Origin of the sequence: Archangium sp. Cb G35 (assembly GCF_001896145.1) — a bacterium.
In the GTDB taxonomy this organism is placed as follows: domain Bacteria; phylum Myxococcota; class Myxococcia; order Myxococcales; family Myxococcaceae; genus Archangium; species Archangium violaceum.
Window position 1 is genome coordinate 288,358 of the sequence record NZ_MPOI01000006.1, and the last position, 347,201, is coordinate 635,558.

Genomic DNA, 347,201 nt, shown 5'->3' on the forward strand with positions numbered 1-347,201 from the left:
GCGCGGCGCTGAAGCCGGGCGAGCCGGTGGTGGTGATGGGCCCCACGGGTGCGCCGACGGAGATTGGCCACAACGAGACGGTGCTGCTGGTGGGCGGAGGCCTGGGCAACGCGGTGTTGTTCTCCATCGCTCGCTCGCTGAAGGCGGCCGGGTGCAAGGTGGCCTACTTCGCGGGCTTCCGTCAGCGCGCGGACGTCTTCAAGCGCGAGGAGATCGAGGCAGCCACGGACCAGGTGGTGTGGTCGGTGGACGCTGGGGATCTCATCGAGGCGAAGCGGCCGCAGGACACGTCGTTCCGGGGCAACGTGGTGCAGGCGATGCTGGCCTACGCCAAGGGTGAGCTGGGCGTGGCGCCGGTGGCGTCCTTCAAGGACGTGAACCGGATCATCGCGATCGGCTCGGACCGGATGATGAGGGCGGTGCAGGAGGCGCGGCACGGGGTGTTGCAGCCGTACCTGAACCCCGAGCACGAGGCGATCGGCTCCATCAACTCGCCCATGCAGTGCATGATGAAGGAGATCTGCGCGCAGTGCTTGCAGCGGCACGTGGATCCGCAGACGGGCAAGGAGACGTGGGTGTTCTCCTGCTTCAACCAGGATCAGCGGCTGGACCAGGTGGACTTCGTGAACCTGAACCAGCGCCTGCGGGGCAACACGGTGTTGGAGAAGGTAGCGGACCTGTACCTGGCGCAGCTGCTCAAGAAGGCGCCGAATCTCCGCCGCGTCTGAAGCACTCCCCCACTGCCCTCAACAACCCCTCTCCCCCCGGGAGAGGGACGGGGTGAGGGTATCCGGGCCCCGAGTCGAGCCCGTAAGCGGTGCCTACTGCGCCTTTCCGCCGAAGGACTTGAGCATGTCCTGGTAGTTCCGCATCAGGTCCTGCTCGCGGGTCAGTACGAGGTCCACATTGGCATCCCCGTGGACCTTCCGGACGGACACGAGCTTCTCGGTCTCCTCCACGCGCTGGCGCATGACCTCGATCTGGGGTTCCAGCTCCTTCTGCTGCTCGGGCTTGAGGCGGGCCTGCATCTCCTCGAGCCGCTTGAGCTCGCCGGCGAGGTCCAGCATGGCGGCCATGTGACGCTGGGTGATGACGTCCGTGATGAGGGAGCCGATGCGGTTGACGTCCTCCTCGGAGAGGCCGGCCTCGCGGCGGGCCTTGGCCTCGGACTCGGCCTTGCTCTCGATGGCCTTCATGGACTCGGTCATACCCACGGGCCTGCCCTGCGCGTCCAGCGTGCCGGCGGTGAGCCGGGCCTTGGCGGCCTGGAGCTCCCGGGCCATGGCGGCGTAGGCGTCCAGCACCTGGCGCTGGTAGCCAACGTAGGCGTCCAGCTTCGCCTGGGTGAGGGCATAGGGCTTGCTGTCATCGAGCACCTCGGGGGCCTCGGTGGGGGCCTCCCGCGAGCCCTCTCCGGCCTCCGTCCCGGCGGCCTGCCGGGCAGGCGCGGGAGCCTCCTCCTTCTTGCAGCCGGACAGCATTCCCGCGGCGAACAGCACCCACAGCAGCTTGCGCATCCACACTCCTCCAGGGGTCCTCCCCGGTCATACGAGGGGCGGAGTATACGTCCGCACACAGTCGGCCACGGACGGGATTGCATCCGCTCCGGGCGGAACGGCCCCAGGCTGCCTGCCCACCGGCGGGAGGGGCCGTCACCAACCAACAATCGCCGTATTACCTTTGACCAACCCTGGCGCGGTCGTGTACGAACCGCGGTCCGTTCAGAGCGGTGGAGGCACCTTGAGGATCTTCCTGGTAAGGCACGGCGAGGCGGACGCGGAGGCCCCCGAGGGACTCGGTGACGAGGCACGCGCGCTCACTGCCAAGGCCCGAGCCAGCACGGCCGCGCATTTCGCGTCGCTGGCAGAGCGTATCGGACCGGTTTCGCTCGTGCTCACGAGCCCGCTGGTGCGCACGGTTCAGACGGCGCAGTTGCTCTCCACCATCCTCAAGCACGAGGGCACCCTGCGCGCCCATCGCTGCCTGCTGCCGGACATGCCAGTGGGCGCCGTGACCCCCGTGATCGACGATTACACGGGTGAGAACATCGTGCTCGTGGGCCACCAGCCGTCCATGGGGGCGTTGGCCACCCACCTGCTGGGCATGCAGTCCTTCCCCAAGCAGGTCAACCCGGGCACCATCATCGCCATCGAGCGCCCGGACTCCACCGAGCCCGGCGCCGCGCCCGCCCCGGCGAAGCTGCTGTTCTTCGCCGCCCCCGGCCAGCCGGTGCTCGACGTCATCCAGTAGCCGCTCCGTTTCCTGGAGGCTTCACCGATGATGGACGAAGCGAGCTACAACCAGCTCGTCTCCGCGGCGTTCAAGCGCATCATGGCCGCCGCGGATGCGCTCGACCCGGATGACCTCGAGGCCGAGAGCACGGGTGACATGGTCACCCTCACCACGCCCTCTCGCGAGAAGTGCATCGTCAACACCCAGCGCGCCGTGCGGCAGATCTGGGTCGCGGGCCGCTCCCAGGGCATCCACTTCTCCTATGACGCCGCCAGCGGCTCCTGGCTGGACGACAAGGGGAAGGGGCTTGAGCTGTTCCGCTTCGTGGCCGACGTGGTGCGGGACATCTCCGGCCAGGAGCTGGTGTACCCGGGGTAATCCCGGCTCGACCCGGGATGCCCGATACCCTCACCCCGACCCTCTCCCGGAGGGAGAGGGAGGAGTGGGCATCCTGGGCTGAGACAGTTACTCGGAAACGGGCTCCGCGGGCGTCTGACGGCCGCCCTCGACGCGATCTCCGCCCGCGGCCTGAGCCCGGCGCAGCGCGTCTCCTGCTTCCTTCATGAGGCTGCCGAAGCTCACCTGCGCCTGGCCCTTCTGCGCCGATGGCTCGAACACCGCCAGGCCCATGGACGCCGTCAGCCCCGGCACCGACTCCACTTCCTTCACCCGCTGCCGCAGCCGCTCCGCCACCACCATCGCTCCCTCGTGCGGCGTGTACGGCAGGAAGACGATGAAGCGGCCCTCGGCGAACGGCACCGCCACGTCGATGTCTCGCAGCGCCTCGGAGAGCCGCCGGAGCACCTCCGCCAGCGCGGACGTACGCTGGGCCGCCGGCAGCGTGGCGAGCCGTTCCGCGTACCGGTCCGGCTCCAGCAACAGGTAGGAAATGGGGTAGCGGTACCGGCGGCTGCGCTTCACTTCCATGAAGAGCAGCCTCTTGAGGAACTCCAGGTCCGCGCCCGAGGAGCTCGGCTCACGGCGAGGCCCCTGATGCTGCATCAGCTGCATCTCGGTGCGCACCACCGACACCGTCTCGCGGGCCTGCGCCAGCTGCATCATCAGGCTCACGCAGGACACCACGGTGGCCCGCTTCAACGGACCCACCAGACACGCCTCCGCCCCCGCGGCGGCCGAGCGCGCCTCCGGCTGCTCCTCTTCCGGCAGGTACAGCAGGAGCACCGGAATCGTCGATGCCTCCTCCTTCACCTGCCGGCAGAGCGTCTCGCCGTCGAAGCTCTCCGTGACAGAAGCCAGCACCAACGCGGGCGCCAGCTCGCGCACCCGCTCCAGCGCATCCCGGACCTCGGACGCTACCGTCACCTCATGGCCGGCGTTCTCCAGGAACTTGCGCAGCGCCCCGGCCACCGAGGCGGATGGCTCCGCGACGAGAATGAAGGCCATCTCAGACCTCCATCACTTCCTTCTCCTTCTTGGAGATGATCTCGTCCACCTTCTTCACGCCGTCGTCCGTCTCCTTCTGCACCTTTTCCGTCAGGCGCTTGGAGTCGTCCTCGGTGATCTTCTTGTCCTTGAGCTGTGCCTTGATGGCTTCGTTCGAGTCGCGGCGGATGTTGCGGATGGCGACCTTGTGCTCCTCGCCCTTGGTCTTCACCTGCTTGGCGATCTCCTTGCGCCGCTCCTCGGTGAGGGGCGGGAAGGGCAGGCGGATGACCTCACCGTCGTTCATCGGGTTGATGCCGAGGTTGGCCTCGCGGATGGCCTTCTCGATCTCCTTGAGGACGCTCTTCTCCCACGGCTTGATGATGATGAGCCGGGGCTCGGGCGAGGTGATGTTGGCCACGCCGCTCAGCGGGGTGGGCGTGCCGTAGTAGTCCACCCGGATGCCGTCGAGCAGGTTCGGACTGGCGCGGCCCGTGCGCACCTTCGTCAATTCCCGACGGAGATCCTCGAGCGTCTTGTCGATACGGCCCTTCAGTTCGGTCACGGCATCTGCCATGTGCAGGTCTCCTTATGAAGTGAAGCGCGTCCGTGCTTCTCTCAGGCCCAGGCCGTCTCGCCCACGCCCACCACGGTTCCGATCTCGCCCGCGTCGCCCAGGATGGCCTTGCCGATGTTACCGCGCTGGGTCAGGTCGAACACGATGATCGGCAGCTTGTTGTCCATGCAGAGCGAGATGGCCGTGGAATCCATCACGTTCAGATTCTGCTTGAGGACGTCCATGTACGTCAGCGTCCGGTAGCGCCGCGCCGTGGGGTCCTTCTTCGGATCCGCGCTGTAGATGCCATCCACCTTGGTCGCCTTGAGGATGACCTCGGCGTTGATCTCCATGGCGCGCAAGGAAGCGGCGGTGTCCGTGGTGAAGTACGGGTTGCCGGTGCCCGCGGCGAAGATGACGATGCGGCCCTTCTCCAGGTGACGCACCGCGCGCCGGCGGATGTAGGGCTCGGCGATCTGCTCCATCTTGATGGCCGAGAGCACCCGGGTGTGGCAGCCCTGCTTCTCCAGCGCGTCCTGCATGGCCATGGAGTTGATGCAGGTGGCGAGCATGCCCATGTAGTCGGCGCTCGCGCGATCCATGCCCTCGGTGGAGCCCGCCACGCCGCGGAAGATGTTGCCTCCGCCGATGACCACGGCCAGTTCCACACCCGCCTCCGCCACCTCTTTGAGCTCCGAGGCGATGCGCGACAGCGTGGGAGGATGGATGCCGTACTTCCCCTCCCCCATCAGGGCTTCGCCCGACAGCTTGAGGAGGATGCGCTTGTAACGACGGGCCGTGGCTGGAGCGGACATTGGCCCCGCTTGTATCCCTCGCCCCGGCGGCGATCAACGCCCGAGTGCCTCGGCCGTCCGCCAGTGGCCCCTCCCCTGGCTCCCGGCCCCAGGAACGGCAAGGGCCGCGACGCCCCGGGGAATACCGGAACGCGCGGCCCTCGGCACGGCGGGCGGCGGACGGCTAGGCCTGGCCCAGCGTCTTGGCCACCTCGGCGGCCAGGTCTTCCTTCTTCTTCTCGATGCCCTCACCGACCTCGTAGCGCACGAAGCGGCGCACGGAGACCTTCTCGCCGATCTTCGCCGAGCGCTCGGTGATCATCTCGCCGACCTTCTTCTTGTCGTCCTTCACCCAGAGCTGGTCCACGAGGCACACGCCCTCGTAGTACTTCTCCACCTTGCCCACGAGGATCTTGTCCCACATGGCCTCGGGCTTGTTCGCCTGCTTGAGCAGCGCGCGCTGGATCTCCTTCTCCTTCTCCAGCAGCTCGGTGGGGACCTCTTCGCGGCGCACGTACTTGGGGTTGGCCGCGGCGACCTGCATGGCCACGTCCTTGACCAGGTCCTGGAAGTCCGTGTTGCGGGCCACGAAGTCCGTCTCGCAGTTGACCTCCACGATGACGCCGATGCGGCCACCATGGATGTAGGTGCCGATCACGCCCTCGGCGGCCACGCGGCCGGCCTTGCCCTCGGCGCGGGAGATGCCCTTCTTGCGCAGCCACTCCTCGGCCTTGGCGAAGTCGCCACCGGACTCGGCGAGGGCCTTCTTGCAATCCATCATGCCCGCGCCGGTCTTCTCGCGGAGCTCCTTCACCATCGTGGCGCTGACCTCGGCCATGTTCGTCTCCAGGGACCCACCCCGTGACTGGGGGGGGAATTGAGTTTGAAGGTACTGCTGGGGTTGAAAAGGAAAAGCCGGGCAGCGACCAAGCGCCGCCCGGCTGGACTCCAAGCGCTCCTCGGAGGGAGCGCGGCGGCACTACTCGGCGGTGGTCTCCCCGCCGCCCTCGCCACCCTCGGAGGCCTCACCCGCAGCGGCGGGAGCGGCACCCTTCATCTCCACGAGGGGCCCACGGCGCTCGCCACCCCGGTCGCCACCGCGGCGGTCACCACCCCGGTCATTGCGGCGCGGCCCGCGGCGGTCGCCACGGTCGTCGCGGTCGCGGCGATCACCACGCTCCTCGCGGCCCTCATCCTCGTCACGGTCGGCCGCCCCGCTGGCGCGGTAGCGGGCGCCGCCCTCGATGCACGACTCGGCGATCTTCGAGGTGAAGAGCTTGATGGAGCGGATGGCGTCGTCGTTGCCCGGGATGACGAAGTCGATGCCGTCCGGGTCGCAGTTGGTGTCCACCACGCCGATGACCGGGATGCCGAGGCGGTTGGCCTCGTGCACGGCGATATGCTCCTTCTTCGGGTCGATCACGAAGATGCACTTGGGCAGCTTGGACATCTCCTTCACGCCGCCCAGGTTCTTCTCCAGCTTCTCGCGCTCACGCTCGAGGGACGCGACTTCCTTCTTCGGGAGGCGCTCGAAGGTGCCATCCTCGGCCATCTTCTCGAGCGTCTTCAGGCGGTCGATGCCCTGCTTGATCGTCTTGAAGTTGGTCAGCGTGCCACCCAGCCAACGGCTGGTGACGAAGAACTGACCGGCGCGGCGCGCCTCCTCCTGGATGACGTCCTGCGCCTGCTTCTTGGTGCCCACGAAGAGCACCGCGCCACCGCGGCCGGTGATGTCCGCCACGAAGCGGAAGGCCGCGCGGGCCATGTTGACCGTCTTCTGGAGGTCGATGATGTAGATGCCGTTGCGGGCGCCGAAGATGTAGGGCTTCATCTTCGGGTTCCAGCGCTTCGTCTGGTGGCCGAAGTGAACACCGGCCTCCAGGAGCTGCCGCATCGTGATGCCGCTGGCGGCGGCCATGGCCTGCTGCTGAGTCGTATTGTCTTGCGTTTCCATCTCGGTTCTTCCTCCACGTTCCGTAAGGAGTCCGGCCGTTTGCTCCCGAACAGGAGCACCGAGGGCCGGCAAGAACGTGTGTGTAGTGGGTTGACTGAAACAACGAGCCCACCACCAGCCTGGGCTGGCGGCGGGCGGGCTTCTCTAACAAAACCCATGCCGCCGGTGCAAGCTTCGCGACGCGGGGTGGGAACTGGTGGACGGGAGCCGGGCACCCAGGGGAACTGGGGCCCGGCCCGCCGGGGGGTGCCTAGACGCTGGCCTCGGACGCCCCGTGGCACTTCTTGTACTTCTTGCCGCTGCCGCAGTGGCACGGATCATTGCGGCCCAGCTTGGGGCCTCCGGCCGGAGCGCCCTGGCGGGTGGCGGCGGCCGGACGGGGAGCGGCGGTCTCGGCCAGCTTGCCCTCGGCGTCCGCACGGCCTTCCTGCATCTGACGCTGGCGCTGGGCCATCTGCCGGGCCAGCCGGGCGGCCTCCTCGGCCGCGTCGGAGGCACCCTTGGCCTGCACCCGCATCATCTGCATGGCGAACTGGGTGCTGATGGCGCCCAGCATCTGCATGAAGCCGTTGTAGCCCTCCTTCTTGTACTCCTGCTTCGGGTCCTTCTGGCCGTAGCCGCGCAGGCCAATGCCCTGGCGCAGGTGGTCCATCGCCAGCAGGTGGTCCTTCCACAGCGTGTCGATGGTGACCAGGTAGCGCACCTGGAGGAAGCGCAGGAACTCCTCGCCGAACTCCTGCTCACGCGTCTGGATGACCTTCTCCGCTGCCTTGTAGATGTCCTCCTGCAGTTGCTCGCGCGAACTCACGTTGTCGAAGGACAGCTCCAGGTTGAGCGACTCCTTCACCCCGCGGGTGAGCGCCTCCAGGTCCCACGACGCCGGGTTCCTGGACGGGCAGTAGGTGTCGGTCTGCGAGACGATGACGTCCTCGACCGCGTCCAGGAGCAGCTCCCGGTAATCCGCCCAGGAAACGAGCTGCTCGGAGCGGATCTTCGCGCGGGTCTTCTTGTCCTCCTCGTACTCGACCAGCGGGATGCCGGCACCGGCGGCCAGCACCTTGCGGCGCAGCTTGTAGATGGTGCGCCGCTGCTGGTTCATCACGTCGTCGTACTCGAGCAGGTTCTTGCGGATGTCGAAGTTGTGCCCTTCGACGCGCCGCTGGGCGCTCTCGATGGCGCGGCTGAGCCACACGTGCTCGATGACCTCGCCCTCCTCCATGCCCAGGCGCTCCATCAGGCCCGAGATGCGCTCGGACCCGAAGATGCGCATCAGGTCGTCCTCGAGCGACAGGTAGAAGCGGCTGCCACCCGGGTCACCCTGGCGGCCGGCGCGGCCACGCAGCTGATTGTCGATGCGGCGCGACTCGTGACGCTCGGTGCCGATGATGTAGAGGCCGCCAGCGGCCACCACTTCCTCGCGCTCCTTCTGCGTCTGCTCCTTGTACTTGGCCAGCGAGGCCTCGAAGCGCTGCTTGTAGTCGGCGAGCGCCTGCTGGTAGCCGGTCATGTCCACCGGCTGGCCGTCCGGCGTCGTCGTCACGGCGGGAGGCTGGGGCTCGGCGCCCACCTCGGACTTCGCCATCACCTCGGGGTTGCCACCCAGGAGGATGTCCGTGCCTCGGCCGGCCATGTTGGTGGCGATGGTGACCGCGCCCTTACGGCCCGCCTGCGCGACGATCTCCGCCTCGCGCTCGTGCTGCTTCGCATTGAGCACGTTGTGGGGGATGCCCTGAGACTTGAGGAAGTTGGCCACCACCTCGCTCTTGGCGATGGACACGGTGCCCACCAGCACCGGCTGCCCCTTCTTGTGCAGCTCGACGATGTCCTTGGCCACCGCCTCGAACTTCTCGCGCTCCGTCTTGTAGACGACGTCGTCCTGATCCTTGCGGATCATCGCCCGGTTGGTGGGCACCACCCGGACCTCGAGGTTGTAGATCTTCGCGAACTCCTCGGCCTCGGTGTCGGCGGTGCCGGTCATGCCCGAGAGCTTGGAGTACATGCGGAAGTAGTTCTGGAACGAGATGGTCGCCAGCGTCTGGTTCTCGTTCTCGATGTTCACGCCTTCCTTGGCCTCGACGGCCTGGTGCAGGCCGTCCGACCAGCGGCGGCCCGCCATGAGGCGGCCGGTGAACTCATCGACGATCATGACCTCGCCGTCGCGCACCACGTAGTCGCGGTCACGCTTGTAGAGCGTGTGGGCCCGCAGGGCCTGCTCCACGTGGTGGAGCGTCTCGATCTCTCCCGGATCGTAGAGGTTGTTGATCTTCAGCCGCTGCTGGAGCTTCTCGATGCCCGCGTCGGTGAGGGACACCGACTTGTGCTTCTCGTCCAGGATGTAGTCCTGGTCCGGCACCAGGCCCGGAATCACCTTGTCGACGTTGTAGTACTTGTCGGTGGTGTCGTCGGTGGGGCCGGAGATGATGAGCGGGGTGCGGGCTTCGTCGATGAGGATGGAGTCCACCTCGTCCACGATGGCGAAGTTCAGCTCGCGCTGGACGTAGTCCTGCAGGCGGAACTTCATGTTGTCGCGCAGGTAGTCGAAGCCGAACTCGTTGTTCTGCCCGTAGGTGATGTCCGCCCGGTAGGACTCCTGGCGCTGACGATCGTTCAGCTCGTGGAGGATGCAGCCGGTGGTCATGCCCAGGAAGCGGTGCACGCGGCCCATCCACTCGGCGTCGCGCCGGGCGAGGTAGTCGTTCACCGTCACCACGTGGACGCCGCGGCCGGACAGGGCGTTGAGGTACGAGGGCAGCGTGGCGGTGAGCGTCTTGCCCTCACCGGTGCGCATCTCCGAGATGCACCCCTGGTGGAGGAACATGCCGCCGATCATCTGCACGTCGTAGTGCCGCTGGCCGATCACCCGGCGGGCGGCCTCGCGCGTGATGGCGAAGGCGTCGTACAGCAGCTCGTCCAGCGGGCGGCCGTTCTGCACCTCCTGCTTCATCCGTGCGGTGGCGGCGGGGAAGTCCTCATCCTTGAGCGCCCGCATCTTGCTCTCAAGCTCGTTGATGCGGGCTACCTTCGGGTACGTTTTCTTGAGCTCGCGCTCATTCTTCGTCCCGATGATCTTCTTCAGCGTCCATTCGATCATGCGATTCTGACTCTCTCGCCGGAGAATCCTCGAAGGGACGCGGCGAGTGAAGGGAAATCCCTGGATTGTAGGTGGGATGCAGGAAGGAAACCATGCGTTTCTCCCGCGTCATTCCACCTGATTGGCCGCCGCGCGAGCGGCAGGACAGAGTAAAGCGGAACCGAGGCCACGCAATGCCCTCCCGTCGAAAAGAGACCCATCGTCCCGCAAGGCGCCCTGCTCCCCGCCCTCAAAAGGGTCCCCCCTCTGCTCGGGGGGCGAAGCCGGCGCCCGTGCCACTTCCCGTGGTTCCACCCCGGGTGAAGTCACCGCCTCTGCCGGCGGCCACTCTCCCTTCACAACCCGGGCGGTGGCTCTGGACCTGCCGAGCCGGTTTCGAGCCCCACCTGTTCGAGGAGCTGGCGTGGGCGGGAGCGTCCCCCCGGCTGCTTGGCGAGGTGCTCGTGGAGAGCGAGAAGCGCCCGGCCGAGCCCCCCGTCTTCGCCCGCACGGGAATCCGCGTGCAGGCCTCCCTGCCGGCCGATCAACCCCCCGAGCAGATCGCCGAGTCCATCTCCGCCCGGGTGCTCGAGGCGGTGCCTGCTGGCTCGCTGGTGCTCCAAGCGTTCACGCCGGACAGCCCGGCCGGCAACCGGATGGCCGACGAGGCGGATGCCTTGCTGGAGGCGGTGCGGGCACGGCTGCCCCCGGAGCGGCTGCTGGAGGAGACGTGGCGGGCTCGTGAGGCCGGGGCCACGCTCGCCGAGCTGTGTGTGGCGCCCGGAGTGGTGCTGGTGGGCACGGTGCCCGCGCGCGAGGCCCTGTCGCTCTCGCCGGGTGGACGTCAGCGCATGCGGCGCTCGGCCGACTCCCCCTCTCGCGCGGCGATGAAGCTGGAGGAGGCACTCGTCAACCTCCCCTTCGAGCCGGGCCGGGGTGAGGTGTGTGTGGACCTTGGCGCGGCGCCCGGTGGGTGGACACAGCGGCTGGTGGCTCGCGGCGCGCGGGTGATTGCCGTGGACCCGGCGAAGCTCATGCCCGAGCTGGCCCGGCAGCCCCGCGTGGAGCACATCCAGGAGAGCGCCTTCGCCTACGCCCCCGAGGAGCCCGCCGACTGGCTCTTCTGCGACATGGCCTGGCGGCCCATCGAGGTGGCGCAGCTCCTGGCCAAGTGGGGCCGGCGCGGCTGGGCCTCGCACCTGGTGGCCAACATCAAGCTGCCCATGAAGGACAAGAACCCCATCCTCGTGCGGGTGCGGCACATCCTCACCCAGGAGGGCGGCTGGCAGGGCCTGACGATGCGCCAGCTCTACCACGACCGCGACGAGGTCACCGTCACCGCGCACAAGGTGACCTAGAGCACCCCTCGCGGTTAAAGAACGGCCATGCCCTACGCCATCGACGAAGCCATGGCCACCGCGCTGGTGACCCTCTTCCCCCGGCTCGTGCAGCGCTCGCCCGAGCCCGTGAAGGTCGCGCTCCAACGCCTGCTCGACGAGGAGCACGCCCGCCGCGGCGTGCCGGACGCGACGGGCGCGCTCAATCCCCTCGCCCTCACGCAGGGGACCCTCCTCAAGGAGGAGTTCGACCTCTCCACCCACGCCCACCACGCGGGTTGGACGCTGGGCGCGCTCATCGCCGACGTGAAGGGGATGATCCACGTCAACGCGCGCCACGGCTTCCCCGCCGGCGATGCGATGCTGCGGGCCGTGGTGGAGTCCCTGCGCTCCCAGTTTCCCGGAGCGAAGCTCGTGCGGCTGCAGGGGGACAACTTCGCCGTGCTGCTGGTGCCCACCTCGGGCCTCACGGTGACGGAGGCGCTGCGCGAGCCCACCCGCTCCCGGCTCTCCGCGGACGCTCGTGCGGTGCTGCCAGCGGGCGCCGAGGCTCCGGACTTCACGCTCGCCCTGCTGGAGCTCACCATCGAGCAGCCCACCCACTGGCAGGTGCTGGGGCCTCTCGTGTGGGGCGAGCTCGAGCGCGCCTATACCCTGGAGCGCATGGGGAACGCTGGAGGGCTACAGAAGCGGCGGATTCAGCTCGGGGGGTTCGTTCCCGGACGCTCGGAGTCTTGAAACGCAAAAGGGGCGAGGGCCTCATGACCCTCACCCCAACCCTCTCCCAGAGGGAGAGGGGGCATGCGCGGATTCAACCCGGGGGACGAGATACCCTCACCCCGTCCCTCTCCCGAGGGGAGAGGGGTGATTACTCCTCGAGGATGAACTTGCGCGGATTCTGCGGGATGCCGTTCACGCGCACTTCGTAGTGCAGGTGCGGACCCGTCGAGCGGCCCGTGTTGCCCACCGCCGCGATCAGCCCACCACGCTTCACCCGGTCACCCGCCTTCACCAGGATCTTCGCCAGGTGGCCGTAGCGCGTCTTGATGCCGTAGCCGTGGTCGATGACGATCACGTTGCCGTAACCGCCCTCCAGGCCCGCGAACACCACCGTGCCATCCGACGGCGCGAAGACGTCCTTGCCGTGCGGCGCCGCGATGTCCATGCCCGCGTGCATCACCCGGTCCGCCGTGTACGGATCCAACCGCGAGCCGAAATCACTCGTCACCCAGCCGCGCGTCGGCCACAGCGACGGCGTGGAGGCCAGCAGCGACTTCTGGTCCTGGAAGTAGGCCTGCAGCTCGTGCAGGCTCTGCTCCTGCCGGGTCGCCTCCGCGCTCAGCCGGTCCAGCTTCCCCGTCAGCGCCTTGGGCGACTCCATGCTCGCCAGCTCGGTGAACGCCGTCTCCGCCGCCGGAGAACCCACCCCCGGCTCCTGCTCCACCGGACCCATGGCCAGGTTGCGTTGCGGATCCGACAACAGCGTGATGGCCCGCAGCTTCTGGTCGAACCGCTCCACCCGGTCCAGCGTGGAGCCAATGTGCTCGATGCGCTCCCGAACCGACTTCAACTGCCCGCGCAGCGTCAGGTTCTCCTCACGAAGAATCCGATTCTCCGCTGCGTCCCGAGCCACCTGGAAGTAGTGGAAGGTGGCCCCCAGGGCCAATCCCGCCAGCAGCAGAGCCCCGCCCCCCACCTGGAGGAACAGCGACTTCTGCACGCGGTAGCGCTTGACCGGAGATTCGTGGTCCGGGACCACGATCAGGGTGTAGGACTTTTTCGCCAATGCCAGCTCCCTTGTGCGCCTCAGCGCTTCGGCGTGCGCATCCGGGGCCAGAATCTAGGTCATGCCCCAGTGCGCTTCATCTCCCCCACGCCCCGACACCCGCCCATCCGTCATCCATCGTGCCTCTCAGGACACGGGAATCGTTTGGGCAGCTACCACCCGACTTCTCAGGGTGTCAAGTGAGGACACACGACACCCGACGCTCCACGTCCAGTCGCGTGGAACAATTCCAGGCGCTCACTCGGAGCGCCCTGATTTCAGGCTGAAACCTGAACGACGATGACGGTGATGTTGTCGTCGCCACCACGCTCGTTCGCCAGGTCGATGAGCCGCTTGGGAACGTCGGCGAGGCTGGCCGAGGACTGCACCGCCTCGTGCAGTTCCCGGTCCTCGACCATGTTGGCGAGACCGTCCGAGCACAGCAGGAAGACGTCTCCTGGCTCCGCCACCACCCCCATCACGTCCACCTGGACTTCTTCCTCGAAGCCCACCGAACGCGTGATGATGTTCTTGTAGCGGGAGTGCTTGGCCTCCTCGGGGGTGATCATCCCGGCCTTGATCTGCTCGTTGACCAGCGAGTGGTCCTCGGAGATCTGCTGGATGAGGGGACCCCGGACGAGGTAGGCGCGGCTGTCGCCCACGTGCGCGAAGAACGCCTGGTTGTCTCGCACGACGAGCGAGATGACCGTGGTCCCCATGCCCGACAGGCGCGGATCCTCCTGCGCGGTGGTGAAGATGGCCAGACAGGCCCTCTCCACCGCCGTACGCAAGGCATCCGGCAGGAGCGCGTCCTGCAGGTTGGAAGTGGTGACGAACGGGTTGTCCCGACCTTCACGGGCCCGTCGGAGCTCCTTGTCGATGGTCTCGACGGCGATGCGGGAGGCGGTACCGCCCCCGGCATGGCCGCCCATGCCATCCGCGACGACATAGAGCTGTAGCTCGTCGTCGATCAGGAAGCTGTCTTCATTATGGTTGCGCTTACGCCCCACATCCGTGAGGCCGGCCGAGACGACCTTCATGCGGGGAGCCGCGGTCTGCCCTGCGGTTCTGGACACGGGCTGGATGCTATGTGAGGGACCTTATCGGAGCAAGGAGGCGTTGCACGTACCTGGCTACGCACTGCGGCGCAGCCTGTTCCGGGAGCCACCATCCGGGGCCGGCTCCCTCCTGGACCGGGGGGGTCCCGACGCCCGGTGGGCCGAGCGGACCAGGGCCTCGGCCGCTCCCAGGGCCTCTCGCGTCACCTCGACACCGGACATCATCCGCGCCAGTTCCTGGGTGCGCGCGGCCCCCGCCTCCAGAGGCACCACCTCCGAGACGGTCCGCTCTCCCTTGAGCCCCTTGCGGATGAGCAGGTGGGCGTCCGCGTAGGCCGCCACCTGCGGCAGGTGGGTGATGCACAGCACCTGACGGTGCCCGCTGACGTCCCGAATCATCCGGCCCACCACGTCCGCGATGGCGCCGCTCACCCCCGAGTCCGCCTCGTCCAGGATGTAGCAGCCGCAGCCATCACTGTCCGCCAGTGCACGCTTGAGGGCCAGCAGGAGGCGAGAGGCCTCACCACCGGAAGCCACCTTGGCCAGCTGCCGGGGAGGCTCACCCGGGTTGGCGCTGAAGAAGAACTCCACGTCGTCCAGGCCCTCGGCCTTGAGCTGGGTGCCGGGCGTCACCCGCACCTCGAAGGCGGCCTTGCCCAGCGCGAGCATCCCCAGGCCTTCCCGCACCTGCGTTCCAAAGGAGACGGCGCACGCGGCGCGCGCCCGCGACAGGGCCTCGCCACTGCGGCGCGCCCGCTCCTCCGCGGCCTTGCGCTCCCGGGCGAGCTGCTCCAGCACCTCCTGCCGGTTGTCCAGGGTGGACAGCTCCGTCTCCAGCGCGTCGCGCTTCTGCAGCACACCGTCCAGCGTGGTGGCGTGCTTGCGGCACAGCCGCTTGAGGGCGTCCAGGCGATCCTCCACCTCGCTCAACCGGGCCGGGTCGGACTCCAGACCCTCCACGTACCGGCCGAGCCGGCGCTGCGCCTCCTCCAGCTCCGCGAGGGCCGACCCCAGCGACTCCGCCACCGGCGCCAGCGTGGCGTCGCACTTCGCCGCCTCGGTCACCAGCCCCAGCGCGCGGCCCACCGTCTCCACCGCGCTCGATTCCTCACCGGAGAGCAGCTGCTCCGCCTCGGCGCCCTGCCGCTTCAGCTTCTCCGAGCCCGCCAGCCGGCGCCGCTCGGCGTCCAGCCGCACGTCCTCGCCCGACTCCGGCTCCAGGCGGGAGATCTCATCCAATTGGAAGCGCAGGAACTCGGCGCGCTCGCGCAGCCGGGACTCGTCCCCGCCCAGCGCCTCCATGCGCGACACCACCTCCGCCACCGCCGCGTAGTCACGGCCATAGGCGGCGAGCTGCTCCTCCAACCGCCCGTAGCGGTCCAGCAGCACCCGGTGCAGTCCGGCGTCGAAGAGACTCACGTGCTCGTGCTGGCCGGCGATGTCCACCGTGCCGCGCATGAAGCGCGCCAGCACGCCCACCGTCACCAGCGAACCATTGATGTAGGCCTTGGCGCGGCCGTTGCGGCCCACCACGCGGCGCACCAGCACCTCGTCCCCGAGATCCGGCACGCCCAACTCCTCCATGCGCGTGGCCAGCACCGGGGTGCGCTCGAAGACGCCCTCCACCGAGGCCTCCTCGCAGCCCGCGCGAATGGCGTCCGCATCCGCCCGCCCGCCCAGCAGCAGCCCGAGGGCGTCCACCAGAATGGACTTGCCCGCGCCCGTTTCGCCCGTGAGCACGGTCAGGCCGGCCCCGAACGTCACCTCCACCTCCTCAATCACCGCCACATTCGAAATGCGCAAGCCCAGCAGCACGGTGCCCTCCTTCGCCATTCGGACCGTACCTGAACAACCTAGCAGTGGGCTCTGACACTGCACAAGCGTTCCGTCCCGAGGCTCGTGCGGCAGCTTGCATGCACGGAGGGTGATGTGAGGAGTCAGACTCTTTTGTAGCCCTCCCGGGTCACTCGCCCTGGAAGAGGTCGACGATGTCCGACTCGGTCAGCAGCTTGCCGAAGTCTCCATCCGCGCTGAGCACGCCCGCGGCCAGGTCCTTCTTGCGCTTCTGGAGGCTGAGAATCTTCTCCTCCACAGTGCCGCGGGTAATGAGCTTGTAGCTGATGACGGCGCGCGTCTGGCCGATGCGGTGGGTACGGTCGGTCGCCTGGTCCTCCACGGCCGGGTTCCACCACGGATCGTAGTGGATGACGTAGTCGGCCGCGGTGAGGTTGAGGCCGGTGCCACCCGCCTTGAGGCTGATGAAGAAGAGCGGCGGCCCGTCCGGACGGTTGAACTCGTCCACCTTGCCCATGCGGTCCTTCGTGCGGCCGTCCAGGTAGAGATAGCGCAGGCCCCGGCGGTCCGCCTCGCCCTTGAGCAGCTCCAGCATCTCGGTGAACTGGCTGAAGACGAGCGCGCGGTGGCCCTCGGCGACGAGGTCGTCCACCAGCTGGCCGAAGCGCTCCAGCTTCGCGCTGCTGGGCAAGAGCGTGCCGGGCGGCATCTTGAGCAGGCGCGGATCGCAGCACACCTGACGCAGGCGCATGAGCGCCGCGAGGATGGAGACGCGGCTGCGCTTGAAGCCCATCTTCTCGATGGACTCGTTCACCTTGCGGCGGCTCTCCTCGAGCACCTCGCGGTAGAGCGCCGCCTGTCCGGGCTCCATCTCGCACCACGCCACGCTCTCCGTCTTGGGCGGCAGATCCTTGGCCACCTCCGTCTTCAGACGGCGCAGGATGAAGGGCTGGATGCGGCGGCGCAGGCGGTCGCGCACGTTGCTGTCGTTGGCCACCTGGATGGGCTGCTCGAAGCGGTCGCTGAAGCCCTCCGCGCTGCCGAGGAAGCCCGGCATCAGGAAGTCGAAGAGGCTCCACAGCTCGCTGAGCCGGTTCTCCAGCGGCGTACCCGTGAGCGCCAGCCGCGTGTCGCTCGGCAGCGACTTGCACGCCTGCGCCGTGGCGCTGTCCGCGTTCTTGATGTTCTGCGCCTCGTCGAGGATGACGTAGCGGAAGCCCACCTCGCTGAGCGCCTCCAGATCCCTGCGCACCAGCGCGTAGGACGTGAGCACGAGGTCCGCGCCCTTGAGATCCTCCACGCGCTCCTTGCGGTCCTGGCCGTGCCACACCACCGTCTTGAGGCCCGGGGTGAAGCGCTCGGCCTCGCGCTCCCAGTTGGCGAGCACGCTGGTGGGCGCCACCACGAGCGACGGCTTGCGGCCCTCATCGTTGGCCACCTTCTGCAGGAGGCTCAAGGACTGGATCGTCTTTCCGAGACCCATGTCGTCCGCGAGGATGCCGGACAGCCCGTGCCGGTGGAGGAACCACAGCCAGGACAGGCCCGCCTCCTGGTAGTGGCGCAACGTGGCCTGGAGACCCTCGGGCAGCGCCACCTTGGGCACGCCGTTGGTGTCGCGCAGCTCGGTCATCGCCTTGCGCGCCTTGGCCTCCACCTCGGTGAACTCGCCGAGCTCGATGAGCAGATCCAACGCGACGGCCTGGTGCAGCGGCAGGCGCGTGCGGGTACGGCCGGGCATGGCGCCAGCCTCTTCCAACAGGTCCGCGGCGCGCTTGAGCTCCGCGAGGTCCGCCTCGGCGTAGGTGCCATCCTTCAGCGGCACGAAGCGCCGGCCCGAGTCGAGCCACATGCGCACCGCGCCCAGGTCCACCGCCTGGTCATCGGTGACGAACTCGGCATCCAGCTCGAACCAGCTCACCCCGCTCATGCCCACACGGATGCGCGGACGCAGCTTGGGCCGCAGGCGCACCTTGGGCGCCTGCACACCGTAGCGCTCCCAGTCCTCGGGCAGCGAGGCGAGCCCGCGCGCCCAGAACTCGATGGCCCCATCTCCACTCGTCTCGTAGGCGTGGGTGTGGCCGTCGTAGCGCATGCCCAGCTCCTGCAGGCGCTTGCCCGCTGCGCGCTCCAGCTCCTCGCGGCGCCGGTACAGCTTGCGGCCATCCGTGCCCACGCCACTGGCGTAGCCCAGATGCGAGGCCGTGGGAGACACGGGCACGGTGGTCTGCCCGTAGCGCGCCGCCAGCTGCACCTTCACGCGCTCGGGCGTCCCCTCGAGCGTGAGCAGGAAGCGGGGCTCCACGGACTCGTCCACGTCGATGTCGTCCGCCTTGAGCGCCATCTGGAAGCGCGGCAGGTGCGCGGCGAAGAACGTGAGCACCCGGTCCAACTGCCCCACTGGGAAGGACATGGTGGGCTCCAGCAGCCACTTGCGCACCAGCCGAGGCGGCAGATCCGGCTCCACCGGCGAGAGCGTCTGCGCGGTGATGATGTACGTGCGCATGCCCGCCAGCAGGATGGCGTCCTTGAGGGACAGGCTCGCCCCATCCGGCATGAGCAGCTCGATACGGGCCGTGGCTCCGTCCGGGCGGGACTCGAGGTGGATCTGCGGCCGCACTGGCTCGTCCGAGAAGAGCAGCGCGGTGCCGCGGTAGATGACGCGGCGCTGGCGCAGGAACTCGAACATCTCGCACAGGTCCTCGTCGGAGAGGACGATGCGCGAGTCGTACCGCTGCTCGTGCTTGGCGAGCAGGATGAAGACGCGCTCGTCCGCCGGGGCGATGCGGGTGCCGGCCTGGAGCATGCGCTTGATGTGCACGGGCCCCTTCATCTGCGCGTCCTGGCGGCGCACGTCCATCAACCAGTGACGGCCACCGGGACCCGTGTTGGAGGGCGTGAGCCGGTAGAGGAACTCGTAGTCCGGCAGGGCGGAGAGGCCCAGCCAGCTCTCCACCTTGGCGAGCGCGGGGAGGCTCACCGCGTCCATCAGGGGCGAGTCCACCGAGGGGACGGGAACCTCGGAATCAGCGTCCACCTCGCCGTCCACCGGGGCCTCCTCGGAAGCGGCGTCGGCCACGGGAACGGCGGGCTTGGGGGCAGAGGCGGCCGAGGCAGCGGATGCGGCGGCCGCCGAGGAGGCGATCATCGAAGCGCGCAGCCGCGCGGCGTAGACGAGCGCCGCGGCCACCACGTGCTTGCAATGCGGCCCGTAGGCGTTCCACGACTGGCAGGTGCACTTGGAGGTGGGCTTGCCGTTGCCCACCTCGAGCGACACCTCGTAGCGCTCCTGCGGCGAGGAAGAGCTGGCCACCTGGGCACGGATGACATCTCCCTCCCGTTGAAGGCCGAAGACGCGGCGCGTTTCCGCGACTTCGCGGCCCTTCTTGAAGGTGGTGGGCTGAACTTCCGCCTTGAGGGCGCGCAGCCACTGGCCATCAGGCGGGAAAGAGGCTTCTCGGTTGTCGGCGGTGGAGGGCACGTTCTCGCAAGTCCCTTCCCCCCCGGTGGCGAGGGGAATCCATTCGATTACCACAGACGGGGCAGCCTCCGTCGTGGGAAAAATGCAGGTCGATGACCGGGCGATGGTTGCTCGGTCATCCACCGCACGGCTCGCGGCTGTGCGAGCATCGGCGGTCGACATGGAACGCCCCACACGCCCCCGAGTTTTCGTCACGCGACAACTTCCCGGAGACGCGCTGGCCCGGCTGGCCGCTCAGGTCTCACTCCGGGTGTGGGAAGAGCAGTTGCCTCCCCCACGCGACGTCCTGCTCTCGGAGGCCCGGGAGGTGGACGGGCTCATCACCCTGCTGACCGACCGGGTGGACGAGCCCCTGCTCGACAGCGCCCACCGCCTCCGGGCCGTCAGCAACGTGGCCGTCGGGTACGACAACATCGACGTGGCGGCGTGCACCGCGCGGCGCATCCCCGTGGGCAATACGCCGGGGGTGCTCACGGAAACGACGGCGGACTTCGCCTTCGCCCTGCTGATGGGGCTGACGCGGCGGGTGGCCGAGGCGGACGCGTACGTCCGGGCGGGCCGGTGGAGGACGTGGGAGCCCGGCCTGTTGCTGGGCAGGGACGTGTACGGGGCGACCCTCGGCATCGTGGGGATGGGAGCCATCGGCGCGGCGATGGCCCGGCGGGCGCGCGGCTTCGGGATGCGGCTGCTCTACGTCAACCGCCGGGCCCGGCCGGACCTGGAGGCGGAGCTGGGCCTCACCCGCGTGGACAAGGCCACACTGCTGGCCGAGTCGGACTTCATCTCGCTGCACGTGCCGCTGAACGCGGAGACCCGGCACTGGCTGGGCCGGGCGGAATTCGCGGCCATGAAGCCGGGAGCCATGCTGGTGAACACGGCCCGGGGGCCGGTGGTGGACCAGGCCGCCCTGGTGGAGGCGCTGTCGGGCGGACACCTGGGCGGCGCCGCGCTGGATGTGACGGACCCGGAGCCCCTGCCCTCCGACAGTCCGTTGATGACCCTTCCCAACGTCCTGCTCGCCCCCCACATCGCGAGCGCCAGCCACGCAACCCGTGGACGCATGGCCTCCATGGCGGTGGATAATCTCCTCGCCGCGCTGGAAGGGCGGAAGCCCCCTCACTGCGTCAACCCGGAGCTCTTCACATGAGCAACACCCCTCCCCTCTTCGTCCCCGGCCATGACTCCAACCTCGTCGAGGACTTGAAGGCCCGCGTCCGCGACGTGCCGGACTTCCCCAAGCCGGGGATCCTCTTCAAGGACGTGACGCCGGTGCTGGCGGATCCGCACCTCTTCGGGCGGGTGGTGAACGCGATGGCCGCGCCCTTCCGGGGCCGCCACATCCACAAGGTGGTGGGTGTGGAGGCGCGCGGCTTCCTCCTCGGCGCCCCCATCGCCCTGGCGCTGCACACGGGCTTCGCTCCGGCGCGCAAGCCGGGAAAGCTGCCCTACAAGACAGTGACGGAGCGCTACTCACTGGAGTACGGCGACGACGGGCTGCAGCTCCACGAGGACGCGGTGGGCCGCGGGGACCGGGTGCTCATCGTGGACGATCTGCTGGCCACCGGAGGCACAGCGGCGGCGACGGCGCGCCTGGTGACGAAGCTCGGCGGTGAAGTGGTGGGTTTCAGCTTCCTCGTCTCGCTGGACTTCCTGCCCGGGCGCGAGCGGCTGGGCGCCGAGAAGGTCTGCGCGTTGCTGTCCTACTGAGCGCCCAGCTCATGGCGGTGAGGGCCATTCCCCGGGAACAACCATGCCGAAACAGAACACAATAGAGCTGGTATCGGGCCGGACCATCCACTTGCGGTTCCTCGAGCAGTCGCTGGTGTACGAGGAGCCGATTCCGGGAGTTCCGAAATGGGAGGACAGCCAGCGTATCGTCGAACGCTTCCTGGAGAGGGCACGCAAACACTCCAATGGGTACGCGCCCTACTTGATCCCTCCTCCCGAGCGGCCCATCGGGGAGCCACGCCCCCCGTTCGCCGAAAGCAGTCAGCCGATGCTCCTCCCCCCGGTGGTCTGCGTCGCCCGCTTCTATTCGCACTACGAGGCCAGTGACCCCTCCAAGGACTACTCAGGGCTGGCCGTGCTCTGGTTCCAGGACGAGTTCGCCTTCCCCATCGACCCCGTGGTGATGAAGCACCTGAGGGAGCTCGACTGGGAACGCCACGCCATCGACTACGACTATTGAGGCGCCTGGGCGCGAGCGGCCAGGCCACGAGAAGGTCCGAGCGCGGCTCTCGCACGGAAGGGGCTCACCTGGAAGCAGCAGGAACTTTTCGCTACAACGGGCCGTCATGCACTTCCCCCGCCTGCTGACGCCCGTCCTGCTCTCCCTCGCCGTGCTCACCTCCGCTTGCGGAGAGCCGGAAGCCGCCTGCCTCGTCGGTGCACAGCAGGCGCGCACGGAGTTGCTGTTCGGCCTGGACCGCGACGGCGCGCCGCCTATCAGCGACACCGAGTGGCAGGGCTTCGTCGACACCTCCGTCACGCCTCTTTTCAAGGAGGGGCTGACCATCGTCGACGCCGGCGGGCAGTACCTCATGGCGACGGGCGAGCTGGTCAAGGAGAACAGCAAGCTCATGATCCTCCTGCACGACGGCAGCAGTGGGCGCTCGAAGGACATCGACGCCATCCGCGACGCGTTCAAGCAGCAATTCAACCAGGAGGCAGTCCTGCGCATCGACACCACCGCCTGCGTGGCCTTCTGAGCTCCAACGCGCGCCCCCTCCCCTCTCCCCTCGGGAGAGGGACGGGGTGAGGGTAGCTCGCACCCCAGGTTGAACCCCGCAGTCCCAGTTGACGCCCTGGGTCCACGGAATTATAAGTTGGTTGACCAACCTAGAAACGGAGCCGCGGATGGCCCGCCCATCGAACACGGAGGAGCGCCGGCAGCAGATCGTCGAGGGTCTGCTGCGCGTCATGGCCGAGCGCGGCTACGAGCGCGCGTCCATCGCGGAAATCGCGAAGGCGGCGGGACTCAGCCCGGGACTGGTGCACTACCACTTCACGGAGAAGCAGGAGATCCTCCTGACGCTGGTGGAGCAACTCGCGGGGCGCGTGCGCGAGCGGGTGAAGACGCGGCTGGAGCGGGTGAAGGGCGGAGCGCGGGCGCAGGTGGACGCGTTCCTCGACGCATTCCTGGCCACGGGAGAGGACGCGGACCCCGCCTCGGTGGCCGCGTGGGTGACCATCAGCGCGGAGGCCGTGCGGCAGCCCGAGGTGCGCGCGGCCTACGAAAAGGTGGTGCGCGCGGACCTCGAGCTCCTGGAGGAGCTGGTGGGCGCGGTCATCGGCCGCCGGCGGGCGCGAGCGGTGGCGGCGGGCCTCTTCGCGGCGGTGCAGGGCTACTTCGTCCTCTCGACGGCGGCACCGGGCCTCACGCCTGCGGGCTCCGCCGCGGGCACGGTGAAACGCATGGCCGCGGGGCTGCTCGACGCGGCCGAGTCTCCGGAGGGCACATGAAGACCTCGCTGAACACTCCCATGAAGCTCGGGCTGCTCACGAGCCTCTACCTCTCGCAGGGCCTGCCCTTCGGCTTCTTCACCCAGACGCTGCCCGTGCTGCTGCGCAAACAGGGCATGTCGCTGCCGGACATCGGCCTGGCGAACCTGCTCGCGCTGCCCTGGGCGCTCAAGTTCCTCTGGGCCCCGCTCATGGACCGGTACGGCTCGGAGCGCCTGGGCCGGCGGCGCGGCTACATCCTCCCGCTTCAGTTCCTCTCGGCGGTGCTGCTCCTGGGGCTCGCCCTTCCCGAGGGCACGGTGAGCATCCCCGCGCTCCTCGGAGCCGTGCTGCTCGTCAACGTGCTGGCGGCCACGCAGGACGTGGCCACCGACGGGCTCGCGGTGGAGCTGCTCGAGCGCCACGAGCGCGGCTGGGGCAACGGCATCCAGGTGGCCGGCTACCGCGTGGGGATGATCCTCGGCGGCGGGCTGATGCTCATCCTCATCGACACCCTGGGCTGGCGCTCCACCCTGCTGAGCATGGGCGTGATGCTGCTCGTGGCCACGGTGCCGGTGGCCCTGTTCCGCGAGCCCCCCTCCCCCGCGTCCGGACACGAGGCCGCGGGCCTCGGGCCCTGGCTCCGCGAATCCCTGCTGTCCTGGACGCGGCGTCCCGGCGCGGGCACGTGGCTCACCCTGCTCGTCCTCTTCAAGGCGGGCGAGCACCTGGCCACGGGCATGCTGCGCACCTTCCTCGTCGACGTGGGGCTGGAACTGGCCCAGGTGGGGTGGATGCTCGGCATCGTGGGCTTCACCACGGGGCTGCTGGGCGCGCTCATCGGCGGGGCGCTCGTCAACCGGCTGGGCCAACGGCGCGCGCTGCTCGTCTTCGGCACGCTGCAGGCGGCGGCGGTGCTCCTCTACGCCCTGGCCGCGCTCGGTGCCTCCGTGCCCGTGCTCGCCCTCGTCTGCGGCGTGGAGCACCTGGCGAGCGGCATGGCCACCGCCACCCTCTTCACGGTGATGATGGACCAGTGCCGCCCGGAGCACGCCGCGTCCGACTACACGCTGCAGGCCTCGCTCGTGGTGTTCGCCACCGGCGCCGCCGCGGCCGTGAGTGGCTTCAGCGCACAGGCCTTCGGCTACGCGTGGCACTTCACGCTCTCGGCGGCCGTCTGCGCCCTGGCCGTCGTCTGGGTGGCCCTCACCTTCCATCCTCCCCGGACGCTCGCGCCCGGGGCTCACCCGGAGGTGTCGTGATGACCATCGCCGTCTACGCCGGCAGCTTCGACCCGGTGACCGCTGGCCACCTCTCCGTCATCCGTCAGGCCGCGCGCCTCTTCGGCCATGTCGTGGTGGTGGTGGCCATCAACCCCGAGAAGCGCACCCTCCTCTCCGTGGCCGAGCGCGTGGAATTGCTGCGCGAGGTGGTGGCGCTCCACCCCAACGTCACCGTGGCCAGCACCGAGGGCCTCATCGTGGACTACGCGCGGGCCATCGGCGCCAGCGTGCTGCTGCGCGGGGTGCGTGGCGCCACGGATGCCCAGTTCGAAACGACGCTGGCCCAGGCCAACCGCGCGCTCGCCCCGGACCTGGCCACCCTCTTCCTTCCCGCCGAGTCCCACCTCGCCGAGGTGAGCAGCAGCAGCCTCAAGGAGAAGCTGGCGCGCGGCGAGGACGTTTCCGGCTTCTGCCCGCCCGCCGTCGCGGCGAAACTGCGGTCTCGGTTGAGTCCCCCTTCCCTCCGGAGCCCGTGATGAGCCTGTCCTTCGTCACCCTCGGCGTTGGCGATGCCTTCTCCGCGCTGCACTACTCCTCGTGTCTGGCGCTCGAAGCCGAGGGCCAGGTGCTGCTCATCGACTGCCCCCACCCCATCCGCAAGATGATGCGCGAGGCCAGCCTCTCCTCGGGTGTGGAGCTGGACGCGGACCGCGTGTCGGGCCTCGTCCTCACCCACCTGCACGCGGACCACAGCTCCGGCGTGGAGGGGCTCGGATACTTCTCCTTCTTCGTGCTCAAACGGAAGCTGAAGCTGCTCGCCCACCCGGACGTGACGCGCCGGTTGTGGGAAGGCCACCTCGCCGCGGGCATGGAGGACCTCATCCGCAAGCCCGGCGGCGAGCCGCAGCGCCATGGCTTCGAGGACTACTTCGAGCCCCACCCGCTCTCCACCGAGGCCGCCGTGCGCTTTGGCCCCTTCTCCATCGAGAGCCGCCTCACCTACCACCACGTGCCCACCACGGCCCTGCGCATCCGCGCCGGCGGGCGCTGCCTGGGTTACAGCGCCGACACCGCCTACGACGAGGACCTCATCTCCTGGCTCGCCGAAGCGGACCTCGTGGTGCACGAGACGAACTACGGCGTGCACACGCCCTACGAGAAGCTGGCCGCGCTGCCCGCCACCCTTCGCGCGAAGATGCGGCTCATCCACTACCCGGATGACTTCGACCTCGGGGCAAGCAACATCGAGCCGCTCGCGCAGGGGCGCCGCTACACCGTCTGAGCTCCGCTTCCCGAGCGAGCGGGCGTGCTCCATCTCCGTCCCCGTCTCCCACTCGTAGTGAAGCGTCTCCGGAGCCGTGAAGCCTCCCGGGCGAGGAAGGAGACGGGCATCGCCACACCGCGTTACGGGAAGGTCACGCGAAAGGATGCACAAGCGAGCCGGAAATGGGACATTGGCCCCACTGACGAACACCCATGTCCTTCCCGTCCCGCACGCCGAGCCCCCTGGCCACCCTCCTGGCCGCCCTGCTTCTCGCCGCTGGTTGCGCCTCGTTGCCCGGGAGCGCCCCCGCGTCCTCCACGGCCGCGGAGCCCAAACCCGCCGACAACGCGGCCACCGAGGCGGCGCAGGACGAGGAGCCCACCGTCACGCTCACGCTGCTGCACGTCAACGACGTGTACCAGTTCACCCCGGTGGACTTCGGGGCCCGGGGCGGACTGGGGCGGCTCTCCACGCTGCGCAAGCAGGTGCTCGCCGAGTCGCCGAACACGCTGTTCCTCATGGCCGGTGACACGCTGGGGCCCTCCGTGGAGTCCACCTTCCACAAGGGCAAGCAGATGATCGACGCGTGGAACGCGCTGGGCCTGGACTTCGCGGTGCTGGGCAACCACGAGTTCGACTTCGGTCCCGACGTGATGCGCGAGCGCATCCAGGAGTCCCGCTTCACCTGGCTGGGCGCCAACGTCATGGACAAGAAGACGGGCCGCACCTTCGCGGACACCCCGCCCTTCGTCATCCGCGACGTGGGCGGCGTGAAGGTGGGCATCTTCGGGGTGCTGCTGGGCAAGACGAAGTACAGCTCCAAGCCGGGGCCGGACGTGTTCTTCACGGACACGTGCGCCAAGGCGCGCGAGCTGGTGCCGCAGATGCGCAAGCAGGGCGCGCAGATCGTCATCGGGCTCACGCACCTGTTCGTCGCCGAGGACAAGGTGCTCGCCCGCTGCGCCCCCATCGATCTCATCATCGGTGGCCACGAGCACGTGATGATGCAGGCGGTGTCCAACGGCACGCCCATCGTCAAGATGTCCTCCGAGGCGCGGGAGCTGGGGCGCGTCACCCTGCATGTGGGCACCCAGAGCGGCAAGCTCAAGAGCATGGACTTCGACGCGCTGCCGGTGACGCCCGAGGTGCCGGAGGACCCCGCCTTCGCCAGCGCCATGCGCGAGTACGACGCGATGATGGCCGATCTGTCCCAGCCCGTGGGCCGCACGCAGGTGCCTCTGGATGCCCTCGAGGGCTCCAACCGCAGCCACGAGACGAACCTGGCCTCCTTCGTCGCGGACGCCTACCGCAAGGCCGCCGGCGCGGAGGTGGCGCTCATCAATGGGGGCTCCATCCGCTCGGACTCGGTGCTGAGGCCGGGCCCGCTCACCCGGCGCGACGTGCTGGCCATCCACCCCTACCCGGGCTCGGTGGTGAGCATCGAGGTGTCGGGCGCGGTGCTGCGCCAGGCGCTCGAGCACGGTGTCAGCCGCAGCGCCGAGGAGACGGATCCCGGCCGTTTCCCCCAGGTCTCCGGCATCCAGTACGCCTTCGACGTGTGCCGCCCCGCGGGCGATCGGATCGTCCGAGTCACCGTGAATGGCGAGCCGCTGGACGTGAAGCGCACGTACACGCTGGCCACCAACTCGTACATGTCCGGCGGCGGTGACGGGTACTCCATGTTCAAGGGCGCGAAGTACCGCGTCGCTCCGGACGAGGGCCGCACCACGCAGGACGTTCTGCGCGATGCCTTCGCCTCCGCCGAGGCCATTGCCCCCACCACCACCGGCCGCATCGAGCGGCTGCGCGGGGGCGCTCGTGAGGTCGCGAGCAAGGTCGACACGGAGCACGAGGAGGACAAGAAGGTCGTGTCCTGCCCGGGCACGGCGCGCGCGCAGCAGCAGTAGGACGCAGGGCCTGGAGCTCACACGAGCTCACACAAAAGGGGGGGCCATGACGGGCATGCCGGAGAGGTCCAGGTTGGGACCGGGACTCATGAGGTCCGCCGTGCTGGCACTGGCCCTGGGGAGTGCCGGGTGCATTGTCGGTGAGCCTCCCGGCAACACCGGAGACGTGGCTGACAGCGGAACCTCGGGCCTCCCCGACAGTGGAACCTCGGGCCTCCCCGACAGTGGGACACCGGATGTCCCCGACAGCGGAACCTCGGGCGTCCCCGACAGCGGAACACCGCCCCCGGGAACGTTCTCCTGCCCCACCGCCCGCAGCACCGTCGACCGTGCCGACAGCACCACGGACTACAAGGTGAAGTTCCTTTATGTGCTGCCCTCGGACGAGGTGGATCGGTCTCTCGATATCAACGGGGCCATCTGCCGGTCCGTCCAGGCCCAGAACACCTGGTTCACCTCGCAGACGACGAACGGGGCGGGGTTTCGCTACGACCTGTCCTCGTCCGTGCTGGACATCCAGTTCGTGCGCCTGTCGAAGACCGATGCCCAGATGAAGGGCACGGACACCACCGGTGACATCAACACCGGCCATGCCTATGTGCGCGACCGCATCGAGCGGGAGCTGACGGCCATGGGCGTCATCAACGACACCCGGAAGCTGTACGCGGTCTACTACGGAGGCACCAGCGAGTGGGCGTGTGGCGGAGCCACGTGGCCCCCGGTGATCATCGGCAAGGTGGTCGCCCTCTATCTCAACGGACTGCCCAGCAGTCCGGTCCCGTGCGCCTCCAACCCGGTGGGAAATTCGAGCACGGTGCCCGGGTACATCGAATACGCCATGCTGCACGAGATGGTGCACGGGCTGGGCTTCGTTCCCGATGCCGCCCCCAACGAGCACTCGAGTGGCCACGTCTACGCTCTGGCGAGGGACTTGATGTACTCGCCCCGCCCGGGAACGTCGGATCCGTATTGGGACATCTACTCCCCCCTTGGGGTGGTGCTCGACTCCGGGCGTGACCAGTACTACGGCCATGGAGGCAGTCAGCTCGACCTGGCCGACAGCGCGTTCCTCCAGCCGCTCCCCGCCGGGGCGGCGGCTCCGCCTGGGTGGTGAGGGGGCTCAGGCCCAGCCGCGCAGCCGGTAGACGAAGCGCCCGAAGAGCTCGCGCAGGGCATCCGTCCCCGCCGACAGGTTGGAGGCCCGCGGCTGCCACCACGACCCGCGCAGGTGCCAGTCGTGCGCGCGCACGTCCACCACCAGCGTGTCCGGCTTCAGCCCCACCGCCTCGAAGGTGCCCAGTGCCCGCGGCATGTGCGCCGCGCTCGTCACCAGCACCAGCTTCCGCCAGCCCTTCTCCCGGATGAGGCGCTCGGCCTCCACCGCGTTCTCCCGCGTGTTGCGGCTGCGCCTCTCCAGCACCATCCGCTCCGGCTCGATTCCCCACAGCCGCAACTGCCGCGCCAGGATGTCCGCCTCCACCAGCGCTCCGGGCCGCGTGTCCAGCGTTCCTCCCACAATCAGCACCTGGCGCGCCCTCCCCTGCAGCAGCAGCTCGTAGCCGCGGAGGATCCGCTCCACCGGGTGGGTGTACTCGGGCAGGCCCGAGCGCTCGGTGGCGTCCGCGTCCACCGCTCCACCCAGCACGATGACGGCGTCGTAGACCGTGTCCGGCCGGTACGTGGACACCGCATCCGCCTCCACCCACCGCTGCAGACCCGTGGCCGTGGGCTCGAGCGAGAAGACGTACACCACCAGCAGCCCCAGCACCTGCAGTCCCGCCGCCAGCCGCGCCCGCCTCCGGCGCAGCAGCAGCCCCATCAGCCCCAGCAGCAGGCCCCAGGAGAGCGGCGCGAGCAGCAGATCCAACACCTTGGACAGGAAGACGAACACGCCCGCGCTACCGCTCGCCCCAGTGGAGCTTCTGCCGGAGGATGGTGAAGTAGCCCACGCGGGTGTTGCGCACCAGGTTCACCCGGTTGGGCGAGCGCACCACCTCGATGCTGTCGCCGCACTGCAGGCCGTGGCCCGTCTGACCATCCAGCGTGAGGAAGGTGTCCGCCGTATCGCTGGCCAGGGTGATGCGGATGGTCCGGTCCGCCGGCACGATGATGGGGCGGTGCGTGAGCGCGTGCGAGCAGATGGGCGTGAGTACCGTGCAATCCACCGAGGGGTGCACGATGGGCCCTCCCGCGGACAGGGAGTACGCGGTGGAGCCGGTGGGCGTGGACAGGATGACGCCGTCCGCCTTGTACGTGGCGATGGGCACGCCCTCGACGGACACCTCGTGGTCCGCGATGCGCGCCAGCGCGCCCTTGTTGATGACCACGTCGTTGAGGACCTCGTCCTGCACCAGCACCTTGCCGTCGCGCACCAGCCGGGAGCAGAGCTTCATCCGCGAGTCCGTCTTGAAGCGGCCGGCGAGCACCTCGTCCAGGGAGAGGAACAGCTCCTCGACGGGGATTTCCGTCATGAAGCCCAGGCTGCCCAGGTTGACGCCGAGAATCGGCGTGGGGCGTCCGTCCAGCAGCCGGGCCGCGTGGATGAGGGTTCCATCTCCACCCAGCACCACCACCAGGTCCGCCCGGGCGGCCAGCTCGCGGTCCTCCACCCGGGGCCAGCCGAGCGTATGGGCCAGGAGCCGGTCTCCCAGCACCTCATGGGTGGGGTAGCGCTCCCGGATGCGAGCGGCCAGCTCCGCCGCCTCGGGCTTGTCCTTCTTCGCGACGAGCAACAGGGTCTGCACGATGGGTCCAGGTTCTAGTCCAGGCGGCCAGGGGGGCGCTGGACGAAATGGCCGCTTCGATGACCCTGTGACACGTGGGACCCGGACGCCAGGATTGCTCCATGGACCTTTTCGAGCACGCGAGCCAGAGGGACCAGGCCACCCTGGCCCCCCTCGCCGAGCGGATGCGCCCCACCCGCCTGGAGGATTTCGTGGGGCAGGAGCACCTGACGGGCGAGGGCCGCTTCCTCCGCCGGGCCATCCAGCAGGACCAGGTGCCCTCGCTCATCCTCTGGGGCCCCCCGGGGACGGGGAAGACGACGCTCGCCCACGTCATCGCCCATTCCACCGGCGCCGCCTTCGAGTCCCTCTCCGCCGTGCTCTCCGGCGTGAAGGACATCCGCGAGACAGTGGCCCGCGCCCAGGAGCGCTGGAGGATGCACCGCCAGCGCACCCTGCTCTTCGTGGATGAGATCCACCGCTTCAACAAGGCGCAACAGGACGCGCTGCTGCCCCACGTGGAGAAGGGGACCGTCACCCTCATCGGGGCCACCACGGAGAACCCCTCCTTCGAGGTGAACGCCGCGCTCCTGTCCCGCGCCCGGGTCGTCACCCTGCGCGGGCTGGAGGAGGAGGAACTGGTGGCGCTGCTGCGCCGGGCGGTGGGGGACCCCAGGGGCCTCGGGGGCCGGGTCGAGGTGGACGAAGAGGCCCTCACCTTCATCGTCCAGGCCTCGGGAGGCGACGCGCGCCGGGCGCTCACCGCGCTGGAGGCTGCGGCCGCGCACGGGGGCTCCCGGGTGGACAAGGCCAGCGCCGAGGAGGCCCTGCAGCACAAGGCACTCCTGTACGACAAGGCGGGCGAGGAGCACTACAACGTCATCAGCGCCTTCATCAAATCCATGCGGGGCTCGGACGTGGACGCCGCGCTCTACTGGATGACGCGCATGCTGGAGGCGGGAGAGGACCCCGTCTTCATCCTCCGGCGCATGGTCATCTTCGCCTCGGAGGACATCGGCAACGCGGACCCCCGGGCCCTCAGCGTGGCGGTGGACGCGCTCCGGGCCTTCGAGCTGGTGGGTCTGCCCGAGGGCACCCTGCCCCTCACCCAGGCGGTGACGTACCTGGCGCTGGCGCCCAAGTCGAACGCCGTGCTTACCGCGTACGCAGCGGCGCGCACCGCCGTCACCGAGGGCGGGCCACTGCCCGTGCCCCTGCACCTGCGCAACGCGCCCACGAAGCTGATGAAGTCGCTGGGGTACGGCGCCGGCTACAAGTACCCCCACAACTTCGAGGGCAACTACGTCCCCGAGGACTACCTCCCGGAGGCCCTGCGGGGCCGGCACTTCTACCAGCCCACGCACAATGGCCTCGAGCGGGAGCTGGCCGAGCGCTACGAGGACATCCAACGCCAGCTCGCGGAGCGCTCCCGCGAGCCGGGGGAGGAAGGCTGAGCGGCCTCAGCCCTCGACACTCAGGAGGCGGCCTCCAGGGCGTCGTCGTCGTCGCCGTCCTTGCCGCGCTTCATGGAGCGCCCGGCCACCTCGTACTGCTTGAGCAGGCGGCGGAAGTTGGAGCGGTCCACGCCCGCGGCGCGCGCGGCGCTGGAGACGTTGTGGTTGTGCTTCTCGAGCAGCGCCGTGAGGTAGCGCCGCTCGAAAGCGCGCATGGCCAGCCGCTTCGCCTGGGCGTATGGCAGGTGCGCCAGGCTGAACACCTCCACCTGGGCCCCGGCCTGCGGCGCGTCCTGGAAGCCCGGTGGCAGGTCGTCGACCTCCAGCACTTCCTTGGAGGTGAGCACCACCGCGCGCTCGATGACGTTCTCCAGCTCGCGCACGTTGCCCGTCCACCGGTTGCAGGTGAGGGCCTCCATGGCGCGCGGCGAGAAGCCCGTCACCCGCTTGCCCACCTTCACCGCGTACAGCTTGAGGAAGTGGTGCGCGAGCAGCGGCACGTCCTCGGGCCTGTCCCGCAGCGGCGGCAGATCAATGGTGATGACGTTGAGCCGGTAGAACAGGTCCTCGCGGAACTTGCCCTGCTCCTTGGCCCGGTTCAGGTCCACGTGCGTGGCGGCGATGACGCGCACGTCCACCTTCACCGGCTCGTTGGCGCCCACGCGCTTGACCTCGCCCTCCTGGAGCACGCGCAACAGGCGCACCTGGGTGGCGGGAGGCACGTCGCCAATCTCGTCCAGGAAGATGGTGCCGCCGTCGGCCGCCTCGAAGAGGCCCTTCTTGTTGGACGTGGCCCCGGTGAAGCTGCCCTTCACGTGGCCGAACAGCTCGCTCTCCAGCAGCGTGTCCGACAGCGCCGAGCAGTTGACGGCCACGAAGGGCTTGTCCTTGCGCGCGCTGCGGTAGTGGATGGCCCGGGCCACCAGCTCCTTGCCCGTGCCGCTCTCGCCCTGCACGAGCACCGTGGCCGTCGAGTGGCTCACCGTCTCCACCAGCTTGAAGACGCCGCGCATCTGCGACGACTGGCCGATGAGCTCCTCGAACTGGTTGCGCGCGGTGAGCGCCTCCTCCAGCGCCCGCGCCCTGTCTCGCAGCGCCTTGCGCTCGGCGGCCTTGGCCACCGTCATGCTCACTTCGTCGATGTTCTCGAAGGGCTTGGTGAGGTAGTCGTACGCGCCCGCCTTCACCGCCTCCACCGCCGTCTCCACGGTGGCGAAGGCCGTCATCATGATGACCTCCACGTCCGGCCGTGCCGCCTTGATTCCGCGCAGCAGGTCCATGCCGGACAGGTTGGGCATCTTGATGTCCAGGACGGCCACGTCGATGGACGGATCCTTCGCCGCCGTCAGGCCTTCCACGGCATCGTCGATGGAGACGACCTGGTAGTCCTCCCGCTTGAGGATGGACGTGACCGCCTTGAGGACGATCGGATCATCATCCACGACCAGGATCTTGGCGCGCCTGGCGCCGGGGGCAGCAACTGGCTGTGGCGTCATGGCAACCTCTCCAACTGCAGGGGAATGGGGATGTAGACGGTGAAACGCGAGCCCTCACCCATCTGGGTGTCCACCTTGATGATGCCGCCGTGGTCCTCGACGATGCGGTAGGCGATCGACAGGCCCAGGCCGGTGCCCTGGCCGGGCGGCTTGGTGGTGAACGACGGCTCGAAGATGTGGCCCAGGTAGCGCTCCTCGATACCCGTGCCCGTGTCGGCGACGCGGAAGTAGCACCGGTCGCCATCCTTCCCCGTCTCCAGGGACAGCACGCCCCCCGCGGAGGGCAGCGCGTGCAGCCCGTTCTGCAGCAGGTTGAGCATCACCTGCGACAGCTGGCTCGGGTCTCCGAACAGCTCCGGAAGATCCGGCGCCAGGCGCAGCTCCAGCTTCACCTTGGAGTACGCCTTGAGCTGGGCCCCGAAGAGCACCGCCGAGTCCTCCGCGCACTTGTTGAGCTGGAAGGCCCGGCGATCCTCCGTCCGGCTGTGGCGGCTGAACTTCAGGAGGCTCTCGACGATGCGCTTGCAGCGCAGCGCGCTCTCCTCGATGAGATCCAACGACTCCAGGTCCGAGGCGTTGCGGCCCTCGTCGCGCTTCATCAACTGCGCGAAGGCGAGGATGCCGCCCAGCGGGTTGTTGATTTCATGCGCCACGCCGCCGGCGAGCTGGCCCACCGCCGCCATCTTCTCCGTGTCGATGAGCCGGCGCGTCATCTCGCGCTCGTCGCTGATGTCCCGGTAGGAGCACACGGCGCGCCCCTCGGTCGTCAGCGGGTAGGCCGCCATGGCGTAGGTGCGCCCCCGCTGGCTGATCTCCGCGCGCGCGCCCTTGCCGCCCTCCAGCGCCTCGGGCAGCGGACAGCCCGGACACGGCGTGTCCCGGTCGAACATCAGCTTGTGGCACAGCGGCTCCGCACCCTCCTCGGACAGCTCGGACAGCGGCTCCTTGAGCCTGTCCCCGGCCAGGTCCGAGTACGCCCGGTTGGCGCGGCGCACCCCGAAGTCCCGGCGCACCACCGCCAGCGGCGTCTCGATGGAGTCGAACGACAGCTCCCACTCGCGCTTGGCCTGGCTCAGCAGGTGCGTGCGCAACGCCACGCGCGTCTCCAGCTCCGCGTTGAGCCGCCGCAACTCCTCATTCTGCTGCTGCGTCACCCGCAACAGCCGCTCGTTCTCCGCCTGGAGCGCGTACTGCTCGAAGGCGCTCTTGACCGTCAGCACCAGATGGCTGTCGTTCCAAGGCTTGGAGATGAACCGGAAGATCTCCGACCGGTTGATGGCCTCCTCGATGGCCTGCTGATCGGCCTGGCCGGTGAGCATGATGCGCTGGGCCCGCGGCACCTGCGCCTTCACCCGGCTGAGGAACTCCACGCCGTTCATCCCCGGCATCCTGAAGTCGGAGATCACCACCTCGGGCGTGAAGCGTTCGAGGGCCTTGAGGCCCTCCTCCGCGTCAGAGGCCGTCTCGATCTGCCAATCGCCGCGACGGAGCACCCGCCGGATGGACTTCAGGATGTATTCCTCGTCGTCCACCAGCAGCAGCCGACCGCGTGGCACCGCTCCCTGTGTCTGCGCCAGTTCCAGTGGCAACCTCGTCCTGGGTCCGAGACCCGAGCATTTGCAATGACGCTGCCAACGTCCGCCACCTCGCAAACCCCATTGATACCGGGTGCTTCCGCACCCGGGGCTTGCGACCACCCTGGGTCCCTCCATACCCCGACCCATGAATCGGGTCAATGTTGACCCACTCCGAGTACGGGGAACGGGCTAGCGAGGGGCGAGTCTGTCGAAGGGGGAGGAGGCGACGTAGAGGCAGATGCGATTCCGGCCCTCGTCCTTGGCACGGTAGAGGGCCTGGTCAGCGGCACGCACCAGCAACTCCGCGCTGCTGACGGCGTGGTGGGGAAAGGTGGAGACACCCAGTGAAGCGGTGACACGCAGGGTGCGCTGGGGGCCGGTGTGAAGCTGGCCCAGCTCGCGCCAGACACGCTCGGCCACGGTGAGGGCGCCGGCCAACGGGGTGCGCGGCAGGAGGATGGCGAACTCCTCGCCGCCATAGCGGGCGAGCAGATCCGTCTCACGCACGCTGCGCTGCAGGGAGCCCGCCACGTCGCACAGCACGATGTCACCCACCTGGTGGCCGTGGGTGTCGTTGAAGGCCTTGAAGTGGTCCAGGTCGATGAGGATGAGCGACAGCGTGTCGTCGTAGCGCTGGGCGCGGCGGAACTCCTCGCGCAGCCGCTCCTGGAAGTAGCGGTGGTTGTGGACGCCGGTGAGGCCGTCGGTGACGGACAGGCGCTCCAGGGAGGTCACCCGGGTGAGCAGCTCGTTGACGCGCTGGCGCTCCCGGAGGCAGCGCTCCATGCGGGCCATCAACTCCTCGGGCTCCACCGGGGTGCATACCACCTCGGCCCCCAGGCGCAGCACGGCCACGACGGCGGCACGCTCCTCCGCGGGCACCAACGCGATGATGCCGGGACCGGAACCATTGTCGTCCCGGGCCATCAAATGCTGCAGCAACGCGCGCGAGGGCGCGCCGGCGGGACCCAGGGCGAGGAGCACGAGATCCGTCTCGGCGAGGCGCCGCTGCGCCTCGGGCCCGGCCGATACCAATCGGACGGAGAACCCCCCTTGCTCCAGAGTGCTTGCCAGCTCGGCCTGCCGCTCGGGCACTTCGTCCACCAACAGAATGAGGCGCCTGTCTCCCACATCTATCCCCGAAACCAACCCAAGCCCTCACGCTACCACGGCCGAGCGCGGAGTCGCGACCGTTGGATTGCGCTTGCCCCGCGATGTTTGATAGCCACCCGCCCTGATTCCGCCACGCCTGTCACAGGGGCACACCGCCGAGGTCACATCGTGGGTAAATCTCCCAGCATCAGCCTCTTCTTTCCCGCCTGGAACGAGGAGGACTATGTGGAGCGCTCGGTCTCGCGCGCCATGGAGGTGCTCCCCCGGCTGACGGATGACTTCGAAATCATCGTCGTCAACGACGCCTCCACGGACCGCACCCAGGAGATTTGCGAGGAGATGGCCTCGCGCATCCCCCAGCTCCGGGTCATCACGCACCCGGTCAACCTGAAGCTGGGCGGGGCCATGCGCACGGGCCTGTCCGCGTCCACCAAGGACATCGTGGTGTACTCGGACATCGATCTGCCCTTCGACTTGAAGGAGCTGGAGCGGGCGCTGCACCTGATGAAGTACCTGGAGGCGGACATGATCTGCGCCTTCCGGTTCGACCGCACGAGCGAGGGGCCCAAGCGCATCGTGTACTCCTTCGCCTACAACCTGCTCATCCGGACGCTGTTCGGTGTGCACGTGAAGGACATCAACTTCAGCTTCAAGGTGATGCACCGGCGGGTGCTGGAGGCGGTGGAGCTCAACAGCCAGGGCTCCTTCATCGACGCGGAGCTGGTGGTGAAGGCCATCCACCAGGGATTCAAGGTGTTCCAGATGGGGGTGGACTACTTCCCGCGCACGCGCGGCATCTCCACGCTGTCCTCGCCCGCCGTCATCGCGAAGATGGTGCGGGAGCTGGCGAAGCTGTACCCGGAGACGCGCCATCCGCAGGCGGCGAAGCGCCCGGTGCGGCTGCCGCCGTCGGTGGCCCCGCTGCATGGCTCGGCGCGCGAGAAGGCGCGCGGCCACGGGTAGCGCGGTGGGACTGGCACGCACACGCCTCGTCGTCAACGCGGATGACCTGGGGCTGCACCCGGCCCTGGACGCGGGCATCTTCCGGGCGCACCGCGAGGGCATCGTCACCAGCGCGACCGTGCTGGTGAGCGGCCCGAGCGCCCGGGAGTCGGTGCCCGAGGCCCGGAAACGCGGCCTCGCCCTGGGCGTCCACCTGGCATTCTGTACCCGGTTGCCCCCGGCGGCGCCCGCCTCGCACGTGCCCACGATGGCCCCGGAGGGGCGCCTGCGCGGGAGCTGGGCGGACTTCGCGCGGGCCTGGCTCACCGGACAGGTGCGCCGCGAGGAGCTGGAGCTGGAGCTGGCCGCGCAGGTGCGGCGCGCGCGGGAGCTGGGCGCGGAGGTGGACCACCTGGACGGCCACCAACACCTGCACCTGCTGCCCGGAGTGCGCCCGCTGGTGGAGGCCCTGGCACTCCGGGAGGGGCTGCCCCTGCGCTGGCCGGACCGGCTGCCGCGGATGTCGTGGCTGCGGGCTCCCGGGCCGGCGGTGAAGACGTCCCTGCTGTCGCTGCTGGCCCGGAGCGCGCCGGGGCCGCTGCCGGGAGTCCGGCGGGTGAGCGCGGGTGGCATCTTCGAGGCGGGCCAGCTCACCGAATCCGCCCTGCTCTCGCTGCTGGAGTCGCTGCCCCCGGGAGACTTCGAGCTGGGCTGCCACCCCGGTGAGGGCCGCCCGCACGTGCCGGAGGATCCGGCGTGGACGTACGGCTGGCAGTCCGAGCTGGACGCGCTCACCAGCCCCCGGGTGCGGGCCCGGCTCGAGCAGCTCGGGGTGGAGCTGACCACCTACGGCGCGCTGGAAGCCGCTCCGTCTCCGGCGGTGGCCTCCGCCACATAGAGGATGTGGGGCGTGGAGTAGCCCTCCCCCAGCTCCACCGTCTCGCGCGGGGTGAAGCCGGACTGACGCAACAGGGCTTCCATCGCCTCACGCGGCTGGAGCACCAGCGCGCCCCCGGCCTTCGTCCGGCCGAGCAGCTTCACCATCACCACCTCCTGGGCGAGGCACTTGTAGTGCTTCCAGGAGCGGTCCCCCTCGGCCTCCTTCAGGAGGAGCCGCCCCCCGGGACGCAGCAGCCGCCGGGCCTCGCGCAGGAAGCCGGACCAGCGCTCCATGGGGAGCAGGTAGAGGACGTCGCTCACCACCACGGCGTCGAACTGGCCGGGGAGCCGCTCGGCGAGCGACTCCACGGTGCCCACATCGGCCTTCACGTTGGGCAGACGGCCGGGGCCGCTCCGGGCCCACTCGATTTTGCGTGGGTCGGGATCGACCCCATGCACGATGCGCCGGGAGTCGCCCAGGGCCAGGAGGGCGGAGAGCAGGCCGTGACCACAACCTACATCGGCCACCGTGCCGCCGGAGGGCACGCGGGAGGCAACGGCCTCGAGCGGCGCGGAGAAGGCCCGGGCGTGCACGTGGAAGCGCTCGCTCAACGGGAGGTGGGAGAACAGCGCCAGGGCGGGGGCGAGAGGAGCGTTCACGAGATGTAGTGGTCCAGGCCGAAGGCGGCCGACAGGAGGACGAGCGACACGGCTCCCACGGCGAGGAGGCCCTGGCGCACGCGCGGGTGCTCGCGCAGCAGCAGCGCGAGGGTGAGGAAGAGGGGGAAGGCGGAGATGAGGTAGCGCCCCATGCCCATGAAGTCCTTGGTGGTCACCGTGGGGATGACCACCAGCACGGCGCAGTACACGCCATAGCCCCACCCGAGCTTCCGGAAGGTGGGCCGCACCAGCGCGAGCGCTCCCAGCGTCAACAGCGCGTGGAGACACAACCGCAGGCGGGTCTCCGCGTTGGCGCCGGGAAGGAACACGGTCTTGAACCAGGACAGCTTCAGCAGGGAGCGCCAGCCGGGCTCCTGTCCCCACCCGGCCTGGGCCTCGGCGAAGGCGAAGGGCGCGCCGAACTGCTTGTCGAGGTAGAGCATGTAGAGGAGGAAGCCGAGGGCGGACAGCACGGGCAGGAAGTCGAGCGCGGTCCAGCGCTCTCCCCTTTCACGCTTCCACTCGAGCCGGCGGGCCAACAGGCCGAGCACCACCGCGGGCGCCACGGGCCGCGCCGCCGTCGCCACCGCGGCGAGCAGCACGGCCAGCCCCAGGTGTCCCTTCTCCAGCAGCAGGAAGGCGCCCACCACCAGCAGGAGGAAGAGCGCGTCGGAGTACATCACCCCGTAGAGGAAGAAGGTGAAGGGGTAGAGGGCGAGCAGCAGCGAGGCCTGGAGCGCGATGGGCTCCTCCGCCCGGAAACGCGCCCAGCGCAGGAAGAGGAGGATGGCGAGCGGTCCACACAACAGGGTGACGAGCACCCCGGCCTGGTACACGTCCGGCCCGAGCGCCTGGAGGGCGCGGATGGCCAGCGGGTAGAGCGGGAAGAAGGCCACGGAGCTCTGCTCACCGGGTGTGAAGCTGTAGCCCTCCTGCGCGATGCGCATGTACCAACTGGAATCCCAACCCACCCAGCCCATGACGACGTACTCGTCGAGCCCCACCACCGGAGCCTGGGGATTCTTGTGGTGGAAGCGCCAGGCGGCGAGCCCTCCGGACACGGCACAGGCCAGGACGGCGGCCAGGATGACGAGGGCCAGGGTACGTGACGCGGAGCGAGGCATGCGGCGCAGGCATCGTCCAGAAAGGCGCCGGGGTCAAGGACGGACCCTGGACATGGAGTGCGGGGGCACTCCTGCCCCACGAGCATGAGACGGCGCTTTCCGCATCGCCCCCCTTCACCGACAATGCCCGCCTTCCCCAACAGGAGAGTGCATGCACCTCATGTTCCGTAGCCTCACGGTGCTCGTGCTTGTCGCGCTCGCCGGTCCCGCGAGGGCCCAGGCCGCGAAGCCCCAGCAGCCCAACGCCGCATCCGAGCGCGCCGACTACATCCGCTCGCGCTACACCAAGTTCGAGTACCGCGTCCCCACGCGAGACGGGACGAGGCTCTTCACGTCCGTCTACATCCCCAACGACGCGAGCCCCAACAAGCGCTACCCCATCCTGCTCACGCGCACGCCCTACTCGGTGGCGCCGTACGGGCAGGACCGGTATGCGCGCGGGCTCGGGCCCACCGCCGAGTACGAGAAGCAGGGCTTCATCTTCGCCTTGCAGGACGTGCGCGGCCGCAACATGTCCGAGGGCGAGTTCATCAACGTGCGCCCGCACCTGGCGAAGAAGAGCGGGCCCAAGGACATCGACGAGAGCACCGACACGTACGACACCATCGAGTGGCTGCTGAAGAACGTGCCGGTCCACAACGGCCGCGTGGGCCAGTGGGGCATCTCGTATCCGGGCTTCTACGCGTCGGCGGGCGCCATCGACTCGCACCCGGCGCTCAAGGCGGTGTCGCCGCAGGCCCCCATCGCCGACTGGTTCTGGGACGACATGCACCGGCATGGCGCCTTCAACCTGGCGCTCTCGTTCAACTTCTTCTCCGGGTTCGGCAAGCCCCGGCCACAGCCCATCGTCAAGGAGAGCTGGGACCGCTTCGACCACGGCACGCCGGACGGCTACCAGTTCTTCCTCGACCTGGGCCCGCTGTCCAACGCGGACACGCGCCACTTCAAGGGCGACATCGCCTTCTGGAAGGACATCATCGCGCACCCCAACTACGACGCCTTCTGGCAGGCGCGAAACCTCCTGCCGCACCTGAAGAACATCAAGGCCGCGGTGATGGTGGTGGGCGGCTGGTACGACACCGAGGACCTGTACGGCCCGCTGCGCACCTACGCCGCCATCGAGAAGCAGAACCCGGGCATCGCCAACACGCTCATCATGGGCCCGTGGCCGCACGGGGGTTGGACGCGCGGGGACGGCTCCGGGCTCGGCGACGTCGACTTCGGCTTCCGCACGAGCGCGCTCTACCAGGAGCTGGAGCTCGCCTTCTTCAAGCACCACCTCAAGGGAGGCGACAAGCCGGAGCTGCCCGAGGCCCTGGTGTTCGAGACGGGCGCCAACCGCTGGAGGCGCTTCGACACGTGGCCGCCCAAGGGCGTGCGCGAGGCGCGGCTCTACTTCCAGCCGAAGGGCGGCCTCACCTACTCCGCGCCCAAGGCCGTCGAGGAGTCCTTCGACGAGTACGTGAGTGACCCCAGCAAGCCGGTGCCCTACACCACGGAGCTGACGACGGGCTGGGCCAAGAACTACATGACGGAGGATCAGCGCTTCGCCTCGCGCCGGCCGGACGTGCTCGTCTACCAGACGGAGCCGCTGGAGAAGGACCTGACGTTCGCGGGCCCGCTGGAGGCCGAGCTGTGGGTGTCCACCACGGGTACCGACGCGGACTGGGTGGTGAAGCTGGTGGACGTCAACCCGGGCAAGATGCCCGGCCCGATGTGGGGCGAGCCGGACGAAGACAGGCGCAACCGCGGGGGCCAGCAGACGCTGGTGCGCGGCGAGCCGTTCCGCGGCCGCTTCCGCGACAGCTACAGCGAGCCCAAGCCCTTCAAGCCGGGCGAGGTGACGAAGGTGCGCTTCGTCATCAACGACGTCTTCCACACCTTCGAGCGCGGACACCGGGTGATGATCCAGGTGCAGTCGAGCTGGTTCCCCTTCATCGACCGGAACCCGCAGACCTTCGTGCCCAACATCTTCGAGGCGAAGGAAGAGGACTTCGTGCGCGCCTTCCACCGCGTGTACCGCTCGGCGGCGCACCCCAGCTCGCTCAAGGTGGGCGTGCTGCCCGCCGTGGACGACTGACGCGGACGGGAGGGCGGGGAGCACACGAGCCCCCTGCCCTCCCCTGCCTGGTGACTAGCGCGGGTAGAACGTCTTGCCCGCCTTCACCATCTCCACGAGGGACGGCGCGGGGGTGAAGCGCTCGCCGAACTTGTCCTGGAAGTGCTCCAGGCGCCGCAGCAGCTCGGCGGGGCCGAGGCTATCCGCGTAGCGGAAGGGGCCACCGAGGAACGGCGGGAAACCGAGCCCGAAAATGGCGCCCACGTCACCGTCCCGCGCGCTGCGGAGAATCCCCTCACCCAGGCAGCGCACGGCCTCGTTCACCATCTGGAGGGCACACCGCTCGGCCATCTCGCGCGCGTCGAGGCTCTTGCGGTTCTTCCCGTGCGGCAGGAGCTCGTAGACGGTGGGGTCCACCTCCTTCTTCTTGCCGTCGTAGGTGTAGAAGCCCTTCTTGTTCTTGCGGCCGAGCCGTCCGTCGGCCACCACCTTCTCCAGGGCGCGAGGCGCGGCCATGCGCTTGCCGAAGGCGGACTCCATGATGGGGCCCACCTTCTGCGCCACGTCGATGCCCACCTCGTCCAGCAGGGTGATGGGGCCCACGGGGAAGCCGAACTCCACGAGCGCCTTGTCCAGCTCGGCGATGTCGGCACCATCGGCCAGCAGGTGCGCGGCCTCGTTCATGTACGGCGCGAGGATGCGCGAGGTGTAGAAGCCCGGCCCGTCGTTGACGACGATGACCGTCTTGCCCTGCTTCTTGCCCACCTCCACGCAGGTGGCCGTCACCCAGTCGGCGGTGCCCTTGTGGGTGATGATCTCCAGCAGCGGCATCTTGTTCACCGGGCTGAAGTAATGCATGCCGATGACCTGCGCGGGCCGCTTGGAGCCCTTGGCCAGGTCGGTGATGGGGATGCTGGAGGTGTTGGAGGCGAAGATGCAGTCCTCGCGGGTGACGGCCTCCACCTCGCCGATGATGCGGTGCTTGAGGGCCAGGTCCTCGAAGACGGCCTCGATGACCACGTCCACGCTCTTGAAGCCCTCGTAGCCGGTACCGCCGGTGACGAGCGCCATCTTCGCGGCCGCCTCGCGCCACGTGAGCGAGCGCTTCTTCACCCGCTCATCGTAGAGACCCTGCACCTGCTTGAGGGCCCGGCCCACGCCCGCGTCATCCTTGTCCTTCACGCGCACCGGCACGCCCTGCAGCGCCGAGCTGACGTAGGCGATGCCACCGCCCATCAGCCCGCCGCCGAGCACGCCCACCTTCTTCACCTCGCGGGGCTTCACGTCCGCGCTGGCCGTGCCGTTCTCCTTCTTGAGCGCGGTGGTGGCGAAGAAGATCTCCACCAGCCGCTTGGAGACGTCGGACACCACCAGCTCGCCGAAGAACTTCGCCTCGGCCTCCAGGCCCGCCGCGCGGCCGGACTCCACGCCGATGCGGATGGCCTCGAGCGCCTTCTCCGGCGCCGGGTACTTGCCGCGCGTCTTCTTGCGCAACTGCTTGCGCGCCTGGTCGAAGAGGATCTTCCGGCCCACCGGATTGTCCTCGAGCGCGACCTCGGTCCACATCTCCTTGTTGGTCAGCCCCAGCAGCAGCCCGCCCAGGCCCTTCTTGCCCTGCTGCGCCACCGCCTTGAGGCCCTGGCCCCGGGGACGCTCCACCTTGAGCATGCCCTCGGCCAGCTCGCGGGCGCGGCGCACGGCCAGGGAGCGGAGGATGGGCGCGGGCACCACCTCGTCCACCAGGCCCAGCTTCTTCGCCTTGGACGGCTTCACGTTCTTGCCGGCGAGGATGAGGTCCAACGCGGCCTGCACACCGATGAGGGCCGGCAGCCGCTGGGTGCCACCCGCGCCGGGGATGAGGCCCAACTGAACCTCGGGCAGCCCGAGCGTCGTCTTCGGGCTGTCGGTGGCGATGCGGTAGTCACAGGCGAGCGCCCACTCCAGGCCGCCGCCCAGACACGCGCCGTGGATGGCCGCCACCACCGGCTTGGAGAACGCCTCCAGCCGATCGAAACCCTGCTGCCCCTGACGCGAGGCGGCGGTGGCCTCGGCGGCGGACTTGAGCGTCTGGAGGAAGTCGATCTTCGCTCCGGCCACGAAGCTGTCCTTCTTGCCGGAGGTGAAGACGACCGCCTTCACTGCGGGATCCTTCTCCGCGCGGGTGAGCAGGTTGGCGAACACCTCGCCCGTGTCCGGGGAGAGCGTGTTCACCGGCTCGCCCGGCAAGTCCAACACGAGGAGCGCGACACCGTCCTCGACCTGGTAGGTGAAGCCCTGCTTCGCCTCGAGCTCCTGAGCAACCATGGCAGCCATCACGCACGCTCCAGGACCACCGCGGCTCCGAGGCCACCGGCGGCGCAGACGGTGCACAGCACCGTGTTCTTGTTCTGACGCTTCAGCTCATGCAGGGCCTGGGTGACGATGCGCGCCCCCGTGGCCCCGAAGGGATGACCGATGGAGATGGAGCCGCCCGACAGATTGAGACGCGTCCGGTCCACCTCGCCCACCGGCGCGCTCCATCCGGCCTTCCGGGCGAACTCCTTGGAGGCCAGCGCCTGGATGTTGCTCGCCACCTGGGCGGCGAAGGCCTCGTGCATCTCCACGAGGTCGATGTCCGACAGCTTCATGCCCGCGCGCTGCAGCGCGATGGGGGCCGCGTACGCAGGGCCCTGGAGCAACTGGTCCCCGGGGTCGGTGGCGGCATAGGCATGGGCTCGCAGGTAGCCGAGCGGCTCCAGGCCGAGCGCCTTCGCCTTCTCCTCGCTCATGAGCAGCAGCGCGGCGGCGCCATCGGTGAGCGGCGAGGCATTGCCGGCGGTGACGGAGCCGTACTTGCGATCGAACACGGGCCGGAGCTGGGAGAGGGCCTCCAGGCTGGTGTCCTCGCGGACGATGTTGTCCTTCTGCGACACCTTCTCGTACTTCGGCGGCACCACCACGTGCATCACCTGGGGGTCGAAGAAACCCTCCTTCCAGGCGCGCGCGGCGTTCTGGTGCGAGGTGAAGGCGATGGAGTCCTGCTCCTGGCGGGAGATGCCGTTCTCCTTGGCCATCTTCTCGGCGCTCTCGCCCATGGTGAGGCCGGTGGAGTACTCGGCGATGGCCGGGGGCACGGGCACCAGGTCGCGCGGCTTGAGCGTCTGGAAGGCCTTGAGCTTCTCCGGGAGGCTGCGGGCCTTGGAGGCGGCCACCAGCGCCTGGGCCAGGGGACGGCTGGTGAAGATGGGCGCGTCCGACATGGACTCGGTGCCACCCACGAGCGCCACGTCCGCCTCGCCCACCGAGATGGCATTGGCCGCCGTCGTCATGGCCTGGATGGAGGTGGCGCAGGCGCGAGCCACGGTGAACGCTTCAATCTTGCGCGGCAGCCCGGCGGCCAGCACCACCTCGCGCGCGATGGACGGCGCGGTGAGTGTGGGGATGACCTGGCCGAACACCACCTGGTCGATCTCCTGGGGATCGATGTCCGCGCGCTGCACCAGTTCCTGGACCACCATGCGGCCCAGGTCCAGCGCGGTGAGCTTCGCGAAGTCGGTTCCCGCCTTCACGAAGGGCGTCCGCAATCCGCGGACGATGGCCACCCTGCGGTGACCGTTACGCTGCTTCTCGCGAGCCATGTGTGCCTCACCTTCCCGACGTAGGTGAGGCGCATCTAATGGGCCGTGTCGCATCGCGTCAACGGAAGATTGATTCCAGAGTCAACACTGTGGACAGAAGGTCGTTTGCCCCCTCGGTGGGTGGCTCAGGGAGCGGTGTTTGGCTGTTGAGCAGCCAACTTCTGGAGGAGGAACTCCTCCAGGGGGCGGAGTTCCGGAGAGAGCGCCCACAGCGAGGACAGGTCCGCCTGTTCCATCCGGCTCACCAGGGCCTCGGGGAAGGGCTGCTCGCCGGCCTGCGCGAAGAGCTCCGCGAGCACCTTGTTGGGCTCGTAGCGGCCCCGGATGAGCTGCTCGAACGAGGGACTCACCGGCAGCAGGGGGCGCAGCAGGTGCTCGTCCCGGAAGAGGAGCACGGCGATCTCGGGCGCGATCGGCAGGATGAGCCATTCGCTGGGAGGCGCTGCCTGCTCCAGGAACAGATGCACCCAACCGCACTGCTCCGCGATCAGTTCCGGAGAAAACGTCTGGGCATCGCGAATCGCGGCCACGGGCACTCGCTCCTTGAAGAGGATCTCCCGCGCCACTCTCGAGGTTCCGATATTGCCATCGGTCGAACTGATCCGGATGCCCCGCCCCTTCAGATGGGGATGACCCTCCACCAGACGCCGCATGAGCTTCCCAGATACGCGTCCCGGGGTCACGATGGCCACACTCATCACTCATCCCTCTCTTCCGACGGTTTCACTTCCGCGAATCCCATTTCCACCGCATGCCGCAGCTTCCTCCTCATCCCCTCGAGGAGCCGATGTTCCCGGAGGGCCTGCCCGAGATCTTGCCCGTGCACAGCAGCGCCCCGATGGTGGTTCGCGGCCGGCGCAGGATCTGGGACTTCAGCTTGACGATGGCCAAGGCATCTACCGGTGCGGTCATGTCCTTGCACTCTACCAGACAGGACACCCCATCGAAATAGACCACCCCGTCGATCTGCTCCAGGAGGACACCGTTCCGGTAGACCCGGTACGGCCAGGTCACCTCGGCGCCCTCCAACTGGAACGCTCGCAAGAGGAGGTACTCCAACAGCACCCCGGCGGGCCACTCGGGGGGCGAGACTCCCGCCCGAAGGCCCTGCCACAGCGCCAACACTCCTGAATGATCGAGCGCGAGCACCCTGCGCTGGTACTCGCCGCCCCTGCCCTCGTCTGTCACGGCACCCGTCCCCTTCCCCGACCCACCACGCCACCCTACCGGGTGCCCCTGACATCCCCGGATGACTCACGGGGTCACGTCATCAGGTGCCCTGGCGGAGCGCGATGCCGTGCTTGTGCACGGCGTCCACCATGAACTTCGCGGCGTCCGGATCCGTGGGCGGGAGGATGCCGTGGCCCAGGTTGAAGATGTGCCCCACGGGCCCGGCGCGGCGGAGGATGTCCACCACGCGCTGCTCCAGCTCCTCGCGCGGCAGGAAGAGGTGGAGCGGATCCAGGTTGCCCTGCACCGCCACATCGGGCCCGAGCACACGCCGGGCCTCGTCGATGGGCGTGCGCCAGTCCTGCCCGACGACGTCCGCGCCGGTGCGCTTGAGCAGCGGCAGGTGGTTGGACATGCCGGTGCCGAAGACGATGACGGGCACGCCCTTGGCCTGCACCTCCTTCACCATGCGCGTGAGGTACGGCAGGCAGAAGCGCTCGTAGTCCCAGGGCGACAGCTCCCCGCCCCACGAGTCGAAGATCTGCACGATGCTCGCGCCGGCCTCCACCTGCATCAGCAGGTAGGGAATGAGCGTGCTCGTCAGCTTCTCGAAGAGGGTGTGGACGAGCTTGGGCTGCTCGAAGAGGAGCCGCTTGATGAGGATGTAGCTCTTGGAGCCGCCGCCCTCGACCATGTACGCGGCGAGGGTGAAGGGCGCGCCGCAGAAGCCGATGACGGGCACCGAGTCATTGAGCGCGCGGCGGGTGCGGCGGATGGCCTCGGCGACAAAGCCGGTGCCCTGCACGGGGTCGGGCACGCCCAGCCGCTCGATGTCCGCGGCGGTGCGCACGGGGTTGGGGAAGTGCGGCCCCTTGTCCCCGAGCTCCAGCTCGATTCCCATGGCCTCCACGGGGATGAGGATGTCCGAGAAGATGATGGCGGCGTCCACGCCCAGCCGGGTGATGGGCTGAACGGTCACCTCGGCGGCGAGGTCCGGGTTCTTGCACAGGTCGAGAAAGCCGATATTGCCGCGGATGGCTCGGTACTCGGGGAGGTAGCGGCCGGCCTGGCGCATGAGCCACACGGGGGTGGTGTCGGTGGGCTGGCGTCGGGCGGCTCGCAGGAGGCGGTCGTTCAAGGGGTGGGCTCCGTGTCTGCCCCGGCTCCCTCGGGGAGTGGGCACGGGGGAGAGGGTTGTCAGGAGCTATCGCCAGGGTCAACGCTCGTGTCAGGGCGGCCCGGAATGATTCGTCCGTCCAAAACGTATGCTTGACAGTGACGGTTGTGGCCGATACAAGCCCGCCCCGTCGCAACGCGGTGACGCAAGCGAGGGGCGGATAGCTCAGCGGTAGAGCGTCGCCCTTACAAGGCGAGGGTCACAGGTTCAATCCCTGTTCCGCCCAAGCAGTAGTCGTGGTAGCGAAGTAGCGGTGTCGTGGGGAGTTAGTTCAGTTGGTTAGAACGCCGGCCTGTCACGCCGGAGGCCACGGGTTCAAGTCCCGTACTCCTCGCCAATAGAAGGGCCCGGAATCGCAAGGTTCCGGGCCCTTCGCCTTTTCTCACCCACCTGTCTTTCCCTGCGTCGCGGAGCCCGTCTCCAGCATGTCTCCAGGAGACTGACCCGCAGCGCACAGCAGGCTGATGGCCGTGCCCTTCGCCTCCGGGGACAAGCGCATTGGGCATGACCCGATTCTGGATGCGAGTCACTCCACCCAATTAGATAGGAGGGCTCCCCAAGTGTATGCTCGACCAGAGGGATTAGATGACACCTGCCAAGTTCGTCGAAACGTACCCTCCGCAGCCATCACGGCTCCAACCCGCCAATGCGGATGAGATGCGGCTGCTTGCCTCCTCGGATGGCGTCCGACAAATGGCGCCGCCGCCCGCTCCCAATGCTACCGGACACTCCCCAAAGTGTTCGGGTGGCGAGGGGTGCCACCTCTGGATCATCGACCCTAACGGACTTCCCTACATCCTTGAGACGACCGCTGTTTCTCCCCCGCTTGCGAGCGGGCGTGTCAAGCACACCAACCTGACAGGAGGGCAACCAGCTTCCTGTGGAGGCGAACTTTGGTTCGATACTCCTCAGGCCCAGCGACTCTATGTCAACGGTTGCTCGGGCCGGTATGGCCCGCAGACCCCCCAGCAACTCGAAGACGCACTATCCGTCTTCCGCGACTTCGGCTACGAGGTCGTCAGTTTCGGTTGGGACCATGAGACAAATCGCCCGGCAAGGGTACTGCGATGATGTCCATCCATTCAGAAGCCTTAGACTTCGTATTTGGACCCGACTCCACGGGAGCCACACCCGAGGAGAGAGCCAGGACGTCCCGACGTCTTTACGTACGCAGCCTCGATCAACTCGCGTTTGATAGCCCACATGCAACGGGGCGCCGTCTGACGGCAGAGGAGGCTCTGAGTGCCTACGGCTACGAGGTGTTGCAAGAGGTTGCCGAGGAAGGATCGGCCCTATTGTGCGCCGGACCTCACGCTGCGGCCCAAGCTATCCGTACACAGCGGGATTTTCTCAACCTCGATGTGAAGATCGTTGCCTCCCGCGCAGGCCTTACTCCTCAGGATGTCGAGAGAGCAGAGCAGGGAGGCCGTTGGCCTCTGGCCTATTACGAGAGAATTGCTCAGGCACTGGGCATGGACGAGCGATACATTTCCGTCCGTTCAAGTCCCGAGGGCAATGAAGGCATCACCGTTCGCCTGCGCGCTTTAGGAGACGAGCGTCCACGATTGACCTCATCTGCGGTTTCGGCCATCGCCGAAGCGGCCTGGGTGGCCATGACGCAAATCCGCCTAGAGCGGGGCCTCGGATTCCAAAGCCGTCTCAGCCAGTTTGTGCGTTCGTCCAACTACGGTGGCCCCGGCTACCCCGCCTACCGGCATGGCTATTTCCTAGCCAATCAAGCCCGCGAGAAGCTCGCTCTAGGAGAGGGCCCTCTCTGCCCCTCACTGCGCGAACTGTGCGAGGATGTTCTTGGCATTCCTGTCATCCAGACATCGTTGGGGGAATGGATTGCGGGCCTAACGGTGGAGGCTGGGGACTCCCGTGCCATTGTCCTAAACATAGCCGGCCAAAACAGCAGTGTTTTCGTCCGACGCTCTACCCTCGCTCACGAACTGGGCCATCTGCTCTATGACCCGCCCGAACGGCTCGATTATCTTCGAGTCGATGAGTATGACGAACTGGATCGTGATGCTCGTGAGATCAGGGATCCGGTTGAGCAGCGCGCCAACGCCTTTTCAGTGGAGTTCATCGCTCCTCAGAATGCAGTTCTCGATACCTTCCGTACGAATGGAGGGGCTACGAGTAACGGCCTACGTGCCGTCGTGGATTCCTTTGGTATCGGCCCCACTGCGGCCCGCTACCAGATCTGGAATGCTCTAGAACGGCGGATATCTCTGATGGACATCAAGATGCAAGGCAGGGGGGAGATTTGGGAGTGGGAGGCCAAGGAAGGCTATGCTGTGGCCTATCACCCTTTGAAGGGCACTCCCAGCTCCCGTGCTGGGAGGTTTAGCGCCGTAGTCATCCGAGCTGCTCAGGAGTCGCTGATCTCTTGGGATACTGCGACGAACCACTTGCGATGCACTCGTACCGAACTGAATTCCGCCATTGAATCCATCCAAGAGATGTATCCGAAGGTATTCGGTCACACCGCCTGAAATTAGAAACTCAAATCAAGTAACTTTGAGTACTGTCTCCAAAATGTCTCCAGGGCTGAAGGGGACTCGGGGAAACAGGTGAGACACCAGGGGACTGGCCCGTGGACTCGAAGTGCCCAGATTTGCTCGCGATTCCTCGAAAGGCGTGTGCCGTCGCGGATTTAGGGAACTCCTCGTCCACGGGTTCAAGTCCCGTACTCCTCGCCAATAGAAGGGCCCAGAATCGCAAGGTTCCGGGCCCTTCGCCTTTTCTCGGAGCTGGGCGCCCGCCGCGTCCAGCAGGCCGATGGCCGCGTCCTTCGCCGCCGGGGACGGTGCATGGGTGGTGAGGCGCTCGAGGTCCACCCGCTCCAGTTGGCTCCTGGCACGTGATGAAGGTGCCCTCTGGGAGTCTCAGTAGCCGCTGGCGTACTGGAAGTGCATCGGGTCGACGTTGCGCTTGAAGTCGCCGCCCCAGGTGAAGCGCCACCGCTTGAAGTGCTTCACCAGGCCCGGGTGTACCCTGACCGGCCGCGGGTTGGCGTTGATGTCGAAGGCAATGCCCCACGAGTGCACCGTAAATCCTCGCCCGAGCCCGTCGTGACGCGAGAGCAGAGGCGTGAGCATGTCCGTCGCCCCCGTGAAGGAGGAGGAAGCGATGGAAATGAAGGAGCAGGCGGAGAAGTTCCGGCGGCAGGTACTCGAGCGGGGCGAAGTGGGCCCGCGTACGCGCTACACGCAGGAGCAGAGACAGGAAGCGGTGGCGTACATGCGAGCGCGCCAGCAACAGGGGGCGAGCAGGGAGGAAGCGGCGAAGGAGTTGGGCGTGAGCAGTTGGACGCTCAGCCGCTGGGGCAGCGCAGCTCGCCGTGCCACTCATGAGGAGCCCGCGAGGGCAGCGCTGGTCCCCGTGGAGGTGAAGGACGCGCGCCCCGAGGCCAGAAGAGGAGGGCTGGTGGCGCACGGGCCCGGAGGAGTACGGGTAGAGGGCCTGTGCGTTGAGGACGCGGTGAGGTTGCTGCGAGGGCTGCTGTGATTGGCTCCACGCGCAGGCTCGCGGTGTACGCCTACGGGCAGCCGTGCGACATGCGCAAGAGCTACGACGCGCTGAGCGGGCTGGTGACGCAGGCACTGGGCCGCGACTTCCTCTCGGGCGACGTCTTCCTCTTCGTGGGACGGGACAGGAAGAGGGCCAAGGCGCTCTTCTGGGACGGCACCGGGCTGTGCCTGTACGCCAAGCGGCTGGAGAAAGGACGCTTCGCGCCGCTGTGGCAGCCAGAGAGCGACAAGCCGCCGCTGGTGCTGACGGTGTCGGAGTTGGCCCTGTTTCTGGAGGGCAGCGAGCTGGTGGGACGAGCGCCGCTGTCGCCCGCGCCGTACACGCTGGCGCCGCTCTTCCAGCCGGAGGACGCTGGGGCGGTGACTTCGTGAGTCATGCCGCGCGCACTACTTGCGCGGGCGGGTGCTGGCATGGCACTACCCGCGCATGAGCTTCCAGCTTACGACGGAGAAGGACGTGGAGAGGCTGCGCCAGGCGGCCCTCCTGTTGGAGGCGGAAAACAGACGCCTGGTGGCGCGCGTGGTGGAGCTCACGCGCAAGCTGATGAGCGCCCAGGGCAAGGACGCCGAGGAGTTGCAGCTGCGTTTGCAGGAGTTGGAGCGGCAGCTCGCGCAGCGCACCGGCGAGCTGTTTGGCCGCTCCAGCGAGAAGCGCCCCCAGCGCGAGCAGGACGAGGGGAACAAACCCGAGCCGCCCACGCACGGCCACGGCCCGCGCGCCCAGCCCACGCTGCCGACGCTGGAGGTGGAACACACGCTGGAGGAGCCCGACAAGCAGTGTCCCAAGTGCGGCGGGGCGCTGGCGCAGATGAAGGGCTGCTACGAGGAGGCCGAGGAGGTGGACGTGGTGGAGCGGCGCTTCGTGCTGCGCCGCCACAAGCGCCAGAAGTATCGCTGCGGCTGCGGCGGGTGCGTGGAGACGGCCCTGGGCCCGCCCAAGCTCCAGGCCGGTGGGCGCTACTCCGTGGACTTCGCCGTGGAGGTGGCCGTGGCCAAGTACCTCGACCACATGCCCCTGGAGCGGCAGGTGGGAAGCATGGAGCGCGAGGGGCTGGTGGTGGACAGCCAGACACTCTGGGACCAGATTGACGCGCTGGCGCGGTTGCTGTCGCCCGCGCACGAGGCGCTGCACGCGGCGCTGCTGACGCGCGAGATTCTGGGGGGAGACGAGACGCGCTGGCCGCTGCTGGGCAGCAAGAGCCAGACGCGCTGGCACGCCTGGGCGCTGTGCGCCCCCGACGCAGTGGTGTACCGGATACAGGAGGGCCGGGACACCGAGGCCGCGCGCAACATGCTCCAGGATTATGGCGGAATCCTCATGGTGGATGGGCTGAGCACCTACGAGAGCGCCGCCGCGGGCTCCGGGGGGAAGCTGACCCTGGTGAACTGCTGGATGCACGCGCGGCGCAAGTACGTGGAGTGCGTGGAGGCCTTCCCCCAGGCCGAAGAGGCTCTGGAGATGATTGCCGGGCTGTACGCAGTGGAGCGCGAGTACAAGGAGGGACCCGAGAGCCTGGAGCGCCTGCTGGAGCTGCGACAGCACAAGAGTCGTACCATCATCGAGCGGCTGCACCAGTGGGCGTGCGAGCAGCGCGCATTGCCCCAGTCGGCGCTGGGCCAGGCAATCAAATACATGAGCAACCGGTGGACGGGGCTGACGCGGTTTCTGACGGACCCGCGGGTGCCGCTGGACAATGGGGCCACCGAGCGCGCCATGCGCGGGCTGGCGCTGGGGCGCAAGAACCACTACGGCAGCCGGAGCCGGCGTGGCACCGAGGTGGCGGCCCTCTACTACAGCCTGATGGAGACGGCGAAGCTGGGCGGGGTGGACCCCAAGCGCTACCTGCGAGAGGCCGCGCTGGCGGCCCTGCGCGGGGAAGCGATTCCCCTGCCCAACCAGCTCGCGCAGTCCGCTGCGGGCTGACTCGCCACGGCACTCATTCCCACCTGTCTTGAGCTGACCGGGCGCCGCGCTGGCTGTCGCACCGCGGTGAGCGCTCCCTCATGCCCCGCGCTCGTCGTCAAGCTCCTCGACCACGGGGCTCGGCGAGCATTTACATTTCACCGACCCGGACTCGAGAATCATGCCTCGGGCAGGTGCCTTCCAGCAGTCCTACAACGCACAGGTAGCGGCGGACGCGGACACGCAATTGATAGTGGCGCAGCAGGTGGGGCAGAGCGCCAGCGATGCACGCCAGCTGACGCCCATGGTGGAGCAGGTGGAGGCCAACACGGGATTGGTGCCCGAGGAGCTGAGCGCGGATACGGGCTACCTGTGCAAGGAGGACATTGAGAAGGTAGAGGACAAGGGTGTGGAGTGCTTCATCGCCACCGGGCGCAGCAAGCATGGGGAGCAGGCACCGCCTGCCCCGCGAGGGCGCCCGCCGGCTGGCCTGAGCTTCAAGGAGCGCATGAAGCGCAAGGTTTTGACGAAGCGGGGGCGCAAGGCATACGCGCGGCGCAAGGTGACAGCCGAGCCGGTGATTGGGCAGGTGAAGAACGGAATCCTGCCGCGCTTCTCGCTGCGGGGCCTCACCAAGGTGCAAGGGGAATTCTCGCTGGCGTGTGCCGTCCACAACCTGAAGAAGTTGTGGAAGCTGGGGTGGGAACTGCCCAGCCTGGCCGCGCAGGCGGCGTAGCGGAGCAGGTCGCCGCACGGCGGTCGCGGCTCCACGGCCTCTGCACCTGGGGCGCCATATGGCGCCCGCTACGCGTTACCGTACCTCTGGCCGATTCGCCGACAAGCTCCTAGAAGCTGACGCTCTTGCCCATGAGTCGGCCCAGGTCGAGCGGCTGGCTGGTCTCGAAGATGGGAGACCATGCGGCCGAAGGGCTTGATGACGTCGCACATGGTGTTCCAGTAGCCTGTTGTGTCGACGGTGTTGAAGACGTAGTCAACCTCGGGGCAGTCCACGCCCTTGAGCTGCTGGGGGATGTCCTCGCGGTGGTTGATGATGTGGTGGGAGCCCAGGTCGCGGCACCACCGCTGGGACTCAGGGGGATTCAAGGCAGCGGGTCGTGGTTGCCGAGTTCCCGCCCGGCTCATTTGCGGCCACCTCACTTGGCGAGCGGGGTGCCCGTTGCAAGTGAGGAAGGGCTCTAGATTCTCGCGGTGCTCCCTCTGCACGCTGTCGATACCCACCTTCAGCGCTTGGGAGTATCGTCATATGCACGTCGTAGATGCCGAAGTTGGCGTAGAATTCGGAGGTGCAGTGGTACTGGTGGCCGTTCCTCTGGATGCTTATGGCACCGCCGTTGGCGAGTAACTTCCAGGAGGTCCAATTTGGGAACTGCTGTCCCGTCAGATAGATAGAAGGCACTATCCGAGCGGGCGAGCACCCTGAACAAGCGCGCCTACTAGTGTTGTTCCATCCTCACTCGGTTGCCGGGGCTCTGGCTCGGGGTGGCTTCACGGTGAGGCTCGTCGGAGCCTCCGCAGTGTCATCGTCCGCGTGCCCGAATCGTAGCAGGCTTTATTCTTGTACGCAGGTGCTGGTGCTGGAGGTAGAATGGGGTCGATTTTTACAAGGATAGCGGCAAAGGGACATGATCTTGGATTCGCTGATCTCATCGTTGCTCGAGTTTGGAGCACCTGAGAATGGGGTGATCCCGCTTGGTGCGGAGTTCAATGCTCGGCACATGCGGTACCTCGACCTATTGAAGGACGCTGCGCTTGCTAGGCGGTTTCCGATGGCGGTTGTTGAGGTTCAGGGGCGGCCAGTTCTTTATGCTGTTGATGCCCACACAGATAAAGTGCTTTTGCCAAGCCTGCGCCGCTCCCTTACCTTTCGTGGTGACGCCGATTACCTCGTTGTCATCGAGCATGGTCGCCTGACGGTTTACGGACTTGACTTGTCCGCAAACGAGGAACCACTGGAGCGGTTTGACCGGAGCAGCAGATCGGCACGCATGGCTATCCCTGAGTTAGCGCTTACTCCTCCCGGAGAGGGACCCGGTGCAAGTAGTGCAGTTCACTCATTTTTGCTGAAACTGCTGAATGATACGACCGATGCCTTAATGGGCTTTGGTCTTACCTCTGATGTTGCGCTATCTTTAATGGGGAGAGCTCTTTTTCTCCGGTTTCTAGCCGATCGCAAGGTGCTTCGTAATGAGGATTTGGTTGAGGTGTGTCCCTCAGCCAAAAAGTTTGAGGAATGTCTCGCCAATCCGAAAAATGCTGCTCGCACCTGCAAGTGGCTGGACGAAACGTTCAATGGCGATCTACTTCCGTTGCCACAAGCAGGATCTCTAGCTTGGTTTCGCTCCATTGGCGACGCCGACAACAGTGCTGTATTCCATAAACTAACGAACATTCTCTACCGTGCGGAGAGTTCTGGCCAACTCAAGCTTAATTGGGGAGAGGTGGAGTTTGATCACGTTCCGGTGGGTTTGCTTAGCCAAGTTTATGAGGACCACTTTCACAAATTTCATCGACGGCATGCGAAGGCAACCAGCGTGCACTATACCCCTCATTACATTGCTGAATATGTAGTGCAGGAGGCATTCGCGGGTTTAAGCAATCCACATCAAGTACGGGTGCTTGATCCCGCCGCTGGAGCAGGGGTGTTCCTTGTTGCAGCTTTTCGCAGGCTGGTCGAGGAGCGTTGGCGCCATGATGGCGAGCGGCCAAACACCAAGACCATTCGGCAAATATTAAACAAGCAAGTTTCTGGGTTTGAGATAAATGAGTCTGCTCTGCGCTTGGCTGCGCTGAGTCTCTACCTGACTGCGCTTGAGGTCGACCCAAACCCGCAGCCATTTAAGAAGTTGAAGTTCGATAATCTGCGCGATTCTGTTTTGTTTGATGTGCGCCTGTCCAATGAGCGGGCGACTGAATTCGATGACAAACAGGTGGCAGGCAGTCTTGGTCCAGCTGTGGGAGACGAGCACAAGGAGCGGTATGACCTTGTAATTGGCAACCCTCCATGGACTGCTTGGTCCAAGAGCGATACACGCTTGGCCAATGAGTGTGCGAATCGTTTGAGGCCAATTGTGAAAGCGCGCTTAGGTGCGGAGCGCGCCAAGAACTTCCAACTTCCAGATCTCGTGCCAGATTTGCCTTTTGTCTGGCGTGCCATGGAATGGGCAAGAACTGGCGGGAGGATTGCTTTTGCGCTGCATGCGCGACTTTTGTTCAAGCAGACCGATGTGGGCCGCCAAGCTCGTAATGACCTCTTCGAGGCGGTTCATGTCACTGGCGTACTCAACGCGACGGCACTGCGGTTGGAGCGGGTGTGGCCGACAGTCTCTGCACCGTTCTGTTTGCTCTTCGCTGACAATGTAAAACCGTCACTGACCTCGACTTTTGCTTTCGTCAGCCCAGAGTTAGATCATTCGATCAATCGGCGTGGCCGGATTCGCATAGATGCGAAAGCGGCTGAACCAGTAGAATTGAAGATGCTTCTGCGGCGGCCAGCGTTACTCAAAACTCTCTTTCGCGGCATGCCTCTCGATGTAGACCTCATTGAGAAAATCGGTGGGGCAGGAACAGAGAGCATTTCGGATTACTGGAAAAGATTAGGGCTCTATTTCGGCCAAGGCTATCAAATTGGGGGAGAGGCGGGAACGCAACAGGATGCGTCACGGCTTCATGGTCTCGGAGACTTGTCGAAGAAACCAAAAGGCCAATTCTTTATCGATTCACGTCAGCTTAAGCCTTTTAAGCGTGCGACCCTTTTGCGCCCACGTGAGCGAGAGATTTACCGTGGGCCAGTGGTGATTGTCGATGAATCCCCAAGTAGGGATCGTACTACAGGGCGAGCTCGATTGATCTTGGGTGACGTGGCCTACAATAGATCGTTCATCGGATTCAGTTGCTTTGGGCACTCGGACGCAAAGCGGCTCGCTCGATATTTGTTGTTGATACTAAATAGTAATATTGTGCTCTACGATGCGCTCCTTAGAAGCAGTAAGTTTGCTATCGAGCGCGAAATCCTGAATGTAGAAGATCTAGAACGTTTTCCAATTCATCCGTACGAGAAGTTACTGCCATCTCTAAAAGAAAGGATTGAGCCGCTCTCTGATGCGCTTCTTTATGGAGATGAAAAGCCGTGGGACGAAATCGATGAATGGGTAGCTGAGGTGTACGGACTTAATAAGTGGGATCAAGAGGTGATTCGCGATACATTGGCTGTGTCTCTGCCATTCAGCGACTCGAAGAGGTGTGCGCAGAAGCCCCCGACAGAAAAGGAAGTGAAATTCTTTTCGAGGCGTGTTGCTGCGGAGTTGCAGCCATTCCTGAATTCATTTCAGCGGCGGGTTGTGGTTGATGTTGCGCGGAATGTGTCTGGTGAGCCTTGGTTTTTCCTGCAGGTATCGAGCGTGCCTGCCAATCATGCTAGCGCAGTGGTTGTGATATCAGATCCTGCAGTGGTAACTCAGGACGCTGACGACATTGGTGCAAGTCTAATTATCTCGCGAAGCAAACCGCAAGCTCCAATTCACATCGGTCTGCTTGCGCAGTATCGCTATTGGACGCTCTCTCAGGCACGTCTCTTGGCTCTCACTCTTTTACGAGAGCATGGGGACGTTCTTCTTGGAGGGGTGCTCTAATGGCAAGTGCTGGTCTTATGACGCGTGGTGGAACTCCACGGAGGACTCTGCCTCATCCCTTGCTTGGAATCATCGTGCGCAGGACGATCGAAGATGCTATCCGCATTGCTTGGCAGCGCCTGCTTACAGAGAAATTGCCGAAGCGCATCAACCTGTCCACGGCTAGTGAGGTTGAATTTACTGCTCGTCTTGTTCAATTGCTGAATGACCTGCGCGACCTGCCTGATGATAATCTACGGAGCTTTTCATCGAGCATGTTTCAAGTCGTTGTTCGAGGAGGTGAAGTTGAGAGTTTCGACGGAAAACACTTGGAAAAACGCCCCGATATGGTTTTCAGGCTTATTCAACCGCGTCCCGGCATTGCAAGCTCCGAGTACGATGGCTTGTTTGTCGAGTGCAAGATCGTGGATGTGAAGCATCCTTTGTCTCTTTACTGTAAGGATGGATTGCGCCGTTTTCTTGATGGTGAGTACGCGTGGGCCATGAAAGAAGCTCTGATGGTGGCCTACTCACGCCAAGGGTGGACGGTACCCAAGTATCTGGTACCTTACCTCAAAAAGCACAGCTCTGCTTGCGCAATCGTGGAGACTTTGGCACCACGTGCTGGTGAGAGGCCAGCGAAACCGCAAGTGCTAGTATCCTCACATGCGCGAACATGGTCGTATCCAGGTGGTGGCACACCCGGCAAGATCGAAGTTGCGCATTTGTGGCTTGATGCTGAAATAAAGCCTATTAAGGCTCGTGCTAAGAAGAAAGCATAGGTAAACGAGGTGGCTGGCTACCTTTGAATATGGCTGCTAGTATGCCAAGATAACTAGGATGCCGTCGTGGAACTCGATCATCACCACGATCTTCCGCGACGTGTATGCCTGGACGATGCGGTCGATCTTGTCGAAGTTGGGTTTGGACAGGTCGCCCGAGACGAGCCCCTTCGTGTTCCACTCCGGATGTGCGAGCTGTGCCCCGTTGATGCGGATGATGTTCCAGCCCCAGTTGGCGGCCGCCGCGGCGTGGTTCTCCGTGTCGCGCTGGAAGAAATCCCAGCCGTCGAGGTTCGCGCCCACGGGATAGAACTTGTTCCCGCTCGGATCCACGATGTCCTTGCCCGCGATGTAGAAGCGGCCCGTGAGATTGGCCACCGTGGCGCTCGTGCCATCCTCGCTCCCGGCGGCCTCGGGCTCCAACTGCTCCAGGACCTCGTTTCCGGCTCCACCGCACGCGCCGAGCACCCACGGCAGGAGGCACATCATTCTCATTTTCTTGAATATGGATTGCTCGTTTTGTTTGTTTTCCTGGAATGCTTATGCGTCAGGTTCCGGGCGAGTTCAAGTCGTTCCATTCTCATTACATTCAAGTCGTTCCATTCTCATTGCAAACGTGAACCCATGACAGGTGGAGCATGGAAGGAATTGCTTTCCCGGGCTATGCTTCGGTCATGCCGCCTCCTGAAGATTCCGGCCCCGGGGAGACCGCTGACTTGTCCGGCCAGCTCCGGCGAAGACTGCTCGAGCTGAAGAAGACCCACCCGCTTCCTCCCGAGCTCGCGGGACCGGTGCCCCGGAAGGATGTGTGGGGAGAGACGGGCTACCTCAACCAGCCCCGCTATCACTCCGTCATCAAACCCATGCTCCTGCGTGGCTACGCCACGGTGGGCTTCGTCTACAACCATCACCAGTCAGGCGACAGTGAAGGCCGCTCCGTGACCGCCGAGTACGCGTGGCTGGACGAGCGGGGAAACCTGCGCACCGACGTCATCCACGAGGAGTTCGACGCGCTCCACGCCGCCCTGGCTTCGGGCCGGGGTGACATCGTGTTCAGCATCGACGCCGATCTGGGCCCCGGCAAGGTCATCACGCTCCTGTTCCACCCGGACATGGAGATGCACATGATCTACGAGGCGGTGCGCGCGGATCCGGAGTGGGAGCAGAAGAGGGACCGGAGCTACCGGGTCTTCCACCTGCGGTGGGAATCCGGCACGGAGGCCCCCAGAGCGCTCGGGAGCCGGGAGCCCGAGGATCCGCCTCTGTTCACCCTGGAGAAGCGCTGGGCGCCCGACGAGGGCTGGTGGCTGCTCCACGGGGAGGAGGTGGTCCTCCGGACGGTGAGGGATCGCCCACTCGCGGAGGGGGGGACGCTGCGTCTGCTCGACACGCGGGAAGAAGAAGCGGGAAGGGTGGAGGTGGAGGGCACCCGCCTGCGCGTCACCCTCCGCTCGCAGGAGGCTCCCTTCTTCATCACCGAGGAGTCCGGGAACATGTGGATGGTGCGCGACTCCCAGCATCACTCGCGCGTCATGACCCTCCTGCCGGACGCACCGGGCCCGCACCTGTGGCAGTGCGTGCCGAGAGAGCCCATGGAGCGGCTCTTGGCGGAGTCGTTCACGCTCGCCTTCGTCTCCGCCTACGACGGGCCCGCTCCGTTTCCCTTCGCCCGCCGTCCCAGGCTCGGCTAGTGAACGGAGGGGGGGCGCATCTCGGCGTTCGTCTCCCGCTCCTGGCCTCGTAGGGGCAGCTGGACGATGAAGGTCGCGCCCTCTCCGAGGCGGCTCTTGAGGGAGATGCTGCCCCCGTGCGCCTCCACCACGCGCCGGACGATCCACAGCCCCACGCCGTACCCGGTGACGCCCCGGTCGAGCCTCACGCGCTCGAAGCGCTCGAAGAGCCGTGCCTGATCCTCGGGGGCCACGCCCACGCCCTGGTCACGGACCTCGAGCGTCGCCGTGGCGCCATCCATGGACACCGTCATGTCCACGGGCTTGCCCTTCCCGTACTTCACGGCGTTGGAGAGCAGGTTGTCGATGACCTGTTCGAGCCGCAGGCTGTCCCACAGGCCCTCGACCGGGCCTTCCGTGTGGATGTGCACCTGCACTCCGGACTGGTTCAGCTCCTCCTCGAGCGTGGCCACGGCGGCGCGCACCAGCTCCACGAGGTCCAGCTTCTGGCGCTTGAGCTCGAGCCGGCCCGCCGTCATCTGGGTGATGTCCAGCAGGGCATCCATCATGTGGAGCATCCGGTCCGTCTGCCGCTCCATGGATTCCACCCGGGTGCTCAGTTTCTCCAGGGCGCGAGGTCCATCGCTCCCCGGTTGCAGGTTCCTGCGCACGGCCTGCAGTTGCAGGCGCAGTGACGTCAGGGGGGAGCGCAGATCGTGCGACGCCATGGAGAGGAACTCGTCGCGGGCCTTGAGGGCCTCCTGGGCCTCGCGGAACAGCCGCGCGTTGTCCACCGCGAGTCCCGCCCGGCGCGCGAGCTCCTCGGCCAGCCCGAGGTCCACGGGACCGTAGCTCCTGCCTCGCGTCACCGACACGAAGGTGATGGCGCCGAACGTGTCCCCGCGGGCCTTGAGCGGCACGCACATGTACGAGCGCGCTCCCAGCTTCATGAAGCGCTCGGGGGTGTCCACCCCGAGCGCGCTCCGCACCCAGGCGCTCTCGAGGGTGTCCGGGCAGAGATCCGACTGTCCCGTGCGCACCACGTGCTGGATTCCCCGCGTCATCCGCGTCTCGCCCGGGGGCAGCGTACGGAGGAGTTGCCGGGTCTTGGGCTCCTGCTCCGGCTCCGCGTGCGCGGCGGACACCACCGCCAGCCCGTGGGTGCCCTGCACGGTCACGGTGCACCAGTCCGCCATCCCCAGGACAGCCAGGCGGGCGACCTCTTGCAGCGTCCGCTCGTACTCGAGCGAGCCGGTGAGAACCTCACCCACCTCGGCGAGGAAGGACTGCGTCTTCTCCACCCGCTTGCGCTCGGTGAGGTCGCGGGCGACGTTGGAGAAGCCGTGCAGCCGCCCCTCCTGGTCTCGCATGGCGCTGAGCATGACGGTGCCCCAGAATTGGGATTTGTCCTTGCGGAGGAGCCACCCCTCGTATTCGGCACGTCCCTCCGAGGCCGCCCGGGCGAGGATCCGCTCCGGCACGAGCTCCGCGTTCTCCTCCTCGGGAAAGAAGACGGAGATGTGCAGGCCGAGGGCCTCCTCCGTCGTGTACCCCTTGAGGTGCTCGGCGCCGAGGTTCCAGTTGCTCACCCGTCCCTCCACCGACAGCGGGAAGACGGAGTAGTCCTGCAGGCTGTCGATGAGAAGGCGGAAGCGCTCCTCGTTCTCGCTCAGCGCGACCCTGGTCTGTGGTTCGTCCTTCGGCTCGCCCTCCTCGGACATGTGCGCTCCCGTGGCTCGCGGTGTTTCATCCTCAAGGTAGGCCCACCGCTGGGATGGGCTCACCTGCCCGGCTGCTGGGGGGCTGGGAGGGGAGGCGAGTGCCTCTCGGCGGTGCGAAGCCGGCCCTGGACTTTCCCGAGGGGCCGCGGGCGTTGGCAGTGCGCAATTTGCTACCGGAGGATGTACGGAGTGCCCAAGGCAATCGTCTTCGAGGTGGATGGGACGCTGGTGGACACCAACGTGCTTCGCGCGCGCGCCTGGCAGGAAGCGTTGGCGCGCTACGGCCGTCAGGTGCGTCTGCCCCGGGTGCTCGCGCACATGGCGCGGATGGGGGACCAGTTCCTCTCCGTATTCCTCCCCGAGGACGAGTACCTGCGCTACGCCGATGAGCTGGCGAGCTTCTACCGGGCCCTCTTCCACGAGGAGTACCTGCACAAGGTGAGGCCCTTCCGGGGGGCTCCCGAGCTGCTGCGGCACCTCCGGGAGGATGGCTGGCGCATCGCCCTGGCCTCCACCGCGGACCCCGACGAGCTGGAGCACTACATCGAGCTGCTCGGGGTGGAGGACCTCATCGACGCGCGCACCACGGACGCGGAGGTGGACCGCAACCGGTTGCACGAGGAGATTCCCGCGGAGGCCGTCCGGCTGCTGGGGCTCGATGGAACCGATGACGTGTTGGCCATCGCGGGCCTGCCCTACGACATCGAGGGCGCCGTGCGCCTGGGAATGCGCTGTGTCGGCCTGGTGTGCGGCGGCTTCACGGACGAGGAACTCCAGTCCGCCGGGGCGCTCGCCGTCTTCGGCACGCCGCTGGATCTGCTCACGCGCTACGCCGACTCGCCCCTCGCCGCGGTGGGTTGAGCCGGGCCCCGCGCGGGCACCCGGCTCCCGTTCCGATCAGGCGGCCTTGGCGGAGTCCTCGGCCCGCACGGTGCCGTCTCCCGAGCCACCCGTGCGCGTCATGCGGCTGTAGAGCGACAGGGACGGATCGAAGAGGAACTTGAGCCACAGCGCCGTCCAGGACGTGTGGTAGTGCAGCGTGTCGTAGAACTCGGGGGCGAGCTGGCGCACCTTCGGCAGCCGCGTCCAGGGCACGCGCATCACGTCGTGGTGCTCGTTGTGGTAGCCCACGTTGAAGGCCACCCAGTTGAGCGGCCCGTAGTACGAGTACGTCTCCTGGGGCGCCTTGACGAGGAAGTGCTCCTGGATCCACCGCGCGCCCAGCGGATGCAGGCCGATGGCGAAGATGGACGCCAGGAACATGTAGACGAGCGCGCGAGGCCCCAGCACCGCCCAGACGCCCGCGATGAAGGCGATCTGGATGGCGAAGTTGGCGATGTACCAGCCATCGACGAGCGGGATGCGCTTGAGCCGCGACACGCGCATGGCCTGGAAGGCCCAGAAATTGAGCTCCCAGAAGGCCTTGCCCCAGAACGAGTTGCCGATCAGCTTCGCCTCGAACGGCGTGGCCAGGTCCGCGTCCAGCTCCGGGTCCCCCTGAAAGCGGTGGTGGATGAGGTGGTACTTGCGGAACGAGGCCGCCGCTGGGAACAGGATGGGCAGGTTGGTGAAGAGCTGCAGCACGGCGTTGAGGCGCGGGCTGCGGAACACGAGGTTGTGGGTGCACTCGTGGATGAGCACCCACAGGCCGTGGTCGATGAAGGCGCCCACCAGCCACGCCGTGGCCAGCAGCGCCCACCAGGGCGAGTCACGCAGGGCCCAGGCGATGGCCACCTGTCCCCCCACCAGCAGCAGCACGAAGAGGGCCGTGATGGGCGTGGGGCCACACAGGTCCTTGATCTCGGGATGGGCACGCAGGATGGCGCGGGCCCGCTCCAGGTGGGGCTCCTTCTCCGTGCTACGGGCAAACTCCAGGGGGCGCGACGGACTCAAGACGCTTCCTTTCGGTCGTACGAGGTGGGGGGCGGCGCAGCTTGGCACAGCCCTCCCGCTCGACGCCATGCGTCATATCACCCGGCGTCACTCCAGTATGAAGCTCTGGGCCTTGGCCTGGGTCTGGACGGAGTCGAGGATGGCCTTGTCGAGTGTGTTCTTGCCCTCGGCGGCCAGCTCCTTCTGCTTGCCGGCCAGGTACTGCTGCCGCTCCTGGCTCAGCTTCTGGATGCGGGCCTGCAGCTCCGCGCGCTCCTTCTCCTTGCCCGCGAGCACGGCCTTGCGCTCCTCGGCGCTCTTGCCGCGCAGCTCCTCGGGAAGCTCCTCGTCCTTGAGCGCCTCCAGCTTCACCTTGCCCTGCTTGGTGCCATCCACCAGGTCCCAGCTCGAGTTGTCGTAGAGCCGCGAGGCCTTGGACACGGCGCGCGTGGTGGCGCTCACCGCGTTGCCGCTGGCGTTGACGTCCTGGGCCTCCTGGCGCTTCTTGGCCTCCACGCCCGAGCGCCCGTAGCCCAGGTACGTCTTGTTCAGCTCCACGCCCAGCTTCGCGATCTCCTCGTCCTGGGGGGAGGCGATCATCGCCACCGCCTGGTTCTGGTCGATGTTGAAGGGCTGGCCCCCCGCGAAGCGCGCCGCCTCCGCCCAGCCGCTGTGCGCGCCCACCTCCGGCGCGCCACAGTGGATGGTGTTCACCATGATGCCGTGCTCCTTCGCCGAGGCGATGGCCGTGCGGAACGCCACCGGCCCCTGGGTGAAGGGCTCGTTGCCCGCGATGTAGATGAGCTTCAGGTCCTTCTTGGACTTGCTCCACTCGAGCTGCTTCGTGGCCTTCTGGATGGCCTGGCCGCAGAACTCGCTGCCGCCGTTCGTCTTCAGGGAGAAGAGGTGCTCGGACACCCGGTCCAGGTCCGTGGTGAGCGGCACCACCTGGCGGATGTAGCCGCTCTCGGCGGAGAGGGTGTCGTTGCCGTACTCGTAGAGGGCGATCTCCAGCCTGGCCTGCTGGCCGTCACGCTGGGCCTTCTGGAAGGCATTCACCACCGTCCACAGCTGGCGCTTGGTCTGCTCGATGAGGCCATCCATGCTGCTGCTGGTGTCCAGGAGCAGGGCGATCTGCACCTTGGGGGCGGAGATGGCCGCCTCGAGCGCTCCGGGCGTCACGGCGGGACGGCTCTGCTGGGGAGCGGGTTTTTTGGTGGGGGGGGACTCCGCGAAAGCGGAACCGGGCAGTGCCATCAGGCCGAGACACAGGAGCGAGCGCTTGAGCATGCACGCTTCCACGTACGGCTCCGGAAAAGGTTTTATACACGGGCATGACCTCGAGCCTCACCCTCCTGGCCGGCCCCGACGCACTGCGCCTCATTCGCGAGCGTGGCCTTCGCCCGGATGACATCGATGTCCTTCCCGGCGCCTCCGGTGGTCCGAAGTGGCTGGTGCTGGCCGGGTTGGACCGGGTGCTGTTCGGGGAGTTCCTGAAGGAGCGCACCCGGCCGCTCCACCTCATTGGCTCCTCTATTGGGAGCTGGCGGCTGGCGTGCCTCGCCCAGAAGGACCCGGTGGCCGCCCTGGAGCGGTTCGCCGAGGTCTATGTCGAGCAGCGCTACCCGCCCAAGCCCTCGCCGGAGCTGGTGAGCGCCACCAGCCGGGGCATCCTGGACGCCCTCCTGGGGCCGGATGGCGAGGCGCAGCTCCTGAACCACCCCTGGGCGCGGCTGCACGTCCTCACCACGCGGTGCCGGGGCCTCACCGCCAGCGAGCAGCGCCATTCCCAGTTGCTGGGGCTCACCCTCGGCGCCCTGGGCAACCTGGTGAGCCGCCGCACCCTGGGGCTCCACATGGAGCGGGTCATCTTCCACACCGCCGGAGACACCAGCCCGTTCTCCGGGCTCGCGGACCTTCCTTCCGTCCACCTGCCGCTCACCCGGGAGAACCTGCGCCCGGCCCTCATGGCCTCGGGCTCCATTCCCCTCGTGCTCGCCGGGGTCCGCATCCCCGGAACGGGGGAGGGCGTCTACCGGGACGGCGGGGTGCTCGACTACCACCTGGACCTGGAGTTCGGCCCCGGGCAGGGGCTGGTGCTCTATCCGCACTTCTACCCGTACGTGGTGCCCGGCTGGTTCGACAAGTCGCTGCCGTGGCGGCGGGCCGGGCCGCTCAACTTCCGCCGGGCCCTGCTGATCTCCCCCTCTCCCGAGCACGTCGCGCGGCTGCCGGGCGGCAGGATTCCGGACCGGGATGACTTCGTCCGGCTGCCAGAGGCCGAGCGGCTGCGCGCCTGGCGCCAGGTGCTGGCCGAGGGACAGCGGATGGGAGACGAGCTTCGCGAGCTGCTCGCCACCGGGAAGCTGGCCGAGCGCGTGCGGCCGCTGTGAGCCCGTGGATGGCCTGACGCACTCTCGCGCGCACTGGTGGGTCGCCCCGGCCACACGGTGAGTCCGCGCGGCCACGTACCGGCGTGGGCCCTCCGGAGCGCGCCCCTCTGGCCCTGGCTGCTCGCCTGCCCGGCACTGCTCCTGCAATGCCCTCCTCGCGGAGAGGGCACGCATGAGCAACGAAACGCAGAACGAGCAGAAGCAAGACACGAAGCACCCCGCGCCGAAGCGGGGTGAGGTGCTGAAGAAGATGGTGTCGCTGGCCGGCGAGGCGGCGCGCGGGATGGTCAGCCGGGGCCGGTGGCTCATCTACGCCCAGCGGGGCCGCCGGGTGATGGCCGGGCTGGCGGTGACGGGCGTGGTGGCCGGCACCGTGGCCGCCCGGCCCATCTGCATGATCGAGCCGGGCGAGGTGGGCATCCGGGTCAACCGGCTCACCGGCAACGTCTCGGAGCTGAACGAGGGCTGGTCCCTGCTGCTCCCCGAGGTGCACCGGCTCAGCCGCTACAGCCTCAAGGACCAGACGTACCAGCCGTCCCGGAGCGCCCGCGCCTCGGACCCGGCGCCCTTCCAGTCCGTGGAGGGCCTGTCCATCGGCGTCGAGGTCAACATCCGCTACCTGCTCGACGCGGAGAAGATCCGCACCCTGGCCGCCCGCCTCCCGGAGAACGTGGGCCAGGAGATCATCGAGCCCGTCATCGACGGCGTGCTCCGCCGCCACTTCGCCCAGCACACCGTCCGGGAGATCTTCTCCACCCAGCGGGTCCAGATTCAGAAGGACCTCACCGCGGAGCTCACGCCCTTGCTGGCCGCCGATGGCGTCATCCTCCGCTCGGTCACGCTGGGCAACGTGGACCTGCCCCATCAGTACCGCACCGGCATGGAGGCGCTGCTCGCCGAGGAGCTGAACGCGGAGAAGATGCGCTACACGCTCGACCTCAAGGACAAACAGGTCAAGCAGTCCGCCCTGGAGGCCGAGGCCGACAAGGTCCGCCGCGAGAAGGCCGCCGAGGCCGCCGGCAACGAGGAGATCATCGCCGCCAGGGCCAGGGCCGAGGCCATGCGCCACGTCCTCCCCTTCAAGGAGAAGGAGATCGAACAGCGCCGGCTGGAGGCCGAGGCCGCCAAGGTTTCCCGTCTGACCCAGGCCACCGCCGAGGCCGAGGCGCACCGCATCGAGGCCGCCGGTGAGGCGGATGCCCGGCGCAAGCTCGCCGAGTCGGATGCCTACCGCGTGGAGGTCACCGGCAAGGCCGCCTCCGAGCAGCTCGCCCGCGACGCCGAGCTCATCAGCCGCAACCCGCTCCTCATCCAGAAGACGCTCGCCGACAAGCTGTCCGACAAGATCCAGGTCATCATCGCGCCGCCGCAGGCGGGTGGTTTCATCGCCGGCAACCTGCTGGGCCAGCCGCAGACGGCCGGGTACGCGGGCGCGCCGAAGCCTTCGTCCGAGGCCGTGGCCAGCACCGGGGAGATGTCCTCGCAGGAGGAGTAACACCATGCTCGCCACGCTCATCGTCATCGCCCTCGTGGTGCAGGACCAGGCGCCCCTGCGCGCCGCGCCCCAGGACTCCGCCGCCCGCCAGGCCACGCTCTGGCAGGGCGAGTGGCTCGAGGTCCGCGGAGAACGGCAGGGGTTCATCCAGGTGTACGACCATCGCCGCGAGCGCCCCGGCTACGTGCGCTCGCACCAGGTGCGCGTCTACCGCCTGGATGAGACGAGCGTGTCCCGCCTCCAGGCCGTGGTGGAGTTCCTGAAGGACACCTCGGGCTCGGAGGCGCTGGGCATCGGCTACGCGGCGGCGCTGCTGCGCGCGGCGCCCGCCTCGCAGGTGGGGCCGGAGCTCTTCGATGCGCTGGGGACGATGGCGGACCGGCTCGCCCGGCGCGCCACGTCGAGCAAGACCAATGACGCGGCCCTGGCGGCACACCTGGATGTGGCCGCCAGCTATGGGGTGAAGCTCGTCAGCTTCGAGCGCGAGGGCCGCACCCGTGTCTGCTACGACGGCGAGGCCTTCCGCCGCGTCCTGGCGCTCGGTGGCAGTCCCGATGCTCGGGTCCGGGCGGCGCTCGCGCTGACGCGGCCGGAGTGCATCGACCCGGCGACGGGCCCGGTGGAGTCACAGTCCCTCAACGAGTGGCGGAGCTCGGTGCTGGAGCAGGTGGACGCGGCGAAGCTGCCGGCGTACCTGGCCAACCGGCTCCACCTGCGGCGGGCCGAGGTGTACGCGGCGCTGGCGTACCAGTTCTCCCGCCGGGGTGAGGCGCAGCGAGGTGCGAAGGCCAGCGACCGCTCGGTGGAGGAGCTGGCGCGGGTGCTGAAGGCGGAACTGGCCGAGGAGGACAAGCCAGCCTACGCGGCCGCCGCGGTGCGGGTGGGGGCTTCGCGGCATGCGGTGGAGCCCGCCGTGGAGAGGCCGGGCTCGGGCCCCGTGCTCGAGCTGTCCCTGGGACAGCCGGGAGAGACCTGTATGCGCCTGGTGGACGCGAAGGACGCCAAGGCGGTGTTGTCCGAGCGCTGCACCTACGGGCTGGTGTGGCCGGGCTCGGTGCGGCGCTCGGCGCAGAGCACGGCGGTGACGGTGGCGGTGCAGATGCTCGAGAGCTGGACGGAGCTGTGGGTCTTCCACCAGGAGGGTGGGGCATGGGTGCTGGACACGGTGGCGCCAGCGGCCACGGAGCCCGTGCTTGGGTATGTGGAGTGGGCGGGCTTCTCTCCGGATGGCTCGCGGGTGCTGGTGGCCCGCGAGGCCCTGGTGGAGGGGAGGGTGAAGTCCTCCTTCCAGCTGCTCAAGCGCGAGACGCTGATGCCGGAGAAGAGCGCCGAGCGTGTCGAGGACTTCGGCTCCTTCCAACGGTGGAGTTCGGCTGACTGGCGCGGCCGCACCGTGGCCGTGCGCTGACGGAGTCCCCGGGTTCGATTCCCGCCGCCTTCAATCGAGGTTGCCCGCCGCTCTGAGCCGAGCCGCCTCCCAAGGAGGAGGCTCGGCTCGCCTTGGGGGACCAAATCGGTTCTTGTCGGACCAAATTGGACCCAATTATCTCGTTGTCCGTCATCATCTCATCTGGACAACTTCAATCCGGAATCCTGTGGCCAAAGAAGTACCGGACGCCTGACTGGTACCTGTCAGCATCTTCCCGCTCGAGGAACTCCTCGACAATCGCTGCCGCAGTGAGGTTTTGCAGCCGGCCGGAACCGTCGAAGAACGCACGGCAATCCATCCCGGTGGTGGCCTCGAGGAGCATCCTTCCTGCCTCGATGCGGTCAGGGTGCAGGCCAGTTCGCACCCGCGTCAGCAGACGCTGGGCAACGGCCCGGATGTTCAGCCGCTCCCCTTCGACGATTGCCTCCTGCTCGTGGAGCTTCTGGCTAGAAACCAGTTCCTGAAACGTCCCCTCGAGCTGGGTGAGATACTCCTCTGTCAGGAAAATGGGCGTGGACTCCTCAAAGGGTGGGGGTAATCCGTTGGATTCCCACAGAACTCGCGGTCCGCGCGAGATGGGGCCCGGGTCGCCTTCAAGCACCTGTGAGATGTAGTATTCGACTTCAGCCTCAACCTTCCGGTCCTTCAGTTCCCGGTAATGGGATATCAGGTGCGGTACTCCCCATACGCCCGCTGACGACGCGAGGATCTCGCAGAAGTATCGCCGTGTATAAGGGCTGTGCTCAACGGGCGCGAGCAACTTTTCGGCAGAGGCCTCGAGTTTGCGAATGACGGAGTAGGGGGCCGCGTAGGACAGCAGTGTCGCGCAGGCATTCCAGACATCTGCATCCCGCGCCTCGTGCATCAGCCCGAGGAGCCTCCCCGAAACCTCGAACATGCCTTGCTGGAGGTTGGCCAGGGCACAAGCAAGAACACGCCAGGGCTCCTGATCGCCGAGGTGCCGCAGGTCCGCGACGTCCGCAGGAGGAGGCGTCGCGAAGTGAAGGCCGTAGCCCGACTCGAGGAAACTGTGGCGAAGATAGGAAGGACGCATCGGCTCACCACAACACTTTCGCGCGTTCGGCCTTGTCCGCGGGGAGCATGTTCTGGATCCGGGTCTGAGCGTTCTCGATCTCCAGGCAGTCGCCTTGAAGTACGGCGGTGGGGACGAGGTTCTGCATGGAAGATGGGCATCCACCGGCATCTGTAGGAGTCATGTGGTTCACCTTGTCGTTATCGGGAATCTTGATGCCCAGCTTTCTCTCCCACTCTTCAATTGAGCGCTTTCGCGTGCTCTTCCAACCAGTGCCTTCCTTGGCTTCACCTGCCAATCCTCCGGACGGTACCTTGAGCAAGAATCGGCCATTGCTCCCGGCGCTCTTGGTTTTGTTGTCATGGGTGCTGAGAAGGAGCCGGGGCAGCTCGGTTGTCCCTGCACCCTCAAAATGTGGGAAACACCAGGGGGCGCACCGTCTCCATTGAGAACGTCACCTTCCCGGTTGTGCAGCATCGCCCGGCGCGCGAGTAGTGCCGCTGTTACTGGAGACTGGCGAACTGATATGTATACAGTGCTCTTGTTTCGAACTCTCGTTAAATCCTGAGCCGGGTGCGGGCGACGTTTTCAAAATGCTCAATCTCCTTCGACAACGCACCTGCGGCATCGTTCATGGCGCGGATGCTTTTTATCGTGGTTTCAGATATTCCTTGCCGTCGATCCATTTCAGTACGAGGTGTGCTGATATCCGCGTTGCGGTCGTCGGCATAGGTGCGCTCATTTACTATCCCAACAAAGCGCGAGATCGCGGTCATTAGTCGCTCGAACGCGCCCTGTACTTGCACGTCGTGAAAGCGATGCGCTGCCCCGACCCAGTTCTCGGCCATTTCGTGCAAAGGCGAAAGGATTTTGTGACGAAATGGAGTTCCGAAATTGTGAAGAACAAGAAAAGTTTGGAGGCCCGGCGACAGCAATGCTCGCACCTTTGTCAACAGCCTGACGTCGTGGGGGTGTGGATCGGCTGGCAGTGTCGTTGGCGCTGGTGTCGCTGGCGCTGGTATCGTTGGTGCAGTCTCATCTTGAGTTTCAGGTCGAGGCTCGTTGAGATGGAGATTCTCCCATTCGTTAATCAAGAAGCGGTAGCAAAACTCGGCGGCCGTGTATGCTGCGTATTTTTGCCATGCGTCCGACTTGTTTTGGGCGAAATCGCAAATTGATTTAAAGCAAGCGAACATTGGCGGGGGAGACATTGTGTCGAGGCATGCGCGATGGACGCCATATGCCTCCATCTCAATCCCAATGAGTTTGCGCCAGTGCGTGAGTACGCTGCGGACTGACTGACGAGAATCGACGACCGCCGCTCCTGAGCCGAGGGGGCCTACATGTAATTCAAGTGCGGTGTTGGGTTTTTCTCCTGGCCAAGACCTGTAAATTGTATCGAGTTCTCTTCTTTCGGTTGTCCAGGTAAGCAGCAGGGACTTGAGACGGGTGTCAATCGGTATCGGCTCAGGGTCCGGCTGAAACCCTATCTCCCCTTTCTTTTCGACAATCTTGCCAGCGCCATAGTCGAACGTGGTAGATGCTGCGAGAATGTTGCCGTAACCTTGCTTTTTCTTGCTTGCTCCAGCGGCGATGCCAACCATTACAACAAGTTTCGGTCGAAAATGCAGAATCATCTTGGTGGCCAGCACTGCGACGGCTGAAAGACCCATTTGGTTTGGGGCGCCGGCAATGATCTTGATGTTGTTTCCTTTTTTTGTTTTGTATGTTGCTTTGTGGTATGTGTGTGGATCTTTGCTGCTGTGCGGCTGCCTTTCCCACTTCGCTTTGCCGGCCTGTAGCAATGTTTCCAATTCGGGAGTTTGTAGTGCGCAAACGATTACAACATCCGCAGTGTTGTTGTTTGTTTGGGATTTTGTCGCTGCGGTCGTTTGGGGCTTCGAGGTAGAAGAGGTAGAGGATGTCTTTTTCGGGTGAGAAATCTTGTTCTTTTGGGGCATGGAAGAGTTGGCCGAGGTTGAAAAAGATGTTTGTTTTGTTTGATTCGTGATGCGTTCTAGGTGTTCTTTTAAGGACTCAAACTGCCCTATGCGGGAAGACTAGGTCAAAGACCCTTCAATTGGAAGTTCCTCGGCAACAAGTTCCTCGGCAACGCAACCATCAGGCGAAATGACAAAGCCCCGGATTGTTCCGGTTGCCACCGATACTTGAACCTGTGTGGAGTGAGGTTGGCTACCAGCCAGATGAAACAATAGCATCCCAGTGGTGACGCCCGATGCACGTGAGTACAGGTCTCGGAGCACTTCGACTCGATTGAGAACATGCTCATTCTCGCCTGCATACGGCAGTGAAGTGAAGATCATGACTCGGTGTTCAGCCTGTACTATCAAAAGCTTTAGGTAGTCCTCGACAACGTTCTTCATGACTCCATAGGCAGACGAGGCGCTCTTACCTCCGATTTCGGACTCAACTGCGAGGTGGACACCAGCGCTCGTAGGCAACACGCGAAGGGGGCCTAACTCAACGACATTCTTCGGGTCGAATGACGTGACCAGAACGTCTATCATGTACTCGCTGCCAGCCTCATGTCGGCAAAGCGCCATGTGTGGAGGCTGGTAGTGATTCCTAAAGAACGCCTTTATTGCATTGGTGACTTCCCGTGTTGTCCTAGGAGCTGCGCTCACCAAGCGTTGGCGGAATGCCTGGAACAAATCTCTGTAAAAGCTAGTGTGGTTTTGTTGAGGAGCGGCGTCGGCCCGAGCGGTCGGAGACCTGTGAGGGCATTCCGAACGGACGCGCCTGGACTCGCCCGGACAGATGAGGACCCCATTTTCAGAGGGAAAACGGGGGTGTGCCTCTGCTCCCGAGTGGGGGCGGATCCGCCGTTAGCGGCTTCGATTCCCGCCGCCTCCACGGGGTGAGCCACCGCGGATTTGCGTCAAGGCAGCAACCCGCGCTCCAGGGCCAGGCACAGGGCGCGGGCGTTCTCCGGCACCTGGCGCAGGAAGCGCTCGCGCTGGGGAGCCTCGGGAATGTCCGCGGCGCGCGCCTGCACGTGCCGCACGGCCTCGCGCAGGGCGGCCTCGCCCGCCCCGGGGTCTCCGTCCGAGAAGCAGGCCTCCGCCAGGGCCAGGGCCAGGGCCACGGAGGTCGCTCCCGCATCCCCCATCGCCTCCAGTTCCTCGACTCCGAGCGTGGCCTCCCGACGGGCCTCGGTGGCACGCCCCTGGGCCAGCAGGGCGGTACTCAGCAGCGTGCGCGCTGGCAGCACATGGTACGGGCTGCGCGGCACACACGCCTGGCGGGCGTGGGCCTCGGCCTCCTCGAGCTCCCCGCACGTCAGCGCCACCCTCGCGAGGGCGAGCCGGGCCATGGCCATGAAGGGAGCCCCGAGGGGCTGCTGTCCCTCCACCCACTCCCTCGCCAGGGCGCGCGCCTCCTCGCGCTCGGCCTCGTTGGGACTGCAGGACAGCACGAGCAGAAGGTGGCTCCGGGCGAAGGTGAGGGAGATGAACTCCCCGAGCCGCTCGCCAGCCGCCTGGGCCTCCCGCAACGCCCTCAGCGCGGCGGGCAACTCTCCCAGGGCCGCCAGCGTCATCCCCTCCATCACCTGTGGGCCGATCCACTCCGGCCAGCCCATCTCCCGGAAGCACCGCATGGACTGGCGGGTCCGCAGCAGGGCCTGCCACGGACGCGGCTCCAGGTGGTGCAGGGCGAATCCGCCCGCATAGCCCGCCCACGCCTGGATGGAGAGGGCGTGCGCGGAGCCCTCGCCGCCGAGCCCGGCCAGGCGCTCGAGCCAGGCCAGGGCGTCCCGGCGCGCGCCGAGCCAGGTCATCCTCATCGTCATGAAACAGACCGTCTCGGCATAGGCCGCCCGGGCCCCCTCCTCGGGGGTGGCACGCCACAGCACGCCGGCCAGCTCGCCCACTCCCTCCACCTGGGGCCCGAGGATGCCGTTGATGAGGAGGAACTCCATCAGCTTGCACCACGGGTAGCTGCCGGCCCTCAGCTCCGGCAGCAGCGCCGGGAGGGAGCCAGCCTCGCTCACGTCTCCTCCCCACAGGGCCGCCATGGCTCGCAGCGCGCGCAGGTGGGCCCGGGCCTCGGCGCTGGGGCCGCAGCGCAAAGCGGCTTCCAGGCTTCGCAGGGCGCCATGGACGTCGTGACGGTTGAGGAGCTGCTCGGCCATCCGCCCGTGGAAGTGGATGGCGCGCTCGGGCTGCTGGCCCAGCCATGCATGCTCGGCGAGCACTCCGGGATCATGCTCACCGGCCCGCTCCAGCCACGCGCCGGCCAGCCGGTGGCCCACGGGCTTGGAGCCGTCGGGCATCAGCCCGTAGGCCGCATCCCTCACCAGCTCGTGCCGGAAGCGGTACTCCGGCTCGGCGGCGAAGCGGCGCGTGGGCTGCTCCTCGATGAGCTCCAGCTCCTCCAGGCGCCGCAGCCGGCCCTCCAACGCTCGCGGCTCCTCCAACCCCAGCACGGCCCCCACCCCGCCGGCCCAGAAGGTGCGGCCGAAGAGGCTGGCGGCCAGCAGCACCTGGCGCTCACCGGGCTCCAGCCGCGACAGGCGCGCCTGCAGCATGGCCAGCACCGTCGCGGGCGCCGCCTCTCCTCTTCCCTCGGCCACTCCACGGATGAGCTCCTCGAGCAGGAGCGTGTTGTCCGCGCTCTGCTCCACCAGGCGCTCGATGACGGACGCGGCCACCTCTGGCCCGAGCACCTCGTGCACCAGCCGGGCGCACGCCTCGCGGCCGAGCCCTTTCAGGGAGACTTCCCGCACGGCCCCGGGCCAGGGGTGGGGAAACCGCTCGTGCACCTCGGGCCGCGCCAGGGCCAGCACCAGCAGGGGATGCCCGGCCAGCGCTCGCAGCAGCTCGCCCACCCACCGGACGGAGGGCTCGTCCCCCCAGTGCAGATCCTCCAGCACCAGCAGCACCGGGCCCTGCTGGCACTCGGCCTGGAAGAAGGCCACCAGCGCCCGGTCCACCTGGGCCTTCAGGAGCGGAGGCGCGCCGCGCATCGCGTGCAACCGGGGGCTGTGCTCGTCGGGGAAGGGGATGCCGCACAGCTCGCCGAGGAACCCGATGACCTCGCGCGCCTCGCCCGCGGGCAGGTGGCGCGCCAGCCGCAGCTCCAGCTTGCGCCGCCGCACCTCGAGCGGCTCGCCCTCGGCGGCGCCGCACAGCTCCCGGAGTGCCTGGCCCATCAGCCCACCGGCCGGACCCGTCCCCAGGGGCTCTCCGCGGCCCATCAGCACCCGCACCTCCCGTCCCTGGTGCTCGAGGCGGCGGAGGAACTCATGCCGCAGCCGGGACTTGCCCGTGCCGGCTGGGGCCGTCACCAGCACGGCCTGGGCGAGGGGCTGCTCCACGCAGGAGACGAGGGCCCGCTCCAGCAGGGCCAGCTCCTGCTCGCGGCCCACGCACGGGGTGGGCCTGCCCAGCAGCGGGCGCGAGGCGTCCGCGCTCGAGTGCTCTCCCTGGAGCAGGAACAGGTCCGGCGGAACCCGCGTGAGCTGGAAGCCAGGCCCCAGCAGGCCGGCGGAGAGCTCATCCAGCAGCACGTGGGCCGTGGCGCTGGCGGGCAGCGCGCCCCACCGCAGCAGGAGCTGGCCGGCGCGATCCACGGCCTCGCCCACGGGCAGGCGCCCGCTGGGCAGACCCCGGCCGGTGGCGAGCCCCACGGAGGCCTCGGGCCAGCGCTCCTTGAGGGACAGGGCGCAGCGGGCGGCCAGCGTCACCTGATCCGTCGCGGTCCCACGGCCCGGCGGAAACGCGATGCCCAACGAGCCATCCGCCAGCACCTCCACGACGGCGTCCTGGGGCACCAGCAATGCGCGCAGCGAGTCGCGCAAGGAGCCCAGGGCCGCCAGGTCCACCGTGTCCCCGTCGAGCGCCGGGCCCGGGAGCGCCGCCAGGAGGATGCTGACGAGCTGCTGCTCGGTGCGGGCCAGGCTCTCGCGGGGAGGCTCCTGGACCCGTCCGGGGCCCCCGCCGGCGAACGCGTCGAGTGCCTCCAGCGCGGCGTGCAGGCGGCCCGCGTCTGGCGGCCGCTTCCGTGGCTCCTTGGCCAGCATGTGCTCCACCAGCTCCAGCAGGGCCTGGGGCAGCTCGGGCCGCAGGGTACGAAGCGCCTCCGGCTCGGTGAGGAGGATCTTCGCCAGCATCGCGCCGGAATGGGGCGCGGAGAAGGCACGCCGGCCGCTGAGGCATTCGTAGAGGACACAGCCCAGGGAGAAGATGTCCGCGCTGGGGGTGGGCTCGCCCTGCCAGGAGGCCTGCTCGGGGGCCATGTAGCCCGGGGTCCCGAGCACCAGCCCCTGGTCCGTCAGGGCCCGCGAGGGCGCCAGGGGACGGGCCAGGCCGAAGTCCAGCAGCACCACGTCCTCGGGGCGCCCCGCGCGCAGGAAGAGGTTGGAGGGCTTGAGGTCGCGGTGGACGATCCCCTGCCGGTGGGCCACCTCGAGCGCCTCGGACGCATGGCGCAGCAGGGCCAGGGTCTCCGGCAGGCTCAGGGGTTGGTGCGCGAGGCGTTGAGCGAGATCCTCGCCCTCCAGCCACTCCATGGCGAGGAAGGGCTGGCGCTGCTCGGTGAGGCCGTGGGTGACATAGGAGACGATGCGAGGGTGGTTCAGGGTGGCGAGCACCTGAGCCTCGCGGGTGAAGCGCTCGGCCGCGCCGGAAGTGGAGGAGCGCAGCAGCTTGAGGGCCACGGGCCGGCCGGTGAGCGCGTCCCTGGCGCGGTAGACGGTTCCCATTCCGCCACGGCCCGCCACGGCCTCGAGGACGAAGCGGCCCGCCACCTTCCACCCCAGGGGCGGAGAGCCGGAGTCCACCCGTTCCTGGGAGACAGCGGGCGGTGGCGGAAGGGGCGGGTTCTTCATCATTGCTTCCTCGTTCCACGCACATGCGTATCACGAACCCTCGGGCCCCCCCGGGACCGCCGCGTTCGAGCGCTTGCGGCACGACAGAGCGGGTCTCCATCTACTGATCGTCCTCGCCGCCGAGCACGCCTCCGGTCTACGCTACCGTCATCCCGAGGCGGGGAGGGGGCCGGGTACTGTCCGCCATGTTCGAGGAAGAGACATGTACCTGAGGAGCCGGCTGTCCGGAGGACTCTGGGGCCTTGCCCTGTTCGCGCTCGTGATGGTGGGTTGCCTGCCGTGGGAGAAGGAGCCCGGCAAGAACCCCCCGGGAGCTCCCACGATGGTGAGCGCCACCTTTCAGCCCACCCGTCCATGGGAGGCGCTCGTGAAGTGGAATGCACCGGAGGACACGGGCGGCAGCCCCATCCTCCGCTATACCGTGGTCGCCACTCCGGGGGGCGAGCTCGTCACGACCGGGGAGACGTCCGCCCTGTTCTCGGCCCCCCTTCCCGGCACCTACACCTTCACGGTGTACGCCACCAACGCCGGCGGAGATGGGCCCCCCTCGGCCCCCTCGGAGCCTCGCTCCCTGTCCGGTGTGCCCGTGGTCTCCGAGGCTCCCACGGGCGTGATGGCCACACCGGGTGAGGACTACGTCCTGGTCACCTGGGCGCATGTGGACAGCGGTTTCCACTGTGGCCACTTCACGAATGAGACGTGCATCACGTCCTATCAGGTGACGGCGAACCCCGGAGGAATCCAGCTCACCGTCGAGCAGCCGGGGCGCACCCTGGCCGACTACCGCCCCTGGCTCGGGAAGAACTACGCGGTGGTGACCGGGCTCGAGCCTGACACGGCCTATACGTTCACCGTCCACGCCACCAACAGCGTGGGAGCCAGTCCTGCCTCCAGCCCCACGCAACCCGTCACCCAGCAATGCACCACCTTCACCCCGCCCGTTTCCCTGACCACGGGACTGAGCACGAGCGTTCCGTTCTCCCCCGCCATCGCCACCGGTGACCTCACCGGGGATGGGAGGCCGGACGTCGTGGTGGCGGGTCCGGGGCTGAGCGTGCTCGTGAATCAGGGAGGCACCGCGTTCGCCGAGCCCGTGATCGTGGTCTCCCAGGGCCGCTTCAATTCGGTGGCCCTGGTGGAGCTGAATGGGGATGGGCGGATGGACATCGCGGCGCTCGAGACGTCGGGCCTGAAGGTCTTCCTCAACGCGGGAGATGGCACCTTCTCCGCGCCTGTTTCCTACGATGCGGGGAGCTCGCTCTGGCACCTCACGGCCGCGGACGTGACGGGCGATACCAGGACGGACCTGTTGCTGCTGGACTCCACCTTGGGGGATGACACGCTCCTGGTGTTCTCCAACAACGGAGACGGCACCTTGTCGGCTTCCGTGCCGGCACTGACGGGCGATGTCTCGAGATTCGCGCCGGGGGACGTGAACCGGGATGGGAAGGTGGACCTGGTGGTGGCCGGGAGCCTCTCGCCGGTGCTGACGGTCCTTCTCAATGCGGGCGATGGCACGTTCACCCGGCTTCCGCTGGGCTCCTTCCCGGAACTCGAAAAAATCGACGCACGACTCGCCCTCGCCGACATGAATGGAGATGGAAACCTGGACCTCGTGTCCCTCTGGGCCGTGTTCCTGGGGCGGGGCGATGGGACCTTCCAGGAGCCGCGTCCTCACCGGCTGCCGGGCTGGGGCTGGGGACTGGCCGCGTTCGCCATCGGTGACGTGGACGCGGATGGGGCCCTGGACATGCTCACCTCCGTTCGTGGCTCAGAGCGTGATTCCGTGCAGTCGGTCCTGGTAGGGCTGTTGCGCAACGACGGTCAGGGAGGACTCGCCGCCTCCTCCGCTCACCTGTCCCGTCCCGAGCCCAGGAATGTCCTGCTCGACGACCTGGATGGCGACAGGCGGTTGGACGGCGTTGTGGCGGATACGGCGGGACAGGTCAGCCTCCTTCGCGACTGCCCTGTCCTGACCGCTGGCCCCTGAGCCCCGTCCCACGGACGCTTCGTCAAGGCGTGGAGCTGTCGGAATCCGGAGCCGGGCCCATGAGTGCCACGAGGATGGAGCGCAACTCGGCCGCGCTGTTCGAGCGGTAGAACATGCCCCGTCCCGCCATCGCCATGCTCCGGAGCATGGGGCTGCTGTCGCCGTAGCCAAAGACATGCGTGCGCAGCGTCTGGTTGCCGGGCAGGTCGTCGCGTAGATCCATGCGTGAGAGGAAGAACGCCACGTCATCCATGAAGTTCTTGTTGCCCACGCCCAGGCCGTGCGGCCAGTTGTAGGCCGTGTAATCGCAGTCCGCCTTGGTGAAGGGCACACCTGGATTGGGGTAGTTCCCATCCCGGAGGAACTGGTCGCAGTAGTTGACGCCCCCCACGTTCGGGTTGTGCTGGGGATCGCTCGGGTCGAACTCGAGCAGGTCTCCGTCCGGGTGCCGGGCCCAACTGGCCTCGAGCAGCTCCATCATCCGGGTGATGGGCACCGAGTTCTCCTGCGAGGGCGTTCCTCCCGTCACCAGGATGATCGCGTTGACCTGGGAATAGGAGCAGATGGACTTCTGGTTCGGCTCCTGGCCCTCCCAGGGCTGACCCGGGAGCCACCACCCCGTATACGGGTTGACCGAGGGTGGCTGGAGCCACTCGTCGGACCGCGCGGCCCACGGGGCGCCCGGCTTGCCCGTGTACGGGTCATCGTAGGTGCCGCCGTTGCAGCAACCCGGCCAGCCGAAGTAGCCCGGGTTGATGGGCTGTTGGAACCAGTTGGACCACTTGTCGTCCACCCGCTGCGAGGAGAAATAGCCGCCCAGGCCAAACAGGGCCTCACCCGTGGAGCGCTCGGGGTTGCGGAACTGCGTCCGGTTGACGGCCTGCTTCAGCGCGGGCCGATTGAGCGCCGCCTCGTTGACGGTGGGACGGGACAGGTCGCAGGCCGGGCGCATCGGCTCGAGGATCTCGGGCGGATCGAACCACTCGTAATTCCCCGAGCCCAGGGTGGCCACGCCCATGCGGGCGTTGCTGACGACGTCAATGACATCCTTGATGGCCTTGCGCGCCCCCACGAATCTGGGTGGACGCACGTTGAGGACGCGGCCGCTGACCACCCACTTGCGATAGGCCTCGGGGGGAAGCGGCGGCTGGTCCATCCGCTGGATGGGACCCGCGAGCCAGTACAGCGTCGTGGGGGTCACCACCGGGCCTCGCCACCACCCCTTGGTCGCCAGACACGTCTGGCAGTCCTCGGCCAGGGGCTTCTGGTAATACTCGTACTGCCACCCCAACTGGGCGTAGCAGGCGCTGAACGCGTCCGCGTAGCTCAGCGTGAGGTCGAAGTTGCTGCTGACCGTGCTCGGATAGGTGCCATCCGCGGCCGACGAGAGACGATTGCCACGTGAGGCATAGAACCGGTTCGGGTCGAAGAACTGGGGCGTCTGGTTCTGGTCGTAGAAGGCTGGGTCGCTGTCGATGGGGATGGACCCGTTGAGCTGGGGCTCGGGGCTGTTCTTGTCGAACCAGCCCATCGCGGAGACGAGCGCCGGGTCCGAGCAACCCGTGTTGGTGGCGAGCCCGGCCGGGCCCTCCCCCCCGAGGTCTCCGAGGCCAGGATTGGCGGGGGCGGGGTAGTAGCCCGGCGTGAAGGCCTCGGGCAGGTACTGGGGAAAGTCCTGCATGGACTCATGATTGTCCAAGAGGAACATGATGTTGACCGGTGCATGCTGCGCGCGGCTCGCCAGGGGCAGCAGGGCCGAAGCCGCGGCCGCCACCACCCCCAGGGTCAGTCCCAGTCTCTGGCCGGAAGTCCGTCCCGGGAAGCGTCCCCCTCTTTTGAAACCATTCTGCATGTCGTGTGCTCCTGCTGGACTGGCGTCTCTCCATGACGCGTAGCATCCGCCCCTGACACGGAGGCAGCGCGAGTGGCTGCGCCCGTCATGGCGGGAACTCCATGGTGCACACGAGCCAAGGCCGGAAGAGGAATACATATATCATAATGTTTTACCAATCCGGATTGGGGAGGAGCCGTGGCTATTACCGTGCAGGCCGGTCCGCTCCAACATACGATGGGGCGTCGCGCATCGCGGCGAACGACCACCCCAAGAGGCCCCAGAATGTGCACGAACCTGTTGATCAGCGTTCCCTCCAATCCCAATCAGAGCCCTCCAGACCTGACGATGATGTTCGTGAGCGCGAGAGCGCTGGAGATGCCGGGAGTGATCGAGCAGAGCGTCTACGTCATGCCGAGCAACCAGTCCTGGCCGCTGCAAGCGGTCAATCCCAACGGGGCTGTACAAGGGTGGACGACGCTCCAGTGGACCAATCGTTATGGCTTCGTGGGAATCGCCCCCTCGGGAAGCAGTTGGACATCCCTGCCGACCTTCAACGACGGCATCAACAGCGAGGGTCTGTCCGTCGGAGCGCTGTGGCTGGCCCCCGGTACCGATTACCCCGCCGTTGGGCAGCAGAAGAACCAGGTGTCCTTCCTGGATTTTCCCGCGTGGATCCTCGGCAACTTCGCGTCGGTCGAGGACTTCCAGGCAGCCCTGCAGACGATCACCGTCGTGGGGCCGCCGAAGGAAAGCAAGCTCTACGTCCCGCTGCACTACATCGTGACGGACAGCACCGGTCAGAGCGTCGTCATCGAGTTCATCGAGGGCCAGACCCGGGTCCACAAAAGCACCAACGGCGTTTTGACCAACTGGCCGACCTACGACTGGCATCAGAAGAACGTCAAGAACTACTACAATCTGACGCTCTTCGGCAGCGGCACCTCCACCTCGGGTGAGGGCAATCCCGTCGGAGGCGGGATGGTCGGACTGCCCGGGGACTCGCTGTCCACCTCGCGATTCGTCAAGGCAACGCTCCTCTCCCAGGGCATCGGCCAGCTGCCGGTGGACGGTAAGGGTTGGCTGCCGGCGCCAGGCGCCTTTCCGACGACGCCGCCGAAGAACCCGCCCGGCTTCGCCGGTTCAGAGCAGACCGCGGTCACGGTCGCGCTGCAGCTCACGCAGATCTGCATGGGGACGCCGTATGGGATGCTGCTGCAGAAGGTGCAGAACTCACCGGCCACGACGGGCACACCCGACACGATGCCGTCCTCGTACACGACCACGTACGGCGACTACACGATGTGGACGAGCGTGCGCGACCACACCAATCGCAAGTACTACTTCATGTCCGCGTTCAGCGGGATCCTCACGATGATCGATCTGAACTCGCTGAACTTCGCCACCACACCGGCGTACCCGAACGCCGCGAGCATCGCGATCATGCCCCAGGGGAATGTGCCGTGGTGTGCGGATGCGACGAAGCTGCTCACGCCGGCAACGGGTCAGGCGCCGCTCCAGAACGTTGGATGAGCTGACAGACCCAGGAATGGGTTCGACTCGAGGCGGCGGGAATCGAACCTGCCGATCGGCGCCTGGCGCCTCGCGGTCGATGCGGTGGCTTACGCCTCTCTGGAATGTCAGGCCGCGACGTCAATCCAGAGCGCGCCGCAATCCCGCGAGGCCCGCAGCGTCAGGCCTCCCTGGTTCAGCTGCGCCCCCTCGCCTCTGGCAAGGACTCACCCTTCCCCCAGCTGCAGGGGGGCATCCAAGGACAGCAGATAGCCGGCACGTCCCGCGGCCACCGCGATTGCGGTCTCCTGTCCCGCTGCCAGGTCCAGCCACCACACACGCGCGTCGCTCCATGGGAGCCGCCGCGTACCAGCGCACGACGGCCGAGCTTCACGGTTCGGCCCCTGCCTGCTTCGCCGCCCGAACGAGCGCCTCGACCAGGCGCGTTCCGGTCGCGAAGCCACTCGCGAGCACCGCGAGGCCGGCGCTGCCACGGAAGAGCACGGTGGGGAACGCGCTCACGCCCAGGGCCCTGACCTCCTGGAACTCGTTCGCCGCCGCCCGCTTCGCATCTGCCTGGCTGAACCGCTCCAGGAACACGCCGAAGCCGAGACCCCGCGCGGCACAGATACTCTCGTAGAAGGACGCCACGGTCGGGTCCTGCCCCTCGGCGTAGAACTTCTGCTGGATGGCGGCGAACACCTCGTACGCGCGCGTCGCCGGTCCGGGCGTCTCCGCGAGCATCCCGCGCATGACGAGGAACGCGCGACACGCGGGCTCGGTGTCGTAGTTGAACGCCGCCCGGTCGAGGAACCGGGTGGAGAACGGCTGCCCGGTGCGCGCGGCGATCTCCTCCCAGTGGTGGCGCAGGAAGCCTCTGAACCGCTCGGTCCAGGCGTCCCCGCCTCCGGGACGGAGCCCGCCCACGAGGATGCGGAAGGGGATGCCTCGACGATTCGCCTCCGCTTCCAGCTGGCGGAGGCCGGGCGAGGCGCCCCAGCACCAGGAGCACATCGGGTCCCCTACGTAGAGCACCTCTCCCAAGGGCCCCCCGGCACCCGGCCCGGCGGTCTTCGGCGCGGCGCCGGGGAGCGCGCACGTCCCAGTCCCGGGGTCACACAGCGCCTGCACCTCGGGGGGCGTCTCGTTGCCGTTGCTGGGGGTCTTCATGGGGAGCTCCGATTCGTTCTCATTGCCAGCTCCCGAGAGATAGCCCCGTGGGCCCGCGTTGACGACTCACCGCGGACGCGCACAGCATGTGCGTTCATGCACATTGACTGGGACGACCTGCAGACCGTGGAGGCGCTGGTACGCACGGGGAGCGTCGTGGGCGCGGCGCGTGAGCTTTCGCTGCGCCACTCGTCCATCTCGCGGAGGGTGGACGCCCTCGAGCGTACGCTGGGAGCGCCGCTCTTCCTGCGTGGGGCGAGACTGCTCCCGACACCGCTCGGCCTCGCCATCGCCGAGCGCGCGGGCCGGATGCGTCCCCACGCCCTGGACGTGGGTGCACTTCTCGAGGAGCAGCGCCGGGCACGCGCAGGCCGGCTCGTCATCACCACCAACGAGGTGCTGGCGTCACTGCTGTTCGGCGCGCTGCGCACGTGCGGCTTCACGCAGCGGGTTCAAGTGCGCATCTCCGAGAGCGAGCTGGCGCTGGAGCCCGGTGTGACGGACCTGGCGCTGCGGCCAGGCCATACGCCGGGGGGCGCACTGCGGGGGCAGCAGCTCGGAAAGCTGCGGCTCGGCGTGTTCCGGGCACGGGCAGCCAGGCAGGACCCGGCGGCCTGGGTCCTGCCTTCAGGGAGCCTGCGCACCCGTTCCTCCATGCGCTGGTGGAAGGCCGTCCCCGAAGACGCCGAGGCCCTCGTGGAGTGCGACACGCTGCTCGGCATCAGGGATGCCTGCGTCGCGGGCCTGGGGCGGAGCGTGCTCCCGGCGCTGCTCGCCGAGGGAGACCCGCGCCTGCTGCTGGAGGAGGAGCTCCCGGGCGGCCCACCGGTGTGGCTGCTCTCCGCCGCCACCCGGCGCGCGGACGCGGCCCTCCGGCGGGCGCGGGAGTCACTCTCCGAAGCCCTCCGGCGCGCCCCGGGCGTGTGGGAGGCCTGAGGCCTTCAGAGAAGCATGGGCTAGGATGGGCTCGTCACTCGGCTCGTGGAGACCTCTTGGTGATCCTGCGCAACGTAACGGATGAAGACCTCCCGATCTTCTTCGAGCACCAGCGGGACGCGGTCGCGCTGCACATGGCCGCATTCCCGTCGCGGGAACGCGATGTCTTCCTGACCCACTGGCGCACGAAGGTTCTCCGCCCAGAGAACGTGATGCGGACCATCGTCGTTGGCGGCCTGGCCGCTGGGTACATCGGCAGTTGGGAACAGGACGGAAAGCGCCTCATCGCCTATTGGCTGGGCCGCGAGCACTGGGGCAAGGGCATCGCGACACGGGCGCTCTCGGAGTTCCTCGTGCTCGAGCCGATTCGTCCGCTCCATGCGTGGGTCGCTGTCCACAACGCCGGGTCGATCCGCGTCCTCGAGAAGTGTGGCTTCCGCACGGTGGCCCAGGAGAACCCGCAGCACGCGGACGGAGTTGCCGAGGTCCTCATGACGCTTGGTCCGAAGTAGGAGAGTGGGCCACTTGGGCGGGCGTGTGAAGGACCGGTCCCTCGGGGGAACCAGTTTTACTGGGATTGCCAGCTTGTCTCACTGATAGACATTGTCTAGCATGTGCCAGGACACATGGGAGGTCGGAATGGCGGTCCAGGTACTCACCCATCCTTCGAGATCGTTCGATCGCAATGGGCCATTCACCACGGTGGCTTCGGTGGCGAGCGCGGCCGCCCAGTTCCCGGCGGCGAATGATCCCATCTATGGCGCGGCGCGCACCTACTACAACGCGAACACTCAGGCGGTGAATACCATCCTCAATGGGTGGATCGGCGGCGGCTACCTGGAGCTCGTTCCCAAGGTGGGCTCGATGGCGAAGAAGCTCCACACCCGCCAGTACGCCAACTACGGAGATCTGCTCAAGGCGGCGGTGTTCGAGCACCGCTCCCGCCCGAGCATCGCCATCGAGAACCGCCTGGCCTCCGAGGCCAACAACAGCGCGGAGATCGAGCAGGGCCTCGCGGGTGCACTCCTGGCCGTCTACAACCGGGTGATGGGGCTGGGCACCTACCGGCGAACCCGCATCCTCAACGAGCTGCGCACCTTCTCCGGCGCGTACTGGCTCTACTACCGGAGGACCCGCTTCGGCATCGGCATCGCCAGCTACATCCAGAATCCCAATCCCGCCTGGGTCACCACCAACATCGCCATCTATCACGACCTGATGGAGTTCTTCCTCAGCAAGTACGAGCGCGATGGGACGCCCCGCAAGCACTTCCCCAAGAAGACGGCGGGCCAGGGGTTGATCCGCGAGGAGGAGCAGTACGAGTTCGGCTCCTTCCAGTACACGGACCTGCGCGGCCAGACCGTCACGGTGAACATCAAGCTGGGCGACGACTACCGCAACACCCTGTCCACTCCCAACGAGAGCGTCGAGGTCACCCAGAGCGCGCGCGACAAGGACATGCTGATGTGGGCCTCGCACTCGTGGACGACGCTGCGCCTGATGCAGCTCGTGAAGTGGGCCTCGGGCAACAACCTGGATCACTACGAGGCGGTGGCCTGGGCCCTCTTCGCCTTCTGGAACCGGACGATGCTGCAGGGGATCCACCCCATCCACCGGTTCCACGAGGTGATGGATATCGCGAAGAACTTCGGCGTCTATTACCGGGAGTTCACCTACCCGGATCACGCCCCCGGCCACGATCCCAACCGCCCATACTCCAACTGGTACAGCCGCTTCATGTGAGCAAGGAAAGGCCCCCCCATGTCACGGGTATTCACCATCTTCAATCATGGAACGGACTTCCACCGTGACATGGACAGGGATGAGGTCGTCACCGAGCTCCACGATGCGGCGGCGGGGAGCGAGGCGCGCATCGTGCAGGCGCAGCAGACGAACCACAACCCCTCCGGTTTCCGGCTGGAAGCCAAGGCTCCCACGTTCATGATCTGCGAGGGACCCGGCTCCGATACCGTCCCCGCCCAGGGGCCTCGGAAAGGGGTGCGCGGCATGGCCCATGCCCACCCGGGTGTCGAGAACCCCATCCTCAACACCTCCAAGGACTGGCGGCAGAATCCCTTCGCCCAGAAGCACGAGCTGTCGATGACTCCGCCCTCCATCACCCATCCTCGTACGGAGCTGGTGTTGACGCGGTCGGAGATTCCCATGTCCTCCTTCCGCAAGGGCTTCGTGGGACATACCCCGAAGAACATCCAGACCACCGGGCGGGCCCTGGGCACGGGCTGGGACGACAACGTCTACCGCGCGTCCTGGATGCTCACGCACCTCCTGTTCGAGCGGAAGATGAAGATCGACACGGTCAACCTGATGGGTTGGAGCCGTGGCGCTGTCACCTGCATCAAGCAGGCGAACAAGCTCTACGAGATCTTCGGCATGAGCCTGAAGCTCAACATCTTCGCCATCGATCCCGTGCCAGGTGGATACACCACCATCACCGACGACATCCGTTTCATCCCCCCCAACGTGCAGGACATGCTGGTCATCCTCGCCGTGGATGACGACCGCTCCACCTTCCAGGCGCTCGACGCGCAGGACCTGCGCGTGCTCAGCCCGCCCACGGGGATTGCCCCCGCTCCCCAGGTGCACTTCCTGCCGCTGCCGGGCAATCACTCGGACGTGGTCTTCACGACCAAGGGCAATGCGCCGCAGAGCGCGAGGTTGTGCGCGCACCTGGCGTACAAGTTCCTCCTGGCGCACGGGACGAAGTTCAGCCACCCGCCCAGGCATGGGAACCTGACGGTGCCGCAGATCCTCGATGCCTATGATGTGCTCAGGGCGAACCGCGCGACGATCAAGACGCAAGCGGCGGCCAAGGGCAACCCGCTCGTCAACGGCTTCCGCCGGCAGGAACGGCGCGTCCGCAAGAATCCCGGGGAGTACGTCTCCAATCCCCAGCGCTGGGTGAATGAACATCACCGGCAATGCGCCCTGTCACCGAACCTCCAGGCCGTCGATCGAGCGGCGATCCAGGTCTCCCCGGGCGAGTCCTACAGCCCCTGGCAGGCCATGCTGCCCCAGATGGGCATCAGCTACGGCGATACGCACCCCCTGGCGCGAACGCTGGTCCGCCTCTGACGCCAGGCACTCGGAGCGGATTCCGCTCCGGGACAACGGGGTGACTTGCTGACGCCGATGGTCTGGGCGCCGATCCCCTCAGCGGTCACGCACCTTCGCCGGGCTCTTGCCCGTTCGTGGCGCTGGTGCGTCCGCTGCCGTGAGCCGTTGCGCGCGCAGGCGGCGCACGCGGTGGGTGCTGATCGTCAGCCCATCCACCTGGCCCGATGCCTTTCGCGTGAAGGTCACCGTCCCCAGCGCATCGCTGAGGAAGCGGTCGCCGCCGATGGCGTCGAGCGTGGATTCCTTCTGGCGCGGCCAGCGCACCTTCAGCTTGCCGTCCGTCACGAGCACCGTGTAGGTCATGTCGACCTCGTCGCTCCGATACTGCCCGGCGAATCGCGTCAGCGCCGGGGCGGCCGGCACCGGCCCGGTCACGCGTGTGAACACCCTGGGGGGTAGCGAATCCTCTGTGTCCCGGATGTGCAGCTCACGCGGAGCACCGGCCTGCGAACCCTCGGCGGGGGTAGGGAAGTGCCATTCCTCCGTCGATTCGCCCGCGCGGAAGACCCCCTTGCCGAGCGGCACCAGCGGCGTCCGCGGAGCGACACGGCGCAGCGTGCCGTCCTCGAGCGCCAACCGCAGCACCTGGTCCGACACCGGGCTCCAATACACGCCGGCCAGTGCCGACAGCTCCGCCTCCGGTACCTTCACCGTGGGCGGCACCACGGCGGCCAGGCGATCTCCGAGATACACGTCGGCGACCCTCCGCGTGAGCTCGGTGGGCGTGATCGTGGAGCCATTGCACAGCGCCGCGATCGCCAGCCGCTGGTCCGGGAAGGCGATGACACTCGCACGATAGCCCGCGTCCGCGCCGGGGTGCCCCATGAGCCGCAGGCCGCGATAGGTACCAACGCCCAGGCCGTCGCCGTAACCGGTTGCCTCGCCGCTGCTCAGCGTGGCCGATTTCCGCATCGACTCCACCAGCGCGCGCCCACCGACGCGCCCCTGGACGAGGTTCTCCTCCCATTTCAGCAGGTCGCCGGCCGTGGTGAAGAGGCTGGTCGAACCGTAGTGATCGAACACCGGGATGCTGATGCGCCACCCGCCTTCCTCGCGCGGACGGTAGGCCGACGTGCGCCGCCGCACGATCTCCGTGTGGTCGTCATGGAAATGCGTGTCCGTCATGCCGAGCGGCTGGAAGATCCGCTCGCTGGCGAACGCCCGCAGCGGTTTGCCGGACACGCGTTTGACGATCACCGCCAGCAGCGTGTAGCCGGTGTTGTTGTAGAGGAACTCCGCTCCCGGCTCGAAGTTCAGGCCTCGTTGCTTCGACACGATCCAGAGCGCGTCCTCTTCGGTCATCAGGTCATCGCCCCGCCAGCCGGCCAGATTCAGCAGATGAAACTGTTCCCGAAGGCCGCTGGTGTGGTGGAGCAGGTGCGCGATGGTGATCTTCCCGCCATGGTCCGGCATCTCCGGCAGGTACTTCCTGATGTCATCCTCCAGCGACAGCTTGCCTTCCTGCGCCAACAGCCTGATCGAGAAGGCGGTGAACTGCTTGGCGATCGAGGCGACGTGGAAGATCGAGTCCGGCGTGATGGGGACGTCGTACTCGAGGTTCGACATGCCGTAGCCGCGTGCGTAGTCCAGCGCGCCCTCGAGGGAGATCGCCACGGCGCATCCCGGCGTCGTGGTCCCGGTCCACGGGGCGAACACCGCGTCAACCTGCTTGTGGCGATCGGCTGGCCAGGAACCCGCCGCCTGGGCGCGGGCCACGGGAGTGTACGAGGCCCACGTCGCGACGATGGCCGCCATCAGGCCGAGGGATTGAGTCACACGCACGAGAAACTCCTTGGGCCCGGCACCAACACTCCGGAGATGCCTGAACACCCTACATGACACCTCGCGGCCTGGGATGGCACTCGCGCTGGGCCACGCGCTGCTCCGCACTTCGCGTCCAGTCAGGGAGGACACGGCTGTTGTGACTGAAGCGCCCACTTCGGCATGCGCGGGCCCGAGGCCTTTCAGGGGTGAAGTGTGCTACTCCTGTCAGCTGCCTATGGAACTGCCGAAGCTACGCAAGCCCGTTCTCGAGCGGCTCGAGCGCCTGCGCACCCAGTGGCGTACCTTCACCGCGCTGCCCGAGTCGCGCCTCCTGCACTGGGTATTCGCCAGCGATGAGTGGTCCATGCTGGAGACGCTCCTGAGCGTCGAGGAGCATGGGAGCGGCACGGGACCTGATCTGTTCCTGCGCCTCACCTCGCCGCTGCGGTCCCCGGAGCACTACGACCACGCACTTGCCCAGGAGCTGCTCACCCGGCATGCGGCACTGCGCGAGCGCCTCGCGGCGGCCGGAGTGGAGTCCTCCTGGCAACCGCCTCGTGTGGCCCCGGAGGCCTCCCCCCTCTCCGTCATGGCACTCGCCGCCTCGATCCATCAGCACTACTCGCCACGCTTCCGTCACGTGGCGCTCGTGCTCATGCCCGAGTCGATGGCCTCCGAGAAAGCCTGGGCCCAGTGGGTGGAGCGTACCGTCCGCGGGCCCTTCGCCTCTCCCGTGCGATGGATCTGCCCGGAGTCGAGCGAGCGGAACGCGCTCGAGCAGGTCGCGCGTGGCACCCCCCGGCTCATCCACACCTGCGTGGCGGGGCTGGACATGTCCACCGCGCTCGAGGAGATCTCCGAGGCCGCCGGGGACCTGGACACGCCCGAGGGCCGCTTCCGCCACCTCTTCGTGCAGATGAGCCGCGCTCTGGGCGCTGGAGATCTGCGGCGGGCCGAGCAGTGCAGGACCGAGGCGGTGGAGATGGCGGGGGCGCGGGGGTGGAGGCACCTCCAGGTGGTCGCGCGGATCGCGCTCGGCTCGGGGCTGCTGTCCGCGGAGGGGCCCCAGGCGGCCCTCGCGGAGTACCGCCAGGCCGAGGCCGTTGCGCTCCAGGCCCAGGAGGAGGGGAATCCGAGCGGAGCCCGGCTCCTCTTGCAGTCACGCCTGGCGGTGGGTTCCGCCCTGGTCGCCTCCGCGGACTGGAAGAACGCGGCCTCTGTCTATGAGCAGGTGGCCGCGCTGGCCGCCCAGATTGGCGATCCCCTCATGGAGTTGGAGGGTTGGCGGATGGCCGCCTGGTGTCACGAGCAGGCCCAGTCCTGGGAGGAGTCCTGGCACTGCGGCACGCGGGCGCTCGAGGCCGCCCAGCTCATGGACGCGCCCGCACGCCAGAACTCCACCCTTGGTTACGCGGGAGCCGGCCTGTTGCGGCTCACCGAGCAGGCCCACTTCAAGGACAAGCGTACGGAGCTCGAGCAACAGATGGAGCATCTGCTCGGCCCCGAGTGGCAACCCACTTCCCCTGGAGGACCCCAGGCATGATGCCCGCGGCGAAGCACCTGGATCCGTTGCTGGGGATCGACATCCACCTCATCATCACCCCGCCCGGCGCGGTGGTCCCCATCCCGCACCCCTTCGTGGGCATCGTCTTCGATCCCATGGACTATGTGCCCATCCTGGGCACCACCGTCTTCGTCGGTGGATTGCCGCGGGCCCAGGCCGGAACGGGCGGTATCGCCCTGCCTCCGCATTTCCCCATTGGAGGAGTGTTCGCCAAGCCCCCCGCCAACGAGGCGGAGATCTTCATGGGCAGCTCCACGGTGCTGGTGGAGGACGAGCCCTTCAGCCACCTGGCCCTGCCGGTGCTCAGCTGCCAGGACATTGGCGTGCCTCCCTTCCCGAGGCGCCGGAAGAAGAAGTCGATGGCCAGCCTGGTGCTGCCCACGACCCTGGTGCTCTCCATTCCCGTTCCCGTGGTGATTGGCGGCCCGCCCACGGTGTCGCTGATGGCGCTGGGAATGAGGGCGGGCATGGCCGTCCTGGGGGCGCTCGTCTCCAAGGTGCGCAAGGCCCGCGGCTCCCGCAAGGCGCAGAACGGTGTGCACTGCAATGGTGGCCACCCGGTGGATGTCATCACCGGGGCCAACTTCGATGACTTCCTGGACGCGCGCTCACCCCCCCCGGGACTCTTCTGCTGGCGGCGCTACTACTCCACGGCGCGGGCGGACCTCTACGGCCCGCTCGGCTGGGGCTTCCGCCATGAGTACCAGCACACCCTGCACCTCTCGTCCCAGGTGTGGCGCTATGAGGACCCCACCGGGCGCATCGTGGACTTCGAGCCGCTGGACGCCGAAACCCATGAGGCCTCGCTCCATGGCGTGGTGCTCCGGCGGACGAGCTCCCGGCAGTTCACCCTCCGCGAGGGCAATGGCCCGGTGCTCCACCTCGAAGCCGCGCCCGGCAGCCACGTCGCCACACTGCGCGCCGTGCAGTCCGGCCCGCAACGGCTCGAGTTGAGCTGGGATGAGGAGCGGCTGGTCCAGCTCGAGGAAGTGTCGCCCGCGGGCCGCGTCCGCTACCGGCTCAAATATGACGCCGCCGGCCTGCTCCTGGAACTGCTCCGGATGGGCGGCCGCGAGCCCCAATGCCTCGCCCGCTACACCTACGACCGCCAGGGCCACCTCGTCACCTCCTGTGACGCGGAGGGCGGCAGCTACCAGTACGAGTATGACGGCGCGCACCGGTGGACCCGCATGCGCGACCCGAATGGCTACAGCTTCTGGTGGAAGTATGACCAGGAGGGCCGCTGCATCGAGACGGCCGGGCAGGATGGGCTGTGGTGGACGCGTCTGGAATATGACCGGGAGCGCTGGGAAACGCGCGTCACCGAGCGCTCCGGCGGGGTTCACATCTTCCGCTACAACGAGGACCACACCCTGCTCGAGCTCGTCGATCCCTACGGGGGCGTGCTCAAGCGTGAGGTCGCCGAGGATGGACGGGTCCTGCGGGAGATCGACTCCGGGGGGCGCGTCACGCGGATGCTCTATGACGCGCAGGGAGCGATTCTGGGGCAGTTGGATCCCTACCAGCGGGTGCTGCCCCCGGCGGAGGTCCTGCCCCAGCCCGAGCCTCTCGGGCGCACGCCCCTCCCCGAGACACCGCTCGGTTTGCTGCTGGGCAGCGACCGGGACGTGCCTCCCCAGATCGCACGGGGAGGGCAACCCCCGCTCCTCTCGCGGGTTCCAGGAGAGTTGAAGTCCCTGCTGTCCACGCTGCTCCAGTTGTACCCGGTGGGCAGGAGCGCGGAGCCGGTGCGCACGTACGATGGTCTGGGCCGGGTGGTGTCCGAGGTGGACTCCGAAGGGCGCAACCACCGCTGGGTCCATGACCGGGCCGGGAACGAAGTGGGCTACCGGGACCCGGATGGCCGCATCTGGCAGCAACGCATTGGCCGCTGGAATCTCGTCACCGCGGTGGAGGATCCGCTGGGCGCCGTCACCCGGTATGGCTACTCCTCCACCGAACAGGTGGTGCGTGTCGTGGACCCGGCGGGCACGCAGAGCGATTACGAGTATGACGAGAAGGATCGCCTGGTGAAGATCGCCCGCAACGGGCGGCTGCACGAGCAGTACACCTGGGACACGGGCGATCGGCTGCTCCAGAAGCAGGACGCGCTGGGGCGTGTGCTGCTCCGCATGGAGTACGAGGACGGAGAGCGGGTGGAGACCCGCCACCTCGGCTCCGGCGGGGTCCACCTGCTCGAGCATGATGAGCAGGGCCGCGTCATCCGTGCCTCCACCGGGGACCACGAGGTGGAGCTGAATCATGATCTCTTCGGGCAGATCCGCGGTGATCTGCGGGACGGCCGGGGCATCCAACGCCGGTGGGTGGGCTCGCGCTGCGTCACCACCGTACTCGGACGTTTCGCGTGGTCGCTGGAGGGAACGGCGGGAGACCCCTTGCGGCGGCTGGGTGATCCCACCGGCGGGGAGCACATGGTCTGGTGGGACGAGCGCGGCATGCTGCTGCGGGAGCATGCGCAGGGGCTGCGAGAGCTCACCCAGTACGATGGCGAGGGGCGGCTCCTGAGCCACCTCTCCTGGAGGCAGGACTTCCAGGGGGTTCATCCTCCCCGGTGGACCCGCTACGCGTATACGCCCGATGGAGATCTGACCACCGTCTGGGAGGAGGATGGCCGGCAGACGCGCTACACCACGGATGCGGCCCACCGGCTCACGCGCGAGGAGGGACCCCACGGCCGCTTCGACTACGTGTTGGATCCGGCGGGCAACCTGCTGGGCAAACCCGGGCTCGAGAACACCGTGCTCGCCGAGGCCAACCGGCTGGCCCAGGCCAATGACGAGACGTTCGCCTATGACGTCCGCGCCCACCTGAGCGAGCGCAAGCGGCCCGATGGCTCCCGCACGCGCTACACCTACGACAGCGCGGACATGCTGGTGCGGGTGGAGGATGGGAAGGGCGAGCCCTGGACGGCCGGGTATGACGCCCTGGGGCGCCGCATCCGCTGCGGGCGGGGCACCTGGCAGCGGGAGTTCTTCTGGGATGGAGACCGCCTCGCGGCCGAGCTGTCACCCCAGGGAAGGCTCCGGCTCTATGTGTACGCGGGCCATGACGCGCTCGTGCCCGTGCTGTTCGTCGACTACCCCTCGGTGGATGCGGCCCCCGAGAGCGGCCAGATCTTCGTCCTCATCGTGAACCAGGCCGGAGCCCCCTTCCGCGTCGAGGATGCCTCCGGGCGCACCGTCTGGCGCGCCTCCCGGATCGAGCCCTACGGCCACATCACCGTCGCACCGGACAGCCAGCTCGAGCTCAACCTCCGCCTGCCGGGCCAGTATTACGACGCGGACACGGGACTGTTCTACAACCGCTACCGCTATTACGACCCGGTCCTCGGGCGCTACCTCCAGAGCGATCCGCTCGACCTGGAGGGTGGCACCCACCTGTATGCCTATGCGCCCAACCCGTTGGTGCAGTTCGACGCGCTGGGCCTCGTCCACTCCAAGAAGGGCAAGGCCAACAAGGTCAAGACCACGGCCATCACCAAGCTGGGGGTCTTTTCCTACTCCAAGGCCCGGAACATGGTCCGCAAGAAGAAGTACAAGGGGATCGACTGCGACCACATTCCCTCTTCCAAGGCCTGCAAGAAAGCGATCGAAGACCACCTGGGCAACCCGCTCACCAAGGCGGAGTACCGCAAGCTCCACAACCACATCACGGCCATGCACGAGTCGCGGAACATCCACCGCAGCTCCAGCCGCACGTATGGCGGAAGGAATAATCAGAAGCAGATCGCCAAGGATGCCCAGGATCTGGAAGCGGCCTCAAAGAAAGACATGAAGGCCCTCAAGGAATCACTCAAGAACGATGGGTGGACCGACAAACAGATCAAGGATGCCTTCGACAACATCCACCAGCGCAACAAAGACATCGGCCTGTATGATGATCTCGACAAGCTGTGCAAGACGCTGGGGTTCATCTAGCCTGAAGCTGCGGATGTGGCCGCGAACCGATTCACAGGAGGAGAGGCAAGTGGGAGAGCAGATGCTGGGAGGACTCGTCGGCAAGACCTATGACGCGCCCGAGGTGCAGGCCTTCGTGGCTCCGCTTGGCAAGGTCGACGTCGACGAGGAGATCGGGGCTCCGGAATCCGTGTACTACACCTTCGAGAAGTCCGGGGTGACGGTGCTCACGGATGTCCGCTCGAAGCGGGTCACGCACATCATCCTGGAGGCGCCTCAGGGCAAGCGTGGGTACCGGGGCCCGATTCCCTTCGGATTGAGCTTCGATTCGAGCAAGGAGCAGATCCGGCAGGCACTCAAGCGTGAGCCGGATCGGACCAAGCCGTTCTTCGATGCCTGGGAGATGGGCGAGTACGTCTTTCACGTGGCCTATAAGGCCGGTGCCATCAAGTCGATCACGTTCAAGGTGGATTGAGCCATGGCCCGGATCGAGAGCCTCTGGATCGAACTGATCCTCCCCCGCACACCCTGGGAGTGGAAGGGTGCGCTGCTCGATGCCTTCGAGCGGAACCCCACCTTCGCGCCGACCCACTGGGGCCAGAGCGCTCGGGTCCGGGAGCCGTACCAGCGCGATGCGCTGGAGCGTTTCTGCGACGAGGAGGGGAAGCAGGAGGATCCGTCCATGCCCACCCTGCGGCGGACGCAGCGCCCGCTCTACACGGCGGACTGGAGCCTGGGAGACGGCCCGGGGTGGCTGGAGCTGCAAGCCCAGATGATGCTGGAGCCGGAGGAGGCCGCTCCCTACTTCGACTTCGCCAACCAGCTCGCCAGCGTGCTGCCGCTGGAGTTCGGCCTGGTCGACATCGCCTTCGAGGGAGCCCCGCGAGCGCTGGCGATGAACCCCAGCGGCCGGCAGCACGTGGACGCCTATGTGGAGTGCGGGCCCACCACGCTCTTCACCCGGACGTACTTCGGCCCGCGGTTGATCAAGCTGGTGGGGGGCCTGCCCGTCCTGGAGGGCAGCGGAGGCGTGGTCCAGCGGCTCGCCAACGGCGTGGTGGCGTTGGATCTCGTGGCCAACCCCTGGCAGGTGGTGGAGGCGAAGGAGCTCAAGCAACACCAGCAGCAGGTGCTCGGAAAGCTGTTGCCGACGGACATCTTCATGCGCCGGGATGAGCTGTTCTCCGAGCCTGGCCCACGCTGGGTTCCTCCCCCGGCGCCCTGAAGACGGTCCTCCGTGTGCTGAGCGGGTCCGCTAGAACCGCCAGCCCGCGCCGAGCAGCAGTCCCAGCGCCTCGAACCTCTGGGGCGCGTTGGGACTGGTGGTGGTGGGCACATACAACGGCGAGCTCGCACGGCCTCCGTCCAGATAGAGCCTCGGACGCAGGCTGATCTCCAGGTGCTCGGCGGCCACCAGCATCACCGAGCCCTCCAGTGCGAAACGCACCGCCACCCATTTGCTCGTGTCTGGAATGTACGAGGCCTCGGTGAGCAGGCCCAGGCCGGCCTCGAACCGGATGGGCGGGGGGCCGAAGCCGAACGCACCGCTGACGTACGCCGCCGTGTCGAAGTCCGGAGGACTCTCGCCGCCGGAGAAGCGCACCGACTCTCCGTAGGACACCCGCATGCCCGTGCGCAGCCGCAGCTCCTTCTCCTTCCAGTGCATCAGCGACGGAGAGACCGCGAGCTCCAGGCCACCCGAGGTGATGCCCACCAGCGAGTAGAACGGAACCGGCTGGTAGGCGATGGCGCTGTCCAGGGCGAGCTTGGTGGCCACCTGGAAGCCCAGTTGCTGCGAGCCCGGCTGCAGGTGCGTCAGCTCGGTCACCGCGTTCCCGAAAACCTGACGGAACTTGCCCTGGAGCGCCGAGGCCGTCTGCCCCTTCAGCAACCCCGAGCGGAACACATAGCCCCGCGTCGCGAGCGCCTCCGTGAAGCGCTCGAAGTTGTTGCCCAGGGACAGCGTCGGGTCCTTCCGCATCTTCCGCGAGACGGCCATGAGCGACAGGACATTCTGGCTCTCCTCCGACTGGAGCTGGCCGCACGCGGGCAGCGTGGCCGGCTCGTCGGCGGCGGACTGCTCGAAGGCGAGGAAACACGCGAAGAGGGGAGAGTCCACCCCCACCGTCGTGGGCGGTGCCTCGGGGTTCGCGTGGGCCAGCTCCTCGAAGAGGATGCGGGTGTCCGACTCCTTCGACACGAAGTGCCACGCGTCCACCATGCCCCGGTGGAAGTCGAAGGTGCGGAAGTCCTCGTCCAGGAAGGCGCTCATGGCCAGCAGGTACTCACCCGCCAGCGGCGCATGGCGGACCGGCACGTCGATGCGCTCGCGCACCTCCGGCTCCGTCTCCAACGTGTCCATGAGCTGGGCGCTCATCGCCGTGCCGGCGAAGCCCGCCAGCAGTTTCTCGTAGGTGGCCAGCAGCCCGGGGCCCTCGAAGGGCTGGGTCTGCTCGGGCGCCCACTTCCAATCCACGGCGTTGGGATCGAAATAGAGGAAGCGATGGCTGCCACGCAGCGGAGCCGCCTCCCACTGGGACATCCGCAGCGCCAGGTCCAGCGGGTTGTTGTTGTAGATGCCGCCATCGGCGAACCGGGCCGTGCTGTCCTCCACCCACTGGCCCGTCCGGGTGTCGAAGTAGCGGTGGGCGATGACACGCGGCTCGAAGGCCGTGGGGAATGCTCCCGAGGCGGCCACCATGTTGAAGACGTTGTCCAGGGGAATGGGCCCACCCTCGGGCTGGGCCAGCCGGGGATAGAAGGTGGGGCCGGGCGGCGGCTGCCCATCACACCCCGGGAAGGGGCAGAACTCGGGCGCACGCCGAGCGTCCCCCTGGGCGGTGAGCAGGAACTTCTCCGTGAATCGCGCCAGACGGAGTTGCTCTCCCGAGCGGCTGCGGATGTTGCCGGCCTGGGCCAGGTCGATCTCCCGGCTCTGGAGGCGGGTGGTCGTCGCGCCCAGGGAGAACCGGCACTGCTGCCAGCCGCTGGGGTCCAGGCTCTTGAGCCGTTCGATGGCCTCCATGACGGGCTTGGACGAGAAGGTATGGTCCGTGCCCACGCTGCCCGGCTGCAGCAGCGTCTCCAGGGCGAGCGTGTTCCACGTCTGGAAGAAGAGGCTCTTGCTGGGAGTCCGCTCCGGCGCGCGGCAGCCCGCGTACGCCGAGAGCAGGGCATTCACCGAGCCCGCCGACGCGCCGGTGACGATGGTGAAGCCGCTGGGAACCTCATCCGGCAGATCAATGCCGAGCGAGCGCAGCGAGTCCCGGTTCGCGGGGGGAATCGCGCGCAGCACGCTGGCCCGGTCGTGGAGGAACAGGGTGTAGTAGTAGAGGAAGCCGGCCTGGTACGAGCCCAGGCTCACGCCGCCGGAGACGACGAGCGCGGGAGGTGCACCGACCCGCTGGCCGAACCGGTGGAGCCCCTGGCGCAGCTGCTCATTCAGGAGCCGGACCATTCCGGGCCCCGGCTTCGGGAGCGCCTCCGGCGAGGGCTGCTCGAGCGTCTGGAGCGTTCCGAGGAGCTCCTCGAAGAGGTGCGGGTTCTCGCGGATGAAGTCCGGGAGCTTGGAGCGCAGCGCCCGGGCCTCCGTGGCGAGCGCGTCCCCTCGGAGCGAGGGGGCCAGGAGTCCCTCCATCCGGGCCCCGTGGTTCTCGATGGCCTGGTGGGCTGTCTTCAACTCCGCTTCCAGATGGGTGGCGATCCGCGAAGGATCGAGAGGCGCCTGCGGGGCGGGTGGCGCCGCGAGCACTGGGAAGACGGCGAGCAGCGCCACGGCGCAGCCCACGCGAGAGAGGATGGAATTCATGTGCCCCCTGAGTGTGGGGTGGACCTCGGCCCACCCCGGGCCCAGCCTAGCAGCGAGTGCCCACCGGAGGCCGCCCGGCCGGGGAGCATGCAGGCGCCAGCTCCTGACGCGATGCGGCTCACCGCCCGCTCCACCGCGGAGGAGCCGGTTCAGTGGTAGTTTCGCGGGCGCAGCCGCTTCTTCTCAGGGTCATCCATGCGCCGTTCGCAGTTCCCCCCGCAGCGCCGGGGCTTCTCTCTCATCGAGCTGATGATCGTCGTGGCCATCATCGGAATCCTCGCCGCCGTGGCCATTCCGAACTTCCTCAAGTTCCAGGCGCGCGCGAAGCAGGCGGAGGCCAAGTCCAACCTGCGCACCTGGTTCACCACCCAGCGCGCCTACCTGCAGGAGAAGGGCGTCTACGCGGAGGCCCACGGCACCATCGGCTTCTCGCCGGAGCGGGGAAATCGCTACGCCTACTACTTCGCTCCCACCCGGGAGTGTGAGGAGCGGAAGGCGGATGGCTCCATCGCCCGGCCCGAGCTCGCCAACTGCATCACCGTGGACGAGGGGAAGTTCAAGGTCTCCACGCCCACGCCGGACCCCATGCCGGTCAGCTTCGGCTGGACCACGGGCGGCGGCGAGGCGCCGAAGTCCCCGGGCCTCTCCGGGCCGTGCCCCGGCTGCAACATCGATGCGTTCGCGGTGGGCAACCTCGACAACGAGGTGGGCGGCCTGGACACCTGGCACATCGCCACCAAGGACGCGAAGCTGAGCACGCCTCCGTGTGGCAACAGCGAGGTTTTCATCGTCGCGGGCGTGCCCTTCAACACCTATAACGACGTCGATTGCGATCTGTGACGTGGCAGTGAACGGGGCCGCGCCCGTCCGGCGGCCAGGGGGAGGGTATGACACAGCAGCCGCCACCATCCGGAAACCTGCCCACGGCTCGTGAGCTGGAGCTGTACGCCGCGGGGACGCCCTCCGGGCCGAGGCTGTTGCTGCCGGCCGGAAGCGAGGCCCTGGCCATGCTCGTGCGCCGGGGCTTCCAGCCCACCGTGGCCCCGTTGGACCTGCCCTTTCCGGCGGACCTCGAGGGCGAGGCGGCCGAGAAGCTGGCGGAACAGCTCGGCCACTACTCCTTCCGCCTCTTCCTCCGGGGCGCCATCCTGCGGCACGGCAGCTTCTCGCCCACCGAGGCCACGCGCTACGTCGAGGCCACGCAGGCGGCGAAGACGGCCGAGACGCTGGTGGAGCTCGGGCTCGCCGAGCGCGAGGACGGCGGGCGCTACCGCCTGCGCTACCCGGCCCACAACTTCGGCGGCACGCTGGAGTGGTACGTGGCGCGCGAGCTGCGCGGGCGGCTCGGCTTCGACGTGGCCGTGGGGGTGAAGTTCCACGCGCCCGAGGTGGGCGGGGACCTGGACGTGGTGGCCGCGGCGGAGGGCCGGCTCCTCTACCTGGAGATGAAGTCCTCGCCGCCCAAGCACCTGGCGTCCGACGAGGTGGGCGCCTTCTTCCGGCGCGTGCGCGCGCTACGCCCCCACCTGGCCATCTTCGTCATGGACACCGCGCTACGCCTGTCCGACAAGGTGCTGCCGTTGCTCCAGGCCGAGCTGAGCACCCAGCCGCCTCCACCGCCCCGGCGCGTGGTGCGCGAGGTGTGGGCCCTCACCCCGCACCTCTATGTGGTCAACGCACGGCAGGACCTGATGGGCAACATCGCCACCGCCATCGCCGAGGGGCTGCGGGCGCTTTCGCCACCCGCCCCCTGACCCCCACCCCGCCAGGGGGAGAGGGAGTCTCACCGCTCCGCCGCGGCCTGCTGCTGGTGGCTCACCACACGCTCGGCCTGCTTGCCCACCAGCTCCGAGTAGTGGTCATGCTTCGTGACGAAGCTGCCCAGGCCGGAGGAGGCCGAGCGCAGCTCCACGATGAAGCCCTGCATCTCCGCCTGCGGCACATAGGCGGTGAGCACCTCCCAGCCCGGTATCGCCGGGTGCGTGTCGAAGCCGAGAATCTGTCCCCGGCGGCTGGTGACGAGCCGCTGGGCCCGGGGAATGGCTTCGTTGGGCACGTGGATGTCCACCTGGAGGATGGGCTCGAGCAGCACCGGCTCCAGCTTGGGGAGGACCTCCACCAGGGCCAGTCGCCCGGTGGTGCGGAAGGCCTGATCCGAGCTGTCCACCGAGTGGTAGGTGCCGCCGGTGAGGGTGACCTCCACGTCCACCACGGGGAAGCCGAGCGGCCCGCGTTTCAGGCCGTCCTTCACGCCTTCCTCCACCGCGGGGATGTACTGCTTGGGGACCGCGCCACCCACCACCGCCGAGACGAAGCGGAAGCCCTCTCCGTGCGGCAGCGGCTTCACGTCCACCACGACGTCGCCGAATTGCCCGTGCCCGCCGGATTGCCGCTTGAATCGCGCATGGTGCGAGCCCGTCTTGCGGATCGTCTCCCGGTAGGGGATGGGCAGCGGCCGCGTCACCACGGGGACTCGCATGCGCGTGCGCAGGTGCTCGAGCGCCTGGCGCAGGTGCAGCTCGCCCTGTCCGCCGAGCAGGAGCATTTGCGTGTCCGCCTCCTGGTCCACCGACAGGGAGGGGTCCTCCTCCACCAGCCGCGCCAGGGCGCTCGTCAGTTTCACGTCATCCGTGCGTTTCTCCGCGACGATGGCGAGCTGGTGCACCGGCGGCGGCGCCAGGGGCCAGTCCTTCGGCGGGAGTGTGCCCTGGGCGTCGGCGATGTCTCCGGTGCGCAACCCGTCCACGCGGGACACGGTCACCACCTCGCCCTCGCGGGCCGTGCCGGCGGACGTCTGTTTCGTCCCATGCACCCGCTGCACGCCGCCCACCCGGCTGTTGGCCAGCGTGTCTCCTTCTTGCAGCCCGCCGCGCCAGACACGTACCATGGACAGCTTGCCCACGTGCGGCTGGTGCTGCGTCTTGAAGGACTGCACCAGCACGGGCATCTCTCTGGGAATGCCCAGGCGCTCGCGCGTCTCGTCCACCGTGGGGGCCTCGTGCCGCAGGCCCTTGAGCAGCCGCTCCAGGCCCAGGCCCTGCTCCGCCGAGCCCAGGAAGACGGGCACCAGCCGGTCCTCGCGCAGCGCCCGCTCCAGCTGCTCGTAGAGGGCCTGGGGTGGGGGAATCACGTCCTCGAGGAGCTGGGCGAGCAGCGTGTCATCCAGGTCCGCCAGCCGCTCGATGAGCTCGCGCCGCGCCGTCTCCTCTCGCGGCTTGTCCGAGTCCGGAAGGGAGATGAGCGCGGGCCTCCCCTCCTTGCCCTGGCCCCAGGCGCGTTCGCTCACCAGGTCCACCACGCCCACCAGGTGCCCGCCCTGGCGCAGCGGTATCTCCCGCATCACCAGCGGACGGGAAGAGACGGCCTGGAGCGCTTCGAGCACCTCGCGCACCGGCGAGCCGCCATCCTCGAGCACGTTGAGGAAGAGCAGGTGGGGGATGCGCCGCGCATCCAGGAAGGTGAAGAGGGGGGCGAGGGCCGCGGCGCGCTCGGGCGAGGCGTCGCACACCACCACGGCCGCGTCGCTCACCATGAGGGCCTGGCGTGCCTCCTGGGTGAACTCGGGAGCGCCCGGGGTGTCGAGGAAGGTCCACTCCTCCCCGAGGAAGCGCGTGTGGGCCACGGACAGCTCGAGCGTCATGCCCCGTCCGGTGGCCGCACCGCCGCCTCCCGCCGTGCGTAACTCTTCCGCTCCCGTGGACCGCAACAGCGACTCGAACAGGGTCGTCTTTCCCACGCCCTGGGGTCCTACGAGGGTGACGACTCTCGGCGACGCGGGATGTTTCATCACCTGGCCCTCCTGCAGGCTCGTCTGCTCTGCGGGACAAGGTGGGTTCCGTCCCCACGCACGGGAAGCGCCGTCCTCAGCGTGGGCGAGGGCCTTCCTCCATGCTCGCCCGTGACGTCCGCTGCGCGACGCCGGTCTCGTCCTCGCGGGAGTGACGGGCGGGCGGGGACGTCCGGGTCTGGGCTAACGCGTGAGGCGTGGGTCCACGCGGGTGCCTTCATCCGTGCTCATCGGAATCCACCAGCGCTCGCCACCGGACAGCCCCTCGCGCGAGCTGTAGAGCACCGCCACCACGCGGCCCAGCAGGTTCTCGCGCGGCAACAGTCCCCAGACGCGGCTGTCCGCCGAGTTGCCTCGATGATCCCCCAGCACCAGGTAGTGCCGCGGCGGAATCACCACCTCGTCCATCTCCGGCCCCTGGTATGGCTCGGGGTGCAGCGCGTGCTTCGCTCCCGGTAGCCACTCGAGCCGCGCGCCGTCCTCCGTCTGCTCGTGCGCCACAGGCTGGCCGTTGAGCACGAGCGCCTCGCCGTCGAAGGCGATGCGGTCCCCCGGCAACCCCACCAGCCGCTTCACCATCACCTTGCCGTCAATGGGCGAGTCGAAGACGACGACGTCTCCCCGCTGGGGCTCCGACTCGGTGAGCCAGGTGTGCGTGAGGGGGATGCGCAGCCCGTAGGCCCGCTTGTCCACCGCCAGATGGTCCTTGATGGCGAGCGTCGGCTCCATGGAGCCGGAGGGCACGTGGTAGTGGTCCGCGAAGCTGGCTCGGCCCACGAACAGCACGCCCAGCGCGATGACGTCCAACAGGTACAGCTTCCACCTGGGGCGTTGGTGCTTCGTGTCGGCAGTGGAACCCATGGCGTTCTCCTCGGCGGGCCTTCCATTGTACGCCCGATGGGTCCGGCCATTGCATCCACCCCCACTGCTGCGCGGATCCGGGGCCTGTGGCATACAGAGGGGGCCATGTCCGACCCCCTCCACGTCCGGCTCGAACAGCTCAAGGCCCTCGGCCGTACTCCCGAGGCCCTCGCCACCGCCGAGGCTCTGGCCACCGAGCTGGCCATGCAGGGCCAGCCGCTGCGCGCCATCGCCGTGTGCCGGGTCCTCCTCCAACTCGAGCCGGCCCATACGCGCACCCCGGAGCTGCTCGCGGACCTCTACGCGAAGCCCGGCGCCTCGCGCGCCTCCGCCCCCACCCCGGGCGCCAGTGCCCTGCCGCGCGTGCCCCTCTTCTCGGAGCTCGCCCGCGAGCCCTTCATGGCCCTCGTCGGCGTGGTGGAGCCGCGCTCCTTCGCGCCCGGACAGCCCCTCATCACCGAGGGCGAGACGGGCCGCTCCTCCTTCGTCCTCGTCGAGGGCAAGGTGGACGTGGTGCGCAAGATGGACGGGGGCGAGCCGCGCACCCTGTCCTCGCTGAAAGAGGGGGAGTTCTTCGGGGAGATCGCCCTCGTCTCCGAGAGCCCCCGGCTCGCCAGCGTGGTGGCCGCCCAGCAGCATGTCCTGGCGCTCGAGCTGCACCGCACGCGCGTGGATCGCATCGCCTTCAAGTACGCCTCCGTCGGCGACACCGTGCAGGCCTTCTACCGCGAGCGGCTGCTGGCCAACGTCCTGCGCAGCCACCCCGTCTTCTCCGCGCTCGCCCCCGCGCAGCGCGAGTCGCTGGCCCACATCTTCGAGCTGCGCACGGTGGAGGCCGGGCGCGTCCTCATCGAGCAGGGGCAGCGGGGTGACGCCCTGTACCTGCTGCTCAGCGGCCAGTGCACGCCGCTGTTCCGCCGCCCCGACGGCCAGGAGACCGCATTCCCCCCGCTGCGCGAGGGCGACGTCTTCGGCGAAATCTCCCTGCTGCTCGGCCAGCCCGCCACCGCCACGGTTCGCGCGCAGACGCCCTGCCACGTGCTCCGGCTGGGCCGCGAGCCCTTCGAGCAGTACCTCTCCGGCCAGCCCGGCATCCGCGCCGCCCTCATGCGCCTGGGCACGGAGCGGCTCCTGCACATCTCCAAGCTGCTCGCGGGCGGCCGGGCCGTGCACGAGGGCGACTCGCGCGTCTGACTCAGCTCCCGCCGCGCGCCTCCAGCCACTGCCGCACCAGCGCGGGCACGCCCTCGCGGATGGTGGGGTAGTGGAACTGGAAGCCCGTGCCGTGCAGGCGCGCGTTGGACAGCCGCGCCTCGCTCGTCAGCGAGTCCGTCAGCACCGGCCCCAGCAACAACCGGCACAGCCACCGGGGCACCAGCACCTTCCGGTACGAGACGCCCAGCGCCTCGGCGGCCACCCGCGTCAGGTCCCCGAAGGTCGCCGGCTGATCATCCACCACGAAGTAGCGCCGCCCCACCTCGCCGTGCTCCAGCAGGTGCAGCAGCGCCCGCGCGCAGTCGTCCACGTGGATGGGGGACATCTGAAGCGTGAGCGTCTCCTTCATGCCGAAGAGGCGCCGGCCCGCCTTCAGCGGCACCAGCGCGTACTCCACGAACCAGGAGCCCAGCCCGTACACCGAGCCGGGATAGGCCTCCACCAGCGGCAGCCCACGCTCCAGGTGCCGCGGCAGGGACTCGATGGCGGGCGCGATGTACGGGCCCCACCCCGTGGGCCTCGGCGTGGCGTCCTCCGTCACCACCCGGGAGCCCTGGTCCCCGTAGTAGCTGGTTCCCCCGACGTAGAGCACCCGCTTCACCGTGCCCGGCTTCAACGAGTCCAGCAGCAGTGAGTCCATGCGCAGCCGCTGCTCCCGGTAGGCCAGGGCCCGCTGGTGCGTCACCCGGGCCCCGAAGGTGAGCGGCTGCGCGAGGTGCACCACCTCGTCGCTCGCCGCCGCCTCCTGCTGCCAGGGCCCCGGCGTGAGCAGATCTCCCTCCACCACCGAGACACCCTCGTGCTTCCACCGCTCGGCGGCCCGCGCATTCCGGGTGAGCACCCGCACCCGGTAGCCCGCCTCCAGCGCCAGCGAGACGAACCTCGTGCCGATGAACCCCGTGCCACCCGTGACGAACAGACGCTTCACCGTGAGTCCTCCACTCCCTGTCCCCCTCGGGTGAACGCTTAGCGCACCCGGGCACATGGCGGAAGGCTCACCCGGTGCGTCCTCAGTGGGCGACGGTGCAGACACCCCCTCCGTTGAGGTGCGCCTGATCCACGACGCTCTGGGTGACGAATTCCTGGAGCGTCCGCACCGTGTAGGCGCCCGGCTCGTAGACGACCGGCTTGCCCTCGCCATCCTTCAGCTCGCCCCCGTCCGGGCCCCGCAGATCCAACAGCCGCTGCCCCGCCAGCCCCTCCGGGGTGATGACCCGCTCCGCGTCCGCCGCGGCGGCGAAGGCGTCGAAGCGCAACTCCACCCCCCGGTGCGTCCCGAGCCGGTCATAGAACATGTGCTCGGCGTGGATGGTGACCTCGGCCTCCGCCACCGAGCTCTCCGGAACGACGATTCCCAGCGTCCCGTCCACCCCGTTCACGCAGTCCACCATCCGCGCCTCCACCGGGAAGCCCATGCGGAACGTGTAGACGCCCACGCCCCCCTTCACCGCCACCCCCTCCACCCAGTAGCTGTAGCCGCGCTCGCGCATCATCCGCAGATCCTCCGCCGAGGCGCTGCCGTCCGGGAGCGTCGTGTCCTCCCTCGGCGGGCTCACCCGGAAGCCCACGCTCCAGCGCCCCGCGGTCAGTCCCTTCAGCTCCGTGAGCGGAATGTCTCCCTTCTGCACGTCCACCAGCACGTGCCCTCCCGCGCTCCGCGTCTCCCCCGTGGCCGAGGTGAGCGTGAAGTCCCCCAGCGATACCAGGTACTTCGAGAACTGCACCGACCAGCCGTCCTGGAAGAGGTGGCTCGGATAGCCCCGTTGGGTTCCATCTCCTCCGCTCATCGTCACGCGGACGTCGCCTTCGGCCACTGGCTCGCACGACGCACCCATCAGCGCCAGCCCCGCCAGCACCGCGCGCCACGGCATCCTGGATTTCAATTCCTGGAAACTCATGTATCAAGGAAGTAGTTGTAACCATGTTGCAAGTCAAGCGGGGGGTGGTGTATCCCTCCCGCCATCCCCGAGCGAGGTCTTCACCCTTGATGTGGATTTCCAGTCTGGTGCTCCTCCTGCTGAGCGCCACGGCCGAAGCCCCCGTGTCGCCCCCCGTCCCCGTGGAGGCCGCCCCTCCCGTCATGCCCGCGGACGCGCCCACCCTGGAGGCCCCCGTCTCGGTGCTGCTGCGCCTCACCATCGACGAGGCCGGCGAGGTGTCCCGCGTGGATGTGCGCGAGTCGGCCGGGGCTGTGTTCGACCGGGCCGCCATGGATGCCGCACTGCGCTGGAGATTTCAGCCCGCACGGCGTGGGGAGTCGCCCATCGAGGTCCAGGCCGATGTTCCGGTGACCTTTACTCCCGAGGCAGACCCTCACCCCAGCCCTCTCCCAGAGGGAGAGGGAGCGACGACGGGCACAACCCAAGGGGCGGATACCCTCACCCCGACCCTCTCCCGTGGGGAGAGGGAGGGGTCCTCGGGTGGGGAGACATCGGGTGGGGAGACATCGGGTGAACAGGCTTCGGGTGAACAGGCTCCGGAAGAGGGGAGTGGCGCTTCCCGGCAGGCTCCTTCGTTCGCCACGACCGTTCGCGGTCAGTCAGCGCCGCCTCCTCCCGCCGCCGTTGGGGATTTTCACATCCCCATCGGCCAGCTCGCCGATGTGCCTCGCAATTCCGCTTCGGACCTCATGTTGCTGGCCCCGGGCGTCATGCTCGCCAACCACGGCGGCGAGGGCCACGCCGAAACCATCTTCATCCGCGGCTTCGATGCCGGTGAGGGCAAGGACGTCGAGTTCCGCCTCAATGGTGTCCCCCTCAACGAGGTCTCCCATGCCCACGGCCATGGTTACGCCGACACCTACTTCATCATCCCCGAGCTCGTGGACTCGCTGCGCATCACCGAGGGCCCCTATGACCCCGCCCAGGGGGACTTCGGCGTGGCCGGCTCCGTGGAGTACCAGCTCGGCCTGAAGCGCCGCGGCCTCACCGCTTCCGCCAGCTACGGCAGCTTCGCCTCGCGCCGGCTGTCCCTCGTGTGGGGCCCTCCCGAGTCCAGTGAGGCCAATTTCGTGGGCCTCCTGCTGCGCCAGGGCAATGGTTTCGGCCCCAACCGCGCCTACGCCAACGCCGGTGCCATGGCCCAGGTGGAATTCCGCGTCGGCGAGGAGACGCGTTTGCGCCTCTTCGGCACCAGCTACGCGGCCCGCTTCTCCTCGGCGGGCGTCGTCCGCGAGACGGATGTGGTGGACGCGCGCATGCCCTGTGCTCCCGGCTCGGACTCCCAGTTCTTCTGCTTCCATGATCCCAACCAGGGCGGAGCAGGGCAGCGTCACATCCTCTCCGCCGAGCTCCAGTCCCGGTTGCGCCGCGGCGGGCGCTTCGTCCAGCAGGGCTTCGTCGTGCTGCGGCAGATGCGCATCCGCGACAACTTCACCGGCTTCCTCAACGACGTGCCCCCCGTGGGCGAGCTCCCGCGCGGCGACAACACCGAGCAGTACTACCGCGGTACCACCGTGGGCCTGCGCGGGCGCTACTCGCCCGGCCTCACCTTCTTCGGGCAACCCCAGCCCCTGGAGCTGGGCTACCTCGCGCGCTTCGATGACGTGCTCACCCGTGCCCGCCGCCTGCGCGACCGCGGGGGCGCGCCCTACACCACCCTCTTCGACAACCAGGTGCGCACCACCAACCTGGGCGCCTATGCCACCCTGCGTCTGGCCCCGCTCTCTTGGCTCACCCTGCGCGGCGGCCTGCGCGTGGACACCTTCCTCTTCGGTGTCGAGGACCAGAACCGCCCCGCCTCCGATCGTCAGGGCGAGCGCATCCCCGAGGAGTCCATCGAGGCCTATGGCTTCTTCGCCAGCCCCCGCCTCACCGCCGAGGTGCGGCTGACACCCCGGCTCACCTGGCTCACCAGCGCGGGCCTGGGCGCGCGTTCCAGTGACGCGGCCGCCCTGTCCGACGCCGAACTCGCCCCCTACGCCCGCGTCACGGCGGCCGAGACGGGCCTGGGCTGGCGTCTCGCGGGCGACGGGCACGCATATGACCTGGAGGTACGCGGAGCCTTCTTCGCCACCCGCGTCTCCCAGGACCTCGTCTTCGACGAGACGACGGGCCGCAACCAGCCCGTGGGACCCTCGCAGCGCCTGGGCGCCTTCGCCACCGCGCGCTTCACCCTGGAGCAGCGGGTGGACGTCCAGGCCAGCGCCGCCTGGGCCCACGCCACGCTCCCCATTCCCGGTGCCCCGCAGTGGAAGGTGTGGGAGGGCACCGTCATGCCGTACATCCCCCACCTCCTCGGCCGGTTGGACGCCTCCGTGCGTGGCGATCTCACCGTGTCCGGCCAGCCGGTGGGGTGGAACCTCGCCCTGGGGCACAGCGCCATCGGCCCCAAGCCCCTTCCGCTCGACCGCTACAGCGAGCCCATCTTCCTCTTCGACGCCGCGGCCCGCGCCCGGTGGAAGTGGATGGAGCTGGGCCTGTCCGTGGAGAACCTGCTCGACGCTCGCTGGCGCGAGGCCGAGTTCAACTACGTGTCCAACTTCCGCGGCCCGGACGCGCCCGCCTCTCTGATGGCCACGCGCCACTTCGCCGCGGGCGCCCCCCGTACCTTCCGCGCCACCTTCACCCTCTACCTGGACCTCCAGGACGAGGAGCTCCCATGACGACTCCCTTCCGCACCACGCGCCGTGCCTTCACCACCCTGCTCGGCACCGCGCTGCTCGGCGGCGGCTCCGCCTGCGGGCTGTCCGGCACGGGGGGCCGCGCCATCGTCTTCCGCATGGGTCTGCGTACCGCCCTCGCTCCCGGCGAGACACAGCCGGGCCACTTCACCACCGACACCGGCTGGCGCGTGGCCCTCACCTCCGCGCGCATGGTGCTCGGCCCCATCTACCTCTTCGAGAACGCCTCGCCCCTTCAATCCGGCTCCTCGGCACGGTGGTGGCGCCGCGTGCGCGACGTCCTCGCTCCCACCGCGCACGCGCATGACTCCTTCTTCGCGGGCGGCCGGGTGCTGGGCGAGTGGGACCGCGAAGTGGTGTACGACCTGCTGGCCGATGGCGGCGAGACGCGGGTGCTCGGACGCTCACCGGGCATCGCCGGCATGGCGCGCTCCTTCTCGCTGCTGCTCCAGCCTCCGTCCCGCGCGCTGGGCGCCGAGGCGGCACCGCTCGAGGGGCGCTCGGTGTTGATGGAGGGCACGGCCTCGCGAGACGGCCGCACGCTGGCCTTCCGCGCCGCCCTGGACTTCCCGCCTCCGGTGGAACTGCAGCGCGTGGAGTTCGTCCCCACCGAGGTGGAGCTGGACGACGAGGGCCTCTTCATCGTGGAGCTCCAGCCCCACCGCTGGTTCGAGGGCACCCTCTTCGAGCGGCTGGAGGTGCCCCCGGGCGGCACAGCGGTGGCGGTGCCCCCGGAGAGCCAGGTGCACCGCGCGCTGCTCGTCAACGTGCGGCGGCACACCGCCTTCAGTGCCGCCTGGGAGTGAGCGCTACTTCGTGTACCGCTCGAGGATGAACTCGAGCTCCGCGCTGGGGGTGGCGCCGAAGCGCAGGTAGTAGAAGCGGTCTCCCTGCGTGACGGTGAAGCGGGCCTGGTGGGTGATGCCGGGGCACACGGGGAGGGTGGGGCTCACCTCCACGGGCACGTCCACCGCGTCCAGTTCGTCCCAGACGCCCACCGGGAGGTTCTGGTTCAGGTACAGCACGATGAACTCGTCCTGGTCCGGCTTGGAGACGAGCTCCGTGTGGCCCACGTGGGAGCCCGCGCCGGCCTCGGGGAGCGTCAACCGGTAACGCGTGTGGCCCTCGTCCGTCGACGGCGGGAAGCCGAACGGGGGCATGTTGGGCGCGGCCGTGACGGGCTCCACGGTGCTCACGAGCGAGTGGGTGCAGGCGTGCTCGAGATCTCCGTTGCGCTTGCCCGTGGTGAAGTCCAGCCTGCCGTCACCCAGGAAGGTGCTGGCATCCAGCCGGTTGCCGGCGGCGGCGCTCCGCAACGCGCTCAGGTCCAGTGCGTACGCGGACTCCTCCTCCAGTGGCGGCCCTCCCTCCTCGGGCGTCGCGACGGTGACGGTGAGCGAGAGGCCGTCGGGCGACCACTGGCCCGTCAGCGGGCGCGGCGCGAACGTGGTGTCGGTAAGGTTCACCAGCGTCACCCGCGCGAGGGCTGGGTCCATGGCCTCGGTGAATGTCACGGTGAGCACCTTGCGGAAGTACGTGCCCGGGCGGCTCGCCTCGGCGTCGTAGTACACCTCCACCGGATAGACGCCCTGGGCTCCCTCCTCCACGCTGGCGGAGGCGACGGCCGCGCGGGGCCGGTCCGAGCCGGTGCGGAAGTCCAGCTTGCCGTCGCCCAGCAGCACCGTGCCGTCCAGCGCGTTGCCGGCCACGTCCTGGAAGCCCTTCAGCTCCAGCGAGTGCCCATCGTCATGGCCGAGCCCGGTGACGGGCACCTTCAGCGTGTTGCCGCTCCACGCGGGGGCGCCGAGCTTCAGCCCGCTCGAGGGCACCAGCGTCCCCGTGTCCGGCTTCATGGGCTCGCTGAAGGTGATGGACACCTCGGTGGTGGCGCCGGGGAGCACGGCCTCCGCGTGCTCGGCGGGCGAGGTGGCCGTCACCGTGGGCGGCTGCGTGTCCGCTCTCGGCGGCGTGGGCGGGGTGGGGCCGTCTTCGCAGGCCGTCAGGGCCAGGGCACAGGCGGTGAGCAGGGCGGTGCCAGGGAAGGGTCGCATCGTTCGGGGTTCCTCTCGCGGAGTTGGAAATGGCACCGGGGCGGCCTCGGGAGAGACCGCCCCGGCGTTGTGGGCGTGGGCCCACGTGGGTCAGCGGGGGACTAGTTCGTCAGCGAGCCGTTGCAGTTCTCGTCCACGCTGTTGCCGGTGATCTCCGTGGCCGAGGGATTGATGCTGGCGTTGGCGTCGTTGCAGTCGTAACGCTGGGTGATGTAGCCGGCGGGCGGCACGCACGCGGTGAGTACGGAGACGGAGCTGTTGCCCCAGGCGTCGTTGTCCGCGTCCTGGTAGTAGCGGACCCGGTAGTCCTCCACGCGCTCGGCCACCACGCCCACGAGGTTGCCCGAGGCCGTGCCCAGGTCCACCTGGTAGTCCGTGGTGGTGCTGGTCAGGTCATACACGGTCACCGTCACCAGCCCGCAGCCCGAGACGGACACGCTGTGGGTGAGCGCCGGGCTCAGCGTGGTGGCGCCATTCTTCACGGTGATGGTGTTGCCCTGCGTCCGGAAGAAGGCCCAGGAGCCCGCGGTGGCCGGACGGAACTTCACGGTGCCCGTGGCTCCGGCCGGCAGCGTCACGTCGTACTGCATGTGGGAGGTGTTGATGCTGGGGGTCGAGCCGGTGAGGCCACTCGTCGAGGTCACCGGCAGATGATCCGCCGGGTTGTTCGAGTGCAGGCACGAGTGCGAGCTGATGCTGGAGCTGAGCGCCGTGCAGCCGGCCTCCAGCGAGGCCTCCTGCTGCGAGGTGCCCTGCTCCTCCTCCAGCGCGGGGCCACAGGCGGCCAGCGACAGGCCCAAGAGCGCACCGCAGACGTTCCGCATCGTCATCTTCATGGTGGTTTCCTTTCGATGTGAACCGGGAGCGGCGCGGCGCCATGCGCCAGCACCACGTGCTCCTCGGCACCCGCACTGATGACGTAAACGCAACTTGGTTGCAACTGGCGCGATGCGTTTTCGGTGTCTGGCTACTGGAGGTGCTCGATGACGAGGCCCAGCTCGGGCAGGGGCGTGGGGCCGAACGTGACGGTGTATTGGACCTTGTCCGTCAGCTCGTAGCCCACCATGTGCACGAGGCCTCCCTGGCACACGCCGTCGCGCAGCGCCTCGGGGATGGGGGAGGTGGCGGCCACCTCGAGCACCGTCGAGCCCTCCCGGAAGGCCATGGGGACGCTCGCGTCGCTCAGGTAGGCGATGAAGTCACCCGTGGCATAGGCCTTGAAGTTGAAGGTGCCCACGTACTGGCCGCCCTCCGGACGCAGCTTCACCGTGTAGTACGTGTGGAAGGAGTCCACGCGGGGCTGCCGGTCCACGGCCGCCGTCGCCGTGGCGAAGGGGCCATTGGTGACGTGCCAGCACGCGTGCTCCCCGTTGTCGCCGAAGTCGAAATCGTCCCTCGGCACGTAGTCGGGGTCCGGCACGCATGACAGGCCCTGCTCGGACGCCATGTGGCCCCGGTCGCAGTGGCACCAGTCACCCGCCGGCTCCCGGTGGATGTGGCCGTTGGGCGCGCACGGGTCCGTCTGCTCCTGGGGCTGCTCGTCGGGAGTCTTGGGCTCGGGCTCGGGGGTAGGGCCGCAGGCGGCGAACACCGCCGCACTGGCGGCCAGGGCGAGGAATCGGCGGAGAGGAGGCATGCCGATTCCTTGCCGTATCCTGGTGGAAAATGCAACTACGATACAGAAGCTGCGAGGCCGGCGGCGCTACTCCTCGTGGTGGTGGCCCGCCTCCTCGACGAGGAGGGTGAACTGGGCGTTCTGCGGGAAGATCGCCTTGAACTCCAGGCGGTACTCCACGTTGGCCTCGAGGTCCGCCACGATGGTGGTGCGCAGGCTGTCGCACGTCTCCGCGGGCACCTGGAGGCGGCACTCACGCGCCACCTCGGTGTTGCCGTTGAAGATGCGCAGGCCGCGATGACGCGACAGGAGGAAGGCGTACTCGCCGGACTCCTCCGGGATGAAGTTCACCGCGCCGCCGTAGCCGAAGCTGCGGGCCGGCAGGGTGATGTTGTAGGCGGTGTGCGGCGTGCTGACGTCCACGAACGGGGTGGTGCCCAGCGCCGCGGCCGTCACGGTCTCGAAGGGACCGTACTCCGCGTGGTAGCACGCGTGCTCGGCCACCTCGAGCAGCTCCGTGGCCTCGGGCTCGCCGCAGGCCGAGAGCAGCTCGTCCTCCCGCGTCTCCAGCGAGGACGGCTGGGGCTCGGCCTCGGTGGTGCTGCCGCAGCCGGTGAGCAGCAGCGCGACGCCGGAGGCCAGCAGGCTCTTCTTGAATACGCTCTTCATGATGTGACTCCTGGTTGGGGGGACTGCGGGGTTGACACTTCGGGAACGACGAATGACGGCTCAGGTGCGCTTCGGGGGAAGCACCGCCCAGGACACGACGACCTGGCCGGACGGGAGGTGCTCGGGAGGCAGTTGCATGTGGGGCCCCACGTCCCCGAGCTTCAGGGCGGGGACCCGCTGCCGTGCTTCCTCATAGGAGGCCGCGTCCGGGAAGGTGACACGCGCCACGCAGCCGGCGGCGTAGCAGCGCGGCGGCTCGGACTGCACGGGCAGCACGTCCGCTTCAATGGTGGTGCGCCAGGCATCCAGCGCCGAGCGTGCCCCCTGCGTCCACGGCTCCTGGCTCTCTCCGGACGCGTGGAACTCGGCGAGCACCGCGTCCCGGCGCGCGAGGGGTGTGGCGTGATCGGCGCGCAATGCACGCACGATGCGCAGGTACTGCTCCGGCAGCGTGCGGCGGGCGCGCGGGGCCTCGGGCCAGGGCCTCGGAGCCGTGCCGGGCACCACCGGGGCGGATGCCGTGGGCGGGCGGGGGGACACCACCGCGGGAGGCGCGAGGGGCTTGGAGGTGGCCGCTGGGACGGCCTCGGGCGCCGCCGGTGCGGGGGACGGGGCTCGTGCGCCAGGCTCCTCGGACCCGGCCAGCGGAGGCCCGGCCTGGGGCAGCTCCACCGGGCGGCTCAGCCAGGCCGCCGCCAGCAGCGCCAGCGCCAGCCCTCCCACTCCCACGCTCCAGACCATTCGAGCCACCGCGAGTCTCCCGCATGCGCCATTCGTGGGGCGCAAGTGCTTCCGGGCTTTCCCGTCAAAGCGGCATCAATGTGCCATCGGCAGGCATCTGTAATCAAGTTGCATTTGTATTCGAGGCGCACGTTTCCCGTGCGGGGCTTCGTCCGGGGGGTGCACGGAGGTGGGGAGTGAGAGGCCGGCCCGGCTCAGTGCTCGTCGAGCACCGGCGTGCCTAGCGGCCCTGCACGTTCCAGGACTCGCGCAGCTTGCTGGGGATGCGGAAGGGGGGCCGCCCAGCGCCGCGGTTCATCCACACCATTCCTTCCACCAGCTTGCGGCCGAACACCTCCGCGAGCCGTGCCACCATCTTGGAGTTGTCTCCCAGCTCATCCGAGGCCCTGCCCAGCATGGCCAGGGGGCCGATCAGGTACCGGGTCCAGTCCGCGGCGGGGACCTTCAGCATGTCGGCGATCTCCTCGCCGAGGATGTGGCGGATGAGCGAGGCCGCCATTCCATCGAAGAGGTTGCCCGGCGTGACGTGCTCGGCCATCTGGATGAGCGCGCGCGTCATCTCCTGCCCCTCGGGGCTGGCGCGGAAGTGGCGCCGCTGGACGACCTCGGCGAGCGCCGCGCAGTCCTCGATGTCCTCCGGCAGCACGGCCGTCTCCAACCCCATCAGGTGCCCCACCACCTTCCAGCAGTGCAGGTAGGCGTTCTGCTCCTCCCTGGACAGCGTGCAGCCCAGCTTCTCGAGACCCATGATGACGGCGTACGAGAAGTCGACCAGGGTTCCCGCCAGGTCCTCCTGGTTGATGGGGTAGCCCCACTCGGGGTTCCACTGCCCGCTCTCCAGGATGAGGTGGCGCACCGCCGCGTGCATCAGGCGCACCTTCTGGGCGCTGCGGATGCCGCTGCCGCCCGGGGCCAGCCCGTCCGGCGCCAGCACGTCGATCAGCATCTGCGCCGTTTCCATGATGCGGCGGAAGGGGTCCGTGGCCAGCCGGGCGGTGAGGTGGATGACCTGGACGCCGTGGGCCGCCGCGTAGCTGGCCGGCAGGGCCCCACAGAAGAGGGAAACGACGGCCTGCGGCCCGTACCGGCCGAACAGCGCCTCGCCGTGGCGCACGGTGTCCGGGTCCGCCCAGGCGGGGAGTTGCTCCGTGCGCAGCAGGTACTCGCGCAACATCTCCGGGAGCTCGCCGGGGACGAGCTGATCGTTGCGGATGAGTTGCTTCAGCAGGTCGTTCGCGGTCTCCACCTGTCCCCGCTGGAACAGGGTCTTCACGGTCTCGTCGGCGAGCGGGTCCCCCCGCTGGCGGAAGCCGTCGAGGAAGTCATCGGTCCATCGATTGGCACGCATGGGCTGCCGCATTCTATCCGGCTGCTCTCGTTTGGCTCGAAATGCGCCGGGGAGCCGGGCGGACAGGCGGATGGCCTCCTTGACGGAGGGGGCGTTGCCGCTGCGGCCAGTGGAGCCCCAGCTTTCCTGGAGGCTTTGGCCTTCAGGGAGGGTTGAGCGTGGAACCAGAGAGGCCCATTCGTTCGCCACTCGAACCCGTGAACGACCGGGAGCCGGTGGTGGTGCCTCGCTCCCAGGTGACGGTGAAGACGGTGCTCACCGTCTGCGCCACCGTGGTGGGGGTGCTGGCCGCCCTCTACCTGCTCATCCACGGCATCATCACCCTCACTCTCAGTGTCACGGCCATCCTCCTGGCGGTCGCCTTCAACCATGGGGTGGAATGGCTGCAACGGTGGGGCCTGAAGCGGCCCCTGGCCATCGCCACGGTGATACTCCTCGTCCTCGGGACGCTCGTGGGGGTGGGCTTCCTCATCATCCCCGCCACCGTGGCCCAGGTCCGGGAGTTGATCGAGCGGCTGCCGGAGCTCAACGAGCGCATGCACCAGACCTGGCTCTTCCAGTGGCTCGACGCGCGGCTGGGCCTGGAGCGGCGGCTGGGGTCGTTCGGCGGGGACGGCTCCGGGCTCCTCCAGCGGACCGTGGATCCGGCCCTGCGCGTGCTGCGAGGGCTGGTGGCGGGCGTGGGCGCCTTCGTCACCGTGCTCTTCCTCGTCGTCTTCATGCTCGTCTATGGCGGCCGGGTGGTGCGGGGCGTGCTCGCCGAGTCCCTGCCGGCCCACCGCCAGCGCTACGAGCGGGTGTTGAACAAGGTGTACCAGGCCGTGGGGGGCTACCTGAGCGGGCTGGCCCTCATTGGCGTGGTGAACGCGGTCTGCGCCACCATCTTCCTGGCCATCCTCGGCGTGCCCTTCTTCCTGCCGCTCGGAATCCTCTCCGGTCTGGGCAGCCTCATCCCCTTGCTGGGCGCTACCGCGGCCGGCTTGCTGCTCGCCGTGGTGGCGTACGCCTCGGGCGGTGTCTGGGACTTCCTGGCGGTGGGCATCTACGCCACCCTCTACCAGCAGTTCGAGAACCACGTGCTGGCGCCCGTCATCTACAAGCGCACCGTGGAGCTCAACCCGCTGGTGACGCTGCTCGGCATCATCCTCTTCGCCGAGCTGGCCGGGGTGCTCGGCACCTTCCTGGCGGTGCCCATCGTGGGCGCCTGTCAGATCGTCATCCGGGAGCTGCTCCTCCTGCGGCGCGAGCGCCTCGGGCTGCCCTTGAAGGGAGACGTGGCGGAGCAACTCGAGAAGCGCGCCCCCCGGCGCCCGCCCTTCTGGCGCCGGCCCCGCCACGTGTGAGGCGGAGGCCGTTCAGCGCTCGGGCCGGTACATGGCGGCGGTGCGCTGGGCGAGGAAGCCGCGCGGGAGCAGCCTCGCGGCCAGCGTCAGCGTCTGGTTGAGCAGTCCGGGGACGTAGAGCTCCTTGCGGTGCATGAAGGCCCGCACCGCGTGCGCGGCGCAGTCCGTGGCGCTCATCATCCCCAGGTCGCCCGACTTGAAGCGGTTGGACAGCCCCGTCCGGTCGAGCATCTCCGTGGAGATGCCGCCCGGAGCGAAGACGGTGACGGACACGCCCTGGGGCCGCAGCTCCTGCGTCAGCGCCTGTCCATAGCTGGTGACGAAGGCCTTGGTGCCGCTGTAGGCCGCCTGGTACGGCACCGGGATGAAGCCCGCCACGCTGGAGACGAACATCAGCCCGCCCTGGGTCCCGCGCTCGACGAGGTGGCGCGCGAAGAGGGTGGAGAGACGCACCAGGCTGGTGACGTTGGTGTTCAGCATGGACTGGAACTCATTCCACTCCAGCTTCAGCGCATCCCCCCAGTACGCCACGCCGGCGTTGAGGATGACGCCGTGGACGTCCCGCTCGCGCGTGGCCTCGGTGAAGACGCGCTCCACGTCCTCGGGCCGTGACAGGTCGGCCACGATGAAGGCGGCCTGCACGCCGTAGCGCGAGCGCAGCTCCTCGCACAGCGCCTCCAGCCGCTCCCGCCGCCGCGCCACCACCAACACGTTGCCACCCTGGTCCCTCGCGATGGAACGGGCCATCTCCTCACCCAGTCCAGACGAGGCACCGGTGACGAGGGTCCAACGCGCCCGAAGCTCCAACATCCGATTCATGCCGCGCACCCTAACCCGTCACCGCCGGGAGCGCATGGTCCACGCGCGGGGGCAGGGGAGGCGGGGCCTCGACCCGGCCCCCTCCCAACGGGGAGAGGGCGGGGAGGCCAGGCGGGGAGGTGACTCCCCGCCCGGGAACTTCCGGGGGATTACGGCGTGGCCGGGTCCAGCAGGGACATGATCCAGCCGGCGCGCTCGTGGCCCGACTTGTTCCACTCGGGGTTCTTGCCGCCCACCATCTGCGTGTCGGTGAACGTCGGGGCGCTCGTGGTCGAGCCCGTGCTCATCGTGCCGCCGTAGAAGGTCGGGTGCGTGTTGTCCGACTGGATGTAGTCGAAGCTGGTGCCCGAGCTCGCGAAGTGCGTGTTGGCGTCGCGCAGCGTGCCCACCAGCGCGCCGGTGATGCGGGCCACGTAGGCGGCCTCGGACTCGCCGGAGACGTAGCGCAGGGCGTCGCTGTCGATCCGCCCGTCACCGTTGGTGTCGTAGTCCGCGCCCATGTACTCGGCGAACGCGTCCGCGCACTTGAAGCCGTACTTCTCCGCCAGGTTGCAGGTGCGCCAGTTGCTCTTGGCCAGGTAGGGCAGGAACTTGGCGCGCTTGTTGATCCTCGTCCCGGTGCTGGAGTCCGTGCAGCTGGTCTGCACGTTGTCCGCGTCGAAGCCGGGATAGTAGATGTTCATGACGATCTTGGCCTTGGCCGACGTCGCGTACTGGTTGATGGCCTGCATGGCCCTCTCCGTGTACGTGGTGCAGTTGGCCAGGGCCGTGTCCAGACCGGCGTAGTTACAGGTGCCCGTCTGGTCCGTGAAGGCAGAGCGCGCCTGCAGGTAGTCGTTGCCGCACATCTCGAACATCACCACGCGGGTGTTGGCCGTCTGCATGTACGAGCGCTCGGAGACGATCTTGTTGTTGTAGATGTCGTCGGCCCTCGCGCCGGACTTGGTACGGCGCACCACCTCGATGTTGGAGCCGAAGTCCTTGGCCAGGTACTCGCCCTCGACGGCGGGCGCCGCGCGCTTGCCCACGCTGAAGAGGCCACCGTTGTAGCCGGCGAAGATGGAGTCGCCGTAGGCCACGACGCGGTACGTCGAGGCGGCGCCACGGTTGATGGTCCACGACGTGTTCTGGTTGATGGTGCTCGCGAGGGCGTCGCCGCCCAGCACCAGGCTGGCCGTGAGCGTCACGGCGAGGGACACACCCTGCCCGTTGAGACGAGAGAACATGATGACTCCTGGAATCGTGAATTGGGGGTGAAACAGGAGCACGGCTTATTCGCCGGCATCGTCGATATAACAGAAAGTTTGGCTGATTCGAACAGCTTGAAACGAACTCTCCGCGGGGCGCTGTTTGCCTGAGGCGCCAATCAATGACAGGCCGCGTCATCCTCTGGGTGACGCGCTGTGTTGCGGTTGAGTTGTCATCTACTCATCAATCTCGCTGTCCCGGCGACACATGGTGGAGCCCGCCGCTTCGCGCTATCCCGAGAGGGGCATCGCTCATGGGCCTGGCATCCGGGCGGTGCCGGGGGGATTTCCGGCCGGAACATGCACCGCTTCCTGTCCACCGCTACGGCAAGGGTGCTCGTTCCCGTGTTGATCGCGGTGGGCGCTCTGCTGGTGGTGCTCCGGGTGGTGATGCACGAGCAGGACGCCTTGCGGCGTTACGCTTTGGCCACCGGGCAGGCCCTGGCGGCCGAGCGGCTGAACGCGGAGAGCCAGCATCTGGGCCGGCTGGTCCGTGGCGAGCTGCTCTCCCCAAGCGTCCAGATGGCGGAGGCCCTCGAGGCCTCGCGCGTCCAGTTCGACCAGACGTTGCGGCAGCTGCTCGGGACGAGCCAGGCTCCGGTGGAGCGGGCATTGCTGGAGGAGAGCGGACGTGCCGAGGCGCGCATTCGTGCCCTCGCCCTGGAGTTGATGGAGCAGCGCCAGCGAGGCGTGCCCCTGGAGCAACTGCTGCCGCGAATCACCGGAGAGCTGCAGGCCGGGCGTGAGGTATTGGACGGCCACATCCAGGAACTGCTGCGGTACGAGCGGGGAGAGATGGACGCCGCGCAGCGCCAGACGCGCGAGGTGATGGAGCGCGCCGTGCGCGTGTATCTGCTGGCGATTCCGTTCGCCATGGCCATCTTGGGGGTGCAGACGGTGTTCATCCTGCGCGAGCTCCGCCGGAGGCACACGGCGCAGGCGGAAGCGGAGCGGAACGCGGCGGAGCGCGCGGCCTCGGAGGCCCGGTTCGCGGGCATCGTCGCCATCGCCGCGGATGCCATCATCTCCATGGACGAGGCGCAGCGCATCACCATCTTCAACTCCGGGGCGGAGGCCATCTTCGGGTACAGCGCGTCCGAGGCGCTGGGGCAGCCGCTCGACATGCTCCTTCCCGAGCGCTTCCGGGCCCACCACCGCCAGTTCATCCAGGGCTTCGCCGCGGGCTCGGAGGAGTCCCGGAGGATGGGCGAGCGCCGGCTCCTCTTGGGCCTGCGGAAGACGGGCGAGGAGTTCCCCGCCGAGGCGGCCATCTCCAAGCTCGAGCTGGACGGCAAGCCCCTCCTGACGGTCATCCTCCGGGATGTCTCCGCGCAGAAGCGCGTGGAGGAGGAGCAGCGCTTCCTGGTGAGGGCCGGGGAGATGCTCTCTTCCTCGCTGGAGTCCGAGCGGACGCTCTCCAGTGTCGCCCAGCTCGCGGTGCAATCACTCGCGGACTGGTGTCTCGTCTACCTCGTGGAGGGAAAGCAGGTGCGCCGCGCGGAGGTGGCCCACCGGCAGCCAGGCAAGCAGGAACTGGCGGCGGCCATCCAGGGCTTCCCGCTCGACATGGACCAACCCTTCCTCGCGCGCGAGGTGCTGGTGTGCCAGGAGCCCTTGTTGCTTCCCCGCGTCACGCCGGAGCAGCTCACGTCCATGTCACAGAGCGCCGGGCACCTCGAGCTGCTCCGGCGGATGGAGCCGCGCTCCCTCATGGGCGTGCCGCTCGGGACGAAGGAGAGCAGGCTCGGGGCGCTGGTGTTCATCGCCTCCGAGTCCGGACGCAGCTACACCCCGGCGGATCTGGAGTTCGCCCAGGGGTTGGGCCGGCTCGCCAGTCTGGCGGTGGAGAACGCCCGGCTGTACCAGTCCGCGCGCCGCGCCACCCGGGCCCGTGACGACGTGCTGGGCATTGTGGCCCATGATTTGCGCAGCCCCTTGAACTCCATCGTCCTCAGTACCCATTCCTTGCAGCGGCGGCTACGGGCACGCGGTGGCGAGGGCGCGGCCTGGGGTGGAGACGAGGAGGTGCTGGCGATGATCCTCTCTTCCGCCAGACGCATGAACCGGCTGATCGACGACCTGCTGGACGTGGCCCGGATGGAGGCAGGCCAGCTGTCCATCAACCCGAGCCCCCAGCCCACCGAGACACTCCTGCACGCGGCCCTCGAGGCGGCCCGCCCGCAGGCCCAGGCCGGGCAGGTGCACCTGGGGCTCGAGGTGCGGGGAGCGCTGCCGTCCGTGCTCGCGGATCGGGATCGGCTCCTGCAGCTCTTCTCCAACCTGCTGGGCAACGCACTGAAGTTCACCCCGCCCGGAGGGCAGGTGAGTGTGGGGGCTGGGGTCCAGGACGGGCAACTCCGCTTCTTCGTGCGCGACACCGGGCCGGGGATCGCCCCGGAGACACTCACGCGCGTCTTCGAGCGCTTCTGGCAGGGGGACCGGAAGGATCGCCGAGGGGCCGGACTCGGGCTGTCCATCGCCCGGGGGCTCGTCGAGGCGCATGGCGGGAAGATCTGGGTGGAGAGCGAGCTGGGACGGGGCAGTACCTTCTTCTTCACCATCCCCATCGCGGGTGCCTAGCGCACGAGACGCAGCGTGCGGTAGCCCGGGATTTCCGCCGCGCGCGCCCGGACCTCGAACCAGTTGTCGCGGTACGGGTGGCCGCCGCGTGCGAGCTGCCAGAGCGAGGCGAGCCCGTAGAGGGGGAGGAACAGCGGGCCGAGCACGAGGGTCTGCATGACGTGCGCGCGCTCGTGGCGCACCAGGCGGATCTGCCGGGGGCCGTCCGCGCCGGAATAGGTGACCACGGCGCCAATGGTGAAGGCGGCGATGTGGAAGCGGCGCATGTACCAGCCGAGCGGCCCGCCCGGTTGGACGACGAAGTGGAGGATGCCTTCCTCGTCCACCGACTCGAGGCGGGTGAAGAGCATGGCGAGCATCAGGCCCAGTATCGTCACTGGGAGTGCCCAGACGTAACCGGCGAACCAGAGCACCTTCCTCATGGGCCTCATGATGCCAGCACGCCGGGGGAAACATCCTGCCCACCGGAGGTGAGCTGGCCGCTTCCTGACAGCTGGCCCTGGAAGTGACTCGCGCCGGACGATGCCCGGACGCCTGGTCCCCCGGCGGGAGTCCAGCGAGCGCGCGGAGGGCACGTTATAGATTCACCCCGAATGACCGCCCCCCTGGAACAACCCTCTCCCTCCACCGGCGACATGGACGCCCTGGCCACGTTGCTGCGGGGCCGCCGGCTCGTGGTGCTCACGGGGGCCGGGTGCAGCACCGAGTCGGGCATCCCGGACTACCGGGGGCCCGGCACGCGCGCCCGTGCCCGCAACCCCATCCAGCATCGCGAGTTCCTCACCAGACCCGAGGTGCGTACGCGTTACTGGGCCCGGAGCCTGCTCGGCTGGCCGCGTTTCTCGTCGGCCCGGCCCAACGCGGCGCACCAGGCGCTCGCCACCCTGGAGCGGGAGGGCCATGTGCTGGGCCTCATCACCCAGAACGTGGACCGGTTGCACCATGCCGCGGGCAGCCAACGGGTCATCGAGCTCCACGGGGCGCTCGCCCAGGTGCGGTGTCTGGACTGTGAGGCCATCGAGCCCCGGGTGGAGCTGCAGGAGCGCCTGCGGGCCCTCAACCCCGGTTTCGCGGAGCGGACCGCCGAGCTGCGGCCGGATGGGGACGCCGAGCTGCCCGTCGAAGCGGTGCGGGACTTCCAGGTGGCGGTCTGCACCCGCTGTGGCGGGACGCTGAAGCCGGACGTGGTCTTCTTCGGTGACAACGTTCCACCGCCCACGGTGGAGGCGGCGTTCTCGCTGCTCGAGGAGGGGGACGCGCTGCTGGTGGTGGGCTCCTCCCTGGCCATCTACTCGGGCTTCCGTTTCCTCCAGCGCGCCGCGGATCGCCACATGCCCATTGGCCTCGTCAACATCGGCGAGTGCCGTGGGGGAGAGTTGGTGGACGTGCGGGTGGAGGCCCGGGCGGGGGATGTGCTCCCCCGGCTCGTGGCGGCGCTCGCCACCGGTTGAGCCCGAGTCCTGTTGTGTGACACGGCGCTCCGGTCCAATCTCCCGGGGCCCCCCGCAACCCGAGAGGACCCGATGCCCGCAGTCATCCGCCCCGCGACTCCAGAGGACCTTCCGGCACTGGCCGCCGCGCTGGCACCGCTTCCCCTCTTCAAGGCCTATGGCCTGGAGGCCCCGGCCCTGGCGGCTCGCTTCAAGGGGGCGCTGGAGCGGGGCGAGGGCCTGCTCATGGCCACCGACGAGAGCGGCCCGGTGGGGGTTTGCTGGTTCCTCACCCGGGGCACTTTCGGAACGGGGGCCTACCTGCGGACGCTCGCCATCCGGGAGGATCGGCATGGCTCGGGCCTCGGCGCGCAACTGCTCGCCGCGTACGAGGCCGGGTGTGGAGAGCCGTCCGGGGGCTACTTCCTGCTCACCTCGGACTTCAACGAGGGCGCGCAGCGCTTCTACCAGCGGCACGGGTACCGTCAGGTGGGCCAGCTCCCGGGCTTCGCCGTCCCGGGTGTCACCGAGCTCGTCTTCTGGAAGCCGCGCGTCAGGGGATGACTCCCGCCACCGCGGGAAGCTCGGGCTCCTCCGAGGGCTGGCACGTGGGCCACGTGTGGTCCTCGAGCAGCGTGCCCACGGTGACGAGCTCGAAGCCGCGCTTGCGCAGCCCCTTGATGATGTCCGGCAGCGCCGCCGCGGTGGCGAAGCGCTTGTGGTTCATGTGCAGCACCACGATGCCGCCAGGGCTCGCCTTGCGCACCACCCAGTCCGACAGCCGCTTCGCGGGGATGGTGGTGTCCGGGTCCCCCGAGGGGAGATCATAGTTGAGGGTGACGAGCGACGCCTGGGATGCGAGCCACGCGACTCGCCGGTCCACCTCGCCGAAAGGCGGGCGGAAGTACTTGGGGATGCGGCCCGTCAGGTCATAGACGACCCGTTGCGTGCGCTGCAGCTCCTCCAGCACCTTCTGGTCATCCTTCACCTGGGGCATGTGCGGATGGGAGAAGGTGTGGTTGCCGAACTCGAAGCCCGGGTACTGCGCGAGCTCCTCGATGCGCCCCGGGTTGGCCAGCGCCCACCCGCCGCCGATGAAGAGGGTGGCCGGCGTCCCCGTTTCCACCAGGGTGCGGATGACGCGCTCGTCGTACTCGTTGTGGCGAGTGGAGCAGGCGTCGAAGGTGAGCGCCACCCGCATCCGGTTCCGGCTCCCGTTCGTCACGATGGGCGCCGTCATGCAGGCCGTGGGCTCCGGTGGGGCGGGGGCCTTCTTCTCCTCGCGAGGCGCCTCGGGCTCCTCGGGGGGAGTCCAGAGACAGGCGCTCGTGGCGAGCGCCACCAGCGTCAGCAAGGAATGCACGGGAGACCAACGGGCCATGGTGCGACGCGCTCCTGTCACCCGCCCGCGGGCGGAGGGAACGGTGCAGGTATAGCGCGGATGGCTCCCGGCTTGTTGACTGTGCAACGAGCAGTGCACCCCTGTGACGGGCCGTGTGGCACCCGTGGCGGAGGTTTACGGAGTCCTCGAATTCGGGTGCCTCCAACGGACTGGCGAGGGCCCTTGACGCGCGGGCCGAAGCACGCTCGAAGGGGCTCAGGGCCGCCCGTTGGCGAACAGCGTCAGGCTGAGTGACAGGTCCTGGTGCACGTTGCCCAGACCCGGGATGTAGCCCTGCTCGCCGAAGGTGCACAGGCCCAGCAGGGGGACTCCCGGCAGCAGCCGCGAGAATGTCCGCAGGCCCTCGTCCACGCGAGGCCCCAGTGCGCCCGCGCACCCGGCGCAGAAGATGAGCGCCGCGCCCTTCACGTCCCGCGTGGTCAGGTTGCCCTGTGCCAGCGCCAGGTCGATGAGGTGGGCCACCTCGTTCACCAGTCCCTCGGCGGTACCCGTCATCAGACACACCTCGTCCCGTGGCTCGATGCGGGCGAAGACGTCCACCGAGCCCCGGTCCGCGTGGACGTGGGCCGGGTGCACCGTCACGTAGTGGTCCCGCTGGCTCACCCCACGGCGGACGGCGATGGGCCGCAGCGCCGTCTGGGCCAGGATGTTGCCGCCCGAGCGCACCTGGTCGTCGATGGCGCCTTCCATCCAGCGCCCCAGCACCTGGGCGGCGGGCTGGCCATCCAACGTCAGCAGGGTGCGGCCCTCGGCTGACGTGGCCCGGGCCATGGCCCCCGTGGGGGTATAGGGCGTGCACAACGCCGTCCCCACCCGCACCTCGCCGAAGAGGCCCAGCAGCGACACGCCCGTGGGGACCGGGCCCTCGTGCGTGAAGACACTCCACTGTCCGGCGATGGCATGGTCCGCGGCGCTGCCTCCCTGACACGGCACGTCCGGGCACACGCTCGCGATGCCCTCCAGCATGCTCTCCTCCGCACCGGGGGAGGCGTTGAAGAGGATCATCCTCGGCATCCTGCCCCCCGCCTTGCGCACCAGCTCCCGCGCCGCGGCTTCTCCGGCGCGCCGTCCGTCCGCCTCGGTGGAGGCGGCCACGAAGGCCGTCCCCGGTGCGCCGCCCACCAGCATCACCGCCACCGCTCCGTGGCCCTCGTTGCGGACACCAGCCGCCGTGAGCACGCCCAGCGACGTGGTCACCCCATGCAATGGGACTCCGGCCAGCGCCTCCCGGAAGGCGGTGTGGACGCGGGAAGCCTCGTAGTCCACCGTCGCTGTGATGTAGGCCGCCTGGGCGGTGGCACCTCCGAGCTGGGCTCGCGCCTGCTCCACCGCGGCCTGGACGGCCTTCTCCGCATCCACGGCATCTCCGACTCCGACTCCGATCGAGACCGTCATCTTCATGCCTCCGAGAGGAGCTGCTGGAGCTCACTCAGCTCCTGGGCCGACAACAATTGGGGCAATGCCTGCTCCAGCCGTCGCAGGGCGTCAGGTGGGTCCGGATCATTCGGACCGATGCTGCGGACGTTTACTCCGCTCATCATGATGAGGCGCGCGACACCGAAGCCGAGCTTGCGCTTTTCAACGAAGGCGGTGATCCGGCTGATCCTGTTGGCCATGGGTTTCGCGGGCGCTCACCGGGAGCGGACGGCAATCTCCGTGAGCTCCTCGTCCGTGAGGGGCAGGGGGTTGGCCTTCATGCTACTGGCGGCCTTGGCCCGGGTGACGAGCCTTGGCACGTCGGCCTCCGTGAGGCCATAGCGTCCGAGTCCCGGCACGCCCAGGGCCTGGCACAGCTCCTTCACCCAGGAGATGCCCTCCTCGGCCCGGGCATCCGGACGCCCGGTGAAAAGCCTGGCCACCTCCTGGAAGCGCGGGAGCGCCGGGTGCGACGGAGCACGGGCGCGCAGCGCGCGCAGGTTCACCTCCAGCGTGGCGGGGAGCAGCGCCGCGCACACCGCACCGTGTGGTGCCTCGAACATGCCTCCCACCGGGGCGGCGAATCCATGCACCGCACCCAGGCCCGCGTTGGCCAGGCACAGGCCGCCGAAGAGGCTCGCGAGCGCCAGGTCCTCCCGTGCCGCCGCGTCGGGGCCCTCCAACACCGCGCGGCGCAGCGAGCGCGCCGAGCGGACCATCCCCTCGCGCGCCAGGGCATCGGTGAGCGGGTTGGCCCTGGCCGAGAGGAAGGGCTCGAGGAGCTGGGAGAGCGCGTCCAGGCCGCTGGAAGCGAGAACCGCGGGGGGCGCGCCCGTCAGCAACTCCGGGTCCAGGAGGGCCAGCCGCGGCAGCATGAGAGGACTGCGGAGACTCGCCTTCACCTGGGCGTCCTTCACGCCCAGCACCGCGTTGCGCGTCACCTCGGAGCCGGTGCCGGCGGTGGTGGGGATGGCCACCAGGGGAAGCGAGGGCTTCGTCAGCGCCTGTCCCCGGCCCACCACTTCCAGGTAGTCGAGCGGGTCTCCTCCGTTGGCGGCCAGCGCGGCGATGGCCTTGCCCGCGTCCAGGGCGCTGCCTCCGCCAAAAGCCACCACCGCGTCGCACCGTGCGGCGAGCGCGGCGGCGGTTCCCTCGCGCACCCGTTCCACGGTGGGCTCTCCCTCCACCGTGAATGTTTCACTGGAGAGGCCGAGCCGGCCAAGCCCCTCGCGCAGCGGCCCGGCGCGCGTGGGGTCCCGGCCCGTGACGAGCAGCACCTTGTGCCCGCCCAGGGCCTTCACCGCCTCGGGAAGCTCGGCCAGGCGGCCCGCTCCGAAGACGATGCGCGTGGCGGTGGCGAATTCGAAGCCCGTCATCGCCATTTCACCACCCCGCGTCCTCGGGGAAGCAGTTGACGTACTTCCGGGAGGTGCGCGGCTCGGCCATCATGGGCGCCACGGTGTCCCGCCACTTCAAGTAGTGGGCCGTCTCCTTGTGGGCGGCGGGCGCTTGGGGCGTCTTGTAGGCCTCGACGAGCACGAACCGTGTCGGGTCCTCGGTGTCCTGCACGACATCGAAGCGGGCGATGCCGGTCTCCTTCACGCTCTCACGCGCGTTGGCCAGGGTGGCCTCACGGAAGGCCTCGACCGACTCGGGCTTGACGTGGACGTGCACATGGACGACCAGCAGGCTGTTGGGCATGGGCCCAGAATACCCGGGAGACTCCCTCGTGAGTGGGATTCCCCGGGTGAGGTGTCGAACCTTAGGCGTTCGATTCGCCCACCGTCGTACATGGGGCAGGTAGTGTCGCTCAGCCCACCGCGCGCACGGGCGGCATGAGGCCGTCCAGGAGCGCTTCCATGAGCCGCTCCACCTCTTCCAGCGGCACGCCCTGGATGGTGAGGAAGGTCTTGCCGCCCTTGATGTTCGTCTTGAACTGCACGCGGGCGCTCTGGGCGAAGTGCCGCGAGAGGCTCTCCCGCATGAACTCGACGCGGGCCGCATCCGTGGCGGGCATGGTGGCCCGGGACGGATTGCGCTTGCCCTTCACGGCCAGCTTCAGCTCTTCCATGGTGCACTCGGCGAAAGGCTTCCGCACCACGCGCCCGTCTTCCTGCGGGACGTCGATGGGCGTGGCCCCCGGGTCACCGCTCGTGGGCTGGATGTCGGCCGCCGCCGCGTAGCTGCGCAGGGTGGTCAGGTTCATCACGCCGTACTTCTTGCACGCCTCCTCGCTGAACTCCCTCGCCACCGCGCCGTACCGGCTCAACGTCGACTGCGAGAGCGCCTTGAGCTGCTGGCTGAAGAACTGCTGGGCGCTCTCGTACTTGTTCTTCTCGGCCAGCTTGTTGTCCACGGTGTAGTTGTAGAGACGGCCGATGTTGTAGAGACCGGCGTTGCCCTGCTCCAGGTAGCCGAGGATGGAGTCCCGCACCTGCTCGAGCGTCAGCTCGGGCAGGGTGTTGCTTCCGTTGGTCTGTTCCATGACTGCTCCCCCCAATGTGGTGGAGCCGCGAGAGTGCGGCTGTGCGGTATCCAGCAACGCGCGGGCCAGGATTCAGACATGTGTATTCGCCCGTTTACGTGCCTGGTAGTCGCACGGGAGTCCCGACACTCGGAGTTCACATCCGAGATGCGGGACACCTGCGGCTTTCTCCATCCGCTTGTCGCCGACGACAAGTGAAACGGGGCGGGAGCATTCCGCTTGTCGCCGACGACAAGTGAAACGAGGCAGGAGCATTCCGCTTGTCGCCGGCGACAAGTGAAACGGGGCGGGAGCATTCCGCTTGTCGCCGACGACAAGTGAAACGGGCTGGGGTGGAACCAGCGTCAGTCTCGACCGGGAACGATGGCGCGGATCGGCGTCTCTTCGTCAGCGGGTGGCTGCGAGCCAGGATGGCCGGTGAAGATGAGCGGTGCGGTGAGGGCCTCCTGGTACTCCGTCTCGGTGAGGTCGCCTCCCTCGTGAAGTACCGCCAACAGCTCGTTCACGTGCTTCGTCCAGATGTCGGAGAGGGCTCCCCGGCTGCAATACACGTGGTAGCGCACCGGGTTGGGGATGATGGTGGCCAGGAAGGCCGACTCGCGAATGCTCAGCTCTCGCGCGTCCTTGCCGAAGTAGTGACGAGCCGCTTCGCCGATGCCGTAGAGACCGGGGCCCCACTCGATGATGTTGAGATACACCTCGAGCAGCCGCTCCTTGGGCACCGAGGCCTCCAGTCCCAGTGTGAGGAACGCTTCCTTCACCTTGCGCGCGTAGGTCTTTTCGCGGGACAGGAAGAGATTCTTGGCGAGTTGCTGGGTCAGGGTGGAGCCGCCTCGCACCTTGTCATCCGCGGGGGCCAGCAGGATGTCGCGGAGCGAGTCGAAGTCGAATCCCCGGTGCGTCCAGAAGGCCGCGTCCTCGCTGCGTAACACCGCGCGCACCAGTCGATGGGGAATCTCGGCCAGGGGCAGGTAGGCTGGATTGCTCGGACCGATGTGCAGCGCCCGCCCGCGGCCATCGGCCGTGAGGGGTTGGTACTCGAATGGCTCGCGCAGCCAGCGGAGGGGCCCCGCCCGGGCCGACTGCTTCAGCTCCGACAGGTCCAGCTTCGCTTTCACCTCCCAGTCCCGCCGCTGGAGAATGGGTCCCGAGAGCGCCAGTGAGGCCTGGAACTGGCCCTCCAACCGCGCCAACTCGGTGCCGGGCACCAGGGCCGCGGGCAGGGCGGCCATGGCCTGCTCGAAGGAGAGCGGTTGCAGCTCCGCTTGCACCGAGAAATGGGGCTCTCCGCTCCAGGCGACCTCACCTCGCACCTCGACACGTGCTTCGCGCCGCTCGCCCACCGTCAGCCGCAGGGACTCGAGCTTCACGTGCTTTGTTCGCGGGTCCCAGTGCACGCGGCCCTCGGCCGAAAGGGAGAGGGGCCCCACCGGCTCGGGCGCGAGCTGGGGGCCGCTCACGGTGAGCCCCGTCATCGCCCCGGAGAAGGTGGTGCCCGTGGCGTCCACCCGCACTTCCCCCTCCAGCGTGCCCCCTTCCATGCGCCAGGGAAGTTCCGCGAGCGACAGCAGCGGGCCCGCCGGGATACCCCGTCCCTGGAGCATCCCCGACATGCCCGGCTCCCCCGGCTGGACGGACAGCACCGCACTGCCACCGCCGGGCAGCTCCGCCGTGGCCTCCCATCGGGCTGCTTCCGCCGCGCCCGTCCTCCTCACCTGGGCCGAGAGCAGGCCCCACTCCACGCGGCCATGGCGCTCGAAAGCCAGGCGTACGTCCCTCAGCTCCAGCTCGGGCAATTCACGGGTCGTGCGCTCACTCGAGACAGGGGAGGGACGCCGATTCTGGCGTAACTGGCGCACCCGCTCGACGAGGGCCCACACCTCCTGCCCCCGTGGTCCGGCCTCCACCTGGACGCCCGCGAGCACCACGCGGCTCGCCTCGACGTGGCCCGATAGCAGGGCCCTCCGCCGGAGGTGCACGGTGACACGCGAGATGCGTACCACGGGAGGGCCTTCCGGCCGCGTCCCTGGAAGCTCCACCGGCCCCAGGGTCACCGTGCCGGACCACCCGATGTGGAAGTCGTCGCCGATGCGCACCGGGCCCAGCCGGGATTCCAGCATGGGCTTTACCCGGGCCAGCACCTGGCTGCGTGCCGCCTCCCCTCGCAGCCATGTCCGGCCAGCCCCCACGCCCACGGCGAGCAGGAGGACGAGCAACAGGAGGAGGACACGGCCTCGCTCGAGGGGACGGCGCGAGAGGGACATGGGGCTCGCGCCTCCCTATCGGCAGGAGGCGCGAGGTTCAAGCGCTCGCTCTACCGGGTCGCGCAATAGCCGAAGCTGGTGCTCTCCCCAGGGGCCAGTTCGTCGTTCCAGGACAGACCGCTGAAGGTGGTCTGGGAGCCCGAGTGGGTGAAGACGGAACTCCAGGCGTGGTTGAACCTGCCCTCGATGTCGATGGTCACGTTCCAGACGAGCGGGGCCGACCCGGAGTTGGTCACCCTGACGTTGTGGCAGTAGCCATTCCCCCAGTCGTCCTGGACGGACACGGAGACCTGGGCGTTGCCGGAAGTGGGAGGCAGGCCACCACCACCGCCGCCTCCACCGCTACCACCGCCGCCCGGCCCCGGGTTGACCGGGTCCGTGGACTCGCCCACGCGCTGGGTGAAGCGCGGCAGCTGCGTCAGCGAGATGAGCAGCTCCGGGATGCTCAGCTGCTGCTTGCGGAAGCTCTCCGTGAGCTGGCCGGCGGCGCAGGAGTCGTTCTCCCCGGAGACGCCGTAGCCGAAGCGCAGCCACTGCATCGAGAAGCAGGAGTGCACGTCCGGGCTCTCCGCCAGCTTCTCCTGGAGCCCATCCACGCCGGTGAAGGTCCCGTTGGTGGCCGCCGAGGAGAGCACCTCACCGCTCGCATCCACCGGCTGTCCGTTCGGAAGCTGGGGCACGTAACGGCCGACGCTGTCGAACTGCTCGAAGCCGAAGCCGATGGGGTCCATCAACTGGTGGCAGGACGAGCAGGCCGCGCTGGTGGAGTGTTCCTGGAAGCGCTGCCGGTTGGGCAGACCCTCGCTCACCGGAGACAGCTGGACGCTGAGACCCGGGGGCGGGGGAGGCAGCGGTTGGCACAGCAGGCGCTCACGGACGAGCTTGCCGCGGCGGATGGGCGAGGACGTCTGAGGCGTGGCCTGGCTGGCCAGGATGCTGCCGTGGGTGAGGATGCCGCCGCGGCCCGAGCTCTTCAGCTCCCACATGCGCAGGCCGCTGGCGGGGGTGGACGAGGTGCTCACCGGGCCCGACGGCAGGCGGTAGAAGGAGGCGAGCGCGTCCGTGGCGAACGTGTAGTCGGAGGTGAAGAGCTCCGGGAGCCGGCCGCTGCTGTCGCGGACGACATAGTCGAACAGCTCCGTCGTCTCGGCCACCATGGCCGTGCGGATGGTCTGGCTGAAGTCCGCGAAGGTGGCGTCCTTCTGCGCCTGGTTGATGTGTCCCAGGTCCAGCCACTGGCTCACGAAGTGGTCGAGCATGGGCCGGCTCCGCGGGGACGCCAGCATCCGGCGCGCCTCGGCGGGGAGCAGCTCCGGCTTGCCGCTCAGGGTGCCCGCCTTCGCCTTGGCGAAGAGCTCCTCGTCCGGCATGGAGCCCCAGAAGAGGTAGGACAGCTCCGAGGCCACCTCGTAGTCGTTCAACTGGTACCGCCCGTCACCGATGTGCTCTCCCAGCTCCGTGCGGTAGAGGAAGTTCGGGGACTGGAGCATGGCGGTGATGATGGCCTTGATGCCCTCGGTGTACCCGTTCGTCCCTTCCTCGGCCGCCACGGCCGTGTAGAGCGACTGGTAGCGGAGCTTCTCCGCGTCCGTCAGCGGGCGGCGGAAGGCCCGCAGGCCGAAGTCCTGGATGAACTGCTTCGCGCACTCCTCTCCCGGAGCGCACGAGACATGCCGGGACAGATTCGTCACGGCCTGCGTGGCGGCTTCCTCGGCGGCGGCGAGGAGCTTGTCCGTCAGCAACTGGCCCACCGTGCGCTCGTCCGCGCTGTTGTCGAAGCCGTGCATCACCTCTTCCGCCGGCAGGGACTGGCCCCACTGCGAGTCGAGGTAGAGCAGGTCGCGCAGCGTGTTGTCGTACTCGAAGCGGGTGAGCATGCGCAGCCGGCGTCTGGCGTTGGGGTCCGCCTTGCCCGGCTCACACGCCACCACCGCGGAGCCTTCGCAGGCCCCGGCAACGCCGTTGACGCGGTCCGCGAAGCGCTGGAGGTTGTCGTAGCGCGTGGTGTGCTGTTCCACGACGGTGCCGCCCCCGTGCCCGTTCGGGTGCAGGCCCGAGGGCTTGAGCAGGAGCAGGGGTTGGCCGTTGACCATCTCGCGCGCCATCCCGCGCACCGTCATGAAGTTGGCCTCCACCGCCCCGGGTTCTCCAGGGGGCAGCAACACCATGCGCGTGTTCGCCGCCATTCCATCGGACTTGTGGCAGGCCACGCACTGCACGGACATCGCCGGCTCCCACACGCGGGTGCGGAAGAACTCCAGGTCATCCGGGCAGCCGGAGTCGGTGGTGCAGGCGGAGAGAAGGGTCGCGGAGAAAAAGAGGGCGCCGAGGGCAGAAAGCTGCCGGGAGGGAAGCATTTGTGTGCCTCCTGATCGCGAGGGAACTGTCAGAGGGAAGGGGCGGCTGTCAGACGAGCCCGTCGAGCAGGCCGTTGGAGCGGTTGGAATCGCCGAAGGTGTCGAGCGGAGCGCCCATGGCGTGACAGACCGAGGTGAGCAGCTTCTGGTGCGGGACGCCGCTGTAACGCAGGTAGCGCCCGAAGCGGAAAGGAGTCTGCCCGCCCCCGGCGACGATGAAGGGCACCGAGCGGCAGTCGTGCATGCGGCTGTCGCCGAGTTCCTTGGCCCACACCACCAGGGTGGAGTCGAGCATGGTGCCTTCGCCCTCCAGGTTCGGGCGGTCCTTGAGGGACTGCAGGAGGTAGGCGAACTGCTGGGCGAACCAGCGCTCGCACTTGACGAGCTCCGCGAGCCCCGAGGTGTTGGAGTCGTCCTTGTGCGACAGCTCGTGGTGGGCCTCGCCGACTCCCAGCCAGGTAAACACCTGGGGCGCGACGGTGTGGGACATCTGGAGGGAGGCCACGCGCGTCATGCCGCAGGTGAGCGCGCTCACCAGCAGGTCCATCTGGGCCTTGCCCACGGCGGGGAAGTTGGCGTTGGCCTTGGCGTCCATGGAGATGGGCGCCGTGGCGGAGGGGCACCCGGGCAGGGCCACGGGCTCGGTCAGTCCCTTCTCCGTCTGGCGCAGCGCCTCCAGATGCTGCTCCAGCTTGCGTTTCTCCTCCGCGCCCACCCGCTGCGACAGGTCATTCATCTCGCCGCGCACCAGGTCCAGCATGCTCTTGCGGCGCCGCAATTGCTTGTCGGCGGTGCTCGTGTCACCTCCGAGCGCGCCGAAGAGGCGCTGGAAGGCGCTGCGCGGGTTGTCCTCGGGGGAGACGAAGACACCAGGGGCCGAGTAGGACATGCGCGTGGAGCGCGACGCGCCCCACAGGCTCGTCTGCACCCCGAACTCCAGGGAGCGGAAGCGCGAGCCCTCGCCAATCTTGCTGGCCACGTACTGGTCCACGGACATGCCCCCGGAGGTGCTCTGCGCCGTGCCTCCGCCGGTGAGCATGTTGGCCATGCCCGCGTCGTGGTTGTCCACATCCACGAAGTTGAGGCCCTCGCACACCAGCAGGTTGGCGAGGTGCGCGTTGAGCGGCTCCAGCATGCTGCCGGCGGGGAACGAGAAGGACGTCTCCGTTCCGCTCGGCCGCCAGTAGCGGTGCACCGTGCCATTGGGGGTGAAGAAGACGATGAGCCGTTTGGCCGTGAGCGTCGCCGCGTGGGCCTCACCGCCGAGGAACCGCAGCAGGGGGGACGCCAGCAGCGAGGCACCCAGCCCGGCTGTGAACTGCCTTCGCCCGATCCGAATCATGCTCGTCGACTCCGTTCCCGTGGTCCGACTCGGTGGCCCGCGCCGTGCGGTCCGGTGGCAATGACTAACTGTGACTTGGGAGTGAGACTCTGCGTGTTGTGGCTTCCCGCAGCAATGACAAATCGACCCGCGCCCCTCGGCTTCGGTCACTATCTGAATCCTGTCTGGTTCGAGGGAGGCGGGTGTAAACCCTTGTGCGACCACGCCTACGCGGCAATTCACAATTATCTGGAGGGCGACGCAAAAGTCGAGGCTTTGTGAGAGGAGGCCACATACTTTTCACGGAAAGGCTTGCAAGATTTCATCGGGCAGCGAAAAGCGTTTCGCGTGGATGCCAAATTCCTGTCTGAATTCAATGTCTGGCCCTGCGTGGAGCACACTGTGGGTGGCCGAGCGTGTGTAAGGCTTTGGCTCTCCACCCGCGCAGGTGTGCCGGAGGGTGGGCCCGGGTGCGGTGTCCGTCGCCGGCCCGCTCCCCTCCTTGCCCGGGGGGCCAGCGCCGTCCTGGTGGCCGCGGGACGCGCTTGGCCCTCGCCTTGACATACGCTGAAGGTGCATGATTTGCGTGGAGTCCGAACCCGAAGGGGGAGTCATGCCCAGGCAGGGGTCTCGCTGCTTCCTCGTCGTGAGGGCGCAGGAGTGGATGTGCGCGCTGCCGCTCGAGGACGTGGAGGAGACGATGAGGCCGCTGCCGGTAGCTCCGGTGTCCGCGGCCCCGGTCTTCGTGCGGGGTGTGTCCCTGGTGCGCGGCGCGCCGGCTCCCGTGGTGAGCCTGGCGATGCTGCTGGGCGGGGCCCTGGCCGAGGGCGGCGAGGGCCGCCGGTTCGTCTCGCTGCGGGTACCCGAGGGGCGCATGGCGCTCGAGGTGGATGAGGTCCGGGGCCTGCGGTGGATGGAGGAGGAGGGCCTGGACTCGGTGCCGCCCCTGCTGCGCGCCACCGCCAGCGGCCACCTTCAACACCTGGGCTCGTTCGACGGGCGCCTGCTGGCGCTGCTGGGGACGTCCCGCCTGCTGCCCGAGGAGTTCTGGCGCCGCCTGGAGAATCCCTCCGGCCAGGGGGGCGCGTGATCGCCACGCCCTCCCGCCCGCCGCTCGTCCGCTTCGTCGCGCTCGTGGAGCAGCGCCTGGGCCTGCACTATGAGGAGGGCCAGTGGGGCGAGCTGGTGCCGCTGCTCGCCGAGCGCTCGGCCGCGTGTGGCGTGGAGCGTTACCTGGAGCAGCTGGCCTCCCAGTCCTCGCAGGCGGAGTGGAAGGCGCTGGCCGAGCGGCTCACCGTGGGGGAGACGTACTTCCTGCGCCATCCCACCCAGCTGGAGACGCTGGTGGACCAGGTGCTGCCCACCTTCCTGCGCCAGACGTCCACCGTCCGGGTTCTGTGTGCTGGCTGTTCCACGGGGGAGGAGCCCTACTCCGTGGCCCTGCTCGCCCGCGAGCGCGGCCGCGTGGACTCCTCCCGGCTGCGGATTCTCGGCATCGACGTCAATCCTCGCTCCATCGCCCACGCCCGCCGCGCCTGCTATTCCCCCTGGTCGCTGCGCGCCGTGCCGAGCGCCATGCGCCAGCAGTGGTTCCAGCGCACCCCCGAGGGGTTCGCCCTCCAGCCTCATGTGCGGGACCAGGTCATCTTCGAGGAGCGCAACCTCCTGGAGGAGGCCTCCGCCTTCTGGGCCCCGGGCTCCTTCCACGCCATCCTCTGCCGCAACGTCGTCCTCTACTTCCCCCAGGACGTCATCCGTAAAATCGTCGCCCGCATGGCCCAGGCCCTGGTTCCCGGTGGCTACCTCTTCATGGGGCCCAGCGAGACGCTGCGTGGCATCTCCGAGGACTTCGAGCTGCTGCGCGGCGGCGACGCCTTCTATTACCGCTTGAAGCCACCCGCGCCGCCCACCGTCTCCGTGCCTCGGGCCGCGCCCGTGGCCATGGCCACCGCCACGCCCACGGCCATGGTGGCCCAGCGGGTGGCTACGCCGGCCCCCACGCCGCCGCCAGCTCCGGACGGACTGGAGGGCGTGCTGCAGCTGCTCGAGGCGGAGCGCTACACCGAGGCCTGGGCGCTGCTGGAGTCGGTGCCCGGGAATTCGAGCCCCAAGGCGCAGCTGCTGCGCGCGGTGCTTCACCTGCACGCTGGACGCCTGTCCCAGGCCGAGCAGCTGGGCCGGCAGCTCGTCACGGCGAGCGCCACCGAGGCCCCGGCGTACTACTTGTTGGGGCTGTGCCTGGAGCAGAGCGGGGACGAGGCCGGTGCCCGCGGCCGTTATGCCGCGTCCGTGCGCGCGGAGCCCACCTTCGCGTTGGCCCACCTGCGCGCGGGCTCGCTGGCGCGCCGGGCCGGTGACATGGTGGAGGCCCGCGTGGCCCTGCGCATGGCCGTGTCGTTGCTGCCGCAGGAGAAGCCCCTGCACCTGTCGCTCTTCGGCGGAGGCTTTGGCCGCCACGGATTGATGCAAGTGGGCCTGCAGGAACTGCAGGCCTGTACGGAGGTCCCATGAGTCTGCCTCGCTCCCGGACGGCACTGCGGCTGGACGAGCTGCGTGACGGCTTCGATGCCTCCTTCTCCCGCCCTCCTCCTCCCCGGCAGGAGCCCGGCGAGGCGCTGCTGCGGCTGCGTGTGGGAGGTGCCCCTCTGGCCGTGAAGCTGGGCCACCTCTCCGGCCTCCACCTCATGCCCCGGTTGGTGCGTCTGCCGGGTGCTCCGGCCACCCTGTTGGGGGTGGCGGGGCTCCGGGGGCAGCTCATCGCCGTGCATGACCTGACGGCGCTGTTGGGCCTGCAGTCCGGAGAGCCTCCCCGCTGGTTGTTGCTGGCTGGAGGGAGCCGGCGCGTGGGGCTGGCCGCGGCCGGCTTCGAGGGGCAGATGCGTGCCACCCCGGAGCAGCTGCGCTCGGGGGGTGGCTCCTCCGCCGCCCATCCCATGCTCAACAGCAACGTCCTCCTGCCGGACGCCCCGCCGCTGCCCGTGCTCGATGTGGACTCGCTCGTGAGAAAGTTGCTGGAGGACGCCTCCGGTCCTCAGCAGGGACGATGATGAAGAAGATGGTCTCCAATTTGACGTTGCGCCTGCAGTTCACCGCCGCCGTCGTCATGGTGTCGGTGCTCATCTGCCTCTTCGTCGTCCAGGCCATCCGGAGCACCCGGCAGTTCACGGGAACCGCTGTCGCCGTGGAGCACTCCCACGAGGTCATCAATGGACTGGAGCGTGTCCTCTCCAGCGCCAGGGCCGCGGAGACGGGGCAGCGCGGCTTCGTGCTCACCGGTGACGACTCCTACCTGGAGCCCTACCGCGAGGCGCAGGACAGCATCGACGCGGAGCTCTCGCGCGTGCGTGGCCTGCTCGCCGACAATCCCGTGCAGCTCCGGCAGTTGGATGCCGTGAAGTTCCTCCTCACTCAGAAGCTGGCCCACATGCGCAACAGCGTCGAGCTGCGCCGCGCCCGGGGCTTCGAGGCCGCCCTGTCCGTCATCACCACCGGGGAGGGCAAGGCGCTGATGGACGACCTCCGCCGCGTGGTGGCGGAGATGCGCGAGCACGAGCTGCGGCTGCTCCAGCAGCGTGATGAGCTGCTGAGGCGGGACTCGGCTTCGTTCGAGAGGCTGTTCATGTGGGGCGGCGGCGTCGCCATCCTCATGGTGATGGTGGCGGCCACCCTGGTGGGCCTTAGCCTGCAGAAGAAGATCGGCTCGGCCATCGAGCTGGTGCAGGACTCCTCGGCCGAGCTCCAGTCGGCGGCCTCGCAGCAGGCCACGGGCGCGCGGGAGCAGGCCTCATCCACCACGGAAATTTCCACCACCGTCAAGGAGCTGCTGGCCACCTCGCGGCAGATCGCCAGCAGCGCCCAGCAGGTGGCCCGCGTGGCGGACGAGACGGCCGGTGCCGCGCGTCACGGAAACGACACGGTGTTGCATGCCCAGGAGGCCATCGAGGTGGTGAGCCGCCAGGTGGACGCCATCGTCAATCACATGCTGGAGCTGGGCAAGCGCTCGCAGGAGATTGGCGGTATCGTGGACATCATCAACGACCTGGCCGAGCAGACGAACATCCTCGCCATCAACGCCACCATCGAGAGCGCCGGGGCGGGCGAGCACGGCAAGCGGTTCGCCGTGGTGGCCGATGAAATCCGCAAGCTGGCGGACCGGGTGGGGGGCGCCACCAAGGACATCCGCGTGGTCATCGATGAAATCCGCGCCGCCTCCAACACCACCATCATGGCCACCGAGGATGGCTCCAAGGCGGTGCAGAGCAGCACGAAGCAGTTCACCGACGTGGCTGGCAGCTTCCGGCGCATCACCGAGCTGGTGCGCGCCAACCTGGACGTGGCGCGGGAAATCGAGCTGAGCACCCAGCAGCAGACGACGGCGGTGGAGCAGGTGAACACCGCCATCCTCGAGGTGGCGCAGACGGCGCGTCAGGCCGAGTCCAGCTCCGCGCAGACGCTGCAGACGGCCACCCGGCTCATCCAGCTTTCCAAGCAGCTCCATGCCATCATCGACGCGCGCGCCTCCGCATGAGCCTGGACAACGACCCCTACCGCTATTTCCGTATCGAGGCCCGGGAGCTCATCGAGCAGCTCACGCAGGGCCTGTTCACCCTGGCCGACGGTGAGGGCGGTGCCCAGATCCTGCCGGAGCTCTTCCGCTATGCGCACACCCTGAAGGGGGCGGCGCGGGTGGTGGGGCAGGTGCCGCTGGCGGAGATGGCGCACGCGGTGGAGGATGCGCTGTCGCCCTACCGCAACAGCGGCCAGGCCCTGCCCGTGGACAGCGTGCACGAGTTCCTGCGCCTGGTGGGGCAGATGGCCGAGGCCCTGGACACGCTCGATGCACCGCCGCCGGCGCCCGCCGCCGAGATGACCGCGTCCGAGGCGGCGGTGGCGGCCGTGGCCGCGGCGGTGGCGGCTCCCGAGGCCCCCACGTCCGAGGTGGTGCGTGTGGAGCTGGCGCGGCTGGACACGCTGCTGGAGGGCCTGTCCGAGGCCGTGGTGCAGCTGGGCGGCCTGCGAGGGGTGGTGGAGGCGCTGGCGCAGGCGCAGCACGGTGCGGACACCCTCCTCGAGCAGCTCACCGCGCCGGTGGCCTCCAATGGCTCGCCCGCGGAGCGCGCCCGGTGGATGTCGCGCGCGCTGGCCGTGACGGAAGGCCTGCGCGCCTCGCTGGTGAAGGCGGGGCGGCAGTTGGGCGGCGGATTGGGGCAGGTGGAGTCGGAGCTGGGACGGCTGCGGGACGGGGCCAACACCCTGCGGCTCGTTCCGACGCAGACGCTCTTTGGCCCCCTGGAGCTGGCCGCGCGCGACGCGGCCGCCTCGCTGGGCCGCCAGGTGGAGTTTCGCGCCGAGGGCGGGGACATCCAGATTGACGGGCACGTGCTGGCGGCGGTGCGCCAGTCACTGGTGCACGTGGTGCGCAACGCGGTGGACCACGGGCTGGAGACGCCCGACGAGCGGCGGGCGGTGGGCAAGTCCCCCAAGGGCCTCTTCTCGCTGAAGGTGCAGCGGCGCGGTGGGCGCGTCTTCTTCGTATGCGAGGACGACGGGCGTGGCGTGGACCTGGGGCGGGTGCGCCAGGTGGCGCTGGAGCGGGGCGTGGTCACCCCCGCCGAGGTGGATGCCCTGGACGAGCAGGGGCTGCTGGAGTTGCTCTTCCAGTCCGGTTTCAGCACGGCGCGCACCGTCACCGAGGTGTCCGGCCGCGGCGTGGGGTTGGACGTGGTGCGCGAGATGGTGCGCCGCTTCAAGGGCGACGTGAACATCACCTCCCGGCCGGGGCTGGGCACCTGCATCACGCTCGAGGTGCCCCTCACGCTGGCCTCGTTGGAGGTGCTGGGGGTGGAGGCGGGCGGACAGCGCATGCTCGTCCCCCTGGAGTCGCTCAGCGGCGCCCTCCACCTGCCCGCCGAGGCCGTCACCTGGACGGGGTCGCGTGCCTCCATCTCCTTCGGGGGGGAGGTGCTGCCCTTCCTTCCGCTGCTGGATGCGATGGGGCACACGGGCGCTCAGCGGCCCCGCGCCTGGTCCGTGCTGGTGCTCAACGCGGGCTCCGCCGGCCGGGCCGCGGTGGGGGTGGAGCGGCTGCTGGGCATCTCCCGCCGGGTGAGCCGTCCACTGCCCTCCAGCGTGCCCCCCCTGCCGCTGGTGGCCGGGGCGAGCTTCGACGAGCAGGGCGTGCCCCTGCTGCTGCTGGACGCGGCGGGCCTGGTCCGCCTGGTGCACTCGGGCTCCTCGGGTAACGTCCCCAAGGCGCGCATCACGCAGAAGCACCTCATCCTCGTGGTGGACGACTCCGTCACCACCCGCATGCTGGAGAAGAGCATCCTCGAGGCCGCCGGCTACCAGGTGGAGCTGGCCGCCTCCGGTGAGGAGGGCCTGGAGAAGATTCAGCGCGGCGGCCATGCCCTGCTCATCGTGGACGTGGAGATGCCGGGCATGACGGGGTTGGATGTCACCCGGCGCATCCGCTCCATTCCCGCCCTGCAGGGGCTGCCCATCCTCATGGTGTCCTCGCTGGCCACGGACGAGGACAAGCGGCGCGGCCGTGATGCGGGGGTGTCCGCCTACATCGTCAAGGGCGAGTTCCAGCAGCACAGCTACCTGGATACGGTGGCCCGGTTGATTGCCTCCGGACGGAGGCCCGCATGAGCCGCCTGCGGGTGCTCGTCGTGGACGACTCGCTCACGGTGCGCCGCCGGCTGGCGGATGGCTTCGCGCTCGACACCTCATGCGAGGTGGTGGGCGAGGCGGCCGACGGCCAGCAGGCCTTCGAGCAGTGCCAGCGCCTGCGCCCGGACGTGGTGACGATGGACCTGGTGATGCCCAAGGTGGACGGGCTGCGGGCCACCGAGCTCATCATGGCCCACTGTCCCACCCCCATCGTCGTGCTCTCGGCGGCTGAGAATCGCACCGAGGGCCTGCGCACCATGGATGCGCTGGCGGCGGGGGCGGTGGACGCGGTGGACAAGCCCTCGGGCCTGCTGGACTCCAAGTGGATGCAGATGCTGTTGTCCCGGGTGCGGGTGGCCTCGCGCGTGCGCGTCATCACCCATGTGCGGGCACGGCTGCGCCAGGAGACGCCTCATGCGCCGCCCCGGGTATTGGCGCCCGCCGTGCCGCCGCGCCTGCTGGTGATGGGCGCCTCGACGGGAGGACCGGCGGCCGTGCGCCACATCCTCCGCTCGCTGCCAGCGGGTTTCCCCCTGCCGGTGCTGCTGGTGCTGCATATTACAGAACACTTCGACACCGCCATGGCCGAGTGGTTGGAGGCGCAGAGCGGGCTGGTGGTGCGCAATGCGGTGGATGGGGAGGCGCTGCCAATGCCGGGACGGGTGACTGTGCGGATGGCGCCGGGCAACCGGCACCTGGTGGTCCGCGCCGGCCGGCTGCGGCTGGTGGACGGGCCGGAGAGGCACTCGTGCCGGCCGTCGGTGGACGAGCTTTTCGAGTCCGTGGCCCGGGAGGTGGGGGCGGCCGCCATCGGCTGCCTGCTGACGGGCATGGGACGGGACGGGGCGGAGGGGTTGGCGGCGCTCAGACGCGCGGGGGCCGCCACGGTGGTGGAGGATGAATCCTCCTGCGTGGTATTCGGCATGCCGCGCGAGGCCATTCGGCTGGGGGCCGCTCAGCATGTGACGGAGCTGACGGAGATTCCCCCCCTGCTGACGGCACTCGCCCGAGCAGGAGCCAGGGAAGGAACGGCATGAAGGCACGTGTGCTCATCGTGGATGACAGCGCGACGGTCCGGGCGGACATGCGCGGGGTGTTGAGCGCCGCTGGCTTTGGCACCACGTTGTGCGAGAGCCTCGGAGCCGCCCGCAAGGCGCTGAGCGAGGGTGAATTCGATCTGCTCATCCTGGACATGGTGTTGCCGGATGGCGAGGGCGTGGAGCTGCTGGAGGAGCTGCGCCGCGTGCCCCGGACGTCGCACCTGCCCGTGTTGATGCTGTCCACCGAGGCCGCGGTGGTGCAGCGGCTCAAGGGCCTGTCTCACGGCGCCAATGACTACGTGGGCAAGCCGTATGATCCGGCGTACGTGGTGCGCCGGGCCCATGAGCTGACGCAGGTGCCCGAGCAGGATGGCACGCCCCGGCTGGTGTCGGCGGGCAGGCGCCGGCGGGTGATGGTGGTGGATGGCCGCATTGACTTCCGCCACCGCGCCTCGGACGCGCTGCGCAAGGACGGCCATGACGTCATCATCGCCGAGTCGGGTGAGGACGCCATGCGGCTGCTGGAGGCTCAGCCGGTGGACTGCATCCTGCTGGATTTGGAGATGCCAGGGCTGGATGGGCCGGAGTGGGTGCGCGCCGTGAGGACCCTGCCGGCAACGGCCCAGGTGGCCGTGGTGGGACTGACGGCCGGCTTCGACGCGAAGCTCATCTCCGAGGCGCTGGCGGTGAAGGTGGATGCCTTCTGTTCCAAGACGGAAGACATCGAGGTGCTGCGCGCGCAGGTGCGGACCGAGCTGCGGCGCCGGGCGGAGTCCGAGCAGCATGCTCCGCCGCCCATGCCGCGGACCCCTTCCGGCTCGTTCCCCGCCCTGCCGCGGACTCCGTCTGGCGCGAATCATCCCGCGATTCCAGCTCCGTCGTCGCACGCGGCTCCGGCGTCGCCGGCCGCCGCTCCCGCTCCGCCCACCGGGGCGATGCCGGGTGCCCTCTTCGAGGCGCTGGTGGCGCGCTGTGGCCTGTCTCCCGTCATCGCCGCCTCCACCATGACGCGCGCGTGCCGCAAGGCCGGGGTGGATCCGCAGCTGCTCACCGTCGCGTCGCTGACGCGGGCGTTGCCGACCATCCGGGACATGCTGCACATCTTCCTGGATGCCCAGGAGGCGGAGCGGCGCATCCAGTCCATCCAGGCGCTGACCAGGCCGGACGCGGGCGCCCAGGCCCGCTCCCGCGGCTCCTGAGGTCCGAAGTCACTGCCCGTCCGCGTGCAGCCGGGCGCGGGCGCGGCTCACTCCCACCACGTAGAGCACGGCGAGCGCCGCCAGGCAGGCCAGTCCCAGCCAGGTGTAGCGCCGGATGAGCTCGGACTCGGTCCAGCCGTGGACGTCCACGAGCTTGGAGGGATCGCTCAGTCCCACGCCTCCGATGTGGCCGAAGGGAATCCGGTCGAAGTCGCTCCGGGCGGCCCACCATTGCGAGAAGGCATCCATGAAAGCCGCCGCGCCGATGGTCAGGTAGCCCCAGTGCAGCCAGCCCTGGCGGAGCTTGGAGTGCCTGGGCGCGTAGACGGTCGTCATGAGGAGGCTGCCGAGCACGAGGCACCCGGCATCGCCTCCAAACGTGACGAGCATCAGGCCCTTGCTGGGCGGCAGCACCACGGTACCGATGAACTGAAGGACGAGGCTCGTGGCGCCCGCGATCATCAGGAGCCGGCTGCGCGTGAGGTACCCGCGGAGGCTCATCGCCGCGAACAGGGTGGCCAGCAGCACGAAGAGGACGGTGGAGCGCTCGTCATCCGTGCGGGTGACCCAGGGGCCGGGAAAGGAGGGGAAGCCGCAGAACCAGGCGGTGACGGCGTGGCCCAGCTCGTGGATCCACATGGAGAGGAAGACGCGCATCAGGAAGCCCCACAGGGGGGACTTCACGAGCAGCCACGCCACGATCAGGGCAACGGGGAGGGCGAACAGGCGCACCCGCAGCTCGCTCCGTGCTTCCTCCTCCTCCCCGTGCCAGAACGTGCCCGAGGGAGTGAGTGGCACCTGGGGCTCGGCCGGAGCTGGAGCCTCGGCGGGCTCGGGCTCGGGAGCGGGTGGGACGGGCCGCGAGGCGAGTTGCGCGGCACGGGCTTCCGCCCTGGCATAGAGGACGCCGCACCTCGGGCACTCCGGCGCGAGGATGCGAGGCTCACCACAGCGGGGACAGACCCTGGGCAGCGGGTTCTCCATCGGGTGTAGTGTACATGGCCCATGGGATGGACATGGGTGTGAAGGACCTGGGACGGTGGGCGCCCCTCCTGGCCGTGCTGCTCGGGACGCTGGCGTGGCCCTCGGTGTGGTGGGGGAGTCCGCCGCACTCGGCAGACCACAACGTGCACCTGGCCAACGCGGTGGAGGCCGAGCTCCTGCTGCGCTCCGGGCGGCTGGTGGGCTGGAGTGATTTCCAGTTCGCGGGGCACCCGGTCCACGCCTTCTATCCGCCGCTCGCCAACCTCTGCGTTGCTTCCGTCCACCTGCTCACCGGGGGCCTCTTGGGGTGGGATGGGAGCTATTGCGTCGTCCTGGGGGTGTTCCTCGGGGGATTCGCCCTGGCGCTCTTCGTGCTCCTGCGTCCGGTGCTCGGCCCCTTCTGGGCGCTGGTGGCCCTGGGCCTCTGCCTCTTCGTGGACCGGGGCGGGACATACGCGGGGGGCCGGCACTGGTATCTCGACATGGGCGTGTGGCCCTTCGGTGCGTCCGTGGCCCTGGTGCTGGCGGCGCTCGCGCGGTTGCCGGACTGCCTGGTGCGAGGCGGACGCGGAGAGGCCCTCGTCCCCGGGGTGTTGCTGGGCCTGGCGCTGTTGACCCATCCCTTCGCGCTCGTCCTCTTCTTCCCGATGGCCGCACTGCAGGTGGCCGTCTTCTGGAGGGAGGCGGGCGGGGGACTCCACGCGCCGCGGCGGTGGTTGGCCGTGTCCGCCCTGGGACTGGGGCTGGCGGCGTGGTGGCTTCTTCCCTTCCTCCTCCGGGGCTCGCAGGCCGAGCACGTGGGCGCGATGCCTCAGTCCCTGGGCAGGCTGTGGAGTGGAGTGTGGGGCGGCGAGCTCGTGCCGGGGCTGCCGGGCTGGGTGGGGCCGCTGGCCGTGGTGGGCTCGGGAGTGGCGTGGTGGAAGGGCGGCTCGCGCGGGCGCTGGCTGGTGCTCGCCACCTGGGGCGCGCTGCTGCTGACGACGGAGGCGCCGTACTGGCTCCTGGGCCTGGAGAAGCACCGGGCCATCGAGGGCGTGCAGGTGGTGCGCTTCCGGGCGGTGGGGCGCCTGTTCCTGGTGGGGCTCGCGGTCCTGTCCGTGAGGGAGCTGGCCCACGCGCTGCGTGCACGCCGCGGGTGGGAGGCGGGGGCGCTGGGGCTGTTGCTGTGCGCGGGCCTTGGGGTGTGGCGTCTCCGGGGGGGAGAGCCTCCGGGTGGCACGTCCGAGCCGCCGAAGCGCTTTCAGTGCTACACGGCCGAGGAGGAGGCCGGGCTGGCGCGGCTGCTGCGGGAGAGCGGCCCGCGGATGGGGCAGGGGCGCCTGGCGCTCTACAACCCCTCCGCGCACCACCATTGTCTGCTGCTCGCGGTGCCGTGGTTGGAGCGCCCCTTCTTCAAGGTGGGCTACACGCCGGCCACCGTCTTTGGCGGCAAGTTCAGCACCCTGGAGCCACGCATGCTGGGCCACCTGGGCGTGACGGCGGTGCTGATGGATGCGCCAGCGGAGGGGCCCCTGGCCGGGTTGCCGGTGCTCGCGCGGTGGGGCCGATTCGAGGTGCGCGAGGTGCGGCAGCTGCCCCGGGTGAACGCCTCGACGCCTGACGCGGCCGCGGAGGTGTTGTCCTGGGAGGACGAGGCGGTACGCCTGCGCCTCTCCGGGCCCGGAGCCACCGGGGTGTTGCTGTGGATGGGTTGGGCCCCCGAATGGGAGGCCACGCGTGAGGGCCAGGCGGTGCCGCTCGAGCCGGCGCTCGTCGAGGGCGCGCGGCTGATGACGTTGCAGGCGGACCCGGGAGAGGTGGTGCTGCGCTTCGGGGCCTCGAGAGGGGCGCGTCCAGCGGCGCTCCTCTCGGTGCTCACCGTGCTGGTGGCGGCGTGGGCGGCGCTGTCCCGTCCACGCCGTCCCTCCGTCAGTGCAGGGTCTTCTTGAGGCGGCTCATCTGCGCGTGGGTGCGCTTCTGCGAGGGCAGCAGCTCCATCCGGACGAAGCGGCGCGCCTCGCCATGCGTCTTGTCCATGTCGCGCTGGTAGTCCGCGAGGCCGTGGTCCTCACCTTCCTCGAGCGCCTGGATGGCCGTCTTGTCGCCGAGGAGATCCGCGCCTCCCTGCACCAGCTTCGCGAAGGCTCCCCAGACGCCGGAGCCCTCCACCGGCTTGCCTCCGAGCTTCTCGACGCGCTCGCGGATGGCCTCCACGCGGTGCTCGTGGTCATGCATGCAGTCCTCGAGCTGGCTGCGGAGCCGCTCATCCGACACACGGCCGATGGCCTGGCGGTAGGTCTCCACCGCCGAGATTTCACCGCGAAGGAATGAGTTGAGCGTCTCGACATCGGTGGTATTCGCCATGCGCTTGCCTCCTGCTGGAGATGACTCGCGCAAAGGTGATTGCTCCCTCGTGGAGCGGCAACGAGCGCTCCCCGGCCTTGCCCCGCTCCAAGAGGACGGCGCGGGGGTTGCCTGCCCGCCAGGGAGCGACGAGGGGATGGCACCACCGTGGAGTGGTGCACGGTACGGGGAGGGAGACGCCGTCCCTCCCCGTGGGCTCCGTGACCTCAGCCGCCCTGGGCGGCCGGGGCCACCGGAGTGCCCTGCTGCGCCTTGGCCCAGAGCGAGAGCAGCTCCGCCTCGCGCTCCGGAGGCAGCCCTCCGCGCAGCTTGCTGCGGCGCTCCTCGGGCTGGCTGTTGAACCACTCGAGGGTGTCCCGGGTGGTGACGGCCGGCGAGCGGAACTTCAGCCCGGCCTGCACCGCCCGCGCGTTGCTGCGCCGGTGCATGCCCGCGTAGGCCCCGAAGGCCGGCGCCCAGATGGGGAGCGCGCCCTCGCCGTCCTCGCCGTTCTTCTGGAGGAACTCTCCGGACACCCAGGTGAGCTTCGTGTCCTTGCCGGTGATCTCCTTACAGGCCGCGAACAGCTCCCCCATGCTCCAGGGCTTCTCCGGCCCCACGGCGTTGAAGACGCCCGTGGTGTTGCGCTCCACCAGCAGCACGAGCCACTCGGCCAGGTCGCGCACGTCGATGATCTGCAGCGGATCCGACGGGCTGCCCGGCGCGAGCATCTCTCCGCCCTGCGCGTAGCGCCAGGGGAAGGACGTGAAGCGGTCCGTGCGATCCTCCGGGCCCACGATGTAGCCGGGGCGGACGATGGTGGTGCGGCCCGGCAGGGCCTTCTCCACGGCCACCTCGCACGCGTGCTTCAGCCCACCGTAGTTCTCGAAGTTCTTGCCCATCGACTCGACGTTCGGATCGGCGAGCGTGGCGGTCGCGGCGGTCTCGTCCGCTCCGGGCGTGTCGTTCTTCGCGTAGGCCGAGACGCTGGAGATGAAGATGTACTGTCCGACGTTGGGCGCCAGCAGCGACGCCGAGGCTCCGACCGTGCGCGGGTAGTAGCCCGAGTTGTCGATGACGGCGTCGAACGAGCGGCCCTCGAGCGCCTTGAGGCCCGCGCCCTTGTTCGGGTCTCTATCGCCCTGGAGCTTCTCCACGTCCGGGAAGAGCTCCGGCCGGGTCTTGCCGCGGTTGAAGAGGGTCAGGGTGTGTCCGCGCGCCTGGGCCGCGGCGACAACGGCCGGGCCGAGGAAGCCCGTGCCACCGAGGACGAGGATCTTCTTGGGGGCGGCGCGGCCATCTCCGGACGTGGAGCGCGTGCCCGTGGCGCAGGCCGTCATCGCGGCGGCGGCCAGGGTGTACTGGAGGAACTGCCTTCGGGAAGTGGTCATGGTTGGGTATCGGGGAAGCTGGCCCGGGAAGAGCGGCCGGGCGCATGATGGCCCGTTTCCCTGGCTGCTGCCCACGACACCCGGCGGTTTTTTCTATTCCCCCCGTGGCTCAGGAGGGGAAGGGGTGCTCGGGCGTGGGCAATGACGCGGGGGGCCGGGGGGGACGTGCCCCGGTTCGTTGGATGACCGCCCGCGCGACCTCCTCGCCGTGGCGCATGCGCAGCCGGATCGTCTCCTTCCCGAAGTCGAGGGTGTCCCCCATGGGCTTGACCGGTTCGACCATGGTGATGGGGCAGTAGACGTAGGGCGTCCCATCCGGTTTCTTGAGCGTCAGGTTCGCCTCGTGCGCCTGCTTCACGAGGTCGTTGAGGCGGACGAACTCGCTCACGTCATTGCGCAGGATTTCGTTGAGGGTGATGTCGGTGAGGCTCCGCTTGGCCACATCCAGGATGTTGGAGGGAGGCTTCGCCGTGTCGATCCCTTCCGAGCTGCAGGGGATGACGACGATCTCGGTGGGCTTGAAACCCAGCGCGTCCCCGAGCGGCGTGACGTTGCGCAGGCCACCGTCCACATGCGCCTGGGGGCCGATGGCCTCCCAGATGACGGGCATCGTCGCGCTGTGCCAGACCGCGTCCAGGAAGTCTGGAGCCTCGTGGGAGACCAGTTCGTACTCTCCCGACACGAGCGAGACGCGGCCGACATGGACGGGGGTGGGGAAGGGCCGCCCCGCGGCGTGCTTCTGGAGGAGCTTGCGCATCGGCGTGTTGTCGTAGAAGCCGAGCCTGCGCTGGATGCCGAGCCGCAGGGCCACCAGGGGCCAGGGGAACTTCCGGTAGATGTCCTCCTCGCGGATGTTCAGCCAGAGGTCCATCAGCCCCACGTACTCGCGTTGGGCGAGGAGCGTGGCATTGAGGGCGCCCACGGACACCCCGAATATGCGCTCCCAGCGGAAGCCGAATTCCTCGCGCAGGACACGCTCGGCACCCACCTGGAAGGCCCCCTTGGCACCACCGCCGGACAGCACGAGCGTGGCGACTCTCTCCGCCATGGCAGTCTCCTTTGCTGCCACGATTCATAGCGGCGGCGCATGGGGGGGCGAAATCACCCCGGAGCGCGAGGAAAGGGACTCGCAGGCGACAGCAACGGCCCGGCCGCGCTCAGCCGGTGGGAGGAGTGAGTCTGGGAATCGCCGCGTCCACCAGCTCGCCCGCGACGAGCTCCGCCCCCCGGCTCTCGCAGGACTCCCACATGCGCAGGAAGGCCTCGGCCGAGGAGAAGAGTGGATCCATCTGCGCGTCCGTCAGGCCCACGTGGACGAGGTCCCGGATGAAGTCCGGCAGCAGGCCGACGTGGGCCAGTCCGTCGGTGTTGAAGTCGAACTCGCGCGAGCCGGCGCGTGCCTTCTCGAAGGGCACATGCGTGCGGTACAGGGTGCCCGAGTAGGGCAGGGGCGGCTTGTTGCGCTGGAGCATCTGCTGCACGGGCCGCCGCTTCTCGCGCAGCGTGTCGTCCTTCAGCCCGGCGGCGGCGTTGGGCCCGTAGCGGGGCCCCGGTTGTTGGTTGAGGCCGTTGAAGTCGGTGCCCATCGCCACGCCGCCGGAGCCCGCCTCGCGCAGCAGGGAGAGGGCGTACTGATAGGACTGGGCCCACGTCTTGGACGAGCGCGCGCAGTCGTTGTCCACCGTGCCACCGGGAAAGTCCTTCAGCTCGTGCTGGTTGGTGATGGGGCCGAGCAGACCGCCCAGCTCGAGGATGCGCCGCGCCTGGCCGCGCGTCTTCATGTACTCGCTGGCGCGCTTGGCCTTGCGGCTCGTCTCGTGGGGCTCGAGGCCCTGCTCGCGGAAGGCGCAGTGCGAGGCGACGACGGGGTAGCGGGACTGCTCGGCCAGGGAGAGCACGTCGTTGGTGCAGCGCTCGGACATGTGCTCCACGTCGAGGATGAAGCCCTGGCGCATGGCCTCGCGCAGGAAGGTGTGGCCCGTGGACGTGAGCCCGAGCTGGTTGACGTGGCCCTGGCCGGGGGCGTTGAGGGCGTACCCCTTCGGGTAGTGCGCCCGGCGCGTCAATTCGTAGAGCATGACGGCCGCCTTCGTCTGCGTCTCCATGTCCTGGCCGAGCCGGAAGCCCACGTCGGGGGCGCCCTGCACGTCGAAGAAGTGCCCGCGCAGGAAGTGGTTGAGCAGGTTGAACTTGTCGTCATAGACGGCCGCACCGCCGAAGCTGTTGTTGGCCAGGTGCAGCGGCGTCATCATCCGGAAGCCCAGATCCTTCAGCCAGCGAAGGATGCGGGGGAGCTGCTCCAGCGACAGGGGCTGTTTGCCGAGGGCTTCGCGGTCGCCCAGGAGGCTGTCCAGCGAGTCCACCTCCACGCCGGCCACCACGGCGAGCTTGCCGGCGGTGATGAGCTGGCGGGCCTGCGAGGCGCTCAGGGCCAGCCCCATCCAGTCCGCGTGGCGCTCGGTGAAGCGGCGCAGCTCGCGCATCTGCTTCTCGATGGAGGACTCGTCCTTGTCGGGGTGGTGGCACTCCTCGGCCAGCAGCTCGTTGTTGACGGCCACGCTGCACAGCAGCCGCAGCCCTCCGGCATGGGCCCGCCGCAGCCACTCCACGAACATCTGCTGGTGGATGAGCGTGTTGAAGGTGGGCCAGTCGGCATAGGTGCCATGGCCACAGGGGCCGTGGCCCAGGCCGCCCTCGATGAAGGCTTGCACCAGGGGCCAGTCCTTGCCGAAGTTGCCGATGCCCCATTTGCCGTGGAGGTGGATGTCACAGCGGGCGAGCGCCTGCTCGATGTCACCATCCGGGCGCCCGGCGAGCAGGTGCCCGCCAAAGCCCAGGTGCGCCATCAGGTGGCAGTGCAGATCGGCGAATCCGAACACGGGGGACGCCATGAGAATCTCCGGGCCGGCTGCGGAAGGCGCCAGCATGCCCCGGATGATTCAAGGTGTCCCGGCCTCTGGCCACTTTCGTTTCTTCACCAACTCTCGGCCCGCGTCAGTGCGTGGCGGGGCCGATCAGCCAGCGCGCACGGGCCCGGGCCACCACCTCGCCGGACTCGTCGGTGAGGTCGGCCTGGACGTCGTACTCGTGCCGCTCGCCCGCGGCGGCGACGGGGGCCCGGCACTCGGCGGTGATGGAGCCCCGCGCCTTGCGCAGGTAGTCCATCTCCAGGTGGGTGATGATGCCGCGCATGCCCTCGGGCAGGGCGGACATCATCGCCACTCCGGTGGCCACCTCGCCCAGGTTCATCAGCGCGATGGCATGCACCGAGCGCAGGTGGTTGCGCACGGCGCGCCGGTCCCGCATCCGCACCCGGGCATAGCCCTCCTCCAGGGTGAGCACCTCCGGGCGGATGGTGCCGGTATAGGGCGCGAGGTTTCCGAGGAGCTGCCCCATGAGGAGCCCTCCACCGGGGGCATGGCGCAGCAGGCTCCATGCGCGGCGCAGGGTCTCGGCCGAGGCGAGGCTGTTGAGGGACCGGGTCAGGCTGGAGAGAGGAGACATGGGGCGAGGACATAGCATCCCCATGCCCCTCGGGAAGGCGCTTCGGTGGCCATCCGTCCTAGAGGATGTAGTTGGCGGTACCGCCGTCCACGCGCAGCGCGGAGCCGGTGGTGGCCGAGGCGCGCGGGCTGCAGAGGTAGACGGCCAGGTTGGCCACCTCCTCGGGCGTGGCGAAGCGGCGCAGCAGCGAGGTGGGGCGCTCGTTCTTGAAGAAGTCGGCCTCCGTCTGCTGGAGCGTCCTGCCGCTGCCGGTGGCGAGGTTCTGCACGAAGTCCTGCACGCCCTCGGTCTTCGTGGGGCCGGGCAGCAGGGCGTTCACCGTCACCCCGGTGCCCGCCAGCTCGATGGCCAGTCCGCGCGACACGCTGAGCTGGGCCGTCTTCGTCATTCCGTAGTGGATCATCTCCTTGGGAATGTTGAGGGCGGACTCGCTGGAGACGAAGAGGATGCGCCCCCAGAGGCGCTCGCGCATGCCGGGTGCGTAGTGGCGCGAGAAGCGCACCCCGCTGAGCACGTTGACCTCGAAGAAGCGCGTCCAGTCGGAATCCGGAATCTCGAAGAAGGGCTTGGGCTCGAAGATGCCCAGGTTGTTCACGAGGATGTCCACGCTGGGGACGCGGGCGAACACCGCCTGGGCCCCCTCGGCGGTGCCGGAATCGGCGACCACGCCTTCCACCTGGGCGCCGGGAACCTCCTTGCGGATGCGGGCGACGGCGTTGTCGACCGACTCGGCCTTGCGGCCGTTGATCACCACGCTGGCGCCCTCGGCGGCCAGGCCCCGCGCGATGGCGAAACCGATGCCGAAGGTGGAGCCGGTGACGAGGGCCCGGCGGTTGCGAAGCTCGAAGTCCATGGGGGTGACTCCTCGGAGGGTAGGGAAGCGTGCAGATTAGGGGGGCAGGGGGACCTGCCCAAGCGCCTTGTTCGAATGGAAAGCAGTAGGCTGCTGGACCGTCTGGAGGCCCGCATGCCCGTCCTGCTCACGCGCTCGCCGGTCGAGGTCGCGCTCTTCGTCTTCGGCATCAACCTGCTGCGCTACGTGCTCTTCTCCGTCCCGGCGTTCCTCGTCTTCCACCGGTGGACGCCGAAGCGCGCGCTGTCACGGCGGCTCGGTCCGGAGCCCGTCGGCACGGCGCAGGTGCGCAGGGAAGTGTTCTACTCGGTGGTGAGCCTGGCCATCTTCGGGCTCACGGGCGTGCTGATGTACGCGCTCGCCCGGGCCGGGCTGTCCCGCATCTACAACGACGGCCGGTATGGGACCGTGTGGTTCATCGTGTCCATCCCGGTGATGCTCATCCTCCACGACACGTACTTCTACTGGACGCACCGCTTCATGCATTGGAAGCGCATCTTCAAGTACGTCCACCGGGTGCACCACCTGTCGAACAATCCCTCGCCGCTCGCCGCCTACGCCTTCCACCCGCTGGAGGCCGTCATCGAGGCGGGCATCGCTCCGCTCATCGCGCTCACGCTGCCGGTGCACCGGGACGCGTTCCTCATCTTCCTCACCATCCAGTTGCTCATCAACGTCACGGGACACCTCGGCTTCGAGATGTACCCGCGCGGCTTCCTGCGCTCGCCGCTGGGGTGGATCTTCAACACGACGACCCACCACCACCAGCACCACCAGAAGACGAACTGGAACTTTGGCCTCTACTTCAACGTGTGGGACCGGCTCATGGGCACCAACCATCCCGGTTATGTCGCGGCCTACGAGGCGGCCACCGAGGGGATGGGCTCCCGGGAGGACACACGGAGCGGGCAGACGCCGGACGTGCTCAGTTCCTCCTCGCCGCGCTGATGCGCTCGCGGCGGCCCGGGTGCTTGCTCGCCGGACGGCCGTGAGACACCGCTGGCCATGCGTCACGCGGTGCCTACTTTCGAGAGAAAGACCTGAACGTGTTTTCAGATGACGCGTTCGGACGGCTTCCACGAGAGGACTTCAGCGATGGCACGCGCACGCAAGCAGACCCGGAGCAGCAGCGGACGGGAGGCGCTCCGGAAGAATGGGATGATGGCTCACCTGCTGGACTCGCTCGACGCGGGTCAGGACATCGGTCACTTTGGACGGCTCGTCTTCGCCATGGTGGCGCGGTACTTCCTGGACGAGGAGGAACTGCGGGACACGCTCCTGCAGGATCCGGCCTTCGACGAGCGGCAAGCGCTCGCGCTCATCGAGCAGGTGAAGGCCCGGGATTACAGCCCTCCCCGGCGCGAGAAGGTGCTCCAGTTCCAGGCGCAGCAGGAGTTCCCCCTCTGCCCCAACATGGATGATCCGGACGCCTGCAACGTCTACAAGGACCTCCAGTTCCCGGAGAGCGTCTACGAGCACATCACCGATTACCGGGAGCAGAAGGCGCACACGCACGACGAGGACTCGCCGGCGGCCGGGAGTCCCTAAGCCTGGGGCAGGGGAGGCAGGTGCTCCAACAGGCGCCCGAGGTCCGGCTGGAGCTCGTCCGGGGCCGCGGTGGCGAGCGTCCCGGCGTCATGGTTGCCCCAGGTGACGGCATAGGTGCGCAGTCCCGCCGCCTTTCCGGCGTGGATGTCGTGGGTGGTATCGCCCACCATCCACAGGCCCTCGGCGGTGCCCAGTGCGGCCAGGGCCCGGTGGATGACGTCCGGGGCGGGCTTGTGGGGGAAGCCATCGGTTCCCTGCACGTAGTCCAGGGCGGGCGTCAGCCCGAGCGCCTCGACGAATCGCCGGGCCATGTCCGTGCGCTTGGTGGTGGCGATGGCCAGCCGGTAGCCCCGCTCCCGGAGCGTCCGCAGCAGCTCGACGACGCCAGGGTAGGGGCGCGAGCGGTTGACGAAGTTGCGGGCGTAATGCTCGCGGTAGACGGTGCACAGCGAGACCGCGTGCGCGGGAGCGAAGTGCGCGTACATGGCCTCCAGTGGATGGCCGATGAGCGGGCGCACCTCCGCGTCGGTGGGCGCTGGCAGTCCCAAGCACGCGAAGCCGTATTGGAAGCTGGAGATGATGTCCGGCAGCGAGTCCACCAGCGTGCCGTCGAGGTCGAAGACGATCGTCTTGTGCGGGTGCGTCATGGGGGGCCAGTGACATTCTGTGCTATTCGCGGCGGCGATGGCGCGCAAACGCATCCTGGCCCTCGTCACCCTGCTCCTCGCCCTGCTGGCGGCCACCTGGCAGCGCGCCCGGGCCATCGAGAAGCTGCCCCCGGACTTCGACGAGGGCATCTACCTCCCCCTGGCGTACCGCTACGCGGAGATGGTGGAGGGAGGCCGCTGGGGCGAACTCGTGGCGTACCAGGAGAACTTCGAGCACCCACCGCTGGTGAAGCTCCTGTATGCCTCGGAGTTGTTGGTGTCCGGAACGCCCGAGCCGGAGTGGAAGACGGTGCGCGTGGGCCGCCCCATCCCGGAGCCCGCCGTGCCCGTCTTCCGGCAGACGCGCTGGCTGTCCGGGGTCATGGGCATCCTCCAGGCCGGCCTCATCGGCCTGGTCCACCCGGGGGCCGCGCTCCTGCTCGCGTTCGACTCGTACCACGTGAAGTACACCTCGCAGGCCTACCTGGAGGCCGTCCCCGGCCTCTTCGCCATCCTCGCCGTGCTCGCCTTCGAGCGGGCCCGCCGGGGTGCCCGTGAGGCGGGGCGGGGAGCGCCCTTCCAGCTCGCACCGCTCGCGCTCTCCGGGGCCCTGTTGGGCTTCACGGCCGCGGGCAAGTACCCGTACGCGATGGTGGTCGGGCTGGCCTTCCTGCCGTTCCTGGTGGGGTACGGCCGGGCCCGGTGGCGTGTGTGGGCCGCCTTCGTCCTCCCGGCGATGGCCGTGTTCGTGCTCGCGCATCCAGCCCTCTGGCCGGATCCCCTGGGGCGTCTGTGGGCGTCCGTCACGTTCCACTGGAACTACTCGCACAGCGAGCACGTGGTGCGCTCGGCGCTCCCCTGGTACCAGCCGCTCTACCACCTGACGCACGCGACCCCCACCCAGTGGCACAAGGGTGTTTTCGCCACGGGTGCCACGGTCTGGGTGCTGCTGCCCCTGGCCGCCATCGGGTTGCCAGCCACATGGCGCCAGCGCCCCGTGTGGGCCGCCTGGGCCCTGGTGGGTCTGGTGTTCCTGGTGCTCTGGTCCACCAAGTGGGCCCAGTACCTGCTGCTCGTCCTGCCTCCGCTCTGTGTCTGCGCTGGCCTGGGGGTGAGCACGCTGTACGGGCTCGCGGCCTCCGTGCTGCGGCGGCGGGCGGCGGGCAGCGAGCAGCCGAGCCAGGGCTGAAGGCCGCTCGAACCACGGGGACTTGCTCCCCCGTGGGCTTGGGGATGACGCTGGCCGGGCTGCCGGGCGGGGGCCCTCCGTCCTCCCCGGAGAGCATTCGTTTGCATCCAGGCGTTCTCAAGAGTTAGGGGAGGGATGGGTACCCCCATGGCCACACAGACTCGCTACGCGCATCCCTTCCTCCCCGTCACCCGTGCCGACATGCAGGCCCGAGGCTGGGAGCAACTCGACATCATCATCGTCTCCGGCGATGCGTACGTGGACCATCCCGCTTTCGGCCCCGTCCTCATCGCCCGTTTCCTCGAGGGCCGTGGCTTCAAGGTGGGCATCATCTCCCAGCCGGACTGGCACTCCGCCGAGCCCTTCAAGGCGCTGGGCAAGCCCCGGCTCTTCTTCGGGGTGGCCGCCGGCAACCTCGACTCGATGCTCAACCGGCTCACCGCGCAGAAGAAGAACCGCTCCGAGGATCAGTACAGCCCGGGCGGGCGCACCAACTGCCGGCCGGACCGAGCCACCATCGTCTACGGCCAGCGCTGCCGCGAGGCCTACCCGGACGTGCCCATCGTCCTCGGTGGCATCGAGGCCTCGCTGCGCCGCATCGCCCACTACGACTACTGGAGCGACAAGGTGCGCCGCTCCATCCTCATGGACGCCAAGGCGGACCTGCTCGTCTTCGGCATGGGCGAGCGCCCCGTCTGGGAGGTGGCCGACCGCATGCGCCGGGGCGAGCGCATCGAAGACCTCCGCGACGTGCGCGGCACTGCGTACATCATCAACGACGCGGAGATGAAGGCCCACGAGGCGGACCCGGCGAAGCGCGCCGTGGACCAGAAGGTGGTGGTGTTGCCCTCCTACGAGGAGGTGGTGGCGGACAAGCTGGCGTTCGCCCGCATGTCGCGCGACTTCCAGATGGAGACCAACCCCGGCAACGGGCGGCCCCTGGCGCAGCGGCATGGCAACCGCGCCGTCTACTTCAACCCGCCAGCGCGGCCCCTGGAGGACGGGGAAGGCAAGGGGGACAACTCGTCGGTGGCCATGGACGAGCTGTATGACCTCAAGTTCAACCGCGTCCCGCACCCCATGTACAAGGAGCGCATCCCCGCCTACGAGACGGTGAAGCACTCCATCGTGCTGATGCGCGGCTGTTTCGGCGGGTGCACCTTCTGCTCCATCACCGAGCACGAGGGCCGTGTCATCCAGAGCCGCAGCGCGGAGAGCGTGCTGCGCGAGGTGCGGGCCCTGCGGCGCATGGGGGACTTCCGCGGCACCATCACGGACCTGGGTGGCCCCACGGCCAACATGTACAAGCTCAAGTGCAAGAGCGAGGACATCGAGCGGCGCTGCCGCAAGCTGTCCTGCGTGCACCCTGGCGTCTGCGAGAACCTGCAAACGGACCACGGGCCCCTCATCGACGTGATGAAGCAGGTGCGAGCGGAGGAGGGCGTCAAACACGTCTTCATCGCCAGCGGCGTGCGCTACGACCTGGCCGAGCGCTCCCCCGAGTACGTGAAGGAGCTCGCCGCGCACCACGTGGGTGGCCAGCTGTCGGTGGCGCCCGAGCACGTGTCGCCCCGCGTGCTGGAGAAGATGAAGAAGCCCGGCATCGAGAGCTTCGAGCGCTTCCAGCACATGTTCGCCTGCGCCAGCGAGGAGGCCGGCAAGGAGCAGTACGACATTCCCTACTTCATCAGCGGCCACCCGGGCTCGGCGCTGGATGACATGGTGGAGCTGGCGCTGTGGCTGAAGCAGAACGGCAAGCGGCCGCGCCAGGTGCAGGACTTCATCCCCACGCCCATGTCCGTGGCCACGGCCATGTACTACACGGGAATGGATCCCCTGAAGATGGAGCCCGTCTACACGGCGAAGGGGCTGCGGGAGAAGCGGTTACAGAAGGCGCTGCTGCTCTTCTGGAACCCCGAGCACTGGCCCCTGGCCCGCGAGGCGTTGCAGCAGGCCGGCCGCGAGGATCTCATCGGCCGCGGGCCGCACGCGCTGGTGCCTCCGGAGACCGCCGCCGAGGCCTCACGCCGCAAGCAGGCCGAGGCCCGCGAGCGTCAGGAGCGGCGGGCTCGCTGAGCAGCGCCTGTCCACTCGCCTCCCTGGACTTCGGTCGGGTGGCCGATGGACCTACGGCGCCTGCCCGGGTCCGTTGTCACCTTTGGCCACATGAGGGACCTGTTCCAGCTCTTCGCCGTATCCGCGGTGGTGATGGGGATCTCCCAGACCCTCACCCGGGAGCGTCTCTTCGCGCCCCTGCGCGCGCGGCTCGGAGGCAAGGAGACCTGGTGCGGTTACCTGGCGTCCTGTCCTTATTGCACCTCGCACTACGTGGCCTTCGTGCTGGTGCCGCTCACGGGCACCTATCCCATCACGGTGGTGGTGGGCGGCTGGCCAGGCACGGTGCTGAGCTGGTTCTTCTCCTCCATCCTCGTCACCGTCATCGCCGCCTTCTTCCGGGTGCTCTTCTGGTTCGTGGACGAGGCGCAGGGCCTGGTGCGCCGGCGCCAGCGCAGCGAGGAAGAGGAAATCGCCACCAAGCAGGTGGTGCGCAAGAAGGTGGAGCAGGAACTCTCCCCCGAGGGGCGTGACGAGCCGCTTCCCCCCGCTCCCCACTGATCAGGCGCGGCGGCGGTAGAGGCGCTCCTGCGCATCCACCTCGTCGTACTCGGTCTCGATGACGGTGTGGCGCAGCGTCTCGCCGCGCCCGAGCGCGAGCACGCCGAAGCGCCGCAGCGACTGGTTCAGCAGCCGGTACACGCGCGTCTGCAGGTCCGGGCCGAAGTAGATGAGCACGTTGCGGCAGAGGATGACGTTGAACTCGTTGAAGGTGCCGTCGCTCACCAGGTTGTGCTGGGCGAAGACGATGTTCTTGCGCAGCGGCGCCTTGAAGATGGCGTGGTCGTAGTTGGCCGTGTAGTAGTCGCTGAAGGCGGCGGTGCCCCCGGCGCGCAGGTAGTTGGCCGTGTACTCCCGCATGTGCTCCATGGGGAAGATGCCGGACTTGGCCCGCTCCACCACGGCCGCGTTCATGTCCGTGGCGTAGATGCGGCTGCGCTCGTACAGGCCCGCCTCCGTGAGGAGGATGGCCAGCGAGTACACCTCCTCACCCGTGGAGCACCCGGCGTGCCAGATGCGCACGAAGGGGGCGGAGAAGAGGTGGGGGACCACCTTCTCCCGGAACGCCGCGAAGAAGCTCGGGTCCCGGAACATGGTGGTGGTGTTGACGGACAGGTGCTGCAGCAGCTCCTCCATCGCGGAGGAGTTGTGCAGCACCCTGGCCTGGAGCGCGGAGAGCGTCTCCAGCTTCTGGGCGTGGACCATGTTCCACACCCGCCGCCGCAGGGACGTGCGGGCGTAGCCCCGGAAGTCGAGGCCGTAGCGCCGCATGATGCCCTCGAGGAGCAGGTCCAGCTCGATGTCCTCGAGGGCGTCATCACCCTCGACCGATTCACGCACCAGCGCTTCCTTCATCACCCGTCACCCACTGCCCGCTCACTCGAGACGGGGGTTACCCGTTGTTGTTGCCGCCAGAGTGCGCACGCTCGGCGTTCTTGAACAGCCACACGCGCAGCAAGCTGAGCAACTGGTCCGTCTCCACCGGCTTGGTGATGTAGTCGCTGGCGCCCGCGTCGATGCACTTCTCGCGGTCTCCCTTCATGGCCTTGGCGGTGAGCGCGATGATGGGCAGGCTCTTCAGCTCGTTGACCTGGCGGATGGCGCGCATGGTCTCGTAGCCGTCCATCTCCGGCATCATCACGTCCATGAGGACGACGTTGAGGTCCGGCGTGGCGCGGATGATGTCGATGCCCTTGCGGCCGTTCTCCGCGTAGAGCACCTGCATCTTGTGCTTCTCCAGCACGCTGGTGAGGGCGAAGATGTTGCGCACATCGTCGTCCACCACGAGCACCTTCTTGCCGGCCAGCACCGGATCGCTCTGGTGCACCTGCTTGATCATCGCCCGCTTGTTCTCGGGCAGGTTGGCCTCCACGCGGTGCAGGAAGAGCGCCGTCTCGTCCAGGAGCTGCTCGGGCGACTTGACGCTCTTGATGATGATGGCGTCGGTGACCCGCTTGAGGACCGTCTCCTCCTCCTCGGACAGCTCCTTGCCCGTGTAGACGATGATGGGCGGGGTGTGGCCCTTGATCTTCATCGCCTCGATGAGCTGCAGGCCCGTCATGTCTGGCAGGCCCAGGTCCAGCACCACGCAGTCGAAGTAGCGCTCCTGCATGGCGTTGAGGGCATCCTGGCCGCTGCCCACCGCGGTCGTCTTCACGTCGCCGTTGCCAATGAGGGTGACGATGCTCTCGCGCTGGCGCTGATCGTCCTCCACCACCAGCAGGTTCTTCACCGGCCGCTCGATGAAGCCCTTCACCCGGGCCAGGGCATCGCCCAGGGCCTCGCGGTTGGCCGGCTTCTGGATCACCGCCAGCGCGCCCAGCCTGAGGCCACGGCTGCGCTGCTCCTCGCTGGCGGAGATGATGTGCACCGGGATGTGGCGGGTGCGGCTGTCGTGCTTGAGGCGATCCAACAGGTTCCACCCGTCGATGACGGGCAGGCCGATGTCCAGGGTGATGGCATCCGGCCGGTACTGGCGCGCCATGGCCAGGCCCGTGTCTCCGCGCAGCGCCACCAAGCCCTTGAAGCCCTTCTCGCGGGCCAGGGTCAGCACGATGCGGGCGAAGACGATGTCATCCTCGATGATGAGCAGCGTCCGGTCTCCCGGCTGGATGTTGCGCCGGTCGTCCTCGACTTCCTCCTCGCGCGCCAGCTCCGCGTCCTGCACCGCGGTCTCCACTTCCGCGCGCAGCGCGTTGAGCCGCGCCTCGGCCGTGACCCGCTCGGAGGAGACGCCGCCGTTGCCGCCGTTGCCGTTGCCAACGCTGCCGCCGTTGCCGAGCTGCTGCGAGCGGATCGCGCTGGTGACGGGCACGTACGTCTGCGGCACGTAGAGGGTGAAGGTGCTGCCCTTGCCCGGGGTGCTGCTCACCTTGATTTCGCCACCCAGCAGCTTGGCGATCTCGCGGCTGATGGACAGACCCAGGCCGGTGCCGCCGTACTTGCGGCTGGTGGTGCCGTCCGCCTGCTGGAAGGCCTCGAAGATGATGCGCTGCTTGTTCTCCGGGATGCCGATGCCCGTGTCGATGACGGAGAAGGCGAGCACCGCGCCGCCCTGGTTGAGCACGGGGTGATCGATGCTCCAGCCGCTGCGGGCCGGACGCACGTCCATGGTGACGTGGCCTTCCTCGGTGAACTTGAAGGCGTTGGCCAGCAGGTTCTTGAGCACCTGCTGCAGCCGGCGTCCGTCGGTGAGGATGTGCGAGGGCAGGGCCTGGGTGAACTCCAGCTTGAAGCCCAGCTTCCGGTCCACGGCCACCTGGCGGAAGGTGCGCTCCACGAAGTCCTTCAGGCTGCTGAGCGACACCTCGTCCACGTCCACGCTCATCGTTCCGGACTCGATCTTCGACAGGTCCAGGATGTCGTTGATGAGGCTGAGCAGGTCGCTTCCGGCGCCGTGAATCGTCTGGGCGAACTCCACCTGACGGCCGCTGAGGTTGCCCTCGGAGTTCTCCGCCAGCAGCTTGGAGAGGATGAGGAGGCTGTTGAGCGGGGTGCGCAGCTCGTGGCTCATGTTGGCCAGGAACTCGCTCTTGTACTTCGAGGAGAGGGCGAGCTGCTGGGCGCGCTCCTCGAGGGCCACCTTGGCCTGCTCGATTTCGCGGTTCTTGCGCTCGACCTCCATGTTCTGCACCTGCAGGAGGCGGCTGCGCTCCTCGAGCTCCTCGTTGGTCTGCTGCAGCTCCTCTTGCTGCTGCTTGAGGCGCTCCTCGGAGGCCTGGAGGCTCTTGGCCTGCTGCTCCAGGCGGCGGTTGGTCTCGGTGAGCTCCTGCTGCTGGCTGCGCAGCTCGTCGGCGAGGCTCTGGGACTGCTTGAGCAGCTCCTCCGTCCGCATGCCGGCGGCGATCGTGTTGAGCACGATGCCGATGGACTCGGTGAGCTGATCCAGGAAGGACAGGTGCGTCTCGCTGAACCGGTAGAAGCTGGCCAGCTCGATGACGGCCTTGACCTGGCCCTCGAAGATGACGGGGAGGACGACGATGTTGAGGGGCTTGGCCTCACCCAGTCCGCTGTTGATGCGGATGTAGTCGTCCGGCACGTCGGTGAGGAGGATGCGGTCCTTCTCCAGGGCGCACTGGCCCACCAGACCCTCGCCCAGCTTGAAGGAGTTGGCGAGGCTCTTGCGCTCCTTGTAGGCGTAGGCGGACAGCAGACGCAGTGCCTGCATCTTGTCGCCGCCGTCCATGATGTAGAACACGCCGTGCTGCGCCTGCACCAGCGGCGCCAGCTCCTTGAGGATGAGCTTGGAGACCGTCTCCAGCTCGCGCTGGCCCTGCAGCAGGCGGGTGAAGCGCGCGAGGTTGGTCTTCAGCCAGTCCTGCTCGGTGTTCTTCTGCGTGGTGTCACGCAGGTTGGAGATCATCTGGTTGATGTTGTCCTTCAGGGCGGCCATCTCGCCCTGGGCCTCCACCGAGATGCTCCGGGTCAGGTCGCCCTTGGCCACGGCGGTGGCGACCTCGGCGAGCGAGCGCACCTGGGTGGTGAGCGAGCCGGCCATCGAGTTCACGTTGTCCGTGAGGTCCTTCCACGTACCGGCGGCGCCGGGCACCTTGGCCTGGCCACCCAGTTTTCCTTCGATACCCACCTCGCGGGCCACCGTGGTCACCTGGTCGGCGAACGTGGCCAGCGTGTCGATCATCCCGTTGATGGTGTCGGCCAGGGCGGCGATCTCGCCCTTGGCGACGAGGGCCAGCTTGCGCTTCAGGTCACCGGCGGCCACCGCGGTCACGACCGTGGCAATGCCTCGCACCTGGGCCGTGAGGTTGCTGGCCATGCTGTTCACGTTGTCCGTGAGATCCTTCCAGATGCCGGCGACGCCCTGCACCTGCGCCTGGCCGCCCAGCTTTCCTTCGGTACCCACCTCGCGGGCCACGCGGGTCACTTCGGAAGCGAAGGACGAGAGCTGATCCACCATCGTGTTGATGGTCTGCTTCAACTCGAGGATCTCGCCCTTCACGTCCACGGTGATCTTCTTGGAGAGATCACCCATGGCGACGGCGGTGGTCACCTTGGCGATGTCGCGCACCTGAGCGGTCAGGTTGCTCGCCATGCTGTTCACGTTGTCGGTCAGGTCCTTCCAGGTACCGCTGACGCCCTTCACCTGCGCCTGGCCGCCCAGCTTTCCTTCCGTACCCACTTCCTTGGCGACGCGGGTCACTTCCGAGGCGAACGAGGAGAGCTGATCCACCATCGTGTTGATGGTGTTCTTCAGCTCCAGGATCTCGCCCTTCACGTCCACGGTGATCTTCTTGGACAGGTCACCGCGCGCCACGGCGGTGGTCACCTCGGCGATGTTGCGCACCTGGTCGGTCAGGTTGCTCGCCATGGAGTTCACGTTGTCCGTGAGGTCCTTCCAGGTGCCGGACACGCCCTTCACCTGGGCCTGGCCGCCGAGCTTTCCTTCGGTACCCACCTCGCGGGCAACGCGGGTCACCTCGCCGGAGAAGGTGTTGAGGTTGTCCACCATCGTGTTGATGGTGTTCTTCAGCTCGAGAATCTCACCGCGCACATCCACGGTGATCTTCTGGCCGAGGTCGCCGTTGGCCACCGCGGTGGCGACCTTGGCGATGTCACGCACCTGGGCGGTGAGGCCGCTGGCCATGCTGTTCACGCTGTCGGTGAGGTCCTTCCACGTACCGGCGACCCCACGCACCACGGCCTGACCACCCAGCTTGCCCTCGGTACCCACCTCGCGGGCCACGCGGGTCACTTCGGAGGCGAACGAGGAGAGCTGGTCCACCATGGTGTTGATGGTGTTCTTCAGCTCGAGGATCTCGCCCTTCACGTCCACGGTGACCTTCTTGGAGAGGTCGCCGTTGGCCACGGCCGCCGTCACCTTGGCGATGTCGCGCACCTGGGCGGTGAGGTTGCCGGCCATGGAGTTCACGTTGTCCGTGAGGTCCTTCCACGTACCGGAGACGCCTTCCACCTGCGCCTGACCGCCCAGCTTGCCCTCGGTACCCACTTCCTTGGCGACGCGGGTCACTTCGGAGGCGAAGGACGAGAGCTGATCCACCATCGTGTTGATGGTGTTCTTGAGGGCGAGGATCTCGCCCTTCACGTCCACGGTGATCTTCTTGGAGAGATCGCCCCGGGCCACGGCGGTGGTCACCTCGGCGATGTTGCGGACCTGGCCCGTGAGGTTCGAGGCCATCTGGTTCACGTTGTCCGTGAGGTCCTTCCACGTACCGGCGACGTCCTTCACCTGGGCCTGGCCGCCGAGCTTTCCTTCGGTACCCACCTCGCGGGCGACGCGCGTCACCTCGACGGAGAAGGTGTTGAGGTTGTCCACCATCTTGTTGATGGTGTTCTTGAGCTCGAGGATCTCCCCGCGCACGTCCACGGTGATCTTCTGGCCGAGGTCACCGTTGGCCACCGCGGTGGCCACCTTGGCGATGTCGCGCACCTGGGCGGTGAGGCCGCTGGCCATGGAGTTCACGTTGTCCGTGAGGTCCTTCCACGTACCGGCGACACCCTCCACCCGGGCCTGACCGCCGAGCTTTCCTTCCGTACCCACTTCCTTGGCGACGCGGGTCACTTCGGAGGCGAAGGAGGAGAGCTGATCCACCATCGTGTTGATGGTGTTCTTGAGGGCCAGAATCTCGCCCTTCACGTCCACGGTGACCTTCTTGGACAGGTCGCCGCGGGCCACCGCCGTGGTGACATCCGCGATGTCACGCACCTGGGCGGTGAGGTTGCTGGCCATCTGGTTCACGCTGTCCGTGAGGTCCTTCCACGTTCCGGACACGCCCTCGACCTTGGCCTGGCCGCCCAGCTTTCCTTCGGTACCCACCTCGCGGGCAACGCGGGTCACCTCGCCGGAGAAGGTGTTGAGGTTGTCCACCATCTTGTTGATGGTGTTCTTGAGCTCGAGGATTTCTCCCTTCACGTCCACGGTGACCTTCTGGCCGAGGTCACCGTTGGCGACGGCGGTGGCGACCTTGGCGATGTCACGCACCTGGGCGGTGAGGCCGCTGGCCATGGAGTTCACGTTGTCCGTGAGGTCCTTCCACGTACCGGACACGCCCTTCACCTGGGCCTGACCGCCGAGCTTACCCTCGGTACCCACTTCGCGGGCCACGCGGGTCACTTCGCCGGAGAAGGTGTTGAGGTTGTCCACCATCGTGTTGATGGTCTGCTTCAGCTCGGCGATCTCACCGCGCACGTCCACGGTGATCTTCTTGGACAGGTCGCCGTTGGCCACGGCGGTCGTCACGTCGGCGATGTTGCGCACCTGGGCGGTGAGGTTGCTCGCCATCAGGTTCACGCTGTCGGTGAGCTCCTTCCAGGTGCCGGACACGCCGCGCAGCACGGCCTGGCCGCCCAGCTTTCCTTCGGTACCCACCTCGCGGGCCACGCGGGTCACTTCACTGGCGAACGAGGACAGCTGGGCCACGGTGCTGTTGACGACCTGGGCGGTGCGGAGGAACTCGCCCTTGAGGGGGCGGTCCTCGAACTCCAGGGCCATGGTCTGGGTGAGGTCACCCTTGGCCACGGCGCCGATCACGCGGGCCACCTCGGTGGTGGGCTGGGCCAGGTCGGCGATGAGCGAGTTCACCGCCTCCACGGCCGCCTGGTAGCTGCCCACGGCGCCGTTGAGCGTGGCGCGTTGGGTGATGCGGCCCTCGCGGCCCACCACGGTGCTGACGCGCTCCAGCTCGTGCACCAGCGCCTGGTTGAGGGTGATGACCTCGTTGAAGGTGTCGTAGATCTTCCCCGTGGTCCCTGTCCGGTCCTCGGGCATGCGGACGCTGAAGTCCCCCTTGCGGAGCGACTGGAGCGTCTTGAGGAGGAGCTTGGGATCGAGCGCGTTTTCGGCGGGCGCCTTGTCGGACTGCGTTGCCATGGTGTGGGGCTTCTCCTGTGCTGCTTGTCCGGCGGAATGGCGCCCATGAGGGGCCGTCCACCGGTCACCTGGGGGAGGGGGGGCGGTTTCAGGCCGCCGTACAGAGCTTCTTCAAGACTTGAGACAGGTCATCGGAGGACACCGGCTTGACGAGGTGGGCGTCGAAGCCCGCCTCGAGTGCGCGTTTGCGGTCCTCGGGATGGCCATAGCCGGTGAGGGCGACGAGCCGGGTATCGGAGCCGCCGGCGGAGGCACGGACGAGCTCGGCCACCTTGTAGCCGTCCAGCTCCGGAAGGCCGATGTCCACCAGGGCCACCTGGGGGCGCTGGGAGAGCACCAGGTCCACGGCCGAGCGGCCGTCACTGGCCTCCTGCACGCGGTGGCCGTGGAGCTCCAGCAGATCCTTCAGCGTCTCGCGGATGTCCGGGTTGTCCTCCACGAGGAGGATGTGGAGCGGTTGCAGCTTCTGGGCGGTGGCGGCGGCGGCCTTCAACAGGGTGGGCAGCGAGAGCGCCGCGGGAGCCTCGGCGGGCAGGGGGAGGCGGACGGTGAACTCGCTGCCCTGGGAGAGGCCCTCGCTGCGGGCGGACACGCTGCCGCCGTGCATCTCCACCAGGCTGCGCACCAGGGTGAGGCCCAGGCCGAGCCCGCCCTGGGCGCGGTCGCTGCCGGGGTCCACCTGCACGAAGAGATCGAAGACGCGGTGGAGCATCTCCGGCCGCAGGCCGATGCCGGTGTCGCGCACGCTCAGCACCAGCTCGTCGTCCTGGCGCTCGGCCTTGAGCTGGATGCGGCCGCCGGAGGGCGTGTACTTGGCCGCGTTGTGCAGCAGGTTGGCCACCACCTGCGTCATGCGGGTGGGGTCCACGTTGAGCATCACCGCCTCGGAGGGCATCGAGACGCTCAGCTCATGGCGGCGCTGGGTGACGATGGGCTCGCAGGCCTGCACCGCACCCTCCACCACGTCCGTGAGGGCGACGAGGACGGGTTTGAGCTCCACCTTGCCGCGGGTGATGCGGCTGACGTCCAGCAGGTCATCCACCAGCCGCGTCATGTGCGCCACCTGGCGATCCGCGCTGGCGATGGTGCGCTGGATGATGTCGTCCTGCCACATGCGCATGCGGAAGACCTCGAGCGCGTGGCGGACGGGGGCCAGGGGGTTGCGCAGCTCGTGGGCGAGCATGGCGAGGAACTCGTCCTTGCGCCGGTCCGCCTCGCGCAGCGCGCCGATGAGGCGCTCGCGCTCCAGGGCCACGGCGACCTGATCGCACACGCCCTGCATGAGGGACAGCTCGTCGGCGGAGAAGGCGCGCATGGTGCGCGTGCCGAAGGCCAGCGTGCCCAGGACGCGGCCCTGGCTGAGCAGCGGGTAGCAGGCGAGGGCGGCCAGTCCCAGCTCCGGCGCGGCATCCGGGGCGGGACCGTTGGCGGCGGAGCCGGCGTCGAGCACCCAGCGCTTGTTCTCGGCGGCCACCCGGCCCGCGACGCCCTGTCCGGGCGTCAGCAGCTCCAGCCGGGGCAGCAGGCCCTCGGGGATGCCCGCGTGGGCCGCCAGCTGCAGGGCGCCATGGCCCTCCTGGAAGAGGTAGCCCAGGCAGACCTCGAGGCCCAGGTGCTCGACGATCTGATGGTGGACGCTGTTGAGGAGGGTGCGGCCGTCGGGGCCCTTCAGCAGGCGGCTGGCCACGTCCGCGAGCAGCCGCAGCCGGGCGTTGCTCTCGTGCAGGGCCGACTGGGCCTGCTCCTTCTCGTTGACGAGCCGCACCAGCTCCTGGGCGCGCTGCTCGCGGGCCTCGGACACCTTGCGCTCGCGCTCCATCTCCTGCTCCAGCAGGGAGCGCTCGTAGTGCGCGCGGGCCTCGGCCAGCTTGCGCTCGTGCTCGCGGTTCTCCGCCTGCCGCAGCAGCTCCGCCTGCCGGCGCACCTCTTCCGTCTTGCGGTGCAGGTCCAGGAAGACCGTCACCTTCGTGCGGAAGATCTCCGGGACGATGGGCTTGAAGAGGTAGTCCACCGCGCCCAGCTCGTAGCCGCGCGTGACGTTCACCTCGCTGCGGTTGTAGGCGGTGATGAAGATGATGGGGATGTGGCGCGTGCGCTCGCGCATCCGGATGAGGCTCGCCGTCTCGTAGCCATCCATTCCCGGCATCTGTACGTCCAGGAGGATGAGGGCGAAGTCCCTGTCCAGCAGGAGGCGCAGGGCCTCGTCACCCGAGGAGGCGGTGACGATGTTGGCACCCATGTCGGCCATGAGCACCTCCAGGGAGCGGAGGTTGGCCGGGGTGTCATCCACGGTCAGGACGTCTACACGTGAGAGCGCGGGGGGCGAGGACATGGTGGGCGAAGCGGGGAGCGCGCGGGCCGTCCGGGGATCAGACACCGAGCTTGTTTACCGCCACTCCTCACTTCTACCCAGGGCGAACGTTGAACACCCTGTCGGCTGACTGACGCCCAGGCAGACGAGCAGGCCGAAAAGTGTCCGCCGACGGACATCTGGAGAGGGCACTCCCGTCGGAGTGACCGGTTTCCGACAGTTCCACCCTGTTGGATGTCAAGGGGGTGTGCTCACTCCTCCTCATCGGGGTGGGAGATGGAGCGGAGGGCCACGCGGAACAAACGGAACCGGTCGGGCGGCAGCTCGCGCACGAGCATGGCGAGGCGCCGCAACTCGGGGGGATCTCCGGGTGGAGGCGCTGGAGGCTCTTGCGTGGGCGGGTCCTCCGAGGGTTTCACCCCCAGGAGCACATCGGCGGAGATGCCCAGCAGCACGCAGAGGGCCTTGAGCTTGGGGGTACTGGGCATCATGTCCCCGCGCTCGATGCGGCCGTAGACGGTGGGGACGAAGCCCACGGCCTTGGCCACCTGCTCCTGGGTGAGCTCCAGGCGCATGCGGGCCATGCGCAGCTCCGTGCCCAACCTGGGTTGTAGCTTCTCGTCCTTGGGGTTCACGTGCCGTTCAGCCCGTCTGGCGCCAGGCGGCGATGGCGAACAGCAGCCAGCCCGCGAGGAAGCCCAGTCCGCCAACCGGGGTGATGGCGCCCAGGGCGCGCACACCGGAGAGCGCCAGCGCGTACAGGCTGCCGGAGAAGAGCAGGATGCCCACCGTCATGGCCCACCCGGCGTTGTTCAGCAGGGGGCTGGGGCGCACCTGGCTCAGCAGACCGATCGCGATCAGCCCCAGCGAGTGGTACATGTGGTAGCGCGCGCCGGTTTCGAAGATGGTCAGGAGGTCCGGGGTGAGCCTTGCACGGAGCGCGTGCGCGCCGAACGCTCCCGCCGCCACGGACAGGAACGCGCTTGCCGCGCCGAGAATGAGCCACAGCCGCATCGTCGAGCGCCTTTCTTTCTTCAAAGGTCAGACTGAGGCACCCTACCGCGCCTTTCCTGGCGCGTCTCTACTTCCCTTCCGATGCCCGCACCCACGAACAAGAAGCCCTCCTCCCGCAAGCTGACCACCCTCACGCCGCAGCCCTTCGAGCTGAGGTCCTCGTCCATCCAGGGACGTGGCGCCTTCGCCACGCGCCCCATCCGCAAGGGCGCGCGCATCATCGAGTACGTGGGGGAGCGCATCTCCCAGGCCGTGGCGGATGAGCGCTACGACGACACGGCCATGTCGCGCCACCACACCTTCCTCTTCAACGTGGACGAGGACACGGTCATCGACGCGGCGCACGAGGGCAACGACGCCCGCTTCATCAACCACTCGTGTGCCCCCAACTGCCAGGCCTTCCTCGAGGGGGAGCGCATCTTCATCTACGCCCTGCGGGACATCGGCGTGGGCGAGGAGCTCGGCTACGACTACTCGTACGACCGCACCGGGGACATGGGCCCCGAGGAGGAGGCGCTCTACGTCTGCCGCTGTGGCGCTCCCACCTGCCGTGGCACCATCCTCGCCCCGATGGAGAAGATGGAGGAGGAGGCGTCCCGGAAGAAGGCGGTGAAGGCGTCCAAGAAGAAGTCGTCGAAGAAGTCGTCCGGCTCGGCCCGCAAGCCGCCGGCGGGCCGCAAGCAGAAGTCCACGGCGAAGAGCGGCCGCTCCGCGTCCGGGACGAAGAACCGCGCCCGGACCCGCTCGGCGCGCGGCTGAGTCACGCCTGCTCCCTCTCCCCCTGGGAGAGGGGAGGTTGACGCAGGGTATGGGCCGGGGGGCAGGGGAACGGCCGCTTCGCGGCGGGTGGGGATGAACGGTGGACACCCGCGGTTGAAACGGGCACCGTCCCACCGCCTCGCACCCCGGTCTGTCCTCGGGGTGTGAGCGGTTGACTCGCACGGAGGACCCCTTGACCCTCTCCCTCTTCGCGGCGCTCGCCCTCACCGCCGCTCCCGCCAAACCCCAGCCCTTCACCATCCAGGACCAGGTCTCGATGCGCCGGATCAGCAATCCGAGCGCATCTCCGGATGGCAAGCGCATCGCCTTCGTGCTGCGCTCCACCGACCTGGAGGCCAACAAGGGCCGCACGGACCTGTGGCTCGTCAACGCCGACGGCACCGGTCTGCGCCAGCTCACCTCCTCTCCCGAGAGCGAGGCCCAGCCCGTCTGGAGCCCGGATGGTCAGAGCCTCTACTTCCTCTCCTCGCGCGGGGGCTCCCGTCAGGTGTTCCGCCTGCCGCTCGACGGGGGCGAGGCCCAGGCCGTCACGAAGCTGCCCCTGGACGTGGGCGCCTTCGCCCTGTCGGGTGACGGCAAGAAGCTCGCCGTGGCCATGGAGGTCTACCCCGACTGCCCCACGCTGGAGTGCAACACCCAGCGCCAGAAGGAGAAGACGCAGTCCAAGAGCACCGGCCAGGTGTACGACAAGCTCTTCGTCCGCCACTGGGACACGTGGGGCAACGGCAAGCGCTCGCACCTCTTCGTGCTGCCGGTGGATGGCAGCGCCGCCCCGCGCGACGTGATGGCGGGCATGGACGCGGATGGTCCCAGCAAGCCCTTCGGCGGCCCGGAGGAGTTCACCTTCACGCCGGATGGCAAGGGGCTCGTCTTCACCGCGCGCGACGTGGGCAACAGCGAGTCCTGGTCCACGGACCTGGACCTCTTCCTGGCCCCGGTGGACAAGGCCGGCACGCCGAAGAAGCTCACCGAGAAGAACCGCGCCACGGACACGCACCCCGTGTTCAGCCCGGACGGCAAGACGCTCGCGTACCTGGCCATGTCGCGCCCGGGCTTCGAGTCGGATCGGCTGCGCGTGGTGCTGCGCTCGTGGCCGGAGGGCAAGGAGCGCGTCCTCGCCGAGCCGTGGGACCGCTCGGCCGGCTCGCTCGCGTGGAGCCCGGATGGGAAGTCCGTGCTCGTCACCGCGGATGACATCGGCCACCACCGTGCCTTCTCCATCGACGTGGCGAGCGGCCAGGTGACGGCCTTCAGTGGCCCGGGCTACGCCGCCGAGCCGCAGCCGCTGCCGGACGGACGCATCGCCTTCCTGCGCGATGACCTGAAGTCCCCGGCGGACCTCTACTCGGTGCGCGCGGACGGGAGCGACCTGCGCCAGCTCACCCGGGTGAACGAGGAGGCGATGTCGCGCCTGCGCTTCGGTGACTTCGAGCAGTTCGAGTTCCCGGGCTGGAATGGCGAGACGGTGCGCGCGTACGTGGTGAAGCCGGTCGATTTCGACCCGAAGAAGAAGTACCCGGTGGCGTTCCTGATCCACGGCGGGCCGCAGGGCAGCTTCGGCAACCACTTTCACTACCGGTGGAACCCGCAGACGTACGCGGGCCGGGGCTACGCGGCGGTGATGGTCGACTTCCACGGCTCGACGGGGTACGGCCAGGGCTTCACGGACTCCATCCGGGGGGACTGGGGCGGCAAGCCGTTGGAGGACCTGCAGAAGGGTCTGGAGGCGGCGGTGAAGCGGTACTCCTTCCTGGACGGCGACAAGGTATGCGCGCTGGGGGCGAGCTACGGCGGGTACATGATCAACTGGATCGCCGGGCAGCTGCCGGAGCGCTTCCGGTGCCTGGTGAACCACGACGGCAACCTGGACGAGCGGCTGGCGTACTTCAACACGGAGGAGCTGTGGTTCCCCGAGTGGGAGCACGGGGGCACGCCGTGGGAGAACCCGGCGGGGTACACGAAGCACAACCCGATCGACCACGTGGCGAAGTGGAAGACGCCGATGCTGGTGATTCACGGCGGGCAGGACTTCCGGGTGGTGGAGACGCAGGGCCTGTCCACCTTCACGGTGCTGCAGCGGCGGGGGATTCCGTCCAAGTTCCTCTACTTCCCGGACGAGAACCACTGGGTGGTGAAGCCGGCCAACAGCATCCACTGGCACGAGACGGTGCTGGACTGGCTGGACCAGTGGACGAAGACCGCGGCGAAGAAGCCGGTGGTGGCGCCCACGCGGTGACGGCGCCGCCGTAACCCCGGTTCAGAAGGAGACATCCACCTTGAGCACGCCCACCTGGAGGGCCGTGCTCGAGGCTCCTCCGCTGGTCTCGTAGGCCATGTCCAGGTCGAGCACGGAGAGCTGGTGCCCTCCCGCTCGGAAGCGGAATGGCGAGAGGGTCATCCCGAGCGCACCGGCCGGCCCTCCCGGAGACAATGCATAGGTCTGGGGGCGGGGGACCAGGGGATCTCCCATCCGCGTCAGGGAGAAGACGAGCTCGGGAGGGCACACCCCGCTCTCCCGCGGGGCCGGATCCACGTGCATCTCGGCGGCACGGCTGAGCAGGGGCATGTATCGCTCTTCCGCCTGCAGGCGGGGGGCGGCGTGGGCCGCGTGGAGGGAAAGAAGAAGGACTCCTCCGGCCCACCACCCAGGAACTCGCATCATCCGGACACCTCCTTCCCGGCCGGGATGGCGCGGGCATGCGACTGGAAGAGGGGATCTCGGGAACCGACCTTCTGCACGCGCTCGATTTGTGCCCGTGCCTCTCGGTCCCGGCCGTTGGCATGGAGTGCCCAGGCATACGCGTCCAGGGTATGGACATCCTGGCGGCGAGCGGCTTCTCGCTCCGCCAGACGCAGGGCCTGGGCCGGTTTGTTGGCGTGCTCGATGTAATAGAAGATCAACTCACGGTTGGCGTTGTCGGCGCCCTCACTCTCGCGCAAGGCCTGCCGTTCGAAGTCGCGGAAGGCCTTGCGTGCTTCGCGGGGGCGGCCAGCGCGCTCCAGTGCTTGCGCCAGGGGATAGAGGTTCTCAGGGTGGGGTGCGGCCGCATGGCGCTGCTCGAGGATCTCGACGGCTTCCTTCCAGCGCTGCTGCTCCATGCGGAGCGTGCCGAGCGTCCCGAGTGCGTAGTGATAGCCGGGAAACAGGCGCAAGGCCTCGGTCAGCGCGGACTCGGCTTCGCGCTGCTCTCCGATGACGAGATGCAGGTGACCGAGCTGCGTCAGGAGCCAGGCGCGGTCCTCGAGCTCGCTCGGGTCGGTCCGGTCATAGGCGTTGCGCATCAACTCCAGCGCTCCCTCGATGTCGCCGTAGAGCTCGCGCAGGTACGCCGCGCGTGTCAGTCCGGGGATGTTGCCCGGGCGGAGGTCGAGCATCCACTGCGCGGCGGCCTCCGCCTCCTCGTAGTTGCCGAGCTCGGCATTGGCGTCCGCGAGGTATCCATACACGAGCACGTCGTCTGGCGAGCGGCGGTTGAGCTCACGCGCCAGCTCGCGAGCCTTGGCGAACTCATGTTTGCCCAACAACAGCCAGCTCTGGACCTTCAGGCCCTCGAAGTTGCCGGGCTGGAGGCGGAAGGACTTCTTCAGAGCCGCCTCGGCCTGCTCGTAGAACGCGGGATCTCCCGTCTCACGTGCGCGGCGCGCCAGGGCGAGCGCGAGGTCATTGTAGGCCTGAGGGTGCTCGGGGTGCTTCTCGATGGCGCTGCGCGCCTGGTCGATCCTCACCTGCGCGGGTGTGGACCGTACCTTCTCCTGGCCCAGGGCGAGCGAGGCCACCAACAGGACTCCAGCCATGCTCCAAATCGCTTTCATGGAAATCTCCTGGAAGAGGCCGTGGGCGCACGCTGAGCGCGCCCACGGCGCGAGGGATTAATTGACGGGGCCGCCTCCCACTTCGCCGGGGTCCACGTGGCGGCGGTTGCGGCCATCCCAGGCGAGCCCGACATACGGGAAGGTCTTCCGATACGGGGCGTCATTGGTGTTCACGCCGTCGCCGATGCGGTTGTTGGGGGCCTTGTTGAACTGGGGATTCAGCACGCCCGCCACCGCGCGTGCCGCGATGTCCGTGACGTCATCGCTCACGCGGCGCCCGTTGGGAAAGCCGGCGGGGTCTCCAGCGAGCAGGCCCAGGCGCTTCTGCTTGTCCACGGAGGTGGGGGGGACGCCCGTGTTCAACCGGAGCAGATCCGCCACCGGACCGGCGGGAGTGCCCGCGGCGGCAATGGGCGGCGCGTAGGTCACCAGCGGCAGCAGATCCGTCCGGGGTGGGGCGGGGATGTCAATCCCATACACCGCGTTCAACACCCGCGCGAGCGTCGGATCCAGGAAGAAGGGAGCGAACTGTGAGTCGTTCCTGGGCTGGTCGATGCTGAAGCGGTCCTTGAAGCCAGTGCCCACGAGCAGTTCGTTGATGAGGGGATTGCCCATGCGCTGCACCTGCCCCCAGTCCGGGTGTTTCAGGGCATCGCCGTTCCTCTCGGCGGGCTTCCGGCGGATGGTGACACGCGGGCGGGAGGTCGTGGCCCAGGCGCCGATGGTGGCCTTGGGGTCGGAGGCCGCGTGCTTCTTGCCGTCGCTGGTGATCAGGGAGATGGGCACCTCGATGGCGATGGTGTTCACATTGAAGCCGGAGACCGAATCGCTGGCGAAGTTGCGGGCGTCGTCGGCGTCCTGGGCGTCCGACAACACACCGGGGACCGTGAAACCGGTGGCGCGGAAGTTCAGGGAGTCGAACGCCGCGCCGAGGTCGATCCAGAACGGATCCTCCACGGTGCCGGCGAAGACGCGGACGTCACCGGCCCGGAAGAGGGCCTGCCGGGCCAGGGAGGGGTAATCGGGCATGGTGCGCGGTCCAACGTTGGTCGGCAGCGCGAACAGGCGCGTTTTCTCGCCCAGGCGGGCGTGCTGCACGGAGTTGCCCGGACCGCGGCGCGCCAGGGTCACCGTGTAGCTCTGGCGCAGGCTGAGTCCTTCCGAGCCGGGCCCGTCCAGGGCGGTGATTGCGGGTGGGACGACGCGAGTGCCGGGGGCGACGGGTGGAGGTGAGTTGCCCGGGGCGGCGATGCCCGTGCCCGCGCCCACGTAGCCCGTGAAGAGGTTGGGCGAGCGGATCTCCGTGGTGAAGCGCACATCGAACCAGACGTCCTCGATGGCGTCGTGGTCGTTGTCGATCTTGATGCTGTAGAGGATCTCGGGGTCGAACGGGAAGTAGTTGGGCCCGTTCGCCGGCTCCAACAGCGGATCCACGTCCAGGATGAAGGTGACCTTATCCGGGTTGTCGTAGCTGACGAACGCGAAGAAATCGGTGATGTCCGCCTTGTGGTCCAGGGCGGTGATGGGGGCCTCGCGGTGGTTGGCCGCGAGCGCCCCGAGCGGGAAGATCAGGGTCGCGGCCGTCAGTCTCGCGATGGCGGCCAGGGGGTTCAGTTTCAGCATGGTCGGTCCTCATGGAGTGAGTGCTCGAAGCGAGTCATGTCACCCGCGATACGGGCCGGAGGCGGTGCTGGATTTATCGTGGGGAATCCCAGGAGTCGGGAACGGAGCCCCGGCGGCCTGGCGGGCGGGCCGATGGAGCGGGCTGTCACGGACGCGCGCCACGGACTCCAACCATGACGCACCGGCCGTTCACCGCACACGACTGAGGACATGCCCTCCACCGGAAGCGAGCTTCCGCCACCAGCGGGCCGGAGTTCCCGGTCTCCGCTTCAAGGAGGATTCATGAAGTCGCGTTCGTCTCGCCTGGTCGCGGTGCTGTTCGCCAGTGTTCTGTCGCTGCACGTGTCCGGGTGCTTCGGCTCGTTCGCCCTGACGCGGAACATCTATGCGCTCAACGAGCGCATCTCGGACAATGTCCATGCAGCAGGGGCTCGCGCTGGCGTGCCCGGGCCGCTGAGTCCGTGAGGAAGGCGGTGCGCCAGGGGCTGCAGGGGCGCGCCGTCCTGGCATGATGCGCCCGCCATGACCTCGTCCCCGGACTTCGACGCCTACCGCTCCGAGTTTCCCGTCGTGAAGGAGCAGCTGTACTTCAACCACGCGGGAGTCGCCCCCACGAGCCAGCGGGTGGCCAACGCCATGCGCGAGTGGGTGGAGGACGTGCTCCAGCACGGTGTTCGCTACGAGCGGGGCTGGGAGGCCCGGACGGAGAACACCCGCCGGCTGGCGGCGCGGATGGTGGGCGCGGCGCCGGAGGAGATCGCCTTCGTGCGCAACACGGGCCATGGCCTGGGCCTCGTCGCCGAGGGGCTCGACTGGCGGCCCGGGGACGAGGTGGCCGTGGCCTCGTCCATCGAGTACCCCTCCAATGTCTATCCCTGGATGCACCTGCGCGACCGGGGCGTCTCCGTCCGGGAGATCGCGACCCTGGAAGGGGGCGTGACTCCCGAGGCCGTGGCCGCGGCGATCACCCCGCGCACGCGGCTCGTGGCCGTCAGCTCCGTCCAGTTCGCCTCCGGCTACCGCACGGACCTGGACGCGATTGGCGCGCTCTGTGAGCGCTCGGGCGTGCTCTTCTGCGTGGATGGCATCCAGAGCGTGGGCTGCCTGCCGGTGGACGTGAAGAAGAGCCGCATCCACTTCCTCAGTGCGGACAGCCACAAGTGGATGATCGGCGTGTCCGGCATCGGCTTCCTCTACGTGGACAAGGACGTGCTGCCGCGAGTGCGGCCGGTGCTTGTCGGCTGGCGCTCCACCACGGATGCGTGGAATTTCAACCGGGCCCACTTCGAGCTGCGCCCGGATGCCCTGAAGTTCGAGGAGGGGAGCCAGAACTACGCCGGCACCTATGCCCTGGGGGCCGCGCTGGGGTTGCTGCTGGAGGTGGGCCTGGAGAACGTCGAGGCCCGCATCCGGGAGCTGCTCACCTACCTGGACGGGGAACTGCGCGCCATCGGGTGTGAGACGGGGCCCTCTCCTGCCCACCGCGCGGGGATTCTGACCTTCCTGCCGCCACGTGGGGAGGTGAAGGCGCTGGCCTCATACCTCTCCGAGCGCCAGGTCAGCTTCTCGCTGCGGCGCGGGCGCATCCGCATCTCGCCGCACTTCTACAACCAGCCCGGGGAGATGGACCGGCTGGTGGAGATGGTCCGGGCGTTCTCGGGGAGGTGAGGCTCTGGGCAGGCTAACCCCGGCGCCTCTCAAGCAGCCCCTACGGCCCCCGAGGTCGGTGTCAATGCCTTTCAAGAACGCTCATTTGATTTGGGACTGGAGCGGGAGGGCCAATATCGTGCCTTCGTATGGAGTTCGCCAAGAAAGGCCGGGCCATGCAGAAGAAGAGCGCGGTGGAGAAGCGGTTGGACTGGCTGCACGACCAGTGGGTGGAGTTCGCCCAGAAGCCTCAGGCGCGTCTGCTGCGTTGGGTGGTGGAGCCGGATGAAGTACGCATGGTGGAGGCCTGGCTGAAGAAGGAGGGGGATGAGCAGGCCGGGGAGTGTCCAGACCTCTTCTTGCGCTTCGACGTTCCCTTCGAACAACCCGAGGCCTATGGGTTCGCGCTGCGCGAGGCGCTGCTGTCATTGGTGGAGGAGAGCGGCGAGCAGGTGCCAGTGGGAGACCCGAAGCCAGGGCAGTCCGGGACGGCGGCATTCCTGTCCGCCTGCTCGGCGCTGCAACGCCAGTACGCCGATGACTTTGAGGTGTTGGCACTCGTGCTGGTACCAGCGCGGGTGAGCAGCATGAAGGCCTGGCGGCAATGGTTGTGGGAGGCGTTGGATTCGCTGAATTCACCTCAGGTACGGATGGTGGTGCTGGACGACGCCGAGGCGCGGGTGTTGGAGCCAATGGCACAGCAGGAGGCCCAGCGGGTGTGGACGGCGGTGGCGGCGCTGGACGTGTTGGGAGCGTTGCGCGAGGTGGCTCAGCAAGCAGGACAATCCAACGTACCTGGCGCTCGCTACCGGGAACTGCTGGCACTGCTGGCCGGTGCTGCGCAGCGGGGCGACCTGATGCAGGTGCAGCGCCTGGGGAACGAGGCGGTGGACGTGGCCTCCGCGGAGGGCTGGCATGCGCTGACTGTGGCCGCGCATTGGGCGGTGGCGGGCTCGCTGCTCGTGGCAGGGAAACCCCAGAATGCGGCTGAGCGCTATCAACAGGCAGAGGCTGCCGCCGCCGAGGCCGAGGCAGGAGGGCAGGCGCACGGAGCGGAACTGCGGTTGAAGACGCGCCTGGCATTGGGCTCTGCTCTGATTGCAGGGCAGCAGCTGTCCTCGGCTGCGTTGGTGTACGAGGACACCGTGCCCCTGGCACGCAAGCTCACGGATTCGCACCTGGAACTGGAGTGCTGGCGCATGGCGAGCTTCTGCCACGAGTCCCTCCGTGCGCTGGACGAGGCCTGGGCAACCGGCCAGCAGGCCTGGGCGCTGGGCCAGACGCTCGAATCTCGGGCGCGAGCCACCTCCACCCTGCCCTACGTGGCCGAGACCCTGGTGCGTTTGAGCTTCGCACGCCAAGGGGCGGACGCTGCGCGGCGCATGGAGTCCGAGGCGGACTCGCTGCTCGGCCAGGATTGGCGCACCCACCTTCAAGCTTCGGGAGGACAGACAACGTGATGCTCGCGGTCAAACACCTGGATCCAGTCCTGGGAATCGACATCCACCTCATCATCACACCTCCTGGCGCCGTGGTGCCCATTCCCCACCCGCATATAGGCATCATCTTCGACCCTTTCGATTACATCCCCTTCATCGGCGCCACGGTGAAGGTCAATGGACTACCACGGGCACAGGCGGGTACGGGCGGCATTGCCCTGCCACCGCACTTCCCCATCGGTGGCGTGTTCGCAAAGCCCCCAGGCAATGAGCACGAAACATTCATGGGCAGCTCCACGGTCGTGGTGGACGATGAGCCCTTCACCTACATGACGCTGCCGGTGCTGAGCTGCCAGGACATTGGCATGCCCTCGCCGCCACGTAAGCGGGGCCCCGGAGCCAAGACGCTGCTCCTTCCCACCTCCATCGCGCTCTCCATTCCCGCTGGGCCGCCCGTCTTCGTGGGAGGGCCTCCCACCATCTCCATGACAGGCATGGCCTCCAGGCTGGCCCTGGGGGCTCTGATGAAGGGGCTCAAGAAGGTCCGCAAGCTGCAGAAGGGCAGCCGCAAGATGAAGGACCTGTCCGACCGCATCCACGATGCGGCGGCCGGCGTCATGGACAAGGTGGGTCTGGGCAAGCGGGCTCGCGACAGGGTGCACAAGACGATTTGTACCTTCACCGGGCACCCGGTGGACGTAGTGACAGGGCGGACGGTGACAGAGACCGTGGACTGGGAGCTTCCCGGCCCGATTCCCCTCAAGTTCGAGCGCAACTACTCATCCAGCCTTTCCTGGCGAGACTCGGTTGTCGGTCATGGTTGGAGTCACTCACTGGACCTCGCGGTATGGGAAGAGGAAGGGAGGGTCGTCTACCGGGCAGAGGACGGGCGGGAGATTGAATTCGACACGAGCCATCTTCCAATGCATCGGCTCTCGGCTGGCCAGCAGCTGTACGAGCCCGTCAACCGGCTGACCCTCAGACGGGTGAGGGAGATGGGTTGGGAGGTGGAGTCTCCGGATGGATTGGTGCACTCCATGCGCGCCGTCTCCTTGCTCCACCAGGGCGTGTGCAAGGTCACTCGCACCCATGATCGCGCTGGCTTCGAGCTCATCTATGAGTACGACGAGAGGGGCCTGCTGGAGTGGGTGGTGGACAGCGCGAAGCGGCGACTGCGCTTGGAGCATGACACGAAGGGCTACCTGTCGAGAATGTGGCTGCCACATCCCACACAGCCGGGCCTTCTTCCCTACAACCGCTATGTCTACTCGGAGGCGGGTGACCTCGTGGAGGTCCACGATGCACTGGGGCATGTCACTCGCTATGAATATGAAGAGCACCTGCTGACCCGGGAGCAGGACCGCACGGGCCTGAGCTTCTACTTCGAGTATATGGGCCATGGTCCACAAGCCAGGTGCTCGCACACCTGGGGTGATGGAGGAATCCATGACCATCGGCTCCTGTACGACGAGGAGAAGAACCTCACCGAGGTGACCGACTCCCTGGGGCATACCACCACCTACCGCGCCGATGGCCGCGGTGTCGTGGTGGAGAAGGTGGACCCCCTCGGCAACTCGTGGCGCTATGACTACGACGACGCGCTCCGCCGGACGGCCGAGCATGATCCGCTGGGGAACGTCACACGGTATGAATACGATGCGCGTGGCAATTGCGTTCTCCTCGTCAAACCGGATGGAGCCCGACTCAAGGTCGAGTTCAATGCGTCCAACGCCCCCATCCGAGCCACTGATTGCTTGAACAATGAATGGCGTTGGGAGTGGGAGCGGCCCGGTAGACTGCTCAAGAAAACCAACCCGCTCATGGAGTCCACCCGTTTCGAGTACCGAGACGGGTCCATCTCAGCCATCGTCAATCCTGGAGGCGGACGCTTCGAGCTGGGATACGACGCTCAGCGCAACCTGAGCCTCGTCCGCAATCCCGACGGCTCTCAAGACCGCTACGTCTGTGACAACCTCGGGAGGGCGGTGGAGGTCCACCATGCTCACGGCGGTGTCCAGCGGCGCCGGTATGATGCCTGCGGACGCGTCGTCGAAATCACGGAGCCCGATGGCCAGACGCGGCAGCTCCGCTACGATGCCGAGGGGTTCCTGCTGGAGGTGCGCAGCAGTCAGGAACACCTCGTGTTTGGCTATACGGGCTTCCACAGGCTGGCGTACCTCGAGCAGTCAGGCAGGTGTACCCGCCGTCAGTACGACACCGAGGGCCAGCTCACCAGCGTCGAGGGAGAGGCAGGACAACGCTACCATTATGTCCTGGATGCCAACGGACGCGTCAGGGAGGAGCGCGGCTTCGACGGGCGCACCTGGAGATACGAGTATGACGCGGCCGGGCGCATGACCCGGGTCATCAAGCCAAGCGGTGCCAGCACCACCATGCGGTACGATCCGGCGGGCCGGACCGTGGAGCTTCTGCACTCGGATGGCACCTTCGCTCGGTTCGATTATCGCGAGGATGGCGCCCTGCTCAAGGCAACCAATCCCGCGGCCAGCATTCAGTTCGAGCGAGATGCACTCGGCCGAATCTTGAAGGAGCAGCAGGGCGACCAGTGGGTTGCCTCGCGCTACGGTCCGGATGGTCTGCGCATCGCGGTCGAGTCCTCGCTCGGGCTGCGGCAGATCATTCAGCGCGACACCTCGGGAGGGGTGGGTGGCCTCCACGCTCGCAGGCAGGAGGACACTGCGGACTGGAGCACCTTCATTTCGCGCAATACCCTGGGGTTGGAGTCAGGACGGTATCTGCCAGGGGGGCTGCGGATAGCGTGGGGCCATGACCTGGTGGGGCGGCCCACCGAGCACCTCGTCATGCAGGGCAACTCGCCCCTGCGCCACCGGAGCTATCAATGGGAGGGTCCCGAGCGGGTTCTCTCCCTGGCGGACAGCCGGTCTGGCACGATTCGCTTCGAGTATGATGCGGCTGCTCGCCTCACGGCCGCCCGCCTTCCGGATGGAACGCGTCAGGAGCGCCTTGCTCCATCCGTTTCACCTCTCGCGCTCCCATCGGCTGGCTGGCAACGAGGCCCCGGGGGACAGCCCATGGAGTCCCCGGGCGTCCGGTACCAGCATGATGCGGATGGCAACCTCGTCCAACGCACCCTGGCGGATGGCACCACCTGGACCTACGAGTGGAATGGCGCGGGTCAGCTCGTTGCGGCGCTCTCCTCGGCTGGTGTCCGCGTAACTTTTGAGTATGACGCGATAGGGCGCCGGCTGGCCAAGCATTCCGCTCAGGGGACGACGCGATGGCTCTGGGACGGCGCCAACCCCGTGCATGAGCTGGGCTCGGGAACCGAACCTCTCACATGGCTCTTCGAGCCTGAGAGTTTCACCCCACTCGCCCGCTTCCAGGGAAACCAACGCCACAGCATCATCACGGACCACCTCGGTACACCGCTGGAGTTGTACGACGAGGCCGGACAGCTTGCATGGCGTATGCAATTGGACATACAGGGTCGCGGTCAGCCCGAGATCGCGCACACATCCTGTCCATGGCGCTGGCCTGGGCAGTACGAGGACCCCGAGACTGGGCTCTACTACAATGGGGCCCGCTACTATGACCCCGCCTCCGGCTGCTATGCCTCTCAAGACCCACTCCGCCTCGCCGGTGGCCTCGCGCTGTATGATTACGTTGACAACCCTGTTACATCGATCGATCCACTAGGCTTGTCTGGAAGCTGCACCGTCGGCCAGGGCTCTTCCAAGGGAACGGGTGCTCACTATGACAAGCTGAACGGGCAGGGCCTCTATGTGCTGGTCGACAACAACAACGTGGTCAAATACGTCGGCCGGGGCGATGCGCCCGTCCGAGGCTCGAAACACGCACTGGACTTCCCGTCGGGCAAGGCCAATTACACCCAGATCGTCGTCTTCAACAACAATCTCAGCAAGGCGGAAGCCAAGAACCTGGAGCAGCGCCTCATCAAGCACTTTGGTGGACCGAACCCCAGCGGAAGCTCCACGATCCAGCTCGATAATAAAATCTGGTCCTATTCCCAGGCCAATCCAAATGCAACGGCTTATCAGAAAGCCGTCAGTGATGCGGAGTTTTCCTCTGTCTTGCAAAACATGAAAACGATGAACATCAAGATATGATTCGCCGCCATTGAGCCCATTCAGGTCGGCCCGGGAACGACAGGGGGGGTCGAAGCTCTCTGCTCCTGGAGGAGCAGGTCGGCTTCCCCTGAACACATTCGGTTTACCTGCCTGGCCGGATAGGGCATCTTGCGGCCCGAGACTTCTGTGACGAGGAGGGTTGGCATGGCAAGGACAAAGGTGTCACGAGGAGACGTCATCTTCATTCCCGTAGGTGAGCACTTCGCGCTCGCCAAGGTGCTCTTCGTCTCATCCATCTTCAAGAAGATGATGCTGATGGGGGTATCGGTCGAGCGAGCCTTCTCGAAGCCGGAACTGCCGCAGGAACTGCCGCGGGAGTTCGGGCTCAACATCTATACGGGAACCCAAGCTGTCGAGGCCGGGCGCTGGTCCAAGGTGGGGCATGACCCGACCCCAGTGCCCCCGGAGCTCACCCTGCGTATTGTCGGTCAGGAGGTCTATCAGGAGGACGAGGCGCTACGCTTGGTGACCCAGGAGGACTTGAAGGTTCTGCCGCACCAGCGCATCGCGGGAGCAGGCGCCGCCGAGAGCCAGATTCAACAAATCCTGACCGGTAGACCCTCCGTGTAAGGGGGGGGGCGCGTCAGCGCTGGAGGCGTTGGAGCGCCTCCGTGAGACGGGTCTCGAGATCCCGCACCTCACTCAGCCACTCCTCCAGGGAGGACTCCTCCCAGAGGTCCCTCAGCTCGGAGCGGCTCTTGAGCTCCCGGACAGCATCCAGCGACAGTCGTGCCAGGGCCCGGGGGTTGTCCAGCGGGTGAGCCTCTACCCACTGCTGCACCTCTTCGGGCAGCTTGCGGGCGGGGCATCCCATCCCCGCTGCCACCACCTCGGCGGCAGCGAGCGCGGCGCTTGCCTCGGGCGCCTCGCGCTCGTCTGGCTCGGACTTGAGGAGGGTCTTGAGCGTCTCGTGGAGGACTCCTGCGTCTTCTGACTCGGAGAGTTCTCCCAGCCAGTCCAGCGCGTCATCGTTCTCGAAGCTCCCGGCTCCCCAGGCTCCCATTTCGGCTCCTCTTGGCTCTCGATGTGTTCGGAATACGGACGGCACGGAGGTGGCATCGTCTGCTGCCCCGACCAGGCGCGGGCCGCTCAGCCGTTGCTCTCGTGCCGGTTCTCGAAGTGGACGAAGTCGATGAGGAACGTGGCGGCGACCGCGAGGGGGCGCAGGCGCGCATCACGCGAGGCGCCGTCGAACTGGATGCCGAAGTTGTCCGCGTCCGTGAAGAGCTCCTTGCCGAAGCCGCTCCAGCGCTTGGCGATGGTGCCCACCTCGCGGCCTCCCTCCTCGATGACGAACGTCCACGGGCGGAAGAAGGGCCCGCGCAGGTGGGCCAGTTCCTCGCCATTCGGGCCGAGCACGTCATAGGCGCGGGTGAAGAAGCGGAAGCGTTGCTGGATGTGGCCCAGGAGCCGGCCGTCCCCATCCTCCACCTCCACGGTGGAGAGCCAGAACCGCCAGGGCCGCCGCAGCCGCAGCACCGTGGCGCCCGAGGGCGTCTTCAGTTCCAGGGTGAAGGGCCGCTTCGCCTTGAGGAAGATGCGCAGGAGCCAGAGTCCCAGTCCGCCGCCCACCTCGCCCGCGTAGAAGAGCGTCCGCCCGTCGTCGCCCACCACCTCGTAGGCGTTGCGCCCCTCGAAGCCGGTGAGGATCTCCCCCCACTCCTTCTTCTGGCGCACGCGCAGCGCGTTCTGGTGGAGCAGCGGGGCCAGGGCGGTGGAGTCAGCGGGCATGGGTTCCTCGGGGATTTCGGTCCGGGGGGGACTCTACCCGACGCTCAACCCGGGGCGAGCAACAGGGCGCGGAGCGCCTCGGGCTCGTGGAGCACCTGCCAGCCCTTGGGAGACAGGGAGAGCAGTTTCCGGGAGGTGAGTGCCGCCAGGGCCCGGTCCACGCTGCGCCGCGCCGCTCCTATCTCCAGGGCCAGCCGTTGCCGGGACAGGGGATAGCGGATGACGAGCCCTTCCTCTCCCGGGCGGCCGAAGTGATCCGCGTACTCCAGCAACACGCGGATCAACCGTTGCTCGCACCCATCGAAACCCATGGCGCGGCTGACCCGGATGGTGCCCTCGAAGCTGGCCGCCAGGTCCGTCAGCACCGCGGTGGTGAAGCCGTGGTCCATCGCGAGCGCCTCGCGGAACACGGGGGCGGGGAGGATGTACCCCTCCAGCGGGGTGAGTGCCTCCGCGGACGCCACCCAACGGCTGGCCTGCATCACCTCGAGCACGCCGAGGATGTGCGGGGCCCGGAGCAGCTTCACGGTGAACTGGCAGTCCGGCGACAGGGCGTGGAAGATCCGCACCACGCCCTGTGACAGGAGCGTGAGCCCCGCGACGGCTTCACCGGTGGTGTGGAAGGTCGCTCCAGCGGGAAGCGCGAGCGGAAGGGCCGCGGCCTCCAACTGCACCCGTGTCGACCGGGCGCATGCGCCCAGCGGGCTCCAGGCTGGCAGCGAGCGACACACGTCCATATCTGAGAGAGGGCCCAGGCCCGCCCGCATCCCAGGAATCGAATTTCGGCGGGATTTTTCATGCGTCAGATGGCGCAACCCGTTTTGGAGGTCTATTGGGCCTGGGATGCTAATCCGGTATTGCTGGTTTGTCCCTCAGCGGCAACCGACGGAGGCAATCCCCCCATGTTTCGATTCCAGAGCAGGATCGTGGCGCTGTCCCTTCTCTCCCTTTCTCTCGCCGTGACGGGCTGTGGCGGTGTCGAGGCGGAGGACCTGGCTCCCGAGGAGCAGGTGAGCTCCGTGGACCCCGCGGCTCACGCGGACCACGCGCATGATCAGGACGTCGGCGCCGTGGAATCGGCGGCATGTGGCAACTGCGACAACTGCGTGCTGCATGCGCGGTGCCTGCAGCCCAAGCTCCCGTATGGCCTGACCTACTGGAGCGACAAGGTGGCGATCATCAACAGCAACCACGCCCACAGGGGTTGCGTGGCGATGATCCCGACGTCGAGCTCGTACGGCCACGTCGCGTACGTCGCGGACGTGGACACCGCGCCGAACCCGAACCGCATCACCCTGAGGGAGGCCAACTGGGTGGGCAACACCTGCAGCTCGCGCACGGGCACGAAGGACGGGTTGAACATCCGCAACTACTGGTGCCCCGCCGGCGTGCACGGGCCGAACTGCGCGGGCCCGATGTAAGACCCGTACCCGCTGGTTTCTCCTCCGCCGTCCGCGTGGGTTCGCGGGCGGCGGTTTCGTTTCAGGTGGGTCAGGCCTCCGCGTCACACATGTTTGATCCACTCGCGGAGGACGTTGGCGAAGGCGGTCCGTTTCGCGCCGATGTCCTTCGAATCGCGGAACTTCACCGATGCCCGGTCCTTGGCGAGCCACTCGAGCAACGACTCCGGGTCGGCCACCTGGATGCCCGTGAGCGCGGTGTCCCGCGTCTTCGCACCCAGGTGCAGGATGATCTGCACGCCGTCCTTCGCGCGGAGCTGGAAGGTCGCGAAGTACTCCGAGGTCCGGAAGCTCGGTGCGTTCCACTTGATGCCCTCGGCGATCTTCGGATCGGCACCGAGGATGAGCTGCCGGAGGGCGACGATCTCCTGCTTGTACGGGTGCTCGAGCGACGCGAGGAAGGCCTCGACGCTCTCGGGCTCGGATGCACCGCGCTTCGCGGGCTTCTTGCTGACGGTCTTCTTGCTGGCGGGCTTCTTGCTGACGGCTTTCGAGGCCACGTCACACTCCTTGGGTTTCAGCGGGGACGCTGAAGGATTCGCGTTGTCTGTTCCTCGATGGGAGGCGTAGCTGGCGCACCGATGGGCCGCGTGGCCTCCTCATTTCCTCCTGGGGCCGCGGCGGTCTCTCGCGTGAGCAGTGCTTCCACCTCGGCGGGCGTGGGATCGCCCAATTCCGAGAGATTCCGTTCGCGCGTCCACCGCTCCGGGAAGGTCTCCCGCAGCCAGCCCGTGAGCTCGACCGCCGGGAGTGCCTGCCGGACCGGCTCGAGGGCACGCTGGAAGGCCCTCGCGTCGGTGTAACGCCTCGCCACGTCCAGGTGAAGCGCGGTCGCGAGCACGCTTCGGAGCAGCGCATACGCGGCGGGTGCCTCGGGCCGCTCCTCTTGCGGAAGCTGGAGGCCCATGGAGAGATCGGGAAGCTTTCCGAACAGCAACGCATGGAGCACACAGCCGAGCGCGAAGAGGTCGCCGGAGATGGTCGCCTCGGCGCCCGCCAGGCGCTCGGGCGGCATGTAATCGGCCTTCCCGATGATGCCGCCCACCTGGGTGAGCCGTGTCGCGGGCGGTGGGGAGGCGCTCGGGGTGACCCGTTCCTGTGCTTCGCCGACGCCATGCGCGATGCCGAAGTCGACGACCTTCACCACGCCATCGAACGACACCACGAGGTTGTCCGCGCTGATGTCGCGATGAATGACGCCCCGCTCATGCGCGTAGGCGAGCCCCCGCAGGGCCTGCTGGCAGATCTCGACCACCACCTCGAGTGGCAGCCTGTCCCCCTTCTTGATGCGCCGGACGAGCTCGAGCGTGTTCACGCCGCTCAGGTACTCCATGACGATGAACCACGCGCCATCGACCTGTCCGAGATCGTAGACGGACACGATGTTCGGGTGATGGAGGCGCGCGGCGGTGCGCGCTTCGCCGATGAAGCGGTGGAGGAGGACCTCGGGCTCCTCGTGTTTCTCGTCCAGCATGCGCTTGAGGACGACGAGCCGGTGGAAGCCGGCGCGGCCGGTGCGCACCGCGAGCCACACCTCGCCCATGCCGCCGCGTCCGAGCCGGGTGAGCCGGCGGTAGCGGTGGATGCCGGTGCCCAGGTCCGCGCCGCGCAGCGAGCGGGCGGTGAGGATGGCGAGCGCGGAGGAAGCGAACAGCAGGAAGGGGAGTCCCACGAGCGCGAAGAGGGACGGACCCGGGAGCCAGCCCGTGTCGACGGCGAGCTCGCGGCCGAGCAGGACGAGCGAGCACAGGGCCGCGGCGAGCACGGCGATCGCCATCGCACCCCGGCGCTTCAGGAGCCGTGCCGATTCCACGGCCCAGGTTCCGGCCACGCTCGTCGCCAGGAGCCAGAACAGCGGGAGGCTCAGGCCCGCGGTCGCCCGCGTGATCTGCTCCGAGGTCAACCCGGCCGCGGGCAGCGAGAGGATGGACCAGGTCACGTCGACCACGCGCACCGTGCCGAGCGTGAGGGCCACGCCCAGCATCACCCTCCGCCAGCGGGTGAGCGGCAGATCCAGCATCGACCACGCGACGCGCAGGAGGGTGTAGGGGAGGGGAATCGACGGGAGGACGCCGAGGATCAGCCATGGCCGTGTATCGGCGATCATCGCGCTGGCCTCGCGGCTGGTGAGCCCGATGGTGAACGTGAGCACCGCGAAGCAGAGGAAGCTCGAGGCGAGCCAGAGCTGGACCCGCTGGGTGCGCACGGCGGCCCAGGTCACGAAATGCACCAGCGCGAGGACGAGGAACGCGCCCGCGAGCGCGAGGTGCAGCATGGTATATGGCGTCACGGGCCGCGAGCGTAGTTGATGGAGCCCGCGCCATCCAAACCAGGACCCTCCTCATGCCCTCCAGCTTCTTCTTCGCCCGCCTCGTGCCGAACCGCCCCGACTTCCCCATGTCCATGACCGCGGACGAGCAGGCCACGATGCGCGCGCATGGCGAGTTCCTCCAGGGCCAGCTCGCGGCCGGCACGCTGGTCGCGGCGGGCCCGGTGCACGACCCCAAGGGCGTCTTCGGCCTGGCCGTGTTCGAGGCGGAGTCCATGGATGCGGTCCAGCGCCTGCTCGAGCGCGATCCCGCCAGGGCCATCGGGCGCTATGAGGTCCTGCCCATGGCCCCGGCTTTCGCGCGTCCGGCCTCGAAGTAGCGCCCGTCACCGGCGGGCGGGAGCGTCCTGGGCGGCCAGTTCGATGACGAGCTGGTCCCGGGGCACGGTGCCACGCCGCTCGTGCCGGTCCTCGGCGTAGTGGTACGTGACGCGCACGCGCCGGGTGCCCGTGGGGAGCGCCACGCGTGTGGGCTCGAAGGGTTGGAGCGCCGTGTTCCCGGTCCGGCGCACGTGCAGGCCGCCCCCTTCCGAGGCGGTGAGCTCGAAGGTCTGCCCGAGCCGCGCCACGGGCTTGTCATCGGCCCACACCGTGAGGTGGCGGAACACGTCCCCGGTGGGGAAGGCGTGCCCCACGCCCCGGGACTCGAGGATGGCGACGAGTTGTCCCCGTGTCCGCTCGAGCCGCAGGGAGAGCGCGCCACGGAGGAAGTCCCGGTCATACGCTCCCCGGAAGGCGTGCGATTTGCCGGGCATGTGACAGCTCTGGCAGGTGCCCTGTCCGCCGCGGTTCCGCCAGTCACGCCACTCGCTCCAGGTCGTCTGCATCTTCTCGCTGGTGAGCACGGAGCGCCCGTCCACCACCTCGTGGCCGAGGAACTCGTGACAGCTCGCGCAGAAGGAGGGCTCGGCCAGCTTCGGCTCGGACCGCAGGGGGTGATCGGCCTCCGGGGGCTTGGGGTTCGCCGTCAGCACCACGCCCTCTCGGACGTGGCACGTCACACAGGTGATGCCCTCGTGGGCCAGCGATTCCCGGGGCACCGAGGCGAGGGAGCGCTCCCGGATCAGGGCCGCACGCCGCCGCATCGCCGCCTTCGCCTGTTCCTCGAGCGGGGCATGGCAGTACACACAGCGGGGATGCGGCTCCGCCGCGAAGCCATCGAGGAACACGGCGTTGTCGAGGCTCCGCCGGTGGCGTGAACGCGTCCACGCCTCGTACACCTCCGGATGGCACGACTCACACGTCTCCGCCGAGGCGCCAGGGACGCGGAGGGGCTCCAGGAAGTTCCCGAAGTCCCATGGGGAGGGGGATTCCGCCCCGGCCGCGGTGGCCAGGAGCAGGGCGGGGAGCACCACCCATTTCATGTGCTCGACACGGCCTCGCTCGTCGTCGTCCGCACGATGATTCCCGAGTCGGGGTCCACGCCATCGAACTCGGAATCGCTGTCCACCAGCTCGGTCTTCTCGAGCCGTGACACCTTTCCATCCGTGTACGTCACGGACGTGGTGCCCGCGGACATGATCGGGTTTCCAATCTCATCCGTGCTGGTCTCCAGCGTCACCAGGCGCGTGAGCCTTCCACCCTCCAGGAGCGCGAGGGCATGCGTGGTGGTGGTGTCGGTGGTGCGCTCGACGATGACGCGCGTCTGCGTGAAGTACACCTTCTTCACGTCGGTGGCCGAGCCCTCGAGCACCAGCAGGTTCGAGAGCACCGTGCCATGCTGGTAGCCATCCTCGTCGCTCAGTCTGGGCTTGAGGGAACCCCGTCCCTTCGCCTCGAAGAGGGTCGCCTCGGGCAGGTTGAACAAGGGCACCATCAGCGAGGAGAAGGAGACGTTCTCCGGCAGGACCACGCGTCCCGCCTGGGTGAGCGAGTACCACTTCCCGTCCTGGGGCGGTGTGGCGGCGAGCTTGTCGAGCTCCTGGAGCAGCGCCTTGTCCGAATCGGCCAGGGGACCGGCGAGCTGTCCCTTCTTGATCTGGGTCAGCAGCGGGACGAAGTCCCTGGCGGGTACTCCCTTTTCGGCATAGCCGTCCTTGTCCTCGTCGATCACCCGGGTGTAGCGCTTGGAGAGGACCTTCTGGTCCACCTTTTCCTCGAAGCGCGTGGACGCGAACGGGTAGGTCTTCGGCAGGCGGGCGAAGTACTTCGCGGCCTCCACGCGCTCCTTCTTCCACTGGAGCAGGGCCTCGCGCTTTCCCTTCTCGACGGCGGCGTTGTACGGCACCTCGCTGTCGACGAAGACCTGGACGTCCGACACGCAGGTGTCCTTGTACTTCGAGCCCGGGTGGACGCTGTCGATGAGGAGCACCACGTCCGCCACGGCGCCCGTCACGGGGATGTCGAAGGACTGGGGCCCCATCTTCCGCTCGAGGGTGAGCTGCGTCTTCGCCGACTCCTGGCCCCCGGGTCCGCGCACGGTGACGGTGAGCTGTCTGGGCGCGGAATTGGCGTTCAGCAACGCCTTGGACTTCTGATAGCCATTGAAGATCACGAGGCGGATGGCTCGTGCCGACTTGAGATCCGAGACCGGAATCGTCAGCGACTCGCTGATGCCGTCGCCCTCGGTCCCTTCCACCCAGGCCGTCTTCGGATCGTCATCGAGCACGTAGCTGGGGTGGTAGTTCTCCTCGTACTTGTTCCAGTTGCTCTTGAGGAAGCTGGTGGCCGAGGCCTGTTCGGCGTGCAGGCGCTGGAAGCCGCTGGCGGTGGCGAGGGACGGGAGCAGGACGGTCAGCAGGAGGGGCCGCATGATTTCCTTTTATACCGGTTGCGAACGGAAAACCGTTATTACATGATTAAAAACCGAGAAGAAAGGACTCGATACCATGTCATCCATTGCTCGAAGCTTGATGAATTCCTCGCATCGTTGGGGATGGGGTCTCCTGGTTTCCGTGCTCACCGCCTGTGGCACCGCGGTGACGCCGCCCGTGGAGGAGGGCGAGCTCTCGGTGGCCGAGCAGGAGCTGGACGGCGAATGTACGGCGGACTGGAGCGCCAATCCGTGTACCGTCGCGGATTCGGCCGCATGCGGCACCGGCAGCCCCAGTGCGGATTCGATCAACAGCCCCAACAACTGTGAGCTCGGGGGAATGAAGTGTGATCCCCGGCCGCGCCTGTGCAATCGGAATACGAAGACGTACTGGTTCACGGCCACGGCGCCCCTGTCCGTCTACGACAACCACGGAGCCGTGCTCGGCAACGTGACCACCGGGACGAAGCTGCGCATCAACCTGGGGACGCGCCGGACCCTCTCCTCCGTCTACTCCAACTACATGGTCATGGGCTTCTCGGTGCCGACCAGCAACGGGGCCATCAGCGGCTGGGTCCGTCCCGACCTGTTGGACGCGGGCTCCACCAACATCCTGAATTGGATTGGCGCCAACTACCGCCCGGCGCCGGATCCGGGCGGGACGTACAGCAACTGGTACATCATCCCCTCGAACAACGCGCCCTATGAGGGGCTGCACGTGACGGACAACTGCCCCGCCGGCAACATGGCCGTCCACTACCTGGGGCGCAATGGCCGCATCAATCTGATCACCAACCTGCCGGGGAAGGGCTCTCCGACGAAGGCCGTCTATCCGAACACCACGCGGCTCAACTTCAAGCGCGCGCAGATCCAGCACTCCGTCTCGATGCCTCTCTACAACTGCAGCAGTGGCACGGCCGTGAGGGTCTCGGCCACGCTCGACTTCGTTTACGGCTACGTGGACTCCGGGCACTTTGGTTGGATTGCCCTGCCCAACCTGACGACCACGCCGTAGCCGTCAACCCGGGGTCCTCGACACCCTCACCCCGGCCCTCTCCCAGGGGGAGAGGGAGGAGTGGGGGTGGGGGGCGTCCGCGGTTACTGCGCCGGGAAGAGGTTGTCGATCGACAGGTAGCGCTCACCCGTGTCGTAGCAGAAGCACAGCACCCGGCTGTTGTCGGGAATCTCCGCCAGCTTCTTGTTCACCGCCGCCAGCGCCGCGCCCGAGGAGATGCCCACGAAGATGCCCTCCTCGCGCGCGGACCGCTTCGTGAATTCGAACGCCTCCTCCTCGGTCACCTGGATGGTGCCGTCCAGCGCCTCCTTGTGCAGGTTCTTCGGGATGAAGCCCGCCCCGATTCCCTGGATGGGGTGTGGCCCCGGCTGCCCGCCGCTGATCACCGGCGACTTGGTCGGCTCCACCGCCAGCACCTTCAGCTTCGGCCACTTCTCCTTCAGCACCTCGGCGCACGCGGTGATGTGACCGCCCGTGCCCACGCCCGTGATGATGTAGTCCAGGCCCTCGGGGAAGTCCTTGAGGATCTCCTGCGCCGTGGTGCGCTTGTGGACCTCGATGTTCGCCTCGTTCTCGAACTGCTGCGGCATCCACGCGTTGGGCGTCTGAGACACCAACTCCTGCGCCCGGGCGATGGCGCCCTTCATGCCCTGCGCCCGCGGCGTCAGATCGAACGAGGCCCCGTATGCCGCCATCAGCCGGCGGCGCTCGATGCTCATGGACTCCGGCATCACCAGGATGAGCTTGTAGCCCTTCACCGCCGCCACCATCGCCAGGCCAATTCCCGTGTTGCCCGAGGTCGGCTCGATGATGACGCTGTCCTTCTTCAGCAGGCCCTTCTTCTCCGCGTCCTCGATCATCGCCAGGCCGATGCGGTCCTTGATGCTGCCGCCCGGGTTGGCCCGCTCGAGCTTCATGTACACCTCGACGCGCGAGGCGAAGAGCCGGTTGATGCGGACGTGCGGCGTGTTGCCGATCGTCTCCAGGATGTTGTTCACCTTCATGGGGATGCCCTCGTGGGAAAGGTGTCCGTTACAGAAGACGAATATCCGCTACATCAGATGTGATATTCAAGCTCGTCGAACTCGGCATTGGGCTCCCGGTGGCGCACCTCGCTGCGGCGGGTGACCATGGACTCGGGGGGGATGCTGTGGGTGATGAAGGCGTTGCCGGCGATGATGCTGCCGCGGCCCACCACGGTGCCGCCGCCGAGGATGGTGGCGTTGGCGTACACCACCACCTCGTCCTCGATGGTGGGGTGGCGCTTCTTGTCGGCGAGCTCCTTCTGCACCTGGAGGGCGCCCAGGGTGACGCCCTGGTAGATCTTCACCCCGGTGCCGATGAGGGTCGTCTCGCCGATGACCACGCCGGTGCCGTGGTCGATGACGAAGCGGCGGCCGATGGTGGCGCCCGGGTGGATGTCCACACCGGTGCGCTGGTGGGCCAGCTCGGTGAGGAGGCGGGGCAGCAGCGGGAAGCCGAGCCGGTGCAGGGCGTGGGCGATGCGGTAGATGGCGATGGCGTAGAAGCCGGGGTAGGTGAGGATGACCTCGTCCACGTTGCGGGCGGCGGGGTCGGCCTCGTTGATGGCCTCGGCGTCCTGGCGCAGCCAGGCGTAGATTTCCGGGAGCTGCTCCATGAAGCGCCGGGGCATGTCCGGAGACAGGCCCGGGTAGCGTGGGGCGAGCGTGTCCAGGGCGCGCGTGAGGATGGCCTCGACCACGGCCACCTCGGAGCGGATGCCGACGGAGCTACAGTCCATCCGCTCGGCGAAGTGGGGGAAGAGCAGAGCCAGGACCTTCTCGATGAGCTCGGGCGCGGCGGCGCGCACGTCGGGCGGGAAGCAGTGGTGCCTGCGCGCCTCGATGAGGGTCTGGATGAGCCGGCCGTTGGGTTCGTCCATGGGCCGGGCACGTTACCCGTTAGTACCGGCCTCCGCCCAGTGCGCTGACGGCGGCCGACAGCACACGGTTCTCCACACCCCAGACGGCCTTGTTGAGGCCCTTGATGCCGGCGCCCCGGAGGTAGTCGGTGAAGTCGTGCAGGGCGGTGGAGCGCTGCATGCGCTCCGTCTTGGCGGCGTAGAGCAGGGGGGTGCCCGGCGCCCCGGTCAGCCCCAGGTCCGGGCAGGCCTCGGAGAGCTTCTGGGCGTCGATGCCCGTGGCGGCCGACAGCATGGCCACGGTGAACTTGTGGACGGGCAGCTCGCGGGCGTTGGGAACCTTGGCCAGCACCTTCTGGCGCGTCTCCGGGCCGGAGTCGAGCTGCTCCAGCGACACCTTGGAGATGGCCAGGAGCTGCTCGTTGCTCACGTGCTTGTTGTCGAGGATGGCCCGGCGGAAGAGGCTCTCGGGGGTATCCCCCTTGATCTTGATGTCGCACTGCTTGAGCCGCTCGAGCATCCCGTTGATGACCTTGCCCAGCTCCGAGTCCGCCGGGGCGCGCCAGGTGCCCACGGGGGCCTGGGCGGCCTTCACGCCGGGTGCTTCGAAACCACTCTTCTGGGTGTGGCCCACCGTCTGGGGGTTGCTCGGCGTCTGGACGGTGTTCGCGGCGGGGCGGGGCTCGGCCTTGGCGGGCTGGGGGGGCGTGTGGAGGGCAACGGGGCGGCGGCCGATCGGATCCATGGAGGCATTATCCACGAACTCCGCGTGAAGTTGCGTCCCGGGCCCGCCAGGGCGAGTCTCCGGCCGCCCCATGAAGACGACCCTGACCGCCCAGAGCCTCTCGGACACCCGTGCCGCCCTCCAGGCGGCGAACAAGGCCTTCAACCACCGCTACCCCGGGGAGTCCTCCCGGCGGCAGCCCGTCCACTCCGTCTATGGGGGGGCGCACCTCTTCAAGGCGGAAACGGCCTCGAAGCTGGCGGAGGTGGCGTCGCGCTCGTGGGAGGAGCATGCGCCGGATGCGCGTACCCTGGCCGGCGTGCTGGGGCTGACGGAGGAGGGGGGGCTGGCGGAGAAGGTCCACGCGCGCGTGGTGGCCAAGCTGCGGCGCGAGGCGGTGGAGGACTACCGCATCGACTTCGAGGATGGCTATGGCCACCGGCCGGACGCGGAGGAGGATGGGCACGCGGTGGCCGCGGCGGAGGAGATGGCGCGGGGCCTGGAGCGGGGCTCGCTGCCGCCTTTCATTGGTATCCGCATCAAGTCCTTCAGTGACGAGCTCTTCGGCCGCTCCGTGCGCACCCTGGACCTGTTCCTCTCCGCGCTGGTGGAGAAGACGGGAGGGCGCCTGCCGCCCGGGTTCGTGGTCACCCTGCCCAAGGTTTCCATCCGCGAGCAGGTGGCCGCGCTCGACTCCGTGTTGATCGGCCTGGAGGAGGGCCTGGGCCTGCCGCGGGGCGTGGTGAAGGTGGAGCTGATGGTGGAGACGCCGCAAGCCCTCTTCGATCGGGAGGGACGGGTGGAGCTGCCGCTGCTGGTGGGAGCCGCCCGGGGACGCTGCACCGGCGTGCACTTCGGCGCGTACGACTACACCGCCGCGTGCGGCATCACCGCGGCGCACCAGCACCTGTTCCATCCCTCCTGCGACTTCGCCCGGCACGTGATGCAGGTGTCGCTGGCGGGCACGGGCATCCATCTCTCCGACGGTGCCACCACCACCATGCCCGTGGGGCCGCACAAGGCGCCCAAGGGGGGGACGCTCACCCCGGAGCAGCAGGTGGAGAACCGCGCCGCCGTGCACCGCGCGTGGCGGCTCCACGCGGACAACGTGCGCCGGTCGCTGACGGATGGCTTCTACCAGGGGTGGGATCTGCACCCGGCGCAGGTGCCCGTGCGCTACGCCGCCGTGTACGCCTTCTTCCTGGAGGGACTGGACGAGGCCTCGCGCCGGCTGAAGGCCTTCATGGACAAGGCCGCCCAGGCCACGCGGCTGGGAGATGTCTTCGACGACGCGGCCACGGGGCAGGGGTTGATCAACTTCTTCCTGCGCGGCATCGCCTGTGGCGCCCTCACCGAGGACGAGGCGCGTGCGGCCGGGCTCACTCTGGAGGAACTGCGTACCCGCTCGTTCCTGGAAATTCTCCAGGGGCGCCGGAAGGGCTGACGCCCACCTGGCCTTGCCTCGATTGGCATGCGCGCTCTGATGGCGGCTACGATGCGCGCACATGAAAAACCACGAGTTGGGCCTGATGGGCCTGATGGGCCTGATGGTGTTGAGCACGGGTTGCTTCGATGTGGTGCGCCCGAGTAGCGAGACGCAGCTCCCGGAGAAGCAGTCCCGCCTCGTCCTCACGGGGACGACGGACGATGCGGCACGCCGTTTCTCGGAGCTGTTCTCGAAGCGCGGCTTCCAGGTGACGGATCGCCAGAAGCGCAAGAACGGCGCCACGCTCTACGTCTTCAAGGGCCAGCGCACGGCGTTGACGACCGTGACGGGCACCAACCGCTTCGTGTCTGGCTCCACGGACACGGTGGGGTCCACGTTCTACGTCCTGCTGACGCCCGAGGGAGACACCACGAAGGCGCAGCTGTTTGGCAAGCCCACCCTGAATGGCAACGAGGTGTGCAGCGATGAGTACCCGGCCTGGGTGCCGGATTGCGTGGAGGATGTCTACGCCGGGGTCGCCTGGCATGGCCGGGAGCAGGTGACGGGCCGCGAGGAGGCGGAGACCATCCGTGGCATGATGCTGGAGTTGGAACTGGCGGCCTCCAGCGGGCCCGGCTCGCCGGTAGTCACGGCCGGGCCGCAGACCACCGAGCCCGCGCAGCCCGCCTGCGTCGCCTCGCAACTGCCCGAGTGGAAGACGGCCAACGCCGTCGAAAAGAAGAAGCTCCTGGAGAGGTGCCGCCAGGAGTCCAAGGACGGAGTCCAGGCGGTAGACTCCAAGTAACGTTCTGGTCGAGGCCCTCTCCGAAGCGGGGGGCTCAGGAGTGGGGGCCTGCGAAGCGGTGCGCGAGCAGGCCCCAACACAGGCCCCGGTCGCTCACGAGGCAACGGTCGAGCCCGAGTGCCCGAAGGCCCTCGAGCAGGATGAGGCAGCCGGCGGGAATCACGTCTTCGCGCTTGGGCAGGATGCCGGGCAGTTTCTGGCGCTCGGCGAGCGGCAACCCGCATAGTTTGTCCGCCAGCGCCTCCAATTGGACGCGCAGGAGGGTGCCGCCGTGCACACGCTCGGAGTCGTACGGGTCGATGGCGTGCTGCACGGCGAAGAGCGTCGTCACCGTGCCGGACATGCCCACGAGCCGGGCGCCCGGAGGGCAGGGGGGCAGGGCGGAGAACGTCTCGCGCAGGTGGGCCTCCACGCGGGCCCGGTCCCCGGCGGTCAGCGGATCCGACGTCACGTAGCGCTCGCTCATGCGCACCGAGCCCACATCGAAGCTGTGGCAGAAGGACACGCGGCCCTGGGTGTCGCCGTAGATGAACTCCGTGGAGCCGCCGCCGGTATCCATCACCACGAGCGGCCCCGAGGCGCCACGCCCGAAGTCCGCCCAGGCCGAGGTGAAGCACAGCTGTGCCTCCAATTCGCCGGAGATGATGTCCACGGCGACACCGGCACGCTGGCTGGCGGCGGAGAGGAACTCGGCACCGTTCTCCGCGTCGCGCGCGGCGCTGGTGGCGGACACGGCGATGGCCTCCGCGCCCAGGCTCCGGGCCTCGGAGGCGAAAGCGGAGAGCACCTGGAGGGTGTCCTCCATGCCCTCGGGCGAGAGGCGGCGGCTCTTGTCCACGCCCCGGCCCAGGCGGGTGATTTCCGCACGCTCGCGGACGGCTTGGAAGCGGCCATCGGGCTGTCGGTCGGCGACGAGCAGGAGGACCGCGTTGGTCCCGACGTCGATGGTGGCGTACCGAGGCATCCGCCGGAGCCTATCAGCCTGGCAGCGCCTCCAGGGTCGCGCTGGACGTGCTCCACATCTCACGCAGGCGAACACATCCAACACGAAGGTCCTTCGTAGCAGCCCTGCCCAGTGCACTCGCGCTGGCCGCTCCTTCCTCTCGGCCGCGTGTACACGCGGCGATTTGCGGAAGACCACAGCCCATGGTGTCGATGTGGGGGAGGGGTTGGTGACGCACGGACGAGGTTGCTGAGACTCCGGGCCTGTGCGGGCCCACCCTCCCCTGTATGGTTGGCCGTCCCGCATCCTATCCTCCAGTGCTGTTTCTCCTGGGGGAAAGGGCAGCGCCATGAAGAAGGATCTCCGGAGTCCTGGGGCGGGGGAGGGCGGCGGTACGCAGTTCGAGGCTCGGCGGCGAGGCCCGCCACCCTGGGCGCCGGGAGGCGCCCTCTGGCTCATTGTTCTGTGTCTGCACGTGGCGTGCGTGACGCAGGGCCCGGCGGCAAGTAGGGGGGCCGGGGACGGCCGGGCAGGAAACGAGGCCGCTGAGCGCGAGGCGCGAGCGGCGCCGAGGGAGCTGCATCCGGTGCTTGTTGTGTATGCGGCCGAGGTGGAGGCGCACGGCAGGACGCGGGTGGTGGCCGTCACGCGGGAGGAATACCAGCGCGCGGTGGCGCAACTCCTCCAGCACCATCAGGTGCGGGGGACGCCCCAGGAGGTCGCCCAGGGCCTGCTCCAGGCGATGCCCGAGGAGGAGCTGCTCGCCGAGGTGTACCGGGACAAGGTCCTCACGCTGGTGCCCCTTACCGACAAGGGCTCGCTCGTCCCCGAGGCCGAGGCGGCGCTCAAGGAGAAGTACCTCCGGTGGTGTCAGCCACGCGGCGGAGGTGACTGCCTGGGCCTCTTCACGGACGGGCCCTACCTGCGTACCGACGACAGGCGCACGCTGGCGCTTGCCCTCGCCTTCGGCGGAGTGCTCGACGAGACGCGAGCGGCCCTCGGGCGCGAGCTCAGCCCGCAGGCGCTGCTCTCCTCCCTGGTGTGGGCCGCGGGCCTGTACCTGGCGCTCTGGCTGCTACCGGAGCTGAGCACGAAAGCGGTTGCGGCCGCGCTCTCGGTGATGCTGCTGGCTTGGCTGGGCGTGGACGCCATGTGGGGCCTCATGGACGGGTGGGCCAGCATGGCGCACCGGGCCCATGAGGCCACCACGTTCGAGGAGCTGCGCGACGCCGGCGAGGCCTTCGGTAAGCGCATCGGGACGGATGCGGCCCGGGCCCTCATTCTCGCGGTGGCCACCCTCACCGGGCGGACGCTCGGCGAGGTAGCAACGCACCTGCGCTCACTGCCCAGGTTCAACCAGGTGCAGGCGCAGTGGGCCGCCCAGGGCATGGAGGGCTCGGTGGCGGTGGCGATGGAGGAGGCCGCCGCGGTGGAGGTGGTGGTGGAGCAAAGCCGCGCCCTCGTTGTCCTCACGTCCCCTCAGGCGCCTGTCGCCATCAACGTCCTGGCGAGGTGCGGCAGCTCGGGAGCTGGTGGAGGGCACTCGGGCACGGTGGCCATCCAGCACCGCGGTGGCAACAAGCAGGTCATCTTCAGCAACGGCGAGCGGTGGCACCTCCCGCGAGGCAAGAGCTACAGGGACATTCCGGCGGAGGACCGCCTCGGCGACGAACTGCAGGCGGCCGTGCGGGAGGAGGCGGCCAGGTGGTCCCAGGCCGAACTCACACGGGAGGAGGGGGTCGCCATCGAAAAGATGCGAAAGGCGGGTAAGGAGTACCGCGCGAATCTTCTCGAGCGACAGGCGAGGGGGCGATGGGTGGAGAGACAGGTGGCGAACCGTTTCCCGCACCTATCCTGGAACCAGAGGGGCGTGGACGTCACCGGACCAGGGGGCCAGAGCTACCACTACGAGATCCTCTCTGGTACGGAGTCAAACTTCGCCCTGCACGGGCGAAGGATGGCGAGCACCTTCTTCCGCATGATCTTCTTCTGAGGGCCGCGTGACTCCTAACATCCACTACGAGAATCGAGAGATCGAGGGCGAGCGGCTGGAGTTGACGGACAAGACGGCCATTTACTGGCTCGGGCCGAACGTCACGCTTCGGGGCTGTACGCTGATTTTCAGCATTTCGGCGCGGTGGCTTCATCTGGTGTCGGGGAACCTGATCGACTGTACCATTCACGCAAAGGGCGAGCTGAAAACGCTGCCCTGGGCGTCTATGAAGTTGAAGGGGTGCAGGTTCAAGGGCCGCTTCGGCGGAAACGACTTCGGTTTCCGCGCGGACGGGGACGAGCGGCGGATGCTCGGAGGCATTGAGGACTGCGACTTCTCGGAGGCCCGTCTCAATGGCTGCCGCTTCTTCAACTGCGACATGACCACGATTCGCCTTCCGCGCTGGCCGTGTTTCACCATCATGGACCCTCGCGGGCACGCGGCAGAGCTGTGCCGCCGTGAGTGGCCCGGCCAGGTCGGGATCCTCTTTGAAGGACTTGCGAAGAATCCCGAGGGCACAGTCGCGGAAACGTGGCACGCGCCCACCATGGCCGAGAAGATGGACACGACCGTCGAGGAACTGCGCGCGGCCCTGGAGACGGCACCGGGGATCTTCATGTAGGAAGAGCTGACGCTCAATCCACGACGTGCCACCGGTCTTCCTCGAAGACGTAGACGTGACGCCCGAAGGGGGCCCGGAACGTCCAGCTCAGCACGTGCAGCTTCGAGTCGGCGCTCACGGAGTAATCCCAGCCGAAGACGGGCAGCTCATACCGGGCCGGGGGCAGCGCCGGGAGGAACCCGGGGACGAGCTGCTCCAGTGAATCCGGGAGCTGGCCGTGCTTCGCCTGGAAGGCGCGGCAGGCCGCGATGAGGTGCTCCGCGTTCTTCCAGGTCCGCTCGATAGCCGGGTCGGGGGGAATCCGGCGGAGGATGGGCTGGAGCACGGGAGCGAGGCCCCTGGCGGCCACCCCCACCGTCTTCGCCACGGCGAGCACACACCAGGAGAGGACTCGTGTCTTCGTGCTGGGGAGACCGGCTCCGCCTTCCGTGGACATGCTCACCTCAGAAGGACAGGCCCAGGGAGAAGCGGGCATCGGGCGTCAGCGGGCCCAGAAACACCTGCACGGGCCTCCGCAGGGGAAAGTAGGTGGTGCCTCCGGCGACGAACTGCGCGCTGACACCGAAGTAGCGTGCCATCCAGTACGTGCCCTCGAGCGTCGCCACGGCGTTGAGCCCCCACTGCCCGCCATGGCCTCCCTGGCTCACCACGTAGGTGGTGGTGCCGCGAGCACCCGCGAGCGCCGACATCCTCAGCGACAGTCCCCGTCCCGCGTCGTTCCGGCCCTCGTACAGGCTCCAACGGGGGCCCGCCCGGAGATACAGGGAGCTGATGAGGGGATTGACGAGCGTGACGCCCAGCTCCACGTCCACCAGCGGAATGGCGTTCACCGTCAGCGAGCCGCCCATGTAGTCCGGAACGCCCGTCCGCCAGGAAGCCCGCAGCGTGAGGATGCCGCGCCGCTGGGCGGTGTTCGCCGCTGGAGTTCCCGCGTCCGGCTCCTCGGCCCGGGCTTCCGGCAGGCCGGTGCAGAGCAGTGCGCCCACGAGCGCCGCCCGCCCCATTGCTCCCCTTCTTGTTCCTTGCCGCCTCATCGGTGTCCCTCGCCGTGCTCGCGCGAGCGCGTCACTCCGTCATGTACAGGTAGGCCAGACACATCTCGTCATCGGTGCCTTCGCCCCAGGTCACGGTGCGGGACGTGGGGTTGTCCCAGGCGCAGGTGAGCTTCATCTGGCCGAAGAGCGGCACACGCACCGGCTGCTTGTAGAAGTACATCTGCTGCCAGTGGAAGTCCCACGCGGGAATCTCGACGAGGTGCTCGCCGCTCTGCTCCACCTGGATGCGCCTGCCCTTGGTGTGCATGTGCGGCAGCACGCCCCAGAGGGTGCCCGCGGGCACGTACTGCTCGGTGTGGTGGGTGTACCCGGTGGCTCCCGGGGGAATGGAGAACTCCGCATCCACCAGCGGGTAGAGCGAGGCGAGCTTGGACACGGGCTCGCGCGCGAACTGCAACGCCATGCGCGTGAGGTCCGGTGTGGCCTCGCCATGCATCGCGGTGACGGTGCCGGCCTGCCGCTGGGAGATGTTGTAGTGGACCTGCATGACGAAGACCGCGTCCGCGGCCACGCGCACGCCCGTGCCTTCCGGGTAGCGCGTGGGCGGCGAGCCCGGAGCCCAGGCGCCGAGCAGCGAAGCACCCCCGATGCCCGAGTCCCCGAAGCACGTCCAGCCCGGCTCCGCCTCGCGTGCATCACGGTCGAGCGCCGCCTGGCGGGGCGCGGCGAAGAGGAGCACGTGGTGCACCTGCTGCTTCGCCCCCGGCATCACCTCGAAGCCGATCAAATCCCTTCGCTGCGTGAGGTGGGGATCCAACAGGAAGCAGTGGTAGTCGTCCGAGGCCGTGTCCTTGGGCAGGTAGGGCTCCTCGGGTCCGATCGTCAGGTCGGTCCAGGCCAGGGGCGGCGCGGGCTCTCGGGGAGCGGGCGCGTCCTGGGGGTCGCCCTCGGGTGCGCCCTGCTCGGACCAGGCCGAGAGGATGTCCACCTCGCCCTGCGTGAGCCGCCGCGAGTCGCGGAAACGGTGGGGGCCCTCGGCGGGCATCCAGGGAGGCATCCGGCGCGTCCGCACCGAATCGGCCAGCACCGCGTGCATCCTGGAGGCCTCGCCGTACGTCTCCAGCGCGAAGGGGGCGACCCCGTTCTGGGTATGGCAGCCCTGGCAGCGCTCCTGGACGATGGGCAGCACGTCCCGGTGCCACGAGACCGGGCCTCCGTCGTAGCGAGGACCCTCCTCGGGAGGGTCCGTGGGGGTGGAGGAGCAGCCCGGAAGCCCGAGCCAGACGGTTCCCAGCATCAGCAGGAGCAGGCGGTCGCGCGTTCTCATATCGGTGACGCACCATGCCACAGGCCGGCACCCGGAAAAAAACATGGGGGTGAATCCAAGAAATCGGGTCCGGGAGTCCTAGCGTCCGTCAAACCGACGGAAGGATTCCCTCATGAAGACCTCGTTGCTCACGGTGTGCCTCCTGGCCACCCTCGCGGGAGGGCGGGCCATGTCCGCCCCCGTGCCCGAGACCCCTGCTTCCCCGCCCGCGCCTCCCGCGGCCCCCTCCGTGAAGGCCGCGCTGCCTCCGGAGCTGGAGGCCCAGCGCAAGGAGCTGGAGGCCCGCCAGAGCGAGCTCGATGCCGAGCGGCAGCAGCTGGAGTCCGACATCCAGCAGCTCGAGGCGGACGCGAAGCGGCTCGACCCGGATGGGCGGCTCTCCAACCAGCAGCTCTATGAGCTCCTCCAGATGCGTGAGGCGCGGCGGGGGCAGAACGACTTCGATCCCACCCCCGCCATCGTCAGCATGTCCTTCTTCGGCTGCATGCTCACGGCCTTCCTGGCGTTCCTGGTGGCCAGCTATCGCAAGGCGCGCCAGCTCCACGAGACGGTGCGGCTGATGGTGGAGAAGGGGGCGGAGATTCCCCAGGGGATGCTCGCGCCGGTTCCGCGCCGCAAGCCCTCGGATCTGCGCCGGGGCATCATCCTGTCCACCACGGGGGTGGGGCTGACCATCTTCCTGGGTGCCCTGCCGCACTCGGAGGGGGCCTGGGGCGCGGGGGTGACGCTGCTGCTCATCGGCGTGGGACACATGATTGTCTGGCGTTTGCAGCAGGGACGGGGTGCAGTGGCGGCCGCGCTCGCGCCGGAGCCCCAGCACTAGTCCTCTCCCTCCATGGCCTCCCTCCCTGAAGCCCCCACCGACGCCGAGCTCATCACCCGGGTGCTCGTGCGTGACGACCGGCGCGCCTTTGGCGAGCTGGTGGCGCGGCACCAGTCCGCGGTGCGTGGGCTGCTGCGCCGGCTGACGGGGGGAGACCTGGCGCAGGCGGATGATCTGGCGCAGGAGACCTTCCTGCGCGCCTACCGGGGGCTGCGCGGATACCGGGGCGGGGCGAAGTTCTCCTCCTGGCTCTACCGCATCGCCTGCAATGTCTTCTTCAGCAGGGACCGGGGCAGCCGTGATGCCCTGCCGGAGCCTCCGCTCCTGGAGGCCGGGAACGCCGGGCTGGCCCTGCCGGACCTGGTCCTGGAGCGCCACGATCTGGAGAAGGCGCTCGCCCTGCTCAAGCCCCGCGAGCGGGCCGCGCTCGTGCTCACCTACGCCAACGAGTTGACCCACGAGGAGGCGGCGGTCGTCCTCGACTGCCCCGTGGGGACGCTCAAGACCCATGTCGCGCGCGCGAAGGAGAAGCTGCGCCGGCAATTGGAGGAGGTCCCATGAACGTCCGCGATGACGAGGCCTGGCTCGACACGCTGCTCCAGCGGCAACTGCCCACCGGCCCCACCGACGACGGCTTCCGGGAGGAACTCCTCCAGCGCCTGCCCCCGCCCGAGCGGCCCGTGCGGCGCGTGTTCGGCCTCGTCCTCACGTGGCTGGTGGGCGTCCTCTCCCTGCTGCTGCCCACGGGAGAAGGCTCGCTGGTGTTCTCCTCGGACACGGGCAGCATGCTCGTCCCCTGCTGCCTGGGAACGGCGCTGATCTGGTACCTGGTGGATCGCCTGACGTGAGCGGAGCAGGCGCGGCTACAGCCACATCCGCCAGAGCAGTCCGAGGCGGGTGGTGTAGCCGACGGCCGCCCGCTCGAGCTGGCCCTCGGGGTTGACGAAGAAGGTGGTGGGGAACTGCTCGACGCCGTAGGCCCGCCGGAGCTCCTCGCTTCCCAGCAGCACGGGGTAGTCCACCGAGTGCTCACGGGCGAAGCGGCGCACGTCCTCCTCGTCCTCGTAGGCCACCGCGACGGACAGCACGTGCGCGGAGTTGCCCACCATGCCCTGGAGTGCGGAGAGGGTGGAGGACTCGGCCTTGCAGACTCCGCACCAGGGAGCCCAGAAGGCGAGCACCACGGGCTTGCCCTGGAGCTCGGCCAGGCGCACCTGGCCGCCGGAGAGCGTGCGCAGGGTGAAGTCCGGAGCGGGAGAGCCCGTGGGGAGACGGCGGGTCTGCCAGGCCATCACCGCCACGAAGACGAGCCCCACCAGTGCGAGGTCCATCACCTGCCGCACCCACCAGCGCTCGCGAGCCCGGTGCCACATGTCCTTCACCCGTTCCGGCATCCTCCGCATGGGGGCATCCTATCGTGCTCAGAACACCCCGTCGAAGAGCCGCCAGCCGCTCACGCCGCTGCCCACGGCCACCTTGGAGGGGAAGGAGGCCTGGCGGTAGAGCGTCGAGCCCCGCTTCACGTTGCCGAAGAGCAGTTTCACCGGGCCGCTGCCATGCGAGCTGGCCGCCAGTCCCTGGTGGCCCAGCAGGCCGGAGAAGCATCTGCTGCCGATCAGCTTCCACGTCGAGCCGTTCTGCGAACCGTACCCCCACGCGCACGTCTGCGCCCCGTCGTACTGCACCGTGAGTCGCAGGAAGGTGACGCTCTCCTGGTCCACGGTGTCCGCCGCGACGATGTCCACCTCGGCCGAGGACGTGGAGCCCCCCGTGCTCGTGCGGTACTGGAGGCGGGGCTTCTGGCTGTCCGCCGGGCGGCACACCGCGAAGTAGCGCGCATTGGCCGCGGTGCTCTCGCGAGCCATGAGGCACCCCTTGGCCCACTCGTCCACGTGGCTGTTGGGCGTGTTCACCGCCGCGGTCCAGGTGGTCGTCGTCACCGCGCCGTTGTACTCGGAGGCGAACAGGAAGCTGTCGCTGCTTCCCCAGATGTCTCCGGAGTTCACCTCGGCGCCGATGACATCCACGGCCTCCGAGTAGCCGCCGCACGGCCAGGAGCCGATGCACCCGAAGGGCCACCCGAGGCCATTGTGAGTCACCGCCCACCCGTCCTGGTGGTAGCTCACCTTGTCCGTGGCGATGTGGTTCGCGCTCACCGACACCGCCCGGCTCCACGACGACGAGTCATTCACGCCCCACACCCGGCTGATGAAACCCGCCGGGTACACGCTGGAGGCGAGGGAGGCGTTGGCGTTCTCCAGGTTGAAGAACACCGCGTAGCTCCTCGAGCCGATCGCCGGCGTGCTGGTGAGGTTGGGCGCGATGAAGGCGACGCGGCTGGTGGCCGTGGAGCCGTTGGACACGTAGGTGTTGAGCTTGCTGGTGGACGAGGACACGTCTCCGCCGGTGAGGGCGATGATGAAGCGGCCCTTGAGGTCCGAGGTGGAGGGCCAGCCACAGGCTCCCGTCACCGCTGCTTGAAGGCTGGTGGCGCCCGGGCATGCCGCCATCACGTCCGAGGGCTTGAAGAGCCAGGACGCGGGCAGGTGCGCGGTGATGCGGTTGTCCAGGTCCTGGGGCATGCGGCCGGACTCGAAGTTGTCCTTGAGGTCCACCCAGAGCGTCACCACCTCATGGTTGGGATTGGCGAGGTGGAAGGCGCGCAGCTCGTCCAGGCAGTCGGAGAGCCGGTGGCACGTGGTGCCGTTGTCGACGACGTCCGTATGGTAGACGAACCAGTTGCCCGTCACCTTGGACCAGCCGCTCTTGCCATTGTGGATGTCGAGCTCGAGCGAGCGGACGCGGTGGTACACGAGTTGATCCAGCAGGGCCTCGTCGCGTTGGTAGGAGTTGTGCGACGATTTCTGGCGCACCTCGTTGTACGAGGGCTGGGCCAGCGCGGCTGGGGCGAACGCGAGCAGCAGCGCTGGGAGGAGGACGGGAAGGGGTGTCTTCATGGGGAAGGCTCCAAGGGAGGTGCGAGGACCAGCAACCGGAAGGGACATACCCATACTCGGCGGGGCCACCGTAGCCTTCAGCCAGGTCTTCCCTCCAACCCCATCTGGCGGAGGGGCTCTGTCCCGGGGTGGGACGTTCTCGCCGGTTCATTCACGGGGCCGGGAGCGCATATGCTGTCCCCCAGGAACTTCCACCATGAAAGAGTCCGGTCTCCTCCGGCTCGCCCACCGACGCCCTGACAGAAGACACCTCCCCGGTGCGGCTTCTCCCAAGCCGCCCATGCGCGCCCGCCCCAAGGCATGCCGCATGCCTGGCTGGGTCGCTTTGCTGCTTTTCATGTATCTGGTGGGGTGTGGCGGCACGACACGAGGCCTTCGTCCTGGCGACTGCCAGGATACGCTCAAGTCAGCTCTGCCCGTGGCGCCGAGCGCACCGCCCCCGTCACCGCTGCTCCAGGGAGTTGTTGGCGAAGGCTTGGGCAATGGCATTCCACGCGCCGTACTCCAGCTTGTGCCACGGGGGGCCGCAGTCGCAGCGGATGTAGGCCCCGCCGCGACGGGAGGTGCCCTCGTGCGTGGCGGCGCGGTGCTGGCGGTGGGGGGCAGCGTTGTCCTGGTCTGTTTGACCGTCAAGGCCGCACTGGATGGGCGGCCGACTCCGCTCGACATCGCGGACACATTCTACGGCACTCACTTCGGCGACGTTCAGGGATGGTTCCAAGGTTGCTACGCGCCAAGGGCCACAGAGCATCCGGGAATGGCTGGGTCTCCGCTTGCGGTCAAGCCGACTTCCGAGGCCCATGCACCTCCCGCTCCAGGACCGGTGGTAGAAGTCGACAAGGGCAGGGTCCGAGGGAACCGGGGTCGCCTCTACGCGACCTACACGAAGTTCAACGTGAAAACCGGCCTCTACTACTCAGGGCGCACCAGTATGGTGGTTGATCTACGCAAACCTCTTCGCCCTCAGGCCGTGGCAGCTGTCAACGCGCGAGATTTGAACCATCACATTGACGAGAACGATGAACCAATCGGTCCCTCGTTCCAGGAAGCACTGCTTGACAAGTTCGATGTCGGGACAGCGGTCGAATACGCGGATAGATACAGTGATATTGCCTATTGGCGGATCCGTGGAAGAGAGCAGCAGTTGATGGACTCCTTTGGAGGTGCCCAGTCCGATACTCGAGAACCGTATCGTACCGAGAACATCCAGCGCGGCGTGGCGAAGGACAATCCATTGGGCAGGCTGTTCCATGACGCAGCCACGAAGCAATGGGGTCAACTCCACCCCTACACCGGAGATTGAGAGATGGGCAGGAAGAAGCACACCCCAGGAGCATTCGTCAGGATGCGCCTCGCTGACGGCTCCATCGGTTATGGCAGGCTGCTCGAATCGCCGTATGCGGCCTTCTACGATTATAGAACCCCAAGTCCGGATTCCGATCTGGACAGGATTGCGTCAAAACCCATTCTCTTCAGGATTGCTGTCCGCCACCTGGCTCTCGATGCGTGGGATTTCATTGGGGAGAGGGTGCTCGAGGAGCACTTGACCCAGCCTGTCGTCCAGTTCATGCAGGACCTGGGAGATTTCCGCCGCTGCACCATCTTCGACACCGCTGGCAATGAGCGGGATGCCGAGCCTCGGGACTGTGTGGGACTTGAGCGGGCGGCGGTCTGGGAAAAGGAGGGCATCGAGGAGCGCCTGCTCGCTGCCCTCTTGAAGCGGCCCAGTGCCGCTGAGGAGCGCCTGAAGGTACGACTGGAATAGGGGACCTGGCTCTCCTCTACGTCGAGCTGCGGGTCCAACGCCCGGTGGCTCAGAGCACGTCCGCGAGGGTGCGAGCCATGGTCCACCCGTCGTGGTAGACGACGCCCGTCTGCGTGACGGTGTCACTGCGGTACAGGCCCACCTTCAGGTAGTTCAGCATCCCGGCGTACTGGGTGGCGATGTTGCGCTTGGGCAGGACGAGCTTGCCGTTGTGGTACAGCTCGACGAAGCCCACGGTGGCGTCGGGCGACCACTTCACGTGCAGGATGAAGTCCTGCCACTGCCCACGCACCAGCGGCGCCTTCCACACGATGACGCCGGGGTCCCCGCCGATGTTCAGGCGCATCTCCTCGCCATACACGTAGAACTCCACCGGCGGCGAACCGCTGCTGCCCTCGTGGTGCCACTGGGCGAAGAGCTGCCACGTCTTCACGCTCGGGAAGTCCGAGGCGAACATCGTGTTGAAGCGGTAGTAGTACTCCGAGCCCACCGGCTCGCGCGTCATCCGCACCAGCTCGTTGCGGTTGCCGCTGGAGTTGATGGGATCATCGCCCTGGCGCACGGTCGCCTTGAGGGCATAGCTGCCCTGCCGCACCGGCGAGGACACCACCTGCAGCCGGTCCGAGCTGACCATCTGCGCTCGGGTCCACTGGCTGTGGTCTCCCGTCTCGAAGTCGCCGCGCCACACCACGGTGGAGGCGGTGGGCGCCGCGCACGCGCGGGCTTCGGCGATGCTGGCCCAGTCGTTCGAGGTGTTGCCATTGACGTAGATGCGCAGGCGGCGCGCGGTACGCGTGGCGAAGGTGTACGTCTCCGCCTCCGCCGTCGTGCCGCTGCTCGTGCCGCTGTAGACCTGCGTGTAGTTCATCCCGTCCGAGGACACCATCAGGCTGAAGTTGTTGGCGCGCAGGTTTCCTGAGTGCCACGCGATGGCCGCTCCCGAGATGGCCTTCTCGGCGCCCAGGTCGTAGTCGATCCACGAACCCTTGCCGAGGTTGCTCCAGCGCGTGTCGAGCCGATCATCCATCGTATTGCCCGGCACGTTGCCGTCATTGCCGGAGGCAATCACCGACGCCGCCGTGAGAGCCGTGCAGTTCTGCACCGCCAGTCCGCCGTCCGCTGTCGTGAGGGTCTCGGGTTCAGCTCCGGTGCCGGGTGCGCCACAACCAACGCCAGCGATGATGAGCAGGGTTTCAGCCAACACGAGCAGTTTCTTCACGGATGGATTCTCTCGGTGAATGGAAGACAGACAGCGGCAGGAAGAAAGGACAGACTTCGGGACGCGGCCTTCCCGTCGCGCCAGACGAGGCTCATCGCCCCGGCGCCCGGAGAGGCGTGGGATGGATCGTGGCTCGGGAACTCCTGCTCGACTGCGGCGGTGGGGCAGCCGTCCGAGCGAAATGAGCATCCATCAAATTTATTTTGTACTCAACACAGTGCGGCGATGCCTGCTCGCTGAGCAGACAGGCGTCGCAATGGATGTCAATCCATGAGGCTGTAATTCTTCACAACGCCTCCCGGGGACGCATGGCTCGAGGCGCGAATCCCGCGCAATGCCGTCAGGGATTGGAGGGGCGGCGTGTCACCGCAGGGCGCGGATGAACTCCGTCAGCCGGGTAGCCATGTCCTGGTGGGTGGCGGCGGACGGGTGCCAGTCCTCGCCATAGGGCGCGGTCTGCGGAGTGAAGGCGAGGTAGTGCACGCGGGGGTCGCCCCGGTCGTTGAACCCCTTCACCACGGAGGACACCTGTTCCTGGAGGGTGCTCCAGTGGAACTGTCCCGCCGGGTACCCGTCGCTCAGCATGGGGCCCACGGCGCAGATGATCCGCGCCCGGGGGTACTGACCCCGGAGCCGGGTGACGAAGTCCGTGTAGGAGGCCTGGAAGAGGGCGGCGTCCGGCTTTCCCGGATGGAAGTCATTCGTCCCCAGGTTGAGCACCACGATGTCCGGTGGCGCGCGCGTGAAGTCCCAGCGCGGCTCGTCCTGGTTGGGGAAGACACGGCCGTAGATGCGTGGCACCGTGTTCACCGTATCGCCCGTGTTGTTGCGGTAGATGCCCCGGCCCGAGTTGCAGACCACCACCGCCTCGGCGCCCAGGTTGCGCGCGGTGAGCCAGCCGTAGGCCTTCGTGACGTTCTGGTTGATGGAGTGGAACCCCGTCCCCGGGTTGCTGGACTCCGGGAGGGAGACCTCGTTGCCGTAGCCGCAGGTGATGGAGTCTCCGATGAACTCGAGCCTCGTGCCGGGCCGGGCCAGGGGTTCCAGGAGCTGGCCGCGGACCCGGAAGCCCCGCAGCTCGCTCCGGCCGACATCGCTCTCCGTCAGCTTGGTGAGCTCGACGGTGTGCTCGCCCAGGGGAAGACCGCGGGCAATCTCATACACCGTCTGGCTCGCGCGGACCGCGAGCTTCACCGGCGCCCCGCCGTCGAGGGTGACCTGGTAGTAATTGGGCCTCGCCGTGTCCGCGGGGCCCTGCTCGTTCAGCAACAACTCGAGGGCATCGCCCCAGAAGCGGACCTTGATGGAGACGCCCGGGTAGGAGAACACGGCGGAGTCCCCGGAGATGTCCACCCACCCCGTGTATTGGATGCGCGGATCCGAGGGAGGCACCGTCTCCCAGGAGAGCGCGGACGGCTCGGGCCCGTGCCCACCACATGCCAGGAGGACGGAGACGGCACAGGAGAGGGTGAGGGAGCGCCAGTCCATCCGTTGCTCCTCCGTCGGTGGCGGAGGAGCAAGGTGGGGCGCCGGGTGTCAGACGGCCAGTGGGCCCGGAGTAGAAGGCTTCTGTCGTTCAGCGGTCGATCCGGGCGGCCAGGAGGGCGTCCGGAGAGGGCTCGCGCAGGTCCCAGACGAGCCCGAGCCGTGCGAGCAGGCGGAGGAGCAGACCGCCCAGGTCCACCTGCCACCACCGGAAGTCGACGCGGGCCGAGCCGGGAAAGGCGTGGTGGTTGTTGTGCCAGCCGGAGCCGAGCGTCAGCAGCGCCATCACCACGTTGTTGCGGCTGGTGTCACGGCTGTTCATCGAGTGGACTCCCACCGTGTGGCCCACCGAGTTGATGGCGAAGGTCACTTGCTGGACGAGGTAGTAGCGGACGAGGCCTCCCCAGACGAGCCCGCGCAGCGCACCGGCCCACGTCCCGGTGACGAGGCCTCCCGCGAGGGTGGGCAGCACGAAGCCGAGCAGCATCCAGGTGCCATAGCGCTGGTTGAGGCGCACGAGTGGCTCGTCGCGCAGCAGGTCGGGGAGGGTGCGCGCGATGCGGTGGGCCTGGTCATCCTCTCGCGAGGCCAGGATGTCCGCGGGTGAGGCGCGGTAGCGGTCCAGGAGGCGGCCGAAGCGGCCGATGGCGGGCATCTCGAGGTACCAGAGGAACTGGGCCCAGAAGAAGCCGCGGAGCAACGGCGAGTGGGGATCTCCCGGCTGGTCGGTATGGGCGTGGTGCGTGCGGTGCACGGCGCTCCACAGCAGGGCCGAGCCCTGTCCCGCCATCGAGCCGAGGATGAGGAAGAGGGCGCGCAGGGGGCGTGTCGTCTCGAAGGTGCGGTGCGCGAAGTAGCGGTGGAAGCCCACTTCGATGCCCACCATGGTGAGCAGGTACATCCCCACCAGCAGGCCGAGGTCCCAGCCGCTGATCCCCTCGCGCAGGAAGAGCCACACGCCCGCGCAGAAGCCGAGCAGGGGGATTCCCTGGACGACGAAGAGCACCAGGGACCGGCGGGCGCCGCTCAGTTGCTCGGGCGTCTGGGTGGGCTCGGAGGTGGTGGGGGTTGGCGCGGGGGAGAGGGAGGGCAGGGCGGACAACGGGAGTCTCCGAGGGGCTGTGCCCCATCATCGTCCAGCCCGCCCGGTGAATCCACGAGCCCTCCGTGTGAGCTCATCTGCCGGAGCGGATCGCGCTCAGCAGATCCATGTGGAGGTACTTCGCTCGCGGCTGGCCCGGCTTGACGACGAACGCGAGCTCCTGCTGGTCCTCCGTCCGGAAGGTGTCCGGGCCCGTGCGCTCGAGGGGGTACTCCTTGTCCGTCTTCAGGACGAGCCGCTTGCCGTCCCACGTCACCGTGAACTTCGCGAGGTCCGCGTGCACGTAGGTGCCGGTGTAGCGCTCCGCCCCGGCGGCGGTGAGGGGCTCGGCCTGCTCGTTCCGGGGCGGCTCGTCCGGAAGGCCGAACACCGTCTGGGTGATGCGGTCCAGGGAGCGGCGGAGGGTGACGCCATTCGCGTTGGTCAGGGTGATGACCGCGCCCCGGCGCTCCGGAAGGAAGCGGATGTGAGAGCCATATCCCCGGCGCACACCGCCGTGTTCGAAGAGCACCGTTCCCCCCATGCGCATCGTCACCAGGCCGAAGCCGTAACGCGCCACGTCCGTGCCTGGCAGGGGCACCTGTCCCGTGAAGAAGTCGCGCACCGTCTTCTCCGCGAGCACCCGGCGCTCGCCGTCGAGGCCCCCGTTCAGCAGGAGGGTCGCGAAACGGGCCAGCTCGCGGGCGGACGAGAACGCCGAGCCCGCCGGGTACATGGCGGTGTTCTCGGCCATGGGCCGGACGATCTTCAGCGCGTCCCCGGCGGCCTCGTGGCCCTGGGAAAAGTCGTAGGTGAGGGCCTCGGTGGGCCTGAAGGTGCCGCGCTCCATGCCCAGCGGCTGGAAGAACTGCTCGCGCATGACCTCGGCATAAGGCTTGCCGTACACGCGCTCCAGGACCAGCCCCGCGAGCCAATACCCCGGGCCGGTGTACGAGAAGACGTCTCCCGGAGGCGCGAACAGGTAGTCCCCCTTCCATCCGCGCACCATCTCGCCGAGGGCCGTGTCGTCCTTCGACTGCACCGAGGGCGAGGCCTCGCGCAGGCCAGCCGTATGGGTCAGCAGTTGCCTCGGGGTCACCCCGCCCAGGGCCGGGTGCAGGTTCTTCACGTAGGTGCGGACCGGTGCATCCAGGTTCACCCGTCCCTTCGCGGCGGCATCGAGCAGCGTGAGCGCCGTCATCATCTTCGTGGTGGAGCCCAGGCGGAAGAGCGTGTCCGGTGTGACGGGCGTGCGCTCCTCGATGCCGCGCACACCGAACGCGCGCAGGTAGACCAGCTCTCCATCCCGGACGATGGCGACCGCCGCGCCCGGGGCCCGGGTCTCCCGGAGCTCCTCCTCGACGAGCCGGGTGATGTTCGCCTCGGCCTCCTGGGACAAGGCCGTGTCCGCCGCATCCGCCCGCGTGGCGGCCATGAGCAGCAGGACGAGCACACTCCACCGCGCGATGATTTTCATGTTCTCCCCCTCGTTGGGTGAGACGGGAACGCACGAGCGGGCGGAGTGTTCCCGAGCCCCCCATGTTCGGGACCGGCAGGCTCCCGGCGGTGCTCGTCGTGCGCTTCGTCCCCGCTTGACCGAGGTTTCGGCTCGACGAGGGAAGGAGGTTCAGACTTCCTCGTCGGGCAGGAGCGTGCGCAGCAGCTCGTCGTCAGGGCCAAGTGGGCGCCAGCCGGGCGGTGGCGATGCGGCGAAGAGCGCTGCGATGACCCGCTCGGAGCGCTCCTGATGGGCTTCGGGTGTGTAGCCAATCCAGCGGCCGAGTGCCTTTCCAACGGCGAAACGGGCTTGATCGTCCAGGACAGCCGGCCAGCCGTCAGGGAGACTCTCGGACAACATGCGAACAAGCACATCGCGCTCGAAACGCGTGACCTGCTTGCTCCGCTCCGCCTCAGCGAGCAATCCGCTCAGCACCTGCACTGCGGCGATATCGTTCGCGCCAAGCTCCTCGGCCAACGCAACCAGGGGGGCGGTGGGACGCGCCTCCGCGAAGGCCGTGAGTGAAGTGTACCCGCGCTCGCGGATCCGCTCATACAGGCGCGCCTTCCAATTACCTTGCCAGGAACGATCTTCCTTCATCGCCCTCTCCAGGGAGTGAAGTTCATCGGGACTTTGTACTCCTTCATGCTCGCCGCGACGATGTTCAGGATCTCGTTTCGCGTCAACATCCGGCCGGTCGCCAGCTCTGCTCCACGCAACACGCGCATGATCATCTGGTTCCATTCGCCGGCCCACATGCGGCCAAGGCGCCAGTTGCCACCGCCAGGAATGGCCTCGTGGTTTGCCCGCTCCATTCTGACGCAGAACTGGTCGATGCTCATTTCACCGGTGAAGCCGCGCTTCTCGAACCACTCGCGGAACTCTCGCGGCAGGACGTGGTGCTGCGGAGGCTCGGCCATGCCGGCGCCCGCTTTGCCTGTCACCCGCATGCCCCGCACCTCGGGACCGTCGCCCAGCGCGTCGCGCACGCCCCTGGGCAGGTCGCCGTACGCCTCGGCCATCATCACGTGGCCGGCCTGAATCCGCACCGCGGCGCTGACGGCGGGCACGGAGAGGACGCCCGCGCGCACCAACTGGCGCATCATCTCCACCCACTCGGCGGACACCACCAGCCGCGTCCCCATCATCACGCCGTTGGAGCCCATCACGAGCCCCACGCCAAGCGTGGCGGAAGTGGCTGGCCCCAACATCCGGGGCAGGGCCATCTTCATCGCCGAGCCCATGGCCAATGATTCGAGGAGCTCCTTCACCAGCAATATCTTCTGGAGGTTCTGCCCCGATTTGAGCACGCGCTCACGGGTCGCGGCGAACTCGCCGGTGAGATGGCCGATGAGTGCGGGGAGGTCGGCTGCTGCGGCCTCGGCCTGTCCTGGCTCCTGGGAGGCGAGCGCCGTCATGGCGGGTCCGAGCATCGCGCGTAAGCGCTCCAGCTGCACGAACAGCTGCTCCACGCTGTAGGAAGGGCACTGCGCGAGCACCACGTCGGCGAGGGTAAGGAAGTCGAGCCAGACGGCGAGCAGGATGGAGCCCATCATGGCGGACTGGAGCCGGGGGCCGCCGAGGCGCAAGAGGGCCAGCTGCATGTCCGGCTCCTCCATCTCTGAGGCAGTGATGGACAGCCGGGTGGCAGCGGCGAGGTCGGTGTCCATCCATCGCAGTTGCTGGACGCCGTATTCCACGAATGGAACGAACAGCTCGGGGTAGGGGCCCGCGATGCCGCGCCTGCTGGCCTGAAGTCTGGAGAGCTCGCCGGAGATGCGGCGGGTGGAGGTGGACACGTCGCCCAAGGCCCGGACGAACGCCAGGTGGGCCGCCAGGGCGTTCTGCCGCGCGGGCTTCGTGGCGTTACGGGGCTGCGCCACCTCAGCGGTTCCCGCCTCGCTGCCAGGACCCGTCCCCGTCATGGCCTCACGGGGATCTTGGCGGCGGTGCAGCCGTTGCGGCACCTCGGGCTCTGGAGCGGAGGCCAGGGAGGTAGACGTGGCCGCCGCGTGCGGTGTGTAGCCCAGACTCCGGTGTCCGGGCGATAGCGTCAGCGACGCACAGCCGCTGGTCAGCAGGGCCAGGGTGAGCAGCGGCCCCCACCAAGGCCAGAGCGGCACTTTCAATCTGAAAGTGTGGCGCCAGGACGGTAGTACTGGCTGGCACTTCGAAGGCATGACGTTCCCGTATCGCGACCGAGTACGCACTTCGGTTCAGCACCCTCTAAACCGAGGACGGTGGAGCTTTCGTTTATTTATCTTACATTGGAGATCAACAAGCTGCTGAGGATCACCGACGTCACCAGCGTGTTGACGAAGGCCACCCAGGGCAAGGAGAGCGCGGCCTTCCGCGACGCGCAGCGGGCGGAGATCGCCCGGTTGGAGAAGGAGTGCTCCATGGGCGGGGATTTCGGCTTCGACGAGGCCTCCAATCGCACCGTGTCCGTCCACAGCGAAGGCCTCCTCGAGGGGCTGCGCGAGGTCTACAACGCCCGCCGGCTGCTGGAGGAATCGGGGCGGGGTAGGGGCAGGTAGGATAGGTCCCGCGAAAATCCGCTCGAATCCAGGCAGTATGTCCGCGCGACGCAATCGTTTAGACGTCTGCGGGCCCTCACGCCCGATGGGAGGTTATGGATGCGAGCGGCCATCTTCATCTCGGTTCTCCTGGTGGGGGGGCTGATGGGGTGCGCCTCGCGGCAGGGCATCCTCCGCTTGGAGCATCAGGAGGAGGCTGTCTACGAGCACCCCTTGGAGGAGGTCTGGCCCGCCGCGCAGGCCTGGGTGCGGGACGGCGGGTTCCACTACCGGGAGGACGCGGCCAACTTCGTGCTGCAGACGGAGTGGCGCGAGGAGTTCCCCGGCTCGACGGTGGCGGGCTACTGGCACCGCTACACGCTGATTGGCAAGCGGGAGGGTCCGGCGCGCAGCCGGGTGTGGATCATCCGCTCCAGCCGCAGCCCGGAAGGGGCCCCCGTCTACGACGTGAAGCAGCCGGAGTGGGAGGTGAGTCGGCTTCCGGACCCCTCCCATGAAGGCCTGCCGGGGGGAGCGCTCCGCCTGGAGGAGTTCGACGTGCGCACGCCCGGCGACGAGCCCCGGCTGCGCTTCGTGCCCCAGCAGTCCGTGGCGGGCGTCGTGCTGTCCACGGACTCGGTGGGGGCGTCGGGCGAGTTGCTGCGGGGCGCGCGGGATTTCGGCATGGAGTGGGTGATGAAGGAGCGCATCGCCCCGGGGCTGGACGCGCGCAAGCAGGGCCAGGAGGGGCGCGCGCTGGCGGCGACGAAGCAGGAGCCGGGCAACGACGTCTCACTCGAGTGTGGCATGGCCATCATCGGCCTGACCGGGAAGGTGGCGAAGGGCCAGGTGATGCTGCTGGGCGAGCTGCACGGCACGCGCGAGGTGCCCCGCTTCGTGGCGCTGAGCACCTGCCAGGCGGCCTCACGAGGTATTCCCGTGACGGTGGGCCTGGAGATGCCGGTGGAGAACCAGGAGCGCGTGCGGCGATTCATCGCCAGCGCGGGCACCGAGCATGACCGGGCCCTGCTGATGGAGAGTCCCTTCTGGCGCAGCCCCTACCCGGACGGCCGCAGCAGCGAGGCGGTGGCCCAGCTCCTGGAGCAGCTGCGCTGGTTGCGCGCCCAGGGCCTGGACGTGGAGGTTTTCGTCTTCGATCACCCGGAGCTGCAGGGCGAGGTCCGTGAGGCCGCCATGGCCCGGACCGTCCTGTCCCAGGTGGAGGCTGGCCCGGAGCGCTTCTTCCTCATTTCCACCGGCAACGTCCACCCGCGCACCCGGCCCGGCCTGCCGTGGGACCTGGGCTACCGTCCCATGGGCTACATGCTCGCCCGCAGCGTGCCCTCGCTGGTGTCGCTGGACGTGGCCTTCGACAGTGGGACCGCGTGGATCTGCTCCGTGGGGGAGACGCTCGAGTGTGGGGAGCGGTCCACGAAGGGGCAGGACAACGGGGACCGGTACTTCGTTTCATTCTTCGACCAGCCGAGCGAGGCCGGCTTCCACGGTGTCTTCTACGTGGGCGCGGTCTCGGCCTCGCCTCCCGCGGTGCGTTCGGGCAGTGCGCGGGCCATCGATTCGAAGTGAGAGAGAACCCAGGAGGAAGTACTGAATGAGAACGATGGCCTTCGGTTGTCTGTTGTTGCTGGCCGCGCTGGCGGGGTGTTCCGGGCGCTTCGTGGATTTCGCCCCCGAGGAAGACGCCATCTACGAGTATCCGCTCGACGAGGTGTGGCCGCAGGTCCGCACCTACTTCGCGTCTCGGGGGTTCGTCTTCCGTGAGGCTCAGGGTGGGGCCCAGCTGGAGACGGAGTGGCGCGAGGAGTTCATGAGCTCGCAGGTCGCCGCCTACTGGCACCGCTACATGGTCATCGCGAAGCCCGAGGGTTCCAACCGCTGCAAGCTGATCATCACCCGGGAGTCGCGCAGCGCGAACAAGGCCTTGCAGACCCCGGGCGCCGATCTGGTGTGGGGCGTCGACTCGCGCTCCGAGTCCAACCCGATGGCCGTGGGCAGCGATGTGGCGCGGCAGATGGCGATGCAGACCGTCAATGGCGACAACGCCGTCCTCGGCCAGTCCCAGCAGACCGCGCGCGACATGGTGCTGGAGTGGAAGGTGTTCAAGAGCATCTCCCCGGCGCTCCAGCAGCAAGCCAAGAAGTCCGTCGAGAGCCCCGACGTGGTGGTGACGAAGGAAGCCAACATCGAGTGCGGCGTGCCCGTCCTGGGTCTGGGCAAGCTGGCGCGGGCCGGCAACGTGGTGCTGATGGGCGAGCTGCACGGCACGCAGCAGGTGCCGCACTTCCTCGCGCAGAGCGCCTGCCAGGTGGCCACCCAGGGCATCCCCGTGACGGTGGGCCTGGAGATTCCGGCCATGAACCAGGAGCGGCTGGAGAACTTCGTGGCCAGCGCGGGCACCGAGCACGACTGGGCGAAGCTGATGGAGAGCCCCTTCTGGCGCAGCCCCTATCCGGATGGCCGCAACAGCGAGGGCGTGGTCTACCTCATCGAGGCCCTGCGCAAGTTGCGCAGCCAGGGGCTGGACGTGAAGGTCTTCGCCTTCGATCACCCGGCGCTGCGGGGGGACGCGCGCGAGGAGGCCATGGCGTCGACGGTGCGGGACGCGGCCAGCAAGTCCGGGAAGCGGGCGCTGCTGGTGTTGAGCGCCAACATCCACCCGCGCCAGGTGAAGGGCCTGCCCGGGGATCCGAACTACCGCCCCATGGGCCTGCGCCTGGCGGATCAGCTCTCCAACGTCTACTCCCTGGACATCGCCTACAACAGTGGCACGGCGTGGATCTGCGCCATGACCCGGCAGGAGCAGCTGGACTGCGGGGTGACGCGCACCAAGGGCGAGGACAATGGTGACCGCTACTTCGTGCAGCTCTTCGGCGGCAAGAACCGCCATGGCTTCCACGGCTTCTACTACGTGGGCGCGGTGTCCGCCTCGCTCCCGGCCGTGTACCAGGGCTCGGAACCCGCGGGCAGCCAGCGGGCCACCGTGCCCGGCTCGGCGGGCTCCAACTAACCGCTACCCGGCAGGGCCTCGCCTTTCCTGTGGCGGGGCCCGGCGGCGGCGCTAGCCTGGAGGGGATGACTCCCTCCGATACCGACGCCGCCGCCAATGACCTGCTGGCCTTCATCGACGCCTCGCCCACGCCCTACCACGCGGTGCGCGAGAGCATCCGCCGCCTGACCGCCCAGGGGTACCGCGCCCTCGACGAGCGCGAGCCCTGGGACCTCAAGGCCGGGGACAAGGTGTACGTCACCCGTGGCGACACCAGCATCGCCGCCTTCCACCTCGGCACCGTGCCGGTGGACCGCGCCGGCTTCCGCCTGGTGGGCGCCCATACCGACTCGCCCAACCTGCGCCTCAAGCCCAATGCCCTCGTGCAGCGCTCCGGCTTCCACCAGCTGGGCGTGGAGGTGTACGGCGGCGTCCTTTTCAGCACCTGGCTGGACCGCGACCTGTCGATCGCCGGCCGCGTGGTGAGCGCGAAGGACGGCCGCCTCGCGCACCACCTGGTGGACTTCCGCCGCCCCCTGCTGCGCATCCCCAACCTCGCCATCCACCTCAACCGCACCGTCAACTCCGACGGCCTCAAGCTCAACGCCCAGGAGCACCTGGTGCCGGTGCTCGCCCTGGAGCGCTCGGGCCCGGTGGACCTCAAGGCCATGCTCTCCGCGGAGCTGGCCCGCGGCGGCACCCAGGTGGAGCCGGCGGACATCCTCGGTTTCGATCTGTGCCTCTATGATCTGCAGCCCGCCACCCGCTCCGGCGCCTATGGCGAGTTCCTCCACGCGCCGCGCCTGGACAACCTGGCCAGCAGCCACGCCGGCCTGTCCGCGCTGCTCGCCATGAGCGGGCCCCGCGAGGCCACCTGCGGTGTCGTCCTGTACGACCACGAGGAGTGCGGCAGCGTCAGTGCCCAGGGCGCCGCCTCTCCCTTCCTGAAGGACCTGCTCGAGCGCATCACCCTGGCGCACTCGGACGGGAGGGGGGACTCGCTGCACCGGGCCATCCAGCGCTCCTTCCTGGTGTCCGCGGACATGGCGCACGCGCTGCACCCCAACTACGCGTCCATGCACGAGCCCAAACACGCGCCCGTGCTGGGTGGCGGCCCCGTCATCAAGTCCAACGTCAACCAGTCCTACGCCACCGACGGAGAGACCTGGGCCTGGTTCGCCCTCTGCTGCCGCGAGGCGGGCGTGACGCCGCAGAACTTCATCACCCGCACGGACCTGGGGTGCGGCAGCACCATCGGCCCCATCTCCGCTGGCGAGCTGGGCATCCGCACCGTGGACGTGGGCAACCCCATGATGTCCATGCACTCCATCCGCGAGCTGGCCGCCGCGGCGGACGTGGCCGCGATGATCTCCGTGCTGCGCCAGGTCTACGTGCGCTGACTCACTCCACGTTCAGCCGCAGGTTGTCGGGCTCCAACAGGGTGATGCGCCCTTCCTCGTAGGACAGCAGTCCCTCGCGGGCATAGAAGCGCAGCCACCGGTTGGTGCTCTCCCGGGTGAGCCCGGCCAGGTTGGCCAGCTCCGTCTGGGTGAGCCGGGGGGTGATGGCCACCCCCTCGTCCCCGGACTCTCCCTGTCTTTGCGCCAGGTCCAACAGCACGCGCGCCAGCCGGGCGCGTGCATCCAGGAAGCTGGCGTCGTGGACCGTCTGCGTGACGCGCCGCACCAGACGGCTCAGCTCGGCCAGCAGGGCCGGCACCACCTGGGGGCGCTCTTCCAGGAATTTCTGGAAGTCCTTGCGATTCAATGCCAGCAGCGCCGTCTCCTCGCGCGCCACCGCGTCCGTCGAGCGGGGCGCTTCATCCAGCAGCGCCAGCTCTCCAAAGGCATCTCCCCGTTGGAGCAGGGCCAGGGAGACCTCCCGGCCATCGGCCGAGCTGAGGCGGATGGTCACCTCGCCCTTGCGGATGATGTAGAGGTCCGTCCCCACGTCTCCCTGGTGGAAGATGATCTCCCCCCGGGCGTAGCGCCGCGGTTGCAGGCTGGTGGAGAGGCGCTCCAGGTCGTCGGACCCGAGCGACGCGAAGAGGGGAACCTGGGAGAGGAGCTCTGAATAGGACATGGCTCGCTGCTTTCCTGGTGGAACCTGTTCACCAGGAAGTCATCTTGCATGGAGCCGTGCGGCCGGGCCAGGGCCGAGCGGCGTCCTGCCCGCTCTCTGTCCAGGCTCGTTCATCCGCGTAAGGGATTTACGCCATTTGAAACGGGTCCGGTATGGCAGGCGTGCACCACAGGCCGCACGACGCTTCCCCGGTCCTTGTGCGATGATGCGTCCAGGTGAAGGACGGGGAGGGCGGAGTCCTCCGTCGCTCCCGCCGGGATTGGCCATCCCGGTCAGTCCCCCAGGTGGATCGAGGATATGTCGGGACGCAGGATCGGCGGCAGGTATGTCTTGGAGCGCAGGGTCGCGGGTGGTGGCATGGGTGCCATCTGGGTGGCGCTCGACTCCCAGCTGCAGCGGCGGGTAGCCCTCAAATTGATGGCGCCCGAGCGCATCGCTTCCGCCTCCGCTCGCCACCAGTTCGAGCAGGAGGCCAAGGCGGTTGCCCAGCTGCGCAACCCGCATGTGGTGCAGATCCACGACTACGGCGTCGACGGGGACACGCCCTACATCGTGATGGAGTTGCTCGAGGGCGAGGACCTCGAGACATGCCTGGAGCGGCAGGGCCGGCTGGCGCCCGTCGTGGTGTGCTCGCTGCTCAACCAGATCGCCCGGGCGCTGGCCTCCGCGCATGCCTGCGGCGTCATCCACAGGGATCTCAAACCGGCCAATCTCTTCCTGGCCCGCCTCGACAGCGCCGAGGTGGTGAAGGTGCTCGACTTCGGACTGGCGCGGCTGAATGCCGGCGGCGCGGCCCTCTCCGAGCAGCCCGGCCGGGTGATGGGCACCCCGCGCTACATGAGCCCCGAGCAGATGCGGGGCGAGGCCGGGGTGGATCACCGCACGGATGTCTGGTCGCTGGGCGTGGTGGCCTACCGGTCCCTCACCGGCCGGTTCCCCTTCTCCGCGGATGCGCTCGGGGCGCTGGGCCGCGGCGAGGCCCTCACGTTCGCCGAGCCGCCGTCCACGCTGGTGCCCGAGCTGGGCCAGGGGGTGGATGCCTTCTTCTCGCGCGCCCTCGACGCGGACCCCACGCTCCGCTTCCAGTCCGCGCGGGAGCTGGCCGCGGCCTTCGCCTCGCTGGTGGAGGCCAGCCGCCCCTCGCGTGCCTCGAAGATCCTGGTCATCGATGACGAGCCGGACGTGGAGCTGCTGATGCGGCAGCGCTTCCGCAAGTTCATCCGGGACAAGGTCTACGAGTTCATCTTCGCCAGCGATGGCGAGGACGCGCTGGAGAAGCTGCGCCAGCACCCGGATACGGATGTCGTGCTGTCCGACATCAACATGCCGAGGATGGACGGGCTCACCTTCCTGGCCCGGGTGGGCGAGGTGAATCCGCTCGTCAAGGTCATCATGGTCTCCGCCTACAGCGACATGAGCAACATCCGCGTGGCCATGAACCGCGGGGCCTTCGACTTCCTCGTCAAGCCCATCGACTTCCAGGATTTGGAGGCCACCCTCGCCAAGGCGCTGAGGCACGTGAAGGAGTTCCGCCAGATGGTGCGCTCGGCGGAGGAGAACCAGCTGCTGCGGATGTTCGTGCATGGCGGCATCCTCGAGCGGGCGACCCCGCTGATGCGCGGCCCGGACATGGTGGAGGGGGAGCGGGTGGAGGCCACGGTGGCCTTCCTGGACCTCGAGGACTTCACGCCGGTGGTGCACCGGGAGCAGCCCGAGGCGGCCGTGCGCCGGTTGAACGCCAACTTCGAGGTCATCGTCCCGGAGCTGCTCTCGCGGGGCGGCGTGGTGGACAAGTTCGTCGGGGACTCGGTGATGGCGGTGTTCCGGGGCCAGGGACACCTGGGCCGGGCCCTGGAGGCCTGTCTGGCGGCCCGGCAGCAGCTGCGGACCATGGCCTTCCGCTCCGGGGACTCCTCTCCGTATGCCCATGGCCTGTGCATCGGCCTGGACTCGGGCGAGCTGCTCTGCGGCAGCATCGGCGCCGCGGGCCTGGGCCGGCTGGACTACACGGTGCTCGGAGAGCCGGTGAATACCGCGGCCCGCCTGGCCCTGCTGGCCGGGAAGGATCAGCTCCTCATCGGCGCGCATCTCCTCCCCCGGGTGGAGGCGGGCTTCGAGTGCCAGGGGTTGGGAACGAGGAATCTCCCCGGCTGCGGCACGGAGCTGGGGGTCCATGAAGTCATGTCCCGCCGGGAGCAGCGGGTGTCCAGTTCGGATCGGACCGCCTCCATCGAAATACACGGGTGATAACGTCGAGTGTCTATGCAGCTCATCATGAATCCGGGCCTGCTGGATGAGCAGGTGTTCGAGCTCCCCGAAGGCTCCGTGACGATCGGCCGTACGGAGGAGAGCACCATCTGCGTGCTCCACAAGAGCCTGTCCCGGCGGCATGCACGGATAGAGCGCGAGGGCGAGCGGATCCTCCTTGTCGACCTGAACAGCAAGAACGGGACGTTCGTCAACGAGGCCCGCATCGAGCGCCACGAGCTGCGGGGCGGCGAGGCCTTCCGGTGTGGCGAGGTCCGCTTCAAGCTGGTGTCCTCCTCGGTCCCGCTGCCGGTGGACCTGTCGCCCACGCAGGTGCAGCCGCTCCACACGCGCTTCTCTCCCGGCTCCATGGACGAGCTGCTGGAGCGGCACTCGGAGCCCGGTGAGGGCTCGGCCCTGAAGGTGCGGCACGCCAACCGGGAGAACCGCGCCACCGACAAGCTGGCGGTGCTACTCAAGGTGAGCCAGTTGCTCTCCTCGCCCGGCTCCATCGACGCGCTGCTGGAGCGCATCCTGGACCTCGTCTTCCAGATCATGGAGGTGGACCGGGCGGCCATCCTGCTGGTGGATGCCGCCAGTGGGCGCCTGGTCCCCCGGGTGGCCCGGACCGCGTCCGGCGAGGCTCCCTCCGGTCCGTTCTACAGCCAGCGCATCGTCGACTACGTGCGCTCGCACAGCGTGGCGGCGCTCTTCTCCGACGCCCGGTTGGATCCCCGCCTGGATGACGCCGCCTCGGTGGTGCTCCAGTCCATCCAGGCCTCCATGTGTGCTCCGCTCAAGCCCCGGGACGAGGTGCTCGGCGTGCTGTACGTGGACAACCTCTCGCGGCCCAACGGCTTCAGCGAGGAGGACCTGGAGTTCCTCACCGCCTTCGCCAACCAGGCGGCCATCGCGCTCGACAACTCGCTCCTCTCCAAGCGGATCGAGGAGGAGGCGGTGCTGCGCAACGTCTACCTGCGCTTCTTTCCTCCGGCCACCCTCAAGAAGCTGCAGATGGCCAGGGGCGGTCCGCTGGAGACCATCGAGACGGAGGTGACGGTCCTCTTCTCGGACATCAGTGGCTTCACCGCGCTCTCCTCCACGCTGGAGCCCCGGCAGGTGGTGGATCTGCTCAACGACTACTTCCCGGTGATGGCGGACATCGTCTTCCGGTACGAGGGGACGTTGGAGAAGTACATCGGTGACGCGCTGATGGCGGTGTGGGGCGCGCCGTTCTCCCACCCGGACGACGCGGACCGGGCGGTGCGCGCCGCGGTGGAGATGCAGCGGGCGCTGGCCGAGCTCAACGCACGTTGGCGGGCCCAGGGCCGGCCCGAGCTGAACATCCACGTGGGCCTCAACACGGGCCGGGTGGCGGCCGGGAACATCGGCTCCGAGCAGTACGTGCAGTACGCCACCATTGGAGACGCCACCAACGTGGCCAGCCGGGTGTGCTCCGCCGCCAAGGACGGGGAGATCTGCATGAACGAGACGACCTTCCAGCGCTGGAGCGCGAAGGACTGGCCCGTCCAGCAGCTGCCTCCCGTCCAGGTGAAGGGCAAGGAGAAGGCCCTGACACTCTACCGGCTGGAGTGGCGCGATCCCTCGATGACGTTGTGACGGACCTCACTCGCGGGGTGTCGGCTGCGTCACTTCCGGGTCAGGGGCTCCGTGAGAGAAGGGAGATGTTCGCGGGCCGGGAAAGCGCCGCGGGAGCCCATCAGGGAGTCACGCCATGATCGAGAGTCTTCGGGAGCACAAGGACAGGGCCGCTCAACTCTTCGCGGGTGGGAGGCTGGAGGAGGCGCTCGCCGGGTACCGGCTCGTGACGAGCGCGGCTCCGGAGGACCTGGCCAGCCGCCAGAAGGTGGCGGAACTGCTGCAGCGGCTGGGCCGCAGGCAGGAGGCCATCGGGATCTACGCGTCGGTGGCCGGTGAGTGGGCGAAGCAGGGCTGGCTGCTGAGGGCCATCGCGCTGTGCAAGGTCATCCTGCAGATCGACCCGAGGCATGGCCAGACGCAGCGGATGCTGGCGGAGCTCTACGCGCGGCGCATGGAGCAGCCGGCGCGGGTGATTCAAACCGTGCCGGTGGCGGTGGCGCCCGAGCCCTCCAGGGCGGCTCGGCCCGAGGCGCTGGCGGCGCTGCCGCGCATCCCCATCTTCTCGCAGCTGGGCCAGGAGTCCTTCGTGGCGCTGCTGGAGGGGTTGGAGCTGAAGACCTTCGAGGCGGGGGCATCCATCGTCATGGAGGGGCAGCCGGGCACGTCCATGTTCGCCATCGTGGAAGGGCGGGTGGACGTGGTGCGGCAGTTGGAAGGGGGCCAGCGGCGCAAGGTGGCCTCCATGGGCGAGGGGGACTTCTTCGGGGAGATGGCGCTCTTGTCCAAGAGCCCGCGGCTGGCGAGCGTGGTGGCCGCCGAGCGGGCCGTGGTGCTGGAGCTGACGCGGGCGATGGTGGCGCGGCTCGTCCAGCGGGACGCCTCGGTGGGGCGGGTGCTGCGCTCCTTCCACCAGGAGCGGCTGCTGGCCAACGTGCTGCGCGGCAACAAGCTCTTCGCCACCCTCACGCCCAAGCAGCGCGAGGCCGCGGCCCAGGGCTTCCAGTTGGAGACGCAGCCGGCGGGCAGGACGCTGCTCAACCAGGGCCAGCGGGGCGAGGCCCTGTATCTGCTCCTCCGGGGCCGGTGCCGGGTGACGCACCGTCACCCGGGTGGGAAGGACAGCCAGTACCCGATGCTGCGCGAGGGCGACGTGTTCGGCGAGCTGTCCATGATGCTGGGACTGCCGGCGACCGCCACCGTGCGCACGGACTCGTCTTGCACGCTGCTGCGGCTGGACCGGGAGTCCTTCGAGAAGCACATCCTCGTGCAGCCCGGGGTGCGCGAGGCGCTCTCGCAGCTGAGCACCGAGCGCCTCCAGCGCACCGCGCTGCTCGTCTCCGGGCAGGAACCGCTCGAGGGCGACTCGCGCGTCTGAGTACGGTCAGCGGTACACCGCTCGTAGAAGCTCAGGCCTCTTCGTCGGGCAGGAGCGTCAGCAGCAGCTCGTCGTCCGGTCCGAGCGGGCGCCAACCGGGCGGCGGTGGTGTGGCGCGGAGCACTGCCCTCGCCTGCTCGACGCGTTTCTCATGGGTGGTTGGGATCAAGGAACTCCACAATCCGAGTGCCTTGGCGACCTTGAAGCGGTTGGCGTCGTCGCGCACAGCTGGCCAGCCCTTTGGGAGATACGCCCAGAGTTCTCGCACGAGCAGGCTGCGCACAAGGCGTGTGACCTGCTTGCGCCGCTCCGCTTCGGCCAGGAGTCCGCTGTACACCTGTACGCCCGCGATGTCGTCCGGACCCAACTCCTTGGCCAGCGCCAGCAGCGAAGCGGTGGGGCGCGTCTCGGCGAAGGCGGTGAGCGAATCGTAGCCGCGGTCACGAACCCGCTCGTACAGGCGCACCTTCCAGTTACCCTCCCAGGACTGGCCCTCGCTCATGGTCCTCTCCAGGAGTGAAGTTCAGGCTTCTTCGTCGGGCAGGAGCGTCAGCAGCAGCTCGTCATTGGGTCCGCGCGGGAGCCATCCAGGAGGAGGCGGCGTGGCGAGGAGCAAATCACCGACCTTGTCAACGCGCTCCTCATGAGTTTCTGGAGTGTAGGCACTCCAATGCGCGAGCGCCATGGCAGCCTTGAGGCGGTTTTCGTCGTCCAGCACGGCCGGCCAGCCGTTGGGGAGTGCCTCAGCGAGTTCGCGCACGAGTTGCCCGCGCACCAAACGCGTGACCTTGCGGCTTCGCTCCGCCTCGGCCACCAACCCGCTGAACACCTGCACTGCCGCGATGTCATCAGGGCCAAGCTCGTCTGCTAGCGCCAGCAGCGAAGCGGTTGGGCGCGCCTCGGCGAAGGCGGTGAGCGAGTCGTAGCCGAGGTCGCGGACCCGCTCGTACAGGCGCGCCTTGATGTTGCCCTCCCAAGCACGTCCGTCGCTCATCTCCCACCACAGCGGATGAAGTTCATTGGGATTCTGTATTCCTTCATTTGCTTCGCGACGAGCTCCAGGAGCGGTCGCTGCCCAACCAGTAGGCGCTCGCCGCCCGGGCGACTGCCCTGACTGTTCCTTGTCTCAACTGACGGTGGCGATCACCTCGCGCGCCACCGCCAGCAGGGCCCGCGCGTTGAAAGGCTTCTCCACCCGGCGGTTGGGCACCCGCTCCAGGAATGTCTTCGCCTGCGCCGTGAACGCTCCGCCCGTCAGGAAGATGACCCGTCCCGTCAGCTCTGGCCTCAGCCGCTGCAACGCCGCGTGGAAGTCCATCCCGTTCATCTTCGGCATCATCAGATCACACAGGATGAGATCGAAGTGCTCGCCCGCTTCCAGCCGCGGCAGCACCTCGGCCGCCAGCGTCGTGTACACCACGTCGTGGTGCGGCCTCAGAATCCGCTCCACCGCCGTGCACAGCATTGGCTCGTCGTCGATGACCAACACCCGTCCCCTCGGCCCTCCGGCACTGCTCACGCCAGGCCTCGACTCCGGTCCGGCCTGCTCCATCGCCGTGGTGGCCGAAGGCAGCAACACCTGGAAGGTGGTGCCCCGCCCCAGGTCGCTCTGTACATGCATCTCCCCACCCATGGCGTGGATGAGGTTGTGGCAGATGGACAGGCCCAGCCCCGTCCCCACTCCCGGTGGCTTCGTGGTGAAGAAGGGATCGAAGATGCGGCCCATCAACTCCGGCGCGATGCCCGCTCCGGTGTCCGATACCTCCACCGACACCTTCCCGGGGGACACCAGGCGCGTCCTGATCCGAATCTCATGGTGCTCCGCATCCCCGTCGGACGGGATGGCCTGCGCGGCGTTGACCAGCAGGTTGAGGAACACCTGCCCCAGGCGTGAGTCGTTGCCACGCACCAGGGGCACGTCCTCCCCATACTCCTTCACCAGCTTCGCCCGGTGGCGGATCTCCCCGGACGCCAGGTTGAGCGTGCGGTCCAGCACCTTCTTCACGTCCACCGCCCGCAGCGGCTCCTGCGTGTCGCGCGAGAACGTCTTGAGATCTCCGACGATGGTCTGCACCCGGTCCGCGCCGTCCAGCGCCTCACCGAGCGCCACGCACACCGCCTTCAGCGGATGGGTGGCGGGAGCGCTGTCCGGTGGCGCCGCGGCCCCTCGCTCCAGCAAACGCACCAACTCCTCGTGCGCGTAGCCCAGGTTGGCCGTGACGTAGGCCAGCGGGTTGTTGATTTCATGCGCCACGCCGGCGGCCAGTGTGCCCACCGAGGCCATCCGGTCCGACAGCAGCAGCCGCGCCTGCATCTGCTTGCGCTCGGTCAGGTCCGGGAACATCGTCACCACGTGCGGCGTGCCCGCGTACTCGGCGATGCCCGAGTAGACGAGCACGTGGTGCATCTCCCCATCCTTGGAACGCACTCGCGACTCCACCCCGCGCAGCACGCCCTGCTCCCGGAAGAGCGCGCCCAGGCGATCCGGCTCCAGGGGCGTCTCCCACAGGTTCAGGTCCTTCGCGGTGCGCCAGAGCATCTCCTCGCGCGAGTAGCCGAACAGCCGCGTGCAGGCATCGTTCACCTCCACGAAGGCACTGCCCTCGCGCGTGGTGATGCAGGTGGGCACCGGGCTCTCCCGCAGCAACACCGCGCACAGCCCGTCCAGCTCGAAGTCGTCCGGCAACGGTTGTGGCCGCTCGGCGGACCGGCGCTCGGCGAGCCGCAACCGCAGCGTCGCCGAGGCCTCGTCCAACGGCAGCAGCAGGAAGTCGTCCGCTCCGGCCTCCAACAGCGGCTGCAGCTTCTCCACCTGCTCGGGGCGCGCCACCAGCATGAGCGAGGCCTGGGTCCCCCGCGGGCAGGCCCGCAGCGCTCGCACCAGCACGATGCGGTCTCCCGCTTCATCCATTCCCACCAGCACCAGGGGATAGGGAGACAGGTGGAAGGCCGTGATGGCCGCCTCGTCATCCCTGGCCCGCGTCGGAGTCACGCCGAGTTGGCGGAGCAGGTGCTCCATGGGCGAGAGATCGATGCTCCCGGATGGGACGAGCAGGGCTCGCATGTGCTCCTCGGCGAGGTGGATTGCGTCCACCGACCGTCTTACTACGGGTCGGCCACACCCCGGTGGGTGGGGATTTACCCACAGGTACCGCGGGGAGGGCGGAGTACCCATGGCGTCGGGGATTGAACGGAATCCCCAAGGGGTCGTCTCCCCTGGTCACGGAGTACTTCACTGAAGGTACGACCTGGGGGCGGACATGCGCGCGAAGGCGGCCTGGGCCTGGAGCCAGCGGTCGATGACGTGGAGCAACCCGTCGAAGGTGTCGCGCAGGGCCCAGGCGCACGCGTCCGCGCCGTCGAGCCGCGTGCACCGTAGGAGCCCCTCACGCAGGGCGGCCTGGGCACCGGGACAGTCCGGGCGCTCCTGGATGAGACGCTCGGCCGTGCGCTCGTAGAGGCGGTAGCAGGACTCGGGGTCTCCCTGGTTGTAGGCGGGCGCCCCGAGCTGGATGGCCTGCATGATGGCGAGGGCGATCTCCTCGACGCTGTCCGTGGCGCAGCCCTCCAGCAGCGAGAGCGGGTGCGTGGGCACCTGACGCTGACGCGAGGCCACGGGCCGCGCCAGGGCGAGCGTGGAGAGCGGCAGCGTGGCCTGTTGCTCCAGCAGTGGCTCCACGTAGCGGGAGGGGATGACGATGGTGATGGGCCGCCCGTCCGCGAAGGCGCACGTGGCCACGCCCACCAGCGCGCCCGCGGCGTCCAACACCGGGCTGCCCGACGCATCCTCCGGCAGGGCCGCCTCGAGCTCGAGGAAGGTGAGGGACTCATCGAGCACCTGCACCGCCTGCACGCGTGTCTCCATCAGCCCCAGCATGCCGCCACCGGCGGGAAGCAGGATGAAGAGGGCGTCTCCCTCGCCCGGGTGGGCCTGGCCGTCGAGCCGGAGCGCCTCCAGCCCGTGCACGGGCAACTGCAGCACGGCCAGATCCCTCTTCTCGTCCAGGGCGAGCACCTGCTCCACCTGGAGGATCTGGTCGTCGGCGAGCAGGACGTGGATCTCCTCGGCGCCCGCCACCACATGCAGGTTGGTGACGAGCTGGCCCTGGGCCGAGACCACGAAACCGACACCCTGCCTGCCGGGCATTTCGATGATGGCGAGCGCGGGGGCCGCCCGGGCGGCGACCGCTCGAGCGGTGGAGAGTTCGGTATCGAGCGTCAACATGGGAGCCTCCTGCCTTTCGTACAGCATGGACACGCCCACGAGACCGGGCAGGCACTCCGGAGGTGTCCCAAAGAAGGCAGGGCAGCCGGGCGCACTCCGGCGTCAGGCCGGATGGGCCACGAGCGGAAGCTTCGCGGGGCCCCGGACGATCAACGAGGAATTCCACTGCACCGGTGCGTCTCCCGGGGTGAGGCGGGAGAAGCGGGCGAGCAACGCCTCCACGGCCAGCCGGGCCTCCAGCCGTGCGAGCTGCGAGCCCAGGCAGAAGTGGATGCCATGCCCGAAGGGCAGGTTCTGTGGACCGGGACGGTCCAGGTTGAAGTGGTCCGGGTTGGGGAAGTGGGACTCGTCGCGGTTGGCCGAGCCCATGAGGATGAGCACCCGCGCGCCCTTGGGTACGCGCGTCCCGCCGAGCTCCACCTCCTCGGAGGCCAGGCGGATCATCCCGTGCACGGGCGGCTCGTGGCGCAGCACCTCCTCGATGAAGCGGGGGATGAGGATGGGTTGTTCGCGCAGCAGCGTCATCAGCTCCGGCTGGAGGTGGAGCCGGTGGGCGGAGTGGCTGAGCAGGTGCAGCGTCGTCTCCAGTCCGCCGATGAGCAGCAGGAACATGAAGCCCAGCAGCTCCGTGTCCGTCAGTGCCTCGCCCTCCACGCGAGCCCGCAGCAGATCGCTCACCAGGTTGTCGCCCGGGTTGCGCCGGCGCTCCTCCAGCACCTGCTCGAAGTGGCCCCGGGCCTCGTTCACCGTGACGCGCATGGCCTCCTGTTTCTCGGTGTCATTGGGGCCGATGCCGGTGAAGCGGGCCAGGTGCTCCGCCCAGTGCATGAGGCGCGGGTGCACCTCGGGAGACAGGCCCAGCAGCTCGCCGATGACGCCCATGGGCATGGGCGTGGCGAAGTGCTCCACGAAGTCCACCGGGCGGCCCTCGGGAATGGCCGCGACGAGCCGCGTCGCGAGCTGCTGGACGAAGGGCTCGAGGCGGGTGATGACGGAGGCCCCGAAGGCGCGGTTGATGAGGGCCCGCAGCCGGGTGTGGCGCGGCGGATCCATCACCAGCGCCGAGTCCGCCAGCGGGTAGTTGGAGATCCACGGCGGACGGTAGGCCTGGCGGAAGCCCTCGGAGGCGAAGAGCTGGGGATTCTTCAGGACGAACAGCACGTCATCGTGACGCGAGACGGCCCACATGCCCCCCGGATCCACTTGGCTCACGGGCGCGTTGCGGCGCAGCTCGGCGTAGACGGGGTAGGGATTCGCACGGACCTCGGGGGCCAGCAGGTTCACTCGACCGGTACTGCTCATCGGTTGACCTCGGGGGTTGGGGGGGCCCCATCGTAGGGGCACTCAGGCGAGGTGTGCCACGAGCGGTAGGGACAGCGGCCCCCTCACCACCAGTGAGGAGTTCCACCTCACAGGCCCGTCTCCGGGCGACAGCCGTGAGAACCGGGTGACGAGCGCCTCCGTGCCCAACCGGGCCTCGAGCCGTGCGAGCTGGGCACCCAGGCAGAAATGGATGCCATGGCCGAAGGGCAGGTTCTGGGGTCCGCCGCGCTCCAGGTCGAAGCGGTCCGCGCCGGGGAACTGCGCCTCGTCGCGGTTGGCCGAGCACAGCACCACCAGCATCCGCGCGCCCCTGGGCAGCCGCACGCCGCCGAGCTCCGTCTCCTGCGTGGTCACCCGGAAGATGCCATGCACCGGCGGCTCGTAGCGGAGGATCTCCTCGACGAAGCGGGGGATGAGCGAGCGGTCCGCGCGCAGCCGCCCCATCAGCTCCGGCTCGTCCCGGAAGCGGATGGCGGAGTGGTTCATCAGGTGCACCGTGGTCTCCATCCCCGCCACGACGAGCAGGAACATGAAGCCCATCAGCTCCGCGTCCGTCAGCGCCTCGCCGTCCACGCGCGCCCGGAGCAGATCGCTCATCAGGTCATCCCGCGGCTCGCGGCGGCGCTCCTCCAGCACCTGCTGGAAGTGCTGGCGGGCCTCGGCCACCGTGGCGAGCATGTGCTCCTGCCGCTCGGTGTCGTTGGGCCCGATGCCGGTGAACGTGCCGAAGGATTCCGCCCACCGCTTGAGGCGTGGGTGCACCTCGGGGCTCAGTCCCAGCAGGTCGGCCATGACGGCCAGGGGGATGCGCACGGACCATTCCTCGGCGAAGTCCACGGAGCGGCCCGTGGGAAGTCCGGCGGCGAGCTGCTCCACGAACTGGCGGATGCGCGGTTCCAACCGGCTCAGCACCGGGGGACCAAAGGCGCGGTTGACGATCGCCCGCAGCCGCGTGTGGTGCGGTGGATCCATCACCAGCATGGAGTCCGCCATCGGGTAGTCGGAGAACCACGCCGGGCGGTAGGCCTGACGGAAGCCCTCGGAGGCGAAGAGCTGGGGATTCTTCAGTACGGCCGCCGCATCCGCGTAGCGCGTGACGGCCCACAGGCCTCCCGGATCCACCTGACTCACGGGCGCGTTGCGGCGCAGCTCGGCGAAGACGGGGTAGGGATTGGCGCGGACCTCGGGGGCCAGCAGATTGACTCGGCTGCTCATCGGGCTGCCTCTTCAGCGAAAAGGAGAGGCGCTCATGCTAGCCGTCAGTCCGTATGCGCAGCGAGGGGCAGCAGCGTGGGCCCCCGCATCACCAGCGAGACGTTCCACCGCGCCGGCTTCTCTCCGAGCGACAGCCGGGTGAAGCGGGCGAGCAGAGCCTCCAACGCCAGCCGCGCCTCCATCCGCGCGAGCTGGGCGCCCAGGCAGAAGTGGACGCCATGCCCGAAGGGCAGGTTCTGCACACCGGGGCGCTCGAGGTCGAAGCGGTCCGGATCCGGGAACTGCGCCTCGTCGCGGTTGGCCGAGGCCAGCAGCAGCAGCAGCCGCTCTCCCCGGGGGATGCGCGCGCCGCCGAGCTCCACCTCGTCGGTGACCAGCCGCACCACGCCATGCACCGGGCCACTGTGGCGCAGCATTTCATCGATGAAGCGGGGGATGAGCTCCGGCTTCGCGCGCAGCCGCGCCATCAGCGCGGGGTCCTCCTGGAGCTTCAGGACGCTGCCGCTCAGCAGGTGCACGGTCGTCTCCAGGCCGCCGATGAGCAGCAGGAACATGAAGCCCATCAGGTCCACCGGCGTCAGGGCCTCGCCGTCCACGCGCGCGCGCAACAGGTCGCTCACCAGATCCTCGCGGGGCGCGCGGCGGCGCTCCTCCACCACCTGCTCGAAGTGCTGGTGGGCCTCGGCCACCGCGGCGCGGATGCGCTCCTGCAACGCGGTGTCTTCCGGGCCCACGCTGGTGAACTGGGTCATCACCTCCGCCCACTGCTTGAGCCGCGCATGGAGCGAGGGCGGAATGCCCACCAGATCTCCCAGCACGGCAATGGGCACGCGGATGGAGAAGGCGTCCACGAAGTCCACCGTCTGGCCCGATGGCAGCGCGGTGGCGATCTGTTGGGCGAGCTCCCGGACGCGGGGCTCGAGCCGGGTCATCACGGAGGCCCCGAAGGCGCGGTTGACGAGCGAGCGCAGCCGGGTGTGGTGCGGCGGATCCATGACGAGCATGGAGTCCGCCATGGGGTAGTTGGAGATCCACGGCGGGCGGTAGGTCCGCCGGATGCCCTCCGAGGAGAAGAGCTGCGGATTCTTCATCACGGTGATGACGTCCGCATAGCGAGACACGGCCCAGAGCCCGCCGGGATCCACCTGGCTCACCGGGGCGCTCTGGCGCAGCTCGGCATAGAGGGGATAGGGGTTCATTCGCACCTTGGGTGCGAGCAGGTTCACTCTGCTGCTCATGGGCAGGCCTCGAGGGTGTGGGGGATGGGCAAACTAGATCGGCACCATGCACATCGGGGTTGGAATGGAAGGGACTGTACGGGATGCCCCAAGTGCCTGCCCGGTACCACGTTACAGATTCCGTTGGCGAGCCCGACTTCCGCCGTTAAATCAGCGCCTCTCATGCATAAGACGCACCTCGTTGGCGCTCGGACCCACAATCTCCAGTCCCTCTCGGTGGACCTCGCGGAAGGCGAGCTGGTGTGCCTCACGGGCGTGTCTGGCTCCGGCAAGTCCAGTCTCGCGTTGGACACCCTCTACGCCGAGGGCCAGCGCCGCTTCGTCGAGAGCTTCAGCCCGTATGCCCGCCAGTTCCTCGAGCGGCTGGAGCGGCCCCCGATGGACACCCTGGAGCCCGTGGCCGCGGGCGTGGCCGTGGATCGCCGCGCGCCGGTGAAGAGCTCGCGCTCCACCGTGGCCACCCTGGCGGACGTGGAGGCCTACCTGTCCGCCCTCTTCACCCGTGAGGCCATGCCGGTATGCCCCACCTGCGGGGTGGAGGCGGTGCGCACCGATGCGCGCGTGGCCGCCACCGCGGTGCTCGCCGCCGAGCCCGACGCCCTGGCCGTGTTGGCCTTCCCCCTGCGTATCGCGGACACCGCCGAGTTCCTCGACGTGCGCGCCCGGCTGCTGAAGGACGGCTTCCACCGGCTGGTGGTGCAGGGCGAGGTGCGGGAGTTGGAGTCGCTGCGGCCCGCCGAGGCCACGGACTCGGCCGGTGTGGCCCATGTGGTGGTGGACCGGTTGAAGTTGTCCCAGGGGCAGCTGAGCCGGGTGACGGCGGCGCTGGAGTCGGCATGGTCCATGGGGAACGGCGAGGCGGTGGCCTTCACGCCTTCGGGAGCCCGGCGCATCCGCCGTGGCCTGGTGTGCCCCAAGTGCTCGCGCGAGTTCGAGCAGGCCCGGCCCGGCCTCTTCAGCTACCAGTCGCCCACCGGGGCCTGCCCCACGTGCCGGGGCTTCGGCCGCACCATCGGCATCGACTGGGCCAAGGTGGTGCCCAATCCGTCGCTGAGCCTGGAAAAGGGCGCCATCCGTCCCTGGTCGGGCAAGACGTCCGAGTGGGAGCGGAAGATGCTGTTCCGCTACGCGCGCGAGCACGGCATTCCGCTGGACGTGCCGTGGGAGCGGCTCACCCCGGCGCAGCGCGAGCGGGTGCTGGAAGGGGAGGGTGACTACGACGGCGGCCGGGCCTATCCGGGCGTGCGCGCGTGGTTCCGCTGGATGGAGAGCCGCACGTACAAGATGCACGTGCGCGTGCTGCTCTCGCGCTACCGCGCCTATTCGCTGTGCGAGAGCTGTCAGGGCGCGCGCCTCAACGAGTCCGCGCGGGCCTGGCGCGTGGGCGGGTTGGATCTGGCCGCGTGGCATGGGCTGGAGCTGTCCGATGCCCGCGCGCGGCTGGATGCCCTGCGCACCCATACCGGCCAGGGCGAGCTGGTGCGCCGCGAGCTGGCCGGGCGCCTCGGCTACCTGGAGCGTGTGGGCCTGGGTTACCTCACGTTGGACCGGCCCGCGCGTACGTTGTCCGGCGGCGAGGCGCAGCGCGTGTCCCTCACCGCGGCGCTGGGTACCTCGCTGACGGGAGCGCTCTTCGTGCTGGACGAGCCCACCGTGGGCCTGCATCCCGCCGACGTGGGGCCGCTCACCGGCGCCATGGCCGAGCTGGCCACGCGGGGCAACATCGCGCTCGTCATCGAGCATGATCCACTCGTGGTCCGCTCCGCGCACCGCGTGCTGGAGTTGGGGCCCGGGGCCGGGAAGCACGGCGGGAAGCTGTGCTTCGACGGGACGCCGCAGGCGTTGGCGAAGCGCGCGGACCTGCCCACCGGCCGGCTACTGGCGGGCACCGGAGAGGTGAAGCGTGAGCCACGCAAGCGGACGGGTGAGCTGGTGGTGCGCAACGCCCGGGCCCACAACCTCCAGGGCGTGTCTGTGAGCGTGCCGCTGGGCGTGCTGTGCGCCATCACCGGGCCGAGTGGTTCGGGCAAGAGCACCCTGATGGACGAGGTGCTGTACCGCCACCTGGGGCGTGCCCTGGGCGAGAAGGACGTGGAGGTGCCGGGTGAGGCGGACGGCGTGGACGGGCTGGAGGCGGTGGAGCGCGTCACCTTCGTGGACCAGTCGCCGCTGGGGCGCACCTCGCGCGGCAACGCGGCCACGTACACCAAGGCGTGGGACCGGCTGCGCGAGCGTTTCGCCTCCGAGCCCGAGGCCGAGGTGCGTGGGCTGACCTCGGCGCACTTCTCCTTCAACGTGGACAAGGGGCGCTGCGAGGCCTGCTCGGGCGAGGGCTACGAGACGGTGGAGATGCAGTTCCTCGCGGACGTGTCCCTGCTGTGCCCGGTGTGCCGGGGCCGCCGCTTCAAGGAGGAGGTGCTGGCCATCCGGCACCATGGGCTCTCCGTGGCGGACGTGCTGGAGCTGACCGTGGACGAGGTGCTCGCGCGCTTCTCCGACGACAAGCCCCTGGTTCGCGCCCTGGGGCCCGTGTCCCGGCTGGGTCTGGGGTACCTGCCCCTCGGCCAGCCCCTGTCCACCCTTTCCGGAGGAGAGGCCCAGCGGCTCAAGCTGGCGCGCGCCCTGGCCAGCGAGGCGAAGGGCTCGCTCTTCCTCATCGACGAGCCGAGCGCCGGCCTGCACGACGCGGACGTGCGCCAGGTGCTCGCCGCGCTGCACGAGCTGGTGGACCGCGGCGCGAGCGTCATCGTGGTGGACCATGACCTCGTGGTCATGCGCGGCGCGGATTGGATCATCGATCTGGGTCCGGGTGGTGGCCGCAACGGCGGGCGCCTGGTGGCCGAGGGCACGCCGGAGCAGCTCGCTCGCAGCAAGGGGCTCACCGCGGAGGCACTGCGTGGGGAGCTGGCCGAGCCGGTGGTGCCGGGCAAGCGAGGCAAGGGCTCGGCGGAGGCGGCTCCCGCCATCGAGGTGGAGCACGCACGCGAGCACAACCTGCAGGAGGTGTCCTGCCGGATTCCGCTGGGGAAGATGACGGTGGTGACGGGGCCGAGCGGCTCGGGGAAGAGCTCGCTCGTCTTCGACGTGGTGTTCGCGGAAGGGCAGCGGCGCTTCCTGGAGACGCTGACGCCATACGCGCGCCAGTTCCTCCCCACCATGCCTCGTCCGGACGTGGAGCGCATCAGCAGCATTCCACCCTCGGTGGCACTGGAGCAGCGCACCTCGCGCGCGGGCGCCACGAGTACGGTGGCCACCGTCACCGAGGTGGCCCACTACCTGCGCCTCCTCTTCGCCAAGCTGGGCCAGCCCCACTGCCCGCGTGATGGCGAGCCCATCGCCGCCACCACGGCCGAGGCCCTCTACGCGCAGCTCACCGCCATGAAGGGGGACGGCACCGTGCTCGCCCCCGCCGTGCGCGCGCGCAAGGGCACCTACCTGGACGTCTTCACCGCCGCCGCCCGCGCGGGCATCGAGACGGCCATCGCCGATGGCAAGGTGGTCTCCACGGACCAGCCGCCCCAGCTCGTGAAGTCGCGCGAGCACGACATCGATCTCGTCATGTACCAGGGCAAGCTGGCGAAGCTGCCGCGCGAGGTGTTCGACAAGGCCCTCACCTGGGGCAAGGGCGCTCTGAAGGTCCGCTCCAGCGGGAACAAGGAGACGCTCCTGTCCAGCGAGCGCACCTGCCCCGTCTGCGGCTTCTCCGTGCCGGAGATGGATCCGCGCTGGTTCTCCTTCAATACGAAGCAGGGCCGGTGCGAGGCCTGCGAGGGGACGGGCGTGGAGGGGGGCTCGGAGGCCCTGGCCGAGGGCCGCTCGGAGCCGTGCGGTACCTGCGAGGGCTCGCGCCTGGAGCCGGTGCCGCGTGCCGTGAAGCTGGAGGGGAATCGCTACCACGAGGTGGTGCAGCAGTCCGTCACCGCCGCGCTGGAGCAGGTGCGCGGGTGGAAGTTCAAGGGGGACCGGGCGCTGCTCGGCGAGCCGTCCCGCCAGGAGCTGCTGCGGCGCATGGAGTTCCTCGACCGGGTGGGACTGGGCTACCTGTCGTTGGACCGGAACGCGTCCACGCTCTCGGGTGGAGAGATGCAGCGGCTTCGGCTGTCCGCGCAGCTCGGCGCGGGCCTCACCGGGGCCATGTACGTGCTGGACGAGCCCACCATCGGCCTGCACCCGCGTGATACGCACCGGCTGTTGTCCAACCTGCGCGCGCTGGTGGACACCGGCTCCACCGTGCTGGTGGTGGAGCACGACACGGACACCATCCGTGCGGCGGACCACCTCGTGGAGCTGGGGCCCACCGGTGGCCGTGGCGGTGGGCGCATCCTCGCCGAGGGCCCGCCCGAGAAGGTTCTGCAGGCGGAGGACGCTCCCACGGCTCGCGCGCTCCGCGAGCCCGCGGTGGTGGCGGGCACGGTCCGGGGCGCTCCCGAGAAGTGGGTGGAGCTGAAGGGGGCTCGCGCCAACAACCTGAAGGGCGCGGACCTGCGTATCCCCGTGGGCCGGCTCACGGTGGTGTCGGGCGTGTCGGGCTCGGGGAAGAGCACCCTCGTGCGGCAGGTGCTGTACCCGGCCCTGCGCGAGAAGCTCGGGCTGGTGACGACGCGCCCGGGGCCCTTCAAGTCGCTCACGGGCGTGGAGGCCATTCGCCGCGTACTGGCCGTGGACCAGTCGCCCATCGGGCGCACGCCGCGCTCGGTGCCGGCCACCTTCCTGGGACTCTGGGACGAGCTGCGCCGGGCGTTCGCCGCCACGCCCGAGGCCAAGCTGCGGGGCTTCTCACCCACGCGGTTCTCGTTCAACAGCACGTCCGGCGGCCGATGCACGGCGTGTGAAGGGCAGGGCGCCATCTCTCATGAGATGTCCTTCCTTCCGGATGTCGTCACCCCGTGCGAGGCCTGCGGCGGAGCGCGCTTCGACGCGGCCACGCTGGAGGTGCGCTACCACGGGCTGACCATCGGTGACGTGTTGCGCCTGTCGGCGGACGAGGCCAAGGACGTCTTCCACGCACTGCCCAAGGTGTCCGCGCCGTTGTCCTGCCTGTCGGACCTGGGCGTGGGCTATCTGCAGCTCGGCCAGGGCTCGAACACGCTGTCCGGTGGCGAGGCGCAGCGGCTGAAGCTGGCCGCGGAGCTCACGGCGTCCACCCGGCATGAGCCCACGCTGTACGTGCTCGACGAGCCCACCACGGGCCTGCACCTGGGAGACGTGTCGAAGCTGATCTCCTTCCTGCGGCGGCTGGTGGACCGGGGGGACACGCTGGTGGTCATCGAGCACCACCCGAGTGTCATCGCCTCGGCGGACCACTTGGTGGAGCTGGGGCCCGAGGGCGGCGAGGCTGGTGGCACCATCGTGGCGGAGGGAACGCCACAGGAAGTGGCGCGGCTGAAGACCGCCACGGGCCGGGTGCTCAAGTCGGTGTTCGCCGCCGAGGAACCGGCCCGGAAGGCCGCGCGGGGGCGGTAATGCGAAGGCGCATGCTTGGCTGGTCCTCGTGTAACCTTGCCATGGTGGAAGCCCATGCCCCACATTGGAGAGAAGAGGTGTTGCCATGAGCCAGACACTCACCGCCCAGGATCTCTGGCCGCTCGTCCAGAAGCTCCCTCACGACGAGCAGGTGCGTCTTGCGAAGCTCGCGCTCCGAGCCGCCGCGCAGAGCGGTTCCTCGGATGCGGTGGCCTATCGGGCCGCACCGCCACTGGTGGATGAGTTTTCCTCCCAGGAGGATCCGCTGGCATGGGAAGCGGAGGGATGGGAGGCGTTTGATGCGCCGCGGTGAAATCCGCTGGTACACGTTCGCGGCGCCCGACAAACGCCGTCCCGTTCTGCTTCTGACTCGCGATGGCGTCATCGGCGCGCTGAACGAGATCATCGTCGTTCCTGTCACACGCACGATTCGTGGAATCGCGACGGAGGTACTGCTGTCATCGTCCGATGACGGCATGCCGACCGACTGCGCCTTGAATTTCGACCACGTGAGCCTGGCGCAGCGTTCGCGTCTTGGCCCGGTGATCGTCACGCTGCAGCAGGCTCGATGGCTGGAAGTCGAAAGAGCGCTGCTCATTGCCTGTGGTTTCACCAGTTCCGAAGAGCAGTCAGCGCAGGGTCGGTGACGGGGCGAGGCGTGTCCGCCATACTTCCCCTACGACTCCCGGCTCCTCGCCGGGTGTCATAGGGGGGTAGATACATGGACGCACTGGCCGCTGTGTCGATGGGGCTCTGGGTGCTCGGCGCCAAGGCCGCCTGAACTCGCGCGAGCGGCCCGCTCCGGGGTCTGCAATCGTCCCCCCCCTCGTTCGTAGGGGTCTGGGGGCTCGTCCGGCTGGAGTTTCCTCCGGGGCGTGCCCTAGAGTCGTGACCGCCCCTCATGCGCTGTCCTTCCTGCCAGAACGAGAATGATGCCGGTGCCGCCTACTGCGATATGTGCGGTATGGACTTGGCGCCTCCCCGGCCCGCCCCCGGCCCCGTGAGCGCTCCCGCGCCGCAGCCGCCCCAGCCGGCCAACCCGCATCAGAAACGCCACACCGTCTTCGAGCCGGATCCGGCGGCGCCTCCGCCTCCGCCCGCTCCCCGGGGCGCTGACTTCTTCGCCAATCCGCCCCCGCCCCGGCCCACCTTCGACCCGCGCGATCCCTTCGCCGCCGCGTCCATTCCTCCCACCCGTCTGTCCGCGACGGCTCCGGCTTCGGCTCCCGCCGCCATGCCGCCGCCTCCTCCCGCGCCCGCTCCCGCCCCGGCCGCCGCCGCTCCGCGTCCCAAGGCCCGGACCATCGTGGACATGGGGGGCAGTGAGACCCCGGCCGCCACGGGGCTCGTGCGGGGCGCCCTCTTCGAGTACCGCGGACCCACCGACCCCGGACGCGTCCACCCGCTGCGCGCGGGACGCAACGTGCTCGGCCGCAACGCCGACTGCGACGTGATGCTCGACGACGGACGCGTGAGCGGCCAGCACGCCTTCCTCTTCATCCGCGCCGAGGATGCCTCGTTCATCGACGTCTCCAGCAACGGCTCCGTCGTCAATGGCGCCGTCGTCCACGGGGAGCAGATCGTCCTGCAGAACCAATCGGTGATCACCCTGGGCGGGACGACCCTCGTGCTCGTCATCGTCCCCGAGCAGCTGCTGTCCCGCCGCTCCCAGTGAGCGGACGAGGGGGGATGTCCATGCATCGCACTGTCACCATGCTCGCGGGCCTGCTCGCCGCGCTCCTCGTGGGCGCACCCGCGGTTGCCGCAGACAACGGGCTCACCGTGCTCGCTGCTCCTCCCGCGTCCAGCGGGCGGATGCGGCTCCAGGTCGAGGTCACCGACCCCGCCCTCCAGAAGGAGCTCCGGTCCTCGGGGGCCTCGCCGGATCGCTTCCGCGTCGCCGTGGATCAGGCCGGCGCTCAGGTGAAGGCCGTGGACCGCATGGCCGATTCCTCCCGGGAGCGCAGCTACACCGTCCTGGCCTTCGATCAGTCCAAATCGTTCGCCACGTCCTGGCCCCAGGCCTTCGATCTCGCGGAGGCGTATGCGGACGAGCTCGGCGCCCGGTCCGGCAACCACACCGTGGCGGTGATGACGTTCGGGAAGAGCAAATCCACCCACTGCGAGGAGACCACCGCCGCCGGGCTCCGGGCGTGTCTGGCGCGGGTCGAGGGGCGGGGCACGGACCAGCCCGTCACCCGGCTCAAGTTCTACATCCAGGAGGCGGTGCGCGAGGCCGCGCGCAAGCAGCCGCTGCCCCGAGGCGGCTCGCGCGAGGTCATCGTCTTCACCGATGCCGGCGAGGAGTCGCCCGCGCTCAAGGTGAAGGACCTCGCCCGCGATGCGCGCGAGCGGGGCGTGCGCATCCACGTGGTCGTCTTCAGTGCGAAGAGCGCGGGCAAGGGCATCGCGCAGCGGCTCGACGAGATGTCCCAGCTCGCCGAGGGCTCCGGCGGCCGTTACATCCAGGTGGGCGACGTCGATGCCCGGCAGGCCGTCACGGGGCTGGTGGGCGCGCTGGAGAACCTCTACTGGCTGGACGTGGCCTTCTGTGGCGTGAAGCCCGGGCAGACCTCGGACCGGCTCTCCGTCGAGGCGCTCGTGGGCCAGACCCCCACGGCCTGGAGCGCGCCGATTGACTTCCGCCAGAGGGCCGAGGGCACTGCCACCGCGGCCTGTCCGGGCACGGTCGTCATGGGCCCCTCGCAGGCGCAGTCCGGCACTTCGGCCCAGCCCGGCACGTCCGGGTCCGCGAATCCGCCGGGAGCCACGCCGGGGACGGGTTCTCCGACGCAGCCGGGCACGGTGACCGGTAGCCCTGGGACGGGGACGCAGCCCGGTGGTGCCCTGGGGACTCCCGGTGGCACGCAGCAGCCCGGCGGAGGTCCGGGTGCTCCCGGGGTGTCGGGGGGTCCGGCGGGGACTCCGGGAGCTGATGCGGCCCCGAGCGGATTGCCCTGGTGGCTGATCGCGCTCCTCATCGCGCTGGGCCTGCTCCTGCTGATCGCGCTCCTCGTGCTGCTGGCCCGGCGCCGTCCCGAGCAGGCCGCCGCTCCGGCGGAGAAGCCCGTGCCGCCCGTGGCCGCGCAGCCCGCCGCTCCGCCTCCCGCGGCCGAGCCTCCTCCCGCGCAGCCCGAGCCGCCTCCGGCCGCTCCCGCGGCGTGGAAGGACCCTTTCGCCACGCTGCCGGAGACGCGGCTGGTGGTGAGCAAGGGGCCTCCGGGGCTGGAGCCGTTCTACCGGGTGCACAAGTCCACGTTCACCATCGGGGCCCGGCAGGGCGAGATGGACCTCGCCGTCAACCTGCCCCAGCTCAGCGGCCACCACGCGACGGTGCAGCTCTTCAAGGGGGGCAATGTCTTCGTCAAGGACGAGCACTCCACCAATGGCACCTTCGTGGACGGGCGCCGCCTGAATCCGGGAGAGCGCGTCCAGGTGCGGCCCGGCCAGATCATCCGCCTGTCGCAGCACCTGGAGCTCACCCTGGTGCAGCCCGGGCTTCAGCCCGCCGAGCCTTCCTCACAGGTGCCCATCGCCGCGGCGCCACCCTCGGTGCCCGCTACCACCCCGCCGTCCGCCGAGGCCCCTCGGCCGAAGGCCAGGACCCTCTACGCACCCGCGAGGGGAGATGACGAATGAGCCTCCCGCTCTACATCCACGGGAGTTCCGACGTCGGGCGCCAGCGCTCGCAGAACGAGGACTCCTACCGCATCGGCGTCCAGCCGGACGGCTCCCGGCTGCTCGTCGTCTGTGACGGCATGGGCGGTCACGAGGCCGGTGAGGTGGCCAGCCAGGTGGCCAGCGATCGCCTCGTCGAGGTGCTCTCCACCAGCGCGCCTGACAATCCGCCTCGTGCCCTCTACGAGGCGTTCGTCGCGGCCAACCAGGCGGTGCTCGAGGCCGCGGGCACCCGAGGGGCTCCGGGCATGGGCACCACGGGCGTCATCGCCTGGGTGATGAGCTCGCGCTGCTACGTGGGCTGGGTGGGCGACAGCCGCCTCTACCAGTTCCGCGCGGGTGGGCTGATCGACCGCACGCGGGACCACACGCGTGTGGCGCAGATGGTCGCCCACGGCATCCTCACGGCCGACGAGGCCCGGAACCACCCCGACTCGCACGTGCTCGTGCAGGCGCTGGGGGGCAGCCCGGGCGTGCAGAAGAGCTTCAAGCCCGAGGTGTGGACGGAGCCGCTGGAGCTGCGCTCGGGCGACGTGGTGCTGCTGTGCAGCGACGGGCTGTACGACTTCATCGAGGACCACGAGCTGTACCCGCTCATCGAGGGGCGGGACTACCAGGACGCGGTGACGCGGCTCATCCAGACGGCCAACGAGCGCGGGGGGGCCGACAACATCACGGTCATCCTGCTCGTGGCGGGACAGCCCGAGGTGCCGCGCAGGGTGACGGTTCCCCAGGAGGCCCGGCGCGAGACGCTCCCGGATGGCATGCCGATGCTCGCGCCCGTGCCCACTCCCGAGCCCACGGTGCACGCCCCGCCGGTGGAACCGGCCTCACCGGTGCCCGCGCCTCGGAGGCGGGAGCCCACGGTTCCGGTGATGCCCGCGGCTCCGGCCGAAGCCGTGCCATCGGGGAACGCCGGGCGCCGTGTTCCCCTGTGGTGGCTGCTCGCGACGGGCATCCTGACCATGGGCGTGGGCATCGCCCTGGGGCTGGGGGCCGGTAACACGCCGTCGACACCCTCGGCACCGCCGCCGCCAGCGCCTGTTCAAAGCACCTCCCCCGTGGTGGAGGTGGATGGTGGAACGGAGCAGGACGCGGGTGTCGCCCAATCCGGACCTCCCGAGGGAATGGGGACGCCTCACACCACCCCGGGAGCGGCTCCTCCCGGGAGCTCCCAGGTCACGGAATCCGGAGGAAAGTGATGCTGCGCGCGCTCGCGGCGCTGTTCGCCCTCGTGCCGCTCCTGTGGGCCGTGCCAGCCGGAGCGCAGGCCGGGGAGACCTACTGTGTCGGAGGGTACGAGGGGACTCCGCCGAAGGTGCTGGCCGCGTGCGACATGCCGGACGTGCGCCGGATGCACGAGGACTGGCACTACCACAACTGGGTCACCAACGGTCAGGAGTGCTTCGTCTGCTACGACGAGGAGGACTCCACCTGCGAGACGAAGTTCCTCCGGCGCAACCGTGGCACCTGGCGGCGTACGGATCCGTACGAGTGCGCGCGGCTCTACGGGGAGAAACACGGCGCTGGCAACGTGGTGGAGCACGTCATCAACGGCGAGCCCGTCACGCCCGGTGCACCGCCTCCACCGATGCAGCTCGAGGCCCGGGTGGAGCGCATCTCCCCTGGCCCCTACACCGCCGGGGACAAGGTGACGGTGGTGGGCGCGGTCCGCGACGAGAGCGGAGCGCCACGCCCTCTCGCCGGCGGAACCTTCCGCGTCACCGACGCGAGCGGCAAGACCTCCGAGCACGCGGGGACCATGGCGCCGGATGGCACCGTGTCGGCCGGGTTCTCGCTCCCCGCCTCCGACTCCGTCCGCATCGAGTTCATCCCCAAGCTGCCGTCCCTCGGACGGAACGAGAAGCTCCGCGCGGCGGCCTCCGAGGCCCAGAACCTGAAGGTGGAGGTCTGCGGCTTCCGGGCGCGCGTGGTGCAGCCCACGGCGCACGAGGCGCTCGTGTCGGGACAGGCCATCGCGCTGAGCGCCCGTCTTTTCGATGTGACAGACAAGGTGCCGGTGACCTCGCCGCCCGCGGGACTCTCGCTGGAGTTCACCGTACAGGTGGACGGAGAGAAGCCTCAGGTGTTGCGCGCGGACGGCGCGCTCTCGGCTTCGTGGACACCGCCCGCGTCCCCCAAGCCGCGCGAGGTGCGGTTCAGCGCGGGTGGGCGCACGGGCGAACGCGTGGTGTGCCCGGCGGGCGAGGTTTCCGCCACGGTGAGTGACCTGGGGCTCGGCTTCGACACCTCCGAGCTGCCGCGCACCTGCTACGTCGGGCTTCCCTGCAAGGGCACGGTGCGGCTCATCCGCCCGGAGCCGGGGACGAGCCGGCAGCAGGTGGACGCGCTGCTCGCGAATCCCAAGGTGGAGGCCCGCGTGGTGGACACGGGCGAGGAGCGCTACCGGGGGCCGCCGCGAGTGGATGACCGGTACGAGTTCTCCGCCACCTACGGCGAGCCTGGAGCCGCGAGCTGGTCCATTGTGTTCCAGACGCCGAAGGGGCCGGTGTCCATGCCCACGCACGAGGTGCGGGTGAGTCCCCAGCTCGAGTTGAAGCTGCCAGCGGAGCTGGACTTCGGCACCGTGGCCGCGGGCGCCTCCGTGGCGGCGGCCTGCCAGAAGCTCGACTTCAGCGGCTCGCGGGGGGCGGAGGAACACAGCTGGGAGCTGCGCGCCGAGGGGCTCGGCGGCTGCCAGTCGCGTCCGGTGCTCCTTCTCCGCAATGCGCTGGGGCAGGCGGATACGCACGGACTGGAGTCCTCGCTGAACATCGAGGCGTTGGATCCCAAGAACCGGTGGCTCGACATCTGCCTGGAGGTGCCGCGCTGTGCCGGGGAGGTGTCACCGGACTCGGCCGTGCTGCGCGTGGTGCCGCGGACTCCCGAGTTCAAGGCGCAGGAGAAGACGGTGCGCCTGCGCTGGAAGGTGGAGGGCCGGGGTTTTTTGGGCTGCCATGGCGCGTGGGTGTGGCCCACGCTGGCGCTGCTCGGCTTCGGGCTGGTGGTCGCCGGTTTCACGCAGCCCGCGCGCTTCCCGCCCGGAGCGTCCATCCGCGTGGCCGGGAGCGAGCGAGGCATGCGCCAATCGGCCGCCATCCTCCTGCAGTCTTGTCCTGGCAGCAGTCCGGGTTTCTTCCGTGACGCCCGTCTGGGCCTGAACGGGGACGGCGAGGTGAATGGCCGGACCCGGAACGCGGTCATCGTCCTGCGCGCTACCCGGGGAGCCGGGGTGGTGCTGATGGGCCTGGGACCCCTGGAGCAGCAGGACCGCCGCACGCTCCAGTGGGAGCCGGTGACGGACCTGGCGCAGGGGCATGTTCCTTCTCCCTCGGTGCTGTACCGGGCTGGGGGCACGTACTTCAAGGTGGAGCTCTAGATGATGCTCGCGCAACTCGTCCTGCCCCTGCTCCTCACCGGTGCAGCGGGCGGGGGCAACGAGATCGTCCTCATCCTCGACAACTCCTGCTCCATGGGCATGGAGTCCCGGGACGACCAGGGCCGCCGGTATCCGCCCAATGATCCCGAGCGTGCCGCGGTGCTCGGGACGCTCATCGTCGAGGGCCTGGCGCGAGGCTCGGCCGACCGCATGGGGGTGCTGGCTTTTGGTGACAGCGAGCGGGACCCGCCTCGTCCGGCCCAGGACGCGGACGCCATCCGTGCGCTGCCCTATTCACAGGGCACCTTCTACAAGCGCCCGCTGGAGGAAGCGGGGAACCGGCTGCGGAGTTCGACGCTGCCGCACCGGCTGTTCCTCTTCTTCACGGATGGTGCCCCGCAGGATCTGAGGGACCCCTCCGAGGGCCCCCGGGCACTGGGGGTCTCCGAGGGAGCGGATTTCGAGACGCTGGTCATCGGGCTCTTCGGCAGTGAGGAAATCCGCCAGACGGGTGAGCAATTCCTCCGGCCGTTGGTGCGCAATCCGCAGGATCTGGTCTTCGTCCAGAAGCCGCGCGAGGTGATTGACGCCTTCACGCGAGGCTATGCCCGGGTGCTCGGCTCGAGGCCGGAGACGGGCTCGCTGTCGCCCGGCGAATCGAAGACGTTCGCGGTGGGCAAGTACGTGGTGGAGGTGCTGGTGGCCACGGCGTCTGCCTCGCCCGGTCCCGCGTACACGGCGAAGCTGGAGGGTCCCCAGGGCAACGCTCCGGCGCAGGCCTCGGGGGACAATGGCTGTCCGCCCGGTATCCGTTACGGAGGCGCGCCGAAGCTGTGCCAGCCGCCGCATCGCCATTACCAGGTGTTCCGCGCGCCCAACTCGCCGGACCAGCCGAGCCGCTGGACGCTGTCACTGCCGAAGGGCTCGGGTGACATCGATTACGGCCTCATCCTTCGTTACGACCTGGAGGCCTCGCTGGCGGTGCCGGCGACGGCCCGGGTGGGGGAGCCGGTGCGGCTGGACGCGCGGCTGCTCTTCCGGGGGAAGACCTTCGACGACGAGTCCTTCTTCCAGGCGGACGGCTTCGCGGCCGTGGCCACGGTCGAGGGCCAGGAGGTGCCACTGCGTCACGAAGGGGGAGGGCGCTTCGTGGCGGACTGGACGCCTTCTCAGTTGTCACAGGATGGCGCGCCCACGCCCGTGCAGGTGACGTTCCGCAATGCGTGGATGGAGCAGCGCGCGCGCCGGACGGTGCAGGTGGAGGGTTTCCTCGACTTCGCCCTGGCGCCCAACCCGGCTTCCATCGACCTCGGCCACTGGCGGGGCGAGCGAGGCGAGACGCGCCGGTGTGTCACGGTGGACCTGTCCCGCTCCACGAACGCGGACCGGGTGCCCATCACCTGTACCGCGCAGGGGACCATCACGGAGGGCGTGCTGAGCTGTGGTCCCGTGGCGGGCTCGGAGGCGGACCTGGGCAATGGGCGCAAGGGACAGCCGCTCGAGTATGAGGTCTGCTTCGTCGCGGAGGGATGCTGTGGCCAGATGGCTCCGGAGGGGCTCGGGGTGCGCTTTTCCGCGACGCATCCACATTACGCCGCCTCGGCGGTGACGGTCCCGGCAGTGGTGAAGGTGGACGAGACGGGCTTTCTGCGCTGCTGGTGGCCCTGGCTCGCGTTCGCGGCGGGAATGCTTGGCTTTGGCTGGATCGTCGCGGGCTTCGTGCGGCCGCATGACTTCGATCCGGCGGCCAGCGTCTACGTGGCGGGCTCGGAGATGGGGCTCAAGCGGGCCTCGGCGCTCACGTTGCGCGAAACGCCTGGGGGTACCCGGGGCTTCTACCGGAACGCGCGGATGTGCCTGAACGCGGGGGGCGACTTCGTGCGCTCTCCGCGTGCGGCGGTGCTCGTCCTGGAGGCGGGGCCGGGGGGCTCCACGCGCTTCGTCACCGCCGCGGGACTGGAGCGCAAGGTGCAGCGCACCGGGAAGTGGGAGCCCGTGCCGGCCGAGGAACTGGCCATCGGATACACGCCCAACACGGTGTACCGGGTGGGCAGCCTGTACCTGAAGTGGAGCTGAGTGCCGAGGTCCCGATTTGGGACTGCCTGTCTGTGATTCTGGCATGACCAACCCCGCTGTTTGCTCCCTGACTCATGGCCTGGGAGCCACAGCGGCGCATGGGTCTTGCGTGACAGAGTTGATGGATCAGGAATCACAAGGCCGAAGTGGCACTTGGAACGGTCGTCATCGTCGCTGGTGTTGCCTTTGTCATTACAACAGGTGGTTCTGGTGCTCTGATTCTGGCTCCTCTTGCACTCTGAGCTATGCGCCAATGACCTATAATCCAGAATTTGATGTTGAATCAGTGATGAAGACGCTCGGCTCCGTGAGCGACAGGTACCCGAAAGGTTCGCCGGAAGAAGAAGCTCTTCGAATCGCTGCGGTGTCGCTGCTCTATGTCCGAGACATCGACAAGCTGGAGGACTACCGCAACTACTTCCGGGAGTTTATCGCTGGCAAGCCACTGACCATTTCTCACGCATTCGCGACGAGAGAAGACGCGGATGCGGTGCTCGCCAGTGGTGTGGTCGATTATGGCGCGCTCGTCACCATCGCAGGCCAGGGGTTCACCGTGGTCAGGGGAGTGAAAGGGTGGAGATTCCACCGGACGCGTCTGCCAGACGAGCTTGACCTCCCTCCAGGCAAGCCAGACCCCAAGTAGGCGCCAGGCCACTCTTCGAGTGTGAGGGCCGTGTGATACCCTGAGCCATCGCCGCGTGCAGTGGCCCCTGGAGGGGTCCTGAAGCGGGGGGGCCGCTCGATGGGGAACCAACCCGAGATCGTTCGTCTTCGTGTCCTCTCCCAGGGACGGGAGCAGCGCGAGGTTCGCGCCTGGCGCGTCGGTCCAGGCATCTATCTGACTGCCACCTCCCACCTGCTGGGGCCCCAGCCGGGGGAAACGCGCCGAGTTGTGCTCCAGGGCGCGGGTCACCCGAAGCAGGTGCTCGTCGTGGAGTCGGATGACGATTCCAACCTGACGCTGTTGGCACCCGAGGTGGAGGGGGCAGGGGACAGCGAGGGTACCGGGAGCGCGGCCCTCAAGGTCGAGGTGTTGGATGGCTCGGGGGACGAGGAGCCGGAGTGGCCGCTGCTGGCGGATGCTCCCTCGGACGTCTCGAATTGCACCGTGCTCCTGTCCTCCGAACACAAAGGGCAGCGGGTGCTGGGCCGGCTTACCCCCAAGGGAGATGCCCTCGAGGTGACCACCAGCCCGGACTCTGGCGTTGATGTTCTCGAACTGATCGGCTGCCCCGTGCTTCAAGGTGGCAAGGTCGTGGGGCTCGTCACCCAGCGGACGCGGACCGAGGGCATGGTGCTCGCCGTCACGGCTTCGACCATCCTCCCGCTCTGGCGGCAGCGGTGCGGCGCCGGGCCACAGGGCTGGCGGCAGCAGAGCTTCGCCTACGGGACCATCAAGCTGTTCCTGGCGGCCATCGCGGACGCGGTGGCCTGGAAGCGGGAACTGTCCTCCGTGGACCCTCGGCTGGAGCCGGGATTCGGGGCGTACCAACTCTCGCTGGCCCAGTCCCAGCAGACGCCGCTGGTCCTCTTCCTGTTGCGCTGCCTGTTGGGGCCGCTCGCCTCGGTGCTCCTGTTCAACCTGTCCATCGCCGGCGCGCTCCTGTATTACCCCGGGCTGATCTCCACCGGTCTGCTGGACGTCCTGTCTCAGCGGCTCGTGATGAGCTACTGCGTCGCGATGGTGGGAGCGCTGGGGCTGAGCGTGCTCACGGGCGTGGGGGCCGCGGTGGGCTCGGCGACGCTGGGCGGGCTGGTGGGAGGCGTCGCGGTGCTCGCCACGATGCCGTTCATGGAAAACCCCTGGACCGCCATGGGCATCACCGCGGGCACCATGTGCGGGACGGCGTGTGGGGTGCTGTGGATGCAGCGGGTGGACGTCCGGGTCAAGCCCACCCGGGGGCAGCTCCTGGCGGTGGGGTGGGGCGTGCTGGAGAGCCTCGTCCTGTTCGTCACGCTGGGGCTCATCGGCCTGGAGTTCTCCAACGCCCGGCTCTCCTGGGGCGCCGAACGGGAGAAGGCCCTGGGAGCCGTGCTCGGCCTGCTGCTCGTGGCTCCTGGCCTCCTGGCGTTCTTCCTGCGGCGGCGGCAGGCGCCGGGGGAGTGGTTCGGCACCGTCCTGTTGGGCATGGCCGCGGTCTTTGCCTCCCTTGGCGTCATCCTGCATCCCCTCCTCGTCAGACCCCAGCCCGAGAGCCTCATGTTCGGGGCGACCGTGGGCGTGCTGACGGGGCTCGGCCTGTGCGGCATCTTCAGCCTGATGCACGCGCTGGCGGAGAGCTTCGGCGCGGGACCCTGGAGCGATGCCGCACCGTTGCTGGGCACCTGCCTCTTGCTGCCGCTGGTGCTCCTCGCCTTCGCGGGGTCGGCGGGGATGGCCCTGTCTCGCTTCTCCGGCTTTCTGCTCGGCAGTGGTCTGCTGAGCTTCGTGTTGATGATCGCCCGCCAGTGGGTGCCGGTACCGGCGCGTTACGTTGGCGCCGGGCAGCGCAAGTCAGGGATCGGCGTGGATCCGGGCCAGTAGGTTCTCCGAGGATGAGGCAGTGCCTGCACGGACAAACCCTGGCTGTTTACCGGAACGATTCGACGACGAACGCAGAGGCGACGGAGGCATTGAGAATGGCCGTCCCTGGTTTCGACTCGGGGCGCTTCCTGAACTGGCCATCTCCAAGTCGAGCCACGGCGCAGATGGGGACCTTGTCGCCGTCCAGTGGATGCGCCTCATAGTACCGGATGACAACCTGCGGCCCGCCCGTCCAGACCCATCCGTACAAGCGGGCGGGAGCTTCGATCGTACCGAAATCGTCCTGCAACACGCTCTCGATCGGCCCGTCGTAGATCGTGATGGGCCACGCCCCCATCTGGTTGGCATCAAGTTCCACGAGTGCCGCGTCCCCGACATGCAACTTCAGATACCGCATGACTTCGAGTGCCTTCGCCGAGCACGCCTCCGGGCCAGGAGTGCCATCCGGGCGCAGCGTTACGCCACCGGGCGTCGTGGTGCATCCGGAGGACGGAAGAAGTACGAGTGCAGAACAGAAGAGAAACAACTTCATCGTGGGCATGATCGCCGTTCCTGATTAGCGAATGAGGCGGCGGTCCAACAAGATGGCTACTTGCCGGAGCCCGTCGCCTCGGAAGATCTCCAGAGTCAAATCAACGAGGCCCTCTTGCGAGACAAAAGCACTCTTGTCCGCCACGACGGCGAGAGCGCCTGTCGCACCAGGAATGATTTCGGATGGAGTCATCCGGAGCGCGAACGGCCTGGTCGTACGCGAGGTCAAGTCAGTGGTCAGCCGAGTCTCTCCGAGTGTCCAGGGCTCGTCGGAGTACGTGTTGGTGAGGTTGACCAGGACCGCGGCTTTCCCCTTCCCCGAGAAGAGCTTGATCACCATGTTGGTATCTCCATCCTTGAGGGTGAGGGTCTTCTCCAGGCGAAAGGGCACCGCTTTCACCGCGCCATTGGCCAGAAGCGTGGCGTAGGCGTGGTCAATCGAGTTCTCCTCTTTGCGGTAACGCTCGTTCTCCTCGCGGAGCTTTCGCTCTCTATCTAGGGCGCGATACAGGGATGAGAGCACCGCGTCGTACCCCTCGCGGTTTTCGAACACGTTCACCTGTTGGTCCACCTGGCGGTCGCTGTAGGCCTGCTGGTGTGCGGTCACGATGAATGGAAGTTCCGTCCCATCCGTGAGCGTCACCTGGAGCAGGAACCGGTCGCTCGGCGAGAGATCGCGCAGTGGGTACAGCAGCACGAACCTGTCGCGGCAGATCAGGGACTCGAAGTGCCCCTTCCATCCCAGCATGCTCGTCCGCGCGGGGTCACAGTCCTTCTCCAATCGGAGAACGGTCGCCGTCTGGCCACCGACGTACACCTTGGGGGCCTCGGTCCTTGGATGCTCCGAGAGGATGATGGTCCGCTCCGTGGGCGCGCATACCTGGGGAATGGCCTCGGATGCCACGAGGACGAGCAGCAGGGGGAACCGGAAAAGTAGTGGATGACGCATGGCGCGACTGAACCTAACAGGACAGGCTGCGGAGGACCACAAGCCTCGCACTTCCTCCTCCCCTGGCGCACCGTGGCTGGGCGTCTCGTTACTCAGGGAGCTACGCCTGGGCTGGGTGGAACATCGGCGGGCCCCGGTGAGCCGCTCGGGGCGGCAGGGGGTGGCTTCACCCGCCGGGAATCAGCGAGGTTAGGGCGGAGATCCACCGTTTTACCTAGGGCACCGAAGTGGTAGCGGAACTCCAAGCCTCGCTGTTGCCACGCCTCCTTGATGCGCGCCTTTACGTCCATCATCACGGAGCGCCCGACGACTGCCACTGCGCAGACCCGGCTTTCCCCTCCCTGACATTGGGGATCGATCTGCGTCCAGACTCGTTTGAAGGCGTTCTCAAGTTGCGCCTCCGCAGCTTCGTAGTCACTACCCTTCAGCTCGACGAAGAGGAGCACGGGCTTGGGTGCGGCAGGGCCTCGGTAGAAGAAAACCAAGTCACAGGCCTTGACTCCTGGCTGCCCATCCCTGAATGCGTTCGAGTCCGTCCGGAACATCAGCACGGTCTCCTTGCCTTCGGGTAAGAGACGCACTGTGATGCCCTCTTCCGAGAACTCGTGCTCCCCAGGCATCAAGCACTGCCACAAGAGCCGATCGAACTTCACGTGTCTTCCTCGGAGGATCTCAGGATGTCGCTATAGAGGTTAGTGATGTGCTCGCTCACTCGGCTAAAGGTCGACCAATCGATCAGGCCTGTTTGTCGATTCAATACTTCTCGGACGGTGACTTCTCCTTCGGGAGATTCCTCCTGGAATGCATGGACTGCAACCTTCTCAGGAGAGATAAAACTTGAGGGGGTTTTCAGCGTGAACTTCTGGGCCAGTTCCTCTCGCTTTTCGGCTGCAGCGCGCGAGGCCTCCATCAGGTTGTTCAAGTGGTCAACTACATAGGGACTGTGCGTCGTGAGTACCACTCTGACACCTGCGTTCACGAGTGCCGCGATGAACTCCGTTAGAGCGACCTGCGCCTGGGGATGAGCGTTCATTTCTAATTCATCAATAATGAGCGTATCATCCGGTTGGAAGAATCGTTCGATGTAAATGGATAGACCTGCCACTGCCCGGCTTAGCGATGCTGCCACTTGAAGCGGAACCTCAGCATTTCCTGTTCGGAAGACCAAACGCTTTTGGTCTTGAATCGACACGTACGCGATTTCTCCTCCCAACACTTTCTTCAAGAGCGCAGAGAGATGCGATTGAGAAGAATTCATCAGGCCCACGGGGGCCGTTGCCTGGGCGATTCCAAGAAATCGTGCAAATTCCACGACGGGAAATGGAATCTCTATCTTGTCGGATACTGTGATTAATGGCCAGATTGGGAGGATTCCGTTGCGCTCCGCAGGAAAAACGATGACATGTTCAATGCGATTCCAAAACTGAGAGTGCAACATCTCGAAAACTTTCTGCTCAGTCCATGTCTCGTTTATGCGGCTGGTGAGCACGCTTGAATCTTCTGTTTTTCCGTCTTCCAGCGTTCGTCGGCGATTTGTTTTGATCTCGAGTCGATTCAAGGATTTTTCGAAAACGAGTTCAAAAGACAAGATTGAAGTTGCCAATTCGGTGGGGGAGAGTCTGAGGCTGGCAGATGCCTTGGATTTGCCCTGATTTCTCACGCCGAGTAAGCGATAGATCGACTCGTGATCCATCACATGGATGAAATCATAATCGGTATCTTCGTGTAAAACATTGATCACGTATTCCAGCCGTGAGGGGGTCGGCTCTGCGTTCAATGCGGCGATGAAGGGCTTTACTGCCTCCTTCAGCCGTGCTCGCGTAGTGTCCGTTACTTCCTCGCCTGGCTCACCAACGAAATTTATGCCCGTCAGTTTCTTGGAGAGGAACTGCAGGAGCCCGTACATCGCGTAAGCGGTCCAGGTCTTATTGGTGTTGTTGGGCCCAATGAGCACAGTGAGCGGACGCACGTCGATTTCCGCGCGCTGGATGCGGCCGAGCTTTTCGATCTTCAGCTTCAAGTTGCCCTCACTTCTGAAGTCATCGCGCCTGGACAGGGGCGCGGAGGTAGGACCATAGGCGAGATACCGGGCCTCTTCGAAGGATTCTCGGCACTCCCCGACACCTCCCAGAGTACGACTCCCGGTGCAACGCCTCCCTTCAGAGGGTGCTGTCCTCGACTCCCGCCCCCGACGCGACGTGCTATATCGGGCACGGACTCTCTACATGCAGTGGAGATGACGCGGAGGGGGATGTCTTGGGGCTGCTCGCGACGGAGAAGTTCAACCCCACCTTGTTCGTGGGACTCGGTGGTAACGGCGGGAAGATCGTCCAGCTGCTCGCCGGCCGGTTGCGCCGCCATCCCAACTGGGAGCGCATCAAGTCGATGACCCATTTCGTGGCCATCGACACCAACAAGGACGACCTCGACAAGCTCAAGGACGTCCCGGTCGAGAACCGTTTCCTCATCTCCGCCTTCGACGCGCGCGCCTACATCGAGCGCAAGCGCGGCCAGCGCGAGCTCCAGGAGGACAAGCTCGTCACCCAGTGGGTCCCCTCCACCTACCAGTTCCGCTCCACCCAGGGCGCCGGCGCCGGGCAGATCCGCATGGAGAGCCGCCTGCGCCTCTACTACAACCTCGAGGAGGACCGCCGCGGCATCCGCAAGGCCCTCCAGAAGCTGCTCGACGAGTCCACCCGCCGCGAGAACCCCTGGCGCGACAACGAGAACCGCGTCGTGCGCGTCATGCTCTACGGCTCCGTGGCTGGCGGCACCGGCTCGGGTGGCTTCCTGCCCATGGCCTACCTGCTGCGGCGCATGGTGCTCGACGCGGGCTGGGGCCGCCCCAACGTCACCGGCGTGCTCACCCTGCCCACCGCCTTCCTCGACAAGGTGAAGCCCCAGCTCCACCCGGACATCCTCGCCAACGGCTATGCCGCCCTCAAGGAGCTGGAGTTCCTCAACCGCCAGCTCGACTACGCCGGGGGCTCTGGTGAAATCGAGCTCCACTACGACCCGGGCAGCCAGGACCGCGACCGCCAGAACGTCGGCGAGCGCCCCTTCACGCTCACCTACCTCATCGACCGGCCCGACCAGCTCTCCATCGAGAAGTACGAGAACGCGGTGGCCGATGCCTGCTACCTGCAGATCTTCTCGCCGCTGCTCGGCGCGCAGGCCGGGGAGTACGACAACTACGAGAAGCACCAGAAGAAGCTCGCCCTGGGCCACTTCTCCGTGCACTACGGTTCGTTCGGCACCGCGCTGCTCCAATTGCCCCGCCGCGACATCCTCAAGTACGCGGGCCTGCGCTACGTGGCGAGCGCCTTCCGGCAGTTCCTCTGCTTCGGCGCGGACCACCCGGACTTCCAGGTGCCCTATGGCGACCCGGCCTTCCAGCGGCTGGAGCCCAACGAGAAGAACCGCCGCATCGATGAGAAGTTCAAGGGCTACGTGGCCTTCCGCGCCTCCGACGAGGAGCGCCGCGACGAGAAGGGCCAGTTCTACGGAATCCAGCAGCAGATTGGTAAGGGCGGGAAGAACCTGGCCGAGGCCTTCCGCGAGAAGCTGGAGGCCATCTTCGGCCGGCTGGACGAGCAGATCGACATCCCGGACGTGGAGAAGCAGTCCATCAACCCGGGCAACCCGTCGCTGAGCCGGGCCATCGCGGTGCTGCGGCGGGCCAAGGACGAGTCGCGCGCCCGCGTGTGCGGCGAGTACCTCGAGGCCCAGCGCGGTGACGTGCGCACCGGCCGCTTCTTCGAGTCCTTCTTCAAGGAGTACGAGGTCAACCCCATCGCCCAGCGGCTCTTCCTCGTGCGCCTGCTGGAGCAGTCCTTCGTCGTCCCCTTCAAGGACCCGGAGGAGGGCGCCTACCTCAAGGCCGAGGGCGCGCCGCCCGACCTGGACAGCCCGGAGCTGCGCCAGGACATCGCCCGGCTGGACTCGGAGATGACGAAGCAGGCGCAGCCCGGCTTCTTCCAGAGCCTCACGGACCGGGACAACAAGGCCTTCGCCGCCGCCAAGCTGCGCGCCGTGGCCAAGGTGGAGAGCTGGGCCAACGAGTTCCGCGACGAGATCAAGCGCTTCTTCTGGAAGTCCTTCGAGAGCGAGCTGCGCAAGGACGCCGAGGCCCGGCTGGAGTCGTTCCGCAAGGTGGCCCAGGTGGCCGACGAGCGCGCCCGCGACGCCGAGTCCCAGGCCGAGCGCTTCCGCAAGGATCCGGCCGCGGTGGACGTGGGCTCGGACGTGGCCCAGTACTACCTGGACGCCGAGGTGCTCCGCGATGACCGGCGCCGCGAGCGGCTGTGGAAGGAGTTCTACAGCCACAAGCTCGACAGCGACGCGAACTTCCGCGTGGCCGACATCTTCGACTCCGTCACCGAGGCCTTCACCCCGGTGCGCGACCCGAGCGGCCAGCTGCGCGCCCGTGACGCGAACGAGATCGTCCAGCACGTGCGCGGCAAGCTGGAGACCCAGGCCCTGCAGGTGTACGGCCGGGTGATGGAGGAGATGGGGCTGGACCTGGCCACGGGCCTGGACCTGGAGCAGCGCTACATCGCCCTGCACAAGGCCGGGAAGGACCTGGAGGAGCTGCGCCGCAAGGGCAAGCTGGAGGACGAGCTGCGCGCCGTGTCCGCCACCGAGGTGCGCCGTGGCATCGAGGATCGGCTCAAGCGCCTGTCCGACGAGTGCGTGCTGCTGGCCCATATCGACGCCACACGCCGCGATGACCCCACGGTGACGCCCGCGGATGTCTTCTACGCCGGCCTGCACGACAAGTACGCCAGTGACGAGGAGGGCTCGCTCTGGAGCGTCCTCAAGGGCGTGGTGTCCGGCACCAACCGCGTGGCGGGCTGGGAGGAGCGCGACTCGCTGGTGCTCTACCGCGCGCTGCTCGGCGTGCCCGTGTATTGGTTCAAGAACGTCCAGTCCGATCTGTACTCCGGCTACAAGCGCGTGCGCGACGACAAGAACCGCACCTACCCGCTGCACATCGAGGCGACGTGGGAGTCCTCGCCGGGCCTGCCGGACCTGGATCCCGTGGAGCTCAAGCGCGCCGAGGAGCGCCGCACCGCCGAGCGTTCCGCTCAGGCCACCCGCGAGGCCCGCGACTCCCGCCTGCGCGCCTTCACCCTGTGCGCCCTGTTCGGTGGCATCTCGCGCGACGAGGAGGGCTACCACTGGAGCTTCGCCGGCACGAAGAACAAGCTGGCGCCGGATCGGGCGCGTGCCTTCGAGGCCTTCGAGGCCCTGGACCCCGTGCTCCGCGGAGACCTGGAGAAGAACGCCCGCGACTCGTGGACGGCCGCGACGGCGGAGCGGTCCTCGCGCGGCAAGCTGCTGGAGGAGGTGCAGGCCCACCAGCGCCGCCTCACCGAGTCCTACGCGCGCGCCGTCTCCGAGCAGAAGGACGCCGAGCGCCGCTTCCTCCAGGACGAGCGCAACGTGGTGGAGGCGCTCGCCGCCGAACTGAGGAGCTAGCTTGGACGCCGCCGTCTCGTACCCCACCGTCCTGCTCGGACTGGGGCGCTTCGGCCAGGAGGTCATCGGCCGCACGCTCCAGTCCCTGGAGGCCTCTTCGCCCCTGCTGGGCGTGCTGCGCTGCGAGCCCTCGGGTGTGGCCGCCGGGCTCCAGCCCCTGCTGGAGGAGTTGCTGCGCGCGGGCCGTGGCTCGGGCGAGCGGCGCGATCAGCGGTTGGATGTGATCGCCTTCGGTGCCGCGCTGCAGGGCGGTGACGAGGACCTGCTCACCGCGTGCGAGCAGGCCGCGCGTCTGCTCGCCGAGGGTTACGGCACCATGTTCCCGCCGGACCGGCCGCCGGAGCAGCGCACCGCCACGTTGCACCTCGTGGTGCAGGTGCCCGCGCTGTCGAGCCCCCGCGCGTCGGTGGTCTTCGCGCGGCTGGCCGCCCTGGAGAGCTGGGCCCGGGCCCGTCCCGTGTTTCCCCTGCTGGCCCGCATCTGGGTCGTGTCCCAGCAGACCGCCGCGGGCACCCTCTCCTCCGAGGAGATGGTGTCCACCTGTGCTTCCTTCGCGCTCGGCATGGTGGCCTCGGGGTTGCGCACCGAGGACGAGGTGTCCCGACGCATGGCCCACCCGGCCCGCGACGAGGGCCTCGTGAGCTTCGTCTCGCTGGCCTCGGTGGAGCTGCCCGAGTCCCGCCTGCGCACCTATGCCGCCGCCCGGGCCGCGTATGACGGGCTCGGTGTGCTGGTGGAGCGCGTGCAGCAGCCCGGGACCGATGCCACCCTCGCCATGGGCGCTGTGTCCGCACTCCAGTACGACCGGTGGTTGGCCCCCTTCGTCGAGGGACAGGCCGCGCAGCTCTCCCGGCGCCTCGCCGCCGAACTGTCCCGCTCTCCGGTGGACCTGCCCGCGGAGATCCGCGTGGGTCCACTCGATACGCCCGAGGAGATCCGCGCCAACCACTCCGGCCTCTTCAAGCCGGCCTCGGTGGAGACTTCGCCCACCACCGTGGACCAGGCCCGCACCGACGAGACCTTCCGCGCCCTGGACCGCGCCGAGGCCGAGGTGGCCACCTCGGTGGAGCAGGGCATCCAGGCGGTGTTCGACGCCTCGCTCGGGCCCTCGTCGGGCTTGTCCCAGTTGCCCTCCGTCGAGCAGGGGCTCAAGCGTGTCATCGCGCAGCTCCACGACGAGCAGGCCCAGGAAGACGCGACCCTGCGGAAACTGGACCCCTCCCAGCCGGCGGGCCCTCCAGTGGACCCGCACCGCGAGGAGCTGGAGCGGGCCCTGCTGGAGCTGCCCTCGAAGCGGATGGCGTTGGGGGCCGCAGCGGCGCTCGCGCTGGCCGTGCTTCTGGGGGTGTCCTTCGGCACGTTGTCCCTGATGACTCCGGCCACGCCCCCGGGCAGCACCACGCTCTCGAGTCCCCAGCTCTCGACGACGGCCCCTCCGGCCGCCACGGGCTTCGACTGGCGCGAGGCCTTGCCGTGGATTCTCGGCGTGCTCGCCGCGGCGGGCGCCGGAGCCGGGTGGCTCTACTTCGTGGGCAACCACACCCGGAAGGAAGTGCGCCGCGTGCTGAAGATCCGGCGGGACGCACTGGAGTCCCTGGTCAGCCGGGGTGGGGGAGGGCGGCGTGCGAAGCAGGCGGAGTTGCAGCTCGTGGTGCGCCGCAAGCGGGCTCGCCGCGGTGCCATCCTCGCCATGGAGAACGCCGTGGCCCGGCTGCATGCCGTCCGCCACGCGCTGCTCGAGGCGAGGGATCGCAAGCGGCAGGAGTTGCTGGCGCTCGGGGTGACTCCGGCCGCCGAGGCCCGGTTGGATGACCTGGGGCCGTTGCTCGGCGCGGGAGGGCTGCTCCATGGCTCGTTGGTACCTCCAGAGGTCATCAGCCGGTGGATCGCCTCCCGGCGGGAGATTTCCGAGGACCGTGTCTGGGCGGACCGTCTTCTCGAAGGCGCCTGGCCCGAGGGCGGGCTGCTCGAGGACGTGCCGTGTGGCGATCCCGAGCGCATCGCCGAGCTGAGCCGGCGTCAGGTGCAGCCGATGGCCGAGCGCAGCGTGCTGGATGATCAGGAGGCGGGCGTGCAGGCCGCGGACGTGCTGCGCGACTTCGGCTCGCGGATGGGGGCGGTGCTCGCTCCGCCGTGCCAGCCGTTGAACGCGCATGGGGACCCGGTGCTCGGTGTCCGTCCCGGCGAGGGCTTCGTCATCGCTCCGTCGGCCGGGCGCGACACGCTCGACGCGGGGCTCCGGGACATGCCCACGCGGCTGCCCATCCTCTGGTCTCCCTCCAAGGCCGCGCGCGTCATCTTCCTGCGCACCTGGGAGGGCATCACCGTGGAAGAGATGTCGCGGGGGGCACGTGCCACCCCTCAGTCCGTGGCGGTTCCGCGAGGTGCGCGATGACGCTGCAACTCCCGCATCTGTCGCAGCAGCTGACGACGATCCTCTACCTGCTGGTCTGGGTGCTGTTGCTCGGTACGCCCGTGTTCGCCTGGGCCCTGGCGGCGCTCGTGGTGGGCTCCGGTCCCAATTCGCGCTGGCGCCGGGCCGCTCTTCCCGTGGGCAAGGCCGTCCTCGTCACCCTCGCGCTGGTGCTCCTCACGCGTCTGGTCGAAGCCGCCAGTGCCTCCATGCAGGGCGGGCCGCTCGGCTGGCTCCATGCGCTCACGGCGCTGCCCCAGAGCACGGCTCCGGGCGTGCCCCAGGTCCAGTTTACCTGGTTCCCCTTGGACGCCGTCCTGATGCTCGCGCTGCCCCACGCCGTCGCCTTCGTCGTCGCGACGCTGGTGTTCGCGTTCCAGGAGGCGGGCCACCAGAGCCCCACGTCCTTCCGCGTGCCGCTCGCGGACCCGCTGGCGCTCGTCCTGGTGGCGGTGCCGGTGCTGGCCCTCATCGCGGTGGATGCGCCGTGGCGGCAGGACAAGCCCCGCACGCTGCTCGACCTGGCCGCCGTGCTGCCCATGCTGAGCGTGGCGCTCGCGGTGTGGACGCGCTCCGAGCGCCTCGCGCCTCCGCCCGCCAGGGAGGAGGCTCCCCAGCCCCAGACGCCCGCTCCGCTGCGCGCGGATGTCCCGGGCATGTGGCGGAAGCTGGGTGCCCTCGACTCCCAGGCACGTCCGCTGCTCGCGACGCCGGGCACGAACAACCCGGAGCCGGCTCCAGCCTGGAGCGTCGCCGCGTGGCGGGACGTGGGGGCCATCGGGGCTCCTCCTCGCGCGCTGGAGGAGATCGCCAATGCGTGGGGCTCGCCCAACCAGGGCTGGCTCGTGGGCGACCTGCCCGACCCGACGGAGCGCTACTTCCTCATCTCCTGCGTGATGCTGGCGCTCCAGCGCGAGGGTTTGCCGTGCCTCGTCATCAGCGACGAGCCGGAGGCGCTGCGCGACGCGGTGCTGGAGGCCATTGCCCGCAGTGGCTCGTGGCCCTCGGGGCCGCTGCTGGCCGGCGAGGCGGCGATGCGAGAGGCCTTCGCGGGCAACCGGATGCCGGCCGCCGTCTTCCTGGACGTGGAGCAGTTGTCGGCTGGAGGCATCCGCGCGCTCTCCGAGACTCGAGGAGGCTGTGGCCGGCTGTGGGCCCGCTCGGTGGGGCTGGTGCTGCTGTCGCGCGTGGACCGGGGGACGCCGCTGGCCTCCACGCACCGCATGTTCACGCTGCGGCGGCTGGAGCTGGCGCTGTCGGCGGCCGGGGCGCGGTGGAGCGTGCTGGCCACGGGCGTGGGAGGCGGAGGCACGCGGGGGCTGGTGGAGCAGATGTTCCCCGGCATCTCCGTGCGCGAGGTGCCCTTCACCCCGCGCACCGCTGCGCCCGTGCGCGTCTGGCGCGTGGTCGAGGGCTTCCGAGCCCAGCCCGGCACGCCGTGGGTGCGCCGGGCCCTGGAGCCGGTGGTGGGGGCGAAACTGCCCGCCGCCGTCGGAGACCCGGGTGGGGCGTTCGACCTCAAGGCGGTGGACTTCTGGGGCGGCGAGCTGCGCTTCGTCCGCGACGTGTCCCTCTTCGGCGTGGCCTCGGTGGGCACGCTGGACGAGGCGTGGCTGGTGGCCGCGTACCGGGCGCTCCCCAACCGGGTGCCGCTGGCGGACGGGCAGACGCATGACGCGCTGTGGGGCCTCGCCGACAACCCGGTGACGCGCTTCCTCACGCGGGATGGCAACCTGGACGGGCTGTCGAGCCACGGCATGTTGATGCCGCCACGGGCGCTCGTGGGCTACCACAACGGTGCGCTGGCCACGGCTCACCTCAAGGCCGCCATGCAGGAGGGCTCGCAGGACGTGGAGTCCCTGGCCGCCGTCTTCGGCCGCTCGCGCGTGGAGCAACTGCTGGGGCCGAAGTTCCGTCCCGAGCGCCACGTGGTGCGGCTGGCCGCGGGCCGCCCGGCCGTGCGCAGCCCCGTGGTCCCAGCGGGCATCGCCGAGGCCGTCAATCCGCTGCGGCGCACCGTCAGCGAGCAGGTGGTGCGCATCCTCGACGTGCACAGTGGCCAGCTGCTCACCGAGGTGGATCGGCTGCTGGTGGAGACGCGCTACTACCCGGGCCGCGTGTTCGCCGTGGGCGACTCGCGCTACGAGGTGCCCCTGCACTCGCTGGACACCAAGCGCAACGAGCTGCGCGTCAAGCCGGTACCCAACGACAGGCCCCTCACGAAGCCGCAGCTGCGCATCCAGTTCGAGTCCGCCACCGTGGTGGAGTCTCCCCAGACGGTGCGCACCGGGCGGTGCGTGTACCAGGTGTGCACCCTGGATGCGACGGTGGTGGAGAGCGTCACCGGCTACTCCCAGCTGGGACGGCCGGGCCGGGTGGACGTGGCCGCGGTGAGCTGCCGCTACCGCACCCGCGTGCGCGGCGTCTTCTTCCCCGCGGCCACCACGCCCCAGGTGCTCGTCCACCTGGCGCGCTCGGCGGATGGGGTGCTGGTGGCGCACCTGCTCTCCAATGACGAGGACATGGACGTGGTGCCGGTGGGGCCGGGGATGTTCCCGGACGCCCCGGCCGGCATCGTGGTGGTGGACCGGCACCTCCAGGGCATGGGCGTGGCCGAGGCGCTGGACCTGGCCCTCATCGACGACACGTTCAAGTGGGTCCGGGCCATCCTGGCCAACTGCAAGTGCCCCAATGGTTGTCTCGAGTGCACGCCCCAGGACGTGCTCGCGTCCGGCCCCGACAAGTCGGGAGTGCTCGGGCTGCTGGGATAGGCGGATGCAATCGCCATGGCGGGTGAGCGTATGCGTGATGACATGAACATCCTCCAGCCGGGAACGCAGCTGGATGGCCGTTACGAGGTGGTCCGGCTGCTCGGCCAGGGCGGCATGGCCGCCGTGTATGAGGTGCGCCACCTCGGGCTCCACAGCACGCACGCCCTGAAGGTGCTCAACGAGAACCTGGCGCTCAACGACGACATCCGGGGGCGCTTTCTCGCCGAGGGCCGCATCCAGGCGCGCCTGCGCCATCCGCACATCGTCCAGGTGACGGAGATCGTCACCACCCCGGTGGCGGGCCTCGTCATGGACTACATCGAGGGTCCCACGCTCGGTGAGTTCTGCCGCGGCCAGGGGCTGGAGCCCCGGGTCCTCCTGGAGGTCTTCCTGCCGGTGCTGGACGCCATGGAGGAAGCCCACAAGCGCGGCGTCGTCCACCGCGACCTCAAGCCGGACAACGTCATCATCGGCAAGGACAGCCGGGGCCGGCTCCAGCCCATGGTGACGGACTTCGGCATCGCCAAGGTGGAGGAGGGTCCGGGCGGCAAGGCGCGCACCCAGGCCGGCGCGCGCATGGGCACGCTGCTCTACATGAGCCCGGAGCAGATTCGCGGGGCCGGCGAGGTGGACGCTCGCACCGACATCTTCTCGCTCGGCGCCATCCTCTACGAGGCCGCCACCGGGAAGGTCGCCTTCCACGCGTCGAGCGACTTCGACACGATGAAGAGCATCGTGGAGGGCACCTATGAGCCCCCCGAGCGCGTCGTGGGCGGCATGCACCCCGTTGTCGCCGGCTGCATCCGCAAGGCGCTGGCCGTGGACCCCGCGGAGCGCTTCCAGGACTGCGCCGCCTTCCGCGAGGCCCTGGAGAATGCCTTCGAGGCCGGCGCACAGGCGCCGCAGAAGCCGTCCCGCTCCTACGCGGTGACCCAGGTGGGGAACCCTCCGGCGAAGACTCCGTCCGAGCCTCCCGCCGGGGTGAAGCCCGGAACGGACCCGGACGCGTACGCGCCGACCTACGTGGCGGATACCGGCCGCTTTCCGAGGGCCGATCGCGTTCCGGATACCGGGCGGTTCCCGACGGCGACTCCGCCGCCTCCCACTCCACCGCCCACTCCGCCGGCTCCCCAGGCGATCGCGCCAGTGGCTCCTGCCCCGGTCCAGAGCGCTCCGGTCACCACCGTCCGGGTGAGTCAAAGGCAGGTGGTACAGGCTTCCTCATCGGCGGAGCTGACCCGGCCCGAGGGCTCGCCCGGAGTGGCCGTGCTGCTGAACCTGTTCTGCTTGTCCGGCGGAGGGCAGATCTACAACGGCCAGACGGCCAAGGGAGTGCTCGGCCTCATCGGGTCTTTCTTCGTCATCGCGGGCATCTTCTCCTCGGGAGGCCCGGGCGCCTGTTTCTGGCTCATGTGGTACGGCGCGTTCATCGTGGACGCGTACAGGGTCGCCTCCAAGCGCCAGCAAGGGCTGCGCGTGGGCCCCTGGGAGTACTAGCTGGAGTAGAGTCGCGCCATGTTGAGCCCCGGGAATGTGGTCGAGCGCTATGAGGTGGAGCGCGAGCTGGGTGGCGGCGGCATGGCGCGCGTCTACAAGGTGCGCCACGTGGCCCTGGGCAGCGTCCATGCGCTCAAGGTGCTGGACCCCGAGCTGGTGGGCAACGCGGAGCTGCGCGCCCGCTTCCTGGACGAGGGCCGCATCCAGGCACGTCTGAGGCACCCGAACATCCTGGTCATCACGGACGTGGTCGTGGCGCCCGGTGTCGCGGGGCTCGTCATGGACTACCTGGAGGGCGAGTCGCTCGACAAGTACCTGGCCAGCGCGAAGCAGCCTCCGGGCGCGGACGAGGTGCGCGACATCTTCCGGCAGGTGCTGGCCGCCATGGCGTTCGCCCACCAGCACGGCGTCATCCACCGGGATCTCAAGCCCTCCAACATCTTCCTGGAGCAGGTGCACGGCCGGCGGGTGGTGCGCGTGCTCGACTTCGGCATCGCCAAGGTGTCCGACGCCGAGGGCGGGCCCGTGGCGCGCCCGGGCTCGCGCATGGGCACGCCGCAGTACATGAGCCCGGAGCAGATCCGCTCGGCGGAGGATGTCACCGTCCGCTCGGACATCTTCTCGCTGGGCGTCACCCTCTACGAGCTGGCCACCGCGCAGCCGTGTTTCCAGGGCGAGAGCGACGCCGCCATCATGGAGAAGATCGTCCGGGGGGAGTTCGTGTCCCCGGGTGTGGTGCATCCGGGCATCGAGCCGGGGCTCCGCGCGGCCATCCTCCGGGCGATGGCCCTGGAGCAGGAGCGGCGCTTCGCCTCGTGCGCGGAGTTCTCCGCCGCGCTGGAGGAGGCTCCGGCGGCCCCGCCTCGCGCGGTGACGGCGGCTCCGCGGTCCCAGGAGCCCGATGGGAATGAGCCCACGTTCGTGCCCATGCCCGCCGCGAGGGCCGCACCAGTCAACCCGGCTCCGGCGCCTGTTGCCGAGAGACCCAGGCCCGCGCCCGCCGCCCGTGTCATGGAGGCCCGCCCGGCTCCGGCCGCACCCATCGAGAAGAAGGCTCCGAAGCTCGCGAAGAAGCCCACGCCTCCGCCTCAGGAGGAGATAGAGGCGGAGGAGGCTCCACGGCGTGGCAAGCCCTGGCGCTGGGTGGTGCTCTTCGCACTCGCGGGGCTGGCGGCCCTGTTCGGCTCGGCGCTCATCGGAACGCTCACCGGGGGCTCCTCGCAGTCCGCGCCGAAGGCTCCGGTGACGCGGCCCGGTGGCTCGACGGGCACCCGCTCGCGCTGAGTGGAAGACACCGTAACGCATTGGACCCGGCTTTCCGCTCCGGGGCACCGCTTCATTTCGGACAGAACCGGCGATGGGCAGGATGTGCCGGGACTCGCCCGCACGGCGCCACTGGCAGAATGTGCCGTGGGACGAGGGATTCACGAAACGGGGGCCGTCATGAGCGAGTCGCGCTGTTTCGCTTCGTTGGATGACTCGCACTGGCCGCTGCTCATCACCCGTATCGTGGGAGAGGGATCGAACCAGGAGTTCGACGACTACCTCGTCCGCTCCACCCGCTCCATGGATCGCGGGCAGACGCATGTGCTCGTCGTCGACCTGAGCGATGCCGTGGGCATGTCGCCCGAGCAGCGCAGGCGGCTGGAGCAGTGGTCCCAGGACCATGACGAGGTCATGCAGCGGACGGTGGTGGGTACCGCATACATCACCTCTACCGCCGTGGTCCGGCTGGCATTGAGCGTCCTCCTCCATGTGCGGCGGCCGCCCTATCCCTACATCATCGTGGCCCGGGAGCAGCAGGCGCTCGAGTGGGCCATCAAGCGGCTGGAGGACGTGGGGTTGCACGCGTCCGCCGGGCGCATCCGGCGTGACCTGGGGCTGCTGTCCCAACCGCGCGCCGGTTAGCCCGGCCCCTCACGCCCCCTGGAGCTCCTTCGCGGTGGCGAGCACCTCCGCCACCACCGTCCGCACGTCCTCCGCCGTGGTGCGGTGGTTCACGAAGCACGCGCGCAGGGCGAAGCGTCCCGACAGCGTGGCGTTGGAGAGGTAGACGCGGCCCCGCGCGTTGAGGCGTGCCATCAGCCGGGTGTTGAAGGCGTCGCGCTCGGGCTCGGCCAGGCCCGCGATGTAGCGGAAGCACACCGCGCTCAACGGCACGGGCGCGAGCAGCTCCAGCGTCGGCTCCTCCCGCACCAGCTCCGCCAGCAGCGAGGCGTTCTCCAGGTCCTTGCGGATGGCCTCCCGGAAGGCGCGCAGCCCGTGGTAGCGCACCGACAGCCACGGCTTGAGAGCGCGCGCACGGCGGGACAGCTCCAGGGACTCGTCGAAGAAGGCGAAGCCCTCCACGCTGTCCGAGCTCATGGTGCGCACGTAGTCGCCGGAGAAGGTGAAGGCGCGGCGCGCGGCGGCGGCCTCGCGGTAGAGCAGCACCCCGCAGTCCACCGGCTGGTAGAGCCACTTGTGCGCGTCCATGGAGAGCGAGTCCGCCAGCGCGAGCCCCTCGAAGCGCTCGGGGACGGCCATGGCCGCCAGCGCGCCGAAGGCCCCGTCCACGTGCATCCACAGCCCATGCCGCCGGGCGATGGCCGCCACGTCCTTCAGCGGATCCACCGCGCCCGTGTTGACGGTGCCCGCGGTGGCGACGACGGCCAGCGGGCGTCTGCCAGCGGCCACGTCGTCGGTGATGGCGCGCTCGAGGGCGTCGGGGCGCATCCGCCACTCGGCGTCCGTGGGGATGAGGCGCAGGTTCCTGCGTCCCAGGCCGAGCAGTGCCAGGGCCTTGGGGATGGACATGTGGACTTCCGTGGAGGCGTACACCACCCCCGAGGGCGAGCCCTCCTCGTTCGCCGGGGCCTTCGCCTCGCGGGCCATCGTCAGACCCATGAGGTTGGCCGAGGAACCCCCACCCGTGAGGCTCCCGGTGAAGCCCTGGCAGCCCACCGCGGCCGCCAGTCCCCGCACCACCGCGCGCTCCATGCTCACCATCGTGGGGGACGAGCGCCACGCGGTGACGTTCTGGTTCAGCACGCCCGCCAGGTAGTCCCCGAGCGCGCCCACCGGCTCGCCCGAGCCGAGCACGTACGCGAGAAAGCGCGCGTTGCCCGCACGGGCCCCGGCCATCACCGCGCCCAGTGCGTCGAGCGCCCCGTCCTTCAGGCCCTCCTCGGGCAATCCCTCGGCGAAGAGCGCCTCGGTGGCACTGCCGGTGGTGGCGGGAGCGATCGCCCGGGTGTCCAGCTCCGCGAGCCACTGCTCGGCGAGGGTGGACACACGAAGGGCCAGACGCCGGAAGTCGTCGGTGGTCAGCTCGAGGGGATTCATGGGGTGGCCCTCTTACCAGATTGTCCCTTGCCCTTTCCGCCCCATGGATTGCTACCCTCGGTGCCTCTTCACCTCTGGGGATCCGGACCCATGCACTCCATCGAGAGCATCATTTCCGAAGTCATCGAGCCCAAGGCCATGGAGGTGGACCGGTACGGTGTCTACCCCCGGGCGGCGATGGACGCGCTGGGCAAGGCGGGTCTGCTGGGGCTGCTCAGCGCCAGGGAGGTGGGTGGAAGGGGCGAGGGGCTCCGGGCGGCGTCGGCGCTGGTCGAGCAGGTGGGCTCGGCATGTGGCTCCAGCGGCATGGTGCTGTGCATGCATTTCTGCGGCGCGGCGGTCATCGAGCAGAACGGGCCGCGAGACATCCGCGAGGCGATCGCCGCGGGGCGCCACGTGACGACGTTGGCGCTGTCGGAAGCGGGCTCGCGCAGTCACTTCTGGGCGCCGGTGAGCACCGCCCTCGCCGTGCCCGACGAGGACACCGTCCGGCTGGACGCGGACAAGAGCTGGGCCACCTCCGCGGGCCAGGCCGACAGCTACGTCTGGTCAAGCAAGCCGGTGGCGGCCAAGGGCATGAGCTCGCTCTGGCTGGTTCCGGGCAACGCCAGCGGGCTGTCGTTCCCCGTGGCGTTCGATGGCATGGGCCTGCGGGGCAACTCCTCCAGCCCCATCGTGGCCCGGGATGTACGGGTGCCCCGTTCGGCGATGCTCGGCAAGGACGGGGGCGGGTTCGACATCATGATGAGCAACGTACTGCCCCACTTCCAGGTGCTGGGCTCCAGTTGCTACCTGGGCATCATGGAGGCCGCCACGCGCAAGGCGGCGGCGCACGTGACGAAGACGCGGCTGCTCCACACCGGGCAGTCCCTGGCCGATCTCGCCACCATCCGGGCCTACCTCGCCCGCATGCGCATGAAGACGGACATGGTGCGCGGGTTGATCCGCGACACGCTGGACGCCCTCGAATCCAAGCGCGAGGACGCGCAGATGCGGGTGCTCGAGGTGAAGGCCGCCGTGGGCGAGCTGGCCCCCGAGGTGACCGAGCTGGGCATGCGCGTGTGTGGTGGTGCGGCGTACCGCAAGGAGGTGGGCATCGATCGGCACTTCCGCGATGCCAGCGCCGTCACCGTGATGTCGCCCACCACGGATCTGCTCTACGACTTCATCGGCAAGGCGATGACCGGAATGCAACTCTTCGACTGAGACCGGGGGACGGGCCCGATGGAGGCCTGACACTTTCCTCCCATTCCCGAGTGCCTAGGTTTGTCTCGGGGATTACGGGGGAGGGGAACGGATGGTGGGGTTTTCGACGGCGCTGCTCGCGACGGTGCTCGCGAGCCTTGCGCCCGTGGTTCCGGTGAGCGGTGGCAACGCGCTCACCCTGCCGGCTCAACGACATGCGGTGCGCATCGACACGGGAAGCGGACGTCCGCCCACCTGGTTGCTCACCGTTCAGCAGGGAGGCACGGAGGGGCGGGGGTTGTCGTTCTTCCGCTCGGACGATGGGGGGCGCACGTTCCGCTTCGCCGCGGCGATCCAACCAGACGCCAGCCACGCGGACCGGGCCGAGGTGCTCGCGGTGGGCCGGGACGTGGCGCTCGTCTACTCGTTCGAGGCGCCGAAACTGACGGCCTCGCGCCGGCACGATGTGTACTTCCAGTGGTGGCGCTACCGGCCGGAGACGCACGACTGGGCACCCCAGCCCGCGGTGCGCGTCTTCGATGCCGATGACACCACGGCCTACTCCCGGGCGCTGCTCGCGCGCGATTCGCGAGGCAGGCTGTGGGTGCAGGCCTTCCGCCTGGACTCGGATGGGGGCTCCACCGCGGTGCTGTCCGTCTCCACCGATGGGGGCACGAGCTTCCAGCGGCAGGCGAACCTGGGCCGGGTGAAGCGCCGGGGCGGTGGGCGGTTGCTGAGCCTCGGCTCGAAGCTCGTATTCATCTACGCCATGCATGACGGCTTCGAGCCCACGCGCCTGCGCATCCGCGATGACGCGGAGCCGCTGGACACCTGGAGCTCCGTGCGCGACGCCTTTTCCGACGGCATCTACCACGGGGCCGCGCTGAGCGCCGTCGCGGATGGCCGGGGTGGCATGCACCTCGTCTACAAGGACGAGTCCGAGCGTCTCTACCACCGCCACTTCAATGGAAGCACGTTCGGCCCGCGCACGTTGCTGGAGGGCTCGAGCGACTGGGCGATGCAGGCGGCCACCACGCGCATCGGCGACACGCTGTACGTCTTCTACAACACCATGCGCGAGCCCAACGTGAGCTACGAGGTGCGCGCCCGGGTGCTGAAGGACGGGCGCTTCAGCGAGCCGGTGGTGCTCGATTCGCGGCGGACCTACAAGGGCTACCCCAACGCCCTGGAGACATTGCCGGAGGGGACCTCCGAGGTGCCCTGCTTCTTCGGAGATGCCCCCGACGCCAACTCGCGTGGGTACGTGAGCCGCGTGGCCCTCGCGGTGCCGGGAGGAGGCGGGGAGGAGGAACCCCCGGACGAGGACGAGGAGGTGCCCGGGTCCGAGCCGGAGCCCGGTGAGCTCCTCTTCGGTGACACCTTCCCGCGCACTTCGTCGAGCGGCCTCGGGAGCGACTGGCGGCTGAGCGGGTTGTGGCTGACGGATGGGCGGCGCGCGGTGAGCGATTTCGACAACCCGGATGGGGACAACCTCGCGCTGGCGCTGCCCTCGCGCTGTGCCGACTGCCAGGTGCAGGTGCGGCTGCAGGCCTTCGGCGCGGACGAGGCGGGTCTCGTGGTGCGCGCCGAGGGGGATGCGCGCTACGCGCTCGTGTTGTTGCCGCAGGGGCGCATCCAATTGCGCCGCTACCGGGGGGCGGGTTTCACGGTGCTCGGCGAGGCCGCGAGCGGCCAGGCGTCTCCCTGGGATGCCGCGACGCTCTCCCTGTCCGTGTGGGGCGCGGGCCCGGTGCGGCTCTCGGCCTCGGTGGACGGGCAGGTCCGCCTCCGGGTGACGGACGACGACCCGGCCGCGCTCACGGGCGAGGGGGACGCGGGACTCGCCACGCCCATCGCGGGTGTCTGGTTCGACGATTTCCTGGTGCGTGTGCTGGGCACCGGGCCATGACCCTCCCGGGTGGGTGTTGGTTGATGGACGGACAAACCCTGGGGGGCGTGTTCTAGCCTGCAATCCACGCTTCCACCGGTCTTTACGACAGGTGGGCGAACGCGGCGTGCTGGCACGATGATGCTCACCAACTCGAGGGGAGTGTGAGCGTCATGGGCCAGGCCATCTGGAAACGCAACAACGTGCAGGTGCTCGGAGAGGGCCAGGACACCCTCATCTTCGCCCACGGCTTCGGTTCCGAGCAGAGCGCCTGGAGGCACCAGGTGGCGGCGTTCCAGGACCGCTACCGCATCATCCTCTTCGACCATGTGGGGTGCGGCGGGTCCGACTTCGACGCCTACAGCCCTCAGCGCTACAGCGGCGTTCACGCCTACGCCGAGGATCTGCTGGAGCTGTGCGGGGAGCTGAAGCTCTCGGACGCCATCTTCGTGGGCCATTCCTTCAGTGGAATGGTGGGCGTGCTGGCGGCCCTGGTGGAGCCGCGGCGCTTCCGCCAGCTCGTCTTCGTCAAGTCGACGCCCCGGGTCCTGGATGATCCGGAGTCGGGCTACGTGGGGGGCTTCACCCGGGAGCAGCTCGACGCGTTCTTCGACGCCATGGCCTCCAGCTACCACACCTGGGCGAGCGGCTTCGCGCCCCTGGCCATGGGAAACCCCGAGCGGCCCGAGCTGGGCCAGGAGTTCGTCCGCACGCTGTCCGCCATGCGGCCGGACATCGCCCTGGACGTCGCGCGGACGATCTTCCAGTACGACCACCGGTTGGATCTGCCGCGGCTGAAGGTGCCAACGCTCATCATCCACTCCGGGGAGGATCTCGCCGTGCCCAACCAGGTGGGCGAGTACATGGCGAGGCGCATCCCGCTGGCGAGGATGATGACCATCGCCGCGCGTGGGCACCTGCCCCACCTGAGCGCGCCCGAGGCGGTGAACCGGGCCATCGACAGCTACCTCCACGCGACGGCTTGAAGCCGGAGGCGGTCCCGGGCGCGGTTGCGGAGAACTTGTCCAACTGTTGGACAAGTCTGGGAAGACCGTGCCCGGCAGGCGGATGTCAGCCGGTGGCCCGAACTGAGCTGGCGCCGAGATCGACGGCCTGGAGCAGGACGGGCCAGAAGTGCTCGGCCATGCGCTGGTAGCCAGTGTCCGAGGGGTGGAAGCCATCGGCGGAGAAGTAGTCGGTGCTACCGGGCAGCTCCTGGAGGCTGGGTCCGTGGAGGTCCACGCCGAGCAGGCCATGGCGCGCCACCACGCGGGCCACCGCCTCGTTGAAGGAGGCGATGCGCGCGGAGATGAGCTGGATGGGCAGGAAGTTCGTCGCCAGCCGCGCGATGGGGGCGAGCGACATGTCCGGCAGGTTGGCCAGCACCACCGGGGCGCCCGTGGCCGCGAGGCCGCTCGCCAGTTGGTCGAGGTTGGACTCGAACTGGTGGGGCTCCACGCCGCGCCACAGGTCGTTGATGCCCACCGCGAGCGTCACCAGCTGGGGGCGCGAGCGGGAGGCCTTGGGGAGCTGTCCGGAGAGAACGGTAGCGCTGGTGGCGCCGCTCACCCCCAGGTTGAGCAGGCCCACACCCTGCCGGGTACGGCGCAGCCGCTGGAAGAGGTGTTCCACGTAGCCACCACTGCGCGAGCCCACTCCGACAGCGGAGGAGTCACCCAGGGCCACGTATCTCAGGGAGAGTGCGCTCATGAGGTGCTCTCCATAGCGGTCAGGAGGCGGCTTCGCAGCAGGATGTGCCTGGCTGCTCCACTGGCGGACAGGAGAGGCCTCGTCCGGAGGGCGGGGTGTGCTCTATTCCGGCGCGATGACGCGTCCTTCGATTGCCTTCCTGGGCCTGGGTTCCGCGCTGCCGGAGCAGGTCCGCACCAGTGCCGATCCCATCTTCGATCGCATCCGTGAAGCCGCGCGGGCACAGGGCCTGTCCGAGGCCTCGCTCTTCTACGGCAACCGGGAGCACCGGTGCCTGGGTCCGGACGAGTCGCTGGCCTCGCTCACGGCGAAGGCGGGGCGTGCGGCGCTGGAGGACGCGGGCGTACGTCCGGAGCAGGTGGACAGGTTGTACGGCTACGTGTCCGTGTCCGAGTTCGTCTCGCCCAACGCGCTGTACCAGGTGCACCGGGAGGTGGGCCTGGGTGGGCATGCGCTGGTGGTGCCGGTGCAGGCGGATTTCGGCAACTTCGTCATGGGGACGGTGCTGGCCTGGGAGGCGATGCTGGCGGGACACTCGGAGCGGGCGCTCGTGGCCGTGGGGGCGGGCTGGACGCGCAACGTGGACTACTCGCAGGGTCATGCCTTCGGCATCGGTGACGGCGCGGGCGCGGCCGTGCTCGGCGTGGGGGAGCGGCTCGTCCTGGTGGATTACGCCGCCGACACCTTCAGCGACGAGTATGGCGCCATGACGATGCGCGCCCGCCCCGAGGCCGGCTTCACCACTCCCGTGTACGGGCTCGAGCCGTCCCGGGGTGTGCAGGCCTTCCTGAACACCGGCATGGAGGGCCCGCCGCGGCTCGTCGAGCGGCTGCTGCGCAAGCATGGGCTGATCGGGGACGACATCACCCTCGTGTCACACCAGGCCACGCGCAAGCTGTTGGACCACTGGAACGAGAAGATCCGCCCGCGCGAGTACCTGCACACCCTCGAGGATTGCGGCAACATGGTGATTGCCTCCATCCCCGTCACCCTGGCCCGCTACCACCGCGAGCTGCGCACGAAGTACCTCGTGCTCTTCGGCATCGGCATCGGCGCGCACCAGGTGGCCCTGCTGGTGCGCGTGTAGGGCGGGTGCTACTGGGCGCGCTCCTGCTGGCGCTGCTGCATCCGCTGGAGGCGCTCCTGCCTGCGCTTCTCGCGCTCCTCGCGCCGGCCCTCCCGCTCGGCCTTCCTCAGCAGCTTCTCCAGCTTCATCTTCCCGTCGTGCCGGGCCATGAAGATGGCCAGTTGCGCCCGCTTCTGGGGAGGCAGGTCCCTGGCCAGCGCCTGGTACATCTCCCGGTCCAGCGCCGTGAGCTGCGTCCGCGCGTCGAACACCCGCTGCACCGCCTGGTCCACTTGCGACTGGGTCGAGGCATCTCCCCGCGCCGCGTTCTTCAGCACCTGCGCGGACTCCTGCACCTGAGCCACCAGGGGCCGGCGGCGCTCGTCGAACTGGCGCATCGTGTCCGCCATCTTCAGCGCCTGGGACTCCTCCAGGTCCAGTTCCTCGGCCAGTCCCACCACCCGCATCAGGCGCGTCTGCCGCTCCGCGCGCTCCGCGGCTTCCTTCGCCTCGGGCGTCTGGGCCAGTGCCGCCAGGGGAAGCAGGCTCAGGGTCAGCACCGCCAGTCGAAAGGGCTTCATCACAGCGACTCTCCAGGGTTCGGGTTCGAGAAGTAATCGTCCAGCTCGGAGTCCAGGAACTCGTCGGACTCGAGTTCCTCCAGGTCCGCGTCGGACAGGCCGAGCGCGTCGGCCAGTGGATCCGCCAGCGCCCACTGCTCCAGCGTGAAGGCGTCATCCTCGGGCGGGCTGGCGGGCGCTTCCACCGGGGAGGTGGGCACGGCAGGCGTGGTGACACGGCGCTGCAGTACCGGTCCCAGCACCAGCAACACCACGGCGGCGGCCGCCATGAGTGCTCCCGCGGTCCGCATCCGCGCCGCCTGCTGGACCTGGGCCCTGCGCCAGGCACCCACCGTCGTCCGGGGGAGTGCCGCCACCACGGCCTGCTCCTTCAATGAGGGCGGTGGCAGCGCGGCCAGGCCGAGCACCTCGTGGTTCGCCTCCGCCTCCGCGCGGCAGGCGGCACAGGCGTCCAGGTGCGCGCGCACCCGCGCCTCCTCCTCGGGCTCCAGCGCTCCCGCGGCGAAGAGGGTCAGCAGTTCTTCCTGTTCCTGGCATGCCGCCATCACCGCTCCTCCTCGGACGGTTCCGCCACCTGCGCCCGGAGGCGCTTCACGGCGTGATGGAAATTCACCTTCGCGTTCGTCTCCGTGATGCCGAGCGTCTCGGCGATGTCCCGGAAGCCCAGCCCACCGTCCACTCGCAATGTCAGGACCTCGCGCTGGCGGCGGGGCAGGGTGAGCACCGCCGCGCGCACCTGCCGCTCCCGCTCGCTCCGCTCCAGGGCTTCCTGCGCGGACTCTTCTGGAGACTCGGTCTCCGGGAGCTCCATGGCCTGGAACCAGCGCCTGCCCTGGCGGGCATGGTTCTTCGCCAGGTTGAGCGCGATGCGGATGAGCCAGGCCCGGAAGGGCGCGGGGCCCGAGGGGCTCCAGCGGGCGAAGACGCGGCGCGAGGCCTCCAGGGCCCGCAGGAAGGCTTGTTGGGCGAGATCCGCCACGTCCTCGGGCCGGGCCGTGTAGCGCCGCAGGAGGGCGAAGACCAGGGCCCGGTGCCGCTCCACCAGCGTGCCGAAGGCCGTCTCGTCACCGGCCAGGAAGGCACGGCAGAGCGCTTCGTCGCTCGGTTCGGTGGCGGCCTTCGCCAGCGCCAGGGATGTCTCCAGGGCCTTCACGCCTCCTACGAACACCGGGGCCGGCGAAAAGTTAAAGCGGGTTTTTTCGTTGGTGGCCCATTTACCCGGTGAGGTTCTGGGAAGTAGGGGATGGGACCCTACTTGAAAGGTTAGAAAAAGGTTCGCATCGCCGGTCTGTTCCGCTATTCTGTGCGGCGTGGGCTGAAGGGCTCACGGACTGCCCGGGCGGGCGAGGAGTGTGCAGATGGCGGAAATGATTGGGGGCGACATTGGCACGCAGATCCTGAATGCCGTTCAGGGTCTGGGTGTGAGGATGGACCGGCTGGAAACCCAGGTGGCGGACCTGAACTCCCGGATGGCGAGACAGGAAAAGCTGACGGAGAACCTGGGAATCGAGTTGGGGCGCCAGCGGGTCGAGTTGGAAAGCCTGCGAGCCGAGTCGGATCGTCGGTGGGCCGAGTCGGATCGTCGGTGGGCCGAGTCGGATCGTCAGTGGGCCGAGTTCCGCACCTGGCGTGATGGAATGAATAGGGAGTTCCAGCAGCTGCGCGGAGAGGTCCAGGAGCTCCGTGGAGAGGTCAAGCAGATGCGCGGGGACTTCAAACAGATGCTCGCGGACATGCAAGAGGGGTTTAGCCGGCTGCATGCCCGAGACGAGCTCACCGCTGGCACGGTGGTCATGATGGCGTCGGTGCTGCGCCGGCCGACGGATCTCGGCGAGGAACTCGAGAAGCGTCTGCGCGAGCTCCAGCCCCACTGACGCCGTTCGTGCAACCGGGCTCACCTGCCTGCTTCACCCGGGAAGTCTCCTCCAGGCAGGTTGCCGCCCACCTCCTCCCGCTGACACAATGGTGAGGCTCACCGGGGGCATCGCACCATGGCAACGGACAGCACGGCCGCGCGCATCAAGGGCAGTGTGCTCATCACCCGCCTCAATCTCTTGATGAAGCAAGGCGGGACCGGGCGTGTCCAACAGGTGCTCCAGCGCTTGTCTCCGGCCGATCGCAAGGTCCTCGAGGGCGTCATCATGCCCATCGGCTGGTACCCCCTGGAACTCAACCTCCGCCTCGACGCGGCCATCGCCGATGCGCTCTCGCCGAGGGATCGCAACAAGGCCTTCGTCGAGATGGGCCGCGCCTCCGCCGAGGAGAACCTCAACGGCCCCCACCACGTGTTCATCCGCAAGGGGGATCCGCACTTCCTCCTCAGCCACGCGCCGGAGATCTACCGGCTCTACTACGCGGTGGGCTCCCGCACCTACGAGAAGGCCGGACCCCGCAGCGCGGTGTTGCGCACCGTGGGCGCCGAGAGTGTCACCGAGGCGGACTGTCTCACCATCGTTGGCTGGTACGAGCGCGCCATCGAGATGAGCGGTGCCCGCGAGGTGCGTGTCGAACAGAAGAAGTGCCGCGCCCGGGGCGGTGTCTACTGCGAGTACCACTGCTCCTGGGAGTTCTAGGTGCCCGCGGGCGGCAGCGGGTGCTCGCTCAGGTAGCGCAGCACGTCGTCCAGGTGCTTGTAGACGCGCACCTCGTGGCGGATGACGGACTCGATGAGGCCGTCCGGGCCGATGATGTAGGTGACACGCCGGTCCACCTTCAGCACGGGCCACAGCACGTCATACGCCTGGCTGATGGTGCGCGCCTCGTCGCCCAGCAGGGAGAAGTGGATGTTCTCCTGCTCGGCGAACTCGCACTGCGTCTTCACCGTGTCCACGGATACGCCCACTAGCTCCGCCCCGAGCGCTTGAATCCGCTCGTGGTTGTCCCGGAAGTGGCGCGTCTCTTCCGTGCAGGCGATGGTGAAGGCCTTGGGGAAGAAGAAGAGCACCACCCGTCTTCCCCGGAGCGCGGAGAGCGAGAAGGTGCGTCCCAAGCAGTCGGTGCCGGTGAAGTCCGGGGCGGCTTGTCCCACGTCGAGCATCTTCTTTTCGGCCTCCTGACGCCGGACTCCCCTAGCATGCTTCCCGCCGAGACGTCCTCGCTCACCCAACACAGAGCTCCCCCGTGGCCCTCCCGACCGCCGTTCCGTTGACCTCCTCCTTTCTCGACCGTCTCGCCCATGGACTCGGCGTCACCCGGGTGGCGCGGGTCACGGGGTTGGACCGGGCCGGGGTGGAGGTGGCTGCCGCGGTGCGTCCAGGCGGCTACGTGCTTCAGGTGTGCAATGGCAAGGGCCTGGATTTCCAGGCGGCGTCCGCTGGAGCGCTCCTGGAGACGGCGGAATTGTGGGGCGCGGAGAACGTCCCCCTGGAGCGGCTCGTCTGGGGCTCCATGGATGGGCTGGAGGCCCGGGGCCGCGCCGTCTGGGGCGCCGAGGAATTGGGCACCCGGGGCGGCGTGGTCGTCTCCCGGCTGTGGAGCCGCGAGATGCGGTACGCGTGGTGCGAGGCCACCGAGCTGCGGTCCGGGCGTCCCGTGCTCGTCCCGGCCCAGGGGGTGTACTGCCCGCCCAGCGGGGCTCCGTCGCTCGGCCCGGTGAGCGTGCGGTGGACGAGCAATGGCTCGGGTGCGCACTCCGAGCGGGCCCGGGCGCTGCTGCACGCGCTGCTGGAGGCCACGGAGCGGGATCAGCTCGCGCGCATCCTCCCGGAGGGGTGGTCCGAGGAGGTCCTCCTCTCGCGCCTGCTGCGCCCGGGAGAGCTCGAGCGGGGCGCTCCCCGGACGGCGGCGCTCGCGCGAGCCCTGGGCGAGCGGGGCTTCGCCGTCTACCTCTTCGATCTCACGCCTGGCCGGAAGACGCCCCGTGCCGTGGGTCTGCCCGTGGGAGGCGCGCTGCTCGTGGACCGCGAGGAGGGCCCGGTGCCCCTGGCGGCCGGGTACGCCTGCGGGCTGGGGAGGGACCAGGCCCTGCTCGGCGCCTTGCTGGAGGCGGCCCAGTCCCGCCTGACCGACATCCACGGTGCTCGCGAGGACGTGGCCGCGGGAGACCGCGAGGCCACCCTGGCCCTGGCGGCCGCCTGCGCGGAGGTGCGCCCGCGACGGTCCGTGGAGTCCATGCCCGACGTCTCCGACGAGGTGTCTTCGCCGGAGGAGGCGGTGCGCGAAGTGCTGGTGCGGCTCGGGAAGGTGGGCTTCAACCGGGCCGCCGCCGTCGAGCTGGAGGCCCCCCTCCCCGGACTCCACGTGGTGCGCGTGGTGGTGCCGGGTCTGCGCGTCTCGGAGTTGCTGTGAAACGAGCTGCCGTGAAACGACGTCCGGCCCATCATCCCGATGATCTCCTGGTCTTCCTCGGCCCCTCGTTGCCGGAGGAGGACGCCCTGGCCCTGGTGCCCTGCCGGGTGTTGCCGCCCGCGCGCCAGGGAGACGTGTGGCGGGCCCTCTCGCTGCGTCCGAGGGCCATTGCCCTGGTGGATGGCGTCTTCGAGGCGCAGCCCTCCGTCTGGCACCACGAGCTGCTGGCCGCGCTGGATGCCGGGGTGGCGGTGTTCGGCGGGGCGAGCATGGGCGCGCTGCGCGCGGCGGAGCTCTCGCGGCACGGCATGGTGGGCGTGGGCCACATCTTCGAGGCGTACCAGCGGGGCGAGCTGGCGGATGACGCCGAGGTGGCACTGCTCCACGCCGACGCGGAGCACGGCTTCCGTCCCCTCACGGTGCCGCTCGTCAACGTGCGTCACGCGGCGCGTCAGGCCGAGGGCGCGAAGGTGCTCGCTCCCGGCGAGGCCCGGGCGCTGGTGGACGCGGCGGCGGCGCTCTTCTACCAGGACCGTACCTGGCCCCGGGTGCTGGCGGCCGTGGGCGAGGCCTGGCGTCCGGCCACCCGGGCGAAGTGGGACGCCTGGGCCGCCCGAGGCGTCGAGGACCTCAAGCGCGAGGACGCCCGCGCCTGCCTCCAGGCCGCCTCGGCGTGGATCGCCTCGGGAGAGGAGCTCCCGGTACGAGCCCGGACGGCCCGGCCGCCGCCCTCGTCCTACGTGCGCCGCCGCCGCCTCGTGGAGGGGCTGTGTGCGACGGAAGGGGGCCTCGTGTCCTCGGAGGAGGTGCTCGCGGGGCTGCGCGCCGCGCCCGAGGCCCGGGAGCTGGCGGAGATGGGCTTGCGGCGGGCGTTGCTGGCGGGCCAGGCGCGGTCGCTCGGGCTGCGGGCCACCGATGAGGAGGTGCTGCGGGCAGAGGAGGAGTGGTGGGAGCTGCTGGGCCTGCCGCCAGAGGAGCGCGAGACGTATCTCGTCTCCTGTGGCCTGGATGAGCACGAGGTGAAGCGGCTGTGCGAGGACCGGGCGTTGGAGCGGCTCATGCTCGAGCACGCGTCGCGCGTGCTGCCAGACGGGCCCTCGTGGGACGAGGCGCTCGCCACGGAGGCGCGCCTGAGGGGCCACTGGGTGGAGGAGGCCCGGCGGCTCGGGGCGCCGAAGCGGGGCCGGCGCAAGCGGTGAGTGGGCGGGTTCACGCCCGGGGCCGGTTCATTCCCGTGAGCGGGGCTCGGGGGAGCCATTACCTTTGACGCTTGGAGGCGGCGAGACGATGACTCGGATATGCCAGGACGAGGTGGGCCGCTGTGACTTCATCGACGTGCTGGAGGAGGCCGTGTTGCGGCACCGGCCCGTGGCGATCCAACTGCGTGAGGGCGAGGCCTTCATCGACGAGGTGCTGGACGTGGTGACCGAGCGGGGGGACGACTTCGCCGTCTTCAAGTCGCACGAGCGGGTGCCGGTGGGGGACATCCAGGCCGTGACGCGGGCGGTGCCTCCCGAGGCGCGGTGGTGAAGCGGGGCGGCTGGGGTAGGGTGCGCGCCGGATGAATCCTCACGACGAGCTCGAGACCTTCCGCTGTGTGCGGGCCGATGCGCGGGAGCCCGGCGGTTACCGGACCGTGCTGGGCGAGGCGAAGGCCACCTTCCTGCACACGGATCCGCCGTACTGCCTGCTCACGCGGCGGCGCAAGGGGGGAGACCTGCGGGATCCCCGGGCGAACAAGAAGATCGATCGCAACCCCATCGTGCGCTTCGAGACGGTGCGCGACTACCGCGTCTTCACGGAGCAGTGGATGACGCGGGCGGTGGCGCACCTGACGCCGGACGCTCCGATGGCCGTCTGGACGAACCTGTTGGGCAAGGAGCCCATCCTCGCGGTGGCCCGCTCGCTGGGGTACCAGCACCTGCGGGGTGAGTACGTCTGGGGCAAGCGCACCACGGACAAGAACGCCAACGAGCAGTTGCTGCGCGTCTACGAGGTGGCGCTGGTGCTCTCGCGCACGCCGGAGCCCGTGCTGGAGCCCGGTGCCCTGCCCACCGTCTGGGCGGTGGTGGGCGGCTACGACGATGACGCCGAGGCGGCGCGTTGGGGCAACCACCCCCACCACAAACCCTTCTCCGTGCTGGAGCCGTTGGTGCGCACGTGGAGCCGGCCGGGGGACTGGGTATTGGATCCGTTCGCGGGCAGTGGCTCCATGCCGTCGGCGGCGCTGCGGCTGGGACGCAAGGCGGCGTGCCTGGAGGTGGAGCCCGAGTGGGCCGAGCGGGTGAACCGGCGGCTGCGGGAGACGGCGGGTGAACTGGCCAGGGGCGCGGGAGTACGGCCGGAGACATCTGGCACCGACGACGGTGTATCCGCCACGGGGAATCACCGGTAGGCTGAGTGACTCCCTGTCCCCAGGGAGTCTTCTCCCCAGCACCACGCAAGAGGCACCCGGATGAAGCAGCACCAGAAGATGCTCCTGGGCATCGTCATCGGCACCGTGGCGGGCATCGCCGCCAACCTCCTGGCGGGAGGGACGCCCTGGCTCGAGTGGGTGGTGACGAACATCACCGGGCTGGCGGGACAGCTCTTCCTCCGGCTGCTGCTGATGCTGGTGGTGCCGCTGCTCTTCTCCGCGCTGGTGATGGGCGTGTGCGAGCTGGACCTGAAGCAACTGGGCCGGCTGGGCCTGCGGACCATGGGCTACACCGTGGTCATCTCCAGCATCGCGGTGCTCATCGGTCTGCTGCTGGTCAACACGCTCAAGCCGGGCGTGGGGCTGAGCGACGAGGCCCGTGCGCTGGCGATGAAGGGGACCGCGGTGCAGGCGGCCCCCGCGCCGAGCAGCACCTCGGTGTCCTCGCTGATCGCCGCCATGGTGCCCACCAACCCGATCAAGGCCGCGGCGGACGGGGACATGATCGCCCTCATCGTCTTCTCGCTCATCTTCGGCCTGGGGCTGGCGGTGACGAACACCCCGGCGGCGAAGCACCTGCGCGAGACCGTCCAGGGCCTGCACGACGTGATGATGAGGCTCATCGATGGGGTGCTGAAGCTGGCGCCCATCGGCGTGGGAGCGCTGCTCTTCAGCATGATGGCGCGCCTGGGCATGGGCGTGCTGATGCAGGTGGCGTCCTACGTGGGCGTGGTGCTGCTGGCGCTCGGGCTGCACATGTTCGTCGTGTACTCGCTGTCGGTGCGCTTCCTCGGTGGGCGCAACCCGGTGACCTTCTTCCGCGACTGCCGCCTGGCCATCGTCACCGCCTTCTCCACGGCGTCCTCCAGCGCCACGCTGCCCACCGCGCTCAAGGTGGCCGAGGAGAACCTCAAGCTGCCGCGCAACGTGTCGCGCTTCGTGCTCACCGCCGGCTCGGCGATGAACCAGAACGGCACCGCGCTCTTCGAGGGCGTCACGGTGCTCTTCCTGGCGCAGGTGTTCGGCGTGCAGCTGAGCCTGCCGGACCAGGCCGTCGTGATGTTCATCTGCGTGCTGGCGGGCATCGGTACCGCGGGCGTGCCGGCGGGCTCCATCCCGGTCATCGCGATGATTCTGGGCATGTTCAAGATTCCGCCCGAGGGGCTCGCGCTGGTGCTGGGCGTGGACCGCTTCCTGGACATGTGCCGCACCACGCTCAACGTGACGGGGGACCTGGCCGCCGCCGTCTACGTGTCCCGGGGCGAACCCAACTTAGACGACGAGGCCCAGGCCTCGCGGTTGGAGCCCGAGTCGTCCGCTTCCTGAGCAATCAGGGGAGCACGGGCTGGTTGCCCCCGCTACATCTCCGTCCCATACCCGTAGGACTAGAAGGAGCAGCCCACCATGAAGGTGTCCAAGGACAGTGTGGTCTCGTTGGAGTACCGGTTGCACCTCGGGGACGGCAAGGTGGTCGACGAGAGTGAGCCCGGACATCCGCTCGCCTACATGCACGGCCGTGGGCAGATCGTCCCGGGCCTGGAGGGGCAGCTGGAGGGCATGTCCGCCGGTGAGTCCAAGAAGGTGGTGGTGCCTCCTTCGCAGGGGTATGGCGAGCATGATCCGCGAGGCCTCCAGGAGGTGCCCCGGGAGATGTTCCCCCCGAATGCCGAGCTCCAGCCGGGCCTGACCATCACCGCGCAGACGGCGGACGGGGACATGATCCCCATCACGATTCGCGAGCTGAAGGGGGAGAAGGTGGTGGTGGACCTCAACCACCCGATGGCGGGCAAGACGCTCCACTTCGACATCACCGTGCGTGAAGTGCGCGCGGCCACCGACGAGGAGAAGGAGCACGGTCACGCCCACGGACCGGGCGGGGCGCACTGAGCGGGCGGACGGGTCGGTCAGGAACCAATACCCACTCGTGGGGTAGGGGGTGTTCCGGTATCGTGCACCCCCCATGAGCCAGTCCGTCTCGCCCTCGCCCCAGCAGCTCAAGATTTCGCCCGAGCCCCCGCACCCGGCGGCGCCCTCCGCCGGTACCCAGGATCCCGAGCGCTACTGGCTCGAGAACGTCTACAAGGGAGCCGAGCACCAGCTCACCGTGCGTGCCGTCGTGGTGGGCATGGCGATTGGCGCGGTGATGTGCCTGTCCAACCTGTACGTCATCCTCAAGACGGGCTGGAGCCTGGGCGTCACCATCACCGCGTGTGTCCTCTCCTTCGCCGCCTTTGGCGCCCTGCGGGCCTTGGGGCTGGCGAAGCGGGAACTCACCGCGCTGGAGAACAACGCGGTGGGCTCGGTGGCCTCGGGAGCGGGGTACATGACGGGCGGGGGCAACATGGCGGCCGTGCCCGCCCTGCTGATGCTCACCGGGACGCTGCCGTCCCCGGGATGGCTGGTGGCCTGGTTCGCGGTGATTTCCGCAATGGGTGTCTTCGCGGCCATCCCCATCAAGCGCCAGCTCGTCAACATCGAGCAGCTCCCGTTCCCCACGGGCACCGCCACCGCCGAGACGCTCCAGGCGCTCCACGGGAATGACGAGGGCTCGCGTGGCAAGGCCCGCTACCTGGGCCTGGCGGGCCTGGTGGGAGCCGTCGTCGCGTTCTGGCGGGACGCCAAGGCCTCGTGGCTGGTGTGGAACCTGCCCTCGAAGCTGAGCCTGCCCTTCACCATCGGCGGCAAGCCGGCGGGGGCGTGGACGCTCTCGCTCGACCTGAGCCTGCTGCTGATTGGCGCCGGGGCGCTGGTGAGCTTCAAGACGGGCTGGTCCATGCTGGTGGGCGCCATCCTCACCTACGGCTTCCTCGCTCCGGAGATGGTCAGCCGCGGCATCATCCCCGAGGTGACGTACAAGGCCATCAACGGCTGGGCGCTGTGGACGGGCGCCTCGGTGCTCGTGTCCTCCGGCTTGCTGTCCTTCGCCTTCCAGTGGCGCAGCGTGGCGAAGTCGTTCAAGGCGCTCTCGGGCCTCTTCGGGAAGAACACCGAGGAGGAGAAGGATGTGCTCGCGGACGTGGAGTGCCCGCCCACGTGGTTCCCCCTGGGCTTCCTGGTGCTGGGCCCCATCGTGGTGGGGCTGATGGCCTACCTCTTCCAGATTCCGTGGTGGGCGGGTGTCATCGCCCTGCCGCTGTCGGTGGTGATGGGTGTCATCGCCGCGCGCGTCACGGGAGAGACGGACACCACGCCGACGAAGGCGCTCGGGCCGGTGACGCAGTTGCTCTACGGAGCCATCCTGCCCGGAAACCTCGCGGCCAACGTGATGAGCGCCAACGCCACGGGTGGCGTGGGCCTGCACTCGGCGGACCTGCTCACGAACCTCAAGACGGGCTGGCTGCTCGGCGCGAGCCCTCGCAAGCAGTTCTTCGGGCAGCTCTTCGGCGTGCTGGCCGGAGCGGCCGTGGTGGTGCCCGCCTTCAACCTGCTGGTGCCGAGCGCGGAGGTGCTGGGCACCGAGGAGTTCCCCGCGCCGTCCTCGCTGGTGTGGGCGGGCGTGTCGAAGATGCTCGTCAACGGGGTGTCCTCGCTGCACACGTCCGCGCGCATCGGCGCGGTGTGCGGCCTGGCGCTGGGCGTGGCGCTGGTGCTGTTGGAGCGCTGGGCGCCGAAGAAGGCGAAGCCGTTCATTCCCTCGGCGTCGGGCCTGGGACTGGCCATCGTGATTCCGGGAGCGAGCTCCATCAGCTTCTTCATCGGCGCGGCCATCGCCGAGGTGCTGCGCCGCAAGAAGGCGAAGCTGGCCGAGGCCACGGTGCTCCCGGTGAGCTCCGGCTTCATCGCGGGTGAGAGCCTCATGGGCATCGCCGTCGCGATGCTCAAGGCGTTCGGGTTCATGCCCAAGTAGGGCCCCGGGGAGGACCGCGGCACTACTTCTGGAGTCAACCCGGAGCTTGACAGCGATGTGACTCATGGAGTCACATCCGCTGCCGCATGCCTTCTCTCCGGCACGAGGCCTTCCTGGAGTTGTTCCGCAACCGTCCGGCCCTGGCGGCCGAGCTGCTGCGGGACGCGCTCGGTGTCGAGGTTCCCGCCTACGCGGAAGCCCGTGCGGAGTCCGCGGAGCTGACCCAGGTGGTGCCCACCGAGTACCGGGCGGACCTGGTGGTGCAGTTGTGGGAGGACACGCCGCGCTTCGCCATCGTGGTGGAGGTGCAGCTCTCTCCGGACGAGGAGAAGCGGTACACGTGGCCGGTGTACCTCACCCACCTGAGGGCGAGGTGGAGGTGTCCCACGGTGCTGCTGGTGGTGGCACCAGACGGGCCGGTGGCCCGCTGGGGCGGGCAGCCGATGGAGCTGGGTCACCCGGGCTTCGTGTTGAGGCCCTGCGTGGCGGGGCCGGATCGCATTCCGGTCATCACGCGGCCCGAGCAGGCGCGTGAGGCGGTGGAGTTGGCGGTGTTGTCCGCCATGGCACATGGGCAGGGCGAGAAGGGCGCGGCCATCGCCGGTGCGGTGCTGCCCGGGCTGGTGGGGGTTGATGACGAGCGGGCACGCTTCTATTTTGATTTGGTGGTGTCGTCGTTGAACGACGCGGCACGCACGGCCTTGGAGGCACTGATGCGCAGTGGCACCTACGAGTACCAGAGCGAATTCGCCCGGAGGTATCTCGCCCAAGGCCGTCAGGAGGGCCGGCAGGAGGGTCGTCAGGAGGGCCGTCAGGAAGGTCGTCAGGAAGGTCGTCAGGAGGGAGAGGTGATTGCCCTGCTGAAGGTGCTCGAAGCGCGAGGCCTTCAAGTGGATGCGCAGGCCCGCCAGCGCATTGCCTCCTGCACGGATCTTGAGCAACTCGAACGCTGGCTCCTCAAGGCCCTTTCCGTGCAGTCCGTGCGGGAACTCTTCGAGCCCGCGTGACCTGACTCTCCCGGATGGAGCGCGATGAGCGTGGACCTGTTGCGTGAGCTCGCGGCCGTCCTGCCGCCCGAGGCACTCGTCACCGACCCCGATGTACTCGAGTCGCACCGCCGCGACCAGGCGGGTTGGGCCTCAGCGGGTGCCCCTCGGGTTCTCGTTCGTCCTGGTTCGACCGCCGAGGTGCGGGCCGTGCTCCGTGTGGCCTCGGTCCTCCGTGTGCCCGTGGTCCCCCGTGGCGCGGGGTCGGGGCTGTCGGGTGGCGCCAACGCGGTGGACGGGTGCATCGTGCTCTCGCTCACGCGGATGAATCGCATCCTGGAGATCGACCGGCGAGGCCTGTACGCCGTCGTCCAGCCCGGAGTCATCAACGGCGCACTGAAGGCCGCCGCGGCGGAGTTGGGGCTCTGGTACGCGCCGGACCCCGCGAGCTGGGAGTTCTCGACCCTCGGCGGCAACCTCGCGACCAATGCCGGCGGCCTGTGCTGCGTGAAGTACGGTGTGACCGGGGATGCCGTGCTCGGGCTCGAAGCCGTGCTCGCGGATGGCTCCGTCGTCCGGACCGGCGGCCGCATGGTCAAGAACGTCGCCGGCTATGACCTCACCCGGCTGTTCGTCGGCTCCGAGGGCACGCTCGGCGTCATCACCGAGGCCACGCTGAAGCTCCGGCCCCGTCCGCCTCCGGCCACGACGCTGGTGGCTTCGTTCCCGACGCTCGTTGGAGCCGGTGCGGCGGTCACGGAGATCATGGCGGGTATGCGGCCCTCGCTCCTGGAGTTGATGGACCGCACGACCGTGCGCGCCGTGGAGGCCGCCAGACCCATGGGGCTGGATGTCCAGGCCGCGGCCCTCCTGCTGGCACGCTCCGATGCCGGGGGAGAGCAGGGCGTGGCGGAGTGCGCGCGGATGGCGGCACTCTGCGAGGCCGCCGGAGCGACCTTCATCGCGAACTCCTCCGACGAGGCCGAGGGGGAACTGCTGATGGGTGCGCGCCGCTTCGCCTTTCCCGCGCTGGAGCGGCAGGGGTCCACGTTGCTCGATGATGTGGGCGTGCCGCTCTCGCGCATCCCGGACCTGCTCGCGGCGGTCGAGCGCATCGCCGAGCAGCGGGGCGTGCTCATCGGCACGTTCGGGCACGCGGGCGACGGGAACATGCATCCCACGCTCGTCTTCGACCCGAACGACCCGGACGCGGTGGCACGGGCGAAGGCGGCGTTCGACGACATCCTGCACGCGGTGCTCGCGCTGGGGGGAACCATCACCGGAGAGCACGGGGTCGGCTCGCTCAAGCGCCCGTTCATCGCCCGGCAACTGGGCCCCGAGACCCACCGGCTCCACCTCGCCATCAAGAGCGCGGTGGATCCACTCGGCATCCTCAACCCCGGCAAGCTGCTCTGATCACGGCTGCCGTGGCACCAGCACGCACTGGCCGAGCTCCGTGTCGCACACGGGCTTGAGTTCTCTCGGGTCCACGCAGGCGACGGTGACGCACTCCCCCGGCTGGCAGACGATGGAGGCCTGCTGGGCCAGGGCCCGCGCCCGCCGCTGGAACTCGGTGAGGTTCGCCGTCGTGTTGACGGCACCGAAGCATTGGAACGCGCCCAGGCAGTTCTGCCCACCGGCGAGGGCGAGCAGATCGATCTTCTGGCAGGTGTCGCCGGGGCTGCATCGGGCGTAGTGGGAGACCAGCTCCGTGGCGCCCTCCTGGAGCTGCTCGCAGTTGGCGCACCCCGTCAGCCACACCGCTCCCGCCGCCATGCACGAAACGAGCATCCGCCTCATACCCACCACCCCCGCGTGCCTCGGTTCAACCACTCGGTGAACGGATGGATGCTGGACACGCGGCTCTACACGCGCATCGTCCGGCGGGGTTGCCGGGAGTGTGCTGTTTTTCGGTGCACAGACGGGAGGGCTACTTCTGTCCGTTCGCGAAGTAGCGCTTCTGGATGTGCTCGCAGTAGCGGACCAGGTTCTGCTGTCCCTGCGTGTACTTCCGGAGCGGCGAATCCACCGGGAACAGGAGGATGCTCGCGATGAACGCATAGAGCGTCGCGTCGAACGAGGTGGGGGTGTCCCCCAGGAGGAACGGCTTGTCACCGAGCGTCGCCGCCACCGCGGAGACGTCCGCCTTCCCCATCTCGAGCACCTCCTCGGGAGAGTGACGGCCCAGGCCCTGGGTGTGCATCGCCTTGGTCATTCCCCGGCGGATCATGGGCACCACGAGCTTGCCGACGCCGGGTGGGAAGAAGGTCTCGAAGATGGGCTTGTAGAGCCGCCAGCCTTCCGGAATGACCCAGCGCTCACGGACGATGTGCCAGTAGAAGCTCTCCTCCAACACACGCCGGACCAGGTGGCCCCTGGCGATGTCCTCCGCGCCGAGCTTCGCGTCGAGCGTGTCGCCGTGCTTGCGCTTGAGGTGCTCGATGATGAGCTGGGAGTCACCCAGGAGCGCGCCATCCTCCTCGATGAAGGGGATCTTCCCCTTGGGGGCCTTCCCGAAGGCGGCCGGCTTCCCCATGTAGGGGATTCCAGCCATCCGAAGGTAGGTCTCCAGCTTCACACAGAAGGGGCTGACGTCGCTGAGGCCGAATGCCGCGGTGGTTTTGTGGAGGGTCAGCATGGAGGGGAATCCTCCATGCCAGGGTGTGGCCCGTCCAGAACCCGGCGGTTCAGCTGCGCAGGCCGGGGGCCTCGTGGCCGGTGCGGGCCACGTACTCCGTATAGCCGCCGCCGTACTGGTGGATGCCCTCGGGCGTCAGCTCCAGCACCCGGTTGGACAGCGCGCCGAGGAAGTGCCGGTCGTGGCTCACGAAGAGCATGGTGCCCTCGTAGTTGGCCAGCGCGGCGATCAGCATCTGCTTCGTCGCCATGTCCAGGTGGTTGGTGGGCTCGTCGAGGATCAGGAAGTTGGGCGGGTCGTAGAGCATCTGCGCCAGCACCAGACGCGCCTTCTCTCCACCGGAGAGCACCTTGCACTTCTTCTCGATTTCATCGCCCGAGAAGCCGAAGCACCCGGCCAGCGCGCGCAGCGAGCCCTGCGAGGCCCGCGGGAACCTGTCCACCAGCGAGTCGAACACCGTCTGATCCGGCTTGAGCAGCTCCATCGCGTGCTGCGCGAAGTAGCCCATCTTCACGCTGCCGCCGACGCTCACCGCGCCGTCGTCCGGCCTCGACTCACCGGCGATCAGCTTGAGCAGGGTGGACTTGCCCGCCCCGTTCACGCCCATCACGCACCAGCGCTCGCCGCGCCGCACCAGGAAGTCCAGCCCGTTGTAGATGCGGCGCTTGCCGTAGCCCTTCACCACCCGCTCCAGCTTCGCCACGTCGTCGCCCGAGCGCGGCGCCTGCTGGAACTCGAACACCAGCGTCTGCCGGCGCTTGGGCGGCTCCACCTTCTCGATCTTCTCCAGCTTCTTCACCCGGCTCTGCACCTGGGCCGCGTGCGAGGCGCGCGCCTTGAAGCGCTCGATGAACTTCAGCTCCTTGGCGAGCATCGCCTGCTGGCGCTCGTACTGCGCCTGCTGGTGCTTCTCGTTGAGCGCCCGCTGCTGCTCGTAGAACTCGTAGTTGCCCGAGTACGTCGTCAGCTCGCCGCCGTCGATCTCGATGATCTTCGTCACGATGCGGTTCATGAACTCGCGATCGTGGCTCGTCATCAGTACCGCGCCCTCGAACCCCTTGAGGAAGTTCTCCAGCCAGATGAGCGACTCGAGGTCGAGGTGGTTGCTGGGCTCGTCCAGCAGCATCACGTCCGGGCTCATCAGGAGGATGCGGGCCAGGGCCACGCGCATCTTCCATCCGCCGGACAGGGCGCCCACGTCCCCGTCCATCATCTCCTCGGAGAAGCCGAGGCCCGCGAGGATCTCCCGCGCCCGGCCCTCCAGCGCGTAGCCGCCCAGCTCCTCGTAGCGCCCCTGCACCACGCCGAAGCGCTCCACGAGCTTGTCCATCTCGTCCATGCGCTCGGGGTCCGCCATGGCCGCCTCGAGCTGCTTGAGCTCGGCCGCCACCTCGGACACCGGACCCGCGCCGTCCATCACCGCCGCCACCGCGCTCTGCCCGGACATCTCGCCCACGTCCTGGTCGAAGTAGCCGACCGTGACGCCGCGATCCACGGACACCTGCCCCTCGTCCGGGTGCTCCCGCTGGACCACCATCCGGAACAGGGTGGATTTACCCGCTCCGTTCGGGCCCACCAGGCCCACCTTCTCGCCCTTGTTGAGCTGCGCAGACGCCTCCACGAAGAGGATCTGCTGTCCGTGCTGCTTGCCGATGTTGTCGAGACGAATCATGGGACCTCAAACTCCAGAAACCAGGTTCTGCAATTCCTGCCAGCGCGTGTAGAGGCGTTCGACTTCAGCCGTCGTCACGTCCAGCTCCTTCTGCACTTCGGCTGCCTTCGTGCCGCTGGAGTAGATGGTGGGATCCACGAGCTTCGCTTCCAGCTCCGCCTTGCGTGTCTCCGCGGCCTCGATGGCCGCCTCCATCCCATCCAGCTCGCGCTGCTCCTTGTACGAGAGCTTGCCCGGCTTGCGCGCCTGCTTCGGCTCGGCCACGGGGGCGGGCTCGGCCTTCTTCGCCACGGGGGCAGGGGCGGCCGCGGCACGGGCCTGGGCCTGCTCCTTGAGCCGCCGGTACATCGCGAAGTTGCCCTCGTAGCGCACCACCTTGCCGTCCCCCTCGAAGGCGAGGATGGAGGTGGCCACCTTGTCGAGGAAGTACCGGTCGTGCGTCACCAGCAGCACGCTGCCGGTGAAGTTGAGCAGCAGCCCCTCGAGGATGTTCAGCGTGACGATGTCCAGGTCGTTCGTCGGCTCGTCCAGCACGAGGACGTTGGCGCCCTCCAGGAAGAGCCGCGCGAGCAGCAGGCGGTTGCGCTCGCCACCCGACAGCGCCTTCACCTTCATGCGCTGCATGGGCACGGGGAAGAGCAGGTCATCCAGGTAGTCGCGCAGCGCCACCCGCTGGTCTCCCAGCTCCACCCAGTCGTCCCCGCGCGGCGAGGCCGCCTCGTACACCGTCTGCTCCGGGTCCAGCGAGGCCCGGGTCTGGTCGTAGTAGGCGACCTTCGTGTTCTTGCCGATGACCACCTTGCCGGAGTCCGGAGGCAGCTCGCCGAGCAGCACGCGCAGGAAGGTCGTCTTCCCCACGCCATTGGGCCCCACGAGGCCCACGCGCTCGCCGCGCTGGAGCAGCATGTTCACGCCCTTGAGGACGTTCCGCTCGCCGTAGGACTTGTGGACGCCCTCGGCCTCGATGACGGTGTGGCCCAGCCGCGGCGCCTGCATCACCTGCAGCCCCGCCACCTTCGGCCGCTGGAAGCCCTTCTCCTCCATCAGCTTTCGCGCCCGCTCGATGCGCGCCTTGCTCTTGGTGCGCCGCGCCTCGGGGCCCTTGCGCAACCACGCCACTTCCTGGGCAATCCAGCGCTCGCGCTTGTGCTGGGCGAGGGACGCATTCTCCTGCGCCACCAGCTTCTGCTCCACGTACGCCTCGTAGTTGCCCGGGTACGAGACGACGCCCTCTCCGGGCTGGATCTCCACCATCCGATCCACCAGCCCGTCCAGGAAGTAGCGGTCGTGCGTCACCAGCAGCAGCGAGCCGGGAAGCTTGTCCAGCTCCTCTTCGAGCCAGTCCACCGTGTCCGCGTCCAGGTGGTTGGTGGGCTCGTCCAGCATCAGCAGGTCCGGCCGCGTCAGCAGCGCGCGGGCGATGGCCACGCGCTTGCGCAGACCGCCGGACAGCTCGGCCACGGGCCGGTCCCAGTCCTTCACGCCGAGCCGGTCCAGCAGCGTCTTCGCGTGGTGCTCCGTGTCCCAGCCGCCCAGTTGCTCGATCTTGTCCGACAGCCCCGAGAGCTGCTCCATGAGCTTGCCCTGGGCGTCGGCGGGGGTGGACTCCATGCGGCGGATGAGCTCGGCGTGTGTGGCGAGCGCATCCTTGAGGGGCCCCTGGGCCACGCTCAGCTCCGAGGCCACCGTGGCGCCGGGAGCGAACTCGGGCTCCTGCGGCAGGTAGGTGACGCGAGCGCCCCGGCGCAGTTGCAGCTCCCCCGCGTCCGCGCGCGCCACCCCCGCCAATATCTTCATCAGCGAGGACTTGCCGGAGCCGTTCACTCCCACCAGGCCCACGCGCTCACCTTCCTCGATGGTGAGCGTCAGGCCCTGGAAGACGGTACGGCTGCCGAAGGACAGTTGGACGTCGGCGGCGCGGAGCAGGGTCAAGGGTTCCTCTTATCCGGTGTGCGGAGGTTCTCGTCGCGAGCGCTTCTTACAGCCACTTGGGCGCGCGAGGCCTCTGGGAAACGGCGGGCGGTGCGGCCGGGGCCGACGCCGAGGGGCGCTGGGCCTGCTGCTGGGCCGGACGGTCGCTCCGAGGCGGACGCGCCGACTCCGAGCCCCGGGGGCCTCCCGCGTTCGCACCCCGGCCACCACCGCCACCACCGCCCCGGCGGCGGCGTCCACCCCCGTTGCCATCGCGGCGCTCGCCGTCACGGCGCTCGCCCCGGAACTGGCCCTGCGGCGGACGGTTGCTCTGCTGAGGCCGGGACGGAGCCTGCCCGAGCGCGCCCTCGGCGGGGGCCGCCAGGTTCGAGCGGTGGGGGTGCTCCTCCATCACCGGCACGCGCCGGCGGATGGTGCGCTCGATGTCCTTCAGGTACGCGCGCTCCTCGGCGTCGCAGAAGGAGAGGGCGATGCCCGCCGCGCCCGCGCGGCCCGTGCGGCCGATGCGGTGCACGTACGTCTCGGGCACGTTGGGCAGGTCGAAGTTGATGACGTGTGTGATGCCGTCGATGTCGATGCCCCGCGCGGCGATGTCCGTGGCCACCAGCACCCGGCAGGTGCCGGACTTGAAGGCCGCCAGCGCCCGCTCACGCGCGTTCTGGCTCTTGTTGCCGTGGATGGGCTCGGCGCCGATGCCCGCGGCCTCCAGCTGCTTGGCCACGCGGTTCGCCCCGTGCTTGGTGCGCGTGAAGACGAGCACGCGCTGGATGGCCTTGTCCGTCTGCAGCAGGTGCACCAGCAGCCCGCGCTTCTGCTCCTTCTCCACGAAGTACAGGCGCTGGTCGATGGTCTCCGCCGTGGTGGCCACCGGCGCCACTTCCACGCGCACCGGGTTCGTCAGGATGCTGTTGGCCAGCCCCTGGATCTCCGGCGGCATGGTGGCCGAGAAGAACAGCGTCTGCCGCTTCTTGGGCAGCGCGGCGATCACGCGCTTCACGTCATGGATGAAGCCCATGTCCAGCATCCGGTCCGCCTCGTCGAGGACGAACACCTCGAGCGACTTGTAGGACACGAAGCCTTGCTGCATCAGATCCAGCAGGCGGCCCGGGGTGGCCACGAGGATGTCCACGCCCTGCCTGAGGGCCTGCTCCTGGGCGTTCTGGCCCACGCCGCCGAAGATGACGGCGGAGGTGATGCCGGTGAAGCGCCCGTAGGCGCGGATGCTGTCACCAATCTGCGCGGCCAGCTCCCGGGTGGGGCTGAGCACGAGCGCGCGGATGGGGCGGCCGCGGGCGGGCGGCGTCGGGCGGCCCACGGAGAGCCGCTGGAGGATGGGCAGCGTGAACGCCGCCGTCTTGCCAGTACCCGTCTGCGCGCAGCCGAGCACGTCCTTGCCCTCCAGTACGTGGGGGATGGCCTGCTGCTGGATGGGCGTGGGAGTGGTGTAGCCCTCGGCCTTCACGGCGCGCTGCAGGGGCTCGGCAAGCTTCAGGTCTTCGAAAGTCATGTGTTCTCGTGAGTGGGGATGGTCCCCGGGGGGCCCGCGACGCGAATCGCCAGCGGGCCCGAAAACAAAGAAGGCGCCCCCGGGGGAGGCGCCTTCCTTCAACAGCCTGGAACTGTCAGGCCGTGCAGCGCAAAACTACTTGCGCGCAGCCTGCTCGGCGGCCAGCTTCTCCTTGTACTGCGCCATCAGGGCCTCGGCCTCGTTGCGGGGCACCGGCGTGTACTTGGAGAACTCCATCGTGAACTCGCCCTTGCCCTGGGTGGCCGAGCGGAGGTCCGTGGAGTAGCCGAACATGGTGTTCAGCGGCACCTCGGCCACCACCGTCACGTAACCCTCGGCCGTTCCGGACTCGAGGATGGTGCCACGGCGCTGGTTGATCTGACCCACCACCGAGCCCTGGAAGTCCTCGGGAGCCTGGACCTCCACCTTCATCATCGGCTCGAGGATGATCGGCTTGGCGGCCGCGTAGCCCTCGCGGAAGCCCATGATGGCGGCGGTCTTGAACGCCTGCTCGGACGAGTCCACCGCGTGGAAGGCGCCGTCGTTGATGACCACGCGCACACCCACCACGGGGAAGCCGATGAGCGAGCCCTTCTTGATGGCCTCCTGGAAGCCCTTGTCGCACGCGGGGATGAACTCGCGGGGGATGGAGCCGCCCACGATGTCGTCCACGAACTCGTACTGCTGCACGGCGTCGGCCGGCAGGGGCTCCACGTAACCGCACACGCGCGCGAACTGACCGGAACCACCCGTCTGCTTCTTGTGCGTGTAGTAGAACTCGCCCTTCTGGGAGATCGTCTCGCGGTAGGCCACCTGCGGCTTACCGGCGACCACCTCGCAGTTGTACTCGCGCTTCATGCGCTCGATGTAGATCTCCAGGTGCAGCTCGCCCATGCCCTTGATGATCGTCTGGCCGGACTCCTCGTCACGGTTCACGCGGAAGGTCGGATCCTCCTTGGTGAAGCGGTTGAGGGCCTTGGAGAAGTTGGCCTGGGCGTCGCGGCTCTTCGGGCTCACCGCGAGCGAGATGACGGCGTCCGGCACGAACATGGACGTCATCGTGTAGGCCACGGTGCCGTCGGTGAACGTGTCGCCGGAGGCGCACTCGACGCCGAACAGGGCGACGATGTCGCCGGCCCGCGCGTCGTTGATGTCGTTCATCTCGTTCGAGTGCATACGGACGAGGCGCGGGACCTTGACCTTCTTCTGGTTGGCCTGGTTGACGATGAAGTCACCCTTGCTCACCTTGCCCTGGTAGATGCGCATGTAGGTGAGCTGACCGTAGCGGCCGTCCTCCAGCTTGAACGCCAGACCCACGAAGGGCTTGTCCGGGCTGGACTCGAGGATGACCTTCGCCTCGCCGTTCTTCTGGTCCAGCGCCTCGTTGGTGATCTCCGCCGGGTTGGGCAGGAACGAGCAGATGGCGTTGAGCAGCAGCTGCACGCCCTTGTTCTTGTAGGCCGAGCCGCACATGACGGGCGTCATCTTCAGCGCGATCGTGGCGCGGCGGATGGCGGCCATGATCTGCTCGTTGTTGATGGCGGCATCCGCCAGGAAGAGCTCACCGAGCGTGTCGTCCACCTCGGCGACCTTCTCGATCATCTCCAGGCGGTCGGCCTTGGCCTTCTCGGCGTACTCGGCGGGGATCTCCTCCTCGCGGATCTTCTCGCCGCTCTCACCATCGAAGTAGAACGCCTTCATCTGGATGAGGTCGATGAGACCCTGGAAGCGCTCCTCGGCGCCGATCGGAACCTGGAGGCGCACGGGGTGGTGGCCCAGCTTCTCCTTCAGCTGAGCGGCCACGCGCTCGTAGTTGGCGCCCGCGCGGTCCATCTTGTTGACGAACGCGATGCGGGGAACCTTGTAGCGCTTCATCTGCCGGTCCACCGTGATGGACTGGGACTGCACGCCGGACACCGAGCAGAGGACGAGGATGGCGCCGTCGAGCACGCGCAGGGAGCGCTCCACCTCGATGGTGAAGTCCACGTGTCCCGGGGTGTCGATCAGGTTGATGTTGTACTCGCCCCAGATCGCGTACGTGGCGGCAGACTGGATCGTGATGCCCTTCTCACGCTCCAGATCCATCGAGTCCATCTTCGCGCCCACGCCATCCTTGCCACGCACCTCGTGGATCTCGTGGATGCGGCCCGTATAAAAGAGGATGCGCTCGGAGAGAGTCGTCTTGCCCGAGTCGATGTGGGCGGAGATACCGATGTTACGAACCTTTTCGATGGGAACTTGGGTGGCCACGAGGGTCGGTCCTTCTGCTGATTGAAGTCCTGCGAGAACAGGGCAGGGGGCGCCCTTACTTCCCGCTGCTTGAAGTTTCCAGCCAAATCGGCATGGAGCCGGGGAGCCGTGTACTCCCTCTCAAGCCGGAGGGGAAGCCCCCCCGGTCGCCGGGCCGCTGGAGGAGCCCTGCCTACACTCGGGGGTACATAACCCCGGAGCGACCCGAAAGCTTCTGTCTCCCAAGTGGATTTCCAGGGAGGAAGAGGCGCCCGGATGACTGTCCGGTGAGGTAGGAAGGGTGGACGGGGCCTGTTCCCCTACCCGAGGAGGACGCACATGGCGCAGCCCGCTGGTTTCGACAGGGATATCGGCTACCTGATGCCCTTCCTGGATCGCGTCACCACGGCGGCCGACGCGCTCCCGGATGCCACGGCCCGTGAGGAGCTCAAGCGCCTCATGGCCGACGAGAAGGCGCGCTGGGCCCGCATCCAGGAGCTGCTCGGTGGGGCCGAGGGGAGGGGGACGCCCGCGCCCGCCGCGGCGAGTCCACGTGCGCCTTCCAGCGCGCCGGGGCTGGCCCGGTCCCGGGCCGATGAGGTCAACCGGGAGCAGCCGCGCCGGGCGGGGCTCACCGTGGGCAGCCTGAAGCGGCAGTCCTGAGCCGGAGGCCCCTCACTCCTTATTAGTACCGGGGGTATAGCGGAGGCCCTCGGCGACCTCGGCGTCGGTGAGGAGCCGGAAGGAGCCCTCGGGCACGTCCAGCTCCACGCCGCCCACGGCCTCGCGGTGCAGGGCCCGCACGGGCAACCCCACCGCGCCCAGCATCCGCTTCACCTGGTGGTTGCGGCCCTCGGTGACGGTGACCTCCACGGTGTGCGCGTCGCGCAGCCGGACCTTCGCGGGCCGGGCGGGGCCGTCCTCCAACTGCACGCCGTGGCGCAACGGCTCCACCTTCTCCTCGTCCGCCTCGCTGAAGACGGTGGCCACGTAGCGCTTGGTGAGGTGCGTGTCGGGGGACGTGGCGTGCGTCACCAGCTTGTCGTCATTGGTGAAGAGGAGCAGCCCGGTGGTGCCCCGATCCAGCCGCCCCACCGCGTGCCAGGTGAAGCCGGCCAGCTCCGGGGGCAGTTGGGGCAGGAGCACCTCATAGACGGTGCCCACACGATGCTGGCTCACCGTGGAGGTGAGCAGCTCGGCGGGTTTGTGGAAGGCCAGGACGCGGGTGGGTGCCTTGAGCGACACGGGCAGCCCGTCCACGCGCACGGCGGCTCCGGGGAGGACGGGGGCGAGGGGCTGCTTCACCACCTTCCCGTTCACGGAGACGCGGCCGGCCTTGATGGCGTCCTCGGCCTCCTTCTGCGGCAGCACCCCGGCCCGGGCGAGCGCGCGGGCGATCCAATCCGGCTTGGCCTTGCCCTCCCAGCGCCCGGGGTGGGCGTGCTTGTTGGAGGAGGGAGGCGGGGGGCGTCGGGCGGGGGGCTTGCGATTCATGGCTCGGGGCCACTGTAACGGCCGCGAGTCAATGCCGCGAGGGCTCGTCGAAGGCGCCTCCCTCGGCGGAGCCGGGCGTGGGGCCGGGCTCGTCCTGGGGCATGCGGCGCTCCTCGCCGTCGGTGCCCTCGGCGGCGTTGGGCGTGCGCTTGGGCCCGGGCTCCTTTTCGGTGGGGGCCTCCCGGTTGGGGACGTTGGGCTCGTCGTCCGGCCCGTCGCCGATGGACATCCGCTCGTAGGGCATGTGCCACATGGTTGGCTCCTTCCAGGTTGGTATCTCCAGAGAAGGTAGGGACCTGGGTAGCGCCTCACTGGGGATGCTTCCAGGCCGCTCGCTGGAGGGGCGGGAGGAGGAGGGCGCTTGCGGCTGGATGCCCGCTCGCTCAGTCTCGCGGCCCCTTCCCTGGAGGCTTTCTCGTGCGTTCCATCCTGTTGCTGACCCTGCTCGCCGTGCCCGCGCTCGCCGCGGAGCCGGCGCCCGTGCCCAAGCGGCCCGTGAACACCTACTCCATCGTCGCGCGTGACCCGCAGACGGGGGAACTGGGCGTGGCGGTGCAATCCCACTGGTTCTCGGTGGGCGCGACGGTGCCGTGGGCCGAGGCGGGCGTGGGGGCGGTGGCCACCCAGTCCTTCGTGGATCCGTCCTACGGAAAGCTGGGGTTGGAGCTGATGCGCGCGGGCCGCAGTGCTCCCCAGTCGCTGGCGGGGTTGCTGGCGGCGGACTCGGCGAGCCAGGTGCGGCAGGTGGGGATGATCGACGCGCAGGGCCGGGTGGCGGCGCACACGGGGGAGAAGTGCGTCGCGGCGGCGGGCCACATCGTGGGGGAGAACTTCTCGGTGCAGGCCAACATGATGGAGAAGGACACGGTGTGGCCGGCGATGGCCAGGGCCTACCGGGAGGCGAAGGGGGACCTGGCCGAGCGGATGCTGGCGGCGCTCGAGGCGGCGGAGGCGCAGGGCGGAGACATCCGGGGCAAGCAGTCGGCGGCGCTCATCGTGGTGTCGGGGAAGGCCTCGGGGCGGCCGTGGGCGGACCGCAAGTTCGACCTGCGGGTGGATGACCACCCGGCCCCGCTGAAGGAGTTGCGCCGGCTGGTGACGTTGCAGCGGGCGTACAACTTCATGAACGAGGGAGACCTGGCCATCGAGCGCAACGACACGCAGGCGGCGCTGAAGGCCTACTCGGAGGCGGAGGCGTTGGCGCCGGGCAACGCGGAGATGGTGTTCTGGCACGCGGTGTCGCTCGTCAACGTGGGCAAGGTGGACGAGGCGGTGCCCCTGCTCCAGAAGACCTACAAGGCGGACCCGCGCTGGAAGGAACTGCTCAAGCGGCTGCCGAAGTCAGGGCTGCTGCCGGAGGACCCGAAGCTGATGACGAAGCTCCTGGGCACCTCCACCAGGTGACAGATACTCCCTCTCCCCCTGGGAGAGGGTTGGGGTGAGGGTCATCCCCCCGAGTCACGTGAGCGCAGCCTCTTGGCCAGCGTGTGCAGGGCGGCGAGCCACAACTTCGCCTCCTTGTGGGTGAGCCGGGAGCGGCGCAGTGGGGCGAACAAGTCCCGGAGCGCGGTGCGGCCCCGGGTCTGCTCGTCCACGAGGAACCCTCCGGTCACGAGCGCGTTCTCCAGGGCGGACTCCACCAGTGCCAACTCGGTATCCGTGGCCGCGACGGGAAGCGGAGCGGCGGGAGGCGGCGAGGCGGCGAGCGTGGCCATGCGGATTTCATAGGCGTACAGCAGCACGGCCTGGGCGAGGTTGATGGAGGGCTGCTCGGGAGCGGTGGGGACGGCGGACAGGTCGTGGCAGCGCTCGACCTCGGCGTTGGTGAGCCCGCTGCGCTCGTCGCCGAAGACGAGGGCCACGGGACCCTGGGAGGCACGCTGCACCATCTCCTCGGCCACGGCGCGAGGGGAGAGCCGGCGCTTGCCCTCCACCTTGCGAGAGCTGGTGCCCACCACCCAGACACAGTCCGCCACGGCGGCGTCGAGCGTGTCCGCGCGGCCCGAGGCCTCCAGGACATCCTCGGCGTGGACGGCGAGCCGGCGGGCGGGGGAGAGATCCTCGGCCTCGGGGCGGACCCAGGACCACTCGGACAGGCCGCAGTTCTTCATGGCCCGGGCGGCGGCACCCAGGTTCTCCGCGTTGCGCGGGCGTAGCAGCACCAGGCGGATGGGCAGGGGCATGGGCCGCGCACCTTAGCGCGCCTCGGGCAGGCCAGGGCACCCGGAGGCAGCCAGGGGGCGCGCGTGGAGACCGAGCCGGGAAGCCGCCTCCGAGGCCGCACCACTCTGCGCGTCCCTGACGAGCACGAGCCGCCATGCGTCCCGGGCCTCCTCCTGGCGGCCGAGCTTCGCGAGGCAATCGCCCCAGGCCAGCAAGCCATCTCCGCCCTGGCCCTTGTAGAGGTGCGCGGCGCCTGCCTCGAAGAAGCGCAGGGCTTCTTCCAGATGTCCCGCCGCCATGGCGATGCGCCCGAGCAGGAACAGCCCGTTGCGCGTGCTCGACACCCGGCGCGCGCGCCTCAACCCCCTGTGCGCTTCCCACTCCGCTTCCTCGTACCGGCTCAGCGCCAGGAGTGCCGCGGCGCGGGTGAAGTGGACCTCGCTCCGGTACACCCGGGGCACGCGCTGGCGGTCCACGTTCTCCAGGGCGGCGAGCGCCTCTTCTCCGTGCCCGGTGTGCGCGAGGATCCACGCCCGCTGGACGGGGAAGAAGTTCCACAGGAAGGGAAACGCGCGTGCTGGCTCCTCCAGGGAGGACAGGCGCGCGTTGGCGGCTCCCCATCCGCCGAGGTTGTAGACGGCCTCGACGAGGTTGAACCGGACCAGGGTCCATTCATTCCGCTCGGCGGACGGCGCATCGGGAGCCGGTGGACACGGCCAGCCCCGCTCGATGTCGAGTGCCTCCAGGTAGAGGCCCGCGTTGATGAAGAGGTTGACCACGCAGGTAGCGCAGAGCAGGCATCCGTCCGCCTTGGCATGGACCGCGAGGCGGCGGGCACCCGCGACGGCTGTTCCGGTATGGCCGAGCGCCGAGTGCGCGTAGAGCTCCTCGCGCCACAGTCTGGCCCTCATCCAGGCCGAGAGGGGAAGCCACTTCAGGAAACCGGCGAGGGCGAGGGCCGCGCGGAAGGCGCCCCATTCGCCGCACCGGACCGTGAGACCCAGGAGGAGCTGGTGCACCCGGCTCCAGAGCAGCAGCGAGGCCACGAGGACGAGCAGCAGCTCTGGGGGAACTGGGGAGAAGCCCGCGATGGCGAGGGTCATGGCCGGTATGCCTCCGTACCGGGACACTCTACCTGACGGGGGAGGTGGCTGGGGTGACTTTTCAGGTCATGTATCGAGGAAGCGGCGCTGCCAGCGTCGAGTGATGTCCCGGGATGTAGGAGCTTCGTACAGATGGGGTTCCAGCATCCGAGCCAGGGCGTGGTACGGCCGCATTTCCTTCTCCTGCTCCACATCGCCCGCTTCAGGCCATTTCCCCAGCGAGACCAGTACCTTCTGTGCGTTCAGTTCCTCGACGGACACTTCCGGATGGGTCAACTGTGCGCGAATTCCTCCTGCGCCACCAAGTTGATCGAGCAATGTCTGTCCATAGAAGTTCAGCCAGTAGGCTCCCCGTGCCTTCTCGCCCAGGTACATGGATGTGGTGCTGAGATTATGTACGTCCATTCCCGGATAGCGGAAGCATTGCTCTTGGATGAGCCGCATCACCGGCTTGCTCGGCAGGAGATGGTTGAAAGCAAGACTGACGTAGCCAGAGTCGAGAGGGACCTCGCGTGCAATCGCCACGGCCAGTTCCTTGACGTGTTCGGGGCCGTGCTCCTCCAGATGCTCTGTGGGTAACCAGAATGAAACCGCGCTCACGAAACCCGGCTTGGCGATGTCTTCGGGTGACCTGCCATGGTATTCGAAATGAAATCCACCCACCTGATCCTCATACTCTTCCAATTGTAGGATGCAACTGGAGGGTGCTCTCAATTCGTCACGAACCTTCTTCCACTGCGCGTCATCGAGAGGTCGTATGGCTCCGGCCCATCCCTTGTGCTCCTCTGGGGGTAGAGTGCCTCCCATGTCCACGTACCATCCCAGTTTCTCGTGGCCCACTGCATCGAGATAGAGATTCAGAGCGCGTGTGACGGCTTGCGATGCGGTGTCGTGAGGGCAGCGCATGAAGAAACAGAGGATGAGTCCCTCTCGCAGGCCGATCCGGCCATCAGGCAGGGGTTGCCGGAGCTTCGGATAATGTTTGCTCACCATATGGGATCTGGAATGACTCCGTCCAAGGGCGTCACGCGAGAGGGCGAGGGCCCCAGGGCTTGCCGGTACATCTCTCCTTGAGTCCGACCCTGGTAGGGATGTCCTTTGGGATAGTTGCTCCAAGTGGGAGGGTTGGTCTCCGGGCAGGGGAATTTGAAATCGTAGACAGCCCAGGCTTTGAGTGGATCTCCTGTGTGGATGACGACATCTGGCTCCAACGTGCCCTCGAGTTCTTTCTCACGCCCTTGTCGTACGAGTCTTTCCCGCGCTTCCTTGCTCACGAGGCCTGTTTGTCCTGTGGCAGGATCGAAACGGTAGCGCTGTTCAAGGCTGAACTGCCCGGGAATCAGTTGTCTCAATGCCAGGTCGACACACTCACGGGCCTCCTTGTGCTTTTCCAGTCCCCAGCGCATGGCTTGTGTTACAGGCGTTCCGTTGGATTTCTTTCCAACTGCTTGCTCGCAGTCGGCCCTTCCCGGCTTCCTCCCGCCCAATCGCTTCTGGTTGACGTCATCTTCTGCCTGCTTTGTGCATTCTTCCAGAATCTTCTCGAGTTCTGCTTGGAGCGATTGGAAGGCCTCGGAATCTGTCAGGGCCAGTGCCGCCGCGGCGATGAGTGGAACCTTACCGCCCATCGTGGGTTTGTTGTTGGGGAGTAACGGAGGGGGCTTCGTGGATTGAGCGGCGCGGAAGGACTGGCCTTGTACCCCCTCGATTCCATCGCAGGCTTCCGGGTTGTGGGGATGATTCTTCACGCAGCAACTGTGGGTAGTATCCGCCGGTGTGCAGTTGGAGCCTTCTACACAACCGCTGGCTCCAAGGCCCGCGAGCAGGCTGAGCAGGTGAAATAACGCCCATGACATGGGTCTCTTGAGGCCTTTGCTGTACGAGTTCATGGGGGTGGCACTGGCCTGATGCATCTCATGGACGGAGGGGCGGAACGTTACCGCACGAAGCCTCCCGGCGTTGACGGGTGAAATCGTGCGCTGGGTCCACCATACGGGTAGCATGGCTCCATGATGTGGCAGGACAGACGGGCGCTCCCGCGAGACGTAGTCAGAAGGAGAGTGGGGCCCGGAGGGGCGTGCGCGCCATGAAGGGGCGGGCTGTGCTGGTGGCTGCCGCCTCCGTGCTGCTGGTCCTTCCACTGGTAGGACTCGTCATTCTGTGGCTCCGGGCGCCCGCGGAGCGGGTGGTTGAGGGGTGGCGCTTCGCTCCGCGTTTGTTGCCCGCGGAATTCCGGGAGCTGCCCACCCTCCTTCAGCCTTGTCGGGGTGACGAGCAGTGTGACCCTCCACTCGTGTGCTTCCATGATCCGCGCTACCAGCAGCGGCGGTGTACGGGCAGCGGGTGTGAGTCGGACTCGTGGTGTCCACCTCAGACCGCTTGCCGATCCATTCCCATGCGAGGGCGGGACAGGATGGCTCTGCGCGCCTGTGCCCACGCGGGCTTGCGAAAGGAGGGGGAGCGGTGTCTGCGCTATGTCCAGTGGGCCCAGAGGGAATGGGCCTGCGAGGAGGGGCTCGTTTGCGCCGGTTCCGGCTGGTGCGGCCGGCGGTGTGTGCCTGGGAAGGAAGGAGCATGCCCGGAGGGCTCCTTCTGTGCTCGCGGAGACCCCGATGGGCCCGTGTGTCAGCCCACGTGCGAAGGACGCACGTGTCCCGAGGGCCAGGAGTGCCTCGGGTTGGAGGGTGGAGTGTCGGTCTGCCTCGCGGTGTACGGACGCTCGTGCCATGACGACAGTCCCTGTCCCGAGGGGACTGTGTGTGTGACGGAGCCGCTGCTCCCCCTGGTGGGGCAGGCCCGGAGGTCATGTGTCCGGACCTGCGGACACGAAGGTTCCGAGAGCTGTCCGGAGGAATTTGTCTGCCACCAGGGCCGGTGTCAGTTGCGCTGTTCCCTGACACGGCCCCATTCGTGTGGGACCCGATTCTGCGTGTCCACCGACGACGAGGGCAACGGCGTGTGTCTGTCCTCGCCGGAGCAATGGGTCATGGACGTCGAGCCGGCCCGGGATGGCGGGTGACCACGCTCATCCCGGGCACGGTCAGCTCCAGGCTCAGAACGAGGCGTCGAGCTGGAGCCGCGCGACATGCCGGCTCGCGGAGCGGTCGTGACCGAAGATGTAGAAGTAGTCGGTCTGGAGCTTGAACGCGTGACCGTTCAGGTAGACGTTGAGTCCACCGCCCACCTGTTTCCCCTGCGTGTTGACCTGGTTGATGAGTGCGGGGTCCGTTCCGGCGAAGGCGAACAGCTGGTCCCACCGCGCGGCGACCTCGACCAACGGAGAGACCATCAGGCCGGCCTGGAGGAAGTAGCCCCAACCGGAACGTGAGTACTCCCGGATCGTCGCCCCGCTCGCGTTGGTGCCCTCGAGGAAGTCTTGCCCCGTGTTGCGGAGCACGGCCTCGCCGAGGAACGAGAACCCTCTGTACTTGAAGACCACGTCGGCGGCGGCGTGTGTGTAGTCCAGCGTCCCGAGCGTCAGCGTGGTGCCCGTGGTCGACCGCTGGCGATTCGTCCCCTGGTTGTAGCCACCGGCGAGCCCGATCGCGAGGCGTGGCTTGGGCAGCCGCTGCAGGTCTCCTTCCTGATCATCGTCGAAGTTGCCCCACGGCCGGAGCACCAGGCGCGCCACGTAGATGCCTCCCGCGGCCTGGGGGCCGAACCGGTTGCGTCCCTCTCCGCCGCCGATGAAGAGGTGATAGCCCAGCAGGCCATTCAGCCCACCGAGATCGTTCGAGTACAGCATCAGGCCGACGTCGCGATCCAACGTCAGCTCCTGGACCACCTGCTGCCGGTCCACGAGCTGGAGCGCGAACTCCCGGATGGTGCGGGCCCGGTCGAACGGAACGAAGTACTGCCCGACGCGCAGATTGAGATCGCGCACCTTCGTGTAATCGACGAACGCGTCGAAGATGGGCGAGGCACTGCCCGTCTCGAAGTCGTTGCCGCCGAAGGCGAGCTGGATGGTGTACTTGAGGTCGGTGGTGAGGACATGCCCCTGGGTGATCAGGCGCAACGTCTTCACGTTGATCTCGTTGGTCGTCTTGTCCTTCTCCCAGGTGAGCGTCTCCCGGAGCTGAGCCCGTGCCCTGACCGTGATGCCAAAGCGGCCATCATCGGTCGTGACCGTGAGTCCCTTGCCCGGCGCGGCCGAGACGGAGACGCCCTTCTTCTCCTCGGACGCCTTCTTCTGCTCCGCCTCCTGTTCCGCGAGACGATCGGCGGTGATGGCCGGCGTATCCGCCGCGGGTGTCGCGGTCTGGGCCGGCGCTGGCTCCTGGGCCCTCGCGGGTCCGTGGACCAGTACCGCTGTCATGGCCAACACGAGGGCGGCGTGTGCGCGCACGCTCTTCGTACTGCCGCCCTCCTTTCGTTCGATGTTCGCAGCTCGCATTCCTGACCTCTCCTGGAGTGACCCGGACCGAGGCACGGCTGCGATCGAGCATAGAGGCTCGAAAGCCCACCGGGCCCTCGCGGGGGGTGGGCTTTCTCTTCCTCTGTCGTGCGGCGGTCCTACTGCCGCTCGACGAGGTGGAAACCCACCGTCGAAGCCGGACAGCGGCAGCTGCAAAGGTGACGCGGAGGAAGCATCTGTTTCCAATATAACGGATGAACATCCGCCCGCAAGGGGATTCCGGGTTCCTTCAGGCCGCGAGCTTGTTGCTCACGGTGTGCCGCACGGGCCGGTGCGTCGAGGACAACCAGACCAGCGGGAAGCCGATCTCCGGGTATTGGGAAATCATCTCCCGGAGGTACCGGCACATGCTGATGACCAGGGTCATCATCATCACCAGCAGCAGCCCGTGGTGGAGCGCGGGCTGGAGCGCCACGGGCACCGCGGACAGGGGAATCACCAGGAGGAAGAGCACGCTCTCGACGGTCAGCCACGCCGGGGGCTTGTTGACGAGCTGGCGCGCATGGACGCCCACCGCGAGGCTGCTCATGGCGAGGGCGACCAGGGCCCGTGCGGAGAAGACATCGCTCCAGTCCCGCAGCCACATCACGTACAGGCCGAGGATGAGCACGGGCGCCGTGAGGATCCGCACGTAGAAGCGCGGGTAGGAGAGCGGCGAGCGGTACATGAGCACGATGTCCTGCAACAGCGACCAGGCGCCAGCACCGAAGGCCACGAGGCTCGCGAGCGCATAGGTGAGCTGGAAGGAGGGCTCCTCGAGGATTCCCACGCCGAAGACGCAGACCGACAGCCCCAGGAAGAGACAGAAGACATAGTTCCAGAGGTGGTTGATGTACGGATCGCGCATGACGCCGGTCGCGAAGTAGCGGCACAGCCCGAGGTAGAAGAAGAGCTGCCCGGTGGCGGTGAGCAGGATGTAGGGCAGGAAGTAGACGCCCTGCCGGGGGCCCAGCTGGGCCACGATCAACACGGCCATCGCCGAGTTCATCACGTCGACCCAGTGGTCCCAGAAGTGGCGAGCGGTGGATTGGGTCCCGTTGCGCCTGGCCTGGGTTCCGTCCATGGCATCCAGGCAGAAGTGGAGCACCCGGCAGACGACCCAGAGCGCATACATCCATCTCGCGCGCTCGAAGGTGTGTACGGCGGCGAGCAGGAACAGGTGCAGCAGCAGCCCGGGAATGCCGAGGACGACGGGGGAGAGCCGGTAGGGGAGATGGTGGACGGCGAAGTGCCGGCACTCCTCGCGGACCACGCGGATGAGCGCATCCTCCTCCAGGCGCTTGTAGCTCTGTTGCTTGTCGAGGACCAACTCATGGGGCTCCAGCGCCCGTGCCTGATGCGTGCTCATTTCCAGTGTCCGTTCACCCCGGGCCGATGTCGTCGCCGTGGGTGAGGCGAACAATGCGGATGATTGCGTTCGAGCGCGGTGCGCGGCCTCACACGAGGGCTGTGGCCCGCGTCACAGCCCGGGGCGGGTCCGGGGTGGAGCCGGAAAAAATCCGGAGGCCTTGCCCGCCGGAGCGGCTCACGGGTCCAACCTCTCAGACAGCGCACGAAGGGGAAATCCCATGAGCCACAAGCGTTTCAATCGGATGTGTCTGGTGACGGCCGCCGCCTCCCTGCTGGGTGCATGTGAGGGGGGGCCCATGGCCGGGGAAGCACCGCCGCACTCCGATCGCGGTGGTATCGGGATGGAGCTGCCGGTTCCTGGCGTCGGGGAGGCTCCAGCGACGGTCTCCATCGACATCCGCCGCTCGCTGGCCGTGACGGAGAAGAGCATCCTGGCCCGGTTCGGCGGGCGGCGGGTGTTCAGCAAGCTGGTCGCGGACAACGGCGGGGCGGGCTTCACCCCCGAGCAGCTCTTCCGCCAGCTCTGGGACACGCAGAACCCGGCGCCCGGGCAGCCGGACCTGCCGGGCATGCCGCACTGTACCGACGCGGGCAACACCCTCAACGGCTTCCCCTACGTGTGCCGCCCGAGCGAGGGGGGACAGGCCCGGCGTGACTCAGTCATCAAGCTGGACAGCTATGCGGCGGTGGGCCTCTACAACCGCTTCGACCTGGCGCCCGTGGATGGCTCGAACTGCGGCGAGTACCGCATCGTCCTGGCGAAGCTGCCCTCCGCGCCCGCCAACCGTAACTTCATGATCTTCGAGGCGGTGCTGCCCAACCCTCAACCCGAGCTGGGGCTCGAGGGGTGCCGGCCGGTGGCGAACTTCTGGGCGGGGCTGTCCTCCGACCCTGACCCCATGTCGCGCGCCAGCAAGCTGGAGGCCTTCTATTTCACGGGTCTGCCGGGCTTCGAGCCGGTGGTGGGCATGAACCACTACGGCAACAACCCGGGGAGCCTGGGCCAGGTGCGCACCAACCAGTTCCTCCAGGGCGGGCCTTCCGCGCCTCCGGTGCCGTGGATGATGCGCGAGTTCAAGCTGGTGAGTGACTGCACCTCGCAGCCGGCGTGCACGCTGAAGTTCGTCCCGGCGACGGTCAAGACCAACCCCTTCGGCGGGCTGTTCAACCCGGCGTCCACCGATCCGCGGGCCCCGGCCTTCCAGAGCCACTTCGTCTCCCAGGTGGCGAGCCTGGCCATCAATGACCTCAACCGCTTCAACCAAGCGGTGCCGGATGAATTCAACGCCGCCCAGAGCGACTCGCAGACCCGGGGCGGAGCGGATGATTACCTCGCCCAGCTCGGCCCGGGCCCGAGCCCGTTCCACCAGGCCATCGGCCAGGAGCTCGCCCGGGTGGGCAGCACGCTGACTCCCCATGATGTCGTCGCGCGTGCCCAGGCCCTGTCCTGCGCCGGCTGCCACCAGCGCAACAGCGGCAGGCCGGTGGGCGGTGGCCTGACGTGGCCCGCCTCGGCCAACTTCGTTCACAGCTCGGAGAACGATGATCCGGCGGACCCGGGCCGCTTCGCCATCTCGCCAGCGCTCCGCGATCAGTTCCTGCCCCTGCGCAAGGCGGTGCTGGAGAGCTTCCTCCAGAGCTCCGGCTCTTGATTCTGCTTAGGCTTGATTTACAGGTTTCGGGTGGATATGCGGACCTCCCAATGGAGGTTCGCATGAACGGTGGACAGACGAGGCCGTGGGCTGCAGCGCGGAGAATGCGATTCATGGGAGTGCTCGCCATGCTGGGGGTCCTGGGCATGGCGGGCCCGGCAGCCGCGAACCTGCCGTACCCGGCGCGGAGCGCGTACCGCATCAAGGGCCTGCAGCCCGACTTCTGGCCGAGCTACGACGAGGTCGCCGGCAACAACACGGGCGGCGTGGCCATGAACCTGACGTGGTTCACCTGGGAGCCCACCGCGAAGGCACCTCCCTGTGCCTCGAGCGAGGTGGAGTATGGCGGGCGTTGCTTCGTGGTGGATGCAGCGGTGGACTCGGCCATCCGGGCCTGGACGGCGCGCGGCGTGGTGGTGACGGCGGTGGTGTACGGCGTCCCCGCGTGGGCACGAGCGGGCCGGGTGTGCACGCCGGCGGGGCCCGGCTTCGAGATCTTCTGCGCGCCCAACAACGCGGCGGACTACGGGCGCTTCGCGGGCATGCTGGCCTGGCGCTACAACGGGCTGAATGGCAACGGCCGCATCGCCGACTTCGTCATCCACAACGAGGTCAACTCGAACGTCTGGTTCGATGTGGGCTGCGGACAGGGCGCGGGCGCGTGCAACACCCAGGCGTGGTTGGACACCTACGCCGCCAGCTACAACGCGGCCTATGACCAGGTCGTCTCCTGGCAGTCCGCCGCCAAGGTGCTCATCTCGCTCGAGCACCACTTCGGCACCGAGTTCGATCAGCCGGGCGCCAACGAGCCGCTGCTGTCGGGCATGACGTTCCTGAAGGGCTTCGCCGCGCGGGTGGGCTCGCGGGCATGGCGGGTGGCCTATCACCCCTATCCGCCCAATCTCCTCCAGCCGCAGTTCTCCGCGGACGACCTGCCCCGGGTGACGTACGGCAACATCGGGGTCCTGGCCGGGTGGCTGCGCAAGACGTTCCCGAACGTGCCGTCCTCCTGGGAGCTCCAACTCACGGAGAGTGGCGTCAACTCGCTGTCGCCCAATTCCACGGAGGCGGCGCAGCAGACGGGCGTGTGCAACTCGTTCCGCAACGTGCTCGGGACGCCCGGCATCGAGAGCTACATCTACCACCGCATGAAGGACCACCCGGACGAGGTCTCCAGCGGGCTGGGCGTCGGGCTGCGCCGCGCGGATGGCACGGCCAAGCCGGCCTGGTCCACGTGGGCGCTGGCCAACCGCAATGACCTCAACCCTCCTCAGCTCTCCTGTGGCTTCGAGGACCTGCCCTACACGCGTCTGCGCCGCAGCTATCACACGACGCGTGGGCACTGGGCCTCTTCGCGCCTGCCGCCGCCGGGCTTCACCGTCGAGAGCTCGTGGCGGCTCCTGCGTGCTCCCCAGCCGGGGACGCGGATGCTCTACGAGTGCCGCGTGGGCAATCACAACCTGTTGACGCCGGATGCGAACTGCGAGGGCCTGCAGCCGCTCGGGCCGGTGGGCTACGTCTACACGTCCCAGGTGGCGGGCACGGTGCCGCTCTACCGCTGCCGGATCGGCTCCAACGGAGATCACTTCGTCTCGCCCGCCTCCAACTGCGAGGGGCATATCTTCGAATCGCTCCTCGGGTACGTCGTTCCCTGACCTCTGTTGGAAAGGGAGTGGCTCCTCTAGGATGGACGGTCGCGGGGAATCCCCTGACGTCCCGGCCCTCACCCGGCTGCCTGGTTCTGTCGTCCTCGCGTTCGCCGTGCGTACCCTCGGAGCGAAGTACCCACCCGAGGGTCCGCCCGATGAGAGACAGCCGGCTCGCGTCCTTCGTCCTGCTCGTGGGCTTGCTGGTGACGACGGCCGCGTCCGCCTGTCCCAACTGCGAGACCTCCCAGGTGGTCAAGGCTTCGGTCCTGGGTGAGGACTTCTGGCGCTATCTGGTGATGATGGTCGTGCCCTTCCTCTTCATCGGGGCCGCCAGCGCGTTCCTGTACCGCATCGGGTTGCCGCGGTGACGGCGGCAAGGGGGAAGTCCATGGCTGGCAGTCCACGGCATCAAGGAGCGCTCATCACGGCGGGTGTGTTGCTCGGCACAGGCCTGGGCGGCTTCGTCGATGGCATCCTGCTGCACCAGTTGCTCCAGTGGCACAGCATGCTCTCGTCCCGGCTGGTGCCCACGGACCTCGTCACGATGAAGGTCAACATGTTCTGGGACGGCCTCTTCCATGCCTTCACGTGGCTGATGACGGCGATTGGCCTCGGCCTCCTGTGGCGCGCGGGCCAGCGTCCCGAGGTGCCCTGGTCCACGCGCACCTTCGTCGGCTCGCTCTCCATGGGATGGGGTCTCTTCAACGTGGTGGAGGGGCTCATCGATCATCACCTGCTGGGCATCCACCACGTCCACCCCGGAGCCGGGCAGCTCGCGTGGGACGTGGGATTCCTCCTCTTCGGGGCGCTGCTGGTGGGCGCGGGGTGGGGGCTGATACGAGCGGGCCGTCAGGACACCCGGCCTCGTGGCGCGCCCGTGTCCAACGTCCCCGAGCGGCTGGTCGAGCGGCGGGCCTGAGCCGTCGCACGTCGCGGGGGTGGCGAGCGTCCAGGCAGACCCGTCCTGGAGGGCCGGGCGCTGTCTCACAAGTCACATCCACGGGCTCCATCTCGGCCGGATGCACCTTGGCGGGTGCACTCGCACTCAAAGGAGAACGTGATGCGCAAGACCGGCAAGAAGACCTTCATCGACTACGAGTTGCCCACGAAGGACCTGGAGCATGTGCGCGGTGGCAACTCCAAGGTCACCACGCTGGCGATAGGTGAGGAGGCCAATGGGTGTGTCACCACCGAGGCGGTGGGCGAGGAGGGCGGTGGCCCGATCACCACCCAGGCGGTGGGTGAGGAGGGCGGCACCTACTGAGCTTCCTCGTTCCACCTCAGCGGCAACCGGTGGCGGAGGGCGGAAGCGGAGAGCCGACGCGATCCAGCCATCCGCGCTCCCGCCACTCCTCCTTGCGGACCTCCACCGCGTGGGACAGGTCGCGCTCGAAGCTGTCGGCGAGCGCCTGGGCGAACGGCGCATCCTCGACGACGAGCGCCCCTTCTTCGAGCATCGCGCTCGCGTTGGGCTCCAGGTTGTTGGAGCCCACGGCGGTCAACAGCTCATCCACTACGAGCGTGCGGGCGTACAGGGGCGCGGACTGGTACTCCCAGAGGCGCACGCCGCTCTCCAGCAGGCGCTCGTAGGCGGAACGCTGGGCGGAGAGCACGCCCGGGATGGCCTCGTAGCCAGGCACGAGGATGCGCACGTCCACGCCCGCGCGAGCCTTGCGGATGAGCGTGTCCACGGTGGCGGCGGTGGGAACGAAGCAGGCGTTGGTGAGCCACAGCCGGCGCCGCGAGGCCGCCATGAGCACCTGCACCATGCGCTCGGAGTGGCTGAGCGACGGCGAGCCGGTGCTCGCGACGAAGCCCGCACGGGCCTCGCCCCGCGGCTCGAGCGTGGGGAAGGCCGACTCCGGCAGCAGCCCTCCGCCCGCTTCCAACCAGTCCCGGGCGAAGGCCTGCTGCAGCTGGCGCACCGCCGGGCCCTCCACGTGGACATAGGTGTCCCGCCAGGCGTTCGCCGGCGCCGGGGCGGCACGCCATTCCGGCCCCACGCCGGAGCCTCCCGTGAGGCCGCTGCGCCCATCGCGGATGACGAGCTGCCGGTGGTTGCGCGCCTCCAACCGCTCATCGCTGAACACCACCTCGGAGCCGACGAAGGGCCGGAAGGAGCGGACGTCGCAATTGGCCCGGACGAGCCGGGGCTCCACCGTGTCCTGGAAGCCCGGACTGTGCAGGGGGTCCACCAGGACGCGGCACACCACGCCGGGTTGGCGCTCGGAGAGCGCGCGCAGGAGACGCTCCGAGGCCTCGCCCGGCTGCCAGTTGGAGGCGAGCAGGTGGATGGACTCGCGGGCCTCGCGGATCTCCGCCTCGAGCCGCTCGACGATGCGGGCGTCCTGCACCAACTCCACCACGTGGCCCGTGCGCAGCCCCACGCCCACGGACTGGTACAGGGCGAGTGACAGCTCCGGCCCCGAGCCCGCGACGTCTTCATGGACGCGCAATGCTTGGGGGTAGTCGCGGTGGATGCAGGCGGTACCGAGCAGGCAGGCGAGCAGGACGTGTGGAAGACGGTTCACGGCGGCCAAGCTAGGCATCCCCTGGCGAGCCGAGCAGGGGGGACTGGCGGGCAGACGGCCGGGCCTGGTGCGCTGTCCTGACCCGGGTGCGGGTGCATCCCTACCTTCGCACAGATGACCTGCCAGCCTGGCTGGAGGGAGGCGTGATGGAGTCCTGGAACCGGATGTCGACCGACTCGGTGCGTACCCACACACCGGACGAGGTGAACCGCCGGATTGATGCGCGGGTGGAGAAGTGCGTCCAGAGCATGGCCGAGCACATGGATCGCTCGGTCATCAGCACCTACCTGGAGAGGCTGGAGCGCGAGTGGGACCTGAACCGGGTGGTGACGGTGGCGGCGTCCGCGGTCTCGGTGCTCGGGCTGGTGCTGGCGGCGAAGGATGGCCCCCGGTGGAAGCTCGTGAGCGGGGTGGCCGCGGGGCTGCTGCTCCAGCATGGCCTGCTCGGCTTCGGGCCGCTGGCGGAGCTGGTGCGGGCGCTGGGTGTGCGGACGCGGCGGGAGATCGACCTCGAGAAGTTCGCCCTGAAGGCTCTGCGGGGCGATTTCGAGCGGATTCCCCACGAGGGCGGCCCGCTGGCCCGGGCCAACGCCGCGCTGGTGGCGGCGCAGTCCTGAGCGGGCCGGGGTGAGGGGATTGCCTGCCCCCACCCCGGGCCGTGACGGCGGATGCGTCAGAATCCGCCGAGGTTGGGTCCACCGAGCGTCACGGGAGGCCCGGCGATGCGCTTCTTGGCCCCGGGCGGGTCGCCATGCCCCTTGAAGAGGTAGCCCTCGAGCCCGGCGAGGCCGATGGAGAACTGCGTCACCCACCTGTCCGCTGGCCTCGCGGGGGCGTTGATGTCGAACGGGTAGGCGAAGTGCAGGCGCAGGAGGATGGGACCGAGGCCCACGTTGACGCCCACGGCGGCATCGAGCACACGCCGGTTCCACATCTCGCGGGCCGAGTTGCCCACACCACCCACGTCGAAGCCGGCCACACCCATGAGGGTGTTGAGGAAGGCGATGCGGATGAGCGCATCCAGCGGCACGCGCAGCTCCAGCGTGGAGTACAGGTAGTGCTGGCCGAGCAGCCACTGCTCGTTGCCGAAGGGCACGCCGCGCAGGGTGTCGAAGCTGGAGAGGTAGAAGGACTGGGCGAAGCGTCCACCGAAGTTGGTGCCCGCGCCGCCGCGCAGCATGACGTGCGTGCTGCCCAGCGGGATGGGGAAGTAGCGCTCCGCGTCCAGGCGCAGGCTGCCGTAGATCTGGCCGTGGAAGGGCTGGACGCCGGTGGTGACCTCGCTCAGGAACGAGGTGCCGGAGATGGGCACGCCCGTGTAGTGGTAGCGCAGGGTGTTGTAGCCGAAGGCCAGCGAGCCCTCCGTCTGGAAGCGCAGGCCCGGCCTGTTCCGCTGCCATTCCGAGTACAGGTCTCCGACGCCGTTGATCTCCTGCAGGTTGAGGATGAAGGCGGTACTCGGGTCGAGGAAGTACGAGGCGCCACCCACGCTGAGGTTGCCTTCCAGGAAGGTGAAGGTACTCAGGGGATAGCGCGCCAGGCTGGTGACGCCGAAGAAGCGCTCACCCGTGACGAGCGCGTAGTAGGGCAGCTGGTTGCGGTACTGGCTCAGATTCTGGTCCACGCGGAAGCGCAGCGACTGGAAGAGGCCGCCGCCGTACATGGTGCGCTGGGACTGGTTGATGTAGAGCAGGTATCCGTCCGTCAGGTCGAACGAGCCGTACACGGCCACCTGCATCATCAGGGCGTGGTTGCGCATCCGGTCCGAGGCCGAGGCGAACATCTGCCCGTAGAAGCCACCGCCGCCCGCTCCGGCGAAGCCCATGATGGGCCCCAGATCGATGTTCTCCCGGGCGAAGGGCTTGTAGGGCTCGGCGCCCACCAACGAGCGCTGGGGCAGGGGGCTCGGTGGGCCCGCCTCGGACTTGACGGCCTGCGCCACCTCGAAGTTCATCAACTGCTGCGAGCGCAGCAGGGCCGGCTTGCGCTCACCGGACACGTGGTAGAGCAGCCACAGGTTCCCATCCGGAGCGGGGCTCGGCTCGAAGAGGCCGGTGGTCACGTCCGTGCGCCGCACGATGCCGCCACCACCGGTGTACTCGTGCAGGTCCGAGCGGCTCTTCTCGTACGCCACGAAGAAGAGGCGGCCCTCGGGCGTCACCGTCGGGTCGGCATGGTCCCTCGCCTCGGTGGTGAGGCGCTCCACCTTGTCGGCGGCCTCCGGCTTCACCCGGAAGAGGTTGTAGTAGCCGTGCGAGGTGGCGTCCGAGGTGAAGACGATGCCCGCCGGGCCCCAGGCCAGGCTGCGCTCGGCGTACACGTCGTGGGTGATCTGCCGCGGCTCCACGTCCAGGCCCTGATCCAGCGGCAGCACGTACACGTCACGCGTGCCCGACTCGTTCAGGCCGACGAAGGCCAGTTGCTTGCCATCCGGAGAGAAGGCCGGCGAGTACGCGGCGATCAGCCCGTGCTCCGCGAGCTTGTAGGCCACGCGCTCGCCCATCTCGAAGCGCACCCGGTAGGGCGGCTCCTTGCGCAGTCCGGTGGGGTTGTTGAGGTAGGGGCTGCGGCCCATGGCCGGCAGCGCTCCGGTCATGGAGATGGGCTCGGCGGTGTGTTTGAAGGACTGGACGTAGATGATGTCGCGCGACAGCGACTCGGCCACGAAGACCAGCTTGTCGTCCGTGAGGGCGAAGTTGCGCCCGAAGACGGGGTGCAGCGACTCGTAGCCCGGCACGCCGTCGCCCTGCACCTTCAGGCTCTCCTGGGGCGCGCGAGGATCCAACATGATGAGCTGGCTCTGGCCCGTCTCCGGGATGATGCTCCGGTACATGAGCAGCCGGCCATTGGGCGAGCTGTTGAGCGAGGTGACGACACCCCGGCGCTCGCGCAGCACGTCGATCTGCGGCGTGCCCTGCTCGGCCTTGAGATAGGTGCGGTAGGCGCGCTGCTTCAGCCACGCCTCGAACTTCGCGGCCACCTTCTGCGGCTCGTCCCCGGTGAGCATCTCCACCAGCCCCTCGAAGGGCAGCTCCGGCGACCCCGCCGTGCCGGAGATGAGCTTGGGCGAGTTGTCGATCACCTTCTGGATGAAGCCCCGGCCGTACGTCTCCTCCAGGAACTGGCAGCGCGCCTGGCCCACCTTGTAGATCCACAGGAAGCCGTAGGGCCCGGGCGACCAGAAGTCGAGGAAGGCGTACCCGCGTTGCAGGTCCGGGTTGATGAGCAGATCCCTCACCATCATCTCGCCTTCGGGGTCCAACCCGCCCTTGGCGTAGAACTCGGCCAGACCCTCGATGAACCAGAGGGGGATGGCGTTGAGGGGGTCTCCCTGCACCTTGGCCTGCTCCGCCAGGAAGCGGACCTTCTGGATGGTGAACTGGTGGGCCATTTCGTGGGAGCTGATCTCCCCGAAGAGCCGGTGGTCACCCAGGTAGGGCAGGGCCAGCTCCAGGTTGCCCTGGGTGCTGGTGACACCCAGCGTTCCCTCGGACACCGCGAAGACGTTGGTCTGCAGGAACTCCTGGTAGCTGCTGTAGAGGATGTACGGGAACGTCTGCGTGGGGACGAACTGGAACCGGTCCACCAGGTAGCGGTAGGCCTCCTCGAGCTGGGGCGCGGCGTACTGGGCCACGTTCCGTTCGCTCTCGTAGAAGTAGAAGCGGACGCCACCGCTCTTGGTGCCCAGGGACGTGGCGTAGGCGGGGCCGCCATCCGGCGTGCCTCCGTCGGCCGGCAGGGCAATGGGGACGTAGAGCTCATTGCCCGTGGCGACGGGGGCGGGCGTCCCCCCATCCCGCTGGTTGTCGACCACGGGGGTGGGGCTGCCCGGTTCGATGGACTCCACGGGGCTGCCACCGGTGCCCTCCTCGCCCTGCTTGCCAGGCTTGGGCACCTGCTTCGCGTCGGCGGTGGGGACGCCCGGCGAGATCATCTGCGTGGCGGGGGTGGGACCTCCCGGCGCGCCGGGCGGCTGCATGTGGGCCCGGTGGGCCGCTGGAGCGGCTACACCCTCGGCCTCCGGGCCCACGAGGATGTCCATGTGCTTCCAATCGAACTCGTACGTGTGCACGGGCGAACGTTGAGCTCGCCGGGGAATGACATAGACCTGGGCCAGGGCAGCCTCTGAGAAGACGAGGGCCAGTAGGGTGGCGGTGAGAAGACGTCGATTCACAGGCGCGACCTCCCGGGTGGGGAGACGAGGGACTGAGCGAACCTAGGCAGGCCCACTGATATAGACGAGTGGGCGGCCGAGCGCTTCTGTATGATTGCTCAGCGTTGCACGTCCTCGCTCCGCCGGGTGTTGGGTGAACCAATGCTTTCGCATCGCTCTGGCGCCCGGTATGGATGGCGCATGAATCGTTCTCTGGTGGTCATGGCGGGAGCTTTGCTCCTCACCCTTCCTGGATGCCCCAACACGGAGGAGGACAAGCGCGAGTGCGATCTGCCGGCGTTCGAGCTGTCCGCATGTGACCGATCGGGCTTCGCCGAGGTCCAGGCCAATGGGGTCTGGAAGGCCAACGTGACGCTAGATGGCGTGGGCACGCCCACGGCGTTCTTCCTGACGCCCGAGCAGTCCCAGTCCCTGCTCTTCGCCACCCCGCTCTCGGAGCGCAACGTGGAGGGGGAGACCTTCTACCTGGCCACGGACTACGAGCGCTCCTTCTCGAGCCTCCGCATCGGGATCGCCGGTTGCGAGGCTCCGGCGCCCAACCTGGTGAAGGGGCAGTTCCGTCGCTGCGTGAACGGGGAGATGGACCTCGAGGGCACCTTCGAGGCGGTGCGCGTCCAGCGGCCCGCGGGGGAGCAGGAGTCGTCCGGGGTGGAGCTGGTGTCGGAGATGGCCCTGCCGCGCGGCATGGCGATGGACGTCTTCGTGTCGGGGGGCTACGCCTACGTGACGGCGCTCTCGGAGGGCCTCTTCGTCTACGACGTGAGGGACCCGGCGGCTCCCAGGAAGGTGGCGGAAATCACCCCCTCGTCGGACTCCTGGTATCGCTCCTGGGTGAAGGGCACGACGCTCTACATCACCAGCCAGCTCGAGGGGCTGCTCGTCTATGACGTGAGCAATCCGGAGGCCCCCAAGCGGCTCATGGCGCTGCCGGGCTCGTCGACCACCACCCTGGAGGGCTCGGGCCTGGTCGTGGACGGGGACCGTCTCTACATGATGTCGCCGTCGCCCCGGGCCGAGGTGCTCATCTTCGATGTCTCCAAGCCCGCCTCGCCCTCCCTGCTGACGCGCTACTACGTGCCGCAGAGTGATGCCCTGAAGGGGGAGTTCCCGGTGGAGGGGGCGGTCTTCAACAACCGCCTCTACCTGGGCCACTGGGCGTTCGGCCTGGCGGTGGTGAACGTGGCGGATGTCGCCAGCCCCAAGTACCTGGGGCGCTTCGGCTACGACAACGCCACCAGCCGCGCGGTGGCGGTGGGGACCATCGGGGACCGGACCATCGCCTTCGAGGCGAGCGAGGGCTGGGGCTCCCGGTTGCGTGCCCTGGAAGTGTCGGTGTCGGTGAAAGACGACATGTCGGAAGTTGCCCACATCAACGAGGTTGGCCGGTTCGAGATGGGCCCGGCGTCCCCGGTGCTCGGTTTGACGCTGGTGGGCACGAAGTTGTACGTCGCTCATAGTCAGGACGGTCTTCGTGTCCTGGACATGTCCAACCCGAGCACACCCAGGCAGATTGCCTACTACAATACGTGGCGGGAGACGGATTCAGGCCGGGGACGCGCGTTCCTGGACGGCCTCAGTGGGGTGAAGGTGCCTGGCGACGGGTACATCTACGCCACCGAGACGTCCCGGGGGTTGCTCGTCTTCCGTGAGCAGTGAGTGAGGCGCATGAGCCAGACCGTGTCGAAGTCGTGTGAGCGGTGCCAGACCCTGCCCGAGAAGCTGGAGATGGAGGGAGCGGGTCGGCTCTTCCTCTGGCTGCCGCTGGGTCACAGCTACGGCAAGCTGGTGCGGCAGTTGGGTGACTCCGGGCGCCAGTACCAGGCCATGCCGAATGATCGCTGCGTGGCGGTGCGGCTGGAGGGCGCGCAGCTGAGTGCCTTCGTGGCCGACGTCATGGGCGCGCTGACGGGCGAGGAGTCGCGGGCCACGCGCGCGCTCTTCGTCGAGGGCGAGGGCGAGCCGGGTCTGGGGGATTTCCCGCGGGTGGGCTCGCTGCCGCAGCTCTTCACCCTCAGCCGCTCGGGGTGGCTGGTGGACATGCTGGCGGAGAAGCGTGTCACCAGCCACTACCAGCCCATCGTCCACGCCCAGGACACGCGTCAGGTGTACGCCTACGAGGCGCTGCTGCGCGGCCTGGAGCGGGACGGGTCGCTGGTGTTCCCTGGGAAGATGCTGACGCTGGCGCGCGACGCGGATCTGCTCTTCCAGTTGGATCTGGCGGCGCGGCTGTCCGCGGTGCGCGAGGCGGCGCGGCTGGGCTTGAAGGTGCCCATCTTCATCAACTTCACGCCCACGGCCATCTACGATCCGGCGTTCTGCCTGCGCTCCACGGTGGCGGCCATCTCCGAGGTGGGCATGCCGCCGAGCAACGTGGTCTTCGAGATCATCGAGTCGGATCACACGCCGGACGCCAACCACCTCAAGTCGTTGATCGCCTACTACCGGCAGGCGGGCTTCCGGGTGGCGCTGGATGACCTGGGGGCGGGGTACTCGTCGCTGAACCTCATCCACCAGCTGCGTCCGGACATCATGAAGCTGGACATGGAGCTCATCCGGGGCATCCACCAGGATTCCTACAAGGCGTCCATCACGGAGAAGCTGCTGGAGCTGGCGCAGAAGCTGGGCATCCTCACGGTGGCCGAGGGCATCGAGACGCCCGAGGAGCTGCGGTGGGTGCGCGAGCACGGGGTGGACTTCGTGCAGGGCTACCTCATCGCGAAGCCGAGCAGCCCGCCCGCAGTGGTCACGCCGCACTACTACTGATTGACGAGTGTGGCGCCCGAGCGCTGGATGCTGAGCCGCCAGGCCAGCCTCAGCTCGTAGCCGGCGTTCTGCAGATGCTGGCGGGCCGTGATGGTGTCCCGGTGCTCCACGGCCTCCTCAGCGAAGCCGATGCGGTCGATCGCGCGCCCGATGAAGCGCGCGGCATCACCCTGGCCGCTCTGGACGGCATTGGCGAGTGCATCGGAGAGGTCCTGCCGGGCGGAGGTGATCGCCGGACCCACGGAGAAGTCCCCCTCCTCGAGCAGCTGGTCGGTGGTGATCATCCACTGGTAGCCGCTGTTCAGGCTCTCCACTCGTTGCTGCCGGAGCTGCTCCAGGGCTTGGGCCCGGGCGCTCACGACGGCTTCCCGCTGCTCCATCGTCTGGAGACGCGCCTGGTCCTCCTGTTGCTGGCTCTGCTGGGCCTCCAGCTCGGCTTGAAGGAGCTCCACCTGGGCGCGCAGCTGCTTCACCTCCAGCTCCCGGGCGGTGCGCTCCAACTCCTCGAGGGTCGGCGCCTGCTCCTGCTGGGCCGCGGGCTCGACGAGAGGAGCCTCCTGCGGCGTGGCGGTGGGAGAGGGGGTCTGTCCGAGAAGCAGCGTCAGGGAGAGTGCGAGGAGGCTCATCTCCCCAAACGTGTCCACCGGCGGACGAACCGGTACAGCCCGGAGGACGAGCCTCCGTTCATCCGTCCGAGGGGCGAGCAGACGAACCGCCCGCCCCGCTCGGACGTGCTCCGCATCAGCCCTCGAAGGTGTCCTTCATGCGGGAGATGGCGGCGCTGGTCATCTGGTCGATGGTCTGCTTGAAGGTCTGCTGCATCAGGACCTGCTTCATCATGACCTTGGAGGCCTGCTCGAAGACCTTCTCCGGGCTGGCGTTCGGGTTGGCCTTGACCCACGCGGCCATGTCCTTCTGGATGCCCTCGAGGGCGCGGCCCTTGAAGGTCTTGCCCAGGCTCTCGACCATCATGCCGTAGCCCTGGCCCTTCTTCTCACCCACGAGCTGCCCGAGGGAAGCCTGCACGTCGGCCAGCTCGGAGTCGCTGTTCACGTCGAGCTTGAAGTCAGACCCGAGGTCGCTGGCGGACTTCACGCCCTTGAGCTCCTCCGTGGACGGAGGCTGGATCGTCGGGCCAGCCGTACGGGCCGCCGAGGTAGCGGTGAAGGAAGAGTTGTTTCCGATGCGGGTGGACATGGCATCACCTTTCGGGAAAGACGCGACTGCTTTGAGGGCATTATCGCCCGGTCCCCCGGGAAGTTGCGTGGGCGGGGACCGAATTCTTCCCGTTTTCTGGAAGTGACGTGAAAAGTCCCTGATTCCGGGGGCTTGTCAGAGGTCGATGCGCAGCCCCACGCCGGCCTGGAGCGTGGGCGGGGCGATGTTGACGGCGGGGATCTCCTGCTCGCCCTGGCGGATGGGTGGCAGGTTGAGGGCGAAGCGGAACTCGCCCCCCTTCTGGCCGTAGTTGAGGGCGACGAAGGCCTCGACGCTGAGGTAGCGCAGGGCGCGGTGCGTCACGTCCAGGCGGGTGATGAAGGAGCGATCGGAGAGGTTGCCCAGGTTGGACAGGATGAAGTTGGTGTTGTCCCAGGAGCCCGGTCCGGAGAGCAGCCCGTAGATGGCGGCGTAGTGCTGGCCGATGAAGAAGGGCTGATATTGCCCCTGGAAGATCAGGTACGGGTAGACCAGCGAGGAGGAGTAGCCCGTGGGGTTGTAGAAGTACTCGACGCCCACGGTGGCGGTGTCGTTCTCCGAGTACGCGAACGTCCAGGTGGCGCCGGTGGTCAGCTGCGGGATGTAGGAGCCATCCAGGTAGGTCGTCTCGACGGGGATGGCGCCGATGTCGAGCGGCGGGCCGCCGTTGTTGGCCTGGCTGAACAGGTCCTCGAGCGAGAGTCCCGCGGGCAGCTGGTAGAGGGGCGTGTCGGAGCCCCTGCGGACGGCCAGCTCGCCGTAGATGTCGATGGGGCCGATGCCGGAGGAGAAGTCGAACCCGAAGCGGGGCTTGCGGCCGCGCTGGAGCACGGCATCGAAGCCCAGCTCGGTGGAGCCGAGCACCACCTCGGCGCGGGCGGCGCCACCGACGCGGCCGAGCGTGTCCGCGGGGCCGGCGTTGTCGAGCAGGCCGATGGCGTAGAAGTTCCAGCCCCGGGCCTCCCAGGGCACGTGCACCTTGAGCATGGTGGCTCCGGTGCGCGCGTCGAAGAGGGCGAGCGGATCCCTGCGCTGGGGGCTGAGGAAGTCGGTGGGGTTCCAGAAGCGCGCGGTGCCCCACTTCACGTGCTGCTTGCCGGCGGTGATGAAGAGCTTGTGATCCAGGTCGAAACGCAACCAGGCCTGGTCCAGCAGCACGCGGGGCTCGGCGGCGGCCGCACCCGGCGCCGAGGGGAGGAGGCTGCCCGAGCCCTCCTTGCGCGTGGGATCATAGGTGAGCCGGCCGAGCACGAAGCCGCGAAGCCGGTCGGTGGGGCGCGCATCGAGGTAGCCGTCCACCAGCATGGGGGCGGAGACGGCGGTGTTACCGAAGGACACCCCCTCGCTGCCCTGGGTGAGGGCGCGCAGGTAGAAGCGGCCGCCGATCTTCAGCGGATCCTCGACGGCCTCCGCGGTGTCGAAGGCGTTGGTGGCCGCCGGGCCATCGAGCGCCTGCGCGTCCCGATCCCCGGGCCGGGTGTCCCGGGCCTCCGGGGCCGTGGCGGCTGGAGGGGCCTCGGGAGCGTCTCCGAAGAGGGCGCTCTCGTCGGGGCGGGCTGCGTCCGCCGGAGCAGCGGGCGCTGCCTCCTGGGTTGCCGGAGCCTCACCGCCGAAGAGGTCCGCCTCGCTGGGGCGCTCCTGAGCGAGCGCGGGCAGGGCGGCAAGGGCCGCGGCGAGCGCCAGGGTGGTGCGGGTGCTCATCGGCTTTTGCTCTCGAGCCAGGCCTTGGTGAAGATGTTCTCCTCCAGCGCGTTCAGGTCCACGTTCTTCACGACGATGACGGTGGAGTTGGCCTTCTCCACCTCGTCATAGAAGCGCATCTCCTGGGGGAACCAGACGTCGGCCTTCTTGGACTCGCTGAAGACCTTCATCCACTTGGGGAAGTAGGCGGTGCGCATCAGGCGCTTGGAGAGCGCGAACTCCTGGCGCTTGAGGATGTTGGACGTCTCCTTGTCCACCCACAGGTGCACCACGGGGTAGGCCACGTCCACGCCCTGCCTGGCGGTGAGGATGAGCTTCCAGGCGGTGAACTTGCCGAGCTTCTCCTCGCCCTCGAACGCCGGGTCGTACTCCTCGGCGAGCCGGGACTCGTCGAAGTCGGCGCGGCGGCTGTCGGTGCCGGCGATGCGCTCGCGCTCGGTGCGCCGCTCCCACTTGCCGGTGTTGGGATCGTAGCTCCAGAGGTTCTTCTCCAGCCGGAGGTAGCCCTTGCCGGCCTCGCCCTTGGGCTTGGTCATGAGGATCATCAGCTGATCCTTGGCGTCGCGGCGGTACACCACGGCCTCGCGCACGACGTCCGTTTTGTCCTTCTCCTTCTGCTCGATGTACATCAGCGACTTGTAGTCGCCGCCATTGCTCTGGCGGTCATCGAGCGTCGCCAGGAGCTTCTTGAGCTCGGCCGGGTCCTTCATGTCGGCGGCCCGGGCGGAGGGGACGGCGAGGAGTACCGCGGCGAGCACGGCGCCGAAGAGGTTGCGCAGGGTCATGGTCATCACCCGATGTGGTGCATCGCCGTGACGGGCTTCATCCGCGCGGCGAGGAAGGAGGGAATGAGCGAGACGAGGGTGGTGCAGAACGTGATGATGAAGATGGAGCTGGCCACGGCGGCCGGGCTCACGGCGAAGCGCAGCTGCTCGGACATGATGATGAGCTGGACGGCCACGGGCATGGTGATGTGGGCGGCGTTCAAGCCCAGGCACACGGCCAGCCCCAGCAGGGCGCCGGACAGCGTTCCGAACAGCGCGAGCATGAAGGCCTCGAGCAGGAACATCAGCACCACCCACCCGCGCTGCATGCCGATGGCGCGCAGCGTGCCGATCTCCCGGGTGCGCTCGCGGATGGCGATCCACAGGGTGTTCATGACGCCCACGCTGATGATGATGAGCAGCAGGACGAGCAGTCCCACGGTGAGCCCGTTGAGCGCCTTCACGGACCAGGTGATGAAGGAGATCTCATCCTCCCAGTTGGTGATGTCCAGGCGCTGACCCGTCCAGGCCTCGCGGTTGACGGTCTCGAACTTCATGAAGAACGGGTTGGGGTTGTGGTCGAGCACCTTGTGGCCGAGCTCGGGCAGCCGCTTCATGAGGCGGGCCTGGACGGCGGGGACGTCGGCGGTGTCCTTGAGGTAGAGGTGGAGGGCACCGGTGGCGTCGTCGCGCATCTGGTAGAGGGCGCGCAGGGTGGAGTTGGGCAGGTAGCAGTAGACGGAGCTGAGCATGCCCACGTTGGCGGCGATGGCGGCCACGCGCACGTCCACGGTGTTGCTGGTGCCGCGCATGGTGGGGGAGGAGAGGGTGACGGTATCGCCCACCTTCACCTCGAGCTTCTTGGCCTGCTCCTCGAAGAGCAGCAGGGTGTTGGGCTGCTCCAGGTCCTCCATGCGGCCCTCGCGCAGCATGAGGGCCTTGCGGAAGCCCGTCTCGTTCTGGATGTCGACACCGCCCAGGACGAGGTCCATGGAGCTGGTGTCGCTGACCACCTTGGAGTAGCCGCGCCCGCGCTGGACCATGTAGTCGAGCTCGGGGACCTCCTGGAGGAGCTGCTTCTGGAGGGCGGGGATGGCGGTGACGACGGGGGCGGACTGGCCCGCGGTCACCTTGAAGAAGCCGGCCACGTTGACGTGCCCGGTCATGAGCGTGGTGGCGGTCTCCACCGTCGTCGTCTGGATGCCGTTGGACAGGCCCATGAGGATGACGAGCAGCCCGGTGACACCGGCGATGGCGCCGCCCAGCAGCAGCGTGCGGCGCTTGTGGGAGGCGAGGTTTCGCAGCGCGATGAGCAGGAGTTGGAACATGGCTTCACTCGTCCGTCTGCATCGCCTGGATGGGCGAGACCCGGGTCGCGAGGTACGCCGGGTAGAAGGTGGAGAAGGCGGACACCCCGAGCACGATGGCCAGGGCGGTGATGATGTTGGAGGCCTGCAGGGTGGGGAAGAGGCGCGGGCCGGAGAAGAAGAAGTAGAGCGACTCGTGGAAGGCGGGGATGCCCGCCATGCCGAGCCCCTTCACGGCCAGGGAGCCCAGCAGAGCGCCCGCCGCGCCGAACACCAGGCCCAGCACGGTGGTTTCCAGCAGCACCATGCCCAGCACGAAGCCGCGGTGTGCTCCGATGGCGCGCATGGTGCCGATCTCCCGCACCCGCTGCAGCGTGGCCATCATCACCGAGTTGTTGATGATGACCACCGCCACCACGAAGATGATGAATACGGCCGCGTAGAGCACCAGCTTGGCCACCAGGATGATCTGCCCGACGAGGTCCGACGCCTGGTGCCAGGAGACGACCTTGAGCGGCAGCCCGGCCTTCTTCGACGCCTCCTGGAGCTCCACCAGGGTCTGCTCCAGCGTGTCCGGGTCCTTCAGCATGATCGCGGCATGGAGCACCACGCCGTCGTCGATGTCCTGCTGGGTGTACTTGCTCAGGGCCAGCTCCTGCTGGCGCCGCGCCTGGGACGAGCCCGCGAGCTGCGCGTCCTCGTCGATGGAGCCCGAGGTGGTTTCCGCCACCAGCGAGCTGTCCTCGCCGAAGAGGGCCGCCTCGGCGTCCTCGCGCGTCACGTCGGTGACGCCGCTGGCCTCCTGGAGCTTCGCCAGCTCGTCCTTCTGGTCCGCCGTCATGTAGCCGTACAGCTCGCGGAAGGTCATGATGTCCATCAGGCTGAGCGAGCCGGCCAGCTGGGACTTCTCCATGCCGGTGAACTCGAAGGTGCCGTACACCTTCACGTTCGCGCTCCGTGCGTAGCCCGTGCGCGTGAAGGCGGTGATGGTCAGCTCGTCCCCCAGCCGGAGGCGGTAGAGGTCCAGCAGGGGCACCAGCTCCGCGTAGAACTGCTGGTAGCGCGTGTCGAAGTTGGCGTCGTCCATGGTGAAGAACGCCACCAGCAGCTTCTCCAGCTCCGTCTCGGTGCTGCCGAGCACCTTCTGCAGCCGCGCGATGGCCTGCTGCGTCTTGAGCGGATCCAGCTGGAAGAGGAGCTCGCGCGTCTGGGTCTGGTTCTCCTTCAGGCGGCGCTGGAGCTCGGGGTCCTCGGCGATCTTCCGGTGGTTGACGTCGCGGGCCTCCTTGATGATGTCCAGCCGGCGCGCCGTCTTCAGCTTGAAGAACTCCTCGTAGGAGAACTTGGGCAGCAGCAGGCCGCGCTGGCCCTCGGGCACGGCGGTGCCGTCCACGATGCGCATCCGGTCGAAGGTCTTCTGGTAGTTGACCAGATCGGTGCCCAGGTAGCGCAGGGGAACCATGTCGCCGTCCGTCACCAGTGGGGCGATGCGGTTCTCCAGCAGCTCGAGCGAGGCGAGCGGGTCCTTCTCGAAACCGTCCCAGAACTCCTGGGAGCGGGCGCGCTCCAGGGCCCGCAGGTCCGCGGGATCCATCGCGTTCTCGGCGGCGAGGGCGTTGCGCCGCTCCAGGTCCTTCTCGAGCAGGGCGATCATCTGGCGCACGTGGGTCTTGAGGCTGTCGATCTGCGCGCGCAGCTCGGGCGTCTCACCCGCGGCGGCCTGCTTGTAGAGGTCTCTCAGGCGCGCGAGCGTCAGGTCCACCGTGTTGCCGGACATCAGCATGGTGGAGTTGGTCCCCATGGGGACCACCGTCTTCACGTTGGGGTGCTGCTCCAGCACCTTCTTGATGTCGGAGAAGCGCTCGATGACGCGCAGGTCCGCCTCGCCACCCATGTTTCCGTAGAGCGCCAGCGAGTCCTTGGACTTCTCCGAGTACACCTGGAGGTGGCCCGCGACGCTGCCGATGATGCTGCGGCTCATCGACTCGTCGAGGCTGTCCACCACGGCGCCCCCGACCACCACCAGCACGGTGCCGAAGAGGATGATGCCGCCGATGATGACGTTGACCCAGCTGGCGAACAGGTTGCGGAAGGCCACCTGCACCAGCAGCTTGAGCTGTCCCATCTAGTGCCCCTCCGCTCCCGCGGCCATGGCCTTCTGGGCCTCGGCCGGGGTGATGCGGTCGAGGATCTTCCCGTCCGCCAGCCGGACCACCGCGTTGGCGTGGTTCATCACCTTGGCGTCGTGGGTGGAGAAGATGAAGGTGGTGCCCTCCTTGCGGTTGAGCTCCTTCATCAGGTCGATGATGTTCTGGCCGGTGACGGAGTCCAGGTTGGCGGTGGGCTCGTCGGCCAGCACCAGCTTGGGCCGGGTGACGAGCGCGCGCGCCACGGCCACGCGCTGGCGCTGGCCGCCGGACAGCTCATTGGGGCGGTGCTTCACGTGCTTGTCCAGGCCCACCTGCTCCAGCAGCGTCATCACCCGCTGCTGGCGCTCCTTCGGGTTGAGCTTGCGCTGCAGCAGCAGGGGGAACTCCACGTTCTGGTAGACGCTGAGCACCGAGACCAGGTTGAAGCTCTGGAAGATGAAGCCGATGGTGTGCAGCCTCAGGTCCGTGAGCTGCCGCTCGGAGAGCGTTTTGGTGTCCTGGCCATCCACGCTCACCACGCCGGAGCTGGCCGTGTCCACGCAGCCAATCAGGTTGAGCGCCGTCGTCTTGCCGCTGCCGGACGGGCCCGCGATGGAGATGAACTCGCCGGGGTACACGTCCAGGGACAGGCCCCGGAGCGCGGGTACTTCCACCTTGCCCAGGGTGTACGTCTTGATGACGTCGGTGAGGGAGACGATGGGCCGGTTGGCGCCAGAAACGGCGGTGAGCTGGGTCATGGCTGGGTTCGGTCCTTTCCGAGACCGGGGAAGGGGTGGGGGAGGTTAGCGGGCGCCGCTCCGGCGTTGGCGCGGGACGGGTGGGGGAGGGGTGGTCTGGCTGCCGGGTCTCCGGGCGAAGCGGGCACGCCAACGCTCGGCCGCACCCGCCAGTTCCTGGCGGTAGAAGCCGCAGAACTCTACCGCCTCGCGCAGCTTGTGGCGCTCTTTCAGCTCGGGCATGGCCAGTGCGTCCTGGCACAGTTGGCTCAGGGCGTCCATGGCGGTGACGGCCATCTCGAGCCGGTGATCCCAGCCCGCGCTGTTGAAGACGTAGTAGTGGCGGCGATCCCCCGGGATGCTGGCGGGGTCCACCAGGCCGCTGGCCTGCAACTGGCGCACGTTGGTTGAGACCGAGGCCGGACTCACCCTCAGCAGCCTGGCGGCCTCGCCCAGTGCGAGCGGCTTCTCGGCCAGCAGCAGCAATCCGAGGATGCGGCCGCCAATGCGCGGTACGCCCTGGCGCTCGAAGAACAGGCCCATCGACTCGATGAACCGCTCTTCCTCGGCGCTCAACCCGTCCCGACGCATGCGCGGCTTCTCCCGGAGCGGAAGTCGCGCACCCGTCTACGGGCGTCAGGACGTTCAGTCAATACTGAATGAACTGATGGAGCCCGCGGCACCGGTGTGGCGCCGCGGGCTCGAGGTCCTTCATCCATGGGTGGGACTGGGACTAGTGCTTCACGTCGCCGCCCTCGTCACCGGAGCCGCCCACGTCGCCGGAGCCGCCCACGTCACCGCCCATGTCCTGGTCCTTGTTGATGTCCTGGTCCAGGCCCGAGCCGCCCATGTCCTGGTTGATGCCCGTGTCGCCTTCCAGGCCGCTGCCACCCGTGTTCGCCATGTCCAGCGAGATGCTCTTGGCCACGTTGTCCGTGCCCTTGATGTCGAAGCTGGCGCGGACCTGCTGGCCTTCCTTGAGGTCCTTGACGCGCTTGACGGTCGGATCCGCGAACTGGGTGTCCTTGTCGATCTTCACGGGGATGATGCCGTTGTCCGTGCGCAGGTGGAGCAGGTTGCTGCTGCTCTTCACCACGGTGCCGGTGACCTGCTTCTCGCCCGTCATGCCCATCTGGCCCTGCATCTGGGTCTGGCCCGAGCCGCCGATGTCGCTGCCCATCTGCCCGCTGGTCTGGCTCTGCTGGTCCTTGTGCTTGTCGTCACCCGCCAGGGCCACACCAGAGCTCAGCAGCGCCACGGTCGCGAACAGCCCCACGATCTTCTTGCTCATGAGATTCTCCCTTTGAGGCGGTGGGCGGTGCCCCCCTGGCAGTGCCCCCCGCTGGGAAAAAGCTAGGTGCACTCTGGGTAGCGGCCAGGGACGTCCTGGGAAGCGGGATCGCCTGAGCCCTCCCCGGGCGTCTTTTGTTGGCGCGCCGCCTCGACCGTAGGGCAGGCGGCTTGAACCCGGAGGGTGTTTTCCCCTACCTTTCCACCATGCCTCCCCCGTCCAAGCAGCAGCCCGCGCCCGTCGCAGAGCCCCTGCCCACGCCTTCCTTCCCCGCCATCGAGTCCTTCATCGAGACCGCCTCCGCCGAGGAGGTCCAGGCCCTCTTCACTCCGGTGAAGAGCGAGCTGGCCAACCTCAAGGGCCCCAAGGCCGAGCACGCCAAGAAGGTCCAGGCCGCCATTTCCCGCACCGAGGAATTGCTCGGCGTGCTCCTGGAGACGCGCGAGCGGCTGGTGGCCGAGACCAAGGGTAAAGGCCGGAGATAATTGAGGTTTTTCGGCCCGGGCCGACTTTCTGGTGGATCAGACGCAACTGTGGCGGACGATCACCGATAATTCAGGAAAAGGGAGCGCGGGAACCCCCAGTGCTCCACGAAGCCTTGGCCGTTCCATCGTCTGGAGAGGAACCATGAAGATCGACAGCAACCTGAACATGCCGCGGATGTCCACCAACGTGACCACGGCCCGCGTGACCCCTGACACGAGCTTCGCCGCTCGCGTGCAGAACGGCGTCGGCACGGCGGCCAACATGGTGGCCGGCGGCGTGGGCGTGGTGGCCAACATGGTGCCCGGCGGCTCCGTGGTGTCCGCGGCGGTGTCCTCGCTCACCACCTTCAGCAACACCAGCGGCTCCGGCTCGGCTCCGTACTACGGCGCGGCCCTGGGCTCCGGCGCCTCCCCCATGAACACCACGCTCAACGCGGGCGGCGGCAGCGCGCTCGTGTCGGGCTCCACCTCCATCGGCGCCTCCGGCGGCAACAGCGGCCAGGTGAGCCTGCCCGGCGGCGGCAGCGGCGTGGGCGGTGAGTTCAACGGCGAGATGCAGGGCATGTTCGCCGAGCAGAAGAAGCTGCTGGGCCTGCAGGTCGCCATGCAGCGCGAGAACCAGGTGTTCAGCACCATCTCCAACGTGCTGAAGACCCGGCACGACTCGGCGAAGAACTCGATCGGCAACATCCGCTAGCGTCGGCGCTGGCGGTCTCACGGGTCCGGTGCTCCGGGGAGGACGAGGCCTCGTCCTCCCCATGGCCGGGCCGGAAAAGGAAGCAGACGTCACATGGCGGAGACTTCGGAGATCTCGGGCAGCCTCGTGCCGCTCGCCAGGCGGGAGGCGATGATCCTCCTCGAGGCGGGCTATCTGTGGCTGGACATGGGCCAGTTCGACAAGGCGCGCGAAATCTTCGCTGGCGCCGCGCTGCTGATGCCCAGGAGCGAGGTGCCTCAGCTGGCGCTCGGCTCGCTCGAGTTCGCCCAGGGCCGCCATGACAAGGCGCTGCAGGCCTACCGGGCCGCTCAGCGGCTCGCCCCCAATTCGGCCCTGCCTCGCGCCCACGTGGGCGAGGCCCTGCTGTTCATGGGGAAGGTGCCCGAGGCCCTCAAGGAGCTGAAGGCCGCCATTGATCTGGATTCTGAAGGTGATGGGGGACGGCTGGCCCGCGCCCTCATCGACGCGAAAGAAGCGGGGGCCCTGCCTCCGCCCTCCGCGAAGAAGTAGACTGTGCTGAAGGAAGGAGATGCCGATGTCGGTCGGTGGAGTTGGACGAGGGGGCGGAAAGGGACGTGCTGGAGGCGCCAAGGGCCCCTCCGGCAAGGCGCCGGCCGGCAAGGCAGGGGCGACGACTTTTGGTGGCTCGGTGGATCGCACCGCCGGGCTGGTGGGCCCCTCTGGAGCCGTGGGCTCCGGCAACGTTCAGGGGCCCCAGGCCGCTGACCCCATCACCTCCCAGGCGCTCGCCATCGCCAAACAGCTCAAGAACGGGGACTTCAAGAACAAGGAAGAGGCGACGCGCAAGCTCGTCGCCGAAGTGCTCAAAGAGAAGCTGCGGATGAAGTCGTCGGCGCTCACGAGCAAGATCGCCGATGCCTTGCAGGATGACCCCCGACTGAATCAGGCCCTCGAGCGGTTGTGGTCGAAGGCCGAGTGAGCGCCCCGCTTGGCTCTCGGCGAAGACAATAAGGTCCTGCTGGAGAAGTACGGCCCCTACGTGCGGTCGCTCGCGGCCACCGTGCGCAGGCAGTTCTCCGCCCAGCTCGAGCTCGATGAGCTGATCGCCTACGGCCAGATTGGCCTGTTGGAGGCGGCGGATCGTTTTGATCCGAAGGTGGGCGCCAACTTCCTCACATTTGCCCACTACCGCATCAAGGGCGCCATCTACGACGGCCTGCGCAAGATGGGGATTCTCAAGGGCAACGACGCGCGCAGCTCCTACATGGGAGAGCGGGCGACGGCGTATTTGGGAAATCTTTCGGATCGCGAGCAGGGAGGAGGCAACCGCGGGGGGTCCATTGACGATGATGTCATGGAGATTTCCAACGCGGTGGCGGGGCTGGCGATGGTGTTCGCGACCAGTCTCGAAGGTGCGGACACCCTCGGCTTCTCGGACGAGTCGCTTCCGGCGGATCAACGGATAGAGCTCGAGCAGCAGCGGGTGAGGTTGAGGGCGGCCATCGAGAAGTTGCCGGAGAAGGAGCGCCGGCTGCTTCAGGGCTACTACTTCCAGGGCAAGACGCTGGAAGAGGCGGGGGCGGAGATCGGGCAGTCGAAGAGCTGGGCGTCGCGGCTGCATGCGCGCGCCATCGAACGGCTCAAGGAGCTTTTGAACGAGGAGGACTCTTCCTCCTCCGAGGATTCAAGGAGGCAGTCACATGGCGGGTCCGATGGCCGGCGTCTCGGCGGCGCAGATCGCTCAGCAGAAGTTGCAGGATCAGGGCGCGCAGCAGGTCAACAAGCAGGGAGCCTCGAAGTTCGACGCGGCCCTCGCTAACAAGGCCCAGGCCGCGGGCGGGCCTGAGCAGGTCCAGGCCACCCAGGCCACTCAGGCGACCCAGCGCGCCGAGCAGATCCGCCACACCGAGTCCGTCGGCAAGACGGAGAAGGCGGCGCTCAACAAGGTGAACACCGCCGGCCAGGAGCCCGCCACCGCGCGCGGCGCCGAGGCCGTCAACGGCAAGCAGGAGGCCAACAAGGTTGGCAACATGCTGTCGCACGTGGTGGGCGAGCTGGAGAAGGGCCAGGTCAACATGGACAAGCTCATCCAGGCCGGCGCCTCCGGAAAGACGTTCTCCAACGCCGAGCTGCTGTCGCTCCAGGCCGGCATGTACAAGTACACGCAGGAGCTGGACCTGACGAGCAAGGTCGTCGAGAAGGCCACCAGCGGTCTGAAGGACACCCTGAAGACCCAGGTGTGAGCGAGCAACCGGCCGAGCCGGTTCCTCCACCGCGAAGGGCGTCTCCTCGAATGCGAGGGGGCGCCCTTCCTGCTTTCCAGGCTGTTTCCGGGTTGGGTCTTGTTGCGAGGGAGCCCGCCCATCTAAGCTAGGCGCGCCCATGACGCTCCGACCGTACGCGCTCGCCGCCCTCCTCGTTCTCGCGGTGGGGACCGGCTGCACCATCGACCTGCAACACGACCTGACTGAACAGGACGCCAATGAGATCTACGTCCTGCTCAGCAAGAACGGCATCGCCGCCACGAAGATGAAGGAAGAGGGTGGCAACGAGCTGCGCTTCCGGATCCAGGTGCCCAAGGCAGATGCGGCCCAGGCCGCCGAGCTGCTGCGCGCGTACTCGCTACCGCGGCCGATGGAGAAGGGCCTGAACCACTTCGCCAAGGGCGGAATGGTGCCCACCGCCACCGAGGAGCGCGCCATGCTGCTCAAGGCGCTCGGCGGCGAGGTGTCCAACTCGCTCAATCAGATCGACGGCGTGCTGGAGGCCCGGGTCATCGTGATGATTCCGGAGAACAACGACCTCACGCAGCCGGAGAACAAGCCGGAGCCCTCGGCGTCGGTGTTCATCAAATTCCGGCCGGGCCTCAAGAACGAGTCGCCCATCAAGCGCGAGGACGTGCAGCAGTTCGTCTCCACGGCGGTGCCGGAGCTGAAGCCCGCGGCGGTGACGGTGCTGCTGACGCCGGCGCTGCCTCCTGATGCCGAGGTGGGCCCGGAGAGCCGCCTGCAGGACGTGTTCGGCATGCGGATGACGGCCTCCAGCGTGAGCCAGTTCCGGATGATGGCGGGCGTGGCCGTGATGGTCATCCTGGCGGCCATCGGCCTGGCGGTGTGGCCCATGCTCCGGGGCGGTGGTGCCGCTCCCGCCACGGGCCGTCCCCGCCCGAAGCAGTGAGCCGAGCGACGTCCGCTCCTTTCCTGGAACGCCTCCCACCCGCGGGGTGACCGTTGGATCAGTTCTTCACCTCGCTGAGCAAGCGGCAGACGATGATGCTCCTGACCGCCGTCACCTTCGGTGGCCAGGAGGGCATCGCCGCGCTGGAGCATCTGCCCGAGGAAGAGGCGGAACTGCTCCGGCACCGGGCCCAGGAAATCCTCCAGATTCCGCGCGAGAAGCGCATCCCGCTGCTGGTCCAGGAGATCAAGCGGCTGGTGAAGGACCGGCGCGGCCAGTTGTGGAGCGCGGATCCGGAGCGTCTGGCGGGGTTGCTCAAGCGCGAGCGTGCCGCCCTGGTGGAGGTGATGTTGCGCGCGCTGCCGGCGCAGCTGGCCGAGGCGGTGCGCTCCCATCTGCCCAACACGGGGAAGGTGAAGCTCACGCGCGAGGTCCGGCCTCAGGTGCTGGACATCGTGCGCTGGAAGCTGGAGGAGCGGCTGTCGCGCGAGTCCGCGGCGCATGTTCCCTTCAAGTTCACCGACGTGCTGCTGCTGCAGACGCGTGAGCTGCTCACCATGTGTGACCGGCTGGGCGCTCGCGTGCTGGGGCCGGCGCTGGCGGGCATTCCGGATGGCGCTCGGGAGCCGGCCTTCGCCGTGCTGCCGCCCCACCTGCGTCAGCTCGCCACGCGCGCCGTGACGGCCAACGCCCCGCGCAAGCTCGCCGAGGAGGACGCCCAGGCGCAGCTCGATCTGTACGGCGGCATGGACAACCTGGCCGCCGCCATTCGAGGCGCTGGCGTGCACCGGCTGGCGCGCGCCAGCGTGGCGCAGTCCGCCGAGTTCGCCTCGCGCCTGGTGGAGAAGCACCGCAGCGAGTTCGGGCAGATGCTCGCGAAGTGGGTACGCGAGGAGCGCGCCAAGCCGACGACCCGCGGGGATGGTGGCCGCACGGACATCGTCACGGACCTGGAGCGGCTCGCGGCCCGGGGTCTCATCGAGCGTCCGGTACGGCTCACCCCGCCTCGTCCGCCCGCTCTCGGCCCTCCGCCCTCGGTGGCCGGCAAGCCGGCGGTGGTGTCTCCGCCTCCCGCGAGCCGGAATCCCGCCATGTCGCGCGAGATGCGCGCGGGCGCCAGCTCGGAAGCCTCGGTCCGCCGGTCCGCGTCCTCCCAGTCCGTCAGCATGCGGAGGGATCCCATCGCCGAGCGAGAGGCTCGCCGGGCAGGTGCCAGCTCGGCTTACGGAAACCGCCAGGAGGCCCCGCCCGAGTCCTCGCCCTCGCGGGTGAGCCGGGTAGCCCCCCGGAGTGCTCGGGATGGGGCTCGGGAGGGCGCGGAGGTGAAGCCGGATCCTTCCGGGGCGCGTATCGGGCCGCCGCCGTCGTCGCGGCCCCCCACGAACGTGGGCTCCCGGTCCCGGGTCGAGGTTCCCGCGCAGGACTCGGAGGTCTCGCGCATCATCCGCTCCCCGGTGGCGCGCACGCACAGCCGGAGCGCCGTATCCCGGGTGGAGGGTGAGCCTGAACGGCCGCCCAGGGTGCTGGGGACCAGCACGTCCCTCCCGGCGGTGAAGACGGAAGGTTCCCAGGTCCAGCGGCGCGTGCAGCGGCCGGGCGGGCCGGGCACCAGCGGGCGTGGACCGCGGGGCGGAACGCGCTAGCATCCGGCGGACAAGGAGCTTTCCATGGCGATCGGCAAGGTGATCAAGGGCGATTCGGGGGCCGAGCCTCTACCCGGTGGGGACAGGCCGGCCGGCGGGGACAGGCCGGTGCTGCGTCCTCCGCGCCCGGGCGTGATGAACGCCGAGGTCTTCGATGCCCGGCAGAGCGCCCAGGGCATCATCGAGGAGGCCAATCGCGAGAAGGAGCGCATCCTCGCCGAGGCCCAGCGCGAGCGCGAGGATTTGCTGGCCAAGACGCGCGAGCAGGGCCGGCAGGAGGGCCTGGCGCAGACCACGGAGACCCTCCTGCGCGCGAAGATGCAGGCCGGGGAGATCCTCGCCCAGCAGGAGCGCGACGTGGTGGCCCTGGCGTGCAAGATCGCCGAGAAGATCATCGGCCGCGACGTGGAGCGAGATCCCACGCTGCTGGCGGACATCTGTGCCAAGGCCATCGAGGAGCTGCGCAACGCGCGGGCGGTGGTGCTGAGGGTCAATCCCAAGTCGGCGGCGGTGCTGCGCGCCCGCAAGGCGGAGCTGATGGAGCTCATCGGCCGGGCGGTGGACGTGTCCATCAAGGAGGACCCGGACGTGGCCCCGGTGGGCTGCATCGTGCAGACGGAGTTCGGCAAGGTGGACGCGCAGCTGCCCACCCAGTTCGAGATGCTGCAGAACGTCCTCTTTCCGGATCAGGGCAAGAAGGAAGGCCCCGCGTAAGCCATGCCTCTCGATCTCCAGCGCTACTTCTCCATCATCAAGGAAGCGCCGCTGTACCGGGTGCAGGGCCGCGTCACCGAGCTGACGGGGCTGGTCATCAAGGCGAGCGTGCCCGGCGTGCGCGTGGGCGAGCTGGTCATCATCAAGGGCCATGGCGGCCGCTCCGCGGTGAAGGCCGAGGTGGTGGGCTTCCAGGGCGACGAGGTCATGCTCATGCCCCTGGGCGAGCTGCTCGGCATCGGCCCGGACAGTGAGGTCGTCCCCACCGGCAGGCCCCTCTCCATCAAGTGCGGCGAGGGGCTGCTGGGCCGCGTGCTCAACGGCATCGGCGAGCCCATGGACGGCAAGCCGCTGCCCTCCGAGGGCTTGTTCGACTGGTCGGTGGACCGGGACTGCCCGGATCCCTTCACACGCCAGCGGGTGGAGCGGCCGTTGCCCCTGGGGGTGCGCTGCATCGACGGGCTGCTCACCGTGGGCGAGGGCCAGCGCGTGGGCCTCTTCGCCGGCTCGGGCGTGGGCAAGTCCACGCTGATGGGACAGATAGCGCGCAACAGCCATGCGGACCTGTGCGTGGTGGCGCTGATCGGCGAGCGTGGCCGCGAAGTGCGCGAGTTCATCGAGGACGCCATGGGCGAGGAGGGCATGAAGCGCTCCGTGCTGGTGTGCGCCACCTCGGACCAGCCCAGCCTCGTGCGTCTGCGCGCCGCCTACGTGGCCACGGCCATCGCCGAGTACTTCCGCGAGCGCGGCGGAAACGTCCTCTTCATGCTCGACACGGTGACCCGTCTGGCCCGTGCCCAGCGTGAAATCGGCCTCGCCATCGGCGAGCCCCCGGCGCGTCAGGGCTACCCGCCCAGCGTGTTCTCCATGCTGCCGCGCATCCTCGAGCGCACGGGCAACTCGGAGAAGGGCAAGTGCACCGCCATCTACACCTGCCTCGTGGCCGGCGGTGACATGGAAGAGCCCATCGCCGACGAGGTCCGCGGTATTCTCGACGGCCACTTCATCCTCAACCGTGCCCTCGGCGAGCGCAACCAGTGGCCCGCCATGGACGTGCTCGCCAGCCTCTCCCGTGTGATGAGCGGCATCGTCTCCAAGGAGCACAAGAAGGCCGCGGGCAAGCTGCGCGAGACGCTCGCCACCTACGAGAAGCAGCGCGACCTCATCCTCCTGGGCGCCTACCAGTACGGCACGGACCCCCGGACGGACTACGCCATCGACAAGTACGACTCCATCATCGACTTCCTCAAGCAGGACACCCACTCCAACAGTGGGTTCGACGAGACCGTCGAGAAGCTCATCGGCCTGTTCGAGGAGTGACGGGGAGGCCCCAGGGCGTGAAGTAGCGGGCAGGCCTGTCCGGGAGGGGTGACGGACCCGGGGTTTTCCAGGTTAGGATGGGGCCATGCCCCCCTACCGGTTGCAGACCCTGCTCGAGATGCGCGAGCGCGCCAAGGAGGAGGCCGAGCAGGCCTTCTCCGACGCCGTCAAGGCGCTGGACAAGCAGAAGGCCGAGCTCAAGCGCCTGGAGCAGGAGCTCGAGACGCGCAAGGCCGAGCGCAAGCAGAAGGTCATGGCCTACCTCCAGGGACTCATGGCCAAGGGGACCACCGGTCCCAACAGCTTCACGATGATGAACCGGTACGAGGAGCGCCTCAAGGACGAGGAGGCGCAGCTCGCGCTGGAGATCGAGCGCCAGAAGGAGGTCGTCAAGACGGCCGAGAAGCTGGTGGAGCAGCGCCGGCGCGAGATGGCCGAGGCCGCCAAGGAGCTCAAGGCCATCGAGAAGCACAAGGAGAACTGGCAGAAGCAGATCCGGGCCGAGCGTCAGGCCAAGGAGGAGCTGAACCAGGAGGAAATCGGGAACACCTTGTTCCTGATGAGGCAGCGCAAGTAACCTCCAGCTCCCCCCAGGTGGTGTCGAGATGAGCCGAGTCGAAGACGATCGTCAGGCGCAGAGGACCGCGGAGCGGCTGGTCCAGGAGAAGCGTCTCCAGGAATCCAAGGGCAAGCAGCGCCAGGAAGGGGAGTCCTCCTTCTCCAAGCTGGTCCAGCAGCAGAAGTCCGCGCAGGCGCAGCAGCCTCCGCAGCAGAACCTGGGCAAGTCCGTGCTGGCTCGCCTGCAGCAGGAGGGCAAGGCGGGAGACCTGCGCGGTCAGCAGCGCCAGACGGGCATGTCCGAGGGCCAGGTGTCCGGGGGCCGCCAGTCGGAGTCCCCCCAGATGGCGCAGGCCAAGAAGCAGGACCAGGGCGTGACGCAGACGCGGGTCGAGTCCCGCGCGGCGGACGCGAAGGACACCAGCAAGGCCCTGGACGAGCGCGGCGAGGCGCTCGACAAGGACAGCGAGAGCGCCGCCATGGGCGTGCAGGCCCGGCGGGAGGGCAAGGGCTCGCTCAAGGCCGATGCGGACGGTGGGGGCAAGGGCGGCGGGGAGGGCAAGGACAAGAAGGACGGCGCCGAGGCGGCCGCCAGCTTCCGCTTCAACCCCGCGTTGATGGCGCCCGTGCCGGTGGCCAAGCCCAATCCCGCGTCGGGCTCGGAGCGGCTGCGCGCCATCGCCAATGAGATCGCCCAGAAGATCGTCGAGCGCGTGCGCGTGGGTACCAACGCCGCGGGCAACGCGGAGTTCCAGATCGACCTGCGCAACGACGTCCTCAAGGGCCTGTCCATCAAGCTCAGCGCGAAGAACGGGAAGATCCACGCCACCTTCAGCGGCAGCGACAGGGAAGTGCTGAAGATGCTCGAGGGGCAGCGTGAGACGCTCAAGAACGCGCTGGCTGGACGCGGCCTCACCCTGGAGGAGCTGCGCGTCGAGGCGAAGTCATGAGCAGTCTCGACCTGGATGACGAGCCCGGTCCCCAGGAGCGCACCATGCTGGTCGACACGCGGCAGCTCAAGCGTCCGACCGCCCCGGCCGTCCCGGTTGCCCCGGTTGCCCCGGTTGCCCCGGGCAAGCAGTGGAAGCCCTATTCCTTCCCCAAGCTGGAGAAGGTGTCGCTCAACGAGTTCCGGCTCACCTCGCGCGCCCGGTGGCTGACGCCGAAGGCCGAGGCCGTCGAGGCGCTGTGCACCCGGCTCAAGGGCCTCTTCGACACGCCGGTGGCCTTCTCCGTGGAGTCGGTGCGGGCGATTGGCGCGGGCGAGTTGCGCCGCCACCTGGCGGAGCCCACCTTCCTGTCCTTCCTGGTGCCCGGTCCGCACCGCGGGCGCGCGGTGCTGGAGATTGGCTTGCCCCTGGCGCACGCGGCGGTGGACGCGCTGCTGGGTGGCGCGGGCGAGGCCGTGGGCGTGCGGCCCCTGACGGACATCGAGGAGGGGGTGGCGGGCTTCGTCATCCTCGAGGCGCTCAAGGCGCTGGTGCCGGGGATGGATCCGAACCAGCCCAAGCTGCGCCTGGAGGGCGTGGCGCGCGGCCTGGACGAGGCGGTGACCCGGCTGAGCGAGGACGGGCCGGTGTTGGTGGTCCAGTTGCGGACCCGGCTCGGCTCGCAGGATGGCATGGTGCGCCTCTTCGTGCCCTCGGGCGTGCTGGACCTGATGGAGCCGGCGCAGGCGGCCGAGCAGCGCCGGGCGGCGTTGCAGGCGGACATCCAGGCCAACCTGGGCCGGCTGTCCTCGGTCCGCACCTGGCTGCGCGCGGAGATCGCCCAGGCGGAGATCTCCAGCGGCGACCTGGCGAGCCTCCGGGTGAAGGACGTGGTGCTGGTGGATGCGTTCTCGGCCCGGCCGGACCGGGGGGAGAACGGCACCGCCCGGGTGCTGCTGGGGCTGGCCCGCAAGGGCTGCCTGGCCGCGGACGTCTACCTGGAGAATGGCCAGTACCAGGCACGTATCACCGGGCTGGTGGCGGGAGATCAGTCCTTCCCACGGAGCGTGCCCTCCGAGGCGGATGAGGCCGCGGCGGGGGCCCTGGGAGAGTCGGGGGACGACGAGGAGTTCACCAACCCCGAGATGCGCAACCCTTTGGCGGAGAGTGGTGCCGTGGACGACAGAATGGATTCGGGCGACCTGCTGGGTGACATCCCGCTGCAGATCTCCGTGGAGCTGGCGCGGGTGCCGGTGACGGCGGATCAGGTGGTGGCCCTGCGGGTGGGCCAGGTGGTGGAGCTGCGCCGGGCGCCGGGCGAGCCGGTGGACCTGTCGGTGAATGGCAAGGTGATTGCCCGGGGCGAGCTGGTGGAAATCGAGGGGCAGCTGGGCGTCCGGGTCCTCTCGCTCGCGGGCTGAGAGGAGCGCGGCGCGTGTGGGGTGACCCGGGCAGGCAAGCGAGGGAGCGGGGCAGGGCGGCGGCGGCCCGTGGCGGTCTCCTGCCCGATGCACTAGCCTCGCCCCCCACCATGGCAGTGTCTTCCGTTTTTCCCCCGCGTCCGGTCTGGCTGGTGTGCGCGTGCGTCCTGCTGGCGCCGCTGGCCCGTGCCGACGCCCCCGCCTCGAGCGCACCGCCCGCTCAGGCCGCCACCCCGGCCCAGGCCGCTCCCGCCGCTCCGCAGCCGCCCTCCGTGGAGGACTTCGGGGTGCCTTCCCAGCCGCCCGCGGGCCTGGAGGAGGAGCCCGAGAGCCTCGGGTGGATGCTGACGCGCACGTTGTTGCTGTTCGGCGCGGTGGTGGCCTCCATCTACCTCACGCTCAACGTGGGCCTGCGCAAGCTGATGGGCTTGCAGGGCGTGCCCGCGGGACGGCCCTCGGTGGTGTCGGTGTTGGAGCGGGTGCCGCTGGATCAGCGCCGCACCCTCTTCGTGCTCAAGGCCGCGGACGAGTACCTGCTGGTGGGCGGAGGCGAGAACGGCCTCCAGTTGCTCTCCAAGCTCGACACCGCGGCGGTGGAGCGCATCCGCTCCGAGACTCCGCCGTCCAACGTCATCTCCCTCTCTCCCTTCCTCCAGAAGCTCCTCGCCCGCCGCGACGCCACGCAGCAGGGGACTACTGCTACCCAACCGAGCGGCACCGAGCCGCCGGGCGCCTGATCGAGACGACTCGTGAGATTCACCAACGTCCGCCTCCCCGCCCTCCGCCTGTCGCCCTGGCTCTTCGCCGTGGTGTTCGCGCTGGAGCCCTTCCTCGCCTTCGCCCAGCGCGCCAAGCGCGGGGGTGGTGCCGCCGCCGACGCCGCCGTGAACGTCGACGCGGTGAGCCCCGACTCCTTCGCCTCCCGGCCGCTGGTGCTGATGCTGGCGCTGGCCGCGCTGTCGCTCGTCCCCTTCGTTTTGATGATGGTGACGAGCTTCGTGAAGATCTCAGTGGTGCTCTCCATCGTGCGCTCGGCACTGGGCACCCAGCAGATTCCGCCCACCCAGGTCATCACCGGCCTGGCCATCATCCTCACCGTCTACATCATGGCCCCGGTGGGACAGGCCATGTACCGGGCAGCGGAGGTGGACATCCTCTCCAAGGGACCTTCGCTCCTGTCCTCGGAATCGGTGGGCACCTTGTTGGAGGCGGCCAACAAGTCCAAGGAACCGCTGCGGGCCTTCCTCATCAAGAAGGTCACCGCCAAGGACCGGGCGCTCTTCTTCAACCTCGCCCGGAAGATGCGCACCGAGGAGGACAGGAAGGACCTCACGGACAAGGACTTCATGACCATTGTCCCGGCCTTCGTGGTCTCCGAGCTCAAGGAAGCCTTCCAGATCGGCTTCCTGCTCTTCGTGCCCTTCATCGTCATCGACATGGTGGTGGCCAACATCCTGCTGGCGCTGGGCATGCACATGCTCTCGCCCACCACCATCTCCATGCCCTTCAAGCTGCTCCTCTTCGTCCTCGTGGACGGCTGGTACCTCATCGCCAAGGGCCTGGTCGTCGGCTACCTGTGAGGCGCACATGCACCAGCTGAACTCCATCCTCCAGCAGGCGCTCTACCTCGTGCTCGTCGTCTCGGCCCCGCCGGTGCTGATGAGCCTCCTGGTGGGCTTCATCATCGCCGTCTTCCAGGCCACCACGCAGATTCAAGAGCAGACGCTCTCGTTCGCTCCCAAGGTCATCATCGTCTTCGGCGTGCTGGCGCTCGCCGGCCCGTGGATCGGCCACCAGCTCATCCGCTTCACCTTCCACGTGTTCGATCAGTTCCCGGCGCTGATCAAATGAACGTCTCCGATGTCATCGCCCGGATGACGGAGCAGGCCAACCTCTCGCTCGTCATCTTCACCATGGGCCTGCTGATGTGCCGGATCATGCCGGTGCTGGTGCTCTCCCCATTCCTGGGCGGCGAGGTCATCCCCCCGGAAATCAAGATGGGCGTGGGCGTCATGCTCTCCGGCGTGCTCTTCCCGGCCGTCAGCGCGCGCATGGGGGCCCTCCCCACCAGCGCGTTCCCCTACATCGGGTTGATGCTCAAGGAGATCTTCATCGGCGTGGCGCTGGCCACCATCATCAACGTCGTCTTCGAGGCGGCGCGCGTGGCCGGCAACCTCGTGGACACCATGTCCGGCAGCAACAACGCCCAGCTCTACGTGCCGCAGCTCGGCACGCAGGTGTCCATCTTCTCCAGCCTCAAGGTGCAGCTGGCGGTGGTGCTCTTCCTCACCCTCAACGGCCACCACCTGGTCATCGAGGCGCTCGCCGAGAGCTTCGCCATCGTCCCCCTGGACCGCTTCCCGCGCTTCAGCATGGGCGAGTGGGCCTTCTTCGAGCTCTTCATCCGCTCCTTCGCGGACCTGCTGAAGATCTCCCTCGCGCTCGCCGCGCCGGCCATGCTGGCCGCCTTCCTCACGGACATGGCGCTGGGCGCCGTCAACCGCGTGGCGCCCCAGGTCCAGGTGTTCTTCATCTCCATGGCCATCAAGCCCCTGGTGGGCGTGGTCATCATCTTCTTGTCGCTCGGCCTCATCACGGAGCGGATGCAGACGGAATTCGCCGCCATGCTGGCCATGCTCCGCCACGCCATCCGCCTGCTCGGCTGATCCAGGGTCTTCGCCATGTCCGACGAGAAGACAGAAGAACCCTCACAAAAGAAGCTCGACGACGCACGCAAGAAGGGCCAGGTCTGGAAGAGCAAGGACCTGACGGCCGTGTTCGGCTTTGTGGTGGGCCTGGGGGTGGTCAAGGCCACCTGGTCCAGCGTGGAGGAGCGCGTCAGCGAGCTGTTCCGCTTCAGCTTCGAGCACATCGCGCACCCGGAGAATCTGGCGGCGGCCACCGGTCAGCTCATGACCATGGGGCTCAACGCGGTGCTCCTGCTCACCCTGCCCGTGGTGGGGGCCGTGGCCGTCATCGGTGGCCTGGTGGAGTTCCTTCAGGTGGGTTCGCTGTTCACGATGGACCCGCTGATGCCCAAGCTGGAGAAGCTCAACCCCATCGAGGGGTTGAAGAACCTCTTCACCAAGAAGCAGGTCGTCGAGCTCATCAAGAACCTGTCGAAGATCGGCATCGCCGCCTACGTCACCTATGGCGTGGTGCGCGACTCCATGCCCCTGGTGGTGGAGACGGTGCGCCGGGACGTCCCGACCATCCTCGCCATCATGGGCGAGCTCACCTACCGCGTCGCCGTGCGCGTGGGCATGGTCTTCTTCCTCTTCGGCATCTTCGACGTCTGGTGGCAGCGCAAGTCGTACATGAAGGACCAGATGATGTCGAAGGAGGACGTGAAGAAGGAATACAAGGAGAGCGAGGGCGATCCGCACAACAAGGCCAAGCGCAAGGAGATGGCGCACGAGCTCCTGGAAGGCGCGCAGATGGAGGCCGTGAAGGATGCGGACGTCATCGTCACCAACCCGGACCACGTGGCCGTGGCGCTCAAGTACGACAAGGACGGGGACGTGGCGCCCAAGGTGCTGGCCAAGGGCCTGGACTTCAAGGCCGAGCGCATCAAGGCCCTGGCGCGCGACTCGGACGTGCCCACGCTGCGCAACGTGCCCCTGGCGCACGCCCTGCTGCGCGTGGAGGTCGGCGAGCAGATCCCCGAGGAGCTGTATGACGCCGTGGCCGAGGTGCTCAACTTCGTCTACAGCCTGAAGAATCCCACTCCGGCGGCCCGGGCCTGAAGCGGCCCCGCCCCCTGTCCCTGACGCGAGGTTCCCATGAGTGACGACGCCGAGATGGCCATCGCGATCAAGTACGACAAGGAGAAGGACACCGCTCCGCGCGTGGTGGCCAAGGGGATGCGGCTCAAGGCGGAGAAGATCCGGGAGATCGCCAGGCAGTACAACATCCCCGTCATGAGGAACGTGTCGCTGGCCAACGCGCTCTACCGCATCGACGTGGGCCAGGAGATCCCCGAGGAACTGTACGACGCCGTCGCGGAGGTCCTCAACTTCATCTTCGAGCTCCAGCGGGAGCAGCAGGCAGGCGGCAAGCGTTGAGTCGAGTACGGTAGACTCTGGCGTCCCATCCCGGCAGTGAGGTTCAATCCAGGCCATGGCCAAAATCAATAATCAGCCCCCGAGAACACCCGTCTGGCCCTGGGGCGGCCCCCGCGCGGTCCGCGAGAAGCTGGTCGATCCCTCCCAGTTCGACCGGAAGAAGCGCAAGGCGGGCAACCCGAAGAGCCCGGCGCTCGCCTCGGCGGCGCTGCTGGACTTCATCGGCCCGGCGCACTCCTCGGAGGAGCTGCGGCTGCCCACGCCGCCCAACCCGAAGGGTCATGACGCGGACCTGGAGGGCTTCTCGGATCGTCCCTACCTGGGCAGCGTGGCCGGGCGAGGGGACAGCGATCAGCGCCAGCTGCTGGAGCGGAGCATGGCGCGCATCAACGCGCCCCCGGAGCGCATGGATCGCCTCAAGGGCCTGCTGCAGCGCGAGGCGCAGATGCTGGCGCTGGTGGGCCAGGTCCACTCCGAGGTCCAGGAGATCCAGCGCCGCATGCGCGAGGAGCAGCAGGAGGAAGGGTTCTAGCGCCATGGCCGCATCCGACAGCAACAACCCCCAGGACGAGGCCCGCCTCACGTCGATGGTGCAGCGTTGGGCGGACGGCAAGGCGACGCTGCGCGACGTGCGCGGCTACACGGACGATGAGCTGTACGCCATCGCCAAGACGGCCTACATCTTCTTCTACCAGGGCCGCATCGCCGAGGCGCGCACGCTCTTCCAGGGCCTCTACGCCGTGAATCCCGCGGACGCCTACTTCGCCAAGGCGCTCGGGGTGGTGGAGATGGCGGCGGGCAACCCGCAGGGCGCACTGGCCGCCTACGACGTGGCCCTCAAGCTGGATGCCCGGGATGCCCAGGCCTACGTGGGCCGCGCCGAGGTCCGCCTGTCCCTGGGACAGAAGGCGCAGGCGGTGGAGGATCTGCGCCGCATCCCCTCCCTGGTGGACGCGGATGAGCCGCTGGCCCACAAGGCCGAGGCGATGCTGACGGCGCTGACCCAGCGCTGAGCCGGCAGATGACCCCTTGGGTCATGGGTTTACGAGTTTGCTGGCTTGATCCGGGAATCCATCCATCCCTAACATGGGTGGGGTCGTGCATTGAGACTTCCCGCCTCCCCCCGCAGAAAGAGACGCGCTCATGTCGAAGAAGCAGAACGCCAACGAAGAGTATCCCCTTCCTGTCGAGCCGCCCGAGCTGGTGGCGAAGCGGGAGAAGCTGCTGGCCGCGCTGGAGAAGCAGGCCAAGGCCGCCACGGGTACCGCCCAGCCGCTGCTGCGCAAGATGCACGAGCTGGTCGCGAACACGAAGGTGGGCGTGCCTCTGAACGTGAACCTCTACACGGACGTCAAGGACGCGTTCATTCGTTTCACGAAGGACCCGGTCCTTCCTCCTCCGACCATCATCATGGAGGTCGTGGAGTTCATGCAGGAGCGTCTGGCCGCGGTCGGCTTCACCGGCCAGATGGAGTGGCCCGAGGGTGCGCCGCCGATCCCGGCGGGCTTCGTGGGCGCCCTGCTCGAGGGTACTCCCGCCGCGGGTGGTGCCCCGGTGGCGCCGGCGGCCCAGCAGCGTTCCGCCGCTGGCCCGAAGGATGGCTTCGAGGGCTCGGGGCAGCGCAAGAGCGGCATGACGCTCAACCCGGAGACCGCTCCGGCTCCCGCCGCCCCCGCTGATGCGAACTCCGAGAAGCAGAAGCTCGAGGAGTTCAAGACGTGGATGAAGAACCCCGGCCTCGGCAACGTGAAGGGCTAGTTTTTCAACCCCTCGAAAACACTGGAGAATACAATGAGCCTCTCTTCCATCGCGAACGCCGGCATCGGAGCAATGGGCAAGCTGTCTGGCGCGCAGCAGGACATGCTGGACAAGGCGCCCGCCGAGATGAAGCCGTTCATGGAGGCGCAGATGAAGATGCAGAAGGAGCAGGAGCTGACCCAGCTCATCACGCAGATGATGAAGCAGATGCACGAGATGGCGATGTCCGTCATCCGCAACATCGGCGGCTGATAGCTCCCTCTGCGGTTGTTGGTCCGAACCGGTCTCGCGCGGTCCTCCCAGGAGGCCTCGCGGGGCCGGTTTCGCTTTTGGGGCTGTGGGGCGAGTGGGGGCGCCGGGAAAAAAATGATCCGGAAAAGAAGGAGGAAACTCCGAGGGGGAGGGGCCGATAATCAAGTCATCAGGTAGCTGCAGCACCCCTCCCGAGTTACCAACCCTTCGAAAACACTGGAGAACACAATGAGCCTCTCTTCCATCGCGAACGCTGGCATCGGAGCAATGGGCAAGCTGTCTGGCGCGCAGCAGGACATGCTGGACAAGGCGCCCGCCGAGATGAAGCCGTTCATGGAGGCGCAGATGAAGATGCAGAAGGAGCAGGAGCTGACCCAGCTCATCACGCAGATGATGAAGCAGATGCACGAGATGGCGATGTCCGTCATCCGCAACATCGGCGGCTGATAGCGCCCCCTGCAGCTGGGTAGTCCCAACCGGTCTCGCGCTCCTCGATAAGAGGCGTCGCGAGGCCGGTTTCGCTTTTGGGGCCACTTGGCACCTGCCGCCGGTTGCGCCGTGAGGCAGGAGCTGCGGTGCGTCGTTCCGTGGAGGAAACGCCGGGAAAAAATGATCCGGAAAAGGGGCAGGAAACTCCGAGGGGGAGGGGCCGATAATCAGGTTGTCAGGTAGCTGCTGCGCACCCCACCCAAGTTCCAACCCCACGAATTCCTGGAGACGACAATGAGCCTCTCTTCCATCGCGAACGCCGGTATCGGAGCCATGGGCAAGCTGTCTGGTGCCCAGCAGGACATGCTGGACAAGGCGCCCGCCGAGATGAAGCCGTTCATGGAGGCGCAGATGAAGATGCAGAAGGAGCAGGAGCTGACCCAGCTCATCACGCAGATGATGAAGCAGATGCACGAGATGGCGATGTCCGTCATCCGCAACATCGGCGGCTGATAGCGCCYCCTGCAGCTGGGTAGTCCCAACCGGTCTCGCGCTCCTCGATAAGAGGTGTCGCGAGGCCGGTTTCGCTTTTGGGGCCACTTGGCACCTGCCGCCGGTTGCGCCGTGGAACTGGAGCCGTGGTGCGCGGTGCCGTGGAGGAGGCCCCGGGAAAAAAATGATCCGGAAAAGAAGGAGGAAACTCCGTGAGGGCCGGACCGATAATCAGGATGTCAGGTGGCTGCTGCACYTCCACCGAGTTACCAACCCTTCGAAAAYACTGGAGAATACAATGAGCCTCTCTTCCATCGCGAACGCCGGCATCGGAGCAATGGGCAAGCTGTCTGGCGCGCAGCAGGACATGCTGGACAAGGCGCCCGCCGAGATGAAGCCGTTCATGGAGGCGCAGATGAAGATGCAGAAGGAGCAGGAGCTGACCCAGCTCATCACGCAGATGATGAAGCAGATGCACGAGATGGCGATGTCCGTCATCCGCAACATCGGCGGCTGATAGCGCCTCCTGCAGCTGGGTAGTCCCAACCGGTCTCGCGCTCCTCGATAAGAGGCGTCGCGAGGCCGGTTTCGCTTTTGGGGCCACTCGGCTCCTGCCTCTGGCGGCGCCGTGGAACTGGGGCCAGGTGGAGCCGTGGGGCAGGAGGGGACGCCGAAAAAATGATCCGGAAAAGAAGGAGGAAACTCCGAGGGGGAGGGGCCGATAATCAGGATGTCAGGTAGCTGCTGCACCCCCACCGAGTTACCAACCCTTCGAAAACACTGGAGAATACAATGAGCCTCTCTTCCATCGCGAACGCCGGCATCGGAGCAATGGGCAAGCTGTCTGGCGCGCAGCAGGACATGCTGGACAAGGCGCCCGCCGAGATGAAGCCGTTCATGGAGGCGCAGATGAAGATGCAGAAGGAGCAGGAGCTGACCCAGCTCATCACGCAGATGATGAAGCAGATGCACGAGATGGCGATGTCCGTCATCCGCAACATCGGCGGCTGATAGCGCCCCCTGCAGCTGGGTAGTCCCAACCGGTCTCGCGCTCCTCGATAAGAGGTGTCGCGAGGCCGGTTTCGCTTTTGGGGCCACTTGGCACCTGCCGCCGGTTGCGCCGTGGAACTGGAGCCGTGGTGCGCGGTGCCGTGGAGGAGGCCCCGGGAAAAAAATGATCCGGAAAAGAAGGAGGAAACTCCGTGAGGGCCGGACCGATAATCAGGATGTCAGGTGGCTGCTGCACCTCCACAGCGTCGCCAGCCTTAGAAGTGTATAGGAGAAAACAATGAGCCTCTCTTCCATCGCGAACGCCGGCATCGGAGCAATGGGCAAGCTGTCTGGCGC

The 347,201-nt window shown here is 68.3% G+C and carries 297 protein-coding genes and 3 tRNA genes (1 of these 300 running past the window's edge); 160 read left to right on the top strand and 140 right to left on the bottom strand.

The window, feature by feature from the left end:
- A protein-coding gene (locus BO221_RS19995) for an FAD-dependent oxidoreductase (RefSeq protein WP_073562075.1) crosses the window boundary here: on the top strand, window positions 1-728 show its final stretch. 3,061 nt of this gene lie to the left of the window's left edge; only the last 728 of its 3,789 coding nucleotides appear in the window; its start codon lies beyond the left edge, outside the window; it ends in the stop codon at window positions 726-728.
- 93 nt (window positions 729-821) lie between these two features.
- Here the strand turns inward: BO221_RS19995 and BO221_RS20000 are convergent, their stop codons facing one another.
- A complete protein-coding gene (locus BO221_RS20000; protein WP_073562076.1) occupies window positions 822-1,517 on the bottom strand; it encodes a hypothetical protein in 696 nt (231 codons plus the stop codon).
- Between the two features lie 223 nt (window positions 1,518-1,740).
- On the opposite strand from BO221_RS20000, the gene BO221_RS20005 reads away from it, so the two are divergent.
- Together BO221_RS20005 and cyaY are read left to right on the top strand one after the other, a co-directional pair.
- The gene (locus tag BO221_RS20005) at window positions 1,741-2,250 is read left to right on the top strand and encodes a histidine phosphatase family protein (RefSeq protein WP_073562347.1); all 510 of its coding nucleotides are present in this window, start codon (window positions 1,741-1,743) and stop codon (window positions 2,248-2,250) included.
- Between the two features lie 27 nt (window positions 2,251-2,277).
- Window positions 2,278-2,610 carry an iron donor protein CyaY gene (gene cyaY, locus BO221_RS20010; protein WP_073562077.1) on the top strand — a complete coding sequence of 111 codons (333 nt, stop codon included), beginning with the start codon at window positions 2,278-2,280 and terminating at the stop codon, window positions 2,608-2,610.
- Window positions 2,611-2,697: 87 nt separating this feature from the next.
- On the opposite strand, the gene BO221_RS20015 is transcribed toward cyaY, so the two are convergent.
- The 6 genes from BO221_RS20015 to secA form a co-directional block, all read right to left on the bottom strand.
- A complete protein-coding gene (locus BO221_RS20015; RefSeq protein WP_073562078.1) occupies window positions 2,698-3,636 on the bottom strand; it encodes a diguanylate cyclase in 939 nt (312 codons plus the stop codon).
- A 1-nt stretch (window position 3,637) separates the two neighbouring features.
- Window positions 3,638-4,192, bottom strand: a complete 555-nt coding sequence (frr, locus tag BO221_RS20020) for a ribosome recycling factor (protein ID WP_073562079.1) — start codon at window positions 4,190-4,192, stop codon at window positions 3,638-3,640.
- Window positions 4,193-4,233: 41 nt separating this feature from the next.
- Window positions 4,234-4,986 carry a UMP kinase gene (gene pyrH / locus BO221_RS20025; protein ID WP_043403536.1) on the bottom strand — a complete coding sequence of 251 codons (753 nt, stop codon included), beginning with the start codon at window positions 4,984-4,986 and terminating at the stop codon, window positions 4,234-4,236.
- A gap of 163 nt (window positions 4,987-5,149) precedes the next feature.
- Window positions 5,150-5,803, bottom strand: a complete 654-nt coding sequence (gene tsf, locus BO221_RS20030) for a translation elongation factor Ts (protein ID WP_073562080.1) — start codon at window positions 5,801-5,803, stop codon at window positions 5,150-5,152.
- 141 nt (window positions 5,804-5,944) lie between these two features.
- Window positions 5,945-6,919 (bottom strand): 30S ribosomal protein S2, encoded by a 975-nt coding sequence (rpsB, locus tag BO221_RS20035; protein WP_073562081.1) that lies wholly within the window; start codon window positions 6,917-6,919, stop codon window positions 5,945-5,947.
- Between the two features lie 250 nt (window positions 6,920-7,169).
- Window positions 7,170-10,010, bottom strand: a complete 2,841-nt coding sequence (secA, locus tag BO221_RS20040) for a preprotein translocase subunit SecA (protein ID WP_073562082.1) — start codon at window positions 10,008-10,010, stop codon at window positions 7,170-7,172.
- Between the two features lie 314 nt (window positions 10,011-10,324).
- On the opposite strand from secA, the gene rlmM reads away from it, so the two are divergent.
- Both rlmM and BO221_RS20050 read left to right on the top strand, forming a co-directional pair.
- Complete coding sequence (gene rlmM / locus BO221_RS20045) at window positions 10,325-11,347, top strand: 23S rRNA (cytidine(2498)-2'-O)-methyltransferase RlmM (RefSeq protein ID WP_073562348.1); 1,023 nt, start codon at window positions 10,325-10,327, stop codon at window positions 11,345-11,347.
- A gap of 27 nt (window positions 11,348-11,374) precedes the next feature.
- On the top strand, window positions 11,375-12,064 hold the full coding sequence (locus BO221_RS20050; protein ID WP_073562083.1) for a diguanylate cyclase domain-containing protein: 690 nt from the start codon (window positions 11,375-11,377) through the stop codon (window positions 12,062-12,064).
- A 130-nt stretch (window positions 12,065-12,194) separates the two neighbouring features.
- On the opposite strand, the gene BO221_RS20055 is transcribed toward BO221_RS20050, so the two are convergent.
- From BO221_RS20055 to BO221_RS20070, 4 genes are all read right to left on the bottom strand, one after another.
- Window positions 12,195-13,112, bottom strand: a complete 918-nt coding sequence (locus tag BO221_RS20055) for a M23 family metallopeptidase (protein ID WP_043403532.1) — start codon at window positions 13,110-13,112, stop codon at window positions 12,195-12,197.
- A gap of 257 nt (window positions 13,113-13,369) precedes the next feature.
- Window positions 13,370-14,131 carry a Stp1/IreP family PP2C-type Ser/Thr phosphatase gene (locus tag BO221_RS20060; protein WP_198956148.1) on the bottom strand — a complete coding sequence of 254 codons (762 nt, stop codon included), beginning with the start codon at window positions 14,129-14,131 and terminating at the stop codon, window positions 13,370-13,372.
- Window positions 14,132-14,224: 93 nt separating this feature from the next.
- Entirely contained in the window at window positions 14,225-15,964 is a 1,740-nt protein-coding gene (recN, locus tag BO221_RS20065) for a DNA repair protein RecN (protein WP_073562349.1), read from the bottom strand.
- Window positions 15,965-16,112: 148 nt separating this feature from the next.
- Entirely contained in the window at window positions 16,113-19,421 is a 3,309-nt protein-coding gene (locus BO221_RS20070) for a DEAD/DEAH box helicase (protein WP_073562084.1), read from the bottom strand.
- A 160-nt stretch (window positions 19,422-19,581) separates the two neighbouring features.
- Between BO221_RS20070 and BO221_RS20075 the strand changes: the two genes are divergently transcribed.
- From BO221_RS20075 to BO221_RS53850, 10 genes are all read left to right on the top strand, one after another.
- The gene (locus BO221_RS20075; protein WP_073562085.1) at window positions 19,582-20,568 is read left to right on the top strand and encodes a D-glycerate dehydrogenase; all 987 of its coding nucleotides are present in this window, start codon (window positions 19,582-19,584) and stop codon (window positions 20,566-20,568) included.
- Window positions 20,565-21,128 (top strand): adenine phosphoribosyltransferase, encoded by a 564-nt coding sequence (locus BO221_RS20080; protein ID WP_073562086.1) that lies wholly within the window; start codon window positions 20,565-20,567, stop codon window positions 21,126-21,128. The genes BO221_RS20075 and BO221_RS20080 overlap by 4 nt, the downstream gene beginning before the upstream one ends.
- Before the next feature lie 43 nt (window positions 21,129-21,171).
- On the top strand, window positions 21,172-21,609 hold the full coding sequence (locus tag BO221_RS20085) for a hypothetical protein (protein WP_143195566.1): 438 nt from the start codon (window positions 21,172-21,174) through the stop codon (window positions 21,607-21,609).
- Window positions 21,610-21,715: 106 nt separating this feature from the next.
- Window positions 21,716-22,129, top strand: a complete 414-nt coding sequence (locus BO221_RS20090) for a DUF3574 domain-containing protein (RefSeq protein ID WP_073562088.1) — start codon at window positions 21,716-21,718, stop codon at window positions 22,127-22,129.
- A gap of 148 nt (window positions 22,130-22,277) precedes the next feature.
- Window positions 22,278-22,883: a TetR/AcrR family transcriptional regulator gene (locus tag BO221_RS20095; protein WP_073562089.1), complete on the top strand. Its 606-nt coding sequence runs from the start codon at window positions 22,278-22,280 to the stop codon at window positions 22,881-22,883.
- A complete protein-coding gene (locus tag BO221_RS20100; RefSeq protein WP_233166170.1) occupies window positions 22,880-24,124 on the top strand; it encodes an MFS transporter in 1,245 nt (414 codons plus the stop codon). The genes BO221_RS20095 and BO221_RS20100 overlap by 4 nt, the downstream gene beginning before the upstream one ends.
- On the top strand, window positions 24,124-24,621 hold the full coding sequence (gene coaD, locus BO221_RS20105; RefSeq protein WP_073562090.1) for a pantetheine-phosphate adenylyltransferase: 498 nt from the start codon (window positions 24,124-24,126) through the stop codon (window positions 24,619-24,621). The genes BO221_RS20100 and coaD overlap by 1 nt, the downstream gene beginning before the upstream one ends.
- Window positions 24,621-25,367: an MBL fold metallo-hydrolase gene (locus tag BO221_RS20110; RefSeq protein ID WP_073562091.1), complete on the top strand. Its 747-nt coding sequence runs from the start codon at window positions 24,621-24,623 to the stop codon at window positions 25,365-25,367. The genes coaD and BO221_RS20110 overlap by 1 nt, the downstream gene beginning before the upstream one ends.
- Before the next feature lie 194 nt (window positions 25,368-25,561).
- Entirely contained in the window at window positions 25,562-27,256 is a 1,695-nt protein-coding gene (locus BO221_RS20115) for a bifunctional UDP-sugar hydrolase/5'-nucleotidase (RefSeq protein ID WP_073562092.1), read from the top strand.
- Window positions 27,257-27,344: 88 nt separating this feature from the next.
- Window positions 27,345-28,370: a hypothetical protein gene (locus BO221_RS53850; RefSeq protein WP_073562093.1), complete on the top strand. Its 1,026-nt coding sequence runs from the start codon at window positions 27,345-27,347 to the stop codon at window positions 28,368-28,370.
- A gap of 6 nt (window positions 28,371-28,376) precedes the next feature.
- Here the strand turns inward: BO221_RS53850 and BO221_RS20125 are convergent, their stop codons facing one another.
- Both BO221_RS20125 and BO221_RS20130 read right to left on the bottom strand, forming a co-directional pair.
- Complete coding sequence (locus tag BO221_RS20125) at window positions 28,377-29,147, bottom strand: YdcF family protein (protein WP_073562094.1); 771 nt, start codon at window positions 29,145-29,147, stop codon at window positions 28,377-28,379.
- A gap of 7 nt (window positions 29,148-29,154) precedes the next feature.
- Entirely contained in the window at window positions 29,155-30,000 is an 846-nt protein-coding gene (locus BO221_RS20130) for an NAD(+)/NADH kinase (RefSeq protein ID WP_073562095.1), read from the bottom strand.
- A gap of 101 nt (window positions 30,001-30,101) precedes the next feature.
- On the opposite strand from BO221_RS20130, the gene BO221_RS20135 reads away from it, so the two are divergent.
- Window positions 30,102-31,433, top strand: a complete 1,332-nt coding sequence (locus BO221_RS20135) for a replication-associated recombination protein A (RefSeq protein ID WP_073562096.1) — start codon at window positions 30,102-30,104, stop codon at window positions 31,431-31,433.
- Between the two features lie 20 nt (window positions 31,434-31,453).
- Here BO221_RS20135 and BO221_RS20140 read toward each other — a convergent pair whose 3' ends face one another.
- From BO221_RS20140 to BO221_RS20150, 3 genes are all read right to left on the bottom strand, one after another.
- Window positions 31,454-32,929: a sigma-54 dependent transcriptional regulator gene (locus BO221_RS20140; RefSeq protein ID WP_073562097.1), complete on the bottom strand. Its 1,476-nt coding sequence runs from the start codon at window positions 32,927-32,929 to the stop codon at window positions 31,454-31,456.
- Complete coding sequence (locus BO221_RS20145; RefSeq protein ID WP_198956149.1) at window positions 32,926-34,485, bottom strand: response regulator; 1,560 nt, start codon at window positions 34,483-34,485, stop codon at window positions 32,926-32,928. The genes BO221_RS20140 and BO221_RS20145 overlap by 4 nt, the downstream gene beginning before the upstream one ends.
- A 210-nt stretch (window positions 34,486-34,695) precedes the next feature.
- Window positions 34,696-35,637, bottom strand: a complete 942-nt coding sequence (locus BO221_RS20150; RefSeq protein ID WP_233166171.1) for a diguanylate cyclase — start codon at window positions 35,635-35,637, stop codon at window positions 34,696-34,698.
- Between the two features lie 150 nt (window positions 35,638-35,787).
- Here BO221_RS20150 and BO221_RS20155 point away from each other — a divergent pair, with 150 nt between their 5' ends.
- Window positions 35,788-36,582: a glycosyltransferase family 2 protein gene (locus BO221_RS20155; protein ID WP_073562100.1), complete on the top strand. Its 795-nt coding sequence runs from the start codon at window positions 35,788-35,790 to the stop codon at window positions 36,580-36,582.
- A complete protein-coding gene (locus BO221_RS20160; RefSeq protein WP_073562101.1) occupies window positions 36,545-37,459 on the top strand; it encodes a carbohydrate deacetylase in 915 nt (304 codons plus the stop codon). The genes BO221_RS20155 and BO221_RS20160 overlap by 38 nt, the downstream gene beginning before the upstream one ends.
- On the opposite strand, the gene BO221_RS20165 is transcribed toward BO221_RS20160, so the two are convergent.
- Window positions 37,408-38,100, bottom strand: a complete 693-nt coding sequence (locus tag BO221_RS20165) for a bifunctional 2-polyprenyl-6-hydroxyphenol methylase/3-demethylubiquinol 3-O-methyltransferase UbiG (protein WP_073562102.1) — start codon at window positions 38,098-38,100, stop codon at window positions 37,408-37,410. The two genes, BO221_RS20160 and BO221_RS20165, sit on opposite strands and share 52 nt — an antisense overlap.
- Entirely contained in the window at window positions 38,097-39,224 is a 1,128-nt protein-coding gene (locus tag BO221_RS20170) for a mannosyltransferase family protein (RefSeq protein ID WP_073562103.1), read from the bottom strand. Before BO221_RS20170 ends, BO221_RS20165 begins: the two co-directional genes overlap by 4 nt.
- 160 nt (window positions 39,225-39,384) lie before the next feature.
- Here BO221_RS20170 and BO221_RS20175 point away from each other — a divergent pair, with 160 nt between their 5' ends.
- On the top strand, window positions 39,385-41,304 hold the full coding sequence (locus BO221_RS20175) for a CocE/NonD family hydrolase (RefSeq protein ID WP_073562351.1): 1,920 nt from the start codon (window positions 39,385-39,387) through the stop codon (window positions 41,302-41,304).
- 54 nt (window positions 41,305-41,358) lie between these two features.
- On the opposite strand, the gene fadJ is transcribed toward BO221_RS20175, so the two are convergent.
- From fadJ to hemE, 5 genes are all read right to left on the bottom strand, one after another.
- Window positions 41,359-43,596, bottom strand: a complete 2,238-nt coding sequence (gene fadJ / locus BO221_RS20180; RefSeq protein ID WP_073562104.1) for a fatty acid oxidation complex subunit alpha FadJ — start codon at window positions 43,594-43,596, stop codon at window positions 41,359-41,361.
- Window positions 43,596-44,900 (bottom strand): acetyl-CoA C-acyltransferase FadI, encoded by a 1,305-nt coding sequence (gene fadI / locus BO221_RS20185; protein WP_073562105.1) that lies wholly within the window; start codon window positions 44,898-44,900, stop codon window positions 43,596-43,598. Before fadI ends, fadJ begins: the two co-directional genes overlap by 1 nt.
- A gap of 125 nt (window positions 44,901-45,025) precedes the next feature.
- Window positions 45,026-45,430 (bottom strand): hypothetical protein, encoded by a 405-nt coding sequence (locus BO221_RS20190; RefSeq protein ID WP_233166172.1) that lies wholly within the window; start codon window positions 45,428-45,430, stop codon window positions 45,026-45,028.
- Window positions 45,431-45,668: 238 nt separating this feature from the next.
- Entirely contained in the window at window positions 45,669-46,088 is a 420-nt protein-coding gene (locus BO221_RS20195; RefSeq protein WP_073562107.1) for a hypothetical protein, read from the bottom strand.
- Between the two features lie 82 nt (window positions 46,089-46,170).
- Window positions 46,171-47,208, bottom strand: a complete 1,038-nt coding sequence (gene hemE / locus BO221_RS20200; protein WP_073562108.1) for a uroporphyrinogen decarboxylase — start codon at window positions 47,206-47,208, stop codon at window positions 46,171-46,173.
- Between the two features lie 193 nt (window positions 47,209-47,401).
- On the opposite strand from hemE, the gene BO221_RS20205 reads away from it, so the two are divergent.
- The 4 genes from BO221_RS20205 to BO221_RS54910 all read left to right on the top strand — a co-directional run bounded on the left by BO221_RS20205 (window position 47,402) and on the right by BO221_RS54910 (window position 49,952).
- Window positions 47,402-47,473 (top strand) — tRNA-Val (locus BO221_RS20205).
- Between the two features lie 34 nt (window positions 47,474-47,507).
- A tRNA-Asp gene (locus BO221_RS20210) sits at window positions 47,508-47,584 on the top strand.
- A 730-nt stretch (window positions 47,585-48,314) separates the two neighbouring features.
- A complete protein-coding gene (locus BO221_RS20215) occupies window positions 48,315-49,745 on the top strand; it encodes an ImmA/IrrE family metallo-endopeptidase (protein WP_083681214.1) in 1,431 nt (476 codons plus the stop codon).
- 60 nt (window positions 49,746-49,805) lie between these two features.
- Window positions 49,806-49,952 (top strand) — tRNA-OTHER (locus BO221_RS54910).
- A 186-nt stretch (window positions 49,953-50,138) separates the two neighbouring features.
- Here the strand turns inward: BO221_RS54910 and BO221_RS20220 are convergent.
- The gene (locus BO221_RS20220; protein ID WP_083681215.1) at window positions 50,139-50,351 is read right to left on the bottom strand and encodes a M15 family metallopeptidase; all 213 of its coding nucleotides are present in this window, start codon (window positions 50,349-50,351) and stop codon (window positions 50,139-50,141) included.
- On the opposite strand from BO221_RS20220, the gene BO221_RS20225 reads away from it, so the two are divergent.
- The 6 genes from BO221_RS20225 (at window position 50,350) to BO221_RS53855 (ending at window position 58,096) form a co-directional block, all read left to right on the top strand.
- Window positions 50,350-50,760, top strand: coding sequence for a helix-turn-helix transcriptional regulator (locus BO221_RS20225; protein ID WP_073558437.1), 411 nt, complete (start codon window positions 50,350-50,352; stop codon window positions 50,758-50,760). The two genes, BO221_RS20220 and BO221_RS20225, sit on opposite strands and share 2 nt — an antisense overlap.
- On the top strand, window positions 50,757-51,155 hold the full coding sequence (gene tnpB / locus BO221_RS20230) for an IS66 family insertion sequence element accessory protein TnpB (RefSeq protein ID WP_083680609.1): 399 nt from the start codon (window positions 50,757-50,759) through the stop codon (window positions 51,153-51,155). The genes BO221_RS20225 and tnpB overlap by 4 nt, the downstream gene beginning before the upstream one ends.
- 55 nt (window positions 51,156-51,210) lie before the next feature.
- Window positions 51,211-52,707: an IS66 family transposase gene (locus BO221_RS20235; protein ID WP_143195195.1), complete on the top strand. Its 1,497-nt coding sequence runs from the start codon at window positions 51,211-51,213 to the stop codon at window positions 52,705-52,707.
- A 160-nt stretch (window positions 52,708-52,867) separates the two neighbouring features.
- Window positions 52,868-53,422: a transposase gene (locus BO221_RS20240; protein WP_073558435.1), complete on the top strand. Its 555-nt coding sequence runs from the start codon at window positions 52,868-52,870 to the stop codon at window positions 53,420-53,422.
- Between the two features lie 907 nt (window positions 53,423-54,329).
- Window positions 54,330-57,335 (top strand): class I SAM-dependent DNA methyltransferase, encoded by a 3,006-nt coding sequence (locus BO221_RS20245; protein WP_083681251.1) that lies wholly within the window; start codon window positions 54,330-54,332, stop codon window positions 57,333-57,335.
- Between the two features lie 74 nt (window positions 57,336-57,409).
- Window positions 57,410-58,096 (top strand): hypothetical protein, encoded by a 687-nt coding sequence (locus BO221_RS53855; RefSeq protein ID WP_143195568.1) that lies wholly within the window; start codon window positions 57,410-57,412, stop codon window positions 58,094-58,096.
- Window positions 58,097-58,132: 36 nt separating this feature from the next.
- Here the strand turns inward: BO221_RS53855 and BO221_RS20250 are convergent, their stop codons facing one another.
- On the bottom strand, window positions 58,133-58,585 hold the full coding sequence (locus tag BO221_RS20250) for a cellulase family glycosylhydrolase (protein ID WP_073562110.1): 453 nt from the start codon (window positions 58,583-58,585) through the stop codon (window positions 58,133-58,135).
- Between the two features lie 227 nt (window positions 58,586-58,812).
- Here BO221_RS20250 and BO221_RS20255 point away from each other — a divergent pair, with 227 nt between their 5' ends.
- Window positions 58,813-59,787, top strand: a complete 975-nt coding sequence (locus BO221_RS20255; RefSeq protein WP_073562111.1) for a hypothetical protein — start codon at window positions 58,813-58,815, stop codon at window positions 59,785-59,787.
- Here BO221_RS20255 and BO221_RS20260 read toward each other — a convergent pair.
- Window positions 59,784-61,487 (bottom strand): ATP-binding protein, encoded by a 1,704-nt coding sequence (locus BO221_RS20260; RefSeq protein WP_073562112.1) that lies wholly within the window; start codon window positions 61,485-61,487, stop codon window positions 59,784-59,786. The genes BO221_RS20255 and BO221_RS20260 overlap by 4 nt on opposite strands.
- A gap of 189 nt (window positions 61,488-61,676) precedes the next feature.
- On the opposite strand from BO221_RS20260, the gene BO221_RS20265 reads away from it, so the two are divergent.
- Complete coding sequence (locus BO221_RS20265) at window positions 61,677-62,348, top strand: HAD family hydrolase (protein WP_158079881.1); 672 nt, start codon at window positions 61,677-61,679, stop codon at window positions 62,346-62,348.
- Between the two features lie 36 nt (window positions 62,349-62,384).
- On the opposite strand, the gene BO221_RS20270 is transcribed toward BO221_RS20265, so the two are convergent.
- Window positions 62,385-63,380: a fatty acid desaturase gene (locus BO221_RS20270; RefSeq protein ID WP_073562114.1), complete on the bottom strand. Its 996-nt coding sequence runs from the start codon at window positions 63,378-63,380 to the stop codon at window positions 62,385-62,387.
- A gap of 87 nt (window positions 63,381-63,467) precedes the next feature.
- Entirely contained in the window at window positions 63,468-64,649 is a 1,182-nt protein-coding gene (locus BO221_RS20275; RefSeq protein ID WP_073562115.1) for a VWA domain-containing protein, read from the bottom strand.
- A 44-nt stretch (window positions 64,650-64,693) separates the two neighbouring features.
- Here BO221_RS20275 and BO221_RS20280 point away from each other — a divergent pair, with 44 nt between their 5' ends.
- The 3 genes from BO221_RS20280 (at window position 64,694) to BO221_RS20290 (ending at window position 68,655) form a co-directional block, all read left to right on the top strand.
- Entirely contained in the window at window positions 64,694-65,752 is a 1,059-nt protein-coding gene (locus BO221_RS20280) for a patatin-like phospholipase family protein (protein ID WP_073562116.1), read from the top strand.
- A 172-nt stretch (window positions 65,753-65,924) separates the two neighbouring features.
- On the top strand, window positions 65,925-67,247 hold the full coding sequence (locus BO221_RS20285; RefSeq protein ID WP_083681216.1) for an SPFH domain-containing protein: 1,323 nt from the start codon (window positions 65,925-65,927) through the stop codon (window positions 67,245-67,247).
- A gap of 4 nt (window positions 67,248-67,251) precedes the next feature.
- Window positions 67,252-68,655 carry a hypothetical protein gene (locus BO221_RS20290; protein ID WP_073562117.1) on the top strand — a complete coding sequence of 468 codons (1,404 nt, stop codon included), beginning with the start codon at window positions 67,252-67,254 and terminating at the stop codon, window positions 68,653-68,655.
- A 172-nt stretch (window positions 68,656-68,827) separates the two neighbouring features.
- On the opposite strand, the gene BO221_RS20295 is transcribed toward BO221_RS20290, so the two are convergent.
- From BO221_RS20295 to BO221_RS20305, 5 genes are all read right to left on the bottom strand, one after another.
- Entirely contained in the window at window positions 68,828-69,730 is a 903-nt protein-coding gene (locus tag BO221_RS20295) for a hypothetical protein (protein ID WP_073562118.1), read from the bottom strand.
- A 4-nt stretch (window positions 69,731-69,734) separates the two neighbouring features.
- Complete coding sequence (locus BO221_RS53860) at window positions 69,735-70,031, bottom strand: hypothetical protein (RefSeq protein ID WP_143195570.1); 297 nt, start codon at window positions 70,029-70,031, stop codon at window positions 69,735-69,737.
- 235 nt (window positions 70,032-70,266) lie between these two features.
- Complete coding sequence (locus BO221_RS20300; RefSeq protein ID WP_073562119.1) at window positions 70,267-71,670, bottom strand: hypothetical protein; 1,404 nt, start codon at window positions 71,668-71,670, stop codon at window positions 70,267-70,269.
- A gap of 99 nt (window positions 71,671-71,769) precedes the next feature.
- On the bottom strand, window positions 71,770-72,237 hold the full coding sequence (locus BO221_RS53865; RefSeq protein WP_143195571.1) for a hypothetical protein: 468 nt from the start codon (window positions 72,235-72,237) through the stop codon (window positions 71,770-71,772).
- Window positions 72,238-72,608: 371 nt separating this feature from the next.
- On the bottom strand, window positions 72,609-76,562 hold the full coding sequence (locus BO221_RS20305; RefSeq protein WP_233166173.1) for a serine/threonine-protein kinase: 3,954 nt from the start codon (window positions 76,560-76,562) through the stop codon (window positions 72,609-72,611).
- Window positions 76,563-76,761: 199 nt separating this feature from the next.
- Here BO221_RS20305 and BO221_RS20310 point away from each other — a divergent pair, with 199 nt between their 5' ends.
- On the top strand, window positions 76,762-78,549 hold the full coding sequence (locus BO221_RS20310) for an FG-GAP-like repeat-containing protein (protein ID WP_073562120.1): 1,788 nt from the start codon (window positions 76,762-76,764) through the stop codon (window positions 78,547-78,549).
- 22 nt (window positions 78,550-78,571) lie between these two features.
- On the opposite strand, the gene BO221_RS20315 is transcribed toward BO221_RS20310, so the two are convergent.
- The gene (locus tag BO221_RS20315; RefSeq protein ID WP_073562121.1) at window positions 78,572-80,401 is read right to left on the bottom strand and encodes a hypothetical protein; all 1,830 of its coding nucleotides are present in this window, start codon (window positions 80,399-80,401) and stop codon (window positions 78,572-78,574) included.
- Between the two features lie 264 nt (window positions 80,402-80,665).
- Here BO221_RS20315 and BO221_RS20320 point away from each other — a divergent pair, with 264 nt between their 5' ends.
- Window positions 80,666-81,913 (top strand): linear amide C-N hydrolase, encoded by a 1,248-nt coding sequence (locus BO221_RS20320; RefSeq protein ID WP_073562122.1) that lies wholly within the window; start codon window positions 80,666-80,668, stop codon window positions 81,911-81,913.
- A gap of 369 nt (window positions 81,914-82,282) precedes the next feature.
- On the opposite strand, the gene BO221_RS20325 is transcribed toward BO221_RS20320, so the two are convergent.
- Entirely contained in the window at window positions 82,283-83,062 is a 780-nt protein-coding gene (locus BO221_RS20325) for a DsbA family protein (RefSeq protein ID WP_073562123.1), read from the bottom strand.
- 96 nt (window positions 83,063-83,158) lie between these two features.
- On the opposite strand from BO221_RS20325, the gene BO221_RS20330 reads away from it, so the two are divergent.
- The 4 genes from BO221_RS20330 (at window position 83,159) to BO221_RS20345 (ending at window position 87,091) form a co-directional block, all read left to right on the top strand.
- Window positions 83,159-83,998, top strand: coding sequence for a LysR family transcriptional regulator (locus BO221_RS20330; RefSeq protein ID WP_073562124.1), 840 nt, complete (start codon window positions 83,159-83,161; stop codon window positions 83,996-83,998).
- Window positions 83,999-84,057: 59 nt separating this feature from the next.
- Window positions 84,058-84,510 carry a GNAT family N-acetyltransferase gene (locus BO221_RS20335; RefSeq protein WP_073562355.1) on the top strand — a complete coding sequence of 151 codons (453 nt, stop codon included), beginning with the start codon at window positions 84,058-84,060 and terminating at the stop codon, window positions 84,508-84,510.
- A gap of 127 nt (window positions 84,511-84,637) precedes the next feature.
- A complete protein-coding gene (locus BO221_RS20340) occupies window positions 84,638-85,741 on the top strand; it encodes a hypothetical protein (protein ID WP_073562125.1) in 1,104 nt (367 codons plus the stop codon).
- An 18-nt stretch (window positions 85,742-85,759) separates the two neighbouring features.
- On the top strand, window positions 85,760-87,091 hold the full coding sequence (locus tag BO221_RS20345; RefSeq protein ID WP_073562126.1) for a hypothetical protein: 1,332 nt from the start codon (window positions 85,760-85,762) through the stop codon (window positions 87,089-87,091).
- Between the two features lie 78 nt (window positions 87,092-87,169).
- Here the strand turns inward: BO221_RS20345 and BO221_RS20350 are convergent, their stop codons facing one another.
- Window positions 87,170-88,915: a serine hydrolase gene (locus BO221_RS20350; RefSeq protein WP_083681218.1), complete on the bottom strand. Its 1,746-nt coding sequence runs from the start codon at window positions 88,913-88,915 to the stop codon at window positions 87,170-87,172.
- 217 nt (window positions 88,916-89,132) lie between these two features.
- Here BO221_RS20350 and BO221_RS20355 point away from each other — a divergent pair, with 217 nt between their 5' ends.
- From BO221_RS20355 to BO221_RS20370, 4 genes are read left to right on the top strand one after another with little or no spacing between them, the layout of a single operon-like run.
- Window positions 89,133-90,440: a hypothetical protein gene (locus tag BO221_RS20355; protein ID WP_073562128.1), complete on the top strand. Its 1,308-nt coding sequence runs from the start codon at window positions 89,133-89,135 to the stop codon at window positions 90,438-90,440.
- On the top strand, window positions 90,437-94,399 hold the full coding sequence (locus BO221_RS20360; protein WP_073562129.1) for an RHS repeat-associated core domain-containing protein: 3,963 nt from the start codon (window positions 90,437-90,439) through the stop codon (window positions 94,397-94,399). The genes BO221_RS20355 and BO221_RS20360 overlap by 4 nt, the downstream gene beginning before the upstream one ends.
- A gap of 49 nt (window positions 94,400-94,448) precedes the next feature.
- A complete protein-coding gene (locus BO221_RS20365; RefSeq protein ID WP_073562130.1) occupies window positions 94,449-94,853 on the top strand; it encodes a hypothetical protein in 405 nt (134 codons plus the stop codon).
- Between the two features lie 3 nt (window positions 94,854-94,856).
- A complete protein-coding gene (locus tag BO221_RS20370) occupies window positions 94,857-95,603 on the top strand; it encodes a hypothetical protein (RefSeq protein ID WP_073562131.1) in 747 nt (248 codons plus the stop codon).
- A 30-nt stretch (window positions 95,604-95,633) separates the two neighbouring features.
- Here the strand turns inward: BO221_RS20370 and BO221_RS20375 are convergent, their stop codons facing one another.
- A complete protein-coding gene (locus BO221_RS20375) occupies window positions 95,634-98,186 on the bottom strand; it encodes a patatin-like phospholipase family protein (protein WP_073562132.1) in 2,553 nt (850 codons plus the stop codon).
- Between the two features lie 195 nt (window positions 98,187-98,381).
- On the opposite strand from BO221_RS20375, the gene BO221_RS20380 reads away from it, so the two are divergent.
- Complete coding sequence (locus BO221_RS20380; protein ID WP_073562133.1) at window positions 98,382-99,026, top strand: type IV pilin protein; 645 nt, start codon at window positions 98,382-98,384, stop codon at window positions 99,024-99,026.
- A 47-nt stretch (window positions 99,027-99,073) separates the two neighbouring features.
- The gene (locus BO221_RS20385) at window positions 99,074-99,940 is read left to right on the top strand and encodes a hypothetical protein (RefSeq protein ID WP_073562134.1); all 867 of its coding nucleotides are present in this window, start codon (window positions 99,074-99,076) and stop codon (window positions 99,938-99,940) included.
- A 29-nt stretch (window positions 99,941-99,969) separates the two neighbouring features.
- Here BO221_RS20385 and BO221_RS20390 read toward each other — a convergent pair whose 3' ends face one another.
- Window positions 99,970-101,973, bottom strand: coding sequence for an elongation factor G (locus tag BO221_RS20390; RefSeq protein ID WP_073562135.1), 2,004 nt, complete (start codon window positions 101,971-101,973; stop codon window positions 99,970-99,972).
- A gap of 183 nt (window positions 101,974-102,156) precedes the next feature.
- On the bottom strand, window positions 102,157-102,834 hold the full coding sequence (gene lepB, locus BO221_RS20395) for a signal peptidase I (protein WP_158079882.1): 678 nt from the start codon (window positions 102,832-102,834) through the stop codon (window positions 102,157-102,159).
- A gap of 105 nt (window positions 102,835-102,939) precedes the next feature.
- Here lepB and BO221_RS20400 point away from each other — a divergent pair, with 105 nt between their 5' ends.
- Window positions 102,940-104,028, top strand: coding sequence for a cyclic nucleotide-binding domain-containing protein (locus BO221_RS20400; protein WP_158079883.1), 1,089 nt, complete (start codon window positions 102,940-102,942; stop codon window positions 104,026-104,028).
- A 1-nt stretch (window position 104,029) separates the two neighbouring features.
- Here the strand turns inward: BO221_RS20400 and BO221_RS20405 are convergent, their stop codons facing one another.
- Window positions 104,030-104,977 (bottom strand): NAD(P)-dependent oxidoreductase, encoded by a 948-nt coding sequence (locus tag BO221_RS20405; RefSeq protein ID WP_073562137.1) that lies wholly within the window; start codon window positions 104,975-104,977, stop codon window positions 104,030-104,032.
- Window positions 104,978-105,059: 82 nt separating this feature from the next.
- On the bottom strand, window positions 105,060-105,920 hold the full coding sequence (locus BO221_RS20410; protein WP_073562138.1) for a hypothetical protein: 861 nt from the start codon (window positions 105,918-105,920) through the stop codon (window positions 105,060-105,062).
- 116 nt (window positions 105,921-106,036) lie between these two features.
- Between BO221_RS20410 and BO221_RS20415 the strand changes: the two genes are divergently transcribed.
- Window positions 106,037-108,652: a TonB family protein gene (locus tag BO221_RS20415; RefSeq protein WP_083681220.1), complete on the top strand. Its 2,616-nt coding sequence runs from the start codon at window positions 106,037-106,039 to the stop codon at window positions 108,650-108,652.
- Window positions 108,649-109,476 carry a hypothetical protein gene (locus BO221_RS20420; RefSeq protein WP_073562140.1) on the top strand — a complete coding sequence of 276 codons (828 nt, stop codon included), beginning with the start codon at window positions 108,649-108,651 and terminating at the stop codon, window positions 109,474-109,476. The genes BO221_RS20415 and BO221_RS20420 overlap by 4 nt, the downstream gene beginning before the upstream one ends.
- A 3-nt stretch (window positions 109,477-109,479) precedes the next feature.
- On the opposite strand, the gene BO221_RS20425 is transcribed toward BO221_RS20420, so the two are convergent.
- From BO221_RS20425 to BO221_RS20450, 6 genes are all read right to left on the bottom strand, one after another.
- Complete coding sequence (locus tag BO221_RS20425) at window positions 109,480-110,721, bottom strand: Ig-like domain-containing protein (RefSeq protein WP_073562141.1); 1,242 nt, start codon at window positions 110,719-110,721, stop codon at window positions 109,480-109,482.
- A 101-nt stretch (window positions 110,722-110,822) separates the two neighbouring features.
- Window positions 110,823-111,557, bottom strand: coding sequence for a putative metal-binding motif-containing protein (locus BO221_RS20430; RefSeq protein WP_073562142.1), 735 nt, complete (start codon window positions 111,555-111,557; stop codon window positions 110,823-110,825).
- Window positions 111,558-111,688: 131 nt separating this feature from the next.
- A complete protein-coding gene (locus BO221_RS20435; RefSeq protein WP_083681221.1) occupies window positions 111,689-112,357 on the bottom strand; it encodes a hypothetical protein in 669 nt (222 codons plus the stop codon).
- 66 nt (window positions 112,358-112,423) lie between these two features.
- Window positions 112,424-113,005 carry a hypothetical protein gene (locus BO221_RS20440; RefSeq protein ID WP_073562144.1) on the bottom strand — a complete coding sequence of 194 codons (582 nt, stop codon included), beginning with the start codon at window positions 113,003-113,005 and terminating at the stop codon, window positions 112,424-112,426.
- A gap of 60 nt (window positions 113,006-113,065) precedes the next feature.
- A complete protein-coding gene (locus BO221_RS20445; RefSeq protein WP_233166191.1) occupies window positions 113,066-113,746 on the bottom strand; it encodes a hypothetical protein in 681 nt (226 codons plus the stop codon).
- Window positions 113,747-113,966: 220 nt separating this feature from the next.
- On the bottom strand, window positions 113,967-115,094 hold the full coding sequence (locus BO221_RS20450) for an oxygenase MpaB family protein (RefSeq protein ID WP_158079884.1): 1,128 nt from the start codon (window positions 115,092-115,094) through the stop codon (window positions 113,967-113,969).
- Window positions 115,095-115,252: 158 nt separating this feature from the next.
- Between BO221_RS20450 and BO221_RS20455 the strand changes: the two genes are divergently transcribed.
- Entirely contained in the window at window positions 115,253-116,437 is a 1,185-nt protein-coding gene (locus tag BO221_RS20455; protein WP_158079885.1) for an AI-2E family transporter, read from the top strand.
- A 12-nt stretch (window positions 116,438-116,449) separates the two neighbouring features.
- On the opposite strand, the gene BO221_RS20460 is transcribed toward BO221_RS20455, so the two are convergent.
- Both BO221_RS20460 and BO221_RS20465 read right to left on the bottom strand, forming a co-directional pair.
- Window positions 116,450-117,256 carry an SDR family oxidoreductase gene (locus BO221_RS20460; RefSeq protein WP_233166174.1) on the bottom strand — a complete coding sequence of 269 codons (807 nt, stop codon included), beginning with the start codon at window positions 117,254-117,256 and terminating at the stop codon, window positions 116,450-116,452.
- A 149-nt stretch (window positions 117,257-117,405) separates the two neighbouring features.
- Window positions 117,406-118,482 (bottom strand): SGNH/GDSL hydrolase family protein, encoded by a 1,077-nt coding sequence (locus BO221_RS20465; RefSeq protein ID WP_073562149.1) that lies wholly within the window; start codon window positions 118,480-118,482, stop codon window positions 117,406-117,408.
- Window positions 118,483-118,803: 321 nt separating this feature from the next.
- Here BO221_RS20465 and BO221_RS20470 point away from each other — a divergent pair, with 321 nt between their 5' ends.
- Entirely contained in the window at window positions 118,804-121,083 is a 2,280-nt protein-coding gene (locus BO221_RS20470; RefSeq protein ID WP_143195574.1) for an ATP-binding protein, read from the top strand.
- On the opposite strand, the gene BO221_RS20475 is transcribed toward BO221_RS20470, so the two are convergent.
- A complete protein-coding gene (locus tag BO221_RS20475) occupies window positions 121,080-121,505 on the bottom strand; it encodes a hypothetical protein (RefSeq protein WP_073562151.1) in 426 nt (141 codons plus the stop codon). The two genes, BO221_RS20470 and BO221_RS20475, sit on opposite strands and share 4 nt — an antisense overlap.
- Before the next feature lie 171 nt (window positions 121,506-121,676).
- Here BO221_RS20475 and BO221_RS20480 point away from each other — a divergent pair, with 171 nt between their 5' ends.
- Together BO221_RS20480 and BO221_RS20485 are read left to right on the top strand one after the other, a co-directional pair.
- Window positions 121,677-122,534, top strand: coding sequence for an NAD-dependent protein deacetylase (locus tag BO221_RS20480; protein ID WP_073562152.1), 858 nt, complete (start codon window positions 121,677-121,679; stop codon window positions 122,532-122,534).
- A gap of 72 nt (window positions 122,535-122,606) precedes the next feature.
- Window positions 122,607-123,077 (top strand): GNAT family N-acetyltransferase, encoded by a 471-nt coding sequence (locus BO221_RS20485; RefSeq protein WP_052518316.1) that lies wholly within the window; start codon window positions 122,607-122,609, stop codon window positions 123,075-123,077.
- On the opposite strand, the gene BO221_RS20490 is transcribed toward BO221_RS20485, so the two are convergent.
- From BO221_RS20490 to BO221_RS20530, 9 genes are all read right to left on the bottom strand, one after another.
- Window positions 123,067-123,894 (bottom strand): polysaccharide deacetylase family protein, encoded by an 828-nt coding sequence (locus BO221_RS20490; RefSeq protein ID WP_073562153.1) that lies wholly within the window; start codon window positions 123,892-123,894, stop codon window positions 123,067-123,069. The genes BO221_RS20485 and BO221_RS20490 overlap by 11 nt on opposite strands.
- A gap of 216 nt (window positions 123,895-124,110) precedes the next feature.
- The gene (locus tag BO221_RS20495) at window positions 124,111-125,310 is read right to left on the bottom strand and encodes an FIST signal transduction protein (protein ID WP_073562154.1); all 1,200 of its coding nucleotides are present in this window, start codon (window positions 125,308-125,310) and stop codon (window positions 124,111-124,113) included.
- 2 nt (window positions 125,311-125,312) lie between these two features.
- Complete coding sequence (locus tag BO221_RS20500; protein ID WP_073562155.1) at window positions 125,313-125,531, bottom strand: hypothetical protein; 219 nt, start codon at window positions 125,529-125,531, stop codon at window positions 125,313-125,315.
- Between the two features lie 15 nt (window positions 125,532-125,546).
- Window positions 125,547-126,713 carry an iron-containing alcohol dehydrogenase gene (locus BO221_RS20505; RefSeq protein WP_073562156.1) on the bottom strand — a complete coding sequence of 389 codons (1,167 nt, stop codon included), beginning with the start codon at window positions 126,711-126,713 and terminating at the stop codon, window positions 125,547-125,549.
- A 1-nt stretch (window position 126,714) separates the two neighbouring features.
- The gene (locus BO221_RS20510) at window positions 126,715-127,032 is read right to left on the bottom strand and encodes an antibiotic biosynthesis monooxygenase (protein WP_073562157.1); all 318 of its coding nucleotides are present in this window, start codon (window positions 127,030-127,032) and stop codon (window positions 126,715-126,717) included.
- 109 nt (window positions 127,033-127,141) lie between these two features.
- On the bottom strand, window positions 127,142-127,816 hold the full coding sequence (locus BO221_RS20515; RefSeq protein ID WP_073562158.1) for a hypothetical protein: 675 nt from the start codon (window positions 127,814-127,816) through the stop codon (window positions 127,142-127,144).
- Between the two features lie 344 nt (window positions 127,817-128,160).
- Window positions 128,161-130,080: a biosynthetic peptidoglycan transglycosylase gene (locus tag BO221_RS20520; RefSeq protein WP_073562159.1), complete on the bottom strand. Its 1,920-nt coding sequence runs from the start codon at window positions 130,078-130,080 to the stop codon at window positions 128,161-128,163.
- A gap of 50 nt (window positions 130,081-130,130) precedes the next feature.
- The gene (locus tag BO221_RS20525) at window positions 130,131-132,437 is read right to left on the bottom strand and encodes a DUF1592 domain-containing protein (protein ID WP_073562160.1); all 2,307 of its coding nucleotides are present in this window, start codon (window positions 132,435-132,437) and stop codon (window positions 130,131-130,133) included.
- Between the two features lie 49 nt (window positions 132,438-132,486).
- The gene (locus BO221_RS20530; RefSeq protein WP_073562161.1) at window positions 132,487-133,779 is read right to left on the bottom strand and encodes a DUF1552 domain-containing protein; all 1,293 of its coding nucleotides are present in this window, start codon (window positions 133,777-133,779) and stop codon (window positions 132,487-132,489) included.
- Between the two features lie 592 nt (window positions 133,780-134,371).
- On the opposite strand from BO221_RS20530, the gene BO221_RS20535 reads away from it, so the two are divergent.
- The 7 genes from BO221_RS20535 to BO221_RS20565 are packed head-to-tail and all read left to right on the top strand — an operon-like array spanning window position 134,372 to window position 142,669.
- Window positions 134,372-134,848, top strand: a complete 477-nt coding sequence (locus tag BO221_RS20535; protein ID WP_073562162.1) for a chemotaxis protein CheW — start codon at window positions 134,372-134,374, stop codon at window positions 134,846-134,848.
- Window positions 134,845-136,269, top strand: a complete 1,425-nt coding sequence (locus BO221_RS20540) for a protein-glutamate O-methyltransferase CheR (protein WP_158079886.1) — start codon at window positions 134,845-134,847, stop codon at window positions 136,267-136,269. Before BO221_RS20535 ends, BO221_RS20540 begins: the two co-directional genes overlap by 4 nt.
- Complete coding sequence (locus BO221_RS20545) at window positions 136,266-136,805, top strand: chemotaxis protein CheW (RefSeq protein ID WP_073562163.1); 540 nt, start codon at window positions 136,266-136,268, stop codon at window positions 136,803-136,805. The genes BO221_RS20540 and BO221_RS20545 overlap by 4 nt, the downstream gene beginning before the upstream one ends.
- Window positions 136,802-138,286: a CHASE3 domain-containing protein gene (locus BO221_RS20550; RefSeq protein ID WP_233166175.1), complete on the top strand. Its 1,485-nt coding sequence runs from the start codon at window positions 136,802-136,804 to the stop codon at window positions 138,284-138,286. Before BO221_RS20545 ends, BO221_RS20550 begins: the two co-directional genes overlap by 4 nt.
- A complete protein-coding gene (locus BO221_RS20555) occupies window positions 138,283-140,409 on the top strand; it encodes a response regulator (RefSeq protein WP_198956151.1) in 2,127 nt (708 codons plus the stop codon). Before BO221_RS20550 ends, BO221_RS20555 begins: the two co-directional genes overlap by 4 nt.
- Window positions 140,406-141,467: a chemotaxis-specific protein-glutamate methyltransferase CheB gene (gene cheB, locus BO221_RS20560; RefSeq protein WP_073562164.1), complete on the top strand. Its 1,062-nt coding sequence runs from the start codon at window positions 140,406-140,408 to the stop codon at window positions 141,465-141,467. Before BO221_RS20555 ends, cheB begins: the two co-directional genes overlap by 4 nt.
- Complete coding sequence (locus tag BO221_RS20565) at window positions 141,464-142,669, top strand: PleD family two-component system response regulator (RefSeq protein ID WP_073562165.1); 1,206 nt, start codon at window positions 141,464-141,466, stop codon at window positions 142,667-142,669. The genes cheB and BO221_RS20565 overlap by 4 nt, the downstream gene beginning before the upstream one ends.
- Window positions 142,670-142,678: 9 nt before the next feature.
- Here the strand turns inward: BO221_RS20565 and BO221_RS20570 are convergent, their stop codons facing one another.
- On the bottom strand, window positions 142,679-143,653 hold the full coding sequence (locus BO221_RS20570; protein ID WP_073562166.1) for a hypothetical protein: 975 nt from the start codon (window positions 143,651-143,653) through the stop codon (window positions 142,679-142,681).
- A 14-nt stretch (window positions 143,654-143,667) separates the two neighbouring features.
- Between BO221_RS20570 and BO221_RS20575 the strand changes: the two genes are divergently transcribed.
- Window positions 143,668-145,581, top strand: a complete 1,914-nt coding sequence (locus BO221_RS20575) for a hypothetical protein (RefSeq protein WP_143195576.1) — start codon at window positions 143,668-143,670, stop codon at window positions 145,579-145,581.
- On the opposite strand, the gene BO221_RS20580 is transcribed toward BO221_RS20575, so the two are convergent.
- The 6 genes from BO221_RS20580 to BO221_RS20605 all read right to left on the bottom strand — a co-directional run bounded on the left by BO221_RS20580 (window position 145,562) and on the right by BO221_RS20605 (window position 151,723).
- A complete protein-coding gene (locus BO221_RS20580; protein WP_073562168.1) occupies window positions 145,562-145,996 on the bottom strand; it encodes a DUF2383 domain-containing protein in 435 nt (144 codons plus the stop codon). The genes BO221_RS20575 and BO221_RS20580 overlap by 20 nt on opposite strands.
- A 206-nt stretch (window positions 145,997-146,202) precedes the next feature.
- A complete protein-coding gene (locus BO221_RS20585) occupies window positions 146,203-147,366 on the bottom strand; it encodes an SDR family oxidoreductase (protein ID WP_073562169.1) in 1,164 nt (387 codons plus the stop codon).
- Window positions 147,367-147,475: 109 nt separating this feature from the next.
- Entirely contained in the window at window positions 147,476-148,414 is a 939-nt protein-coding gene (locus tag BO221_RS20590) for a patatin-like phospholipase family protein (protein WP_198956152.1), read from the bottom strand.
- 109 nt (window positions 148,415-148,523) lie between these two features.
- Entirely contained in the window at window positions 148,524-150,257 is a 1,734-nt protein-coding gene (locus tag BO221_RS20595) for a membrane dipeptidase (RefSeq protein WP_073562170.1), read from the bottom strand.
- A 103-nt stretch (window positions 150,258-150,360) separates the two neighbouring features.
- Complete coding sequence (locus BO221_RS20600) at window positions 150,361-150,870, bottom strand: DUF4442 domain-containing protein (RefSeq protein WP_043396970.1); 510 nt, start codon at window positions 150,868-150,870, stop codon at window positions 150,361-150,363.
- A gap of 58 nt (window positions 150,871-150,928) precedes the next feature.
- Entirely contained in the window at window positions 150,929-151,723 is a 795-nt protein-coding gene (locus tag BO221_RS20605; protein WP_073562171.1) for an SDR family NAD(P)-dependent oxidoreductase, read from the bottom strand.
- 114 nt (window positions 151,724-151,837) lie between these two features.
- Between BO221_RS20605 and BO221_RS20610 the strand changes: the two genes are divergently transcribed.
- The gene (locus BO221_RS20610; protein ID WP_073562172.1) at window positions 151,838-152,671 is read left to right on the top strand and encodes a sterol desaturase family protein; all 834 of its coding nucleotides are present in this window, start codon (window positions 151,838-151,840) and stop codon (window positions 152,669-152,671) included.
- Between the two features lie 147 nt (window positions 152,672-152,818).
- Window positions 152,819-153,271 carry a hypothetical protein gene (locus BO221_RS20615; protein ID WP_073562173.1) on the top strand — a complete coding sequence of 151 codons (453 nt, stop codon included), beginning with the start codon at window positions 152,819-152,821 and terminating at the stop codon, window positions 153,269-153,271.
- Here the strand turns inward: BO221_RS20615 and BO221_RS20620 are convergent.
- Window positions 153,268-153,918, bottom strand: a complete 651-nt coding sequence (locus BO221_RS20620) for an HAD family hydrolase (protein WP_073562174.1) — start codon at window positions 153,916-153,918, stop codon at window positions 153,268-153,270. The two genes, BO221_RS20615 and BO221_RS20620, sit on opposite strands and share 4 nt — an antisense overlap.
- 37 nt (window positions 153,919-153,955) lie before the next feature.
- Here BO221_RS20620 and BO221_RS20625 point away from each other — a divergent pair, with 37 nt between their 5' ends.
- The 3 genes from BO221_RS20625 to BO221_RS20635 all read left to right on the top strand — a co-directional run bounded on the left by BO221_RS20625 (window position 153,956) and on the right by BO221_RS20635 (window position 157,723).
- The gene (locus tag BO221_RS20625; RefSeq protein WP_073562175.1) at window positions 153,956-155,107 is read left to right on the top strand and encodes a hypothetical protein; all 1,152 of its coding nucleotides are present in this window, start codon (window positions 153,956-153,958) and stop codon (window positions 155,105-155,107) included.
- A 147-nt stretch (window positions 155,108-155,254) separates the two neighbouring features.
- A complete protein-coding gene (locus BO221_RS20630) occupies window positions 155,255-157,183 on the top strand; it encodes a YgiQ family radical SAM protein (RefSeq protein ID WP_073562176.1) in 1,929 nt (642 codons plus the stop codon).
- Between the two features lie 45 nt (window positions 157,184-157,228).
- Window positions 157,229-157,723 (top strand): hypothetical protein, encoded by a 495-nt coding sequence (locus BO221_RS20635; RefSeq protein ID WP_233166176.1) that lies wholly within the window; start codon window positions 157,229-157,231, stop codon window positions 157,721-157,723.
- Here the strand turns inward: BO221_RS20635 and BO221_RS20640 are convergent, their stop codons facing one another.
- The 5 genes from BO221_RS20640 to BO221_RS20660 form a co-directional block, all read right to left on the bottom strand.
- Window positions 157,724-158,578 (bottom strand): protein-glutamate O-methyltransferase CheR, encoded by an 855-nt coding sequence (locus BO221_RS20640; protein ID WP_073562178.1) that lies wholly within the window; start codon window positions 158,576-158,578, stop codon window positions 157,724-157,726. It abuts the gene before it with no gap.
- 37 nt (window positions 158,579-158,615) lie between these two features.
- Window positions 158,616-165,068: a HAMP domain-containing protein gene (locus BO221_RS20645; protein ID WP_073562179.1), complete on the bottom strand. Its 6,453-nt coding sequence runs from the start codon at window positions 165,066-165,068 to the stop codon at window positions 158,616-158,618.
- A gap of 88 nt (window positions 165,069-165,156) precedes the next feature.
- Window positions 165,157-167,400, bottom strand: a complete 2,244-nt coding sequence (locus tag BO221_RS20650) for a response regulator (RefSeq protein WP_073562180.1) — start codon at window positions 167,398-167,400, stop codon at window positions 165,157-165,159.
- A gap of 230 nt (window positions 167,401-167,630) precedes the next feature.
- The gene (locus BO221_RS20655) at window positions 167,631-168,014 is read right to left on the bottom strand and encodes a helix-turn-helix domain-containing protein (RefSeq protein WP_073562181.1); all 384 of its coding nucleotides are present in this window, start codon (window positions 168,012-168,014) and stop codon (window positions 167,631-167,633) included.
- 7 nt (window positions 168,015-168,021) lie between these two features.
- Entirely contained in the window at window positions 168,022-168,393 is a 372-nt protein-coding gene (locus BO221_RS20660) for a DUF423 domain-containing protein (RefSeq protein ID WP_073562182.1), read from the bottom strand.
- 81 nt (window positions 168,394-168,474) lie between these two features.
- Here BO221_RS20660 and BO221_RS20665 point away from each other — a divergent pair, with 81 nt between their 5' ends.
- Entirely contained in the window at window positions 168,475-169,152 is a 678-nt protein-coding gene (locus tag BO221_RS20665) for an SET domain-containing protein (protein WP_073562183.1), read from the top strand.
- A gap of 193 nt (window positions 169,153-169,345) precedes the next feature.
- Complete coding sequence (locus BO221_RS20670; protein ID WP_073562184.1) at window positions 169,346-171,409, top strand: S9 family peptidase; 2,064 nt, start codon at window positions 169,346-169,348, stop codon at window positions 171,407-171,409.
- Between the two features lie 21 nt (window positions 171,410-171,430).
- On the opposite strand, the gene BO221_RS20675 is transcribed toward BO221_RS20670, so the two are convergent.
- The 3 genes from BO221_RS20675 to BO221_RS20685 form a co-directional block, all read right to left on the bottom strand.
- A complete protein-coding gene (locus BO221_RS20675) occupies window positions 171,431-171,739 on the bottom strand; it encodes a hypothetical protein (protein WP_073562185.1) in 309 nt (102 codons plus the stop codon).
- A gap of 92 nt (window positions 171,740-171,831) precedes the next feature.
- Window positions 171,832-172,986, bottom strand: coding sequence for a lipopolysaccharide assembly protein LapB (locus BO221_RS20680; protein ID WP_083681228.1), 1,155 nt, complete (start codon window positions 172,984-172,986; stop codon window positions 171,832-171,834).
- 57 nt (window positions 172,987-173,043) lie between these two features.
- Window positions 173,044-174,609: a DUF4331 domain-containing protein gene (locus BO221_RS20685; protein WP_073562187.1), complete on the bottom strand. Its 1,566-nt coding sequence runs from the start codon at window positions 174,607-174,609 to the stop codon at window positions 173,044-173,046.
- 282 nt (window positions 174,610-174,891) lie between these two features.
- On the opposite strand from BO221_RS20685, the gene BO221_RS20690 reads away from it, so the two are divergent.
- The 5 genes from BO221_RS20690 (at window position 174,892) to BO221_RS20710 (ending at window position 182,395) form a co-directional block, all read left to right on the top strand.
- Entirely contained in the window at window positions 174,892-175,074 is a 183-nt protein-coding gene (locus BO221_RS20690) for a DUF3332 family protein (RefSeq protein WP_073562188.1), read from the top strand.
- A gap of 57 nt (window positions 175,075-175,131) precedes the next feature.
- A complete protein-coding gene (locus BO221_RS20695; protein WP_073562189.1) occupies window positions 175,132-176,277 on the top strand; it encodes an aminotransferase class V-fold PLP-dependent enzyme in 1,146 nt (381 codons plus the stop codon).
- Window positions 176,278-176,432: 155 nt separating this feature from the next.
- The gene (locus BO221_RS20700; protein ID WP_073562360.1) at window positions 176,433-177,716 is read left to right on the top strand and encodes a hypothetical protein; all 1,284 of its coding nucleotides are present in this window, start codon (window positions 176,433-176,435) and stop codon (window positions 177,714-177,716) included.
- On the top strand, window positions 177,716-181,804 hold the full coding sequence (locus tag BO221_RS20705; RefSeq protein WP_073562190.1) for a DUF6531 domain-containing protein: 4,089 nt from the start codon (window positions 177,716-177,718) through the stop codon (window positions 181,802-181,804). Before BO221_RS20700 ends, BO221_RS20705 begins: the two co-directional genes overlap by 1 nt.
- Before the next feature lie 165 nt (window positions 181,805-181,969).
- The gene (locus tag BO221_RS20710) at window positions 181,970-182,395 is read left to right on the top strand and encodes a hypothetical protein (protein ID WP_073562191.1); all 426 of its coding nucleotides are present in this window, start codon (window positions 181,970-181,972) and stop codon (window positions 182,393-182,395) included.
- Between the two features lie 13 nt (window positions 182,396-182,408).
- On the opposite strand, the gene BO221_RS20715 is transcribed toward BO221_RS20710, so the two are convergent.
- The 3 genes from BO221_RS20715 to BO221_RS20725 form a co-directional block, all read right to left on the bottom strand.
- Window positions 182,409-182,828, bottom strand: coding sequence for a DUF4259 domain-containing protein (locus tag BO221_RS20715; protein ID WP_073562192.1), 420 nt, complete (start codon window positions 182,826-182,828; stop codon window positions 182,409-182,411).
- A gap of 86 nt (window positions 182,829-182,914) precedes the next feature.
- Window positions 182,915-183,556, bottom strand: coding sequence for a phospholipid scramblase-related protein (locus tag BO221_RS20720; RefSeq protein WP_073562193.1), 642 nt, complete (start codon window positions 183,554-183,556; stop codon window positions 182,915-182,917).
- Between the two features lie 44 nt (window positions 183,557-183,600).
- The gene (locus BO221_RS20725; protein WP_158079888.1) at window positions 183,601-184,287 is read right to left on the bottom strand and encodes a Crp/Fnr family transcriptional regulator; all 687 of its coding nucleotides are present in this window, start codon (window positions 184,285-184,287) and stop codon (window positions 183,601-183,603) included.
- Window positions 184,288-184,458: 171 nt separating this feature from the next.
- Between BO221_RS20725 and BO221_RS20730 the strand changes: the two genes are divergently transcribed.
- Window positions 184,459-184,977 carry a hypothetical protein gene (locus tag BO221_RS20730; protein WP_073562195.1) on the top strand — a complete coding sequence of 173 codons (519 nt, stop codon included), beginning with the start codon at window positions 184,459-184,461 and terminating at the stop codon, window positions 184,975-184,977.
- An 83-nt stretch (window positions 184,978-185,060) separates the two neighbouring features.
- On the opposite strand, the gene BO221_RS20735 is transcribed toward BO221_RS20730, so the two are convergent.
- Complete coding sequence (locus BO221_RS20735; RefSeq protein WP_073562196.1) at window positions 185,061-185,516, bottom strand: DUF1801 domain-containing protein; 456 nt, start codon at window positions 185,514-185,516, stop codon at window positions 185,061-185,063.
- A gap of 17 nt (window positions 185,517-185,533) precedes the next feature.
- Window positions 185,534-187,306: a serine/threonine-protein kinase gene (locus tag BO221_RS20740; protein WP_073562197.1), complete on the bottom strand. Its 1,773-nt coding sequence runs from the start codon at window positions 187,304-187,306 to the stop codon at window positions 185,534-185,536.
- Window positions 187,307-187,359: 53 nt separating this feature from the next.
- On the opposite strand from BO221_RS20740, the gene BO221_RS20745 reads away from it, so the two are divergent.
- Entirely contained in the window at window positions 187,360-187,665 is a 306-nt protein-coding gene (locus BO221_RS20745; RefSeq protein WP_073562198.1) for a YciI family protein, read from the top strand.
- Between the two features lie 6 nt (window positions 187,666-187,671).
- On the opposite strand, the gene BO221_RS20750 is transcribed toward BO221_RS20745, so the two are convergent.
- Both BO221_RS20750 and BO221_RS20755 read right to left on the bottom strand, forming a co-directional pair.
- Complete coding sequence (locus tag BO221_RS20750) at window positions 187,672-188,709, bottom strand: hypothetical protein (protein WP_073562199.1); 1,038 nt, start codon at window positions 188,707-188,709, stop codon at window positions 187,672-187,674.
- On the bottom strand, window positions 188,706-190,097 hold the full coding sequence (locus BO221_RS20755) for a hypothetical protein (protein WP_073562200.1): 1,392 nt from the start codon (window positions 190,095-190,097) through the stop codon (window positions 188,706-188,708). Before BO221_RS20755 ends, BO221_RS20750 begins: the two co-directional genes overlap by 4 nt.
- A gap of 100 nt (window positions 190,098-190,197) precedes the next feature.
- On the opposite strand from BO221_RS20755, the gene BO221_RS20760 reads away from it, so the two are divergent.
- Window positions 190,198-191,112, top strand: coding sequence for a hypothetical protein (locus BO221_RS20760; protein ID WP_073562201.1), 915 nt, complete (start codon window positions 190,198-190,200; stop codon window positions 191,110-191,112).
- Window positions 191,113-191,195: 83 nt separating this feature from the next.
- On the opposite strand, the gene cysK is transcribed toward BO221_RS20760, so the two are convergent.
- From cysK to BO221_RS20775, 3 genes are read right to left on the bottom strand one after another with little or no spacing between them, the layout of a single operon-like run.
- A complete protein-coding gene (cysK, locus tag BO221_RS20765; RefSeq protein ID WP_073562202.1) occupies window positions 191,196-192,116 on the bottom strand; it encodes a cysteine synthase A in 921 nt (306 codons plus the stop codon).
- A gap of 53 nt (window positions 192,117-192,169) precedes the next feature.
- Window positions 192,170-193,015, bottom strand: coding sequence for a serine O-acetyltransferase EpsC (epsC, locus tag BO221_RS20770; RefSeq protein ID WP_073562203.1), 846 nt, complete (start codon window positions 193,013-193,015; stop codon window positions 192,170-192,172).
- Window positions 193,016-193,034: 19 nt separating this feature from the next.
- A complete protein-coding gene (locus BO221_RS20775) occupies window positions 193,035-193,739 on the bottom strand; it encodes a hypothetical protein (RefSeq protein ID WP_073562204.1) in 705 nt (234 codons plus the stop codon).
- 70 nt (window positions 193,740-193,809) lie between these two features.
- Here BO221_RS20775 and BO221_RS20780 point away from each other — a divergent pair, with 70 nt between their 5' ends.
- Window positions 193,810-195,162, top strand: coding sequence for a phosphoenolpyruvate kinase (locus tag BO221_RS20780; RefSeq protein ID WP_073562205.1), 1,353 nt, complete (start codon window positions 193,810-193,812; stop codon window positions 195,160-195,162).
- Between the two features lie 61 nt (window positions 195,163-195,223).
- On the top strand, window positions 195,224-195,949 hold the full coding sequence (locus BO221_RS20785; RefSeq protein WP_073562206.1) for a hypothetical protein: 726 nt from the start codon (window positions 195,224-195,226) through the stop codon (window positions 195,947-195,949).
- Window positions 195,950-195,983: 34 nt separating this feature from the next.
- Here the strand turns inward: BO221_RS20785 and BO221_RS20790 are convergent, their stop codons facing one another.
- Window positions 195,984-196,913: a Ppx/GppA phosphatase family protein gene (locus BO221_RS20790; RefSeq protein ID WP_073562207.1), complete on the bottom strand. Its 930-nt coding sequence runs from the start codon at window positions 196,911-196,913 to the stop codon at window positions 195,984-195,986.
- Between the two features lie 328 nt (window positions 196,914-197,241).
- On the opposite strand from BO221_RS20790, the gene BO221_RS20795 reads away from it, so the two are divergent.
- Together BO221_RS20795 and BO221_RS20800 are read left to right on the top strand one after the other, a co-directional pair.
- Entirely contained in the window at window positions 197,242-198,885 is a 1,644-nt protein-coding gene (locus BO221_RS20795; protein ID WP_233166178.1) for a hypothetical protein, read from the top strand.
- Between the two features lie 7 nt (window positions 198,886-198,892).
- Window positions 198,893-199,507: a hypothetical protein gene (locus BO221_RS20800; RefSeq protein WP_073562209.1), complete on the top strand. Its 615-nt coding sequence runs from the start codon at window positions 198,893-198,895 to the stop codon at window positions 199,505-199,507.
- 13 nt (window positions 199,508-199,520) lie between these two features.
- Here the strand turns inward: BO221_RS20800 and BO221_RS20805 are convergent, their stop codons facing one another.
- The 3 genes from BO221_RS20805 to BO221_RS20815 all read right to left on the bottom strand — a co-directional run bounded on the left by BO221_RS20805 (window position 199,521) and on the right by BO221_RS20815 (window position 201,829).
- A complete protein-coding gene (locus BO221_RS20805) occupies window positions 199,521-199,943 on the bottom strand; it encodes a hypothetical protein (RefSeq protein WP_233166179.1) in 423 nt (140 codons plus the stop codon).
- 7 nt (window positions 199,944-199,950) lie between these two features.
- A complete protein-coding gene (locus tag BO221_RS20810; RefSeq protein ID WP_073562210.1) occupies window positions 199,951-200,511 on the bottom strand; it encodes a hypothetical protein in 561 nt (186 codons plus the stop codon).
- Between the two features lie 61 nt (window positions 200,512-200,572).
- Window positions 200,573-201,829: a hypothetical protein gene (locus tag BO221_RS20815; protein WP_073562211.1), complete on the bottom strand. Its 1,257-nt coding sequence runs from the start codon at window positions 201,827-201,829 to the stop codon at window positions 200,573-200,575.
- A 112-nt stretch (window positions 201,830-201,941) separates the two neighbouring features.
- Here BO221_RS20815 and BO221_RS20820 point away from each other — a divergent pair, with 112 nt between their 5' ends.
- From BO221_RS20820 to BO221_RS20830, 3 genes are read left to right on the top strand one after another with little or no spacing between them, the layout of a single operon-like run.
- Window positions 201,942-202,652: a DUF6249 domain-containing protein gene (locus BO221_RS20820; protein WP_073562212.1), complete on the top strand. Its 711-nt coding sequence runs from the start codon at window positions 201,942-201,944 to the stop codon at window positions 202,650-202,652.
- A gap of 12 nt (window positions 202,653-202,664) precedes the next feature.
- A complete protein-coding gene (locus BO221_RS20825) occupies window positions 202,665-203,213 on the top strand; it encodes an RNA polymerase sigma factor (protein WP_073562213.1) in 549 nt (182 codons plus the stop codon).
- Window positions 203,210-203,500, top strand: a complete 291-nt coding sequence (locus BO221_RS20830) for a hypothetical protein (RefSeq protein WP_073562214.1) — start codon at window positions 203,210-203,212, stop codon at window positions 203,498-203,500. The genes BO221_RS20825 and BO221_RS20830 overlap by 4 nt, the downstream gene beginning before the upstream one ends.
- A 15-nt stretch (window positions 203,501-203,515) precedes the next feature.
- Here BO221_RS20830 and BO221_RS20835 read toward each other — a convergent pair whose 3' ends face one another.
- Both BO221_RS20835 and BO221_RS20840 read right to left on the bottom strand, forming a co-directional pair.
- Window positions 203,516-204,046 (bottom strand): peroxiredoxin, encoded by a 531-nt coding sequence (locus tag BO221_RS20835; protein ID WP_233166192.1) that lies wholly within the window; start codon window positions 204,044-204,046, stop codon window positions 203,516-203,518.
- 27 nt (window positions 204,047-204,073) lie between these two features.
- Window positions 204,074-205,609 carry a Ca2+-dependent phosphoinositide-specific phospholipase C gene (locus tag BO221_RS20840; protein WP_073562216.1) on the bottom strand — a complete coding sequence of 512 codons (1,536 nt, stop codon included), beginning with the start codon at window positions 205,607-205,609 and terminating at the stop codon, window positions 204,074-204,076.
- A 571-nt stretch (window positions 205,610-206,180) separates the two neighbouring features.
- On the opposite strand from BO221_RS20840, the gene BO221_RS53870 reads away from it, so the two are divergent.
- Together BO221_RS53870 and BO221_RS20855 are read left to right on the top strand one after the other, a co-directional pair.
- Window positions 206,181-206,912 carry a hypothetical protein gene (locus BO221_RS53870; RefSeq protein WP_143195580.1) on the top strand — a complete coding sequence of 244 codons (732 nt, stop codon included), beginning with the start codon at window positions 206,181-206,183 and terminating at the stop codon, window positions 206,910-206,912.
- Between the two features lie 3 nt (window positions 206,913-206,915).
- Window positions 206,916-207,374, top strand: coding sequence for an Imm26 family immunity protein (locus BO221_RS20855; protein WP_073562219.1), 459 nt, complete (start codon window positions 206,916-206,918; stop codon window positions 207,372-207,374).
- 49 nt (window positions 207,375-207,423) lie between these two features.
- On the opposite strand, the gene BO221_RS20860 is transcribed toward BO221_RS20855, so the two are convergent.
- The 6 genes from BO221_RS20860 to BO221_RS20885 all read right to left on the bottom strand — a co-directional run bounded on the left by BO221_RS20860 (window position 207,424) and on the right by BO221_RS20885 (window position 214,780).
- Window positions 207,424-208,593: a heparin lyase I family protein gene (locus BO221_RS20860; protein ID WP_073562220.1), complete on the bottom strand. Its 1,170-nt coding sequence runs from the start codon at window positions 208,591-208,593 to the stop codon at window positions 207,424-207,426.
- 363 nt (window positions 208,594-208,956) lie between these two features.
- Window positions 208,957-210,081 carry an SGNH/GDSL hydrolase family protein gene (locus BO221_RS20865; RefSeq protein ID WP_073562221.1) on the bottom strand — a complete coding sequence of 375 codons (1,125 nt, stop codon included), beginning with the start codon at window positions 210,079-210,081 and terminating at the stop codon, window positions 208,957-208,959.
- A gap of 88 nt (window positions 210,082-210,169) precedes the next feature.
- Window positions 210,170-211,180, bottom strand: coding sequence for a fatty acid desaturase (locus BO221_RS20870; protein ID WP_073562222.1), 1,011 nt, complete (start codon window positions 211,178-211,180; stop codon window positions 210,170-210,172).
- A 73-nt stretch (window positions 211,181-211,253) separates the two neighbouring features.
- Window positions 211,254-212,636, bottom strand: coding sequence for a serine hydrolase (locus tag BO221_RS20875; protein ID WP_073562223.1), 1,383 nt, complete (start codon window positions 212,634-212,636; stop codon window positions 211,254-211,256).
- Window positions 212,637-212,786: 150 nt separating this feature from the next.
- Window positions 212,787-213,257, bottom strand: coding sequence for an NUDIX hydrolase (locus BO221_RS20880; RefSeq protein WP_073562224.1), 471 nt, complete (start codon window positions 213,255-213,257; stop codon window positions 212,787-212,789).
- Window positions 213,254-214,780 (bottom strand): DUF2380 domain-containing protein, encoded by a 1,527-nt coding sequence (locus BO221_RS20885; protein WP_233166180.1) that lies wholly within the window; start codon window positions 214,778-214,780, stop codon window positions 213,254-213,256. The genes BO221_RS20880 and BO221_RS20885 overlap by 4 nt, the downstream gene beginning before the upstream one ends.
- A 144-nt stretch (window positions 214,781-214,924) precedes the next feature.
- On the opposite strand from BO221_RS20885, the gene BO221_RS56265 reads away from it, so the two are divergent.
- The 4 genes from BO221_RS56265 (at window position 214,925) to BO221_RS20905 (ending at window position 219,577) form a co-directional block, all read left to right on the top strand.
- The gene (locus tag BO221_RS56265) at window positions 214,925-215,194 is read left to right on the top strand and encodes a S46 family peptidase (protein WP_073562226.1); all 270 of its coding nucleotides are present in this window, start codon (window positions 214,925-214,927) and stop codon (window positions 215,192-215,194) included.
- Between the two features lie 99 nt (window positions 215,195-215,293).
- Window positions 215,294-216,757: a hypothetical protein gene (locus BO221_RS20895; protein ID WP_073562227.1), complete on the top strand. Its 1,464-nt coding sequence runs from the start codon at window positions 215,294-215,296 to the stop codon at window positions 216,755-216,757.
- 25 nt (window positions 216,758-216,782) lie between these two features.
- Entirely contained in the window at window positions 216,783-218,198 is a 1,416-nt protein-coding gene (locus BO221_RS20900; RefSeq protein ID WP_073562228.1) for a hypothetical protein, read from the top strand.
- Between the two features lie 65 nt (window positions 218,199-218,263).
- On the top strand, window positions 218,264-219,577 hold the full coding sequence (locus BO221_RS20905; RefSeq protein ID WP_073562229.1) for a M18 family aminopeptidase: 1,314 nt from the start codon (window positions 218,264-218,266) through the stop codon (window positions 219,575-219,577).
- 1 nt (window position 219,578) lies between these two features.
- Here the strand turns inward: BO221_RS20905 and BO221_RS20910 are convergent, their stop codons facing one another.
- The gene (locus BO221_RS20910) at window positions 219,579-220,259 is read right to left on the bottom strand and encodes a Crp/Fnr family transcriptional regulator (RefSeq protein WP_073562230.1); all 681 of its coding nucleotides are present in this window, start codon (window positions 220,257-220,259) and stop codon (window positions 219,579-219,581) included.
- A gap of 297 nt (window positions 220,260-220,556) precedes the next feature.
- Between BO221_RS20910 and BO221_RS20915 the strand changes: the two genes are divergently transcribed.
- From BO221_RS20915 to BO221_RS20925, 3 genes are all read left to right on the top strand, one after another.
- On the top strand, window positions 220,557-222,506 hold the full coding sequence (locus tag BO221_RS20915; RefSeq protein WP_073562231.1) for a protein kinase: 1,950 nt from the start codon (window positions 220,557-220,559) through the stop codon (window positions 222,504-222,506).
- A gap of 15 nt (window positions 222,507-222,521) precedes the next feature.
- Entirely contained in the window at window positions 222,522-224,126 is a 1,605-nt protein-coding gene (locus BO221_RS20920) for an adenylate/guanylate cyclase domain-containing protein (RefSeq protein ID WP_073562232.1), read from the top strand.
- A gap of 115 nt (window positions 224,127-224,241) precedes the next feature.
- Window positions 224,242-225,483 carry a cyclic nucleotide-binding domain-containing protein gene (locus BO221_RS20925; RefSeq protein WP_073562233.1) on the top strand — a complete coding sequence of 414 codons (1,242 nt, stop codon included), beginning with the start codon at window positions 224,242-224,244 and terminating at the stop codon, window positions 225,481-225,483.
- A 31-nt stretch (window positions 225,484-225,514) separates the two neighbouring features.
- Here BO221_RS20925 and BO221_RS20930 read toward each other — a convergent pair whose 3' ends face one another.
- The 7 genes from BO221_RS20930 to BO221_RS20960 all read right to left on the bottom strand — a co-directional run bounded on the left by BO221_RS20930 (window position 225,515) and on the right by BO221_RS20960 (window position 233,484).
- Window positions 225,515-225,985 (bottom strand): NUDIX hydrolase, encoded by a 471-nt coding sequence (locus tag BO221_RS20930; protein WP_073562234.1) that lies wholly within the window; start codon window positions 225,983-225,985, stop codon window positions 225,515-225,517.
- A 21-nt stretch (window positions 225,986-226,006) separates the two neighbouring features.
- Complete coding sequence (locus BO221_RS20935) at window positions 226,007-226,477, bottom strand: NUDIX hydrolase (RefSeq protein WP_073562235.1); 471 nt, start codon at window positions 226,475-226,477, stop codon at window positions 226,007-226,009.
- A 132-nt stretch (window positions 226,478-226,609) separates the two neighbouring features.
- Window positions 226,610-228,577, bottom strand: coding sequence for an ATP-binding protein (locus BO221_RS20940; RefSeq protein ID WP_233166181.1), 1,968 nt, complete (start codon window positions 228,575-228,577; stop codon window positions 226,610-226,612).
- 138 nt (window positions 228,578-228,715) lie between these two features.
- Complete coding sequence (locus BO221_RS20945; RefSeq protein WP_083681233.1) at window positions 228,716-229,708, bottom strand: serine protease; 993 nt, start codon at window positions 229,706-229,708, stop codon at window positions 228,716-228,718.
- 102 nt (window positions 229,709-229,810) lie between these two features.
- On the bottom strand, window positions 229,811-231,010 hold the full coding sequence (locus tag BO221_RS20950; RefSeq protein ID WP_073562237.1) for a cytochrome P450: 1,200 nt from the start codon (window positions 231,008-231,010) through the stop codon (window positions 229,811-229,813).
- Between the two features lie 42 nt (window positions 231,011-231,052).
- Entirely contained in the window at window positions 231,053-232,246 is a 1,194-nt protein-coding gene (locus BO221_RS20955) for a cytochrome P450 (protein ID WP_073562238.1), read from the bottom strand.
- 44 nt (window positions 232,247-232,290) lie between these two features.
- On the bottom strand, window positions 232,291-233,484 hold the full coding sequence (locus BO221_RS20960; protein ID WP_073562239.1) for a cytochrome P450: 1,194 nt from the start codon (window positions 233,482-233,484) through the stop codon (window positions 232,291-232,293).
- A gap of 162 nt (window positions 233,485-233,646) precedes the next feature.
- Between BO221_RS20960 and uvrA the strand changes: the two genes are divergently transcribed.
- The 10 genes from uvrA to BO221_RS21010 all read left to right on the top strand — a co-directional run bounded on the left by uvrA (window position 233,647) and on the right by BO221_RS21010 (window position 250,604).
- Entirely contained in the window at window positions 233,647-238,947 is a 5,301-nt protein-coding gene (uvrA, locus tag BO221_RS20965) for an excinuclease ABC subunit UvrA (protein ID WP_073562240.1), read from the top strand.
- Between the two features lie 85 nt (window positions 238,948-239,032).
- Window positions 239,033-239,260, top strand: a complete 228-nt coding sequence (locus tag BO221_RS20970; RefSeq protein ID WP_073562241.1) for a hypothetical protein — start codon at window positions 239,033-239,035, stop codon at window positions 239,258-239,260.
- Window positions 239,247-239,594, top strand: coding sequence for a type II toxin-antitoxin system PemK/MazF family toxin (locus BO221_RS20975; RefSeq protein ID WP_073562242.1), 348 nt, complete (start codon window positions 239,247-239,249; stop codon window positions 239,592-239,594). The genes BO221_RS20970 and BO221_RS20975 overlap by 14 nt, the downstream gene beginning before the upstream one ends.
- Before the next feature lie 317 nt (window positions 239,595-239,911).
- Window positions 239,912-240,622: an FHA domain-containing protein gene (locus tag BO221_RS54915; RefSeq protein WP_073562243.1), complete on the top strand. Its 711-nt coding sequence runs from the start codon at window positions 239,912-239,914 to the stop codon at window positions 240,620-240,622.
- Between the two features lie 20 nt (window positions 240,623-240,642).
- On the top strand, window positions 240,643-242,586 hold the full coding sequence (locus BO221_RS20985) for an FHA domain-containing protein (protein WP_158079889.1): 1,944 nt from the start codon (window positions 240,643-240,645) through the stop codon (window positions 242,584-242,586).
- Window positions 242,583-243,827, top strand: coding sequence for a protein phosphatase 2C domain-containing protein (locus tag BO221_RS20990; RefSeq protein WP_073562245.1), 1,245 nt, complete (start codon window positions 242,583-242,585; stop codon window positions 243,825-243,827). Before BO221_RS20985 ends, BO221_RS20990 begins: the two co-directional genes overlap by 4 nt.
- A complete protein-coding gene (locus BO221_RS20995) occupies window positions 243,827-246,004 on the top strand; it encodes a hypothetical protein (RefSeq protein WP_073562246.1) in 2,178 nt (725 codons plus the stop codon). Before BO221_RS20990 ends, BO221_RS20995 begins: the two co-directional genes overlap by 1 nt.
- Entirely contained in the window at window positions 246,005-248,080 is a 2,076-nt protein-coding gene (locus BO221_RS21000) for a vWA domain-containing protein (RefSeq protein ID WP_073562247.1), read from the top strand. It abuts the gene before it with no gap.
- Between the two features lie 289 nt (window positions 248,081-248,369).
- Entirely contained in the window at window positions 248,370-248,723 is a 354-nt protein-coding gene (locus tag BO221_RS21005; RefSeq protein WP_198956153.1) for a hypothetical protein, read from the top strand.
- A gap of 99 nt (window positions 248,724-248,822) precedes the next feature.
- On the top strand, window positions 248,823-250,604 hold the full coding sequence (locus BO221_RS21010) for a CBS domain-containing protein (RefSeq protein WP_143195582.1): 1,782 nt from the start codon (window positions 248,823-248,825) through the stop codon (window positions 250,602-250,604).
- A 46-nt stretch (window positions 250,605-250,650) separates the two neighbouring features.
- Here BO221_RS21010 and BO221_RS21015 read toward each other — a convergent pair whose 3' ends face one another.
- The 4 genes from BO221_RS21015 to BO221_RS21030 all read right to left on the bottom strand — a co-directional run bounded on the left by BO221_RS21015 (window position 250,651) and on the right by BO221_RS21030 (window position 254,104).
- Complete coding sequence (locus BO221_RS21015) at window positions 250,651-251,145, bottom strand: serine/threonine protein kinase (RefSeq protein WP_073562250.1); 495 nt, start codon at window positions 251,143-251,145, stop codon at window positions 250,651-250,653.
- A gap of 15 nt (window positions 251,146-251,160) precedes the next feature.
- The gene (locus BO221_RS21020) at window positions 251,161-252,084 is read right to left on the bottom strand and encodes a DUF2381 family protein (RefSeq protein ID WP_073562363.1); all 924 of its coding nucleotides are present in this window, start codon (window positions 252,082-252,084) and stop codon (window positions 251,161-251,163) included.
- Window positions 252,085-252,176: 92 nt separating this feature from the next.
- Entirely contained in the window at window positions 252,177-252,737 is a 561-nt protein-coding gene (locus BO221_RS21025; RefSeq protein WP_073562251.1) for a hypothetical protein, read from the bottom strand.
- Window positions 252,734-254,104: an AAA family ATPase gene (locus BO221_RS21030; RefSeq protein WP_073562252.1), complete on the bottom strand. Its 1,371-nt coding sequence runs from the start codon at window positions 254,102-254,104 to the stop codon at window positions 252,734-252,736. Before BO221_RS21030 ends, BO221_RS21025 begins: the two co-directional genes overlap by 4 nt.
- 236 nt (window positions 254,105-254,340) lie before the next feature.
- On the opposite strand from BO221_RS21030, the gene BO221_RS21035 reads away from it, so the two are divergent.
- The 6 genes from BO221_RS21035 to BO221_RS21060 all read left to right on the top strand — a co-directional run bounded on the left by BO221_RS21035 (window position 254,341) and on the right by BO221_RS21060 (window position 266,154).
- Complete coding sequence (locus tag BO221_RS21035) at window positions 254,341-257,565, top strand: tubulin-like doman-containing protein (RefSeq protein ID WP_073562253.1); 3,225 nt, start codon at window positions 254,341-254,343, stop codon at window positions 257,563-257,565.
- 1 nt (window position 257,566) lies between these two features.
- Entirely contained in the window at window positions 257,567-259,960 is a 2,394-nt protein-coding gene (locus BO221_RS21040) for a hypothetical protein (protein WP_073562254.1), read from the top strand.
- Complete coding sequence (locus BO221_RS57365) at window positions 259,957-262,749, top strand: DUF1998 domain-containing protein (protein WP_073562255.1); 2,793 nt, start codon at window positions 259,957-259,959, stop codon at window positions 262,747-262,749. The genes BO221_RS21040 and BO221_RS57365 overlap by 4 nt, the downstream gene beginning before the upstream one ends.
- A 15-nt stretch (window positions 262,750-262,764) precedes the next feature.
- The gene (locus BO221_RS21050; RefSeq protein ID WP_073562256.1) at window positions 262,765-264,246 is read left to right on the top strand and encodes a serine/threonine-protein kinase; all 1,482 of its coding nucleotides are present in this window, start codon (window positions 262,765-262,767) and stop codon (window positions 264,244-264,246) included.
- Between the two features lie 18 nt (window positions 264,247-264,264).
- On the top strand, window positions 264,265-265,530 hold the full coding sequence (locus BO221_RS21055) for a serine/threonine-protein kinase (RefSeq protein WP_073562257.1): 1,266 nt from the start codon (window positions 264,265-264,267) through the stop codon (window positions 265,528-265,530).
- Window positions 265,531-265,689: 159 nt separating this feature from the next.
- On the top strand, window positions 265,690-266,154 hold the full coding sequence (locus BO221_RS21060; RefSeq protein ID WP_073562258.1) for a hypothetical protein: 465 nt from the start codon (window positions 265,690-265,692) through the stop codon (window positions 266,152-266,154).
- A gap of 9 nt (window positions 266,155-266,163) precedes the next feature.
- Here the strand turns inward: BO221_RS21060 and BO221_RS21065 are convergent, their stop codons facing one another.
- Entirely contained in the window at window positions 266,164-267,570 is a 1,407-nt protein-coding gene (locus tag BO221_RS21065) for an aminotransferase class V-fold PLP-dependent enzyme (protein ID WP_073562259.1), read from the bottom strand.
- 90 nt (window positions 267,571-267,660) lie between these two features.
- On the opposite strand from BO221_RS21065, the gene BO221_RS21070 reads away from it, so the two are divergent.
- From BO221_RS21070 to BO221_RS21080, 3 genes are all read left to right on the top strand, one after another.
- A complete protein-coding gene (locus tag BO221_RS21070; RefSeq protein ID WP_073562260.1) occupies window positions 267,661-268,776 on the top strand; it encodes an acyl-CoA dehydrogenase family protein in 1,116 nt (371 codons plus the stop codon).
- A gap of 91 nt (window positions 268,777-268,867) precedes the next feature.
- Entirely contained in the window at window positions 268,868-270,664 is a 1,797-nt protein-coding gene (locus tag BO221_RS21075; RefSeq protein WP_073562261.1) for a hypothetical protein, read from the top strand.
- Window positions 270,665-270,816: 152 nt separating this feature from the next.
- Window positions 270,817-271,629 carry an alpha/beta fold hydrolase gene (locus BO221_RS21080; RefSeq protein ID WP_073562262.1) on the top strand — a complete coding sequence of 271 codons (813 nt, stop codon included), beginning with the start codon at window positions 270,817-270,819 and terminating at the stop codon, window positions 271,627-271,629.
- 85 nt (window positions 271,630-271,714) lie between these two features.
- On the opposite strand, the gene BO221_RS21085 is transcribed toward BO221_RS21080, so the two are convergent.
- Window positions 271,715-272,353, bottom strand: a complete 639-nt coding sequence (locus BO221_RS21085) for an SGNH/GDSL hydrolase family protein (RefSeq protein ID WP_073562263.1) — start codon at window positions 272,351-272,353, stop codon at window positions 271,715-271,717.
- A gap of 97 nt (window positions 272,354-272,450) precedes the next feature.
- Between BO221_RS21085 and BO221_RS57370 the strand changes: the two genes are divergently transcribed.
- Window positions 272,451-273,440 carry a 3-oxoacyl-[acyl-carrier-protein] synthase III C-terminal domain-containing protein gene (locus BO221_RS57370; protein WP_304528721.1) on the top strand — a complete coding sequence of 330 codons (990 nt, stop codon included), beginning with the start codon at window positions 272,451-272,453 and terminating at the stop codon, window positions 273,438-273,440.
- 8 nt (window positions 273,441-273,448) lie between these two features.
- Here the strand turns inward: BO221_RS57370 and BO221_RS21095 are convergent, their stop codons facing one another.
- Genes BO221_RS21095 through BO221_RS21105 form a run of 3 tightly spaced genes read right to left on the bottom strand, consistent with a single transcriptional unit; the run spans window position 273,449 to window position 275,153 of the window.
- A complete protein-coding gene (locus tag BO221_RS21095) occupies window positions 273,449-274,000 on the bottom strand; it encodes a hypothetical protein (RefSeq protein WP_073562264.1) in 552 nt (183 codons plus the stop codon).
- The gene (locus BO221_RS21100) at window positions 274,000-274,545 is read right to left on the bottom strand and encodes a zf-HC2 domain-containing protein (protein WP_073562265.1); all 546 of its coding nucleotides are present in this window, start codon (window positions 274,543-274,545) and stop codon (window positions 274,000-274,002) included. The genes BO221_RS21095 and BO221_RS21100 overlap by 1 nt, the downstream gene beginning before the upstream one ends.
- Complete coding sequence (locus BO221_RS21105; RefSeq protein ID WP_233166182.1) at window positions 274,545-275,153, bottom strand: RNA polymerase sigma factor; 609 nt, start codon at window positions 275,151-275,153, stop codon at window positions 274,545-274,547. Before BO221_RS21105 ends, BO221_RS21100 begins: the two co-directional genes overlap by 1 nt.
- Before the next feature lie 205 nt (window positions 275,154-275,358).
- Between BO221_RS21105 and BO221_RS21110 the strand changes: the two genes are divergently transcribed.
- A complete protein-coding gene (locus BO221_RS21110) occupies window positions 275,359-275,874 on the top strand; it encodes a hypothetical protein (RefSeq protein WP_073562267.1) in 516 nt (171 codons plus the stop codon).
- Window positions 275,875-275,991: 117 nt separating this feature from the next.
- Window positions 275,992-276,573, top strand: coding sequence for a TIGR02265 family protein (locus BO221_RS21115; protein WP_073562268.1), 582 nt, complete (start codon window positions 275,992-275,994; stop codon window positions 276,571-276,573).
- On the opposite strand, the gene BO221_RS21120 is transcribed toward BO221_RS21115, so the two are convergent.
- Complete coding sequence (locus tag BO221_RS21120; RefSeq protein ID WP_073562269.1) at window positions 276,570-277,037, bottom strand: peroxiredoxin; 468 nt, start codon at window positions 277,035-277,037, stop codon at window positions 276,570-276,572. The two genes, BO221_RS21115 and BO221_RS21120, sit on opposite strands and share 4 nt — an antisense overlap.
- 83 nt (window positions 277,038-277,120) lie before the next feature.
- Between BO221_RS21120 and BO221_RS21125 the strand changes: the two genes are divergently transcribed.
- The 9 genes from BO221_RS21125 (at window position 277,121) to BO221_RS21165 (ending at window position 286,952) form a co-directional block, all read left to right on the top strand.
- A complete protein-coding gene (locus BO221_RS21125; protein ID WP_083681238.1) occupies window positions 277,121-278,287 on the top strand; it encodes a YcaO-like family protein in 1,167 nt (388 codons plus the stop codon).
- An 11-nt stretch (window positions 278,288-278,298) separates the two neighbouring features.
- On the top strand, window positions 278,299-279,486 hold the full coding sequence (locus BO221_RS21130; RefSeq protein ID WP_073562270.1) for a TfuA-like protein: 1,188 nt from the start codon (window positions 278,299-278,301) through the stop codon (window positions 279,484-279,486).
- 88 nt (window positions 279,487-279,574) lie between these two features.
- Window positions 279,575-279,817 (top strand): hypothetical protein, encoded by a 243-nt coding sequence (locus tag BO221_RS21135; protein ID WP_073562271.1) that lies wholly within the window; start codon window positions 279,575-279,577, stop codon window positions 279,815-279,817.
- Window positions 279,818-279,848: 31 nt separating this feature from the next.
- A complete protein-coding gene (locus BO221_RS21140) occupies window positions 279,849-280,682 on the top strand; it encodes a DNA methyltransferase (protein WP_083681239.1) in 834 nt (277 codons plus the stop codon).
- Between the two features lie 60 nt (window positions 280,683-280,742).
- On the top strand, window positions 280,743-282,029 hold the full coding sequence (locus BO221_RS21145; protein WP_073562272.1) for a dicarboxylate/amino acid:cation symporter: 1,287 nt from the start codon (window positions 280,743-280,745) through the stop codon (window positions 282,027-282,029).
- Window positions 282,030-282,107: 78 nt separating this feature from the next.
- Window positions 282,108-282,590, top strand: coding sequence for a peptidylprolyl isomerase (locus tag BO221_RS21150; protein ID WP_073562273.1), 483 nt, complete (start codon window positions 282,108-282,110; stop codon window positions 282,588-282,590).
- Window positions 282,591-282,663: 73 nt separating this feature from the next.
- A complete protein-coding gene (locus BO221_RS21155; protein ID WP_073562274.1) occupies window positions 282,664-284,550 on the top strand; it encodes an OPT family oligopeptide transporter in 1,887 nt (628 codons plus the stop codon).
- 86 nt (window positions 284,551-284,636) lie between these two features.
- Window positions 284,637-285,557, top strand: a complete 921-nt coding sequence (locus tag BO221_RS21160) for a hypothetical protein (RefSeq protein WP_073562275.1) — start codon at window positions 284,637-284,639, stop codon at window positions 285,555-285,557.
- A 24-nt stretch (window positions 285,558-285,581) separates the two neighbouring features.
- Entirely contained in the window at window positions 285,582-286,952 is a 1,371-nt protein-coding gene (locus BO221_RS21165; protein ID WP_073562276.1) for an FAD-binding oxidoreductase, read from the top strand.
- On the opposite strand, the gene BO221_RS21170 is transcribed toward BO221_RS21165, so the two are convergent.
- The 6 genes from BO221_RS21170 to fusA all read right to left on the bottom strand — a co-directional run bounded on the left by BO221_RS21170 (window position 286,953) and on the right by fusA (window position 295,535).
- Window positions 286,953-287,336, bottom strand: a complete 384-nt coding sequence (locus BO221_RS21170) for a hypothetical protein (RefSeq protein ID WP_143195583.1) — start codon at window positions 287,334-287,336, stop codon at window positions 286,953-286,955. It abuts the gene before it with no gap.
- A 130-nt stretch (window positions 287,337-287,466) separates the two neighbouring features.
- A complete protein-coding gene (locus tag BO221_RS21175) occupies window positions 287,467-288,174 on the bottom strand; it encodes a glutathione S-transferase family protein (protein ID WP_073562278.1) in 708 nt (235 codons plus the stop codon).
- A 49-nt stretch (window positions 288,175-288,223) separates the two neighbouring features.
- Window positions 288,224-289,846: an ABC-F family ATP-binding cassette domain-containing protein gene (locus BO221_RS21180; protein ID WP_073562279.1), complete on the bottom strand. Its 1,623-nt coding sequence runs from the start codon at window positions 289,844-289,846 to the stop codon at window positions 288,224-288,226.
- Between the two features lie 6 nt (window positions 289,847-289,852).
- Entirely contained in the window at window positions 289,853-291,778 is a 1,926-nt protein-coding gene (locus tag BO221_RS21185; protein WP_073562280.1) for an ABC-F family ATP-binding cassette domain-containing protein, read from the bottom strand.
- A gap of 46 nt (window positions 291,779-291,824) precedes the next feature.
- Complete coding sequence (locus BO221_RS21190; RefSeq protein ID WP_073562281.1) at window positions 291,825-293,285, bottom strand: DEAD/DEAH box helicase; 1,461 nt, start codon at window positions 293,283-293,285, stop codon at window positions 291,825-291,827.
- 135 nt (window positions 293,286-293,420) lie between these two features.
- Window positions 293,421-295,535 carry an elongation factor G gene (fusA, locus tag BO221_RS21195; RefSeq protein ID WP_073562282.1) on the bottom strand — a complete coding sequence of 705 codons (2,115 nt, stop codon included), beginning with the start codon at window positions 295,533-295,535 and terminating at the stop codon, window positions 293,421-293,423.
- A gap of 318 nt (window positions 295,536-295,853) precedes the next feature.
- On the opposite strand from fusA, the gene BO221_RS21200 reads away from it, so the two are divergent.
- Window positions 295,854-296,177 (top strand): hypothetical protein, encoded by a 324-nt coding sequence (locus BO221_RS21200; RefSeq protein ID WP_073562283.1) that lies wholly within the window; start codon window positions 295,854-295,856, stop codon window positions 296,175-296,177.
- Window positions 296,178-296,189: 12 nt separating this feature from the next.
- Here BO221_RS21200 and BO221_RS21205 read toward each other — a convergent pair whose 3' ends face one another.
- The gene (locus BO221_RS21205) at window positions 296,190-297,008 is read right to left on the bottom strand and encodes a pseudouridine synthase (RefSeq protein ID WP_073562284.1); all 819 of its coding nucleotides are present in this window, start codon (window positions 297,006-297,008) and stop codon (window positions 296,190-296,192) included.
- Window positions 297,009-297,036: 28 nt separating this feature from the next.
- Entirely contained in the window at window positions 297,037-297,261 is a 225-nt protein-coding gene (locus tag BO221_RS21210) for a hypothetical protein (protein ID WP_073562285.1), read from the bottom strand.
- A gap of 164 nt (window positions 297,262-297,425) precedes the next feature.
- Between BO221_RS21210 and BO221_RS21215 the strand changes: the two genes are divergently transcribed.
- The gene (locus BO221_RS21215) at window positions 297,426-298,412 is read left to right on the top strand and encodes a DUF1028 domain-containing protein (RefSeq protein ID WP_073562286.1); all 987 of its coding nucleotides are present in this window, start codon (window positions 297,426-297,428) and stop codon (window positions 298,410-298,412) included.
- A gap of 41 nt (window positions 298,413-298,453) precedes the next feature.
- On the opposite strand, the gene BO221_RS21220 is transcribed toward BO221_RS21215, so the two are convergent.
- The 6 genes from BO221_RS21220 to BO221_RS56285 form a co-directional block, all read right to left on the bottom strand.
- Window positions 298,454-299,191 (bottom strand): RNA methyltransferase, encoded by a 738-nt coding sequence (locus BO221_RS21220; RefSeq protein WP_073562287.1) that lies wholly within the window; start codon window positions 299,189-299,191, stop codon window positions 298,454-298,456.
- 12 nt (window positions 299,192-299,203) lie between these two features.
- A complete protein-coding gene (locus BO221_RS21225; protein ID WP_073562288.1) occupies window positions 299,204-300,274 on the bottom strand; it encodes a tetratricopeptide repeat protein in 1,071 nt (356 codons plus the stop codon).
- A 66-nt stretch (window positions 300,275-300,340) separates the two neighbouring features.
- Window positions 300,341-301,267, bottom strand: a complete 927-nt coding sequence (locus tag BO221_RS21230; protein WP_233166183.1) for a type VI immunity family protein — start codon at window positions 301,265-301,267, stop codon at window positions 300,341-300,343.
- Window positions 301,261-302,163 carry a hypothetical protein gene (locus BO221_RS53880; protein WP_143195584.1) on the bottom strand — a complete coding sequence of 301 codons (903 nt, stop codon included), beginning with the start codon at window positions 302,161-302,163 and terminating at the stop codon, window positions 301,261-301,263. Before BO221_RS53880 ends, BO221_RS21230 begins: the two co-directional genes overlap by 7 nt.
- Window positions 302,164-303,326: 1,163 nt before the next feature.
- A complete protein-coding gene (locus BO221_RS21240) occupies window positions 303,327-304,667 on the bottom strand; it encodes a porin (RefSeq protein ID WP_073562290.1) in 1,341 nt (446 codons plus the stop codon).
- Between the two features lie 250 nt (window positions 304,668-304,917).
- Window positions 304,918-306,036, bottom strand: coding sequence for a CDP-alcohol phosphatidyltransferase family protein (locus BO221_RS56285; RefSeq protein WP_233166184.1), 1,119 nt, complete (start codon window positions 306,034-306,036; stop codon window positions 304,918-304,920).
- 220 nt (window positions 306,037-306,256) lie between these two features.
- Between BO221_RS56285 and BO221_RS21260 the strand changes: the two genes are divergently transcribed.
- The 5 genes from BO221_RS21260 to BO221_RS21280 all read left to right on the top strand — a co-directional run bounded on the left by BO221_RS21260 (window position 306,257) and on the right by BO221_RS21280 (window position 310,603).
- Window positions 306,257-307,690, top strand: a complete 1,434-nt coding sequence (locus BO221_RS21260) for a hypothetical protein (protein WP_143195585.1) — start codon at window positions 306,257-306,259, stop codon at window positions 307,688-307,690.
- A gap of 104 nt (window positions 307,691-307,794) precedes the next feature.
- Window positions 307,795-309,345, top strand: a complete 1,551-nt coding sequence (locus BO221_RS21265) for a DUF5722 domain-containing protein (RefSeq protein ID WP_073562293.1) — start codon at window positions 307,795-307,797, stop codon at window positions 309,343-309,345.
- Window positions 309,346-309,494: 149 nt separating this feature from the next.
- Window positions 309,495-309,707: a hypothetical protein gene (locus tag BO221_RS21270; RefSeq protein ID WP_073562294.1), complete on the top strand. Its 213-nt coding sequence runs from the start codon at window positions 309,495-309,497 to the stop codon at window positions 309,705-309,707.
- A 20-nt stretch (window positions 309,708-309,727) separates the two neighbouring features.
- Window positions 309,728-310,258 carry a DUF2243 domain-containing protein gene (locus BO221_RS21275; protein WP_073562295.1) on the top strand — a complete coding sequence of 177 codons (531 nt, stop codon included), beginning with the start codon at window positions 309,728-309,730 and terminating at the stop codon, window positions 310,256-310,258.
- A gap of 141 nt (window positions 310,259-310,399) precedes the next feature.
- Window positions 310,400-310,603: a hypothetical protein gene (locus BO221_RS21280; protein WP_073562296.1), complete on the top strand. Its 204-nt coding sequence runs from the start codon at window positions 310,400-310,402 to the stop codon at window positions 310,601-310,603.
- Window positions 310,604-310,619: 16 nt separating this feature from the next.
- On the opposite strand, the gene BO221_RS21285 is transcribed toward BO221_RS21280, so the two are convergent.
- Window positions 310,620-311,870 carry a phosphatidylserine/phosphatidylglycerophosphate/cardiolipin synthase family protein gene (locus BO221_RS21285; protein WP_158079890.1) on the bottom strand — a complete coding sequence of 417 codons (1,251 nt, stop codon included), beginning with the start codon at window positions 311,868-311,870 and terminating at the stop codon, window positions 310,620-310,622.
- Between the two features lie 146 nt (window positions 311,871-312,016).
- Between BO221_RS21285 and BO221_RS21290 the strand changes: the two genes are divergently transcribed.
- A complete protein-coding gene (locus tag BO221_RS21290) occupies window positions 312,017-312,487 on the top strand; it encodes a hypothetical protein (protein WP_073562297.1) in 471 nt (156 codons plus the stop codon).
- Window positions 312,488-312,543: 56 nt separating this feature from the next.
- On the opposite strand, the gene BO221_RS21295 is transcribed toward BO221_RS21290, so the two are convergent.
- Window positions 312,544-316,044, bottom strand: coding sequence for a PD40 domain-containing protein (locus tag BO221_RS21295; protein ID WP_073562298.1), 3,501 nt, complete (start codon window positions 316,042-316,044; stop codon window positions 312,544-312,546).
- A 180-nt stretch (window positions 316,045-316,224) separates the two neighbouring features.
- Between BO221_RS21295 and BO221_RS21300 the strand changes: the two genes are divergently transcribed.
- Both BO221_RS21300 and BO221_RS21305 read left to right on the top strand, forming a co-directional pair.
- Window positions 316,225-317,700: an LVIVD repeat-containing protein gene (locus BO221_RS21300; protein WP_073562299.1), complete on the top strand. Its 1,476-nt coding sequence runs from the start codon at window positions 316,225-316,227 to the stop codon at window positions 317,698-317,700.
- 9 nt (window positions 317,701-317,709) lie between these two features.
- Entirely contained in the window at window positions 317,710-318,807 is a 1,098-nt protein-coding gene (locus tag BO221_RS21305) for an EAL domain-containing protein (protein WP_073562300.1), read from the top strand.
- On the opposite strand, the gene BO221_RS21310 is transcribed toward BO221_RS21305, so the two are convergent.
- The 9 genes from BO221_RS21310 to BO221_RS21350 all read right to left on the bottom strand — a co-directional run bounded on the left by BO221_RS21310 (window position 318,801) and on the right by BO221_RS21350 (window position 327,933).
- Entirely contained in the window at window positions 318,801-319,433 is a 633-nt protein-coding gene (locus BO221_RS21310) for a hypothetical protein (RefSeq protein WP_073562301.1), read from the bottom strand. The two genes, BO221_RS21305 and BO221_RS21310, sit on opposite strands and share 7 nt — an antisense overlap.
- 115 nt (window positions 319,434-319,548) lie before the next feature.
- Window positions 319,549-320,004 carry a hypothetical protein gene (locus tag BO221_RS21315; RefSeq protein ID WP_073562302.1) on the bottom strand — a complete coding sequence of 152 codons (456 nt, stop codon included), beginning with the start codon at window positions 320,002-320,004 and terminating at the stop codon, window positions 319,549-319,551.
- Between the two features lie 135 nt (window positions 320,005-320,139).
- Window positions 320,140-321,705, bottom strand: coding sequence for a hypothetical protein (locus BO221_RS21320; RefSeq protein WP_073562303.1), 1,566 nt, complete (start codon window positions 321,703-321,705; stop codon window positions 320,140-320,142).
- Window positions 321,702-322,490 carry an outer membrane lipoprotein-sorting protein gene (locus BO221_RS21325; protein ID WP_073562368.1) on the bottom strand — a complete coding sequence of 263 codons (789 nt, stop codon included), beginning with the start codon at window positions 322,488-322,490 and terminating at the stop codon, window positions 321,702-321,704. Before BO221_RS21325 ends, BO221_RS21320 begins: the two co-directional genes overlap by 4 nt.
- A gap of 5 nt (window positions 322,491-322,495) precedes the next feature.
- Window positions 322,496-323,797: an ABC transporter permease gene (locus BO221_RS21330; RefSeq protein WP_073562304.1), complete on the bottom strand. Its 1,302-nt coding sequence runs from the start codon at window positions 323,795-323,797 to the stop codon at window positions 322,496-322,498.
- 4 nt (window positions 323,798-323,801) lie between these two features.
- On the bottom strand, window positions 323,802-325,901 hold the full coding sequence (locus BO221_RS21335) for an ABC transporter permease (RefSeq protein ID WP_073562305.1): 2,100 nt from the start codon (window positions 325,899-325,901) through the stop codon (window positions 323,802-323,804).
- Entirely contained in the window at window positions 325,902-326,663 is a 762-nt protein-coding gene (locus BO221_RS21340; protein ID WP_073562306.1) for an ABC transporter ATP-binding protein, read from the bottom strand.
- A gap of 45 nt (window positions 326,664-326,708) precedes the next feature.
- On the bottom strand, window positions 326,709-327,233 hold the full coding sequence (locus BO221_RS21345) for a GbsR/MarR family transcriptional regulator (RefSeq protein ID WP_073562307.1): 525 nt from the start codon (window positions 327,231-327,233) through the stop codon (window positions 326,709-326,711).
- Window positions 327,234-327,375: 142 nt separating this feature from the next.
- On the bottom strand, window positions 327,376-327,933 hold the full coding sequence (locus tag BO221_RS21350) for a hypothetical protein (RefSeq protein WP_073562308.1): 558 nt from the start codon (window positions 327,931-327,933) through the stop codon (window positions 327,376-327,378).
- 206 nt (window positions 327,934-328,139) lie between these two features.
- On the opposite strand from BO221_RS21350, the gene BO221_RS21355 reads away from it, so the two are divergent.
- The 27 genes from BO221_RS21355 to BO221_RS21485 all read left to right on the top strand — a co-directional run bounded on the left by BO221_RS21355 (window position 328,140) and on the right by BO221_RS21485 (window position 346,865).
- Window positions 328,140-328,418 carry a hypothetical protein gene (locus BO221_RS21355; protein WP_073562309.1) on the top strand — a complete coding sequence of 93 codons (279 nt, stop codon included), beginning with the start codon at window positions 328,140-328,142 and terminating at the stop codon, window positions 328,416-328,418.
- A 142-nt stretch (window positions 328,419-328,560) separates the two neighbouring features.
- Window positions 328,561-329,115, top strand: coding sequence for a hypothetical protein (locus BO221_RS21360; protein WP_073562310.1), 555 nt, complete (start codon window positions 328,561-328,563; stop codon window positions 329,113-329,115).
- Window positions 329,116-329,208: 93 nt separating this feature from the next.
- Window positions 329,209-329,646 (top strand): tetratricopeptide repeat protein, encoded by a 438-nt coding sequence (locus BO221_RS21365; RefSeq protein WP_043405075.1) that lies wholly within the window; start codon window positions 329,209-329,211, stop codon window positions 329,644-329,646.
- A 25-nt stretch (window positions 329,647-329,671) separates the two neighbouring features.
- Window positions 329,672-330,076 (top strand): hypothetical protein, encoded by a 405-nt coding sequence (locus BO221_RS21370; RefSeq protein WP_073562311.1) that lies wholly within the window; start codon window positions 329,672-329,674, stop codon window positions 330,074-330,076.
- Window positions 330,077-330,085: 9 nt separating this feature from the next.
- Window positions 330,086-330,916, top strand: coding sequence for a sigma-70 family RNA polymerase sigma factor (locus tag BO221_RS21375; RefSeq protein ID WP_073562312.1), 831 nt, complete (start codon window positions 330,086-330,088; stop codon window positions 330,914-330,916).
- Window positions 330,798-331,340 carry an ATP-dependent helicase HrpB gene (locus BO221_RS56290; protein ID WP_233166185.1) on the top strand — a complete coding sequence of 181 codons (543 nt, stop codon included), beginning with the start codon at window positions 330,798-330,800 and terminating at the stop codon, window positions 331,338-331,340. Before BO221_RS21375 ends, BO221_RS56290 begins: the two co-directional genes overlap by 119 nt.
- Window positions 331,341-331,479: 139 nt before the next feature.
- Window positions 331,480-332,274, top strand: coding sequence for a type III secretion protein (locus BO221_RS21385; protein WP_073562313.1), 795 nt, complete (start codon window positions 331,480-331,482; stop codon window positions 332,272-332,274).
- 53 nt (window positions 332,275-332,327) lie between these two features.
- Window positions 332,328-333,917, top strand: coding sequence for a hypothetical protein (locus BO221_RS21390; RefSeq protein ID WP_073562314.1), 1,590 nt, complete (start codon window positions 332,328-332,330; stop codon window positions 333,915-333,917).
- A 24-nt stretch (window positions 333,918-333,941) separates the two neighbouring features.
- Window positions 333,942-334,631, top strand: a complete 690-nt coding sequence (locus BO221_RS21395) for a FliH/SctL family protein (protein WP_073562315.1) — start codon at window positions 333,942-333,944, stop codon at window positions 334,629-334,631.
- A 3-nt stretch (window positions 334,632-334,634) separates the two neighbouring features.
- Window positions 334,635-335,951 (top strand): type III secretion system ATPase SctN, encoded by a 1,317-nt coding sequence (gene sctN / locus BO221_RS21400; protein WP_073562316.1) that lies wholly within the window; start codon window positions 334,635-334,637, stop codon window positions 335,949-335,951.
- A gap of 85 nt (window positions 335,952-336,036) precedes the next feature.
- Entirely contained in the window at window positions 336,037-336,528 is a 492-nt protein-coding gene (locus tag BO221_RS21405) for a flagellar assembly protein FliH (protein ID WP_043405093.1), read from the top strand.
- Window positions 336,529-336,556: 28 nt separating this feature from the next.
- Entirely contained in the window at window positions 336,557-337,459 is a 903-nt protein-coding gene (locus tag BO221_RS21410) for a flagellar hook-length control protein FliK (protein WP_073562317.1), read from the top strand.
- Entirely contained in the window at window positions 337,456-338,859 is a 1,404-nt protein-coding gene (gene sctQ, locus BO221_RS21415; protein ID WP_073562318.1) for a type III secretion system cytoplasmic ring protein SctQ, read from the top strand. Before BO221_RS21410 ends, sctQ begins: the two co-directional genes overlap by 4 nt.
- A gap of 110 nt (window positions 338,860-338,969) precedes the next feature.
- The gene (locus tag BO221_RS21420) at window positions 338,970-339,596 is read left to right on the top strand and encodes a flagellar biosynthetic protein FliO (protein ID WP_083681241.1); all 627 of its coding nucleotides are present in this window, start codon (window positions 338,970-338,972) and stop codon (window positions 339,594-339,596) included.
- A 12-nt stretch (window positions 339,597-339,608) separates the two neighbouring features.
- Window positions 339,609-340,439 (top strand): type III secretion system export apparatus subunit SctR, encoded by an 831-nt coding sequence (sctR, locus tag BO221_RS21425; RefSeq protein ID WP_073562319.1) that lies wholly within the window; start codon window positions 339,609-339,611, stop codon window positions 340,437-340,439.
- Between the two features lie 7 nt (window positions 340,440-340,446).
- Window positions 340,447-340,710 (top strand): flagellar biosynthesis protein FliQ, encoded by a 264-nt coding sequence (fliQ, locus tag BO221_RS21430; protein WP_073562320.1) that lies wholly within the window; start codon window positions 340,447-340,449, stop codon window positions 340,708-340,710.
- Entirely contained in the window at window positions 340,707-341,525 is an 819-nt protein-coding gene (locus BO221_RS21435) for a flagellar biosynthetic protein FliR (protein ID WP_073562321.1), read from the top strand. Before fliQ ends, BO221_RS21435 begins: the two co-directional genes overlap by 4 nt.
- A 15-nt stretch (window positions 341,526-341,540) precedes the next feature.
- A complete protein-coding gene (sctU, locus tag BO221_RS21440; RefSeq protein ID WP_073562322.1) occupies window positions 341,541-342,605 on the top strand; it encodes a type III secretion system export apparatus subunit SctU in 1,065 nt (354 codons plus the stop codon).
- Window positions 342,606-342,641: 36 nt separating this feature from the next.
- Window positions 342,642-342,923: an EscU/YscU/HrcU family type III secretion system export apparatus switch protein gene (locus tag BO221_RS21445; RefSeq protein ID WP_073562323.1), complete on the top strand. Its 282-nt coding sequence runs from the start codon at window positions 342,642-342,644 to the stop codon at window positions 342,921-342,923.
- Between the two features lie 55 nt (window positions 342,924-342,978).
- Entirely contained in the window at window positions 342,979-343,455 is a 477-nt protein-coding gene (locus BO221_RS21450) for a hypothetical protein (protein ID WP_073562324.1), read from the top strand.
- Between the two features lie 4 nt (window positions 343,456-343,459).
- On the top strand, window positions 343,460-343,936 hold the full coding sequence (locus tag BO221_RS21455) for a SycD/LcrH family type III secretion system chaperone (RefSeq protein WP_043405121.1): 477 nt from the start codon (window positions 343,460-343,462) through the stop codon (window positions 343,934-343,936).
- Between the two features lie 130 nt (window positions 343,937-344,066).
- On the top strand, window positions 344,067-344,681 hold the full coding sequence (locus BO221_RS21460) for a hypothetical protein (RefSeq protein WP_073562325.1): 615 nt from the start codon (window positions 344,067-344,069) through the stop codon (window positions 344,679-344,681).
- 33 nt (window positions 344,682-344,714) lie between these two features.
- On the top strand, window positions 344,715-344,933 hold the full coding sequence (locus BO221_RS21465; protein ID WP_043405211.1) for a hypothetical protein: 219 nt from the start codon (window positions 344,715-344,717) through the stop codon (window positions 344,931-344,933).
- Between the two features lie 228 nt (window positions 344,934-345,161).
- The gene (locus tag BO221_RS21470) at window positions 345,162-345,380 is read left to right on the top strand and encodes a hypothetical protein (RefSeq protein ID WP_043405211.1); all 219 of its coding nucleotides are present in this window, start codon (window positions 345,162-345,164) and stop codon (window positions 345,378-345,380) included.
- Between the two features lie 276 nt (window positions 345,381-345,656).
- On the top strand, window positions 345,657-345,875 hold the full coding sequence (locus BO221_RS21475; RefSeq protein ID WP_043405211.1) for a hypothetical protein: 219 nt from the start codon (window positions 345,657-345,659) through the stop codon (window positions 345,873-345,875).
- Between the two features lie 277 nt (window positions 345,876-346,152).
- The gene (locus BO221_RS21480) at window positions 346,153-346,371 is read left to right on the top strand and encodes a hypothetical protein (RefSeq protein ID WP_043405211.1); all 219 of its coding nucleotides are present in this window, start codon (window positions 346,153-346,155) and stop codon (window positions 346,369-346,371) included.
- A 275-nt stretch (window positions 346,372-346,646) separates the two neighbouring features.
- On the top strand, window positions 346,647-346,865 hold the full coding sequence (locus BO221_RS21485; protein ID WP_043405211.1) for a hypothetical protein: 219 nt from the start codon (window positions 346,647-346,649) through the stop codon (window positions 346,863-346,865).
- Window positions 346,866-347,201 lie beyond the last annotated feature (336 nt).

Excerpts from the sequence above, each read along its gene's own strand:
- BO221_RS20000 (WP_073562076.1), bottom strand. The coding sequence starts at position 1,517 with ATGCGCAAGCTGCTGTGGGTGCTGTTCGCCGCGGGAATGCTGTCCGGC.
- cyaY (WP_073562077.1), top strand. The coding sequence starts at position 2,278 with ATGATGGACGAAGCGAGCTACAACCAGCTCGTCTCCGCGGCGTTCAAG.
- BO221_RS20015 (WP_073562078.1), bottom strand. The coding sequence starts at position 3,636 with ATGGCCTTCATTCTCGTCGCGGAGCCATCCGCCTCGGTGGCCGGGGCG.
- frr (WP_073562079.1), bottom strand. The coding sequence starts at position 4,192 with ATGGCAGATGCCGTGACCGAACTGAAGGGCCGTATCGACAAGACGCTC.
- pyrH (WP_043403536.1), bottom strand. The coding sequence starts at position 4,986 with ATGTCCGCTCCAGCCACGGCCCGTCGTTACAAGCGCATCCTCCTCAAG.
- tsf (WP_073562080.1), bottom strand. The coding sequence starts at position 5,803 with ATGGCCGAGGTCAGCGCCACGATGGTGAAGGAGCTCCGCGAGAAGACC.
- rpsB (WP_073562081.1), bottom strand. The coding sequence starts at position 6,919 with ATGGAAACGCAAGACAATACGACTCAGCAGCAGGCCATGGCCGCCGCC.
- secA (WP_073562082.1), bottom strand. The coding sequence starts at position 10,010 with ATGATCGAATGGACGCTGAAGAAGATCATCGGGACGAAGAATGAGCGC.
- BO221_RS20050 (WP_073562083.1), top strand. The coding sequence starts at position 11,375 with ATGCCCTACGCCATCGACGAAGCCATGGCCACCGCGCTGGTGACCCTC.
- BO221_RS20060 (WP_198956148.1), bottom strand. The coding sequence starts at position 14,131 with ATGAAGGTCGTCTCGGCCGGCCTCACGGATGTGGGGCGTAAGCGCAAC.
- BO221_RS20075 (WP_073562085.1), top strand. The coding sequence starts at position 19,582 with ATGGAACGCCCCACACGCCCCCGAGTTTTCGTCACGCGACAACTTCCC.
- BO221_RS20080 (WP_073562086.1), top strand. The coding sequence starts at position 20,565 with ATGAGCAACACCCCTCCCCTCTTCGTCCCCGGCCATGACTCCAACCTC.
- BO221_RS20085 (WP_143195566.1), top strand. The coding sequence starts at position 21,172 with ATGCCGAAACAGAACACAATAGAGCTGGTATCGGGCCGGACCATCCAC.
- BO221_RS20090 (WP_073562088.1), top strand. The coding sequence starts at position 21,716 with ATGCACTTCCCCCGCCTGCTGACGCCCGTCCTGCTCTCCCTCGCCGTG.
- BO221_RS20095 (WP_073562089.1), top strand. The coding sequence starts at position 22,278 with ATGGCCCGCCCATCGAACACGGAGGAGCGCCGGCAGCAGATCGTCGAG.
- BO221_RS20100 (WP_233166170.1), top strand. The coding sequence starts at position 22,880 with ATGAAGACCTCGCTGAACACTCCCATGAAGCTCGGGCTGCTCACGAGC.
- coaD (WP_073562090.1), top strand. The coding sequence starts at position 24,124 with ATGACCATCGCCGTCTACGCCGGCAGCTTCGACCCGGTGACCGCTGGC.
- BO221_RS20110 (WP_073562091.1), top strand. The coding sequence starts at position 24,621 with ATGAGCCTGTCCTTCGTCACCCTCGGCGTTGGCGATGCCTTCTCCGCG.
- BO221_RS20115 (WP_073562092.1), top strand. The coding sequence starts at position 25,562 with ATGTCCTTCCCGTCCCGCACGCCGAGCCCCCTGGCCACCCTCCTGGCC.
- BO221_RS53850 (WP_073562093.1), top strand. The coding sequence starts at position 27,345 with ATGAGGTCCGCCGTGCTGGCACTGGCCCTGGGGAGTGCCGGGTGCATT.
- BO221_RS20135 (WP_073562096.1), top strand. The coding sequence starts at position 30,102 with ATGGACCTTTTCGAGCACGCGAGCCAGAGGGACCAGGCCACCCTGGCC.
- BO221_RS20140 (WP_073562097.1), bottom strand. The coding sequence starts at position 32,929 with ATGACGCCACAGCCAGTTGCTGCCCCCGGCGCCAGGCGCGCCAAGATC.
- BO221_RS20160 (WP_073562101.1), top strand. The coding sequence starts at position 36,545 with ATGGCTCGGCGCGCGAGAAGGCGCGCGGCCACGGGTAGCGCGGTGGGA.
- BO221_RS20170 (WP_073562103.1), bottom strand. The coding sequence starts at position 39,224 with ATGCCTCGCTCCGCGTCACGTACCCTGGCCCTCGTCATCCTGGCCGCC.
- BO221_RS20175 (WP_073562351.1), top strand. The coding sequence starts at position 39,385 with ATGTTCCGTAGCCTCACGGTGCTCGTGCTTGTCGCGCTCGCCGGTCCC.
- fadJ (WP_073562104.1), bottom strand. The coding sequence starts at position 43,596 with ATGGCTGCCATGGTTGCTCAGGAGCTCGAGGCGAAGCAGGGCTTCACC.
- fadI (WP_073562105.1), bottom strand. The coding sequence starts at position 44,900 with ATGGCTCGCGAGAAGCAGCGTAACGGTCACCGCAGGGTGGCCATCGTC.
- BO221_RS20215 (WP_083681214.1), top strand. The coding sequence starts at position 48,315 with ATGATGTCCATCCATTCAGAAGCCTTAGACTTCGTATTTGGACCCGAC.
- BO221_RS20225 (WP_073558437.1), top strand. The coding sequence starts at position 50,350 with ATGTCCGTCGCCCCCGTGAAGGAGGAGGAAGCGATGGAAATGAAGGAG.
- BO221_RS20220 (WP_083681215.1), bottom strand. The coding sequence starts at position 50,351 with ATGCTCACGCCTCTGCTCTCGCGTCACGACGGGCTCGGGCGAGGATTT.
- BO221_RS20235 (WP_143195195.1), top strand. The coding sequence starts at position 51,211 with ATGAGCTTCCAGCTTACGACGGAGAAGGACGTGGAGAGGCTGCGCCAG.
- BO221_RS20240 (WP_073558435.1), top strand. The coding sequence starts at position 52,868 with ATGCCTCGGGCAGGTGCCTTCCAGCAGTCCTACAACGCACAGGTAGCG.
- BO221_RS20245 (WP_083681251.1), top strand. The coding sequence starts at position 54,330 with ATGATCTTGGATTCGCTGATCTCATCGTTGCTCGAGTTTGGAGCACCT.
- BO221_RS20250 (WP_073562110.1), bottom strand. The coding sequence starts at position 58,585 with ATGATGTGCCTCCTGCCGTGGGTGCTCGGCGCGTGCGGTGGAGCCGGA.
- BO221_RS20260 (WP_073562112.1), bottom strand. The coding sequence starts at position 61,487 with ATGTCCGAGGAGGGCGAGCCGAAGGACGAACCACAGACCAGGGTCGCG.
- BO221_RS20275 (WP_073562115.1), bottom strand. The coding sequence starts at position 64,649 with ATGCTCAAGCGCTCGCTCCTGTGTCTCGGCCTGATGGCACTGCCCGGT.
- BO221_RS20280 (WP_073562116.1), top strand. The coding sequence starts at position 64,694 with ATGACCTCGAGCCTCACCCTCCTGGCCGGCCCCGACGCACTGCGCCTC.
- BO221_RS20285 (WP_083681216.1), top strand. The coding sequence starts at position 65,925 with ATGAGCAACGAAACGCAGAACGAGCAGAAGCAAGACACGAAGCACCCC.
- BO221_RS20290 (WP_073562117.1), top strand. The coding sequence starts at position 67,252 with ATGCTCGCCACGCTCATCGTCATCGCCCTCGTGGTGCAGGACCAGGCG.
- BO221_RS20295 (WP_073562118.1), bottom strand. The coding sequence starts at position 69,730 with ATGCGTCCTTCCTATCTTCGCCACAGTTTCCTCGAGTCGGGCTACGGC.
- BO221_RS20300 (WP_073562119.1), bottom strand. The coding sequence starts at position 71,670 with ATGCCCCAAAAGAACAAGATTTCTCACCCGAAAAAGACATCCTCTACC.
- BO221_RS53865 (WP_143195571.1), bottom strand. The coding sequence starts at position 72,237 with ATGATAGACGTTCTGGTCACGTCATTCGACCCGAAGAATGTCGTTGAG.
- BO221_RS20305 (WP_233166173.1), bottom strand. The coding sequence starts at position 76,562 with ATGATGAAGAACCCGCCCCTTCCGCCACCGCCCGCTGTCTCCCAGGAA.
- BO221_RS20310 (WP_073562120.1), top strand. The coding sequence starts at position 76,762 with ATGTACCTGAGGAGCCGGCTGTCCGGAGGACTCTGGGGCCTTGCCCTG.
- BO221_RS20315 (WP_073562121.1), bottom strand. The coding sequence starts at position 80,401 with ATGCAGAATGGTTTCAAAAGAGGGGGACGCTTCCCGGGACGGACTTCC.
- BO221_RS20320 (WP_073562122.1), top strand. The coding sequence starts at position 80,666 with ATGTGCACGAACCTGTTGATCAGCGTTCCCTCCAATCCCAATCAGAGC.
- BO221_RS20325 (WP_073562123.1), bottom strand. The coding sequence starts at position 83,062 with ATGAAGACCCCCAGCAACGGCAACGAGACGCCCCCCGAGGTGCAGGCG.
- BO221_RS20330 (WP_073562124.1), top strand. The coding sequence starts at position 83,159 with ATGCACATTGACTGGGACGACCTGCAGACCGTGGAGGCGCTGGTACGC.
- BO221_RS20340 (WP_073562125.1), top strand. The coding sequence starts at position 84,638 with ATGGCGGTCCAGGTACTCACCCATCCTTCGAGATCGTTCGATCGCAAT.
- BO221_RS20345 (WP_073562126.1), top strand. The coding sequence starts at position 85,760 with ATGTCACGGGTATTCACCATCTTCAATCATGGAACGGACTTCCACCGT.
- BO221_RS20355 (WP_073562128.1), top strand. The coding sequence starts at position 89,133 with ATGGAACTGCCGAAGCTACGCAAGCCCGTTCTCGAGCGGCTCGAGCGC.
- BO221_RS20360 (WP_073562129.1), top strand. The coding sequence starts at position 90,437 with ATGATGCCCGCGGCGAAGCACCTGGATCCGTTGCTGGGGATCGACATC.
- BO221_RS20370 (WP_073562131.1), top strand. The coding sequence starts at position 94,857 with ATGGCCCGGATCGAGAGCCTCTGGATCGAACTGATCCTCCCCCGCACA.
- BO221_RS20375 (WP_073562132.1), bottom strand. The coding sequence starts at position 98,186 with ATGAATTCCATCCTCTCTCGCGTGGGCTGCGCCGTGGCGCTGCTCGCC.
- BO221_RS20380 (WP_073562133.1), top strand. The coding sequence starts at position 98,382 with ATGCGCCGTTCGCAGTTCCCCCCGCAGCGCCGGGGCTTCTCTCTCATC.
- BO221_RS20385 (WP_073562134.1), top strand. The coding sequence starts at position 99,074 with ATGACACAGCAGCCGCCACCATCCGGAAACCTGCCCACGGCTCGTGAG.
- BO221_RS20390 (WP_073562135.1), bottom strand. The coding sequence starts at position 101,973 with ATGAAACATCCCGCGTCGCCGAGAGTCGTCACCCTCGTAGGACCCCAG.
- lepB (WP_158079882.1), bottom strand. The coding sequence starts at position 102,834 with ATGGGTTCCACTGCCGACACGAAGCACCAACGCCCCAGGTGGAAGCTG.
- BO221_RS20400 (WP_158079883.1), top strand. The coding sequence starts at position 102,940 with ATGTCCGACCCCCTCCACGTCCGGCTCGAACAGCTCAAGGCCCTCGGC.
- BO221_RS20410 (WP_073562138.1), bottom strand. The coding sequence starts at position 105,920 with ATGCCGTGGCGCGCGGTGCTGGCGGGGCTGGCGCTGATGGGTGCGTCG.
- BO221_RS20415 (WP_083681220.1), top strand. The coding sequence starts at position 106,037 with ATGTGGATTTCCAGTCTGGTGCTCCTCCTGCTGAGCGCCACGGCCGAA.
- BO221_RS20420 (WP_073562140.1), top strand. The coding sequence starts at position 108,649 with ATGACGACTCCCTTCCGCACCACGCGCCGTGCCTTCACCACCCTGCTC.
- BO221_RS20425 (WP_073562141.1), bottom strand. The coding sequence starts at position 110,721 with ATGCGACCCTTCCCTGGCACCGCCCTGCTCACCGCCTGTGCCCTGGCC.
- BO221_RS20430 (WP_073562142.1), bottom strand. The coding sequence starts at position 111,557 with ATGAAGATGACGATGCGGAACGTCTGCGGTGCGCTCTTGGGCCTGTCG.
- BO221_RS20435 (WP_083681221.1), bottom strand. The coding sequence starts at position 112,357 with ATGCCTCCTCTCCGCCGATTCCTCGCCCTGGCCGCCAGTGCGGCGGTG.
- BO221_RS20440 (WP_073562144.1), bottom strand. The coding sequence starts at position 113,005 with ATGAAGAGCGTATTCAAGAAGAGCCTGCTGGCCTCCGGCGTCGCGCTG.
- BO221_RS20445 (WP_233166191.1), bottom strand. The coding sequence starts at position 113,746 with ATGGTCTGGAGCGTGGGAGTGGGAGGGCTGGCGCTGGCGCTGCTGGCG.
- BO221_RS20450 (WP_158079884.1), bottom strand. The coding sequence starts at position 115,094 with ATGCGTGCCAATCGATGGACCGATGACTTCCTCGACGGCTTCCGCCAG.
- BO221_RS20460 (WP_233166174.1), bottom strand. The coding sequence starts at position 117,256 with ATGAATCGGATGTTGGAGCTTCGGGCGCGTTGGACCCTCGTCACCGGT.
- BO221_RS20465 (WP_073562149.1), bottom strand. The coding sequence starts at position 118,482 with ATGTTCTCTCGTCTCAACGGGCAGGGTGTGTCCCTCGCCGTGACGCTC.
- BO221_RS20470 (WP_143195574.1), top strand. The coding sequence starts at position 118,804 with ATGCACCGCTTCCTGTCCACCGCTACGGCAAGGGTGCTCGTTCCCGTG.
- BO221_RS20475 (WP_073562151.1), bottom strand. The coding sequence starts at position 121,505 with ATGAGGAAGGTGCTCTGGTTCGCCGGTTACGTCTGGGCACTCCCAGTG.
- BO221_RS20480 (WP_073562152.1), top strand. The coding sequence starts at position 121,677 with ATGACCGCCCCCCTGGAACAACCCTCTCCCTCCACCGGCGACATGGAC.
- BO221_RS20485 (WP_052518316.1), top strand. The coding sequence starts at position 122,607 with ATGCCCGCAGTCATCCGCCCCGCGACTCCAGAGGACCTTCCGGCACTG.
- BO221_RS20490 (WP_073562153.1), bottom strand. The coding sequence starts at position 123,894 with ATGGCCCGTTGGTCTCCCGTGCATTCCTTGCTGACGCTGGTGGCGCTC.
- BO221_RS20495 (WP_073562154.1), bottom strand. The coding sequence starts at position 125,310 with ATGACGGTCTCGATCGGAGTCGGAGTCGGAGATGCCGTGGATGCGGAG.
- BO221_RS20500 (WP_073562155.1), bottom strand. The coding sequence starts at position 125,531 with ATGGCCAACAGGATCAGCCGGATCACCGCCTTCGTTGAAAAGCGCAAG.
- BO221_RS20505 (WP_073562156.1), bottom strand. The coding sequence starts at position 126,713 with ATGGCGATGACGGGCTTCGAATTCGCCACCGCCACGCGCATCGTCTTC.
- BO221_RS20510 (WP_073562157.1), bottom strand. The coding sequence starts at position 127,032 with ATGCCCAACAGCCTGCTGGTCGTCCATGTGCACGTCCACGTCAAGCCC.
- BO221_RS20515 (WP_073562158.1), bottom strand. The coding sequence starts at position 127,816 with ATGGAACAGACCAACGGAAGCAACACCCTGCCCGAGCTGACGCTCGAG.
- BO221_RS20520 (WP_073562159.1), bottom strand. The coding sequence starts at position 130,080 with ATGTCCCTCTCGCGCCGTCCCCTCGAGCGAGGCCGTGTCCTCCTCCTG.
- BO221_RS20525 (WP_073562160.1), bottom strand. The coding sequence starts at position 132,437 with ATGCTTCCCTCCCGGCAGCTTTCTGCCCTCGGCGCCCTCTTTTTCTCC.
- BO221_RS20530 (WP_073562161.1), bottom strand. The coding sequence starts at position 133,779 with ATGATTCGGATCGGGCGAAGGCAGTTCACAGCCGGGCTGGGTGCCTCG.
- BO221_RS20535 (WP_073562162.1), top strand. The coding sequence starts at position 134,372 with ATGCCCAGGCAGGGGTCTCGCTGCTTCCTCGTCGTGAGGGCGCAGGAG.
- BO221_RS20545 (WP_073562163.1), top strand. The coding sequence starts at position 136,266 with ATGAGTCTGCCTCGCTCCCGGACGGCACTGCGGCTGGACGAGCTGCGT.
- BO221_RS20550 (WP_233166175.1), top strand. The coding sequence starts at position 136,802 with ATGATGAAGAAGATGGTCTCCAATTTGACGTTGCGCCTGCAGTTCACC.
- BO221_RS20555 (WP_198956151.1), top strand. The coding sequence starts at position 138,283 with ATGAGCCTGGACAACGACCCCTACCGCTATTTCCGTATCGAGGCCCGG.
- cheB (WP_073562164.1), top strand. The coding sequence starts at position 140,406 with ATGAGCCGCCTGCGGGTGCTCGTCGTGGACGACTCGCTCACGGTGCGC.
- BO221_RS20565 (WP_073562165.1), top strand. The coding sequence starts at position 141,464 with ATGAAGGCACGTGTGCTCATCGTGGATGACAGCGCGACGGTCCGGGCG.
- BO221_RS20570 (WP_073562166.1), bottom strand. The coding sequence starts at position 143,653 with ATGGAGAACCCGCTGCCCAGGGTCTGTCCCCGCTGTGGTGAGCCTCGC.
- BO221_RS20575 (WP_143195576.1), top strand. The coding sequence starts at position 143,668 with ATGGCCCATGGGATGGACATGGGTGTGAAGGACCTGGGACGGTGGGCG.
- BO221_RS20580 (WP_073562168.1), bottom strand. The coding sequence starts at position 145,996 with ATGGCGAATACCACCGATGTCGAGACGCTCAACTCATTCCTTCGCGGT.
- BO221_RS20585 (WP_073562169.1), bottom strand. The coding sequence starts at position 147,366 with ATGACCACTTCCCGAAGGCAGTTCCTCCAGTACACCCTGGCCGCCGCC.
- BO221_RS20590 (WP_198956152.1), bottom strand. The coding sequence starts at position 148,414 with ATGGCGGAGAGAGTCGCCACGCTCGTGCTGTCCGGCGGTGGTGCCAAG.
- BO221_RS20595 (WP_073562170.1), bottom strand. The coding sequence starts at position 150,257 with ATGGCGTCCCCCGTGTTCGGATTCGCCGATCTGCACTGCCACCTGATG.
- BO221_RS20600 (WP_043396970.1), bottom strand. The coding sequence starts at position 150,870 with ATGTCTCCTCTCTCCAGCCTGACCCGGTCCCTCAACAGCCTCGCCTCG.
- BO221_RS20605 (WP_073562171.1), bottom strand. The coding sequence starts at position 151,723 with ATGGACTTCGAGCTTCGCAACCGCCGGGCCCTCGTCACCGGCTCCACC.
- BO221_RS20610 (WP_073562172.1), top strand. The coding sequence starts at position 151,838 with ATGCCCGTCCTGCTCACGCGCTCGCCGGTCGAGGTCGCGCTCTTCGTC.
- BO221_RS20615 (WP_073562173.1), top strand. The coding sequence starts at position 152,819 with ATGGCACGCGCACGCAAGCAGACCCGGAGCAGCAGCGGACGGGAGGCG.
- BO221_RS20620 (WP_073562174.1), bottom strand. The coding sequence starts at position 153,918 with ATGACGCACCCGCACAAGACGATCGTCTTCGACCTCGACGGCACGCTG.
- BO221_RS20625 (WP_073562175.1), top strand. The coding sequence starts at position 153,956 with ATGGCGCGCAAACGCATCCTGGCCCTCGTCACCCTGCTCCTCGCCCTG.
- BO221_RS20630 (WP_073562176.1), top strand. The coding sequence starts at position 155,255 with ATGGCCACACAGACTCGCTACGCGCATCCCTTCCTCCCCGTCACCCGT.
- BO221_RS20635 (WP_233166176.1), top strand. The coding sequence starts at position 157,229 with ATGGACCTACGGCGCCTGCCCGGGTCCGTTGTCACCTTTGGCCACATG.
- BO221_RS20640 (WP_073562178.1), bottom strand. The coding sequence starts at position 158,578 with ATGAAGGAAGCGCTGGTGCGTGAATCGGTCGAGGGTGATGACGCCCTC.
- BO221_RS20645 (WP_073562179.1), bottom strand. The coding sequence starts at position 165,068 with ATGGCAACGCAGTCCGACAAGGCGCCCGCCGAAAACGCGCTCGATCCC.
- BO221_RS20650 (WP_073562180.1), bottom strand. The coding sequence starts at position 167,400 with ATGTCCTCGCCCCCCGCGCTCTCACGTGTAGACGTCCTGACCGTGGAT.
- BO221_RS20660 (WP_073562182.1), bottom strand. The coding sequence starts at position 168,393 with ATGCGGCTGTGGCTCATTCTCGGCGCGGCAAGCGCGTTCCTGTCCGTG.
- BO221_RS20665 (WP_073562183.1), top strand. The coding sequence starts at position 168,475 with ATGCCCGCACCCACGAACAAGAAGCCCTCCTCCCGCAAGCTGACCACC.
- BO221_RS20675 (WP_073562185.1), bottom strand. The coding sequence starts at position 171,739 with ATGCCCCTGCTCAGCCGTGCCGCCGAGATGCACGTGGATCCGGCCCCG.
- BO221_RS20680 (WP_083681228.1), bottom strand. The coding sequence starts at position 172,986 with ATGAAAGCGATTTGGAGCATGGCTGGAGTCCTGTTGGTGGCCTCGCTC.
- BO221_RS20685 (WP_073562187.1), bottom strand. The coding sequence starts at position 174,609 with ATGCTGAAACTGAACCCCCTGGCCGCCATCGCGAGACTGACGGCCGCG.
- BO221_RS20690 (WP_073562188.1), top strand. The coding sequence starts at position 174,892 with ATGAAGTCGCGTTCGTCTCGCCTGGTCGCGGTGCTGTTCGCCAGTGTT.
- BO221_RS20695 (WP_073562189.1), top strand. The coding sequence starts at position 175,132 with ATGACCTCGTCCCCGGACTTCGACGCCTACCGCTCCGAGTTTCCCGTC.
- BO221_RS20700 (WP_073562360.1), top strand. The coding sequence starts at position 176,433 with ATGCAGAAGAAGAGCGCGGTGGAGAAGCGGTTGGACTGGCTGCACGAC.
- BO221_RS20705 (WP_073562190.1), top strand. The coding sequence starts at position 177,716 with ATGCTCGCGGTCAAACACCTGGATCCAGTCCTGGGAATCGACATCCAC.
- BO221_RS20710 (WP_073562191.1), top strand. The coding sequence starts at position 181,970 with ATGGCAAGGACAAAGGTGTCACGAGGAGACGTCATCTTCATTCCCGTA.
- BO221_RS20715 (WP_073562192.1), bottom strand. The coding sequence starts at position 182,828 with ATGGGAGCCTGGGGAGCCGGGAGCTTCGAGAACGATGACGCGCTGGAC.
- BO221_RS20720 (WP_073562193.1), bottom strand. The coding sequence starts at position 183,556 with ATGCCCGCTGACTCCACCGCCCTGGCCCCGCTGCTCCACCAGAACGCG.
- BO221_RS20730 (WP_073562195.1), top strand. The coding sequence starts at position 184,459 with ATGTTTCGATTCCAGAGCAGGATCGTGGCGCTGTCCCTTCTCTCCCTT.
- BO221_RS20745 (WP_073562198.1), top strand. The coding sequence starts at position 187,360 with ATGCCCTCCAGCTTCTTCTTCGCCCGCCTCGTGCCGAACCGCCCCGAC.
- BO221_RS20750 (WP_073562199.1), bottom strand. The coding sequence starts at position 188,709 with ATGAAATGGGTGGTGCTCCCCGCCCTGCTCCTGGCCACCGCGGCCGGG.
- BO221_RS20755 (WP_073562200.1), bottom strand. The coding sequence starts at position 190,097 with ATGCGGCCCCTCCTGCTGACCGTCCTGCTCCCGTCCCTCGCCACCGCC.
- BO221_RS20760 (WP_073562201.1), top strand. The coding sequence starts at position 190,198 with ATGAATTCCTCGCATCGTTGGGGATGGGGTCTCCTGGTTTCCGTGCTC.
- cysK (WP_073562202.1), bottom strand. The coding sequence starts at position 192,116 with ATGAAGGTGAACAACATCCTGGAGACGATCGGCAACACGCCGCACGTC.
- epsC (WP_073562203.1), bottom strand. The coding sequence starts at position 193,015 with ATGGACGAACCCAACGGCCGGCTCATCCAGACCCTCATCGAGGCGCGC.
- BO221_RS20775 (WP_073562204.1), bottom strand. The coding sequence starts at position 193,739 with ATGGATCCGATCGGCCGCCGCCCCGTTGCCCTCCACACGCCCCCCCAG.
- BO221_RS20780 (WP_073562205.1), top strand. The coding sequence starts at position 193,810 with ATGAAGACGACCCTGACCGCCCAGAGCCTCTCGGACACCCGTGCCGCC.
- BO221_RS20785 (WP_073562206.1), top strand. The coding sequence starts at position 195,224 with ATGAAAAACCACGAGTTGGGCCTGATGGGCCTGATGGGCCTGATGGTG.
- BO221_RS20790 (WP_073562207.1), bottom strand. The coding sequence starts at position 196,913 with ATGCCTCGGTACGCCACCATCGACGTCGGGACCAACGCGGTCCTCCTG.
- BO221_RS20795 (WP_233166178.1), top strand. The coding sequence starts at position 197,242 with ATGAAGAAGGATCTCCGGAGTCCTGGGGCGGGGGAGGGCGGCGGTACG.
- BO221_RS20805 (WP_233166179.1), bottom strand. The coding sequence starts at position 199,943 with ATGTCCACGGAAGGCGGAGCCGGTCTCCCCAGCACGAAGACACGAGTC.
- BO221_RS20810 (WP_073562210.1), bottom strand. The coding sequence starts at position 200,511 with ATGGGGCGGGCGGCGCTCGTGGGCGCACTGCTCTGCACCGGCCTGCCG.
- BO221_RS20815 (WP_073562211.1), bottom strand. The coding sequence starts at position 201,829 with ATGAGAACGCGCGACCGCCTGCTCCTGCTGATGCTGGGAACCGTCTGG.
- BO221_RS20820 (WP_073562212.1), top strand. The coding sequence starts at position 201,942 with ATGAAGACCTCGTTGCTCACGGTGTGCCTCCTGGCCACCCTCGCGGGA.
- BO221_RS20825 (WP_073562213.1), top strand. The coding sequence starts at position 202,665 with ATGGCCTCCCTCCCTGAAGCCCCCACCGACGCCGAGCTCATCACCCGG.
- BO221_RS20830 (WP_073562214.1), top strand. The coding sequence starts at position 203,210 with ATGAACGTCCGCGATGACGAGGCCTGGCTCGACACGCTGCTCCAGCGG.
- BO221_RS20835 (WP_233166192.1), bottom strand. The coding sequence starts at position 204,046 with ATGCCGGAACGGGTGAAGGACATGTGGCACCGGGCTCGCGAGCGCTGG.
- BO221_RS20840 (WP_073562216.1), bottom strand. The coding sequence starts at position 205,609 with ATGAAGACACCCCTTCCCGTCCTCCTCCCAGCGCTGCTGCTCGCGTTC.
- BO221_RS20855 (WP_073562219.1), top strand. The coding sequence starts at position 206,916 with ATGGGCAGGAAGAAGCACACCCCAGGAGCATTCGTCAGGATGCGCCTC.
- BO221_RS20865 (WP_073562221.1), bottom strand. The coding sequence starts at position 210,081 with ATGGACTGGCGCTCCCTCACCCTCTCCTGTGCCGTCTCCGTCCTCCTG.
- BO221_RS20875 (WP_073562223.1), bottom strand. The coding sequence starts at position 212,636 with ATGAAAATCATCGCGCGGTGGAGTGTGCTCGTCCTGCTGCTCATGGCC.
- BO221_RS20880 (WP_073562224.1), bottom strand. The coding sequence starts at position 213,257 with ATGAAGGAAGATCGTTCCTGGCAAGGTAATTGGAAGGCGCGCCTGTAT.
- BO221_RS20895 (WP_073562227.1), top strand. The coding sequence starts at position 215,294 with ATGCGAGCGGCCATCTTCATCTCGGTTCTCCTGGTGGGGGGGCTGATG.
- BO221_RS20900 (WP_073562228.1), top strand. The coding sequence starts at position 216,783 with ATGAGAACGATGGCCTTCGGTTGTCTGTTGTTGCTGGCCGCGCTGGCG.
- BO221_RS20905 (WP_073562229.1), top strand. The coding sequence starts at position 218,264 with ATGACTCCCTCCGATACCGACGCCGCCGCCAATGACCTGCTGGCCTTC.
- BO221_RS20910 (WP_073562230.1), bottom strand. The coding sequence starts at position 220,259 with ATGTCCTATTCAGAGCTCCTCTCCCAGGTTCCCCTCTTCGCGTCGCTC.
- BO221_RS20915 (WP_073562231.1), top strand. The coding sequence starts at position 220,557 with ATGTCGGGACGCAGGATCGGCGGCAGGTATGTCTTGGAGCGCAGGGTC.
- BO221_RS20920 (WP_073562232.1), top strand. The coding sequence starts at position 222,522 with ATGCAGCTCATCATGAATCCGGGCCTGCTGGATGAGCAGGTGTTCGAG.
- BO221_RS20925 (WP_073562233.1), top strand. The coding sequence starts at position 224,242 with ATGATCGAGAGTCTTCGGGAGCACAAGGACAGGGCCGCTCAACTCTTC.
- BO221_RS20930 (WP_073562234.1), bottom strand. The coding sequence starts at position 225,985 with ATGAGCGAGGGCCAGTCCTGGGAGGGTAACTGGAAGGTGCGCCTGTAC.
- BO221_RS20935 (WP_073562235.1), bottom strand. The coding sequence starts at position 226,477 with ATGAGCGACGGACGTGCTTGGGAGGGCAACATCAAGGCGCGCCTGTAC.
- BO221_RS20945 (WP_083681233.1), bottom strand. The coding sequence starts at position 229,708 with ATGTTGACGCTCGATACCGAACTCTCCACCGCTCGAGCGGTCGCCGCC.
- BO221_RS20950 (WP_073562237.1), bottom strand. The coding sequence starts at position 231,010 with ATGAGCAGTACCGGTCGAGTGAACCTGCTGGCCCCCGAGGTCCGTGCG.
- BO221_RS20955 (WP_073562238.1), bottom strand. The coding sequence starts at position 232,246 with ATGAGCAGCCGAGTCAATCTGCTGGCCCCCGAGGTCCGCGCCAATCCC.
- BO221_RS20960 (WP_073562239.1), bottom strand. The coding sequence starts at position 233,484 with ATGAGCAGCAGAGTGAACCTGCTCGCACCCAAGGTGCGAATGAACCCC.
- uvrA (WP_073562240.1), top strand. The coding sequence starts at position 233,647 with ATGCATAAGACGCACCTCGTTGGCGCTCGGACCCACAATCTCCAGTCC.
- BO221_RS20970 (WP_073562241.1), top strand. The coding sequence starts at position 239,033 with ATGAGCCAGACACTCACCGCCCAGGATCTCTGGCCGCTCGTCCAGAAG.
- BO221_RS20975 (WP_073562242.1), top strand. The coding sequence starts at position 239,247 with ATGCGCCGCGGTGAAATCCGCTGGTACACGTTCGCGGCGCCCGACAAA.
- BO221_RS54915 (WP_073562243.1), top strand. The coding sequence starts at position 239,912 with ATGGACTTGGCGCCTCCCCGGCCCGCCCCCGGCCCCGTGAGCGCTCCC.
- BO221_RS20985 (WP_158079889.1), top strand. The coding sequence starts at position 240,643 with ATGCATCGCACTGTCACCATGCTCGCGGGCCTGCTCGCCGCGCTCCTC.
- BO221_RS20990 (WP_073562245.1), top strand. The coding sequence starts at position 242,583 with ATGAGCCTCCCGCTCTACATCCACGGGAGTTCCGACGTCGGGCGCCAG.
- BO221_RS20995 (WP_073562246.1), top strand. The coding sequence starts at position 243,827 with ATGCTGCGCGCGCTCGCGGCGCTGTTCGCCCTCGTGCCGCTCCTGTGG.
- BO221_RS21000 (WP_073562247.1), top strand. The coding sequence starts at position 246,005 with ATGATGCTCGCGCAACTCGTCCTGCCCCTGCTCCTCACCGGTGCAGCG.
- BO221_RS21005 (WP_198956153.1), top strand. The coding sequence starts at position 248,370 with ATGAAGACGCTCGGCTCCGTGAGCGACAGGTACCCGAAAGGTTCGCCG.
- BO221_RS21010 (WP_143195582.1), top strand. The coding sequence starts at position 248,823 with ATGGGGAACCAACCCGAGATCGTTCGTCTTCGTGTCCTCTCCCAGGGA.
- BO221_RS21015 (WP_073562250.1), bottom strand. The coding sequence starts at position 251,145 with ATGCCCACGATGAAGTTGTTTCTCTTCTGTTCTGCACTCGTACTTCTT.
- BO221_RS21020 (WP_073562363.1), bottom strand. The coding sequence starts at position 252,084 with ATGCGTCATCCACTACTTTTCCGGTTCCCCCTGCTGCTCGTCCTCGTG.
- BO221_RS57365 (WP_073562255.1), top strand. The coding sequence starts at position 259,957 with ATGACGCTGCAACTCCCGCATCTGTCGCAGCAGCTGACGACGATCCTC.
- BO221_RS21050 (WP_073562256.1), top strand. The coding sequence starts at position 262,765 with ATGGCGGGTGAGCGTATGCGTGATGACATGAACATCCTCCAGCCGGGA.
- BO221_RS21055 (WP_073562257.1), top strand. The coding sequence starts at position 264,265 with ATGTTGAGCCCCGGGAATGTGGTCGAGCGCTATGAGGTGGAGCGCGAG.
- BO221_RS21060 (WP_073562258.1), top strand. The coding sequence starts at position 265,690 with ATGAGCGAGTCGCGCTGTTTCGCTTCGTTGGATGACTCGCACTGGCCG.
- BO221_RS21065 (WP_073562259.1), bottom strand. The coding sequence starts at position 267,570 with ATGAATCCCCTCGAGCTGACCACCGACGACTTCCGGCGTCTGGCCCTT.
- BO221_RS21070 (WP_073562260.1), top strand. The coding sequence starts at position 267,661 with ATGCACTCCATCGAGAGCATCATTTCCGAAGTCATCGAGCCCAAGGCC.
- BO221_RS21075 (WP_073562261.1), top strand. The coding sequence starts at position 268,868 with ATGGTGGGGTTTTCGACGGCGCTGCTCGCGACGGTGCTCGCGAGCCTT.
- BO221_RS21080 (WP_073562262.1), top strand. The coding sequence starts at position 270,817 with ATGGGCCAGGCCATCTGGAAACGCAACAACGTGCAGGTGCTCGGAGAG.
- BO221_RS21085 (WP_073562263.1), bottom strand. The coding sequence starts at position 272,353 with ATGAGCGCACTCTCCCTGAGATACGTGGCCCTGGGTGACTCCTCCGCT.
- BO221_RS21095 (WP_073562264.1), bottom strand. The coding sequence starts at position 274,000 with ATGAAGCCCTTTCGACTGGCGGTGCTGACCCTGAGCCTGCTTCCCCTG.
- BO221_RS21100 (WP_073562265.1), bottom strand. The coding sequence starts at position 274,545 with ATGGCGGCATGCCAGGAACAGGAAGAACTGCTGACCCTCTTCGCCGCG.
- BO221_RS21110 (WP_073562267.1), top strand. The coding sequence starts at position 275,359 with ATGGCGGAAATGATTGGGGGCGACATTGGCACGCAGATCCTGAATGCC.
- BO221_RS21115 (WP_073562268.1), top strand. The coding sequence starts at position 275,992 with ATGGCAACGGACAGCACGGCCGCGCGCATCAAGGGCAGTGTGCTCATC.
- BO221_RS21120 (WP_073562269.1), bottom strand. The coding sequence starts at position 277,037 with ATGCTCGACGTGGGACAAGCCGCCCCGGACTTCACCGGCACCGACTGC.
- BO221_RS21135 (WP_073562271.1), top strand. The coding sequence starts at position 279,575 with ATGACTCGGATATGCCAGGACGAGGTGGGCCGCTGTGACTTCATCGAC.
- BO221_RS21140 (WP_083681239.1), top strand. The coding sequence starts at position 279,849 with ATGAATCCTCACGACGAGCTCGAGACCTTCCGCTGTGTGCGGGCCGAT.
- BO221_RS21145 (WP_073562272.1), top strand. The coding sequence starts at position 280,743 with ATGAAGCAGCACCAGAAGATGCTCCTGGGCATCGTCATCGGCACCGTG.
- BO221_RS21150 (WP_073562273.1), top strand. The coding sequence starts at position 282,108 with ATGAAGGTGTCCAAGGACAGTGTGGTCTCGTTGGAGTACCGGTTGCAC.
- BO221_RS21155 (WP_073562274.1), top strand. The coding sequence starts at position 282,664 with ATGAGCCAGTCCGTCTCGCCCTCGCCCCAGCAGCTCAAGATTTCGCCC.
- BO221_RS21160 (WP_073562275.1), top strand. The coding sequence starts at position 284,637 with ATGCCTTCTCTCCGGCACGAGGCCTTCCTGGAGTTGTTCCGCAACCGT.
- BO221_RS21165 (WP_073562276.1), top strand. The coding sequence starts at position 285,582 with ATGAGCGTGGACCTGTTGCGTGAGCTCGCGGCCGTCCTGCCGCCCGAG.
- BO221_RS21170 (WP_143195583.1), bottom strand. The coding sequence starts at position 287,336 with ATGAGGCGGATGCTCGTTTCGTGCATGGCGGCGGGAGCGGTGTGGCTG.
- BO221_RS21175 (WP_073562278.1), bottom strand. The coding sequence starts at position 288,174 with ATGCTGACCCTCCACAAAACCACCGCGGCATTCGGCCTCAGCGACGTC.
- BO221_RS21180 (WP_073562279.1), bottom strand. The coding sequence starts at position 289,846 with ATGATTCGTCTCGACAACATCGGCAAGCAGCACGGACAGCAGATCCTC.
- BO221_RS21190 (WP_073562281.1), bottom strand. The coding sequence starts at position 293,285 with ATGACTTTCGAAGACCTGAAGCTTGCCGAGCCCCTGCAGCGCGCCGTG.
- BO221_RS21200 (WP_073562283.1), top strand. The coding sequence starts at position 295,854 with ATGGCGCAGCCCGCTGGTTTCGACAGGGATATCGGCTACCTGATGCCC.
- BO221_RS21205 (WP_073562284.1), bottom strand. The coding sequence starts at position 297,008 with ATGAATCGCAAGCCCCCCGCCCGACGCCCCCCGCCTCCCTCCTCCAAC.
- BO221_RS21210 (WP_073562285.1), bottom strand. The coding sequence starts at position 297,261 with ATGTGGCACATGCCCTACGAGCGGATGTCCATCGGCGACGGGCCGGAC.
- BO221_RS21220 (WP_073562287.1), bottom strand. The coding sequence starts at position 299,191 with ATGCCCCTGCCCATCCGCCTGGTGCTGCTACGCCCGCGCAACGCGGAG.
- BO221_RS21225 (WP_073562288.1), bottom strand. The coding sequence starts at position 300,274 with ATGACCCTCGCCATCGCGGGCTTCTCCCCAGTTCCCCCAGAGCTGCTG.
- BO221_RS21230 (WP_233166183.1), bottom strand. The coding sequence starts at position 301,267 with ATGGTGAGCAAACATTATCCGAAGCTCCGGCAACCCCTGCCTGATGGC.
- BO221_RS53880 (WP_143195584.1), bottom strand. The coding sequence starts at position 302,163 with ATGAACTCGTACAGCAAAGGCCTCAAGAGACCCATGTCATGGGCGTTA.
- BO221_RS21240 (WP_073562290.1), bottom strand. The coding sequence starts at position 304,667 with ATGCGAGCTGCGAACATCGAACGAAAGGAGGGCGGCAGTACGAAGAGC.
- BO221_RS56285 (WP_233166184.1), bottom strand. The coding sequence starts at position 306,036 with ATGAGCACGCATCAGGCACGGGCGCTGGAGCCCCATGAGTTGGTCCTC.
- BO221_RS21260 (WP_143195585.1), top strand. The coding sequence starts at position 306,257 with ATGAGCCACAAGCGTTTCAATCGGATGTGTCTGGTGACGGCCGCCGCC.
- BO221_RS21265 (WP_073562293.1), top strand. The coding sequence starts at position 307,795 with ATGCGATTCATGGGAGTGCTCGCCATGCTGGGGGTCCTGGGCATGGCG.
- BO221_RS21270 (WP_073562294.1), top strand. The coding sequence starts at position 309,495 with ATGAGAGACAGCCGGCTCGCGTCCTTCGTCCTGCTCGTGGGCTTGCTG.
- BO221_RS21275 (WP_073562295.1), top strand. The coding sequence starts at position 309,728 with ATGGCTGGCAGTCCACGGCATCAAGGAGCGCTCATCACGGCGGGTGTG.
- BO221_RS21280 (WP_073562296.1), top strand. The coding sequence starts at position 310,400 with ATGCGCAAGACCGGCAAGAAGACCTTCATCGACTACGAGTTGCCCACG.
- BO221_RS21290 (WP_073562297.1), top strand. The coding sequence starts at position 312,017 with ATGGAGTCCTGGAACCGGATGTCGACCGACTCGGTGCGTACCCACACA.
- BO221_RS21300 (WP_073562299.1), top strand. The coding sequence starts at position 316,225 with ATGAATCGTTCTCTGGTGGTCATGGCGGGAGCTTTGCTCCTCACCCTT.
- BO221_RS21305 (WP_073562300.1), top strand. The coding sequence starts at position 317,710 with ATGAGCCAGACCGTGTCGAAGTCGTGTGAGCGGTGCCAGACCCTGCCC.
- BO221_RS21310 (WP_073562301.1), bottom strand. The coding sequence starts at position 319,433 with ATGAGCCTCCTCGCACTCTCCCTGACGCTGCTTCTCGGACAGACCCCC.
- BO221_RS21315 (WP_073562302.1), bottom strand. The coding sequence starts at position 320,004 with ATGTCCACCCGCATCGGAAACAACTCTTCCTTCACCGCTACCTCGGCG.
- BO221_RS21320 (WP_073562303.1), bottom strand. The coding sequence starts at position 321,705 with ATGAGCACCCGCACCACCCTGGCGCTCGCCGCGGCCCTTGCCGCCCTG.
- BO221_RS21325 (WP_073562368.1), bottom strand. The coding sequence starts at position 322,490 with ATGACCCTGCGCAACCTCTTCGGCGCCGTGCTCGCCGCGGTACTCCTC.
- BO221_RS21330 (WP_073562304.1), bottom strand. The coding sequence starts at position 323,797 with ATGTTCCAACTCCTGCTCATCGCGCTGCGAAACCTCGCCTCCCACAAG.
- BO221_RS21335 (WP_073562305.1), bottom strand. The coding sequence starts at position 325,901 with ATGGGACAGCTCAAGCTGCTGGTGCAGGTGGCCTTCCGCAACCTGTTC.
- BO221_RS21340 (WP_073562306.1), bottom strand. The coding sequence starts at position 326,663 with ATGACCCAGCTCACCGCCGTTTCTGGCGCCAACCGGCCCATCGTCTCC.
- BO221_RS21345 (WP_073562307.1), bottom strand. The coding sequence starts at position 327,233 with ATGCGTCGGGACGGGTTGAGCGCCGAGGAAGAGCGGTTCATCGAGTCG.
- BO221_RS21350 (WP_073562308.1), bottom strand. The coding sequence starts at position 327,933 with ATGAGCAAGAAGATCGTGGGGCTGTTCGCGACCGTGGCGCTGCTGAGC.
- BO221_RS21355 (WP_073562309.1), top strand. The coding sequence starts at position 328,140 with ATGCCTCCCCCGTCCAAGCAGCAGCCCGCGCCCGTCGCAGAGCCCCTG.
- BO221_RS21360 (WP_073562310.1), top strand. The coding sequence starts at position 328,561 with ATGAAGATCGACAGCAACCTGAACATGCCGCGGATGTCCACCAACGTG.
- BO221_RS21365 (WP_043405075.1), top strand. The coding sequence starts at position 329,209 with ATGGCGGAGACTTCGGAGATCTCGGGCAGCCTCGTGCCGCTCGCCAGG.
- BO221_RS21370 (WP_073562311.1), top strand. The coding sequence starts at position 329,672 with ATGTCGGTCGGTGGAGTTGGACGAGGGGGCGGAAAGGGACGTGCTGGA.
- BO221_RS56290 (WP_233166185.1), top strand. The coding sequence starts at position 330,798 with ATGGCGGGTCCGATGGCCGGCGTCTCGGCGGCGCAGATCGCTCAGCAG.
- BO221_RS21385 (WP_073562313.1), top strand. The coding sequence starts at position 331,480 with ATGACGCTCCGACCGTACGCGCTCGCCGCCCTCCTCGTTCTCGCGGTG.
- BO221_RS21395 (WP_073562315.1), top strand. The coding sequence starts at position 333,942 with ATGGCGATCGGCAAGGTGATCAAGGGCGATTCGGGGGCCGAGCCTCTA.
- sctN (WP_073562316.1), top strand. The coding sequence starts at position 334,635 with ATGCCTCTCGATCTCCAGCGCTACTTCTCCATCATCAAGGAAGCGCCG.
- BO221_RS21405 (WP_043405093.1), top strand. The coding sequence starts at position 336,037 with ATGCCCCCCTACCGGTTGCAGACCCTGCTCGAGATGCGCGAGCGCGCC.
- BO221_RS21410 (WP_073562317.1), top strand. The coding sequence starts at position 336,557 with ATGAGCCGAGTCGAAGACGATCGTCAGGCGCAGAGGACCGCGGAGCGG.
- sctQ (WP_073562318.1), top strand. The coding sequence starts at position 337,456 with ATGAGCAGTCTCGACCTGGATGACGAGCCCGGTCCCCAGGAGCGCACC.
- BO221_RS21420 (WP_083681241.1), top strand. The coding sequence starts at position 338,970 with ATGGCAGTGTCTTCCGTTTTTCCCCCGCGTCCGGTCTGGCTGGTGTGC.
- fliQ (WP_073562320.1), top strand. The coding sequence starts at position 340,447 with ATGCACCAGCTGAACTCCATCCTCCAGCAGGCGCTCTACCTCGTGCTC.
- BO221_RS21435 (WP_073562321.1), top strand. The coding sequence starts at position 340,707 with ATGAACGTCTCCGATGTCATCGCCCGGATGACGGAGCAGGCCAACCTC.
- sctU (WP_073562322.1), top strand. The coding sequence starts at position 341,541 with ATGTCCGACGAGAAGACAGAAGAACCCTCACAAAAGAAGCTCGACGAC.
- BO221_RS21445 (WP_073562323.1), top strand. The coding sequence starts at position 342,642 with ATGAGTGACGACGCCGAGATGGCCATCGCGATCAAGTACGACAAGGAG.
- BO221_RS21450 (WP_073562324.1), top strand. The coding sequence starts at position 342,979 with ATGGCCAAAATCAATAATCAGCCCCCGAGAACACCCGTCTGGCCCTGG.
- BO221_RS21455 (WP_043405121.1), top strand. The coding sequence starts at position 343,460 with ATGGCCGCATCCGACAGCAACAACCCCCAGGACGAGGCCCGCCTCACG.
- BO221_RS21460 (WP_073562325.1), top strand. The coding sequence starts at position 344,067 with ATGTCGAAGAAGCAGAACGCCAACGAAGAGTATCCCCTTCCTGTCGAG.
- BO221_RS21465 (WP_043405211.1), top strand. The coding sequence starts at position 344,715 with ATGAGCCTCTCTTCCATCGCGAACGCCGGCATCGGAGCAATGGGCAAG.
- BO221_RS21470 (WP_043405211.1), top strand. The coding sequence starts at position 345,162 with ATGAGCCTCTCTTCCATCGCGAACGCTGGCATCGGAGCAATGGGCAAG.
- BO221_RS21475 (WP_043405211.1), top strand. The coding sequence starts at position 345,657 with ATGAGCCTCTCTTCCATCGCGAACGCCGGTATCGGAGCCATGGGCAAG.
- BO221_RS21480 (WP_043405211.1), top strand. The coding sequence starts at position 346,153 with ATGAGCCTCTCTTCCATCGCGAACGCCGGCATCGGAGCAATGGGCAAG.
- BO221_RS21485 (WP_043405211.1), top strand. The coding sequence starts at position 346,647 with ATGAGCCTCTCTTCCATCGCGAACGCCGGCATCGGAGCAATGGGCAAG.